Annotated in this window: 406 protein-coding genes, 1 tRNA gene and 6 pseudogenes (2 of these 413 running past the window's edge); 202 read left to right on the forward strand and 211 right to left on the reverse strand. The window is 71.1% G+C overall.

Annotated elements, in window-relative coordinates:
• The 4 genes from OG522_RS32175 to OG522_RS32190 form a co-directional block, all read left to right on the forward strand.
• Window positions 1-723: the 3' portion of an electron transfer flavoprotein subunit beta/FixA family protein gene (locus OG522_RS32175; protein WP_329466555.1), read on the forward strand. 63 nt of this gene lie to the left of the window's left edge; the window shows 723 of its 786 coding nt (coding positions 64-786); its start codon lies off the left edge, out of view; it ends in the stop codon at window positions 721-723.
• Between the two features lie 104 nt (window positions 724-827).
• Window positions 828-1790, forward strand: coding sequence for an electron transfer flavoprotein subunit alpha/FixB family protein (locus tag OG522_RS32180; RefSeq protein ID WP_329466556.1), 963 nt, complete (start codon window positions 828-830; stop codon window positions 1788-1790).
• 172 nt (window positions 1791-1962) lie between these two features.
• Entirely contained in the window at window positions 1963-3261 is a 1299-nt protein-coding gene (locus tag OG522_RS32185) for a DUF6986 family protein (protein WP_329466557.1), read from the forward strand.
• An 87-nt stretch (window positions 3262-3348) separates the two neighbouring features.
• Complete coding sequence (locus OG522_RS32190; RefSeq protein ID WP_329466558.1) at window positions 3349-5010, forward strand: serine/threonine-protein kinase; 1662 nt, start codon at window positions 3349-3351, stop codon at window positions 5008-5010.
• A gap of 151 nt (window positions 5011-5161) precedes the next feature.
• On the opposite strand, the gene OG522_RS32195 is transcribed toward OG522_RS32190, so the two are convergent.
• Window positions 5162-6199: a LacI family DNA-binding transcriptional regulator gene (locus OG522_RS32195; protein WP_382798963.1), complete on the reverse strand. Its 1038-nt coding sequence runs from the start codon at window positions 6197-6199 to the stop codon at window positions 5162-5164.
• A 158-nt stretch (window positions 6200-6357) separates the two neighbouring features.
• Between OG522_RS32195 and OG522_RS32200 the strand changes: the two genes are divergently transcribed.
• Window positions 6358-7311 (forward strand): ROK family protein, encoded by a 954-nt coding sequence (locus OG522_RS32200; RefSeq protein ID WP_329466559.1) that lies wholly within the window; start codon window positions 6358-6360, stop codon window positions 7309-7311.
• A gap of 33 nt (window positions 7312-7344) precedes the next feature.
• Here the strand turns inward: OG522_RS32200 and OG522_RS32205 are convergent, their stop codons facing one another.
• Window positions 7345-9375: an NPCBM/NEW2 domain-containing protein gene (locus OG522_RS32205; protein ID WP_329466560.1), complete on the reverse strand. Its 2031-nt coding sequence runs from the start codon at window positions 9373-9375 to the stop codon at window positions 7345-7347.
• Window positions 9376-9652: 277 nt separating this feature from the next.
• Here OG522_RS32205 and OG522_RS32210 point away from each other — a divergent pair, with 277 nt between their 5' ends.
• The 6 genes from OG522_RS32210 (at window position 9653) to OG522_RS32235 (ending at window position 15585) form a co-directional block, all read left to right on the forward strand.
• On the forward strand, window positions 9653-10948 hold the full coding sequence (locus tag OG522_RS32210; RefSeq protein ID WP_329466561.1) for an ABC transporter substrate-binding protein: 1296 nt from the start codon (window positions 9653-9655) through the stop codon (window positions 10946-10948).
• Window positions 10949-11001: 53 nt separating this feature from the next.
• Window positions 11002-11916 (forward strand): carbohydrate ABC transporter permease, encoded by a 915-nt coding sequence (locus OG522_RS32215; RefSeq protein ID WP_329466562.1) that lies wholly within the window; start codon window positions 11002-11004, stop codon window positions 11914-11916.
• A complete protein-coding gene (locus OG522_RS32220; protein ID WP_329466563.1) occupies window positions 11913-12836 on the forward strand; it encodes a carbohydrate ABC transporter permease in 924 nt (307 codons plus the stop codon). Before OG522_RS32215 ends, OG522_RS32220 begins: the two co-directional genes overlap by 4 nt.
• A 236-nt stretch (window positions 12837-13072) precedes the next feature.
• Window positions 13073-13345, forward strand: a complete 273-nt coding sequence (locus tag OG522_RS32225) for a hypothetical protein (RefSeq protein ID WP_329466564.1) — start codon at window positions 13073-13075, stop codon at window positions 13343-13345.
• A gap of 102 nt (window positions 13346-13447) precedes the next feature.
• Window positions 13448-14653, forward strand: coding sequence for a T4 RnlA family RNA ligase (locus tag OG522_RS32230; RefSeq protein ID WP_329466565.1), 1206 nt, complete (start codon window positions 13448-13450; stop codon window positions 14651-14653).
• Window positions 14654-14661: 8 nt separating this feature from the next.
• Window positions 14662-15585, forward strand: a complete 924-nt coding sequence (locus OG522_RS32235) for a phosphatase domain-containing protein (protein ID WP_329466566.1) — start codon at window positions 14662-14664, stop codon at window positions 15583-15585.
• A gap of 9 nt (window positions 15586-15594) precedes the next feature.
• Here the strand turns inward: OG522_RS32235 and OG522_RS32240 are convergent.
• Together OG522_RS32240 and OG522_RS32245 are read right to left on the reverse strand one after the other, a co-directional pair.
• Window positions 15595-15939 (reverse strand): annotated as a pseudogene (locus tag OG522_RS32240) (2OG-Fe(II) oxygenase); the annotation flags it as partial.
• A gap of 91 nt (window positions 15940-16030) precedes the next feature.
• A complete protein-coding gene (locus tag OG522_RS32245) occupies window positions 16031-16207 on the reverse strand; it encodes a hypothetical protein (RefSeq protein ID WP_329466567.1) in 177 nt (58 codons plus the stop codon).
• A gap of 242 nt (window positions 16208-16449) precedes the next feature.
• Here OG522_RS32245 and OG522_RS32250 point away from each other — a divergent pair, with 242 nt between their 5' ends.
• Window positions 16450-17490, forward strand: coding sequence for an NUDIX hydrolase (locus OG522_RS32250; protein WP_329466569.1), 1041 nt, complete (start codon window positions 16450-16452; stop codon window positions 17488-17490).
• Here the strand turns inward: OG522_RS32250 and OG522_RS32255 are convergent.
• Window positions 17449-18159, reverse strand: a complete 711-nt coding sequence (locus OG522_RS32255; protein ID WP_329466570.1) for an MBL fold metallo-hydrolase — start codon at window positions 18157-18159, stop codon at window positions 17449-17451. The genes OG522_RS32250 and OG522_RS32255 overlap by 42 nt on opposite strands.
• 92 nt (window positions 18160-18251) lie before the next feature.
• Complete coding sequence (locus OG522_RS32260; protein ID WP_329466571.1) at window positions 18252-19616, reverse strand: dipeptidase; 1365 nt, start codon at window positions 19614-19616, stop codon at window positions 18252-18254.
• A gap of 178 nt (window positions 19617-19794) precedes the next feature.
• On the opposite strand from OG522_RS32260, the gene OG522_RS32265 reads away from it, so the two are divergent.
• From OG522_RS32265 to OG522_RS32285, 5 genes are all read left to right on the forward strand, one after another.
• Window positions 19795-21060, forward strand: coding sequence for a geranylgeranyl reductase family protein (locus tag OG522_RS32265; protein WP_382798599.1), 1266 nt, complete (start codon window positions 19795-19797; stop codon window positions 21058-21060).
• A gap of 535 nt (window positions 21061-21595) precedes the next feature.
• The gene (locus OG522_RS32270) at window positions 21596-22942 is read left to right on the forward strand and encodes an ABC transporter substrate-binding protein (RefSeq protein WP_329466573.1); all 1347 of its coding nucleotides are present in this window, start codon (window positions 21596-21598) and stop codon (window positions 22940-22942) included.
• A 31-nt stretch (window positions 22943-22973) separates the two neighbouring features.
• A complete protein-coding gene (locus OG522_RS32275; protein WP_329466574.1) occupies window positions 22974-23972 on the forward strand; it encodes a carbohydrate ABC transporter permease in 999 nt (332 codons plus the stop codon).
• Complete coding sequence (locus OG522_RS32280; protein WP_443074769.1) at window positions 23969-24856, forward strand: carbohydrate ABC transporter permease; 888 nt, start codon at window positions 23969-23971, stop codon at window positions 24854-24856. The genes OG522_RS32275 and OG522_RS32280 overlap by 4 nt, the downstream gene beginning before the upstream one ends.
• A 97-nt stretch (window positions 24857-24953) precedes the next feature.
• The gene (locus tag OG522_RS32285) at window positions 24954-26282 is read left to right on the forward strand and encodes an alpha-glucosidase/alpha-galactosidase (protein ID WP_329466575.1); all 1329 of its coding nucleotides are present in this window, start codon (window positions 24954-24956) and stop codon (window positions 26280-26282) included.
• A gap of 3 nt (window positions 26283-26285) precedes the next feature.
• On the opposite strand, the gene OG522_RS32290 is transcribed toward OG522_RS32285, so the two are convergent.
• Window positions 26286-26741, reverse strand: coding sequence for a nitroreductase family deazaflavin-dependent oxidoreductase (locus OG522_RS32290; protein ID WP_329466576.1), 456 nt, complete (start codon window positions 26739-26741; stop codon window positions 26286-26288).
• Between the two features lie 167 nt (window positions 26742-26908).
• On the opposite strand from OG522_RS32290, the gene OG522_RS32295 reads away from it, so the two are divergent.
• From OG522_RS32295 to OG522_RS32305, 3 genes are all read left to right on the forward strand, one after another.
• Window positions 26909-27607, forward strand: coding sequence for a TetR/AcrR family transcriptional regulator (locus OG522_RS32295; protein ID WP_329466577.1), 699 nt, complete (start codon window positions 26909-26911; stop codon window positions 27605-27607).
• Between the two features lie 175 nt (window positions 27608-27782).
• Window positions 27783-29027 (forward strand): sensor histidine kinase, encoded by a 1245-nt coding sequence (locus tag OG522_RS32300; protein ID WP_329466578.1) that lies wholly within the window; start codon window positions 27783-27785, stop codon window positions 29025-29027.
• The gene (locus OG522_RS32305) at window positions 29024-29689 is read left to right on the forward strand and encodes a response regulator transcription factor (RefSeq protein ID WP_329466579.1); all 666 of its coding nucleotides are present in this window, start codon (window positions 29024-29026) and stop codon (window positions 29687-29689) included. Before OG522_RS32300 ends, OG522_RS32305 begins: the two co-directional genes overlap by 4 nt.
• On the opposite strand, the gene OG522_RS32310 is transcribed toward OG522_RS32305, so the two are convergent.
• Window positions 29650-29937, reverse strand: coding sequence for a DUF6332 family protein (locus OG522_RS32310; RefSeq protein WP_329466580.1), 288 nt, complete (start codon window positions 29935-29937; stop codon window positions 29650-29652). The two genes, OG522_RS32305 and OG522_RS32310, sit on opposite strands and share 40 nt — an antisense overlap.
• 159 nt (window positions 29938-30096) lie before the next feature.
• On the opposite strand from OG522_RS32310, the gene OG522_RS32315 reads away from it, so the two are divergent.
• Window positions 30097-30501 carry a MarR family winged helix-turn-helix transcriptional regulator gene (locus OG522_RS32315; RefSeq protein WP_329466581.1) on the forward strand — a complete coding sequence of 135 codons (405 nt, stop codon included), beginning with the start codon at window positions 30097-30099 and terminating at the stop codon, window positions 30499-30501.
• A gap of 10 nt (window positions 30502-30511) precedes the next feature.
• Here the strand turns inward: OG522_RS32315 and OG522_RS32320 are convergent, their stop codons facing one another.
• Window positions 30512-31726 (reverse strand): MFS transporter, encoded by a 1215-nt coding sequence (locus tag OG522_RS32320; RefSeq protein WP_329466582.1) that lies wholly within the window; start codon window positions 31724-31726, stop codon window positions 30512-30514.
• A 214-nt stretch (window positions 31727-31940) separates the two neighbouring features.
• On the opposite strand from OG522_RS32320, the gene OG522_RS32325 reads away from it, so the two are divergent.
• The gene (locus OG522_RS32325) at window positions 31941-33161 is read left to right on the forward strand and encodes an ROK family protein (protein ID WP_329466583.1); all 1221 of its coding nucleotides are present in this window, start codon (window positions 31941-31943) and stop codon (window positions 33159-33161) included.
• On the opposite strand, the gene OG522_RS32330 is transcribed toward OG522_RS32325, so the two are convergent.
• From OG522_RS32330 to OG522_RS32340, 3 genes are read right to left on the reverse strand one after another with little or no spacing between them, the layout of a single operon-like run.
• Entirely contained in the window at window positions 33149-34033 is an 885-nt protein-coding gene (locus tag OG522_RS32330; protein ID WP_329467820.1) for a phosphotriesterase family protein, read from the reverse strand. The genes OG522_RS32325 and OG522_RS32330 overlap by 13 nt on opposite strands.
• Window positions 34027-34596, reverse strand: a complete 570-nt coding sequence (locus tag OG522_RS32335; RefSeq protein WP_329466584.1) for a DUF4865 family protein — start codon at window positions 34594-34596, stop codon at window positions 34027-34029. Before OG522_RS32335 ends, OG522_RS32330 begins: the two co-directional genes overlap by 7 nt.
• 10 nt (window positions 34597-34606) lie before the next feature.
• On the reverse strand, window positions 34607-35206 hold the full coding sequence (locus OG522_RS32340; protein WP_329466585.1) for a TetR/AcrR family transcriptional regulator: 600 nt from the start codon (window positions 35204-35206) through the stop codon (window positions 34607-34609).
• 153 nt (window positions 35207-35359) lie between these two features.
• Between OG522_RS32340 and OG522_RS32345 the strand changes: the two genes are divergently transcribed.
• A complete protein-coding gene (locus tag OG522_RS32345; protein WP_329466586.1) occupies window positions 35360-35644 on the forward strand; it encodes an SHOCT domain-containing protein in 285 nt (94 codons plus the stop codon).
• 545 nt (window positions 35645-36189) lie between these two features.
• Here OG522_RS32345 and OG522_RS32350 read toward each other — a convergent pair.
• The gene (locus OG522_RS32350; protein ID WP_329466587.1) at window positions 36190-36714 is read right to left on the reverse strand and encodes an ATP-binding protein; all 525 of its coding nucleotides are present in this window, start codon (window positions 36712-36714) and stop codon (window positions 36190-36192) included.
• Window positions 36715-36863: 149 nt separating this feature from the next.
• Window positions 36864-37190: a hypothetical protein gene (locus OG522_RS32355; protein ID WP_329466588.1), complete on the reverse strand. Its 327-nt coding sequence runs from the start codon at window positions 37188-37190 to the stop codon at window positions 36864-36866.
• 227 nt (window positions 37191-37417) lie between these two features.
• Here OG522_RS32355 and OG522_RS32360 point away from each other — a divergent pair, with 227 nt between their 5' ends.
• From OG522_RS32360 to OG522_RS32370, 3 genes are all read left to right on the forward strand, one after another.
• On the forward strand, window positions 37418-38518 hold the full coding sequence (locus tag OG522_RS32360) for a PLP-dependent cysteine synthase family protein (protein WP_329466589.1): 1101 nt from the start codon (window positions 37418-37420) through the stop codon (window positions 38516-38518).
• 60 nt (window positions 38519-38578) lie between these two features.
• Window positions 38579-39484, forward strand: a complete 906-nt coding sequence (locus OG522_RS32365; protein ID WP_329466590.1) for a universal stress protein — start codon at window positions 38579-38581, stop codon at window positions 39482-39484.
• Between the two features lie 134 nt (window positions 39485-39618).
• Window positions 39619-41247, forward strand: coding sequence for an FAD-dependent monooxygenase (locus OG522_RS32370; RefSeq protein WP_329466591.1), 1629 nt, complete (start codon window positions 39619-39621; stop codon window positions 41245-41247).
• Between the two features lie 98 nt (window positions 41248-41345).
• Here OG522_RS32370 and OG522_RS32375 read toward each other — a convergent pair whose 3' ends face one another.
• Window positions 41346-41837, reverse strand: coding sequence for an SRPBCC family protein (locus OG522_RS32375; protein ID WP_329466592.1), 492 nt, complete (start codon window positions 41835-41837; stop codon window positions 41346-41348).
• Between the two features lie 100 nt (window positions 41838-41937).
• Window positions 41938-42786: a DeoR/GlpR family DNA-binding transcription regulator gene (locus OG522_RS32380; RefSeq protein WP_329466593.1), complete on the reverse strand. Its 849-nt coding sequence runs from the start codon at window positions 42784-42786 to the stop codon at window positions 41938-41940.
• A 194-nt stretch (window positions 42787-42980) separates the two neighbouring features.
• On the opposite strand from OG522_RS32380, the gene OG522_RS32385 reads away from it, so the two are divergent.
• Window positions 42981-45317 carry a hypothetical protein gene (locus OG522_RS32385; RefSeq protein ID WP_329466594.1) on the forward strand — a complete coding sequence of 779 codons (2337 nt, stop codon included), beginning with the start codon at window positions 42981-42983 and terminating at the stop codon, window positions 45315-45317.
• Here OG522_RS32385 and OG522_RS32390 read toward each other — a convergent pair.
• The 4 genes from OG522_RS32390 to OG522_RS32405 all read right to left on the reverse strand — a co-directional run bounded on the left by OG522_RS32390 (window position 45287) and on the right by OG522_RS32405 (window position 49879).
• Complete coding sequence (locus OG522_RS32390) at window positions 45287-47686, reverse strand: right-handed parallel beta-helix repeat-containing protein (RefSeq protein WP_329466595.1); 2400 nt, start codon at window positions 47684-47686, stop codon at window positions 45287-45289. The genes OG522_RS32385 and OG522_RS32390 overlap by 31 nt on opposite strands.
• A 113-nt stretch (window positions 47687-47799) precedes the next feature.
• The gene (locus OG522_RS32395; RefSeq protein ID WP_329466596.1) at window positions 47800-48405 is read right to left on the reverse strand and encodes an Rv1733c family protein; all 606 of its coding nucleotides are present in this window, start codon (window positions 48403-48405) and stop codon (window positions 47800-47802) included.
• A 136-nt stretch (window positions 48406-48541) separates the two neighbouring features.
• Complete coding sequence (locus tag OG522_RS32400; RefSeq protein ID WP_329466597.1) at window positions 48542-49375, reverse strand: MOSC domain-containing protein; 834 nt, start codon at window positions 49373-49375, stop codon at window positions 48542-48544.
• 57 nt (window positions 49376-49432) lie between these two features.
• The gene (locus tag OG522_RS32405; protein ID WP_329466598.1) at window positions 49433-49879 is read right to left on the reverse strand and encodes a DUF6643 family protein; all 447 of its coding nucleotides are present in this window, start codon (window positions 49877-49879) and stop codon (window positions 49433-49435) included.
• 262 nt (window positions 49880-50141) lie between these two features.
• Here OG522_RS32405 and OG522_RS32410 point away from each other — a divergent pair, with 262 nt between their 5' ends.
• A complete protein-coding gene (locus tag OG522_RS32410; RefSeq protein WP_329467821.1) occupies window positions 50142-51461 on the forward strand; it encodes a TerD family protein in 1320 nt (439 codons plus the stop codon).
• 8 nt (window positions 51462-51469) lie between these two features.
• On the opposite strand, the gene OG522_RS32415 is transcribed toward OG522_RS32410, so the two are convergent.
• Complete coding sequence (locus OG522_RS32415) at window positions 51470-52642, reverse strand: glycosyltransferase (protein WP_329466599.1); 1173 nt, start codon at window positions 52640-52642, stop codon at window positions 51470-51472.
• Between the two features lie 80 nt (window positions 52643-52722).
• Here OG522_RS32415 and OG522_RS32420 point away from each other — a divergent pair, with 80 nt between their 5' ends.
• The 4 genes from OG522_RS32420 (at window position 52723) to OG522_RS32435 (ending at window position 56368) form a co-directional block, all read left to right on the forward strand.
• Window positions 52723-53505 carry a glutamate racemase gene (locus OG522_RS32420; protein ID WP_329466600.1) on the forward strand — a complete coding sequence of 261 codons (783 nt, stop codon included), beginning with the start codon at window positions 52723-52725 and terminating at the stop codon, window positions 53503-53505.
• Between the two features lie 47 nt (window positions 53506-53552).
• A complete protein-coding gene (locus OG522_RS32425; RefSeq protein ID WP_329466601.1) occupies window positions 53553-54140 on the forward strand; it encodes a hypothetical protein in 588 nt (195 codons plus the stop codon).
• A gap of 93 nt (window positions 54141-54233) precedes the next feature.
• Entirely contained in the window at window positions 54234-55850 is a 1617-nt protein-coding gene (gene lnt, locus OG522_RS32430) for an apolipoprotein N-acyltransferase (protein ID WP_329466602.1), read from the forward strand.
• A gap of 35 nt (window positions 55851-55885) precedes the next feature.
• Window positions 55886-56368, forward strand: coding sequence for an NUDIX hydrolase (locus OG522_RS32435; RefSeq protein WP_329466603.1), 483 nt, complete (start codon window positions 55886-55888; stop codon window positions 56366-56368).
• Window positions 56369-56521: 153 nt separating this feature from the next.
• Here the strand turns inward: OG522_RS32435 and OG522_RS32440 are convergent, their stop codons facing one another.
• Window positions 56522-57643, reverse strand: coding sequence for a mechanosensitive ion channel family protein (locus tag OG522_RS32440; protein ID WP_329466604.1), 1122 nt, complete (start codon window positions 57641-57643; stop codon window positions 56522-56524).
• A gap of 564 nt (window positions 57644-58207) precedes the next feature.
• Here OG522_RS32440 and OG522_RS32445 point away from each other — a divergent pair.
• Together OG522_RS32445 and OG522_RS32450 are read left to right on the forward strand one after the other, a co-directional pair.
• On the forward strand, window positions 58208-58423 hold the full coding sequence (locus OG522_RS32445) for a cold shock domain-containing protein (RefSeq protein WP_329466605.1): 216 nt from the start codon (window positions 58208-58210) through the stop codon (window positions 58421-58423).
• A gap of 113 nt (window positions 58424-58536) precedes the next feature.
• The gene (locus OG522_RS32450; protein ID WP_329466606.1) at window positions 58537-60759 is read left to right on the forward strand and encodes an NADP-dependent isocitrate dehydrogenase; all 2223 of its coding nucleotides are present in this window, start codon (window positions 58537-58539) and stop codon (window positions 60757-60759) included.
• A 160-nt stretch (window positions 60760-60919) separates the two neighbouring features.
• Here the strand turns inward: OG522_RS32450 and OG522_RS32455 are convergent, their stop codons facing one another.
• On the reverse strand, window positions 60920-61990 hold the full coding sequence (locus OG522_RS32455) for an esterase-like activity of phytase family protein (protein ID WP_329466607.1): 1071 nt from the start codon (window positions 61988-61990) through the stop codon (window positions 60920-60922).
• 268 nt (window positions 61991-62258) lie between these two features.
• Here OG522_RS32455 and OG522_RS32460 point away from each other — a divergent pair, with 268 nt between their 5' ends.
• Window positions 62259-63560, forward strand: coding sequence for a cytochrome P450 (locus OG522_RS32460; protein WP_385521717.1), 1302 nt, complete (start codon window positions 62259-62261; stop codon window positions 63558-63560).
• A gap of 58 nt (window positions 63561-63618) precedes the next feature.
• Here OG522_RS32460 and OG522_RS32465 read toward each other — a convergent pair whose 3' ends face one another.
• A complete protein-coding gene (locus OG522_RS32465; RefSeq protein ID WP_329466608.1) occupies window positions 63619-65085 on the reverse strand; it encodes a hydrolase in 1467 nt (488 codons plus the stop codon).
• 268 nt (window positions 65086-65353) lie between these two features.
• Between OG522_RS32465 and OG522_RS32470 the strand changes: the two genes are divergently transcribed.
• The 5 genes from OG522_RS32470 (at window position 65354) to OG522_RS32490 (ending at window position 70665) form a co-directional block, all read left to right on the forward strand.
• Window positions 65354-66373 carry an alpha/beta fold hydrolase gene (locus OG522_RS32470; RefSeq protein WP_329466609.1) on the forward strand — a complete coding sequence of 340 codons (1020 nt, stop codon included), beginning with the start codon at window positions 65354-65356 and terminating at the stop codon, window positions 66371-66373.
• A 292-nt stretch (window positions 66374-66665) separates the two neighbouring features.
• Window positions 66666-67415, forward strand: coding sequence for a GNAT family N-acetyltransferase (locus tag OG522_RS32475; RefSeq protein WP_329467823.1), 750 nt, complete (start codon window positions 66666-66668; stop codon window positions 67413-67415).
• On the forward strand, window positions 67412-68209 hold the full coding sequence (locus tag OG522_RS32480) for a lysophospholipid acyltransferase family protein (protein WP_329466610.1): 798 nt from the start codon (window positions 67412-67414) through the stop codon (window positions 68207-68209). Before OG522_RS32475 ends, OG522_RS32480 begins: the two co-directional genes overlap by 4 nt.
• Window positions 68210-68251: 42 nt before the next feature.
• Complete coding sequence (locus OG522_RS32485) at window positions 68252-68959, forward strand: class I SAM-dependent methyltransferase (RefSeq protein ID WP_329466611.1); 708 nt, start codon at window positions 68252-68254, stop codon at window positions 68957-68959.
• 116 nt (window positions 68960-69075) lie between these two features.
• Window positions 69076-70665, forward strand: coding sequence for an FMN-binding glutamate synthase family protein (locus OG522_RS32490; RefSeq protein ID WP_443074770.1), 1590 nt, complete (start codon window positions 69076-69078; stop codon window positions 70663-70665).
• A gap of 74 nt (window positions 70666-70739) precedes the next feature.
• Here the strand turns inward: OG522_RS32490 and OG522_RS32495 are convergent, their stop codons facing one another.
• The 3 genes from OG522_RS32495 to OG522_RS32505 form a co-directional block, all read right to left on the reverse strand.
• On the reverse strand, window positions 70740-72014 hold the full coding sequence (locus OG522_RS32495; protein ID WP_329466612.1) for a cysteine desulfurase: 1275 nt from the start codon (window positions 72012-72014) through the stop codon (window positions 70740-70742).
• Entirely contained in the window at window positions 72001-73398 is a 1398-nt protein-coding gene (locus tag OG522_RS32500; RefSeq protein WP_329466613.1) for a family 2B encapsulin nanocompartment shell protein, read from the reverse strand. Before OG522_RS32500 ends, OG522_RS32495 begins: the two co-directional genes overlap by 14 nt.
• Before the next feature lie 257 nt (window positions 73399-73655).
• Window positions 73656-74150, reverse strand: coding sequence for an NUDIX domain-containing protein (locus OG522_RS32505; RefSeq protein WP_329466614.1), 495 nt, complete (start codon window positions 74148-74150; stop codon window positions 73656-73658).
• Window positions 74151-74252: 102 nt separating this feature from the next.
• On the opposite strand from OG522_RS32505, the gene OG522_RS32510 reads away from it, so the two are divergent.
• Window positions 74253-74723 carry a DUF6328 family protein gene (locus OG522_RS32510; RefSeq protein WP_329466615.1) on the forward strand — a complete coding sequence of 157 codons (471 nt, stop codon included), beginning with the start codon at window positions 74253-74255 and terminating at the stop codon, window positions 74721-74723.
• Window positions 74724-74731: 8 nt separating this feature from the next.
• On the opposite strand, the gene OG522_RS32515 is transcribed toward OG522_RS32510, so the two are convergent.
• Complete coding sequence (locus tag OG522_RS32515) at window positions 74732-75136, reverse strand: VOC family protein (protein ID WP_329466616.1); 405 nt, start codon at window positions 75134-75136, stop codon at window positions 74732-74734.
• 522 nt (window positions 75137-75658) lie between these two features.
• Here OG522_RS32515 and lysA point away from each other — a divergent pair.
• Entirely contained in the window at window positions 75659-76996 is a 1338-nt protein-coding gene (gene lysA, locus OG522_RS32520; RefSeq protein WP_329466617.1) for a diaminopimelate decarboxylase, read from the forward strand.
• Window positions 76997-77033: 37 nt separating this feature from the next.
• On the opposite strand, the gene OG522_RS32525 is transcribed toward lysA, so the two are convergent.
• The 3 genes from OG522_RS32525 to OG522_RS32535 all read right to left on the reverse strand — a co-directional run bounded on the left by OG522_RS32525 (window position 77034) and on the right by OG522_RS32535 (window position 81490).
• The gene (locus tag OG522_RS32525; protein ID WP_329467825.1) at window positions 77034-78929 is read right to left on the reverse strand and encodes an NAD-binding protein; all 1896 of its coding nucleotides are present in this window, start codon (window positions 78927-78929) and stop codon (window positions 77034-77036) included.
• A gap of 84 nt (window positions 78930-79013) precedes the next feature.
• A complete protein-coding gene (locus OG522_RS32530; protein WP_329466618.1) occupies window positions 79014-80357 on the reverse strand; it encodes a uracil-xanthine permease family protein in 1344 nt (447 codons plus the stop codon).
• Window positions 80354-81490 carry an aryl-sulfate sulfotransferase gene (locus OG522_RS32535; protein ID WP_329466619.1) on the reverse strand — a complete coding sequence of 379 codons (1137 nt, stop codon included), beginning with the start codon at window positions 81488-81490 and terminating at the stop codon, window positions 80354-80356. Before OG522_RS32535 ends, OG522_RS32530 begins: the two co-directional genes overlap by 4 nt.
• A gap of 134 nt (window positions 81491-81624) precedes the next feature.
• Between OG522_RS32535 and OG522_RS32540 the strand changes: the two genes are divergently transcribed.
• Entirely contained in the window at window positions 81625-82194 is a 570-nt protein-coding gene (locus OG522_RS32540) for a helix-turn-helix domain-containing protein (protein WP_329466620.1), read from the forward strand.
• A 7-nt stretch (window positions 82195-82201) separates the two neighbouring features.
• Here the strand turns inward: OG522_RS32540 and OG522_RS32545 are convergent, their stop codons facing one another.
• The 7 genes from OG522_RS32545 to dhaK form a co-directional block, all read right to left on the reverse strand.
• The gene (locus OG522_RS32545; protein WP_329466621.1) at window positions 82202-82636 is read right to left on the reverse strand and encodes a MarR family winged helix-turn-helix transcriptional regulator; all 435 of its coding nucleotides are present in this window, start codon (window positions 82634-82636) and stop codon (window positions 82202-82204) included.
• Between the two features lie 85 nt (window positions 82637-82721).
• Complete coding sequence (locus OG522_RS32550) at window positions 82722-83267, reverse strand: PadR family transcriptional regulator (RefSeq protein WP_329466622.1); 546 nt, start codon at window positions 83265-83267, stop codon at window positions 82722-82724.
• A 28-nt stretch (window positions 83268-83295) separates the two neighbouring features.
• Window positions 83296-85317: an NADPH-dependent 2,4-dienoyl-CoA reductase gene (locus tag OG522_RS32555; protein ID WP_329466623.1), complete on the reverse strand. Its 2022-nt coding sequence runs from the start codon at window positions 85315-85317 to the stop codon at window positions 83296-83298.
• Between the two features lie 90 nt (window positions 85318-85407).
• On the reverse strand, window positions 85408-86199 hold the full coding sequence (locus OG522_RS32560) for a PIG-L deacetylase family protein (RefSeq protein WP_329466624.1): 792 nt from the start codon (window positions 86197-86199) through the stop codon (window positions 85408-85410).
• 237 nt (window positions 86200-86436) lie between these two features.
• Window positions 86437-86850, reverse strand: a complete 414-nt coding sequence (locus OG522_RS32565; protein ID WP_329466625.1) for a PTS-dependent dihydroxyacetone kinase phosphotransferase subunit DhaM — start codon at window positions 86848-86850, stop codon at window positions 86437-86439.
• The gene (gene dhaL / locus OG522_RS32570; RefSeq protein ID WP_329466626.1) at window positions 86847-87443 is read right to left on the reverse strand and encodes a dihydroxyacetone kinase subunit DhaL; all 597 of its coding nucleotides are present in this window, start codon (window positions 87441-87443) and stop codon (window positions 86847-86849) included. The genes OG522_RS32565 and dhaL overlap by 4 nt, the downstream gene beginning before the upstream one ends.
• A gap of 22 nt (window positions 87444-87465) precedes the next feature.
• Window positions 87466-88452 (reverse strand): dihydroxyacetone kinase subunit DhaK, encoded by a 987-nt coding sequence (gene dhaK / locus OG522_RS32575; protein ID WP_329467826.1) that lies wholly within the window; start codon window positions 88450-88452, stop codon window positions 87466-87468.
• 335 nt (window positions 88453-88787) lie between these two features.
• Between dhaK and OG522_RS32580 the strand changes: the two genes are divergently transcribed.
• Window positions 88788-89324, forward strand: coding sequence for a hypothetical protein (locus OG522_RS32580; RefSeq protein ID WP_329466627.1), 537 nt, complete (start codon window positions 88788-88790; stop codon window positions 89322-89324).
• Between the two features lie 13 nt (window positions 89325-89337).
• Here the strand turns inward: OG522_RS32580 and OG522_RS32585 are convergent, their stop codons facing one another.
• The gene (locus tag OG522_RS32585; protein WP_443074771.1) at window positions 89338-90222 is read right to left on the reverse strand and encodes a glycerophosphodiester phosphodiesterase; all 885 of its coding nucleotides are present in this window, start codon (window positions 90220-90222) and stop codon (window positions 89338-89340) included.
• A gap of 631 nt (window positions 90223-90853) precedes the next feature.
• On the opposite strand from OG522_RS32585, the gene OG522_RS32590 reads away from it, so the two are divergent.
• Entirely contained in the window at window positions 90854-93589 is a 2736-nt protein-coding gene (locus OG522_RS32590; RefSeq protein ID WP_329466629.1) for a tetratricopeptide repeat protein, read from the forward strand.
• Between the two features lie 55 nt (window positions 93590-93644).
• Here OG522_RS32590 and OG522_RS32595 read toward each other — a convergent pair whose 3' ends face one another.
• Together OG522_RS32595 and OG522_RS32600 are read right to left on the reverse strand one after the other, a co-directional pair.
• Window positions 93645-93893, reverse strand: a complete 249-nt coding sequence (locus OG522_RS32595) for a type B 50S ribosomal protein L31 (RefSeq protein WP_329466630.1) — start codon at window positions 93891-93893, stop codon at window positions 93645-93647.
• A gap of 113 nt (window positions 93894-94006) precedes the next feature.
• The gene (locus OG522_RS32600; protein WP_382806626.1) at window positions 94007-94498 is read right to left on the reverse strand and encodes a DUF5709 domain-containing protein; all 492 of its coding nucleotides are present in this window, start codon (window positions 94496-94498) and stop codon (window positions 94007-94009) included.
• Between the two features lie 182 nt (window positions 94499-94680).
• Here OG522_RS32600 and OG522_RS32605 point away from each other — a divergent pair, with 182 nt between their 5' ends.
• Window positions 94681-95634 carry a TIGR01777 family oxidoreductase gene (locus OG522_RS32605; protein ID WP_329466632.1) on the forward strand — a complete coding sequence of 318 codons (954 nt, stop codon included), beginning with the start codon at window positions 94681-94683 and terminating at the stop codon, window positions 95632-95634.
• Window positions 95635-95710: 76 nt separating this feature from the next.
• On the opposite strand, the gene OG522_RS32610 is transcribed toward OG522_RS32605, so the two are convergent.
• Window positions 95711-96346, reverse strand: coding sequence for a hypothetical protein (locus OG522_RS32610; RefSeq protein WP_443074772.1), 636 nt, complete (start codon window positions 96344-96346; stop codon window positions 95711-95713).
• Window positions 96347-96379: 33 nt separating this feature from the next.
• On the opposite strand from OG522_RS32610, the gene OG522_RS32615 reads away from it, so the two are divergent.
• The 3 genes from OG522_RS32615 to OG522_RS32625 all read left to right on the forward strand — a co-directional run bounded on the left by OG522_RS32615 (window position 96380) and on the right by OG522_RS32625 (window position 99544).
• Entirely contained in the window at window positions 96380-97465 is a 1086-nt protein-coding gene (locus tag OG522_RS32615) for a hypothetical protein (protein ID WP_443074773.1), read from the forward strand.
• A 77-nt stretch (window positions 97466-97542) separates the two neighbouring features.
• On the forward strand, window positions 97543-97920 hold the full coding sequence (locus OG522_RS32620) for a DUF488 domain-containing protein (protein WP_329466635.1): 378 nt from the start codon (window positions 97543-97545) through the stop codon (window positions 97918-97920).
• Between the two features lie 61 nt (window positions 97921-97981).
• Complete coding sequence (locus tag OG522_RS32625; protein ID WP_443074774.1) at window positions 97982-99544, forward strand: bifunctional phosphatase PAP2/diacylglycerol kinase family protein; 1563 nt, start codon at window positions 97982-97984, stop codon at window positions 99542-99544.
• Here the strand turns inward: OG522_RS32625 and OG522_RS32630 are convergent.
• Window positions 99513-100670 (reverse strand): MFS transporter, encoded by a 1158-nt coding sequence (locus OG522_RS32630; protein WP_443074775.1) that lies wholly within the window; start codon window positions 100668-100670, stop codon window positions 99513-99515. The two genes, OG522_RS32625 and OG522_RS32630, sit on opposite strands and share 32 nt — an antisense overlap.
• Window positions 100671-100856: 186 nt before the next feature.
• Between OG522_RS32630 and OG522_RS32635 the strand changes: the two genes are divergently transcribed.
• Both OG522_RS32635 and OG522_RS32640 read left to right on the forward strand, forming a co-directional pair.
• On the forward strand, window positions 100857-101603 hold the full coding sequence (locus OG522_RS32635) for an AraC family transcriptional regulator (protein ID WP_329466637.1): 747 nt from the start codon (window positions 100857-100859) through the stop codon (window positions 101601-101603).
• A gap of 29 nt (window positions 101604-101632) precedes the next feature.
• The gene (locus OG522_RS32640) at window positions 101633-102541 is read left to right on the forward strand and encodes a carboxymuconolactone decarboxylase family protein (protein ID WP_329466638.1); all 909 of its coding nucleotides are present in this window, start codon (window positions 101633-101635) and stop codon (window positions 102539-102541) included.
• A gap of 48 nt (window positions 102542-102589) precedes the next feature.
• Here OG522_RS32640 and OG522_RS32645 read toward each other — a convergent pair whose 3' ends face one another.
• Window positions 102590-102790, reverse strand: a complete 201-nt coding sequence (locus tag OG522_RS32645) for a hypothetical protein (RefSeq protein ID WP_329466639.1) — start codon at window positions 102788-102790, stop codon at window positions 102590-102592.
• A 343-nt stretch (window positions 102791-103133) separates the two neighbouring features.
• Between OG522_RS32645 and OG522_RS32650 the strand changes: the two genes are divergently transcribed.
• Genes OG522_RS32650 through OG522_RS32665 form a run of 4 tightly spaced genes read left to right on the forward strand, consistent with a single transcriptional unit; the run spans window position 103134 to window position 109096 of the window.
• A complete protein-coding gene (locus OG522_RS32650; protein ID WP_329466640.1) occupies window positions 103134-104312 on the forward strand; it encodes an acyl-CoA dehydrogenase family protein in 1179 nt (392 codons plus the stop codon).
• Between the two features lie 34 nt (window positions 104313-104346).
• On the forward strand, window positions 104347-105237 hold the full coding sequence (locus OG522_RS32655; protein ID WP_329466641.1) for an oxygenase MpaB family protein: 891 nt from the start codon (window positions 104347-104349) through the stop codon (window positions 105235-105237).
• A gap of 18 nt (window positions 105238-105255) precedes the next feature.
• Window positions 105256-107472: a serine/threonine-protein kinase gene (locus tag OG522_RS32660; protein ID WP_329466642.1), complete on the forward strand. Its 2217-nt coding sequence runs from the start codon at window positions 105256-105258 to the stop codon at window positions 107470-107472.
• A gap of 58 nt (window positions 107473-107530) precedes the next feature.
• A complete protein-coding gene (locus OG522_RS32665) occupies window positions 107531-109096 on the forward strand; it encodes a phytoene desaturase family protein (protein WP_329466643.1) in 1566 nt (521 codons plus the stop codon).
• A 191-nt stretch (window positions 109097-109287) separates the two neighbouring features.
• On the opposite strand, the gene OG522_RS32670 is transcribed toward OG522_RS32665, so the two are convergent.
• Complete coding sequence (locus OG522_RS32670; RefSeq protein WP_329466644.1) at window positions 109288-111054, reverse strand: serine hydrolase; 1767 nt, start codon at window positions 111052-111054, stop codon at window positions 109288-109290.
• Window positions 111055-111237: 183 nt separating this feature from the next.
• Here OG522_RS32670 and OG522_RS32675 point away from each other — a divergent pair, with 183 nt between their 5' ends.
• From OG522_RS32675 to OG522_RS32690, 4 genes are all read left to right on the forward strand, one after another.
• On the forward strand, window positions 111238-112347 hold the full coding sequence (locus OG522_RS32675; RefSeq protein WP_329466645.1) for an NAD(P)H-dependent flavin oxidoreductase: 1110 nt from the start codon (window positions 111238-111240) through the stop codon (window positions 112345-112347).
• Window positions 112344-113894: an acyl-CoA synthetase gene (locus tag OG522_RS32680; RefSeq protein ID WP_329466646.1), complete on the forward strand. Its 1551-nt coding sequence runs from the start codon at window positions 112344-112346 to the stop codon at window positions 113892-113894. The genes OG522_RS32675 and OG522_RS32680 overlap by 4 nt, the downstream gene beginning before the upstream one ends.
• A 92-nt stretch (window positions 113895-113986) precedes the next feature.
• Window positions 113987-114868 (forward strand): RNA polymerase sigma-70 factor, encoded by an 882-nt coding sequence (locus OG522_RS32685; RefSeq protein ID WP_329466647.1) that lies wholly within the window; start codon window positions 113987-113989, stop codon window positions 114866-114868.
• Between the two features lie 72 nt (window positions 114869-114940).
• The gene (locus OG522_RS32690) at window positions 114941-116431 is read left to right on the forward strand and encodes a fatty acyl-CoA synthetase (protein ID WP_329466648.1); all 1491 of its coding nucleotides are present in this window, start codon (window positions 114941-114943) and stop codon (window positions 116429-116431) included.
• A gap of 49 nt (window positions 116432-116480) precedes the next feature.
• On the opposite strand, the gene paaK is transcribed toward OG522_RS32690, so the two are convergent.
• Window positions 116481-117773 carry a phenylacetate--CoA ligase PaaK gene (gene paaK / locus OG522_RS32695; protein WP_329466649.1) on the reverse strand — a complete coding sequence of 431 codons (1293 nt, stop codon included), beginning with the start codon at window positions 117771-117773 and terminating at the stop codon, window positions 116481-116483.
• 220 nt (window positions 117774-117993) lie between these two features.
• Here paaK and OG522_RS32700 point away from each other — a divergent pair, with 220 nt between their 5' ends.
• Entirely contained in the window at window positions 117994-119508 is a 1515-nt protein-coding gene (locus tag OG522_RS32700; protein ID WP_329466650.1) for an alpha/beta fold hydrolase, read from the forward strand.
• 15 nt (window positions 119509-119523) lie between these two features.
• Here the strand turns inward: OG522_RS32700 and OG522_RS32705 are convergent, their stop codons facing one another.
• Entirely contained in the window at window positions 119524-121146 is a 1623-nt protein-coding gene (locus OG522_RS32705; protein WP_329467828.1) for an acyl-CoA synthetase, read from the reverse strand.
• 166 nt (window positions 121147-121312) lie between these two features.
• Here OG522_RS32705 and OG522_RS32710 point away from each other — a divergent pair, with 166 nt between their 5' ends.
• From OG522_RS32710 to OG522_RS32730, 5 genes are all read left to right on the forward strand, one after another.
• The gene (locus tag OG522_RS32710; protein WP_329466651.1) at window positions 121313-122113 is read left to right on the forward strand and encodes a crotonase/enoyl-CoA hydratase family protein; all 801 of its coding nucleotides are present in this window, start codon (window positions 121313-121315) and stop codon (window positions 122111-122113) included.
• A 169-nt stretch (window positions 122114-122282) separates the two neighbouring features.
• On the forward strand, window positions 122283-123242 hold the full coding sequence (locus OG522_RS32715; protein ID WP_329466652.1) for a Zn-ribbon domain-containing OB-fold protein: 960 nt from the start codon (window positions 122283-122285) through the stop codon (window positions 123240-123242).
• The gene (locus OG522_RS32720; RefSeq protein ID WP_329466653.1) at window positions 123242-124321 is read left to right on the forward strand and encodes a thiolase domain-containing protein; all 1080 of its coding nucleotides are present in this window, start codon (window positions 123242-123244) and stop codon (window positions 124319-124321) included. Before OG522_RS32715 ends, OG522_RS32720 begins: the two co-directional genes overlap by 1 nt.
• On the forward strand, window positions 124318-125484 hold the full coding sequence (locus OG522_RS32725) for a thiolase domain-containing protein (protein ID WP_329466654.1): 1167 nt from the start codon (window positions 124318-124320) through the stop codon (window positions 125482-125484). Before OG522_RS32720 ends, OG522_RS32725 begins: the two co-directional genes overlap by 4 nt.
• 105 nt (window positions 125485-125589) lie before the next feature.
• Complete coding sequence (locus OG522_RS32730; RefSeq protein ID WP_382806539.1) at window positions 125590-125856, forward strand: DUF397 domain-containing protein; 267 nt, start codon at window positions 125590-125592, stop codon at window positions 125854-125856.
• 126 nt (window positions 125857-125982) lie between these two features.
• Here OG522_RS32730 and OG522_RS32735 read toward each other — a convergent pair whose 3' ends face one another.
• Window positions 125983-127044 (reverse strand): isoafricanol synthase, encoded by a 1062-nt coding sequence (locus OG522_RS32735; protein ID WP_329466655.1) that lies wholly within the window; start codon window positions 127042-127044, stop codon window positions 125983-125985.
• Window positions 127045-127319: 275 nt separating this feature from the next.
• Between OG522_RS32735 and OG522_RS32740 the strand changes: the two genes are divergently transcribed.
• The 3 genes from OG522_RS32740 to OG522_RS32750 all read left to right on the forward strand — a co-directional run bounded on the left by OG522_RS32740 (window position 127320) and on the right by OG522_RS32750 (window position 132526).
• Entirely contained in the window at window positions 127320-130247 is a 2928-nt protein-coding gene (locus OG522_RS32740) for an ATP-binding protein (protein ID WP_329466656.1), read from the forward strand.
• A gap of 166 nt (window positions 130248-130413) precedes the next feature.
• On the forward strand, window positions 130414-130914 hold the full coding sequence (locus tag OG522_RS32745; RefSeq protein WP_329466657.1) for a hypothetical protein: 501 nt from the start codon (window positions 130414-130416) through the stop codon (window positions 130912-130914).
• A gap of 280 nt (window positions 130915-131194) precedes the next feature.
• Entirely contained in the window at window positions 131195-132526 is a 1332-nt protein-coding gene (locus OG522_RS32750; protein WP_329466658.1) for an N-acetylmuramoyl-L-alanine amidase, read from the forward strand.
• 180 nt (window positions 132527-132706) lie between these two features.
• On the opposite strand, the gene OG522_RS32755 is transcribed toward OG522_RS32750, so the two are convergent.
• Window positions 132707-133840, reverse strand: a complete 1134-nt coding sequence (locus OG522_RS32755) for an aminoglycoside phosphotransferase family protein (protein ID WP_329466659.1) — start codon at window positions 133838-133840, stop codon at window positions 132707-132709.
• Between the two features lie 231 nt (window positions 133841-134071).
• Between OG522_RS32755 and OG522_RS32760 the strand changes: the two genes are divergently transcribed.
• Window positions 134072-135565, forward strand: coding sequence for a DNA-binding protein NsdB (locus tag OG522_RS32760; protein WP_329466660.1), 1494 nt, complete (start codon window positions 134072-134074; stop codon window positions 135563-135565).
• Window positions 135566-135650: 85 nt separating this feature from the next.
• Here OG522_RS32760 and OG522_RS32765 read toward each other — a convergent pair whose 3' ends face one another.
• The gene (locus tag OG522_RS32765; protein WP_329466661.1) at window positions 135651-137102 is read right to left on the reverse strand and encodes a PP2C family protein-serine/threonine phosphatase; all 1452 of its coding nucleotides are present in this window, start codon (window positions 137100-137102) and stop codon (window positions 135651-135653) included.
• A gap of 186 nt (window positions 137103-137288) precedes the next feature.
• Window positions 137289-137936 carry a YoaK family protein gene (locus OG522_RS32770; RefSeq protein WP_329466662.1) on the reverse strand — a complete coding sequence of 216 codons (648 nt, stop codon included), beginning with the start codon at window positions 137934-137936 and terminating at the stop codon, window positions 137289-137291.
• A 143-nt stretch (window positions 137937-138079) separates the two neighbouring features.
• Here OG522_RS32770 and OG522_RS32775 point away from each other — a divergent pair, with 143 nt between their 5' ends.
• Both OG522_RS32775 and OG522_RS32780 read left to right on the forward strand, forming a co-directional pair.
• The gene (locus OG522_RS32775; RefSeq protein WP_329466663.1) at window positions 138080-138850 is read left to right on the forward strand and encodes a DUF2127 domain-containing protein; all 771 of its coding nucleotides are present in this window, start codon (window positions 138080-138082) and stop codon (window positions 138848-138850) included.
• Between the two features lie 83 nt (window positions 138851-138933).
• On the forward strand, window positions 138934-139329 hold the full coding sequence (locus OG522_RS32780; RefSeq protein WP_329466664.1) for a hypothetical protein: 396 nt from the start codon (window positions 138934-138936) through the stop codon (window positions 139327-139329).
• A gap of 16 nt (window positions 139330-139345) precedes the next feature.
• On the opposite strand, the gene OG522_RS32785 is transcribed toward OG522_RS32780, so the two are convergent.
• Window positions 139346-140353, reverse strand: a complete 1008-nt coding sequence (locus tag OG522_RS32785) for a cytochrome c oxidase assembly protein (RefSeq protein WP_329466665.1) — start codon at window positions 140351-140353, stop codon at window positions 139346-139348.
• A gap of 211 nt (window positions 140354-140564) precedes the next feature.
• Between OG522_RS32785 and OG522_RS32790 the strand changes: the two genes are divergently transcribed.
• Together OG522_RS32790 and OG522_RS32795 are read left to right on the forward strand one after the other, a co-directional pair.
• Window positions 140565-141797 carry a cytochrome P450 gene (locus OG522_RS32790; protein WP_329466666.1) on the forward strand — a complete coding sequence of 411 codons (1233 nt, stop codon included), beginning with the start codon at window positions 140565-140567 and terminating at the stop codon, window positions 141795-141797.
• Window positions 141798-141827: 30 nt separating this feature from the next.
• Window positions 141828-142019 (forward strand): ferredoxin, encoded by a 192-nt coding sequence (locus OG522_RS32795; RefSeq protein ID WP_329466667.1) that lies wholly within the window; start codon window positions 141828-141830, stop codon window positions 142017-142019.
• 18 nt (window positions 142020-142037) lie between these two features.
• On the opposite strand, the gene OG522_RS32800 is transcribed toward OG522_RS32795, so the two are convergent.
• The 5 genes from OG522_RS32800 to OG522_RS32820 form a co-directional block, all read right to left on the reverse strand.
• Entirely contained in the window at window positions 142038-142607 is a 570-nt protein-coding gene (locus tag OG522_RS32800; RefSeq protein WP_329466668.1) for a TetR/AcrR family transcriptional regulator, read from the reverse strand.
• Complete coding sequence (locus OG522_RS32805) at window positions 142604-144079, reverse strand: MFS transporter (RefSeq protein WP_329466669.1); 1476 nt, start codon at window positions 144077-144079, stop codon at window positions 142604-142606. Before OG522_RS32805 ends, OG522_RS32800 begins: the two co-directional genes overlap by 4 nt.
• Before the next feature lie 120 nt (window positions 144080-144199).
• Entirely contained in the window at window positions 144200-145747 is a 1548-nt protein-coding gene (locus OG522_RS32810) for an alpha/beta hydrolase (RefSeq protein ID WP_329466670.1), read from the reverse strand.
• A gap of 129 nt (window positions 145748-145876) precedes the next feature.
• Window positions 145877-146551, reverse strand: a complete 675-nt coding sequence (locus OG522_RS32815; protein WP_329466671.1) for a transcriptional regulator — start codon at window positions 146549-146551, stop codon at window positions 145877-145879.
• A gap of 75 nt (window positions 146552-146626) precedes the next feature.
• A complete protein-coding gene (locus OG522_RS32820; RefSeq protein WP_443074776.1) occupies window positions 146627-147775 on the reverse strand; it encodes a hypothetical protein in 1149 nt (382 codons plus the stop codon).
• A 197-nt stretch (window positions 147776-147972) separates the two neighbouring features.
• Between OG522_RS32820 and OG522_RS32825 the strand changes: the two genes are divergently transcribed.
• The 4 genes and pseudogenes from OG522_RS32825 to OG522_RS32840 all read left to right on the forward strand — a co-directional run.
• Window positions 147973-148437 (forward strand): MarR family winged helix-turn-helix transcriptional regulator, encoded by a 465-nt coding sequence (locus OG522_RS32825; protein ID WP_329466672.1) that lies wholly within the window; start codon window positions 147973-147975, stop codon window positions 148435-148437.
• Complete coding sequence (locus OG522_RS32830; protein ID WP_329466673.1) at window positions 148434-149270, forward strand: ABC transporter ATP-binding protein; 837 nt, start codon at window positions 148434-148436, stop codon at window positions 149268-149270. The genes OG522_RS32825 and OG522_RS32830 overlap by 4 nt, the downstream gene beginning before the upstream one ends.
• Window positions 149230-150087: an ABC transporter permease gene (locus OG522_RS32835; RefSeq protein ID WP_329466674.1), complete on the forward strand. Its 858-nt coding sequence runs from the start codon at window positions 149230-149232 to the stop codon at window positions 150085-150087. Before OG522_RS32830 ends, OG522_RS32835 begins: the two co-directional genes overlap by 41 nt.
• Window positions 150088-150218: 131 nt before the next feature.
• Window positions 150219-150515, forward strand: a pseudogene (locus tag OG522_RS32840) (SAM-dependent methyltransferase); the annotation flags it as partial.
• Between the two features lie 53 nt (window positions 150516-150568).
• On the opposite strand, the gene melC2 reads toward OG522_RS32840, so the two are convergent.
• Both melC2 and melC1 read right to left on the reverse strand, forming a co-directional pair.
• Complete coding sequence (gene melC2, locus OG522_RS32845; protein ID WP_329466675.1) at window positions 150569-151396, reverse strand: tyrosinase MelC2; 828 nt, start codon at window positions 151394-151396, stop codon at window positions 150569-150571.
• Window positions 151397-151448: 52 nt separating this feature from the next.
• A complete protein-coding gene (gene melC1, locus OG522_RS32850; protein WP_329466676.1) occupies window positions 151449-151856 on the reverse strand; it encodes an apotyrosinase chaperone MelC1 in 408 nt (135 codons plus the stop codon).
• A 429-nt stretch (window positions 151857-152285) separates the two neighbouring features.
• Here melC1 and OG522_RS32855 point away from each other — a divergent pair, with 429 nt between their 5' ends.
• Together OG522_RS32855 and OG522_RS32860 are read left to right on the forward strand one after the other, a co-directional pair.
• Window positions 152286-153050 (forward strand): hypothetical protein, encoded by a 765-nt coding sequence (locus tag OG522_RS32855; protein ID WP_329466677.1) that lies wholly within the window; start codon window positions 152286-152288, stop codon window positions 153048-153050.
• A 35-nt stretch (window positions 153051-153085) separates the two neighbouring features.
• The gene (locus OG522_RS32860; protein WP_329466678.1) at window positions 153086-153916 is read left to right on the forward strand and encodes a neocarzinostatin apoprotein domain-containing protein; all 831 of its coding nucleotides are present in this window, start codon (window positions 153086-153088) and stop codon (window positions 153914-153916) included.
• Between the two features lie 70 nt (window positions 153917-153986).
• Here the strand turns inward: OG522_RS32860 and OG522_RS32865 are convergent, their stop codons facing one another.
• The 3 genes from OG522_RS32865 to OG522_RS32875 form a co-directional block, all read right to left on the reverse strand.
• Window positions 153987-155078, reverse strand: coding sequence for a phosphatidylinositol-specific phospholipase C domain-containing protein (locus OG522_RS32865; RefSeq protein ID WP_329466679.1), 1092 nt, complete (start codon window positions 155076-155078; stop codon window positions 153987-153989).
• Window positions 155079-155243: 165 nt separating this feature from the next.
• The gene (locus OG522_RS32870; RefSeq protein ID WP_329466680.1) at window positions 155244-155690 is read right to left on the reverse strand and encodes a subtilase-type protease inhibitor; all 447 of its coding nucleotides are present in this window, start codon (window positions 155688-155690) and stop codon (window positions 155244-155246) included.
• A gap of 285 nt (window positions 155691-155975) precedes the next feature.
• Window positions 155976-157136 carry a D-alanyl-D-alanine carboxypeptidase family protein gene (locus tag OG522_RS32875; protein WP_329466681.1) on the reverse strand — a complete coding sequence of 387 codons (1161 nt, stop codon included), beginning with the start codon at window positions 157134-157136 and terminating at the stop codon, window positions 155976-155978.
• 274 nt (window positions 157137-157410) lie between these two features.
• On the opposite strand from OG522_RS32875, the gene OG522_RS32880 reads away from it, so the two are divergent.
• From OG522_RS32880 to OG522_RS32895, 4 genes are all read left to right on the forward strand, one after another.
• A complete protein-coding gene (locus tag OG522_RS32880; protein WP_329466682.1) occupies window positions 157411-158646 on the forward strand; it encodes a carbohydrate-binding protein in 1236 nt (411 codons plus the stop codon).
• Between the two features lie 167 nt (window positions 158647-158813).
• The gene (locus tag OG522_RS32885) at window positions 158814-159296 is read left to right on the forward strand and encodes an LPXTG cell wall anchor domain-containing protein (RefSeq protein WP_329466683.1); all 483 of its coding nucleotides are present in this window, start codon (window positions 158814-158816) and stop codon (window positions 159294-159296) included.
• 59 nt (window positions 159297-159355) lie between these two features.
• On the forward strand, window positions 159356-160024 hold the full coding sequence (locus OG522_RS32890; RefSeq protein WP_329466684.1) for an RNA polymerase sigma factor: 669 nt from the start codon (window positions 159356-159358) through the stop codon (window positions 160022-160024).
• Complete coding sequence (locus OG522_RS32895; RefSeq protein ID WP_329466685.1) at window positions 160021-160521, forward strand: hypothetical protein; 501 nt, start codon at window positions 160021-160023, stop codon at window positions 160519-160521. The genes OG522_RS32890 and OG522_RS32895 overlap by 4 nt, the downstream gene beginning before the upstream one ends.
• Window positions 160522-160538: 17 nt before the next feature.
• Here the strand turns inward: OG522_RS32895 and lepB are convergent, their stop codons facing one another.
• A complete protein-coding gene (gene lepB, locus OG522_RS32900; protein ID WP_329466686.1) occupies window positions 160539-161378 on the reverse strand; it encodes a signal peptidase I in 840 nt (279 codons plus the stop codon).
• A gap of 214 nt (window positions 161379-161592) precedes the next feature.
• Complete coding sequence (locus OG522_RS32905; RefSeq protein ID WP_329466687.1) at window positions 161593-162702, reverse strand: alpha/beta hydrolase; 1110 nt, start codon at window positions 162700-162702, stop codon at window positions 161593-161595.
• Between the two features lie 846 nt (window positions 162703-163548).
• Here OG522_RS32905 and OG522_RS32910 point away from each other — a divergent pair.
• Window positions 163549-165267 carry a ricin-type beta-trefoil lectin domain protein gene (locus tag OG522_RS32910; RefSeq protein ID WP_329466688.1) on the forward strand — a complete coding sequence of 573 codons (1719 nt, stop codon included), beginning with the start codon at window positions 163549-163551 and terminating at the stop codon, window positions 165265-165267.
• Between the two features lie 9 nt (window positions 165268-165276).
• Here the strand turns inward: OG522_RS32910 and OG522_RS32915 are convergent, their stop codons facing one another.
• Entirely contained in the window at window positions 165277-165873 is a 597-nt protein-coding gene (locus OG522_RS32915) for a Type-2Aa cytolytic delta-endotoxin (RefSeq protein WP_329466689.1), read from the reverse strand.
• A gap of 282 nt (window positions 165874-166155) precedes the next feature.
• On the opposite strand from OG522_RS32915, the gene OG522_RS32920 reads away from it, so the two are divergent.
• From OG522_RS32920 to OG522_RS32930, 3 genes are all read left to right on the forward strand, one after another.
• Window positions 166156-167643, forward strand: a complete 1488-nt coding sequence (locus OG522_RS32920; RefSeq protein ID WP_329466690.1) for an aldehyde dehydrogenase family protein — start codon at window positions 166156-166158, stop codon at window positions 167641-167643.
• A gap of 89 nt (window positions 167644-167732) precedes the next feature.
• Window positions 167733-169271, forward strand: a complete 1539-nt coding sequence (locus OG522_RS32925; protein ID WP_329466691.1) for an APC family permease — start codon at window positions 167733-167735, stop codon at window positions 169269-169271.
• Entirely contained in the window at window positions 169255-170835 is a 1581-nt protein-coding gene (locus OG522_RS32930; RefSeq protein ID WP_329466692.1) for a GMC family oxidoreductase, read from the forward strand. The genes OG522_RS32925 and OG522_RS32930 overlap by 17 nt, the downstream gene beginning before the upstream one ends.
• A gap of 141 nt (window positions 170836-170976) precedes the next feature.
• On the opposite strand, the gene OG522_RS32935 is transcribed toward OG522_RS32930, so the two are convergent.
• Complete coding sequence (locus OG522_RS32935) at window positions 170977-171450, reverse strand: Lrp/AsnC family transcriptional regulator (protein ID WP_189960324.1); 474 nt, start codon at window positions 171448-171450, stop codon at window positions 170977-170979.
• 59 nt (window positions 171451-171509) lie between these two features.
• Between OG522_RS32935 and OG522_RS32940 the strand changes: the two genes are divergently transcribed.
• A complete protein-coding gene (locus OG522_RS32940; RefSeq protein WP_329466693.1) occupies window positions 171510-172733 on the forward strand; it encodes a trans-sulfuration enzyme family protein in 1224 nt (407 codons plus the stop codon).
• 33 nt (window positions 172734-172766) lie between these two features.
• Here OG522_RS32940 and OG522_RS32945 read toward each other — a convergent pair whose 3' ends face one another.
• Both OG522_RS32945 and OG522_RS32950 read right to left on the reverse strand, forming a co-directional pair.
• The gene (locus tag OG522_RS32945) at window positions 172767-173252 is read right to left on the reverse strand and encodes a hypothetical protein (protein ID WP_329466694.1); all 486 of its coding nucleotides are present in this window, start codon (window positions 173250-173252) and stop codon (window positions 172767-172769) included.
• Window positions 173253-173364: 112 nt separating this feature from the next.
• Window positions 173365-173751, reverse strand: a complete 387-nt coding sequence (locus OG522_RS32950) for a PPOX class F420-dependent oxidoreductase (protein WP_329466695.1) — start codon at window positions 173749-173751, stop codon at window positions 173365-173367.
• Window positions 173752-173956: 205 nt separating this feature from the next.
• Between OG522_RS32950 and OG522_RS32955 the strand changes: the two genes are divergently transcribed.
• Window positions 173957-174991, forward strand: a complete 1035-nt coding sequence (locus tag OG522_RS32955) for a methyltransferase (RefSeq protein WP_329466696.1) — start codon at window positions 173957-173959, stop codon at window positions 174989-174991.
• A 77-nt stretch (window positions 174992-175068) separates the two neighbouring features.
• Here OG522_RS32955 and OG522_RS32960 read toward each other — a convergent pair whose 3' ends face one another.
• The 4 genes from OG522_RS32960 to OG522_RS32975 all read right to left on the reverse strand — a co-directional run bounded on the left by OG522_RS32960 (window position 175069) and on the right by OG522_RS32975 (window position 177527).
• Window positions 175069-175521 carry a hypothetical protein gene (locus OG522_RS32960; RefSeq protein ID WP_329466697.1) on the reverse strand — a complete coding sequence of 151 codons (453 nt, stop codon included), beginning with the start codon at window positions 175519-175521 and terminating at the stop codon, window positions 175069-175071.
• A 92-nt stretch (window positions 175522-175613) separates the two neighbouring features.
• Window positions 175614-176057 (reverse strand): hypothetical protein, encoded by a 444-nt coding sequence (locus OG522_RS32965; RefSeq protein WP_329466698.1) that lies wholly within the window; start codon window positions 176055-176057, stop codon window positions 175614-175616.
• Window positions 176058-176154: 97 nt separating this feature from the next.
• Window positions 176155-176895, reverse strand: a complete 741-nt coding sequence (locus tag OG522_RS32970; protein WP_329466699.1) for an SDR family oxidoreductase — start codon at window positions 176893-176895, stop codon at window positions 176155-176157.
• Between the two features lie 119 nt (window positions 176896-177014).
• Window positions 177015-177527 (reverse strand): MarR family winged helix-turn-helix transcriptional regulator, encoded by a 513-nt coding sequence (locus tag OG522_RS32975; RefSeq protein WP_329466700.1) that lies wholly within the window; start codon window positions 177525-177527, stop codon window positions 177015-177017.
• A 136-nt stretch (window positions 177528-177663) separates the two neighbouring features.
• Here OG522_RS32975 and OG522_RS32980 point away from each other — a divergent pair, with 136 nt between their 5' ends.
• Window positions 177664-178080: an organic hydroperoxide resistance protein gene (locus OG522_RS32980; protein WP_329466701.1), complete on the forward strand. Its 417-nt coding sequence runs from the start codon at window positions 177664-177666 to the stop codon at window positions 178078-178080.
• 28 nt (window positions 178081-178108) lie between these two features.
• Here the strand turns inward: OG522_RS32980 and OG522_RS32985 are convergent, their stop codons facing one another.
• The 5 genes from OG522_RS32985 to OG522_RS33005 form a co-directional block, all read right to left on the reverse strand.
• Window positions 178109-179071, reverse strand: coding sequence for an NAD-dependent epimerase/dehydratase family protein (locus OG522_RS32985; RefSeq protein WP_329466702.1), 963 nt, complete (start codon window positions 179069-179071; stop codon window positions 178109-178111).
• A gap of 297 nt (window positions 179072-179368) precedes the next feature.
• Window positions 179369-180895 carry an MFS transporter gene (locus tag OG522_RS32990; protein WP_329466703.1) on the reverse strand — a complete coding sequence of 509 codons (1527 nt, stop codon included), beginning with the start codon at window positions 180893-180895 and terminating at the stop codon, window positions 179369-179371.
• A 184-nt stretch (window positions 180896-181079) separates the two neighbouring features.
• Window positions 181080-182621, reverse strand: coding sequence for a carboxylesterase/lipase family protein (locus OG522_RS32995; RefSeq protein WP_329466704.1), 1542 nt, complete (start codon window positions 182619-182621; stop codon window positions 181080-181082).
• 179 nt (window positions 182622-182800) lie between these two features.
• Complete coding sequence (locus tag OG522_RS33000; protein ID WP_329466705.1) at window positions 182801-183007, reverse strand: hypothetical protein; 207 nt, start codon at window positions 183005-183007, stop codon at window positions 182801-182803.
• A 307-nt stretch (window positions 183008-183314) separates the two neighbouring features.
• Window positions 183315-185861, reverse strand: coding sequence for a DEAD/DEAH box helicase (locus OG522_RS33005; RefSeq protein WP_329466706.1), 2547 nt, complete (start codon window positions 185859-185861; stop codon window positions 183315-183317).
• Window positions 185862-186074: 213 nt separating this feature from the next.
• On the opposite strand from OG522_RS33005, the gene OG522_RS33010 reads away from it, so the two are divergent.
• The 3 genes from OG522_RS33010 to OG522_RS33020 all read left to right on the forward strand — a co-directional run bounded on the left by OG522_RS33010 (window position 186075) and on the right by OG522_RS33020 (window position 189331).
• Window positions 186075-187379: a serine hydrolase domain-containing protein gene (locus OG522_RS33010; protein WP_329466707.1), complete on the forward strand. Its 1305-nt coding sequence runs from the start codon at window positions 186075-186077 to the stop codon at window positions 187377-187379.
• A 322-nt stretch (window positions 187380-187701) separates the two neighbouring features.
• Entirely contained in the window at window positions 187702-188313 is a 612-nt protein-coding gene (locus tag OG522_RS33015; RefSeq protein WP_329466708.1) for a TetR/AcrR family transcriptional regulator, read from the forward strand.
• 115 nt (window positions 188314-188428) lie between these two features.
• Entirely contained in the window at window positions 188429-189331 is a 903-nt protein-coding gene (locus tag OG522_RS33020) for a hypothetical protein (RefSeq protein WP_329466709.1), read from the forward strand.
• A gap of 60 nt (window positions 189332-189391) precedes the next feature.
• Here OG522_RS33020 and OG522_RS33025 read toward each other — a convergent pair whose 3' ends face one another.
• Window positions 189392-191176, reverse strand: coding sequence for a M4 family metallopeptidase (locus OG522_RS33025; protein ID WP_329466710.1), 1785 nt, complete (start codon window positions 191174-191176; stop codon window positions 189392-189394).
• A 398-nt stretch (window positions 191177-191574) separates the two neighbouring features.
• Here OG522_RS33025 and OG522_RS33030 point away from each other — a divergent pair, with 398 nt between their 5' ends.
• The 3 genes from OG522_RS33030 to OG522_RS33040 all read left to right on the forward strand — a co-directional run bounded on the left by OG522_RS33030 (window position 191575) and on the right by OG522_RS33040 (window position 197065).
• The gene (locus tag OG522_RS33030; protein WP_329466711.1) at window positions 191575-195354 is read left to right on the forward strand and encodes an nSTAND1 domain-containing NTPase; all 3780 of its coding nucleotides are present in this window, start codon (window positions 191575-191577) and stop codon (window positions 195352-195354) included.
• Between the two features lie 186 nt (window positions 195355-195540).
• The gene (locus OG522_RS33035) at window positions 195541-196428 is read left to right on the forward strand and encodes a C40 family peptidase (protein ID WP_329466712.1); all 888 of its coding nucleotides are present in this window, start codon (window positions 195541-195543) and stop codon (window positions 196426-196428) included.
• A 250-nt stretch (window positions 196429-196678) separates the two neighbouring features.
• Window positions 196679-197065: a hypothetical protein gene (locus OG522_RS33040; RefSeq protein WP_329466713.1), complete on the forward strand. Its 387-nt coding sequence runs from the start codon at window positions 196679-196681 to the stop codon at window positions 197063-197065.
• Window positions 197066-197213: 148 nt separating this feature from the next.
• On the opposite strand, the gene OG522_RS33045 is transcribed toward OG522_RS33040, so the two are convergent.
• Window positions 197214-198191, reverse strand: a complete 978-nt coding sequence (locus OG522_RS33045; protein ID WP_329466714.1) for a trypsin-like serine peptidase — start codon at window positions 198189-198191, stop codon at window positions 197214-197216.
• Window positions 198192-198565: 374 nt separating this feature from the next.
• Between OG522_RS33045 and OG522_RS33050 the strand changes: the two genes are divergently transcribed.
• Entirely contained in the window at window positions 198566-199597 is a 1032-nt protein-coding gene (locus OG522_RS33050) for a PHP domain-containing protein (protein WP_329466715.1), read from the forward strand.
• A 772-nt stretch (window positions 199598-200369) separates the two neighbouring features.
• On the opposite strand, the gene OG522_RS33055 is transcribed toward OG522_RS33050, so the two are convergent.
• The gene (locus tag OG522_RS33055; RefSeq protein WP_329466716.1) at window positions 200370-200549 is read right to left on the reverse strand and encodes a hypothetical protein; all 180 of its coding nucleotides are present in this window, start codon (window positions 200547-200549) and stop codon (window positions 200370-200372) included.
• 263 nt (window positions 200550-200812) lie between these two features.
• Window positions 200813-201961 (reverse strand): serine hydrolase domain-containing protein, encoded by a 1149-nt coding sequence (locus tag OG522_RS33060; RefSeq protein ID WP_329466717.1) that lies wholly within the window; start codon window positions 201959-201961, stop codon window positions 200813-200815.
• 217 nt (window positions 201962-202178) lie between these two features.
• On the opposite strand from OG522_RS33060, the gene OG522_RS33065 reads away from it, so the two are divergent.
• From OG522_RS33065 to OG522_RS33075, 3 genes are all read left to right on the forward strand, one after another.
• A complete protein-coding gene (locus OG522_RS33065) occupies window positions 202179-202364 on the forward strand; it encodes a DUF1059 domain-containing protein (protein ID WP_329466718.1) in 186 nt (61 codons plus the stop codon).
• A gap of 409 nt (window positions 202365-202773) precedes the next feature.
• The gene (locus tag OG522_RS33070) at window positions 202774-203220 is read left to right on the forward strand and encodes a lamin tail domain-containing protein (protein WP_329466719.1); all 447 of its coding nucleotides are present in this window, start codon (window positions 202774-202776) and stop codon (window positions 203218-203220) included.
• 499 nt (window positions 203221-203719) lie between these two features.
• Complete coding sequence (locus OG522_RS33075; protein WP_329466720.1) at window positions 203720-204421, forward strand: ribonuclease H family protein; 702 nt, start codon at window positions 203720-203722, stop codon at window positions 204419-204421.
• A 75-nt stretch (window positions 204422-204496) separates the two neighbouring features.
• Here the strand turns inward: OG522_RS33075 and OG522_RS33080 are convergent, their stop codons facing one another.
• On the reverse strand, window positions 204497-205159 hold the full coding sequence (locus OG522_RS33080) for a hypothetical protein (protein WP_329466721.1): 663 nt from the start codon (window positions 205157-205159) through the stop codon (window positions 204497-204499).
• Between the two features lie 272 nt (window positions 205160-205431).
• On the reverse strand, window positions 205432-206565 hold the full coding sequence (locus tag OG522_RS33085; RefSeq protein WP_329466722.1) for a glutamate--cysteine ligase: 1134 nt from the start codon (window positions 206563-206565) through the stop codon (window positions 205432-205434).
• Between the two features lie 285 nt (window positions 206566-206850).
• Here OG522_RS33085 and OG522_RS33090 point away from each other — a divergent pair, with 285 nt between their 5' ends.
• From OG522_RS33090 to OG522_RS33130, 9 genes are all read left to right on the forward strand, one after another.
• The gene (locus OG522_RS33090) at window positions 206851-207354 is read left to right on the forward strand and encodes a DUF6299 family protein (RefSeq protein WP_329466723.1); all 504 of its coding nucleotides are present in this window, start codon (window positions 206851-206853) and stop codon (window positions 207352-207354) included.
• Between the two features lie 364 nt (window positions 207355-207718).
• Window positions 207719-209032 (forward strand): MFS transporter, encoded by a 1314-nt coding sequence (locus OG522_RS33095; RefSeq protein ID WP_329466724.1) that lies wholly within the window; start codon window positions 207719-207721, stop codon window positions 209030-209032.
• An 88-nt stretch (window positions 209033-209120) separates the two neighbouring features.
• Entirely contained in the window at window positions 209121-210410 is a 1290-nt protein-coding gene (locus OG522_RS33100; RefSeq protein ID WP_329466725.1) for a condensation domain-containing protein, read from the forward strand.
• Between the two features lie 212 nt (window positions 210411-210622).
• Window positions 210623-213823 (forward strand): non-ribosomal peptide synthetase, encoded by a 3201-nt coding sequence (locus OG522_RS33105; protein ID WP_329466726.1) that lies wholly within the window; start codon window positions 210623-210625, stop codon window positions 213821-213823.
• Entirely contained in the window at window positions 213823-215706 is a 1884-nt protein-coding gene (locus OG522_RS33110; RefSeq protein ID WP_329466727.1) for a non-ribosomal peptide synthetase, read from the forward strand. The genes OG522_RS33105 and OG522_RS33110 overlap by 1 nt, the downstream gene beginning before the upstream one ends.
• Before the next feature lies 1 nt (window position 215707).
• Window positions 215708-217552: a non-ribosomal peptide synthetase gene (locus OG522_RS33115; protein WP_329466728.1), complete on the forward strand. Its 1845-nt coding sequence runs from the start codon at window positions 215708-215710 to the stop codon at window positions 217550-217552.
• Window positions 217542-220397 (forward strand): condensation domain-containing protein, encoded by a 2856-nt coding sequence (locus tag OG522_RS33120; RefSeq protein WP_329466729.1) that lies wholly within the window; start codon window positions 217542-217544, stop codon window positions 220395-220397. The genes OG522_RS33115 and OG522_RS33120 overlap by 11 nt, the downstream gene beginning before the upstream one ends.
• A gap of 212 nt (window positions 220398-220609) precedes the next feature.
• Window positions 220610-221053: a DoxX family protein gene (locus OG522_RS33125; RefSeq protein ID WP_329466730.1), complete on the forward strand. Its 444-nt coding sequence runs from the start codon at window positions 220610-220612 to the stop codon at window positions 221051-221053.
• A 164-nt stretch (window positions 221054-221217) separates the two neighbouring features.
• Complete coding sequence (locus OG522_RS33130) at window positions 221218-222000, forward strand: alpha/beta fold hydrolase (protein WP_329466731.1); 783 nt, start codon at window positions 221218-221220, stop codon at window positions 221998-222000.
• 54 nt (window positions 222001-222054) lie between these two features.
• Here the strand turns inward: OG522_RS33130 and OG522_RS33135 are convergent, their stop codons facing one another.
• The gene (locus OG522_RS33135; protein WP_329466732.1) at window positions 222055-222894 is read right to left on the reverse strand and encodes an SAM-dependent methyltransferase; all 840 of its coding nucleotides are present in this window, start codon (window positions 222892-222894) and stop codon (window positions 222055-222057) included.
• Between the two features lie 362 nt (window positions 222895-223256).
• Between OG522_RS33135 and OG522_RS33140 the strand changes: the two genes are divergently transcribed.
• A complete protein-coding gene (locus tag OG522_RS33140) occupies window positions 223257-224108 on the forward strand; it encodes an IS5 family transposase (RefSeq protein WP_329466733.1) in 852 nt (283 codons plus the stop codon).
• Between the two features lie 170 nt (window positions 224109-224278).
• A complete protein-coding gene (locus OG522_RS33145) occupies window positions 224279-224995 on the forward strand; it encodes a hypothetical protein (RefSeq protein WP_329466734.1) in 717 nt (238 codons plus the stop codon).
• A 132-nt stretch (window positions 224996-225127) separates the two neighbouring features.
• On the opposite strand, the gene OG522_RS33150 is transcribed toward OG522_RS33145, so the two are convergent.
• Window positions 225128-226300, reverse strand: coding sequence for a sulfite oxidase (locus OG522_RS33150; protein WP_329466735.1), 1173 nt, complete (start codon window positions 226298-226300; stop codon window positions 225128-225130).
• A gap of 344 nt (window positions 226301-226644) precedes the next feature.
• Between OG522_RS33150 and OG522_RS33155 the strand changes: the two genes are divergently transcribed.
• Window positions 226645-228024: an FAD-binding oxidoreductase gene (locus tag OG522_RS33155; RefSeq protein WP_329466736.1), complete on the forward strand. Its 1380-nt coding sequence runs from the start codon at window positions 226645-226647 to the stop codon at window positions 228022-228024.
• Between the two features lie 82 nt (window positions 228025-228106).
• Here OG522_RS33155 and OG522_RS33160 read toward each other — a convergent pair whose 3' ends face one another.
• A complete protein-coding gene (locus OG522_RS33160) occupies window positions 228107-229513 on the reverse strand; it encodes a lipase maturation factor family protein (protein WP_329466737.1) in 1407 nt (468 codons plus the stop codon).
• 580 nt (window positions 229514-230093) lie between these two features.
• Between OG522_RS33160 and OG522_RS33165 the strand changes: the two genes are divergently transcribed.
• On the forward strand, window positions 230094-230498 hold the full coding sequence (locus OG522_RS33165) for a peptidase inhibitor family I36 protein (protein ID WP_329466738.1): 405 nt from the start codon (window positions 230094-230096) through the stop codon (window positions 230496-230498).
• A gap of 106 nt (window positions 230499-230604) precedes the next feature.
• Here OG522_RS33165 and OG522_RS33170 read toward each other — a convergent pair whose 3' ends face one another.
• Window positions 230605-231180: a TerD family protein gene (locus OG522_RS33170; protein WP_329466739.1), complete on the reverse strand. Its 576-nt coding sequence runs from the start codon at window positions 231178-231180 to the stop codon at window positions 230605-230607.
• Between the two features lie 176 nt (window positions 231181-231356).
• Here OG522_RS33170 and OG522_RS33175 point away from each other — a divergent pair, with 176 nt between their 5' ends.
• The gene (locus tag OG522_RS33175; RefSeq protein ID WP_329466740.1) at window positions 231357-231587 is read left to right on the forward strand and encodes a hypothetical protein; all 231 of its coding nucleotides are present in this window, start codon (window positions 231357-231359) and stop codon (window positions 231585-231587) included.
• A 165-nt stretch (window positions 231588-231752) separates the two neighbouring features.
• Entirely contained in the window at window positions 231753-233291 is a 1539-nt protein-coding gene (locus OG522_RS33180) for an LCP family protein (protein WP_329466741.1), read from the forward strand.
• A 76-nt stretch (window positions 233292-233367) separates the two neighbouring features.
• Here the strand turns inward: OG522_RS33180 and OG522_RS33185 are convergent, their stop codons facing one another.
• The 3 genes from OG522_RS33185 to OG522_RS33200 all read right to left on the reverse strand — a co-directional run bounded on the left by OG522_RS33185 (window position 233368) and on the right by OG522_RS33200 (window position 237057).
• Complete coding sequence (locus OG522_RS33185; RefSeq protein WP_329466742.1) at window positions 233368-234534, reverse strand: copper resistance D family protein; 1167 nt, start codon at window positions 234532-234534, stop codon at window positions 233368-233370.
• Between the two features lie 361 nt (window positions 234535-234895).
• Window positions 234896-236326 (reverse strand): sensor histidine kinase, encoded by a 1431-nt coding sequence (locus OG522_RS33195; RefSeq protein WP_329466743.1) that lies wholly within the window; start codon window positions 236324-236326, stop codon window positions 234896-234898.
• A complete protein-coding gene (locus OG522_RS33200) occupies window positions 236323-237057 on the reverse strand; it encodes a response regulator transcription factor (RefSeq protein WP_329466744.1) in 735 nt (244 codons plus the stop codon). Before OG522_RS33200 ends, OG522_RS33195 begins: the two co-directional genes overlap by 4 nt.
• Window positions 237058-237250: 193 nt before the next feature.
• Between OG522_RS33200 and OG522_RS33205 the strand changes: the two genes are divergently transcribed.
• The 3 genes from OG522_RS33205 to OG522_RS33215 are packed head-to-tail and all read left to right on the forward strand — an operon-like array spanning window position 237251 to window position 239842.
• Window positions 237251-238615 (forward strand): ferredoxin reductase family protein, encoded by a 1365-nt coding sequence (locus tag OG522_RS33205; protein ID WP_329466745.1) that lies wholly within the window; start codon window positions 237251-237253, stop codon window positions 238613-238615.
• A gap of 32 nt (window positions 238616-238647) precedes the next feature.
• Window positions 238648-239067, forward strand: coding sequence for an FMN-binding protein (locus tag OG522_RS33210; protein WP_329466746.1), 420 nt, complete (start codon window positions 238648-238650; stop codon window positions 239065-239067).
• 43 nt (window positions 239068-239110) lie between these two features.
• A complete protein-coding gene (locus OG522_RS33215; protein WP_329467831.1) occupies window positions 239111-239842 on the forward strand; it encodes an FAD:protein FMN transferase in 732 nt (243 codons plus the stop codon).
• A 90-nt stretch (window positions 239843-239932) separates the two neighbouring features.
• Here OG522_RS33215 and OG522_RS33220 read toward each other — a convergent pair whose 3' ends face one another.
• From OG522_RS33220 to OG522_RS33230, 3 genes are all read right to left on the reverse strand, one after another.
• A complete protein-coding gene (locus tag OG522_RS33220) occupies window positions 239933-240913 on the reverse strand; it encodes a trypsin-like serine peptidase (RefSeq protein ID WP_329466747.1) in 981 nt (326 codons plus the stop codon).
• 153 nt (window positions 240914-241066) lie between these two features.
• Entirely contained in the window at window positions 241067-241903 is an 837-nt protein-coding gene (locus OG522_RS33225; protein ID WP_329466748.1) for a polyphosphate polymerase domain-containing protein, read from the reverse strand.
• On the reverse strand, window positions 241900-242538 hold the full coding sequence (locus tag OG522_RS33230; protein WP_329466749.1) for a DUF4956 domain-containing protein: 639 nt from the start codon (window positions 242536-242538) through the stop codon (window positions 241900-241902). Before OG522_RS33230 ends, OG522_RS33225 begins: the two co-directional genes overlap by 4 nt.
• 347 nt (window positions 242539-242885) lie before the next feature.
• On the opposite strand from OG522_RS33230, the gene bla reads away from it, so the two are divergent.
• Complete coding sequence (gene bla / locus OG522_RS33235; RefSeq protein WP_329466750.1) at window positions 242886-243875, forward strand: class A beta-lactamase; 990 nt, start codon at window positions 242886-242888, stop codon at window positions 243873-243875.
• Between the two features lie 46 nt (window positions 243876-243921).
• Here bla and OG522_RS33240 read toward each other — a convergent pair whose 3' ends face one another.
• The gene (locus tag OG522_RS33240) at window positions 243922-244494 is read right to left on the reverse strand and encodes a uridine kinase family protein (RefSeq protein WP_329466751.1); all 573 of its coding nucleotides are present in this window, start codon (window positions 244492-244494) and stop codon (window positions 243922-243924) included.
• Window positions 244495-244692: 198 nt separating this feature from the next.
• Here OG522_RS33240 and OG522_RS33245 point away from each other — a divergent pair, with 198 nt between their 5' ends.
• On the forward strand, window positions 244693-245022 hold the full coding sequence (locus tag OG522_RS33245; protein WP_329466752.1) for a LuxR family transcriptional regulator: 330 nt from the start codon (window positions 244693-244695) through the stop codon (window positions 245020-245022).
• A gap of 292 nt (window positions 245023-245314) precedes the next feature.
• Here the strand turns inward: OG522_RS33245 and OG522_RS33250 are convergent, their stop codons facing one another.
• Window positions 245315-246013 carry a scabin-related ADP-ribosyltransferase gene (locus tag OG522_RS33250; RefSeq protein ID WP_329466753.1) on the reverse strand — a complete coding sequence of 233 codons (699 nt, stop codon included), beginning with the start codon at window positions 246011-246013 and terminating at the stop codon, window positions 245315-245317.
• Window positions 246014-246366: 353 nt separating this feature from the next.
• Between OG522_RS33250 and OG522_RS33255 the strand changes: the two genes are divergently transcribed.
• Both OG522_RS33255 and OG522_RS33260 read left to right on the forward strand, forming a co-directional pair.
• Entirely contained in the window at window positions 246367-246837 is a 471-nt protein-coding gene (locus tag OG522_RS33255) for a hypothetical protein (protein ID WP_329466754.1), read from the forward strand.
• Window positions 246838-247186: 349 nt separating this feature from the next.
• Window positions 247187-248317, forward strand: coding sequence for an MFS transporter (locus OG522_RS33260; RefSeq protein WP_329467832.1), 1131 nt, complete (start codon window positions 247187-247189; stop codon window positions 248315-248317).
• A gap of 100 nt (window positions 248318-248417) precedes the next feature.
• Here the strand turns inward: OG522_RS33260 and OG522_RS33265 are convergent, their stop codons facing one another.
• Together OG522_RS33265 and OG522_RS33270 are read right to left on the reverse strand one after the other, a co-directional pair.
• The gene (locus OG522_RS33265) at window positions 248418-249458 is read right to left on the reverse strand and encodes a hypothetical protein (RefSeq protein WP_329466755.1); all 1041 of its coding nucleotides are present in this window, start codon (window positions 249456-249458) and stop codon (window positions 248418-248420) included.
• A gap of 359 nt (window positions 249459-249817) precedes the next feature.
• The gene (locus tag OG522_RS33270) at window positions 249818-250474 is read right to left on the reverse strand and encodes a hypothetical protein (RefSeq protein WP_329466756.1); all 657 of its coding nucleotides are present in this window, start codon (window positions 250472-250474) and stop codon (window positions 249818-249820) included.
• 202 nt (window positions 250475-250676) lie between these two features.
• Here OG522_RS33270 and OG522_RS33275 point away from each other — a divergent pair, with 202 nt between their 5' ends.
• Window positions 250677-251015, forward strand: coding sequence for a thioredoxin family protein (locus tag OG522_RS33275; RefSeq protein ID WP_329466757.1), 339 nt, complete (start codon window positions 250677-250679; stop codon window positions 251013-251015).
• Between the two features lie 51 nt (window positions 251016-251066).
• On the opposite strand, the gene OG522_RS33280 is transcribed toward OG522_RS33275, so the two are convergent.
• A complete protein-coding gene (locus tag OG522_RS33280; RefSeq protein ID WP_329466758.1) occupies window positions 251067-251855 on the reverse strand; it encodes a class I SAM-dependent methyltransferase in 789 nt (262 codons plus the stop codon).
• 226 nt (window positions 251856-252081) lie between these two features.
• Entirely contained in the window at window positions 252082-253212 is a 1131-nt protein-coding gene (locus OG522_RS33285) for a PP2C family protein-serine/threonine phosphatase (RefSeq protein ID WP_329466759.1), read from the reverse strand.
• 424 nt (window positions 253213-253636) lie between these two features.
• On the opposite strand from OG522_RS33285, the gene OG522_RS33290 reads away from it, so the two are divergent.
• Both OG522_RS33290 and OG522_RS33295 read left to right on the forward strand, forming a co-directional pair.
• A complete protein-coding gene (locus OG522_RS33290) occupies window positions 253637-254374 on the forward strand; it encodes a maleylpyruvate isomerase family mycothiol-dependent enzyme (RefSeq protein WP_329466760.1) in 738 nt (245 codons plus the stop codon).
• A gap of 220 nt (window positions 254375-254594) precedes the next feature.
• Window positions 254595-255164 (forward strand): GNAT family N-acetyltransferase, encoded by a 570-nt coding sequence (locus tag OG522_RS33295; RefSeq protein ID WP_329466761.1) that lies wholly within the window; start codon window positions 254595-254597, stop codon window positions 255162-255164.
• Between the two features lie 380 nt (window positions 255165-255544).
• On the opposite strand, the gene OG522_RS33300 is transcribed toward OG522_RS33295, so the two are convergent.
• Window positions 255545-256486, reverse strand: a complete 942-nt coding sequence (locus OG522_RS33300; protein WP_329466762.1) for a helix-turn-helix domain-containing protein — start codon at window positions 256484-256486, stop codon at window positions 255545-255547.
• Between the two features lie 110 nt (window positions 256487-256596).
• Between OG522_RS33300 and OG522_RS33305 the strand changes: the two genes are divergently transcribed.
• Complete coding sequence (locus OG522_RS33305; protein ID WP_329466763.1) at window positions 256597-257688, forward strand: saccharopine dehydrogenase family protein; 1092 nt, start codon at window positions 256597-256599, stop codon at window positions 257686-257688.
• A 120-nt stretch (window positions 257689-257808) separates the two neighbouring features.
• Here OG522_RS33305 and OG522_RS33310 read toward each other — a convergent pair whose 3' ends face one another.
• Complete coding sequence (locus OG522_RS33310; RefSeq protein ID WP_329466764.1) at window positions 257809-258204, reverse strand: hypothetical protein; 396 nt, start codon at window positions 258202-258204, stop codon at window positions 257809-257811.
• 325 nt (window positions 258205-258529) lie between these two features.
• Window positions 258530-259450 (reverse strand): MurR/RpiR family transcriptional regulator, encoded by a 921-nt coding sequence (locus OG522_RS33315; protein ID WP_329466765.1) that lies wholly within the window; start codon window positions 259448-259450, stop codon window positions 258530-258532.
• Between the two features lie 865 nt (window positions 259451-260315).
• On the opposite strand from OG522_RS33315, the gene OG522_RS33320 reads away from it, so the two are divergent.
• Window positions 260316-260969 (forward strand): DUF305 domain-containing protein, encoded by a 654-nt coding sequence (locus tag OG522_RS33320; RefSeq protein WP_329466766.1) that lies wholly within the window; start codon window positions 260316-260318, stop codon window positions 260967-260969.
• Window positions 260970-261037: 68 nt separating this feature from the next.
• On the opposite strand, the gene OG522_RS33325 is transcribed toward OG522_RS33320, so the two are convergent.
• A complete protein-coding gene (locus OG522_RS33325; protein ID WP_329466767.1) occupies window positions 261038-262522 on the reverse strand; it encodes a UDP-N-acetylmuramoyl-L-alanyl-D-glutamate--2,6-diaminopimelate ligase in 1485 nt (494 codons plus the stop codon).
• 498 nt (window positions 262523-263020) lie between these two features.
• Window positions 263021-263617: a TetR/AcrR family transcriptional regulator gene (locus OG522_RS33330; protein ID WP_329466768.1), complete on the reverse strand. Its 597-nt coding sequence runs from the start codon at window positions 263615-263617 to the stop codon at window positions 263021-263023.
• Between the two features lie 111 nt (window positions 263618-263728).
• Here OG522_RS33330 and OG522_RS33335 point away from each other — a divergent pair, with 111 nt between their 5' ends.
• Window positions 263729-264919, forward strand: a complete 1191-nt coding sequence (locus OG522_RS33335; RefSeq protein WP_329466769.1) for a cytochrome P450 — start codon at window positions 263729-263731, stop codon at window positions 264917-264919.
• A gap of 5 nt (window positions 264920-264924) precedes the next feature.
• On the forward strand, window positions 264925-265143 hold the full coding sequence (locus OG522_RS33340) for a ferredoxin (RefSeq protein ID WP_329466770.1): 219 nt from the start codon (window positions 264925-264927) through the stop codon (window positions 265141-265143).
• A 127-nt stretch (window positions 265144-265270) separates the two neighbouring features.
• Here OG522_RS33340 and OG522_RS33345 read toward each other — a convergent pair whose 3' ends face one another.
• From OG522_RS33345 to OG522_RS33360, 4 genes are all read right to left on the reverse strand, one after another.
• On the reverse strand, window positions 265271-265891 hold the full coding sequence (locus OG522_RS33345) for an L-threonylcarbamoyladenylate synthase (protein WP_329466771.1): 621 nt from the start codon (window positions 265889-265891) through the stop codon (window positions 265271-265273).
• Between the two features lie 129 nt (window positions 265892-266020).
• A complete protein-coding gene (locus OG522_RS33350; protein ID WP_329466772.1) occupies window positions 266021-267196 on the reverse strand; it encodes an alanine--tRNA ligase-related protein in 1176 nt (391 codons plus the stop codon).
• Window positions 267197-267470: 274 nt separating this feature from the next.
• On the reverse strand, window positions 267471-268733 hold the full coding sequence (locus tag OG522_RS33355; protein ID WP_329466773.1) for an alpha/beta hydrolase family protein: 1263 nt from the start codon (window positions 268731-268733) through the stop codon (window positions 267471-267473).
• Between the two features lie 462 nt (window positions 268734-269195).
• On the reverse strand, window positions 269196-269555 hold the full coding sequence (locus OG522_RS33360; RefSeq protein WP_329466774.1) for a DUF6479 family protein: 360 nt from the start codon (window positions 269553-269555) through the stop codon (window positions 269196-269198).
• A gap of 307 nt (window positions 269556-269862) precedes the next feature.
• Here OG522_RS33360 and OG522_RS33365 point away from each other — a divergent pair, with 307 nt between their 5' ends.
• Together OG522_RS33365 and OG522_RS33370 are read left to right on the forward strand one after the other, a co-directional pair.
• On the forward strand, window positions 269863-270207 hold the full coding sequence (locus OG522_RS33365) for a DUF3140 domain-containing protein (RefSeq protein WP_329466775.1): 345 nt from the start codon (window positions 269863-269865) through the stop codon (window positions 270205-270207).
• A 123-nt stretch (window positions 270208-270330) separates the two neighbouring features.
• Window positions 270331-271689 carry a cytochrome P450 gene (locus OG522_RS33370; protein ID WP_329466776.1) on the forward strand — a complete coding sequence of 453 codons (1359 nt, stop codon included), beginning with the start codon at window positions 270331-270333 and terminating at the stop codon, window positions 271687-271689.
• Window positions 271690-271696: 7 nt separating this feature from the next.
• Here the strand turns inward: OG522_RS33370 and OG522_RS33375 are convergent, their stop codons facing one another.
• A complete protein-coding gene (locus OG522_RS33375) occupies window positions 271697-273424 on the reverse strand; it encodes a TIGR03767 family metallophosphoesterase (RefSeq protein WP_329466777.1) in 1728 nt (575 codons plus the stop codon).
• A 314-nt stretch (window positions 273425-273738) separates the two neighbouring features.
• Between OG522_RS33375 and OG522_RS33380 the strand changes: the two genes are divergently transcribed.
• The gene (locus tag OG522_RS33380) at window positions 273739-274104 is read left to right on the forward strand and encodes a hypothetical protein (RefSeq protein WP_329466778.1); all 366 of its coding nucleotides are present in this window, start codon (window positions 273739-273741) and stop codon (window positions 274102-274104) included.
• A gap of 140 nt (window positions 274105-274244) precedes the next feature.
• Here the strand turns inward: OG522_RS33380 and OG522_RS33385 are convergent, their stop codons facing one another.
• Window positions 274245-274631, reverse strand: a complete 387-nt coding sequence (locus OG522_RS33385; protein ID WP_329466779.1) for a hypothetical protein — start codon at window positions 274629-274631, stop codon at window positions 274245-274247.
• Window positions 274632-274868: 237 nt separating this feature from the next.
• On the opposite strand from OG522_RS33385, the gene OG522_RS33390 reads away from it, so the two are divergent.
• A complete protein-coding gene (locus OG522_RS33390) occupies window positions 274869-275540 on the forward strand; it encodes a peptidylprolyl isomerase (protein WP_329466780.1) in 672 nt (223 codons plus the stop codon).
• A 204-nt stretch (window positions 275541-275744) separates the two neighbouring features.
• Here OG522_RS33390 and OG522_RS33395 read toward each other — a convergent pair whose 3' ends face one another.
• Entirely contained in the window at window positions 275745-276182 is a 438-nt protein-coding gene (locus OG522_RS33395; RefSeq protein WP_329466781.1) for a DUF4345 domain-containing protein, read from the reverse strand.
• 89 nt (window positions 276183-276271) lie between these two features.
• Between OG522_RS33395 and OG522_RS33400 the strand changes: the two genes are divergently transcribed.
• Window positions 276272-276925 carry a TetR/AcrR family transcriptional regulator gene (locus OG522_RS33400; protein ID WP_329466782.1) on the forward strand — a complete coding sequence of 218 codons (654 nt, stop codon included), beginning with the start codon at window positions 276272-276274 and terminating at the stop codon, window positions 276923-276925.
• A 103-nt stretch (window positions 276926-277028) separates the two neighbouring features.
• Here OG522_RS33400 and OG522_RS33405 read toward each other — a convergent pair whose 3' ends face one another.
• Together OG522_RS33405 and OG522_RS33410 are read right to left on the reverse strand one after the other, a co-directional pair.
• Window positions 277029-278915 carry an ABC transporter ATP-binding protein gene (locus OG522_RS33405; RefSeq protein ID WP_329466783.1) on the reverse strand — a complete coding sequence of 629 codons (1887 nt, stop codon included), beginning with the start codon at window positions 278913-278915 and terminating at the stop codon, window positions 277029-277031.
• 118 nt (window positions 278916-279033) lie between these two features.
• The gene (locus OG522_RS33410) at window positions 279034-279279 is read right to left on the reverse strand and encodes a chaplin (RefSeq protein WP_329466784.1); all 246 of its coding nucleotides are present in this window, start codon (window positions 279277-279279) and stop codon (window positions 279034-279036) included.
• A 278-nt stretch (window positions 279280-279557) separates the two neighbouring features.
• On the opposite strand from OG522_RS33410, the gene OG522_RS33415 reads away from it, so the two are divergent.
• From OG522_RS33415 to OG522_RS33435, 5 genes are all read left to right on the forward strand, one after another.
• The gene (locus OG522_RS33415; RefSeq protein WP_329466785.1) at window positions 279558-280187 is read left to right on the forward strand and encodes a hypothetical protein; all 630 of its coding nucleotides are present in this window, start codon (window positions 279558-279560) and stop codon (window positions 280185-280187) included.
• Window positions 280184-280615, forward strand: coding sequence for a hypothetical protein (locus OG522_RS33420; RefSeq protein WP_329466786.1), 432 nt, complete (start codon window positions 280184-280186; stop codon window positions 280613-280615). Before OG522_RS33415 ends, OG522_RS33420 begins: the two co-directional genes overlap by 4 nt.
• Before the next feature lie 125 nt (window positions 280616-280740).
• Window positions 280741-281028 (forward strand): hypothetical protein, encoded by a 288-nt coding sequence (locus OG522_RS33425; protein WP_329466787.1) that lies wholly within the window; start codon window positions 280741-280743, stop codon window positions 281026-281028.
• A 407-nt stretch (window positions 281029-281435) separates the two neighbouring features.
• The gene (locus OG522_RS33430; protein WP_329466788.1) at window positions 281436-282911 is read left to right on the forward strand and encodes a condensation domain-containing protein; all 1476 of its coding nucleotides are present in this window, start codon (window positions 281436-281438) and stop codon (window positions 282909-282911) included.
• Between the two features lie 166 nt (window positions 282912-283077).
• Window positions 283078-284061: an alpha/beta hydrolase gene (locus tag OG522_RS33435; RefSeq protein ID WP_329466789.1), complete on the forward strand. Its 984-nt coding sequence runs from the start codon at window positions 283078-283080 to the stop codon at window positions 284059-284061.
• Here the strand turns inward: OG522_RS33435 and OG522_RS33440 are convergent.
• Window positions 284058-284474, reverse strand: coding sequence for a nuclear transport factor 2 family protein (locus OG522_RS33440; protein WP_329466790.1), 417 nt, complete (start codon window positions 284472-284474; stop codon window positions 284058-284060). The two genes, OG522_RS33435 and OG522_RS33440, sit on opposite strands and share 4 nt — an antisense overlap.
• Before the next feature lie 178 nt (window positions 284475-284652).
• On the opposite strand from OG522_RS33440, the pseudogene OG522_RS33445 reads away from it, so the two are divergent.
• The 4 genes and pseudogenes from OG522_RS33445 to OG522_RS33460 form a co-directional block, all read left to right on the forward strand.
• Window positions 284653-285344: pseudogene (locus tag OG522_RS33445) on the forward strand (cytochrome P450); the annotation flags it as partial.
• Window positions 285337-285468, forward strand: a complete 132-nt coding sequence (locus tag OG522_RS33450) for a hypothetical protein (protein ID WP_329466791.1) — start codon at window positions 285337-285339, stop codon at window positions 285466-285468. The pseudogene OG522_RS33445 and the gene OG522_RS33450, both read left to right, overlap by 8 nt.
• Window positions 285465-285749 (forward strand): hypothetical protein, encoded by a 285-nt coding sequence (locus OG522_RS33455; RefSeq protein ID WP_329466792.1) that lies wholly within the window; start codon window positions 285465-285467, stop codon window positions 285747-285749. Before OG522_RS33450 ends, OG522_RS33455 begins: the two co-directional genes overlap by 4 nt.
• Entirely contained in the window at window positions 285679-286533 is an 855-nt protein-coding gene (locus tag OG522_RS33460; protein ID WP_329466793.1) for a cytochrome P450, read from the forward strand. Before OG522_RS33455 ends, OG522_RS33460 begins: the two co-directional genes overlap by 71 nt.
• Before the next feature lie 10 nt (window positions 286534-286543).
• Here the strand turns inward: OG522_RS33460 and OG522_RS33465 are convergent, their stop codons facing one another.
• The 3 genes from OG522_RS33465 to OG522_RS33475 all read right to left on the reverse strand — a co-directional run bounded on the left by OG522_RS33465 (window position 286544) and on the right by OG522_RS33475 (window position 289405).
• Window positions 286544-287209 carry a hypothetical protein gene (locus OG522_RS33465; protein WP_329466794.1) on the reverse strand — a complete coding sequence of 222 codons (666 nt, stop codon included), beginning with the start codon at window positions 287207-287209 and terminating at the stop codon, window positions 286544-286546.
• Window positions 287210-287305: 96 nt separating this feature from the next.
• Window positions 287306-288691 carry an FtsW/RodA/SpoVE family cell cycle protein gene (locus OG522_RS33470; RefSeq protein ID WP_329467833.1) on the reverse strand — a complete coding sequence of 462 codons (1386 nt, stop codon included), beginning with the start codon at window positions 288689-288691 and terminating at the stop codon, window positions 287306-287308.
• Between the two features lie 282 nt (window positions 288692-288973).
• Complete coding sequence (locus OG522_RS33475; protein ID WP_329466795.1) at window positions 288974-289405, reverse strand: nuclear transport factor 2 family protein; 432 nt, start codon at window positions 289403-289405, stop codon at window positions 288974-288976.
• Window positions 289406-289490: 85 nt separating this feature from the next.
• On the opposite strand from OG522_RS33475, the gene OG522_RS33480 reads away from it, so the two are divergent.
• Window positions 289491-290066 (forward strand): PadR family transcriptional regulator, encoded by a 576-nt coding sequence (locus OG522_RS33480; RefSeq protein ID WP_329466796.1) that lies wholly within the window; start codon window positions 289491-289493, stop codon window positions 290064-290066.
• 164 nt (window positions 290067-290230) lie between these two features.
• Here the strand turns inward: OG522_RS33480 and OG522_RS33485 are convergent, their stop codons facing one another.
• The 3 genes from OG522_RS33485 to OG522_RS33495 form a co-directional block, all read right to left on the reverse strand.
• Window positions 290231-291880 carry a serine/threonine-protein kinase gene (locus OG522_RS33485; RefSeq protein ID WP_329466797.1) on the reverse strand — a complete coding sequence of 550 codons (1650 nt, stop codon included), beginning with the start codon at window positions 291878-291880 and terminating at the stop codon, window positions 290231-290233.
• A 525-nt stretch (window positions 291881-292405) separates the two neighbouring features.
• Window positions 292406-292594, reverse strand: coding sequence for a DUF6381 family protein (locus tag OG522_RS33490; RefSeq protein ID WP_329466798.1), 189 nt, complete (start codon window positions 292592-292594; stop codon window positions 292406-292408).
• A gap of 161 nt (window positions 292595-292755) precedes the next feature.
• Window positions 292756-294303: an MFS transporter gene (locus OG522_RS33495; protein ID WP_329466799.1), complete on the reverse strand. Its 1548-nt coding sequence runs from the start codon at window positions 294301-294303 to the stop codon at window positions 292756-292758.
• A gap of 221 nt (window positions 294304-294524) precedes the next feature.
• On the opposite strand from OG522_RS33495, the gene OG522_RS33500 reads away from it, so the two are divergent.
• Together OG522_RS33500 and OG522_RS33505 are read left to right on the forward strand one after the other, a co-directional pair.
• Window positions 294525-295238 carry a hypothetical protein gene (locus OG522_RS33500; RefSeq protein ID WP_329466800.1) on the forward strand — a complete coding sequence of 238 codons (714 nt, stop codon included), beginning with the start codon at window positions 294525-294527 and terminating at the stop codon, window positions 295236-295238.
• A 172-nt stretch (window positions 295239-295410) separates the two neighbouring features.
• Window positions 295411-296313, forward strand: coding sequence for an RNA polymerase sigma factor SigF (locus OG522_RS33505; RefSeq protein WP_443074777.1), 903 nt, complete (start codon window positions 295411-295413; stop codon window positions 296311-296313).
• 335 nt (window positions 296314-296648) lie between these two features.
• Here OG522_RS33505 and OG522_RS33510 read toward each other — a convergent pair whose 3' ends face one another.
• The gene (locus tag OG522_RS33510; RefSeq protein WP_329466801.1) at window positions 296649-297008 is read right to left on the reverse strand and encodes a PRC-barrel domain-containing protein; all 360 of its coding nucleotides are present in this window, start codon (window positions 297006-297008) and stop codon (window positions 296649-296651) included.
• A gap of 175 nt (window positions 297009-297183) precedes the next feature.
• Between OG522_RS33510 and OG522_RS33515 the strand changes: the two genes are divergently transcribed.
• A complete protein-coding gene (locus OG522_RS33515) occupies window positions 297184-297603 on the forward strand; it encodes a cytidine deaminase (RefSeq protein ID WP_329466802.1) in 420 nt (139 codons plus the stop codon).
• Window positions 297604-297667: 64 nt separating this feature from the next.
• On the opposite strand, the gene OG522_RS33520 is transcribed toward OG522_RS33515, so the two are convergent.
• Window positions 297668-297982 (reverse strand): hypothetical protein, encoded by a 315-nt coding sequence (locus OG522_RS33520; RefSeq protein WP_329466803.1) that lies wholly within the window; start codon window positions 297980-297982, stop codon window positions 297668-297670.
• Between the two features lie 332 nt (window positions 297983-298314).
• On the opposite strand from OG522_RS33520, the gene OG522_RS33525 reads away from it, so the two are divergent.
• The 3 genes from OG522_RS33525 to OG522_RS33535 all read left to right on the forward strand — a co-directional run bounded on the left by OG522_RS33525 (window position 298315) and on the right by OG522_RS33535 (window position 303289).
• Window positions 298315-299409, forward strand: a complete 1095-nt coding sequence (locus OG522_RS33525; RefSeq protein WP_329466804.1) for a sensor histidine kinase — start codon at window positions 298315-298317, stop codon at window positions 299407-299409.
• Complete coding sequence (locus OG522_RS33530) at window positions 299397-300071, forward strand: response regulator (RefSeq protein WP_329466805.1); 675 nt, start codon at window positions 299397-299399, stop codon at window positions 300069-300071. The genes OG522_RS33525 and OG522_RS33530 overlap by 13 nt, the downstream gene beginning before the upstream one ends.
• A gap of 281 nt (window positions 300072-300352) precedes the next feature.
• Window positions 300353-303289 carry a helix-turn-helix transcriptional regulator gene (locus OG522_RS33535; RefSeq protein WP_329466806.1) on the forward strand — a complete coding sequence of 979 codons (2937 nt, stop codon included), beginning with the start codon at window positions 300353-300355 and terminating at the stop codon, window positions 303287-303289.
• 103 nt (window positions 303290-303392) lie between these two features.
• On the opposite strand, the gene OG522_RS33540 is transcribed toward OG522_RS33535, so the two are convergent.
• From OG522_RS33540 to OG522_RS33565, 6 genes are all read right to left on the reverse strand, one after another.
• A complete protein-coding gene (locus OG522_RS33540; protein WP_329466807.1) occupies window positions 303393-304910 on the reverse strand; it encodes an ABC transporter ATP-binding protein in 1518 nt (505 codons plus the stop codon).
• Window positions 304907-307585, reverse strand: a complete 2679-nt coding sequence (gene lanKC / locus OG522_RS33545; RefSeq protein ID WP_329466808.1) for a class III lanthionine synthetase LanKC — start codon at window positions 307583-307585, stop codon at window positions 304907-304909. Before lanKC (OG522_RS33545) ends, OG522_RS33540 begins: the two co-directional genes overlap by 4 nt.
• Window positions 307586-307692: 107 nt before the next feature.
• The gene (locus OG522_RS33550; RefSeq protein WP_329466809.1) at window positions 307693-307803 is read right to left on the reverse strand and encodes a class III lanthipeptide; all 111 of its coding nucleotides are present in this window, start codon (window positions 307801-307803) and stop codon (window positions 307693-307695) included.
• A gap of 298 nt (window positions 307804-308101) precedes the next feature.
• Window positions 308102-308175, reverse strand: a tRNA-Met gene (locus OG522_RS33555).
• Between the two features lie 115 nt (window positions 308176-308290).
• Window positions 308291-308851, reverse strand: coding sequence for a hemerythrin domain-containing protein (locus OG522_RS33560; protein WP_329466810.1), 561 nt, complete (start codon window positions 308849-308851; stop codon window positions 308291-308293).
• A 192-nt stretch (window positions 308852-309043) separates the two neighbouring features.
• Window positions 309044-309442, reverse strand: a complete 399-nt coding sequence (locus OG522_RS33565; protein WP_329466811.1) for a hypothetical protein — start codon at window positions 309440-309442, stop codon at window positions 309044-309046.
• A gap of 316 nt (window positions 309443-309758) precedes the next feature.
• Between OG522_RS33565 and OG522_RS33570 the strand changes: the two genes are divergently transcribed.
• The 6 genes from OG522_RS33570 (at window position 309759) to OG522_RS33595 (ending at window position 321016) form a co-directional block, all read left to right on the forward strand.
• A complete protein-coding gene (locus tag OG522_RS33570) occupies window positions 309759-311561 on the forward strand; it encodes a glycoside hydrolase family 15 protein (protein ID WP_329466812.1) in 1803 nt (600 codons plus the stop codon).
• Window positions 311562-311755: 194 nt separating this feature from the next.
• Entirely contained in the window at window positions 311756-315487 is a 3732-nt protein-coding gene (locus OG522_RS33575) for a nitrate reductase subunit alpha (protein ID WP_329466813.1), read from the forward strand.
• 1 nt (window position 315488) lies between these two features.
• The gene (gene narH / locus OG522_RS33580) at window positions 315489-317138 is read left to right on the forward strand and encodes a nitrate reductase subunit beta (RefSeq protein WP_329466814.1); all 1650 of its coding nucleotides are present in this window, start codon (window positions 315489-315491) and stop codon (window positions 317136-317138) included.
• The gene (gene narJ / locus OG522_RS33585; protein WP_329466815.1) at window positions 317135-317755 is read left to right on the forward strand and encodes a nitrate reductase molybdenum cofactor assembly chaperone; all 621 of its coding nucleotides are present in this window, start codon (window positions 317135-317137) and stop codon (window positions 317753-317755) included. Before narH ends, narJ begins: the two co-directional genes overlap by 4 nt.
• Window positions 317752-318492 carry a respiratory nitrate reductase subunit gamma gene (narI, locus tag OG522_RS33590; protein ID WP_329466816.1) on the forward strand — a complete coding sequence of 247 codons (741 nt, stop codon included), beginning with the start codon at window positions 317752-317754 and terminating at the stop codon, window positions 318490-318492. The genes narJ and narI overlap by 4 nt, the downstream gene beginning before the upstream one ends.
• A 181-nt stretch (window positions 318493-318673) precedes the next feature.
• Entirely contained in the window at window positions 318674-321016 is a 2343-nt protein-coding gene (locus OG522_RS33595) for an Orn/Lys/Arg decarboxylase N-terminal domain-containing protein (protein ID WP_329466817.1), read from the forward strand.
• Window positions 321017-321105: 89 nt separating this feature from the next.
• On the opposite strand, the gene OG522_RS33600 is transcribed toward OG522_RS33595, so the two are convergent.
• The gene (locus tag OG522_RS33600; protein WP_329466818.1) at window positions 321106-323637 is read right to left on the reverse strand and encodes a collagenase; all 2532 of its coding nucleotides are present in this window, start codon (window positions 323635-323637) and stop codon (window positions 321106-321108) included.
• Window positions 323638-324229: 592 nt separating this feature from the next.
• On the opposite strand from OG522_RS33600, the gene OG522_RS33605 reads away from it, so the two are divergent.
• From OG522_RS33605 to OG522_RS33615, 3 genes are all read left to right on the forward strand, one after another.
• Window positions 324230-325474 carry an FUSC family protein gene (locus tag OG522_RS33605; RefSeq protein WP_329466819.1) on the forward strand — a complete coding sequence of 415 codons (1245 nt, stop codon included), beginning with the start codon at window positions 324230-324232 and terminating at the stop codon, window positions 325472-325474.
• Between the two features lie 171 nt (window positions 325475-325645).
• On the forward strand, window positions 325646-327193 hold the full coding sequence (locus tag OG522_RS33610) for an AMP-binding protein (protein WP_329466820.1): 1548 nt from the start codon (window positions 325646-325648) through the stop codon (window positions 327191-327193).
• A gap of 269 nt (window positions 327194-327462) precedes the next feature.
• Window positions 327463-328461: an alpha/beta hydrolase gene (locus OG522_RS33615; protein ID WP_329466821.1), complete on the forward strand. Its 999-nt coding sequence runs from the start codon at window positions 327463-327465 to the stop codon at window positions 328459-328461.
• Between the two features lie 208 nt (window positions 328462-328669).
• Here OG522_RS33615 and tkt read toward each other — a convergent pair whose 3' ends face one another.
• A complete protein-coding gene (gene tkt / locus OG522_RS33620) occupies window positions 328670-330904 on the reverse strand; it encodes a transketolase (protein ID WP_329466822.1) in 2235 nt (744 codons plus the stop codon).
• Between the two features lie 218 nt (window positions 330905-331122).
• Between tkt and OG522_RS33625 the strand changes: the two genes are divergently transcribed.
• Together OG522_RS33625 and OG522_RS33630 are read left to right on the forward strand one after the other, a co-directional pair.
• Entirely contained in the window at window positions 331123-332505 is a 1383-nt protein-coding gene (locus OG522_RS33625; protein WP_443074778.1) for a geranylgeranyl reductase family protein, read from the forward strand.
• A 110-nt stretch (window positions 332506-332615) separates the two neighbouring features.
• Complete coding sequence (locus OG522_RS33630) at window positions 332616-333062, forward strand: GNAT family N-acetyltransferase (RefSeq protein ID WP_329467835.1); 447 nt, start codon at window positions 332616-332618, stop codon at window positions 333060-333062.
• A 49-nt stretch (window positions 333063-333111) separates the two neighbouring features.
• On the opposite strand, the gene OG522_RS33635 is transcribed toward OG522_RS33630, so the two are convergent.
• The 4 genes and pseudogenes from OG522_RS33635 to OG522_RS33645 form a co-directional block, all read right to left on the reverse strand.
• Window positions 333112-333894: a hypothetical protein gene (locus OG522_RS33635; protein WP_329466824.1), complete on the reverse strand. Its 783-nt coding sequence runs from the start codon at window positions 333892-333894 to the stop codon at window positions 333112-333114.
• A gap of 337 nt (window positions 333895-334231) precedes the next feature.
• A pseudogene (locus OG522_RS33640) lies at window positions 334232-334855 on the reverse strand (glycosyltransferase); the annotation flags it as partial.
• Window positions 334758-334970 carry a glycosyltransferase gene (locus OG522_RS41305; protein WP_443074779.1) on the reverse strand — a complete coding sequence of 71 codons (213 nt, stop codon included), beginning with the start codon at window positions 334968-334970 and terminating at the stop codon, window positions 334758-334760. The gene OG522_RS41305 and the pseudogene OG522_RS33640, both read right to left, overlap by 98 nt.
• Window positions 334967-335766, reverse strand: a pseudogene (locus OG522_RS33645) (MerR family transcriptional regulator). Before OG522_RS33645 ends, OG522_RS41305 begins: the two are co-directional and overlap by 4 nt.
• A gap of 202 nt (window positions 335767-335968) precedes the next feature.
• Between OG522_RS33645 and OG522_RS33650 the strand changes: the two are divergent.
• Window positions 335969-338203, forward strand: a complete 2235-nt coding sequence (locus OG522_RS33650; protein WP_329466825.1) for an MMPL family transporter — start codon at window positions 335969-335971, stop codon at window positions 338201-338203.
• 13 nt (window positions 338204-338216) lie between these two features.
• Here the strand turns inward: OG522_RS33650 and proP are convergent, their stop codons facing one another.
• Window positions 338217-339737 carry a glycine betaine/L-proline transporter ProP gene (gene proP / locus OG522_RS33655; RefSeq protein ID WP_329467836.1) on the reverse strand — a complete coding sequence of 507 codons (1521 nt, stop codon included), beginning with the start codon at window positions 339735-339737 and terminating at the stop codon, window positions 338217-338219.
• A gap of 282 nt (window positions 339738-340019) precedes the next feature.
• Window positions 340020-340655, reverse strand: a complete 636-nt coding sequence (locus OG522_RS33660; RefSeq protein ID WP_329467837.1) for a TetR/AcrR family transcriptional regulator — start codon at window positions 340653-340655, stop codon at window positions 340020-340022.
• 361 nt (window positions 340656-341016) lie between these two features.
• Here OG522_RS33660 and OG522_RS33665 point away from each other — a divergent pair, with 361 nt between their 5' ends.
• The gene (locus tag OG522_RS33665; protein ID WP_329467838.1) at window positions 341017-342219 is read left to right on the forward strand and encodes a cytochrome P450 family protein; all 1203 of its coding nucleotides are present in this window, start codon (window positions 341017-341019) and stop codon (window positions 342217-342219) included.
• Between the two features lie 159 nt (window positions 342220-342378).
• Here the strand turns inward: OG522_RS33665 and OG522_RS33670 are convergent, their stop codons facing one another.
• Window positions 342379-344238 carry a M1 family aminopeptidase gene (locus OG522_RS33670; protein WP_329466826.1) on the reverse strand — a complete coding sequence of 620 codons (1860 nt, stop codon included), beginning with the start codon at window positions 344236-344238 and terminating at the stop codon, window positions 342379-342381.
• A gap of 407 nt (window positions 344239-344645) precedes the next feature.
• On the reverse strand, window positions 344646-345401 hold the full coding sequence (locus OG522_RS33675; RefSeq protein ID WP_329467839.1) for a dienelactone hydrolase family protein: 756 nt from the start codon (window positions 345399-345401) through the stop codon (window positions 344646-344648).
• Between the two features lie 284 nt (window positions 345402-345685).
• On the opposite strand from OG522_RS33675, the gene OG522_RS33680 reads away from it, so the two are divergent.
• Window positions 345686-346024 carry a nuclear transport factor 2 family protein gene (locus OG522_RS33680; RefSeq protein ID WP_329466827.1) on the forward strand — a complete coding sequence of 113 codons (339 nt, stop codon included), beginning with the start codon at window positions 345686-345688 and terminating at the stop codon, window positions 346022-346024.
• Between the two features lie 127 nt (window positions 346025-346151).
• Here the strand turns inward: OG522_RS33680 and OG522_RS33685 are convergent, their stop codons facing one another.
• The 3 genes from OG522_RS33685 to argG all read right to left on the reverse strand — a co-directional run bounded on the left by OG522_RS33685 (window position 346152) and on the right by argG (window position 350317).
• Complete coding sequence (locus OG522_RS33685) at window positions 346152-347696, reverse strand: SDR family oxidoreductase (protein WP_329466828.1); 1545 nt, start codon at window positions 347694-347696, stop codon at window positions 346152-346154.
• Window positions 347697-348066: 370 nt separating this feature from the next.
• Window positions 348067-348657 carry an RNA 2',3'-cyclic phosphodiesterase gene (gene thpR, locus OG522_RS33690; RefSeq protein WP_329466829.1) on the reverse strand — a complete coding sequence of 197 codons (591 nt, stop codon included), beginning with the start codon at window positions 348655-348657 and terminating at the stop codon, window positions 348067-348069.
• Between the two features lie 205 nt (window positions 348658-348862).
• Window positions 348863-350317 (reverse strand): argininosuccinate synthase, encoded by a 1455-nt coding sequence (gene argG, locus OG522_RS33695; RefSeq protein WP_329466830.1) that lies wholly within the window; start codon window positions 350315-350317, stop codon window positions 348863-348865.
• Window positions 350318-350525: 208 nt separating this feature from the next.
• On the opposite strand from argG, the gene nadE reads away from it, so the two are divergent.
• Entirely contained in the window at window positions 350526-351356 is an 831-nt protein-coding gene (gene nadE / locus OG522_RS33700; protein WP_329466831.1) for an ammonia-dependent NAD(+) synthetase, read from the forward strand.
• A 315-nt stretch (window positions 351357-351671) separates the two neighbouring features.
• Here nadE and OG522_RS33705 read toward each other — a convergent pair whose 3' ends face one another.
• Window positions 351672-352175 (reverse strand): GNAT family N-acetyltransferase, encoded by a 504-nt coding sequence (locus OG522_RS33705; RefSeq protein ID WP_329466832.1) that lies wholly within the window; start codon window positions 352173-352175, stop codon window positions 351672-351674.
• 51 nt (window positions 352176-352226) lie between these two features.
• Window positions 352227-353585 (reverse strand): cryptochrome/photolyase family protein, encoded by a 1359-nt coding sequence (locus OG522_RS33710; protein WP_329466833.1) that lies wholly within the window; start codon window positions 353583-353585, stop codon window positions 352227-352229.
• A gap of 254 nt (window positions 353586-353839) precedes the next feature.
• On the opposite strand from OG522_RS33710, the gene OG522_RS33715 reads away from it, so the two are divergent.
• Window positions 353840-354571: a hypothetical protein gene (locus tag OG522_RS33715; protein WP_329466834.1), complete on the forward strand. Its 732-nt coding sequence runs from the start codon at window positions 353840-353842 to the stop codon at window positions 354569-354571.
• Between the two features lie 117 nt (window positions 354572-354688).
• Here the strand turns inward: OG522_RS33715 and OG522_RS33720 are convergent, their stop codons facing one another.
• The 4 genes from OG522_RS33720 to OG522_RS33735 all read right to left on the reverse strand — a co-directional run bounded on the left by OG522_RS33720 (window position 354689) and on the right by OG522_RS33735 (window position 358366).
• Window positions 354689-355879, reverse strand: a complete 1191-nt coding sequence (locus OG522_RS33720) for an MFS transporter (RefSeq protein ID WP_329466835.1) — start codon at window positions 355877-355879, stop codon at window positions 354689-354691.
• A 363-nt stretch (window positions 355880-356242) separates the two neighbouring features.
• Entirely contained in the window at window positions 356243-356653 is a 411-nt protein-coding gene (locus tag OG522_RS33725) for a RidA family protein (RefSeq protein WP_329466836.1), read from the reverse strand.
• A 259-nt stretch (window positions 356654-356912) separates the two neighbouring features.
• Entirely contained in the window at window positions 356913-357125 is a 213-nt protein-coding gene (locus tag OG522_RS33730) for a ferredoxin (protein WP_329466837.1), read from the reverse strand.
• A 20-nt stretch (window positions 357126-357145) separates the two neighbouring features.
• Entirely contained in the window at window positions 357146-358366 is a 1221-nt protein-coding gene (locus OG522_RS33735; protein WP_329466838.1) for a cytochrome P450, read from the reverse strand.
• A 112-nt stretch (window positions 358367-358478) separates the two neighbouring features.
• Between OG522_RS33735 and OG522_RS33740 the strand changes: the two genes are divergently transcribed.
• Both OG522_RS33740 and OG522_RS33745 read left to right on the forward strand, forming a co-directional pair.
• Window positions 358479-359120, forward strand: coding sequence for a TetR/AcrR family transcriptional regulator (locus OG522_RS33740; RefSeq protein ID WP_329466839.1), 642 nt, complete (start codon window positions 358479-358481; stop codon window positions 359118-359120).
• A gap of 96 nt (window positions 359121-359216) precedes the next feature.
• On the forward strand, window positions 359217-359729 hold the full coding sequence (locus OG522_RS33745) for a mycothiol transferase (protein WP_329466840.1): 513 nt from the start codon (window positions 359217-359219) through the stop codon (window positions 359727-359729).
• 155 nt (window positions 359730-359884) lie between these two features.
• On the opposite strand, the gene OG522_RS33750 is transcribed toward OG522_RS33745, so the two are convergent.
• Both OG522_RS33750 and OG522_RS33755 read right to left on the reverse strand, forming a co-directional pair.
• The gene (locus OG522_RS33750) at window positions 359885-360259 is read right to left on the reverse strand and encodes a VOC family protein (protein WP_329466841.1); all 375 of its coding nucleotides are present in this window, start codon (window positions 360257-360259) and stop codon (window positions 359885-359887) included.
• Window positions 360260-360476: 217 nt separating this feature from the next.
• Window positions 360477-361616, reverse strand: coding sequence for a hypothetical protein (locus OG522_RS33755; protein WP_329466842.1), 1140 nt, complete (start codon window positions 361614-361616; stop codon window positions 360477-360479).
• A gap of 325 nt (window positions 361617-361941) precedes the next feature.
• Here OG522_RS33755 and OG522_RS33760 point away from each other — a divergent pair, with 325 nt between their 5' ends.
• The 3 genes from OG522_RS33760 (at window position 361942) to OG522_RS33770 (ending at window position 364987) form a co-directional block, all read left to right on the forward strand.
• Window positions 361942-362904: a RimK family alpha-L-glutamate ligase gene (locus OG522_RS33760; protein WP_329466843.1), complete on the forward strand. Its 963-nt coding sequence runs from the start codon at window positions 361942-361944 to the stop codon at window positions 362902-362904.
• Window positions 362901-364187, forward strand: a complete 1287-nt coding sequence (locus OG522_RS33765; RefSeq protein ID WP_329466844.1) for an MFS transporter — start codon at window positions 362901-362903, stop codon at window positions 364185-364187. The genes OG522_RS33760 and OG522_RS33765 overlap by 4 nt, the downstream gene beginning before the upstream one ends.
• Before the next feature lie 236 nt (window positions 364188-364423).
• Window positions 364424-364987, forward strand: coding sequence for a hypothetical protein (locus OG522_RS33770; RefSeq protein ID WP_329466845.1), 564 nt, complete (start codon window positions 364424-364426; stop codon window positions 364985-364987).
• A gap of 133 nt (window positions 364988-365120) precedes the next feature.
• On the opposite strand, the gene OG522_RS33775 is transcribed toward OG522_RS33770, so the two are convergent.
• A complete protein-coding gene (locus OG522_RS33775) occupies window positions 365121-366053 on the reverse strand; it encodes an alpha/beta fold hydrolase (protein WP_443074780.1) in 933 nt (310 codons plus the stop codon).
• A gap of 126 nt (window positions 366054-366179) precedes the next feature.
• On the opposite strand from OG522_RS33775, the gene OG522_RS33780 reads away from it, so the two are divergent.
• Window positions 366180-366806 carry a TetR/AcrR family transcriptional regulator gene (locus OG522_RS33780; protein ID WP_329466847.1) on the forward strand — a complete coding sequence of 209 codons (627 nt, stop codon included), beginning with the start codon at window positions 366180-366182 and terminating at the stop codon, window positions 366804-366806.
• Window positions 366807-366955: 149 nt separating this feature from the next.
• Here OG522_RS33780 and OG522_RS33785 read toward each other — a convergent pair whose 3' ends face one another.
• Window positions 366956-368332 carry a serine hydrolase domain-containing protein gene (locus OG522_RS33785; protein ID WP_329466848.1) on the reverse strand — a complete coding sequence of 459 codons (1377 nt, stop codon included), beginning with the start codon at window positions 368330-368332 and terminating at the stop codon, window positions 366956-366958.
• A gap of 107 nt (window positions 368333-368439) precedes the next feature.
• Here OG522_RS33785 and OG522_RS33790 point away from each other — a divergent pair, with 107 nt between their 5' ends.
• Complete coding sequence (locus OG522_RS33790; RefSeq protein ID WP_329466849.1) at window positions 368440-369135, forward strand: TetR/AcrR family transcriptional regulator; 696 nt, start codon at window positions 368440-368442, stop codon at window positions 369133-369135.
• Window positions 369136-369175: 40 nt separating this feature from the next.
• Here OG522_RS33790 and OG522_RS33795 read toward each other — a convergent pair whose 3' ends face one another.
• Both OG522_RS33795 and OG522_RS41310 read right to left on the reverse strand, forming a co-directional pair.
• Window positions 369176-370108: an aminoglycoside phosphotransferase family protein gene (locus tag OG522_RS33795; RefSeq protein ID WP_329466850.1), complete on the reverse strand. Its 933-nt coding sequence runs from the start codon at window positions 370106-370108 to the stop codon at window positions 369176-369178.
• A gap of 9 nt (window positions 370109-370117) precedes the next feature.
• A complete protein-coding gene (locus OG522_RS41310; RefSeq protein WP_443074781.1) occupies window positions 370118-370441 on the reverse strand; it encodes a GNAT family N-acetyltransferase in 324 nt (107 codons plus the stop codon).
• An 801-nt stretch (window positions 370442-371242) separates the two neighbouring features.
• On the opposite strand from OG522_RS41310, the gene OG522_RS33800 reads away from it, so the two are divergent.
• Together OG522_RS33800 and OG522_RS33805 are read left to right on the forward strand one after the other, a co-directional pair.
• Window positions 371243-372352 (forward strand): ABC transporter permease, encoded by a 1110-nt coding sequence (locus OG522_RS33800; RefSeq protein ID WP_329466851.1) that lies wholly within the window; start codon window positions 371243-371245, stop codon window positions 372350-372352.
• Between the two features lie 55 nt (window positions 372353-372407).
• Window positions 372408-373589 carry a hypothetical protein gene (locus OG522_RS33805; protein ID WP_329466852.1) on the forward strand — a complete coding sequence of 394 codons (1182 nt, stop codon included), beginning with the start codon at window positions 372408-372410 and terminating at the stop codon, window positions 373587-373589.
• A gap of 95 nt (window positions 373590-373684) precedes the next feature.
• Here the strand turns inward: OG522_RS33805 and OG522_RS33810 are convergent, their stop codons facing one another.
• Genes OG522_RS33810 through OG522_RS33825 form a run of 4 tightly spaced genes read right to left on the reverse strand, consistent with a single transcriptional unit; the run spans window position 373685 to window position 375514 of the window.
• Window positions 373685-373972 carry a DUF3817 domain-containing protein gene (locus tag OG522_RS33810; RefSeq protein ID WP_329466853.1) on the reverse strand — a complete coding sequence of 96 codons (288 nt, stop codon included), beginning with the start codon at window positions 373970-373972 and terminating at the stop codon, window positions 373685-373687.
• A gap of 2 nt (window positions 373973-373974) precedes the next feature.
• Window positions 373975-374442 carry a hypothetical protein gene (locus OG522_RS33815; RefSeq protein WP_329466854.1) on the reverse strand — a complete coding sequence of 156 codons (468 nt, stop codon included), beginning with the start codon at window positions 374440-374442 and terminating at the stop codon, window positions 373975-373977.
• 2 nt (window positions 374443-374444) lie between these two features.
• Window positions 374445-374765 (reverse strand): hypothetical protein, encoded by a 321-nt coding sequence (locus OG522_RS33820; RefSeq protein WP_329466855.1) that lies wholly within the window; start codon window positions 374763-374765, stop codon window positions 374445-374447.
• 59 nt (window positions 374766-374824) lie between these two features.
• Complete coding sequence (locus tag OG522_RS33825) at window positions 374825-375514, reverse strand: DJ-1/PfpI family protein (RefSeq protein ID WP_329466856.1); 690 nt, start codon at window positions 375512-375514, stop codon at window positions 374825-374827.
• A gap of 207 nt (window positions 375515-375721) precedes the next feature.
• Here OG522_RS33825 and OG522_RS33830 point away from each other — a divergent pair, with 207 nt between their 5' ends.
• Window positions 375722-376660: a GlxA family transcriptional regulator gene (locus OG522_RS33830; RefSeq protein WP_329466857.1), complete on the forward strand. Its 939-nt coding sequence runs from the start codon at window positions 375722-375724 to the stop codon at window positions 376658-376660.
• Between the two features lie 151 nt (window positions 376661-376811).
• Here the strand turns inward: OG522_RS33830 and OG522_RS33835 are convergent, their stop codons facing one another.
• Window positions 376812-378134 (reverse strand): aldehyde dehydrogenase family protein, encoded by a 1323-nt coding sequence (locus OG522_RS33835; RefSeq protein ID WP_329467840.1) that lies wholly within the window; start codon window positions 378132-378134, stop codon window positions 376812-376814.
• 317 nt (window positions 378135-378451) lie between these two features.
• Between OG522_RS33835 and OG522_RS33840 the strand changes: the two genes are divergently transcribed.
• The gene (locus tag OG522_RS33840; protein ID WP_329466858.1) at window positions 378452-378934 is read left to right on the forward strand and encodes a hypothetical protein; all 483 of its coding nucleotides are present in this window, start codon (window positions 378452-378454) and stop codon (window positions 378932-378934) included.
• A gap of 69 nt (window positions 378935-379003) precedes the next feature.
• Here OG522_RS33840 and OG522_RS33845 read toward each other — a convergent pair whose 3' ends face one another.
• Entirely contained in the window at window positions 379004-379771 is a 768-nt protein-coding gene (locus tag OG522_RS33845) for a G1 family glutamic endopeptidase (RefSeq protein ID WP_329466859.1), read from the reverse strand.
• A 227-nt stretch (window positions 379772-379998) separates the two neighbouring features.
• Here OG522_RS33845 and OG522_RS33850 point away from each other — a divergent pair, with 227 nt between their 5' ends.
• Window positions 379999-381000: a helix-turn-helix domain-containing protein gene (locus OG522_RS33850; RefSeq protein WP_329466860.1), complete on the forward strand. Its 1002-nt coding sequence runs from the start codon at window positions 379999-380001 to the stop codon at window positions 380998-381000.
• A gap of 153 nt (window positions 381001-381153) precedes the next feature.
• On the opposite strand, the gene OG522_RS33855 is transcribed toward OG522_RS33850, so the two are convergent.
• From OG522_RS33855 to OG522_RS33915, 13 genes are all read right to left on the reverse strand, one after another.
• Window positions 381154-382350 (reverse strand): MFS transporter, encoded by a 1197-nt coding sequence (locus tag OG522_RS33855; RefSeq protein ID WP_329466861.1) that lies wholly within the window; start codon window positions 382348-382350, stop codon window positions 381154-381156.
• On the reverse strand, window positions 382331-383389 hold the full coding sequence (locus tag OG522_RS33860) for a PrpF domain-containing protein (protein WP_329466862.1): 1059 nt from the start codon (window positions 383387-383389) through the stop codon (window positions 382331-382333). Before OG522_RS33860 ends, OG522_RS33855 begins: the two co-directional genes overlap by 20 nt.
• Complete coding sequence (gene asnB, locus OG522_RS33865; RefSeq protein ID WP_329466863.1) at window positions 383386-385179, reverse strand: asparagine synthase (glutamine-hydrolyzing); 1794 nt, start codon at window positions 385177-385179, stop codon at window positions 383386-383388. The genes OG522_RS33860 and asnB overlap by 4 nt, the downstream gene beginning before the upstream one ends.
• A gap of 96 nt (window positions 385180-385275) precedes the next feature.
• Window positions 385276-386370 (reverse strand): glutamate-cysteine ligase family protein, encoded by a 1095-nt coding sequence (locus tag OG522_RS33870; protein WP_329466864.1) that lies wholly within the window; start codon window positions 386368-386370, stop codon window positions 385276-385278.
• 50 nt (window positions 386371-386420) lie between these two features.
• A complete protein-coding gene (locus OG522_RS33875) occupies window positions 386421-387641 on the reverse strand; it encodes an ATP-grasp domain-containing protein (protein WP_329466865.1) in 1221 nt (406 codons plus the stop codon).
• Window positions 387638-388891, reverse strand: coding sequence for an ATP-grasp domain-containing protein (locus OG522_RS33880; protein ID WP_329466866.1), 1254 nt, complete (start codon window positions 388889-388891; stop codon window positions 387638-387640). Before OG522_RS33880 ends, OG522_RS33875 begins: the two co-directional genes overlap by 4 nt.
• 23 nt (window positions 388892-388914) lie before the next feature.
• Window positions 388915-389910 carry an LLM class flavin-dependent oxidoreductase gene (locus OG522_RS33885; protein ID WP_329466867.1) on the reverse strand — a complete coding sequence of 332 codons (996 nt, stop codon included), beginning with the start codon at window positions 389908-389910 and terminating at the stop codon, window positions 388915-388917.
• Window positions 389911-389923: 13 nt separating this feature from the next.
• The gene (locus tag OG522_RS33890) at window positions 389924-390826 is read right to left on the reverse strand and encodes a hypothetical protein (protein ID WP_329466868.1); all 903 of its coding nucleotides are present in this window, start codon (window positions 390824-390826) and stop codon (window positions 389924-389926) included.
• Between the two features lie 6 nt (window positions 390827-390832).
• Window positions 390833-391018 (reverse strand): hypothetical protein, encoded by a 186-nt coding sequence (locus tag OG522_RS33895; RefSeq protein WP_329466869.1) that lies wholly within the window; start codon window positions 391016-391018, stop codon window positions 390833-390835.
• 318 nt (window positions 391019-391336) lie between these two features.
• Complete coding sequence (locus OG522_RS33900) at window positions 391337-392206, reverse strand: GNAT family N-acetyltransferase (protein WP_329466870.1); 870 nt, start codon at window positions 392204-392206, stop codon at window positions 391337-391339.
• Between the two features lie 262 nt (window positions 392207-392468).
• Window positions 392469-393854 (reverse strand): (2,3-dihydroxybenzoyl)adenylate synthase, encoded by a 1386-nt coding sequence (locus tag OG522_RS33905; RefSeq protein ID WP_329466871.1) that lies wholly within the window; start codon window positions 393852-393854, stop codon window positions 392469-392471.
• Between the two features lie 425 nt (window positions 393855-394279).
• Window positions 394280-395620: a lipase family protein gene (locus OG522_RS33910; protein ID WP_329466872.1), complete on the reverse strand. Its 1341-nt coding sequence runs from the start codon at window positions 395618-395620 to the stop codon at window positions 394280-394282.
• Window positions 395621-395960: 340 nt separating this feature from the next.
• Entirely contained in the window at window positions 395961-396986 is a 1026-nt protein-coding gene (locus OG522_RS33915) for a GlxA family transcriptional regulator (protein ID WP_329466873.1), read from the reverse strand.
• A gap of 297 nt (window positions 396987-397283) precedes the next feature.
• Here OG522_RS33915 and OG522_RS33920 point away from each other — a divergent pair, with 297 nt between their 5' ends.
• The 3 genes from OG522_RS33920 (at window position 397284) to OG522_RS33930 (ending at window position 400919) form a co-directional block, all read left to right on the forward strand.
• Window positions 397284-398234, forward strand: coding sequence for an NADP-dependent oxidoreductase (locus OG522_RS33920; protein WP_329466874.1), 951 nt, complete (start codon window positions 397284-397286; stop codon window positions 398232-398234).
• 285 nt (window positions 398235-398519) lie between these two features.
• On the forward strand, window positions 398520-399470 hold the full coding sequence (locus OG522_RS33925) for an SDR family NAD(P)-dependent oxidoreductase (RefSeq protein WP_329466875.1): 951 nt from the start codon (window positions 398520-398522) through the stop codon (window positions 399468-399470).
• A gap of 282 nt (window positions 399471-399752) precedes the next feature.
• On the forward strand, window positions 399753-400919 hold the full coding sequence (locus tag OG522_RS33930; protein ID WP_329466876.1) for a serine hydrolase domain-containing protein: 1167 nt from the start codon (window positions 399753-399755) through the stop codon (window positions 400917-400919).
• Between the two features lie 116 nt (window positions 400920-401035).
• Here the strand turns inward: OG522_RS33930 and OG522_RS33935 are convergent, their stop codons facing one another.
• The 4 genes from OG522_RS33935 to OG522_RS33950 form a co-directional block, all read right to left on the reverse strand.
• Window positions 401036-401599 carry a dihydrofolate reductase family protein gene (locus tag OG522_RS33935; RefSeq protein ID WP_329466877.1) on the reverse strand — a complete coding sequence of 188 codons (564 nt, stop codon included), beginning with the start codon at window positions 401597-401599 and terminating at the stop codon, window positions 401036-401038.
• A gap of 58 nt (window positions 401600-401657) precedes the next feature.
• Complete coding sequence (locus OG522_RS33940; RefSeq protein WP_443074853.1) at window positions 401658-402680, reverse strand: sigma-70 family RNA polymerase sigma factor; 1023 nt, start codon at window positions 402678-402680, stop codon at window positions 401658-401660.
• Between the two features lie 53 nt (window positions 402681-402733).
• A complete protein-coding gene (locus tag OG522_RS33945; RefSeq protein WP_329466878.1) occupies window positions 402734-403258 on the reverse strand; it encodes a MepB family protein in 525 nt (174 codons plus the stop codon).
• A 144-nt stretch (window positions 403259-403402) separates the two neighbouring features.
• Window positions 403403-404272 (reverse strand): helix-turn-helix domain-containing protein, encoded by an 870-nt coding sequence (locus OG522_RS33950; protein ID WP_329466879.1) that lies wholly within the window; start codon window positions 404270-404272, stop codon window positions 403403-403405.
• 75 nt (window positions 404273-404347) lie between these two features.
• On the opposite strand from OG522_RS33950, the gene OG522_RS33955 reads away from it, so the two are divergent.
• A complete protein-coding gene (locus OG522_RS33955) occupies window positions 404348-404761 on the forward strand; it encodes a nuclear transport factor 2 family protein (RefSeq protein WP_329466880.1) in 414 nt (137 codons plus the stop codon).
• Between the two features lie 166 nt (window positions 404762-404927).
• Here OG522_RS33955 and OG522_RS33960 read toward each other — a convergent pair whose 3' ends face one another.
• The 3 genes from OG522_RS33960 to OG522_RS33970 form a co-directional block, all read right to left on the reverse strand.
• Window positions 404928-405572 (reverse strand): dihydrofolate reductase family protein, encoded by a 645-nt coding sequence (locus OG522_RS33960; protein WP_329467842.1) that lies wholly within the window; start codon window positions 405570-405572, stop codon window positions 404928-404930.
• A gap of 276 nt (window positions 405573-405848) precedes the next feature.
• The gene (locus OG522_RS33965; protein WP_329466881.1) at window positions 405849-406130 is read right to left on the reverse strand and encodes a hypothetical protein; all 282 of its coding nucleotides are present in this window, start codon (window positions 406128-406130) and stop codon (window positions 405849-405851) included.
• A gap of 100 nt (window positions 406131-406230) precedes the next feature.
• Window positions 406231-406773: a DUF1707 SHOCT-like domain-containing protein gene (locus OG522_RS33970; RefSeq protein WP_329466882.1), complete on the reverse strand. Its 543-nt coding sequence runs from the start codon at window positions 406771-406773 to the stop codon at window positions 406231-406233.
• 332 nt (window positions 406774-407105) lie between these two features.
• Here OG522_RS33970 and OG522_RS33975 point away from each other — a divergent pair, with 332 nt between their 5' ends.
• The 4 genes from OG522_RS33975 to OG522_RS33990 all read left to right on the forward strand — a co-directional run bounded on the left by OG522_RS33975 (window position 407106) and on the right by OG522_RS33990 (window position 410888).
• Entirely contained in the window at window positions 407106-408056 is a 951-nt protein-coding gene (locus tag OG522_RS33975) for an ATP-binding cassette domain-containing protein (RefSeq protein ID WP_329466883.1), read from the forward strand.
• Window positions 408053-408868 carry an ABC transporter permease subunit gene (locus tag OG522_RS33980; RefSeq protein WP_329466884.1) on the forward strand — a complete coding sequence of 272 codons (816 nt, stop codon included), beginning with the start codon at window positions 408053-408055 and terminating at the stop codon, window positions 408866-408868. Before OG522_RS33975 ends, OG522_RS33980 begins: the two co-directional genes overlap by 4 nt.
• A 91-nt stretch (window positions 408869-408959) precedes the next feature.
• Window positions 408960-410177 carry a sensor histidine kinase gene (locus OG522_RS33985; protein ID WP_329466885.1) on the forward strand — a complete coding sequence of 406 codons (1218 nt, stop codon included), beginning with the start codon at window positions 408960-408962 and terminating at the stop codon, window positions 410175-410177.
• Between the two features lie 48 nt (window positions 410178-410225).
• Window positions 410226-410888 (forward strand): response regulator transcription factor, encoded by a 663-nt coding sequence (locus OG522_RS33990; protein ID WP_329466886.1) that lies wholly within the window; start codon window positions 410226-410228, stop codon window positions 410886-410888.
• Window positions 410889-411069: 181 nt separating this feature from the next.
• On the opposite strand, the gene OG522_RS33995 is transcribed toward OG522_RS33990, so the two are convergent.
• The 4 genes from OG522_RS33995 to lanKC (OG522_RS34010) all read right to left on the reverse strand — a co-directional run bounded on the left by OG522_RS33995 (window position 411070) and on the right by lanKC (OG522_RS34010) (window position 416470).
• Window positions 411070-412245 (reverse strand): GNAT family N-acetyltransferase, encoded by a 1176-nt coding sequence (locus tag OG522_RS33995; protein WP_329466887.1) that lies wholly within the window; start codon window positions 412243-412245, stop codon window positions 411070-411072.
• A gap of 56 nt (window positions 412246-412301) precedes the next feature.
• Window positions 412302-413498: an MFS transporter gene (locus OG522_RS34000; RefSeq protein WP_329466888.1), complete on the reverse strand. Its 1197-nt coding sequence runs from the start codon at window positions 413496-413498 to the stop codon at window positions 412302-412304.
• A gap of 82 nt (window positions 413499-413580) precedes the next feature.
• A complete protein-coding gene (locus OG522_RS34005) occupies window positions 413581-413691 on the reverse strand; it encodes a class III lanthipeptide (protein ID WP_329466889.1) in 111 nt (36 codons plus the stop codon).
• Window positions 413692-413752: 61 nt separating this feature from the next.
• On the reverse strand, window positions 413753-416470 hold the full coding sequence (lanKC, locus tag OG522_RS34010) for a class III lanthionine synthetase LanKC (RefSeq protein WP_329466890.1): 2718 nt from the start codon (window positions 416468-416470) through the stop codon (window positions 413753-413755).
• 246 nt (window positions 416471-416716) lie between these two features.
• Here lanKC (OG522_RS34010) and OG522_RS34015 point away from each other — a divergent pair, with 246 nt between their 5' ends.
• Window positions 416717-419002 carry a LuxR C-terminal-related transcriptional regulator gene (locus OG522_RS34015; RefSeq protein ID WP_329466891.1) on the forward strand — a complete coding sequence of 762 codons (2286 nt, stop codon included), beginning with the start codon at window positions 416717-416719 and terminating at the stop codon, window positions 419000-419002.
• A gap of 302 nt (window positions 419003-419304) precedes the next feature.
• On the opposite strand, the gene OG522_RS34020 is transcribed toward OG522_RS34015, so the two are convergent.
• The gene (locus tag OG522_RS34020; RefSeq protein WP_329466892.1) at window positions 419305-419544 is read right to left on the reverse strand and encodes a hypothetical protein; all 240 of its coding nucleotides are present in this window, start codon (window positions 419542-419544) and stop codon (window positions 419305-419307) included.
• 547 nt (window positions 419545-420091) lie between these two features.
• Complete coding sequence (locus OG522_RS34025) at window positions 420092-421315, reverse strand: MFS transporter (protein ID WP_329466893.1); 1224 nt, start codon at window positions 421313-421315, stop codon at window positions 420092-420094.
• A 495-nt stretch (window positions 421316-421810) separates the two neighbouring features.
• Here OG522_RS34025 and OG522_RS34030 point away from each other — a divergent pair, with 495 nt between their 5' ends.
• From OG522_RS34030 to OG522_RS34040, 3 genes are all read left to right on the forward strand, one after another.
• Window positions 421811-422836: a C40 family peptidase gene (locus OG522_RS34030; protein WP_329466894.1), complete on the forward strand. Its 1026-nt coding sequence runs from the start codon at window positions 421811-421813 to the stop codon at window positions 422834-422836.
• Between the two features lie 448 nt (window positions 422837-423284).
• Window positions 423285-424607, forward strand: a complete 1323-nt coding sequence (locus OG522_RS34035; RefSeq protein WP_329466895.1) for a molybdopterin-dependent oxidoreductase — start codon at window positions 423285-423287, stop codon at window positions 424605-424607.
• Entirely contained in the window at window positions 424604-425104 is a 501-nt protein-coding gene (locus OG522_RS34040; protein WP_329466896.1) for a hypothetical protein, read from the forward strand. Before OG522_RS34035 ends, OG522_RS34040 begins: the two co-directional genes overlap by 4 nt.
• 78 nt (window positions 425105-425182) lie before the next feature.
• On the opposite strand, the gene OG522_RS34045 is transcribed toward OG522_RS34040, so the two are convergent.
• Entirely contained in the window at window positions 425183-425383 is a 201-nt protein-coding gene (locus tag OG522_RS34045; RefSeq protein ID WP_329467900.1) for a hypothetical protein, read from the reverse strand.
• A 269-nt stretch (window positions 425384-425652) separates the two neighbouring features.
• Between OG522_RS34045 and OG522_RS34050 the strand changes: the two genes are divergently transcribed.
• Window positions 425653-426420 (forward strand): isocitrate lyase/PEP mutase family protein, encoded by a 768-nt coding sequence (locus OG522_RS34050; RefSeq protein ID WP_329466897.1) that lies wholly within the window; start codon window positions 425653-425655, stop codon window positions 426418-426420.
• Between the two features lie 76 nt (window positions 426421-426496).
• On the opposite strand, the gene OG522_RS34055 is transcribed toward OG522_RS34050, so the two are convergent.
• The 4 genes from OG522_RS34055 to OG522_RS34070 form a co-directional block, all read right to left on the reverse strand.
• Entirely contained in the window at window positions 426497-427159 is a 663-nt protein-coding gene (locus OG522_RS34055; RefSeq protein ID WP_443074782.1) for a transglycosylase SLT domain-containing protein, read from the reverse strand.
• 879 nt (window positions 427160-428038) lie between these two features.
• Window positions 428039-428572 carry a type 1 glutamine amidotransferase domain-containing protein gene (locus OG522_RS34060; RefSeq protein WP_329466898.1) on the reverse strand — a complete coding sequence of 178 codons (534 nt, stop codon included), beginning with the start codon at window positions 428570-428572 and terminating at the stop codon, window positions 428039-428041.
• 384 nt (window positions 428573-428956) lie between these two features.
• On the reverse strand, window positions 428957-429727 hold the full coding sequence (locus OG522_RS34065) for a MerR family transcriptional regulator (protein WP_329466899.1): 771 nt from the start codon (window positions 429725-429727) through the stop codon (window positions 428957-428959).
• A gap of 4 nt (window positions 429728-429731) precedes the next feature.
• Window positions 429732-429941: a hypothetical protein gene (locus tag OG522_RS34070; RefSeq protein ID WP_329466900.1), complete on the reverse strand. Its 210-nt coding sequence runs from the start codon at window positions 429939-429941 to the stop codon at window positions 429732-429734.
• A 293-nt stretch (window positions 429942-430234) separates the two neighbouring features.
• On the opposite strand from OG522_RS34070, the gene OG522_RS34075 reads away from it, so the two are divergent.
• Complete coding sequence (locus OG522_RS34075; protein WP_329466901.1) at window positions 430235-431404, forward strand: serine hydrolase domain-containing protein; 1170 nt, start codon at window positions 430235-430237, stop codon at window positions 431402-431404.
• Between the two features lie 44 nt (window positions 431405-431448).
• Here OG522_RS34075 and OG522_RS34080 read toward each other — a convergent pair whose 3' ends face one another.
• Together OG522_RS34080 and OG522_RS34085 are read right to left on the reverse strand one after the other, a co-directional pair.
• Window positions 431449-431856 (reverse strand): bleomycin resistance protein, encoded by a 408-nt coding sequence (locus OG522_RS34080; RefSeq protein WP_329466902.1) that lies wholly within the window; start codon window positions 431854-431856, stop codon window positions 431449-431451.
• 226 nt (window positions 431857-432082) lie between these two features.
• Window positions 432083-432862 carry an NAD(P)H-dependent oxidoreductase gene (locus OG522_RS34085; protein WP_329466903.1) on the reverse strand — a complete coding sequence of 260 codons (780 nt, stop codon included), beginning with the start codon at window positions 432860-432862 and terminating at the stop codon, window positions 432083-432085.
• Between the two features lie 140 nt (window positions 432863-433002).
• Between OG522_RS34085 and OG522_RS34090 the strand changes: the two genes are divergently transcribed.
• Entirely contained in the window at window positions 433003-433893 is an 891-nt protein-coding gene (locus OG522_RS34090; RefSeq protein WP_329466904.1) for a helix-turn-helix transcriptional regulator, read from the forward strand.
• Window positions 433894-434052: 159 nt separating this feature from the next.
• Here the strand turns inward: OG522_RS34090 and OG522_RS34095 are convergent, their stop codons facing one another.
• From OG522_RS34095 to OG522_RS34110, 4 genes are all read right to left on the reverse strand, one after another.
• Complete coding sequence (locus tag OG522_RS34095; RefSeq protein WP_329466905.1) at window positions 434053-435132, reverse strand: sensor histidine kinase; 1080 nt, start codon at window positions 435130-435132, stop codon at window positions 434053-434055.
• Complete coding sequence (locus OG522_RS34100; protein WP_329466906.1) at window positions 435125-435808, reverse strand: response regulator transcription factor; 684 nt, start codon at window positions 435806-435808, stop codon at window positions 435125-435127. The genes OG522_RS34095 and OG522_RS34100 overlap by 8 nt, the downstream gene beginning before the upstream one ends.
• Window positions 435809-435899: 91 nt before the next feature.
• Complete coding sequence (locus OG522_RS34105; RefSeq protein WP_329466907.1) at window positions 435900-436604, reverse strand: VanZ family protein; 705 nt, start codon at window positions 436602-436604, stop codon at window positions 435900-435902.
• A 203-nt stretch (window positions 436605-436807) separates the two neighbouring features.
• Entirely contained in the window at window positions 436808-437242 is a 435-nt protein-coding gene (locus OG522_RS34110; protein ID WP_329466908.1) for an Hsp20/alpha crystallin family protein, read from the reverse strand.
• Between the two features lie 126 nt (window positions 437243-437368).
• Here OG522_RS34110 and OG522_RS34115 point away from each other — a divergent pair, with 126 nt between their 5' ends.
• On the forward strand, window positions 437369-438019 hold the full coding sequence (locus OG522_RS34115) for a type III effector protein (protein ID WP_329466909.1): 651 nt from the start codon (window positions 437369-437371) through the stop codon (window positions 438017-438019).
• Window positions 438020-438185: 166 nt separating this feature from the next.
• Here the strand turns inward: OG522_RS34115 and OG522_RS34120 are convergent, their stop codons facing one another.
• Window positions 438186-438374, reverse strand: a complete 189-nt coding sequence (locus OG522_RS34120; RefSeq protein ID WP_329466910.1) for a hypothetical protein — start codon at window positions 438372-438374, stop codon at window positions 438186-438188.
• 279 nt (window positions 438375-438653) lie between these two features.
• On the opposite strand from OG522_RS34120, the gene OG522_RS34125 reads away from it, so the two are divergent.
• The 4 genes and pseudogenes from OG522_RS34125 (at window position 438654) to OG522_RS34140 (ending at window position 442863) form a co-directional block, all read left to right on the forward strand.
• Window positions 438654-438971, forward strand: coding sequence for an isoamylase early set domain-containing protein (locus OG522_RS34125; protein ID WP_329466911.1), 318 nt, complete (start codon window positions 438654-438656; stop codon window positions 438969-438971).
• Window positions 438972-439229: 258 nt separating this feature from the next.
• Window positions 439230-439499: a hypothetical protein gene (locus OG522_RS34130; RefSeq protein ID WP_329466912.1), complete on the forward strand. Its 270-nt coding sequence runs from the start codon at window positions 439230-439232 to the stop codon at window positions 439497-439499.
• 68 nt (window positions 439500-439567) lie between these two features.
• A pseudogene (locus OG522_RS34135) lies at window positions 439568-439825 on the forward strand (hypothetical protein); the annotation flags it as partial.
• Window positions 439826-440184: 359 nt separating this feature from the next.
• Window positions 440185-442863 carry a glycosyl hydrolase gene (locus OG522_RS34140; RefSeq protein WP_329466913.1) on the forward strand — a complete coding sequence of 893 codons (2679 nt, stop codon included), beginning with the start codon at window positions 440185-440187 and terminating at the stop codon, window positions 442861-442863.
• Window positions 442864-443000: 137 nt separating this feature from the next.
• Here the strand turns inward: OG522_RS34140 and OG522_RS34145 are convergent, their stop codons facing one another.
• Window positions 443001-443969: an NADP-dependent oxidoreductase gene (locus OG522_RS34145; RefSeq protein ID WP_329466914.1), complete on the reverse strand. Its 969-nt coding sequence runs from the start codon at window positions 443967-443969 to the stop codon at window positions 443001-443003.
• A gap of 140 nt (window positions 443970-444109) precedes the next feature.
• Here OG522_RS34145 and OG522_RS34150 point away from each other — a divergent pair, with 140 nt between their 5' ends.
• On the forward strand, window positions 444110-444487 hold the full coding sequence (locus OG522_RS34150) for a winged helix-turn-helix transcriptional regulator (protein WP_329466915.1): 378 nt from the start codon (window positions 444110-444112) through the stop codon (window positions 444485-444487).
• Between the two features lie 36 nt (window positions 444488-444523).
• Here the strand turns inward: OG522_RS34150 and OG522_RS34155 are convergent, their stop codons facing one another.
• Window positions 444524-445297, reverse strand: coding sequence for an AraC family transcriptional regulator (locus OG522_RS34155; RefSeq protein WP_329466916.1), 774 nt, complete (start codon window positions 445295-445297; stop codon window positions 444524-444526).
• A 73-nt stretch (window positions 445298-445370) separates the two neighbouring features.
• Here OG522_RS34155 and OG522_RS34160 point away from each other — a divergent pair, with 73 nt between their 5' ends.
• Complete coding sequence (locus OG522_RS34160) at window positions 445371-446189, forward strand: phytanoyl-CoA dioxygenase family protein (protein WP_329466917.1); 819 nt, start codon at window positions 445371-445373, stop codon at window positions 446187-446189.
• Window positions 446186-446443: a hypothetical protein gene (locus OG522_RS34165; RefSeq protein ID WP_329466918.1), complete on the forward strand. Its 258-nt coding sequence runs from the start codon at window positions 446186-446188 to the stop codon at window positions 446441-446443. The genes OG522_RS34160 and OG522_RS34165 overlap by 4 nt, the downstream gene beginning before the upstream one ends.
• Before the next feature lie 24 nt (window positions 446444-446467).
• On the opposite strand, the gene OG522_RS34170 is transcribed toward OG522_RS34165, so the two are convergent.
• The 10 genes from OG522_RS34170 to OG522_RS34215 all read right to left on the reverse strand — a co-directional run bounded on the left by OG522_RS34170 (window position 446468) and on the right by OG522_RS34215 (window position 456566).
• Window positions 446468-447214: a FadR/GntR family transcriptional regulator gene (locus OG522_RS34170; protein ID WP_329466919.1), complete on the reverse strand. Its 747-nt coding sequence runs from the start codon at window positions 447212-447214 to the stop codon at window positions 446468-446470.
• Complete coding sequence (locus OG522_RS34175; RefSeq protein ID WP_329466920.1) at window positions 447177-448232, reverse strand: aldo/keto reductase; 1056 nt, start codon at window positions 448230-448232, stop codon at window positions 447177-447179. The genes OG522_RS34170 and OG522_RS34175 overlap by 38 nt, the downstream gene beginning before the upstream one ends.
• A 73-nt stretch (window positions 448233-448305) precedes the next feature.
• Window positions 448306-449067: an SDR family oxidoreductase gene (locus OG522_RS34180; RefSeq protein ID WP_329466921.1), complete on the reverse strand. Its 762-nt coding sequence runs from the start codon at window positions 449065-449067 to the stop codon at window positions 448306-448308.
• A complete protein-coding gene (locus OG522_RS34185; protein ID WP_329466922.1) occupies window positions 449064-450107 on the reverse strand; it encodes a zinc-dependent alcohol dehydrogenase in 1044 nt (347 codons plus the stop codon). Before OG522_RS34185 ends, OG522_RS34180 begins: the two co-directional genes overlap by 4 nt.
• A complete protein-coding gene (locus OG522_RS34190) occupies window positions 450104-450541 on the reverse strand; it encodes an RbsD/FucU domain-containing protein (RefSeq protein ID WP_329466923.1) in 438 nt (145 codons plus the stop codon). Before OG522_RS34190 ends, OG522_RS34185 begins: the two co-directional genes overlap by 4 nt.
• Window positions 450532-451428: an amidohydrolase family protein gene (locus OG522_RS34195; protein ID WP_329466924.1), complete on the reverse strand. Its 897-nt coding sequence runs from the start codon at window positions 451426-451428 to the stop codon at window positions 450532-450534. Before OG522_RS34195 ends, OG522_RS34190 begins: the two co-directional genes overlap by 10 nt.
• A complete protein-coding gene (locus OG522_RS34200; protein ID WP_329466925.1) occupies window positions 451421-452755 on the reverse strand; it encodes an L-fuconate dehydratase in 1335 nt (444 codons plus the stop codon). The genes OG522_RS34195 and OG522_RS34200 overlap by 8 nt, the downstream gene beginning before the upstream one ends.
• A gap of 95 nt (window positions 452756-452850) precedes the next feature.
• Entirely contained in the window at window positions 452851-453894 is a 1044-nt protein-coding gene (locus OG522_RS34205; protein WP_329466926.1) for an ABC transporter permease, read from the reverse strand.
• Window positions 453887-455449 carry a sugar ABC transporter ATP-binding protein gene (locus tag OG522_RS34210; protein WP_329466927.1) on the reverse strand — a complete coding sequence of 521 codons (1563 nt, stop codon included), beginning with the start codon at window positions 455447-455449 and terminating at the stop codon, window positions 453887-453889. Before OG522_RS34210 ends, OG522_RS34205 begins: the two co-directional genes overlap by 8 nt.
• A 58-nt stretch (window positions 455450-455507) precedes the next feature.
• Window positions 455508-456566: a sugar ABC transporter substrate-binding protein gene (locus OG522_RS34215; RefSeq protein ID WP_329466928.1), complete on the reverse strand. Its 1059-nt coding sequence runs from the start codon at window positions 456564-456566 to the stop codon at window positions 455508-455510.
• Between the two features lie 469 nt (window positions 456567-457035).
• Between OG522_RS34215 and OG522_RS34220 the strand changes: the two genes are divergently transcribed.
• Window positions 457036-459273, forward strand: a complete 2238-nt coding sequence (locus OG522_RS34220) for an alpha-L-fucosidase (RefSeq protein ID WP_329466929.1) — start codon at window positions 457036-457038, stop codon at window positions 459271-459273.
• A gap of 130 nt (window positions 459274-459403) precedes the next feature.
• Here the strand turns inward: OG522_RS34220 and OG522_RS34225 are convergent, their stop codons facing one another.
• Both OG522_RS34225 and OG522_RS34230 read right to left on the reverse strand, forming a co-directional pair.
• Complete coding sequence (locus OG522_RS34225) at window positions 459404-460720, reverse strand: ricin-type beta-trefoil lectin domain protein (RefSeq protein WP_329467844.1); 1317 nt, start codon at window positions 460718-460720, stop codon at window positions 459404-459406.
• Window positions 460721-460809: 89 nt separating this feature from the next.
• Window positions 460810-461373, reverse strand: partial view of an alpha-L-fucosidase gene (locus OG522_RS34230; RefSeq protein WP_329466930.1) — the 3' portion only. It continues 1419 nt past the right edge of the window; the window shows 564 of its 1983 coding nt (coding positions 1420-1983); the start codon falls outside the window, past its right edge; its stop codon occupies window positions 460810-460812.

Genomic DNA, 461373 nt, shown 5'->3' on the forward strand with positions numbered 1-461373 from the left:
GCCGATGACCTGACCGTCGACCGCGACGACGTCGACGGCCTCCTTTCGGAGCTCGACGAGTACGCGGTCGAGCAGGCACTGCAGATCGCCGACGAGGCGGACGACGCGGAGATCACCGTGCTGACCGTCGGCCCCGAGGACGCCAAGGACGCGCTGCGCAAGGCGCTGTCGATGGGCGCCGACAAGGCCGTCCACGTCGAGGACGACGACCTGCACGGCACCGACGTGATCGGCACCTCGCTGGTCCTTGCCAAGGCCGTCGAGAAGACCGGCTACGACCTGGTCATCTGCGGCATGGCGTCCACCGACGGCACCATGGGCGTGCTGCCGGCCCTGCTCGCCGAGCGTCTGGGTGTCCCGCAGGTCACGCTGCTCTCCGAGGTCTCCGTCGAGGACGGCACCGTGAAGGGCCGCCGCGACGGCGACACCGCCTCCGAGCAGTTGGAGGCCTCCCTGCCGGCCGTCGTGTCGGTGACGGACCAGTCGGGCGAGGCCCGCTACCCGTCCTTCAAGGGCATCATGGCCGCCAAGAAGAAGCCGGTCGAGGCGCTGGACCTGGGCGACCTGGACCTCGACGCCGACGAGGTCGGCCTCGCGGGCGCCTGGACCGCGGTCGACTCCGCGACCGAGCGTCCGGCCCGCACCGCGGGCACGATCGTCAAGGACGAGGGCGAGGGCGGCAAGCAGCTCGCCGAGTTCCTCGCGAGCCAGAAGTTCATCTAAGTGCCCGCCGGTCCGGGAACCTTCCGGGCCGAATCCGCACTTAGGGCTCGCCGAGCCCCTCAACTGCCCGCCGTTTCTTCGCACTTGCAGGAGATTGAAGTCCCATGGCTGAAGTTCTGGTCTACGTCGACCACGTGGACGGTGCCGTCCGCAAGCCCACCCTTGAACTGCTGACCCTGGCCCGCCGCATCGGCGAGCCGGTCGCCGTCGCTCTCGGCGCCGGCGCCGAGAGCACCGCCGCCGCGCTCGCCGAGCACGGCGCGGTCAAGGTCCTCACGGCGGACGCCCCCGAGTTCACCGAGTACCTCGTCGTACCGAAGGTGGACGCGCTCCAGGCCGCGTACGAGGCCGTATCGCCCGCCGCCGTGCTCGTCCCGTCCTCCGCCGAGGGCAAGGAGATCGCGGCCCGCCTCGCGGTCCGCATCGGCTCCGGCATCATCACCGACGCCGTCGACCTGGAAGCCGGCGACGAGGGTCCGGTGGCCACGCAGTCCGCGTTCGCCGCCTCCTTCACCACCAAGTCCCGGGTCTCCAAGGGCACCCCGGTCATCACGGTCAAGCCGAACTCGGCCGCCGTGGAGGCCGCCCCCGCCGCGGGCGCCGTCGAGGCCCTGTCGGTCACCTTCTCCGCGCTGGCCACCGGCACCAAGGTCACCTCGCGCACCCCGCGCGAGTCGACCGGCCGCCCGGAGCTGACCGAGGCCGCGGTCGTGGTCTCCGGCGGCCGTGGTGTCAACGGCGCCGAGAACTTCGCGATCATCGAGGCCCTCGCCGACTCGCTCGGCGCGGCCGTCGGTGCCTCGCGCGCCGCGGTGGATGCGGGCTGGTACCCGCACTCCAACCAGGTCGGCCAGACCGGCAAGTCGGTCTCGCCGCAGCTGTACATCGCCAACGGCATCTCCGGTGCCATCCAGCACCGCGCCGGCATGCAGACCTCGAAGACCATCGTGGCCGTCAACAAGGACTCCGAGGCCCCGATCTTCGACCTGGTCGACTACGGCGTCGTCGGCGACCTGTTCCAGGTCGTCCCGCAGCTGACCGAAGAGGTCAACGCCCGCAAGGGCTGACCTGCGCCTTTCGTCGGGTCCTGGGGCCGCGTGGTGATCTTCACCGCGCGGCCCCAGGTCGTTTCACCGGCCCCCTGATAAGCATTGACGCAGACGCGGCGGCCTATTAACTTCACTATGCGGATTAGTGATTCCGTGAAGCGGAAAAGTTCGAGTGTGCGGAGGATGCGGGATGGGTCAGCAGGAGAAGGTGGCAACGAGCCTCGCCGGCGTCGTCAGCGAGGAGATCAGTGCCTCCCTCGTCGCGGTGGACGAGGAGCTCGCCCGCCGCTACCCGGGCGACCCCGGCACCCGGCAACCCGTACACACCGTCTACGTACCCGGTGACGTCTTCGACGAGGGCACCATCCGCTCCTGGGGCGACCAGGCGCTGGCCGCCCTCGACGAGCACGCCCCGGACGCCGCCTCCTTCGCCAAGGTCCTCGGCATCGCCGACGACCTCGCGCGGCCCGTGTACGACCGCGTCCGCGCCAAGCTGACGCGCGAGCCGATCGAGGACCTCCGCGTCGACTTCGAGGACGGCTACGGCCCACGCCCCGACGCCGAGGAGGACGCCGCCGCCGCGCGCGCGGCCCGCCTGATCGCCGAGGCCTTCGAGAACGGCACCGCGGCCCCGTACATGGGCATCCGCATGAAGTGCATGGAAGCCGCGGTCCGCGACCGCGGCATCCGCACCACGGACATCTTCCTCACCACCCTGATGCAGCACGGCGGTCTCCCCGACGGCCTCGTGCTCACCCTGCCGAAGGTCACCTACCCCGAGCAGGTCACCGCCTTCGTACGGCTGCTCAGCGCCTTCGAGAAGGCGCACGACCTGCCCGAGGGCCGACTCGGCTTCGAGATCCAGATCGAGACCAGCCAGTCCATCCTGGCCGCCGACGGCACCGCCGCCGTGGCGAAGATGATCGACGCCGCGCAGGGCCGCGCCACCGGACTGCACTACGGCACCTTCGACTACAGCGCCTGCGTCGGCGTCTCCGCCGCCTACCAGGCCAGCGACCACCCCGCCGCCGACCACGCCAAGGCCGTGATGCAGGTCGCCGCCGCAGGCACCGGCGTCCGCGTCTCGGACGGCTCGACCAACGTGCTGCCCATCGGCTCCACCGAGCACGTCCACGAGGCCTGGCGCCTGCACTACGGCCTCACCCGGCGCGCCCTGGCCCGCGCCTACTACCAGGGCTGGGACATGCACCCCGGCCACCTGCCGACCCGCTACGCGGCCGTGTACGCCTTCTACCGCGAGGGCCTGGAGCAGGCCGCGGGACGCCTCGCCGCGTACGTCGCCAAGACCGAGGGCGACGTCATGGACGAGCCCGCCACCGCCAAGGCGCTCAGCGGCTACCTGCTGCGCGGCCTGGACTGCGGCGCCCTCGACACCGCCGAAGTGGCCCGCCTGACCGGGCTGACCCGCGCCGACCTCGAAGGCTTCGCCTCGCCCCGCCGCGGCACCCTGACCGTCACCGCCCCGTAGCAGCGCCGCGACACCGCGGCCCCGCGTACTGTCACTGCCGCCCCGTACCCTGTTCGCGACGACAATCGCCAGGGGAACGGGGCAGCGGTGTCTACGGGGCAGAGCCACCTACTCGCGGGCAGGTACCGGGTCCTTGCGCAACTCGGTCGCGGCGGCATGGGTGTGGTGTGGCGCGCCCACGATGAGGTGCTCGGCCGAGAGGTCGCCGTCAAGGAACTGCGCGCCTACACCGACGCGTCGGCGCCCGAACTGGGCGACCTGCGGCTGCGGATGCAGCGCGAGGCGCGCGCCGCGGCCCGGGTGCGCCATCCCGGAGTGGTCGCCGTCCACGACGTCGCCGAGCACGAGGGGCGCCCGGTCATCGTCATGGAACTGATCGACGGTCCCTCGCTCGACGACGTCCTGGGGGAACGCGGCGTCCTGGATCCGCGCGAGGCCGCGGCGATCGGCGCGAAGGTCCTCGAAGCCCTGGCCGCCGCGCACCGCGCGGGCGTGCTGCACCGTGACGTGAAGCCGGGCAACGTGCTGCTCGACGCCTCGGGCCGGGTGGTCCTCACCGACTTCGGCATCGCCGCCATGGAGGACCCGGGCGACGGTTCCCAAACCCATCTCACCCGCAGCGGCGAAATCGTCGGATCGCTCGACTACTTGGCGCCCGAGCGCGCCCAGGGTCAGGAACCGGGCCCGGCCTCCGACATCTGGGCTCTGGGCGCCACCCTGTACGCGGCGGTCGAGGGCGCCGCCCCCTTCCGCCGCACCTCCACCTGGTCCACGCTCAACGCCATCGTGGTCGAGCCGCTACCGAAGGCGCGCCGCACCGGCCCGCTCGGCCCCGTCCTTGAGCGGCTCATGGACAAGGACCCGACCCGTCGGCCCGACGCCGCGACGGCGGCCCGGCTGCTCGCCGACGTCGCCGCCGCAGCGGACTCCGCAGCCACGAAACCCGCCGCCCCGCTCGCGGCCGCCCCGCGCACGGCGACCGTGCGTGACGTGCTGCCGCACCGGCCCGAGGGATTCGGCCCCGTGGTCACCCATGTGTCCGAGCCCGAGCCTGAGCCCGAGCCGCGGCCGGCCGCCGGGCGAAGCCGCGGCAAGGTCCTGGTGGCCGCGTGCGTCGCCGCCGTGCTGCTCGTCGGCGCCGGGGTCGGCTACGCACTGCTCGACCGTACGGACACGCCAAGCGGGCAGCAGGCGGCGGGAGCGGCGAACAGCGCGGCCCCGGGCGCGGCGGGCGCGCAGGGCGGGGCCGCGCGGAACACGGGCAGCCCGTCCGCCGGGGACGCGCACGGCTCGCCCTCGCCGGGGGAGTCGGCCTCGTCCGCGCCGAGCTCAAGCGCTTCGAAGCCGGGCCGCACCGACGAGGGCGCCAAAGGCGGCGCGGGCAGCTCGCCCGAGCCGCGCAAGTCGCCGAGCGCGCCCAACTCCGGTGGCCCTGGCGGTACTTCGGGCGGTGCCCAGCCCCCGTCCGGGAGCTGCCAAGCCATCGCCGGCGGCAAGTTCGACTGCCAGGTGTGGCGCACCGCGACGTCCTACCGGCAGGGCGGCGCCACCGCGGGCGTGCTCAAGGCGGGCACCAACTACTTCTACTGCCAGAGCGACCTGGGCCGCCGCGAGACGTACGGGAAGTGGACCAACACCTGGTGGGCCAGGACCGACGACGACAGCGGCAACACCAACGTCTACGTCAGCGTCGTCTACCTCAAGGGCGGCGACAACAACCAGCCGGTCCCGGGGCTGAAGGTCTGCTGACCGCGCGCTAGGCGCCCGCGGACGGGCAGGATCTCGCCCGAGCCGCCGCCGCGCCCTAGGCGCCCGCGGACGGGCAGGATCTCGCCCGAGCCGCCGCCGCGCCCTACGCGCCCGCGGACGGGCAGGATCTCGCCCGAGCCGCCGCCGCGCCCTACGCGCCCGCGGGCGGCAGGATCTCGCCCGAACCGCGCTGGATCAGCACCGTGGGCAGCTCGACGCGCGCGGGCGCCTCGTCGGCGCCGTCGAGACGGTGGAACAGACGCTCGGCCGCGGTGCGGCCCAGGGTGGCGGCGTCCTGCGAGATGACCGTGATGCCGAGCAGATCGGCGAGTTCGATGTCGTCGAAGCCGACCAGCGCGACCGGCCGCTCACGGCCGGCCAGAACGCGGACCGCCGTGACCGTCACCCGGTTGTTCCCGGCGAACAGCGCGGTCACCGGCTCGGGTCCGGTCAGCATCGACTCGGCGGCCTCGCGCACGCGCTCCGGGTCGGTGGAACCCAGCGACACCCAGGATTCCGCGACTGTGAGACCGGCGTCGGCCATCGCCGCACGGTAGCCGCGCAGCCGCTCGATCGCGGTGTGGATGCGCGGCTGGTCGCCGATGAAACCGATCCTGCGGTGGCCGTGCGCGATCAGATGGGCCACCCCCGCGCGGGCGCCGCCGAAGCTGTCGGACAGGACCACGTCCGCGTCGATCTGCCCCGCCGGACGGTCCACGAACACGGTCGCCACCCCCGCCTTTATCTCCGGTTCGAGATAGCGGTGGTCGGATCCGGCGGGGATCACGATCAGGCCGTCCACCCGGCGCGCGCAGAAGGCGAGCACCAACTCCTGCTCGCGGTCCGCGTCTTCGGCACTGGAACCGTTGATGAGCAGCGCCCCGTGCTCGCGCGCCACCTCCTCCACGGCCCGGCTGAGCGGCCCGTAGAACGGGTCGGCGAGGTCTTCGAGGACCAGGCCGATCGACGCGGTGCGGCCCTTGCGCAGCACCCGCGCACTGTCGTTGCGGCGAAAGCCCAGCGCCTCGATGGCCTCCTGCACCCGCCGCTCGGTGTCCGGGGTCACGCCGGGCTCGCCGTTGACCACCCGGGACACCGTCTTGAGGCCGACACCGGCGCGCGTGGCGACGTCCTTCATCGTCGGACGGTTGCCGTAGCGGGGCTCGTGGTGGCGGGCGTTCTCGGCCACAGTGCGCTGTCCAATCGTCGTCGGGAGCCGTCCGGCGCGGTCGGGTGCCATAACGGTGTGTGTGGCGTCGAGCATAGGCCCTGGACAACGTTGTCAGAAGCATGGAGACTCTCATCTTGACCTGCCCTTACCCGTGCTCACCAGGAGATCCGACCCCGATGCAGACCGACCTCGTCGCCGCGCTCGACATCGGCGGCACCAAGATCGCCGGAGCTCTGGTCGATGCCGAAGGCCGGCTTCTGGTCCGGGCGCAGCGGCCGACTCCCGCCCATGAGGACGGCGACACGGTGATGCGGGCGGCCCAGGAGGTCGTCGCCGAGCTGACCGGATCCCCGCTGTGGGAGCGTACGAGCGCGGTCGGTATCGGCAGCGCCGGGCCCGTGGACGCCTCGGCCGGCACCGTCAGCCCCGTCAACATCCCTGGCTGGCGCGGCTTTCCGCTGGTCGAGCGGGTGCGCGCGGCAACCGGCGGACTCGATGTCACACTCGTCGGCGACGGTGTCGCGATGACCGCCGCCGAACACTGGCTCGGCGCCGCCCGCGGCTACGACAACGCCCTGTGCATGGTCGTCTCGACCGGAGTCGGCGGCGGGCTCGTCCTCGGCGGCAAGCTTCACCCCGGCCCCACCGGCAACGCCGGCCACATCGGCCACATCAGCGTCGACCTCGACGGAGACGCCTGCCCGTGCGGCGCGCGCGGCTGCGTGGAACGGATCGCCAGCGGACCGAACATCGCCCGCCGGGCCCTGGACAACGGCTGGCGGCCCGGACCCGACGGCGACACCTCGGCCGCCGCCGTCGCCACGGCCGCCCGGTCCGGCGACCCGGTCGCCGTCGCCTCCTTCGAGCGCGCCGCCCAGGCGCTCGCCGCCGGCATCGCCGCGACCGCGACGCTCGTCGAGATCGACATCGCGGTCGTCGGCGGGGGAGTGGCGGGCGCGGGCGACGTGCTCTTCGGTCCCCTGCGCCGCGCCCTGCGCGACTACGCCACGCTCTCCTTCGTCCAGCGGCTCACCGTCGCGCCCGCCCTGACGGGGACGGACGCGGGTCTGGTGGGTGCCGCGGCGGCCGCTTTCGTACGGCGGTCGCAGGAAGCGGCGATCCTCAAGTGAGGTGCCGCCTCCGGTAGTTGACGCACGGACCCGTCAGCACACCACCCGCGCATCCCCCCAGTCCGCGTGGTCGGAGTCCACCCCGTCCCCGCCGTCGGTGACGACCAGACGTATGGTCTGCGCGCCGGTGACGTTCGCGGAGAGCGGCTGCGCCGGCATGGCGTTGGTCAGGACGCCGGTGGACGCGACCTTGCGGCCGTCGGCCCAGATCTCGAAGGCCACCGTTCCGTCGGCGCCCTTCTCGTCGTCCACGCCGACCATCGCGGAGACGTTGGAGCAGCCGCCGCCCGTGTAGTACGCGATGTCGCTCGCCGCGTGGGTGCCGAGTCCCTTGGCGTACACCGTGCCGCCGATCGTGATCGGGTGACCGTCACCGGCGTCGCTCTCGCCGTTGCTGGTGTCCCGCTCCACCGGCCCCCAGCCACCGGCCGCCGAGAGCCACGGCAGATCGCTCAGATACGACGTCCCGGCGGGCGGCGCCGTCACCACGTGTGCCTGGACGGGCAGGGACCGCGTGACGCGGCCCCCGCCGGGCGCGCCGTAGGAGGACGTCAGCGTCAGGTCGTACGCGCCGTTCGGCGTCCCCGCCGGGGCCGTCAGCTCCCAGGTCGTCGTGAGCGACCTGCCCATCGGGATGGAGGGGGACGAGGTGGGCGACAGCGCCCTGATCCCCCAGCCGGCGGGGGCGGTGAGCGCGGTCCTGGTGGAGCGGGCCGGGCTCCGGCCGAGGTCGGTGACGGTGGTCGTCAGACGGACGGGCTTGCCCGCCTGCGCCAACGGGGCGCCGTCCAGGCCGGTTTCGACGGCCGGCGGATACTGCGCCCATGCGCGGTCGGGAGCGATCCGCAGCAGCGCGGTGCCATGGGCCGGGACGGTCGCGGCGATCGTGCCCGCCGTGTTGTACGTCCGGTGCTGCCACAGATCGCGCTGGCTGTAGGCGGTGGCCTGGGGCAGTCCGATGGCCTTGGCCGTCGTCGCGATCCGCTGCGCGCTGCCCGTCTCGTTGAACAGGGCGACGGTGCGGCTGCCGTCCTTCATCTGCTTGGCGACCACCCACCGCCCGCCGTCCGAGGACACCACCGTGCCCTGCTTCCCGAGCGGGTCCTGGTCGACGGCGATGACCTCCTTGTTGGAGAGGATCTCGTACGTCGCCGGTGTCGCCTTGCGCAGATCGGAGCCGATCAGCAGCGGCGCCGCCATGATCGACCACATCGAGAAGTGGCTGCGGTACTCGGTGTCCGTCATCCCGCCGTTGCCCACTTCGAGCATGTCGGGGTCGTTCCAGTGGCCGGGCCCTGCCGCCGCCGCCAGCGGCAGGTTCTGCTTCAGGATCGACACCATGCTGCCCCAGCTGTCGCTGATGTCGCCCGTGGTGCGCCACAGGTTGCCGACGTCGCCGGCCCACTCCCACGGCTTGTTCTCGCCCCATTCGCAGAGGCTGTAGACGATGGGGCGCCCGGTCGCCTTCAGCGCGTCGCGCATCGCGGTGTAGCGGAGCTTGGCGTCGACGCCCTGGTTGTTGCAGTTGTCGTACTTGAGGTAGTCGACGCCCCAGTCCGCGAACTGCTGGGCGTCGCTGCGCTCGTGGCCGAGCCCACCGGGAAAGCCCGCGCTGTTGCACGTCTTGGTTCCCGCGCTCGTGTAGATGCCGAACTTCAGCCCCTTGGAGTGGACGTAGTCGCCGACCGCCTTGATGCCGTGCGGGAACCGGACCGGATCGGGGACGAGCTTGCCCTGCGCGTCGCGCTGTCCCAGCGCCCAGCAGTCATCGAGGTTGACGTACTGATAGCCCGCGGCCTTCAGGCCCTTGGCGACGAAGAGGTCGGCGATGCCCTCGACCATCGTCTCGTTGAACTCGGCCCGGCAATGGGTGGAGTTCCAGTTGTTGAAGCCCATCGGCGGCGTGAGCGCGAGGCCGTTGCCGAGCCGAGGGGCTGCGGTCGGCGGGTTCTGCGCCGCGGCAGCCGGGGTTACGAGCCCCGCCGCGCAGAGCAGCCCGGCGGTCAGCGCTCCGACGACTCTGGCATGTCTGGGATGGGTGGTACGGGTGGGAAGGCGGCGCATCGTTACGTTCCTCCTTGCTCGTACGAGGCAGGACCTTCATGCCTCTGTCAGTCACCTGTGAGTGACGAGCGTTTACGGTAGGGCTTGTTGAAGTGTGTTGGAAGACATGCGGTAACGGTTGCTCGCCTTTGCGTCAAAACCCTTGACGACGCCCTGAGTTGAGGGTGTGATCCAAGCCTCGCGTTTGGTTATGTTGGGTTGCACCCTGGAGGAGGGGGACATGGCGCAGTCATCGTTCAACGGTTCTGTGGCGCCGGACGGCGTGACAGGACATCGGATGTCCCGACGGAATCTTCTGCGAGGCGCGGCGATCGGAGCCGGCGCGGTCACGCTGCCCTCGCTGCTCTCCGCATGCGGCAGCGGCCCCGGCGCAGACACCAAGTCGATCCGGATGGGTTCGAACTCGTCGGACGCCGTGCCCAAGAAGGCCTTCGCCGACGCGTTCGCCGCGTACGAGAAGCAGTCCAAGGACGGCAGGAAGATCAAGGTCAACACGGTTGACCACAACACCTTCCAGGAGAACATCAACCGCTACCTCCAGGGCAAGCCGGACGGCGTCTTCATGTGGTTCGCGGGCTACCGCATGCAGTTCTTCGCGCAGAAGGGTCTGCTGTACGACATCAGCGACCTCTGGCAGGGCTTCCAGGGCTTCTCCGACGCGCTCAAGGCGCAGTCGACCGGCGCGGACGGCAAGCAGTACTTCGTGCCGTACTACTACTACCCGTGGGCGGTCTTCCACCGCGCGAGCCTGTTCACCGAGCGCGGGTACACCGCGCCCAAGACGCTCGACCAGTACATAGAGCTGGCCAAGCAGATGCAGAAGGACAAGCTCGACCCCATCGCGTTCTGCGACAAGGACGGCTGGCCCGCCATGGGCACCTTCGACTACCTCAACATGCGCACCAACGGGTACGACTTCCACAAGAGCCTGATGGCGGGCAAGGAGGCGTGGACCGACAAGCGGGTCAAGGACGTCTTCGACACCTGGCGCAGAATCCTTCCGTACTGCCAGAAGGGGGCCAACGGGCGCACCTGGCAGGAGTCCGCGCAGAGCCTCCAGAAGAAGCAGTCCGGCATGGCGGTCTTCGGCATGCCGCACGTGGGCCAGCAGTTCCCCGAGGCCGACCGGGACGACATCGCGTTCTTCCCGTTCCCGGAGATCAACCCGCAGTACGGACAGGACGCGGTCGAAGCCCCCATCGACGGATTCCTCCTCGCCAAGAACGCCAAGGAACTGAAGAACAAGCAGTCCATGGCGAGTGCCAAGGACCTGCTCACCTGGCTCGCCACGCCCAAGGCGGAGGACGCCTACCTCGCGGGTGACCCGAACAACATCGCCGTCAACAGCGCGGCGGACACCTCGAAGTACAGCCCGCTGCAGAAGAAGGCGGTCGAGTTGGTCTCGGGAGCCAAGCAGATCTCGCAGTTCCTGGACCGCGACACCCGACCCGACTTCGCCTCCACGGTGATGATCCCGGCCATCCAGAAGTTCATCGGCAACCCGAACGACGTGGACGGCCTCGTCAACGACATCGAGCGGCAGAAGAAGACCATCTTCGCCTCCGAGGGCTGAGGGCCTTCCGCCTCCAACCGACCTACGCCCGCTTCGACTTGGAGAACCCTGCCGTGGCGCTCACCACTGCGCGGCGCGCGGGGCGGCGGGGTCCCGGGCGCTTCACCGCCCGCGACCTCGCCGTCCTCGGCGTGCTGCTTGGCCTGCCCGTCCTGCTCGACCTCGCCATCGTGTGGGGGCCGACGCTCGCCTCCGTCGTCCTGTCCTTCACCAGCTGGGACGGTGTCGGCGACATCAAATGGGTCGGCACGCAGAACTACAGCGACCTCTTCACCAACTACCCGCCGTTCTGGCCCGCCGTCCGGCACAACCTGATGTGGCTGGCCGTCCTGGGCTTCGTGGCCGCGCCGTTCGGGCTGCTCCTCGCCGTGCTCATCGACAAGGGCGTCCGGTTCAGCCGCTTCTACCAGTCGACGCTGTACATGCCGGTCGTCCTGTCCCTCGCCGTCGTCGGCTTCATCGCCCAGCTCGTCTTCTCCCGCGACCAGGGAGCACTCAACGCCCTCCTCGGCGCCAAGGACAACCCGACCGACTGGCTCGGCGATCCGAAGCTCAACATCTGGATGATCCTGCTGGCCGCGGCCTGGCGGCACACCGGCTACGTGATGATCCTCTACCTCGCCGGGCTCAAGGCCGTCGACCCCACCCTCAAGGAAGCCGCCGCCATCGACGGCGCGAGCGAGCGCCAGACCTTCTTCCGGGTCGTCTTCCCGACGCTGCGTCCCGTCAACATCATCGTCGGCGTCATCACGGTCATCGAATCGCTGCGCGCCTTCGACATCGTCTACGCCGTCAACCACGGCCGCAACGGCCTCGAAGTGCTCTCGGTGCTCGTCACCGACAACATCATCGGCGAGGCAAGCCGTATCGGTTTCGGCTCGGCGATCGCCGTCGTGCTGCTGACCGTCTCCCTCGGCTTCGTCCTCACGTACCTGGTCCAGGAGATCCGAGGGGAGAAGGACCGATGACCACCAGTACCGCGCCCGCCCCCACGGCCGCCGCGCCGGCGTCGTCCCCAACAGCCCGCCGGCGCCGGGTGCGCCCGGGGCGCCTCGGCGTGCACGCCTTCCTCCTCACGGTCTCGCTCGCCTTCCTCGCACCCTTGCTGCTCGCCGTGTACGCGTCGCTGCGCCCCTATGACGAGACCGCGCAATACGGCTACTTCTCCCTCCCCAAACATCTCTCCTTCGACTACTACAAACAGGCCCTGACCGACTCGGGCATGACGAAGTACTTCGTCAACACCCTGATCATCGCGGTGCCCGGGGTGACCCTGGCCCTGTTCTTCGCCTCGTTCGTGGCGTTTGCCGTCTCACGCCTCAAACTCCGCGGCGGCATCGTGCTGTTGATGCTGTTCACCGCGGGCAACCTGCTGCCGCAGCAGGTGATCGTGACGCCGCTGTACGTGCTGTTCAACCGCATCCCGCTGCCCTACTGGATGTCCGACTCGATGACGATGTTCGACTCGTACTGGGCCGTCATCCTCGTCCAGGTCGGTTTCCAGATCGGGTTCTGCGTCTTCGTGCTCGCCAATTTCATGCGCACCCTTCCGCAGGAGATCCTGGAGGCGGCGATCGTCGACGGCGCCGGGGTGTGGACCCAGTACTGGCGCATCACGATGCCCCTGTGCCGCCCGGCCCTCGCGGCCCTCGCCACGCTCCAGTTCACCTGGATGTACAACGACTTCCTGTGGGCCCTGGTCTTCATGTCCGACGGCGACAAACTCCCGATCACCTCGGCGCTGAACAACCTGCGCGGCCAGTTCTTCACGGACTACAACCTGCTGGCGGCGGGCTCGGTGATCGTCGCGCTCCCGACGCTGGTGGTGTTCCTGCTCCTGCAACGGCACTTCATCGCGGGGCTCACCCTGGGATCCAGCAAGGGGTAGCCCGGCCCGGCGGTTTCAGCGGGGGTGCGGGCCGGGCTCGTTGAGCAGACCAGCCGGGCTCCGCACCCCCGCGACCAGCCGTCGAGTCCGGCTCAAGCGCCGGTCCACCGCGGCTCAAGGCGTTCGCCACAAGGTCTGCGACCCCGAGCAGCTGCTCGCCGCTCCAGCCCGGCCGTGCGGACCGACGAAGGCATTCCGCGGGCAGGGGCGGTCGCAGCCCGACCCTGGAGACCGCCATGACCGTCCAACTGCACCTCGCCACCGCTCTCCTGCACGACTTCGACACGGCGTACAACCCGCTGCCCGGCCGTGAGGTCGCCCGCCGGCCGAGCCCCGTGAACCCCGCGGTCACCATCCTCGACCTGGAGACGGCCGACGCGCCGGAGGGGGCCGCGCTCATGGACCCCATCTTCCAGCGCACCGGATTCCACGAGGTACGCATCACCGAGATCCGCTGGTACGACCGGGACGGCTACTTCATCGGCCCCAGCATCCCGCTCGCGGCCTGAACATGCGCCGCCCGAGGACGTCCGCGCTCGATCGAAATTGCCTCGCCCCGCGCTCCCGGATCGGTCAAGCTGCAGGTGACAGCACCCTTCCCTGGAGCAGCAGTGACCGACCTCGACCTTCTCATCCCGCCCGCCGGCCTCGCCGCAGCCATCGACGCCGGTCACGTCGTCCGCAAGGCGCACCCCGAACTGCCGTTGTCGATCTATTCGTACAGCAGGGCCTGCCAGTACGAACAGGCGTGGACCGAGGTCACCACGCGCTGCCGCGGTCTGGTGGTCGACGACACGACCGGCACGGTCGTCGCGCACTGCCTGCCCAAGTTCTTCAACGTCGCGGAGCACACCCACGGCCGCCCCTACGCGCCCCCGCTGCCCGACGAACCCTTCGAGGTCTACGACAAGGTCGACGGTTCGCTCGGCATCGCCTTCCACTACGAGGGCCGCTGGCGGGTGGCCTCCCGGGGCTCGTTCACGTCCGAGCAGGCCGCCTGGGCCGGGGCCTGGCTCGACGGTCGGGACACGGCGACGCTGCGGCCGGGCGTCACCTACCTCGCGGAGATCCTCTACCCCGAGAACCGGATCGTCGTGGACTACGCGGGCCGGCGCGATCTCGTCCTGCTCGCCGCCTACGACGACGCCGGCCGGGAGATGGAACTCTCCCGGGCCGCCGAGGACTGGGCGCCCATCGGCTCGGTGGCCCGCACCTGGCCCGCGCTGCCGCTCGCCGAACTCCTGGAGCGCGCCGCGGCCAACGTCCACGCCGACGGCCGCCGGGCCACCGGTACCGACGCCGAGGGCTATGTCATCCGGTACGCCTCCGGGCTGCGGGCCAAGGCGAAGATCAGCGAGTACGTGCGGCTGCACAAGGTCCTCACCGGCATCACCGAGCGCGACATCTGGCGCTACCTCGGCATCCGCCGGTTCGCCGGGGCGGACCCCAAGCGGGTCGGCCAGGCGCTCGGCTGCGGGCCGGGCGAGCTCGCGGAACTCACCGCGGACGGCACGGATCCGCTGGAAGCGCTGCTTCAGCAGGTCCCCGACGAGTTCGACGTCTGGGTCCGGGCCGTGTCGGCGCGCCTCGAAAACCAGGCCGCCGAACTGGCCGCTCTCGCCGGGGAACGCTTTCGTGGGATCGTCCATCTCGCCGCGGACCGCGGCGCGTTCGCCCGCGCCGCCCAGCAGATCCAGGAGCGCACCGTCCGCGCGGCCGTCTTCCAGCTGCTCGACGGCCAAGACATCGACCTCATGATCTGGCGGTCCGTCAGGCCCACGGCCGCCGACCCGTTCAAGAACGACGAAGAGAGCTGAACCCCGCCATGCCCACTGTCCACGTCATGACCGGACTGCCCGCCTCAGGCAAGACCACCGCCGCCCGCGAAATCGTCGCGGAATCCGGCGGCCAGTGCCGCCGCGTCAACCTCGACGACCTGCGCGGCATGCTCGACAACGCGGGTGCCCGGGGCGTCCGTTCGCACACCGCCGAGCAGGCCGTGCTGGCCCTCCAGGACGCGGCGGTGCGCGAGATACTCGCGGCGGGCTTCGACGTGGTGGTCGACAACACCCACCTGACACCGAACATCCCCAAGCGTCTCAAGGCCGCCGTCGCCGGGCAGGCCCGGTTCGTCGTGCACGACTTCACCGGGGTGCCACTCGATGAGTGCCTCGCCCGCGACGCGGCCCGCGCCAACCCGGTCGGCGAGGACGTCATCCGACTCCTGGCCGACAAGCACGCCAAGGCCGTACGCAACGGATGGCGCCTGACCGACGCCTGGATGAACGACGCCGTGGGCCTGTCGGCCGTCGAGCCCTACACCCCCGACAAGACGCTGCCCACCGCCGTGATGTGCGACATCGACGGCACCCTCGCCATCAACGTGAACCGCAACCCGTACGACTTCACGCGCTGCGAGCAGGACGGGCTCAACGCTTCGGTGCGCGATGCGCTGCTCGCCTTCCGGCAGGCGCACGGCGACCGGATCGTGCTGCTTTCGGGCCGGGGCGAGGAGTTCCGGGAGCGGACGCAGGCGTGGCTCGCCGCGCACGAGGTCCCCTACGACGAGCTGTGGATGCGGGCGGCCGGGGACGGGCGGCGGGACGACCTCGTGAAGGCCGAGTTGTTCGACGCACACGTCCGCCACCGGTTCCACGTGCGCGTCAGCCTCGACGACCGCGACCGCGTGGTCGCGGTGTGGCGCCGTATCGGCCTGCCCACCTGGCAGGTCAACTACGGGGACTTCTGAGCGCGTTCCTCAGGCCGCGTCGTGGAAGACCAGGCCGAGCGTGTGCCGGTGCCCGGAGCGCACCGTGCTCACGTCGTGCCGCACCGGCGCCGGCGCCCGGCCCCGCCGCGACGCCACCGGCCGGTCCCGGGTGGTGAAGACCAGCCCGTGCCCCTGGGGGGGCAGCAGGGTCGCGGTGCCCCTCGAATGGGCCCGCGGCCGCTGCTCCACGAGCAGGAACTCGCCGCCGCGGTAGTCGGTTCCGGGGACGTCGAGGCCGATGACGACCTGGAGCAGGAAGACGGCCTCGCCGAACAGGTCGCGGTGCAGGGCGTTCCAGTCGCCGCGACCGTACCGCAGCAGGATCTGCGCGGATCCTCACATCGGGGGTGATCCCTCAGGGCCCCGTCGACCGGCGGGTTTCGGACATCGCGCTGAGCCTGCGGCCGGACCGGGCGGGCCTGCCTCAGCCGGTCTGTTCCGACCGCGGGCGCGCGACGACGACCAGGAACGCGTCGGACTCCAGGTCCATCACGACCTCGGCCGCCACGCCCTCGTCCCTGCGGTCCCGGGCGAACTCCTCGGCAGGCCAGTGACCGCGCGGGTCACCCGCGGGAAAGCGTTCCAGTACCGTACGACGCATTCTCGTCGCACCCCCTTGTGTCTCGTGTGGCACTCGCACAACGACGCTCGCGCCGCCCGCGTTACGGCCCCCCGTGGCCGGTGCTCGCAGGGAGAGACGCCGTGCGGGGCCGGTTGGTGGCACTCGGCAAGCAACGGCCCGGCCACAGTTGTGCACGTGATCAGAAGGGGCCGAGCCGGGCGCGGGTTTCCGTGGCAGGGTGTTGCGGGCAGTCCACTGGGGGCTACCGAAGAGGGGGAACCGTGATCGTCTGGATCAACGGTGCGTTCGGCGCGGGCAAGACGAGCACCGCGCGCGAGCTGATCGACCTGATCCCGAACAGCACGTTCTACGACCCCGAGGTGATCGGCGGGGCGCTGCGTCACCTGCTGCCGCAGAAGCTCCTCGCGCAGGTGACCGACTACCAGGACCTGCCGATCTGGCGGCGTCTGGTCGTGGACGGCGCCGCCGCGCTGCTCGCCGAGGTCGGCGGCGTACTCGTGGTGCCGATGACACTGCTGCGCCAGGAGTACCGGGACGAGATCTTCGGTGGGCTCGCGGCCCGCCGCATCCCGGTACGGCATGTGCTCCTCACCCAAGAGGAAACGATCCTGCGGGCCCGGATCGCGGCCCGGGTGGAGTTCCCCGACGACGCCGAGGCCGATGACCAGCGGGTCCGCAAGTGGGCGTACGAGCACATCGAACCGTTTCGGCGGGCGCTCGGCTGGCTCGCCGCCGACGCGTACACCGTCGACAACGGCGCGCTCACCGCACGCGAGAGCGCCGCGCGAATAGCCGACGCGGTCCGCTCCGGCGCGGCCCGCACGTGCGAGATCGTGCAGACCCCCGAGCCCACCGCCGAGACGCTCGCCGCCGGGGTGCTGCTCTTCGATGACCAGGAACGGGTGCTCCTGGTCGACCCCACCTACAAACCGGGCTGGGAGTTCCCCGGCGGCGTCGTCGAGCGCGGCGAGGCCCCGGCGCGGGCCGGGATCCGCGAGGTCGAGGAGGAACTGGGGGTCCGGCTCGGCCGCGTCCCCAAGCTCCTGGTGGTCGACTGGGAGCCGCCGAGGCCGCCCGGATTCGGCGGTCTGCGGCTGCTCTTCGACGGAGGCCGGCTCGACAGTGCGGGCGCCGGTCAGGTGCTGCTGCCCGGCGCGGAACTGCGCGGCTGGCGCTTCGTCAGCGAGGAAGAGGCGGCCGCGCTGCTGCCGCCCGTCCGCTTCGAGCGGCTGCGCTGGGCGCTGCGGGCCCGGGAGCGCTCAACCGTGCTCAACCTGGAGGCCGGAGTCCCGGTCGGCTGAGGTCTTCATGACGGCCGCCGCGTTCTCGGTCAGCGGGTCTCCGTGCCCGAAACAGACGGTGTCCGCGCCGAGTTCGGCAAGGCGGCGGAAGGAGGCGAGCGCCCGCTCGCGGTCGGTGTTGAACACGCCGACCATCACCTGGCCGACTCCGGCCACACTGTCACCCGTGAACAGCACGCCGTGGCGCGGCAGATGGACCGATATGGAGCCGTCGGTATGTCCGGGGGAGTGCACGACCACCGCGCCGTCGCCGAAACCCAGCGCGTCCCCGTCGCCGACCTCGCGGTCCACCCGGGTCGACGGTGCCTCCGGAAGCGTCAACCCGCGCTCGTACAGCGGAACTTCCCAGTCCAGGAGCACCGGCTCGGACATCGCCCGCTCGCCCCGGATCACCGGGGCGTCCAGGCGGTGCGCGATCACCTCGGCGCCGTAGCGCTCGGCGAGCTCCCCGGCCGCGCCGAAGTGGTCGCGGTGGCAGTGCGTGATCACGATGCGGCGGATCGCGGCCGGGTCGAGCCCGAGCCCGCGGATCGCCTCCTCGATGGGCGCCGCCGCGTTGAGATCGCCCGCGTCGACGAGTGTCAACTCGTCCCCGTCGCGCCACAGATACGCCTGGCCGATGGGGAAGCGGAACATGTGCAGTCGGGGGAGGACTTCTACGAGATCCATGTGGCGAACGTACGTCGGTGACGCCGCTCGCCACATGGATCTACGCTCTGGGCGATGTCCGCCGAGCGCTTAACCCCTCCGCCCCCGCGGGCTCAACTCCGCTTGGACTCCGCGTAGTTGACCAGGAAGTGCGCCTCGGCGACCGAGAGGCGCTCCAGTTCCTGGGGTGAGACGCTCTCGTTCACCGCGTGGATCTGCGCCTCCGGCTCGCTCAGCCCGATGAGCAGGATCTCCGCCTGCGGGTACAGCGCCGAGAGGGTGTTGCACAGCGGGATCGAGCCGCCCATGCCCGAGGACTGCATCTCCTCGCCCGGGTACGCGACGGCCATGGCCTCGGCCATCGAGGTGTACGCCGGGCTGTTGATGTCCGCGCGGAACGGCTGGCCCTGGCCGACCTGCTCGAAGGAGACCCGGGCGTTCCACGGCACGTGCTTCTCGATGTGCGCGTACAGCAGCTTGGTCGCCTCGGCCGCGTCCTGGCCCGGCGGTACCCGCAGGCTGATCTGGGCGCGGGCGGTCGCCGGAATGGACGGCGTCGCACCGGCCACCGGGTGGCAGTCGATGCCGACGACCGTGACGGCCGGGCGGGCCCAGATGCGGTCGGCGACGGTGCCGGTGCCGGGCAGCGACACCCCATCGAGGACCCGGGCGTCCTGGCGGAACTCCACCTCCGGGTACTGCAGACCGTCCCACGCGGAGTCCGCGGGGAGGCCCTCGATCACGGTCTGGCCGTTCTCGTCGCGCAGCGAGTCCAGTACGCGGATCAGCGCGGCCAGCGCGTCCGGGGCCGCGCCGCCGAACTGCCCCGAGTGCAGATTGCCCTCAAGGGTGTCGATCTGGACGCGGATCATGGTCATGCCGCGCAGCGTCGCCGTCACCGTGGGCAGACCGACCCGGAAGTTGCCGGTGTCGCCGATGACGATCGCGTCGGCGGTGAGCAGCTCGGGGTGCGCCTCGGCGTACTGTTCCAGGCCGCCGGTGCCCTGCTCCTCCGAGCCCTCCACGATGACCTTCACGGAGACCGGGATGCCGCCGTTCGCCTTGAGGGCGCGCAGCGCGAGCAGATGCATGATGAACCCGCCCTTGCAGTCCGCGGCGCCCCGGCCGTACCAGCGGCCGTCGCGCTCGGTCAGCTCGAACGGCGGGGTCACCCACGCCGACTCGTCGAGCTTGGGCTGTACGTCGTAGTGCGCGTAGAGCAGCACCGTCGGCGCGCCCACCGGGCCGGGCAGCAGGCCGTACACCGACTGCGAACCGTCGGGGGTGTCGAGCAGGGCCACGTCCTGGAAGCCCTCGGTGCGCAGCGCGTCGGCCACCCAGTTGGCGGCGGCCTCGCACTCGCTCCTCGGCGCCACCGCCTCGTCCGCAACCGACTGGAACGCGACCAGCTCCGCCAGCTCCACCTTGGCGCGGGGCATCAGCGCGGCGACGGTCTCGGCGATCGGACTTGCGGTCATGGGCACGCTCCTCGTGGGTGCGACGTTGTATGTACACATACGAAGATGCACGTAGGCGTACGTCGAAGATATGGCCGATCCTCCCACAACGGGCCACGACAGGGAGGCGGGGCTACTGCCCCGTAGGATGCGGTCGTCAACACGGACCACTGGTCGGAGTGGGGAGCAGAAGCACATCGTGAGCAGCGAGAACGCAGACGCCGGGGCGGACGGCCCCCTGGAAGAGCACCAGGGCGAGCCCGCCGCCGAGTCGGCGACGGGGCCGGACGCCGGGCCGGTCTGGGATGTCGTCGTGGTCGGCGCGGGCCCCGCGGGCGCCTCGGCGGCTTACGCGGCGGCGACCGCGGGGCGCAAGGTGCTGCTCCTGGAGAAGGCCGAACTGCCGCGCTACAAGACCTGCGGCGGCGGCATCATCGGTCCCTCGCGCGACGCCCTGCCGCCGGGCTTCGAACTGCCGCTCCAGGACCGGGTGTACGCGGTCACCTTCTCCCTGAACGGCAAACTGACCCGGACCCGCCGGTCGAAGACGATGCTGTTCGGTCTGATCAACCGGCCGGAATTCGACGCGGGTCTGGTCGCGGTCGCCGAGAAGGCCGGCGCCATCATCCGCACCGGCGCCACCGTCTCCAAGGTCGAACAGCATGGCTCGGCCGTGCCCGACCGGCGCACCGTGGCGGTGGTTCTCGCCGACGGCGAGACCGTCCTCGCTCGGGCCGTCGTGGGCGCGGACGGCAGCGCCAGCCGGATAGGGGCGCACGTCGGGGTGAAGACCGAGCAGGTCGACCTCGGTCTTGAGGCCGAGATCCCGGTGCCGCCGAGCGTCGCCGAGGACTGGGCGGGACGCGTACTCATCGACTGGGGCCCCCTGCCCGGCAGTTACGGATGGGTCTTCCCCAAGGGGGACACGCTGACCGTCGGGGTGATCTCGACCCGCGGCGAGGGCGCGGCCACCAAGCGTTATCTGGAGGACTTCATCGCCCGGCTCGGCCTCGCGGGTTTCGAACCGGCCGTGTCCTCCGGGCACTTGACGCGCTGCCGCAGCGAAGACTCGCCGCTGTCCCGCGGCCGGGTCCTGGTGTGCGGCGACGCGGCGGGCCTCCTGGAGCCGTGGACGCGCGAGGGCATCTCCTTCGCGCTGCGCTCAGGGCGCCTCGCGGGCGAGTGGGCGGTCCGCATCGCCGAATCGCAGGACGCCGTGGACGCCCGACGCCAGGCCCTCAACTACGCGTTCGCCATCAAGGCCGGGCTCGGCGTCGAGATGGGCGTGGGCCGCCGGATGATGTCCCTCTTCGAGAAGCGGCCCCTGCTGCTGCACGCCGTGCTCACCGGATTCAGGCCGGCGTGGAGGGCCTTCGCGGACATCACCCGCGGTGCCACGACCCTCGCCGGTCTGGTCCGCAGCCACCCGATGGCCCGGCGCGCCCTGGACGCGGTCGACCGCTGACCCACCCGGGCGGGACCGGACTCCCTCCGGCCCCGCCCGCCGAGGGTCGGCGCACCGCCCGCCACCTCTCGACGGGCTCCCGGCCCCGCCGCCGCCCGCCGAGAGGCGGCGGCCCCCTCGGTTCCGCCCGCCGGAGACCAGCGGCCGCTACCCGTGACTCCCGCGGAGACACCGATGCGTCGACCCCTCCGTCGAGGTGACGGATCATCACATGTACGTGGAGACACGGGACTTGTATGCCTGCCATCGCAAGTTCGGCCGAATAGCGGCGGCTTCCGGGCCTGAACCGGACCCCGCACGGAGCCCCGGGCACCCCATCGCGTGAAGCGCCCGAACGACACGGCTCCGCACCCTTGACGCCCGGCGGCAGAAGGCGCTTTCATCCAGCCAGTGGCCAGGACCGCGGCGCGGTCCGGCCGCGAGAGGTGCGCCCAGCCGGAAGGGACCCCCAACCGAGGTCCCGAGCCGGCCCGAGTCGCCAGGACCCCTGACCGGGCCCGAGGCGGGGACGTACCCGCGAGGGATGGAACGGATCATGGTTGCCGGCCCAGATCACTCCAGCGCCCCTTCGTCCCACAGAGCCCCTGGCCGCCGTACGCTGCTGCGGGCCGGCGCCGGCTGCGCCCTGGCCGCGGCCGCCGTACCGGCGCTCGCGGCCTGCGGCTCCGCCGCCGAGGGCGTCGGCCCCGACGGCACGGTGACCGTCGAGCTGTGGCACGGGCAGACCGACACCTCGAAGAAGGCGATCGAAGCCCTGGTGGCCGAGTTCAACCGCACCCACCCCAAGGTCCACGTCGATACGGGCGGCGGAGCCACCTCCGATGTGATGCTCCAGAAGGTGACCGCCGCGCTCGCATCCGGCTCGTACCCGGACATCGCCTACGTCTTCGGCTCGGACATCGCGAGCATCGCCCGCAGCCCCCGGGTCGTCGACCTGACGTCGGTACTGCGCGGCGGATCCGTCCCGTGGACCGACTACTGGCCGTCGCTGCGGGACGCGGTGACCGTCAACGGAAAGGTGCGCGCCGCGCCCTCCCTCGTCGACTCCATGGCGGTCGTCTGCAACAAGACCCTGTTCCGGCAGGCCGGTCTTCCGCTGCCCCAACCGGGCTGGAAATGGGCCGAGTTCATCGACACCGCCCACCGGCTCACCAACGCTTCCAAGGGCGTCTTCGGCACCGGCTGGCCCGGCGTCGGCGACGAGGACACGACCTGGCGGCTTTGGCCGATGGTGTGGGACCTGGGCGGGGAGATCATCGCGCCGGACGGCAAGAGCATCGGCTTCGCCGAGCAGGGCCGCCGGGCTCTGGAGACCGTCGCCGCCCTCGTCGCGGGCAAGAGCGTCTACATCGACCCCAAGCCGGGCAGCGCCCAGATGTACCAGGTCTTCCTGTCGGGCCGCATGGGCATGGTGATGGGCGGCCCCTGGACGCTGCCCGACATCATCACCGCCAAGGTGGACTACGAGGTGGTGCCGCTTCCCACGTTCAGCGGCCACCCCGTCACCATCTCGGGCCCCGACACCTGGACCGTCTTCGACAACGGCTCCGCACGCTCGAAGGCCGCCGTCGAATTCGTTCAGTGGCTCATCGCGCCCGGCCAGGACGTCAAGTGGGACATGGGCGCGGGAAGCCTGCCGCTCAGCGTCGAGAGCGCCCGCCTGCCCGCGTGGCTCGACCACTCCGCGCAGACCGCGGGACTCCCGGTGTTCACCAAGGCGCTGGAGTCGGCCCGGGTACGGCCGGTTCACCCGGCGTATCCGCAGATCTCGCAGGCGTTCGGTGAGGCCGTCGTCGCCGTACTGCTCGGCCGTTCCTCGCCGGACAGCGCGATGCGCCAGTGTGCCGACAAGGCCGATGCCGCCCTGCTGATCCCGCGCTGAAGCCGACCCCGTGACCAGAAGGGTCTGAGAGATGAGAAGTACCGGGCCGCGGACCCCCCGCCCCCTCACGCTCGACCCGACCCCGGCCGCCCGCGCCGCCCGCCGCCGCCGGGCACGCGGCGAGACCGCCACCGCCTGGGCCTTCATCAGCCCGGCCGTCCTGGTGATCCTCGGGCTCAGCGTCATACCGCTGCTGTGGTCGCTGCTGCTCTCGTTCCGCGCGGACGACCTGGTCACCCCCGGCCGCTGGGTCGGCCTCGACAACTACCACGCCCTCAGCAAGGACCCCGCCTTCCGCACGGCCGTGAAGAACACCCTGATCTACGCGGGCGTCTACGTTCCGCTGAGCCTGGCTGGGGGCCTCGCCCTCGCGCTGGCCCTGAACCGGCGGATCCGCCTCGTCGGGCTCTACCGCACCCTGGTCTTCATCCCGTTCGTGGTCTCCGCGACCGCCCAGGGCGTGCTGTTCTCATTCATCTTCGACCCCGAGTTCGGCGTGGCCAACTCGCTCCTGCACAAGATCGGCATCTCCCCGCAGGGCTTCCTCTCCAACCCGAGCCAGGCGCTCTACGTGCTGCTGCTCATCTCCCTGTGGAGCGGCATCGGCTTCTGCGTCATCGTCTACCTGGCCGCCCTCCAGGACGTCCCCGCCGAACTCGTCGAATCGGCCCGCCTCGACGGGGCGAACCGGGCCCAGGTGCTGCGCCACGTCACCCTGCCCTCGCTCACCCCGGTCACCGTCTTCCTGGTGCTGTGGCAGTTCATCACCGCCCTCCAGGTCTTCGACCTCGTATACGTCACCACCAAGGGCGGCCCCCTCGGTTCCACCACCGTCATCGTCTACTTCGTCTGGGAGCAGGCCTTCCAGAACTTCACCGCCGGGTACGGCGCCGCCGCTGCCTATGTGCTCGCCATCGGCCTGGTCGCCGCCGCCGTCGTGCTGCGTCTCTACCGGCGCCATCGGGAGCGTACGGAAGCAACAGGCTTGGCCGGTACGGGAGTTGTGCAGCCGGAAGGAGCAGGCCGATGACCGCGCCCACGATGACCCAGGGGGCGGCCTCGTCCGTCAGTGCGCCGGCCCGCCGCACCGAGCGGCGCCGACGGCTGCCGTTCAGCCCCTGGCACCTGCTCCTCGCGCCGCTCTCGATCGGCTTCGCGCTGCCCCTGGTGTGGCTGGTCGTCAGCTCCGTGATGACCAACGCGGAGATCAACCGGTTCCCGCCAGCGCTGTGGCCGCACGGCATCGACCTCGGCGGCTACCGCTATGTGCTCGGCAACGCGATGTTCCCGCGCTGGTTCCTGAACTCGTGCATCGTCGCGTTCGTGGCCGTGACCTCGAACCTGCTGCTCGGGGCGCTCGGCGGTTACGCCTTCGCCCGGATGCGGTTCGCCGGGTCGCGGGTGCTGCTCGCGCTGATGCTCGCCACCATGGCGGTGCCGTTCCAGCTCACCATGATCCCGACCTTCCTGGTGATGAAGTGGCTCGGGCTCATCGACACCCTCGGCGCGCTGATCGTGCCGTCCCTGGTCACCCCGTTCGCGGTGTTCCTCTTCCGGCAGTTCTTCCTGTCGCTGCCGAGAGAACTGGAGGAGGCGGCGTGGATCGACGGCTGCTCGCGGCTTCGGGTGCTCGTCTCGATCGTGGCGCCCCTGGCCCGCCCGGCCCTCGCCACGGTCGCCGTCCTCACCTTCCTCGCCACCTGGAACGACCTCTCCTGGCCGCTCATCGCCATCAACCACGACGCGCACTACACCCTGCAACTGGGCCTGACCACCTTCCAGGGCCAGCACCACACCAAGTGGTCCGCGGTGATGGCGGGCAACGTCATCACCGTCCTTCCGGTGCTCGTCGCGTTCCTGTTCGCCCAGAAGACCTTCATCCAGTCGCTCACGTCGAGCGGCCTGAAAGGCTGACGCACCCTCGAACCCGACAGACCGTCACCCTGCCGCTGGGTCAACCGACCCCGTGCCACCGGCCATCAACCCACCGCACAGGAGAGTCACTTCAGCCATGTCTCCTGCTTCCGACCCAACCGGCACCAAGATCGCCTTCATCGGCGCGGGCAGCGTCGAATTCACCCAGGGGCTGCTCGCCGACCTCTTCGCCTTCCCCGAGTTCGTCCGCGCCCACATAGCGCTGCACGACATCGACCCCGAGCGACTCGCCACCAGCGAGGCGGCGGCCCGCCACATCGCGGCCTCACTGGGCGCGGCCCCGGCGATCAGCGCACATCTCCAGCGGCGCGCGGCGCTCGACGGTGCCGACTTCGTCATCAACACCGTCCAGGTCGGCATGACCGCGGCCACCCGCACCGACTTCGAGATCCCCGCCCGCTACGGACTGCGCCAGACCATCGGCGACACCCTCGGCGTCGGCGGCATCTTCCGTGCCCTGCGCACCTTCCCCGTGCTGCGCTCGCTCGCCGCCGACATCGCCGAACTCTGCCCCAACGCCTGGCTGTTGAACTACACCAACCCGATGGCGATGAACCTGCTGTACCTGCACCGGGTGGCACCCGAGCTGCGCGCCGTCGGCCTATGCCATTCCGTGTACTGGACGATTCACGACCTGGCCGAGCTGATCGGCGTGCCCTTCGGCGAGGTCTCCTACCTCGCGGCCGGGGTCAACCACCAGTCCTGGGTGCTGCGTTTCGAACGCGCGGGCCAGGACCTGTACCCGCTCCTCGACGAGACCATCGCCAAGGACCCCGGGCTGCTGCGCCGGGTACGCGTCGACATGTACCGCAGACTGGGCCACTACCCGACGGAGACCAGCGAGCACTCCAGCGAGTACGTGCCCTGGTATCTTCACCACGACCAGGAGATCGACCGGCTGCGCCTGCCGGTCGGCGCCTACCTCGACATCAGCGAGGACAACCTGCTCACCTACGCCCGCACCCGCGACGCCCTCGCCTCCGGGCAGCCGCTGCCGGTGGAGGGGACCATGGAGTACGCCCCGCAGATCATCCACAGCATCGTCACCGGCACCCCGCGCACGGTCTACGGCAACGTCCCCAACCACGGCCTCATCGACAACCTGCCCGCCGACGCGTTGGTCGAAGTCCCGTGTCTGGTCGACGCGTTGGGGGTACAGCCGACAAGGGTGGGCGCGCTGCCGCCGCAGTGCGCGGCGCTCAACCGCAGCTATGTCTCAGTGACGGATCTCGTCGTCCGGGCCGCCGTGCTCGGCGAACCGCGCCACATCCGGCACGCCGCCATGACCGATCCGGCGACCGCGGCGGCGCTGCCCGTCGAGCGGATCTGGGACCTGTGCGACGACCTCGTACAGGCTCACGCGCCCCTGCTCCAGCCGGAGTTGCGGGCCCTGTTGGGGCACTGAGGGTCAGTTGGTGATCGTGATGAGGAACACCGGGTGGTCGGGGGCGATCCGGCGCAGCTCCTCGTCACTGGAGTCGGGGCCGACGCCGTTGAAGAAGGCGCCGACCTCGGCCTTCCAGCGCTTGAGGTAGGCGCGCAGCACGACGGGCTTGTCGTCGTCGGCGACTTCGACGGCGGTGAAGGAGTCCGTCTTCTTGCCGAGGAGCAGTTCGCCGCCGCCGGCCGCCCGCATGTTGTGCGTCCACTGGACGTGTCCGCGCGGCGCCACCAGGTACTGCGCGCCGTCGATGGTCAACAGGTTGACCGGGGTACGGCGCCACTCGCCGCTCTTGCGGCCGCGGACCGCGAGGACCCGGGAGCCCCAGACGCTGAATCCGCGGCGGGTCATCCACGCGACGAGCCGGTTCATGACGTTGACCGTGAACCAGCCGGGCTTCTGGACGTGTGCGGAAGCGGACATGGTGGGTCTCCCTGAAGTGAGAGAGAGCGGTGCTCTCGTTCGTGAGCAGTCTGCACCGAAGCGATGATCCAAAGCAAGAGCAGCGCTCTCATAAATGTTTGCTGCTCTCGTTTGTGTGCGCCAGTCGCGTTCTTGGTCACCGCTCTCCGAACTGGCAGACTGGAGCCATGAGCACCGTCCAGGGAGCCCGCGCACGGGCACGCATCGAAGTCACCGCGGCCATCAAGGACGAGGCCAGGAGACAGCTGGCGGCGGACGGCGCCACCAAGCTCTCGCTCCGCGCCGTCGCCCGCGAGCTCGGCATGGTTTCGTCCGCCCTCTACCGGTACTTCCCCAGCCGGGACGACCTGCTGACCGCCCTCATCGTGGACGCCTACGACGCGGTGGGGGAGGCCGCCGAGCACGCCCTCGCCCAGCAGAAGGCCAGCGCCCCGCCCGCCGCCCGGTGGACCGCGGTCTGCCGCGCCGTACGGCACTGGGCACTCGCCCACCCCCATGAGTACGCCCTCATCTACGGTTCGCCCGTGCCCGGGTACACCGCCCCCGAGGCGACCATCGGCCCCGCGGCGAGGGTCGGACTCGTCCTCATCTCGATCGTCCGGGACGCGCACCAGGGCAAGGGCATCGCGCCCCCACGGCTCGCGACGCCGCTGCGGGCCGAAGCCGAGCGCATGGTCGCCGACTTCGCCCCCGACCTTCCGCCACCGGCGGCCGTCGCGCTGGTCGCCGCCTGGGCGCAGCTCTTCGGGCTGATCTCCTTCGAGGTGTTCGGCCAGTTCCACCGGGTCGTGGAGGACCGCGAGCCGTTCTTCGCGCACGCCGCGGAGCAACTGGCCCGCTCGGTGGGCCTGGTCCTGCCCGCCTAGGCGGTCTTGTGGACGTCCGGTTGGGCGGGCGCGGGGGACTTGCGGGACCAGCCACGGTCCGGCAGACAACGAACGCCCTTCCACCGGAGGTTCACCCCGTACTCCCCGCGGAGTACGGGTGATCACCTCGCCCGGCCGACGCCGCGGGCCCCGGTGCCGGTCTAGCGTGGCCGGTATGGAAGAGCAGCAGTCACCGCGCGGCGGTCCACCCTGGGAGCGGGGCGGGCCGCCCCCGCTGCGGCGCTGGACGCGGGGGCGAGGCGGTGCGCCGGGCCGGGGCCGGCTGCCGTGGCGGTCGACGATCGCGATCACCGTGTTCGTCCTGGTCGGTTCCAACTTCGCGGCCCACGTCCACAGCGGCCGGGTCCCGCTCGACGGCTTCGCCCGGGTGCTCCTGCTCGCGGGCTGCGTGGTGCTCCTCGTCCGCCACCGTCACCCCGTTGTGGCCGCCTTCGCCAGTTCGGCCGCGGCCTTGGTCTACCTCGGGGCGGGCTATCCGTACGGCCCGGTCTTCCTCTCCGTGGCGGTCGGCTGCTTCGCCGCGGTGACCGCCGGATACCGCCGGCAGGCCTGGGCCGCGGTCGGCATGCTCTGGCTGGGGCATCTCCTCGTCGCGCACTGGCTCTACCGCTGGCTGCCGCCCGAGGGTGACTCGGCGGCTCCCTGGGCCCAGGAAGCAGGGGTCGCCGCCTGGGCGGTGGCCATCATCGCGGTCGCGGAGGTCGTCCGCGTCCGCAGGGAGCAGTGGGCCAGGGAGCGGGCCGGCCGGGCCGCCGCGCAAAAGCGCCGGGCGGACGAGGAGCGGCTGCGGATCGCCCGGGAACTGCACGACGTGCTCGCCCACAGCATCTCCGTCATCAACGTCCAGGCGGGCGTCGGTCTCGCCCTCCTGGACTCCGACCCCGAACAGGCTCGCACCGCGCTGACCACCATCAAGTCGGCGAGCAAGGAGGCGCTTGGCGAAGTGCGCCAAGTTCTGGAGACGTTGCGCACGCCGGGCGACGCCCCGCGCTCCCCGGCGCCCGGTCTCGACCGCCTCCCCGAACTGGTCGAGCAGGCCGCGACCACCGGGCTCGCCGTCGAGGTCACGACAACCGGCGAACGCGCGGCCCTGCCGCCCGGCGTCGATCTGGCCGCCTTCCGCATCGTGCAGGAGGCCCTCACCAACGTCGTACGCCACTCCGCCGCGCGCACCGCGCGGGTCGCGATCGGCTACGAGCCGGGCGCCCTGGTGCTGGGGATCGAGGACGCGGGGCCGTCCGCCGGCGGTGACGCGGGCGGCAGCGGCAACGGACTGATCGGTATGCGGGAGCGGGCCGCCGCCCTGGGTGGCACCATCGAGGCCGGGCCGCCCCCGGCCGGCGGCTTCCGGGTGACCGCCCGGCTTCCCCTGGCCACCCCCGCGAAGGAGACGCAGTGATCCGTGTACTGCTTGCCGACGACCAGCTCCTCGTACGGGCCGGGTTCGGCGCGCTGCTCGGCGCCCAGGACGACATCGAGGTGGCCGGGGAGGCGGCCGACGGGGAGGAGGCGGTGCGCCTGGTGCGCGAACTGCGGCCGGACATCGTCCTGATGGACATCCGGATGCCCCGCCTCGACGGTCTCGCCGCCACCCGCCGGATCACCTCGGACCCGGGCCTTGCCGAGGTGAAGGTGGTCATGCTCACCACCTTCGAGCTCGACGAGTACGTCTTCGAGGCGATCCGCGCCGGGGCCAGCGGTTTTCTCGTCAAGGACACCGAGCCCGACGAACTGCTGCGCGCGGTCCGCGCGGTGGTCGACGGGGACGCCCTGCTCTCACCGGGCGTCACCCGGCGCCTGATCGCCGAGTTCGCCGCCCGCTCGAAGGAGCCGGCCGCCGCCGACAGCCTGGCCGAACTCACCGAGCGGGAAAGGGAAGTGATGGCGCTGGTCGGCATCGGGCTCTCCAACGAGGAGATCGCCCGCCGGCTCGTCGTCAGTCCGCTGACCGCGAAGACCCACGTGAGCCGCACCATGGTGAAGCTCGGCGCCCGCGACCGGGCCCAACTGGTCGTCCTGGCCTACGAGTCGGGCCTGGTGCGGCCGGGCTGGCTGGGCTGACGCGGGCCCCGGTCCGCCCCGTACGGCAGGCGCCACAGCACGTGCACGGTCCGCCAGACGAACACGACGAGCGCGCAGCCGCCGCCGATGAGCAGCAGCACCCGCCGCAGGGGACGGGGGAGTTCGAGGGCGTAGCCGAAGCCGCCGATCGCGCCGAACACGACAGCGGCCGCGAGCAGGGCGCCGGCCAGCGCGTATCCGATGTCGATGGTGATGGCGGCGCGCTCGGCCCGGCTCCGTGTCCCCATGCGCGAAGTTTCACAGCAGGGGCGGTCGGTGGGCAACAATCGCCCGTCGGCCGCCCCTCCCCCGCTGCTCGCACACCGCAGACTACTTGTGCGCGCATTGAATGCAGCAGAATTTAGTTCGCATGCATCAAAATCGGCCATTTCTGCTACCGTGCGGGCATGCCAGCTGAGAAGACCGGGCGCCTGCTCGCGCAGGAATGGCGGGAGCTCCTCGCGGTGCACGCGCGGACGATCTGTGAGCTCGACCGTGAACTCCATGCGTACGGCCTCGGCGCGAGCGACTTCGAGGTCCTCGACATCCTGGCCGAGAAGGGCGCGGACGACCGCGACCGTGCCTTGCGGGTGCAGGAGTTGGCCGCGCGGATCCACCTCAGCCAAAGCGCGCTCTCGCGCCTCATCGGGCGCCTGGAGAAGGACGGCCTGGTGACGCGGGGGATGTGCAGCGAGGACCGCCGTGGTGTGAGCGTGTCGATCACGGGGACCGGCCGCGACCGGCACGCCGAGGTGCTGCCCATCCAGCGGGCGGTGCTGGCCCGCACCCTCGGGGAGCGTCCCGCACGCTAGGTCGTCGGGTTCAGTCCCGCGTCGCTGTCGCGTGCCGGGCGGCGTAGCCGATCAGCGCGGCGCACGCGGCCAGGGCGGCGACCGTGGTCAGGGCGACCGGCAGCGACGACCACTGGGCGAGGAACCCGATCGCGGGCGGTCCGAGGAGCATGCCGCCGTAGCCCAGCGTGGAGGCAGCGGCCACTCCGCCGGGCCCGGCCAGCGCGCCCGCCCGCGCGACGGCGACCGGGAAGATGTTGGCGAGGCCGAGACCCATCACCGCGAATCCGGCCAGCGCGAGCCAGACCGTGGGCGCCAGTGCGCCGAGGAGCATCCCGGCGCATGCGGTGCTGCCGCCCGCCACCAACGTCCGGGTCTGGCCGAGGCGTTCGAGCAGCGCGGTGCCCGAGAGCCGTCCGGCGGTCATGGCCAGCGCGAACAGCGAGTAGCCCACGGCCGCGACGCCCGGCGCCGCGGCCAGGTCCTGCTCCAGGTGCAGCGCGCCCCAGTCCGCCATCGCGCCTTCGCCGTACGCCGTGCAGAGCGCGATCACGCCGAAGAGCAGCACGAGGCGCCGGGCCCGGCCGTCGAGCCGCTGTCCCCTGGCACGCGGTGTGTGCGCCGGTGCGGGCGCAGGGTGGCGCAGCAGCACAGGCCCGGCGAGCGCGGTCACCGCGAGACCGACCCCGGTCAGGGCCAGGAGGTGCGCGGTGGGGGAGAGGCTCCCGGCGATCAGCGCCCCGGCGCCCGCGCCGACCATGCCGCCCAGGCTGAACGCCGCGTGGAAGCTCGGCATCACCGGGCGGCGCAGCGCCGCGACCAGATCGACGGCGGCGCTGTTCATCGCCACGTTGATGCCGCCGTACGCGGCACCGAACACCAGCAGCACCAGACCGAGCGTGAGCGCCGAGTGGGTCTGCGGCGGCAGCGCGATGGCCAGGGCCATCAGGGCACCGCAGGCGACGGTCACGGGATGGCTGCCGAAGCGACGGCAGAGCCGCCCGGTGAGCACCATCGTGACCACCGCTCCGGCCGAGACGCCGAGCAGGGCCAGGCCCAGGTCGCCCGCGGAGGCCCCGGTCTGCTGCTTGATCGCCGGGATGCGGACCACCCAGCCGGCGAAGAGGAAGCCGTCGAGTGCGAAGAACACGGTCAGGGCGGAGCGGAGGCGGAGCAGGGAAGGTGTGGCGGGGTCTCCGCCGGGTCCCCCCGGAACGGCCGTCCGGACTTTGTTTAGTAGCGGCACAAAGTCAGGATAGGGGCAGAACGGAGGCTCCAGCAACCGGGTTGACGCGTGCGCCCCCGCGGCGAGCGGGCGGCGGCGAAGGGGGTGGACCGAGCGGAGCCGGCGCGCGGGCGCGGACCAGCGGCGACGCCCCGAAGCCGGGCGCTGCCGCGGTGTGATGCGAGCAACGCCCGGAAGGGCGGCTTCCGTCCGGGATCATGGGAGACTCGCCCCCATGAACGGCAAGGCGACGACCACCCGGACCAGGCTGGAGAGGGGCCGCAGCGCGCTCGGACCCGCGCTCGAACTGGTGCACACCGGCCGCGCGCCGACCCGCGCCGTGCTCACCGCCGAACTCGGCGTCACCCGCGCCACCGCGGGCGCGGTCGCCGCCGAACTCGAAGCGCTCGGCCTGATCCAGGTCGACTCCCGGCCCACCGCCGCCGGATCCCAGGGCCGCCCCTCGCACCGCCTCGCCGTCAACGACGCCGGGCCGGTGGCGCTCGCCGCGCAGGTGCACGCCGACGGCTTCCGGGCCGCCCTCGTCGGCCTCGGCGGCGAGATCGTCGCCACCGACCCCGGCTGTGTGACCGTCTCGGCCGATCCGGCCCAAGTGCTCGGCGAGGTCGTCGCGGCCGGCGCCGCTCTGCTGAAGGGCAGCGGCCGACGCTGTGTGGGCGCGGGGCTCGCCGTGCCCTCAGCCGTGGCCGAGCCCGAGGGAACCGCGCTCAACCCCCTGCACCTGGCCTGGCCCGCAGGGGCCCCGGTGCGCGAGATCTTCGCCGAACGGGTACGTGCCGCCGGTATCACCGGACCCGCCCTCACCGGCAACGACGTCAACCTCGTGGCGCTCGCCGAACACCGGCACGGCGCGGGCCGCGGCGCGGAGCACCTGCTGTGCGTGGCCACCGGTCACCGCGGCGTGGGTGGCGCACTCGTCCTCGACGGCCGCCTGCACACCGGGAGTTCGGGCCTGGCCCTGGAGGTCGGTCACCTCACCGTGAACCCCGAGGGCCGCCCCTGCTACTGCGGCAGTCGCGGCTGCCTCGACGTCGAGGCCGACCCGCTGGCCTTCCTCACCGCGGCCGGGCGTCCCCCCGGCCCCGAGGTGTCCCTCCTCGAACAGTCACGCGCGCTGCTGCGCCACGAGTACGCCGACCTGACGGTCCGCCGCGCCGCCGAGGAACTCATCGACCGGCTGGGCCTGGGCCTGGCCGGACTCGTCAACATCCTCAACCCGGACCGGATCATCCTCGGCGGCCTGCACAAGGCGCTCCTGGAGGCCGACCCCGACCGGCTGCGGGCCGTGGTCGCCGACCGGAGCCTGTGGGGCCGCAGCGGGGTCGTCCCGATCCTGCCGTGCTCCCTGGACCACAACAGCCTTGTCGGAGCAGCCGAGTTGGCGTGGCAGCCGGTGCTCGACGACCCGTTGGGGGCCCTGGCTCACCAGGCGTAGGCGCGCGCCGGGTTCGCGACGAGGATCCGGTCCACCAGCCCTTCGCCCAGCGTGAGTTCGAGCCTCGGCCGCACCCGGCGCAGCAGATACGGCATGCCCGGAGTGTCCGGGGTCACGGTGTCCCCACCGAGCAGCAGCCGGTCGGCGAACCCCGCTTCCGCCAGCGCCCGCAGCGCGTCGGGCATCCGCCAGTCCGTGCCGTGGTTCGTGCGGGAGGGCCCGTCGAAGGCGAGCCACGCGCCCGCCTCGGCGGCCAGGCGGTGCACCGCGAAGTCCGGGAAGCGGTTGAGGTGGCCCAGGATCACGCTCCCCGGCCGCACCCCCAACTCCCCGCAGAGCAGGTCGAGTACGTCGAGCGCCCCGGTACCCAGCTCCAGATGGACGGCGATCGGTGCGAGCGTCCGGTGGTGCGCCTCGGCGGCGGCCTGCATGGTGAGTACGGCGTGCTCGTCGAGCCCGTGGAAACCGCCCGCGACCTTGATCAGGCCCGCACGGACCCCCGTGTCACCGATGCCTTCGGTCAGCTCGCCGACGAAGAGCTCGGCCAGTCGCCCGCGTACCGCGTCGAGCAACTCGCCCGTGTAGTGGGCGGCTTGGTGCAGCCCCGTCGCGGCGACGACGCCTACCCCCGTGGCCCTCGAAAGGGCGGGCAGCTCGGCGATCCGCCGGCCCATGCCGTACGGAGTCCACTGGACCACCGTGCCGCCGCCGAGTTCCCGGAACGCGTCGAGGCGGGCCCGCGCGTCGTCGGCGTCGTCCAGTTCCTTCCCCGGCAACTGCGGGCTGCGGATGAAGAGGTGGTCGTGCGCGTCGACCACGCCGAGCTGCTCTGGCGCCACGTCCCCGAGCACCGTGCGCACCGCGCTCACCAGTGCCTCCCGACGCGAAGCCCGGCACGACCCGGCTCCGACAGGTGCAGCACCTGGAACCTTTCGCCGGTCGCCTGCGGGCTGGGCTGCTCCCACAGCGTGAACCGCACCAGCTCCCAGCGGCTCGGGTCGACGGCCACGGCGCTCGCCACCACCCCGGACTCCACCGGCCTCGCCACCTCGTCCTCCATGAAGCGGGCCGGTTCGACCCCGTCCGGCACGGGCAGGCGCAGGCGGGTCGCGGCGGCCGCGATCGCCCCGGACGCGGGGCCCTCCGCGTACGACAGACCAGCCCAGTGCCGCACCCGGGGACGCCCGAAGTCGTTGACGATCCCCTGGAACCCGGACCCCCAGAGGAAGGAGTTCATGCCTTCCGGCGTGGCCCAGAGGTAGAACGGGGCATAGGAGTTGACCGGCGAGCCGGCGCCCCGCTCGCGCATCAGATAGGCCTTGAGCCCCAGTCCCGGGAAGTCGTCGAGCAGGTGCCCCCTGGTCGCCACCCGCTTGCGGATGATCCCCATGTCGTAGTCGGCGGGGAGGGTGATCTCGTACTGCATGGCGTGCACGGCGTACTCCTCAGGCGGTACGGGAGGCGGACTCGTCGGCAGGCGGAGCGAGCAGGGAGAGCAGACCCCGCACGCCCGCGTCGAAGGCGGCGGGCGAACCGGAGGCGCGGGCCAGCACGTAGCCGCCCTGCACGGTCGCCACCACCGCGGCGGCGATCTCCTCGGGTACCACCGATGCCCGGAACTCGCCCCGATCCAGGCCTTCTTGGACAATATCCGCGAGCCTGCCCCGGAGCCATTCGATGGTTTCGTCCACCGGCGCGCGCAGCTCGGCGCTGGCGATGACCTCGGGGTCCATCGTCAGCCGGCCCACCGGGCAGCCACGCAGCACATCGCGCTCGCGCAGCAGATACGCCGCGATGCGTTCGTACGCCGTGCCACCGCCCCCGAACGCGACCTCGGCCGCGGCCCGCAGCTCCGTGGCGGTGCGCCGGATCGCGGCCAGCGCCAGATCGGGCTTCCCGGTGAAGTGGTGGTACATGCTGCCCTGCCCGGCGCCCGCGTGCTGCTGGATCGCCTTGGGGCTGGTGCCTCCATAGCCGCGCTCCCACAGAAGCTCGCGGGTGGCTTCGATCAATCGCTCCGGAGTGCTCATGAGAACACTGTACATACCAGTAGGTACAGAGACCAGAGCAGATGCCGCCCTCCCACCTACTCCCTGCGCGGTACACCGACTGCCGCTGGCCGGACGACGACTTGACCCCCCTGCCCGCGCGAGGCTCGAAGCATCAGACAACCACCCCCACGCAGGGAGCTGACCGAGATGAACACCCTGGCCTACGCCGGACCCGGACCGTGGATCCTCTTCGTCCCACTGGTCTGGGCGGCTGTGATCCTCACCGCCGTCACCGTCCTGCGCCGCACCGGTTGGCGCGGCCGGCGGGGCCCGTGGCGGCCGCCCATGGACGACAGGTCTCCCCTCGCCGTGCTCGGCCGCAGGTTCGCCTCCGGCGAGATCGACGAGGAGGAGTACTGGCGCCGGATCTCCGTCCTGGAGGAGCACTTCGGGCGTGCGGACACCGGCCCCCGCAATGGGGGCGCGGCGTGACCCCCACCCCGTGCACCGCCACCGCGGCCGGGTCGCCGGCGCCGTCAAGGTCCACGGCGCCGGCGACACCGAAGCGAGGGCCCTGGAGGGGGCGGGCGTCGGTTACGGCGCCGGACGTCTCACCGCGATCACGCGGCGACGTCGCCGTCGGCGCGCGGTACTTCGACGCGGGCGGGGCCGGGTATTAGCCCCCAACTGGCGCTCGCTGTCGCACAGTTGGCACACGTGAGGATTGCGGTCGGACTCGACAGGGCGGTCGGTCGGCAAGACCGGAGCCCAACTGCCGTCAACGGTCCGCTGGGAGCTGAGCCCCGGAGTGCGAGGCCGCTCACCGTGCCGAACGCGTCCTCGGCTGGGTCCTCGTCAAGGCGTCCGACTCGGCCGGAACCGGCGCGTTCGCGCTGCCGGTGGCCGACTTGCGGCGGTCGCCCTTGCCGGGCTGGTGGCCGTGCGCGGTGGCGGGGGTGGCGGCCCGCGCGCGGGGCGGCGCGGCTGGACGTACTGCGCGCGATCGCGACCGAAGGGCACCGGATGCGGCCGCCCGGTCAACCCGCGAGGGCCGACCTGGGGGCCGCGGCGGTCCGGCCGCGCGCCGGGCGCTTGGCGCGGGTGCCGGCGAAGGCCGGGTCCGCCGCCGTGTACAGCGGATAGGCGGCCAGAGCCACCGCGGCGGCGGGCGGTGCCAGGGTGAACCACACCGTCTTGCCCGACTCGCCGAGCGGGCGAACCCCCCAGCTCTCGCTGAAGGCCGCGATCAGGGCGAGCCCGCGGCCGTGGGTGGCCAGGGCGCCGGCGTCCCGCACGGCGGGCAGTCGCGGATCGTGGTCGTGCACGGAGATGGTGAGCCGGTCGAGCTGGAGCTCGATCTCAACCGTGCACATCTTGTCGGGCTTGGCGTGCCGGTGGACGTTGGTGAGCAACTCAGTGACGCCGAGCGCCGCATGGTCGATCAGCGGATCGAGATGCCAGTAGCGCAATTGCGCCGATACGATTCTGCGGACCTGTCCGATCCGCGACGGCAGGGCTTGGAGCTCCACCGTGCACTGCTGCCTGCTGGGCTGGCTGATCACGGTTGCGACTCCCCGAATAGGTCCGGAAGTTGCTGTCTGGTCCGGCGGCCTTGCCAGAGCGTCACCGCCGGTAAACCCTCAGTGATGTGACACCAGCGTGACCCAGGGGTTAATTCTCCGCAACTCGCGCCCCCAGGGCCCCACGCGTTTCAGCCGTGCGCGCCGTGCGTCTGACGGATGGCCTGCAGGAAACGCTGGGCGAGTTCGGGACCGCGCGGGCGGCCCGGCTCCTCGCTCATCGTCAGCCGGTAGCGGGTGCCGTTCAGCTTCGCCACCGTCCGGTCCTCCTTGGCCGACCACGGCAGCCAGGGGCGCGTCGCGCTGACCGCGTCGACGGGCGCGCTGTCGATCTCCCGCCCGTTGCTGGTGAGCAGAGCGAGCCGGCCATCCTTGATCAGCACCTGGCCGGCCCGCGTCAGCGAGCGGGTCCACCGCTCGATCCGCACGCCCTTCGCGCTGAACTCCGCTTCCTCCACGATGTCCGGCCCCCTTCGCAACGTTCCTGGTGGGCAGTCTGCACAACCTTGAGCCTACGCACCAGGGCGCGCGGAGGATCGGTCCCCGGCCAGCTCCCTCCCGCCGCCATCAGACGTCCCACAAGCCACTCCTATGGCTACCCAAAGGGATCGTTTGCGCAGGTGGGAACGGTATCGTCGAGAGCGGGGACGGCAGCCAAGAAGGACCAAGAAGGACGAGGTGTGGCATGGAAACCATCGACGTGGACCGTAGCGATCCCGAGTACCGCGCCTGGCTCAAGGAGGCCGTGCGCAAGGTCCAGGCCGACGCGAACCGCTCCGCCGACACCCACCTGCTGCGCTTTCCGCTGCCCGAGGAGTGGGGGATCGACCTCTACCTCAAGGACGAATCCACCCATCCCACCGGCAGCCTCAAGCACCGCCTGGCCCGCTCGCTGTTCCTGTACGGCCTGTGCAATGGCTGGATCCGGCCGGGCAAGCCGGTCATCGAGGCGTCCAGCGGCTCCACCGCGGTCTCCGAGGCGTACTTCGCGAAGCTCATCGGAGTGCCGTTCATCGCGGTGATGCCGCGCACCACCAGCCCCGAGAAGTGCCGCCTGATCCAGTTCCACGGCGGCCAGTGCCACTTCGTGGACGACTCGATGAAGATGTACGAGGAGTCCGCCGCCCTCGCCGCGGAGACCGGCGGCCACTACATGGACCAGTTCACCTACGCGGAGCGGGCCACCGACTGGCGCGGCAACAACAACATCGCCGAATCCATCTACCAGCAGCTGAAGTTGGAGCGCTATCCGGAGCCCACCTGGATCGTCGCCACGGCCGGCACCGGCGGTACCTCGGCCACCATCGCGCGCTATGTGCACTACATGCAGCACGACACCATGATCTGCGTTCCCGACCCGGAGAACTCCTGTTTCTTCGACGGCTGGACCCAGCACGACCCGCTCGCCTCCAGCGACTGCGGCTCGCGCATCGAGGGCATCGGCCGGCCCCGCATGGAGCCCAGCTTCGTGCCCGGCGCCATCGACCGGATGATGAAGGTCCCGGACGCGGCGAGCGTCGCGGCCGTACGCGCTCTGGAACAGGCCATCGGGCGCAAGGCGGGCGGCTCCACCGGCACGGGCCTGTGGAGCGCGCTGAAGATCGTCTCGGAGATGGTCGCCGAGGGCCGCACCGGCAGCATCGTCACTCTGCTCTGCGACCCGGGCGACCGCTACCTCGACAAGTACTACTCGGACGCCTGGCTCGCCGAACAGGGCCTGGACATCGCCCCTTACGCCGCCACGCTCGACGAGTTCCTGGCCACCGGGGTCTGGCCCGCGCGCTGACTCAGCCAACCGGAACCAGCTGCCCGTGCGGCGTGCCGCCGCGCGTGCCAGGGTGAAATCATGGACGCGCGCCCGGTGGTTGTCGCCGTAGACGGATCAGAGCACAGCCTGAAGGCCCTGGAATGGGCGATTCCGGCAGCCCTGAGGCTCTCCGCAGACCTGGTGATCGCCCATGTGCTGCCCGACTCCACCCAGCTCTGGATGGCCCGCCGGTCCGCGTTCGGCCCCGGTCCCGAACTCACCGACCCGGTGACCGACCGGATCCGTACCGCGCTTTCCGGCCGCGACGGTCTGCCCTCCGTGCGCTACGACTCGCTGGAAGGTGAAGTACCCGACGCCCTGTACGCGTTGGGGGCCGAGGCCCGGATGCTGGTGATGGGCTCGCGCGGCCGCGGCGGCTTCGCCAGCCTGCTGCTCGGCTCCAACAGCCTGGCCATGGCCACTCGGGCGCCGTGTCCCGTCGTGGTCGTTCCGCCACTGGCCCGCACCGGTGAGGGTGTGCGGACGGCGGGCCGGGTGGTCCTCGGGCTCAATCTGGACGACACCGTGGACGACGTGATCGAGTTCGCCTTCGACCAGGCCGCGGCCCGGGGCGTACCGCTCCAGGTGATCTGCGCCTACCCGGCGCCGCCCCCGGCCGGCCTGCTGGTCGCGGGAGAGTTCCCGCCGAGCGCCATGAATCCCGACGAGTACGGCTCCGTCGAGCAGGACGCGAGAAGTGAGCAGGCCGAGCGGCTGCGCCCCTTCCAGGAGCGCTTCGCGCGGGTCGAGGTGGACGCGGTGGCGGTGGCCGCCGATGCCGCGGGGCATCTTGTGGACGCCTCGGCCTCGGCCGCGCTCATCGTGGTCGGCCGGCACCGGCGGCGGCTGAAGCCCAGCTCGCTGCTGATGGGCTCGGTGGCCCACGCGGTACTGCACCACGCCCAGTGCCCGGTGGCTGTCGTACCCGTCCGCGCGGCCGACTGACCGCGTCACCTGCGCAGTTCAACTGCCGCTTTCGCGGCCGGGGTTGGCCGGATCACGCCCTTGGTCCGCCGTTCGCCGCCGGCGGTACCGTCGTACGGTAACGAAGATCGACGGAGCGACACGGGGGAGCTGTCATGCCAGCTGTACTGATCGTCGGCGGGGGACTGGCCGGTCTGACGGCCGCGCTGTGCCTGGAACACCACGGCGTCGACTACGTCCTGGTGGAGCGGGGCGCCGAGCCGACGGTGCTGCCCCGCTCGCGCGGCATGCACACCCGCGCCGTGGAGATCTTCCGCCAGCTCGGCGTCGAGGACGCCGTGCAGGCCGCGAGCGCGACCGCCCTGAAGATGGGCAGGTTCGGCGGCGCGCGCACCGGCCGCAGCATCGCGGACTCCGAGGCGCTCGACCTCAGCCACGTGCTGGCGACCGGCGCCATGGTCGGCGCGGACGCAAGCCCCTCCGCCTTCTGCTTCTGCCCCCAGGTACTCCTGGAACCGGTCCTGCGCGACCTGGCCGAACAGCGCGGCGGCGACATCCGCTTCGGCACCGAACTGACCGCCTTCACCCAGGACGCCGACCAGGTCACGGCCACCCTGACCGACCGTTCCTCGGGCCGTACGAGCACCCTGCGCGCCGACTACCTCCTCGCGGCCGACGGCGGCGGCAGCCCCATACGCACCGCGCTCGGCATCACCAGCACCACCCGCCCCGCAACCCATCACTACCTCAACCTCTACTTCCGCGCCGACCTCAGCGACCTGGTGCGCGACCGCACGTTCAGCCAGTGCGAGATCACCGGTCCTGAGGTGTCCGGGCTCTTCCTGGCCAAGAACAACACCGACGAGTGGTCCTTCCACCTCGCCTACGACCCGGAGCGCGAGAGCCCCCGCGACTACCCCGACGAGCGGTGCCGCACCCTGCTCCGCACCGCCATCGGCGCGAACGACCCCGCCCTGGACGTCGACCTGCTCGCCCGCGGTGTCTGGGACACCGCCACCGCGGTCGCCGACTCCTACCGCCGCGGCCGGGTCTTCCTCGCCGGGGACGCCGCTCACCGTCATGCCCCCTGGGGCGGCTTCGGTGCCAACACCGGCATCGCCGATGTCCACAACCTGGCGTGGAAGCTCGCCGCCGTGCTGCGCTCACAGGCGCCCGACGCCCTCCTGGACACCTACGAGCCCGAACGCCGGCCGTGCGGTCTGCGCGTCGCCGAACAGGCCTGGCTGCGCACCGACTTCCGCGCGCGGTACGCCATCCGTACGCCGCACAACGCCGAGGCGGTGGACCGCCAGCGGGGCACCGGCGAGATCATGACGCGCTACCGGTACGAGTCCACCGCCATCCACGGCACCCCGGCCGGGGACGCGGTGGACCTGCTGGCCGGCCAGACCGGCACCCGCGCCCCGCACGTATGGCTCGAACGCGGCGGCCGCCGCGTTTCCACCCTGGACCTTTTCGGGAGCGGCTTCACCCTGCTCACGGGCGGGGACGGCGTCGCGGGCGCCGCCTGGGCCGACGCGGCCAAGGCGCTTCCGGTGACGGTGCATCACATCGTGGGCGGGGCGGCCGAACCGGGGCGCGCCGAGGAGGCCCTGCGGGACCCGGAAGGCAGCTGGCCCGCCCAGGTGGAACTGTCGCCGCGGGGCGCGCTGCTCGTCCGCCCGGACGGCTTCGTGGCCGCCCGGTCCGATGCGGGACTCACCCCCGACACCCTGCACGACATCTGGCGGTCCGTCACCGGCCATGGGAACAGCGTCGGTTGAAGAAGAGGGGCCGGCTTCGCCGGGGGTGATGTCAGGGCGGTCCGGTACCCGCTTGAAGGGCTGTCCCGCGGTCCCGGCACGCCCGCTCGAAGGGCGCGTCAGGCGGCCGCCGTCGCCGCCAGCCTCCGGTCGAGCTTGCGCATCGCGCGCTTGAAGGACTGCCCGACGCCCGGCCGTGCGGCCCGCATCACCCGGCGGAACACCGTCGGCCCCTCGCTCGCCATCGTCCAGCGCACCAGCGTCCCGGAGCCCGAAGGAACCAGTCGCCACTCCTCCAACAGGGCACCCGGACCGGGGGCGTTGGTCTCGTCCACCCGGTAGGCGTACCGCTCGCCGGGGTCGGCCGCCAGGATCGTCTCCCGGAAGAACACCCCGCCGCGCAGTCTGACCTCCCGCCCGGCCCCGCCGTCCCCGCCGTTCAGGGGTCGGGCCGCGGTCACGGCGGAGAACCAGGCGGGCATGGCGGACACGTCCTCGGCGAGCGCGCGGTATACGGCGCCGGGCCCGGCCGACACCCGGGCGGTGAACACCAGGCGCACCGGCGCCGACCCGGCGAAGTCGAGTTCCACGGACCTGAGTCGGCGAGCCATGACGCATACCTCCTGGCGGTCGGCGCGAGAGCCCGCCATCAGGCCGCGGCCCTCGGTACGCAGCCGGGTGACTGCGGGCCACACCATAACTGGCGCACCGTCAGATGTCTGCGGCGTCCGCGGTGTCGGTGACCTCGCCAGCCACCACGAGGTCCTGGAGGTGCTCGGTCATCTCCTCGCGCGCCCGGTCCGAAAGCCCCGCGTCCGTCACCAGCGAGTCGACCTGGTCCAGCGAGGCGAACGAACTCAGCCCCACCGTCCCCCACTTGGTGTGGTCCGCGATCACCACGACCCGCCGCGCCGAGTGTACGAACCGGCGATTGGTCTCCGCCTCCGCCAGGTTGGGCGTGGAAAGACCCGCCTCCACCGAGATGCCGTGCACCCCGATGAACAGCACGTCGAAGTGGAGCGAGCGGATCGCCGCGTCGGCGACCGGCCCCACCAGAGTGTCGGAGAGCGTCCGCACCCCGCCCGTCAGGACCACCGTCGCCGCCCCCGGACGCGGCCCGGCCCCGGCGGGCGGGCGCTGGGCGGCATGGAACACATCGGCGACCTGCACCGAGTTGGTCACCACCGTCAGGTCCGGAACGTCCACCAGCTGCTGGGCGAGCGCGTACGCCGTGGTGCCGCCCGCCAGCGCGATGGCGCTGCCCGGCACCGCCATCCTGGCTGCCTCGCGTGCGATGTCCTGCTTCGCGCTCAGCTCCAGTGCCGACTTCGCCTCGAAACCCGGCTCGTGCGCCGTGGCCTCGGCGACCGGCACCGCGCCGCCGTGCACCTTCTCGATGACGCCCTGGCGCGCCAGCGCGTCCAGGTCGCGGCGGACCGTCATGTCCGACACGTTCAGCTTCCGGGTGAGCTCATTGACCCGCACTCCGCCGCGCCGTCTGACCTCGTCGAGGATCAGCGCACGACGCTGCTCCGCGAGCAGATTCTGGTTGTCGCTCACTGCCGGGCCGGTCCTTCCCTGTTGTCGAACACATTCACCGGGCACGCACACCTGCACCCCCTGATGCGCGGGCACCCCATCCTGTCACGGGGAGATTCGGTGAGGGCACTGCGCTCCGGCGTCCCGATCGGAGATCCTGAGGATCCGAGCCACCCGCGCCGCCGATCCTGCCACCACGAGAGCGAGCCGCAGAAGTGTCCCGTGCCACACCCGCGGTCCAGGCCGGTGCCGCCCCCGTCGAGGGCGCCGCCCCCGCCCTCGAACTACTGGTCCACGGCGTCGGCGGCACCACACCGCAAGCGATGCTGGACGACCCGCGCACCGTACGCGTCACCGGAGACGACACGGCCGCCATCTACCGGCGCGCCGAGGACGTCGACGCCGAGGCGCACCCCGAACGCCACCGCGGCCGCCCGTTGCCCGAGGCGTACGTCTGGTGCAATCTCACCTCCGGCAACAGCGCCCGCGCCCTGTGGCTGCTCCTGCTGCCGTTCATGGTGGTCAACCTCGCGCACTGGATGCGGCCCCCCGCCACGCGTCCGCTCTGGGCGATCCGGCTGTACGGGGCGCTGGTGCGGCTCGTCGCGCTCAGCCTCACCGTGCTGCTCGTGGCCGCCGCCTGCGAAGTGGCCCTCGATCTGACGGCCTGGCAGTGTGGCGGCTCGGCCGGCTGCTCGGGCTCGCGGGACTGGCTCGGCTTCGCCTCGGTCGCCCACCACGGCTGGTGGTCCCAGCCCGGCCGCCGCCTCGCGCTGGCGGCACTCGCCCCGGCGGGCCTGACCGCACTGCTCTGGTACCTCTCCAACCGCACCTGGAGCGCCTACGAATCCCAGCAGCCGCTGAACGCCGACCCCGCCGACGGACCAGGCGTCGCCGAGGGGCCCGCCTTCGGACGGCCCGGATTCTGGTACGGCAGGCGCCTGGTGGCCCGGCTGCGCGCCGCGCACACGGCCGCGGGGTTCCTGACCGCGGCCACGGGGGTGACGGCCGCCGCCGCCCGCTACGACCGCGCCGCCACCAGCGCCCTCTTCGAGACGCTCGGGCTCCTCCTGGAGTCAACTCTCGCCATCTCGGGGGTAGTTGTCGTGTGGGTGGTGTGCCGGCGCGGACGTACCGAATCCCATCTGGACCAGCAGCTCGACCGCGCCGTCACCACTTGGCTCCCCGCCTCCTCACTCGCCCTGCTTGCCCTCGCCATGCTGTACGCGGGCTGGGACCGCGCCGACTGGGTGTCCAGCGGAACACTGCCCGGCGACCGCGCCTTCGGCTTCCTCACCTTCGCCCAAGGGGTACTGGTGGTCGCGCTCGCCGCCGTGGCCCGGTACCTGCGGCGCGCGGCGCCAGGGGAGCGGACCGCTCTGTGCGGCCTCGGCGGGCCCGCCGTCGCCATGCTGGCCTGCGCCCTCGGTGGAGTGATGACTGGCGGTGTCGCCCAGCGGGTCGGGGACTGGCTGGACCGAGGCGCCACCCCAGGCATGAACCGCACGGTCTTCGAAGGGCCGCCCCCGCTGCTGAGTTGGCAGGCCTCGGTCATCCCCGTCCTGCTGGTCCTGCTCGTCCCCGTCGTGCTGTTCTTCGCCGTACGCACCTGGCGCACCTCCCGCGCCGACGCGCCCCGCGTCATGGCCGACTACCCGACCGAGCGGGCCGACACCGCCCGCACCCGGCAGATCGCCGCCGCCCGTGCGATGGCCGGGCTCACCGACCGCACGCCACTCTTCGTCGGCATCGTCTCCGGTGCCTCGTTGCTGCTCGGCGCGGCCGCGCTCGCCGGTGCCTGGTGGACCAGCGAGGTGCCGGGCCGGGCGGCCGCCGGCGGCCCCTCGCCGATCGCCTACGCCGCCGACACCGCCCAGTCGCTCGGCTCCTGGTGCACCGGCTTCGGCTTCATACTCTTCGTCACCTGGGGTCGGCGCGCCTACAAGGACGCCGCGGCCCGCCGCACCATCGGCATCCTGTGGGACGTCGGCACCTTCTGGCCGCGCGCCGCCCACCCCTTCGCGCCACCCTGCTACGCCGAGCGGGCCGTGCCCGACCTCGCGTGGCGGATGAACACCTGGACCGAGCGGACCGGCGGGCGCCTGGTGATCTCCGGCCACTCGCAGGGCAGCGTGCTCGCCGCGGCCGCCGTCTGGCAACTGCCCGCCCGTACCCGGCGCCGGGTCGCCCTGCTCACCTACGGCTGCCCGGTCGAGCGGCTCTACGGACGCTGGTTCCCCACCTACTTCGGCCCCGCACCGCTCCACGACCTCCACCAGGAGGTGCACTGCTGGCGGAACCTGTGGCGCGCCACCGACCCCATTGGCGGCCCGGTCCTCGCGGGTGACGACGTCGACCGGGGCCCGCTGCTCGACCCGCTCGCCTACGGGCGGACCGCCGAACATCCGCTGCCCGCGCCGATCCTGGGCCACTCCGACTACCAGGCCGACCCGGACTTCGCCCGCGAAAGGGCTCTGCTGCTCGCCGAGTTGGCGAGCGGCGTGCCGAACCAGCGTGTGGATCAGGGGAGTTCGGGCAGGTCGTCCGGGTAGAGCAGCGTCAGATCGTCGGTGCTGGTCTCGGTCAGCTGAGCCACCCGGCCCGCATGCCGCTCCACCATCGACTCGAACGTCTGGCGCGCGGTCCGCCCGTTGCCGAACGCCGCACCCCTGGGCAGCACCGTGAAGTACTTCAGGAGCGACTCCGCGGTGCCCGAGCCGAGCCGGTACTCGTGCTCATCGGCCTGCTGCTCGACGATGCGGAGCAATTCCTCGGGGGAGTAGTCCGAGAACCTGATGGTTCGTGAGAAACGGGATGCGACACCGGGGTTGACCCGGAGGAAGCGCTCCATCTCCGCCGTGTATCCGGCGACGATGACCACCACCGCCTCGCGGTGGTCCTCCATCAGCTTCACCAGCGTGTCGATGGCCTCCCGCCCGAAGTCACGGCCCGAGTCCTCGGGGGACAGGGCGTACGCCTCGTCGATGAACAGCACCCCGCCGCGCGCCCGGTCGAAGGCCTCCTGGGTGCGGATCGCGGTCGACCCGATGTGCTCGCCGACCAGGTCGACGCGGGACACCTCGACCAGGTGGCCGCGCTCCAGGACGCCGAGGGAGGCCAGGATCTCCCCGTACAGGCGGGCCACCGTGGTCTTCCCGGTGCCGGGGGAGCCGGTGAAGACCAGATGGCGGCGGACCGACGCCGCCTTGAGGCCCGCCTGCTGCCGTTTGCGGCCGACCTCGATCATGTCGGTGAGCGCCCGCACCTCCCGCTTGACGCTCTCCAGGCCCACCAGCGTGTCCAGTTCACCGAGCACGGCCCCCGAACTGCGCGCGGTGCCGGCGGCGGGCTCGGCGGGCTCGGCGGTGCGCTGGTCCGGGACGGCGGACAGCAGTCCCATGGTCTGGGTCGCTGTCTGCACCGCGGGCGGCTCGGCGGCGCCGCCGGACTTCACGCCGCTCTCGTCGCTGGTGCAGTCCTCGACGACCGCGCCGTCCTCGGAGAACTCGTAACCCCCGCGCGCGCAGCGCTCGGTGCGGCAGCGGGTCAGCGTCGTACGGCAGCCGTCGATGACATGGAAACCGAAGCCGCCGCTGCCCGTCACCCGGCAGCCGTGGAAAGTGCCCCGGCCTTCCGCGGAGACGTAGAAACCGGCCTCGGCGGGCGACGTCACCGTGCACCGCTCGATGCGCGGATCGGCTCCCTTGGTGACGATGACACCGGTCTGGGCGCCGTCGATGGTGCAGCCCGCGAGGGTGCCCCCGCTGCCGTGGTCGCGGAACCAGGCGCCGGTGGACGCCTCCTTGATCCGGCAGTCGTCGAGCTGCGCCATCGCCCCGTCGCTCACCGACACCGCGGTGTTGCGCACCTGGGTGAGATCGCTGTCCAGCACATCGGCGCGCGAGCCCCGGTCGAGTACGAAGATCGCGTCCGGTACGTCATGGACGCGGCAGCCTTCGAGGACCGCGGTCGCGCCGTCGCTGACCCACACCGCGGGGTAGTCGCCCGTACTGTCGTGGATCTCGCACTGGTTGGCGTCCACCCGGGTGCCCGGGTCCCACACCGACAGGCCGTTGCGGCCGAAGCGGCGGACCTTGGTGCGGGTCAGCGTGAGCACCGAACGCGAGCGCAGGTCGACCGCGTTCTCCGGGATGTCGTGGATGTCGCAGTCGGCGAGCGTGAGCACCGCGTCCGTGTCGAGGGTGATGCCGTCGGCCGACGTCCGGTGCACCGTGCAGTCGGTGAGGTGGGCCGAGGCGCGCGCGGCGATCTGTACCCCGGCGCCCTTGATCTCGTACACCTCGCAGCCCAGCGCCTCAAGTCCACTGCCCTCGCCGCCGACCGAGAGCCCTGCGCCGCTGGAGTGGTGCACCCGGCAGCGCTCCAGCCGGGGGTGGGCGCCGCTGTGCACCGATACCCCCCACTGCCCGGCCGCGACGACCTCGCACTCCTCGAACACACCGCCCGCGCCGTCGAATACGCCGATGCCGACGCCGCCGGGGTTGTCCACCGTGCAGCGCCGCACGGTGGGCCGCGCGCCGCCCCGCACCTCGATGCCGACCGCGGAGCGGGTCACCACCCGCAGGTCGACGAGCTCCGGTGCCCCGTCCTCAATGAGCAGCGCGGGCGCCGCCGCGTCCTGGCCCTCCAGGTACAGGTCCCGCACGGTCGCCGAGGCGCGCACGGTCAGCGGCACCCCGTCGGCCGGCGCGATCCGGACCGAGCCGACCGCACCCTCGGGCCCGCGCAGCGTCACGGAGCGGCGCAGCACCAGGTTCTCCCGGTAGGTGCCCGGGGCGACGGTGAGGACGTCGCCGTCACCGGCGGCCTCCAGGGCCGCGGCCAAAGAGGCGTACTCACCAGTGCGGCGGCGCCACCTCGACGTGCCGGTGTGCGTCACCTGGACCGTGCCCTGAGCCATGGCGCTGTCGTGCCCCCACCTCGTGCGTGCGACCTCGCACACACCTCGACCGTGACCTCGCATGTGCGACTGATGGTCCACCGTAGCGCGCGCGGGGCCGGTGAGTTGACCGGTCAGCTGCCCGCCCCGGTGCGGCCCCAGTCCGGACCGCATCGGGCCCACGCCCGGTCCAGTCGCTCATACCGACGGCGTATCAGGCGCCATACGATCAACCGCCGTGCACCCTCGATCAGACCGCCCGCCGCCGCGGCGGCGCAGATTCCCGAGAACACGGCGTGTGTATCGGCGGCGGCCACGTCGATCGGGCGGGGCACCGGGCTGCCATGGTCGTCTGTCCATATCCGGAACGTGGCGCCGACAACGGGCGTCCGCTGCGGCGACGCCAGGGTCCCTGAATGCCAACTGCCGTCGTATGCCGTCCAGTTGGCCACCACCGGGGTGCGGCTGTCGCGGCCCGTCCACTCGTCGGGCTCGGGCACCTTCGCCCGTGGCCCGGCCGGGTGCATCACCACGGCCGTGGTCTGATGCCGGTGCAGGCGCTGCGCGGCGGCCGCCTCCCGCAGCGAGGTGTCCGTGAGCACGCCGCACACAACGCCCACGAGCGGTGCGACGAGGACGATGAGCACGAGCGCCACCAACGCCAGCCACGCCTCGGCCAGGTCGGTCTTACGGCGCAGCGGATTGCCGCGCCAGCGCCACACGCCCCGAACGGCTCGCACCCGTGCACCCCCTTCCGCCTGTGTGCCCTCCCCGGCGGGGGACGGCACGGCCCGGGTGGATCGAAAGGGACCCGCCCCACCCGGCTGTCCTGTCCAACGCACCTGACACCCACAGGAGTTCCCGCGTCGCGCAGGGCTATGCGAGCACCTTCATCGGGTCACCGATGCGGATGACGCCGGTGTGCTCCGGTATCAGCAGGACACCGAAGGCCAGCGAGCGGCCGATCATGCGGTGCCGGGCCAGGGTGCGCAGCGGCTCCTTGCCGCGCTCCGCGGTGTGCTGGTCGGTGGTGGTGATGACGCACCGGCCGCAGGGCTTGGTGATCCGGAAGGAGACCTCGCCGACCGAGATCCGCGACCAGGTGTCCTCGGCCCACGCCTCGGTTCCCTCCAGCACCACATTGGGCCGGAAGCGGTCCATCGGCAGCGGGCCCTCGGACGGATGGTCTCCCTGGGCGATCAGCGAGTTGAGGGCGTCGAGCGAGGCGAGGGTGGTGACCAGGAGCGGAAAACCGTCGGCGAAGCTCACCGTCTCGCCGGGCAGCGCGTACTTGGGGTCGATGGCCCTGCGCCGCGCCGGGTCGTCGAGGTGCATGAGGCGGACCTCGGCGCCGAGATAGTCACTGAACCACGCGTGCGCCGCCTCGGCCGCGGCCACCGCCTTGAACTTCGTCCCGAACAGGGTGACGCCCACGGACGCCAGCGGCTCCGGCGGGTCGAGTGCCAGGTCGGCCCGTCCGGACGCAGACAGTCGCACCCCGCCGCCCGGCAGTGTGGCGGCACTGCTCAAGGCCAGCTCGGGCCGCTCGCGTTGAGTGATGGCCGTGCCGTGTGCGTCGACCAGCATCCAGCGGCGGTCCCCGGCGAGCCCCCATGGCTCGACCGCCGCTCGTGCTGTCGCGTATCCCCCGACCGACTTGACGGGATGGATGGTGATCCCGTGTACGACTGCATCAAGTCCTGTGCGCATGAACCCATCCTGCCAGCCGCCTCGGACATGTGTCCGGGCGACCGGATCCGGCCCGGATCAGTACCCGGTGCCCTGATAAGGCCGGTTGTACGGATCCTCGTACTGCGCGGGCCGGGGCGCGGCGGGCCGCATGGCCTCGTACCCGGTGCCGGGCGCGGGGCGCTGCGGCATGCCCTGCTGTCCCTGGTAGCCGCGCTGCGCCGTGGGCTGCTGCGGGATGTACGGGGCGGGCGCGTGCTGGAGCGGCACCGGCTGCTGCATCTGCTGCTGGTACCCGTACGACGAGGCGTACGCGTTCTGCGGCGAGGGGGCGGCCGGCAGGGCCGGAAGAGCGGAGGGGAGGGCCGGCAGGTAGTGGTTGCCGGTGTCATAGAGGGAAGGCACTCGGATCGGGGCGATCTGAGGCGTACCCCGTTCTGCGACGAGGGAGTCGTAGATGGGGGTGTCCGGGAAGAACGGCGCGGAGTAGTAACCGCCGCCATAGGTGGAGCGGGGGGAGGTCATGGCACATAAGTTAAGCCCACGATGTGGTCGTTGGGGAGCCCGATAAGAGGGTTGTTTTGCGTGTTCGGAGTGGCTGGGCATCACTAATGCGAGCGAACTTGGGAAAATCGGTCGCGCCGCGGCGTTGAGATCGTGTAAAGGGCAAGGTCGTGGGGGGTTACCGGCGGGTGGCCGGGGGAGGTGCCGGGCGGCCGACGGGGCGTTAGGTTGACGGTGCAGAAATCTTCCGGCACCGCGACGCGTGATGGGGGCGAGCATGTCCATGCTTAAAGGAGCCAATGTTCCGGTGCCGGTGCACTCGGTGCGCATCGAACTGGCGTGGCGGCCCGGTCCCGGAGTCCCGGATGTCGATGCCTCTGCGCTGCTGCTGGCCGGCGGTCGCGTCCGCTCCGACGCGGACTTCGTCTTCTACAACCAGCCGGCGCACTCGTCGGGGGCCGTACGCCACGAAGGAAAGCGGCCCGGCACCGACGCGGTGACGGACACCCTGTTCGTCGACCTCGCGCAGGTGGAACCGGCCATCGAGCGGGTGGTGCTGGCCGCCTCCGCCGACGGTGGCACCTTCGGCCGCGTACCCGGCCTGAGCGTCCGTGTCCTGGACGCGGCCACCGGGGCGGAGGTCGCCCGCTTCGACAGCCAGGACGCCACCGTCGAGACCGCCTTCATCCTCGGCGAGCTCTACCGGCGCCAGGGTGCCTGGAAGTTCCGTGCCGTCGGCCAGGGCTACGACAGCGGACTCGAAGGTCTGGCAACCGACTTCGGCATCAGCGTCGACAAGCCGCATCAGACCCCCGCTCCGGCGGCCTTCAGCCCCCCGCCCGCCTCCCTCGCCCACAACGCCTTTCCCGCGCCCCCCGGGCCCGCGCAGCCCGCACCGACCCTGCACGTGCCGTCGTCGCCGTTGACACCCCCGTTGACGTCGCCGTTGACGCCCCCGTCACCCGTGCGCCTCTCGAAAGTCACCCTCACGAAGGAGGCCCCCAGGGTTTCGCTCGCCAAACAGGGCGGCAGCTCGGGCGCGATGCGGGTGAATCTCAACTGGGAAACGCGCAAGCAATTCAGCGGCTGGGGAGCCAAGTTGGGGCGCGCCGTCGCCAACCACGCCGATCTCGATCTCGACCTGTGCGCCCTCTACGAGCTGGCCGACGGTCGCAAGGGCGTCGTCCAGGCCCTGGGCAACGCCTTCGGCGCGCTGCACCAGCCCCCGTACATCCACCTCGACGGCGACGACCGCACCGGCGCCGTCGAATCGGGCGAGAACCTCACCGTCAATCTCGACCAGAAGGACAAGTTCCGCCGGCTGCTGATCTTCGTCACCATCTACGAGGGCGCCCGCAGCTTCGCCGATCTGCACGCCACGGTGACCCTCCAGCCGCAATTCGGCGCACCGATCGAGTTCTTCCTCGACGAATGCACCGTCCCCTCCACGGTCTGCGCACTCGCCCTCATCACCAACAACGGCGGCGACCTCGTGGTCCAGCGCGAGGCCCGCTACCTGGTGCCCGCGCGCGGCGTCAGCCCGCAGCGCACCATCGACCAGACCTACGGCTGGGGCATGAACTGGACGCCCGGCCGCAAGTGAGCCCCCCTTCAGAGCTGGTCGGGGGCGGCCTCGGGCCGGGAGTAGGTGCGCCCCTTCCAGGCCGCGCCCCGGCCGCGGTAGTGCCGCACGGCCGAGTCCACCGTCATCAGCAGGTACAGCAGCGCGGTGAACGGCAGCGCCGGGGCCAGCGCGAGCGGCTGGCGGTAGTAGCGGAGCATCGGCAGATACGTCCCCGCCATCACCAGCCAGGCGAGCCCGCCCGCCCACGCCGCCCCCGCGCTGCCGACGGCCAGCCCCGCGCCGAAGGTGACCGGCGGCGCCAGATAGACGAGGGCGAGGCCCGCGACGGTACCGAGCAGCAGCGCCGGGCTGTGCCGCAACTGGGCGTACGCGCTGCGGGAGATCATCCGCCACAGCTCCGCGAGGTGCGGATAGGGGCGCACGCTGTCCACGCCGTCCGCGAGACCCAGCCAGACCCGCCCGCCGGACGCGCGCACCGCGCGGGCCACCGACACGTCGTCGATCACCGCCTGCCGTACCGCGTCCGGAATCCGCGCCCGGTCCGCCGCATCCGCACGCAGGAGCACACAACCGCCCGCCGCCGCCGTCGCGCGGGGCCTTGGGGCATTGATCCAGCGGAACGGATACAACTGCGCGAAGAAGTAGACGAACGCCGGGACGATCAGCCGCTCCCAGCCGCTCGCCACACGCAACCGGGCCATCTGCGAGACCAGGTCGAAACCGCTGCCCGCCGCCGCGACCAGCTTGCGCAGACTGTCCGGCTCATGCGCGATGTCGGCGTCGGTGAGCAGGAGGTACTCCGGCCCGCGAGCCCTCGCCAGGGCCATGCCCTCACGCAGCGCCCACAGCTTCCCGGTCCAGCCCGCCTCCGGCTCCCCGGGCGAGACGAGTGTCAGCGGCAGCCCCCCGTGCCGCTGTGCCAGCGACCGCGCGAGCTCGCCCGTGCCGTCCGAGCTCCCGTCGTCCACCAGGTAGATCTCCGCCCTGCCGGGATAGTCCTGGGCGAGCAGCGACGGAAGGCTCAACGGCAGCACCTCCGCCTCGTCGCGGGCCGGCACCACCACAGCGACATCCGGCCAATGTGCCGGGTCCACCTGTGGGGGCAGTCGCTGGTCGGTACGCCAGAAGAAACCCTGCCCGAGCAGCAGCCATAGCCAGATGATCAAGGACACCAGGGCGATCCATGCGAGGGCGCTCACCCGCCGCAGTCTGCCCCACCTGCCGCGCTCCACACAGGACCTCGGGCGGTTGGCCCGGGACCGTCGACTATGGTGACCGGGTGAAGATCGCGCTCATGGACTCCGGAATCGGCCTGCTCGCCGCGGCCGCCGCGGTGCGCCGGCTGCGCCCTGACGCCGAACTCGTTATCTCCAGCGACCCGGACGGCATGCCATGGGGTCCGCGCACACCCGACAGCGTCACCGAGCGGGCGCTCGCCGTGGCCAGGGCCGCGGCGGCCCTCGAACCGGACGCGCTGATCATCGCCTGTAACACGGCCTCCGTGCACGCGCTGCCAGCGATCCGTGCCGCCCTCGAACCGCGGATCCCGGTGATCGGCACCGTACCCGCGATCAAACCGGCCGCGGCCACCGGTGGCCCCTTCGCCATCTGGGCGACCCCCGCCACCACCGGCAGCCCCTACCAGCGCGGCCTCATCCGCGATTTCGCCGACGGAGTGCCCGTCACCGGGGTGCCCTGTCCCGGACTGGCCGAAGCCGTGGAGCACGCCGACGACGCCGCGATCGACCGGGCGATCGCCGTGGCCGCCGCCCTCACCCCGCCCGAGGTAACGACCATCGTCCTGGGCTGCACCCATTACGAGCTGGTCGCCGAACGCATCCGTACGGCCCTGCGCCCCGACGGCGGCCCGCTCACGTTCTTCGGCAGCGCCGAACCCGTCGCCGCCCAGGGCCTGCGCCGGGCCGGAATCGCCCCCGCGCCGGACGCCGCCCAGGTGGGCGGCCTGACCGTGCTGCTCAGCGGGCGCCCCGGCGACCTGCCCGGCGTCGCCCTCGCCTACCCCGAAGGGCGCCTGCTACAGGCTGTCAGCCCTGCTCACTGAGCGCCGAGCAGCTGCCGCCCCAGCGGAATCTGAGTACGCTGCTGAGCATGAGGGAACCGCCCCCGAAGCACCCCACGCCCCCCGAGTCCCGCGACGGATCCGGCGCTGCCGAGCCTTCGCCGGAGGTCTGGACCGGTAGCGCCACCAACCGCGCCCAGTGGCTCCTGGCGGCCGGAGGCGCGGCCTGCATCGCCCTCGGTATCGAGCTGGCCGTGGACTCGACCTGGACGTCGGGCATCGCCCCGCTGCTCATGTCCGTCATCGGCTGCGTGACGGCCGGACTCCTCGTGATCTTCGGTACCCTCGCCTTCGTCCATGTGGCGGTGAAGGTCGACAGCGACTGCCTGGAAGTGCGCTGCGGCCACATCGGACTGCCGCGCCGCGTCATCCCCCTCGCCCATGTGGTCGGCGCCGACTTCGCACCCCGGGTCACCCCCCGCCAGTGGGGCGGCTGGGGCTACCGCTGGCGGCCCGAGATGGGCACCGCCGTGGTCGTGCGCCGCGGCGAGGGCCTGGTGCTCCGGCTCGGCGACGGACGCGTCTTCACGGTCACCGTCGACGACGCCGAAGCGGCGGTCCTGGTCATCCGCGACAGGCTGAGCCTGCTGGGCACGGGAAAGCCCGTCGAGGCCTGACCACACGCTGAGTGAGGGACCGAGCCGCCGCGGTGGAAGCACCCGAAGAACTGGACTCCCCTCTCCACAGACACCCACCGTAGACTCCGCCGGGTGAGCACCACCGAAACCCCCACAACCGAGCCCGAACGGCTTGGACCGCAGCCTGCCGCCCCCTCGCGGCTGCGGGGACTGCCCAACCGTCTCGCCCGGCCCGCGGTGGCCGCGCTCGGGGGTGTGCTCCTGTACTTGAGCTTCCCGCCCAGGCCCCTGTGGTGGCTGGCACTGCCCGCCTTCGCCGTCCTCGCCGGGGTGCTGCGCGGCCGGAGCTGGAAGGCCGGGCTCGGCCTCGGCTACCTCTTCGGTCTCGGCTTCCTGCTCCCGCTCCTGGTGTGGACCGGTGTGGAGGTCGGCCCAGGACCCTGGCTGGGCCTCGCCGCGATCGAGGCCCTGTTCGTCGGCGCGGCCGGCGCGGGCATCGCCGTGGTCTCCAGGCTTCCGCTGTGGCCTGTCTGGGCGGGCGCCATGTGGGTGGCCTCCGAGGCGGCCCGCGCGCGGGTTCCGTTCGGCGGCTTCCCCTGGGGCAAGGTCGCCTTCGGCCAGGCCGACGGGACGTTCCTGCCGCTCGCCGCCCTGGGCGGCACCCCCGTTCTCGGCTTCGCCGTGGTGCTGTGCGGTTTCGGACTGTACGAGTGCGTCCGGCAGGCGGTCCGGCGGCGGCGCACCGGGCAGCTGCGCAAGGGGGCGGCGGTGGGCGCCCTGCTCACGGTCCTCGTGCCGGTCGCCGCGTCGTTCGGTGCCCGAGCCCTGGTCAGCGACTCGGCCGAGGACGGCACCGCCACCGTCGCGGTGATCCAGGGCAATGTGCCTCGCCTCGGCCTCGACTTCAACTCCCAGCGCCGGGCCGTGCTCGACTACCACGTACGCGAAACACTGCGGCTCGCCGACGAAGTGAGGGCAGGGAAGAAGCCGAAGCCCGACTTCGTGCTGTGGCCGGAGAACTCCTCCGACGTCGACCCCTTCGTGGACGACGACGCCCGCGCCGCCATCGACCAGGCCGCCAAGACCATAGGCGCACCGATCTCGGTCGGCGCCGTGGTCGGCGGCTATGGCGCCAAGCTCTACAACGAGCAGGTCCTCTGGGACCCGAAGGCGGGGCCCGTCGCCACCTACGACAAGCGCCAGATCCAGCCGTTCGGCGAGTACATCCCGCTGCGTGGACTCATCGGCACCTTCGCCCCCGGCTACACCTCCATGGTGCGCGAGGACTTCAACCGCGGAACCAAACCGGGTCTGTTCACCATGGCCGGCACCAAGGTCGGCATCGCCACCTGCTACGAGGCCGCCTTCGACTGGGCCGTGCGCGACACCGTCACCGCGGGCGCCCAGCTGATCTCCGTGCCGAGCAACAACGCCACGTTCGACCGCAGCGAGATGACCTACCAGCAGCTCGCGATGTCACGGGTCCGCGCGGTGGAGCACAGCAGGACCGTCACCGTCCCCGTCACCAGCGGGGTCAGCGCCGTGATCATGCCTGACGGCAAGGTCGTGCAGAAGACCGCGATGTTCACCCCGGCCGCGCTCGACGCCAAGGTGCCGCTGCGCTCCTCGCAGACCCCCGCCACCCGGCTCGGCACGCTGCCCGAATGGGTGCTCGTGGCTGCCGCCGCCGCAGCCTTGGCCTGGGCCGTCACCCGGTCCGTACGGGCCCGGCGCACCACCAAGGACTGAACGGCCGGTTCCGGGTGGCCGGTTAGGGTCGGGGCATGGCAACTCCTGACTTCATTCGAGACATCCGGGCGGTCGCCGGGCACCAGCTGCTCCTGCTGCCGGGCGTGAGCGCCATCGTCTTCGACGACGAGGGCCGGGTCCTCCTCGGCCGACGGGCCGACAACGGTCAGTGGTCGACCATCGGCGGCATCCCCGAGCCGGGGGAGGAGCCCGCCGACACCGCGGTCCGCGAGGTGTACGAGGAGACCGGCGTACGGTGCGTCGCCGAGCGGGTGGTGCTGGTCGAAGCCGCGCGTCAGAGCATCACCTACCCCAACGGTGACGTCTGCCAGTTCATGGACATCTGCTTCAGGTGCCGGGCCACCGGCGGCGAGGCCCGTGTCAACGACGACGAATCGCTCGAAGTGGGCTGGTTCGCCATGGACGCGCTGCCCAGGCTCAGCGACTTCGCGCTGTTCCGCATCAAGCAGGCACAGTCGGACGCCCCCACATGGTTCAAGCCCAGCACCGCGGTGTGAACCACGTGCGCCGACCATATGGGCGGCGGGTAGCGCCCCGCGCTCGCGGCCAGGCGGTCGCGGCGAGGGCGGTCCGCGCTCGGGCTCCCCTGCCCGCCATAACGCCATGAGTGGCGATGGCCCTCCCGAGCCCGGTCGCCAACTCGCCTGTCCTCAGCGCTCGTTGTCCGCGATCGCGGAAGGAGGCGCCTCCCGCTGGTGCGGGAACGGAGTCGAGGAGGACGGATACGGGGGCGGCGGCTCGGGCAGATCCTGCTGGAGAGCGACCGTCCGCGTGGGGGCCGGGATCGAAATGCCCTCGGCCCGGTACCGCCGGTGCAGGCGCTTGATGAACTCGTGCTTGATCCGGTACTGGTTGCTGAATTCGCCGACGCCCAGGATCACCGTGAAGTTGATCCTGGAGTCCGCGAACGTGTGGAAGCGGACGGCGGCCTCATGACCGGGGAGCGCCCCGGCGATGTCCGCCATCACGCCGTCGACCACCTCCAGGGTCACCCGCTCGACGTGCTCCAGGTCGCTGTCGTAGCCGACGCCCACCTGCACCAGGATCGACAACTCCTGTTCCGGGCGCGTGTAGTTGGTCATGTTCGTACGGGCCAGGCGGCCATTGGGGATGATCACCAGGTTGTTCGAGAGGTTTCGCACCACCGTGTTGCGCCAGTTGATGTCGACCACATAGCCCTCTTCACCGCTGCTGAGCCGGATGTAGTCACCGGGCTGCACCGTCTTCGACGCGAGGATGTGCACGCCCGCGAAGAGGTTGGCGAGCGTGTCCTGGAGGGCCAGTGCGACCGCGAGGCCGCCGACTCCGAGTGCGGTGAGCAGCGGCGCGATCGACACACCCACGGTCTCCAGGGCGACGAGGACGCCCATCGCGACGACCACGACCCGGGTGATGTTCACGAAGATCGTGGCCGAACCCGCCACACCAGTGCGGGACTGCGCCAGCGACTGGACGAGGCCGGCGATGACCCGGGCCGCCGTGAAGGTGGTGATGAGGATGAGCAGGGCGGTCAGCGAATGGTTGACGATGCCGGCGACGCGCGTGGTGAGGGGCAGAGCCGAAGCCGCCACGGCCGTGCCCGCGATGACGGCCGCCCACGGTGCGATCGTGCGCAGTGCGTCGACGATGATGTCGTCCCCGGTCCATCGCGTCCTGCGTGCATGCTTGCCCAGCCAGCGCAGGAGGACGCGCAGGAGCAGCCCGGCCGCGATCCCCGCGGCCACCGCGATGCCGGCCACCACCCAGTCGTGCAGGACCAGGCCCCGGCTCAACGGACCCCCTCCGGGCGGTGCGTGGCCGGGGGATGAGCGAGGGGCGCCGCTGCTCGCCCTATGTGATGTGTCGTCACCTTGTCACCTGTCAGATCGCTGTGCACGAAGCCTCGTTCGGGCGTGCGCATGCCCATGAACGGGCTGCCATCCTGCCGTATCGCCACAGCGTCGTCGCAGGTGGGCCGGTGTCCATGGGGGAGCGCAGAGCTCATGGACCGGCTCCCGCCGCGCCCGGCCGCCGGACCGGTCCGATATACGAGTCGTACGTCCCCCTCGCGCCCGCGCGGCCAGGCCCCGCCTCGCGCCCCGGGCAGGCTTCAGGTCCGAGGTGCAGCGGGTATACCCACCAGTGAGGAGCCTGTTCGTTCCGGCGTGCGGCCGGCAGGGGTCGGAGCGGCGGACGGTTCGCCGTCCCAGGGCGTCGGACGGCCCCGCGTGGGCAGGCCCCATGGTGGCGCAGGAGGCCGTGCCCCGCCCCCGATCCCGTGCGAACCCAGCGGGTTCCCTCTTTCCCGGCCCCCTTTCACCGACCGCCAGGTCGGCGATCACGCGAGGAGTGAGGCAATGGACACGATGAGTGAGAGGTGCGAGGGGATCGTCGAGTACTTCGACCGCGAAAAGGGCTACGGATTCGTCGTGCCCTTCGGGCAGCACGACGCCATCCACGTACGGCGCGAGGACATCGAAGGGGAGACCCGGACGCTGTCCGAGGGTCAGCAGGTGTCCTTCGTCATAGAGCTGGGCCAGGGCCGCTTCGAGGCGCGTGCCGTACGCCCCTGAAACAGGGCCGGCCTCCAGAGCCTGTCGCCCGGGGGCGGGCCCCGTCGTGACCCGGGGCGATCACGAGATATCTTGATGTCGAGCAATGTTGCAGACGTGGAGCGGAGCACCCGGTGACTGACTCGACCATCATCTACACCCACACTGACGAGGCGCCGGCCCTGGCGACGCATTCGTTCCTGCCCGTGATCCAGGCGTACGCCTCGACCGCCGGTGTCACTGTGGAGACCCGTGACATCTCCCTCGCGGGGCGCATCATCGCGAGCTTCCCCGAGTTCCTTCAGGAGAGCCAGCGGATCGACGACGCGCTCGCTGAGCTCGGTGAGCTGGCCAAGACGCCCGGCGCGAACATCATCAAGCTGCCGAACGTGTCGGCCTCCATCCCGCAGCTCAAGGCCGCTGTCGCCGAGCTTCAGGGCCAGGGCTACGCGCTGCCGGACTACCCGGACGACCCGAAGAGCGAGCAGGACAAGGACGTCCGCGCGCGCTACGACAAGATCAAGGGCAGCGCCGTCAACCCGGTCCTGCGCGAGGGCAACTCCGACCGCCGTGCCCCCGCGTCGGTCAAGAACTACGCCAAGGCCCACCCGCACCGCATGGGCAAGTGGACCCCCGACTCGAAGACGAACGTCGCCACCATGGGCGCGGACGACTTCCGGTCCACCGAGAAGTCCGTGGTCGTCAACGAGGACGGCTCGCTGCGCATCGAGCTCGTGGCGGCGGACGGCACCACCACCGTGCTGCGCGAGTCCGTACCCGTCCTCGCGGGCGAGGTCGTCGACGCGTCCGTGATGCGCGTGGCCGCCCTGCGCGAGTTCCTCTCCGCGCAGATCGCCCAGGCCAAGGCCGACGGCGTGCTGTTCTCGGTGCACCTCAAGGCGACGATGATGAAGGTCTCCGACCCCATCGTCTTCGGCCACGTGGTGCGCGCCTTCTTCCCGAAGACGTTCGACAAGTACGGTGACGTCCTCGTCGCCGCCGGTCTGTCCCCGAACGACGGCCTCGGCGCCATCCTCAAGGGCCTCGACAACGTGCCGCACATCGGCGCCGAGATCAAGGCGGCCTTCGAGGCCGAGCTCACCGAGGGCCCGGCCCTCGCGATGGTCGACTCCGACCGCGGCATCACCAACCTGCACGTGCCGTCCGACGTCATCGTGGACGCCTCCATGCCGGCCATGATCCGCACCTCGGGCCACATGTGGGGCCCCGACGGCCAGGAGGCCGACACCCTCGCGGTCCTGCCGGACAGCAGCTACTCGGGTGTCTACCAGGCCGTCATCGACGACTGCCGCGCGCACGGCGCCTTCGACCCGTCCACCATGGGCTCCGTGCCCAACGTCGGTCTGATGGCGCAGAAGGCCGAGGAGTACGGCAGCCACGACAAGACCTTCGAGATCCCGGCCGCGGGCACCGTCCGCCTTGTCGACACCGCGGGCAACACGGTCCTGGAGCAGGAGGTCGCCGAGGGTGACATCTTCCGCGCCTGCCAGACCAAGGACCTGCCGATCCAGGACTGGGTCAAGCTCGCCGTCACCCGCGCCCGCGCGACCGGCGACCCGGCCGTGTTCTGGCTGGACGAGGGCCGCGCCCACGACGCCACGCTCATCGAGAAGGTCCGCACCTACCTCGCCGAGCACGACACCGAGGGCCTCCAGATCGAGATCATGTCGCCCGTCGAGGCGACCGCGTTCTCCCTGGAGCGCATCCGTCGCGGCGAGAACACCATCTCGGTCACCGGCAACGTGCTGCGCGACTACCTGACCGACCTGTTCCCGATCCTGGAGCTCGGCACCAGCGCCAAGATGCTCTCGGTGGTCCCGCTGATGAACGGCGGCGGCCTCTTCGAGACGGGCGCAGGCGGCTCCGCGCCCAAGCACGTCCAGCAGCTGGTCAAGGAGAACTACCTGCGCTGGGACAGCCTGGGTGAGTTCCTCGCGCTCGCGGTCAGCTTCGAGCACCTCGCGACGACCACGGGCAACGCGCGCGCCCAGATCCTCGCCGACACCCTCGACCGCGCCACCGGCACCTTCCTCAACGAGGACAAGTCGCCGAGCCGCAAGCTGGGCGGCATCGACAACCGCGGCAGCCACTTCTACCTCGCCCTGTACTGGGCGCAGGAGCTGGCCAAGCAGACCGAGGACACGCAGCTCGCCCAGGCGTTCGCGGCCCTGGCCACGACGCTGAGCGAGCAGGAGCAGACCATCGTCGACGAGCTCATCGCGGTGCAGGGCTCGCCGGTCGACATCGGCGGCTACTACCAGCCGGACGCCGCGAAGGCCTCCGCGGTCATGCGTCCCTCGAAGGCGTTCAACCAGGCCATCGCCACCCTCGCCTGACCCGCGAAGGCCCTGAGGCCTTCACCCACGCGACCGCCCCGGCCGGATCCTTCCGGCCGGGGCGGTCGCGTCATTCTGCTCTCACCGGCGCACGGAACAAGCCCCGCGGCAGCCCAGACGACCGGATCAACTCCTGTGCACGACAGGGCAGTTGAGCGGATCAGACGTGTCGCGGCAGCCGAACCGTCAGCGCGTACAGGCGGGTGGTCTGCCGTGCGTTCTCGTTGTCGTCACTGACCAGGAGCAGCCGAAGACGCCCGTCCCGGGTGCGGCCGGTGACAGCCGTTCCCTCGATGTTGTCGAGCAGCGGATTGGGCTGCGGTTGCTTCGCCGTCGCGCCCAGTGAGGGGCAGTCCGCGAGATCGGCGAGGAGAGTCTTGCGTATGGGCCTGGCGGCGCCCGGAAGGTTCTCGACGCCGCTCACGTCACTCGCACCGCGCGGGTCGGCGAGGAAGAGGCGTACCGAATTGCCGACGCCCGCGGTGAAGCCGCGCTCCAGGACGAGGAGGCGGCCGTCCCCCGTCGCGGTGATCTCGGACACGCCCGCGTTCGGGTCCGGCGGGTAGGCGTACTGCTCCGCCAACTGGAACTCACCCTTCGTGCCTCCGCGGTGCCAGGTCTGGAACCGTACGAGTGAACGTCCGGCCGCATCCTTGGCGTCGCCCGACAAAGGGCCCTCCATGGAGGCGATCAGAGTGCGGCCGCCCGGCTGGAGGGCGAGCCCCTCGAAGGTCAGGTTGAGGGTGGCGCGCCCGGCCGGGGCGACCCGCAGTGCGTCGGGGACCGGCAGCCGTCCCAGGAGCTTGCCGTCCCGGTCGTAGCGGCGTACGGACGGCTCCACTTCCGAGGTGACCAGACGGGAGCCGTCGCGGTCGATGACGACGGCCTCGGAGTCCAGCTGGGCGCCCTTCTCGTCGGCGAGCGGCACGACCCGTACCGGCGCGGCCACCGGCCCCTTGCCCACCTTCAGGGCGAAGAGCTGGGAGCGGTCGGACAGCGCGGCGACCGTACCGTCGGTGTCGACGGCCAGACCGGACAGATTGCCGACGGCCGTGCCCTGGAACACGGTCTTGTCCAAACCGTCGAAGAAGCCGTCGACGGAGGTGGACGAGGAGCACGCGTGCCGGGCTCCGTTCGACGGTTGGGCGGTGGCGGTCGCATCGGTGACGGTCACTGAGGCGGCCACCACCAGTGAAGCGGTCGCGGCGGTGACGGCGGTGCGCAGACGCACGGTTCCTCCCAAGTCGGATGTAGCAGGCACCCATACACTAGATCGCCTTGTGTGACGGACGAGTTGAGCCCTGTGATCGTCCGTGGAAACGCTCGACGCGGGGTCGAATCGCGGTACGGCCCGGGGGTACGGCCGGGGCCACAGTGACCCGGAGGGGGTCGTCACGCTCGCAAACTGCTCGTGAGCAGGGCCCCTGGCGGATCGGGAGGGGCCCGCAGCCACTTATCCTGAGCGACCCGGTCCGTTCCCGGTGTCCTGGCCGTACAACATGTCCTTGGAGTCCGCCTTGAGGGTAAATCTCCGTTCCCGCGTCACCATGTGGCTCGGGCGCACCTACCTTGCCAGGATCCAGAAGCGCGGCATCGGGCCCGGCACGATCTCGCTGCTCCCCGACGCCCTGCTCATGCCGCTGCGCAGGGACGGACTCGACCCGGTACCCGAGCTGACCGCACGGCAGAGTGAGGAACCGGTCAGCAAGGTCCCGCTGCCGTTCGGTATGGACGCCTGGGTGGTCACCGGGCACGAGGCGGTGAAGGCGGTGCTCGGCTCCGCCGACGGGTTCAGCAACGACTTCACCCACCTCGCGGGCAACGCCGGCGTGGAGGAGGAGCAGCACCCCGGCGGCCTCGGATTCAGCGACCCGCCGGTGCACACCCGGTTGCGCCGCATCCTGACGCCCGAATTCACCATGCGGCGGCTGCGGCGCCTCACCCCCCGCATCGACGCCATCGTGACCGAACGGCTCGACGCGATGGAGGCCGCGAGCGGTCCCGTCGACCTGGTGGAAGCCTTCGCGCTGCCCATTCCCTCCCTGACCATCTGCGAACTGCTCGGCGTGCCCTACGAGGACCGCCACGACTTCCAGCAGCTAGCCATGGAGCGTTTCGACCTGTTCGGCGGAGCGACGGCGCCGCTCGGTGTGATGTCGGCGTCCCTCTCGTACTTCCGTGACGTCGTCAAGAAGCAGCGCGAGAACCCGGGCGACGGACTCCTCGGCATGATCGTCAAGGAGCACGGCGACAGCGTCGGAGACGACGAACTCGCCGGTCTCGCCGACGGCGTACTGACCGGCGGATTCGAGACCACCGCCAGCATGCTGGCGCTCGGCTCCCTCGTGTTGCTCCAGGAACCGGACGCCTTCGCGCGAATAGCGCACGACGAGGCGGCCGCCGCCACCTTCGTGGAGGAGGCCCTGCGGTATCTCACCGTGGTGCAGCTGGCCTTCCCGCGCTTCGCGCGCGAGGACGTCGAGATCGCGGGGGTACGCATTCCCAAGGGGGACATGGTGCTGTGTTCGCTCAGCGGCGCCAACCGCGACGCCGCGTTCACCCCCGGCGGCGGCGCTTTCGACGCGCACCGCAAGGCCGGCGGCAGCCATCTCGCCTTCGGCTACGGCATCCACCGCTGCATCGGGGCGGAACTCGCCCGGATGGAACTGCGCGCGGCCTTCCCCGCGCTGGTCCGCCGCTTCCCCGAGATGCGCCTTGCCGTACCGGCCGAGGAACTCGCCTTCCGCAAGCTGTCGATCGTGTACGGCGTGGAGTCGCTGCCTGTCCACCTGCGGGGTTGAGGGGTGCGGCAGGCCGCGGCGCCCGCCCCGGCCGGAGCCGGAGACGGGCGCCCTCGACTCAGCTCACCGTGAGCGAGGTGTCGTCCACGACGAACGACGTCTGGAGCTTGGATCCCTCGGTGGCGGTGAACTTGAGGGTCACCGTCTGCCCGGCGTAGGCGCCGAGGTCGAACGTGCGCGGGGCGTAGCCGCTCGCCGCGTTCAGGTTGGAGTACGTGCCGAGCGTGGCGAGGACCGTACCGCCGCTGCCCAGCACCTGGACCTTGAGGCTGTCGTACGCCGTGCTCGTCGTCGTCTCGGCCGTGTCGATGTGCAGCTGGAAGCCGAGCGAGGCGTTGCAGCCCGCCGGGATCGTCACCGTCTGCGCCAGGGTGTCGGTGTGCGCGGTGCCCTTGCCGCCGAGCCAGGCCTTGTACGCGCCGGAGTGCGCGGGCTCGGTGCTGCTGGTGTTGATGATGCCGCTGGTCGCCGTCCAGCCCGAACTGCCGGACTCGAAGCCGGGGTTGGCGAGCAGCTGGGCGCTCGTGCACGGCGACGGCGACGGAGAGGGGCTGCCGCCACTGCCGCCGGCGCCCGACAGCCAAGCAGTGGCGTTGAGTGCGAGCGCGGCGTCCGTACCCGCCGGGTCGTTCCAGCCGTCGTACAGCGTGTTGCCCGACTGGCCGGTGCCGTCGTCGATGGGTGAGCTGTCACCCCAGAACGCGATACGGCCGCTGCCGAAGGTGCTGGTGGCGAAGAAGGCGCCGGTGTTGCCCGAGTAACCGGTGCGGTAGACCTCGCCCTTGGCGGCCGGGTTGTCGGCGGGCTTGAGCGTGGCGGTGGTGCCGTTGCGGATGATGCTTCCGGTCACCTTCCCGAACGAGCCGTTCAGGACCGGGTCGGTGCCATCGCCCGTGGCCCTCGGGTTGTCGGTGGCGATGTTGAGCGAGTCCACCGAGAAACCGAACGGGTCGTTGCTGTTCACGCTGTTGTTGGACATCAGGTCGTTGATGACCTGCACCGCGTCCGCACCGTCGTTGTTGCGGTCCGAACCGGTGTGGTCGGAGATGAGGAAGAGACCGCCGCCGTTCTTGACGAACTGCATGACGGCGGTCTTCTCCGACGCGCTGAGCAGCACGTTGGGCTCCGGCAGTACGAACGTGTCGAAGTTCTTCAGATCGAGCGGCGACGACGTGCCGTAGGTGATGGTGTTGCCCGACGGCAGCGTCTTCAGCGCGTAGTCGCCGGTCTTCTGCAGCGCCACGCCCCACGAGGACAGCGCCCCGGTCCAGTCCGTCTCGGCCGAGGGCGACGGGTTCTGGCCCAGCGGGTCCGGCTGGCTGGTGCTGATGATCCAGTCGGCGTTGCCGGCGGTCTCCGCCTTGGAGTTGTCGAACAGCACGCGGTGCTGGGTGGCGGCCGCGGGAGCGGCGGGAGCGGTGGCGGCCTGGGCGGCGGCGCCCCCGGCGGCGACCAGCGCGCCGAGAGCGGTGAGCACACCGGCGGCCCGCCGGCGCGATCGGCCGGAACTTCTGGCTCCGAACATCCTGCATACCTCCATGAGGGGTGGGGGAGAGGCGGTGCGGGTATCAAGTCTGCGCGCGTAGAACGTCGTTGTACGGACGCACGGGCAGCGTGTGGTTGAACCGTACATGGCAACGAGGGGTGGTCGGCAGGGCTTGACGGTGGCGAAATCCGTCGGCAATCGAGCGTCCGGCGGTAGTTCTGCGCTCGTACGGAGGACGCTGGGGGAAGAACGCTGACGGGGAGCCCGTACGGGGATGTGCTGCGGGCGGAAATCGGGGAGGTTGTCGATGGCTACTGGCACCAGGCTGCGCCCAGTGGGCGACCAGGACGTGCGACTGCGCCACACGGTGGTGCACGGGTACCGCCGGGCGTACCGGATCGCGGGAGAGGGGCCGCCCGTGGTGCTGATCCACGGCATAGGCGACTCGTCGGCCACCTGGGCCGAACTGATCCCCGGCCTGGCCCGCCGCTACACCGTCCTCGCGCCCGACCTGCTCGGCCACGGCGCTTCGGACAAACCGCGCGCCGACTACTCGGTGGCCGCCTACGCCAACGGAATCCGCGACCTGCTCGGCGTCCTCGGCATCGAGCGGGCCACCCTGGTCGGGCACTCGCTCGGCGGCGGCGTGGCCATGCAGTTCGCCTACCAGTTCCCCGAGCACGCCGACCGGCTCGTCCTGGTCGGCACGGGCGGCGTGGGCCGCGAGGTCAACCCGGTACTGCGCGCCGCGGCCCTGCCCGGCGCCGACCTGCTGCTCGCCACGCTCTCCTGGCCCGGCATGCGGCTGTCGACCCGGCTCGCCATCGAGCTGTTGCGGCTGCTCGGGACCGACCTCGGCCAGGACGCGCCCGACCTGCTCAACCTCGTGGACGCGCTGCCCGACGCCACGTCCCGCAACGCCTTCATCCGCACCCTGCGCGCCGTGGTCGACTGGCGCGGCCAGGTCGTCACCATGCTCGACCGCTGCTACCTCACCCAGGGCGTGCCCACGATGCTGATCTGGGGCTCGCGCGACAGCGTCGTGCCCGAAGTCCACGCCCACCGGGCGCACGCCGCCATGCCGGGCAGCCGCCTGGAGATCTTCGAAGGGGCCGGACACTTCCCCTTCCACGCCGATCCGGCCCGCTTCCTTGCCCTGGTGGAGGACTTCGTGGAAACCACCCGGCCCGCCGACTGGAGCGCCCAGCGGTGGCACGACCTGCTGCACACCGGCCGCTCGGCCACCACGGCGGCCGACCCCGACCCTGTCTACGAGGCGGTCGTGGAGCGGGAGTTGAGGGTGGAGAGCGAACGGAGCGCCACGTAGGCGCGCCTCTCCCCAGCCTCGGTACGGATGTGGTGCACCGGCCGGGCCGGACCAGGCCTGGCCGGTACTCGGCCCCGGTCCCTCGTCGAGTACTGCCTCCATCACCGCCTTGGTGATCGGCGTGCCCAGCCACGCCGCGTCAGGGCAGGCAAATGCCCGACGCGGCGTCGTGTGCAATTCACCCGGCGCACATGTGGCGAGCCAATACTCACTGCGCGAAAGCCACTGCGGAAACCACATAGGGACCACCCGGGATTCGACTGTGCACCACGTCGCAGAGAACGGCACGCCCATGCTCTCGATATCCACCGCAACCACGGCCACCACCTCCTACGTCACCTCCATCGCGGACAGCGAGGAGCAGATCCGGGCCGCTCAGCGGCTGCGTCACCGCGTGTTCGGCGAGGAGATGGGAGCCACCCTCCCCACGACGCTGCCCGGCCACGACATCGACGCCTTCGACTCGATCGCCGACCACCTGATCGTCACCGACACCTCGACCGGCGATGTGGTCGGCACCTATCGGCTGCTTCCTCCCGGCCGCGCCCAACGTTCCTACTCCGAGGGCGAGTTCGACCTCACGGCACTCGCCGGTCTGCGGCCGTCGATGATCGAGACGGGGCGGTCCTGTGTGCACCCCGACCACCGCTCGGGCGCCGTCATCAACCTGATGTGGTCCGCGCTCGCCCGCTACGTCCTGCTGTCCGGCCACCGCCATCTCGCGGGCTGCGCGTCCGTACCGCTCCATGACGGCGGCGCGGCCGCCTCCAGCGCGTGGCTGCTCGGCAATGCCAAGCACTCCTCGCCGCCCGAGTTGCGGGTGCACCCGCGGCGCCCCTGGATGCCCGCCGGGCCGGCCGGCGGCCGCCCGAGCTACGCCGACCTGCCGCCGCTGCTGCGCGGCTACTTCCGCCTCGGTGCCTGGATGTGCGGGGCACCCGCCTACGACCCCGACTTCGACGTCGCCGACTTCTTCGTGCTGCTCGACATGGACCGGCTCAGCGACCGCCACCGCCGCTACTTCCTCGGGGACACCCGGTGAACCCCTGGTCGGTGGAGGCGCCCTGCACTTCGGCCTGTGTGAGGGCGGCCACGCCCCGAGTGCCGCTCGGTGAGACCGTGCGCCGCTATGTGGCGCTCACCCACACCCTCGTCCGCGCCGACGCGATGGGGGAGCGGCTCGCCGACCCCCGGATCCTGCGCACCCAGGCCCACGCCGTACTCGACGCGCTGGGCGTCCGTCTCGAATCCGGCCCCTCCCTGCCCGGCCGGGCCCCGGGTGCGCTGATCGTCGCCAACCACATCTCCTGGCTCGACGTCGTGGCGCTGCTCGCCGTCGAGCCGGTCACCGTCCTCGCCAAACGGGAGGTGGGCCAGTGGCCGCTCGTCGGCACGCTCGCCCGGCGCATCGGAACCCGCTTCATCGACCGGGCAGCCGTACGCGAACTCCCTCACGTAGTAGATGAGTTGGCGGACATGCTCCGCTCGGGCCGCTCCGTCCTGGTCTTCCCGCAGGCGACCACCTGGTGCACCGTGGCGGGCGGCCGGTTCAGGCGGGCCGCGTTCCAGGCGGCCGTCGACGCGGGCGCACCGGTGCGGCCGACGACCGTCGACTACGTCCAGCACGGCGAGCCCAGCACGGTCGCCGCCTTCCTCGGCGGCGACGACTTCACGACCTCGCTGCGCCGGGTGGCCGCGGCCCGGGACCTGACCGTCCGGGTCACCGCGCACCCGCCGCTGTGGGGGTCCGACCGCCGCACCCTGGCGGCGCGGGCCCACGCCGCGGTCACCGCCACCGTGCAGCCCGTGCACGCGGACCCGTACGCACGCGCCTGAACAGCGCCGGCCGCGCCCGGCGGGGCCCTAAGCTGAGCAGCCATGTTCGCACCCCAGGGCCCCACCGTCCGTGAACTCGCCGTCCAGGCGCTGTCGTCCGTCGAGCACGGTTACGACCTTCTGGCCCCGAAGTTCGACCACACTCCGTTCCGCACACCGGACGCGATCCTCCACTCCGTGGCCGCGGTACTCGACGGGCTCGGCCCCTTCGGGCGCGGACTCGACCTGTGCTGCGGCACCGGCGCGGGCATCGGTGTCCTGGAGGCGGTGTGCCGCGAGCGGGTCACCGGAGTCGACATCAGCGCGGGGATGCTCGCTGTTGCGGCCCGCTCGCATCCGGAGGCCGACTGGGTGCGGGCCGACGCACGGGCCCTGCCGTTCAGCTCCGGGTTCGACCTGGCGGTCAGCTTCGGGGCGTTCGGGCACTTCCTGCCCCGCGAGCGGCCGGCCCTGTTCGCCCAGGCGTACGCCGCCCTCAGGCCGGGCGGCCGGTTCGCCTTCCCCGTCGTCGCACCGGCCCGGCCCGGCAGCCCCGCCTACTTCGCCCTGCTGGGCTTCGACACCGCGATGCGGGTGCGCAACGCGCTGTGGCGGCCCCCGTTCGTCATGTACTACCGCGGGTTCCGGCTCAGCGACATCCAGCGGGAACTCGCGGCCGCCGGCTTCGGCGTGGAGTTGTACGCGCTGCGGGAGCTCGGGCAGCGCCCGGACGGCAGCCCGCGCGCCCGGCTCGTGGTGGCGGTCAAATGAGCCGACCACGGCGTCAGGACCCGTTGTGGAACACCGTCCGCGGGGTACGCGCGGGCAAGCGGCCGCAGCGGCCGCGGACCCGGGCGGGGTCCGGACAGCGGCTCTGAGGAGACAACGTGAAGCGCACAGGCCTGGTGGCCGCCCTGGCGGTCGTGGCGGCGGCCGCCGTCGTCCTTGCCGTCGTCGTCGGCCCCTGGTGGTGGCTGGCCGCCGGGCCGCTGCTCGCGCTGGCCGCGACCGGAACGCACGACCTCCTCCAGCGCCGCCACTCCGTGCTGCGTAACTATCCCGTCCTCGGGCACCTGCGGTTCCTGATGGAGGCCGTCCGCCCGGAGATGCAGCAGTACTTCATCGAGCGCGACTACGACGGCCGGCCCTTCGACCGCGACACCCGCTCCGCGGTGTACGAACGGGCCAAGGGAACCGCCGACCAGGACCCGTTCGGCTCCGAACTCGACGTCTACGAGCCGGGATACGAGTTCTTCACCCACTCCGTCGCGCCGGTCCCCGTCCCCGACGAGCCGCCCCGGGTGCGCCTGGGCGGCCCAGGCTGCTCGCACCCGTACGACATGTCCCTGCTCAATGTGTCCGCGATGAGCTTCGGCTCGCTGTCCGCCCAGGCGGTCCTCGCCCTCAACAGGGGCGCCAAGGAAGGCGGTTTCGCCCATGACACCGGGGAGGGCGGCATCTCCGAACACCATCTGCGCCACGGCGGCGACCTGGTGTGGGAGATCGGCACCGGCTATTTCGGCTGCCGCACGGCCGACGGGGACTTCGACGCCGAGGAGTTCGCGCGCAAGGCCGCCACCGACAGCGTCCGCTGTGTCTCGCTCAAACTGTCCCAGGGAGCCAAACCCGGCAAGGGCGGGGTGCTCCCCGGCGCGAAGGTGACCGCGGAGATCGCCCGGGTCCGGGACGTCCCCCGCGGGCAGACGGTGATCTCACCCAACCACCACCGGGTGTTCTCCACGCCGCGCGAACTCGTCCGGTTCATCGGCCGCTTGCGGGAACTGGCGGCCGGCAAGCCCACCGGATTCAAGCTGTGTGTGGGCAGCCGCCGTGATGTGCTGGCGATCTGCAAGGCCATGCTGGACGAGGACATCACCCCCGACTTCATCGTGGTCGACGGCGCCGAGGGCGGCACCGGCGCGGCCCCCGTCGAATTCGTCGACCACGTGGGAACCCCGCTGACCGAAGGACTCGGCATCGTCCACAACGCGCTGGTCGGCGCCGGTCTGCGCGACCGGGTGCGGATCGGTGCCAGCGGCAAGGTCGCCACCGGCGCGGACATCGTCAAACGGCTGATCCAGGGCGCCGATTACACCAACGCTGCCCGCGCCATGATGTTCGCCGTCGGATGCATCCAGTCGCGGCGCTGCCACACCAATCACTGCCCGGTGGGCGTCGCGACCCAGGACCCCCAGCGGGGCCGGGCCCTCGACGTCGAGGACAAGTACCAGCGGGTGCGGCGCTTCCAGGAGGCCACCGTGCACAGCGCCATGGAGATCATGGCTTCGCTCGGAGTGAGCGACCCCGCCATGTTGCGCCCCCACATGTTGCGCCGCCGCACCTCCTACCACTCGGTCGCCTCGTACGCCGAGCTCTACACCTGGCTCCAGCCGGGCCAGTTGCTCTCGCCCGCCTCGCTGCCCGAGGAGTGGGCCGGGTCCTGGAAGACCAGCGACCCGGACTCCTTCAGCGCCTGAGGGCGATCGCCTCAACCAGGCGGTCACCCCGCACGGCAGCCCCACCGCACCAGGCGGTGGGGCTCCGTCGCAGGTCAGGCCGAGTCAGCCAGCCTCAGCAACGACGCCACGAACTGGTCAACCTCCTCGGGGGTGTTGTACAGCGCGAAGGAGGCGCGAGCCGCCGCCTCAAGGCCGTAGTGGGCCAGGGCGGGCTGCGCGCAGTGGTGCCCGGCCCGGATCGCGATGCCGTCGCCATCCAGCCACGAGGCGATCGCCGCCGGGTCCTGCCCCGCCATGGTGAACGTCAGCACCGCAATCCGGTCGGGCGCCGAACCCAGGATCTCAAGGCCCGGCACCATCGCCATCGCCTGCTGTGCGTAGGCGGTGAGGCCCTCCTCGTACGCCGCGACCGCGGCACGGTCGAAGGACGTGAACCAGTTCAGCGCGGCCAGCAGACCGACCACCCCGGAGATGTGCCCCGTGCCGGCCTCCATGAGATGGGGCACCGGCGCGAACGTGGTGCGCTCGAAGGACACCGAGTCGATCATGTTGCCGCCGCCCTGCCAGGGCCGCAGGCCCGCGAGGACCTCCGGTTTGACGTAGAGCGCGCCGATGCCCGTGGGGGCGTACAGCTTGTGCCCGGAGAAGGCGTAGAAGTCGGCGTCCAGATCCGTCACGTCGACCGGCAGGTGGGCCACCGCCTGGGCGCCGTCGACCAGCACCTTCGCCCCGTAGCGGTGCGCGAGGGCGGTCATGTCGCGGACCGGCGGCACCGTGCCGAGGACGTTCGACGCCTGGCTGACCGCGACGAGCTGGGTGCGCGAGGACAACAGATCGGCGTAGGCGTTCTGATCGATCTGCCCGTCCGCCAGCAGCGGCACCGGCACGACGCGCGCCCCGGTCTCCTTCGCGATCAACTGCCAGGGAACGATGTCCGAATGGTGTTCCAGGACCGGTACCAGGATGTCGTCGCCGGGACCGAGGTTCGCCCGCCCCCAGCTCTGCGCGACCAGGTTGACGGCCTCCGTGGTGCCCCGGACGAACACGATGGAGTCGGGCGACGGCGCTCCCAGGAAGTCCGCGACGGCGGCCCGGCCCGCCTCGTACATCTCGGTGGCCTCGCGGGCCATGGTGTGCGCACCCCGGTGGATGTTGGAGTTCGCCGCACTGTAGTAGCCGGCGACCGCCTCGATGACCTGGCGGGGTTTTTGTGTGGTGGCCGCGTTGTCGAGCCAGACCAGCGGATGCCCGTTGACCGTGCGGTGCAGGATCGGGAAGTCCTTGCGCGCCGACTCGGGGGAGAACCCGGCCGGCTGCCGGCCCCTGCCCACCATGTCAGTGGGCCCCACAACGTCAGGAGTAGTCATGGTAGTTCGACACCTCGACGTTCTGGAGCACCGCGATCGCGTCCTCCACGAGGACGGCCGTGTTGAAGTACGCGGTCATCAGATACGAGGTGATGCCCTTGTTGTCGACGCCCATGTTCCGCATCGACAGGCCGGGCTCGACCTCGTCGGGGACCCCGGCCGGGCGCAATCCGACCACGCCCTGCTCGGTCTCGCCCGTGCGCATGAGCAGGATTTCCGTGGTGCCGACCATGCCGCCGCCCGAGAACCTCATCTTGTCGGAGGGCAGCAGCGGCACTCCGCGCCAGGTGAGCAGCGGGCTGCCGAAGCGGGTGTCCGTCACCGGCGGCACACCCCGGCGGGTGCATTCGCGGCCGAACGCGGCGATCGCCCGCGGGTGCGCCACGAAGAACCCCGGCTGCTTCCACACCCTGGTCAGCAGCTCGTCGAGGTCGTCGGGGGTCGGCGAACCGGTGCGGGACTGCACGCGCTGACCGGCGGACACGTTGTTCACCAGGCCGAACTCGGGATGGTTGAGCAGGGCCGCCTCCTGCCGCTCCCGCAGCGCCTGCACGGTCAGGTTGGACTGGGCGCGGGTCTGGTCGATCGGGCCGTTGTAGAGGTCGGCGACCCGAGTGTGCACGCGCAACACTGTTTGCGCGAGCGTCATGTGGTACTCGCGCGGCGCGTCCTCGTAGTCGACGTAGGTGCCGGGCAGTTCGACCTCGCCCAGGTGCCCCGAGCTGAGGTCGACGGGCACCTCCGCACCGGGTTTGACGCCGTCGCCCGAGGAATACGCCTCCATCGCGGTGTGCAACTGCGCGCTGCGGTCGGCCAGTTGGGCCAGTGCGCTGCGGTCGGCGCACAGGGCCGTGCCGGGCGTGAGCGCCTTGACGCGGTAGGGCATCGGCTCGCCGCGGGTCCAGGCGCCGAGGTCGAAGAACTGGCCGTCGCCGGCCACTTCGAGCAGCGCGTCCTCCCCGTACCGTCCGGTGACGCGCTTTTCGGCACGGCCCTGTACGAGCACCCACAGCCGCTCCGCGGGGTCCCCCTCCTGGACGAGGACCTGGCCCGCCTCGAACGTCACCGGGGTGAAGGCGCCCGCGAGTTCGGTGAGCAGGGCGTCATCGGAGTCGCGTAGGTACGGCAGCTCGCGCAGGTCGCCCGGCATGACGCGCGGGGTGCCGTCCTCGTCGTAGGTGCTGATCCGGTCGTCGCCCAGGACGAAGGTGCGGCGGCGGTTGACGCGGTAGACGCCGGATTCGACATCCACCCAGGGCAGCGCGCGCAGCAGATAGCGCGGGGTGATGCCGCGCATCTGCGGAACGGTCTTCGTGGCGGTGGCGAGCTGCCGTGCCGCATCCGGACCCAGACTCGTCTGCTGGTTATTCACAGGAGCATTCATCGGTACCTCCTCGTTGGGGTTGGACGAGGACCGATCGTGTTCCTGGGATGACGATGACCACAAGATGTCATGTGCCAGCGGCAGGCTTGAAAATGCCATTTCCAGGCAGCGAAGAAACGCTACACCGCAGGTCGGAGCATCTCCAGTGCAGGCAATAAGCGGCTCATTCTCATCTGGATGTACAGGCTATTAGATCCTGAAAGGCCAGCTTATGGGAACGGTATTTCAGGTCGAATTAAAAGTCCCGCGACGTGAATTCAACAGCCTCGGCCGTCGCATTGCCCACCGCCGGTCACATACGTGACGAGGCGTTCGAGGAAGAGTTCCTGGCCCTTGACGAGCAGCGGGGCCGCGGCGGCGGGCGACAGCCAGGCGAAGCGGTCCATCTCGGGGAATTCGCGCAGGGCGCCCGATCCCCTCGGCCATTCCATGGTGAAGACGCCCGGCACCGCCTCTGCGGGATCCAGGTCGCCTTCCAGGGCCCACACCGTCACGGTCTTGCCGCCGCGCTGCTGGATCTCGCCCAGCGGCACGAGCGCGCCCTCGGGTGCCGGCAGACCGAGCTCCTCCTGGAACTCGCGCCGGGCCGCGGCCTCAGGCTCCTCGTCCGGACCGTACTCACCCTTCGGCACCGACCAGGCGCCCGCGTCCCGCCCGGCGAAGAAGGGGCCGCCCATGTGCCCGACGAGCACTTCGACGCCGTCCCCGGCGTGGCGGTACACCAGGATCCCCGCGCTGCGTTTTCCGGTCATGCGGCCCAGTCTGCGGGCCCGGCGCGGACCCCGCCACGGGGTGCGCGCGGTTCCGGTTCCGGCCCGGGTGCGCGGGTACCCGGGTTCACAGGAGGTGGCGAGATGGCGGACGCCGGGCGTGACGAGAGTGCCGAGGAGCGCGCCGACCGCAAGTGGGGCGATCTGCTCCAGGAACTGCGGGTGGCGCAGACCGGTGTGCAGATCCTGTTCGGCTTCCTGCTCGCGGTCGTCTTCCAGCCGCGGTTCACCACGCTGGGCGCCACCGACCGGAGCATCTACGTCGTGACGGTGGTGCTCGGCGCGGTGACGACGGGGGCGCTGATCGGTCCGGTGTCCTTCCACCGGATGCTGGCGGGACGGCGGCTGAAACCGCAGACCGTCACCTGGGCGTCCCGGCTCACCGTCACCGGCCTGGTGCTGCTCCTGTGCACGATGGCGAGTTCGCTGCTGCTGATCCTGCGCCTGGCGCTGCACAGCACGCTGGCCCCGTGGCTGGTGGCGGGCGTCGTCTGCTGGTACGTGGGGTGCTGGTTTGTTCTGCCCGGCTGGGCGCGCCGGCGAAACGACAGGTGACCCGCGCCCTAACCGACCGCCTGCTCGGAGCGCTTGGCGGACACGGCCAGCGTGAAGGAGTGCCCGGCCGGGTCGGCGTACACCCGCTCGTCGCGCGGCCCGTTGTTGTCCTTGGTGTCGACGGGCGTCGCGCCGAGCGTGATGGCCTCGCGTTCGGCCGCGTCCATGTCGCCGAGCGCCACCACGATCCGCAGGTGTGCCTGCTGGGAGTCGTCGGGGCGCGGCCAGCTCGGCGGCGCGTACCCGTGGTCGCGGCGGATCGCGAGATGGACGCCGGCCGAGCCGACGATCTCCACGAAGTCGGGGTCGCAGGCCGTCTCGATCTCACCGCCGAGCAACTTGGCGTAGAACTGGGCGAGTTCGACGGGCTCGGCACAGTCGAGAACGAGGATGCTGGTCTTGGAAACGGTCATGCCGGGCGAGTGCCCGCCGGGCGCGGCAACTAACACCCTTGCCTACGCACCGTGTACGGACAGCCCGCGACGCGATCGACACGGACATGCCCGAGCTCGAAGGCGGCCGACTCGCGCTCGGCGCGGCGACGACCACCGGCGAAGAAGCCCCAGCGCGTCGCGCAATCGCGCTGGACGACCGGGAACCTTGGCGGTGCGGGCGCCGCGGCATCGGCATCCCTCAGCGCCTGCCTCGTTCCCGGCAGCGCCCGGCTCCTGCCCCTGAGCGCCCGCCCCTTCCCGTCGGCGGGCGTCAGCATCCCGTCAGCGCCCGCCTCCTTCCCGTCAGCATCGCGTCATGACGCATCGCCGGACCGGCACGCGGGCATAGCGTCGGTGCCGTGCCCCGGCCCGCCTCCCCGTGCCGGGGCCGCCACCCGCTCCCCGGACCCCTCGGAGCGACCTTGATGGCAGAGCCCGTCCGCGGCGAGCCTCCCCGACCCCGGGAGCGGCCGCCGACCGGCTGAGAAGGGACGTACCGCCATGACCATCACGCACCCGCCCACCGACACTCCGGCCGCCCCCGACGACCTGTCCGTCTGGCCGGCCTCCACCGGGCGGGCCGGCCACGGCGCGCTCAGCGTGGGCGGGGTCCCGCTCACCGAGGTCGCCGAGCGCTTCGGAACGCCCGCGTACGTCCTGGACGAGGGCGAAGTACGCGATCGCTGCCGCACCTACCGCAGCGCCTTCCCCGAGGCCCAAGTCCTGTACGCCGCCAAGGCGTTCCTGTGCCGGGCGCTCGCCCACTGGGTCGAGGAGGAGGGGCTCGGTCTGGACGTGTGCTCGGCGGGCGAGCTCGAACTCGCCGTCACGGCGGGCTTCCCGCCGGAGCGGATCGTGCTGCACGGCAACGCCAAGTCCCCCCACGACATCGAGACCGCACTGCGACTCGGCGTCGGGCGCATCGTCATCGACAGCCCGTCCGAGATCGCCCGCCTCGCCGCCGCGGTCGGCCCCGGCGGCCACCAGAAGGTGATGGTCCGCGTGGTGCCCGGCATCAGCGCGGGCGGCCACGACAAGATCCGTACCGGTACCGACGACCAGAAGTTCGGTCTCTCCCTCACCGACGGCCACGCCCAGCACGCCATCAGCCGCATCCTCGGCCAGCGCCAGCTCGAACTGGTCGGCCTGCACTGCCACTTGGGCTCGCAGATCACCACCGTCAAGCCCTATCTCGCGGCCGTACGCCGCATGGTCGGCCTGATGGCCCGTATCCGCGACACCCACCAGGTGACGCTGCCCGAACTCGACATGGGCGGCGGCCACGGTGTCGCCTACCGCCCCGGCGAGGAGGCGCTCGACATCACGGCGCTGGCCCGGCGCATGCGCGCCGAACTCATCGAGAGCTGCGCGGCGGCCGGGCTCACCGTGCCCCGCCTGCTCGTCGAACCCGGCCGCGCGATCGTCGGGCCCGCGGGCGTCGCCCTTTACCGCGTCCTCGCGGTCAAACACACCGGCGACAACCTGTTCGTCGCCGTCGACGGCGGGATGAGCGACAACCCGAGACCGGCCCTGTACGGGGTGGGCTACGCACCCCGGCTGATCGGGCGGGCTTCAACCGCCCCGTCCCGCAGGGCGACCGTCGTCGGCCGGCACTGCGAGGCGGGCGACGTGCTGGCCGCCGGGGCGGACCTGCCCGGCGACGTCCACCCCGGTGACCTGCTCGCCGTACCGGTGGCGGGTGCCTACCACCTGTCCATGGCGTCCGGATACAACCTGGTGGGGAGGCCGCCGGTGGTCGCCGTCACCCATGGCCACGCCCGGCTCCTGGTCCGTCGCGAATCACTGGATGACTTCCGCAGCCGCGACATCGGGCTCTGACGCGGTGGTGGCGCGGGCCCGCTGAGGTGACGGCGTGCTACTGCGGGCGCTGACCCACGCGGGACGCCGGGCGCCGGCCGAGGAGTTCGGCGAGGCCGCGGCGGGTCGCGGCGAGCACGACCCGGTCCTCGGGCCGCAGGACGTACCCGTCGGGGAGCCGCCAGACCAGATCGCCCGGCCGGCTGTCGGCCCCCCGGGCGGCCGCCCGCTCGCCGGGCGGCGAGGTGTCGAGCGCCAGGACCCGCCAGGCGCCCTCGCGAAAGGCCTCCTCGACGGTGCGGCCCTCCAGCTGCGGATGGCCCCCCACCTCGACCGCCGCGAAGAGCAGCACCTTGCGCTCCACCGGTATGGCGCCCAGGATCTGACGGCCCATCATGGCCGAGGCGAAGGCGGGCGCGGCGAGGTGCGAGACACTGCGGCTGCGGGTGAGGGCCCCGGGGTGGGCCGCGCGCAGGGTGCGGTATACAGCGGTGGCGAAGTCGTCGTCGTACAGCCGCATCACCACCCGCAGATCGGGTTTGACCGAGCGGGCGTACAGAGCCGCCTCAAGGTTGGTGGTGTCCGAGCTGGTCAGCGCGAGCAGGGCGTGCGCGCGGTGGATGCGGGCCGACTCCAGGATGCCCTCGTCGGTGACGTCGCCGATGACGGTGGGCACCCGCAGCCGCCGGGCGAGCCCGATGCCACGGGCGTCGGGGTCGGACTCCACGCACACGACGGGAATGTCGAGTTCGCGCAGCCGGGCCAGGACCCGGGCACCGAGCTTGCCCATGCCGAGCAGTACGACATGGCCACTGAGGCCGCGCGAGGGGCGCGGCAGCGCGGAGGCGCTGCGGAAGGTGCCGAGTCCTTCCAGGACGGCGGCGATCAGCACCGGCAGGAGCAGCAACCCGGTGAGGCCGGACAGGAGTTGGAGGATCTGGCGGCCCACCGGCTGGTCGATGGCCGGATCGTCGATGGCGAAGATGTCGAGCAGGGTCAGATACGCCGCGTGCAGCGGATCGTCGCCGGTGGTCAGCCAGGTCGCGATGGCCAGCGCGATCACGGAGGCGACGACCCCGGCGAGCGACCAGCGCAGCCGGCGCGAGAACAGCCGGCCGAGTGGGGCGCCCAGATCGCTGAGCCGGCCCGGGGGCTGCGCGGGGCCCGTGTAGGTGACCGTCTCCAGAACGACCCGGCCGCGCCGATGGGCCTCGTCCATCGACCGTTCGTCGGGCAGCAGCCGGGGCCCTTCCGAGCCGCTGCGGTCCGAACCCTCCGCGCCCGCCGGGTCGTTGGTGGTCGACGACAGCAGGGCCAGGGTGCACAGACCGGGGTCGGTGACCTCGCCGGGGCGCGGCGGCGGACGCTGCCCCGCCCGCAGCAGCACCCCGTCCGCGTGGACGACCTTGCTGGTGCCCGCGAGCGCGGTGGCCGCGAGGGCGGGGGCCGCGGTGTCGGCGTCGGACAGCACGGTGGTGGAGGCATCCGATCCGGCCGCGTCCGGACCCGGCGCCACGAGAGCCGCGGCCTGGTCGAGCAACTCCTCCAGATACTGGCCGAGTTTGCGGTTGTAGAGGCGGATGACGAGGCGGACCCGGGGATTGAGGCGCCGGGCGATGAGGGCGCCGCGGATGTTCGTCTCGTCGTCCCGGTGCACCAGCGCCAGCGCCGTGGCCTGTTCGATACCGGCGTCGAGCAGCGCCCCGTCGTTCGGCTCCACCGCCTCCAGGAGGCGGGCGCCGCCGGTGTCGTCGGACCCGGTGACGGGGACGCGGAGCATCGCGGACGACACGCGGCCGAACAGTGCCGAGGCCCGCGCCCGGTTGCCCGCTGGGCTGCGGACCTCCCGGGTCGCGTTCTCGGGCGGCACCACGAGCGTCACGCGCTCCCCGTACACCTCGCGCAGTTCGGCGGCAAGCCGGCGGGCGAGCGCGCCGTCCCCGCTGACGACCATGTGTCCGACGGGCGGCGGAGTCGGCCGCGACTGGGGCGGCAGCGGCTGATGAGGAAGTGAAGGCACATCCCAGACCTTGCCCCATCAGGTGGCGCCGCGTCGACGGCCCACCGGTTCGGGGCGCGGCGCCCGAACGCCCCGGTGGGCGGCGGACGCCCCGAACAGGGCGTGCAGAAGGACGGCGGCGAGCGTCCCGGCGACCACCCCGCTGCCCGCGATCGTGCGGATCCAGCCGGGGAATCCGCCGTAGAGGCCGGGGGCGAGCAGGGGCAGCAGACCTACCGCGAGTGCGAGCGCGGCCACCAGAGAGTTCGAGCGCTCGCCGAGTTCCGCGCGGGCCAGCATCTCGACGCCCATCACGGCGATGACCGCGTACACGACGAGTGCCGATCCGCCGACGACCGCGGCCGGCAACCCTGCCACGAGACGAGAGAGGGGGGAGAGCAGCCCGGCCAGTACCAGCAGGCCGCCCGCGCCTGCCGTCACGTACCGGCTGCGTACCCCGGTGAGTCGGCCGATCCCGATGTTCTCGGCGCTGGTCACCATCAACGACGTACCGAAGAGGGCGCCGACGAGTGAGACGAGAGCGTCGGCGCGGGCCACCCTCGGGACGTCGTGGCCCGGGTCGGGCACGCGCCCCGCCGTCTCGCTGCTCAAGACGCTCTGGCCGGTGATCTCGGCCAGCGTGGTGAGGCTGAACACGAGCAGCGGCAGGGCCGCCATCGGGTCGAACTCCGGGGCGCCGTAAGGGAAGAGGACCGGAGCTGAGAAACCGGAGCCCGCGGCCGGGGTGAACGCGCCGAGCCCCGTCGTCACCGCGACGACCGTGCCCACCGCCATGCCGATGAGGACGGCCGTACGCCGCCACACCCCGCGCAGCACGAGATGGGCCAGAACCGTCGCCGTCACGGTCGTCGCGGCCAGGGCGACGGTCCGCGGCGCCGCCGTACCGCCGGGGCCCGTGACGAGCTGGGCGGCGACCCGGATCATGGAGATCCCGATCAGGAGGACGGTCACCCCCATCACCAGCGGCGGGAGGAGCCGCACCACGCGGGTGTACAGCGGCAGCACGGCAAGGAGAAGCGCCGCCGCCAGCAGCACCGAGCCGCTCGCCACCGCGGGGCCGTGGTCGCGGGCTATCTGGAGGAACAGCGCGGCGGCCGCCCCGCCCGGCAGCATCACGAACGGCAGCCGGGCGCCGAACGACCAGACGCCGAGCGACTGGAGGAGCGACCCGGCGCCGCACAGCACCAGGACCGCGCTCAGCAGCGAGGCGGTCCGGTCGGGCGGCAGACGCAGGGCCGCCGCCGTCAGGAAGACGGTGGAGACGGGCGCCGCGACCATGGCGAGCACATGCTGCACGGCGAGCGGAGCAAGCCGCCCGAGCGGGACGCGCTCGTCGACGGGCGACGTCGTGGGCCGCGTCATGGGCGCGCCTCCAGCCAGGGCAGCTCTTCGGCCGCGTAACGGTAGGAGCGGAACACCGCGTTCGGCTCGGCCGGGAAGAGCCGCCGCACCTCGGACTCCTCGTAGCCGCCGAACTGCGGAACGATGAACTCCCAGCACAGATAGCCCTGTTGGGTCACCTCGAAGAGGCGGCCCGCGGGGGAGTCGGTGATCAGCGTGTTGCCGTTGGGCAGCCGCTGTGCCGATCCCATGAACGGCGCGAAGAACGATTCGCGGGCCGGGTCGTGGTACTCCCACACGACCTTGCCGCCGCCGCGCTCGATCTCGACGACGCGCGAGTACGGCACGTCGTGGCCCGGCCGGAAGACGCCGTTGTCGAAGATGAGCACGTTGCCGTTGGCCAGCTCGGTGGGGTGGTGCTGCTGGGAGACCGTGCCGGGGTCGGTGCGCCACAGGATCTCGCCGGTGTCCCGGCTGATGACGACCACCGCGGACACGCTGCGCAGACTGGCCAGGATGTTCCCGTCGGCAAGCGGGGTGACGCTGTTGATGAGCGGCCAGTGCTCCCGCGCGTAGTCGGCATGCAGGGCGTACTCGGCCCGGTCGAGGTGGTCGGCGGCCCGCCAGGACCACAGCTCGCTGCCGTCGGGCGTGACCTCCTTGATGGTGTCGGCCCACACCGTCCCTCCGGCCGCCTCGGAACCGGCGACCCCGCCGAGGACTCCGGCCGCCTCGGCGCCGCGCAGCGGTTCGAGCCCGGTGTAGAGGATGCGGCCGTCGTCGAGGTGGTGGGCGTCGTGGTGCTGGAGGGGATCGCGGTGCTCGCGCACGACCGTGCCGTCCGGCCCGGCTTCCAGCATCACGCCGCCCCGGTACTTGTGCCACATCGGGAACAGCGCGTCCTGGCCCGGCAGTACGCCGTTGTAGGCGAGGTTCCCGTTGCCGAGGATCCGGGCGTGCCGCCCCGGCCGGTAAGGGAGGTGCCAGGTGTGGACGGCCTCGCCGCGCAGGTCCACCAGATACACCTCGCCGCCCCCGGTCAGCGGCGCGTAGAGCGTGAAGCCCGGGCAGGCCGCCTCCGGGTCGAGCGCGATGAGACCGGTGCCGCGCCGGCGGCGCTGATTCTGGTCGACGACGGTCGGACGAGCGGTCACGACGCCACTCCTTCAAAGTTTTTTTGATGTCCTCAAACAGCTTCGAAGGTAGAGGCGTTGTGTGTCGGCGGTGTGACGGGCGTGCGAAACCGTCCCGCGCGGTGCGTAAGGTGATCCTCAGGGAGGCGGTGCGCATGAACGACGCAGGTGAGACGGGTGCGGGGCCGGGCCTGGGCGGCGCGGTGCGCCGTCGGCGCCGGGCGCTCGATCTCACACTCGCGGCCGTCGCGGAACGCAGCGGCCTGTCCGTGCCGTTCCTCAGTCAGATCGAGAACGAGCGGGCCCGCCCCAGCATGCGCTCCCTCCAGCGCATGGCGGACGCGCTGAACACGACGGCCGTGGCACTGCTCGCCGCAGCCGACGCAACGGACCGCACGGTCGACGTCGTACGCGCCGACGACGACGCGGGCCTCTCGCCCGACGCCGGTGTACGCCCGCTGGTGCGGGGCCGCCATCAGATGCACGCCCTGGAGTTCACCGGCGAGCGGGCGGCCGACCGTGAGTTCCTGCACCACAACGACGAGTTGATGTATGTGGCGGACGGTGCGGCCGAGGTCGAGGCGGAAGGGCGCGGCTACACCCTGGCGAAGGGCGACACCCTGTATCTCGCCGGCGGGGTGCGCCACCGCTGGCGTGCGACGCTCCCCGGAACCCGGGTCCTCGTCGTCGCCGTCTCCGACCACATCGAGGGGTCAGGAGGCTGATGCTCCGTCAACTCCCGCTCTCGGCCAGGCTGTTGTAGCGCAGCAGATACTCTGCGAAGCGGTCCAGGTCCTCCGGGGCCCAGTTGGCAAGCCGGTCGTGGAAGGCCTGGCGGCGCAGCTCCGCGGCCTCCGCGAGCTTCGCGGTGCCCGCCGGGGTGAGCTGGAGCAGCTGGATGCGGTGGTCGTCGGGGTCGCTGATGCGCTCCACGAAGCCGAGCTTCTCAAGAGCCGCGATCTGCCGGCTGATGGTCGACTTGTCGAGCATGTAGTAGGCAGCCAGATCGGTCGCCCGGCAGCCCTGCTGGTCCTCCAGATGGGAGAGCAGGGTGAACGAGACGAGGGACAGCTCCGGGTGCATCCGGGCGGCGGCGGCCCGCGCGCGCCGGGCGAACGCGGTGAGCTCACGCTGAATGGTGGTGACCGACTGGTCTCGGCTGAGCACGGCTGTTCCTCTCCACTCCCGACGGGTCAGTTGTAGAATACAACGCCCTTGTGGCCGCCGGATCCGCCGCGCCGGGCGGATCGCCTCAGTCCTGCCCTCGATCGTCGTCCAGGGCGTCCAGGGCCGCGGTCAGCCAGCCGATCCAGAACGTCTCCAGCTCGATGCCGCCGCGCAGCACCAGATGCCGCAGCCGGTCCTGCTCACTGTCCCGCTCGGGCGGGAAGTCCTTCGTCTCGATACCGCGGTACGTCTCCAACTGGGCGCGGTGCAGGGCGAGATGACGCTCCAGCTCGCCCCGCAGCCCGCCCGTGCCGATCACCGCCGCCGCCCGCATCCGCAGCAGCAACGGGTCCCGCATGGGCTTGGGGTCCTGCCCGGCCGCCGCCCACCGGACGAGCTCCGCACGGCCCGCGGGCAGCACCTCGTACTCCTTCTTCTGCCCGCGCGCGGGCGCGGCGGACGGCAGCGCGCGGATGAACCCGGACTGCTCCAGCTTCCCCAGCTCGCGATAGATCTGCTGGTGCGTCGCCGACCAGAAGTAGCCGATCGACTTGTCGAAACGGCGGGTCAGCTCCAGGCCCGAGGAGGGCTTTTCGAGCAGAGCGGTCAGGATCGCGTGCGGGAGAGACATGACCGCATCCTAGGTTCGGCGGCGAGCCTCAGAGGCTTGCCGCGAGCCGGGTGCCCTGGTCGATGGCCCGCTTGGCGTCCAGCTCGGCGGCCACGTCGGCGCCGCCGATCAGGTGCACGGTCGCGCCGGCCGCGCTCAGCTCCTCGTACAGGCCGCGTCGCGACTCCTGGCCCGCGCACAGCACGACCGTGTCGACGGGCAGCACCGACGACTCGCCGTCGACCGTGATGTGCAGGCCCGCGTCGTCGATCCGGTCGTAGGTGACGCCCGGGACCATGTTCACGCCGCGGTGCTTGAGCTCGGTGCGGTGGATCCACCCCGTCGTCTTGCCGAGCCCCGCGCCGACCTTCGTCGTCTTGCGCTGGAGCAGGTGCACCTGGCGCGGCGGCTTGGGCCGCTCGGCCTTGCGCAGCCCGCCGCGCTCGCCGTACGCGGTGTCCACGCCCCACTGCCGGAAGTACGTCTCGGCGTCCAGGCTCGCCGCGTCGCCGCCGTCGGTGAGGAACTCGGCGACGTCGAAACCGATGCCGCCCGCGCCGATGACCGCGACCCGCTCGCCGACCGGCGCCCCGTCCCGCAGCACGTCGAGGTAGGTGACGACGCTCGGGTGGTCCGAGCCCGGGATCTCGGGGGTGCGCGGGGTGACGCCGGTCGCGATCACGATCTCGTCGTACGAGCCGTCGCCCAGGTCGCCCGCGCTGACCGCGGTGTTCAACTTCACGTCCACGCCGTGCAGTTCGAGCTGCGTACGGAAGTAGCGCAGCGTCTCGTCGAACTCCTCCTTGCCGGGCACCCGCTTGGCGATGTTCAGCTGGCCACCGATCCGGTCGGCGGCGTCGAAGAGGGTGACGGCATGCCCGCGCCCGGCCGCCGTGACGGCGAAGGCGAGTCCGGCCGGGCCCGCGCCGACCACCGCGACGCGCTTGCGCAGCTTGGTGGGGGACAGGACCAGCTCGGTCTCGTGGCAGGCGCGCGGGTTGACCAGGCAGGAGGTGATCTTGCCGCTGAAGGTGTGGTCCAGGCAGGCCTGGTTGCAGCCGATGCACGTGTTGATCGTCTCGGCGCGGCCGGCGCTCGCCTTGGCGACGAACTCCGGGTCGGCGAGGAAGGGACGCGCCATCGACACCATGTCCGCACGCCCATCGGCGAGCAACTGCTCGGCGACTTCAGGGGTGTTGATGCGGTTGCTGGTGATCAGCGGGATCGACACCGACCCCATGAGCTTCTTCGTCACCCAGGTGTACGCGCCCCGGGGCACCGAGGTCGCGATCGTCGGGATGCGCGCCTCGTGCCAGCCGATGCCGGTGTTGATGATCGTCGCCCCGGCCGCCTCGATGGCGCGCGCGAGGGTGGTGACCTCCTCCAGCGTCGAGCCGCCGGGGACCAGGTCCAGCATGGAAAGGCGGTAGATGAGGATGAAGTCGGTGCCCAGGCGCTCGCGCGTGCGGCGCACGATCTCGACCGGGAAGCGCATCCGGTTCTCGTAGGAGCCGCCCCAGCGGTCGGTGCGCCGGTTGGTGGCGCCCGCGACGAACTCGTTGATGAGGTAGCCCTCGGAGCCCATGATCTCGACGCCGTCGTAACCCGCCGACTTCGCGAGTTCGGCCGCGCGCACGAAGTCCTCGACGGTCTGCTCGACCTGCTCGTCGCTCAGCTCATTCGGTACGAACGGGCTGATCGGCGCCTGGAGCGGGCTCGGCGCGACCAGGTCCTGGTGGTAGGCGTACCGCCCGAAGTGCAGGATCTGCATCGCGATCCGGCCGCCCTCGCGGTGCACGGCGTCGGTGACCGTCCGGTGCTGAGCGGCCTCCGCCTCGCAGGTCAGCTTGGCGCCGCCCGGGTAGGGCCGGCCCGCGTCGTTGGGGGCGATCCCGCCGGTGACCATGAGGCCGACCCCGCCGCGGGCCCGCTCGGCGTAGAACGCCGCCATCCGCTCGAAGCCGTTCTCGGCCTCTTCGAGCCCGATGTGCATCGAGCCCATCAGCACCCGGTTGGGCAGGGTGGTGAACCCGAGGTCGAGGGGGCTCAGCAGATGGGGGTACGCGGTCATGGGGGCGCCTCCGGGTGGGGTGTCGTCGCCTCCAGTTGTAGACCAGCCGACCCCGGTTATGCAACAAGTTGCATAACACTGAGGTGGCGCTCACACCCAGGGCGGCGGCTCCTCGGGGACGAGGGGATGGACGTCGAAGAGCACGGCCGCCTCCGCCCCCATGGCCGGACCCGCCGCCCGCGCCATCCACGTGAGGAACGGTCCCGGGGCGAAACCGTCGGCCTGTGCGCCAAGGCCCTTCGTGTACTCGGCGTGCGCCGTCAGGGACGCGATGCCCCGCTCCAGCGGATCGCCGGTCACCTCGACGCCGTGCGTGGGCCGCTCCGCCCCCGCGAACGCGACGAAGCGGATCCCGCCCCACGGCTCCAGGCCCTCGTCCGCCAGCTCCGGGAAGATCCACCGGTTACCGGCGTCCCGCGCCGCGTCGAGCGCAGCGAGCCCGACCGCCCGGTGGTCGGCCTGGTTGACGAGGCCGCCCACCATCCTGATCGTGTACGGCCCCGACACCATCACCTCCGGGCGGAACCTGCGGATGGCTCGCACGATGTCGCGCCTCAGGTCGATCCCGTACTCGACCACCCCGTCCCGGTGGCCGAGGAACTCGACATCGGTGACCCCGACCTCGCGCGCACCGGCCCGCTCCTCGGCCTCGCGCAGAGGCGCGGCCCGGTCGGGAGGCATCCCGTCGATGCCCGCCTCCCCGCGCGTCGCCAGGACGTAGCCCACCTGTTTGCCCTGCGCGGTCCAGCGGGCGACCGCCGACGCCGTGCCGTACTCGATGTCGTCCGGGTGCGCCACGACGGCCAGACACCGGTTCCAGTCCTCCGGCAGCGCGGGAAGCGGCGGGCCGCCGGTGCCACCCAAGTCGTTGAAGGCACTCATGCCCCCATGATGGCGCGGGTCGTGGGGCGACGACAGCGGAGCGCGGGGGCGGCCGCGGCCACTCGGCTGTATCTGGCCCGGCCGGAGCCGGGGTGGCCGCGCCGGGCCGGGGAGGCGGTCGCGGTCGCCCGGCTGTGTCTGGCCCGGCCGGTCCTGGTGTGCCTGCGCGGGGCGGGGAGGCGGTCGCGGCCGACCGGCTGTGCCCGACCCGGCCGACCCGGGTGCCCGCGCCCTCCCTCACACCTTGCGGTAGTCGTACGCCTCGACCGCCGCCGCCTCCACGGCGTCCAGGTCCGCGCCCGCGGACGCGCTGACGACGGCGGCCACCGCTCCCTCCACGAACGGAGCGTCCAACAGCCTTGTCCCGTCCGGGAGTTCGTCGCCCTCCGCGAGCATCGCCTTCACCGTGAGGACGGCGCTGCCCAGGTCGACCAGTACCGCGACGCCCGCCCCCTGGTCCACGGACTCCGCGGCCCGCGCGATCAGCTCGGCGCTGGTGCCGAGGCCGCCGTCGGGCAGCCCGCCCGCGGCTGCCACGGGCGCGGTGACGCCGCCTCCCGCCAGCCCCCGGGCCAGCTCGGCGACGGACGCCGCGACCGCGGCGCTGTGCGAGACCAGCACCACTCCGACCGGTGCCCCGGGCCCGCTCACGCGGCGGCCTCCACGAGTGTGGCGATCAGCAGCGCGGACGAGGCTGCCCCCGGATCCAGGTGCCCGATGGACCGCTCGCCCAGATAACTGGCCCGCCCCTTGCGAGCCTGTAGGGGTACGGTCGCGAGCGCACCCGCGTCGGCCGCGGCGGCTCCCGCCTCGAAGGACTCGCCGAGCGCCGCGACCGCGGGCAGCAGGGCGTCCAGCATCGTCTTGTCTCCGGCCGCCGCCCCGCCCAGCTGCGAGACCGCGGCGACGCCGGATCCGAGGGCCTCGGCCAGCTGCTCCAGGTTCACCTCGGCGGCGTCCCCGAGCGCCTTGCCGGTGCGCCGCAGCAGCGTCCCGTACAAGGGACCCGACGCACCCCCGACGGTGGAGACCAACTGCCGCCCGGCCAGCGTCAGTACGGCACCCGGGGTGCCAGGGGCCTCTTTCTCCAGGACCGCAATCACGGCGTGGAAGCCGCGCTGGAGATTGGCGCCGTGGTCGGCGTCCCCGATCGCCGAATCGAGATCGGTCAGCCGGGCCGCCTCCCGGTCCACGGCGGCGGCGGTCGCGGACATCCAGCGGCGGAAGAACGCGGCGTCGAGCACAAGCCCTCCTTCAGGCATCGGTTCAGCGACCCCAGCGCAGTGCGGACGTCTCTACCGGGGCGTCCCACAGCCGCAGCAGCTCCTCGTCGACCTGGCAGAGCGTCACCGAGCAGCCCGCCATGTCGAGCGAGGTCACATAGTTACCCACGAGCGTACGGGCCACTGCCACGCCCCGCTCGGCGAGCACCCGGTGTACCTCCGCGGCGAATCCGTACAGTTCGAGCAGGGGAGTGGCGCCCATCCCGTTGACGAGCAACAGGACGGGACTTGACGGCCGCAGATCCTCCACGACGGCCTCCACGGCGAAGTCCGCGATCTCCCTCGACGTCATCATCGGCCGCCGCTCGCGCCCCGGCTCGCCGTGAATGCCCACCCCCAACTCCAGCTCGCCGGGCGGCAGATCGAAGGTCGGGCTGCCCTTGGCGGGGGTGGTGCAGGCGCCGAGCGCCACCCCGAAGCTCCGGGCGCTCCCGTTCACCTGCCGGGCGATGGCCTCGACACGCTCCAGCGGCGCGCCCTCCTCGGCGGCCGCCCCCGCGATCTTCTCCACGAACAGGGTGGCGCCGGTGCCGCGCCGACCCGCGGTGTAGAGGCTGTCGGTCACCGCCACGTCGTCGTCGACCAGCACCTTGGCGATCCGCACGCCCTCCTCCTCGGCGAGCTCGGCCGCCATGTCGAAGTTGAGCACGTCGCCGGTGTAGTTCTTGACGACGAACAGGACTCCCGCGCCGCTGTCCACGGCCGCCGCCGCCCGCACCACCTGATCGGGCACCGGCGAGGTGAACACCTCGCCGGGACAGGCGGCGGAGAGCATTCCCGGTCCCACGAACCCCGCGTGCAACGGCTCGTGCCCGGACCCGCCGCCCGAGACCAGGCCGACCTTTCCGGCCACGGGCGCGTCACGGCGTACGACCACCCGGTTCTCGACATCGACTGTGAGGTCGGGATGCGCGAGCGCCATCCCGCGCAGCGCGTCCGCGACGACGGTCTCGGGCACATTGATCAGCATTTTCACGCGTACCTCCAAGGGGGCCGGCCTGGTCGGCCGACCTCTCGCCGGGTTCCTGATGGATGCGTCAGACATAGGGGGCGGGCACATGTGCGGGACGGCCCCAGTATCACGTCAAGGTGAGGTTCCGGCACATGTTGTGGCCGGCGGTATGCCGGGCGCGACCTCAAGAACCCGTCGCGATTCGGTCATGTACAGCTCATGAAAGGGCAAGGATTCCGCACGTCGCCGTCTGTTCATTTCCCGGGTCTACTCGCATAGACCGTCGTGGTGGTGTCATGCCGTCAGAAGCCCGGCGCACCGGTGCCGGGCTCCGACCGATGGAGCACCCCCACATGCGCCCCATATCCCAATTCGCCGCCGGCGCCTGCGCGCTGACCCTCGCCGCCGCGGGTCTCGTGCTCGGCACCGCCACCGCCCATGCCGCCCCGGCGAGCACCAGCGCCTCCTGCTCGCAGGCGTATCTGCCGCTGCCCGACTCGGTCTGCACGCCGGGCGCCTGGAACCCCGATGTCACCCAGGGCACGATCAAGTCCACGATCTGCGTATCCGGCTGGACCTCCACGGTGCGCCCTCCGACGTCGTACACCAATCCGCTGAAGGTCCAGCAGATCGCCGCGTACGGCTACAGCGACACCAGCACCTCGGACTACGAGGAGGACCACCTGATCCCCCTCGAACTAGGGGGCGACCCGCGCGACCCGCACAACCTGTGGCCCGAGCCGCGCTACGGCAATGAGCCCGCGCAGAGCAAGGACACGGTGGAGAACCGGCTGAAGACCGCGGTCTGCAACGGGCAGGTCCCCCTCAACGACGCGCGCGACGCGATCGCCACCGACTGGACCACGGCGCTGGCGAACCTCGGTCTCTGAGAAGCCGGATCCCCTACCGGCCGGAGTGCATCGCGTTCTCGACCACATCCGGACGGTTGGTGATGATCCCGTCCACACCCAGTTCGATCAGTCGGGTCGCCGCGGGCGCGCTGTCGACGGTCCAGGTGTTCAGGCGCAGCCTCAGCCGGTGCGGTCCCCTGAGGGCGTGCACGGCCTTGGCGTACGCCGAAGTCACCCCGTGCTGCTCGGCGTTGATCTCGTCGGAGAAGACGGCGTACTGCTTGAGCTGGGTGACGGGCGGGTTGCCGAGGAAGCCGGTGCGGACCGCCGGGCGGAGCCGGTGAGTGGTGCGCAGGGCCGGCGCGCTGAAACTCTGGACGACCAGGCGCCGGGCCAGATGCGGCCGGTCGAGCCAGCCGGCCCGGCCCAGCGTGTCCAGGGCCTGGCGTTCGATGCCCGGGTAGAGCTCGGGCTGCTTCAGTTCGAGGAGCAGGCCCTGGCCGGTGTGGTCGAGCAGACCCAGGTACTCCTGGAGGGTCGGGATGCGTTCGCCCCGGAACCGCGGGGCGAACCACCCGCCCGCGTCCAGCTGCTTGATCTCGGCCAGGGTGAACGAACTCACCGACCACGGCGCCCGCTTGGGGTAGCGCTTCTTGACGTCGGTGGTGCGGGCCAGGGTGGTGTCGTGGATGACGACGAGGGCGCCGTCGCGGGTGCGCTGGACGTCGTTCTCCACCCATGAGATGTGGAGGTCGGCTGCTCGCTGGACGGAACTCAGCGTGTTCTCCGGCGCGTACGCGGAGGCTCCGCGGTGCGCGAAGACGGTGACGCCCCCGCCCGGGTCGGCAGAGGCGGCCTGAGCGGGCAGGGCGAGGGCGAAGACCCCGCAGAGCGTGGTGATGGCGGTGGTCACGGCGGTGCGGGGGCGCATGCGCATTCCTCACGACGGCACGGATCGCTAATCCGCCGAGGGTGCCAGCCCGCCGCCGCGTATCGCGCCGTCGCCATGGGGTGGCAGACAAGAACATGACCCCGTTCCCCGGTGCGGGTGGCCGCCGTTCGGCCAGGAGGCCCAAGAGCGAGCGCATGAGCGGAACCGCCCCGGGCTCGGCGCCGTCAAGTGGCCAGGGATCGCCGGAGTGCCGGAGTCCCGGGGTTGGGCCACGGAGTCCCGGAACGCCGGAGCCTCGAAGTCCCGGGACGTCGGGGTCCAATTCGCGAAGAACTCCTGCCTCGAAATCGTCCGCCCCGAGGTGAAGATCAGCGGGAGGAGCGACGCTTCAACAGGAGGATCTTCAGCGTCTCGCCGCCGTTCTGGACTACGCGCGAGGATCGAAGCGGCGGCGACGGTTGTCACGCCGGCGGTGTAAACGGCGCCCGTGGCTCCGGCGAGCACGGCGTCGTCGTGGATCAGGGACAGTACGGACATGACTGGAGTACCTCCTGGAATGATCCGGGTTCGTCAACTCCCCCCGGGCAAGCCCCATTTGGCCCCGCCATCAGTCACGGTAGGTTCGAGGCCGAACAAGCCCGAAGGACTTAGAACACAACGCTGTGGGTGAGGATCGGTGGCCGAAGCGGCTGGGGAGCGATTACCTCGGGACGAGGCGCTGAGAGAACTGAGCCTTGCGCTGCGGACTGAGATGGCAGGGCGGGGCTGGAGACAGGCGGACCTGGTCAGGGAGTCCAACCTGGCGGTCGGTACGCTCTCCGGCATCCTCAACGGCCGCTCCGCGGGGGTCAGTTCGAGCTTCACCGCGATTTTGGACGCGCTCTTCCCGGACACAACGAAGGTTGCGGTGGTCGGCAGGTTGCAGGGCGTTCAGGAGACAGAAGTACGCGAACGGCAGTCTGCAGCCCGTCAGAGGCTCAGTGATTTGTGGAGCGATGCCACCCGGCGCATCCCGGCCGACAAGGGGAGCTATCCGTCCGCGCGGGGTGACAGCGTGCCGCCGCGGGTGGACCGGATCACCCGGCGCGCTCTGCTGGGCATCCACGAGGCGATCCCGCTGCCCGCCGGCGCCTCCGCGGACCTCGCGGCCGACCTGCCCCTGTACGTCGCCCGGGACGCCGACCCGCAGCTGCGCGGGGTCCTCACCGGTTTCAAGACCACCGGGGGGTTCGTTCTGCTGGTGGGGGACGCTGCGACGGGCAAGACCCGGACCATGCACGAGGCCCTGCTCGCCGTCGTTCCGGACTGGAAGTTCGTGGTGCCCGACGATGGCGCGGCCGTGGAAGCCCTGGCCGCCGGCCACCATGCCACCGGCGACCCCGTCGGCCAAGGGGGCGCTGGGAGTGTGCTGTGGCTCGACGAGTTGCAGGACTTCCTGGCCGGCCCGGCTCCGCTGGCCGCCGCGACGGTACGGAGCCTGCTCACCGAAGCCGTACCGCCCGTGATCATCGTCGGCACCATGTGGCCGGAAGCCTACGAGCGGCTGCGCGCGGACAGCCCGGAGCCGGGCCGCGGTGGAGGGGACGACCGGGCCGGGGGCCTCCTGAAGGACATCCGCGCGTCATCCCGCAACGCGCGCGAGGTGCTTGCCATGGCCCAGAGGATCGGCCTCGCGGCGTTCCGGCCGGCCGAGTGGGAACGGGCCGCGGCCGCGGCGGTCACCGACCCGCGCATAGCCCACGCGCTGCGAGGCAAAGGCGACTTCAGCCTTCCCCAGGCCTTGGCCGGCGCTCCGGAACTGCTCCACCGCTGGACCACCGCCGACCAGCCGTACGGCAAGGCACTGCTCACGGCGGCCGTCAGCGCCCGCCGCGCCGGGCACCCGCTCACCGTGCCCGCCGGTTTCCTGCGGGCGGTGGCGCCCTCGTTCCTCACCGGAAGGCAGCGGGCCGGAGCCGGTGCCACCTGGTTCGAGGACGCGCTCGCCTGGGCCTGTGAGCCCGTCTTCCCGCACACCGAGATCGCGCTGCTGAGCCCGTACTCGCAGACCATGGGCGTTACGGACGGCTACCGGGTCGCGGACGTCCTCGCCGGTGACCTCGACATCAACTGGCTCACCATTCCACCGGACGTCTGGCCGGCGATGGTGGCCGCGGCCGCCCCGGAAGCCCGCCGGCACATCGGCCTGAACGCCGAGCTCGCGGGCTACCCGGACGTGGCACGCCACGCCTGGCAGGACGCGGCGGACCAGGGGGACCTCGCCAGCATGTCCCGACTGGGTGTCCTCGCCTTCGGCGAAGGCAAGTTGGAGGAAGCGCGCAACCTGCTGACCCCGGTCGCCGAGTACGGCGATCCGACCGCGATGTACCACCTCGCCGGCGTGCTGCGCGGCCAGGGAGACCTCGACCGCGCGCGCCATTGGTATCGGTGTGCCGCCGACGCCGGACACGTCTTTTCCATGATCACCCTGGGGGAGTTGCTGTACGCGTTGGGCGAGCGGGAGAAGGGCCTCGCCTGGGTCCGCCGTGCGGTGGAGTTCGGCGGTCAGCCGGCCATGACCTCGTATGCCGGCCTTCTGCACGCTGAGGGTCAGGTCGCCGCCGCCCGCCACTGGCTCGTGCAAGCGGCAGAACGGTGCTACGCCCCCGCCCGTCAGATGCTTGCCGCCCAGCTCCGTCAGGAAGGCGACACGGCCGGCGCCTCGCGGTGGCTGACCCTGGTGGCTGAGGACACCGCGACCTCGAAGGTCGACCGTGCGGCCGCGCTGCACACGCTCGGCGAAATGTGCCGCCAGCAGGGCGACCTCGACGGCGCGCGGAAATGGTGGGAGCGGGCGGCGGCTCTTCCGCCGTACCGCAGAGGTGCCGTCAACCCGGCCGGCGTCGCGGCGATGTACGCCCTCGGCGCCTTGGCACAGCAACAGGACTCCGACACCGAGCGTCGGTGGTTCTCCCGGGCGGCCGAAGCGGGCAGCAGCGACGCCATGTGCGCGCTCGGTCTGATGGCGGACGCGGAGGGCGACCCGGCGGAGGCCGTCGGCTTCTGGCGGCGGGCCGCCGAAACCGGACACGTCGACTCGATGATTCTGCTGGGCCGCCAGTACCTGCGACAAGGTGACGAGCCGGCCTGCGCCCAGTGGTTCACCAAAGCCGCCGAGAAAGGCAGCGGAGCCGCTGAGGCGGCCCTCGGCGTGTTGCTCTCCAAAACGGATCCGGCTGCCGCTCGTCACTGGTTCACCCGCGCCGCCGAGCGCGGAATTCCCCAGGCCATCCACTGCCTGGTCAACGCCTTGGAGCAGACCGGCAACGCGGCGGACGTCGAGGAGGCCCGGCGCTGGCGGGCACGACTCCCTTCCGAGGACGTCTCCTGCGAGGACGTCTCCTGCGAGGGCGGCGGACCGCAGCCGACGTAGCGCAGAGCCTTTGCCCGTCAGGCAAAGGAGGGTGCGCCTCGGGTTTCGGCCGGGGTCACTCCTTGCCTTCGTAGCGGCGCTCGAAGCGGGCGATGCGGCCCTCGGGGTCGACCGTCCGGGCCTTGCCGGTGTAAAAGGGGTGGCTCTCCGCGGAGATCTCCACGTCGATGACCGGGTAGGTCTGGCCGTCGTCCCAGTCGATCGTCTCCTCGCTTGTCGCCGTCGACCGGGTCAGGAAGGCGAACCCGGCCGCGCGGTCTCGGAAGACGACCGGCTGGTACGCGGGCTGCTTGTCACGCTGCATGGGGGCTCCGGGGGTTCGGCGGGATCGTGGTCCGGGCGCCGGCCGCCCGGCCGTAGGGGGCCGTGGAGGTCGTGGGCGCCGTCGAAGTTGAAGTTGAAGTCATCGGGGTCGGTTCACGTCAACATGTCGTCCTCGTCGACGATGTGCATCGCCGCTTCCTCGGCGGAGGCGGCGGCCCCGTCCACGCCCACGTCGGTGGCGATCATCCTGGTCTCCTCGTCCGGGTGGGCGCCCTGGTCGGGGGCGACGAGCCGCCCCGCGCGGACGCCGCCGACCTCGTTGTCGCGCGGCTCGCCGTCGGTGTCCCAGGTGTCGCCCATGCCGTCGCCCTCGGGCGCGCACACCTCCGGAAGCTCAAGCGTCAGACGCCTGTCCAGGCTCTCGCCGCGCAGCCGCTCGGCGGCGGTGACGTCGGAGCGCTCCACCGCCCAGGGCCGTTCCGGTGGTGAATAGCCTTCGTCCAGCGGGTCGGGGACCCCGTCGTCCAGGGTGTCCTCGGCGCCGAGCAGGCCCTCGTCGTCCTGCACCTCGGAGCCGTCGGGCTGGTAGACCTCGTCTCCCCACGCCTCTGTGTCGACCACGGCTACCTCCTGCGTTGCGAGCATCGGCTGGCACGCCGCGGGGCCGGACCCGGCAGCCGCCCCCAGTGTCGGCCCGCCCGGCCCCCTGTCACCACCGTACGCGCGCCACCCGGGTGAGCGGCAGATGCGGATTCCCTTGCGGAATCAGACACTTTGAACGCGTTCAAGTCTGTGCGCTAAGGTCGGTTCAACATCGAGGGGGCGCAATGAAGGTCGTGATTCCCGGCGGAACCGGGCAGGTCGGCGCGATCCTGGACCAGGCGCTGACCGCCGCCGGCCACGACGTCGTCATCCTGACGCGACGGCCACGGCGTGAGCGCGAAGTGGGCTGGGACGGCCGGACGCTCGGAGCGTGGGCGCGGACCCTCGACGGCAGCGACGTCGTGATCAACCTGGCGGGCCGCAGCGTGAACTGCCGGTACACCGAGGCGAACCTGCGGGCCATGATGGATTCGCGGGTCCGCTCCGCCGAGGTCGTGGGCGAGGCGATCGCGGCCGCCGCACGGCCGCCGAAAGCCTGGCTCCAGATGAGCACCGCGACCGTGTACGCCCACCGCTTCGACGCCGCCAACGACGAGGCAACCGGGCTCGTCGGTGGCGGTGAGGCGGCCGTCCCGGCGTACTGGGCGTACAGCGTCGAGATCGCCAAGCGCTGGGAGGCGGCCCAGGAGCAGGCCCCGACGCCGGACACCCGCAAGGTGGCGCTGCGCTCCGCGATGGTGATGAGCCCGGACCGCGAGGGCGTCTTCGACGTGCTGCTCAAGCTGGCCCGGCTCGGGCTCGGCGGCCCGGTCGCGGGCGGGGCGCAGTACGTGTCCTGGATTCATGACCGCGACTTCGTCCGCGCGGTCGAGTTCCTCGTCGGGCGCGACGACTTCACCGGCCCGGTGAACCTGGCCGCGCCCGCTCCGCTGCCGCAGCGAGCGTTCATGCGGGCCCTGCGCGGCGCCTGGGGAGTACCCCTGGGGCTGCCCGCGACGAGGTGGATGGCGGAGCTCGGCGCGTTCGCGCTGCGCTCGGACACCGAACTCCTCCTCAAGAGCCGCCGGGTGGTGCCCGGCCGTCTGCTGGACGCGGGCTTCGCCTTCGAGTACGCACAGTGGCCGGCGGCGGCCGACGACCTGGTGCGGCGGGTACGCACCGAACGCCGGGGCCGCTAACCGCTGCCCGGCCCTGCGACGGCCGCCGCTGCGCCAAATGGCTTGTCCTATTGGGCAGTTGGGGCTGGCGCCGGGCTCAGCGGGTGCCGATGTCGTGCAGAAACCCGATCAGCGTCAGCAACCACATCACCACCGCGATCCACAGCAGGACCTGGCCGAGCGTGTGCAGCCAGTCGATCTCCGTGGCGGCGGCGGTCGAGAGCGCGGCGACCGCCGTCATGCCCACCGGGAAGACGGTGGACCAGCGCCGGATGTCGTATCCCGGGCGGGGCCAGCGCGTTTCGGCGGCCAGCAGCACCGCGCACCAGGCGAGACTGAGCCCGAGCAGGACCAGCGTGGTCGTCCCCAGGGCCGTGTGCGCGGCGCCGGTCCACACGGGGGACAGGGCCAGTCTGGAGGCGGCGAGCGCCGAAATGGCCAGCGCGCCGCCGCCGATCCACTGGTCGCCCGCGCCGGCCCGCAGCTGTCGGAAGTCGAAGTGGCCCAGTGCCTGTACGTAGAGGATGAGGCCGACCACCAGGGCCACCAGGGCGGCGCGGGCGAGCCAGCCGCCCTCGGTCCACCATGGCGCGGCCTGACGGGTCATGGCCCCATCGCAACGCGCCCCCACCGGTGCCGCCACCGACGAGGTGGTTTGCCCGGCGTGATACTTGTATAGTACAACTGATATCAGTTGTAAAAGCCAACCATAAGGTCCATTCATCAACCGCATGTGGTGGTGGACCCCACCGCGAAGGGTCCTGTCATGTCCGGAGGCCACAAGGCTGGACGGGTCGGTGCGCCGGGCGATGTGCGCACGGCGCCGTCGAATCCCGCGCTGCGGCACGTTCTCACCCACCTGATCACCCCGCTGCTGATGTGCCTCGGCATGGGGCTCGCCTATCTGGGCGCGTTCGTCACCCCCGAGCCGCACCATCTGCCGATCGCGGTGGTGGGCACGGGCCCGCAGGCCAAGGTGTTCGCGCAGACCGTCAAGGACAAGGCGGGCGACGCGCTCGATGTGCGCACCCTGCCCGACCGCGCCACCGCCGTCGACCAGCTGAAGTCGCGCGACATCACCGGCGCCTACGTGCTGGACGCGAAGCCGGAACTGATCGTCGCCTCGGCGGGATCGGACATGAGCGCCACCGCCGTCGAGAAGGTCTTCACCCCGGTGGCCACCGCCCAGGGCACCCCGCTGAAGATCACCGATGTCGTGCCGCCGGTCTCCGGGGACCCGACGGGCTCGGGCATCTTCTTCCTGCTCATCGCCGTGAGCATCGGCTCGTACGCCTCCGTCGCCGTGCTCGGAGCGGCCGGCGCCGGACTGTCGCTACGCATCCGGGCGGCTCTGGTCACCGGGGTCTCCTTCGCGGTCTCCCTGATCGGGGCGGCCTTCGCGGGGCCCCTCTTCCACCTGGTCGACCACGGGCTGTGGGGCGTGTGGGCGATGACCTGGCTGTACTCGGCGGGCATCCTCTTCCTCGGCGTGGGTCTGCACACCTTCCTCAAGCGCTGGACCACGCTCGGCGTGATGGTGCTCTTCGTGATGCTCAACTTCACGAGCTCCGGCGGTCTGTTCCGCCCCGAACTGCAAAACGGCTTCTTCGGTAGCCTGCACGCCTTCTGGAACGGTGCCGGCCTGCTCGAAGGCATCCGCAACCTCGTCTACTTCGGCGATCACGGCCTCGCCCGCAACGTCTGGGTGCTGGCCGCCTGGCTGGTCCTCGGCCTCGCCGTGACGGCGGTGGCGGCCGCCGTGGAACGCGGCCGGGCTCCCTCCTCCACCCCACTGGCCGCGCCCGCCGAAGCCACCGAAGAGGAGGAAGTGGAGGAGGCCGTCGGCGTGTGACCCGCACGCCACACCCGGCTCTCGCGTGAGCGCCGGGACCGCGACACTGTGGGGGTATCGACACCCAGGAGGAACCGATGCCGGGAAAGCGCGCCTTTCGGGTCCGCCGCGTCTACGACCCGCCCGAGAAGGCCGACGGCGTACGCGTCCTGGTCGACCGGCTGTGGCCCCGGGGCCTGTCCAAGGAAGACGCCGCGGTGGACGAATGGCCCAAGGAGCTCACCCCCTCGACGGAACTGCGCAAGTGGTACCACGCGGACACCACGCGGTTCACCGCCTTCCAGGAGCGGTACGAGGCCGAGCTGGAGGGGGCCGAGCAGAGCGGGGCCGTCGACCGGCTCCTCGAACTCGCCCGGGACAGGACCATCACCCTCCTCACCGCGGTGAAGGACATCGACCACAGCCATGTGCCGACGCTCCTCGCCGTCCTTGAACGAGCGCGCCCCGGCCGCTGACCAGCGCACGTCCGGGTGAACCCGGCGGGCGGCGCGGCCCGATCCGGGCTAGGCAGAAGGCATGTCACGGATGGGGAGAATCGACCGCCGCTGGTTCGAACGGGTCGCCACCGCGCGGCTCGCGGGCGCCGAGCAGCGGGTGCTGCCCGGCCTCAGCAGGGCCGCCAACCACGGCAGGCTGTGGTTCGCCACGGCGAGCGCGCTGGCCGTGGCGGGCGGCCCCACCGCCCGCCGGGCCGCACGGCGCGGAGTGGGCGCGCTGGCGCTGGCCTCGCTCACCGCCAACACCGTCGCCAAGTACGCGACCCGACGCCGGCGCCCCGTCGTCGACGCCGTTCCGCTGGTGCGCCGCCTGACGAAGGCGCCCCGCAGCTCCTCCTTCCCCTCCGGGCACTCCGCGTCGGCGGCCGCCTTCGCCACCGGCGTCGCCCTGGAATCCAGCCGGTACGGGGCGCTGATCGCCCCCGTCGCCGCGGCTGTCGCGTTCTCCCGGATCTACGTCGGCGTCCACTACCCGGGCGATGTGCTGGCAGGCTGCGCCCTGGGCGCGGCCGCCGCCGCGGTCACCTGCTATTGGTGGCCGCCCCGGCCCCGGCCCGTCCACATCCTGCACACCCGCGCCGCCGCGCCGCCTCTCCCGCACGGCCGGGGACTCGTCGTGGTCGTCAACAGCGCCGCGGGCAAAGGCGTTCCGGGCCGTCTGCCCGCGGCGGAACACCTGCGCCTGCTGCTGCCCGAAGCCGAGATCGTGGAGCTGCGGGCGGGCGACGACCTCGCGGAACTCCTGGACGAGGCGGCGTCCCGCGCCGGACAGCTCGCCGGGGTGCTCGGGGTCTGCGGCGGCGACGGCACCGTGAACGCGGCGTCCGAACGGGCCGCCCGCGCCGGGCTCGCCCTCGCGGTGTTCCCCGGCGGCACCTTCAACCACTTCGCCCTCGACGCGGGCGTCGCCGCCTTCGAGGACACCGCGTACGCCGTCGAACACGGTGAGGCCATCCGCGTCGACCTCGCCCGCGTCCGCGACGGCGCGGGCAACGATGTCTTCGCCTTCCTCAACACGTTCAGCATCGGCCTGTACCCCGACCTGGTGCGCATGCGGGAAGACATGGAGGGGCGGATCGGGAAATGGCCGGCCGCCGCGCTCGCCCTGCTCCGCGTCCTGCGTACCGCCGAGCCCGTCCAGCTTTGGATCGACGGCAGGCCCCGCGCCCTGTGGCTGCTGTTCGCGGGCAACGGCCACTACCAGCCCGACGGACTCGCCCCCTCACACCGGCCCCGCCTCGACGAAGGACTGCTCGACGTCCGCACCGTCGACGCCGAAGCACGCCTGGCCCGTACCCGCCTCACCGTGTCCGCACTGGCCGGCGCGCTGCGCCGCTCGCACGTCTACCAGGCCGAACGTGTACGCGAGATCCGCCTCGCCGGCCTCGACGGCGTGCGCACCCTCGCGTACGACGGGGAGGCCGCGCCGGCGCCGGACACCCTCGTCATCCACAAGGCGGACCGGGCGCTCGTCGTCTACAGCCCCGCCGAACCCCAGGACGAGCTCGCCCAGCGGGCCCGCACCGCGACGGCCGCCTTCGCCGCCGGCGCTACCGCGACACGAGCGGGCCCGGCGCGCTGACGAACCGCGGCGAGGGCGGTTCCGGCAGGGTGCGCGTGAGGAGCCAGGCCAGGGCGGGGAAGACGATCAGCGGGGCGAGCGCGGTCCCCAGCGACGCGGCGTCGGCCGCCGCGCCGATCAGCGGGCTCGCAAGCCCGCCCACGCTCACCGTCAGGCCGAGCGTGACCCCGCCGGCCGTGCCGATCCGCGTGGGCAGGTAGTCCTGCCCCAGCGTCACCTGGAGGGAGAACGGCACGTACAGCGCGGCCGACGTCAGCGCGACGAACAGGTAGAAGGCCGGGCCGGGTACGAACACCACCCCCGCGACGGCCGGCGCCGCGGCCGCGTACGACCGGCGCAGCACCCGCACCCGGTCCCAGCGGGCCGCGAGCCTGCCGCCCACGACCGTGCCCACCGCGCCGCCCGCGTACAGCACGAACAGGGCGGCGGAGCCCACCACTTCGCCACCGCCCACCCGCTGGCGGGCGTACAGCGCGATGAACGCGCTCAGACCCACGAAGACCAGCGAGCGGCAGACCACGGCCAAGCAGAGCTTGAGGAAGGACGCCCGGTCGTCGCGGCCGGTGGCCGGCGCGTTCCCGGCCGGCGCCCGGCCCGGAGCCCGTGTCGCCCGCAGCGCGAGCACGCACACCACGCCGCCCAGCGCGGCCGGCGCCATGAGCAGCGGGGCAGCCCCGAGGCCGCCCGCGCCGATCACCCCGGCGACCAGCAGCGGGGCGGCGGCGAAGCCCAGGTTGCCGCCGAACGAGAACCAGCCCATCGCGGTATGGCTCCCGCCACTCGCCGCACGGGCCACCCGGGCGGACTCGGGATGGTAGGCCGCCACCCCGACCCCGGACACGGCGACCATCGCCAGGGCCGACGCGTACGTACCGCCGCAGCCGCTCAGCGCGATGCCGACCCCAGCCACCGCGGTGCTCGCGGGCAGCAGCCACGGCATCGCCCATCGGTCGGTGAGTGCGCCGAACAGCGGCTGGACGATGGACGAGAGCAGCGACGCGGCGAGCACGATGCCCGACGCCGCGGCGTAGGAGTAGGCGCGTTCGGCGACGAAGTAAGGAACCAGGGCGGCGACGGCGCCCTGGTACACATCGACGCAGGAGTGCCCCAGGGCCAGCAGGAACACGGGCCGGCGCAGCGGCCCCGAGACCCAGCCCCAACTAGGCTTCCCAGATGGGGACTTCAGTGCCCCGACCGCCTGCCCGGCCACCTGTTGATCACGTATCTCGCCACGCGGTTTCTTCGAGTTCTCCGGCACTCCTCGATCATCACCACCGCCACCGTTGTCCCGCTTCCGATAAATTGCCAGGCGATGCCGAACATCCGCCACACCCCCCTTGCCCCCACTCGGGCCCAGGAGATGGCTCCCGGGGACAGCATCGACGCGCACCGGCACGACGATCACCAGATCGTCTACGCGAGCCGCGGAGTGCTGGCCGTCACGACCGGCGCGGGGACGTGGGTCGCGCCCGCGACGCGCGCGATCTGGGTGCCGGCCGGGACCGTACACTCCCATCGGGCGCACGGCAGGCTGGAGTTGCACCTGATGCGGATCGCGGCCCATGAGAACCCGCTCGGTCTCCAGGCCCCCACCGTGCTGATGGTCGGGCCCCTGCTGCGCGAGCTGCTCCTGGCCCACACGCGCTCGCCGGACGACGAAAGCCCCGAACGGGACCGGCTGCGGGCCGTGCTGCTCGACCAGTTGCGCGCCTGTCCGCAGCGGCCCGTCCACCTCCCGGCGCCGAGCGATCCCCGGCTGGTCGCCGTGTGCGCGCTGCTGGAGGCAGACCCCGCCGACCGGCGGGGGCTTGCCGAGCTCGGCGCCCGCGTCGGCGCCGGCGAACGCACCCTGACCCGGCTGTTCCGCGCTGACCTCGGGATGACGTTCCCGCAGTGGCGCACCCAGCTCCGGCTCCACCGCGCCCTGCAACTGCTGGCCGAGGGCACCGCGGTGACCACCGTGGCCCACCGGTGCGGCTGGTCCTCGGCGAGCGCGTTCATCGACGTGTTCCGCCGGGCCTTCGGCCACACACCGGGCGCGCACACCCGCTTGCGTTAGAGCACGCTCCAACTCGTAGCGTCTGGTGCATGAACAGCGCAGAGAACGCGAGCAACGCACACAACGCAAGCCAGGCAATGGACGACGCGAGCAAGGCGGGCAACGTGAACAACGCAGGCAGCGCCCACAACGTCGAGGCCACCGACATCGACGCCACCGACGACCGGTTCGAGCGCGGGCTCGCGCTGCTGCGCACCATTGGCGGCCAGGAGAACCCGGCCGTACTGGACAGCCTCGCCGACATCGCGCCCGACCTCGGTCGCATGACCGTCGCCTTCGGATACGGCGACATGCTCTCCCGCCCCGGCCTCACCCTGCGCCAGCGGCAGATCGCCACCGTCGGCGCGCTGGCCGCCATGGGGAACGCGGCACCCCAGCTGCGCTTCCACATCGCCGGCGCGCTCAACGTGGGGGTCACCCCGGCCGAGGTGGTGGAGATCCTGATCCACACCGCCGTGTACGCGGGTTTCCCCGCCGCGCTCAATGGGATCGGCGCCGCCCGCGAGGTGTTCGAGGCCCGTCCCGGCCTCGCGGTGACACCGGTCGAGACGGAACCGGTGCCGGGTGACCGGTACGAGCGCGGGCTCGCCAAGCTGGCCGAGGTCGACGGGCACGCGGGTGACCAGGTGGTCGCCTCGATGCGGGACATCGCGCCCGACCTGACGCGCTACATCGTCGAGTTCGCCTTCGGGGACATCTACTCGCGCTCCTCGCTCGACCTGAAGTCCCGCGAACTCGCGAGCGTCGCGATGTGCACCGCCCTCGGCACGGCGGCGCCGCAGCTGCGCGTCCACATCCACGGCCTGCTCAACGTCGGCGGCACCCGCGAGGAGGTCGTCGAGGTCATCACGCAGATGGCGGGCTACGCGGGTTTCCCCGCCGCGCTCAACGGCATCGCCGCGGCCCGCGAGGTGTTCGAGGAGCGCGGGCAGGAGTGAGCCGGGCGGTGGTGGTCTCCGCCGGGCCCCCAGACGTACGGAAGATCTTCAGGGGAGCAGTTTGTCGAGGGCGGTGGTGCCCTCCGCGGCCAGCTTGCGCTCGGCCCAGGCCAGGTTCTGCGGGGTGATGTCCCGCCCCGAGGCCAGCACGAGGTCCTCGGCGGTGACCTCGCCCTCGGATCCCGTGTGCAGCAGGGCGTCCGGGGTCACGGCCTCGGGCCGCCGGGTGGAATCGGGCCGGTCGTTCATACCGCCTCCTACGTTCGTCCGCTCTTGCACCATTCTGGCCCCCGCCTACCCGGACCGCATCCGGCCCACACGCCCCGCCCGCCCCCCGCCCGCCCCCGCCCGCCCCCCGCTCGACCAGGCGCGCATCCCCCGTCGGCTCCGGCCACCCCCGCCGTCCATGTGACATTCCGTACCGGTATCGGCACAGCGCGTGCGCGGGCTGTGTCATCCCGCCGGTGTCGTACGGGCGGCGCCGAACCTCGCTCGCGCCCGAAGGCGCGTGCCCGGTGTGCGCTCCCCTTCCGGATTCTTGGAACACGTTCTACTGTGTGCGCCGCCGTACCGCGACCGTCCTGGAGGGGCCGTGCACCTCGAATACACGCCTGAGCAGCAGCAGTTGCGCACCGAGCTGCGCGCCTACTTCGCCGAGCTCGTGCCGGACAACGTGTACGCCCGGTACGCCGACCCGGCCGCCCAGAAGCGGTTCTACCGCGAGACCGTGCGCCGGCTCGGCGGGGACGGCTGGCTGGGGGTGGGGTGGCCCACCGAGTACGGGGGGCGCGGGCTCACGCCCATGGAGCAGTTCATCTTCTTCGACGAGGCCGCCCAGGCCGGGGTCCCGCTGCCGCTCATGGCGCTGAACACCGTCGGCCCGACGATCATGAGCTTCGGCACGGACGAGCAGAAGGCGTACTTCCTGCCGAAGATCCTCTCCGGCGAGATCGACTTCGCGATCGGCTACAGCGAGCCCGACGCCGGGACCGACCTCGCCGCGCTCAAGACCCGGGCCGTGCGCGACGGCGACACCTATGTGGTGAACGGACAGAAGATCTGGACCACCAATGGCGACACCGCCGACTGGGTCTGGCTCGCCGTGCGCACCGACCCCGACGCGCCGCCGCACAAGGGCATCACCATGCTCCTCGTGCCGACGTCCGACCCCGGCTACAGCTGCACCGTCATCAACACGCTGGCCTCGCACGACACCACCGCCAGCTACTACGAGAACATCCGCGTGCCCGTCACCCGCAGGGTCGGCGAGGAGAACAAGGGCTGGCGCCTGATCACCAATCAGCTGAACCACGAGCGGGTCACCCTCGCCGCCCACGGCACGATGGCGATCCGCGCCCTGAACGACGTCCGGCGCTGGGCCGCCGACACCAAGCTCGCCGACGGCCGCCGCGTCATCGATCTGGGCTGGGTCCGCAAGAACCTCGCCCGCACCCACACCCGCCTCGAAGCGATGAAGCTGCTCAACTGGCAGATGGTCAACGCCGTCCACGAAGCCACCCTCACCCCGCAGGACGCCTCCGCGGTCAAGGTGTACGGGTCCGAGGCGCGCCGGGACGCCTACGCCGCGCTGATGGAGGTCGTCGCGGCGGCCGGCCCGATGAAGGAGGGCTCGGCGGGCGCGGTCCTGCACGGCGAACTCGAACGCGGCTACCGATCCGCCGTGATCTTCACCTTCGGCGGCGGGAACAACGAGATCCAGCGCGAAATCATCTCCTGGATCGGTCTGGGTATGCCGAGGGTCCGCCGCTAGCCTGGCCGTGGGGGCCACCCGCCGGAGGTGAACGATGGCTGACGCAGATCCGGGTCACTTCGGCCCCGCATCGGTCACATGGCAGCTGCACAGCGACCCCATGATGTGGATTGCGGGCATCCGGGCGCTCTACCTCCAGGCGCTCCACCCGCGTGCCGTGCGCGCGGTGATGCAGAACTCGGACTTCCGCAGGGACGCCTGGGGCCGCCTGATGCGTACCGCCAACTTCGTCGGCACCGTCACCTACGGTACGAAGGAGGCGGCCGAGCAGGCGGGCGCGCGGGTCCGCCGCATCCACGCCCACCTCACGGCCGACGACCCCGCCACGGGCGAGCGGTTCGGCGTCGACGACCCCGAACTGCTCCTGTGGGTGCACTGCGCCGAGATCGACAGCTACCTCACCGTCGTCCGGCGCTCGGGATTCCGGCTGAGCGACGCCCAGGCCGACCGCTACCTCGCCGAACACCGCGTCGACGCCCGCCTGGTGGGCCTCGATCCGGCGGGAGTGCCGGGCACCGTGGCCGAACTCGCCGCCTACTTCGACTCCGTACGGCCCCGGCTCGCGCTCACCGACGACGCGCGGGCCGTGGACGACTTCCTGCAGCGGCCGCCCATCCACCCGCTCCTCGTACCGGCGCGCGAGCTGCTGTGGCGGCGGGTGGCGTGCCTCGCCTACGCCGCGCTGCCCCCGTACGCCCACGAGCTGTACGGTCGCCCCGCCCCCTCCATGCGCACCGTGGACCGCCAACTCGCCGTTGCAGGAAGGGTGTTGCGCTGCGTTCCGGCGCGGCTGCGCTGGCAGCTGCCGCCCCGTCACATCCTTGGGGCGATGGCCCGGCTCGGCCCCGGAAGCCGCCCGGAGCCGTACAAACTTCGCAGACAGGCGGCCATACTGGACGAGCCGGGGAGGGCGCACTTTCAGTGACGGGGGCGACGGCACGAAATGGCGGACACCAGGCTGATCCACGGCCGTTACCGGCTGCTCGACCTCATCGGCCGCGGCGGCATGGGCGAGGTGTGGCGGGCCCGGGACGAGTCCTTGGGGCGGCGGGTCGCGGTCAAGCTGCTCAAACCGCTGGCGCCGAGCCGCGAGGAGTCGTTCACCCGGGTGCTCAGGGAGCGCTTCCGCCGCGAGGCCCGCGTCGCCGCCGCGCTCCAGCACCGCGGCGTCACCGTCGTCCATGACTTCGGCGAGTACGACGGCGGGCTCTACCTCGTCATGGAACTGCTCGACGGCCGCAACCTGAGCCAGCTCCTCGACGGCAACAAGCGGCAGCCGCTGCCGGTCCCGGAGCTCGTGGACATCGCCGAACAGGTCTCGGGCGCCCTCGCCTACACCCATCAACAGGGCATCGTGCACCGCGACTTGAAACCCGCGAACATCATGCTGCTCACCGACGGCACCGTGAAGATCTGCGACTTCGGCATCGCGCGGCTCGGCGCCGACATCGGTTTCACCGCCCGCCTCACCGGCACCGGCGTCGCCATGGGCACCCCGCACTACATGTCGCCGGAGCAGATCGCCGGCGAGGAGGTCGACCACCGCAGCGACCTCTACTCGCTGGGCTGCGTCCTGTACGAACTCTCCACCGGAGCGCCGCCGTTCGACCTGGATGACGCCTGGGCGGTGCTCGTCGGCCACCGCGACACCCAGCCCCGGCCGCCGAGCGAGCACCGCGCCGAACTCCCGGGCTTCTTCGACCGGGCGGTCCTCGACCTGCTGGCCAAGTCGCCGGACCAACGACCGCGGGACGCACGGGAGTTGGGCCTTCGCATGGCCGCTGGGCGGGCCGCCCTGCGCCCGCTCACCGCCCCCGTGCCGCTGGCTCCGCCAACCAGGCTCCCCTCCTGGACCCGGGGCATGACCACCGGCCACAAGGCGACCCGCGCCCTCGCCCCGGCCGCCCGGCCCGACCCCACGGCGGGTCTCACCGGCGAGTGGACCACCGCGCCCGCCGATCCGCACCGCCTGGCCCCGGGGCCCGAACCGCGGGTATCCGCCCGGCCGGCGCCGGCGCCGGAGGTCCTCGCCGCACTGAACAGCCGCCACAACGCCGGGCTCAGCCTCGGGCGGCTCGGGCGGTGGGCGCAGGCGGGAGAGGTGCACCGGGCGGTCGCCGCCGAGCGCGCCCACCTCCTGGGGCCCGGCCACCCCGACACCCTGGCCAGCCGTTATGAGGTGGGCTTCACGCTCAGCCGGACCGGCCGCGCGGCCGACGCGCTGCGCGAGTTCGGCGAGGTCGCCGACGGCCGGGCCCGCTCCCTTGGCCCCGGTCATCCCGACACCCTCGACGCGCGCCAGGAGATGGCCTACGTCCTGGGCCGGCTCGGCCGCCCCTTCGAGGCGCACCAGGTGTACGCCGCAGTCCTCGCCGCGCGCGAGGGCGTCCAGGGTCGCGACCACCCGGACACCCTGCGCTGCCGCCACAACCTCGCCTTCAACCTCGGCCGGCTCGGCCGCCTGGAGGACTCCTGCCGGATGGCCCAGGAGGTGGCCGCCGCCCGCGCCAGGGTGCTCGGCGCAGGGCATCCCGACACCCTCGTCACGCAGTACGAAGTCGCTTACGCGCTGGGGCAGTTGGGGCGCTGGGTGGAGGCTCTGGCGGTGTACCGCGAGGTCGCCGCGGGCCGTGCGGCGGCGCTCGGCGGCGACCACCCGGACGCCCTGGCGGCCCGCTACGAGATCGGCATCAGCCTCGGCCGGCTCGGCCGCAGTTCCGAGGCCCTCGTGCTCTACCGCGATCTGGTCGAGGACCGCCTGCGGACCGGCGGCCCCGACGACCCGGAGACCCTGCGCGCCCGGCACGGCCTCGGCGTGAACCTCGGACGCCTCGGCCGCTGGGAGGAGGCCCTCCAGGAAGCCCGCGAGGTGTGCGCCGCGCGCGAACGGGTCCTCGGCCCCGACCACCCGGACACCCTGATCAGCCGCCGCGAGGTCGCGGTCGGCCTCGGCTGGCTGGGCCGCTGGCCCGAGGCGCTGGACGTGTACCGCCGGGTCGCCGCCTCCCGCGAGCGGGTCCTGGGCGCCGGCCACCCGGCCACCCTGGCCAGCCGCAACGACGAGGCGCACTGCCTGGAACAACTGGGCCGCGGCCCGGAGGCGGGAGAGCTGTACCAGAGAGTGGCGGCCCTGCGCCGGCGGAGCGCCGGTCAGCACTGACCCTGGGCCCGCCGCCGGGCGGGGTTTCGCAGCCGGTCGCCCCGTGTTACCAAGGGGCATGCCCGTACGCACCGCGTTCGCCCGTGACCAGTACGACGCCGTCGTGGTCGGAGGCGGCCACAACGGTCTCGTCGCCGCCGCCTACCTCGCCCGCGCCGGACGCTCCGTCCTCGTCCTTGAACGGCTCGGCCGCACCGGTGGCGCCGCCGTCTCCACCCGCCCCTTCGCGGGCGTCGACGCGCGGCTCTCGCGCTACTCCTACCTGGTCTCGCTGCTGCCCGCCAAGATCGTCGACGATCTCGGCCTCGACTTCGCCGTGCGCAAACGGACCGTGTCCTCGTACACGCCGGTCGCGCGCGGCGGCCGCCCCGGCGGCCTCCTGGTCGGCGGCGGCCTCGATCGTACGGCCGCCTCCTTCCGTCAACTGACCGGCTCCGACGCCGAGTTCACCGCCTGGCAGTCCTTCTACGACATGACGCGCCGGGTCGCCGAACGGGTCTTCCCCACCCTCACCGAGCCGCTGCCCACCGCGGCCGCGCTGCGCGAGCGGATCGCGGACGACGCCGCGTGGCGGATGCTGTTCGAGGAGCCCATCGGTGTCGCCGTGGAGGACCGCTTCACCGACGACCTCGTGCGCGGCGTCGTCCTCACCGATGCCCTGATCGGCACGTTCGCCGACGCCCACGACCCCTCGCTCGCCCAGAACCGCTGCTTCCTCTACCACGTGATCGGGCAGGGGACCGGCGACTGGGACGTTCCCGTCGGCGGTATGGGCGCCCTCACCGACGCGCTCGCCGGGGCAGCTCGGGCGGCCGGCGCGGAGATCGCCACCGGCCACGAGGTGACCGCTATCCGCACCGACGGCACCGAAGCGGAGATCTCCTTCACCACCGCCGAGGGGCCCGGCACGGTGGCCGCGGCCCACGTCCTGGTCAACGCCTCGCCGCAGGCCCTCGCCGACCTCGTGGGCGACCCGCCGCCCCCGCCCGCCGAGGGCGCCCAGCTGAAGGTCAACATGCTCCTGACGCGGCTGCCCCGCCTCCGGGACACCTCGGTCGATCCGCGCGAGGCGTTCGCCGGAACCTTCCATATCGCGGAGGGATACGGCCAGTTGGCGACCGCGTACGCGGAGGCTGCGCGGGGGGAGCTGCCCGGCGCGCCGCCGTCGGAGATCTACTGCCACTCGCTCACCGACCCCTCCATCCTCGGTCCGGACCTGGCGGCGCGCGGCGCTCAGACCCTCACGCTGTTCGGTCTGCACACCCCGGCCCGGCTCTTTGCCGACGACAACGACAAGGCGCGCGAGCAACTCCTCGCCGCGACCCTGGCCCAGCTGGACGCCCATCTGGCCGAACCGCTCGCCGACTGTCTGGCCCTGGACGCGGACGGCCGCCCTTGCATCGAGGCGAAGACCCCGCTCGACCTGGAGCGCGACCTGCGGCTGCCCGGCGGCAACATCTTCCACCGCCCGCCGGCCTTCCCGTACGCGGACGAGTCGACGGGGCGCTGGGGAGTGGAAACCGCCCACGCGAACGTGCTGTTGTGCGGCGCGGGCGCCGTCCGCGGCGGCGGGGTGAGCGGCATCCCGGGTCACAACGCGGCGATGGCGGTGCTCGGCCGCTGAGCGGCCCGCGGGCGCCTGCCCCGGTGGCTCAACACCCGGGGCGAGCACCCCAACCAGCCGACCCCGGCCCGCCAGGCCGCTACCGGCGTCAAGATGACCTCCGGGTACCGCGCACCCTGGAACAGAAGGGCTCGCCGAGCGGGAGGCCGGCCCGGCCGACACCCGCGAGCTCAACTCCCGCCGCGATCAGTTCAGTCTGCCGATGCCGTCCACCCCGTCGCCTCGATCCGGGCGGCGTCCCGCGGGCGGGCCTCGTCGAAGAGCACCCTGCCCTCCTCGGTGACGCGCAGCGCGTCCACGTACACGCCCCGCCCCACGTACGAGGGCCCCGTCGTGCACCGCCAGCGCAGCCGCACCTCCTGCCCGCGCCAGGCCGCGAGCTCCGCTGCCACCCGGTGCCAGACCCGCCCGGACCACCCCGCCACCGACCCGGCGAGATGTTCCAGGGGCTGTTCCCCGTTCCGTACGGTGCTGAACGGCACGGGCCGCCAGGTGGTTCCGGCGTCCGCGGAGGCCTCCAGGAAGGCGCCGGCCGCGCCGGGCTCGGTGTCCCACCACAGGGCGCAGGTCAGCCGGGCGCCGGCGGTGCGGACGGCCAGCGCGGGCAGCGTGAGGGTGGCGGTCGTCGCGGTGGCCGTGCCCGTGAACCAGGCCGTTCCGCCGTGCTCGGGGCGGACCGCGACGGCCCGCGCCAGGGCGTTGGCCGCCGCGACGCGCGGCGCGGAACCGGAGCGCCAACTCCGCACCGGATGAACGGAGTTGCCGAGCAGTACGAGGAACGTGTCGGTGCTCGGGTCGATGACGAGGCTGGTCCCCGTGAACCCGGTGTGCCCCGCGCTGCGCGGTGTCGCCATCGCGCCCATGTACCAGTGCTGGTAGAGCTCGAAGCCCAGGCCGTGCTCGTGGCCGGGGAAGGCCGTGTTGAAATCCCTGAACAACAGGTCCACGGATGCGGGGGAGAGGATCCGGGCCCGACCGTAGGTGCCGCCGTTGAGGAGTGTTCGGGCCAGGACGGCGAGGTCCCAGGCGCAGGAGAACACCCCGGCGTGCCCGGCGACCCCGCCGAGGCCGAACGCGTTCTCGTCGTGGACCTCGCCCCACACCAGACCCCGGTCAAGGCCGGACCACGGCTTGCGGGCGTCCTCGGTCGCCGCGATCTTCGGCTTCCAGGACGCGGGTGGGTTGTAGCGAGTGCGGTGCATCCCGAGTGGAGCAGTGATCTCGTCGTGGAGCAGTGCATCCAGGCGGCGCCCGGTGATCCTCTCCAGGACCAGCTGGAGGGAGATCAGATTGAGGTCGGAGTAGAGGTATCGCGTGCCGGGCGGATTCGCCGGAGTCTCGTTCCAGATGAGCTTCAGCATCTCCTCGTGCGTCGCCGCCCCGTACAGGGGGAGCCACTCACGGAACCCCGAGGTGTGCGTGAGCAGTTGACGGATCGTCACACCCGTCTTGCCTGCCGCGCCGAACTCGGGCAGGTACGAGGCGACCGTCGCCTCCAGCTCCAGGGTGCCGCGCTCGATCTGCTGGACGGCGAGCAGCGCGGTGAACAGTTTCGACACGGAGGCGAGGTCGTACACCGTGTCCTCGGCCGCCCTGATCTGCCGCTCGGGTGGGAACTCCACCGCCGTGTCGCTCTTCTCGTCGTACGCCGCATAGCGCACCGCGCTGCCGATGGGGTGGTGCAGCGCCACCGTCCCGCCGCGCCCGGCGAGCAGCACCGCGCCCGCGTACCAGGGGTGCTCGGGCGAGGGTCCGAGGAACGTCTCGGCGTCCGCCACCAGGCGGTCCAGGTGCTCGGGCAGCAGCCCGGCCTGTTCGGCGGAGCCGCGCCGCAGCGTCCGTCCGCGCTCCGCGGCGTGCGCCGCGGGCGGCAGTGAGCCCGCCATCAGGGCGCCCCCCAGTGCCATGGCCGAACCGGCCAGCCGTCGTCTGCTGATGCCCCCGGGGTGATCGGCCATCGGTGCGAACACCTTCCTGACGCGGTGAAAGTATCTTTCGGGATCACATGCAACATCCGGAACTTTCTTCCCGGGGGTGGCCCGTGTCAACCAGCGGGCACAGGCGACGCGCCCGGCAAAGAATCTGACGCAGCATCAGAAAATCTCTTCCCTCGTCGCTCCCGCTGCGGCATCCTGCGCCCCATGCAGACGGAGCTGAGCAAGAAACTGGGAGTCGAGTACGCCGTCTTCGGCTTCACGCCGTTTCCGGCCGTGGCCGCTGCCATCACCCGGGCCGGCGGATTCGGTGTGCTCGGCGCGGTCCGCTACACCGCCCCCGACGACCTCGCCCGCGACCTCGACTGGATGCAGGAGCACACCGGCGGGCTGCCGTACGGCCTCGACGTGGTGATGCCCGCCAAGAAGGTCGAGGGGGTCGGCGAGGCCGAGGTCGAAGCCATGATCCCCGCCGGGCACCGGCAGTTCGTGGCGGACACCCTGGCCAAGTACGGCGTCCCCGAACTCGCCGAGGGCGAGGCGTCCGGCTGGCGCATCACGGGCTGGATGGAACAGGTGGCCCGCGGCCAGCTCGACGTCGCCTTCGACTACCCGATCAAGCTGCTCGCCAACGCGCTCGGTTCGCCGCCCGCCGACGTCGTCCAGCGCGCCCACGACAACGGCGTGCTCGTCGCCGCCCTCGCGGGCAGCGCCCGCCACGCCCGCCACCACGCCGACGCGGGCATCGACGTCGTCGTGGCCCAGGGCTACGAGGCCGGCGGCCACACCGGCGAGATCGCCTCCATGGTGCTCGTCCCCGAAGTGGTCGATGCCGTCGGGCCGCTGCCCGTGCTGGCAGCCGGAGGCATCGGCAGCGGTGAACAGATCGCCGCCGGGCTCGCGCTCGGCGCCCAGGGCGTCTGGCTCGGCTCGCTCTGGCTCACCACCACCGAGGCCGACCTGCACTCGCGCGCACTGACCCGCAAGCTGCTCGCGGCCGGCTCCGCGGACACCGTCCGCTCCCGCGCGCTCACCGGCAAGCCCGCCCGCCAGCTGCGTACCGACTGGACCGACGCCTGGGACGACCCGAGCGGCCCCGGCACCCTGCCCATGCCACTCCAGGGTCTCCTCGTGGCCGAAGCCGTCTCCCGCATCCAGAAGTACGAGGTCGAGCCGCTGCTCGGCACCCCGGTCGGCCAGATCGTCGGGAGGATGACGAGCGAACGCAGCGTCCAGGAGGTCTTCGACGACCTGACGCGCGGCTTCGAGCGGGCCATCGACCGCATCAACCGCATCGCGGGGAGGGAGACCCGATGAACCAGCCCCCCAACGGATTCTGGGCCCAGGCCGCCGCCGACCCCAGCCGCCGCGTCCTCATCGCCCCGGACGGCGAGGAATGGACCGCGGGACGGCTGCACGCCGCCGCCAACCAGCTCGTACACGGGCTCAGGGCCGCGGGCCTTGAGCGCGGCGACGCGTTCGCGGTCGTGCTGCCCAACGGAGTCGAGTTCTTCACCGCCTACCTCGCCGCGTCCCAAGCCGGCTTCTACCTCGTCCCCGTCAACCACCACCTCGTCGGCCCGGAGATCGCCTGGATCGTCGCCGACTCGGGCGCCAAGGTCCTCATCGCGCACGAGCGGTTCGCCGAGGCGGCCACGGCGGCGGCCGACGAGGCGAAGCTGCCCGCCACCCACCGCTACTCCGTCGGCACCGTCGCCGGATTCACGCCGTACGCCCAACTCCTGCATGGCCAGAGCGAGTTGGTGCCAGGCGACCGCACGCTCGGCTGGGTCATGAACTACACCTCCGGCACCACCGGACGCCCCCGCGGCATCCGCCGCCCGCTCCCCGGCAAGCTGCCCGAGGAGACCTACCTCGGCGGCTTCCTCGGCATCTTCGGCATCAAGCCGTATCAGGACAACGTGCACCTGGTGTGCTCGCCGCTCTACCACACGGCGGTCCTCCAGTTCGCCGGCGCCTCCCTGCACATCGGCCACCGCATCGTCCTCATGGACAAGTGGACGCCCGAAGAGATGCTGCGCCTCATCGACCAACACGCCTGCACGCACACCCACATGGTGCCGACCCAGTTCCACCGGCTCCTCTCGCTGCCCGACCAGGTGAAGGCGCGCTACGACGTCTCCTCGATGCGGCACGCCATCCACGGCGCGGCGCCCTGCCCCGACCACGTGAAGCGGGCCATGATCGACTGGTGGGGGAGCTGCGTCGAGGAGTACTACGCGGCCAGTGAGGGCGGCGGCGCGTTCGCCACCGCCGAGGACTGGCTGAAGAAGCCGGGCACGGTCGGAAGGGCCTGGCCCATCAGCGAGCTCGCGGTCTTCGACGACGACGGCAACCGGCTGGCGCCGGGCGAACTCGGCACCGTCTACATGAAGATGTCGACCGGCGGCTTCAGCTACCACAAGGACGAGGGCAAGACGAAGAAGAACCGCATCGGAGACTTCTTCACCGTGGGCGACCTCGGCTACCTGGACGAGGACAGCTACCTCTTCCTGCGCGACCGCAAGATCGACATGATCATTTCGGGCGGCGTCAACATCTACCCGGCCGAGATCGAGGCCGCCCTGCTGACCCACCCGGCCGTCGCGGACGCCGCGGCCTTCGGCATCCCGCACGCCGACTGGGGTGAGGAGGTCAAGGCGGTGGTCGAAGTGGCGCACGGCCACCGGGCCGACGACGCGCTCGCCGCCGGGATACTCGCCCACTGCGAACGCCTCCTGGCACGCTACAAGCGGCCCAGGACCGTCGACTTCATCGAGACGATGCCCCGCGACCCGAACGGCAAGCTGTACAAACGACGGCTGCGCGAACCGTATTGGGAGGGCTTCGAGCGCGCGATGTGACCCGGGGAACACCGGCCCCGCTCCGCTGGCGAAGGTGCCCGCCGTCGAGTTGAATGGCGCGGCAGCCGCCGCGGGCGGCGCCGTACCGGGAGGTGGCACAGAAGATGGTGGCGGAGCTGGCCGAGGAGTTCGAGGAACACCGGCCGGTGCTGCGCGGGCTCGCCTACCGGATGCTCGGCTCGCTGTGGGACGCCGACGACGTCGTCCAGGACGCCTACCTGCGCTGGAGCAGGGTCGACCGCGCCGAGGTCAGGGACGCGCGCGGCTTCCTCATCACCGTCGTCTCACGCCTCGCCATCGACCAGCTGCGCTCGGCGCGGGTGACCCGCGAGGCCTACGTGGGGCCGTGGCTGCCCGAGCCCGTCGCCACCAACGAGCTCGGCCCGCTGGACACCGCGGAGCTGCGCGACACGATCGCCTTCGCCACGGTCCACCTCATGGAACGGCTCACCCCGCCGGAACGCGCCGTGTTCGTGCTGCGCGAGGCCTTCCAGCTGCCATACGAGGAGATCGCGGCCATCGTGGACGCGAGCGTCGTCAACTGCCGCCAGATGTACACCAGGGCCGGGCGCCATCTGGCCGCCGGGCGCGACCGCTTCCCGCTGTCCGACGACGAACACGCCAAGCTGCTCACGCGCTTCCTGCAAGCCGCGCAGGGCGGCGACCTCGGCGCGCTCACCGAACTGCTCGCCGAGGACGTGGTGGCCTGGTCGGACGGCGGAGGCAAGGTCACCGCGGCGCGCCGCCCCGTCACCGGCCGCAAGAAGGTGGTCGCCTTCCTCACCGGCCTGCTCAACCGGTACGAGCTGGAAGGCTTCGAGGTCCTCGACATCAACGGCGCCCCCGCCCTGTGCATCACCGCGGACGGGCAGCGCCAGATCGCCGCGTTCTCCTTCCGCGACGGACGGATCGACAACATCTACGCGGTCCGCAACCCCGACAAGCTCACCCGCCTGGACGGCCCCGCCCGCTGAGGCCTCCCGCGGCGCGCGGGGCCCGGACAGCAATGTCTTGACCTCGCGCGCGCGGCCACCCAGGATCCAGCCATGAACGAGGTACGCAGCAGCACCGTCGACGGCATCGTGCGCCGCAGCGCCCGGCGCGCCCCGGAACGCATCGCGGTGCGGTACGCGGACCGCGCTTGGACCTACGCCCAACTCGACGCGGCCGTCTCCACGGCGGCCGCCGTCCTCACCGCCCACGGCCTGCGCGCGGGCGAGAGGGTCGCGACGTACGGCCACAACTCGGACGCCTATCTGATCGCGTTCCTCGCCTGCGCACGGGCCGGGTTCATCCACGTCCCGGTCAACCACAACCTCACCGGCGATGACCTCGCGTACATCCTGGGGCAGTCCGGCACCTCGCTCGTCCTCACCGACCCCGCCCTCGCCGATCGGGTGCCCGCCGGGTTCCCGGTGCGGCACCTGCGGGACAGCGCGGACTCCCTGCTCACGGCGCTGGCCGAGCCGCGCCCGTACGAGCGCGAGGGCGGCGCGGACGAACTCGTCCAGCTCCTCTACACCTCGGGGACCACCGCGCTCGCGAAGGGCGCGATGATGACCCACCGGGCGCTGGTCCACGAGTACCTCTCCGCCATCACCGCGCTCGATCTGCGCGAGAGCGACCGGCCGGTGCACTCGCTCCCGCTCTACCACTCGGCGCAGATGCACGTCTTCCTGGTGCCGTACCTGGCGGTGGGCGCCGAGAACACCATCCTGGACGCGCCGGACGCGGGCCGGATCTTCGACCTGGTGGAGAGCGGGCGCGCGGACTCGCTCTTCGCGCCGCCCACCGTGTGGATCGGCCTGGCGGGGCACCCCGAGTTCGCGTCCCGCGACCTGAGCGGTCTGCGCAAGGCGTACTACGGGGCCTCGATCATGCCGGTTCCGGTCCTGGAGCGGCTGCGCGAGCGGTTGCCGGGGCTCGCCTTCTACAACTGCTTCGGGCAGAGCGAGATCGGGCCGCTCGCCACCGTGCTCGGGCCCGCCGAGCACGAGGGGCGCCTTGACTCCTGCGGGCGCCCCGTGCTCTTCGTGGAGGCGAAGGTCGTGGACGAGAGCGGCGAGGCGGTGCCCGACGGCACGGTGGGCGAAGTGGTCTACCGCTCCCCGCAGTTGTGCGAGGGCTACTGGGACAAGCCGGCCGAGACCGAGGAGGCCTTCCGGGGCGGCTGGTTCCACTCCGGCGACCTCGCGGTGCGCGACAGCGAGGGCTACTTCACGGTGGTCGACCGGGTGAAGGACGTCATCAACTCCGGGGGCGTTCTCATCGCCTCCCGCCAGGTCGAGGACGCGCTCTACACCCATCCGGCCGTCGCCGAGGCAGCGGTCGTCGGGCTGCCCGACGACCGCTGGATCGAAGCGGTCACCGCCTTCGTCGTTGCGCGCGGCCCGGTCACCGAGGCCGAACTCATCGGCCACGCCCGCGAACTGCTCGCCGCCTTCAAGGCACCCAAACGGGTCCTGTTCGTGGACGAGTTGCCGCGCAACGCGAGCGGGAAGATCCTCAAGCGCGAACTGCGCGACCGCCTCGCCTGACGCCCGCCCCAGCAGGCCAGGCCCCAAGTGGCTTGCCCGGGGCCCGCGCTCACCCCCGCTGCGGCCGCAGGTCGACGATCCGCTTGAACTTGCCCACCGAGCGCTCGATGGTCCCCGGGTCCACGACCTCTACCTCCACCGAGACGCCGATGCCGTCCTTGACGGCCGCGACGATCGAGCGCGCCGCCGCCTCCCGGCGCTCGGGCGGGGTGTCCGCGCGGGCCTCCACCCGTACCGTCAGCGCGTCGAGCCGGCCCTGGCGGGTCAGGCGCAGCTGGAAGTGCGGGGCCACGCCCGGCGTGCGCAGCACGATCTCCTCGATCTGGGTGGGGAAGAGGTTCACCCCGCGCACGATCACCAGGTCGTCGCTGCGCCCGGTGATCCTCTCCATCCGCCTGAACACCCGGGCCGTACCGGGCAGCAGCCGCGTCAGGTCCCGCGTCCGGTAGCGGATCACCGGCATCGCCTCCTTGGTGAGCGAGGTGAAGACCAGCTCGCCCCGCTCCCCGTCCGGCAGCACCTCGCCGGTGAGGGGGTCGACGACCTCCGGATAGAAGTGGTCCTCCCAGATGTGCAGGCCGTCCTTGGTCTCCACGCACTCCTGGGCGACGCCGGGCCCCATGACCTCGGAGAGCCCGTAGATGTCGACCGCGTCGATGGCGAACCGCTCCTCGATCTCGCGGCGCATCTCCTCGGTCCACGGCTCGGCGCCGAAGATGCCGACCCGGAGCGAGGTCGTCCGGGGGTCGATGCCCTGCCGTTCGAACTCGTCGAGCAGCGTCAGCATGTAGGAGGGCGTGACCATGATGATCTCGGGACGGAAGTCCTGGATCAGCTGGACCTGACGGGCCGTCATGCCGCCGGAGGCGGGGATCACCGTGCAGCCGAGCCGCTCGGCCCCGTAGTGCGCGCCGAGCCCGCCGGTGAACAGGCCGTATCCGTAAGCCACATGGACCTTGTGGCCGGGCCGGCCGCCCGCTGCGCGGATCGAGCGGGCCACCACGTCCGCCCAGGTGTCCAGATCGCGCTGGGTGTAGCCGACGACGGTCGGGCGTCCCGTCGTGCCGCTGGAGGCGTGGATGCGGCGGATGTCCGTCTCGGGGACCGCGAACATCCCGAAGGGGTAGTGGTCGCGCAGATCGCTTTTGGCGGTGAACGGAAAGCGGGCCAGATCGGCGAGCGAGGCGCAGTCCTCGGGCCGGACGCCGGCCTTGTCGAAGGCCTCGCGGTAGAACCCGACGTGGTCGTAGGCGTGGCGCAGCGTGGCACGCAGCCTGTCGAGCTGTAGCGCCTCCAGCTCCGCGCGGTCCATCCGCTCCGCCGCGTCCAGCACCTGTGCCATCGTGCGCTCCCGTCCTCACTCCGTCCCGCACGGGACGACGAATCGGGCGACCGATCATTCGGTCGTTCCGTATCGGAGCAGTAATTCAGCCAGCCCAGGGGCGCGTCAAGGCCTGTGGACAACACGGCGCGCAGCCGTGCGGCGCGACCGGACGGGTCAAGGTCGCGCTGTGGGCGAAAGGGATTGCCGAGTGTGCCGGACGGCTGTGAGGATCGATCGCATGCCGAAGTTCACGACGTACGACGGGACCGAACTCGCCTACCACCTGCACGGTGAGGGTGAGCCGCTGATCTGCATCCCGGGCGGCGCGATGCGCGCCTCGCGATACCTCGGGGACCTCGGCGGGCTCAGCGCCCACCGGCAGCTGGTGCTGCTCGATCTGCGCGGCACGGGAGACTCCGCCCATCCCGAGGACCCGGCCACCTACCGCTGCGACCGCCAGGTGGCCGACGTCGAGGCGCTGCGCGTCCATCTGGGCCTCGCGCGCGTCGATCTGCTCGGGCATTCGGCGGGCGGCAACCTCGCGATGCTGTACGCGGCGGCCCACCCCGATCGCGTCGCCCGCCTCGCGCTGATCGCCCCGTCCCCGTGGGCGCTCGGGATGCCGCCGACGCGCGCGGAGCGGCTGGCGGCAGCGCGGCTGCGCAAGGGCGAGCCGTGGTTCGAGGAGGCGTACGCGGCCTACTCGGCGGCGCTCGACGGGCGCGAGCCGCAGGCGGACTACGACGCGCTGTTCTACGGCCGGTGGGACGCCGCGGCGAAGGCCCATGCCGCCGCGGGCGACCAGGAGTACAACGACGAGGCGGCGGACGTCTACGGCAGCGACGGCGCGTTCGAGCCGTCCGCCACTCGCGCGGCGCTGGCCCGGCTCGACGCCCCCGCGCTGCTGCTCGCCGGCGAGCTCGACGGCGGGCCGTGCCCCGAACTCGCGGCCCGCGCCGCGGCCTGCTTCACCGACTGCGCCCTCCAGGTCCAGCCGGGCGCGGGCCACTACCCCTGGCTCGACGACCCGGGCGCCTTCGTGCGTACCGTCGCCGCCTTCCTCGACCCGGACGTACGCTCGGTCACCGTCGACGGCGTCCGGCTCGCCTACCGCGTGTGGGGCGAGGAGTCCGCGCCGCCCGTGGTCCTCGTGCACGGACGCGGCGGCAGCGCCTCCGGCTGGACCGAGATCGCCGACCACCTCGCGCGGACCCGCCGGGTGTACGCCTTCGACCTGCGTGGACACGGGCTCAGCGACTGGCCGGGCGCCTACTCCTTCGAGGCCCTGCGCGACGATCTGAGGGGCTTCTTGACGGCACTCGGCCTCACTGGCGCAGACGTGATCGGCCACTCCATGGGAGGCATCGCCGCCGTGCTGCTCGCCCAGGACGAGCCGGGCCTGATCGGCCGCCTCGTCTTGGAGGAGACCCCGCCGTTGTTCCCCCTCGATCCGCCGCGCGGTCCGGCCGAGCGCCCGGCCGGGGAACTGGGCTTCGACTGGGCAGTGGTGGCGGCCACCGACGCCCAGCTGAACGACCCCGACCCGGCCTGGCGCGGCCGGTTCGCCGCCGTAGCCGTGCCGACGCTGGTCGTGGCCGGTGGCCCCACCAGCCATTTCGACCAGAAGAAGCTCGCCTGGATGGCCTCGCGCATACCGGGCGCCCGCCTCGTCACCATCGACGCGGGCCACGCCGTGCACGCCGTCCGCCCGGCCGAATTCCTGGGCGCGCTCGCGGAGTTCGGCATCCTGTGACGGGTGGCCGCGTCTTCAGCGGACGTCGGCCTCCGCTGCCACCGTCCGGGCCCAGCGGTAGTCGGCCTTGCCGCTGGGGGAGCGCTGGATGGCGGGCGCGATCACCAGCTGGCGCGGCACCTTGTAGCCCGCGAGCCTCGTGCGGCAGTGCGTCTGGATGTCGTCGAGGCTGAGCGCGTCCGCGCCGTCGCGGAGCTGCACCACCGCCGCCACATGGCTGCCCCACTTCGCGTCCGCCACCCCGGCCACCAGCGCGTCGTACACGTCCGGATGCGACTTGAGGGCCTGCTCGACCTCCTCGGGATAGACCTTCTCGCCGCCAGTGTTGATGCACTGCGAGCCGCGGCCGAGCACCGTGACGATGCCCGCTTCGTCCACCGTCGCCATGTCCCCGAGCAACACCCAGCGTTCCTCGCCCTTCTGGAAGAACGTCTCGGCGGTTTTGGCCGGGTCGTTGTAGTAGCCGAGCGGCACGTGCCCACGCTGGGCCAGGCGGCCGATCTCGCCCTGTGCCACGGGCTCGTAGGTCGCCGGATCAACCACCCGCGTCCGCTCGTTGACCTCTATGCGGAAGCCCTTGTCCGGGCCCGAGTCGTCGGTGGCGCGGCCGTTGGAGCCGGATTCGGAGGAGCCGAAGTTGTTGAGGATCAGCACGTTCGGCATCAGCTCCTGGAGCTGCGCGCGCACCGTCTCCGACATGATCGCGCCCGACGAGGACAGGCTGAACAGCGAGGAGAGGTCCGTGCCCCTGAGCGAGCCGTGCAGGGCGTCGATGAGCGGCCGCAGCATCGCGTCGCCCACCAGGGAGACGCTGGAGACCTTCTCCTTCTCGATCGTGCGGAGCACTTCCGCGGGGACGTACTTGCGGTGGATGACCACCCGCTGGCCGTAGTTGAAGGCGATGAACGAGGTCAGCGTCGACGTGCCGTGCATCAGCGGTGGAGCCGGGAAGAAGGTCAGCCCGGCGCCGCCCTTCGCGACCCGCTCGGCCAGTTCCTCGGGCCGCTTCACCGGCTCCCCGGCGGGCTCGCCGCCGAACAACCCGGCGAAGAACAAGTCCTCCTGACGCCACATCACACCCTTGGGCATGCCCGTGGTGCCGCCCGTGTAGATGATGAAGAGGTCGTCGGCCGAGCGCTCCCCGAAGCCCCGCTCCAGGGAGCCCGCCGCCTCGGCGTCGGCGAACGGCACCGCGTCGAGCGCCGGAGCGCCGTCCGGTGCGGTCCCCACCCGGATCACGTGGCGCAGCTTCGGCGCCTGGGGCAGCGCCCCCGCCACCCGCTCGGTGAACTCGGCGTCGAAGACCAGCGCCGCGAGGTCGGCATCCCGGTAGAGATAGACCAACTCGTCTTCCACGTAACGGTAGTTGACGTTGACCGGGACCAGTCGCGCCTTGAGGGCGGCGAGCACCGTCTGGAGGTACTCGATGCCGTTGTAGAGGTGTAGGCCCAGGTGCTCGCCGGGCTTCAGGCCCGCGTCGAGCAGATGGTGCGCGAGCCGGTTCGCCGCAGCATCCAGCTGGCGGTACGTCAACCGCCGCTCGGCGCCCGTCCCGGGATGGTCGACGTACACGAGCGCCTCACGGTCCGGGACCACGTCGACGACGGACTCGAACAGGTCGGCAAGGTTGTACTCCACCATTCCTCCTGACACCGGCCCCGACTGACTCGGGGGCCATCAGAGCAAAGCCGCGCACAAGTGGGAAGGGGGCCCGCGGAAGAAATCTGACTGACTGTCAGAAAACTATTGAACTGGCACCGCCCCTACTGCAACCTGTTCTAGGTCTTGAGACGGGAGGACGGCCATGGGCGGTACGGAACACCTCACGGTGCGGCGCGAGGGCGCCACGCTGGTGCTCACCCTGAACCGGCCGGAGGCGAAGAACGCGCTCTCGCTGCCGCTGCTGGTGGGGCTGTACGACGGCTGGCTGGAAGCGGACGCGGACGACTCGATCCGCTCGGTCGTGCTGACCGGGGCGGGCGGCGACTTCTGCGCCGGCATGGACCTCAAGGCCCTCGCGGGCCGGGGGATGGAGGGCGAGCAGTACCGGGACCGGCTGAAGGCCGACCCCGATCTGCACTGGAAGGCGATGCTCCGCCACCACCGGCCCCGCAAACCCGTGATCGCGGCGGTGGAGGGCTACTGCGTGGCGGGCGGCACCGAGATCCTCCAGGGCACGGACATCCGGGTCGCCGGGCGGGGAGCGACCTTCGGCCTCTTCGAAGTGAAGCGGGGCCTGTTTCCCATCGGCGGCTCGACGGTCCGCCTCCAGCGGCAGATTCCGCGCACACACGCGCTGGAGATGCTGCTGACCGGACGGCCCTACAGCGCGGACGAGGCGGCGCGCATCGGGCTGATCGGGCAGGTCGTGCCCGACGGCAGGGCACTGGGAAAGGCCCTGGAGATCGCCGAGTTGATCAATGGATGCGGGCCGCTGGCCGTCGAGGCGGTCAAGGCTTCCGTGTACGACACCGCCGAGATGACGGAGACCGAGGGGCTCAAGTCCGAACTGGAGCGGGGGTGGCCGGTGTTCGCCACGGAGGACGCCAAGGAAGGTGCGGCTGCCTTTGCGGCGAAGCGTGCGCCTGTGTTTCGGCGGGCCTGAGAGTTCCCCGCCCCGCCCTTTCCCGCAACCCTCCGGGGGTGGTGGGCCGGTGCGGGCCGTGGGCACGGGGCTCCACCCCGGACCCCGCTCCTCCATCGCCCAAAGGGGGCTTGGCTCAGGGGCTCGATGTGCCGCCGACCGATCGCCAGTCAGAAGAAGGAGTCCACCGATGACAGCCGCCCCCTCGCCCGACCTGCTGCGCGCGCCCCTCGTGGTCGAGTTTCCGTTCACGCGGTCCCTCGGCCCTGTTCAGAGCGCGTTTCTCACCGGGCTGCGCGAGCGCACCGTGCTCGGGGTGCGCACCGGTGCGGGCAGCGTGCTCGTGCCGCCCGTCGAATACGACCCGGTGACCGCCGCGGAGATCCGCGAACTCGTCGAGGTCGCCTCCACCGGCACCGTCACCACCTGGGCCTGGAACCCCTCCCCGCGCCGCGGGCAGCCCCTCGACCGTCCCTTCGCCTGGGTCCTCGTCCAGCTCGACGGCGCCGACACCGGCCTGCTGCACGCCCTGGACGCCCCCGGTCCCGACGCTGTGCACAGCGGGATGAGGGTCCGGATCCGATGGGCCGGGCAGCGGACCGGAGCCATCACCGACATCGCCTGCTTCGAGCCGCACGAGGGTGGCGAAGACCACGAAGTCACCCCGCACAGCGGCGAGTTCGAGGATCTCGTCACCGGCATCGTCGCCCCCGCCCGGCTCGACTACACCTACAGCCCAGGACGCGCCCAGTCCGCCTACATCAACTCCCTGTCCGCCCGCAAGACGGTCGGTGAGCGCTGCCCGTCGTGCCGGAAGGTGTACGTACCACCGCGCGGTGCGTGCCCCACATGTGGCCTCGCCACACAGGAACGGGTCGAGGTCGGTCCTGCCGGCACCGTCACCACGTACTGCATCGTCAACATCAAAGCGCGGAACCTCGACATCGAAGTCCCCTACGTCTACGCCCACATCGCGCTCGACGGGGCGGGTCTCGCCCTGCACGGGCGGATCGGGGGCATCCCGTACGACCAGGTGCGGATGGGGCTGCGGGTCGAGCCGGTGTGGACCGACGGGGGCCGCTATCCCGACCACTACCGGCCCACCGGTGAGCCCGATGCCGACTACGAGACGTACAAGGAGCTGATCTGATGGCGCCCACCGGCTCCGGCGGTCCCGCCCGTCCGGCCCGCGACGTGGCGATCGTCGCCTTCGCGCAGACCGACCACCTGCGCCGCACGGACGAGCTGTCCGAAGTCGAGATGCTGATGCCGGTGCTGCACCGGGTGCTGGACGCGACCGGTCTCAAGACCAGCGACATCGGCTTCACCTGCTCGGGCTCCAGCGACTACCTCGCCGGCCGCGCCTTCTCCTTCACCATGGCCCTCGACGGCGTCGGCGCCTGGCCGCCGATCTCCGAGTCCCATGTGGAGATGGACGGCGCCTGGGCGCTGTACGAGGCCTGGGTGAAGATCCTCACCGGCGAGGCCGACACCGCGCTCGTCTACTCCTACGGCAAGTCCTCGCCGGGCGAGGTGCGCGACGTACTGACCCGTCAGCTCGACCCGTACTACGTGGCGCCGCTGTGGCCCGACTCGGTGGCGCTCGCCGCCCTCCAGGCGCAGGCCCTCATCGACGCGGGCGAGGCCGACGAGGCCGCGCTCGCCTCGATCGCCGACCGCAGCCGGGCATCGGCCACCGCCAACCCCCATGCACAGGTGCGGGGTTCGCGTCCACCGGGTGACTACGTCGTACGCCCGCTGCGCACCGGTGACTGCCCGCCGGTCGGTGACGGCGCCGCCGCCGTTATCCTGGCCGCGGGTGACCGGGTACGCGAACTGTGCGCGCGGCCCGCGTGGATCCGCGGCATGGACCACCGCATCGAGGCGCACAGCCTCGGCGTGCGGGACCTCACCGACTCGCCGTCCAGCCGGCTCGCCGCCACGCACGCCGGAGCCTTCGAACGGCCCGTCGACACCGCCGAGTTGCACGCCCCGTTCACCTCGCAGGAGGTCGTCCTGCGCAAGGCCCTGAAGCTCGGCGACGGCGTCGCCGTCAACCCCTCGGGGGGCGCCCTCGCCGCGAACCCCGTGATGGCGGCCGGGCTGATCCGGCTCGGCGAGGCCGCCGCCCGCATCCACCGCGGCGAGTCCGACCGGGCGCTCGCACACGCCACGTCCGGGCCCTGCCTTCAGCAGAACCTGGTCGCCGTCCTGGAGGGGGAGTCATGAGCAAGGAACCCGTGGCCGTCGTCGGGATCGGGCAGACCAAACACGTGGCCGCCCGGCACGACGTCTCGATCGCCGGACTCGTCCGCGAAGCAGCCCAAAGAGCCCTGGCGGACGCCCAGTTGACCTGGGCCGACATCGACGCCGTCGTCATCGGCAAGGCGCCCGACTTCTTCGAGGGCGTCATGATGCCCGAGCTGTACCTCGCCGACGCGCTCGGCGCGGTCGGCAAGCCCATGCTGCGGGTGCACACGGCTGGCTCGGTCGGCGGCTCCACCGCACTGGTCGCCGCCAACCTGGTCGCCGCCCGCGTCCACCGAACCGTCCTCACCCTCGCCTTCGAGAAGCAGTCCGAGTCCAACGCGATGTGGGGCCTGTCGCTGCCCATCCCGTTCACCCAGCCGCTGCTCGCCGGGGCGGGCGGTTTCTTCGCGCCGCACGTACGGGCCTACATGCGGCGCACCGGCGCCCCCGACACGGTGGGCTCCCTCGTCGCGTACAAGGACCGCCGCAACGCGCTGCTGAACCCGTACGCGCATCTGCACGAGCACGACATCACCCTGGAGAAGGTCCAGGCCTCGCCGATGCTGTGGGACCCGATCCGCTACTCCGAGACCTGCCCGTCCTCCGACGGGGCCTGCGCGATGGTCCTCACCGACCGTGCGGGCGCCGCCCGTTCGCCGCATCCGGCGGCCTGGGTGCACGGCGGTGCGATGCGCAGCGAGCCGACCCTGTTCGCGGGCAAGGACTTCGTATCGCCCCAGGCGGGCAAGGACTGCGCGGCAGAGGTGTACCGGCAGGCCCATATCACCGACCCGCGCCGTGAGATCGACGCCGTCGAAATGTATGTGCCGTTCTCCTGGTACGAGCCGATGTGGCTGGAGAACCTGGGTTTCGCCGCCGAGGGCGAGGGGTGGAAACTCACCGAGTCCGGCGTCACCGAACTCGACGGCGACCTGCCCGTCAACCCCTCCGGCGGCGTCCTGTCCACCAACCCGATCGGCGCCTCCGGCATGATCCGTTTCGCGGAGGCGGCCCTCCAGGTGCGCGGCCGGGCGGGCGAACACCAGGTGGAGGGGGCCCGCAAGGCGCTCGGCCACGCCTACGGCGGAGGCGCCCAGTTCTTCTCCATGTGGCTCGTCGGCGCCGAACCGCCCACCCCCTGACCCGGCACGCGGCGGGCGGGCCCCGGTCCTTCGGCCGCGGCCTGTCCGTCCCCGCGGGCGATCGCTAGTCTGGCCCGGAGAGAAGAACCGGGGAGGAGCACGGACGTGGCCGACAGCACCACCACCCAGCACACGTTGCAGAGCGTTTCGGGACACACCCGTTCAGGGTGGGACAAGCCGGAGCTCGATCTCAGCAAGGCCGAGTGGCAGTCGAGCAGTCAGGGGGCGGGGGACGTCCAGATCGCCTTCGTCGAGGGCTTCATCGCGATGCGCAACAGCGGCAGCCCCGGCAGCCCATCACTGATCTTCAGCCCAGGTGAATGGCGGGCCTTCGTGCTGAACGCCCGCGACGGCGAGTTCGACCTCACCTAGGAGGCCGCCCAAGCGGTCCGCGCCCGGCCGTCGTCCACGGACGAGGGCCGGGCGCCCATCGCGCTCCGGCATGGCCGACGCTGCCTCAAATTCCTGGCAGCGCAGGCCAGTTGACGAGAATCACACTCACCCTTCGGCCGCCTGGTCGGGGAAGAGCCGGGCCCAGGGGCGCTGGCGGCCCTCGCTGACCGCCGCGATGCCCGCCTCGCCGTACCGGGCCGTCTCCAGGGACCACGCCAGATTGCCGCTCATCAGCGCGCGCATGCCCTCCACGTAGTCGTCCACCTGGGAGCGGACCTGCGCGGGCAGAGCGGTCTCGGCCAGCCGGCCGTCGAGCTCGGCCGCGAGTTCCTGGAAGCGGTCCAGCCTCGCGTTGGCCAGGCGCGCCACCCGCCGGACGGCCTGGTCGACGGTGCACATCTCCTGGCGCAGCAGAATGATGACGCTGTTGTTGACGTCCCCCGCCGCCAGCTCCTTGTCCACGGACACCATGTCGTTGACGAAGATCACCACATCGGCCGTGATCTCCCGCATCTCGGCCAGTGGCTCCCCCTCGTGCAGCTCCCTGGGCAGCGTGTAGCCACCGCAGCGCTCCACCAGGTCCAGACAGGGCTGCACGCCTATGGAGTCCCGGCGGCCGCGCAGGAATCCCGGCAGCGACAGCGTGCCATTGCGCGTCCGGTTGAGGGCTTCCCAGTGATAGGCCGTCAGATACTCCCGCCAGTGGGTGCGGAACCGGTCCTGCCACAGCATCGGGGTGTCCGCCGTCAGCCGCTGCCACAGGTCGCGGAAGCTCTCGGCCAGGCGGTTGGTCGCCTCGCCCGGCACCGGCGGCGCGTCGCTCATCGTGCGCAGCACCGTGTCGACCTGCCGCAGCACGAACTCGGGGCGCTTGCCGAGCGGCCCGTCGAACTGGTCGTCGAACACGAAGAACCAGGCGTTGAGATCGGTGGCAAGAGCGAGATGCCGGTCCGAGGCATCAGGATAGAAATACGCCATAAGCCGCTCCAGGCCCATCGCGTCGTACTCGGCGGTCGCCTGCTCGCCCGCCAGCATGCCGAAGCGGTGCAGCCAGTCCAGCGTGTGCCGGCGCGCCAGAGCGTGCCGCGGATGACGCCTGGCCGGAAAGGGAATGTTCACGAGCCCGGTCCGCGTTCGGGCCGACCGAACCCCGCCACTGCTGCCCATGCGGCACCGCCTCCTTGGTCCTGTGGTCCGTACGCCATTCAATCGTCCAATCTTCGACCGATTCCTGGCCGGGGAGAAGTCGCATTACGCCGGAGTCCGTCAGCGCGCCAGGGGCGTACGACGCAGCGCTTCACGCCCCCGATGGACAGAACGGCCTCAGCAGTACAGGTGATCCAGCCACACAAAACCCCAACGAGCTGACGGAAGTTGGATATTCATGTCACGGTACGTGTCCGTGGGCGTAGGCTCGCTGCTACTGCCAGAAGGGGACCGCTGTGGCGGAGACGAGGGGCCGGGGCGGCTATTCGCGCCGGACGCTCTTTGAGCGCGACGATGAACTGCTGCTGTTCGACAGCATGTTGAACGACCTGTGCGGCCGCGCGGGCGAGGGGAGCGCGCCCAACGGCGGACTGCTCACCATCGCCGGATCGGCCGGCCTGGGCAAGACCACCCTGGTCGCGGAGGTGCGCCGAAAAGCCGCGGCCCGCGGCTGCACCCTGCTGGCCGCCCGCGGCAACGAGCAGGAGGAAGGCGTCGCGTTCCACGTCGTACGCCAGCTCGTGCAGCCGGTGCTCGCCGCGGTGAGCGAGGAGGAACGCCGCAAAATACTGGGGAGTTGGTACGACATCGTCGCACCCGCGGTCGGGCTGATCGCCGGGGGCAGCGGCGTCGCACCCGACCCGCAGGGTGTCCGCGACGGACTCGACTGGCTCGTCACCCGGTTCGCCGTCCAGAACGCCCCCGTGGTGCTGGTGGTCGACGACGCGCACTGGGCGGACGAGGAGACCCTGGCCTGGCTCAGCTCGTTCGCGCTGCGCGCCTCCGACCTTCCTCTGCTGATCGTCGTCGCCTACCGGCCCGAGGAACTACCGCGCCACGCCGCCGAGTTCCGCCGCCTCGCCACCCGGCACGGCTCGCGCCCGCTGGACCTGACGCCGTTCACCCCGGCCGCCGTCGCCGGCCTCGTGCGCAACATGCTCGGCGAGGGCGCCGACGAACTGTTCTCGCGCGAATGCTGGGCCCTCACCGCGGGCAACCCGTACGAAGCCGTCGAACTCGTCGCCAGGATCCGCGACCGCGGCCTCAAACCGCAGTACGTCAACGCCGGTGAGCTGCGCGAGCTGGCCTCCGCCGTCCGCGGCAGCGGCCTGATCGAACGACTGGAGCGGCTCGGCCCCTCCGCGGTGCGCCTCACCTGGGCCGTCGCCGTGCTCGGCACCGACGCCGACCGGGACATGTCGGCCGGCGTCGCCGGACTCGGCGCCGAGGAGATGGCCGACGCCGTCGAGCGGCTGCGCGAGGCGCGGATCCTGGCCGCACCGCAGGACATCCCCGGCCGTCTGGACTTCTTCCACCCGCTCGTCGGCACCGCCGTCTACCGGTCCATTCCGGCCGCGATGCGGGTCGCCATGCACGGCCAGGCCGCCTTCTCCGTCAGCGAGGCCGGTCTCGGCGCGACGGCCGCGGCCCGCCACATCCTGGAGATGCACCCCGAGAACGACCGATGGGCGGTGCAGCAGCTCAGGGCGGCCGCCCGCGACTACCTGCGCGCCGGCGCTCCCGACGCGGCCCGGCGCTGTCTGGCCCGCGCCCTGCGCGAACCGCCCGCTCTGGAAGAGCGCGCCGAGGTTCTCTTCGAGCTCGGCTGCTCCGCCCTGCTCAACGAACCGGCCACCACCGTCAACCACCTCAAGGCGGCCCTGGAAGAGACCGAACTCGCCCCGGAACTGCGCGAGGCCATCACCTATCGGCTCGCCCAGGCACTCGCCCACACCGACCGCATGGCGGAGGCCGCGGACATCGTCGCCGCCGAGGCCAAGCGGTCCACCAGCGCCAGCACCCGGCTGCGCATGCAGGCCGAGACGTTCCAGTGGAACGCGTTCCGCGCCGACGAGGAGGACTCCCCGGCCCGCTCGCGCCGCCTGGCCAAGCTCGCCGATCACCTCACCACCCGCGGCAAGGCCGAGCGCTACATCCTCGGCCTGCGGGCCTGGGACGCCATGGTCCGCGGCGAGCCCGCCGAAACCGCGCTGCGCTACGCCGAGGAGGCACTGGAGGGCGGACTGCCCTGGACCGATGAGAACTGGGGTTTCGAGGTCCCCGTCCTGGTCGCGCTCACCTTCATGTACTGCGACCAGCCCGGCCGCGCCGACGACCTGTTCACCCAGGGCATCGCCGAATGCGAGCGCAAGGGCTGGCGCGGCGCCCACCTGTCCTTCGGGCTCACCCTGCTCGGCTACATCAAGTTCCACCGCGGCCGGCTCGCCGAGGGCGAGGACCTGGTGCACAGCGGACTGCGGATCGCCGACCGGGTCGGCCAGCAGATCCCCGCCCAGTGGTTCGCGCTCGGCATCCTCATCAACATCCTGCTCGCCCGCGGCCGCGTCCAGGAGGCCCAGGAACTCTCCGACCGCTACAACTACGGGCAGGTCGTGCCCAACGCCGTCGTCTATCCCGACTCCGAGACCGTCTACAGCGAACTGCTGATCGCCCGGGGCCTGCGCACGGACGCCGAGGAACGGCTGCGGGCGGTGGGCCGCAGGCTCGAACCCCGCGGCATGCGCAATCCCATGTGGTGCCCGTGGCGCCCCCTGCTCGCCCAGACGATCGCCCACACCGATCCCGCCGAGGCCGCCGCGATCGCGCAGGAGGCCCTCGACATCGCCCGGCGCTTCGGCACCCCCGGCGCCATCGGCCGAGCCCTGCACGCCGCCGCCAAGGTGGCCTCGGGCGCCGACAGCCTGGCCATGATGGCGGAGGCCGTGCGCCAGCTCGAACGGTCCCCGGCCGCGTTCGAGCTGGCCCAGGCGCTGGTCGACCACGGGGCGATGCTCAGTCGCGCGGGGCTGCCCCAGGACGCCGCCGACCTCCTGATGCGCGGTCTGGAGAGCGCCGCGCTGTGCGGGGCCGACGCGCTGGCAGCTCGGGCCCGCGAGGAGCTCGCCGCCTCCGGTCTGCGCCCGCTCCAGCTGAGGACCATCGACTCCGACTCGCTGACCTCGCAGGAGAAGGCGGTGGCCCACCGGGCCGCTCAGGGCTGGGACAACCGGCGGATCGCCGAAGAGCTGGGCACCAAGGAACGCACGGTGGAGCTCCTGCTGTCCGGCGCGTTCCGCAAGCTCGGCACCAACCGCGACGGTCTGGCGGGACTGCTGCCCCAGCAGACCCGCGGAACCGGTCTCAAGGGAGTGCGCGGCCACTGATCGACCCGGCACGGCCCCGGCCCCCGAGCCATCCGAGGCAGGGGAGCCGGGGCCGTGCCGTACCGCCGCCACCCCGAGCGGCCGGTGTGGCCGAGGGCGGGACCGACCCGCCGTGGGTCCCGGCCCCGGCTCCGCCGGACCGGTCCGGCCACGTACCATTGACGGCATGTCCTTCCTCCGCCGCCGCAGCGCCGCCACTCCCGCGGGCCCGGACTTCGATGTCCTGGCCATGGACCCGGGTGACTGGCCCGGCAACCTCGGCGCCGGTCTGCTGCCCGCCCCCGACGGCAGCTGCCAGGGTGTCTTCCTGCGCTACGACCTGTTCGGCGGGCGCGGCCCCGCGATGATCATCGGCAATCTGCCGGAGGGCTCCCCGGCCCGCGAGACGGTCGAGGGCCAGGTCCCCTTCGAGGTCGCCCAGCTGCTCGTGGCGCTGGAGAACGACGAGCCCGTCGAGGTCGTGGACACCGAGGACATGCCGGTGATGCAGGGCGACAACCTGCTCATCGTGCGACGGCTCAAGCTCTCCGAGAGCCGCATCTCCTGCGTGCAGTTCGACCGCAGCGACAACGTCCTTGTCACGATCGCCAGTTGGGACCGTCCGATCACCGACGACCTGTACGCGCTCCTGAAGCCGCTGCCCGCCGAGCTCTTCCAGCAGAGCTGAGCGCCGCGACCCCGGCCTTCCACCCCACAGCCCGGCACCCGAGTTCGACGTGCCGGGCTTTCTCATGCCCCGGCCGGGTGAATCCCGCCCGCAGGGTTCCCCCTCTCCGTGCCATCAGCAGGTCAGAAACCCCTTCAGAGGTCTGGGCCACTGATACAAGTCGCCGTGGCGCAGGCTCTCTTGACGAGCCGTCACCCGGGGTCACAGAGTGTCCGCGCGTACCGCACGCGCCGCACGGCGTCAGAGCCCCACGTGCACCCCCGGCAAGAAGGGTTGTCCCATGACGTCCAAGCACAGGACCAGACTCGCGCTCGCGACAGCGATGGCCGGCGCCCTCGGCCTCACCCTCACCGGCCCCGTCGCACCGGCGAGCGCCGCCGGGCCGCGCCCCGAATGCCCCCGCGTCCTGACCTGCGACTGGGTCCCGGCGGCCTACCAGCAGACGGGCGATCCCGCCGACAAGGAGACGTACGGCAACTACGACCTCTCCGACCGGCCGCACACCAACACGGTCAAGTACATCGTCCTGCACGACACCGAAGAGACCTACGCGACCACCCTGAAGATCTTCCAGGACCCCAAGCGCGCCGCCTCCGCGCACTACGTGGTGCGCTCCGCGGACGGCCACGTCACGCAGATGGTGAGGACCAAGGACGTCGCCTGGCAGGCCGGCAACTGGTACCTGAACACGGAGTCCATCGGCATCGAGCAGGAGGGCTACGCCACCGAGGGGGCGACCTGGTACACCGACGAGATGTACCGCTCGACGGCGGCCCTGGTGCGCTACCTCGCCGCGAAGTACGACATCCCGCTCGACCGTCAGCACATCATCGGCCACGACAACGTGCCGCCGACCACGGCGGGGGGCACCGCCGCCATGCACTGGGACCCGGGCCCGTACTGGGACTGGAACCGGTTCATGGCGCTCCTCGGCAGACCCACCGTGCCCACCGCCCCGCCCGGCAGCCAACTGGTCACGATCAACCCGGAGTTCAAGCGGAACCGCCAGGCGATCCGGGACTGCGAGAAGAACACCGACCTGCCCGTGCAGCCCAGCAGCGCGGTCCCGCTGTACACCGAACCGTCCACCAGCGCCCCGCTGTTCGCCGACCCCGCCCTGCACCCGCCCGGTCAGCCGGGCACCAACTGCGCCAATGACTGGGGAAGCAAGATCAGCGCCACCCAGCAGGCCGTGGTCGCCGGACGCGAACCCGGCTGGACCGCGATCTGGTGGTACGGACAGAAGGCCTGGTTCCAGAGCCCCCGGCACACCCGCACCACCACCCCGACCGCCGGCTACGTCGTACGGCCGAAGCCGGGGGTGAGCGATGTTCCGGTGTACGGAACCGCTTATCCGGGCCCCTCCGACTATCCGGCGGACTTCACGGCGCCGCACGTGGGCACCCCGCTCGCCTACACCATCAAGGCCGGACAGTCCTACCCCGGCGGTGGCCAGGCGCCCGCGGGCTACTACTACGCCCCCACCATCGACTCGTCCTACCCCTACGACCACACGTACTTCCCCAGCAGCACGGCCTATGTGACCGTGCAGATCGGCCACCGGATCGCCTTCGTCAAGGCGTCCGACGTGGATGTCGTCCGGGTCCGCTGAGCGCTTGGCGGGAAGTGACGTTCGTCGGCCCCGGGCCCGCGGGGGCTCGTCTCGCGCGGCTCTCCCCGCTCCTCGGGGGCGCGGTACGGCACGACTTCAGGCCGTCGTCGAACGACAGCGCGCTGCGCGCCCAGTGTGTCGGCACTGGACGCGCAGCACGCTTCCCCCTCTGCCCGGCGGTCAGCGGGTGCCGACCGCCGCCCGCACGGCCCGCCGCGCCATCGCGCAGTCGTCGTGCAGCCTGCGCAGCAGCAGCCGCTGCTGCTCCCCGGCGGACAGCACGCCCGGCGGGGGGGCCTGCGCCGCAGCCGCCGGCGTCGCCTCCCGCATGGTGCGCTGCACCGCCGTCTCGTACGTCCGGATCTCCCGGGTCAGTACGAGCATCAGGTTCACGAGGAAGGCGTCCCGCGACGCGGGTCCCGCCGCCTGCGCGGCCTGGCTGATCCGGCGCCGCTCCATCGGCGCGTCACCGAGGACCGCCCACAGCGTCGCCAGGTCGTAGCCGGGCAGGTACCAGCCCGCGTGCTCCCAGTCGACCAGGACCGGACCGGCCGGCGACAGCAGGATGTTGGACAGCAGCGCGTCGCCGTGCGAGAACTGCCAGGAGACCCTGCCCGACTGGGCCAGACCGTGCACCAGCTTCTGCAGGTCGTTCAGATCGCGGTCGGTGAACAGGCCGAGCTCGTGGTACCGGGCGATCCGCGGCGCGTACTCCAGCGGCCTGCCGAACAGTTCGGCGGGCGGCCGCCAGGCGTTGACGCGCCCGATCGCACCGAGCACGGCCCGGACATCGGCCCGCGGCGGGGCCTCGACGGGGTGCCGCGTCAGAGCCGCGGCCCGGCCCGGCATCCGCTCGATCACCAAGGTGCAGTTGTCGGGATCGGCGGCGATCAGCCGCGGAACCCGCACCGGTGGGCGGTGCCGGACGAAGGCGCGGTAGGCAGCTATTTCGTGCCGGAACCGCTCGGCCCAGGCGGGCGAGTGGTCCAGTAAACACTTCGCGACGGCCGTGGCGCGTCCTGTGGTGCCGACGATCAGCACGGAGCGTCCGCTGTGGCGCAGCACCTGTACCGGGTTGAACTCCGGGCAGATGCGGTGCACCGAGGCGATCGCGATGCGCAGCTGGGCGCCCTGCGGGCCGGAGAGGTCGATTCTCCCGCTGAGCGGCTGGGTGCCCGCCCCGGGGCGGCGCGGCATCCGGCCCGCGCCGTACGCCGGTGCGGCGTGGGTGGGGTCGAGGTACGGTCCGCCGCCCGCCCCCAGAGGACGGTGCGGACGGGGCGGGGCGGACACGGAGGACGATGCTGTGTACATGGGTGACAGATCCCTTCGTGTGCCGGCAAGTTGCGTGCGCTACCCGTCCCGGTGGCCGAGCCGCACCCTGGGGAATGGGGTCCGGCCCCCGGGTCGGGGTGGCGCTCTCTTACCTGACACCCGGCCGCGGGTGGCACACCATCTGGCGCACCCTGGCGAACCATGGCGAATAGTCGCGCCGCATCTGACAGGGGATTACTGTCAACTCAGCCGAGAACCTGGGGGCTTGACGTGAGCGGACAACCCAACACCCGCCTGAACGACCTGTTCGGCCTCGCCGGATGGTCCAAGGGCGAACTCGCGCGACTGGTGAACCGGCAGGCGGCGGCCATGGGCCACCCCCAACTGGCCACCGACACCTCGCGGGTGCGGCGTTGGATCGACTTGGGGGAGACCCCGCGCGATCCGGTGCCCAGGGTGCTGGCGGCGCTGTTCACCGAGCGGCTCGGCCGTGTCGTGACCATCGAGGATCTCGGGTTCGACCGGCACGGGCGCGCTGGAAAGCGGAACGACGTCAGGAACACGAAGAATCCGGACGGCCTTCCGTGGGCGCCCGAACGGACGGCAGCGGTCCTCACCGAATTCACGGGAATGGACCTCATGCTCAACCGACGCGGTCTGGTGGGCGCGGGCGCCGCGCTCGCCACTGGTTCCGTACTCAGCAGCGCCATGTCCGACTGGCTGCACACCGACCCCGTACTGTCCGCCGACGCCCCCCGCATCGACGACCCGCTGCGCGTCGACCCCACCGGGTACGACCGCTATGAGGCCGCGCCCATCGGGTCGCAGGAGATCGACGCGCTGGAGCGCTCGGTCGAAGTGTTCCGGGCCTGGGACGCCTCCCGCGGCGGAGGCCTTCAGCGCAAGGCGGTGGTGGGCCAGCTCAACGAGGTGGGCGGCATGCTCGCCTACCGCCACCCCGACCACCTCCAGCGCCGCCTGTGGGGCGTGGCCGCCAACCTGGCCGTGCTCGCGGGCTGGATGTCCCACGACATCGGCCTGGAGCCGACCGCCCAGAAGTACTTCGTCATCGCCGCCCACGCGGCCCGCGAGGGCGGGGACCGCCCGCGCGCCGGCGAAGCCCTCTCCCGGGCCGCCCGCCAGATGGTCCACCTGGGCCGCCCCGGTGAGGCGCTCGACCTCATGAAGCTCGCCAAGTCCGGTTCGGGCGAGGAGACCCTGCCGCGCACCCGCGCCATGCTGCACACCATCGAGGCGTGGGCGCAGGCGTCGATGGGGCACGGTCAGGCGATGCGGCGCACCCTCGGTGAGGCCGAGGAGCTCTTCGTCTCCGACAAAGGCGATGTGCCGCCGCCCAGTTGGATGCAGATGTTCGACGAGGCCGACCTGCACGGCATGGAGGCCCTCGCCTTCCGCACGCTTGCCGACCACGAGCCGTCCGCGGCGGCCATCGCGCAGAAGCACGCCAAACAGGCGCTGGAGCTGCGGGTGGGCGGACGTCAGCGATCCAAGATCTTCGACTACATCTCACTGGCGTCGGCCTGCTTCATCGCCGACGACCCGGAACAGGCGGACCGCTACGCCCGTCTGGCCCTGGTGTCGATGGGGGAGACCTCCTCGCACCGCACCTGGGACCGGTTGCGCGAGATGTACCGGCTCACCGGGCAGTACGCGGGCTACGCGAAGATCGAGGACCTGCGCCAGGAGATCGAGCTGGCCATGCCGCAGGCGCCCGCCAAGCGAGGACGGAGCGCGGACATCTAGAGGGGTTGCACGCGGGACCCGTACAACCCCTGGCCCCCCTCGGGCCGTTGTCGCCGGGTGTGCCGGGACCTGAAGCGGGGCCGTGTCAGGACCCGATGCGGGCCGCCAGCACACAGGCGTCATCCTCGCGTGCTCGCTCCCCGAACTCCTCGACGATCATCCGTACGCAGTCCTGAGCGCTGCGGGCGTCGTCGAAGAGCGGTGCGAGATCGAGCAGTCCGCGCTGCTGCGTGTCACCCCACGCGTTCTGCCGGGTCAGCCCGTCGGTGTGCAGGACGAGCAAGTCGCCGGCGCGGAGGGTGAGTTCGGCCTGCCCGTAGGCGGCTGCGTGGGTGGCGCCGAGCAGCACGCCCTCAGGGGCGCCGAGCGTGTGGCCCGTCCCGTCGCGGAACAGCAGTGGGGCGGGGTGGCCCGCCTGGGACCAGGTGAGCCTGCGCCGCGCGGGCTCGTAACGACAGCAGACCGCGCTGCCCAGGGCGGGCTGCACGGTCTGCTCCAGAAGCTGGTTGAGGTGGCCCATCAGGGGTCCGGGTTCCAGGCCCGCGACGGCCATTCCGCGCAACGCGCCGAGCAGCATCGCCATCGCGCCGGTCGCGGTCACGCCGTGGCCGGTGAGGTCGCCGACGGTCAGTAAAGACGACCTGTCGGGCAGTTCGAGCGCGTCGTACCAGTCGCCGCCGATGAGGGCACTGGAGGCGGAGGGCAGGTAGTGCGCGGCGATGTCCAGTGCGCCGGGGCCGCCGTGCGGGAGCCGCAGCGAGCCGCGCCACGGCGGCAGCACGGCCTCCTGGAGCTCCACCGCGAGGCGGTGCTCGGTCTGTGCGATGCGGCGCTCGTGCTGCAGGCTGTCGCGGCTCTCGCGCACGGCACGCTCACTGCGCCGCAGCTCGCTCACGTCGCGCAGGACGGCCCACATGGATGCGGTGCAGCCGTCGCTGTCGAGCACCGGCTCGCCCATCATGTGGAGCGTGCGGACGCCTTGGTCGGGCCGCACGATCCGGAACTCCCCGTCGATCGTGCGGCCGTCCACCAGGCAGGCCGTCACCATCGCGGTGAGCAGGGCCTGGTCCTCGGCGAACACCACGGTGGGCAGTTCGTCGAGCGACATGCCGCCGTTCTCGGGGGAGCGCCCGAAGATCTCGAAGAGCTCCTGCGACCAGCTCACCTCGTCGGTGAGCAGGTTCCATTCGGCGCTGCCGACCCGGCTGAGGAGCGATCCGCCGTCCGCCTCGCCCAGCGGTGAACTCCCGTCGCGCGGCGAGGCCTCGGCGGTGAGCGCCGCGGCGTCGTCCTCCTCGGCGGTCAGTCCCTCGCGCAGCTGTCCCAAGTGGCGGCCCAGGTCGTCGAGTTGGTGGGCCGCCAGATCGCACAGGGCACGCTGCCAGCGCCCCTGCGCGTCCTCGTCGTCCACGAGTGCTTCGCGACGCACCGCGTCCAGACCGCCGCGCAGTCGGCGGGTCTGCGTGATCAGCGCGTCGACCGTGCCCCGCTCGGGCGGTTGCGGAGCGGGTCGGTCCGCGAACAGATGGGACGGCATGACGTTCTCCGATGCGGCCGCGGTGGTACTTGGTCTGGTGAAGTGGACCGGTTACGACTGTTGCACAGGGAGCGATGCCCCGTAAGGGATTTGGCAACACTCGATACGGTGGTGCTTCTGGTATATGCCAAAGGCCTCCGGATCGGCGAGTCGCGGACGGGCATCCGTGGCGGCCCGGTGGGTCAACTAGCCCTGATTCGGGGCCGGTTGACGCGGTCGGATGGCGAGGGCGATGGCGCAGAGCACGGCCGCGACCGTGCCCGTGGCGCCGGGCCACCACCAGGCGACCAGTGAGCTCGCGGCGGCGCCCGCCACCACGGCCGCGAGGCGCACCGCCACCCAGCGGTCCGAGCCGCCCGGCGCGCGCCGCGCCAGCCGCCCCGCGAGCTTGGTGAACGTGCCCGTGAAGTACGTGGTCGGGGTGCCCCACGTGTGCGCCTGTACTCCCATCGCGACGGAGAGCGCGACAAGCAGTGCCAGTTGGGAGCCGAGCGAGTGGGCGAGGCCCAGCGCCCACACGGCCGCCGCCAGCGCGAGCAGCACCGTCTCGGTCCCCAGCGACAGGCGGGGGTTGAGACGGTGTTCGGCGAGCGCCGCCCCGCCGACACCCAGCGCGTACCCGGCGAGCGCCGTCACGGCCCGGGGCACCACCGTGCGGTCCCCGGCCCCCACGGACGCGCCGACCAGGACGAGATTGCCGGTCATCACCCCCGCGAACACCTTCCCCAGACACAGGAAGGCGAAGGCGTCGGTGGCGCCGGAGGCCGCTGAAAGGAGCAGGAGGGCCCGCTGGTCGTTTCGGGCGGGGGAAGTCTGCGCGTTCGCGGAACTCATCAGGGCATTCTCGTCCTCCTTGATGGTGTGGCCGCGGCACGGCACCCCGATTCCGCCCCCGTGTCGAGTCCACGACAAGGGTCCACTACGGTCCCTGATGAGCACACCGGCCCGCCCGCCGCGGGCCTCACGGAAGGACGAGCATGAAGATCGACTGGGACCGGCGCACCTGCGCGCGCCGCGGCCATGTCACCTATGCCCCGCAGGAGAGCGTCCTGCGCGACCGGCTGCGGGCCGAGACCTCGATGGGCGAGGCCTGGCGCTGTCTGCGCTGCGGCGACTTCGCCCTCGGCGCGCCGCACGGTACGGGCCCCGCCGAGGACGCCCCGCTGGTGCCCCGCGGCAAGGTGCTGCGCGATCTGTTCATCCTGCGCTTTCTGGCCGTCGAGCGGGCCGTGCGCGGCGTGTTCATCGTGCTCGTGGCGATCGCGGTGTGGAAGTTCAGCAACACCCAGGACTCGGTGCGCCGGTTCTTCGACGAGTACCTCGACGTGCTGCGGCCGGTCTTCCGCCACTTCCACTACGACCTCGACCACTCGCCGGTCGTGGGAACCATCCAGAAGACCTTCAACTACAAGCACTCCACCCTGGTGATCGTCGCGGTGGCGCTGCTCGTGTACGCGCTCATCGAGATCGTCGAGGGCGTCGGCCTGTGGCGGGCCAAGCGCTGGGCGGAGTACCTGACGGTCGTCGCCACGGCGATGTTCCTGCCGCTGGAGATCTACGAGCTCACCGAGAAGATCAGCTGGGTGAAGATCGTCACCCTGGCGATCAACATCCTCGCCGTCCTCTACATCCTGCTCGCCAAGCGCCTGTTCGGGCTCCGGGGCGGCCACGCCGCCTTCGAGGCCGAACGGCACAGCGCCTCGCTCCTCGAAGTGGAGACCACGGCGGGCGTCGCGACACACCGCTGACGCGTACCACTCGTGCGGCGGGTAACAGATACAAGCAGCGTGCGGCAGGCGGCCGCACCGAACGTCCTTGGGGGATGACCACCATGAACGCAATACCGTCCACGACCACGTCGAAGGCCGCGCCGCGGCCGCTGCGCCGGGCGGGGGTGCTGCTCGCCCTGCTCCTCGGCACCGCCCTGGTGGCGGGACCGGTCACCGCCGAGGCGGCGCCCCGCACCACGGTCGCGGCGCCCGCGGCTCAACAGGCCGGTGCGGTGCGGGACTTGGCACCGCCGCTCCAGGCGGCCGCGCAGTCCCGGCACACCGTCGCGGACAAGTCCACCGTGACCGCGTCGAAGAAGTCCAAGAAAAAGAAGAGCGGCTTCTTCAAGAAACTCGGGATCTTCCTGCTGATCCTGGTGATCCTCTTCATCGCGTTCGTCGTCTTCGTGATCTGGTTCATCGTGAGCCGGCTGCGCAGGCGCCGCGACCGGCACTGACCGCACCCCTCGTGCCTCAGCCCTGGGGCCGCCCCTGGCGCATCCGCTGGCCGACGGTTCCGCCGTCGGTCTCCCACCAGGGCCGCACGAGCTCCTCTTTCTCCGGCCGTCCCGCGACAGGGGCGGCCGGAGCCAGTTCCTCGTCCAGTCGGCGGTCGAGCACCACCCGCTGGGCACGGTCGGCGCGCGACCACTGCACCAGGATCGCGAGCAGGAACGGCAGCGACACCAGCTCGGCGATGGTGACCATCGCGCCGCCGCCGACCTGCTGGTTGTGCTGGACGTCGGGCGCCCACGCCGGAGCGTGACGCAGGTACCAGGCGCCCGCGATCAGCGTGCTGTGGGTCATGACCACGATGCCGGGCAGCGCGTCGATCAGCCCGTCGAGGAAGACCAGCGCGGCCCGCACCGGATGGTTGCACCAGGCCGGCAGCGCCTCCTCGCGGGTGAGCACCGGCAGGACGAACAGGCTCCCGGCGACCAGCAGCTGGAGGTACATGAGCTCGTGCAGCGCGCCGTGGCGCAGCGCCGTCTCGAAGTACGGCGTGAAATAGATGCACAGCTCACTGACGAGTACCAGAGCGCTGCTGACCAGCGGGAAGGTGAGCAGGCGCACCAGACGCCCGGACACCGCGTTGCGCAGCCGCCCCGCGCCGCGCTCGGGCAGCGCGCTCATCGCGAGCCGCAGCGGATCGCCCAGCGCGAGACCGAGCGGCGCGATCAGGTCGAGAGCCACGTTCTGGACGGCGGCCGGCCAGAACAGCTCGGTGTCGTACACCGCCAGCGCGGACATCGTCGCGACGGCCAGCGTGCCGAGTCCGAGCAGCGCGAAGGCCGCGGTGCGCGGCACGGGCCAGCGCTCGCCCCGGCGGCGCAGCCGCAGCACGCCCCAGCCGTACAGGCCGCCCAGGACGGCGATCAGCAGCAGCGCCGCCACGTCCGGCCGCCACGTCGACAGCAGGCGTCCCGTGGTCAGCTCGGGCAGGCTCGCCGCGGCAGCCCCGCTCAGCGCCAGTCCAGACATCCGGCTCGATCTCCTCACCGGCCCGTGACGTACGACGGGCCGCACACACGCTAGCTCCGCCGTCCGGCCCCGCTCGCACCGGCCCCTGAGGCAGGCCCGGGGCACATCCGTTCGAAGGCAAGGATTCGGCCGAAGAACGTGTAGACGTCATAGGTGCCTGAGGCATGTAGTGGAGATCGGCAAGACGGAACCCTTCGCTTGCGAGGTACGTATGACAGGCAGCAACACCAGCGTCAACACCGACCACACCGCCACCGACACGGGCAGCGTCTCCTTCCCGCAGAACCGCAGCTGCCCCTACCACCCGCCCACCGCATATCAGCCGCTGCGCGAGGAGCGCCCGCTCGCCCGGGTGCGCCTCTTCGACGGCCGCGGCGTGTGGATGGTCACCGGCCACGCCGAGGCGCGCGCCCTGCTCGCCGACCCGAGACTGTCCTCGAACCGGGAGAGCGACGCCTTCCCCTCCCCGTCGGCCCGCTTCAGCGGCATCAGCAGGCGCCGCACGGCGCTGCTCGGCGTCGACGACCCCGAGCACGCCACCCAGCGCCGGATGCTGATCCCGAGCTTCACGCTCAAACGCACCGCCTCGCTGCGGCCGCGGATCCAGCGGACCGTGGACCGGCTCCTGGACCAGATGATCGAGCAGGGTCCGCCCGCCGACCTGGTGAACGCGTTCGCGCTGCCGGTGCCGTCGATGGTGATCTGCGCGCTGCTCGGCGTCCCGTACGAGGACCACGAGTTCTTCGAGGGACAGTCCCGCAAGCTGCTTCGCGGCCCCGAGGCCCGCGACACGGAGGCGGCCCGCGACGCTCTGGAGGACTACTTCAGAAAACTGATCGACCGCAAACAGAAGGACCGGGGCGACGGGCTGCTCGACGAACTCATCGAGCAGCGCCTGAACGAGGGCACGCTCGACCGGCAGGAACTGGTGGAGTTCTGCACCATCCTGCTCGTCGCGGGCCACGAGACCACCGCCAACATGATCTCGCTCGGCACCTTCACCCTGCTCGAACACCCCGAGCAGTTGGCCGAGTTGCGCTCCGAGTCGGCGCTGATGCCGGCCGCGGTGGAGGAACTGCTGCGCTTCCTCTCGATCGCCGACGGGATGCTGCGCCTGGCCCTGGAGGACATCGAGATCGGCGGCCGAACGATCCGCGCCGGCGAGGGCGTCGTCTTCTCGACGTCCCTCATCAACCGGGACGAGAGCGCCTACGAGGATCCCGACCTCCTCGACTGGCACCGCTCCAGCCGCCACCACGTCGCCTTCGGCTTCGGCATCCACCAGTGTCTCGGGCAGAACCTGGCGCGGGCCGAGATGGAGATCGCGCTGCGCTCCCTCTTCGACCGGCTGCCCCACCTGCGCCTGGCGGTGCCCGCCGACCGGATCCCCTTCAAGCCGGGCGACACCATTCAGGGCATGATCGAACTCCCCGTCGCCTGGTAGCGGTCGGGGCCAACGGACAAGGAGCCGCACATGCGGATCGGTATCGACCAGGACGTCTGCATTGGCGCGGGGCAGTGTGTGCTGACGGCCCCCGACGTCTTCACCCAGAACGACGACGGGTTCAGTGAACTGCTCGCCGGTCGCGAGGACGGCGCCGGCAGCCCGCTGGTCCGCGAAGCCGCCCGCGCCTGCCCCGTGCAGGCCATCACCGTGGAGGAGTGACGGCACACACCGGTCCGGTCAGCCGGAGCCGGTGATGAGACGCTGCACAGCCGGCGCGTAGAGATCCGCCAGCTGCTCGGGCGTGGCGCGTTCCCCGGCGCCCGGCCGGTGCAGACTCAGGGTCGCGCCGAGACCCAGTAGCAGACCGGCGATCAACTCGGCCCTCAACTCCCGGTCCTCACCAGGCAGTTGACCCGCCAGCCGGGACGTGACCTGCTCGCGGAACCGCTCCCGCAGCAGGGTGCGTTCATCCATGTTCCCCAGGGAGAAGACCGCCCGCAGCAGCGGATCGCCCTGGTCCTCGCGGCGCATCCGCACCATTGTCAGCACCAGGTGCCGGCCGAGCGCCTGCGGCGCCGCCGCGAACAGCGCGTCGGCCGCGGGCCCGAAGTCGGCCACCGTGTGGAAGAGGTGCTCCTTGCTGCCGAACCGCTTGACGATGAGGGAGGCGCTCACCCCCGCGTCCGCGGCGATCTGGCGCATCGTGACCTCGGCGTACGGCCGCAGTGTGAACGCCCGGCGGGCCGCCCGCAAGATCGCGTCCCGGCCCGTCCCGGTGTCCGTGTCGCGCTCCTGCCGCCCGGTCATGCGCTCTCCTCGGCCGTCGTACGTCCCGGCGCGCCCGCGGCCCGGTCCGCCCCGACGCTACCGCTGACCGGCGTGCCGCGGCCCGGCAGGCACAGGGTGGCGAGCAGGGCCGCGAGCGCGGCACCGGCCGCGATGAGGAACACCAGCAGATAGGCGTGCAGCGTCGGCGCCGTCTGCCCGCCGACCCGGAACGTCACATTGGCCAGGACCGCGGCCACCACCGCGCTGCAACAGGCCTGACCGACCGACCGCATCAGCGTGTTGAGGCCGTTGGCGGCGCCCGTCTCGCCGACCGGCACGGCACGCATGACCAGCGCGGGCAGCGCCGAGTACGCGATCGCGGTGCCGGACGCCACGACCGTGGCCCCCGCGATGATCAGGGGCAGGCTGTGGCTGGTGAAGAACCGCACGACATAGCCCACCACCATGATCGCGGCCGCGATCGCGAGCGCGGTCTTCGGGCCGTACGCCGCCGAGATCTTGGCCGACACGGGGGAGAGCGCCACCATCGCGAGACCGCCCGGCAGCAGACAGAGCCCGCTCACCACGATGGAGGCACCGAGTCCGTACCCGGTGCTCCTGGGCTCCTGCACCATCTGCGCGGTCACCAGCGAGTTCGCGTAAAAGGCGAAACCGATCAAAAGCGCCGCCACATTGGTGAGGAGCACCGCGGGCCGGGCGGAGACCCGCAGATCGACCAGCGGGGAGCGGGTGCGCAGCTCGTAGACGCCCCAGAGCGGCCACATCACCACGGCCGCGCCGAGCAGCGCGAGGGTGCGCGGGGACGTCCATCCCCAGTCGGCGCCCTGGGTGATGGCGAGCAGCGTGGCCACCAGCGCCGTCGAGAGCCCGAGCGCCCCCACCGCGTCGAACCGGCCGCGCGAGCGCAGCGGGGACTCCGGCACGCAGACCAGCACCAGGGCGATGTCGAGCACTCCGAGCACGGCCGACGCCCAGAACATGGTGTGCCAGTCGAAGTGCTCGACGACCAGGGCGGCCACCGGCAGCCCGATGGCGGCGCCGATCCCGAGCGTCGAACTCATCAGAGCCACCGAAGGGAGCACCTTCGCAGGCGGAAGCTCGTCGCGCATGATGCTGATGCCCAGCGGAATCACCGCGAGGGCCGCGCCCTGTAGTCCGCGGCCCGCGATCAGTACCCCGATGTGGGAGCTGACCGCGCACATCACCGAACCCGCCGTGAGCACCCCGAGCGAGACGAGCAGTACCCGGCGTTTGCCGTACATGTCGCCGGCCCGGCCGAGCACCGGAGTGAAGACCGCGCCGGTCAGCAGCGTGACTGTCACCAGCCAGCTCGCCGCGGCGGGAGTGCTGCCGGTCAGCGCCGGCACATGGGGAAGCAGGGGTACCACCAGCGTCTGCATGACGGCCACGACCACCCCGCAGAACGCCAGGACCCCGACGAAGAAGCGGGGGCGCGACGATTCGGCGGGCGCGGATATCGCTGGGGGCATGACTCTCCGTACGGCTGGAACGGGATGGCGGGCCAGGGGTGCACAGCCGTTCACCCCCAGGGTAAACGGCTGTGCACCCCTTGGTTCCCCTCGTGCCGTGAGTTCCTGGCCGCCCGCAGGTCAGCCGCGTGCCGCGGGCTCGGGGAGCGGGACCCCCTCGCAGGTGGTGTCCGCGGCGGGCAGCGCGCCGTCCACCAGGTAGTCGTCGACGTACGTGTCCGCGCAGGCGTTGCCGGTCTGGTACTGGCCGTGGTCGCCGTCGTTCACGGTGATCAGGCGCGAGCCCGCCAGACCGCGATGGGCGCGCACCGCGCTCTCGTAGTAGGTCGCCGGGTCGTGTATCGAGTTGAGCATCAGAACGGGCGGCAGGCCCTTGCCGGTCACCTTGATGTGCGGCGCCTTGGACCGCGGCCAGTTCGCGCAGATCGCGCTGAACGTCAACTCCCGTGCTCCGGCAAGGGGGTTGACGCGCGTCGCCTCGGCGCTCTTGTCCACCCAATAGCGGCTGTCCCGGTTCCACGGGGTGTCCCCGCAGGTGACCGAGAAGAAGTCGGCGAAGAAGTTGGCGCCCATGGGGTGCTTCATCTGGTTCGCGACGGCCTTCCTCGCGTCCGCGGGCGCGCTGTCGGGGTCTTCGAGCAGGCTCAGCAGGGAGGCGAGCGCGGGGAACCCGCTGTGCGCTTCGTACATCGCGTTGGTCGCGGCGACGTCGAGCTGGTTGGGCGTGATGAGCGTGCCCTCCAGGTCGAGTGGCCGGTCGTGCAGCGCGGCCCGGAGCCGCTCGTAGGACGCCTTGGCCTCGGCGGGCGTCGCGCCCTGGTGGTACGCCTGGTCGTTCTTCGCCAGCCACGGCAGGAAGTCCTGCTCGAACCGGCGCTGGAAGCTCATCGGCTGCCCCACCAGGAACGACTGCCAGCTGCCCGTGAAGTCGACGTTGCTGTCCAGGACGACCCGCTCCACCCGGCGCGGGAACTCGGTCGCGTAGTACGCCCCGAGGAAGGACGCGTAGGACGGGCCGTAGTAGGACACCTTGGCCACGCCGAGCAGCGAGCGGAACAGGTCCATGTCGTGCACGGCCTGGTCGGTCGTGATGTACGGCAGCAGCCCGCCCGACTCGCGCTCGCAGTCCTGCACGAAGTCACGGGCCCGGTCGAACGTCGCCCGCAGCGCCTGCCCGGAGCGGTCCCTCAGGTCGCCGCTGGAGAAGAAGGCGTCGACCTTGTCCTGGTCCGAGCAGACCACGTTGGTGGACGCGCCGACGCCGCGCTGGTCGAAGCTGACGATGTCGTACGCCGCCGAGAGCTTCGCGCTGCCCTTGGCCAGGTTGGCCGGGCGCGGCAGGCCCGAGGCGCCGGGGCCGCCCGCCGCCATCATGAGCACCCCGCGCCGGGCGGCCGGGTCGGCCGCCTGATGGCGGGACACCCGCACGGTGAGGCTCGGCCCGGCGTCCGGGTGGTACCAGTCCCGCGGCACGGACATCGCCGCGCACTGAAGCGTGCCGGACACGCACGGCTGCCAGTCGAGCTTCTGATGGCGGTAGCGGTCCGGCACGGGCGGGGTGCCCGCGTTGGCGGCGGCGCTCGCCGCGCCGGCCGGCAGAGCGGCGGCGGCCAGCAGACCGCACGCGGCGGCCGCGGCCCAGCGGACCGGCTTGGTGAACAACTGCATGTGGCTGACTCCCCGTCGGGATTGCTCCCCTTGCTGTGGAACGGTCGTACAGATCGTCCACCGCCGGGCCACCCCGCCTCGATCCCGCCACCACCCCGATCGTTGGTGGCACTAATGCCACCATGCCGCTCAGGTCCGTTCGGCGAGGGTGTTCCAGAACATCGACTCGTAGGTCTGGAGCAGCCGCCCGTAGCGCAGGCCGCCGGCGACGCCTTCGCCGTGCTCGTCGTCCGACCCGGCGGCGACGGCCGCGACCGCCTGGCGTTCGAGTTCCGGCGCCGGGCCCGCGAAGAAGTCGAAGAAGCCGCACGCCTTGTCGGTGAATCCGTACCGGGTGCGCAGCGCCCCGGCGACTCGCGCGCAATACCCGCCCCAGGCCGCGAAGTTGGCGGTGAGGGCCAGTGCCACGCTCGGCGGCTCGCCGTTCAGCGCCAGCCAGGCGACGTACGCCGGATAGGCCTGACAGCCCGCCCGCGGCTCGTACTGCCCGATGTCCTCGGCGGTCAGGCCCAGGGCCGCCTCGTACGCCCCGAGCCGGTCCAGGGCCAGCGTCTCGCCGTCGGCGAGCGTGCCGAAGAACTCCGCGCACGCGGTGCCCCGGCCGGCGCGCTCGGCCAGGAGCAGGAAGGCCCGCCGGTCGGAGGCGATGATGTGGCGCTGCTCCAGGGCGAGCCCGGCGAGCGCGGAGCGGGGCGCCGCGGCGGACTCGATGAGGGGGACGAGGCGGTTCGCGTCCGCCGGGGGAGCGAGTTCGGCCGCCGTGGCCGCGATGATTTCCTCAGCCGTACGCGCCTGACGAGTCATGGGGACCCTCTTCGCAAGTCTGCCGGTGCGGTCCGGCCCAGCGTCTCACGCGGCCTGGCCCCGGCGGGCCGCAGCTCAAGCGCGCCGGGCGCGTTCGACGGTGCCCCGGCGCCTTCGGCGGCGGTCCCGGGTCCGGTCGCGCTGCGGCCACAGCAGCACGTATCCCGTCGACACGATCACGAACGCCAGCCGGATCAGGCCCCGCGCCGCGTCGTCCGCCACCACGAACACGCTGCCGTACAGCGTCAGGAGCGCTAGCCAGCTCCACCACGGCACCAGCCTGCGCTGCCCGATCACGTCCCACAGCAGGGTCCCGAGCAGCACCGACGCCGTGTAGTACGTGTACACACTGGGGTCGAGCACGATCCGTGCGTTGGCGCCCAGCAGCACCACCGCCGCCCATCGCCCCCGCCACACCGCGACGGCCCCGAGCAGCAGGCCGAGCGCGGCCTGCGCCGGGCGGTCCCAGCCGGGCGTCTCGGGATCCGCCACGCCGAGCCAGCGCAGTGCGGACGCGGGCTGGTTGGGTATCGCGAACCCGGCCGCGGACAGCGAGTGCGGATTGCTGAGGAAGAACGGCGCCCAGGCGACCGCGACCACCGCCGCGCACCACAGCCCCGCCCGCAGCCACTGGTGGCGCGGCAGGGCGAAGAGCAGCGCCGCGAACGTCACCGCGGTCGGCTTCGAGTCCATCGCGAGGGCCAGCCACACCCCGGTGCCCACCGCGCTGTCGCGGGTCACCGAACGGACGGCCAGGGCCGTGAAGAACAGCGCGAGCACGTCGTCGAGGTGGCCGAAGCGGACCGACACCTCGATCCACATCGGGATGAAGGCGAGCCCGGCGATCAGCACCCGCTGCCGCAGCCTTTGATGGTTGGTGCCCGTCCCCAGGAAGTGCCAGGCGGCGCTGCGGCCGGCAAGGACCACGATGACCAGGCCGAGCACCGACATCAACAGCGCGGCCAGGAACTGGCCCGTCCGTTCGGGGAACGGATTGAAGAGGCCGGCGGTCAGGAAGCTGATGGGGCCCATCTGGAGCTCGGGATGGTGGGCGTACAGGTTGAGCCCGCCGGTGCCGTCGCCGGAGGGGCCCTGGTAGATGAGTTCGCCGCCCGCGCGCAGATAGTGCCAGGAGAAGCCGCCGTTGGGTTCCACCACGGCGAACCACAGCGCCGTCCATGCGGAGAGCAGGATCAGGTGCATCCTCTGACTGATGGCCGGCACGTGCGTTCAGCTCCTGTTTCCCTGCCCGTTGCGAATGGCGTTCCGTGGAGCGCGCGGGGCCCCGTGGAAAGATGTCATGCCGCCCGGATCCGTTGGCACCGCGGGTCCACATGTGCGCCTCACCACACCGAACGCGGCCCCCGCACACCGCCGCACGGGTCTGGCCGATACCTCTTAATGAGAGCTAAAATGTGGGCGTGGCTACCGAACAGGCAGAGCCGTTCGACGACTCCTTCGCCGATGTGCTCGCCGGTGTCCAGCGGCTCATCCGGCGGCGCCTGCGCCGCGGGCAGAGCGCGCCGCGGCTGCGCGGGGCGCACGTCGAACTGCTCAGGCTCGTCGCCGTCAAGCCCGGCATCGGGGTGTCGGCCGCCGCCAAGGAGTTGTACCTCGCGGGCAACTCGGTCTCCACACTCGTCAACCAGCTGGTCAAGGACGGGTACCTGAGGCGCGAGACCGATCCGGGCGACCGCCGCTCGGCACGGCTCTTCGCGACCCCCGCGGCCCTGGCCCGGCTGCACGACTGGCAGCGGCGCCGCGCCGCGCTCGTACGGCAGCAAGTGGCGTGCCTGGACGCGGCCGACCGGGCCGCCCTCGCCGCCGCACTGCCCGCCCTGCGCCGGCTCGCCGAGAACCTGCACGAGGAAGCGGAGGGACCATGAGCGACGACGACGCGGTGGTGTGCAGCGGCCTGGAGTACGCGTTCGGCGAGACCAGAGCGGTCGACGGGCTCGACCTGGCCGTCGCCACGGGCGAGGTCTTCGGCCTGCTCGGCCCGAACGGCGCGGGCAAGACCACCGCGATCCGCTGCATCACCACCCTGCTGCCGGTACCGGCCGGCCGCGTTCGGGTGTTCGGGCACGACGCGGCCGGGGAACGCATGGCCGTGCGCCGCCTGCTCGGCTACGTACCGCAGCAGCTGTCCGCCGACGCGGGCCTGACCGGACGCGAGAACGTGGCGCTGTTCGCCCGCGTCTTCGACGTCCCCCGCAAGGAAAGCGCCCGCCGCGTCGAGCAGGCGCTGTACGCCGTCGACCTCACGGAGGCCGCCGACCGGATGGCCAAGACGTACTCGGGCGGCATGATCCGCCGCCTGGAACTCGCCCAGGCGCTGGTCAGCGCGCCCCGGCTGCTCATCCTGGACGAGCCGACCATCGGCCTGGACCCGATCGCCCGCACCAGCGTGTGGGAACACATCAACGCCGTACGCCGAGCCACCGGCATGACCGTGCTCGTCACCACCCACTACATGGACGAGGCCGACCAGTACTGCGACCGCGTCGCCCTCATGCACCGCGGCCGGATCCGCGCCCTGGGAACGCCCGACGGCCTCAGGTCCGACCTGCGCGAGCGCCGCCAAGGCAGTGGCCCGGACGATCCCATACCCACGCTGGAGGACGTCTTCCGCGAGATCGCCGGCAGTGGGCTCGACAGTCAGGGAGGTGACTTCCGCGATGTCCGCAGCACCCGCCGCACCGCATCCCGCCTCGGCTGACCCCACCGGCCGGGCCCTCGATCTGCTTCTCGTCCCGCCGCGGCCCCGCACCGGCTGGCGCGTGCTGCCCGCACGGGTCGGCGCCCTGTGCGCGGTCGAGCTGCAAAAGCTCCGGCACGACCGCGCCGAGCTCTACACCCGGGCCGTGCAGCCCGCCCTGTGGCTGCTGATCTTCGGTGAGACCTTCACCCGCATCAAGGCGATCCCGACCGGCGGTATCCCGTACATCGACTATCTGGCGCCCGGCATCATCGCCCAGTCCGCGATGTTCATCGCCATCTTCTACGGCATCATGATCATCTGGGAGGGGGACTCCGGCATCCTCACCAAACTCCTCGTCACCCCCACCCCTCGCTCGGCCCTCATCACCGGAAAGGCCTTCGCGGCCGGGGTCAAGGCGCTGATCCAGGCGGTCGTGGTGATCGTCATCGCCGCGCTGCTCGGCGTCGCCATGACGTGGAACCCGCTGCGGCTGCTCGGCGTCGGGGCTGCAGTGGTCCTCGGTTCGGCGTTCTTCTCCTGCCTGTCCATGTCGATCGCCGGGATCGTACTGACCCGTGACCGCCTGATGGGCATCGGCCAGGCCATCACCATGCCGCTGTTCTTCGGCTCCAGCGCCCTCTACCCGGTGTCGATCATGCCGGGCTGGCTTCAGGCCGTCAGCAAGGCCAACCCGCTGAGCTATCAGGTCGACGCCCTGCGCGGACTCCTGCTCGGCACGCCCTCCCATCTCGCCCTCGACTACGGAGTGTTGCTGGTCGCCGCCGTGCTCGGCGTCCTGGCGGCGTCCTCCCTGCTCGGCAGACTGGCCCGCTGAGCGGTGCCATCGTGATCCGTATGACCGAGGACAGCGGCTACCTCCTGGACAACCGGCAGACCGAAGCGGGCGAGCGGTCCGAGGCACTCGGCCAGCTCTTGGACGGCTCGACGTTCCGGCATTTCGACCGCGGCTTCAGGGAACTCCTCGCCGAGCGCGGCGCCGATCTCTCGTACGGCCGCAAACTCCCGCGCCTGCTCGGGGAGTTGAGCCTGGACCGGGTGGAGGTGGACGCGTACTTCCCGGTCACCTCGCCCGCCGCCACGGTGCTGGAGGCGGCAACCGTGCGCCAGATCAGGGGCTCGCTCGTCGCCCGGGGTCTCGCCACTGACGGCGAGATCGACCGCCATCTCGCGAACGTCGCCGCGGGCCGGCTAGATCTCGCGACCTCGCCGATGATCTCCGCCTGGGGCCGCAAGCAGGCCTGAGCGGCGAACCCACACACGGGCGCGCGGCGCGCTCAGCGCATCCCGGGCCCGCCTCAGGCCACCGTGTCGTATGTGTAGTAGCGGCGGTGGTCGAGCAGGTCCGCCGGGGTCACGTTGTTCCACGGCCGCATCGTGTCGTGCAGGTCCACCACATCACGCGTCCCGGCCGTGGGCAGATACGACGAGCCGGGGTGCCGGGACTGCCACTGCGTCCAGAGCTTGTCCACGAACGCGTGGTGCATCCAGAACACCGGGTCGTTGGGGGAGGCCCCCGTCCCCATCTGCCCGCCCACCCACACGTGGACCCGGTTGTGCAGGTTGACCCCGCGCCAGCCCTCCAGATGGTTGCGGAAGCCGTCGGACGCGCTGTTCCACGGCGCCATGTCGTACGTCGTCATGGCGAGCACACCGTCGACCTCGGCCCGGGTCGGCAGCTGCGCCACCGCCGCTCCCAGGGCCCGGCGCAGATAAGTGCGGCCGTCCACCCGGATGTTGAGGTTCCAGCCGCCCGCGCTCTGGGCGAACGGTCCGTCCATCACCTGGCCGTCGCGGCTGCGGCCGGTGCCGCCGAGGAAGTCGGCCGCCCACGGCGAGGATGTGGCGGTGCGGTCGGCCGTCCAGTCCCAGTACGGCAGCGTGACCGACGCGTCGACCGACTGGAGCGCCTGCTCGAACTCGATGAGGAATCTGCGGTGCCAGGGCAGGAACGACGGCGAGCGGTGGCCGACCCGGTCGCCGGTGTCGGTGTCGCTCATGATGAAGGCGTTGTGCGTGCTCACGAAGGTGTCGTACCTCCCGTTGCGCTTCAGCTGTAGCAGGGCGGCGACGAAGCGGCGCTTCTCGTCGGTGGTCAGGTCCGCCTGGTTCTTGCGAACGGCCATGAGGGTGCTCCTGGTGGGACTCGGTGCGGGCGGGTGGCGGGCTGCGGCTGGATCAGGCGAGCGGAACGAGGGCGGCGCCCTGGAGCTCCACCACTGCGGCGCGGGCGACCGCGCGCGGAGTGGGAGACGGCTCGTAGTGGTTGACGACGCTGATCCAGGTGCCGTCGGCGTTCTGCATGACGTGCAGCTCCTGGCCGTCTATCCGCACGCCGTAGCCCCCGCCGTGGTGCATGTGCCCGGAGCCGGGCGCACCCTGGATGCGGCGCCCCTGGAACACCTCGTCGAACGCCTCGGGCGCGCCGTGCCCCGCGTGCCCGTCGTGGCCGCTGTGGCCCGATGTCGCCGTGGCCGGCGCCGCGCCGCGGGCCGTGGCGGCGGCGTGCGCGGTGCCCGTCAGGGCGAGAGTGGCGAGGGTGCCCGCGGTGGCGCCCATGGCTTGGCGGCGGGTGGGTCGAGACATCGCAATCCCCTTGAATCGGTGGGTATTTGGGCCGTCCATACCTACCGTTCGAAGGCGGTGTGCCAGAAGGGGTGACTGCTTGGTTGGTCACTATGCGGACATGTCCAGATTCGAAGTGCAGTGTTCAACCACGGGGATCTTGCTGGCCCGGGGGCGCGGGATCGCCGATCGTGAAGATTCCCTCCGGAATATGCCAACTCTGTGAAAATCTTGTTGCTTCGATGGATCACCTGTGGTTGCCCTCACCTCCTCAAGCTGACCTGAAACACCCACCGCCTGTTGGCCACTGGCCAAAACCGCACTCTGGTCAACCGGGCGCCGTGGCGTGAGGATCGCCCGGTCGGGGGCGGCGTCCGGTGCCGTCCGCACTGTGGGGGAAGCGAGTTGTCGATGAAGCGAAGACCGTCAAGGGCAGTGCTGCACGGAGCGGTGGCATTGCTTCTCGCGTGTACGGGCGGGATGCTCGCACCCGTCGCCGCGCAGGCCGCGACCGCCGTTGTCGCCCCGGCCTGCTCAACGGACAGCGGAGCCAAGGGACTTGCGAGCAACCCGGTCGCGGACAGCCTCGTCCAGGTGCCCCGCGCCGACGGCCGGGTCGATCAACTCCAGTTGTTCTACGACTCCAGCGCGATGGGCGGACTGCCCTTCGTATGGCACCGCGAACAGGCCGCACCGGGCGGGGCGTACGGCCCGTGGACCCGGGTGAGCGCGGCAACCGTGGGCCCCAAGAGCTACTACCTCACGGCGATCGAGAACTCCGCGGGGCAGGTGGAAATCCTCTTCTCGACGTACGGTCAGTTCTGCCACTCGGTACGGAACGCGGACGGGCCGGGCTGGAGCGTGCCCGACAACTTCGGCCTGGCGCCCGGCCCCTACATGGGCGGCGTCGTCCTCTTCAAGGAGCGGGACGGCACCATCGACGCCTTCGCCTCCACCATGAAGACCGGATCCTCGATGGAGGTCCGCAGCCAGCACGACGCGAGTGCGGGCTGGGGCCCGGTCACCTCGATGGGCAAGGTCCCCGAGACCGACATCGGACTGAGCCAGCCCTCCGCGGTCTCCCAACTCACCGATGGCCGCGTACATCTGACGGTTCATGAGTGGAACCGGGACTCCCGCTACTGGCAGATCACCCAGGATTCACCGGGCGGTCCGTGGGGGCCGTGGCAGCTGTGCGGCACCGTATGCGCGTAGGGGGAGCGGCGGGGATGCGGGAGGGGAGAGGGACGATGAGGGACACCAGGACAGGGACGGCCGGATCGCGCCCGACCGGGGTGGGCAGGGTGGCCGCCGGGGTGGCCGCGACGGCGGGCGTGCTCGCGCTCTCGCTGGCCGGGGCGCAGCCCGGCACGGCGGACACGGCGGCGACCGGGCCCGTGCTGAGCGTGAACCGCACGACGGGGCTGCTCGACGGCGACATCGTGAAGTTCGGCATCGCGGGCGGTCCGCCCAAGGCCTATGTGTGGGTCGAGCAGTGCGTGGCGACGGCGGCCGGGACGGTCTGCGACGAGGACACCGGACGGCAGTTCCGGGTGTACCCCGACGGCACCTACCAGGTCTCACCGAAGAAGTTGTACACCCAACTGCACACCGCTGCGGGCGACTTCGACTGCCGCACGCCCGGGGCGGGCAGCGAGTGCCGACTGGCCCTCACCGACAACGCGGGCGCGGTCCTGACCACCGTGCCGCTGAGCTTCCGCCCGCACGGCCGCCCGGAGCCCGCGCCCACTTTGCGGGTCACCCCCGACACGGGACTGACCGAGGGGCAGACGGTGCACCTGTCCGGGCAGCGCTACGAGCCGCAGTACCACATCCCCGTCCTGGAGTGCCTGGCCGGCTCCGCCGACACGCTCGGCTGCCGCCCCGGCAGCCGCCCGCCCGCGACGACCGACCAGGGGCGCATCAACCAGGACCTGAGCGTCTCGGCCTCGTTCACCACCATCGACGGCCGCGCGGTGGACTGCCGTACCAAGGACGTCTGTGAACTGATCGCCTTCGGCTCCCGCGTACACGGCCCGGACACCGTCCGGCACCCGGTGTCCTTCGCGCCGGTTCCCTAGTGGCCGCAGGGGCCTGACGACCGGCCCGGCCGCGGGCCCGCACGGCGCGGGCCCGCACCCGGGCCGTCGGTCAGCCCGTTCCGCGCGGCAGTGCCAGGGACTGGACCTGGGCAAGGGTGGTCCAGTCGTTGGAGGCGACGCTGGCGTGGGCGGCGGCGAGTCGGGCCACTCGTGCCTGGGCGTCGGACGGGGAGGGGTTCTTGTCGTCGAGGACCGGCGGCACGTTCTGCGCGTCGGTCATGACGAGGAAGTAGTGACGGCTGTCGTACCAGGCGGTGTCGATACCGCCGTTCACATAGGTCGCCGCGTCACCGTCGAAGACCACGAACCACGGCCGGATCGACGTGTCGGAATAGCGTGAACGCGGGTCGCCCGCCTGGGCGTTGTGGACCGCGGGGAAGACCTGGGCCTGACCCGTGCGGCCCGCCGCCGCCAAGTCGCGCAGGTAGCGCGCGTACTCCACGTCCGTCCACAGGGTGTCGGTGGGATTGCCCTCCTCGACGGTGCCCGGGATCACTTCGAGCATCACCTTGCCGGCGAGTTGCTGCCGGGTCGGCCAGTTGCCCGCGGTGGCCGCCTCGTCCAGCGTGGCGTACTGACCGCCGCCCGGTTTGGCGAGCAGATCCGCCGGGCGGAAGACCGCCGATCCGAGATGGGCGCTGATCGTCTGGTCGAGCTTGGCGGGCCCGAGGCCGAAGGTGGCCTGGAAGCCCGCCTTCATCTCCAGTTTGATGACGAGCGGCGGGTGCCCGGGGTGGGCCGTGAGCCAGACCCGTACGTCGTCCAGGCAGCTCTCCAGGTCCTTGTTGGCGCCGCCGGTGTAGAGCTGGGCTGGGGTGGTGGCGTTGACGCAGTTGTTGCTGTTGCCCAGCGGGTTGGAGTGGCTGACCTTCCACTCCTTGGTGATGAAGTCGTCCCACACATCGAGCTCGATCATCGATGTACCGGTGTCGAGTGCCTGCGCCAGATAGGGGAACGCGGCTGGGTCGTAGGTGTTGTGCAGGCCGGAGACGGTGGCCCCGGACAGCGGCAGACTCTCCGGCCCGGCCGCGGACGCGCTGCCGCCGGCGCCCGTCGTGGCGAGGGCGAGGCAGGCGGCGAGCGCGCCGAGCAGGGCCGTACGCGGCCGGGGCGTGAATCGTCTGGGGCGGGGGTGCGACACGGATCCTCCTGGTGGGGGTGACACTGCGTCAGGACATTGACACCGCCGGATGAACCGACGGAGACATGTCAAGTAACGCGAGTTGGAATGCTCCTGTCACCCCCCGCGGCCGATCCGGCCGCGGGGCCGGGGTCCGCGATCGCCCCGTCCGGGCGCGCTGGGCGCCTAGAAGTCGAACACGACTCCCGCGGCGGCCGACTTCATGCACGCGTTGGGGAAGGTCTGTACGTGGCTGACCCGCTTGCCGCCCCACACGCCGTCCGCTCTGACGGTGACCGGCTGCCACAGCTGGGTACACATGTGCGGGGCGCCGATCGGGGTGAGCGCGTTGAAGTCGCCCTGGACGCGCTTGAGTTCGGCACAGGCCTCGGCCGGCGCGGGGTGCGTGCCCGAGGGGGTCGGGGCACAGTTGAGGGTCACCGCGCGCTGGACGAAGCCCCCGTTGTCGCCGGTTCCGGGCTCGACGGTGAGCACGAGGGCGGACGGCGGGTACAGGCTCATGGGCTTCATGGCGTTGGCCGGAGCCGCGGCTGCGACACCGGCTCCCGCGCCGACGAGCCCTTGGGCCAGCAGTGCGACGGCGACGGCGGTGGCTGCTGCGATCTTCCGCATTTCGAACACTCCTGGGGTTGGGTTTCCGAAGAACGAACAGGAGTCTCTCCCGGTACGGAGTGCCCCGCAGACCGCGGCGGACACATTCGGTCACGTGAAGTGACTCAATGAAGCCGCATCGATGCAGCACATCGCACAGGTGTGCAGGTCGCCGACGTCCTCAAGGACGGCCAAAAGAAAGGCATGTTGGCGGGCCGGAGGTCTATTTCAAGGCAGACGGAAGTTGAAATCTGGGAATCTTAGGCTGGTTTGAGGGCTGGTCAAGTCAAGACCGCCTCCTGGAGTTCAGCGCGCCGGCCGCCCTCCGCCGCGCCTGACCGCCCGGCGCCGTACCAGGAGGACAAGGGTTCCGGCCGCTGCGAGGCCTCCGGCCACGGAACCCGCGACCGGCCAGTTGGAGTCGTCGCCTTCCATCGGGAGCTCGGGCTTGACCGCCGCCACGTGTGCGGCCTGCACCCGGGCGGCCCGCGGGGAGGCCTTGGCCGGCTGCTGCGATTCCAGCGAGCCCACCGCGTCGACGTGGTCCCAGGCCCCGAATCCCCAGTCGAGCAGTGAGCGCGCCTCCTCGTAGACCGCGAAACCTCCGCCGGCCTGCGGGTTCATGACGGTCACCAGCAAGGTCCGCTCACCCCGCCGCGCGGCCGCGATCAAGGTGTTGCCCGCATTGCTGGTGTAGCCGTTCTTGACCCCGATGATCCCCGGGTACGGAGTGACGCCGTCGTTCCCCGAGAGCAGCCGGTTGGTGTTCACGATGGCGTACGAGCCCTCGTCGCCGGGGAACTGCGCGGAGATGGTCGAGCAGTAGGTGGCGAAGTCCGGCCGGGCGAGGCCCGCCCTGGCGAAGACCGCCAGATCGAAGGCCGAGGAGACCTGCCCAGGAGTGTCGTAGCCGTCGGGAGAGGCGACCTCGGTGTCCAGTGCGCCGAGCTTGTGGGCCTGGGCCTGCATCTGGGCCGCGGTCTCCTCCCAGCCGCCGTTGAGCGAGGCCAGCACGTGCACGGCGTCGTTGCCCGAGCTGAGGAAGACCCCGCGCCACAGGTCGGAGACCTGATAGGTGTGTCCGGCCTCGACCCCCACCAGGCTGCTGCCCGCGCCGATGCCGGCCAGGTCCTGTTCGGAGACGGTATGCCGGTCCTCGGCGCGCAGATGGGGGAGCGCGGTGACCGCGAACAGCGTCTTGAGGGTGCTGGCCGGGGGCAGCTTGCGGTGTGCGTCGCGAGCGGCCAGCACCTTCCCGGTGCGGGCGTCGGCGACCACGAACGAGAGGGCTGACAGCTCACTCGGAAGGGCGGGCGCGCCGGGTCGCAGACTGACCTGCTCGCCCGTCGCCGGACTCGGCGGGGGCGCGGAGGCGGAGCTGCCGGACGCCGGAGCGAGGCAGCACAGACCGATGGCGGCGCCGGCGGTGAGCGTTGCCATCGTACGGAAACCGGTTCTGATGACCATTCGGTCACCGTAGGAACAGAACGGACGGCGCGCAGGTCGGCTTGTGCCGTCCGGCCTACAGGGGGGAGCTCTCGGCGCCGCAGTGTCGCGGCCGCCCCGGCCGGGCGGGTCCGGGCCCAGGCGGCGGACGCGCCCGGTGTCCCTTGTGGCCGGTTCCGCTCGTTCGGGCCTGTTTCGTTCGTTCAAGGAATAGCAATGGTCTAGTCCAAGTCGTTGACGTGTTCCGGACACCCCCCAATTCTGGGAGCCCCTCCCACCCCCAGGAGACCCCGACATGAAGCCCCTTCGTGCTCTCCTCTGCGGCGCGGCCAGCGCCGCGCTGGCCGCGGCCGGTCTCACCGCCGTCGTCGCCGGCCAGGCGTCGGGCGCGACCGCCGACACGGCCGCGCTCAGCGGGCGCTGGTACGCCGCGGCGCCGTATCTGATGCCCCTCGACAACAACCCGCCCGACGCCGCCGCCATCATGGACGCCACCGGCCTCAAGGCGTTCCAGCTCGCCTTCGTCCTCGCCCCCAACGGCGGCGGCTGTAGCCCGACATGGGGCGGTACGGCACCCGTCTCCTCGGACACCGCCGTCGGTGCCGTCATCAACACCATCCGCGCCAAGGGCGGAGACGTCTCGGCGTCGGTCGGCGGCTACGGCGGCACCAAGCTCGGCCAGAACTGCTCGGACGCCGCCTCAACCGCCGCCGCGTACCAGCAGGTCATCACCAAGTACCAGCTCAAGGCCATCGACTTCGACCTCGAAGAGCCCGAGTACGAGAACACCGCGGCCATCTCCCACGAGATCGGCGCCGCCAAGATCCTCCAGCAGAACAACCCCGGCCTGTACGTCTCGGTGACCACCGCCGGCACGGCCGACGGGACCGGCTGGTTCGGCAAGCAGATGCTGAACGAGGCCAAGACCCAGGGCTTCGTGCCGGACAACTTCTCGATCATGCCGTTCGACGGCGGGTTCAGCGGCGCCGCCGCCCAGACGAGCGCGCTGACCAACTTCAACTCCGTACTGCGCTCGACGTTCGGCTGGGACGCGGCTACCGCCTATGCCCACGAGGGCTTCTCCGGGATGAACGGCCGCAGCGACACGGGCGAGTTCTTCTCGCAGGCCGACTTCCAGGTGGTGCTCGATTACGCGACGAGCCACGGCATGGCGCGCTTCACCTTCTGGTCCCTGAACCGGGACCGGCAGTGCAGCCCGCCCGACAACAACGGCACGACCTCCGGAACGTGCAGCAGCGTTCCGCAGGCGTCCTGGGACTTCGCCAAGTACTCGGTGAGGTTCGCCGGCGCCACGCCGCCCTCGTCGCCGCCGCCGTCCTCCGCCCCGCCCTCCTCGCCGGGCGGTGGCGGTGCCTGCACCGTGGCCGCCTGGAGCGCGGGCTCGGTGTACACACAGGGCAACGAGGTCTCCCACAACGGCCACACGTGGAAGGCCAAGTGGTGGACCCAGAACGAGGAGCCCGGGACCACGGGGGAGTGGGGGGTCTGGCAGGACGAAGGCGCCTGCTGACCTCCCCCGGCTCCAACCGGCGTGCCGCACGCGCCGGTTGGAGCCGCTCGGCCTGCACCGGGCCCCGAAAAGAATTTCCACACCGTCGGCAACCTGGCCCCCCGCCGCGCGTCGTCAGGGGTGAAGGCGCGAACCGCGCCGCCCCGCCGACCGTGGAGAAGCACAACGTGACCGTCCCCCAGCACAGCCCCGGCCAGCCCGCCCACCGCCGCCTCACCCGCGCCGCGGCCGCGACCGGCCTGCTCATCGCCCTCACCGTCCCCGCCCTCGCCGGAACGGCCCACGCCGACGGACCGCGCCCCGAGCCCAAGCGCGCGGTGGCGGCCGCCACCGAGCCGAGCGCCGCGCCCTCCTCGCCGGTCAAGCGGGCGGGACAGAACCGGCCGAGCGCCGCACCGAGCGCTCCCTCGACCAGCGGTCCCAAGGAGCCTGCGGCGACCGAGCCGCCGTCAGCCGCCCCCAAGGGCGTCGAGCCGTCCGCCGCCCCCAGGGCCGCCGAGCCGTCCGCCGCACCCTCCCGCTCGGACGGGAAGGAGCTGGCCCATACTGGTTCGTCCAAGGTCAACATGGTGGTGGGCGTCGGAGCCGGCGCGCTGATCCTCGCGGGCGCCGGGACCGTCTTCGCCGTCCGGCGGCGCCACCAGCACTGAGCGATCCACGGCCCCGCCCAAGGCCAGGGCGGGGTCTCGCCCGCGCACCCGAGGAACTGATGGAGTACACCGCCGTACGGCACCCGGCCCGCTTCGCACCGCGCGGACTTGCGCCCTGGTGGCGCGGACTGCTGCGCCGGGACCGCCTGGCACCCCAGGACGCGTACCCGAAGCCGTACGCGACGGGGCGCGGCGACACCTACCGTGGCGCGTTCGGTGACCCGTACGGCACCGGCACGTCGCGGCCCACCGTCAGTGAGCTATACCACGCGCACCGCCTCAAGATGGTGCATCTCGCCGTCATGCTGGTGGACGACCGGGCCAGTGCCGAGGACGTCGTGCAGGACGCGTTCACCGCGCTCTACCGCCGCCACGGCGACCGGATCGACGAGATCGACAACGCCCTCGCGTATCTGCGCACCGCCGTCGTCAACGCCTCGCGCTCCGTGCTGCGCCGCCGGCGCACGGCCCGCGGCTACACCCCGCCCCACGAGCCCGACGCGCCCTCCGCCGAGGAACGGGTCGTCCTGGACGAGGAGCACCGCGAAGTGCTCGCCGCACTGGGGCAGTTGACAGCGCGCCGTCGCGAGGTGCTGGTACTGCGGTACTGGAGCGACCTCACGGAGGCGGAGATCGCCGCGACCCTCGGCATCAGCCGGGGCTCGGTGAAATCCATCGCCAGCAGGGCCCTGGACGCGCTGGAGAAAATCCTGGAGGGACGGGCATGAGCGGCCACTGGAGCGAGCCCGAGGCGCCCGAGCGCCCGGTCGAGAGGCGGCTGCGCCGCGCGCTCGCCGCCCGCGCGGAGCACATCACCCTCGTCGATCTGCGGCCCGCCGACCCGCCGGGGCCCCATCTGCGCCGCACCCCGCTGGCCCGGCTGCGGCTGCGCCGGTTGGGCCTGCCGCTGGCCGGGCTCGCCACCGCCGCGGCCGTGGCCATCGGCTACGTCACGCTGGCCGCGGGCCACCACGAACAGCGCCCGCTGCCTGCCAACTCGCCGGGCCCGGTCCAGCCGACGCCGACGCCGGCGCACTCCAAGGAGCAGGGCCCGCGGCCCTCGCCGGCGCCCAGCGACGCGCCGTCCTCCCAGCCGTCCAGGCGGCCCGCCACGGGGCCGAGGTCGGCCCCGCCGGAGCCGTCCACGGTCCCGCCGCAGACCCGGCCGTCCCGGGCCGCCGCGCCCCGGCGTTCCGTGCCGCCCGCGACGCCGCAGGCCCACTGACGGCACCGCGAGGGGGATCAGGCGGCCCCCTTGCGGGCGCGGCGCCGCCACAACGCCACCGGCACCACACCGGCGAGCCCGAGCGTGTCCGGTGCGAATGCGGCCGCCGTGTTGATGCCGGGTTGGTCGAACGTGTTGGGGACGGGCAGGGTGGCCCAGCGGGTGACCGGCCAGGCGATCACGAAGGCGCGGCCCACGGCCTTGTCGACCGGGACGAACCCCTGGTTCTTGTCAAGCGAGTGGTAGCGGGAGTCGGCCGAGTCCTGCCGGTGGTCGCCCATCACCCAGATCTTCCCCGGGGGCACCTTCACCTTGAACTGGCCGCCCTGCTGGTCGACGCTGCACGAGGTGTTCCCGGGGAAAACGAACGGCTCGGTCAGCGCCTTGCCGTTGACCCTCACCGGGCCGGTGCCCCGGCACTCCACGGTGTCGCCCGCGACCCCGATGACTCGCTTGATCAGGTCGTGCTCGTTGGCCGACGGCATCAGCCCGACGAACGACAGCGCCCTCTGGATGACGTTGGGGTTCGAAGTCGGCTCGTCCTGGAGCCAGTTGGCGGGGTCGTGGAAGACGACGACCTCGCCGCGCTCGGGCTTCGAGCCGAACCACGGCGTCAGCTTGTCGACCAGGACGCGGTCGCCGGGCTGAAGGGTGTTCTGCATGGAATCGGACGGGATGGAGAACGCCTGCACCAGGAACGTCTTGATGAGCAGCGCGAGCACCAGCGCGACGCCGATGAGGATCGGCAACTCCTTCCAGAAGGAGCGCTGCTTACCGGTCCGCCTGCCTCGCGGGCTGTTGGGCCCCTCACCATCGGTCTGAGGGCCTCCGCCCGCGCCGACCGTTGAATTCCCCACGCCCGCTCCTTCGGTCCGTACCGCGGTCCGCGCCGGATGGCGCGGATCACCGCCTTGTGAACGAACGGTAGTTCCGGGTGGGCCCGTTCACCCCGGGCTCCGGGGGGTGTCCGGCCGCTTTCCTGCATCCGAAGGAGGCGTAGCACGCATGAGCCCCTGCCGCCCGGCACCTCGGGGGTGCGGGGCAACAGGGGCTCGGCGGGCCGTGCGGCGGTCAGGAGGCGGGGACGGGGCCCTGCATGTGTTCACTGATCCACTGGATGAGGCCGCCGGCGGCCATGTTCGGCACATACGTCTTGGCGTTGTGGTCGCCGCCCTGGATGACGTTGAGCTTCGTCTTGACCGGCCCCTTCGTGTACTTCGCCACGAAGTCCTCGATCTTGGGCTTGGCCTCGGCGTCGGAGCCCGCGGTGCCGACCTGGAAGGCGAGATAGACGTCCGGGCTCTTGGCGGTGATCAGCTTCTGGGCGAGCACCTTGGGGTTGTTCTCGGCCTTCTCCTTGTCGTGCCCGGCCCACAGACGGGAGTCGGGGACGATGTCGGGGCCCGAGGCGATGACCGCCTTGAACTGCTCGGGCTTTTGCAGCACGCTCTTGAGGCCGGCGAAGCCGCCCGTGGAGGAGCCCATGAAGGCCCACCCGTCACGGGACTTGACCGTGCGGAAGTTGGCCTTGATGAGGTCGGGGACGTCCTCCGTCAGCCAGGTGCCCATCTTCGGCTGGCCGGGGATGTCGCTGGCGTCCCAGTACAGACCGCCCTTGTCCGGATGCGGGTTGAGGACCGGCATCGCCAGGATGAACGGGAGGCTCTTGCCCTCCTTGGACCACTGGGAGATGCTCGCCTCCAGTTTGAGGTCCGTGCCCATCCAGTAGTTGGTGGGGTATCCGGCGCCGCCGGGCAGCGCGATCATGACGGGGAAACCGCTCTTGGCGTACTTCGGGTCCTTGTACTCCGGCGGGACCCACACCCAGACCTTGCCCGTGAAGCCGGACTTCTTGCCTTCCAGGTTGGTCACGGCGATCTTGGTGTCGTTCTCCGGAACCGTGCCGGCGACCGTGAACTTGGCCTCCGGTCCGGTCGGCATGAGCACCTTGGAGTCGGCCGGCTGCCCCGCGCCGCCGGTCGTGCTGCCCCCGGCTCCGCCGCCGTCCTGCCCGAAGCTGATCGCGTCACCCTTGTCCGAGAGGACACCGAAATAGTTGAGGGCGGGCCACGCGATCAGGCCGAGTACGACGACGGCGACCACGCCGAGTATCCAGCGCTTGGCGCGGCTGGCCCGGCGGTGGCCCTGAGACTGGTAGGCCCCGTGTCGGGGGTGGGTCATTGCGTTCGCTCCGGATCGTTCTGTCGCCCAAGGGCATGCCTGTTCGTTCCACCAGTCGTGATGGTCAGCAGGGGTCAAAGGGTTCCGGATTAATCTTACAAATCTTGTAAAAGTGACTGATCCGTCAGCGGGGGTCCTCGGCGCGTGCCGAGGACCCCCGACGTGCTGAGGGCCGCCGAGCGGCAGAGTGTGCGCTGTCACGGCCGGGCCCTCCAGGCGGTGGGCGGCGTACGTCATCGAGGGGTGGCGGGCGGTGCCGGGGGAGCGGGGGCGAGCTCGGGGCGGTGTCCCGTGCGGAAACCACCGGTGGAAAACCCCGCCGGTCGGGCTCGGCGCGCGCGATCCGGCGAGCGGCTCGGCGATGCCGACGCGGGCCCCGCGGACCGTGAAGCCGCCACGGACCGGAACGAGCCCGAAGGCGTGCCGAGCGGTGAAGGTGGTGCCGAGTGGCGCGGGTCGGTCTCGTAGCGGCCGAGGCCGGGCGCCGCTGGAGTGCGTCAACCGCTCCCGGCCGGGCTGCCCGCCCACGACGCCTGCCCCGGTCGCTTCCCGCAACTCCCTTGGACGCCAAGGGGGTTGGGCTGTCCTGGCGGCGCCGACGAGGTGGTGGCGTCTTGGCGGACTCCGGCGCGTTCCCGGACACGCCGTGGCAATACCGGGCTCGGCGGCCGGCGCGGCGGATGCTTGATTCTGCTCGTTTGAAGGGAGCCATTGACAAGAACGAGCATCAGTACTGCACTGGCTGATGCCCTCCGGCAGGCTCGTACCGGAGGGGATCGGCACCTTCCCCGCCCTCGACCGCATCCCGCCCGGACCCCAACCGGCCGGGCCAGGAAGGAATCTGTCGTGCCGTCACATCCCACGCGCCGCCGGAGAGTCGCCAGCCTGCTCGCCGCCCTCCTGGCCGTACCGCTGACCGCGACCGGCGCCCTCGCCGCCCCCGGTGCACCGGCCTCCGCGGCCGCCCCCAAGGCCCCTGCCCAGAGCCGGACCCTGGCCGCGACTCCGCCGATGGGCTGGAACAACTGGGCGCACTACATGTGCGACATCAGCGAACAGACCGTCCTGCACAACGCCGACGCCCTTGTCTCCACGGGCCTCGCCGCCAAGGGCTACCGCACGCTGACCGTGGACGACTGCTGGATGGCCAAGAGCCGGGACGGCGCGGGCGACCTCGTCGCGGACCCGGCGCGGTTCCCGCACGGCATGGCCTGGCTCGGCTCCTATCTGCACTCCCGCGGCCTGAAGTTCGGCATCTACGAGGACGCGGGCTCCGCCACCTGCGGCGGCTACCCCGGCAGCGGCCGCTCCGCGACGGGCGGCGCCGACCACTTCGCCCAGGACGCCGCGACCTTCGCGTCCTGGGGCGTGGACTACCTCAAACTCGACGGCTGCAACCTGTACGTCGAACCCGGCCAGACCAAGGAGCAGGCGTACCACCAGGCATACGACGCCGCGGCCGGGGCCCTGGCGGGAACCGGGCGGGACATCGTGTTCTCCGAATCGGCACCCGCCTACTTCCAGAGCGGCCAATGGGGCAACCCCGGCTGGTTCTCGGTGCTGTCCTGGGTGGGCCAGGACGGCCAGCTCTGGCGCGAGGGCTACGACATCGCGACGTACGACCCGCAGAAGCCCGGCACGAGCCGCTGGCCGAGCGTGCTGACCAACTACGGCTACAACCGCTGGATCGGCCGCTACGCCGGGCCGGGCAACTGGAACGACCCCGACTTCGTGCTCGCCGGCGCCCCCGGTCTCACCGCCGACGAATCGCGCAGCCAGGTCGCGCTCTGGTCGATGATGGCCGCCCCGCTGATCCTCTCCTCCGACGTGGCGGCCCTCACCCCGGCCGGGCTGTCCGCCCTCGGCAACACCGATCTCGTCGCGATCGACCAGGACGGTCTCGGACGGCAGGCCGGTGTGGTCGCCACCAACGGCACGACCGATGTGCTGGCCCGCCCGCTGGCAGACGGCGACCGGGCCGTCGCCGTGCTCAACCGCTCCTCGTCGGCGCAGAAGGTCTCCACCTCCCTCGCGTCGATCGGCCTGCCCGGTTGCACGGTGAAGGCCAAGGACCTGTGGAGCGGGGCGAGTTCGAGCACCTCGTCCGCGCTGAGCGCGACCGTACCCGCCCACGGCACCGCGATCTGGCGGCTCACCCCCGGCCAGGGCTGCGCGGCGGCCGTGCCGACGGGACAGGTCACCGGCAACGGTGCCAACTGCGTGGACGTGTCCAACAGCGGCACCGCGGACGGCACACCGGTGATCCTCTACCCCTGCACCGGCCAAGCCAACCAGCGCTGGACCCTGGGCGACGACGAGAGTGTGGAAGCGCTCGGCAAGTGCCTGACCGCGAGCGGCGCCGACGCGGGAGGCGCGGCCACCCTGTCGGAGTGCACCGGCGCGGACACCCAGCGGTGGTCCACCGACCAGGACGGCACGCTGGTCAACGCCGCGTCCGGGCTCTGCCTCGACGTGTACGGCGGCGGAACGGCGAGCGGCACCAAGCTCGACACCTGGACCTGCGGCGACCATCAGGCCAACCAGACCTGGGCGCTGCCCGTGTGACCTGGGGCGTCAGCCCGCGGGGACGAGCTCCTGTCGCACGCTGATCGCATCGAGGCGGATCGTGAACGCCGCGGTGTCCTCGGCGCCCAGCGACAGGAGCTTCTCCTTGTCCGCGCCCACGCTCACCTCGACCCGGAAGGCGACGACATGAAGGCGCTCGCCGGTCTCCTCGTCCTGGAGCGCGAAGAGGAGGTTGTAGGAGTAGCGGGTGCCCTCCTGCGCGTCGTGGAAGGCGAGGTGCGCGGCACCCTCCTGTTCGCCGAGGCCGAGGAACACCCGGGCAAGCGCGGCGTCGGTCTTCGCCCAGAAGACCGGGTTCCCGAACGGCTCGACCAGCGCCTGGCGCACGGCCTGCTTCAGCGTGAGGACCAGAACCTGCACCGGCGCCGTCTCCTGGAGGCCGAAACCGGGGATGATCTTGACGACGGTGCTGTCCGGCAGCCCGCGCGCGGCCGAGCGCACCGCCGCGAAGTCGAAGCCGTCGGCCGCCGGTGCTATCGCCTCCTGGAGCACCGCCTGGGCCGCCCGCGTCCGGTCCCAGGCGTCCGGGCCGACTTCCACGACCGTCCTGAAGGCGGCCTTTGTGCTGGTGGCCCGGTCAACCATGGCTGCTCCCGCGGAGGTTGGAAGTGATCACGTGCAGACGCGCCAGTATGCACAAGGGGTCACCGGATGGCAGAGCGGTCTCATATTCCGTACGCGGTGGGACCGATTCTGACCTTCTCCAGGGCGTGCGTAACCGGCTGTGACCATGCGTGCCGCTCTGACCTGCATGAACCACGGAAAGTGACGCCCGTCACTTCGGGTGATTTTTTCGGCATGTTCCCCGCATGCCGGGGCAGGGGCGGTGATGGCCCTGTCCCAGCACCGCATCGGAGGATCCGAACCATGCCCGAGCTTTTCATCGACGGCCAGTGGCAAGGCGCCGTCGACGGGCGGACCCGTGAGATCCGGTGTCCCGCCGACGGCACCCTGGTCGCCACCGTCGACGAGGCGGGTCCCAAGGACACCGCCGCCGCGATCGCCGCGGCCCGCGCGGCCTTCGACCACGGTCCGTGGCCGAGGACCGCGCCGGCCGAGCGCGGCGCACTCCTGCTGCGCGTCGCCGACCTGCTCGTACGCGACAAGGAGCAGCTCGCCCGCGCCGAGTCCCTCGACACCGGCAAGCGCCTGGTCGAGTCCCGCTACGACATGGACGACATCGCCAACTGCTTCCGCTATTTCGGAACGCTCGTCACCGCGCAGGGCGCCGGCCGCGTCGTCGACACCGGCAACCCGGTCGTGGACAGTCGCGTCGTGCAGGAGCCGGTGGGTGTGTGCGGCCTGATCACGCCGTGGAACTACCCGCTGCTCCAGACCGCGTGGAAGGTCGCCCCGGCGATCGGCGCGGGCAACACCTTCGTGCTGAAGCCCAGCGAGCTCACCCCGCACACCGCCATCCACCTCATGAAGCTCCTTCAGGAGGCCGGGCTGCCGGACGGCGTCGCCAACCTCGTCCTCGGTGCGGGACCCGAGGCGGGCGCGCCGCTCGCCGAGCACCAGGACGTCGACCTCGTCTCCTTCACCGGCGGGCTCGTGACCGGCCGCCGCATCATGGCCGCGGCCTCCTCCACCGTGAAGAAGACCGCGCTCGAACTCGGCGGCAAGAACCCCAACATCGTCTTCGCCGACGCGGGCAAGGACGAGGCGAGCTTCGACGCCGCCGTGGACAACGCGCTCACCGCCGTGTTCCTGCACTCCGGACAGGTCTGCTCGGCCGGTACCCGGCTCCTGGTCGAGGACGCGCTGCACGACCGCTTCGTGGACGAACTGGTGCGCCGCGCCCGGCAGATCCGGCTCGGCGGACCCTTCGACGAGCGCGCCGAGACCGGCCCGCTGATCTCCGCGGCCCACCGCGACAAGGTCGAGGCGTACGTCGCCGCGGGCGTCGCCGAGGGCGCCGTGCTGCGCTGCGGCGGCGCACGGCCCGAGGACCCCGCGCTGGCGTTCGGCCACTACTACCCGCCGACCATCCTGGACGAGTGCCGGGCCGGTATGAGCGTGGTGCGGGAGGAGTCCTTCGGGCCCGTCCTGACCGTCGAGCGCTTCACCGACGAGGACGAGGCGGTGCGCCTGGCCAACGACACGGTCTACGGCCTGGCCGGCGCGGTGTGGAGCACCGACGAGGCCAGGGCGCGGCGCGTCGCGGCCCGGCTGCGCCTGGGCACCGTATGGATCAACGACTTCCATCCGTACGTCCCGCAGGCCGAGTGGGGCGGCTACAAGCAGTCCGGCACCGGGCGCGAGCTCGGGCCCGCGGGCCTGGCCGAGTACCAGGAGACCAAGCACATCTGGCGCAACACCGCCCCCGAACCCCAGCGGTGGTTCGAGAGCTGACCCGCTGAACCCCGGCCGGTCCTCGACGGGCACCGGCCGGGCACCGCCCCCATGCCTCCTCCTGTTCCCTGCCTACTTGGAGTCTGGTCATGAGCATGACCAAGGATGATGCCGAACTCCAGGAGTTCGGCTACAGACCCGAACTCAAGCGCACGCTCGGCAACTTCCACACCTTCGCCGCCGGCATCAGCTACATCTCGATCCTCACCGGCACCTTCCAGCTGTTCTACTTCGGCTTCGGATTCGGCGGGCCCGCCTACTGGTGGTCGTGGCCGCTCGTCTTCGTCGGCCAGCTGATGGTCGCCCTGTGCTTCGCCGAACTCGCCGCCCGCTACCCGGTGGCGGGCTCCGTCTACAACTGGGCCAAGAAGCTCGGTGGTCCGCACGTCGGCTGGCTGGCCGGCTGGATGATGCTGATCGCCTCGATCGTGTCGATCGCCGCGGTGGCCCTGGCCTACCAGGCCACCCTGCCCCAGATCTCGAAGGCGTTCCAGATCGTCGGCGACGGCACTGGCACCTACGACGTCGCCACCAACGCCGTCATCCTCGCCGCGGTGCTGATCCTGTTCACCACCCTGGTCAACGCGTTCGGCGTCAAACTGATGGCCCGCATCAACACGGCGGGCGTCTTCCTCGAACTCGTCGCCACCGTCGTCCTGATCGTGCTGTTCGCCGTGCACGTCGTGCGCGGCCCCGGCGTCGTGCTCGACACCCACGGCCACGGCAGCGGCGGAAGCTTCGGTTACATGGGCGCGTTCCTCACCGCGGCCCTCGCCTCCGCCTACGTGATGTACGGGTTCGACACGGCCGCCTCCCTCGGCGAGGAGTCCGTCGACCCCTCCCGCAACGCGCCCCGCGCGATCCTGCGGGCGCTGCTCGCCTCGTTCGTCCTCGGCGGACTGATCCTGATCCTCGCGCTGATGAGCGTCAGCAGCCTCGACGGCAAGGGCATCACCACCGACGGACTCCAGTACGTGGTCCTCGACGTACTCGGCGACACCGGCGGCAAACTCATGCTCTGGTGCGTTCTGATAGCCGTCACCGTGTGCGCGCTCGCCGTGCACACCGCGGCGATCCGCCTCGCGTTCGCGATGTCCAGGGACAACAACCTGCCCGCCGCGTCCCTGATGGCGAAGGTCAGCCCGCGCTTCAAGACCCCGGTGCTGCCCGCCGTCGTTATCGGCGTACTGGCCCTGGTGATCCTCCTGGTGAACATCCGCCAGCCGCAGATCTTCTCGGTCGTCACCAGCATCGGCATCATCATGATCTACGTCGCCTATCTGCTGGTCACGGCGCCGATGCTGATCGCCCGCCTGCGCGGCAAGTGGACCCCGGCGGGCGAGGGCAAGTTCTCGCTGGGCCGCTGGGGCCTGCCGGTGAACATCCTCGCCGTGCTGTGGGGCGGCGCGATGACCATCAACCTGACCTGGCCGCGCGCCGAGGTCTACAACGCCGCCGCCCCCTACCACTGGTACCTGCGCTGGGGCGCCTTCCTCTTCGTCGGAGCCGTCCTGCTCGGCGGCTTCGCCTACTACTGGTTCATCCAGCGCCACCGCACCGGTGTGCTCGCGAGCCATGCCGCCCAGGACAACGAAAGTGAGCCGGAGAACCATGTCCACGCAGCCTGAATCCCCCGTCCGCACCGAGGAGTTCGACTACGTCGTCGTCGGCGGCGGCACCGCGGGCAACGTGGTCGCGGCCCGCCTCAGCGAGGACCCCTCCGTCACCGTGTGCGTCCTGGAGGCCGGACCCTCCGACGTCGGTGACGACAACGTCCTCAAGCTCGACCGCTGGATGGGCCTCCTTGAGTCCGGCTACGACTGGGACTACCCCGTCGAGCCGCAGTCCCACGGCAACAGCTTCATGCGGCACGCCCGCGCCAAGGTGCTCGGCGGCTGTTCCTCGCACAACTCGTGCATCGCCTTCTGGGCGCCCGCCGAGGACCTCAACGCCTGGGAAGCGGCGGGCTGTTCGGGCTGGGGAGCCGCCGACATCTTCCCCCTGTACCAGCGCCTGGAGACCAACGACGCCCCCGGCGACCACCACGGCCGCAGCGGCCCGGTGAAGATCCGCAACGTCAAGTCCGCCGACCCCTGCGGCGCGGCCCTCCTCGACGCCTGCGCCCAACAGGGCATCCCCACCACGCAGTTCAACGACGGCAAGACCGTGATCCGGGGCGCCAACTGGTTCCAGATCAACTCCGACGAGAACAACATCCGCCAGTCCTCCTCGGTGGCCTATCTGCACCCCGTGATGGACAAGCGACCCAACCTCGTCGTGCGCACCGGGGTCCGTGCCAAGAAGCTCCTGATCGACGGCGACCGGCGCTGCACCGGCGCCGAGTACCTCGACCCGGACCTGATCCACACCCGTACCGTCACCGCCCGGCGAGAGGTCATCGTCTCCTGCGGCTCCATCGACACCCCCAAGCTGCTCATGCTGTCCGGCATCGGTCCGGCGGCCCATCTGCGCGACGTGGGCGTGGACGTCCTCGTGGACGCCCCCGGCGTCGGCGAGAACCTCCAGGACCACCCCGAGGGCGTCATCATGTGGGAGGCCAAGCAGCCCATGACGACGGCCTCCACGCAGTGGTGGGAGATCGGCATCTTCGCGGACACCGAACCCGGCCTTGAGCGACCGGACCTGATGTTCCACTACGGCCAGGTGCCGTTCGACATGAACACCGCCCGGTACGGCTACCCCACCACCGAGAACGCGTTCTGCCTCACCCCCAACGTGACGCAGGCCAAGTCGCGCGGCACCGTGCGGCTGCGCACCCGCGACTACCGGGACAAGCCGATGGTCGACCCGCGCTACTTCACGCACGAGCACGACGAGCGGGTGATGACGTACGGCCTGAAGCTGGCCCGCGAGATCGCGGCGCAGCCCGCGCTGAGCGGCTGGGCGGGCGCCGAACTCGCGCCCGGCCCGGATGTGCGCACCGACGACGAGCTGCTCGACTACATCCGCAAGACCCACAACACCGTCTACCACCCCGCCTCCACGGTGAAGATGGGTGCGGACGACGACCCGATGGCGCCGCTGGACGCCAAGCTGCGCGTCAAGGGCATCGACGGGCTGCGGGTCTGCGACGGCTCGGTCATGCCGGAGCTCGTGACCGTCAACCCGTGCATCACCACGATGGCGATCGGCGAGAAGTGCGCCGACCTCCTCAAGGCCGACGCGCGCTGACATCCGCCGACCGGCTCGGGGCCTCCCGTACGGCGGCCCGGAGCCGGGGCGGCGTACGCGGCCCGAAAGGGGCGCTGTGACCTTGTGCGGCTCCGCCGCGGGGGCGACCACCCGCGGCCGGCATGACGTCCCGCGAAGCGGCTAGGCCGGGGGAAGCAGCGGCCCGCAGTCCCACTGCTGGAAGATCAGCCGGGTCTCCACCCGGGCCACCTCGGGCCGTGAGGTGAACTCGTCAAGCACGAGCCGCTGGAGATCCGCGGTGTCGGCCACGGTCACATGCACCAGATAGTCGTCGGGGCCGGTCAGATGGAACAGCGACCGCGACTCCGGCAGCGCCCTGACCCGCTCCACGAACGGACCGATCAGATCACGCCGGTGCGGACGCACCTGCACGGAAAGCAGCGCCTGGAGCCCCCGGCCCAGCTTGGCCGGATCGACGCGCAGCTGATAGCCCAGGATCACGCCGGTGCGGCGCAGCCGCGCCACCCGGTCCAGGCAGGTCGACGGAGCCACCCCGACTTCGGCGGCGAGATCACGGTAGGTCGTGCGTGCGTCGTTCTGCAGAAGGCGCAGAATGTGCAGATCCACCGGGTCCAGTACGACGGATTCGGCCATGGCCCGAACGTAACACGGAGTGTGGTCCGCGGGGCCCGGGGACTGTTCACAGTGGCCCCATGGACGCCGACACCACGAACGCCACCGCCACATCCGTGGACACCCTGGCCGTGCACGCGGGCCGCGAAGACCTCGCCGCCCTGGGCCTGCACGCCCCGCCCATCGACCTGTCCACGACCTACCCCTCGTACGACAGCAGGGCCGAAGCCGCCCGCATCGACGCCTTCGCCGCCACCGGCGAGGCCCCCGAGGGCCCGCCGGTCTACGGACGGCTCGGCAACCCGACCGTCGCCCGCTTCGAGACGGCGCTGGCCCGCCTGGAGGACACCGAGGCGGCCGTCGCCTTCGCCAGCGGAATGGCGGCGCTGTCGGCCGTCCTGCTCGCCCAGCACGCCACCGGCCTGCGCCACGTCGTGGCCGTACGCCCCCTGTACGGGTGCAGCGACCACCTGCTGACCGCCGGGCTCCTGGGCAGCGAGGTCACCTGGGCCGACCCGGAGGGCGTCGCGGCCGCGATCCGCCCCGACACCGCGCTCGTCATGGTGGAGAGCCCGGCCAATCCGACCCTGGCGGAGGTGGACCTGGCGGCGCTCGCGGAGGCCTGCGGAACGGTTCCGCTGCTCGTCGACAACACCTTCGCCACCCCCGTCCTGCAACGCCCGGTGCACAGCGGGGCCCGCCTCGTGCTGCACAGCGCGACCAAGTACCTCGGCGGGCACGGGGACGTCCTCGGCGGGGTCGTCGCCTGCGACGAGGCCTTCGCCCGCCGACTGCGCCAGATCCGGTTCGCCACGGGCGGCGTCCTCCACCCGCTCGCGGGCTACCTGCTGCTGCGCGGTCTCTCCACGCTGCCGGTACGGGTGCGCGCCGCATCGGCGAGTGCCGCCTCGCTCGCCGCGCGCCTGGCCGCCGACCCTCGCGTGCTGCGGGTCCACTACCCGAAGCTGGGCGGCGCGATGGTGGCCTTCGAGACGCGCACCGACCCGCACGAGGTGATCGCCCGGGTGCGCCTGATCACCCCGGCGGTCAGCCTCGGCAGCGTCGACAGCCTCATCCAGCACCCCGCCTCCATCAGCCATCGCATCGTGCCCGAGGACGACCGGGCATCGGCCGGTGTCAGCGAGCGGCTGCTGCGGATGTCGGTCGGCCTTGAGGACACGGAGGATCTGTGGCGCGACCTGGACCAGGCGCTGGACGGCGAGCCGGTCCACCCAACTCGCCTTCTGGAACAGGGTGTTCAGGTTCCGGACAGGACCGAGGACGCCGAGTTCGCCGGCGTCTGAGCGCCGGGACCGGCCTTCGTTGAGCCGGGCGGCTCAGCGCGCCGTCTTGTTCCGGGTGAACTCGTCCTTGCCGAAACCGGCCCAACTGACCTCCAGCTTGGTGCCGTTCAGCCGGGCCGTGCCCCTGGTGCGGGTGGTGTTGCCGTCCGGGCAGGTGAGGTGCAGCTCCGTCTGACCGGCGGCGCTGCTCACCGTGCCGTTGCACAGGTGCTCGCCGAGGACGGAGGCGTTCTTGTCCTTGACGACGAGGGCGACGGGCTTGCCCTGGGTCACGGCCACCCAGTCACCGTCGATGCCTGCGGCCTTGCCGGGGGCGCCGGTTGAGGGGCTCGCGCTCGTGCCGGTGCCGCCGGTTCCGGTGGGCGCCTTCGCCGGGGCGCTGCTCGCGGCCCCCGCCGAGGCCTTGCCCGACGTCGTGTCGGGCGACTTGGCCGAGCCGCCACTGCCGCACCCCGAGGCGAGGAGGACGGCGGCGAGCCCCACGGAGGCGAGGCCGGTGTTACGCGAGAACCTGTGCACTGCTGATCGTCCCCCTGCGGAGCATCTACGGATGCGTCAAGCTACCAGCCGGGCCCGGCGCGAGACGCCGACTTGGGCTTCTCGTGAGCACCCGGGACCGGCAGGGCCGCGCTCAGTCGTCCAGGGTGATCCGCACGGCCACGGTGCCGCTCGGGCCGCGGCGCAGCCGGCTGCCGAGCAGCGTGAGCCGGCCGAGCAGTCCGTACTTGCGGCGCAGCAGCGCGCGGCACGCCGCGGTGGCCGCGGCGTCGCAGATCACCGCGGTCGCGGGGTGCTGTTCGCCCGTCGGGTTGCCGCGCACGTCGCAGGGCCCCGCCAGCACCCCTGGCCGGTTGCGGATGCGCTTGACCTTCCAGGAGTCGGCGACCGTCCAGATCATCAGGGCGTCACCGTCGCGGACGACCCACACCGGGGTGGCCACGGGGCTGCCGTCCTTCTTGTAGGACGTGACGAGCAGGTACTTTCCGGCGCCGAGCCGGTCCAGCACATCGGCTTGCATACGGCCTCCTCACGTTCGAAACGACAGGTGGACGGCCCCTTTCTAGCAGGTGCCCGCCGACCGACCACCCACCTTGCCCGGAACACCACTTGACGTCACACCCGCCCCGGCGAACCCGCACCACACCCGCCGTGCGCTGCCACGATGGAACGGCAGTACGTCCCGACCTGACGACCGGATGTCCCGCGAGGACAGGAGCACAGCGATGGCGACCGGATCACCCAACCCGAACGACCCCGCCCACCACTTCACCCCCTCACCGCTGAACGAGCTGCTGTACGGCCACTTCTACTCCGCCGCGCTGCGGGCGGTGGCCGTGCACCGCATCGCCGATCTGCTGGCCGAGGGTCCCCGGACGGCCGAGGACCTCGCCACGAGCGCGGGCCTGCACGCCGTGTCCCTGCGGCGCGTCCTGCGGCTGCTCGCCGCGCGAGGGCTCTTCAGGGAGGACGCGCGGGGCGCCTTCGAGCTGACGGACAACGGAACTCCGTTGCGTACGGACGTCCCCGGCTCGCAGCACGCGACGATCATGCTGGTCTCGGGCGAGATGTTCGCCACCGCGGCCGAGGGGATCGTGGACACCGTGCGCACCGGGACGCCGTCCTTCGAGACCACCTACGGTGTCCCGTTCTTCGAGCACCTGGCCGGCTCACCCGCCGAGCGACAGCTCTTCGACGCGGGCATGGCATCCCTGTCCGGCCCGGTCGACGGCCTCGTCGCGCAGAGCTGTCCGCTGCCCGGCAGCGGAACCGTCGTCGACGTCGGCGGCGGCCGGGGCGGACTGCTGCGCGCCGTGCTCACCCGCGAACCCGCCCTGACCGGGGTGCTCTTCGACCAGCCGGACACGGTGGCCGACCACGTGCTCGACAGCGAGGAAGTACGGGGCCGCTGGCGCGTGGAGAGCGGTGACTTCTTCTCGGCCGTACCGCGCGGCGGCGACGTCTATCTGCTCAAGCACATCCTGCACGACTGGGACGACGACGGCTGCGTCCGCATCCTGGAGGCGATCCGCCGTTCGGCCACCTTGGGCACCAAGCTGCTCGTGATCGACGCGGTACTTCCGGAGGGCAGCGCCCCGCACCCCGCCGTCGCCCTGGAGCTCATCATGATGATTCTGGTGCGGGGCAGGGAGCGTACGGTCACGGAGTTCGAGCGGTTGCTCTCGCGGGCTGGATTCAGGCTGAACCGCATCGTGCCCACCCCGTCACTGCCGTCGGTCATCGAGGCGGAGGCGGTGTGAACGGGGCATGTGGAGGCGGGCGTTGAGGGAGCCCCTGAAGCCTTGCGCATGCCGAGGGAGCCGCCGCGCGTGCGCTGTCAGAACGTCCAGGCCGCGTTGCGCAGAAAGAGGGCGACGACGGCGACGAGACAGAGGATGACGGCCCAGGAGCCGCGGCCGGTGTGCCGGTTCCCGCGGCGCCGCTTCGAGGTCCTCGCCTTCCTCGGGCCGCGCGGACGCGTGCCCTCGCCGGGCGCCGCACCCGCGGCCGTCTCGGCCAGCAACCGGCGGCAGACGGTGGCGAGTTCACTCGTGCCGATGGTGAGACTGACGACGGTCTCCGAGCGGGCCGGGGCCGTGGTGCCCCCGTCGAGGATGCGGCCAGCACGGAGCAGCACCTGGTCCTGGCCGCCGGTGGGGGAGAGGCTGATCCAGCGCTCGACGTGTGACCCGCGGATGACGACACTGCCGGACCGCTCCCGGTACACGGTGTGCTCCCGCCACAGCACCACGGCCAACTCCCTTGCGGTGTCCCGCAGTTGCGCACTCACACGTCCCCCGTTTTTCCCCGGCCCTTCGAACAAGCATCGCACTCTAGCGTTCTGCGGGACGCTCCGCGAACCGGTCCGTCCGAGGGCGCGCCTCACCCCGCCGGTTCGACTTCCAGGTAGTGGTGGCGGCGCGGTCCCCGGTACTCAAGCGCCACCCATCCGAGCCGTCGCAACACCTCCGCACAGCGCTGGAGCGACTCGCTCGCCGTGTACGCGGCGCCGCCGCCGGGCGGTCCGAGCCATTCGACCCGGGCCAGCGATGGCCGGTCGGCGGCGCCGACCCGGTAGCCGGTCGCGCACCGCCGGCCCGCGGCATCGACGGCCGACGGTGCGATCCCCGCGGCCTCCAGGGCGAGGGAGACGGCCCGCACGGGCTGGAGCCGCTCCCACTGCGCGGGTGTCGAGGCGTCCGGGCCGTCCAGGACGCGCCGGATGTTCAGCAGGCCTTCGAAGGCGGTGCGCACGGCGGCCTCCCGCCCGGTCCCGCTCCGCGGTGCCTCGTCCCCTGTGGCCACCTCGAACGGCCCATCCGTCATCGCTCGCCTCCGCTCGCGCCCGGCCGCAACCGGTCCGGTGTCCGAACTCACCGGAACCGTATGGTTCCGAACTCACCGGAACCGTACGGCAGTTGGGTCACCGTCCGCCCGAGACCCGCAGGACCGTGCCGGTGGTGTACGAGGCATCGGGGGACAGCAGCCAGGCGACGGCCGCGGCGATCTCGGACGCTTCGCCGGGGCGGCCGAGCGGGATGCCGGCGGCCGCCCGCGCCGGGCGGTCCGGATCGCCCATGGTGGCGTGTATGTCGGTGCCGATGATGCCAGGGGCCACCGCGTTCACCCGGATGCGGTCCTGGCCGAGTTCCTTGGACAGGCCGATGGTCAGGGCGTCGGTCGCGGCCTTCGACGCGGCGTAGTGGACGTAGTCGCCGGGGGCGCCGAGGGTGGCCGCGGCGGAGGAGATGTTGACGATGGCGCCGCCGCCGAGCGCGGCCATGTCGCGGGCGGCCCGTCGGCAGCAGAGCAGGTAGCCGAGGACGTTCACGTCGAGGACGCGCCGCAGGTCGTCGGTCCGGGCATCGGCCAGCCGGCCGAGCGGTCCGGTCACCCCGGCGTTGTTGACCAGGCCGCTCACCGGGCCGAGTTCCGCCGCCGCGGTGTCGAACAGCCGCTCCACGTCCGCCTCCTGGGACGTGTCCGCCCGCACGGTGACACACCGGCCGCCCGCCTCCTGCACCATCGCGGCGACCTCCCGGGCGGCCGCCTCGTTGCTGACGTATCCGAGGGCCAGATCGTGTCCGTCGGCCGCGAGCCGGACGCATGTGGCCGCCCCGATCCCGCGACTGCCGCCTGTGACGATGGTGACCGGACGTGACACGTGCTGCCTCCCGCGCTGGCTGGCCCACGCATGTTGATACATGCGTGGGTATCAAGTCCTACCGCATGGCGTTCGGGCCGCCGCATCGGCCCCGCATGGAAGGCGCCTCGTCGGGCCCGTCAGTCCTCGGTGCAGACCGCCTCGTCGCCGGTGGCCGTCGCGAGGGGAGCCTGCGCCGCGTCCAGTCCCTCGGTCAGCGTGGCGAGGAGGGTGCGCAGGGTGTGGAAGTCGTCCGGCGGCAGGTTGACGGCTTCCGCGAGGCGGTGCGGCACGGCCACCGCGCGCTCGCGCAGTTCCGTGCCCCGGTCCGTGAGTCGGATGGTGACGGACCGCTCGTCCGCCCGGCTGCGGTGGCGTTCGACGACGCCCGCCGATTCGAGGCGCTTGAGCAGGGGCGACAGCGTGCCCGAGTCCAGGCGCAGCTTCTCGCCGATCTTCTTGACCGGCAGTTCGCCGTGTTCCCAGAGCGTCAGCATCACCAGGTACTGGGGGTACGTCAGCCCGAGATCCTTCAGCAGTGTGCGGTAGACGCCGTTGAACGCGCGCGAGGCGGCGTGCAGAGAGAAGCAGAGCTGCAGGTCGAGCCGCAGGTAGTCCTCGTCGTGCGGGCGGGTGGGAGGCGTGGTCACCATGTGGCCAGGTTAGCACGCGCACCATTTAGTTGTGCACAACTTAATTGTGTGCTTCAGTTGTGTCCGGGCAGCCGAGGCTTCCCGGTACGGAGCCGCACCGGCTCCCTATCGCCGGAACACGAGAGGAACCGATCCCATGGACGCGCTCTACACCGCGGTGGCGACCGCCAACGGCCGCGAAGGCCGCACCGTCAGCTCCGACGGCCAGCTCGACCTGCCCCTGGCGTTCCCCGCGGCCCTCGGCGGCAACGGCCAGGGCACCAACCCCGAGCAGCTCTTCGCCGCCGGGTACGCGGCCTGCTTCGCCAGCGCCATGGGCCAGGTCGCCCGGCAGCTGAAGCTCGACATCAAGGATGTTTCGGTCACCGCCGAGGTCGGCATCGGCAAGGACCCCGCCGACGGCGGCTTCGGTATCGGCGTCGTCATGCGCGTCGAGCTGCCCGAGCACCTCGAAGGCGCCACGGGCGAGAAGCTCGTCGAGCTGACCCACGCGGCCTGCCCGTACTCCAAGGCGACCCGCAACAACATCCCGTTCGAGATCGTCATCGAGTAGCAGCGGCGACCGGCCTTCGGGGGCGACCTCAGCTGGAGCGGTCGCCGCGCGCGAGCAGCGTGCGGTACCACTCCAGCGTCGCGTCGAGGGTGTCGCCCATCGCGACGGGTCCGGCGCCGAACGCGGCCTCGAAGGCGCCCGAGTCCATGATCTGCGGCTCGGTGTGCTGGTAGAACATCTCGGCGTACGCGTCCATGAAGACCTGGTCGAACGGGCCGAAGGGGCGCGGCTCTTCCAGGGTGACCACCTTCAGCGGCCGCCCGACGCGCTCCTCGATCATCCGCAGCACCTCGCGGGTGCTCAGGGCGGGGGCGGTGGGCAGGTGCCAGACGCGGCCGTCGCCGTGCGGGCTCTCGCCGAGCGTGGCGAGGCCGGCGGCCACCGCGCGGATGTCGGTGTAGCTGTGGGGGAGGTCGATGTCCCCCAGGGTCAGCACCTCGGCGCCGGTCAGCGCGCCGGGGAAGACGGCCGCGCCGAGGGTCGAGTTGAGGACGCCGGGGCCGACGAAGTCGGCGGACCGGCCGAGCACGACCGAGGCATCCCCTTCGCGGTGTGCGGCCAGGTACTTCTCGTCCAGCTCGGCGCGCATCATGCCCTTGTTGCTGGTGGCGCGCCACGGCGTGTCCTCCGTCATGACCTCGCCGTGGGTCTCGCCGTACGGGTAGAGCGTGTCGAGTACGACAAGGCGCGCGCCCTCGGCCGCGGCGGCGGCGAGCACGGCTCGCTGGATCCGCGGCATGACGTCGGTCTGGAGCTGGTAGGCGACGTTGACGCAGTGGTAGACGACCGCGGCTCCGCGTACGGCGGCGGCCGCCCCCTCGGGTGATCCGACATCGCCCCGCATGCGCTCAACTCCCCATATTGCAGGGCCCGTTCCCGACCGGTCGACGAGTCGCACCTGGTGACCGCGCCGGGCGAGTTCGGCCGCGACCGCCTGACCGGCCGGACCCGCGCCCAGGACCACGTGGAGGCTGTCCGTCGTGTGAGTCATGTCGATTCCCCTCTCGGCCAGGACGGCATCCGTCCCGGCTCCGTTGTGTGGTGTGCCGATAGTTAGAGACTCTAACGCGCATGAATGGCCATCGCAATAGTGAGTTCTTTAAAGGCGTGCTTTGCGGGGTCGGGAGGGCACGTGCGCCCATCGCACGGGGCGGGCGACGGGCGACCGTTCGGGTCGAGCCCGCTGGTGGCGCAAGGGGAGAGGCGGCCGGCGGCGGACGCGAAACGCGTCCCCGCACGGCCGCCTCGGCGCGCCCGTCTCACACCGGAAGACCCCGTGGGCCCCCGTTCACCCCGCCGGTGCCGCCGGTGGGGCCGGCGACTCGCCCGCGCCCGCAAGCCGGGCGGACAGCGGGGCGGCGACGTCCTCCAGGGACTTGCCCTCGGCGTCGATGGCGAGGAAGGCGGCCACCACTCCTGCCGCCGTCATCAGGCCCGCGCCGATGCCGAACGCGAGCACCGCGTCGCCGACCACGCCGCTGGACGTCAGCGCCGAGAACACCAGCGGTCCGGAGATGCCGCCCGCCGCCGTACCGATGGCGTAGAAGAAGGCGATCGCCATCGCGCGGGTCTCCATCGGGAAGATCTCGCTCACGGTGAGATACGCGGAACTGGCGCCCGCTGAGGCGAAGAACAGCACCACGCACCAACACGCGGTCATCGTCGCCGAGTTGAGCCACCCCTGGCTGAAGAACCACGCGGTGACGAAGAGCAGGAGGCCGGACAGCACATACGTCCCGGCGATCATCTTGCGGCGCCCCACGGTGTCGAAGAGCCTGCCGAGCAGCAGCGGTCCGAGGAAGTTGCCGAAGGCGATCACGGCGAAGAAGTAGCCGGTGGTGCCGCTCGACACGTCGAAGAACTTGACCAGGATCGAGCTGAACCCGAACGTGATCGCGTTGTAGAGGAACGCCTGCCCGATGAAGAGGGCGAACCCTAGCACCGCACGTTTGGGATACGAACGGAACAGGGTCCGCGCGATCTCGATGAAGCCCACCGTCTCGCGCTGTTCGATGGTGATGGACCCTCCCGGCGGCGGCAGTCGCTCGCCGGTGTCCGCCTCCACCTTCCGCTCCACGTCGTCGAGCAGTTGCTCGGCACCCGCCTCGCGGCCGTGGATGAACATCCACCGCGGGCTCTCCGGCACGTGCCGCCGTACGAACAGGATCACGAGACCCAGCACCACGCCGAGGGCGAAGGTGACCCGCCACCCGATGTTCTTGGGGAAGATGTCCGTGTTGAGGGCGAGCACGGAGAGCAGTGCGCCGCCCATCGCGCCCAGCCAGTAGCTCCCGTTGATGATGAGGTCCACCCGGCCGCGGTACCTGCTCGGGATGAGCTCGTCGATGGCGGAGTTGATGGCCGCGTACTCGCCGCCGATGCCGAAGCCGGTGAGGAAGCGGAACAGGAAGAACCACCACGCCGAGAAGGACAGGGCGGTCATCGCGGTGGCGGCCAGATAGACCGCGAGGGTGACGAGGAAGAGCTTCTTGCGCCCGAACCGGTCGGTCAGCCAGCCGAAGAACAGCGCGCCGGAACAGGCACCCGCCACATACAGTGCGGCGCCCAGGCCGGTGACCTGGGCGTCGGTGATGGCGAGCCCACTACCGGGCTCCGAAAGGCGGCTCGCGATGTTCCCGACGACGGTTACTTCGAGGCCGTCCAGGATCCACACGGTGCCGAGGCCGATCACGATCATCCAGTGCCAGCCCGACCAGGGCAGCCGGTCGAGCCGGGCCGGAACGGCGGTGGTGATGGTTCGCGGCCCCGTCCCCGCCGCCCCGGAGTCCCGCACCGTACTGCCCGTACCGCTCATGACCTGCCTCCTGCCGCCGCCACCCGGAACCGGACCTGACGGACGCGAGTACCCGGCGATCCCCGGACATACTCCCTGCCATGACCCGCCGAAAAGCCGGACCGCCGCCTGCGCGCCGCGGCAGGGGCGCGGACCCTCCTCTCGCGATGGGCCGGATGCGTACATCGAGGCTCCGCGGGCGCTCTCAGGAAGCCGGAACGGGCTCCGTGCCCGGCGCCAACTCCATTGGGGCGAAGCCCTGTTCGGCCCAGATCAACCGCGAGGACTCCTCCGGGTACGGCGCGGTGAAGGGCTCGGCGGCGAAGATGCGGGTCAGTCGTTCGGCCGCACCGTAGCGGGCCCAGCCGGGGTCGCCGTGGGCCGCGAAATCGGACCATGCCCGGCCCATGGCGTCGGAGAGCGCCTCGGCCTCGGCCGGCGGCTCCTCGCCGAACAGCATCGGCCCGAACCCTTCGCGCAGGGTGCCGAAGACCAGCGGCACGTCCAGGCCGTGACAGGCCCCGAGGGCGCCGCCCATCGCGGGGGCCGGCCAGGTCAGTTCGTAGGCGTACGTCGTGCCACCGCCCGCGGCGTGCGCCTCGGCCAGATGCAGGCTCGGCATCCGAAACAGCCAGTCCGACATGACCAGGTCCTGCAACGTGGTCGGATCGGCCGCGGGGTGGCTCGTGCGGTACGCCGCCGCGCCGTCCGCGCCGGGCGCGAACCGGGCCAGGGTGACGGCGGCCTCCTCCTCGGTGACCTTCCCGAACCGGCCGCCCATCACGGTGAACAGCCGTGCCTCGTCCCGATTGTGACCCACTATCAGATCCACGTCCGCGCCCCGGCCCGCGCGCAGCGCCTCCCACGGCGAACACGGCAGCACCTCGCCGTCGATCACCGGTGAGAACGGGAGGTGGGCGTGGGCGGCCCGTCCCCAGCGGGCGCCGTACCGCGTGATCGTGCGGACCACCGCGTCCGCCGCGTCCCGCAGCGCGACGGGCGGGACGGGGGCCAGCGCGTCGAGGGTGGCGGGCAGACCGAGCTCGGTGGCGACGGTGGCGCCGATGTCGGCGGCCAGCGCCGGGCTGAAGAACGTGCCGGGGACGCTCTGCGCCACGGCCCGGTGGAACAGCCCCTCCGCCCGGTCCATCGTGAGCAGCGCGGCCACCGCGCCCGCCCCCGCGGATTCACCGAAGACGGTCACCCGGTCCGGGTCACCGCCGAACGCAGCGATGTTGTCACGCACCCACGTCAGGGCGGCCACCTGGTCGAGCAGCGCCCGGTTGGGCACGGCGCCCTCGAAGTGCCCGTAACCCTCGGCCCCCACACGGTGGTTGAACGTCACGACGACCGTCCCGCGACGCGCCAACGAGGCGCCGTCGTAGCCGGGCGCGTCGGCCGAACCGACGAGGTAGGCCCCGCCGTGGATCCAGACCAGGACGGGCAGGCGGGCGCCGCCCGGGTCGGGGGTCCAGACGTTCACGGTCAGCCAGTCGTCGCGGCCGCCCGCGTTGTCGGGCCCCGAGCCGAATCCCAGCGCGAGGGACTGCGGGGGAGTGGGGCCGAAGGCGACGGCCTCACGGACCCCGCTCCACTCGGTGGCGGGCACGGGCGGGCCCAGGTGCAGGGGGCCGACGGGCGGCTGGGCGTACGGGATGCCGCGGAAGACGGCAAGACCGTCTTCAAGGCGTCCCCGGACGGTTCCGGAGGAGGTGCGGATCTCGGGGGCGCGCGTGGAGTCGGTCATGCGATGTCCCTTCTCGGTAACGGGACTCCACGATACGGAGCCTGCGAGAGGGGCCGAGAGGGCCTCCGGCCGTGGCCGGGCAAAGGATCAACTGGCCTTCCCGTGGCGCCAGTTCGCATGCGGCGGCCTTGAGGGGCGGGCAGGGTGCGTGGTCCCGCACTCCGGCCGCCCCTCGCCGGTTACGGGACTTCGCGCAGGTACAGCGCCCCGCAGGTGTGGCAGAAGGGGCGGGCGCGGTTCGTACCCCACGCGTCGTCGGGCAGCTCGTCGGCGTTCTCGGCCAAGTCGCGTCCGCACATGGACACCTGCTCGTCGGCGCGGGCCATGTGCCATTCCTTGAGCATGTCGCCGTCGGGCAGTCTCTCGGCAACAATTCGATGGCGCACTGTCTGCTCCTCATCCGTGTCGGGCCGCGCCCGGCTGCGCGCGGCCGCGGAGCCGGGACGCCCCGGCCTTCCGACACTGTCACCGCTGCCCCGCCCACGCATGCCGAGCACCCGCCGAAGGGGGAACGAGCGGCGGTCGGCGGCGCTCACCGCACGGTCCGCTCAAGGTCTCGGCGATGGTGCGGGCCCGGCGGGCCGGGGCCGGGCCGGGGGCCGAACGGGTCGCCCCCTGACGCGCCCCCGCGAGCTGAGCGGCGACGACGTGCCGATCGAGGAGGCGGGCCACACCCTGCGCCGACCTCGGGCGCTACGCCCAGTCGATGCCCAGCTCGGCCAGAGCGCTGCGCTGGGTGTGGCTGAGAGAGCCCCGCCGGCTCTTCGTGTTCGAGTACCAGATGCCCAGCTTCACCACGGTGCCGTCCGGCAGCGTCTCCTGGTGCCCCCGGGGCACGACCGTGCGCGACTCCCTGGCGACGTACTGCCCGAGAGCGGCGACGCCCCGCAGGAACGCCGCCGACACCCGGCCCTGGGTGCCCCGCGGTGCGGCGGCGGGCCGCTCGGCCGGGCCGATGCCCAGCGCGGACAGCCGCCGGCGCTGCTCCTCGGTGAGCGTGCGCCAGTCCAGCCGCTGCCGCTCCGTCCAGCGCCCCAGGTCGTCGCCCTCGAAGGTCACCCCGGGCCGGATGTCGGGCAGGGCGCCGTCGGCGGCCACCAGGTCGCGCAGCACCGCGTACTGGCGCTGCCAGTCCAGCGGCCAGGGGCAGTCCCAGTCGGGGTCGATCGCGGTGAGCTGCGCCGCCCGCCGTGCGGCCCGCCCCGGATCCTTGCCGAGACCGCCCTTCCTGCGCAGGTTGGCCAGGTGCTGGCCGACGGGCTCGTCCAGCCAGAACGCGTCCTGCCGCGGCGCGAGATGGTGGTGCACACGGTGGAAGGCGCGGAACGCGGCGAGCTTGCTCTCCCACGCCTCATCGCCCGGCTCCCACACCATTCCCGCCTCGTCGAGCCGCTGCCTTCGGTGCTCGTCGAGCTCGCCGGTCCTGAGCGCCCGCCGCTGCTGCGCGACCCACCGGCCCAGCGGGAACCGCGTGACGCCCAGGGTGACTTCGGTGTCGTACGGGACGGACACGAGCCCGGTGTGGCCGTGTTCGGCGCGCCAGCGGTGCAGCGCGCCCAGCCCTTCGAGCCACACCAGCGACTCGGGCCGGTACACCCGCGTGCGCAGGAACGCGGCGATGGTGGCCGGGTCGCGCGGCGTGGAGAAGCGCAGCAGCGGGTTCTCGGCCGCGTCGTCGATGATGCGGCCCCGGCCGTCGCGGCGGACGTGGATGTGGTGGCCGCTGTCGGCCCGGGGGCTCAGCGCCTGGGAGGCGAGCTGCTCCACGAGCCGCTCGTCGTGCGAGCGCAGGCCCTGGAGGACCGCCACCAGCGGGGCGTAACTTGCGGAGGCGATCATGTTGTCCGGGTCTTCGCCGGGGGTGAGGAAGACGGGCACGAGGATCCGGGCGGTCTTGGTGGTGCCGTCCGGGTTGGGCCGCAGCGCGCGGCCGATGTTCTGGACGATCTCGACCTGCGAGCCGCGCGTGTCGGCGAAGCACACGGCCTCGACGCCGCGCGCCCCGACGATGTCGACGCCCTCGCCCAGCACCCGTACGCTCGCGAGGAACGCGCGGTCCACGCGGCGCCCCGCGCTGTCGGTGCCGTTCGCGAACTGCCGCAACACCTCCCGCCGTTCGGCCACCAGATGGTCCCCGCACAGCCACTCGGCCCACACCCGCCGCGCCGGGACGTGGCGGTGGGGCCGCAGATCGTACGGTTCGCCCTGCGACGGGGCAAGGCGCGCGGCCCGCCGCAGGGCCTGGCTGCCGACCTCGCTCTCGTACAACTCGGCCGCTGTCGAGGGGAGTTGGGCCACGAAGGCCTTCGCCTCCTCCACCCGGTGGTGGAACGTCATCACCGTGTGCAGATCGTGCGCCGCCGCGTGTTCCAGGAGCGCGGTCTGCAGCAGCGCCAGGCGCCGGCCCCGCCGTGCGTCCTCGGAGGCCTTCGCGCGAGGCGGGGCGGGGTCGCGGATCTCCAGCACGTCGATCTCGAACCCGGCCAGGATGCCGCGCTCGACGGCCTCCGAGAGCCCCAGCTGGACGATCTGGCGGCCATACGTCGCCGAGTCGGCCGTCATGCTCGCGATCTCCAGCTCCCGCCCGTCGCGCCCGCGCGGAGCCCGGGGTGCGGCGAGGATGCGCGGAGTCGCGGTGAGGTAGAGCCGGCGGGCCGCCGGGATGCGGGCCTGGTCGTGCACCGCCGCCCACGGCCGGCCGGTGTCGCCCGCCGTGCGGTGCGCCTCGTCGACGACGGCGAGGTCGAACGGGGCGAGGCGCTGTCCGTACATCAACTCGCCACCGGCCAGGGCGAGTTCGACGGGGCCCGGCACCTTTGCCCCGCCCGTCGGGTCGTCGCGCTCCACGAGTGAGGCGTACGTGGCCAGCATGACGACCGGGCCCTGCCCGGCCCACAGGGCGAGCTGGATGGGGTTCGTCGTGCACCGCACGCCCAGCTCCTCAAGGACGTCGTCCTTTTCCAGGGAGCACACCGCGACCATGGGGGAGCGGTGGCCGATGGCCCGCCAGGCCCGTGCGGTCTGCACCAGCAGGTCGAGGGTGGGCACGAGCACCAGAATCCGGCCGCGCGCAACCATGTCGAGCGCGGCCGACGCGGTCGTGTAGGTCTTCCCGCTGCCCGTCGCGGACACGACGGTGGCCCGCGCCCCGTGCTCCGGCACGTCGGGGCGTGCGGGCAGGCCGAACTCGGCGATGATCCGCGTCTTCGCGTCCACCTGGTGTTCACGGAGCCTGATCACGTACGCCCGCCGTTCTCCTGGTCGCCCTGCCTGCGGGTACGCCCTGGCCGCACCCGCAGAGGGACCACATTAAGCCTGCCACGGTGGCCGGGAGCAGCTCGTCCGTGGGGTGCAGCGCCCCGGGTACGAAGATCGTTCCCGGGGAGGATGGGCGGGCCGGGGTGCCGTTGCGAGAGTTGATGGCCAGTTGGCCCACCGGAAGGGACACCCGTCATGCTTTTGACCCGCCCACCCCGTCGCCGCGCACGCGTCGCCTCGGCCACCGTGACGCTCGCGCTGGCCCTGCTGGCGACCGCGGTCCCGGCACATGCCGCCACCCCCTCGTCACCCGGTGCGGCCGCGCAGGCCCCGGCCGGCCTCGACCGCCCGGCCCTGGGGGCCGCCCTGGACGCGGTTCACGCGGCGGGCATGTACGGCGCGTTCGCGGAGGTCAGGGACGGCACCGACGAGTGGCAGGGCGCCACGGGCGTCGCCGACGTGGCCACCGGGCGCCCCATGCGTCCGGAGTTCCAGCAGCGCGTGGGCAGCATGACCAAGGCGTTCACCTCTGTCGCGGTGCTCCAGCAGGTCGCCAGGGGCCGCATCGACCTCGACGCCCCCATCGGCCGCTACCTCCCCACGGTGGTCCCCGGCGAACGCGGCCGGACGATCACCGTCCGGATGCTGCTGAACCACACCAGTGGCATCGGCGACTACGTCGTGGCCGCGTTCCCCTCGCTGGCGACGCTGTCGACCAAGAGCCTGGACGACAACCGCTTCCGCCACGTGCGGCCCGAGGAGCTGGTCCGCCTGGGACTTGAGGCTCCGCCGACCGGAAAGCCCGGCGAGAAGTGGTCGTACTCCAACACCAATTACGTCATCGCCGGACTGCTGCTCCAGCATGTCACCGGCGAAGACCCGCAGAGGGTCATCACCCGCGACGTCATCCGCCGGGCCGGTCTGCACCACACCTACTTCCCGCGCTCCCCGTACATCGACGGACCGCACGCCAAGATGTACGAGTCGTTCTACGGACTGATCGACCCGCCGCGCGACTACAGCGTGTACGACATGTCCTGGGGCGGCACGGCGGGAGCGCTGATATCCACCACGGCGGACCTCGACGACTTCTACCGTCAGCTCCTGGCCGGCCGTCTGCTGCCCGAGGCGCAGTTGCGCCAGATGCAGACCACGGTGCCGGCCCGCGACGAGAACGGCAGGCTGATGATGAACTACGGCCTCGGCGTGTACGCCGTAGATCTGCCGTGCGGGCGCTTCTGGGGGCACGACGGAGCGGTGTTCGGTGCGGGCACGGTCGCCCTGTCCAGTCCGGACGGCAAGCGCCAGATGTCCCTCGCGTTCAACCTGATGAAGTATCAGAAACTCGACGCCAACGGGAAGGTGGAGCCCAGCCCCATCGACGCTGCGTTCGCGGCGTTCTACGGTCGGGCCCTGTGCGGGACGGGCAAGGCCGCCGCGCCCTCCGCGCCGCTCCCGCGCGCCCAGGACCTCGCACCGGCGATGGCCCCACGGCGCTGACGACGGCCCTGCGGCTACCTGCCGAACGACAGGCGGAAGTGCGCCGCCCGGCGTGGTGCCGGGCTCTCCGCATGGTCGCGAGCCGTCCGGCCGGCTGGGTTCCAACGGCCCGTCGGGGTCCGGAGGTTCATCGCCGGAGGTGCGACCGGTCATGCGCCCCGGGTGACCCGTGAGGCGGACGGCTGGAGTGCCTTTCTAGAATCAGGTTCTACTCATGGCTGGGATACCCTGACCGCCATGACGGACAGCACCAAGCCGGGCGCCCCCGTGGGCGGCCCGGCCCACCGCCACCTCGCGGGTTCCGGGCCGGCGGCGTCGAGCGATGTCTCCTAGGCAGCAGCGTGGCGAGGCCACGATCGACCGCCTCCTGACCTCCGCGCTCGACGTGTTCGCCACATCGGGTCAGCCGGGGTTCACGGTGCACGCCGTCACCACGGCCAGCGGCGTGAGCCTCGGCAGCCTCTACCACCACTTCGGCAGCTTCGACGGCCTCGCCGCCGCGCTGTTCACCCGGTGCATGGAGGAGCTGTTCGACGAGATGACCGCCGCGCTGCACCGCACCCGCACCGCGCGCACCGGTATCCGCGCCGTCGTGCACGCCTATCTGCGCTTCACCGAGGAACACCCGGACGCGGCGCTCTTCCTGCACGCCTCCGCCTACTCCGGCTACCTCGCCGCCCACGCGGACCAGATCCGCGCCGCGAAAGTCGCCAAGCTGGGGCCGATCGCACAGTGGCTGCGGCCGCGCATGGAAGCCGGCGAGATCGCGCCGCTGCCCGAGCCGCTGCTCGAAGTGCTGCTGCTCGGGCCCGTCGCCGAGACCGCGCGCCGCTGGCTTTCCAGCACCTACGACATCGACCTCGCCCAAGCCGCCCGGATCCTGCCCGAACGCATCTGGCGCTCCCTCCAGCCGGACACTGCCGCGGCCAACTAGTCGTGCTGATACGCGAGTTGAGGGTGGCCTGATTCGGACGGGCCGTGTTCCCAAGCGCCCGCCCCGGTGCCCATGCTCTGCCGGGAAGCGGTGTCGGGGCGAGAAGGGACACACGATGACCGATGCTCAGCACGGCGGCCCGGGAGCGGCCACGGTCGGCGGGGCACGCGCGGCGACCGCGGGGGGCATGACCCGGTTCGACAAAACCTACGACCAGCCCGACCCACGGGCCTACTTCCGGGCCCTGAGCCCGTTCGCCTACCAGACACCCGGCCACGCCCAACGCGTCTTTCGGCGACTGCGCCGCGCCCTGAGGACCGAAGGCCCGGCCACCGAGTCCCTCACGGTGCTCGACCTCTGCTGCTCGTACGGCATCAACGCCGCGCTGCTCAACCACGACGTGACGCTGGACGAGCTGTACGCGCGCTACACCTCGCCCCGCGCCGCCCAGTTGAGCACGGCGGAACTGGCCGAGTGGGACCGGGAGTTCTACGGCGAGCGGCGGCTTTCCGACGCGGTCCCCGTCGTCGGGCTCGACATCGCGGCCAACGCCGTCGCCTACGGGCTCGCCGTCGGCCTGCTTACCGAAGGGTTCGCCGAGAACCTGGAGAGCGCGCCGCCCAGCCCCGAACTGCGCCGAGCGGTGCGCCGGGCCAGGCTGATCACCGTGACGGGCGGCACCAGCTTCCTGTCACCGCGCACCTTCCGGCCGCTGCTGTCCGCGGCCCGCGGACCGGTGTGGGTCGCCGCGTTCGTGCTGCGCACCACCCCCTACCGGGCGATCGCCGAGTGCCTCGCCTCGTTCGGCCTCGCCACCGAGCAGGCCGTTCCCACCTTCCCGCAGCGCCGCTTCACCAGCCTGCGCGAACAGCGCTACGCCCTCGACGCGGTGACCGCGAGCGGCAACGATCCGGCCGGCAAGGAGTCCGACGGCTACTTCCACACCGCACTGCACCTGTCGCGTCCCACCAGCGACGTGGTGGCGACACCGCTCGACGCCCTCGTACCCGCGGTATGAGCGCACGGCGGACATGCCGCTGCCGCCCCGCATCGCGCGGGGCGGCAGCACAGTGCTGGATCAGTTCTGCGACGGGGCGTTCGCCGCGGTCACGTTGACGGCGGCCCAGGCCTTGTCCACCGTCGTGTACTCGGTGCTGCTCGCGCCGTAGAGATCGGCGGCGGCGCTCAGCGTGGCGGTGCGGGCGTCGTGGAAGTCGGTCGTGGAGACCATGTACCGGGTCAGCGCCCGGTAGAAGATCGCGATCGCCTTGTCCCGGCCGATGCCGGCCACCGTCGAGCCGTCGTACGTCGGCGAGTCGTAGGCCACACCGTTGATCGTCTTCTGGCCGCTGCCCTCGGCGAGCAGGTAGAAGGCGTGCGAGGAGACACCCGAACCGGCGTGGACCTCGGTGTCGTACGACGCCGTCGACCAGTAGTCGACCGTGCCCTCCAGTTTGTCGAGGGACGGCTTGTCGAGCCGGCGCAGGAACTTCTGCTGGAGCCCGAGCTTCTCGCCCATCAGGTAGTTGGGCGGGTTGTTCGGGTTGTTGGTCGCGAACTCGACGGCGGTGCCGAAGATGTCGGCCAGCGACTCGTTGAGGGCGCCGGGCTCGCCGAACTGGTTGTCGTCGGCGTCGACCCGGGTCGGCTGGAGCTTCGCGGTCGCGTCCACCACACCGTGGGTCAGCTCGTGGCCGGTGACGTCGAGGACGACCAGGGGCTGCGCGAAGGTCCGCCCGTCGCCGTCGCCGTAGAGCATGCAGCCGCAGTCCGAGGACCAGAAGGCGTTGCCGACGTTGCTGCCGAAGTGCACCAGGGCGTGGGCGCCCGCCCCGTCGTTCTTGATCCCGTTGCGGCCCAGCGTCTTCTTGTAGAAGTCCAGGGTGCTGGTGATCCCGTACTCCGCGTCGACGGCGGCCGTCGCGCGGTTGCCCGCCGAGCCGGTGCCCCAGCGATTGGTGGTGCTGGTGAACGCCTTGCCGCCGCTGAACTGCTGCAACTCCTTGTTCCCGGCGTCCCGCGTCTCGGTGTTGCCGCGGCTCGGGTCCTTGAGCGTGAAGGCGCTCTTCGCCGTCTGCGTGGTGGTCAGCTGCACGCTGCCGACGAACAGGGAGGAGCCGGTGCCGGTGGCCGACGCCGGGAAGCCGGACGCGGCGGACGAGGCGAACGGGGCCGGCGAGGCCGTCCCGATGGCGGGGCTGAGCTTCTGGCCGCTCTTGCGGAGCTTGGCCTGGACGCCGGGCGACAGGAACGAGTCGTTGGCGGGGGTGTTGCTGAGCACGGCGCCGGTGGCCGCGTCGACGACGACCGTACGGGCGCCGGCCTCGGTGGTGCTGCTGTTGGTCACCTGGATTTGGTACGCGAGCGCCGAGCGCCCGGCGCGGGCGTCCACGACGAGCTGGGCGGTGCCCGCACTGCCCTTGGTGGTGGCCGCGGCCTTCGCCTGGGCCTGTGCGGCCGTCAGCTTGGCGCCGCTGCCGGGGACCTCGACCTGGTGGCGTAGCGCCCGGGTCACTCCCAGATAGGCGGATCTGGCATCCAGGTGGATGACCAGGTCGCCGCCGAGGACCGGCAGGCCCCGGTGCGAACGGATGAACCGGACGTGCTGCTTGCCGTTGGTGTCCACCAGGACGTCCGTGGCGCTGAGTGTGTCGTCCTTGCCGACGCCGGTGGCCGAGGAGTGGGCCAGGGCCGCCGTGCGGGCGGCGTCGACGACCGGCTGAAAAGCGACGTTTGCGGCGGGAGCGGTGACCCCTGCTGCGGCCGGGGCGGCGAAGGCCGTGGCCCCGCCCCCCGCGGTGATGGTGAGGGCCGTCGTGACGGCCAGGGATATCGCGAGGCTGCGTATGTGGGGTGTACGCACGGTGGGGGGTCCTTATGTGTGCGGGGGCGGTCGGCTCAACAACCACCCGTACGCACGGTGCTGTTGTGCACCGCGGGGACTGTGTGGTCCCGGCCGAAACCTTGCTACTCCTGACATGTGCATGTAAATACCCATGATCGAAATAGCTGCCTTCGGAACCCAGATTTAACAATTGCCCCCGGCGTACATGGCCGGAAGGTGTCCAACTCCCCTCGCACCAGCGCAGATGCGAGATCGGGCCGGAAGGTTGCTCGCCCCGGCGTGAATCCTTCGCCGCGGCCGCACAACGGGCCCGCCGCAACCGGGCGTTCCGCCTCGTACACCTGTTGCGGGCTGGAACCGGACGAAGTTCATCCTTTTCAGGCGTACGTCACGTCCGTCACGGAAAGGTAGGCCCCGTGCCAACGGACGACGAAACGGCCGACGGATTCGCAGCTGAGCTGCGGCGCCTGCGAGGCCTGCGCAAGATGTCCCTCACCGGGCTGGCCCGCTCGATCCACTACAGCAAGGGCTACCTCAGTAAGATCGAGAACGGCAGCAAGCCGCCCACCCTCGACGTCGCCCGGCGCTGCGACGAGGTGCTCGGCGCTGACGGCGAACTCATACGCCTGGTACGTCTCGTCCCGAAACAGCCGGGCGCCGCACCGGCCCGCACCGGGCCCGGTGCCTCCTTCGAGAGCGCCCTGTGCCCCTACCGGGGCCTCGCCGCCTACGGGCCGCACGACGCCGAGTGGTTCTACGGACGCGAGAGCGCGACGGCGGAACTGACCGGGCGGCTCGCCGAACGCGTCGGCCGCGGACCACTGGCCGTGGTCGCCCCCTCGGGTGCCGGGAAGTCCTCGCTCCTGCAAGCCGGACTGCTGCCCGCACTGCGCCGCGGCGCCCTGCCCGTCCCCGGCTCCGCCGACTGGCCGGTCGTCGTCTGCACGCCGACCGCCCACCCGCTCAAGGAACTCCTGCGCTGCGCCGCCCAGGCGCTCGGCGCGGCGGGCGCGGAGATCACCCCCGATGAGCTCGCCGCGCGGCCCGGCGCCCTGCTCGACGCCTGTGCCGCACCGGGCCGCACCGGAGGCCTGGTGGTCCTGGTCGACCAGTTCGAGGAGACCTTCACCCTGTGCGAGGACGAGCGTGAACGCCGCGACTTCGTCGCCGTGCTCCACACCCTCGCCACCACCCGCGACACCTCGGGCGCCACCGCCCGCAGCGCCGTCGTGATCGGCATGCGCGCCGACTTCTGCGGCCGCTGCCTGGACCATCCCCACCTGGTGGAGGTCTTCACCCACGGCTTGTACGCCCTCGGCCCGATGTCCGGCACACAACTGCGCCAGGCCATCACCGGACCCGCCGAACGCGCCGGGCTCAGCCTCGAAGCGGGCCTGGTGGAGCTGCTGTTGAGGGACCTCGGCACCGACTCGGCGACCTCCGCCGGCTCGCTGCCCCTCCTCGCGCACGCCCTGCTCGTCACCTGGCAGCAGCGCACCAGCCGCACCCTGACCGTCGCGGGCTACGAGACGACGGGCGGCATCCACGGCGCGGTCGCCCGCACCGCCGAGTCCGTCCACGCCAGTCTCGACCCGGCGGAGCGACAGGCGGCCCGCCAGCTCCTCGTCCGCCTCGTACACGTCGCCGACGACACGGCGCGAACCCGCAAACCAGTCGAACGAACGCTGCTGCTACGGCAGTTGACCGACCCCGAGTCGGGCGCCAGGGCCCTGGACGCCTTCGTGTGCGCCCGCCTGGTCACCGCGGGCAGCGAAGCGGTGGAGATCACCCATGAAGCACTGCTGCACGCCTGGCCGCGGTTGCGCGGATGGATCGAGGCCGACCTGGCCCAACTCGTCATGCGCCAGCAGGTCTCCGACGCCGGCACCCAATGGGTCCGCGGCGGCCGCGACCCGAGCCTGCTCTACCGCGGCACCCGGCTCGCCGCCGTGCGCGACTGGGCGCAACAGGCCCCCGAACGCGCCCAACTGGGTCCGGTGGAAAGGGAGTTCATCACGGCCTGCGAGGCCGAGGAGGGCCGCGGGGTACGCGTGGCGCGGCGCCAGACCCGAATCCGCCGCGCCCTGCTCGCCACCCTCGCCGGGCTCCTCGCCATCGCACTGACAGCCGGGGCGCTCGCCTTCCAGCAGCGCTCCCGCGCACTTGACCAGAGCCGCAACGCCCAGTCGCAGGCCCTCGCCGTACGGTCCGCGGCCCTCGCGGCGGGCCAGCCCGAAGCCTCCATGCTGCTCGCCGCCGACGCCTACCGCACCGACCGCACCCCGCAGGCCCGCGGCGCCCTGCTCAGCACACAGGCGCAGTACTTCGACGGACGGCTGCGCGGACACGTCGGTCCCGTCAACTCGGTGGCGTTCAGCCCCGACGGCACGACCCTCGCCTCGGCCAGCTCGGACGGAACCGTGCGGCTGTGGGACCCCCGGAGCCGCCGGGCCACCGCCACCCTGACCGGCCACGCCGGAGCCGTCACCGCGGTCACCTACAGCCCCGACGGCACACGCCTGGCGACAGCGGGCGCCGACGGCACGGTCCGGCTGTGGGACGCCGCCACCCACCGGATGACCGCGACCCTGCCCGGCCACCAAGGGGCCGCGCGCGCCGTGGCGTTCAGCCCGGACGGCCGCACCGTGGTCTCGGGCGGAGTCGACCACACCGTACGGCTGTGGGACCTGCCCGACGGCACCTTGCGAGCGGTCCTCACCGGGCACAGCGACACGGTGACCTCGGTCGCCTTCAGCCCCGACGGCCACAACGTGGCCTCCGCGGGCGCCGACCGCACCGTGCGCGTCTGGGATGTGACGGATAGTCAGCCGCCTCTCGTCCTCACCGGCCACAGCGACCAGGTACTCGGCGTCGCCTTCAGCCCCGACGGCCACACCCTCGCATCCGGCGGCGCGGACCGCACAGTACGCCTGTGGAACCTGCCCGACGGCACCACACGCGCCGTCCTCACCGGACACAGCGACGACGTGAACGCCGTCACGTTCACCCGCACCGGCGACACCGTCATCAGCGCCAGCGGCGACGGCACCGTCAAACTCTGGGACGCCGTCAACCGCCGGATCGTCGCCACCCTGTCCGGCCACACCGACTACGTCCTCGCCGTCGCCGCCGGCCCCGACGAAAGGCTCGCCACCGCCGGATTCGACCAGTCCGTGGTGCTGTGGGACCCGGGCCGCTCGGCCCTCACCGCCCGCCCGTTCACCGAAGCGTGGCAGTCGGCGTTCTCACCGGACGGCCAACTCCTGGCCTCGGCCGAGGCCGACCGCACCGTACGCGTGTGGGACCTGGCCCACCACCGGCTGCGCACCACCCTCACCGGCCACGACGGTTCGGTGTTCGCGGTCGCCTTCTCGCCCGACGGGCGCCTCATCGCCTCCGCGGGCGCCGACCGCACCGTCCGCCTCTGGGACACGGCGACCGGCCGCCCCGAGGCGACCCTCACCGGCCACGACGGTTCGGTGTTCGCGCTCGCCTTCTCGCCCGACGGGCACCTCCTCGCCTCCGCCAGCGCCGACAAGACCGTCACCCTCTGGGACACCGCCACCCGCCGGCCGTACGCCACGCTCAGGGGCCACGAGGACTTCGTCAACGCCGTCGCGTTCAGTCCGGACGGCCGCACCCTGGCCGCCGGCAGCGACGACCTGACGGTCCGGCTGTGGGACGTGGGCGACACCGGGCACGGGGCGCGGGCCGTACTGCGCGGCCACACCGGCTCCGTGCGCTCCGTCGCGTTCGCCCCCGACGGCCGCACCCTGGCCAGCGGCGGCAACGACGGAACCGTACGCCTGTGGGACCTCGCGCACCGCACGGCGGCCGGCACGCTCGCCGGACACAGCGGTTCGGTACGCGCGGTCGCCTACAGCCCCGACGGCGCGGTCCTCGCGAGCAGCGGCAGCGACCAGAGCGTCAAACTGTGGAGCCCGGCCCGAGGCGAACAGATCGCCACCCTGTCCGGCCACACCGGCGCCGTCTGGGGCGTCGCCTTCGACCCCGCCCTGCCCGGCACGCTGGCGAGCAGCAGCAACGACGGAACGGTGCGGCTGTGGAGCACGGACGTACCCCGCCAACAGGCCCAGGCCTGCCGCCTGTTGGGCGACACCGGACCCGAACGCTGGGTCCGGCTGCTGCCCGATCTGCCCTACCGCCCCCTGTGCCCGGCCCCAACCGATCTGTGAATCAAGCCCGTTTCCCCCGGCGTTTCCCGTTTCCCGGCAGCACAGGAGACGCCTGCCTCCTCGACAGCGCCCACCGTCGCGGAAGAGTCTCGAAGCACCGCAACCGGTGAACCCCCTGGGAGGGGAACACCCCGCGGCCTGCCGGGCAGCCGTCCGGCACACGTACGACGAAACGGGGAACGGACCATGCAGCACACCCTCGCCAGAGCGCGGCGCACGCTCGCCGCCGCGGGCATCCTGGCCGCCTGCGCCATCGTGCCGACCGCCCAACTCTCAGGAGCCGCACCCCACATGGCCACCGCCGCGACACGAGCCGCGGCGGCCGCTCAAGGGTGCGACGTCCTGGCTCCGGGCGCCTCCGCCACCGCCGAGGCGGCGGTCCGCGCGGCCTGCTCCCAGCTCGGCATCTGGTACACGTGGGGCGGCGGACACGGACCGCAGCCCGGCGCGACCTACGGGCAGGTGGACCCCACCGACCCGGCCAGCAACGACGACCCGCACCGGCTCGGATTCGACTGCTCGGGCCTGGTCCGCTACGCCTACGCCCAGGCGACCGGGCAGGACATCCTGGCCGGCAACGCCAACAGCCAGTACTACTCCTCGCACGTCACCGCCCGCTTCAGCGCCGCGCAGGGCACCGGACCGCTGCTGCCCGGCGATCTGATGGCCTGGGGCGGCGACAACGGCATCCACCACATCGCGGTGTACCTGGGCGCGGGCAAAATGGTCGAGGCCCGGCAGTCCGGCACCCATGTGATGGTCAGCGACGTCCGGCCCGGCGGCGACTACAACGGAGCCGTACGCATCGGTGGCGGCTCGAACCAGAACGGCAACTTCAGCACCTGGGGCACCGACGTGTGGACACACGTCGAGCCATCCACGACGAGCGCCCGGGTCAACAAGTTCACCGGCCCGACCCGAGTGAAGATCAGCTGCCAGAAGCACGCCCAGCTCGTCGAGGCCGACGGCTACCGCAACGACGCATGGTCCTACCTCCCCGACTACAGGGCCTGGATCACCAACATCTACATCCAGGGCCCCGCCTGGCTGGACGGCGTCCCCACCTGCGCCTGACCACATCCGGACCGGCCCGACCGTCCCATAGGTCCCGGACACGACACACGGGATGCCGCACCAAGGGACCGAGGTGCACCGAGGTGCCGAGATACCGAGTTGCCGAGGTACGGAGGCGCCAGAGCACCAAGGCACCAAGGCGCCGAGACACCAGCGCCGAGACACCAGCGCCGAGACACCAAAGCGCCAAGGCGCAACGTGCACACGCCCGTTGCACATGTGGCGCGACCACACCGACAAGGAGTACGCAGTGAACGTACGCAGGAAGATCGCCCTGTTCGTCTCCGCCACCGCACTGACGGCGGGCCTCACCGCCACCGGACTGCCCACCGCGGTCGCCGCACCCGCCCACCCCGCGAAGCCCGCCGCCGAGTGCGGCGTGCGTTCCGACGGACGGTTGTACTGCGGCAACAAGGCTGGCGCGAAGGGCTATGCCGACCGCTCCTACCGTTCGGCGACCCGTGGCACGCTGGTCGGCACGTTCAGCTGGTTCCAGTGCTGGGGCCACGGGGACCCGCACCCGGGCGGCAACGACATCTGGTACTGGACGGAGCTCGACAATGGAGCCTGGGGCAACGTCCCGGCCGTCGACGTGAGCACCGGCCAGGACCCGGCTCCCGGCCTGCGCGAGTGCTGACCGGCACCCCGCACTGAAGACCGGGCCGCCCGTCGAACCCCCCGACGGGCGGCCCGCACCTGTCCGCCCGGTGGGGGAACTGGTGGGGCGGTGAGATCTGGTGGGGCGGTGAATCAACTCGTCCTCAGTGCAGGCGAGTTGCCCTTGCCTATCGTGCCAGCAGTGAATCCCCGGGCCCGGTGCCCTGCGCCGTGGCGAACAACGAGGTGAGCCCCTCGTCGAAGCGAGCCGTGTACGAGACGTCGTCCATGAGACCGCCGCCTCGCTCGGCACCGCCCAGCACCCCCACAACGATGCCCTCGCCCTCCTGGGCCGAGATCACCCACGGGCTGCCGGACACGCCGGTGGAGAACCCAGCGCACTGCGCCTGGCGGAAATCGGTGTACGCCGACTGCGAGTCCACGGTGCAGATGTGCTGGCCGGGCCTGTCGTGCGGATAGCCGATGAGCGTCACCCGGCTCAGATCGGCGGGCAGCCGCTCGGGGTGTGCGGGGACGTGGAAGACCGAGCCGACCGCCTCCTGGACGCTCTTCCCGCCGACCCGGGCCACTCGGACGAACGCCCAGTCGTACGGCCAGTTCTCCGCCCCTTTCTGCGCCTCGGCGAACCGGGGGTCGGGCAGCGCCGCCAGGACCGGCCACGAGCCGTGGGGAGCGGCCCCGTCGTGATATCCGGGCACGAAGGACGCCCCGTCCAGCGGCAGGCAGTGCGCGGCGGTCACCAGCAGATCGCCGTGCCTGCTGTCCACCACACCGGCCGTGCAGGACTGCGTGCCGCCGGGTCGCAGAAAGACCCCCACCGCCCGGTACCCACACTCCGACGCCAGGTCGTGCGCCTCCGGACGGCGCTGGTCCGCGACGCACGACAGCGAATGCTCGGGACGGGCGCCGTCTGCCGGGTGGACGGGCAGACCGGGGCCGCCGTCGAGCCCGGTAACGGCGGGGGCGCCCGGGTAGCGGGCGGCGCCGGTTCCGGGCGGACCGGCCGGCGGTGCGGCGGCGCGGGCCGAGGCAGCCAGGGCGGCGGCGCGGGCGGCCACGGCTTCGTCGCCTTCTGGGGGCCGGACGACGGTCAGCACGCCGACGGCCGTCGCCAGCAGGACGACTCCTATGACCGTACCGAACACGGCCTTCGCCCATCTGCCCCTGTGCGTATTTCGTCTCATAAGCACCCTGGTGAGACTAGAGCCCGCTCGGCCGCCCGCACCGCGCTGACACGACCGCAACCGGGCTCAAAGCCTCAAAGTTGGGACGGCGGGGGAGGCGGGGGGATGTGGCGGTTGGTGGTGGGGGCTGGTGGGCGTGCTGGCACATGAGGTGCCGCCCCATGGGTCGGCGCGCCACATGGGGCGGTGACCCGGAGCGCGTCGGCACATGGGGCGTCGGCACATGGGTGCTGCGCACCTGCGGACTGCGGGCTGCGGGGCGCGGGCCGCTGGGGGAAGCTGGGAGGGCGGGTCCCGTCACCATGTGTCGTTGCCCCACCCCGCAGGAGGTGTCCATGGATCCCGTAGCCGCCCTGAAACGGATCGCCTTCCTGCTCGAACGCAGTCGGGGAGCCACCTACCGCGTACAAGCCTTCCGCACGGCCGCCGATGTGATCGGCGCGATGGCGCCGAATGACGTGGCGGCGCGGGCGGCGGTGAACGGGCGGCTGGAATCGGTGAAGGGGATCGGCCCGAAGACGGCGAAGGTGGTGCGCGAGGCCCTGGCTGATGAGGTGCCCGGCTACCTCCAGCGACTTGAGGAGGAAAACGTCGCGGCCGGTCCGCTCGCGGTGGGCGGCGAACGTCTGCTGGCCGCACTGCGTGGGGACTGCCATCTGCACTCGGACTGGTCGGACGGCGGCAGCCCGATCGACGAGATGGGGCGAACGGCGGCGGAACTCGGGCACGAATGGGCCGTACTCACCGACCATTCGCCCCGGTTGACGGTCGCGAACGGACTGACGGCCGAGCGGCTGCGGAGCCAGTTGCGGATCGTGGCCGAACTCAACGAGAGCTGGGCGCCGTTCCGACTGCTTACGGGCATCGAGTGCGACATCCTCGACGACGGCTCCCTCGACCAGGAGGACGAACTGCTCGACCAGCTCGACGTCGTGGTGGTCTCGGTGCACTCCAAACTCCGCATGGACGCCGACGCGATGACCCGCCGCATGATCGCCGCCGTGCGCAACCCGCTGGCGGACGTGCTGGGCCACTGCACCGGACGCCTGGCGACAGGACGCGGCCGGCCCGAGTCGGAGTTCGACGCCGACGCGGTCTTCGCGGCCTGCGCGGAGGCCGGGACCGCGGTGGAGATCAATAGCCGCCCGGAACGGCTCGACCCGCCGCGACGCCTGCTGACGCGGGCCGTCGAGGCGGGCGTCCTGTTCGCCATCGACACGGATGCCCACGCGCCCGGCCAACTCGACTGGCAGGCATACGGCTGCGCCAGGGCCGAGGAGTGCGGCGTCCCACGGGAACGCGTCGTCACGACGTGGACGATGGAGGACCTGCTGTCCTGGACCCACAGCCGGGAGATACCGGCGTGATCCCTGGGGCACCCCTGCCGCCGCCCCCGGCGCGCGCCAACACCCGGAAGCCACTTGTGTGCCGTCCACACCGAGCGGCACCGCCCAGCCATGCGCCCTGCCCGCGCGGAGTGGCGCCGCCCAGCCATGCGTCCTCCCACGCGACAGGCGTCCATGCCGGTGTGTCTCCCGCGCGCCGAGCGAGGTTCACTCCGGTGTGTGGCCCGCCCACGTTGAGCGAAGTCCACGCTGTGTGTCCCGCGCACGTCGAGTGAGGCCCCCACCCGGGTGTCTCGCGCGCGCCGAGCGAGGTCCATGCCGGTGTGCCCCGCCCCCGGGAGTGGCGCCGCCACTGGTGTTTCTCGTACGCGTCGAGCGATGGCCATGCCAGTGTGCCCCGCCCATGCCAGTGCGCCCGGCCCACGCCGAGCGAGGCCCACGCCGTTGTGGCCCGCTCACGTCGAGAGGCGCCCCACCGGTGTGTCTCCGACGCAGCGAGCGACATCCACCCAGGTGCGCCCCGCCCCCGTCGAGCGCGCCCATGCCACTGGCCCCGCGCGCCAAAGAGGCGTCCACAGCATGTGCCACGCACACGCCGGGCGACCTCCACGCCGGTGGGCTCCGCAGCCGTCGAGCGACCTTGTGCACGCTGCCGCGTGCCACGCGCCCGTCAACTGGCTTCCACACGTAGTGACGTCGCGGCCGCCCGGTCCTGCGGGGCATGCCGCGCGCACATGTAGGAGCCGGGGCCCCGCCGCGTATGGCGGGGCCCCGGCTCCTGCGCGACCTCAGGTCAGATGTGGTCGGTCTCCGCGTCGCGCATGGCCCGCTGACTGCGCTCCCACTGCTCCTCGTTCTGCTGCCGGGGATCCCCGGCGCGCTCGGGAGCCTCTTGCCTGGCCTGGGCAGCCTTCGCCTTGGCCTGCTCGGCAGTCTGCTGCGCCTTGTCCCGGAACTTCTCGGCCTTGCCCATCGAGATTCACTCCTGCATGTGGGGGGTGGGGGTCGAACGCATCCACCGTGACATGTCTCCTCACCCCACGCATTCCGAGCGGTCACACACTGTCACGTGCGGACCCGCAGGGATAACGCTGCACACCGGTGCGCTCGCGGCCCCACAGCCCGCACAAGGGTCGGCCCCGCCGCATCACGGCGGCGCATACGGCCCCTCAGACACCAGCCACGTACCGCAGTCGCAGGGGACGGCCCCCGCCGCATCACGGCGCATACCGCCCCTCAGGCGCCGGCCGCGTACCGCCAGAAGTCCCGCATCAGGTCGGGCGGGGTGGGCCCGGTCATCTCCACCTGGGTCAGCAGGATGGACACCGCGCCCGTGGACGGGACGATGTGTGCCGCGGTTCCCGTGCCGCCGACCCACCCGTACCGTCCGGGCTCGTTCCATGCATCGACGGCTTCCACGTCGACCGAACCGCCGTACCCCCAGCCCTGGCCCTCCAGGAACAGCGCGGCCGCGGCGCGCTGGGCCGGGGTCAGCCAGTTGGTCGTCATCTGCCGCACCGACTGCGCCGACAGCAGCCGACGGCCGCCCGCCATCCCTTCCGCGAGCAGCATGCATGCGAAGGCGTGCAGGTCGTCGGCGGTGGACACGAGCCCGCCCGCGCCGGACTCGAACGCGGGCGGCCTGCTCCACTGCCCGTCCGGTGCGTCGACCAGCTGAAGGCCCCCGTCGGGGCGGATCTGGTAGAGGCTGGTGAACCGGTCGATCCGGTCCGCGGGGACGGCGAATCCGGTGTCGGTCATGCCGAGCGGTTCAAACAGCCGCTCGGCCAGGAACTCGGCCGTGGTGCGCCCGGAAACCCGGGACACGAGGACGCCCTGGATGTCGGAGGAGGTGTTGTACAGCCAGGTTTCCCCGGGCTGGTGCAGCAGTGGAATGCGGGAGAGCCGAGCGAGCCATTCGTCCGGCTCCGGGACCAACTGGGGCCGTGGGGGCGCCTGGTGGATCTCGCCGAAGAGCGGCCCGACGGCCGGGAGGGAGAAGTCGGAAGGGAAGCCGTATCCGGCGCGGGAGGTCAGGACATCGCGCACGGTGATCGGCCGCGCGGCAGGAACCACGTCGTCCACCGGAGCCGACGGAGTACGTACGACCATGGGCGAGGCCAGCTCCGGCAGCCAGGTGCCGATCGGGTCGTCCAGTGCGATCCTGCCGTCGTCCACGAGCATCATGACCGCGGCCGCGGTGACGGGTTTGCTGATCGAGGCGACGCGGAAGAGCGAGTCCCCGGTCATCGGCGAGGTGCCCTCGACATCGCGGGAGCCGACGGCCGCCACCTCCACCCGCTCGCCGCGGGCCACCAGGCCCACCGCTCCCGGCATCGTGCTCTTGCGGACATACGCCTCCAGGATGTGCTGCAACTCGGTCATCGCTCCACCTTCTCCAAGGGTCGGTCTCAGCAAGGAGACTCCCGCTGTTCCGTGGATTCATCGGCTGCGACGTCGCGGGATTTTCCTGATCGGGGATCGTCCACCGATCGACCGGGCAACGCTGGGACGACTCCTCGTCACGCGAAGTAGTCCGCACCGGCGCGGTGAAAGGGTGCGATCCTGGAACAGGGACATTTCACCCCCAAGGAGGCCTGTCATGCGAAAGGTTGCCGACTGCAGGGATTACCCCAGCGATTCGAATTGCAGCCTGACGATTTCCGGCGAGGAAGAGGAAGTCGTCAGGGCTGCTGCCGAGCACGCCGCATCGGTGCACGGCCACACGGACAGCCCTGAGCTGCGTGAACAGCTTCGCCAGGTACTGAAGGACGAGGCGACCGTCTAGAGGAGTGTGGCCGCACACCATGTGGCCCCACACCGTGGGGCTCCACACCATGTGGCTCCAAACCATGGGGCTCCACCACTTGGGGCCCCACCCCATGTGGTCCGAGCCGCGGTTCACATCGCAGTTCCCTGTACAGCAACGAAAGCGCGGCCCTGCGACGCCGAACGTCGCGGGGCCGCAATCATGTGTCACAGGTGGGGCGCGCTGAACGGACCGGGTGCGCGGGGGCGCGTACGCCGTTGGGGCTGTGGGCGTGCCGATGTCGTGGTTCTGTTACGCGTTGAACTATCCCGTTCTCGCGGTGCGGATGAGGTCCAGAGTGTGGGTGTCCGGCAGCCAGAAGGGCCGGACATTCGCACCGCCGGACGGTGGGCGACACTCTGCGCACCGTCCTGAACTGGGGGTTTCCATGTCTTCACGTTCCATATCCCGCGTCTGCGCCGTCCTGGCCGCCGGCGCCGCGCTGGCCACGGCGACGGCTCTGCCCGCCACCGCCGCCACTGCCCCGCACTCGCCCGTCACCTTCGGCGCGATCCAGTACGACAGCCCCGGCAAGGACGACGGCTCGCAGCGCAGCCTCAACGCCGAGTGGGTCACCGTCACCAACACCGGCCGCTCGTCGGTCAACCTGAAGGGCTGGACCCTCAGCGACCGCAGCCACCACGTGTACACCTTCGGCGCGTTCACCCTGGGCGGCCACAACTCGGTGCGCGTCCACACCGGGATCGGCCGCAACACCCGCAGCGACGTGTATCAGGACCGTCGCGCGTACGTGTGGAACAACACCGGGGACACCGCCACACTGCGCGACAATCACAGTCGTGTCATCGCCACCAGGACCTGGGGTCGCCGCTGACCTCATCGCGCGCCAAGTGACGGGCGCGTAGCGGGAGATGACGGCCGACACCATCGGGAGGGGAGGTGTCGGCCGTTGTCGCGTGCCGTTGTCGCGTGCCGCTGCCGCTGCCGCTGCCGCTGCCGCGTGCCGACGCCTCGCGGAACGGGAACCATCGAGTCCCGCCGCACATCTCTTCGGGCGTCGTCGGCCCCATGCGGTGTGTGTGATGGGAGCACACCGGGCGGGCCACACCCCGGCGAGGCCTCATGGGGGGTGTGCCAGGGGGGCGGGGGATGTTCGGAGTGTTCGCTGTGGGTGGGATCTTCGGGGCGGCGGCGTTCGGGACCGTCGGTCTGCTGCTCGCCGGGATCGGCTTCGGTGTGGCCGTGTCCACGGGGGCGTCTGGCTACGAGGGCCCGTCGATTCCCCTGGCCGGTTCCCGGCTGACTGCCTGGTCCCAGCGGTCTGCCGCGGGTTGGGATTTCTGGTGTGGGGGCGCGGGTGGGATGATGGGGCGATGTCTGATCTTGTTGTTGTTGCCGCTTGTGATGGGGCGTCGAAGGGCAATCCGGGGCCGGCCGGCTGGGCCTGGGTGATCGCCGACCCGCAGGGACAGCCGGAGCGTTGGGAAGCCGGACCGCTCGGGACCGCCACCAACAACGTCGGCGAGCTCACCGCGCTGGAACAGCTCCTGGAAGCAGTGGATCCCGGTACGCGCATGCAGGTGCGGATGGACTCCCAGTACGCCATGAAGGCCGTCACGCAGTGGCTGCCCGGCTGGAAGCGCAACGGGTGGAAGACCGCGGCGGGCAAGCCGGTGGCCAACCGGGAACTCGTCGAGCGGATTGACGAGTTGCTGACCGAGCGGGATGTCGAGTTCGTCTATGTGCCCGCGCACCAGGTGGGCGGAGACCCGCTGAACGCCATCGCCGACCAGGCCGCCAGCGATGCGGCCACCACGCAGCGGTCCGCCGGGACCGCCCACGGTGACCAGGACATGCCGGTGCCGGCACCGGCCCGTGTCACCCCGTCACGGGCCAGGACCACCACCGCGCGGAAGGCGCCGTCCGGAGCGAAGCCGGCCTCCTCGGGCAAGCCGAGGACCATCAAGGCGAAGTTCCCCGGACGCTGCCCCTGCGGCAAGCCGTATGCCGCAGGCACCCCGATCATGAAGCGCGAGCAGGGCTGGGGCCACCCGGACTGCAGCCCTGTCGCGTGAGGCACGGGGCTGCCCGGTCAGCTGTCCGGTCGATGCGTCCGAGGGTGTCGGCGTGGAGCCGACAGCACCCCTCGGTCAGGCAGTGGCCACCGGGGTGACCGCGTCCGCCTCCTTCTTGACTTCGGTGTCGGCAGCCCCCGCGGACGCGTTGGCGCTCGCACCGTCGGGCGAGGTGTAGAAGACCGAACGGTTCTGCCGGGTGCGCTGGGCCTGGCCCTTGGCCACGAGGTTTTCGAGGGTGTTGCGCACCACGGTGTTGGCGATGTTCCGGTCGGGGTGTGCCGCGGTGAGACCCTCCGTGATCTCGGCCGCCGAGCGCGGCTCATCGCTCTTCGCGAGGTGGGCGGCGACGAGCTCCCGCAGCGTGGGACCTCCGGTCGCCCGGGTCCTGGCCGCGGGCTGCTCCTGCTTCTTCGGGGTGCGGGCGGCGGACTTCGGGGCCGTCCGCGCCTGGGGGACGCGCTGGGCCGAGGCCTCCGCGGTCTTCTTGGCGGCCTTGGCACCCTTGGCGCCCTTGGTGGCCTTGGCCGTCTTGCCGGGCGTGGGTGCGGCGGTGTCGGTGTCACCGAGTGCCTGCTGCATCGTGGTCAGCAGGGCGTGGTTGTTCTCCAGGACGCTCAGCTGTTCCTGGAGCGTGGTGATCTGTGCGGCGATCTGTTCGCGATCGGTGACGTTGCTGTCGAGGTCGCTCTGGATCTGGGCGGCATACTGCGACTGGAGTGTGGTGCTGTCCGGCACGAGTCGTTCCTCCGGGGTGGGTGCGTATGTGATTGCTGCCGGATGTTACGCGCCTCGTCTGTGTTGGGGCAGCCACTTGCAACAGATGGACCGCCCAGGGTGAGGGCACTTTGTGGGACAACGACCCTGACGCGCACATCGAGTGACGTCTCACCCTGAGCATGAGGGTCATTCCCGCTCCACCACATCCACACGAACGAGCGGGCCCGCACACGGTGGGCAACGTGCCCCGAGCATGTGCCTGGCGGGTCGTCAGTCGCATCACTGTGCTGTCATTCCGCCGTCATGCACCTCAGTTCCCGCTCGCCTTGTGTGCGGCGCACACATGCCGCGACGACCGCGCCCAGGTTTCCGGTCTCGGCGAAGAGCGCACGCTGGATCCGGGCCCCGTTGCCCCGGGCGATGTGTTCCGCGGTCGCCTTGCGGGCCCAGACGAGATCGTCACTGCTGTCGAGGGCGTCGCGCACTTCGTCCAGCAGAGCCCGCACGACCACCTGCGCGGGGGCGGGCCGCATGGTCACCGGGTGCAGCAGGTCGCTGTCGAGTCCCGACCGCGCGGCCCGCCAGGCGGCGAGCCGCAGCAGGCTCACACCGTGACCGAGCGGCGGCCGTCCGGCCCGCCAGTCGAGGGCGGCCGTCTCGACCAGGGCGCGCGCCAGGCATGCCACGAGGGTCGTCGTGGTGGCCTCCAGGCACACGTCCGCGACCCGGATCTCCACGGTGGGGTAGCGGTGCGAAAGCCGGGCGTCGAAGTAGATCATGCCGCGGTCCCGCAGCACCCCGCTGGTCACCATGTCGTCGACCTGTGCGTGGTAGCGCTCGGCCGAACCGAACGCGGCCGTCGGTCCGGACATGGGCCACCGCCCCCACACCCTGCTGCGGTAGCTGTTGTATCGGCTGTCATGGCCTTGCCAGTACGGTGAGTTCCCGCTCAGCGCGGTCAGTATGGGCAGCCACGGCTGGATCCGGTCCACGACCGCGACGCCCTCCTCGTCCGAATCGACCGACACATGGACGTGGCACCCGCAGGTGAGCTGTTCCAGTGTGGTCAGACCGAACTGTTCCTCCATCCACTGGTAGCGGGCCCCCACGTTGAGTGCGGGACGGAAGGGCAGGGGTGAGGTGGCGAGAGCGGCGACGGCGGCGCCGACCTCCGCCGCGTGCCGGGCCGCCTCGCTCCGCCAGCGCACTATCTCGGCACCCAGTTCGTCCATGTCGGTCTGCGGACGGGTGCCGAACTCCAGCTGCTGGCCCTGTAGTTCCTTCTCGAAAGTCTCACCGCAGGTTCCGCCGCCCGCGGCGGCGCACCGGGTGAGACCTGCCAGCACCGCCGAGGACACGGCAACGGGCCCCCCGGTGTCCGGCTCGACCAGGAGCAGTTCCTCTTCCACGCCTACGGTGCGCACAATGACGCTCCCTTGCTGTCAGAGGCCGATCGGGCGGCACGGAAAACGGCCCGGGAGCACCAGCATGCCCGGCCCGCACCCTCCCCGACTCCTGGTGGAGGCACCCTCTTTCGGTCACAGTCGGTAAACCACTAGCCACGGTCTCACCGCTGGCTCCAGACGGCGGCCGTTCCTCGGCCATCCCTTGGGCACCAACTGCCGAGAGCGGACGGACACGCCGCTGACCGGGGGGAATCCCCGAGGGGCGGCCGGATTGGGGGTATTCCTTGTGGCGCGAGTGCGGGCATGGACTCGGCCGCCCTCGCGCCACCACACGACGTACGGATGAAGGAGACGCGGGTGCGAGTAAGTCTTGTTGCTGCCGGGGTCGTCGCTGCTGCCGGGGCGCTTCTGGGCGCGGCCGCCGTCCCGGCCGGTGCTGCCACCTCCGGTGCCGCCACGTCCGGTTCGGTGTCCGCCAACCCCACCGGGACGGTCTCAGCGGACGGCACGGTGACCCTCTCGGGCACCTACCGCTGTTCCAGCCCGGCCGATCCCGGCCCGGTCTTCGTGGCCAGTACGGTGCGGACCGGCTCCGTCGGGCACGGCATCGGCGGCACGTCGGCGACGTGCGACGGCGCCGAACACACCTGGGTCAACCGGGAGAATCCTTCCTCCGAGTCGCCGGTGAAGGCCGGCCCGGCCACCATCGAGGTGACCTTGTTCCAGCTGAACCTGCGCACCGGCCTGCCGCTGCCCGTCATCTTCGCGACCGACCGCCACGGGCTGGATCTGCGCGCCACGAACTGACGCCGCCCGGTGCCCGGGGCCGAGTGCCGCCGGTCGTCTCCGCCGGGAAGGGCGGGACGTGATCGGCGGCGCTCTTCGCGCTCCTGACGTCTGAGCGGCGTTCTGGTTGCCTCCGCAAGTGTGCAGGCGGTGAGTTTCGGACATACCTCCACGCATGGGGGTGTGGTGGTGTACTCCCCCTGGGAGGAGCGTGCTCCATGGGGGCGAAGACCACTGCCGAGCGCCTCAACGCGCGCAATTCATCCGGCCGTTGCCCCGATCTGGCCGAAGATTTTCTTGATCCAGTGTCGAGATAGTAAAACAAACGACCGAAAACGTCCTCTTTGTTTTGACTCCTGATCGGTGTGCGGTGAAGGTCTCGTGTATGTCCCCTTCGTCCCGCACCGCTGCCGGCGGTCTGCTCCGCATGCGCGATTTCCGATTATTTCTCGCGGGAGCCGCGGCCGGGCAGGTCGGTGCCCAAGTCACCCTGGTCGCACTGCCCCTGGTCGCCGTGCTCGAACTCAAGGCGCCCGCTTTCCAGGTGGGGCTGCTGACCGCCGCCGAGACCGCCGCGTTCCTGCTCATCGGTCTCCCCGCGGGCGCCTGGGTGGACCGGATGCGCAAGCGGACGCTGATGGTCCGAGCCGATGCGGTGCGCGCCGTGGCCATGGCCAGCGTGCCGCTCGGCGCCGCCGCGGGCGTACTGACCATGGCCCAGCTCTACGTCGTCGCCCTGATCACCGGGGTGGCCACCGTGTTCTTCGACGTGGCCCACCAGAGCTACCTGCCCCAACTGCTGCCCAGGGAAAGCCTGGTGGCCGGCAACGGGGCGCTGGAGACGGTACGTTCGTCGGCCCAGGTGGCCGGTCCCGGACTCGGCGGCGGCCTCGTACAACTCGTCGGAGCACATCTGGCGATCGTGGCCGACGCGATCGGCTATGCCGTGTCGGCGCTATTCCTCCTGGTGATCCGGCAGCCCGAGAGCAAGCCCGAGCCGGTGCCCGGCGCGTCGCTCCGCAAGGACGTGGCGGAAGGTCTGCGCTTCGTGCTCGGCCATCCGCTGCTGCGCGTCATCGCGGGCACCACCGGTCTCGGCAACTTCTTCACCGCCATGCTGATGGCCACGCAGACCGTCTTCCTGGTGCGGGTGCTCGATCTCGCGCCCGCCGCCGTGGGCGTCATGCTCTCGGCGTCCGCCGTGGGCGGACTCGCCGGAGCCCTCAGCGCGGGCCGACTGGCGGCGCGGTTCGGTCAGGCGCGCATCATCTGGCTCTCCGCCGTTGTCACCGGACCGTTCGCGCTGCTCTGGCCGCTGTCCGGCAAGGGGGTCGCCGCCACGCTCTTCGGGATCGCCTCCGCCGTGGTCTTCTTCGGCGCCGTGGTCTACAACGTCGCCCAGGTGAGCTTCCGTCAAACGCTGTGCCCAACACGCCTGTTGGGGCGCATGAACGCCACGCTGCGCTTCCTGATGTGGGGCACCCTGCCGCTCGGCGCGCTCGTCGGCGGCGCCGTCGCGGACGGCCTCGGTGCGCGAGCCGCCCTGTGGATCTGCGCCCTCGGCTTCCTGGTCGTCCCGCTGCCGCTGCTGCTCTCGCCGCTGCGCGGCATGCGCGAACTCCCGGTCACCGCGCACGCCGAGGACGACGCCGAGCAGAACGCGAGTCCCGGCCACGACGAGACCGTCCCTGTCGCCTGACCGCAGCGTGGCCGGTCAACGCTCTTGTATTGCACGGCACTTCATGTCCAACCAGGCCTGAAAGATCCCAACCCCGAGAGAGGATCACGTGCTTTCCAGCATCACGGGCCAGTATCTGGCCCGCTATCAGCGCCTCGGCGCGCCAGACGTGGCGGCGGGTCTGCTGCCCGTCACCGGTGCCCAGCGGCGCTTCTTACTGGTGCGCTCCCTGGACCCCGCCGGCCGCGCCGACATCGTCCCGATGTTCTTCGCCTTCCCGCGCGGCACCGTCGACCAGGTACGGCTGCGCGCCGCCGCGAACCACCTGGCCGCCCGCCACCCCGCACTGCGCTCCCGGCCCTGTGTGGTGCGCGCCACCCCCGTCCTGCGGCCCGGACCGGCGGATGTGCCCTTGGACCAGGTGGCCTGCGCCCCTGGCGAGGATGCCCACGACGCGCTGCGCCGCACGCTGGCCGGCTGGGTCGCGGACGGTCCGCCGCTGCGCCTGTTCCTCGCCCAGCACGGCCCGGACGCCGAAGAGGTGCTCGCCGTCGTCCTGGACCACACCGCCTGCGACGGCCACTCGCTCGCCCGCATCGTCGAGGAGCTGGGCGCGGCCTACCGCGACGGCCTCGGCCCCCAGGACGTGGCGCCCGCCGAAGCAGCCGCGGAACTCGCCACCTACCGGGACGCGGTGCTGCGCCAGCTGGATGCCGAGGAACGCGCGGGCTCGCCCCGTGCACTGGCGTACTGGGGAGAGCGGCTGGGTGCCGTACGGGATCGGGCGCCGCTACCTCGAACGCTGCCCACAGCGGGCGAACTGCCCACCGGAGCAACTGAGTTGATACTGCCCTCAGCGCCGTCCGGCGTCGCCTTCCCGGCGTTGCTCGACGCCTGCCGGGCGGCTGCCGCGGTCCTGTACGGAACAGACGCGGTGTCACCCATCGGCTATCCGTGGGGCGGGCGTCCGGCGGGCGCCGAACCTGTGCTCGGCTGCTTCCTCAACACGGTGGTCTTCCCTGCCGACACGAGCCGTGCCGCGGCGCCCGATGTGACGGCCACCGAGTGGTGGGACGACCTGGACCGGGCCGACACCCCCTTCGACGAAGTGGTGCGGGCCGCCCGTTCGGGCGGGGCCCAGTGGTCCGGCAGGCTCGACGGCCTGCTCACCGTGGACGACTCCCGCCACCGTGTCCCGCTGAGGCTCGGCGCCGTGGCGGGCCGCGAAGTGCACATCGGCGGCCGACAGGTACGGGCCCCCTTCGCCGTCTCCGTCACCCAGGGCCCCGAACTCCACCTCCGCATGGTGTGGGACCGAGCCGTCCTCGACGACCGAGCGGCCGAGGACGCCTTCGCGGCCCTGTGCGGAGCACTGCCCGCCGAAGCCCCGGCCCACTGACCCGCCCGCCGGTTCACGGCCGCGTATCGCCGCCCGAACCGCCGGTCCACGGCCGCGCACTCCCGACCCGGCCACCGGTCCCATGACCGTGTGGACCCCCTGAACTCCAGCATCCGGCCGTGCCGCGCGATCCGCGGACCGGCCGGCGCGCCGCCGCGCGGGCGCACGACCGTGCCCCGCGCCCACCGACCCGACAACCCAAGGGATCGCCCATGCTTCCCCTCTCCTCCTCGCAGGAGATCGTCTGGCTGCACGAACAAGTGCAGCCGGGCAGCCGCGCCTACAACTTCACCGCCTCACTCGACCTGTGGGGCACCCTCGACGTCGACGCCCTGCGCAGCGGACTCGCCGCCACGCTCGCCCGCCACGCCGGACTGCGGCTGGAACTCGTACCGGTGGCGGGCGCGATGCCCGGCCAGCGGGTGGCCGATGAGTGCCTGCCGCGACTGCGTACGGTGGACATCACCTGGGAAGCCGACCCCGAGGCGGCCTTCGAGGAACTGCTGCGGTCCGAGGCCGAGACCCCGCTCGACACCTTCGAGGCCCCGCTGCTGCGCTGGACCCTCGTCAAACTCGCCGACGACCAGCATCGGCTCATCCACGTGGAACACCATCTGATCCACGACGGTCACTCCTTCGCGATCCTGCTGAACGACGTCTTCAGCGTCTACCGAGCCCAAGTCATCGGTGAGGAAGCCGAGTTGGGGACGGCCGGCTCGTACGCCGACCATGTGCGCGCCCAGGCCGCCGACACCCGGGCCGACGAGCAGCGGGCCAGCCTGGAGCACTGGACCGCCGAACTGCGCGACGCCTCCTACGACATGCCGTTGCCGGGTCTGACGCGGCCCGGCGCGCGCCGGCGCCACCATGGCGGCCAGCTGCGCCAGTCGATCGGCGCGGACCTCGCGGAGCGGCTGCGTGCCCACACCCGCGAGCGCGGCCTCACCCCGTTCGCCACCCTCCTCGGACTCTTCGCCGAACTGCTGCGCCGGCACAGCGGACGCTCGCAGATGGTGGTTGGCACCGCGGTGGGCAACCGCCCGCGCGGCTTCGAGGACGCCGTCGGCATGTTCGTCAACACCATCCCGCTGCGGCTCTGCCTCGATGCCGAAGCGCCCGCCGAGGACACCATGGACGAGGTGACCGACACCCTCATCCGTGCGCTCCCGCACCAGGAAGTGCCCATCCAGGAGCTGACCCGGGCCCTTGGGCTGCACACCTCCGGCGCCGACAACCCGCTGTTCAGTGTGATGTTCAGCGCGCACGACGCGGCCCTGCCCGAAATCGACGTGCCCGGTCTGGACATCACCCTGTTCGAAGGCTTCAACACCGGCACCACCCGGTTCGACCTCGATGTGGTGCTGCTGCCCGACGACCGCCGCGGAGTGAGCCCGCGCCACGGCGTCGCCGGGATGACACTGGTGTGGGACTACGACGCCGACCTGTTCGGCGAGGACGTGGCGAAGCTGCTCGCCGAGCGGTTCCTCGACCTGCTGCGGGCCTACCTCGACGCGCCCGCCACCATCCTCGCCGACCTCGCACTGCCCCCGGCGACGGAGGCGGCCGCGGTCCTCGCGCCGGTCACTTCGGACCGGGACCCGCTCGATCCCGCCGCCGCGCACCACCCGTCGCTTCCCGCACTCCTGATCGGCGCCCGCCGACTCACCTACGGGGACCTGGACGCGCAGGTCGCCTCCCTCGCCGAACGGATGCTGGCCGCCGGGGTCACCGCCGGCCAACCCGTTGCCGCGGTCCTGCCGCGCGGCGCCGACTCCGTGGTGACGCTGCTCGCCTGTCTGCGCACCGGAGCTGTGTACTGCCCGCTGTCGCCGTCCGACCCGCCCGCCCGCCTCGAACTGCTGCTCGACCGGTTGGCCCCGGCGCTCGCCCTCACCGCCCCGGGCAGCGCGGTGCGCGTCCCCGAAGGCCTCCCGCACGCCCACACCGACGCGGCCGCCCTGCCCGCCGCCCGCCCGGCGGACCCCGTACCGGGCGCGGCGTACATCATCCACACCTCCGGCTCGACCGGCGTACCCAAGCCCGTCGCGGTCGGCCGGGAAGCCCTGGTGAACCATCTGACCGGCGCGGCCGAGCGGTTCACGCTCGCGGCCGGTGACCGGGTGCTGCTGTTCGCCCAGCCCTCCTTCGATGTCGCCCTCGAAGAGGTCCTGCCGTCGCTGTACGCGGGCGCCTGCCTGGTCGTACCCGAGCAGGACGTGCCGACCGGTGGGGAACTGGCGGAACTCCTCGGCGCCGCCCGGGTCACCGTCGCCAACCTGCCCACCAGCTACTTCCTCGCCACCCGCGAGGACCTGCTCGCGGTGCTCCAGGCAGGCCGCTGGACGCCGAGGCTGCTCGTACTCGGCGGCGAACGCATCCCGGCCGACGTGATGCGGACCTTCCTCACCGAAACGGGTGCGGGCACCGACACCGGATTCGCCGTACTCAACGTCTACGGCGTGACCGAAGCGGCCATCAGCTCCACCGTGCACGAGATCACCCCCGACGGCCTGCTCGACGGGGCGGAGGTCCCGCTCGGCAGCGAACTGCCCGGTGAGCGCGTCCATGTCCTCGACGCGAGCCTGCGACCGCTGCCCACCGGCGCGGTCGGCGAACTCGCCATCTCCGGGGCCGGGTTGGCCGAAGGCTACGTCGGCAACCCCGAGGCCACCGCGGCCCGCTTCGTCACCATCGACGCGCTCGGCGGCGAGCGCGTCTACCTCACCGGCGACCTCGGCTACCGCGGCCGGGACGGACTGCTCCGCTTCCTTGGCCGCCGCGACAACCAGATCAAACTGCGCGGCTACCGCATCGAACTCGAAGAGGTCGAAGCCGCCGCCTCGGCCGTGCTCGGCGGACGGTCCTGCGCCGTCGTACTCGACCGGGAAGCCGACGGCGGGCCGCGCCTCGTCGGCTTCCGGGAGCGCGCCGACGAACGCGAGGCATGGGACGAACAGACCCTGCACACCGAGCTGAGCGGCCGCCTGCCCGGCGCGCTCGTCCCCGGCCGCTGGGTGCTCCTCGACACCATGCCGACGCTGCCCGGCGGCAAGCCGAACCGGGCGGCGCTGGCCCGCATGGCCGCCGAACTGGCCCCGGCCGCCCCGGTCGAGGAAGCAACCCCGCTCGCCGACCCCACGCTGTCGGACGACCCCGCGGTGGTGCTGCTCGCCGACGGCTGGCGCGAGGTCCTCGGCCACAACAGCTTCGATGCGACTTCGCACTTCTTCCACATCGGCGGGCACTCGCTGCTCGCCGCACAGCTGGCCGCCTGGCTGGAACCGCGCATCGGTGACCGCCCGCCGTTGCGCCTCCTCTTCCAGCACCCGGTCCTCGCGGACCAGGCCCGCGCGCTCGCCGAGATCGCCATCCCCACCCCCGCCACCGCATCGACCACGCCGAAGGAGTCGTGATGAGCGAACAGTTGATGGAACGTCAGAGCATGACGGCCCTGAGCGTCCTGCACGGGGCGCCCCTCGCCGAGGCCGCCGAGAGCGGGGTGCTCTCCCGCTACGAGGAGTGGGTCCGCAACTCGCCCGGGGCCCCCGCAGTGATAGACGGGGAGTTCCGCTGGACGTACGGGCAGCTCGATGAGATGGCCGACGAGGTCGCGGACGTCCTGCGCGACCGGGTGCGGCCCGGCGACCTCGTCGGGGTCTGCCTGGACCGCTCGGCCGCGCTGGTGGTCACCGCGGTCGCACTGGCCCGGCTCGGTGCGGTCTATCTGCCGCTCGGCCCGCGGCCGGGGGAGCGCCGCATCGCCGCGGTCACCGAAGACGTCGGCGTCGTCTGCCTCATAGGCGACCCCGATGTGCTGATGGACCGTCATGAAGGTGTCGAGCACGTCGGGTTGTCGCTTCCGAGTGAGGGTGTCAACGCCGCCGCCCGCGTCGTCGCGGCCTTCGCGCCCCTCGCCCCGGGTGCCCGCACGGCCCCGCCCGAAGCGCTGTACGCCGTGCTCACCTCGGGTTCCACCGGGCGGCCCAAGGCGGTCGTCGTCGCCGAGCCCGCCCTGGGCTCGCTCCTCGACTGGTACCGCCAGGAGACCGGGCTCGCCCCCGGGGACCGGCAGTCCCTGCTCATCGGCGTCGCCTTCGACCCCCACCTGCTTGAGCTGTGGGCCGGTCTGACGTCCGGCGCCGCGCTCATACCCGCGCCGGACGAGGTCCGCTGGGACCCGGCCGCGCTCACCGACTGGTGGCGCGAGGCGGCCGTGACCTGCGTCGTCTCGGCCACCCCCATGATCGAACCGCTCCTGGACCGGCCCTGGCCGCAAGACCTGAAGGTCCGTCACCTCATGGTCGGCGGCGACCGGATGCGCCGCCGCCCCGGCCCCGATGTGACCGCCACCCTCCACAACGCCTACGGCCCCGCCGAGGCCACCATCATCACCACCACCCACGCCATGCGGGCCACCGACGCCGACGTGGACACCGACGCCGCGCCGCCCATCGGCACCCCGATCGCCGGGGCGACCGTGGCCGTCACCGAGGAGGACGGCACCCTCCTGCCGCGCGGCGAGGACGGTGAACTCCGCATCGGCGGCACCTGTCTGGCCCTCGGCTACCTCGACCCGGACCTCACCGCCCGGCGCTTCACCGCCCCGCCGGCCGAACTGCCGGACCTGGACCGCATGTACCGTACGGGCGACCGGGTGCGCATGCTGGACGACGGACAGTTGGTGTTCCTCGGCCGCCTCGACGACCAGGTGAAGATCAGCGGCGTACGTATCGAACCGGCCGAGGTGGAAGCCGCGTTCGAGCAGAACCCGGCGGTCCGCAGCGCCGTGGTCACCGCCCCCCGCGACACCGAGGGCCGCGCACGACTCGTCGCGCACGTCCTGCCGGCCGCGGGCGCCGAGCCCGCCACGGACGAACTGCTCGCCGCCGTACGGGCCTGGCTGCCCGAGCAGGCGGTGCCCTCCACCGTACGGATCGTGGACGCCTTCCCGCTGGACGCCAACGGCAAGGTGGACCGGGCCGCACTCCTCCAGAAGACCGGGACCGTCGCAGCCTCGGAGCCGGCCGCCGCCACCGTGCCGCAGGGCGCCACCGCCGACGAGCGGCTGGTCCTGGCCACGGTCCGCGATCTGCTCGGCCGCCCCCAGACCACCCTGGACGAGAACTTCACCGACGCCGGTGGCACCTCCCTCATCGCGGCCCGGCTCCTCGAAGCGCTGGAGAGGGCGACCCAAGTCCGGCTGCGCGCACCGGAGTTGCTCCGCCAGCCCGACCTGAGGGCGATCGCCGCCGTACTCGGCAAACGGCGCGCCGCCACCCGGCCCGAGGGGGTCTGACATGACGACACGCTCCCCGCAGCCGCTCATCGACCCCCGGAAGGAAACCGTCGTGCCCGCAACCTGGACCGGCCTGCCCGCCCTGGTGGCCCGGCACGCCGAACGGACGCCGCACGCCCTCGCGGTGGCCGACGGCGACACCACACTGACGTACGCCCAACTCGACTCCGCCGCCCGCCGCCTGGCCTCGTACCTGCGTGAAGGGGGCGTACGCCCGGGTGACGCCGTGGCACTCCTGATGCCCCGCTCGGCCAGGACCGTTGTCGCGCAGCTCGCCCTGTGGTGGGCGGGCGCCGTCTGTGTGCCGCTCGACCCGGCGCACCCGCGGCCGCGTACCGAGGCGATGCTCGCCGATTCCGGTGCCACCCTGACCGTCGGCGACAGCAAGCTGCTCGAAGCGGCCGGGACGACCGGCGCCGCCCTCGCTCTCCCCGGCGACGCGCAGTTGACCGGCGCGGAGATATCCACGGCGGGGCCGGGCGCCGACGACACGGCGTTCATCATGTTCACCTCCGGATCCACCGGACGCCCCAAGGGCGTGGCCGTCCCACATGGCGCCATCGCCGAGCTGGTGACCGACCCCGCCTATGTCACCGTCACCGCACGCGACCGGGTGCTGCTGCACTCCCCGGCGACGTTCGACGGCTCGACGTTCGAGGTGTGGTCGGCGCTCGCCAACGGCGCGGCCGTCGTGGTGTGCACCACCGAACGGCCCTCGTTCGAGGACCTGGCCAAGGAGGTGGAGCGGCACGGCGTGACCGTCGCGTTCTTCACCACCGCCCTCTTCCACCAGCTCGCCGCCCGCCGCTCCCGCGTCTTCACCCTGCTGCGCAGCGTCGTCGTGGGCGGCGAAGCCATGGCGTCCCAGCACGCCCGCGCGGTCCTGCGCGCGTTCCCCTGGGTCGAGCTCGTCAACGGCTACGGTCCGACCGAGACGACGACGTTCGCCACCGCCCACCGGGTCACCGACGCCGACTGCGACGGACCGGTGCCGATCGGCCGCCCCGTCGCCGGTGCCACCGCCCACATCCTCGACGCCTCGGGAGCCCAGGTCGCCGACGGCGAGCGCGGCGAACTGTGGATCGGCGGCACCCGGCTCGCCCACGGATACACGGGGCAGCCCGAACTGACCGCGGAACGCTTCGTCGACCACCCCTCGCTCGGCCGCCTCTACCGCACCGGTGACCTCGTCTCGGCCCGCCCCGACGGCACCCTCGACTTCCACGGCCGCACCGACGACCAGGTCAAGGTGCGCGGCTTCCGCATCGAGCCGGGCGAGATCGAGCACGTGCTCCGCGAGCAGCCGGACGTGGACGACGCCGCCGTCACGGTACGCCGCCCCACCCCCGACGACGCGCGCCTCGCGGCGTTCGTGGTCGCCGGGCCGGGCCCGGTGCCCCGCTCCGAGGCGCTCCTGGCCCGCCTCACGGCCCTCCTGCCCGCACAGCTGGTCCCCGACGAGCTGACCCTGGTCGACCGCCTCCCGCTCACCACCTCCGGCAAGGTGGACCGCAGGGCGCTCGCGGACCTCGGCACGGCGGCCGCCTCGGGCGCCACCGCGGCGCCGCTCACCCCGCTCCAGCAGGCCGTCGCCGACGTGTGGAGCCGCTCGCTGGGCTGTGAGGTGACCCGGCCCGACGCCGACTTCCTCGAACTCGGCGGCCACTCCCTGCTCGCCCTCGTCGTCACCGAGGACCTGCGCGAAGACCTCGGCGTGGAACTGTCCCTCGCCGACTTCTTCACCGCCCCCACGGTCGCTGGACACGCCGCCCTGGTCGAGCGCGCCCTGCTCGCCGCCCACACCGATCTGCACCCCGACGCGCCCGAGGACTCCGATGGCCACTGACCCCTCCGCCCTACAGGAAGAGCTGCTGCGCAGGGCCCGTGCCCGCGCCGCCCAACGCCCCGCCGCCACGGCGCCCGCCGCGGCCCGTGACCTCGGCCCCGGCCCGCTCTCCCACGCCCAGCGCCGCATGTGGCTGATGGAACGGCTCGGCCGGAGCGGGGCCCAGTACAACGTGCCCTTCGCCACCCGGCTGAGCGGCCCACTCGATGTGACGGCCCTGGGTACGGCGCTCACCGCGCTGGTGAGCCGCCACGAGATCCTGCGCACCCGCTACGGCCGGCACGGCGAAGAGCCCTACCAGGAAGCTGTGGCCGCGCCGCAGAAGATCGCGGTCAACGTGGTCGAGACGGAGGGCGACGGCACCGCCCTCCTCGCCGAGGAGGCCCGACGGCCGTTCGACCTCGCGGCCGGCGCCGTCCCGCGTGCCCTCCTGCTGCGGCACGGACCGCAGGATCACACCGTCATGCTGACGTTCCATCACATAGCCATTGACGGCGGCTCGTTGGAGACCGTCGCCCACGAGCTCGCCGAGCTGTACGAGTCCGCTGTGGACGGCCGTTCCCCCGCGCTGCCCGAGCCGCCGCAGTACGCGGACTTCGCGCGCCGCGAGCACACGGACGCGGCCCGCCTCGATGAGGGCCTGGCCCACTGGGGCCGCCGCCTGACCGGAGCCGTACCCGCACGACTGCCCCGGCCCGCCGTCGTGCCCGCCGACGTCGCCGCCCAACCGGCGGCGACCCGCACCACCCCGCTCGGCGAGAACGTGCTGCCCGCTCTGCGTGAGCTGGGGCGACAGCGCCGCGCCACGGTGTTCACCGTGGCACTCGCCGCCGCGTTCGCCGCACTGCACCGGCTCACCGGCGAGGACGACCTCGTCATCGGCTGCGCCGCGACCCATCGTGAGGGGCAGGCCATGCGCGGCCTGGTCGGCCTGTGCGTCAACACCCTTCCGGTACGCGTGGACCTGTCCGGAGACCCCGGCTTCGCAACGCTCGTGGAGCGCGTACGCGATGGGCTGCTCGATGCCCAGCAGCACCGGGAAGTACCGTTCGATCTGATCCTTGAACGGCTCGGGGCCACGGCACGGGGCGAGGACGGCACGGCCCTGGTCCGCGTCACCTCGGACGTCCTGGGGGAGCCGACCGCGCTGCGGCTGCCCGGACTGTCGGCCCGCCCGGTCGAAGTGGGCGTCGGCGAGGCCAAGTTCGACCTGACCTTCGCCCTGGTGGACGACGACGCCCCGGCGAGCCTGGTCCAGTACGGGCGTACGGCCCTCGACGACGAGACGGGCCGCAACCTGAGTGCGTCCTTCGCCGAGCTGCTCGCCGCAGTCGCGGCCGACCCCGAGCTCCGCCTTTCCCAGCTGCCCGGCGACGCCCCGCGGCCACCGGCCGACGCGGGACACCCCGCCGAAGCACAGCTGTTGGCACACCCCGATGTGGCCGACGCACATGTGCCGGACCCGGGCGACGGCCCTCTGCTCGGCTACGCGGTACTGGCCCGCACCGGTGGCCCGTCACCGGTCCAGCTCCGCGCCCACCTGCGCAGGACGCTGCCGCGCGACCTCGTTCCGGCCGCCGTCACCCTGCTCGACACGATGCCGCGCGGCGCCGACGGCGCCGTGGACGCCGACCGCCTGCCCAGGGCGCGGATTGCGGCGCGGCCCAAGAGCCGCCACCTGGAAGCGGTTACGAAGGCGTTCGCGGGTCTGCTCGGGCAGTCGCCCGCCCCCGACGACGACTTCTTCGCACTCGGCGGGCACTCCCTCGCCGCGGTGCAGCTCGCCGAACGCCTGCGCACCACGCACAAGGTGGCGATGGTCGGCCTGGACATCATGCAGTCCCGTACGCCACGAGCCGTCGCGGCCCTCCTGGACGTGCGCGAGGCGGAGCGGGCGGCGGCCCTCGCCACCGCGCCGCCCCCGGCCGCACACCCGCGCCGGACGCGAAAGGGCACGGTCCTGGTGACCGGCGGCACGGGCGGTGTCGGTGCGTTCGTCCTGCGCGAACTGGCCGCCCAGGGCCGACCGGTGCTCGCACTGGCCCGCCCGGAGTCCGCACACCTCGTGACCGCCGACGGCATCGAGGTCATCGAGGGCGATCTGAGCGACCTCGGCAGCCTGCGCGCCGCGGTCGAAGGCGCCGACGCGGTGATCCACGCCGCGTGCACGTTCACCCGTCCCGAGGTGGACGTGGCGGCCATGGAAGCGATGGTCGACGCCTGGCGAGGCGGCCCCTTCGTCTTCGTCAGCAGCGTGGACGCCTACGGCCACCCGTCGGCCGCGCGGGTCGCCGAGGAATCACCGTCCCAGTACCCGTTGAGCGCCTACGGGCAGGCCAAGCTCGACTGCGAGCGGATCCTGCTGAGGGCGGCCGGCACCGAGGGCCGGGGCGGCGCCAGCGCCGTACGCTCGCCCATCGTGTGGGGCGCCCACGACCGACTGCGCGACCAACTGCGCTGGGGTGCGACGGGGTTGCTCTACCAGGCCGCCGTGAAGGGCGAGCCCATCAGTCTTCCCGCCCCCGGCACCGGCGGCCACGACTGGTACGGCGCGCCCTGGGTGCACGCCGCCGCCCTGGCTCGCGCCGTGACGTCCTGCCTCGACGCTCCGGTGCACGGCGTGGCCAACGCGGTCGGCGGCCACGTGGCCTGGTCCGACCTGACGGCCGAGCTGCTGACCCTGCTGAACAGCGACAGCGTCGTCACGCTCGACGACACGGTGCACCCGGACCTGAACCACCGCTGGCACTACCGCGCGGACCGCCTGTCCGAGGCGCTGAGCCCCCGGCCGGACGAGGACCTGCACACGGTGCTCGCGGCGATGATCACGCCCGAGGGCCGCTGACACTCGCCTACCGGACCACGCATGACGGCAGACACGTCGGAGGCGTCCGCCCATCAGGGCGGACGCCTCCTTCCTGTTTCCGGCAATGATTCCTTTGCCCGGCGATTTCCCGGCGACGATTCCTGTTCCCGGCGATGAGTTTGCGGACCGGCCCGGGTCCCTCCTCCCGGAGGCCGACCGACGGCCCCACCCACTTCATGGAGGAGCCCACCATGTCCGAGACCACCACATCCGTCGCGTCCGCCGGTGCGGACACCACACAGGTCTCCCGTCACCGTCGCACCGCCGTGGCGATCACCACCGTACGGATCGTGCTCGCGCTGTTCTACGGCATCGCCAGTGCGCTGCCGAAGCTGCTCGCCCTGCCCGCCGCCACATCCGTCTTCGACCGGATGGGCTGGGGCAGCACCGGGATGTATGTCATCGGCATCCTGGAACTCGCGGGCGCCATAGCCCTGTTGCTCCCCGCGCTCTCCAGCCTGGCGGCGCTGTGCCTGGTCGCGCTCATGGCGGGCGCCTTCGTCACCCAGCTCGTCGTCATGGACGGCCAGAACGCCGCCACACCGCTGATCTTCATGGTCCCGCTGCTCACTGTCGCCTGGCACGGTCGGGCCCGCTTGGCGGAGCTCCCGCGGATGATCCGCGCGTCGCGCTGAACGGCGTCCTGTCGGGCTGTCCGATTTTTACCATGGCAGGTCCCGAGTGGACCTCGCCGTCGAGCAGCCGCTCCGGGAGGCTTCGTACAGCCGCCGACGCACATCGTTGATCCCACATCACGCGGTGCGAGGCGGAAGTTGACCACACCTTCAGGAGGACGGCCATGCCCTTGGCGAAGATCGGAACCAGTCTGATCCACTATGCGGACACCGGAGGTGAGGGCCCGGTCGTGGTCTTCAGCCACGGAAACCTGATGGACGCCGACATGTGGCAACCGCAACTCACACGGCTCGCCCCCGCGTTCCGGTGTGTGGCCTGGGACACCCGGCTGCACGGCCGGACCGAGGACGAGGGTGTCGCGCACACCTATTGGGATTCGGCGGCCGACCTGCTCGCCCTGCTCGATGAGCTCGACGTCGACCGGGCCCACCTGGTCGGCCACTCCCAGGGCGGCTTCACTTCGCTGCGTGCCGCACTGCTCGCCCCCACCCGTGTCGCCTCACTGACCCTGATCGACACGGCCGCCGGGAGCTGGCCGCCACAGGCACTCGCCGACATGGCGGCCGTACGGGATGGACTGCGTGGCAGCGGCCCGGATGCCGTCGGTCCCGCGCTCCTCGAACTCCTCCTCGGAGCAGGTGAGTTGTACCCGGCCTGGCTCGCGAAGTGGCGAAGCCAGCCCGTCGAGCGCTTGGCGCGAGCGGTCGGCGTACTGATGGCTGTGGACGACATCACCTCCCGCCTCACTGAGGTGCGGGCCCCGGCACTGGTCGTCCACGGCACCGAGGACCGGCCCATATCGATCTCCGAAGGCCGGTCGCTGGCCGCGGCCCTGCCCGCGGCCACCTTCGTGCCGATCCCCGGCGCGGGCCACACGCCGTCCCTGACCCATCCGGACAGGGTGCACGAGCCGATGGCGAGGTTTCTGAGCTCGGTGTGCCAGTAACCTCGTTGACCCTTTCGCAGGGTCCTTCGCCGGGTCCTTCGCCGGGCGAGTCGGCTATCGGCGGCAGGTGAAGATGCCCCAGGACAGGTGGCCCTGTCGGCAGGCCTCCACCCATCGCGGCAGGTTCTCCAAAAGGCCCTCCACGTAGTCGGGGCTGATGACGTCGCGGAGCTCCGTGGCCCGCCGCCCGGTCTCCTCGCTGAGCCGGATGTAGTGGGTGAGCAGCTGGTCGCTGAGGTCGTCGAACTCGACGTGGGTCAGGCCGAGTTCGGACAGCTGTCGGCGGTAGAAGGACGGTGTGGCGAACTCCTCCACGCCGAGCCGGGCGACCACGGGGCGCAGCACGTCGGGAGGGGTGCCGTCGGCCGCCATGAGATCGGTGAAGACCAGGGCTCCCTGCGGCTTCAGGACGCGCACGGCTTCATCGAGCAGTCGCTTCCGGTCCCCGCTGTGGCAGAAGGCCTCCTGCGACCACACGACGTCGAACTGCCCGTCGGGGTAGGGAATGTCCTGGAAGGAGCCGGTGACGACCTCGATGAGCGTGTCGAGCCCGCGCTCGGCATTGGTCTTGCGGTGCCGGGCGTTCTGGCCGTCGCTGATGTTGAGCGCGACGACCCGGCAGCGGAACTCGTCGGCCAGCTGCCGGGCAGGACCGCCGTATCCGGAGCCCAGGTCGAGCACGGTGTGGTTCGGGCCGAGCCGGTCGGCGATCTTCGCCGCCGCCGTCGCCACGGTGCGCCGCGAGGCATCGGCGATCGGCTCGTTCTCGTGGGCGTAGATCCCGGTGTGGATGTCCTCGCCGCCCCACACCGCGGCGTAGAAGGCGTCGACGTCGCTGGTGTCGTAGTAGCGCCGCGCCGCTTCGGCGGCACCGGCCGTGCTCTCATCGCTCATCGCAACTGCCCTTGCTCGTTGGTTCACACCGGTGCGGACCCGTCCGCGCGGGGAGTCCGCACGCACCTGCCGCAACCATGACGTTAGGCGGGCCCTGCGGAGAGATCATCAGGGCGAATTCAGCCATGGCGCCAGTTGGTTGAAGGGGGCCCGGTGGGGGGCGTTCATGTGACTGGGTGACTGGGTGACTGGGTGACGTCGGGGATGTTGGCGCTGGGTGTGTCGCAGTGGTGGTGTGTGGTTATTGCTTAGACCGACCGGCAAATGGTGGGCAGGGGTTCTCGGACGGGCCCGGACGCAAGGCAGGCACGAGCCTGAGTGATCATGGAGTTCTTGACGCTCAGTGATCACCCGGAGGGCTCGTGCCTGCGGTCCCATCATGCCTTTTGGAACCCCTGTGGGACCAATTTGCTGCTCTGCTACCCGTGCGGAACGGATACGCCGAGAGCCATCCGCTGGGGTGTCACCGGCGGCGGGTTCCGGACCGCACCGTCTTCGAGTACATCGTGCTCGCCCTGGTCCACGGCTCAGGGTACGAACGGATCGCTGGCGCCGGATGCTCGGACCGGACCATCCGGCGCCGCGTCAAACAGTGGGCTGAACTTGGGATATCCGAGAAGGTCCACGCCCTTGCACTCGAAGCCTACGATCGAATGATCGGTCTCGGGCTGAGTGAGATCTCGGTAGACGGCTGCATCACCAAGGCCCCGTCGGGCGGTGACAAGGCCGGGCGGTCACCGGTGGACCGGGGCAAGCAAGGGCTGAAACGCTCCGTCGCATCCGATGCCTGCGGTGTCCCGCTCGGGATCGTCTCCGACGGTGCCAACCGGCACGACTCGCCCCTGCTCGGCCCCACCCTGGACGCTGCGCAAGCACAGGTCGGCGCGATGCCGGAGACCGTCAACATCAACCTCGACCGCGGCTACGACAGCGCCAAGTCCCGTGCACTTATCGCCGAGTTGGGATTCACGGCCGAGATCGCACGCAAGGGAGTGCCTGCCCCGATCCAGGCCGGCAAACGCTGGGTGGTCGAGCGCACGCACTCGTGGATGAACGACTACGGCAAGCTCCGGCGCTGCACTGAGAGGAGCGGCGCGGTCGTGGACTTCTACCTCTACCTCGCCGCCACCCTCGTCACGCTCCGCATGCTCATCCGACGCTCGACGAGCCGCTACCGCTGGGATGGCCGGCCCACCACCCGACGTCTCCAGTGATCCATTTGCCGGTCGGTCTTAGCCCTCTGGCATGTGGGGTGGACCCATCATGGAACGCGGTTTGATGGGGCGTGCGTACATTTGATGGGGCGTGCGTACAGTGGTCGGCCGACCACCGGTCATCCCACCATGCGTGCGGTCGGACCCGCTTCAGCAGCCAGGAGTTCTCCATGTCCTCATCGTCCTCATCGTCCTCATCGCAACAGTCCCGCATGCACGCCGCCGGGGCCGCCCGGCCGATGAGGCGCGGGGTCGGTGCGGCGGGTGCCTCGGTGCTCCCGTTGGTGCTGCTCGCGTTCCAGATCGCGGTCGGCTCGCCCGCCGGTGCGCAGACCCCTGCCGCGGCGTGGGACGCCGGCCACGCCGCCGTTGCTCACACCGCCGTGGCCCACACCACCGTTCCCGAACTCGCCTTTGCGCGCATCACCGCCGCCGATCCGGCGGCCCCCGGCCCGCGGGCGCCTCTCGCGGCCACTGTCACCGAGGGGCAGGTGAAGGAGGTGGCGCCCGGTGGGGTGATCACGTACCCGAGTGTGACCAGCTGTCTCACGGTGACCGTGCGGCTGCGAGGCGGCGGTCTGGTGGGCGCGCACGCCAGCCTGTTCCAAGTCCCGGGCGAACTGCGCTCCGACGAGATACTGCCCGCCCTCAAGTCCCTGGTCGGCGGTCGGCCGGTGAGCCGGATCGAGGTCAGGGGGGCGGTCGGTGCCTGGCATCCGAGCTACTTCATGAAGGCCATCGAGAGCTATGCAGACGGGGAAGCGGTGCCGGTCCCGAGCGGCCAGGACTTCGACGGGCTCGCCCGCGCGGTGGCCGACGGACTCGGCCGCGCCCGCCACGTCGTGACCGTCCAGGACGTACCGGACGGCGACCAGATCATCCGCTGACGGCTGACGGCTGACGGCTGACGGCTGACGGCTGACGGCTGACGGCTGACGGCTGACGGCCGATGCCTGATGACTGGCGGCCGACGGCCGATGTGCTGCCCCGTTCCCTCAGCCTGCGCGCGGCCGTCCCGTTCAGTCGGCGTGGCCGCCCCCGTCCGGGGCGCCCGCGCCGGGAACAGGGGCGGGCGCGGGCGCGGCCACGCACAGCACCTCCACTCGCTGTACGGCGTTGTTGGCGAACCCGCCGCGGTTCCAAAGCTGTGTCAGCGGCTGGGAGTTGCCCTCGGCGTCGGTGGCTCGGACGCTCAGGACGTGGGTGCCGGGCGTCGCCGTCCACGATGCCTGCCAGTGCCGCCAGGCCCAGTCGTGGCCGGCCGGCGCGGCGAGTTCGGCTTCGTACCACTGGTGCCCGTCGTCCGTGCTCACCTCGACGCTTGTGACGGGGGCGCGCCCGGACCAGGCCCGGCCCTCCAGCCGCTGCGGGCCGGGCCGCACGACACGGGTACGGGACATGAAGTCCGGGAAGCCGGGCGGGACCATCAGCGCCCGTGGCGCGATCCGCGTCACCGGCTCGCCGGTATCCTCCGCCAACTGCCGTGTTCGGTACGCCACTTGCTGCTGGAATCCCGTGAACCGGCGGTCGATGAGCGTGATTTCGCGCAGCCATTTCACGTGCGCCATGCCGTACCAGCCCGGGACCACGAGCCGCAGCGGGTGGCCGTGCTGCGGTGGCAGGGGAGCGCCGTTCATCGCGTAGGCCACCAGGACCCCGGGGTCGCTGCCGGTGGCCACCTCGACCGGCAGGCTGCGCTGGTAGTCCTGTTCGACGCCGCGTTCCAGACCGTGGTCGGCCCCGGTGAAGACCACGTCGACGGCGTCCGGTGCCACGCCGCTCTCCGCGAGGAGGGCCCGCAGCGGTACGCCCGTCCACTCGGCGGTGCCCACTGCTTCCACGAGCCAGGGCTGGCTCACGGGCCTTGGGGTGAGGCGGGCCCGGCCGTTGCCCGCGCATTCCATGGTCACGCGCCGGGTGACGGCCGGGAAGGAGCGCAGCATCGCCATGTCCAGTGTCACAGGGGTGCGCACCCGGCCACATAGGGTGAGAGCCCACGTGGTGGCGTCTGTGGCCGGGATGTCGTAGTGGACCAGCACATAGTGCAACCCCGCCGGTGTGACGTCGTAGCGCAGGGACTCCAGGGGCATTCCGTGATTGCGCGTCGCGAGTGCGAGCTCCTCGGGGCTGATGCCCTCCGAGCGCTCGGCGAGGCGCCCCGGTGGACTGATGTCACCGATGCGACGGTCCATGCATCCCATCGTGCCCCCAGGCCTCGATCCCGTCATGTCGCCGACAGGGGCCGTAGGTTCCGACCGGAACCGACCAGAACCGACCGGAATCTACGGGGGGCGCCCGGAACATACGGCGGCGGGCTTGGACCGAGCGGATCGGTCTGGCCGGGTCGGGGGCGGCGAGCGATTGCGAGTCTTGGGGGAGGGCGAGACGCTTGAACTGTCAGCCCTGTGGTGTCCGACTGCGCTTACGGCCCAGGAGGCGCCGGGGGCACCGGCGTGCGTGTGACCACCGGCGGCCCAGCAGGGGAAGGTGCCGGGCGGGACAAGGACCGTACCGTGCCCTCTGCAAGGAGTTCGCCATGGATGGCACGACGCTGGAGGCGATGCGGACCGTGTTGCGCGGCCCGGTCATCGGCCCGCAGGACCCGGAGTACGACCGGGCCCGCACCATCTACAACGCGATGATCGATCGCAAGCCGGCTGCCGTCGTGCGGTGCGCGGACGCGGCCGATGTCATCGACGCGGTCGACTTCGTCAGGGACCACCGACTCGAACTCGCGGTACGGGGCGGCGGGCACAGCGGTGCCGGTCTGTGCCTGGTGGACGACGGTGTCACCCTCGACCTGTCGCCGATGCGCTGGGCGCGTGTCGACCCCGTGACCGAGACCGCCCAGGTCGGCGGTGGAAGCGTACTCGCCGACCTCGACCACGCCGCCCACGGCTTCGGCCTCGCCACACCCGGCGGCATCATGTCGACGACCGGCGTCGCGGGCCTCACCCTCGGTGGTGGACACGGCCACCTGACCCGCAAGTACGGCCTGACCGTGGACAACCTGCTGGCGGCGGACGTCGTTCTCGCCGACGGCAGCTTCGTGACCGCCACCGAGCGGGACAACCCGGACCTGTTCTGGGCGCTGCGCGGCGGCGGAGGAAACTTCGGCGTCGTCACCTCGTTCACCTTCCGGCTGCACCCCGTGCACACCGTGGTGCTCGGGGTGACCCTGTGGACGCTGGACCGGATCGGTGACGTACTGCGGTGGTACCGCGACTTCGTGCCACAGGCGCCCGAGGACCTGAACGGCTTCTTCGTCGAACTCGTCGTGCCGCCGGGACCGCCGTTCCCCGAGGAGATCCACGGGCACAAGATGTGCGGCGTGGTGTGGTGCTGGACCGGCGATCCGAACGACGCCGACAAGACCTTCGAGCCGGTGAACGAACCGGGTCCGCCGACGTTCCACTTCGCGACCCCGATGCCCTACCCCATGCTGCAGAGCATGTTCGACGAGCTGATCCCCACCGGGCTCCAGTGGTACTGGCGAGGGGACTTCTTCGACCGGATCACGGACGGTGCCATCGACGTCCACGCCAAGTACGCGGCAGCCCTTCCCACCGGACTGTCCACGATGCACCTCTACCCGGTCGACGGCGCCGCTCACCGGGTCGGTGCGAAGGACACGGCCTGGGCCTACCGCGATGCCGTCTGGTCCGGCGTCATCGGCGGCATCGACCCCGACCCGGCCAACGCCGAAACCATTCGGCAGTGGTGTGTGGACTACTGGAGCGAGTTGCACCCGCACTCCATGGGCGGCGGGTACGTGAACTTCATCGGTGCTGGCGAGGGCCAGGACCGTGTCAAGGCCACCTACCGCGAGCAGTACGACCGCCTGGCCAAGGTCAAGCGGCTGTACGACCCCAAGAACCTGTTCCACGCCAACCAGAACATCGAACCTGCCGCATAGCGGCGCGAGGGGCCGGGTCCAGGCCCGGCAGGCCCGGGGTCCGGCCCCATCGACATCGCTCGGTCGAAATCGACTCAGCGCTTCAGCGCAGGGTCGTCGGAGGGAGGAATTCGCGCGGGGCCTCGCGATGCCACCAGGCGCCGGTCGTGCGGAGTTCCTGCCAGGTGGTGAAGCGGTATCGCCACAGGCTGGCCCGGACGAATGCGGGCGGTTCGTCGGGAAAGGGATTGTGTCGCAGCAGTCGCACCGTGTCGCGGTCGTTGACCAGCAGTCGCTCGATGAACCCGCTGAACCAGGAGTATCCGTACGACGGTGAGAGCGCCACGAACCACAACAGCCAGTCGAGCCGCAGATGGTACGGAGCGAACTGGCGCGGCAGCCGCCGCACATCACCCGGTTTCCCGTGGAATTCGTATGCCAGCCACACTGTTTCCGGGGTGATCTCCTTCTCCGCCGTGCCTTCGATGATCACCTCGCGGCGCACGCGCGTGATGCTGCCGAAGGCGCCGTAGGAATTCACCAGATGCAGCGGCTCGTACGTCGTGTTCATGCGCTGGTGGGGGGAGAAGAGATTGCGGGCCGGGCGGACGCTGAGTACCAGGACGACAACGGTGACCGCGATGACGAGGGTCTCGTACCAGAGCGGTGGGCCGGGCAGCGACGGCTCGGCCGCCACCAGGGAGCCGTCCAGGGACGAGACGGCGAGGACGATCGTCAGCCAGTTCAGCCAGGCGAAATTGCCGGAGAGCACCAGCCACAGCTGGGTGCAGATGATGAGGGCGCCCGCCATGCTCGCCACCGGCTGCGGGGTGAACAGGGCTACGGGGACGACGAGTTGGACGAAGTGGTTGGCGGCCACCTCCACGCGGTGCAGCGGCTTGGGCAGGTGGTGGAAGAACCAGCTCAGGGGGCCGGGCATCGGCTGGGTTTCGTGGTGGTAGTACAGGCAGGTCAGGTCGCGCCAGCACGGATCGCCGCGCAGCTTGATCAAGCCGGCGCCGAACTCGACGCGGAACAGCACCCAGCGCAGCAACCACAGCAGCACCACCGGCGGGGCGACCTCGTCGTTGCCGAGGAAGACCGCGAGGAAACCGGTCTCCAGGAGGAGGGATTCCCAGCCGAATCCGTACCAGGTCTGGCCGACGTTGACGATGGACAGGTACAGCGCCCAGAGCAGCAGCCAGAACAGCATCGCCGCCCACAGCGGTACGGCGTCCGCCGCCCCCGCCAAGACGGCCGCCGAAAGGAGCGCGCCCGACCAGGCGCAGGCGGCGAAGAACCGGTCGGAGTAGCGCAGGTGAAAGACGCTGGGAGCGCTGCGGAACGGCACGCGCTGGACGAACGCGGGCACCGGCAGCATGCCGCGCTCGCCGATCAGCGCGCGGAACTGGAGGACCGCCGCCACGAAGGCCACCAGGTAGACGGCGGCCAGCGACCGCTGGAACACCAGTCGGCTCAGCCAGTACGCCGACGACGAGAACCACTCCACGGTTGCGGGACCTCCTGGTCACTGCGGGCGGTCGGGAAAGGCGTGGGCCGTCAGGGGCCCGTTGCCGTCCTCGCTCACCGTTGGGTCACCGGCAAGGTTGGCGTCCTCTTCGTAATGGGTATCGAGGCATCAAGTCGAGGCGCCCGACAGCCACTTCACCCGGTCGCGTCAGAACCGTGATCATCGGAGGAGTACGGTCCACGGGGCGGCATTATCGAGCCAGTGGTGCCCCGGTGAGGCGTGCTCCGAGTGGCCGTTTCCGGCACGGGTGCCCCGTTGGGGCAACCCGAGCGGTCGCGCGCGGCGGGACCCACAGTGCCCAGCAGTCAGCGGCATTCCCTCACTTCCCGCTGCACACCAGGGACAAGAGAGGGAAGGGAGGATATCGCGACAGCCGATATCACCCTCGTCTTCCTCTGCCGCTCGTGCGACGGTCTTTGCGTCGTGGACCGGGTCGAGGGGGCGGCTGTGGCGCCTTCCGGCATGCCGAAATTCTGTCGATGCGGCGAATTGGGGACGGGTGTGCACGGCACGAGAGCCGGCACCGGACCGGCCCCGCTGATCCCATCAGGGAATTCGCATGGCAATCCGCAGGACAACCCGGGCCGCGCTCGGCATCAGCGCGATGGCCCTTTCGCTTTTCGCCGCCACCTCTGGGGTCGCGTTCGCGGGCCCATATGACAACAACGGCGCCACGGTGACGGGTGTCGCGGGCGTCAGCCCCAGCGAGGGCTGTACGCCCGGCTACTTCTGTATCTACACCGGAACCGACTACACCGGAACCATGTTCCGCATGTACCACTGCCAGGAATACAACCTCAACAACTGGAACGGCGTCGGTTCCTGGATCAACGACAACACCGGAGGCGCACACGCGCTGATCCAGGACCGGAACTACAACACCCTGGTCGACACCGACCCGACGAACAACTGGTACAACGGCAGCTACGACTTCGCCCCCGCGTGGCACGTGAAGGCCTGCTGACGATCCGAGAGAACGCCGCGTTTCGAGGTAGGGCGGGGGCGCCCACGCGCACCTGTCCGTGGACGCGGGCAGCAGGACACCGGCGCGGGGGCCGGGGTGTGCCGGGTCAGACGTTGACGCCGTAGTCGGAGGCGATGCCGGCGAGCCCCGACGCGTAACCCTGGCCCACGGCGCGGAACTTCCACTCGGCGCCGTGCCGGTAGAGCTCGCCGAAGACCATCGCGGTCTCGGTCGAGGCGTCCTCGCTGAGGTCGTAGCGGGCCAGTTCGGTGCCGCCGGCCTGGTTGATCACGCGGATGTAGGCGTTGCGCACCTGTCCGAAGCTCTGACCGCGCGCCTGGGCGTCGTGGATGGAGACCGGGAAGACGATCTTGGCGACCTGGCCGGGGACGGTGGTGAGGTCGATGTTGATCGTCTCGTCGTCGCCCTCGCCTTCGCCGGTGAGGTTGTCGCCGGTGTGCTGGACCGAACCGTCCGGGCTGGTCAGGTTGTTGTAGAAGACGAAGTGACTGTCGGAGAGCACCCGGCCGCCCTCGTCGCACAGCAGCGCGCTGGCGTCGAGGTCGTGGTCCGTGCCGGTGGTGGTCCGCACGTCCCAGCCCAGACCGACCGTGACGGCCGCCAGTCCGGGGGCTTCCTTGCTCAGCGAGACATTGCCGCCCTTGGCCAGGCTCACGCCCATGTTCATCCTCCTGGTTGTGCGTGCGGTCGGGACCCCTCGTCCCATGAAAACGCCGGGCACGGCGCCGTGGTTCCCTGATTGCGCAATCCCTGAAGTGACGTCACGGGACTGCTCGGGCGGCGCGCGTGATGGACTTCACCATAGTTCAAGAGTTGCGCAAGCGTTAAAGTGGCGCCATGGAAGCGGGGATTGAGGTGCGCAGGGAGCTCGCGATGCTGGCGGGTGGCCCGGCGGATGGGCTGCGGATCTATGTGGAGGGGCGGCCGGCGGTGGTGCAGGTGACGTACCCGTGCGAACTGGAGGCGCCGATGCCGGGCGTTCGCGCGGAGGCGCTGTACGTCTACCGCCGCGACCACCGTCGTCGCGACGAGCCTTTGCGGTACGGATTCGACGGCGCCAGCCCCTGACCGTTGCTGGTTGCTGGTCGTCCCGGGTTGGGCCGGGTCGGCCGTCGCGGGGTGTCGACGTGGACTCGCCGGATTTAATGGTTGCCAGATTGCGCAACTGTACAACGGTTGAACGAGTCTGATCGTCTCCTTCGGTAAGTGAGTCGACGGACTGGGAGCGTGTTGATGACAGGCGGTCAAAAAGGGTCGGACCGACGCGGTGGCGGCAGCCCCGCCGTGCGCGGGCGGCGCCTCAGACGCCGAGGGGTCCGCCTGGGCATGGGCATCGCCGTCGCGTTGCTCGTGCTGGTGGCGGCGGGGGTGGGCTGGGCCTATCTGCGGCTCGACGGGAACATCGCCACCTTCAACGCCGACGGGGTCTCCGGTGACCGCCCGCCGGTCTCGACCAAGGGCTCCAACGTCCTGGTCATCGGCACGGACGCCCGCATCGACGGCAACAGCGAGCTGGGTGGCGGAGACAAGGACGACATAGGGCGCTCCGACACCGCTTTTCTCATGCATGTGTATGCCGACCACAAGCACGCCGTCGCCGTGTCCATTCCGCGCGACACGCTGGTCGACATACCGTCGTGCAAACTCCCCGACGGCAGTTGGACGAAGCCGCAGAGCAACACCATGTTCAACGCGGCCTATTCGGTGGGCGAGAGCGCCAAGGGCAACCCCGCCTGTACCCAGAACACCGTCGAGAAGCTGACCGGACTGCGCGTCGACCACACGGTCGTCGTCGACTTCAAGGGCTTCGCGAAGATGACCGAGGCGGTCGGCGGAGTTGCGGTCTGTGTGCCGCAGGACGTCTACCAGAACAACCTCAACCCCAACCGGGCCACCCGCGGGGAGCGCATATTCGTCAAGGGCCCGCAGACCGTCTCCGGCCAGCAGGCCCTGGACTACGTGCGTATCCGGCATGGCATCGGCGACGGCTCCGACATAGGGCGCATCAAACGCCAACAGGCCTTCGTCGCCTCGCTCATCAAGAAGGTCAAGAGCGGCGGCCTGACCCCCACCAAGCTCTTCCCGCTTGCGGACGCCGCCACCCAGTCGCTGACCGTGGACCCCGGGCTCGGCTCGGCCGACAAGCTGATCTCCTTCGCGATGTCCCTGCGCGACATAGACCTGCACAACACCAAGTTCGTCACCCTGCCCTGGCGCTACCAAGGCGCACGTGTCGCCATCGTCCACCCGGACGCCGAAGCGCTGTGGGACGCGCTGAAGAGTGACCGCACCCTCGACGGCCAGGACGCGAGCGGGCACCATGACGAGCGGGCGGGCGGGGCGTCACCCGCACCGAGCGGTGCCACCGTCAACGGCGCCGGGATCTCCGTCGCCGTGTACAACGGGACCACGCTCGCCGACCTCACGGCTCGCGCCGCCGACGCCCTCAAGCAGCACGGCTTCACCGTCACCAGTACGGCCACGGCCCTCGTCCGCACCCAGGCCGGGACGGTCATCGAGTACGGCCCCGGCCAGCAGGACCAGGCTCAGAAGGCCGCGGAACTCTTTCCGGGCGCGGAAGTGACCCCGGCAGCCGCGGCCGGAGTCAACATCATCCTCGGTCGGACGTACGAGAACGCTCCCCAGGCCGGAGCGCCGACGGGGCCCGCAGTGCCCACCGCGTCGGCCGCACCCAGCGCCCTGCCCACCGGTGTGGCGGGCGATTCCCGCTCCGCCGACGACGATCCCTGCTCCAACCTTTCGTACGGCTGAGCCAAGCCCCGAGCCCGGCCGACGCACGCACCCGAGAAGTATCGAGTGCGGTCGGGCCGTCCCGGGCTCGGCCGGATCAGGACGCGGCCAGGTCTTCGCGGCGGGCCAGGGCGTCCGAGGTCCGCACCGTGATGCAGAGCGACGCCACGAGCGTGACAACCAGCGCGGCGCCCGCGGCGAAGATGCTGCCGCTCGTCACCGGGGCGGGGCTGCCGGCCTCGGAGCGGGCGGAGCCGGTCAGGAAGGGAACGACGGCGAGGACGGCGATACCGAGGGCGATCTCGGCCCAGACCACCCGCGGGAAGTGCCGCAGCGTCAGGCTCACCAGGGTCGTCGTGGCGTCGGCGCGGCGGGCGCGGGCGATGCGTGGCATCAGCCAGAACTGGTTGACGCCGCCCGCCGCGATCAAGCCGAGCACCAATGCGATCTTGATGAGCAGGAAGAGTCCGTAGATGGTGGTCCACAGCTGCGCGATGCCGCCGACGTGCTTCCAGCTCATCCACAGTCCGGAGGTGAGCGCCGCGCCGACGCACACCAGGGCGACCAGGCTGAACCGGCGCCACACATCCGCCCACACCACGCCCGCGCCGGCGCTGAGACGGCCGCGGCTGACGGAGAGCGCGGCGAGCAGGGCCAGACCGCCGACCCACACGGTGCCGCTGATGATGTGGACCTGGCCGAAGAGCAGGTCGAGCACCTTGTCCGCGTTCTTCGGCGCGGCGGCCGGTATGGCCGCGACGAGCGACACCGCGACCGCCAGGGGCAGGGCGGTCAGAGCGATGGCGTTGAGGTGTTTGCGCACCTGTGGGAGGAACAGCGCGACCAGGGTGGTGCAGGCCAGGACCAGGACGGTGTTCTGCGCCAGGTAGATGGTGCCCTGGGCGACCCAAGTCCCCTTCGCCGCGGGCGCGCGCAGGAAGTCCCAGATCCTTCCCGGCGCGAGGGCGTCGCCGAACGGCATCCCCTTGCCCGCGCGGGCGAGCCGGGCGGCGAGTTGGAAGTAGCCCGCCACGAGCAGCACGACCCCGGCCCAAGCCAGGTACACGGCCGTACGGCCCCGCAGAACGGCGGCGTCACCGCGCTCCTGCTCCGGCGTGCGGAGCGCCGGGCGGACCGCTGCCGCGTACGTCACCAAGGCGCCGACGGCTCCGGATAGGCCGATGAAGTAGCCCGATTTGGTAAGTATTCGCCACAAAGGGGGCATGGTGTAGCCGGCCGAGGCGGCCAGGTGAACGAGCGTCATGAGAGGTAAGGCTAACCTAAGTATCTCTATGCTGGGTGCCGTCCCGCGGGGCCGGTTTCCGGGCCTGCGGCAGGGGTGCGAGCGATGGCCCACCCCCTTGCTCCGCGAGTGCCGAGAGGTCGATCTCGTCCTGCGTGAGCGCCCATACGAGGTGCAGGCGCCCCGGGGTGGCCGACAGGCCGACCGCCACGGCGGCGTCCGCGAGGACCTCGCCGGACTGGTCCGCCCCATCCGTGCAGCCCTCCATCTCGGCCGCCCCCCGGTACCCACCCGGTCGCCTCCCGCGCTCGGAGACGCGCTCACTGCGGAGCCACGTCGAGACGCCGGGGGACTGGCGTCCGGCCCGGCCGAAAGGTGCGGCTCAGCGGGGGAGGATCACCCGGAAGGCGGTGCGGCCTGGGCGGCTGGCGACGTCGACGGTTCCGCCGTGGGCCTGGACGACCGCGGAGACGATGGCAAGGCCGAGCCCGGTACCGCCCGCCGCCCTGGCACGGTTGTGGTCGGCCCTGGTGAACCGCTGGAAGATCTCGGGCAGGAGCTCGTCGGAGATGCCGGGGCCGGTGTCCGTCACGCTCAACTCCGTTGATCCGAAGGGGCTTTCGGCGAGACCGAGGGTGACCTCGGTGCCGGCCGGGGTGTGCGTGCGGGCGTTGGCGAGGAGGTTGGCGACGACCTGGTGCAGGCGGTGCTCGTCGCCGGTCACCGTCACGGGCTCCTCCGGAAGGTCGAGCAGCCAGCGGTGACCGGGGGACGCGGCCTGTGCGTCGCCGATCGCGTCGAGGGCGATCCGCGTGAGGTCGACGGGCTCCCGCGCGAGGGGCCGCCCGGCGTCCAGGCGGGCGAGCAGCAGCAGATCGTCCACGAGACCGGTCATGCGCTGCGTCTCGGACTGGATGCGCTCCAGCGCGTGCCGCACCTCACCCGGCACGGGGCCGCGGTGGCGCAGCGCGAGTTCGGCGTGCGCCCGCACCGTCGCGACGGGGGTGCGCAGTTCATGGCTGGCGTCGGCGGCGAAAAGGCGCAGCCGCTCCTCGCCCGCCTGCCGCCGGGCGAGCGCATCCCCGACATGGCCCAGCATGTGATTGAGCGCGGCGCCGACCTGCCCGACCTCGGTGCGCGCGTCGGTGTCGGGAACCGGGTCGGGCATGGCGATCTCCCCGCTGGCCAGGGGCAGCCGGGTGACCTCGGTGGCGGTGGCCGCCACCCGGCGCAGCGGACGCAGGGACAGGCGTACCCACAGCGCGCCGGCGATCCCGGTGGCCGCGAGGGTGGCGCCGAACACGACGGCCTCGACGATTTCGAGCCGGTGCACGGTCTCCTCGACCGGTTCCAGCGGCAGACCGGTGATCAGTACGTCGCCGTCGTCGCCCGAGACCGCCACCACCCGGTACCGGTGAAGGGCCGACAGGCGGATGTCGTAGCCCCGGCCGTCGACCGGCACCGCGGCGAGCGCGGCGCGGTCCCGGGCGCTGAGCGGTACCGCGGCGTCGGTCTGGGCGTGCACCACGGCCGCCTGCGTGGTCGCGCCGCCCAGCAGCCGGGCCCCGAACGTGCCGTTGGACTGGCCTCGGGTGTCCGGCGCGTTGTCGGCGTCCGGCTTCTCGTCGTGTTCCAGACTGGCCGCGAACCGGCCGCCGGACGCGCTGAGTTGCTGGTCCAGGCGGCTGACGAGAAAGCCCTCCAGCGCGAGGACCGACGTCACCCCGACGGCCAGGCACGCCAGGGCGAGCAGCAGGACCAGGCCCGCGGTGAGCCGGGCCCGCAGGGTGCGGGGGAGCGCCGGCCGTTTCACGAGGGGTCGGGCTTCAGGACGTAGCCGGCGCCGCGCACCGTGTGGATCAGCGGCGTCCGGCCCGCGTCGATCTTCTTGCGGAGGTAGCTGATGTACAGCTCGACGATGTGCGCGCGACCGCCGAAGTCGTACGACCAGACCCGGTCCAGGATCTGGTCCTTGGACAGCACGCGGCGCGGATTGCGCATCAGGAACCGCAGCAGCTCGAACTCGGTGCGCGACAGGTCCACGAGCCGGCCCGCCCGGCTCACCTCCATCGCGTCCTCGTCCATCACGAGATCGCCGACGACCAGGCGGTTGCCGCCGGGCTCGCGCGCCATGCCCGCCCGGCGCAGCAGCCCGCGCAGCCGGGCCAGCACCTCCTCCAGGCTGAACGGTTTGGTGACGTAGTCGTCGCCGCCCGCGGTGATGCCCGCGATGCGATCCTCGACGGCATCGCGCGCGGTCAGGAACAGGACACAGACGCCGGGCAGGTCGCCCCGCATCTGGCGCAAAACGCGCAGACCGTCCATGTCGGGCAGCATCCAGTCCAGGATCACCGCGTCGGGGCGGAAGGCGGCCGCCTCGTCGAGCGCGGTCGCTCCGTCGGCGGCCGAGCGCACGTCCCAGCCCTCCGAGCGCAGAGCGCCGGACAGCACCTCGGTCAGGTCGGGCTCGTCGTCGACGACGAGGATCCGGACGGGGCTGCCGTCGGAACGGCGCAGCACGGCAGGTGGCGATGGGTTCTCCATGATGAACACAGCATCCCCCCTCGGCCGTCCCACAGGCGACTGAGGAGCTCAGAATTTCCTCTGAATCCCCTATGGATCCGGCTCCGAACCTCCGTTTCAGAGGGAACTCAGAAGTACTGGTGTGAGGCTGGCTGCGCAACGCCCGAAGCGGCGACGGCCCCGGGCGGGGCCGCAGCCCGGAAAGGGGGGCCGGATGGCCGCCAGCATGTACGACAGCCGGCCCGTGGCGCGCGTCCCGCACGCCGCGCCGCGTGGCACCGGCTGGATACCCGTCGCGGCCCAGTTCCTCATCTGGAGTGGGGCGGCGGCGGTACTCGGCCTGTGGTGGAGCGACACCACCTCCGTCGTCGGCGCGGGCGGCTGGCTGACCGACGCCGGCCGCATCACCGGCCTCCTCGCCGGATACGCCTGCGCGGTCCTGCTCGCCCTGATGGCCCGCGTCCCGCTCCTGGACCGCGGTGTGGGCACCGACCGCCTCGCCCGCTGGCACGCCATGGGCGGCCGCTACACCGTCTCGCTGGCCCTGACCCACACCCTGCTGATCATCTGGGGCTATGCCCTCACCTCGCACGCCAACGTGGTGAGCCAGACCACCACACTCGTACTGCACTACCCGGACCTGCTGAAAGGCACGGCCGGGTTCCTGCTCCTCGTGGGCACCGGCATCGTCTCCGCCCGCGCGGCCCGTCGCAGACTGCGTTACGAAACCTGGCACTACCTGCACTTCGCGACCTACCTCGCCGTGTTCCTGGTCTTCGGCCACCAGCTCTCCAACGGCGCGGACTTCGTCGGCAACCGGGCGGCCCAGCTCGCCTGGTACGCGATGTACCTCGGCGTGGCCGCTCTGCTCCTGTGGTACCGCTTCGTCGTTCCCGTCCGCCGCTCGCTGCGCCACCGGCTTCGCGTCGCCGAGGTCCGCACCGAGGCCCCCGGCGTCGTATCGGTCTACGTCACCGGCGAGCACCTCGATGAACTGGGCGCCCAACCAGGGCAGTTCTTCCGCTGGCGCTTCCTCGCCCCGGGCCTGAGGTGGGCCGCGAACCCGTACTCGCTCTCCGCGCCCGCCCACCACCGCTTCCTGCGCATCACCGTCAAAGCCGCCGGCGGCCACAGCGCGGCCCTGGCCCGCCTCGCCCCCGGCACGCGCGTCTGGGCCGAAGGCCCCTACGGAGGCTTCACCGCGGCCCGCCGCACCGCGACGAAAACCCTGCTCCTGGGCGGCGGAGTCGGCATCACCCCGCTGCGGACGCTGCTTGAGACGCTGCCCGGCGACATCACCCTCATCTACCGGGCCCGCCGCCCGGAGGACCTCGCGCTGCGCGGCGAACTCGACGCCCTGGCCGAGTCCCGCGGCGCCAGGGTCCTCTACTCGGTCGACGCACCGGCCGTCCACTGCCTGCCGCTCACGGCCACCGCGCTGCTCCAGCACGTCCCCGACCTGCGGGACCGCGACGTGTACCTGTGCGGCCCGCCCGGCATGACCGACGCGGCGCTGACCGCCCTGCGCGGCGCGGGCGTCCACCGCCGCCGCATCCACCACGAGTCCTTCGCGCTGTGAACCGCGCCCCGAACAGCCCGAGGAGACACGCCGTGCGCCGAGTCGCCGTCACCACCCTGTCGACCGCCACAGGCGTGGTCCTGCTGCTGTCCCTCAAACCCCATCAGAGCCATCCGCCCGTCGTGTCCGCCCGGCCCTCGGGCGCCACCCCGGCGCCCACGGCCACCGGAACCCGTACCGGTGACTTCACCGGCGACGTCATCGACACCCGGTACGGCCCCGTGCAGGTGTCCGTCACCCTCGCGGGTGGCCGGCTCACCGCCGTCCACGTCCTCCAGGTCCCCTCCGAGAGCGGGCGCGACCAGGAGATCGCCGCCAGGGCCGTGCCCCGGCTGACCCAAGAGGCACTCGGGGCACAGAACGCGCAGATCGACGCCGTGTCGGGCGCGAGCTACACCAGCGAGGGCTACATCCAGTCCCTGCAGAGCGCATTGGACAAGGGCGGTGCCTGAAACGAACCGCGCGGCCACCGGACTGCGCCACGCCGAGCACGCCATGGGCACCGTCTTCTCCTTCGACGTACGCGACCGGCCCACACCGGCCGTCCGCGATGCCCTGGCCGAGGCGGTCGCCTGGCTCCACCACGTCGACGCCGTCTTCTCCACCTACCGGCGGGACAGTGAGATCAGCCGCATCGCGCGCGGCGAACTCACGGTCAGCGACTGCCCGCCCGAGGTGGCCGACGTCCTCGGCCTGTGCGAAGCGGCCGCGGCCGCCACCGGCGGCTGGTTCACCCACACCCCCGGCGGCCGCCTCGACCCCTCCGGCCTTGTCAAGGGCTGGGCGACCGAGCGCGCCTCGCAGATCCTGTACGACGCCGGCGCCCACAACAGCTGCGTCAACGGCGGTGGCGACCTCCAGCTCAGGGGCGAGGCCGCGCCCGGCTCCCCGTGGCGCGTCGGCATCGCCCATCCACTGCGGCCCGGCCAACTCGTGGCCGTCGTCACCGGCCGCGACCTGGCCGTCGCCACGTCCGGCACCGCCGAACGCGGCCACCACATCCTCGACCCGCACACCGGCCTGCCCGCCGCGGGCCCGGCCTCGGTCACCGTCACCGGGCGCCACCTCACCACCGTCGACGCCTGCGCCACCGCCCTGTTCGCCATGGGGCCCGAGGCCGCCCGCGCCTGGACCCTGGAGCAGGACGGCTACGAGAGCCTGGTGGTCACCACGGCGGACGACGTATGGCAGAGCGAGGGCTTCCCGGCCCCGCGAAGCGTCAAGTGAGCTGCACCGAGCGGGATTTGAGGCGCGGCGAACTGCATGTGAGGTGCGGCGCACGGCCGGACCCGCCACGGCCCGGCCCTCCGTGTGACGTCAGGAGGCGGGTCCTGCGGGCGGGGCGCCCGTGATCGCCGCCCGGTAGAGCGCCTGGGTGGCGGTGCCGAAGTACGCGCTGTAGGAGACCTGCGGGGTGTTCCCGCCGGTGTGGTAGCCGCCGATGACCCCGATCACCGCCCAGCCGCCCGGCCACGGCACCAGCATGGGTCCGCCGCTGGTGCCGCCCACGAAGGCGTCGCAGGCGATGCGCGGGAACGTGCCCGGGTCGGCCGGGTCGTCGCTGGGCCACTCGGTCGTCCGGCTCATGCACTCCAGCGGCTTCTGCGCGCCGCCCGGGTACCCGATCATCCGCACCGGAACGTGCAAGTACCCCGTATTCGTCAGCAGTTCAACCGACCCGGTCGCGTCCTGGAGGCGCTTGCCGTCCTGGTTGGGCTCGGTGACGGCGAAAGCGAAGTCGTACTCGGCGCCCGCGTGCTCGCCCAGGTCGTAGTACTCCTGAGAGACGTACACGCCGTTGCTCTTGATCGGGAAGATACCGAACGGCTTCAGACCGTCGTGGTACTGCGGTACGAAGGCCAAGTGGCGCTGGGGGGAGGTGCCGGAGTAGCCCTTGAGGCAGTGCCCGGCGCTGAGCACCAGGTCGTGGCCGGGGCTGCGCACCACGGAGCCGCTACAGGTGCGTCCGGAACCGGTGGCGTCGGTCCAGAAGAACGTGCCGGCCTGCGGGATCCCGTCGAAGCTCCGGCTCGGCGGGATGTGTTCGCCGGGCTGGGGACCGTCCACGGTGGGGGAGGCGGCGGGGGCCGACAGCGCCGCCGCGGCGCCCCGGACCGGATCGCCGGTCAGTGCGGCCGTCAACCGGGCCGCGGTCCAATAGGCGTTGAGTTCGGCCGCGTCCGGATTCGGCGTGGTCGGGGAGCCGTCGGCGAAAGCCGCGGGGGTGAGCCCGGCGCCGAACAGCAGGGCGGCCGCGAACACGGCGGCATGTCGGATGATCCTGATGCTACGCACCATCAATTCTCCTCTGCCCGCACACATATGACGGCCCACCATAAGGGCGGCCCGGTTGCGGGCAGAAGTGCCACGCGTGGCCGGCGCGCGGCGATGCGATGACCTGTGGTCCCCGTCGACGGAAACGCGCCACATGGAGGGCGACACCATGTCGCCTCACCACACCACGTCGGTGCCGTGGTGCTGCCCGAACGCCTGGCGCGCCGCACGGCGCCACCGGTTGGCGGGGAGAGTGGGCCGCAGGACGGCCAGCGCACCGCAGTACTTGGTGAACACGGCAGGCCGCACCCGATGCGCGTGCAGCAGCCGGTCCGCCTCGGTGAGGTGTGCGGCGGACTTCGTCTCCACCAGGACCAGGCCGCTACGGCTGCACACGGCGTGCCCGCCCCGCAGGTCGACACAGACCAGACCCGCGTCACAGGTGATGCGCTGCCCGTCGGCCACGAACGTCGCACGGAGGTAGTCCGTGCTGAGGGACGGGTACAGCGAGGTGGGCGCGTCGATCGCGTAGGCACGGTGCAGCGTGTCGGTGAGGAAGGCCCGGCGCGCGCTGTCGAGCGGGGTGTCGGTCCCGGTCAGGGCGCTTCGGTGTTTGACGGTGTCGCCGCGGCGTCCCTTGAGCTTGATCTCGAACTGCCGCTCGCCGCAGTCCTCGTAGACGCGTTCGCGGATCTTGAAGCGGAGCCTGCGACCCTGGCGGTGGTCGTGGAAGGAGCGCAGCCCCGGGGTGTCGTAGTAGACCGAGTGGTAGCGAAAGGCGCGGCGCCCGTCGATGTCCAGGGCCCGGAAGGGCCCGCCGGGATGCCGGGAGTCGGTGAGGAGACCTATCACCCGCAGAAAGGTGGGGGCGGGCACCATGTAGCTGCGGTCGAAGCGGGTGAGCAGCGAGGACCGCTCGTTGAGCTCGGCGAGCGAGATGGGTACGGCCGCGTGGGCCGCCCCGTCGATGGCCCGTACGGCCTCCGGGACCGCCGGTGCGGTCTGCGTGGTCATACGGCGTCCAGCGCGGGCGTGGCCTGCCGCGGAACCTCGGCGGTGACCGTCTGCTCGCCGCCCGGGGCCGGCCCGAATTCCGGTTCGCGGTAGCGGACGTCGACGACCATCAGATCGCGTACGAAGTCGATCTCCATGACGGTCCAGTGCAGGGGCTCGCCCAGCCGCCGGGCGAGGTCGGCCCGCAGGGCAGCGGGGTCGCTGTGCACGGTGTCGAGCGTGATGACGGTGCGCCGGGCCCGTGCGAACAGCCGGGGGTGGTCGGCCGCGTAGACGACCACAAGGAGCACGGCGCTCAACGCGGCGGCCAGGGCGAAACCGAGGTGCGGCAGACCGCAGATGAGGCCGAGGACCAGCGTGGTGAAGTAGTAGGCGACTTCCTCGTGCTGGACGGCGTCCGAGCGGAGCCGGATGATCGACAGCACTCCGAAGAGACCGAAACCCAGCGCCATGCCGCCGCTGCCGCCCACTTCGGCGAGTGCCGCGACGATGGTGAACAGGGCGACGTTCAGGGCGAGATACGCCGGCACGAGGTCGCGGCGCCGGTGCCGCGGATAGTAGATCGCGAACGTGAGCAGGCAGATGGCACTGAGGTCGAGGCCCAGATGGGCGGCGAGGTGACGTAACGAGTCCATGGCTCCGCTCCCTGTGATGTTTACCGGAAGAGATCCAGACTCTAGGAGGCCAGCAGGTGAATGGTCGCCACCTTGTCAGTGAACGCAACGGATCATTGATGTATCAGGGTGGCGATTGTCCAATACCGCACCACGGCTGTCCTGTTCGGCGTACTTGTCACGGTTGCTGAGCCTGAGCGATGGGGCCCTGTGCGCACCCCTGCGGCAGCCCTCAACAGGTCACCGGCGACAGCCCTCAGCAGGTGAGATGCGACAGCCCTCAACAGGTGACATAGGCGGATCGCTATGGCCGCGTTCACTCAAAGGGTCTTGGACGGCGGCGGGTCGGTCCTGTTGTGCTGGGGGGCATGCGAGACAACACGAGACGCCTTGCCTCCCCGCTCCGTTCCCGCCCGAAGTGGCCCGCCGCGCTGCTCGCGCTCGCGGTCCTCACGACCGGTACCGCGGGCACGGTGCAGGCGGCCGAGGCCAGAGACCGGATCTCCGTCAACGCCTCGGCAACCGCGCCGGTGCCGGCTCCGCTCGACGCGCGCGGTGTGCAGGACGAGCTGAAACGCCTTGAAGCGACGCACCACGTACGAATCGGCGCGTACGCCTTCGACACGGTGACCGGTCGGACCCTCAGCTACCGCGGCAATGAGAGCTTTCCGTCGCTGTCCACCTTCAAGGCGATGGAGTGCGCCGCCGTCCTCGACACGGCCCGGCGCTCCGAGCCGGGCCTGCTCGACAGGGTCGTGCACTGGAAGCAGAGCGACGAGGTGCCCAATTCGCCGGTCACGGCGGGGCAGGGCACGATCGGGATGACAGTGGCTCAGCTCTGCCGTGCGGCCATCACCCGGAGCGACAACACGGCGGGCAACCTGCTGCTCGACCGGATCGGCGGGCCCGGCGGCATGACCCGCTACTACCGGTCCCTCGGGGATCCGGTCTCCCGACTGGACCGCCGCGAACCGGAGTTGAACGACTGGAAGCCGGGCGAACGGCGCGACACCACGACCCCCTCGGCCATGGGCCGCGACCTCGGCAAAACCTCCGTCGGAAACGGCCTGGCACCCGCGGACCGGGCTCAGCTCAACACGTGGCTCCGCGCCACCGTCACCGGCGACGAGCGGATCCGGGCCGGGCTGCCCAAGGACTGGACCGTCGGCGACAAGACCGGCACGACCGATGCCTACGGCGCGGCCAACGACATCGCCGTCGCCTGGCCACCTTCGGGGCACCCGGTCGTCATCGCGATCTACACCAACCACCCGACCGCGGACGCCGGGGCCGACAACGAGGCCATCGCCGCCACGACCCGGGCCCTGGTAAGGGGCCTCGGCGTGCCGACGCCCTGAGAGCGGCGCGGCCGGAACCGGCCCGCTTCAGAGTCAACTGGCGTACTCAAAGCCTCTGTTGACGACCGCGTTCCAAACCCGCGGTGGTCACTGCCGTCCACACCTGCCGCGCGAGGGTGTCGGGCGGCAGTGTGCCGTCGACAACCAGGTCGCAGGAGGCCCGCAGCGGCTCGATGTGGCGTTCGTGGGCATCGCGCCGGTGGTTGAGGTAGTTGCGCAGAAGGACATCCAGGGGGAATCCGTCCCGCAGGCATTTGCGCTGGATCTTGCGCGCCAGGCGCAGATCGGCCGCCAGGTCCACGAACACGTCGAAACGGTCGTGCGGCGTCTGCGGGGCGACGCGACGGGCGAACAGGCCGTCGACGATGACGAACGCACCCGTGGCGAGCGCGGCGTCGGCGGCACGGCTCAGGCCCTCGACGTCCATCGAGCGGGGGTCACCGACGTCCAGGCGCGGTGTCCCCGCCTCGTCGGGTGCCCATATGCCGCGTTCCGGTGTGCCGAAGTAGTAGTCGTCGCCGTGCAGGACCTGAACGGAGTCCCGCGGCGCGCAGGCCGCCAGCGCCGCCGCAAGGGTTGTCTTGCCCGCGCCCGCGCCGCCGGTCATGGTCAGGAGCATCCGGACCTCCTCTTACGTATGCGGTTACGTATGCGACGAGGAGGCGAGGATCGCACACGCTCACGGCGACCTCACGGCGACCTCCCGGCGCGTCCCGCCGTGCTGGTGATGCCTGGTTCTGTCAGGGTCGGCCTGGGGCCATCCACCTGGTGGCGCCACCGCACGGCACCCCCTCGCACAAGGAAGTGAGAGCAAGGCATGGAGAAGTTCTCGCTGGAAGCAATCGCCCGCGCTCAGCTGACGGCCGCCCGGGGCGCGGCATCAGGGCGCAGCGCGTCCACCGTGATCGGCGGGCACGAACGCGTACTGCGTCAGACGGTCATGGCCCTGACCGCGGGCAGCACGCACGGCGAACACGGGATCGGGGGTGAGGCGACCGTGCAGGTGTGGTCGGGCCGGATCCGGCTCGCCGCCGGGGCGGACACATGGGAGGGCCGGGACGGCGATCTCATCGTCGTGCCCGCCACGGCACACACCGTCGAGGCACTGGAGGATTCGGCGTTCCTGCTGACGGTGGCGATGGTGTGACGGCGACGGCGACGGCGACGGCGACGGCGACGGCGACGGCTGTGGCGACGGCAATGGCCTGGCGCTGGTCAGGCGATGGCCTGACAGGGCTCAACGTGACGGCCTGATTGCGGGCCGATCGACCGCGGCGGGCTGGACGCCATGTCGACCAAGATGGCCCCACGCGCCGTCCGCAGACTCCACATGTGCCCCGGCCACACCGTGGTGGCGGACTCTTCGGCCGCCACCACGGGCATCGCGAGCGCTCGCAGCGGCGCTACCGGCGTGGGCTCCAGGCGCTACCGGCGCGTGCTCAGCGCATCGCGGTCAGCACGCGCTGGAAGTGGCGGTTGGTCTGGCAGCCGAGGTTCTCGTAGGTGTTGACCTTTGTCGCCGGGTCGGTCTTCAACAGCCGGTACTTGCAGGCTTCTTTGATGTAGCTGCCGTTGATGCCGCCGGGGAAGTCGATTTCCTTGTTCCAGAGGTACGGGGACTGGTACCCGTTGAGGTGCGCTGTGGCGTTCACGTCGATTCCGCCCGGCGCCTCGATCTCGTACACCCACCCCGTCTTCGCCGCGCCGTATGTGGCGAACTTCTGCGCCACCCACTTCTCGCAACTGGTGCTGACGTGCGCGGTGTTCTGGCCGCCGCCCTTGACGATGTACTCGGCGAGCGGGGTGAGCGAGTCGCCTCGCGGAGTGAAGCCTTCGTCGAAGAGCTGCTGCACGTTCTCGCGGGTGTCGCCCCGCCACAGCGTGTTGCTGTCGTCGCGCCACTGCCAGTTCTCGTCCGCCGCGGCATGGTGGACGGCCGGGGCGAGGGACGGATTGGTCGTGGTGCGCCACCAGTCCGTCGGGTGGAACCCGCCGACCGGCCCGCAGGGCGTCGTGTCGGGAGCCGGAGCCTTCGTCGTGGCGGTGCGGTGGACGGTTGCGTCAGCGGGCGCGGCGACGGTCAGGGAAGCGGTGGCAAGAGTGGCGGCGGCCAGGACGCGCAGAGCTGCCTTCAACATGGTGGAACCCATCTGTTGATCAACAGGACGGGCCTTTTTATAACGGTGTACGCACCACGAACTGCGGGGAACGGGTGGGGAGTCACCCCCACGGGCGAACAGTCATACCGCTCTCAGCAGGCCGGTGACCCGCCGCATATCGGCCGTGGGCAAGTCCGAATCGTGACCGCGAAGCCTCCGGGCTCCATTACGGGGCGGCCCTGACCGGTCCCTGACGTCCGCCCGGCGCGTCTCGTTCGCGCGGGCGATGGGTACCAGCCCCTGCCGGGCGGATCCTGGAACGGCAGCACAGGGGGAGCCGACGACGCTGTGACCAGGGGAGCGGCTTGCCCCGGAGATCAAGCAGAGAGCCCATGCAGAGAGAAGAAGGGACCACGATGAACGCCGCCCGGAATCCGCGCCCCACAGCCGTGTCCGAGGAGAGCCTGAACCATCCGCGCAGCCTGACGGCATTCCGCGGCACGAAGCTGCTGGCCGGAGGCTACCTGGCCATCAGCGTGCTCACCCTCGCGGCGATCGCCCTGCTCCGCAACGACACCGCGGAGGTGAACACCGCCGTGTGGGTGCGCGGAAGCATCGTCGTGGCGAGCGCGTTCGTGACGTACCTGTGCGCTGTCCGCGCGGCCCGCGGTTCCCGCTCCGCATATCGCAGGCTCAGGATCATCTCGGCTGTCATGGTGGTAGCCATCGCCGCCATCATCGCGCTGCCCGGCACCTTCCCGATGTGGCTGAAGGTCGAACAGGCGGTCTGCGGACTCGCCTTGATCGCCGTCGCCGCGATCGTCAACGGCAAGCACCTGCGGTCACTGTTCGCCACCGGATGAGCCGGGTGAGCCCGGCTGGGGCCTGAACTCGACCGGTTTCTATACGAGTTGAGCCGGACACTCCATTGACTCGGGCGAGCCCACCGGGCCTGATGCGCGGACGGGTGGGCTGGGCTCAGCGGAACCAAGTTGTTCGCTTGCGCCCCGGGCGTGATCGACATCGCGGAAGTGGCGGGCGTCACACCACCCCTCGTTGACCCTCACATAAGTGTGAGGGTTCGAGGATTCCGTCATGTCGATACGCGAAGCACACACCACAGTTGATCCGCAGGCAACCCTCAAGAGCCAGGAGACGGCGGCGCGGCCGACGGAGCGGAAGTTGCCTCTGCCGTCCCTGTTGGCGCTGGCCATGGCCGTTTTCATCACCAGCCTGACCGAGACCCTTCCTGCCGGGCTGCTACCAGCGATGAGCGCCGACCTGCGCGTCAGCGAATCCGCGGCCGGGCAGACCGTCACCATCTATGCCATCGGTACGGCGCTGACAGCCATCCCACTGACCACGGCGACCGCGGGATGGCGGCGCAAACGGCTGCTGTTGGCCTCCGTGGCGGGGTTCGCCGTAGCCAACACGGTCACCGCCCTCTCGGCTACCTACTCCGTCACGATGGCGGCGCGCTTCGTCGCAGGCGTCGCCGCGGGTCTGGCCTGGGCGCTGCTCGCCGGGTACGCCCGCCGACTGGCCCCGGCGCACCTCCAGGGCAGGGCGATCGCGATTGCCATGGCCGGTATTCCGGTCGCCCTGTCGCTGGGCGTGCCGGCGGGTACCTTCCTCGGCAAGGCGCTCAGCTGGCAGACCGCCTTCCTGGTCATGACCGTGCTCACCGTCGGTCTCCTCGCCTGGATCGGTGTCGCGGTCCCGGACCACCCCGGTCGGCGTGGCGGAGACAGGCCTGCGATGCTCAGTGCGCTCCGCGTCCCCGGCGTCGCCCCGGTCCTGTTCGTCACCCTGGTATTCGTCCTCGCCCACACGATCCTCTACACCTTCATCGCGACCTTCCTCGACGCACTGGGCATGGGCGGCTCCACCGACCTGGTGCTCCTCGTGTTCGGCGCGGCGTCACTCCTGAGCATCTGGGTGGTGGCCGCCCACAGCAACCGCCGACTGCGCGCCCTGACCCTCGCGAGCGTCGTGTTGATCGCGGTGGCGGCCGCTGTCCTGGCCGTGCTGTCCGGCAGTGTGGCCATGGTCTATGTGGCCGTCACTCTCTGGGGGCTGGGCTGGGGTGGCGCCCCCACACTGCTACAGACCGCGGTGGGGGACGCGGGCGGCGACGAACACGGGGACGCCGCTCAGGCCATGCTGGTGACCTTGTGGAACGTGGCGATGGCGGCCGGCGGCATCGTCGGCGGTGTCCTCCTGGATGCCCTGGGTGCCGCCTCCTTCCCCTGGAGCATCCTGGTCCTGCTGGCCCCGGTCCTCGCCGTGGTGCTGGCCGCCCGCACCCACGGTTTCCCCGCCCGGCGCGGAAGCGCCGTCTGACGGTCGTGAGTCCCGGGGCACCACGGATCCTCCGTGGTGCCCCGGAACTCGTGGCATCAGGGGCCGGGCACACCCAGCACCAGGGGCCCCTCGCGCACTGTCACGCGGTGAATCCGATGTGTACGTGGTCGTGGTGGGTGTCGTCGGAGAAGAACTGGTTCGCCGTCGCCCCGCCCGTCAGCTGCACGGGACCCCCGACGTTGTACGAACCGGCCCCGGCTGCGGCCCGCATGAATTCGGTGATCAGCGTGCGTGAGGTCGCCGGGTCCACGACGGGGTGGCCGTCGATGCGCCACACGTCGAAGGCCCGCCCGAGCGGATGGTCGCTGGGACGGTCGGTGCCGAACACGTCCAGCGGGTGTCCGGAGCGTACGACGCTCACCGACAGCCGGTAGCTGCCTGCCAGTTGGAGCATCGCGTTCAGCACACTGTCATGCACGGCGCCGCTGCGGATGTCGGCGGCGGAGGCGGGCGGCAGCTCGATCCGGGACTGGGCGAACACCTCCCGGGCAGCCTCGTCCAGCGGGCGGGCGGGGCCGGGAGCCGCGGGATGCAGGGCGGTGACGCCCCAGCCCGACGAGGTGCGGCTGAGTCGTACGTCGACGGTCGTGCCGCCGGGCCGGACGGTCCTGCCGGTCAGGGTGGGCTGGTCGCACACCACCAGGACGCTCGCGGTGTCGGACAGGATCCCGCCGTACTGCGCGTCGATCACGCGGATGACCGCCGCGTCGGCAGGTGGCAGCAATGAGCCTGCCTGGCCCGCGAGTTGGGCGGCCAGTGCGGAGGGGATGCCCAGTGCGGCGGCCCGGCCCGCCGCCGCGCGTACGCCTGACTGCCCGTTGGGCCACGTGCCGAGCGCCTCGACGAGCTGGACGGCGGCGAGCTTCGCCGCGGGTTGGATCTCGCCCGGCCCCGGCCGCCACCTCACAGCCGTGGGCAACTCCGGTCCGGGACTCGACGACGCGGCGACGGCCGTCGTACGCGAGCCGGTGAAAGACGAAGAGCCCACGGGCGACGGCGGCTTCGCCCCGCTCGTGCAACCGGCAACGGCCCCCATGTACCAGGCCGCAGTGCCCACCAGCAGCGAGCGGCGTGCGAGAGCCCCTGACGGGTGCTGGCGCAGCGGGGGAGGCAGGGCCATGACAGGCTCCTCGGACGCGGGGCTACGGAACGCCGTCAGTATCCGCCCCGCACCCCAGTCCGGCGGTGAACCCCGCCGAGCGCCTGCCCCGATCCATACCCGCACACCCCCGCCGGGCGGTGGAGCCGCCCGAGCCCCCGCCCGGATCCGTACTCGTCCGGCTGGTGGGTGGGGCAGCTCGACATGTCCGGACCCACCATGCGTGAGCCCGCGCACGTGTGAGCCGCGCACGTGTGAGCCCGTGCATGAGGGCGCCCGCGTATGACGGGGCCCCCGCACCGGAGAGGTCCGGTGCGGGGGCTTGGTGCCTGACGTGTGGCCCGCCCACAGGGTTCCGTGGCCGGACTTGGTGCGGCCCGCTACTTCCAGTAGATGCCCTGTCCCTGACCGAGGCTGAAGGGGTCACCCCAGTATTCGGCCGACGCGACCTTCGTCGCGGACGAAGGCGCGAGCGCTACCGCGCAGCCGACCTGCGTCTGGCCGTTGGTGAACCCCTTCGGAAGCGAGTCGTTGGGGCACTTGGCGAACTGGCCTATGACCATCAGGTCCTGAGCCTCGCTGCCGTCGCCGAGCAGGCCCTTCACGTGATCCACCGTCGCGAACGACAGATCGGTGGTGCCGACGTTCTTGACCGAGTAGCGGATGTAGTAGGGCACCTTCCCCTTCACCTGGTCACCCAGCTTGAACTGGGCCAGGTCGCCGACCTGCCCCTGGTCGATCGAGGTGACGGTGAGCGCGATCGTTCCCTTGGTCTTGCCGTAGGTGAACGGGAACTGCGCGGGCTGGCCGATCTTGAAGTTCTGCCCGGCCTTCGCGGTGGCGCCGTCCCCGGCCGGAGCGGGCGCGCTGGGCTGCGCGGACTGGGTGGGCTGGCTGGATCCGCCGGCGGGTGCCTTGGACGCCGCCCCGCCGCCGCTCTGGTCGTCGCTGTTCTGGCAGCCGCTCAGGGCCAGTACCCCGGTGACCGCCAGGCCGATGGCACCGTATGCGGTCCGCCGCACGCCGAAATTGCTCACTGCTCTCCCCCATGTATGACTGTGGACCGTCAAAAGTGATCCCTGTGATGACAGTTCTTAGTGCACGAACGCCGGGTTCCGCCAGGCCCGTGACCGTTTCATGACCCGCCCAGTACGTATACGGGACCTCCCGCTTGTCGCAGGTCAGGCGGGTACCGGTCATGATGGGAGCCGCTGTACCGACCGGAACACGAGGAGTGCCATGGCGCGCGGGGTCCACCAACCGCTGGAGAACGAAGAGTTCGACTTCATCCTTGCGATGGCCAACGGTCCTGTGCTCGCCTACTTCTGCGGGACCTGGCCCAAGGCGGTCAAGGCGTGCAAGGAGATGGACGTGGTCGTGAGCGGGATCGCGCAGGAGTACGCCGGGCGTCTGACGGCCGTCAAGGCCGACATGACCCGGTGCACGCGCGCGGTCCAGCGGTACGGAGTCACCATGGCGCCTTCCCTCGTCCTCATCGAGCGGGGCGGAGCGACGGTGATGGCGGCCGGCCCGATGGACCGGGCCGCGGTGAAGGACTTCCTGGACGCCAACCTCTGAGCCCCCACCGGCCGGGCAGGCCACCGGCATCCGGCTGGTCTTCGGATGGCGTCAGGCCTTGGTCGCCACAGTCACCACCAGCGGTGGGCGCCGCCTTTCGGCGGCCCAGTCGCGGCTGTGCACGTGGTCCGGGTCGGCGATGCCCTCCGCCTCGTCCGGTGTCGGATGGTGCTGTGTGGCCGGCGTGAACCCCGCGCGTTCCAGGATGGCTCGGATCGTCGTGGGCGGCCACGCGTGGTTCTGTGCGGTTTGCCAGGTCCCGTCGGTGCGGCGCAGCCGTACGGTCAGGGGTTGGCCGGGGCCGTAGATGACGCCGGACTCGCCGACGCGCAGGGAGGCGTACTCGATGCCGGCGCACGCCGGGTCCGTGGTCAGCACCGCCAGTGGGGCGCCGCGTCGCAGCAAGCGGTGGATCTCGCCGAACACACCGAGGACGGTCTGTTCGTCGGGCAGCGAGGCGAGGACGTGGTTGCACATCGCCGCGTCCGCACAGGCATCGGGCAGGTCGGCGGCCCGGCCGTCGGTGACCAGGTGGTACTCGGCGCCGGGCGTGGACTGCCGACGGGCCAGGGCAAGCATCTCGGGCGAGGCGTCCACGCCGACGATCCGCACACCGAGCCGCCGGGCGGCCTGGTCGGCGACGCGCCCCGGGCCGCAGCCGAAGTCCAGCAGCACACGGTCCGTGCCGCTCCCTGCGGCCAGCGCCCGGAAGACGAACGGATAGCCGAGCAGCCAGTCGGTCGCCGCGTCCACCGCCGCGAACGCCTCCGCACCCTCGCGCCCGGACCAAGCCCCGCCGGATCCGGACCCCGGCCGCTCGCCTGCTCGGTCCTGTGGCATGGCGTGGTGATCCCGTCTCTCGGATACGTACGCACTACACGCTCCCCATCATCGACGCCGCCCGAGCCGGGCGCACGCTGCCGGACGCTGTGTGTGGAGCGCGCACATGTGGACGTGGGTCAGCTGGTGGGAGCGCATAGAGGCCCGGCCCGGACGGTGAGAGCGCCATGTGGGCCGAACCCGGGCTGCGGTGCCGTGGGGGGTGCGGGATGTACAGGGCTGCGACCTACGGCTGAGACGACGGCGGGGGCAGCCTTTCGATGGCCACCATCGCGGCGTCGTCGCCCAGCGTCCGGGTCGCGGTGTGGGCGAGGAGGCCCTCGCGAAGGTGACGTAACAGGTCGTGGGGACCGGCGCCGCGCCACGCGGTCGCACGTTGTGCCAGGGGGTAGAACCGGCCCGCCTCGTCTCGGGCTTCCAGAACGCCGTCGGTGTAGAGGAGCACGATGTCGCCCCGCTCGAACGGGAAGCCCTGTGCGGTGAGTTGGTCCTCGGTGAGATCGGCGAGCCCCAGCGGCGGGGCGGGATGGTCGACGTCGAGGGACACCGCGCGGTTGCCGCGCAGCAGCAGAGGTGGTGGATGGCCACAACTCACGAGGTGGAGCGTCTGTTCGTGGTCGGGCACGTCGAGCAGGGCCGCGGTGATGAAGGCCTCGCCCCCGGTCTCGTCGTCGGGGGTGGGGGAGTTGGCCAGGTCCGGTGCGACCGCCCGTTCCAGGTAGGTGACCAGACCCGGCAGGTCGGACTCCTGATGGGCGGCGGCCCGGAAGGCGCCGAGGACGAGCGCCGCGTCCCCGACGGCCTCCAGCCCCTTCCCCCGTACATCACCGATGATGAGCCGCGTGCCGTGGGCGGTGCGGGCGGCGGCGTACAGGTCACCGCCGATCTGCGCGTCGGCTTCGGCGGCCAGGTAGACACTGGCGAGCCGCAGCGGGCCGAGCCGCTCGCGCAACGGCCGCAGCACCACCTGTTGGGCGGCCTCCGCGACCCAGCGCAGCTGTACGAGCTCCCGCTCGTGCACCTCCCGCAGATGGGCGAACAGCGTCACGAACACCGAGATCAGGATCAGCGCGATGATCTGGGAGGTGTGGTTGAGGTCGCTGACGCTGCTGCGCACCGCGGCGACGACCACCTGGGCCAGGACGGCGACCGCGCCGATGGCCGCGGTGACCCGGGGGCCCGCGAAGGACGCGGTGACGGCAGGGGCCGTCGCCAGCAGCGGACCGAGGTGCACATCGGGCGGTGCGAGTACGTCGGCCGTCGTGACGAGTGTGATGAGCGCGAACGGCACCGCCAGCAGGGCGGGACGCGGCGCCGGGGAATGATGCCGACTCGCGCTCCGTGGCTGAAGATCCATCGCTCCTGCATACACCGGGCCGCGTCCCCCACCGGCGACGCCTGGCCGAGCGGGAAACGAGGCGCCCGTGCGGCCACCCGCGTGGCTGGAGCCGGACATCTCCCACCCCGCGAGGGACCGCGCCTCCAGCAGGGGAGAGACTGACGACGGTGAAGACTGATCACGCGGGACCCTGAGCGCCCGGAAAGCCGAGCGCCCGGAATGCCGAGCGCCCGGAATGCCGAGCGCCCGGAACGCTGAGCGCGCAGATGTACATGTGTGCGCGGCACACTCCGTGCACCACACCGGAACCGGCGGAGTCGAACCGCGACAACAGCCGGACCGACCGCGGCCGGACAAACGAAGACGGAGAGAGCGAAGCCACATGGACAGGTCACATGACTCCCGCTGGGTGTCCAGCCCCGCGACCCACTGCGATGCCGTAATGACGGAGACCGCCAGGTTCGTGGCCGCCGTCAAGGGAGCGAGCCTCGCGACCCCCGTGCCCAGCTGCCCCGGCTGGACTCTTCTCGACCTGGTACGCCACACCGGAAGCGTGCACCGCTGGTTCTCCACTCTGCTCCAGCAGCGCGTCCAGGAGCCACCCCGTAGCCGCGAGGTGGATTTGGCCCTGCCGTCGGGCGAGGACGGGTACCTCGGCTGGCTGGAGGAGAGCTCGGCGGTGGCGGCCGAAGCGTTCGCCGTCACCGACCCCGATACCCCGATGTGGGTGTGGGGCGTCGATCCGTACGCCAGGTTCTGGATGCGGCGGATGCTGTTCGAGACCTTGGTGCACCGCACCGACGCGGAGACCGCCGTCGGCCTCCGCCCCGAGATCGACCCCGCTCTCGCGGCCGACGGGGTGGACGAGTTCCTGGTCAACCTGCCCTTCGCCGCGCCGTTCGCTCCCAAGACCGCCGAGCTGCGAGGCCAGGGCGAGACGATTCGGTTCCGCTGCACCGACCGAGTCGGCGACTGGCTGATCCGCCTGCGCCCCGACGGCTTCGGACTCGACGAGAACGCCGCGACCGCCGCGGCGGAGCAGGCGAACGCCACCGTCCAGGGCACCGCCGCCGATCTGCTGCTCCTCCTCTACGGGCGCCTGGATCGCAGTACGGCCGCCTTCGAGACCACGGGGGACGCCGAACTGCTCACGCGCTGGTTCACGAACTCCGAGTTCTGAGGACGGGGACGAGGACGACGGTCCTTCCGGGGCACGCCGGCCGCGCCCAGCGGCCAGGCGTGCCCCCGGCCCCCGCGTGAAAGCGACCGAATGCCCGGCCCTCCGTCGCCTCAACTGGGCTATGGCTACTGGGTGTTGATGTGAGTGGCCCCTATGCCCGGGGGCCGTGGGAAGATCCGTCGAACTGTGTGCCGGTGCTGCTCCCACCTGGAGGACGACGATGTACGCGATATCCCTCGGCGACGACGGCGCCGAACTGTGCCCGCTCGAACCGTGGCAGGCCGAGGAGTTCCTCCACCATGTGGACCGGGGACGGGAGTTCATCGGACAGCACAACGGGCTTCCTGACGTCGTGACGGATCTGGAGTCGAGCCGGGCGTTCCTCACGACGTACGCGCAGAGGACCGCGTCCGACACCGGGCGGCTCTACGGGATCCGTTCGGACGGCGAACTGGTCGGCGCCGTCCTGTTCCGGAGGTTCGATGCCGCGCAGGGCGTCGCCGAGGCGGGCTGCTGGCTGGAGCCGGCCGCGGTGGGCCGGGGTCTGGTGACCCGGGCCGTGCGCGCCATGATCGACTGGGCCGTCGAGCACCGGGGCATCCATCGCGTGGAGTGGTGGGTCGCTGCGGAGAACCAGCCCAGCATCGCCGTCGCCCGGCGGCTGGGGATGATCAAGGAAGCCGTGCTGAGGGAGAGCTACCTGTACCGCGGAAAGCGACACGACGAGGAGATCTGGTCAGTGCTCGCACCGCAATGGCGTGCGGCACGCGCGGCGGGCACGCACGCCTGAGCGACTGCCCGGCTCCTCGCCGAGTCGTTGGGGGTGCTTCAGCGGGGGTGGCCGCGGGGGTGGCTCACGAACCACCAGCCGGACACCCTGGCACCCTTGGCTATGGCCTAGTTGTGGCCGAACTTCCGCGGTTGCTTGTGGGACACCTCTGGCGTCGGGCGCCCGGTGTCATGTGGTGTGGCGGACTGTGACTGCTCCCTGACTTCGGTGGTGGTGCTGCGTTCATGGCCGCCGGTGCGGGCTCCCCGGTTCTGGCGGGTCTGCTTCTTGCCCATGGTGGTGGCCTCCTGTCGAGGACATCGGAGGGTGTGCCGAGCCACTACCACGCTCGCACTCATGTACGAAGATCGCATGTCGGTTGGGGCCGTGTGCCCATGGTCTCAGCGGCTGCCGAATGTCCGCCGGTAGGCCTCGGGTGGCAGGCCGGTCACGCGGGTGAAATGGCGGCGCAGGGTGGCGGCCGTACCCATACCGGTGCGCGCCGCGATGTGCTCGATGCTGTCGTGGCCCGACTCCAGCAGTTCCTGCGCCTGCCGCACGCGCTGGCTCAGCAGCCAGCGCAGTGGCGAGGTCCCGGTGACGGCATGGAAGTGCCGGGCCAGGTTGCGACTGCTCATGGCGGCCTGTCGCGCCAAGTCCTCCACGGTCAGCGGCTGGTCGAGGCGGGCCAGCGCCCAGGGGAGCAGATCGGCGAGCGGATGGTCGCGCCCGTGCGTCACGGGCGCCGGGATGAACTGCGCCTGCCCGCCGTCCCGGTGAGGCGGGACGACGAGTGTGCGGGCCAGCGCGTTGGCCACCGTCGCGCCATGGTCGAGGCGGACGATGTGCAGGCACAGGTCCATGCTGGCGGCCTTTCCCGCCGAGGTGAGAATGGTGCCCTGGTCGGTGAAGAGCACCCCGGCATCGACCGTGACCTTCGGATACCGCTCGGCGAGTTCGTCCGCGTGCGCCCAGTGCGTCGTGGCGCGGCGGCCGTCGAGGAGCCCCGCCGCTGCCAGTACGAACGCCCCGGTGCACAGGGACACGATCCGGGCGCCGGCCGCGTGCGCGGCACGTACCGCGTCGATCAACTCGCCAGGCGGCTCCGCCCGGACATCGCGCAGGGACGGCACGATCACCGTGTGCGCGGCGGCAAGCGCGTCCAGACCGTCCGTGGCGTCGGCGCGCAGCCAGTCCCCGACATGGGTGTCCCGGGGACCACACACGCTGAACGAGTACCAGGGGTCGGACAGATGCGGGCGGTCCGTGCCGAACACTTCGCAGGCGGCCGCCGCCTCGAAGAGCATGCATCCCTCGGAGAGCGCCAGAGCCACACTTCTCATGTCCGAAACTGTACGCGCCTCGTCATTCCGGACGCTGGTGAGGCACTCTCGGGGCCTGGATCATGGCGTGCGGAGACATCGTTCACCGCATTCACATCCCAGGAGTCCCCATGTGTTCCGCCCATACCCCCGTCCCCGCGTCCCGCCCTGTTGCCTGGCCCGACGAGCGCGCCGTGGCCGTTGTCGGGGCGTACGGCCACACGGGCCGTTTCGTCGTGGCGGAGCTGCTGCGCCGGGGTGCGGCACCGGTCCTGATCGGACGTGACCGGGCGAAGCTCGACGGGCTTCGTGACCTCGCCCCCGACGCCAGGGTGTGCGTGGCGTCCATCGAGGATCCGGCTTCCCTCGACCGCGCCATCCACGGCGCGGCGGCGGTCGTCAACTGTGCCGGACCGTTCCGCGCGACCGCCCGCCCTGTCGCCGACGCGGCCCTGCGCGCGGGCCTCCCGTACCTGGACGTCGGCGCCGAACAGGCCGTCAGTGCCGCCCTGTTCGACACGTACGGCGACCGGGCGCGCAACGCGGGCGTCGTCATCGCTCCGTCAGTGGCCTTCTACGGAGCCCTTGGCGACCTGCTGGCCACGGCCGCCCTCGGCGCCTGGACGGACGCGGACGAGATCACGCTCGCCTACGGACTCGACAGTTGGCTGCCCACTCTCGGATCCCGGCTCACCGGCAAGAGCAACGCAGGTCAGCACCTCACCTATACGGCAAGCGAGTTGCGCCCCTTCGACTACTCGCCCTCCGTCTTCCCCTGGGACTTCCCGGAGCCGTTCGGCAGACAGGACGCCTCCCCGTTCGCGACAGCCGACCAGGTCAGTCTGTCGCGCCACGTGCGCACTCCCGAGGTGCGGGCCGTGATGAACCTGGCGCCGCTGAAGGACGTGGGCGACCCCGACACCCCGGCGCCCGTCCCTGCCGACGCGAAGGGCCGTTCCGCCCAGACCTTCCTCGTCGAGGCGATCGTGCGCCGCGGCCAGGAGGTGCGCCGCGCGGTCGCGGGCGGCCGGGACATCTACGCGGTGACGGCACCGCTCGTCGTGGAAGCCCTCGCGCGCATCCTCGATGGACGCTGCACGGTGACGGGCGTGGTCGCGGCGGGCGAGGCGTTCGACGCCGCGGACTTCCTGCGGGCACTCACGCCCGACCACTTCGACCGACTCGATCTGCCGACCGGGGAGGGCGGCGCGTCGACGGGCTGAACCGCCGCGGCATGGTGCGGCCCGGGTATGAACTGCCCGACCGGACAAGTGAGTTGGGGTCACATGTGGCCGGGGCGTCACCGGCGACAAGCGGGTTGGGGACACATGTGGCCGGGGGCGTCACCGGCGCTGCGCGTACACCCTGCGCTGTGACGCGCCGTCGTCCATGAGGACCTCCATGACGAGCCGGACTCCGCGGGCCAGGCGGCCCAGCTGCTCCAGTTCCAGCGCGTACATCCTGATGGTGTTCTCGATGACGGACTCGGCCACGCCCAGCGTGGGTAGTTCGGCACGGCTGGTCTGGAGGGCCACGCGCACGGCGCGGATCTCGTGCTGGAGCTGAAGCTGGGCGTGCCGGGCGAGGAGGACGGGGTGGCGGGTCAGCGGGGAGTAGCCGGCGTAGCGGGCCGGCAGCAGGTCGCGCAGCCAACGGGTGGCGGTGCGTTCCCAGTCGCGAGTCCCGGGCGACTTGACCTGGCAGGGCCAGTCCGGGCTGAGCGTGGGTGCGGGGGCCATAGAGGACATTCTCGTCGCTTCCGATGGTGACGAACTCTGATCGAGAGGTGGGGCGGCCTCGGCTCAGGGGTTAGCCGAGGCCGCCACGGGCGTTCCACCGGATCCGACAGCCTGGATCGGACATCCAGCGCAACGTGAGGAGGAGGGAGTCGTCACGCTGGTTGTTCGATCGCAGAGGGACTGGGGTCGCTCTCCTTGGCGTGGGGGGATCGGTGGTCGCCGTCGCTCAGTAAACATATATACCGTTGAGTAAACAAGGGTATGAAAAAATTCATGCGCTGCCGGGCTGTGAAGATCTTGCGGAGCGGCGCGGGCGAATCGGGCCCTAAAGGAAGAAACCGTGCTGGTCGGCGGCCTGCTCGTACTCTTCGAGCCGGGCCTGCGTCCGCTCGGGATCGGCGTCGGCCATCGCCTGGAGAAGGGCCGCGGCGAGCACTCCGGGCGCCGCGTACGAGTCGAACACCAGGCGTGAGCCGGTGCCCGCGGTGAGGGCCACGTCCGCCTCGTCGACGAGCGGACCGAGCGTGGTGTCCGTGATCAGGGCGATGCGCAGCCCCGCGCTGCGGGCTGCCCGCAGCGCGGCCAGCGTCTCCTTGGCGTGCCGGGGCATGGCGAAGGCCAGCACCCAGCTGCCGCCCGCCGAGCGCGACTGGAGCAGCGCGTCGTAGGCGACGCTGCCACCGCGCGTCACCAGCCGCACATCGGGGTGGATGCGCCGGGCGGCGTACGCGAAGTACTCCGCGAGCGACACGGAGATCCGCAGCCCGAGAACGGTCAGGGGCACCGAGCGGGCCAGCTCGCGGCCGATCTCCAGGACCCGGGTGGTGTTGGCGACCAGCCGACGCACGTTCTCCAGGTTCTGGATCTCGGCGTCCACCGCCGCCTGGAGCTCGTTGTGGCGGCTCCCCTCGCGGCCCTCGGGGGAGCCCGCGACGGCGCTCAGGGCGATCGGCTGTAGGACGTCCCGCAGGGCCGGGTAGCCGCTGAAGCCGAGGGAAGCGGCGAAGCGGGTCACCGACGGCTGGCTCACGCCGACCCGCTCGGCGAGTTCGGTGATCGAGAGGAAGGCGGCCTCGGTGAGGTGGTCGATGAGGTACTGGGCGATGCGCCGCTGGCCGGGGGAGAGGCGGTGGCCGTCGAACAGCGCGCGGACCCGGTCCGCCGGCGCGCGCCCATGGTCGGATGGCTGCCCGCTCGGCGTGATCGCGGCCGCCTGGGCTCGTGCCTGCTGCTGCCCCGATGACACCGGCGGGCCTCCTTCTCATGCCACGTGTGCTCAAAACATAGCTCACCCATGTGGCGTCGCGGCCCTGATTCCACCATTGACCTGGTCACTTCCGGTGTGAGGGGCAACCATCTGACAGGTGATCAGCGGGCTCGACCGGGCCCGGGGAGGTAGCGCTGACGTCTGGTCAGCGGGGGGTGCGGCACCATCCGGTGGGCCGCGGGGTCCGGATGGCCGCGGGGCATCGGGGGGGGTATGGCGCTGCGGGGTCGATAAACCCGGAGGGGGTATGGTCGGGCACCGAGGCGTGGACTCGTACGAGATCGAGAGAGGGCGGGCAGTCGTGCACGGCAAGCCGATGCTCCGGAGGGGACTTCCCCGGCTGCTCGTGCTGTGCGCCGTTCTGTTCGGACTGTTCTCCATGCACGGCGCTCCGGCGAACGCTGCCGTGGGCTGCCATGGCGAGGTCGCGGTTCCCACCACCACGCCCGGGAGCACGGGGCCCATGGACATGGGTCCCGCGGCCACGTGGGCCGAGCATCTGGGTTCCCGGGCCACGGCTGTCCTCACTGGGCCGGTCGGTGAGCTCTGTGTCTCCACCCCCGCCCGTGACAGGTTGCCGCTTGCCGCGATGGGTCTGCTCGCGGGGCTCGGTGGGGTGCCTCCGGTCGTACCAGCGCTCGGCGGGTGTCGTACGGCGCTGTGTGGTCCGAAACGGCGCGGGCCTCCACTCGGTGGCAGAGGTCTGCTTCTTCAGGTGTGTATCGCGCGGACGTGACAGGCACGCATCCGGTTCGGCCCTGGCGGCCGCACCGGCCGAGTGCCCTGCCCATTCGCGCGCCGCGGACGCGGCGTGTCCACCTGGAAAGAACCTGCGATGTCCGTCATGTCTGCTTCCCTGTCCTCCTCGGCCCGCCGACGCACGCTCGCCGTTGGCGCCGGCGCCGTTCTCGCCTTGACGCTGGCGGCCTGTGGCTCCTCCGGTACCGCGAAGTCCGCCGACCCGGCCATGCCGGGCATGGACCACGGCCCGACCCGAGCCACGGGCTCCGGAGGTGCCTTCAACGACGCGGACGTGACGTTCGCGCAGCAGATGATCCCGCACCACCAGCAGGCCATCGAGATGGCGAAGCTGGCCGACGGCCGCGCCGCCGATCCCGAGGTGAAGGACCTGGCCGCCGCGATCGAGCGGGCCCAGGACCCGGAAATCAACACGATGAAGACCTGGCTGAAGTCCTGGGGCAAGCCGCTCCCGGCCGCCTCGATGGGGGACATGCCCGGCATGAACCACGGCTCGGGCGGCGCGTCCGGGATGATGTCCGACCAGGACATGAGTGAACTCAAGGCGGCCAACGGCAAGGACTTCGACAGGAAGTTCGCCCAGCTGATGATCGGCCACCACCAGGGCGCGGTCACCATGGCCAAGGGGGAGCAGAAGAACGGCGCGAACACGGACGCCAAGAGGCTCGCGGGCAATGTCATCGCGGCACAGAACGCCGAGATCGAGAAGATGAACAAGATCCTCGACCGGCTGAAGTAGGCGGACGGGGGCTCCGGGCCAGTGCTTCGGCGCCGGCCCGGAACCCTTCCGGCGCACGTTTCCAGGCTCTATGTCCCGGCCAGCTCGTGCACGGTTGCCATGTCGCTGAAGGGGATCAGTTCCTCGCCGACGATCTGGTGGGGTTCACTGCCCTTGCCGGCGATCAGCACCGTGTCGTCCGGGCCCGCCGCGGACAGGGCGAAGCCGATGGCCTCGCGGCGGTCGGCGAACCGTTCGTACGGCGTGCCGGTCGCCGCGAGGCCCGGCGCGATCTGGTCCAGGATGGCGTTCGGGTTTTCGTTGCGGGGGTTGTCCGAGGTGAGGACGCACAGATCGGAGTGGGTTCCGGCGATGGTCCCCATGTCGGCTCGCTTGGTGGTGTCCCGGTCCCCACCACATCCGAAGACGGTGATGACCCGGCCGCGCGCGAAACCGCGAATGGTGGTGAGCACTTTGTCGAGAGAGTCGGGCGAGTGGGCGTAATCCACGATCACCGAGGTGCCGCGCGAGGTCTGGAACCTTTCGAAGCGGCCCGGGACGGGAGGCATCCGGTCCAACGCGGCCACCAGTGGGCCCAGTTCGTGGCCCAGAACGTGGCACGCCGCGATGGTGGCCAGCGCGTTGGACACCGAGTACCGGCCCGGGACGGGGATGGCGGCCGGGTACTTGCGGCCGCCGTGATGCAGGGTGAACCGGGTGCCGTGCGCGTCCACAGAGAGGTCGGTGGCCCGGTAGTCTGCCGGGGCGTCCAGGGCATACGTGGTCACCCGGCCCGGCATCATCGCCTGGATACCGCTGCCCACGGCATCGTCGGCGTTGACCACCGCATGTTGACAAAGGCCCTGAAACAGGCGGAGTTTGGCGTCCCGGTAGTTCGCCATGGTGCCGTGGTCGTCCAGGTGATCCTGCGTCAGATTGGTGAAGACCCCCACGTCGATGAACGTGGCGTCGACCCGGTGGGTAAGCAGGGCCATGGACGTGGCCTCAAGGACCACACTGTCGGCCCCCCGGTCGCGCATGCGGCCCAGCAGGTACTGGAGGTCCGGCGACTCCGGCGTGGTCAGCACCGAGCGCGGCATAGGGATGGGCTCGTCACCGATCCGGTTGCCGGCGGTGCCGATGACCCCGACCTTGGCCCCTTCGGAGAGCCGCAGCGCCGATTCGACCATGTACGACACCGAGGTCTTCCCATTGGTGCCGGTGATGGCGACCATGTTCATGGCCCGCCCAGGCTCGCCGAAGTACCGGGAGGCGACGACCGCCGCTGCCTTCCTGGCGTCCGGCACCCGCACGGCGCACGCGCCCGACGACGCCCACACCGACTCCGGAATCATTGGTGCACCGCCCTCGACGAGTACGGCCGCGGCGCCGCGTGCGAGGGCCGGTGCCACTGCGGCGGGACCTCCTTCGCGGTGGCCGGGTACGGCGATGAACAGCGAATGCGGGGTCACCCGGTGGGCGTCGAAGGTCATCGCCGCGGTGATCAATGTCTTGTCCGGGTTGCCCAGGAGGACCTGGTGCTCCTGGCCTGCGAGCAGCTCGCTCAGCTTCACAATGATCCCTTCGAGGTGGCTCGGCCCACTCGCGCGGCCTCGCCAGGCGGCAGCGCCGGCGGTGCGCCGGAAGCTGCGGTGGTGATGTAGAGCAGATGTCGCGGATGCGCGGTGGTGCGGGGAGCCGGTGGTCGGGCAGTCCCGAAGATCCCGACGTGGGGGCTCAGTCCTCAAAATCCCGAAGGAGACCTGTCGTGCCCTGGGACGGGCATCGAGCAAGGAACCTCGTTCTGGGCAGGGTCGGCGGGGCTAATCGCTAACCGTGGCCGTGCAACGCCAAACGGCCCGCCTCGGGGGCCGCGGCGTCAGCCACATCGGTCCGGCACACATATGCCGAACGCAGAGCGTATGGGCCCGGCACCTGGGCGGCCCGCTGCCGGCCCTGCCTCTCGCCACATGTACGCCCCATGCAGCGAGTGTACGTGCGCCCCAGCGGGCCCAGACCCGCAGCGAGCCGGCGGGCGGGCGGACTGTGCGGCACACACTCGGGGACGGGCCCTACTCCGCCCTGATTCCCGGCGCCGACCACAGATGCTCCAAGGTGTCGACCACGAGCCGGCACACCGTGTCCGGGTCCGCGCTCGCCAGGGGCTCGCGCGCGACGACCGTGCGCATCAGGCCGATGCCGAGCAGCCAGGCCATGGCCAGATCCGCACGCAGCGCGCCGTCCTCGGCCCCGGACAGTGCGGCCAGCGCGCTCTGGTACTGCTCGCCGAGCTCCCGCAGGGTCCCGGCCGCCTCGTCTCCCCGGCCGATGGAGCGCAGATAGACCTCAAGCGAGCGGTCGCCCGTACCCGCGGCGCTGTTGGTGAGCATCGAGCGCAGCGCGGTCTCGAAGAGCTCCTCGGGCGGCGTCGCGCGCAGTTGTTCAAGGCCGCCCCGGGCGATGACCTCGGTGAGCAGACCCTGCTTGGACCCGAAGTAGCGGAACAGCAACGCCTGGTTGGCCCCGGCCCGTTCGGCGATGTCGCGGACGGTCGCCCCTTCGTAGCCACGCTCCGCGAACAGGTCACGGGCGGCTTCGAGCAGTCGCTGCCGGGTGGCTCCGGCGTCCCGGCGGCGCTCGACGGCCTGCGGATCGGGGGCTTCTTCCATGCGGACGGTCCTCTCAGACGGCCCGTCAGGATAACGGCCGCTATGCGCCGTTGACCTCACCAACGGCCGGTCCTACGGTTGTAAGCAGCTGCTTACATCCGGGAGGCCGCAGTGACGACAGCCGACATCACCCCCCTCGCCTACCCCTTCAACACCTCCGACGGGCTCCAGCTGGCCGACGAGTACGAGCGCGTACGGGAACAGCCCGGCCTGTTACGGGTCCAGCTGCCGTACGGCGAGCCCGCCTGGCTCGTCACCCGCTACGCCGACGCGCGGCTCGTCCTCGGCGATCCGCGTTTCAGCCGGGCCGAGGGCCTCCTGCACGACGAGCCCCGGCAGTCGGAGGGTCGGCGCGACAGCGGGATCCTCAGCATGGACCCGCCGGACCACACCCGGCTGCGCTCACTGGTGGCGCGGGCGTTCACCGTCCGCCAGGTCGAGAAGCTCCGGCCCCAGGTGCGCGAACTCACCGCGAGTCTGCTGGACGACCTGGAGGCCGCCGGGCCGCCCGCCGACCTCGTGGACCGCTATGCACTGCCCCTCCCCGTGGCGGTGATCTGCCGACTGCTCGGTGTGCCCGCCGCCGACCGGCCCCGCTTCCGGGTGTGGAGCGACGCCGCCCTTTCGACCAGCTCCCTCACCGCCGCCGAGTTCGACGCCAACCGCGAGGAACTCCGGGCCTACATGGGCGAGTTGATCGACCGTCACCGCCAGGACCCGCAGGATGACCTGATGACCGCCCTCATCGAGGCCCGCGACGGCGGGGACCGGCTCTCGGAGCTCGAACTGATCGACCTCTGCGTGGCCGTGCTGGTCGCCGGGCACGAGACGACGGCCTCCCAGATCCCGAACTTCGTCCTCACGCTGCTCGACCACCCCGACCAGCTCGCCCGGCTCAGGGCCCGGCCCGACCTCATCGCGAACGCGGTGGAGGAACTGCTGCGCTTCGTCCCGCTGGGCAGCGGTGCCGGTCAGCCCAGGTACGCCACCGAGGACGTCGAGGTCGGCGGCACCCTGGTGCGGGCCGGCGCCCCGGTCCTGGTCGCCACCGGCGCCGCCAACCGCGACGCGCTGCGGTTCTCCGCGCCCGGTGTGCTCGACATCGCCCGTGAAGGAAACCAGCACCTCGGATTCGGCCACGGAGTCCACCACTGTCTGGGTGCACCGCTGGCCCGGCTGGAACTCCAGGAAGCCCTGAGCGCGCTCATCACCCGCTTCCCGGGGCTGAAGGCGGCCGGTGACGTGACCTGGAAGTCGCAGATGCTGGTCCGGGGCCCGCGCATCATGCCGGTCGCGTGGTGAGCGCCATGACCTGGACCGTACGCGTGGATCCACAGCTCTGCCTGGCGTCCGGCATGTGCGCCGGAGCGGCCCCCGAGGTCTTCGCTCTGAACGCCGAACACGCCGAAGCGCTTCAGGAAGGGGTCGAGCCGGACAAGCGGATCCTCGACATCGCCGACGCCTGCCCCGCGCAGGCGATCACCGTGTCCGACGGCACCCGTGTGATCGGCCCTCGCCGCGACTGACCGGCGCTCCGGCTGGGGCGAACCTCCGCAGGCAGCCGCGGTTTGCCCCAGCCGGTACGGGGGTGCTGGGAAAGCCGCCTGAGTGTGTGAGCGAGGAGCAAGGTAGCCCGAGGCCGGGGTGGCGCGCCTACTCGAACCGTGCGGGGTCGCCCGCTCCTCGGCGTACGATCTCCAGCTCGCCGCCCGAGAAGTCGATGACCGTGGTCGGCTCGGTGCCGCAGTCGCCCGAGTCGAGCACGGCGTCCACCACGTGGTCCAGGCGCTCCTTGATCTCCCAGCCCTGCGTCATCGGCTCGTCCTCGTCGGGCAGGAGCAGGGTGCTGGAAAGCAGCGGTTCGCCGAGGTCGGCGAGCAGGGCCTGAGCCACGGCGTGGTCGGGGATCCGGACGCCGACCGTCTTCTTCTTCTGGTGCAGCAACTGGCGCGGGACCTCCTTCGTCGCCGGCAGGATGAACGTGTACCGGCCGGGAGTCGCCGCCTTGATGGCGCGGAACACGTCGTTGTCGATCTGCACGAACTGACCCAGCTGCGCGAAGTTCTGGCACACCAGGGTGAAGTGGTGGCGATCGTCCAGGTTCCGGATCGACCGGATCCGGTTGATCCCGTCCCGGCTGCCCAGCTGGCACCCCAAGGCGTAGCAGGAGTCCGTCGGGTACGCGACGAGCGCGCCGGAACGGATGCTGTCGGCCACACTGCTGATGGTGCGCCGCTGAGGATTCTCGGGGTGAACGTCGAAGTACTTTGCCATTCGCCGAGTCTACGGTCCGCGGGATGGCCCGGCCGGTTGGAAGGTTCCGGCGGGTGTGGTGGGGGCGGATGAGTGTCGCCTTGAGGGGGCGGGTCGGCCCGCCCCCTCAAGGGTGTTGGCGGGGGCCGATCACCCGGGCGTGCCGGTGCGCAGGCCGCGCACGAGCTCGCGGGGTAGCCCGTGGGTGTCGTGGAGGTAGGTGTAGTCCTCGTCGGTGAGCGGGGCCGAGAAGCGGGGCTGGGACAGGACGCGGCGGCCGCGCTGGAGGAGTTGGGTGAAGCGCCGCTCCTCGTCGAGGAGTATGTCCCGGATCCGGCCGGTGCGACCCGGCAGACCGAAGTGGTCCAGAGTGTGCTGGATCAGTTCCTCGGGCAGGTCGGCAAGGGCGCGGGAGGGATCGTCGCGCCACAGGGTGGTCAGCACCCGGCGCACCAGACGCCGCAGGACGTACCCGCGCCCGGTGTTGGACGGCAGGACGCCCTCACCGATCACGACGGCGCTGGAGCGCAGATGGTCGCAGACCAACCGCAGTTGCCGCTGGTCCAGGTGCCAGAGCGGAGGAACCGACCGCATCCACGGCTCGAACAGATCGGTCTCGAAGACCGATTTCTTGCCCTGAAGGATGGCGGAGAGCCGTTCCAGCCCGAGCCCGGTGTCGACGTTGGGCCGGGGTAGCAGATCGAGGGAGCCGTCGTCGTGGCGGCGGTAGCGCAACATCACGTGGTTCCACACCTCCACCCACCGGTCGTCGTTGGTGGGTGTGGACCGCGGCGGTGTGTCCCCGGTCCACATGAAGATCTCGGAGTCGGGCCCGCACGGACCGGTGGGTCCGTTGGACCACCAGTTCTCGTCGGTGGTCAGCTCGACCGGGACCCCGAGCTCCTCCCAGGTGCGCAGCGAGCCGGTGTCGGGGCCGGAGTGTTCGTCGCCGCCGAAGACGGTGGCGTGCAGTAGCCCCGGATCGATGCCGAAGCCGTTGACAAGCAGATCGTGGCCCCAGCCCAGGCTGCGCGGCCCTTCGTAGTCGCCCAGGGACCAGGTGCCGAGCATCTCGAAGACCGTCAGGTGTGTGTCGTCGCCCACCTCGTCGAGATCGGTGGTGCGCAGACAGCGCTGGATGTTGACCAGACGCCGGCCCAGCGGATGGGGGCGGCCCTCCAGATAGGGGGTGAGCGGATGCATGCCGGAGGTGGTGAACAGTACGGGGTCACCGGGCGGCGGCAGCAGGGACGACCCGGCGAGGTGCCGGTGCCCCCGCTCCTGGAAGTACTCCACGAAGGTGCGGACGATGTGTTCGGTGTTCATGACGACGGGTCCTTTGCTGCGGAGGCAGCCGGAAAGGGACCGCGAGCACGGGACGCGAACAGGGATCCGACAGTCCACCGGCGGGCCGTTTCCGGTCGCCGGGGGAGGAGATGAGGTCAGACGGCGTCAACCGGCGAGCTGGTCGCTCGCGCGGTCGCGGTGCAGATGCGGGTGATGACCTTCATGCCGCCCACGGTAGCGCCTGCGCGGCGCGGCGCGCCCGTGGTTTTCCCGCCCCTCGGGCGCGAGGCGCGCCGGGCGCGCCGTCGCCGGTCTACGGCACGAACCGCACCTCCGGGAAGCGGGCGGACGGGCCGTCGAGCAGCTGGTCGTCCTGTCCGCGCAGCCACCGGTCGAAGAAGGCCGCGATGTACGCCTCCTGCGCGGTCACCGACCGTCGCGGATCCACGGTACCCACGTTGGCCGCGACCGTCTCCCGCGACAACCCCAACGGACCGGCCAGCTGCGGTATTTGGGACTGCAGGTCGGTGTAGCTCGCGTGCTCGGCGCCGGTGAGGGTCAGGTCCTTCAGCCACCCCGTGCTGTGTTGCCACACCGCGTTCCACGACGCGACCGTGTGATGGTTGTCGCCCTGCTTGCCCATCAGGAGCAGCGGCCGGTCGACACCGTCCGTACCGACGGAGGACGGCTCGGACGGGTCGTCGTCGCGCTGGGTGTAGCCCATGACGCCGTCCAGGTCGGCCGCCGCCTTGAGCCTCGGGTCGTCGTGCATGGTCTGTGCCGCGGTGAACCCGCCCGCGGACTGGCCGAACATGCCCACGGCGGTCAGATCGAGCGCGCCCCGCAGCTCCCCGGACAACCGGCCCAACTGGTCCAGTACGAAACGGGTGTCGGCGACGCGCACCGCCAGCGTCTTCTTCAGCAACGCGGTGACCTGGGCCTTGCCCGCCCTGCTCGCCTTGTCGAACTCCGCGGGCAGCACGGTGTTCTCCACCCGTCCGTCCGGGAACTCCACGGCCGTCGCGTCATAGGTGTGGTCGATCATCACCACGACGTAGCCGCGTGAGGCGAGGTCGTCGCACAAGGTGGTGCCCAGCGTGCGCGGGTCTCCGGCACCCGGCGAGTACAACACGACCGGAAAGCCGCGCGGGTCGTGCCGGGCGGCCGGCGCGTTCGTACGGGCGTGGCTGCGGGTGGCCGCCCAGTCCGCCCTGCCCCGCGGTATGTCCGTGAGGTTGTTGACCGCGTCGAACCCGGCCGCCGCGCCCGGCAGCATCTGCGGGGCGCGGGGATACCCCGCGACGTGCCGCGCCGGGTAGCGGACGCTGACCATCAACTCCCGGTAGGGCCGCGAGCCCACCCAGGGGTCGGGACGGCCGCGATCGGTGAGGTGGAGGGAGACGGTCCCCACGGGGTACGGCCCCGTGGGAGCGGGCAACGACATCCGTGCCGTCGGGGCCGACCGGTGCGGTGACCCGGCGGGCGCCGCAGCTGCGACGTTGCCGCAGGTGAGACCGGCGAACCCGGCGAGAGCGGCGGTGGACAGGAACACCCGGCGGGAAGCTGAAGCACTCATGAGCCAAGGCTGACCCACTCACCCCCGCCACACCATCGTGCTAGCCCCCGCTCCGGGGTTTGGATTTCCCGACCTCCGAGCGGCATCGGACCACCGCACCGGCCTTCACGAGCGAGTACGGGGATGGCACTCAGCCGCTGTCGCAGACGGATGTGCGTGTGCCACACATGGCGGCGGGCCGTCCGCGCCCGGCGAGCGGGGGTGGCTCGCCTGGTGGGGGGAGTACCAGGGAACCAACGGCCCCGCCCGCCGGGCGGCTTCCCGGTGGCGGCAGGGCGGCCCGGAACTCCCGCGACGGCTGCCCCTGCCACGCGATGCTGCGCACCGGGAGCGCGGTGGGTGGTCTCTCACAGATCACCATCGCAGCGCGCTGGAGGACTGTACAGGTCGATTCTGGACGGTGACGGACCGCGATCCGTGATGTACGTGAGTGGTAACTCCCTTGCGTTGAGAGAGAGTTGGTCAACGGCGCCGTGAGGCGTTGTCGCCACCGCGCTCGTTGTCTCCGTCTGTGCTCGGCTGCGTTTTCGCCGGGCGGGTGCCGTGGTTTCCGAAGCCGGGGAATTGGTGCGGGGTGAGCCGCGTGCGGCCGCGGGGCATCTCGGCGGGTTCGCGCCGTTCAGCCACCTCGCCCACCGGTCCCGACGCCGGCGGCCGGGGCTGCTCCTCGGGGCGTGGTGGGCGCGGCGCGCGGGCCTGCCTGCGCAGTCCCCACCAAACGGCCCCGATCAGCAGTGCCACGATGACCAGGCCCACGGCCAACGGCACCGCACCGACCACCAGTCCGTGGGTGAGCGCCAGTTCCTTGCTGCGAATGGTCATTTCCCACGAGTACCCAGCCGGGCCCGGTGAAACAGCCGGGTCCTGTCGTCAGCATGTGACGAGCGGATCGGACATGTTTCGGCGGCCTGCCCAGCGGCACCCGCACAGCAGTGGTTGCACAGCACGTGGACGAGGGCCACGGATGTCGGCGCCCGTGACTTCGGCGCCCGAGCGCCCCGCTCCGGCCGGTCGACACCCTTCGCCCGTGCTCCCGCGGAGGGTGTGGGACGTGCCCTGTGGGGTAGCGGGCGAAAACGGGCATGTGGGGTATCCACTGCCCGGCAGCCGACACATGGAGGATGCACCCATGTCTGACATCGATGCTCTTGAACTCGACGCTCTGTGGGAGGAGTTCCATCGGCTCGTCAACATGACCAGCCAGGAGCTGAGCGCGTGGCTGCGCACGGAAGCGGCCGCGGAGAACGCCGAGCAACTGCCGGAGCACGCCGGTACCGCCACCGGGCAGCATGTCCTCGGGATCCTGCGCAAGCGGCGCACGGACCTAACGGACGACGACATCAAGGTCATGTACGCGATCGTGGACACGGTCGGTGCCCAGCGCCGGGACGATCTCGAACCGCAGGCCGGTGACGCGGCCTGGCGGCACCGGCTCATGTCCTTGGGCCACGACCCGCTGAAGCCTCCCGAGTAGGCGTGCGCCTCCGGCCGCGCGCCCCCCGTGCTGCTGTGCGCCGGCTTTCCGGCGGCGTCGATGGGGAGGTGTCCCGGTGCCGTAGCCCGGACCGGGCCCGCCCCCCGCCGGAGGTATCCCGCTGTGACCACCACCACTCCACCGCCGCGCACGGGATCGGCTCCGGGCGCCTGGCCGCTGCTCGGCCATGCCTGGCAGCTCCACTCCCGGCCCCTGGAGTTCCTGGCCTCGCTGCCGGCGCACGGCGATCTCGTACGGATCGGGATGGGGCCCTCGCCCGCCTACGTCGTCTGCGATCCGGAAGCTGCCCACCGGATGCTCACCGACTCCCGCACCTTCGACAAGGGCGGTCCGTTCTTCGACAAGGCCCGCGTGCTCTTCGGCAGCAGTCTGCCCATGGCCGGCTGGCGGGAGCACCGCTGGCAGCGCCGCCAGATGCAGCCGGCCTTCCAGCCCGACCGGATCGAGCGGTACGCGGTGGTCATGGGCGAGGAGGTCGACCGCATGACCGCCCGCTGGCGGCCCGGTCTGCGCCTTGACATCACCGAGGCGCTGACCACCCTGACCCTGCGCATCGTGACCCGCAGCGTGCTCGCCGCGGAGGCCGAGGACGCGGCCGTGGCCGAGGTGCAGCGGAGCCTGCACACCGTCATCGACGGCATCTACCAGCGGGTGATGCTGCCGCTCGGCCCGCTCTACCGGGTGCCCACCCGCGCCAACCGCCGCTACCGGCAGGCCTGCGACCGCCTGCACCGCGCCATCGACGGCATCATCGCCGCGCGCCGGGCGGCACCGCCCGGCGACGATCTGGTCGCCATGCTGCTGGCCGCCCATGACGACGACACGGGCGAGCCGATGTCCGAAGTCGACGTCCGCGACCAGCTGATGGTCATGATCGGCGCGGGGTTCGAAACCACGGCCAACTCCCTGGCGTTCGCCCTCTGGCTGATCAGCCAGCACCCCGAGGTCGAGGCACAACTGCACGCCGAGGTGGACGAGACGCTGGCCGGCCGGACCGCCACCCCGGACGACCTCGACGGTCTGGCCTACACCCGGCGCGTCATCAGCGAGGTCCTGCGGATGTACCCGGCGGGCTGGTTCTTCACCCGGGTCACCACCGCCGACACCACGCTGGCCGGGCAGGCACTGCCGGCCGGTACGGCCCTTCTCTACAGCGCCTACCTCCTCCAGCACCGGCCGGACCTGTTTCCCGACCCCGAGCGCTTCGACCCCGACCGGTGGCTGAAGCCGAGCGGGGACAGCCTGCCCAGGGGCGCTCACGTCCCCTTCGGCGGCGGCAACCGCAAGTGCATCGGCGACCAGTTCGCCCTGGTCGAGATGACCCTGGCCCTCGCCACCGTCTGCACCCGCTGGTCCGTCCACCCGGACCCTGGCGCCACCTTGCGCGTTCGGGTCCGCGGCACCCTCGGCCCCGGCCCGCTGGCCATGACCTGTCAACCGCGCGGCAAGGCCGCGGGCTGATCCGGCGCTACTTGCCCGGACGGGCCAGCAGCAGCTCGGTGTTGTGGTCGGCCGAGGAACCGAGCTTGACTGCCGGGGTGGCGTACGGGTCGTTGTACGACAGCTCGCGGTACAGCGCCGCCAGGCCCCGGTCGGAGGTGTCGGCGAAGTCCGTCGTGTAGGGAGCGGCGGACTCGATGAGGGTGGTGAACAGCGACAGGGTGCCATCGCCGTTGTCGGCTATCTCGATGATCCGGGCGTGCTGCGGATAGTCGACGTGGGACGCGGTGTTGATCTCCCAGAAGGCGCGCTCGGGCACGGCGTGGCCGTGCGGGGTGATCCGGTTCTCGTGGGTGTGGCCGTTGACCCAGGCCACCACGTTCGGATAGCGCTGGAGCAGTGAGACCAGGGCGTTGCCGTCGTGCCGTGCCTCGAAGGGGTGGTACGGGTCGGGGAGCAGGTTGCCCATGGTGGCGCTGGTGTGGTGGCTGAACAGGACGATGAGCGAGTCGTTCGCCCCTCCGCGCACCACGTGGCCGTCGGTGTCGTACCAGTGGCCGCTGTGCGACTTGAGGACCGACTCCAGCCAGTTGAGCTGCGCGGTGCCCAGCGAACCGTCCGCGAATCCGGCCCTGTTGGTGGTGTCGAGGCTGATGCCGAGGACCCCGGCCGCGAGCGGGAAGGTGTAGTAGAGGTGGCCGCTGCTCGCCGCGTCCGGGGTGAAGCCGTGGCCGACCGGTCCGGCGCCGGTGTGGGCGGGGTCGAGGTGCGCCTTGGCGAACTCGACGGGGGTGAAGGGGCGGCGGCGCTCGTCGGGGGTGACCTTGCGGATCGCGCCGCCGTTGCCCAGCAACTGGCCGAGCAGCAGCGCCGCTTGGGCCGGGTCGTGCTGGAGCGCGTACGCGAGCTTCGCCGCGGTGGCGTCGTCGCAGCCCTCGATCTTCCGGTCGCCGGTGTACAGGTCGTTCAGCAGGCCGAGGTCGGGCAGGCTGCCCTCGATGCTGTCGTCGTGGTTGCCGACGGTCGTGTACCACGGCATGTTGAGGCCCGGCGCGTCGAACGGGCGGCCCGCACCGGACAGGAAGCCGGGGATCTGCGGCAGGCCCTTGGCCTTGTAGGCGTCCTGGAGGGACGATTCCGGGTTCCAGTAGTTCACGCTGCCGGAGTTCTGGACGCCTTCGTAGCGCGAGGGATCGCCACTGCTCGGAGTGACCCGGCCACCGCTCATGACGGTCAGGTACCAGTCCAGCTCGATGAGTTCGTGGTTGTCGGTGTTGTCGCCGGTGGCCATCACCATCCCGAACGGCAGCCCTGTGTACGGGCCTTGGCGCACCGCGTTGACCCGCTCGACGAGAGCCGAGGCGCCGCGCACGGTCAGGGCTTCCTGCGGGCGGTGCGCGCTGTCGTTGTACTGGGCCAGGTACTCGAACCGCACCGGGGACTCGGTGTCCGCCAGATGCAGGTCGGTGAACTGCACGAAGGAGGCGAGCCCGGTGCGGCGGTCGTCGCGGCCCGCGCCGCCCGCGGCGAGTTCGCCGCGCACCACCAGCGGCCATCCCGGCCCCGCGACGAGGCGCTTGTACGCTCCGGAGCCGACCGGCAGCGCGGCCTGTTCGAGGGTGGTCCCGCCGATCCGTACGGCCCGCGAGGCGGTGTCCGCCAGCGCGCGGTCCGGCGCCAGGGCCGGCCACAAAGCGGCTCCGGCGGCCGCCGCGGACATCCTCGAAACGAACTGGCGGCGGCTCATCCCACGCATGTGTATCCCCCTGGTAACGCTGACAGTTGAGGGCGCGACCAGCTTCGGGGCGTAGTCGCGCGGCGCACACACTACTGGCGAGTAGCCGCAGATACACCCACCGGGAGCAAACTTGAGGGAAACAGGAGAGGTGCGTTGAGTGGCCCAGGCGCCGAGGATCTGCGGGCAGTCGGTCCCGCGGGACCCGCATTCGGGTACGAGTTGCCGCGTACGAGCGTGATCACAAGGGGGAAGGGGGCAAAGAGATGCAAAGGTCGGCGTCAAGTGGGTACCCGGCAACAGAGCCTCCGGAGCGGCGGAGGATGTGGACAGGGGTGAGTGATGTGAACACGTCCGAGAAGGGGACGGCGCGGGGCAGCCGGGCGGGGCTGATCGGGATGCGCTCCCGTGGCGACGTCGACGTCGCGGTCAGGTACCTGGCGTCCCGGCGGGAAGTGACGGGCCAGTTCGCCATGGGCGCGGCCGCGGCCTACCGCTGGGCGTTGGGCCGCACCGCGCGCTCCCCGGTCACGGGTACGCAGGCTCGCGGCCTCCCGGACCTGCGGCTGCTGACCGCCGAAGTGGACGCGGCCGCCGTCCAGTTGGACGACCCGACCCTCCCGCCCGGCGCCCGGGACTTCACCCTTGGTGCCCACGAAGCGCTCGCCTGGCTGTGCGGCTACAGCGAACGCCGCACCTGATCCATGTTCCGTACGGCAGTCCAAAGGCGGCGCCGGCCGCTCCGGAGCGCATGCCGAGGCGGCCCCGCCGAGTGGGACGCGGGGCCGCCGTGGTGGTGCCGGAGACCGCTGGTCGGGCGGCCCCCGGAATCAGGCTCGGCTCACTTGCAGTACGGCACCGGGGCGAGGTTCTGCACGTAGCGTGCGGCGACCCAGCCCGGCTTGCCCGCTCCGAGCTTGTACCAGAGCTTGTTGCCGTCCACGTTCGGGCCGGTCTTCTTGCACTCCAGCGCGGTCACCGTGCCGTTGGCCAGCAGGTTGAGCCGCTTGGAGGTGGTGTTCGCTTCCTGGTGGACCCACAGGCCGCCGTTGGCGACGACCTTGCCCCGGGGCTCGGCCGCCGGGACGGCGCCGTGCGCCTGCTGGGCCGAGACGGCGACGGTCGGCGTCGCCGCCGACGCCGCCCCGCTGCCGAGCAGGATTCCCGTTCCGGCGAGGACCGCCACCGCCCCCGCGGCGACGACATGACGCATGCCAGGTACGTACACGATGTTCCCCTTTCACTCCCTTTGGGATGTACGCCCTGCAAGACGAGGGATCGGGTCGATCCGTTCCATGCGGATCGAAGAACGTCCCTGATTCGTAGGGGAGTTGACGGGCGGATCCGCCCTCCGGGGCCGGCGTGACGGCTGGGAAGAGGGGCGGCCGCGGTGGTGCATGGCTCGCAGGTGACGGGGAAGAGATGATGCGGCCATGTCACGCTCCGTCCGGAAGGATTCCGTCCAGTGCTCCCCAGACAAGGCGCCTTAGTCGCCGCAGCCCTGCTGCTCCCGCTCGCCACGGCCACGCAGGCCGGCGCCGGGGCCCCGGCGCGGCCCACTGCCGGCGCCCCGGCGCCCGCGTGCGCCTACACCCCGGCCGTCCCCGCCGACAACTTCAAGGGGATACCGGACTTCGACCCCGTGAAGGCCGCCCGCCCGTACAGCGCGACCCTGCGCACCGGACAGGGCGCCATCACCTTCAAGGCGCTCACCGACAAGGCGCCGTGCACCACCAACTCCTTCCGGTTCCTGGCCGAGAAGCGGTACTTCAACGGCACGCACTGCCACCGGCTCACGACCGCGCGGCTGTACGTCCTGCAGTGCGGTGACCCGACGGGCACGGGCAGCGGCGGGCCCGGCTACTCCTTCCCGGACGAGAACCTGACGGGCGCCACCTATCCCGCCGGGACGGTGGCGATGGCCAACGCCGGGCCCAACACCAATGGCAGCCAGTTCTTCTTCGTGTGGAAGGACACCAAGCTGTCGCCCGCCTACACGCCCTTCGGCACGGTCACCGCGGGACTCGACGTGCTGCAGAAGATCGCGGCGGGCGGCGAGGACGACCAGAACGGACCGGGGGACGGCTACCCGACGCTTCCGGTGAACATCAAACGCGTTCAGATCAAGAGCAAGTAGCCCGGATTCGCCGGGGGATGGCTCACCCCGCCGCCAGGCGGGCGCTGAGCCATCCCAGTGTGGCGGTGCCCGCCCGTCGCGTCGCCGACGAAGCCCCGGCTCCGCGGCTTCGCGCCGACGCGTGGCGGTGAAAGCGGGCCCGATCCGTTCCGTCCGCCCCCTCGCGGCCGTGCGGCACACCCCCGTGGCGCCGCACGTCCGTGCTCACGGCGTGGAGCGGGCCGGGCCGGGAGTGGCCACCCCGGTCTGCCGCGAGCGGGCCGCCGTTTCCCGCTCGTCGGCGGTCGACAGCCAGAAGTAGAGCGGGGGCAGGGCGAGTTCGATGCCCATCAGGACCAGCTGGAACCAGTTCGGACGGCCGAGCGCGGCCCACGACAGGAGCCTGCTGGCGCCGCCCAGGAAGAAGATCCCGGCGAGCAGGCGCACCGCCCTCGACGGGATCGGCGACTGCCGTGCCACCCAGATCCAGGCCAGTCCGTATCCGAGGAAGATCGCGCTGAAGAAGCGCACGAGGCTGTCGACGGTCGGCCCCGGCGAACCCGCGCCGGGCACCGCGGCGAGCCCGGTGGTCAGGTGTAAGGCGCCGATCGCCACGTCGGCGATGCCCATCGCCCAGGAAAGCCACTTGAGGAGCCTGGCCATGTGCTGGTCCCCCTTCGCCTTAGTAGGCATCTGTCTACTAAGGCGAAGGTAGGTTCATTGGTGGACACGCGTCAAGTAGCCTGGGCTCCGTGTCCACGCGCCGCAGGCTCAGTCCCGACGAGCGCCGCAGCCAGCTGCTCGACGTCGGAGCCCGTCTGTTCGCGGCGAAGCCGTACCCTGACGTGCTGATGGAGGACGTCGCCGAAGAGGCCGGTATCTCCCGGGCGTTGCTCTACCGCTACTTCCCGAACAAGAGCGCCCTGTTCGCCGCGATCTACCGGCAGGCCGCGGACCGGCTGCTCGCCGACACGCAGATCGACCCGGCGGGCTCCCTGCTGGAGCAGCTGTCCGCCGGCCTCGACATCCACTTCGACTACTTCGCGGCGAACCGGAACACGGTGCTCGCCGCGAACCGGGTGCTCGCGGGCGACCCGGTGATCCAGGCCATCATCACCGACGAGCTGGCCGAGCTGAGACGGCGTGTCCTCGAAGCGACCGGGCTCGACGGCAGGCCCGCTGAGACGGTCTCCGCCGTGCTGACGAGCTGGCTGGTGTTCGTCCGGGTGCTGTGCGTGGACTGGCTGGCGAACGAGACGTTCTCCCGGGCCGAGTTGCACGACATGTCCGTCGGCGCCCTGCGCGGGGCGCTGGGCGCGGTAACCGACGCGGACCGGCTCCTGGGCGGCCCCGGTGGCCGACCGTCGCGCTCCGACGATGCCGTACGGTCGGGCCACCGGCGCTGATCGGCACCTGTCGGCCGAGCCGTGTGCCACCGGCGCTGATCGGCGCCTGTCGGCCCGAGCCCCGGGCGGCCCGGGGGACGCCGCGCCGCCGGGGCTCGTACGGTCAGCTCAGTTCTGCGGGTGCCCCGGCGGGGCGCTCGAACTGGGCGCGGTACAACTCCTGGTAACGGCCGCCCAGTTCGAGCAGTTCCTCATGGGTGCCCCGCTCCACGATCCGGCCGTCCTCCACCACCAGGATGAGGTCGGCGGAGCGCACCGTGGAGAGCCGGTGCGCGATCACCACCGCCGTGCGTCCTTCCAGCGCCTCGCCGAGCGCCTCCTGGACGGCGGCCTCGGAGGTGTTGTCGAGGTGCGCGGTGGCCTCGTCGAGGATCACGACGCGCTGACGGGCCAGCAGCAGCCGGGCGATCGTCAGGCGCTGGCGCTCTCCGCCGGAGAGGCGGTAGCCGCGCTCCCCGACCACGGTGTCGAGCCCGTCGGGCAGCGAGGCGACCAAGCCGTCCAGACGGGCCCGCCGCAGCGCCTCCCAGACCTCCTCCTCCCCGGCGTCCGGCCGGGCCAGCAGCAGGTTGGCGCGGACCGACTCGTGGAAGAGGTGACCGTCCTGGGTGACCATGCCGATCGTGTCGCGGATCGAGTCGGCGGTCAGGTCGCGTACGTCGATGCCGCCGAGGCGGACCGTACCCTCGTCGGCGTCGTACAGGCGGGGCAGCAACTGGGCGACTGTCGACTTGCCGGCGCCGGACGATCCGACCAGGGCCACCATCCGGCCGGGCTCGGCGCGGAAGGAGACACCGTGCAGCACCTCGGTCCCGCCCCGGGTGTCCAGGCTCGACACCTCCTCCAGGGACGCGAGGGAGACCTTGTCGGCGGAGGGGTAGCCGAACCGCACGCCGTCGAACTCCACGGACACGGGGCCCTCGGGAACCGCGCGTGCCTGCGGCTTCTCGGCGATGAGCGGCTTCAGGTCGAGCACCTCGAAGACCCGCTCGAAGCTGACCAGCGCGCTCATGACCTCCACGCGCGCCCCGGCCAGCGAGGTGAGCGGTGCGTACAGCCGCGTCAGGAGCAGGGCGAGCGAGACGACCGCGCCCGCTTTCAGGGTGCCCTGCAGGGCGTAGTAGCCGCCGAGGCCGTAGACCAGGGCGAGCGCGAGAGCCGAGACGAGGGTGAGGGCGGTGATGAACGCGGACTGCGCCATCGCCGTACGGACGCCGATGTCACGCACCCGCCCGGCGCGGGCGGCGAATTCGGCGGACTCGTCGGCGGGCCGCCCGAACAGCTTGATCAGGGTGGCGCCGGGCGCCGAGAACCGCTCGGTCATCCGGGTGCCCATCGCGGCGTTGTGCTCGGCGGCCTCCCGCTGGAGGCGGGCCATCCGGGTGCCCATGCGGCGCGCGGGCAGTACGAACACCGGCAGCAGGACGAGCGCGAGCAGGGTGATCTGCCAGGAGAGGCTGAGCATCACTCCGAGCGTGAGCAGCAGCGTGACGAGGTTGCTGACCACGCCGGAGAGGGTGTTGCTGAAGGCCCGCTGGGCGCCGATGACGTCGTTGTTGAGGCGGCTGACGAGCGCGCCGGTGCGGGTCCGGGTGAAGAACGCGACGGGCATCCGCTGCACATGGTCGAAGACGGCGGTCCGCAGATCGAGGATCAGTCCTTCACCGAGCGTCGACGACAGCCATCGACTCGCGATGCCGAGCCCCGCCTCCGCCACCGCGATCGCGGCGATGAGCAGGGCGAGCCGGGTCACGGTGCCGCTGTCGTTCCCGCCGATGATCGCGTTGACGACGCGCCCGGCGAGGAGTGGCGTGGCCACCGCCAGCAGAGCCGTTGCGACGCTCAGCACGAGGAACAGCGCGATGCGGCGGCGGTGAGGGCGGGCGAAAACGGCGATGCGCCGCAGAGTGGCTAGGTTGAAGGGACGTCTGTCCTGCTGCGCGTTCATGACGTTGTGGAGCTGCGTCCACGCGGTGGCTTCCATGCTCATGCGAGGAACGTACGACCTCTACCGAGCTTGAGGTCAACAATTTCCCGGAACGGGGCACTCACCCCGAGCCCCGCCCGGGGCCAGCGACTGGTCCGGGGCGGGGCGGCTGGTGAGGCGGTCAGCTGTTCTTGCAGGAGTTGCCGGACGCCGGGTTGAGCAGCCCGATGACGTCGACGGTGTCGCCGCACACGTTGAGGTCGAGGTCGAGGGGGATTTGGACGACGTCGCCGGAGAGGACGCCGGGGGAGTCCTCGGCCACGCCGGTGACCGGCGGTTTGGGGTCGGCAGCGGACGCGGCGCCGGCCCCGCCGACTACGGCGGTGGCGGCCAGGGCGGCGGCAACGACTGCGGTACGGATACGCATGTGTTTCCTCCTGTATGTGAGGGTTCTTCACTAGCAGCGTCTCCGGGGACGGGCCGCAGGGACATTCGCGTGACCCGATGGAGTGACAGGGGCCGTCCGAAGGGCGGGCGCCCGCCCCGTGCCATGGGGCCCCAGGACCCGCGTGCGTGCGCCCCGATTGCCGCACCGGGGGAGCGCCGGGGGGTGAGCTGCCCGATCCCCCGTTTATTCGGGCCGCTCGCGCCTACTCGCACGGGGACAGCCCGCAGTGCGGGGTGATTCCGGCCGGAAGGCAGGTCATGTCCAGCGGCGTCATCATCATCCTGGTTGGGGCCGCAGTGATCGTTGTCGCTGCGGTGGTTCTGGGCACGTTCCTCACGCACCGTGACGGCGGCCTGCGCCGCCGTTTCGGACCGGAGTACGAATGGACGGTGGCCCAGCACAACGGCGACACCAAGGCCGCCGAGAAGGAACTGGACGAGCGGGTCCGCCGCCACGGCGGCATCAGGACGCGGCCCCCGACGGCCGAGGAGCAGGGCCGTTATACCGCCGAATGGGCTCGGATCCAGGAGGAGTTCGTCGATTCGCCGCCCCGCGCCGTCGCCGACGCGGAAGCGCTGCTCGGCCGGCTCGCCCGTGAACGCGGTTTCCCGGACCGGGACTCCGAGGAACATCTGGCCGCGCTCTCGGTGCACCACCCCCACCATATGGACAGCTACCGCCGGATACGCGGCGTAGCCCAGGGATCCCACGAGCGCGCGCCCGACACGGAGGAACTGCGCGAGACCCTGGTACGGGCCCATGACTTCTTCGCGGCCCTGATCGGGGAACGCAGGCAGCACGACGCCGGACGGGTCAAGGGTCGCACCGGCCGTCACGCCTCCCGAGCGGGCCTGCGGCGGGGCATCGTCAAGGGGAGCGCGTCATGACCGAGCCGGAGCGGACCGCAGCTGAGCAGCGCATCGACGGCACGGAGCGGTCACCGGCCGGGCCGGGTGTTGTCGGGCCGGGTACGGCGGGGTCGGCCGGCGAGAGCGTCGGCGCGGCCCGTCCCGCCTCCGGAGGTGACGGTTGCGAGCCGGTGCCCGAGAACCCGCTCCTCGCCGAAGACGGCGACAAACTGCGGCTCAGGCTCCAGCACGCGGCCATCGGTTTCGTGGACGAGCCGCGGGCGGCGGTCGAAGAGGCCGCCTTGGTGCTCGATGAGCTCGCAGACACCCTCGCCGAGGCGATCGCGCGGCGGCGCGGCGCGCTGCGTGCGTCGTGGCAGGACACCTCTGGCGCAGCGGCCACGGAGGATCTGCGGATCGCGCTGCGCTCGTACCGCCAACTCGCGGACCGGCTGCTGAAGTTGTGAGGCGTCCCCGGGGGTTCGGCTGAATGAGCCCCCGGAGGCGAACCGGGCGCACCGAAAGCCCGCAAGATCGCAAGGCTCGCAGGGATCAGAAGCATCAACCCACCTACAGGGGCAAGGAGTTGGACATGTCCAGGCGCTATGGCGGCAATCCAGCGGCGACCGGCATACTCGTCATCGCGGACATCACGGCACTGATCCTGATCCTCTGGATCGCCTTCTTCCTCGTCAACGCGAACACCGCCAACGACGTCGTCTCGTGGGTCCGCCACGCGGCGGACTGGCTCTCGGGCTGGTCGCGCGACATGTTCACGATCAAGTCCGACAACTGGCGCACGGTGTTCAACTACGGCCTGCCCGCCGTCGTCTACCTCCTGATCGGTCACGCGGTGGCGGGCCGGGTCGGCCGTGCCTGAGGCCGGCACGGGGCGCGGTCCGGCCGCCACATAGCGCGGCCACCGGAGCCGAAAACACAGGTGGCGCCACCCCATCGGGAGCGCTCGCGCCTGAGGCGCGGGGGTGAGACTCGATGGGGTGGTTGTGCGTGCCCGGGGGCGCTCGGGGCGCGTTGTGCACCGTATGACCGTACTTCGTGAGCCGCGGCATCCGGCTGCCTCCCTTCCCCCGCCGTCCTGTGAAACCGGTGGCAGCCGCCCAAGAGTTGAGGCTCTGTCAAGGGTTGCGCCGTACGCGGGCCGCTGGGTCGGGCACCTCGGGACGGCTCCGAAGGGCGATCCCTGCGCCCTGCTTGGCGGCTCGGTCCGGTCCCTTCGGCTCTGCTGCTCATCCGTGTCCCCCGACCGTCTGTGAATGGAAGAATCTCGTGCGAATTACCGACATTCACGGCTGCGAGGTCCGTCCCGGGCGGCTGGTCGAGTGGACGCTGGACCCCCTGATGGTCGAGGCCGCGACCAGCCAGCCCGACGACAGCCGGCCACCTGCCTATGTGCAGGAGTCACACATCCGCACGGCCCGGACGGTGCGCGAGGACGGCCTGTTCGTCCCGACCTGGCTGGGTGCGGCGTTCGACATCCCGGGCGCCGTCGACCTCGACGTCCTGGAAGCGGCGCTGCGGACCTGGACGCTTCGGCACGAAACGCTGCGCAGCGGGTTCCGCTGGGTCCGCGATGAGATGCGCCGCTTCACCGCCGCGTCCGAAGCCGTGGCCCTGCGCCGCCAGGACGTGGGCGACTTCCCGCGTGCCCAGGAGCTGAGCCGGCATCTCCAGGACCGGTTCGACGTGGCGGCCGACGCGCTGGCCTGGCCGAACTTTCTGTACACGGCGGTGGTCAGGGACGACTCCACCAGCGTCTACATGGCCTTCGACCACAGCAACGTCGACGCGTACTCGATCCAGCGCATCCCTGCCGAGATCCACGCGCTGTACGTGGCGGGCACCGAAGGCCGGGCGGACGACGCCGCCCCGGTCGGCAGCTACGTCGACTTCTGCGAGCTGGAGCGGGCCAACGCTGACCAGGTCGACGACACCCATGCGATCGTGGCCCGCTGGCGGGAGTTCATCACGCGGTGCGACGGCAGGCTGCCCGCCTTTCCCGTCGACCTCGGCCTCGAACCCGGCGGCGGGCTGCCCGAGCAGAAGCTCCTGCACGAGATGCTCGTGGACGACGCGGACGCCGCCGGCTTCGCGGCGTACTGCCGGCCCTTCGGCGGCAGCCAGGTGGGCATCCTGGCGGCCACCAGCCTCATCGTGCACGAGATCGGCGGCGAACCCGTCTACCGCACGGTCGTCCCGCTGCACACCAGGGCGAAGTCCCGCTGGACGGAGTCCGTGGGGTGGTACGTGGGCGGCGCGCCCATCGAGATCCCCGTCGCGCAGGCGCGCGGCTTCGACGACGCGCTGAACATGGTGCGCGGCGCGCTGCGGACCAACAAGGCGCTCGCGCACCTGCCGATCGCCCGGGTGCTCCGTCTGCTCGGCTCGGACTTCCGTCCGACGTCCCCCGACCTCTACTCGATCGTGTCGTTCGTCGACGCGCGGGGCATCCCGGGTGCCGGACAGTGGGACGAGCTGAAGGCGTACGCCCTGCTCAGGGTCTCCTACGGCGACCAGGTGTGCGCCTGGTTCACCCGCCTCCACGGTGGGCTGCAACTGGCCATGCGCTACCCGGACACGGAGATCGCGTACAAGAACATGCGGCGGTACGCGGAACAGTTGCGGGACATCATCACCTCCGTCGCCCGAAGCGCTCCGCCCTCCCTGGCCAACGCGCGGCAGCACGGCAACCGTCCGCTGCCGGCCCCCAGGCTGAGCAGCGAGACGTCCAAGCTGGCCCTGTGAGCCTCAACGGTGGTGCGGCGCGCCATGGTTCGGCCACGACGCCGGACGGAATCGGGGTGTGCCTCTCGCGCTCCCCGTGTCGCGACTGGTAAACCCTTGGGAACCGCCGGTCACCGGACGGCCCGGCGGTTCGACGAGCTCGCGGGCTCACGGACAAGGGGTCCAGATGCGTCGCGCACCGGTCATCGCAGTCGTCACGGTTCTGCTCGCCACACTGGCCTGCGCGTTCACCGCGGGCCCGGTCAACGCACACGACAGGCCCGTACGGGCCGACGACGGGGCCCGCGTCGTCGCCGAGCAGCGCGTCGCGCCCCGCCAGCTCGACCTCACCATCGACTCCCCGGCCCTTGGCACCACCGCCCACGTCCGACTGCTCACCCCGGACGGCTGGTCGCCGGGGAGGCACGGCTGGCCGGCGCTGTGGCTGCTGCACGGCTGCTGCGGTGAGTACCGGGACTGGACGACGTACACCGACGTGGCCCAACTCGCCGATTTGAAGCGCGTGTTGGTGATCATGCCGGAGGCCGGACCGGCCGGCTGGTACAGCAACTGGTGGAACCAGGGGGCGGGCGGCGCGCCCCGCTGGGAGACCTTCCACCTCACCGAGGTCCGCCAGCTCATCGAGCGCGGCTACGGAGCGGGCAGCCGCCGGGTCGCCGCCGGACTGTCCATGGGAGGCTTCGGCGCCCTGTCGTACGCCGCCCGCCACCCCGGGTTCTTCCGGGCGGTCGCGTCGTACAGCGGAACCGTGCACCCGCTGTTGCAGGATCCCGGCGGCTTCGGGCCCGACTGGTTCCTGAACCTCGACCGGCAGCTGGGCGTCGACCCGTACGCCATCTGGGGCGACCCGGTGCGCCAGCGCGCGGTCTGGGCCGCGCACGACCCCACCGTCCAGGCACGTGCGCTGCGCGGACTGCCCGTCTTCCTGTCCTGCGGGGACGGGACGGCAGGGCCCTACGATCCGCCCGGCGCGAAGGACGTCAGCGAGACCTTCTTCGACCACCAGAACCAGGCGCTCGCCGGCCGGCTGCGCGCCCTCGGCAGCCCGCCCATCACCGACTTCTACGGCCCTGGCACCCACGACTGGCCGTACTGGCAACGGGAGTTGCACCGCTCGCTACCGATGCTTCTGACGGCCCTTGGCGCCTAACGGCGACCTTCGGCACGGCCTTCCGGGCTGAAGAAGGCGCTCATCTGCGCCACGTCGGACAGATAGCTGTCGATGGCGGCGATCCGGCCCTCGCGGATGGTGAGAACGGTCGCCAGGTGCTCGTCAAGCCTGCGTCCGTCGGGGGCCTGAGCGGTGTTGCGCAGCGACAGGGCTACTCCGTGCTGTCCCACGAGGACGTGGAGCAGTTCGGTGTGCAGGCCCCGCCCGGCGATCTCCTGGACCCTGGCGATGGCCGCGTCGCTGCCGTGGATCGTGCCGGAGATGGTTCCGCTGCCGGGCATGCTCCAGGTGATGTCGGGCGCCAGGAGGGCGCGCAGAGCGTCCCAGTCTCGGGCGCCGAACGCGGCGAGGAATCGTTCGGCGACGGTCGCGTCGGCGCTGTTGCTGGACATGGTGCACGCTCCTGAGTCTGAGGGCGCCGGACCCCAGTGAGGGCCGGGCGGCGCGGGAAGGCCGAGGTGTGCCCCAACCGTAGGCGGTCGCACCGCGCCAGCACGCCCGCAGGCTGGTGGAGTTGCTCCTGGCATGCGCGCCGCCACGCCGGGCGGCGGGGCCCGTGCGAACACCCGGCGGCTGCGCGTCCTCATGTCCCGCACGCTGGAGATCGACCCGAGACTCACCTGGACCACCATCGTCGCCGGAGCGGCCCTTCCCCGCAGGCCGGCCCCGGGCCCCCATCTGACCCATCTGGCCAATCTGTTCGCCGAGGCGGACGGTTACCACGACCGGCGTTACGCGATGGGCATCTACCGCCGCGCGGCCGCCCCGGTCTGCTTGACCGTCTCCACCCTCGTCGCCAACGCGCTCTGGCCCGGGTCCCCGTTCGGCGAGGACGTGTCCAACCGCAACATCCTGTACGAGGCGATGCGCCTTCTGCCCCCTCGTGGAACCTGCTGCGCAACCGGTCGCCCGAGTACCCGGCCATCGACGGCCGCATCGGGCACGGCGACGACATCCTGATGCTGCCGCTGCTCACCCACCGCGACCCCGCGCTGTGGGAGGCCCCCGACGAGTTCCGGCCCGAGCGCTGGGACGACCTCGACCCGGACAACACCCCCGGATACATGCCGTTCGGGCATGTCTCGGAACGCTGCTGGGGACGGCACATGGTCATGCCGCTGGCCGAACTCCTCCTCGACCACATCCGCCGCACCGAACTCGTCGTCGCCCCGGGGCAGCGCCAGGCGCACGTGCCGCTGGTTGGACTCCTGGGCGTGAAAACCGTCCACATCGGTCACCGGAGCAAGGTGCGCCATGTCTGACATCGAGCAGCTCGACGCGTCGTTCTTCGGCCACGCCCACGCCACCTACCGCCGGTGGCGCGAGGAGGGCGGCGTGCGCAGGCGCGGTACCCGGGGCCGAACCCCGTCGAGGGATGGGTCGTGACCTCGTACGCCGAGGCGAAGGAACTCCTTGCCGACGCGAGGCTCTCCAAGGACGGCGCGGTGGAGAAGTTCGGCCGCCACATCGGGCTGCCCCAGGGCCCCGGCAGTGCCCTGTTCGCGCACATGCTCAACTCCGATCCGCCGCACCACACCCGGCTGCGCAAACTGGTCCAGAAGGCGTTCACCGCGCCGTACGGCGGCCCTGCGCCCCATGATCGAAGCCCATGTGGAGGGGCTGCTCGACGAGTGGGAGGGCCGGGGCGATGTCGAACTGATCAGTGAGTTCGCGCTGCCGCTTCCGGTCGCCGTCGTCTTCGACCTCTTCGGAGCCTCCGACGCCGACCACGAGACCCTGCGGATACGGGGCAACAGCATCGACGGCGGACAGGGCGACGGCGAGGTGTCGGTGTACACCGCCGAGTCCATGCTCACCTATCTGCGCGCCCTGCTCGCGCTCAAGCGCGAGCAGCCGGACGACGGGCTGCTGTCCGCGCTGCTCCAGGCCCACGAAGAGGGCGAAGAGGCGCTCAGCGAGGACGAGATCACCTCCATGGCGTTCCTCCTCGTGGTCGCCGGCCACCAGACCACGGTCAACCTCATCGCCAACGGCATCCACACCCTGCTGACCCAACCGGACCAACTGGCCGCGCTACAGGCCGACTTGACGCTGATGCCGGGCGCCGTCGAAGAGATCCTGCGGTACGAATCGCCCTCCGGCCTCGCCTCGTTCCGGTACACCACACAACCGGTCGAAGCCGACGGAAGGACCATTGCCGAGGGCGAGTTCGTGCAGATATCCCTGCTCGGAGCCAACCGCGATCCCGGCGTCTTCGCCGACCCGGACCGCTTCGACATCCGCCGTGCGGACGCTGCCCGGCACGTCGCCTTCGGCCACGGCATCCACCACTGCCTCGGCGCCCCGCTCGCCCGGCTCCAGGCCGAGATCGCCTTCACCCACATCCTCACCCGCCACCCCGGCCTGCACCTGGCCGAGGGGCACGAAGCGCGGTGGCAGTCCAACCCCCGCCACCGCGGTCTACTCTTCTTGCCCCTGCGGCTCAAGTAGGTTCGGAGGGCTACGCCTTCGCGGCGCAGATCACGTCGTAGGGCCTTCCGATGGCCATGGTCAGGCGCATGGGCTCGGTCGTGCCCGACGGGCACTGCGAGGACTCCTTCACCAGGTCGAGCACCTTGTACTTGTCCGAGCCGGAGGAGGCGCACGGGACCTCCTTCGCCGTGGAGGTCACGCAGTCGCCCTTGACCAACTGCCCGCCTCCGGCGCCCGCGTCCCCGGGGTGGTCGCCGGAGAGGCTGCGCCCGCACACCGTCTTGGTGGGAATGCCACCGCCCTTGCTCTTCGTGCTCCCGTAGCTGACGCTGACCTGGATGATCAGATCCGTTCCGGCCGGGCACTGGATGGCGTCGGGCAGGATGCTCGCGCTCTGGACCGACAGGGCCTTGAACGTCGCGCCGCTGTCACCGCAGCCGAACGCCTTGTAGCCGTTCGGGGCGTCGTCGGGGTCGGGGCCCCCGCAGTCGCCCACGTTCCACGTCCCGCTGTCGTGGGAGGCGGACGAGGAAGAGGAAGAAGAGGGGGCGGAGGACTTCCCGCCGGCGTCGCCGAAGAGCTTGGACGCTCCGTAACCGAGGCCCAGGAGCACCGCGAGGATCACCAGCGCCGGGAGGCATCCCCCGCGCTTCCGGTTCGGGGCAGAGGGGAGCGGACCGCCCGGTTCGACCATGGTGTTCTCTCCTTGGAGGGTGGCTGACTGCGCAATTCACCCGGGGGGACGCGGCATGAACACCTCATGGTTCCGGCGGGATCGGGCCCGTGCCTCCTACGAGGCTGCGGCCCGTGCCGGTGTCGTCGGCGCGGCCGGCTCGCGCCGTCGCTGGGCCTTGTCGCTGATGCGGATCAGCAGGCCCACCATCAGCCAGTTGGCCACCATCGAGGAGCCGCCCTTGGCCAGGAACGGCAGGGCCTTGCCGGTGAGCGGGATCAGGCCCATCACGCCGCCGGTGACCACGAAGACCTGGAGCAGCAGGGCACTGGCCAGACCGGTGGCGAGCAACTTGCCGAACGGGTCGCGGGCCACCAGGCCGATGCTCAACCCCCGCTGGCCCAGCAGCCCGTACAGCAGCAGGACCGCCATGACACCGGCCAGGCCCAGCTCTTCGCCGACCGTGGTGAGGATGAAGTCGCTGTTGCCGGCGAAGCCGATGAGCTCCGGGTGTCCCTGGCCCAGGCCGCTTCCGGTGATGCCGCCGCTGCCGAAGCTGAACAGGGCCTGCCCCAACTGGTCCGAGATGCCCGCCTTCCGGCCCGCCTCGGTGAAGGCGTCCATGGGGTGCAGCCAGGCCACCACCCGGCCGTGGACGTGCGGCTCCATGGAGCCGACCACAGCCGCGCCCACCACGGCCATGAGCAGACCGCACACCACCCAACTGGTGCGCTCCGTCGCCATGTACAGCATGATCACGAAGAGGCCGAAGAAGATGAGGGAGGTCCCGAGGTCGCGCTCGAAGATCAGCACGAGCAGGCTGAGCACCCAGATCGCCACGATCGGGCCGAGCTGCCGGCCGGGCGGCAGTCGCATGCCGAGGAAGCGGCGGCCGGCCAGCGCCAGAGCGTCACGGTTGACGGTGAGGTAGCCCGCGAAGAACACCGCGATCATGATCTTCACGAATTCCCCGGGCTGGACCGACAGCGGCCCCATCATGATCCAGCGCTTGGCGCCGAACTGGTCCGCACTGGAGAAGGCGGGCGCCATCAGCAGCACCAGGGCGACGGCCATCATCACGTACAGGTACCGCTGTAGCCATCGGTGATCGCGCAGGACGACCAGCAGCCCGACGCAGACGGCCACGCCGATGACCGTCCACATCAGCTGTCCCTCGCCCGCCTGGGAGATCTTCAGGCCGGGTTTGGCCGCGTAGGTGAGGTCCAGTCGGTGCAGCAGCACCAGGCCGAGCCCGGTGAGCAGCAGGGCGAGCGGCAGTAGGAGGGGGTCGGCCCGAGACGCCCAGCGCCGCACGGCCAGGTGCGGGACCAGCGCGAGCAGCAGGACGCAGAGGCCGAACCCGGCGAGCCCCGGGGGCAGCCGGTCCTCCATCGACAGACCGGTGACGGCGTAGCCGCCGACCGTGATCAGGACGACGAAGGCGAGCAGCCACGCCTCGGTGCGCCGCCGGTTGGGGGCCTGCGCGAGCGCCGCGAACGTCATCGTCTGCGGAGCGTCGTCCTGGGGCCCCGCGGACGTCGACCGCCTCGCGGTCCTGAGTCCTCGCACAGAAAACCTCCACCCTGGAGAGCCACAGGCCCAGGTACCTCGCGTCGCCGCCGAACAGGCGATCACGCGCCGGAAGACGGCGGGCGCGAGGGGCCGGTTCCTTGTGTGGCCCTCCTCATAGACTCTCGCAAATTTGCGCAAGCGCGCAACTATCGAGGTCTACGGTACGTCCCCGCGGCCGGTCCGCAGGGCACCGTGCGAGTAACGGTGTGTCCGTCAGCCCTCGACGGGCGCCGGGGCGAGGCCGTCCGCGACGAGGCCGGTGAGGACCGCCTGGCCCAACACCTGGACGGCGGACTGCGGGCGAACCATCACGGTGAACTCCTTGATCCGGCCCGCCTCGTCGAACTGGAGCTGGTCGATGCCATGGATCTGCTTGCCGTCCACCAGGGCCCGGAAGGGCAGGATCACCGACGCGGCCCGGCTGCCGTCGGCGCTGGTCTCGGCCACGCCCTCGAAGTGTCCGATGTAGCGCAGGTCCTCGAAGGTGCGCAGCAGCACGCCGAAGAGTCCGAGCACCAAAGCCTTGCCCTCGAAGGGGACGAACTTCACCGGACTGTAGAGCCGGACGTCCTCGGTGAACAGTTCGTCAAGCGCGGCGAGATCGCGCTTCTCCACCGCGGCGCGGAACCGGTCAGCGGTCTCCATGAATCTCTCCTTACTCAAAAATGTGACTAGTCATTTTCTTGAGTATGATGCAGCCGCGGACCAGGAAAGGGAAGGGGTGGCCCACATGGCCTTGCGGCACGCGGTGCTGGCGGCGCTGCTGGACGGGGAGTACAGCGGATACCAGCTGGCGAAGGCGTTCGACATCGGCGTCGCCAACTTCTGGCACGCCCTTCCCCAGCAGCTGTACGCCGAACTCACCAAACTGGAGCGCGAGGGGCTCGTCGCCGGGCGGCAGGTGGTGCAGGAGGCCCGGCCCAACAAGCGCCTGTTCCATGTGACCGACGCGGGCCGTGCCGAGCTGGAGCGCTTCACCGCCGCCCCCTCGAAGCCCTCGTTCATCCGTGACGACCTGCTCGTCAAGGTCCAGGCCGCCGACCGCGTCGGCACCGCGCAGGTCATCGCGCAGCTCGAAGAGCGGGCGGCCGCCGCCGAGGCCAAGGCCGAACTCCTCGGCGACCTGCTGCGCCGGCTGCGCGGCGAGGCGGACGAGGAGGAGTACCTGCGACACGGCGAGCGGATCGGGCCCTACCTCACCTGCCTGCGCGGCCTGGCCTTCGAGCAGGAGCACCGGGACTGGTGCCTGCGGATCGCGGCCGTCCTGCGCGAGCGGCAGTCGGCCCACGTCGAGCGGTCGACCTGAGCGGTCCCGCGGGGGTCCGGCGCGGTACCGCGCGCTGAAGGGCGCGAGGTGGTGACACTGTGCGGCTCCGCCGCGCGGGCGCGACCGGCCCCCGAGCTCTCAACTCTGTTCGAGCAGGGGACCCATCGGCCCGCAGCCGTCGAACCCCGCCGCCCGCGCAGCGCTCAGCAGCGGGTCGACGGGCCGCTCTGGCGGGTGAGGTTGTCGTTGGACATCCAGCCGGCGGTGCTGCTGCCCTCCACGCGGACGTAAGTCCACTTGTTGCCATGCGCGTTGATGACGTAGCAGTGGTACCAGAGCTTCGTGCCGGACTTGGCCAGGGTGACGGACGGGCACGTCTCGTACGGCCCGGTCTCGATGTGGTACGAACCGGCCATGTAGCCGTACGAGCCCGGCGCCGGGTCCCGGTGGCTCCAGCCCGTGCAACTCGTCGACGTCGGGCTGGGCTTGGGGCTGGCGCTCGCGCTCGGTGCGGTCTTCTCGCCGCTCTTGCCGCCCGGCGTGGCCGAGGGGCCCGGCCGCTGGGACGAGCCGGGCGACTCCTTGCCCGGCTGGGAGTCCTTGGACGCGGAGGCGCCGGGCGAGCCGCTGCCGTCGATCCTGCCGCCCCGGCTCGGCTCGTCGCTGCCCGCCGGAGCACTGGCCCCGGGACCGGCCACCTGGGCGCCGCCGGTGTTCGTATCCGACTGGTTGCCCGTCAGGGCGTACGTGATCCCGCCACCGGCGCACACGACGGCGACGGCCGCCGCGACGACCGTACGGCTGCGGCGCCGCGCGCGGCCGCCGGCGGCCCGGCCGCCCGCCGGAGCGGGGCCGCCGGGCGGTGCGCCGTACTGCGCGACGGTCGGTGCCGCGTAGCCGGCGGGCGGCCGGGGGTACGGCGTTGCGCCGTCCACGGGCACGGGTGGCGGCGGCGGGCCGAAGGCCTGGGCGGGGGCCGGCGCCGCGAAGTTCGAGGTACTCCCGGCGGCCACCTGTTCCAGCATTTCGCGCGCCTGGTCGGCGGTGGGCCGGTGCTCCACCTCCTTCGCCATCAGCGCCCGCAGCACCGGCGTGAGCGGCCCCGCGTTCCGGGCCTCCGGAAGCGGATCGGTGACGATCGCCGCCAGCGTGGACCACACCGAGGTGCGGCGGAACGGCGAGGTCCCCTCCACCGCCGCGTACAGCGTCATGCCGAGCGACCAGATGTCACTGGCGGGTCCGGGCTCGCGGCCCTGCGCGCGCTCCGGGGGCAGGAAGTCGAGGGAGCCGACGAGTTCACCGCTGCGGGTCAGCTTGGACATGGCCTCGTCGCCGGACTCCATCGTGGCGATGCCGAAGTCGGTCAGCACGACCCGGCCACCGCGCTCAAGGAGCACGTTGCCGGGCTTCACATCCCGGTGCAGGACGCCGACTTGGTGCGCGGCGTCGAGCGCGTCCATCAGCTTGGCGCCGATCGCCGCAGCCTCGCGCGGATCCAGCGTGCCGCGCTCCGCCAGCACATCGTCGAGCGAGGGCCCGTCGACGAGTTCCATCACGATGACCGGCAGACCCTGCTCCTCCGTCACGTCGTGAACGGTGACCACACCGCTGTGCCGGATCCGTGCGGCGGCCTGCGCCTCCCGCTGCATCCGGGTGCGCAGATCGGCCAGTTCGGCGGGGGAGGCGTCGGTGTAGGCGCGCAGGATCTTGACGGCGACCTCCCGGTTCAGGAGTTCGTCCACGGCCCGCGCGACCACGCCCATGCCGCCGCGACCGATCGTCGCGGTGACCCGGTAGCGCCCTCCGAGCACCTTGCCGATCAGATCTCCGTCGTTCGCTTCCCCCGCTTGCACCGCACGCTCCGTTCCTGGTCCACTGCCGCTTCACCAACTGGCGGCACCAGAGTAGACGGACGTGGACATGTGCCCGTCAGCGCGTACGGACCCGCGTCCGGCGGACGCCGCCCCGGTCGGCACGACCGCCTCAACAGGCATGGTTCCAGGGCCTGTTGTGGTGGTGGCGATACTGGGTCGAGGCTGGTTCCAGCCGCGGGTGATGTTCGTGCCCCGGTCTGTCGGTGCCGCCCGAACGCGCGGCACCCCGGCTGCGGAGGAGCTGTCGACGGCCGAACCGCCCCCGCGCCCCGGCAACCGCTCATCACGGGGATGCCGCTCATGGTCGTCGGAGCGGGCGCGGATCCCGGCCCCGGCACGGGCAGCGGGCGAACTCCGCGCGGGGATGTGCGCGGCGGGGTAGTTGGCGGCCGGGGACAGGCCCGGCAGGCGGCGCCGGGGCGTCTGGAAACGCCACCGGCCGGTGGCCTCCCGCGCCATGAAGGCGCGAGGGAGACCACCGGCCGGTGACCGGGCGGCGGACCGTCACATGGGGTCGATGCCGGCGCTGCTGCCCGGGTCGCTCTCGCGCTTGCTCTGCTCCTCGAGCCGCCGGGCCTTGTCCTGGAGCCGCTGACGCTCCTGCGGGTCCTGGACGCGCTCGGCGGCCTTCTGCATCTCCTGGGCCTTCTCACGCATCTGGCGGGCGCGGCCGGACTCGTCTGCAACGCTCATGATCACTCCTGAGATCTGTGGGGAGAGCGGTTGCAACCAGCGAAGCAGGGCCCTCGTCCCTACGCATCCCGAATGGTTACGCACAGTCATAGTCGCAGGGCAGACATCCGCCGTCCGGTGGGCGCGGGCCGGAAATCCCGCCACGGAACGCGACCGGTCCCTCACCCGCCCGGCGGCGTGGTGCCCTGGAAGCGTGCCAGGTCGGAGGGGCGTACCTGGATGACCAGGAGGGCGATCACCGCGGCCAGGAGCGCGAAGATGGCGGCCATGATGAACGCCGCGGTGATCCCGGAGGTGAGCACCTGGTCGCTCCACGGCCGCGGCAGCGCTCCCGTACGCCGGAACATGACGCGTTGTGCCGCGCTCGCCTGGCCGAGGAACTTGGGGACCTGGTCGGCCGCCTCGTTGCGGCTGGCCGTGCCGAACACCGTGACCAGGATCGACAGGCCGAGTGAACCGCCCACCTGCTGGGTGGCGTTGAGCATGCCGGAGGCCGCACCCGTCTCGTGCCGGGCGACACCGGAGACGGCCATCAGTGTCAGCGAGACGAAGTTCATGCCCATGCCCAGTCCGAACACCAGCATCGGGCCCAGGATGCTGCCCGCATAGCTGGAATGGATGTCCGTGAAGGTGAGCCAGGACAGTCCCGCGGCGGCCAGCACGGAACCGGTCACCATGAAGGGCTTGGGCCCGAACCTGGGCAGCAGCCGGGAAGCCGTGCCGGCGCCCACCGCGATGACCGCGCTGACGGGCAGGAACGCGAGCCCCGCCCGCAGCGGGCTGAAGGCGAGCACGTTCTGCACGAACAGGGTGAGGAAGAAGAACATGCCGAAGATCGCGGCAGCGAGGCTCAGCATGATGCCGTAGGTGCCCGCGCGGTTGCGGTCGGCGAACATGTGCAGCGGGGTGATGGGCTGCTGCGAGCGACGTTCCACCAGGACGAACGTGGTGAGGAGCACCACGGCCGCACCGAAGGACCCCAGCGTGAACGGATCGCGCCAACCCTCCTGGGCGGCCCGGATGAAGCCGTAGACCAGCGTGACCATGCCGAGCGTGGAGGTCAGCGCGCCCAAGAGGTCGAAGTGGCCCGGATGGCGCTCGGACTCCTTGATGTACCGGGGCGTGGCCAGCACGATCAGTGCCGCGATCGGCACGTTGACGAAGAACACCCAGCGCCAGTCGAGCCATTCGACGAGGACGCCTCCGGCGAGCAGGCCGATCGCGCCGCCGCCCGCCGAAACCGCCGCGAACACCCCGAACGCCCGGTTGCGTTCCAGGCCTTCGGTGAAGGTCGTGGTGATCAGTGCGAGTGCCGTGGGCGATGCGATGGCAGCGCCGACGCCCTGTAGGGCGCGCGCCGCGAGCAACTGGCCGGAACTCTGCGACAGTCCGCCGAGCAGCGAGGCGAGCGCGAAGAGCGCCACTCCGGACATGAACACGCGGCGCCTGCCGAGGATGTCCCCGGCCCGGCCGCCGAGCAGGAGCAGCCCGCCGAAGGTGAGCGTGTACGCGCTGACCACCCAGGCCAGGTTCGTCGTGGAGAAGTCCAGCGCCCGCTGGATGTGGGGAAGGGCGATGTTCACGATGGTGACGTCGAGCACCACCATCAACTGGCATGAGGCGATGACGAGGAGCGCGATCCCTTTGCCGCCGCCTCTGATGCCGGGGGCGGCGGTCGCTGTCGTGGGTGTCGGCTGGGAAGACGTCATGGCGAGCCTTGCCCTCGTACGAGGGACGGTGGACGGTCCCGTCCACCCTTCGACGGTATGCCCGGCTCCGGGGCGTCTCCAGTCGATCAAGCTCGGCCCGCGCCGCCGGCCGCGGCGGTCCGAGTGGGCTGGCGACCCGGCGGTTCGGCGTGGTCCCCTTCTGATCAGTGGCCGTGGCTGGAAATCGGCTGTGGCCCAGGGTGCTCAGGGGGAAGGACAGTATGACGGCGAAGGACGGACGGCACAGGTTCTGGAAGCGGAGGGGCACGGCGGGGCCCGCGCCCGCGACGGGAGCGAAGCCCCGGAGCGACGGCGGGGCGAAGTCCGTCCGGAAGGACCGGACGAAGTACGGCCCGACGCCGAGCGCACGCGACAAACGCGGCCGCCGCACCGGGCGGGCGGGGCTGCCCGGCTTCCTCACCCGGCTGGTCATCGGCGTACTGATCATCATCGGCGGATGTTTCGGGATGGCCGAGTCCGCCCGGGACGCCAACCGTGCCGCCGGGTTCACCGGTGGGACCGGAGTGGCGCACCTGGGCAGCTGCACGGCGCACAAGGGCCCGCGCGGATCGACGTCGTACGAATGCTTCGGTGTGGTCAGCCCGCTCAGCGCGGCACCACGGGCCGAAGGCGGCCTCGTCCTGATGAAGAACCTGTCGACCGACAGGGCGGGAAGAACCGAGCCCGTCAGCTGTACTCCGACGGGCACCTGCGTCCCGACGGGCGCCCACGCCACTTTGGGCAGCGTCCTCGCCCTGTGCCTCATGCTCGGTCTCCTCGGCCTGGGGGCGGGATTCATCACCGGAGCCGTGCTCGCCAGATGGCCCCGGCTCGCCGCCCGCTACGGTCCGCAGGCCCGCCGGGGCATGGCGTGGAGCTGCGGAATCCTGGGGGTCACGGGGGCGGGGGTACTCGTCGCTTACGTGGTGACCTAGCGCCGGGGATCCCCCCATGGGTGCTGGAGAGGGCGATGGTATGCATTCGGCCAAATCCCGCTACCGCGGGTGTACCCCGGGCGCGGCGTGGGACCCGGCACGCATGATCCGAACCTGCTTGGGCACACGCATGCATCACGAGAACAGTGACGGCTTCTTGGGAGGACACCTCATGGCAGCGGCGCGGCTGACGGGACCGGAACGGGCGGACCGGACGGCGACCACCACCATGGAGCCGGGAGCCGGCGAACTGCCCTGGATCGAGGACGCGGGCAAGATCGCCCCCCGGGACGCGCGTGAGTTGTCGAAGACGTTCTTCGACCGGCTCCAGGTGCTGGAGGAGGGCACACGCGAGTACCAGTACGCCCGGAACACGCTGATCGAGATGAACCTGTCCCTGGTGCGCTTCGTGGCGAGCCGGTTCCGCAACCGCGGCAGCGGTGAGATGGAGGATGTGATCCAGGTCGGGACGATCGGTCTGATCAAGGCGATCGACCGGTTCGATCTGTCGCGCGAGGTCGAGTTCACCTCCTTCGCGGTGCCGTACATCGTCGGCGAGATCAAACGCTTCTTCCGCGACACCACCTGGGCGGTCCATGTGCCGCGCCGGCTCCAGGAGTTGCGTGTGGAGATCGCCAAGGGCAAGGAGCGGCTGGCCACCGAACTGGACCGGGATCCGACGGCGAAGGAACTCGCCGACTATCTGGAGGTCAGCGAGGAGGAGGTCATCGAGGGGCTGGTCGCCTCCAACGGCTACACCGCGGGTTCGTTGGACATGTCCGCCGACGCGAGCGAGGGCGGGCAGCTGGCCGCCACTGCCAAGAGCCGTACCCTGGCCGACTTCATCGGCGAGGAGGACCCGGGGATGGAGCGGGTCGAGAACCTCCAGACGCTGGCGCCGCTGATGGAGCAGCTCGATGAGCGGGAGCGCCGGATCGTGACCATGCGCTTCGGTTCGGAGATGACCCAGTCCCAGATCGGCGCGGAGCTCGGCGTCTCCCAGATGCAGGTCTCCCGGCTGCTCTCGCGCATCCTGGCCAAGCTCCGCACGGGCATGCTGAGCGAACAGGCCTGAGCGTTCGAACCCCGTCAGGCCCCGGCCGGGAGGTAGCGGCCGGGGCCTCACGGGCCGCACGGGCGGGGCTGTACTACGGGTGCACTGTGGAGGCGGACAGGCCGCGGCCTGTGGAGGGGCCGCACTGGTGGAGGCGGACAGGCCGACAGACCGTGCTGTGGAGGCGGACAGGCCGACAGGCCGTCGGCGGCCGGCTGGCACGCGCCCCGGCAGAACAGCCGGCCGTACGGGATCGCCGCCGGGAACAGGGCGGGCAGCGCCGAGGACATCGTGCTCAGGGGCAGGTCCTCGGGGCGTACGTCCTCAATCGCGATCGCGTGAAAGGCGACGGTGGCTCAGGGGCGGGTCTGGCCGTAGTAGCGGCTGATCAGATCGCGGTAGGTGGGATCGTCGAGGTGGGTCGCGGGCTCGAATTCGGGGGAGTCCTTGACCTGGTCCCGAGTGAGGTCGACGTAGATCTTCTTCTCGTCCGCGTCGAGCTTGGTGACCGTGCCGGCGGGCAGCAGGACACGCTTGCCGAAGATCCACGGCCCGGTGTCCACCACGACATAGGCGGAGCCGACTTCATCGGAGTGCACGTCGACCTTTCCGATGCTTCCGTCGGCCGCCTCCACCTTCCAGCCGCGCAGATCCGCCCCGGCCAGGTGGCCACTCGTGTCCCGAAACCCCCACCACGCGTACTCGTGCTCATGCATCGAAAAGACCCCTTTCGCGTCGGTGATACGGGTCTGACTAGGTACGTCTGGCCCCTTGAGGGGATCTCAAACGGGCGGGTGGGGAAATGCCGCATACTGTCGCCGCCTTCGGCATGGCCGATCACCTGACGCAGGCTTGACAGTCACAGACCTGACATATGTGGGGACACGGAAGATGACCACGCAAGACCACCGCGCCGACCTCGACCACGAGCTCATCGAGGCCGCCGCCCGGATCGCGCGGACCCGCTGCCGGGGTGAGAACCACACCATGGCGGCCGCGGCCCGGAGCCTCGACGGCCGGATCATCACGGCCGTGAACGCCTACCACTTCACCGGAGGGCCCTGCGCCGAACTCGTCGTGCTCGGCACGGCGGCCGCCCAGGGCGCCTACGACCTCGACACGATGGTCGCCGTGGGTGACCGGGAGCGGGGCGTGGTGCCGCCGTGCGGCCGGTGCCGCCAGGTCCTGCGGGACTACTTCCCGGACCTCAAGGTCATCGTCGGCGCGGGCGACACTCTCCGTAGTGTGCCCATCGCTGATCTGCTGCCCGAAGGCTATGTCTGGGCAGACCACCAGCTCGACACCGAGTAGCCCACCGCGCCACACGCCGCCCGCCCCGAGTGCCAACTCGGAGCGTGGCGGCGGTCGTTGATGCTCAGTCGGTCGGCGGGCTGACGAAGACGATGACGGAGGCGAGCTGCTCCCGCCGGGGACGGGTCTCGGTGTCGCCGAGCCCGTAGTGGGTCTCGACGCGGTCGACGACCAGTGGGTGGCCGGTGGCCCACAGAGTGACGGTCTGACCGACGGCCGGGACGGGCAACGGGCCCTCGAACATGCCGAGTTCGACGGCTTCGTGGCCGCCGCTGGCATGGACGAACGTCATGATCTGGCGGGTGTGCCCGTGGTCCTGTTCGGCGTCGGCCTTGTCGCGGGCGGCGAGGGTGTGGGCGATGGCGTCGGGAAGGCTCATGAGGTCATCATCGCTGCCGGCGCCCGAAGCCCGAAGGGGCGCCGTCGGCGCGGGGCGCCTCTTCGGGGCGAACAGCTTCCCTCCGTGCCCGCAGGGAAGCTCCCCGACCCCCCTCCGACAGGCACCCGCTGAGGCAGAATGACCCCGGTGGCCATTGCGGACACCGTGGCCCCGACCCCGTAGCGCAGGGGGCGACCTCCGGGATCCCACGGTGTCGCCGGTGAGGGGTGTGGGGCGTGGTTGTGGCGGTGGGGTTCTTACCGGTACGGCGATTATGGGCGCGGCGGGCAACGACGGGGGCGGGGTCGGGGCTGCAGCGCGCGCAGTCGTTCATGATCATGGCGACGCTGCTCTACCGGGCGAGCCATCTTTCGGTCGGTGTCCTCGCGGCCGCCCAGCGCCGCTGGGACCATCCCCTGCAGTACGCGGGACTCGCCGTGGCCCTGGCCGTGAGCGCGCTGTGCTACGGCTCGGCCCTGCGGCGCGGCTGGTTCGACCGGCGGCACATCTGGGCGGACATCCTGGTGACCGGCTGCCTGGTGCCGCTGGTCCTGTGCGGCTGGGGCGGCGCACACGATCCCGCCACGCTCGGCTGGGCGACGCTGCTCGGCGGATCGGCGAGCGCCACCGCGGCCATCTGTCTCGAACGGTTCCCCGTCCTCGTGGCGGTCGCGCTCCTCGTGGTGACCCACATCCTCGCCTACCAGGCGGTGGGCGCGGGCTCCGCGATCGTCGCGGGCCACGTCAACTCGCTGCTGTCGTCGGCCGTGATGGCCTGGGCCTTCTGCTGGTACCTGCGCCGCCAGGGCCGCCTCCTCGACGACGCCAACGCCCGCGCGCTGGCCGCCGAGGCGAACAAGGCGCGATACGCCGAGCGGCTGGAACACCACCGTGCGCTGCACGACACCGTCCTCGCCACGCTGACCACCCTCGCGGCCGGCGGAATCGACGCCAACGCCCCCGAGGTGCGGGAGCGTTGCGCCCGCGAGGCCGCCTATCTGCGCCGACTGGTCCAGCAGAGGGCCGAAGAGTTCCATCACCGGGAGATCGGGGCGGCCCTGGAGGAGGTGATCGGCTGTGAGGAGAGTCTGCGGCTGCGGGTCACCGCCCAGTACCACGACCTGCCGAAGGTGCCCCCCGAGGTCGCCGCCGCGTTCGCCGACGCCGTGCGCGAGGCCCTGAACAACGTACGGCGGCACGCGGAAACCGGCCACGCCTACCTCACCGCGACCGGGGACCCCGACGGAGGCGGGGGAGCCGTCGTCACCGTGGTGGACCGGGGGCCCGGATTCGACCCCGAGCGGTACGTGCCCGGCCTGGGGCTGCGCTGTTCGATCCACGGCCGCCTTGCCGAGGTGGGCGGCCGGGCGACGGTCGACACCGCGCCCGGCGAGGGCGTACGCGTGGAGCTCAGATGGCCGGGGTGATCACCGTCGCGGCGGTCGACGACGACCGCATGCTCCTCGACGGCCTGCGCGTCTGGCTGGGCGGGGTGCCCGAACTGCGCCTGGTGGCGACCGCGGCCACCGTGGCGGAGCTGCTCGGCGAATCCGGCCACGAACTACCGCACCACAGCGGTGAGTTGGTGCGCACGACGCCCGATGTCGTCCTCCTTGACCTCCTGCTGCGGGACGGCTCCACCGCCGCCGACAACATCCGGCGGTTGCTGCACACCGGCAGCCGTGTCCTCGTGATCAGTACCGTCCCGGAACGCTCCCGGATCATCGAGGCCGTCCGGGCGGGCGCCGGCGGCTACCTCACCAAGGACAACGACCTGCCGACGCTGGTCGCCTCCATCAAGGACATCGCCGCGGGCCGCAACGCCCACTCCGCGGAACTCGCCTTCGCCTGCGCGCACGACACCAGCCCCGCCCGTCCGCGCCTCTCGCCGCGGGAGCGGCAGATCCTGCTCGACTACGCGTCCGGGATGACCCTCAAGTCCGCGGCCCGGCGCGCCGGCATCACCGTCCACACGGCCAAGGACTACCTGGACCGGGTCAAGGCGAAGTACCAGCAGGCGGGCCGGCCCACGTACACCAAGCTCGATCTGGCCCGCCGGGTGCGCGAGGACAGTCTCGACGGGGGCTGACCCGCCCGGAGCGGGCTCCGGCGCAAGCCCCCCAAACGGACGGCTACAGGGGGCGGCCACACCTTTCGTATCGTCATGCGTGGCGGGGCTCGGGGGAGGCCCGCACGGGGGAGGGAAGAGCCGGTTTCAGCACGTCCGGCCGGTGTTGACAGACGGCCCGTTCGCGCAGCCACGCGACGAGCGGGCCGTTCACCCGGCGGACCGGTCCCCTGGGGGCGCATCCGGGGCTCCAGCTCGACCAGTACGCACAACTCCCTTTCCCCGCGCACCAGGAGAGGCAGATGCCGAAGCCCTACGACCGCACCGCGACGGGCCGTGACGGCCACCACCCCAGGCGGGGGGAACTCATCGGCAGGGAAGCCGAAATGGCACGGATCGCCGCCGCCCTTGACGCCGGCCGGTCGGGGAGGGGCGGCGCGGTCTTCGTGATCGGTGAGCCAGGTGTCGGCAAGACCCGGCTCGCCGCCGAGGCCGTCGCCGAGGCCGCCGGGGCGGGCATGATCACGGCCCGGGGACGGGTGAGCGGGGTGGGCCCGAGCGTCCCGTACCGGCCGCTGGTGGAGGTGCTGCTCCTGCTGGCCCGTGACGGTCTGCTGCCCGAGCCGGGCGAGCTCGGGCGGTACGGGCCGGTCCTCGGTCACCTGCTGACGGACACCGGCGGCACGGGCGCCGGCGCCGCGTCCCCCATCATGGTCGCCGAGACGGTGCTGCGCGCGGTCACGCTCATCGGACGGCGGGGCTGCCTGCTCGTCCTGGACGACCTGCACGACGCCGACGCCGCGACGCTCGCGGCCGTCGAGTACCTGCTCGACAACATCGCCCACCAGCGGGCCGTGCTCCTGCTCGTCGCGGGCCGCGAACCGTGCGCCGCGACCGAACTGGCGGCGCGGGCCGGACAGTGCGGGGCCGCGAGCACCGTCGACCTGCGACCGCTCGGCGGCCCCGACGTGCACCTCCTGGTCGCGGCCGAGCTGGGTATCGCCCCGGCCGAGGTCGGCGGGCGTCTCGTCCAGCGCGCGCTGAACAGCAGCGCGGGCATTCCCTTCGTCGTCAAGGAACTCGTCCGCGACTTCACCCTCCACGCTCTGGACGACATCCCGATGCCATCCGTGCCGTCGGCCGTCGCCGACAGCGTCAGACGCCGGGCCGAGCGGCTCGGCCCGCTCGGCCAGGAATTCCTCGGCATGGCGGCCCTGTTCGCAGGGCGCCTCCCGCTGCCGGTGCTCCAGCACGCGATCGGCTGCGACCACCGGGATCTGTCCGCGACCCTGCGCGCCTGCCTCGCGTCGTCCCTGATCGTGGCGGACGGGCCGGGCGCGCAGGGGTACGCGTTCCGGTACCCCCTGGCCGCGCAGGCCCTGCTGGACGACCTCGGACCGGGAGAGCGCGCCGGGTACGCTCGGCGCGCGGCACGCGCCGTGGCCGAACTGCACCCGGGACTGCCCGGTGTGTGGTGCGCACGAGCCGCCGAACTCCATGGACATGCCGGTGACAGCGGGCAGGCGATCCGGCTTTACTGCGAGGCGGCCGAGAGAGCCACGACCGACGCCGCGGCGCCGCTGCTGATCCGGGCCCACGAGCTCATCGAGCCCGGCACCGTACCCGAACTGCAGGCCACCGTAGTGGAACAACTTCTCGACGCCGTCGCCCACTCGGCCCGCTTCGACCAGGTGCCCGCGCTCGTCGCCACGCTGGAGAACCTGGACGGCGAGCACGGCGTGCCCGCGCAGCGCCGGGCCGGGATGCACGCCCGGCTGGCGGGCATCGCCACCCTGATGGGCCGGCCCGCCCAAGCGCTCCGGCACCACGACATCGCCCGCTGGCTGCTCGGCAGCCGCCCCGAGCCCGCCCAAGCCGTCCTCGTGGACCTGGCCGCGGCGCAGACGGAACTCAACCGGTTCGCACCCGACCGGTTGTCCACGGCCGCCGGATTCGCCCGTCGTGCGGTGGCGGCGGCCGAGCGCGCCGATCTTCCCGCCGTGGTCTGCGAGGCCCTGCTGGTACTCGGCCAACTGGCCTGCGAACAGGACGAGTCGGCCGCGACGACGTACTTCATGCGTGCCTGCGCGATCGCCCACGCACGCGCGCTCCCCGCCCTGCGGGTGAGTGCCGAGGCCCACCTGGCACGGATCGCGATGCGGCACGACGGCCGCGCCGCCGCCTTCGAACAGGCCCGGCTGGACGCGCTGCGGATGGGCGTACTGCCCCTGGCGCACGAGAGCGGCGCGATCCTCGCCCTCGACGAGATCCGGCGCGGCGAGTTCGAGGCGGCCCGCGACCGGATCCACGAGACGGCAGCCGAAGCGGCCCGGCTGGGCCTTGGCCGGGCCCTGTCCCTGCTGAGGCTGGCCGACGCGGTGCGGTACGCGCACCAGGGCCGGCGAGCCGAGATGCAGGACGCGCTGGAGCGACTGGCTCCGCTCCTCGACGCGGCGCCCGGCGTGCGGTCGATGGCGTACGGGCTCGCGCGCGGGTTCTGTTCGCTCCTTGAGGACCAACACGAGGACGCCGAGCGGGAGTTCGCGCAGGCGCTCGCGTACGACGCGGAGAATCCGGCGGCCGTCGACTTCGGTCGGCACGGCATCGTCCTGCTGCTCGGCGTGCTCTCCGGGCGCATGGGCCGACGTCATTACGCCGACGCGATGCGGGCGAGTGCGGCCGCCGCCCGCTGGAACCGCCCGTTCGCGGGCCTGGCGGACGCGGTGCTGCTGGGCCGCGAGGGCCGCTTCGCCGAGGCGACGGCAGCCGCGAGCGCGGCGCTCGAAGCGGCCGAGATCTACCCGGTGGCGCGCCACCTGTGTCTGCGGCTGGTGGCCCGGTCGGCGTACGTGGACGGCTGGGGCGCGCCGGTCGACTGGCTGCGGGAGGCCGAGGAGTACTTCCACGGCCGCGGCCTCCAGGCCGTCGCCGGCGCCTGCCGGGCCTTGCTGCGCCAGATGGGCGCACCGGTGCGGCAGCGGCGCACGGGTACCGAGCAGGTGCCGCCCGATCTGCGCCGGTGCGGCATCACCGTCCGCGAGTTCGAGGTGGCCAGGCTGCTCGCCGAGCGGATGGGCAACAAGGACATCGCGGTCCGGCTGCACATCTCGCCGCGCACCGTGGAGAAGCACGTGGCGAGCCTCCTGCAGAAGACCGGCCACCCGAACCGGGCGGCCTTCGCCGGCGCCGCACCGGGCCTGCTCACCGGTTCGGGTCCGGCCGTGCCGGTGCGCGTGTAGCGCTCCGCCGACGTGGCGTTCGACGGCTGTGGGCGGCCGCGGCTGGTCGTGCGGTCCCCGATACCACCGGCGTGCCACGAGACCGCCCAGCCGGGCCGCCCCTTCAGGAGAGCGCGTCGGCCCCGGCCCAGGTCGCCACCCGGTCGAAGCGGCTGTCGAGGTCCTCGTCCCCGTGGTGCACGACCAGCAGCGCCCGACCGTCGGTCCGTTCGCGCAGCATCCGGAACACCAGGTCCTTGCCGGTGTCGTCGAGGTTCGCGAACGGCTCGTCGGCGAGGTAGACGTCCGCGTCCTCGGACAGGAGGGCCGCGACACCGACCCGCTGGCGCTGGCCGGACGACAGCTCCGACGGCAACTGGTCGGCGAGGGCGTCCAGGTCCATCGACGTGCGCAGCCGCTCGTCGGCGACCAGATCACGCACCGGCAGCGGCGGCAGGTTCACCGGCGTGGTCAGGCTCGCCACCCGTGGCGGCAGGGTGACCGTCCCGGCGTCGGGGGCGAGCGTCCCGGAGATGATGTGCAACAGGGTGGTCTTTCCACAGCCGTTGGGGCCGCGAAGCAGCACGTGCTCACCGGCGGCCAGTTCGAAGTCCTCGACCGACACCGCGCCGTCGCTGTACTTGACCTCCGCACCGCGCACCAGCACCACGGGCCCTTCGTCGTGATAGGTGCCGGCCCCGGACTCGCGCAGCGTCTCGATCCGCTTGAGGACGGCGCTGCTGCGCCGGGCCTGCGGAATCAGGTTCACGAGGTCGAAGATGCCGGTGACGGCCCGCCACAGCGAGTTCACGAAGGCGAGGAAACTACCGAACGACATCCGGCCGGAGAAGACGAAGAAGGCCCCGATGACCATCGAAGCGGTGTCGGACAGGTTCATGACCAGGTCGCTGAGGGTCTTCTGCTTCAACGACAGCCGGTAGTTGAAGAAGGTGATGCCGAGGAACCCGCCCAGTGCCTCCTGGTTGGCGGCCCGGGTGCCCGCCACCAGTGACGGCAGGCCACGCAGCGCGTGGAAGGACTCCAGCGTCCGGGTCAGCTTGTTGATGTACCGCGCCTCCGCCTCGCGTTCGGGCTCGGTGTTGTCCTCGATCCGCTTGGCCAGGCGGTTGCTGACCAGGATCAGCGGCGGCACGATGACCAGCAGGATGAGGCTGGCCTGCCAGGACAGGTACAGCAGCACACCGAGGAAGACGACCGAGGACACCGTCTGCCGCGCGATCTGGATGCACACGTCGACGGCCGGCAGCATCCCCTCCGACACGTCGTTGTGGATCCGGCTGACGTAGGAGGCGTTCCCCGCCTCGGACAGCTTGCGGCTGTCCAGGCCGAGGGTGCGGCCGAGCAGCTCCGTCTCCAGGACCAGTGTGAAGTCGTTCTCGAACCGCTTGCGGCAGCGGGAGATCCAGTAGCCCGCGAGGTTGAGGGTCAGGCCGAGCAGGAGGTATCCGGCGCCGAGCACGAGGAACCTGCGGAAGTCGGCGGTCAGGATCGCCTGGTCGAACAGGGCCTTGAGCAGCAGCGGGTGCAGCAGGGCTTCGAGTCCGCCGGTCGTCGCCTCGGCGACGAGGATCACCACGAACGGAGTCCGGTGGCCCCGCAGGGTGTGCCACAACTGGTTCACCGCGCCGCCTCGTCCAGCAGGAAGTCGGCCGTGCCCCCGTTGTTCGCGCGGTGCAGCACCCGCAGCACGCCCGCCGAGCCCGTCAGGTAGTCGCAGGCGCAGCGCAACAGCCCCTCACCGGGAACGCCCAACGGTGTCACTCCGGCAACACGCGGCACCCCGTGGCGCTCGGCGGGCTCGAACAGGAAGACCTCGCGGACGAAGCGGAGTTGCCGCAGCGCGGTGTCCCGGTAGGAGCGGTCCCCGGTGAACTCGGCCGCGTCCAGCAGCGCGTCAGCCACCCCGCTCATGCCGAAGGCGTACCCCGGCAGCACCGAGTGCCGAACGTCCAGACCCCGCAGGACGGTACGCGCGTTGGCCAAGTCCCCGTATCGGAGCAGCACTTGGGCCACTCCGGCGGAACCCACCTCTACGTACGGCTCCATGGTCCCTTCGTGCTCGAACATGATCGGGCCGCCGTCCTCGATGGGCCGGGCGTGTGCCATCTCCCAGGAGAGCGCGTCCTGTCCGAGCCGCAGATACCGTTCCTCGCCGGTGATCTGGTGCATCCGCAGCAGGAACATCGCGACGCCGGCCTGTCCGAACCCGAGACCCGTCAGCGGCCCGTCGGTCGCGAACTCGTTCAGCCAGTAGGCCCGTGCGCCGTCGCGCTGGACGGTGTCGCACAGCGCTTGCGCGCATTCGAGGGCGGCGGCGAGATCGCGCGGGTCGTGGCCGCGCAGGAAGAAGCGCAGGTTCGTCATGCCGACCCCGGCGAGGCCGTAGTAGAAGGAGTAGTCGCCGCTGTCGAACGCCCGGTCATTGGCCCGGTCCAGCAACTCCCTTGCCCGCGTGCTGAGTCCGAGGGAGTCGGCCGCCCAGGCGATGCCGGCGAGACCGCTCATGAGCCCGTCCGGATACCGGTCCGCATCGAGACTCTCCAGCCTGCCGCCCAGCCAGTCGCGCCACTCGGGCCGGATCACGATGCCCGAGGAGTTCAGCGCCCACAGGACGCCGCTCGCCCCGAAGCCGAGGCTCAGCGGGTTGGTGACGTGTGCGAACGGGTCGACGGGGAAGAGCGAATCCCGCTCCCCGTCGGCGACCGCGGCCACGAACGCGGCCACCCCGGCCTCGGCCTCCCCGAGCCCGAACTCCTCCTCGGCCACCGGTCGGCGCGGCGCGGTCCCGACCTGGTCGAGCAGCTCGGCCTCGTGCTCCAGCTCCCGGAGTACGTCGGTGAGGCCGATCCGCGCCGCGGCCAGGTCGGTGAGCAGCCGGTGGATCCGCTCGGGCCAGCCCAGGCCGTCGATGAAGACCCGATAGGTGTCGAGGATGTCCTCGCGCAGGAACGACATGGCCGCGATCGGGAAGATGAAGTACGCCATCGTGGTCGCCAGGGCGTACAGGTCGCCCTCCGTTCCGTACGCCTCGAAGCGGGCGCGGGACAGGCTGAACCCGGGTGTGAACAGTTCGACCGGCTTCGTCAGCGACTCCTCGGCGCCCCCGGCCAGCCGGCACGCCTCCAGATCGACGATGGTCACGTCGTAGGTGTCGGGGTCGATCAGCAGGTTCGCGGCGGTGAGATCGGTGAGGATCACCTGGCGCTCGTGCGCGGCCCGGATCGCACGGGCGAGGCCGCGGAAGACCGTGATGAAGATGTGCAGGAACTCCCGCGACCGCTCGATGTCGAACCCCGGGCGCGCGAGCGGGTTGCGCTCCAGCAGCACCGAGCGGATGTCGGAGCCGTCCACGAACCCCTCGGCGATGTAGTGGTGCTCCCAGTGCTGGAACGTGGCGATCGGGACCGGGTAGGAGCCGACGTCGGCCAGCTTGTTCAGGAACATCCACTCCCGGCCGAGGATGTCCACGGCGTCATGGTCCTGACGGGGGTTGACGTTGGTGTGGGGACGGGCCTCCTTGAGCACCACCGGCCGGTCGTCGTCCGCGGTGTCCTCGGCGGTGTAGACCCCGCCGCTGTTGGAGAACTGGATCGCCCCCGTCACACGGAACCGGCCGCCGAGCAGACCCCCGTCCTCCTCGGCCTCCTCGGCGGGCTTCCAGTCGCTGAACGGCCAGGGCACCCACCACGGCTGGGCGTACCCGGGACGCCGGTCGTCGGGGACCGGCCCGTCCGGCCCGAGGATGTGCGGCATCCGGCGCCCTAGGACATCGACGGTGTGGGTGTCGAGGAACTGGCCGTAGCGGAAATAGAGCGCCTTGCCGTCCCGGTAGCGCAGATCCGAGAGCACGTACGCGCCGTCCACGCCCTCAAGGACGCGGGCCAGATCGGCCAGGCACGTCCTGAACTCGTCGTCGTCGCGCGGGTAGACGGTGACCAGTTTGCCGCCGCTGCCCCTGGACATGGCCTTGGAGTTGAGCATCTCGTACACGTTGAGGTCGAGCGCGATCTTGAAGTCGATGTGGCGGTCCGTCAGATAGTCGATCACCGAGGCGGCGACCTGACGCACGTCACGCAGGCCCGCCGACACATGGATCTTCCACCCTTGCGTCGGCAGCTCGGGGTTGAGCCGATGGCTCCACCAGATGCCGCTGCGGACGAACCGCGCCCGCACCGCCTCTTCGAGCCCTGCGAGGAAGTGGTCGGACCTTGGTTGGTAGGTGACGTCGAGCGGGTCGAAGAACAGCGTGTCGTTCCAGGCGAAGAGGAATCGGTAGACCCATCGTTCGTTGCGCATGCCAGCCTCTGTGTTCGTCCAAGGGCCCGCCGCTCAGGAGCGGCCTGATGAGAACGGCGGGGATCCGTGCGGGGCCGCTGCACGGGCCCCGCACGGATCGCCTCACATCACCTGGGCTTCTCGGAACAGCAACTGCTGCCGCTGCTCGTCAGGCTGACGACGCTGGCACTGTTGGACGCGACGCGCGGTTGCAGGTTCTGGAGCTTCAGAACGCTCATCCGGATCTCCTCCTCGGTGGTCGATGCGCGGGAAGCGCAGCTGGATGGGGTTCGTACGAGCCGATCGGCACGGCCGAGTCAACGCCATCCGCGAGGTGCGCACATGGGAGATGGGCCCCCACAATCGCGACCGCACCCACGTAGGGGAGGGCGACGCCGGGCGGCGGCAAATGGTGGTGATGGCGCCGTGTGGCCGCTGCGGGGGGCTTCCGGGAGGGCTCCGCAGGCCGGGGCGGCTCTGGGCCGAGGATGCGCAGAAGCCCGGATCGGTGTGTCGATCCGGGCTTCTGTCGTGCAGTAGCGGGGACAGGATTTGAACCTGCGACCTCTGGGTTATGAGCCCAGCGAGCTACCGAGCTGCTCCACCCCGCGTCGGTGAACACAACCTTACGCCACTTCTGAGGGCCCCCGAACCACCGTCCCCGCGGGGCCGCGCCGTCCCGATGCGCCGAGCCCGCCAACCGACGCGGGAATCAGGTAAGACGCGTCATGACCTGCCGCGACCGGTGACGAAGTCCCGGGCCCGGTCGACCAGTCCTGTTCCCGGCGCGAGGAGCTTGTTGGCGGGCGGGGTGCTGGGCGCGCCGGGGTGCGGACGCGTGGGCGCGAACTTCTTCGCCGTGCGGATCTTGTCGCCGAGTTCGTCAAGGGTCGCGGTCTGGACGCCGCGGGCCAGAGCGGGGAAGAGGTGCTGCTCCTCGTCGGCGATGTGCGCGCTGACCTCCTGGATCAACTGCTGTACGAGGGTGTCGAACCGGGCGTCCCCGACCTTCGCCCGCTCAAGTTCCTTGAGCAGCTGCTCGACGGTGGAGTGGTCCTTGATCTCCTGGTCCGCCAGCGCGTCGCCGCCCGGCAGGTGCTTGCGTACCGCGGGGTAGAGGTACATCTCCTCCGCCACGGAATGCCGCACCAGCTCGATGGTCAACTGGTCCGCGATGTCCCGGCGCTTCTCGTCGTGCGCGGGCAAGGCCTGCATCTTCTCGAAGAACTCCTCCACCTCGCGGTGGTCTGCCTGGAGTTCGTCGATGACGTTTCCGCCGTGTCCCATTCGGAGTGTCCTTCCGGATCTCGGTACGTGGCTGTGTCGGGCTCCCGCCGTCCACCGGTGCACGGGTTCCCTTCGACACCTGGGGCCAACTCGTCCATCCGGCCGTGCGCGCGTCAGGGGCCGGCCCCGGCCACGTCGTCTCCCGCCGCGGCCGTGGCGGCGCGCCGCCATCCGGCTCGACCGGGTGCCCCGTCAGCGCTTCTTCGCCGTTCGCCGACGGTTGCGCACCGTCCAGGCGGTCCCGATCGCCGCGAGCAGGCCGCCGATGGCCATGCTCAACGCACCGAGCGTCCGATATGTCTCGGGTGTCGGTGCGGCCAGGTATCCGCCGGTGCCGGCCCGAACCGTGCCGACGTCCTTGCCCGCGCGACACCCACCGCCGCGCACCATGTCCAGGCCGGCCGTCTTCACACACGAGCTCTGTGCGTGCTGCCGCGCGTCGTGCCCGGCGGTGATCTCCGCGAGGTTGCCCTCGTGGACCGCCGTCACGAACGTCGTGCCCTCGCCGCTCGCGGCGGCCGCCGCGGGCCCCGCGGATATCGCGGCCGCCGCGACCGCCGGCGCGACGAGTGACATCAACCGAGTACGCATCACAGCTCGCTCCCTTCGCGCCCGCCGAACGCCGGGCCGATCCTGAGGGCGCCGAGGTAGCACCCCACGGTGATACGTCCCACCGCGACACGCCGTATTGCGCTACCGGAGCCCGAATTCACTCCGTCGGCCTCGGCGCCGTTCACCGCCCGTGACCGCGAACGGGGCCGTCCGCCTCAGCCTCCGGCGTGCCGGAGGCGGCGTTTGGCCGTACGACAGTAGAGAGCAGGACCGACGGTGGAGAGCACGACCGACAGCGCAGGGCACGAGCGCGCACAGCCGCCCGGACCGACCCGGGCCGAACGGGAGGAGCACGGTGACCCGCACAACCGGACGTGCGCGCACAGCGGGCACTCCCGCACCGCACACGCTGCGCGAGTACGCGCTGATCGCCGACGGCGAGCGCGGAGCCCTCATCGGCCCGCACGGTGACATCGCCTGGATGTGCACGCCGCGCTGGGACTCCGACGCCGTCTTCGCCACCCTCATCGGTGGCCCCGGTCTCTACGCGCTCACCCCGCTCGGGCGCTACGTCTGGGGCGGCTACTACGAGAACGGCACCCTCATCTGGCGCAGCCGCTGGATCACCGAAGGGGGCATCGTGGAATGCCGCGAGGCGCTTGCCATGCCGGCCGACCCGCACCGGGCCGTCCTGCTGCGCCGCCTGACGGCCGTCGACGGGGAAGCCCACCTCGCTGTGAGCCTGGCACCGGCCGCGGGTTTCGGCGCCGACCGGTCCCAGCTGCCGCACCGCGACGAAAGCGACACGTGGAGTGCCCGCACCGGAAGCCTGCGCTGGCGCTGGACCGGCGTGCCCGAGGCTCGCCCCGCGCGCTTCGGGCACCGTGGCGGCCTGGCCGCGGAGTTGACGCTCCGGCCCGGCGAGCGCCGCGACCTCGTACTGGAAATCTCCCACCACGCGTTGCCAAAGGCGCCCGACCCCAGCAGTCTGTGGAAGACGACGGAGACGGCCTGGGACCGCGAAGTCCCCTCCCTCGAACACGCCCTGGCACCCGAGGACGCCCGCCACGCCTACACCGTGCTGCGCGGCCTGACCGGTTCGTCCGGCGGCATGGTCGCGGCCGTCACCACCAGCCTTCCCGAGCGGGCGGAAACCGGCCGCAACTACGACTACCGCTATGTGTGGATCCGCGACCAGTGCTACGCCGGTCAGGCGGTGGCCGCCGCCGGGGGACATCCCTTGCTGGACGACGCCGTACGTTTCGTCGCGGCCCGCCTTCACGAGGACGGGCCCCGGATGGCGCCCGCCTACACGGCCACCGGAGGCCGGGTTCCCGACCAGCGCGAGCTCGGCCTGCCCGGCTATCCCGGTGGCGGCAGCCGCGTCGGGAACTGGGTCAACCGTCAGTTCCAGCTCGACGCCTTCGGCGAAGCGCTGCTGCTGTTCGCCGCCGCTCACCGCCACGGCCGTCTCGATGCGGACGGCTGGCGGGCGGTGGAGATCGCGGCCGACACCGTCGCCCGGCGCCGCAACGATGCCGACGCGGGCATCTGGGAACTCGACGACCAGCACTGGACGCACAGCCGGCTGATCTGTGTCGCCGGGCTGAGAGCCGTGGCGCAGGCAGCCCCGTCGCCCAGCAAGGCCGCCGCCTGGGCGTCACTCGCCGACATCGTCCTCGCGGAAACGACGGCGAGCAGCGTTCACCCTTCGGGCCGCTGGCAGCGATCGACCCGTGACCCCGCCCTGGACGGCGCCCTGCTGATACCGCCCCTGCGCGGAGCCGTGGCGGCCGACGACCCCCGCACCACCAGCACTCTGCGGGCCTACACCGGCGAACTCACCCGGGACCACTACGCCTACCGCTTCCGCCACGACCAGCGCCCACTGGGGGAAGCCGAGGGAGCGTTCCTGCTCTGCGGTTATCTGATGGCCATGGCCGAACACCAGCAGGGCAACCAGGCCGAGGCGGTGCGCTGGTTCGAACGCAGCCGCTCGGCCTGCGGGCCACCCGGCCTGTTCGCGGAGGAGTACGACATCAGCCAGCGCCAGCTCCGCGGCAACCTGCCGCAGGCTTTCGTCCACGCGATCATGCTCGAAAGCGCCGTTCGTCTCACGGCCCCGCCCGGCCACAGCGCGTCTCAGTTCGCTGGCTGAAAATGCCCGCATGCAAAGAATCTGCGCATGACAAGTATTGCAAAGTGCAATAAAAGACCTGGCCAGGCCTCCATAAATGTCCCAGAAGTGACGTATCTGTACCCACATCCGGCGAGATGCTGTGCGCGCAAGCAGGAGCACGCCATCTTCTGACGAGGCGTTGCTCCGTCGCGGTCGCAAGGAAGTGGTGCGGAGTGGCACGTGGGAAGGCAAGGGCGGAAGCGGAACGAGCGGCGGCCGACGCGGCGGCTCGGCTGTTCAGGGCGGGCCAGTTGTTGCGCAAGGCGCCGACGACGCTCGACCTGCGGGCGGTGTACCGCCCGGACCAGTCGGTCAACGACGCGCCGTACCGGGAACGGTGGGCCCACGACAAGGTGGTGCGCTCCACCCACGGCGTGAACTGCACGGGTTCGTGCTCGTGGAAGGTGTACGTCAAGGACGGCCTGATCACCTGGGAGACCCAGCAGACCGACTACCCCTCGGTCGGCCCCGACCGGCCCGAGTACGAGCCCCGGGGGTGCCCGCGCGGTGCCTCGTTCTCCTGGTACACCTACTCGCCGACCCGGGTCCGCCATCCGATGGCACGGGGTGTCCTGGTGGAGCTGTTCCGGGCCGCGAAGGAGCGCCATGGCGCAGACCCCGTGGCGGCCTGGGCGGAGGTCACCTCGGATCCCGAGCAGCGGCGCCGCTACCAGTCGGCGCGCGGACGAGGGGGCCTGGTGCGGATCGGCTGGGACGAGGCACTGGAAATCGCGGCCGCCGCGCAGGTGCACACCATCAAGGAGTACGGTCCCGACCGCGTGGCCGGGTTCTCGCCGATCCCCGCCATGTCGATGGCCTCCCACGCCGCGGGGGCGCGCTACCACTCCCTGATCGGCGCGCCCATGATCTCCTTCTACGACTGGTACGCCGACCTGCCGATCGCCTCCCCGCAGGTCTTCGGTGACCAGACCGACGTACCGGAGTCGGGGGACTGGTGGGACGCGGCGTACCTCATGCTGTGGGGATCGAACGTGCCGGTGACGCGTACGCCGGACGCACACTGGATGGCAGAGGCGCGCTACCGCGGCCAGAAGGTCGTGGTGGTCTCGCCCGACTACGCGGACGCCACCAAGTTCGCCGACGAGTGGCTGCACCCGCATCCGGGTACCGACGGAGCCCTGGCCATGGCGATGGGCCACGTGGTGCTCACCGAGTTCTTCGTCCAGCGCCAAGTCCCGTACTTCACCGACTACGTGAAGCGCTTCACCGACCTGCCGTTCCTGGTGGCGCTCGACGAGTACGGCGAAGGGCAGTACGTACCGGGGAAGTTCGTCACCGCGGCCGACCTCGGGCTCGCCCAGTACGCCGATGCCGAGTCGCGGCAGTGGATGCCGGTCCTTGTCGACGCGGACACCGAGGACGTGGTCGTACCGAAGGGGACGCTCGGCCACCGGTGGGCCAAGGGCTCGGAGGGCGAGTGGAATCTGGACCTGGGCGGGGTCGATCCGCTGCTCTCCTTCCACGCCCACGAAGGCACGTACAACGGCGGCCCCGGCGTCGAGGTGGTGCTTCCCCGGTTCGACGAGCCGGGCCGCACGGTGACCCGCGGGGTGCCGGTGCGCGAGCTCGGCGGCCGCCTGGTGACCACCGTGTTCGACCTGCTGTTCGCCCAGTACGCGGTGGCCCGCCCCGGCCTGGCCGGTCAGTGGCCCAGCGGCTACGACGACGCCACGCAGCCCTGTACCCCGGCCTGGCAGGAGGCGATCACGTCGGTGCCCGCGGCCGCCGCGATCCGCACGGCACGGGAGTTCGCCCGGACCGCCGAGCAGAGCCGCGGCCGCTCCATGATCGTGATGGGGGCGGGCACCAACCACTGGTTCCACTCCGACACCATCTACCGGTCGTTCCTGTCGCTGCTCATCCTCACCGGCTGCCAGGGCGTCAACGGCGGCGGCTGGGCGCACTACGTCGGCCAGGAGAAGGTGCGGCCGTACGCCGGCTGGCAGCAGCTGTCCTCGGCGGCGGACTGGGTCCGCCCCTCGCGCCAGATGGCCGGTACGCCGTACTGGTACCTGCACACCGACCAGTGGCGTTACGAGTCGTACGCCGCCGACGCCCTGGCCTCGCCCACGGCCCGGGGCACCTTCACCGGGCAGCACACCGCCGACCTGGTGGCGCAGTCGGCGCGGCTCGGCTGGATGCCCTCGTACCCGACGTTCTCCGCCAACCCGCTGGACCTGGGGCGCCAGGTGCACGAGAGCGGTCAGGAGCCGGAGGACTGGACGGCCAGTCAACTCGCCGCAGGACAAATGGACTTCGCCTGTCAGGACCCGGACGCGCCCCGCAACTGGCCGCGCGTCCTCACCGTGTGGCGGGCCAACCTCATTGGATCCTCCGCCAAGGGCAACGAGTACTTCCTGCGCCATCTGCTGGGCGCGCGGGACGGCGCGAGCGCCCAGCAGGCGCCGCCCGGACGGCGGCCGAACACGCTCACGTGGCACGACGAGGCTCCGCGCGGCAAGCTCGACCTGCTGCTGAGCCTCGACTTCCGGATGACCTCCACCACACTGTTCTCGGACCTCGTCCTGCCCGCCGCCACCTGGTACGAGAAGCACGACCTCTCCAGCACGGACATGCACCCCTACGTGCACGCCTTCAGCCCCGCGATCAGTCCGCCCTGGCAGGCCCGCACCGACTTCGAGATCTTCCACTGCCTGGCCCGCAAGGTGAGCGAACTGGCCAAGGGCCGTCTGGACGTGGCGTACGACCTGGTGGCCACCGCCCTCCAGCACGACACCCCGGGCGAGACCGCACAGCCCGGCGGCCACGCGGCCGACTGGCGCGACGGACACGCCCCGCCGGAACCGGGACGCAACGCACCGGCGGTCACGCTCGTCGAGCGTGACTACACCGCGATCGCGGACAAGCTGGCCGCCTTCGGGCCGCTGGCCGAGGAGCACGGCATGACGGTCAAGGGAGTCACCGTGACGCCCGGACCCGAGGCGGCCTGGCTGGCCGCCCGGTGCGGGCGGGCGGCCGGGGGCGCGGCCGACGGGCGGCCACTGCTCGATACGGACGTCAAACTGTGCGAGGCGATCCTGGCACTGTCCGGAACCACCAACGGGCGCCTCGCGGCGGAGGGGTTCGACCGGCTCGCCGACCGCGTCGGGCCCGACGCCGGGCTCGCGGAACTCGCCGCCTCGGTGGCCGAACGCCGAGTGGTGTTCTCCGACACCCAGGAACGCCCCGTGCAGGTCGGCGCCAGCTTCGAGTGGTCCGGCAAGGAAGCCTCCGACCGCAGGTACTCGCCCTTCACCATCAACACCGAGCACGACAAGCCCTGGCACACCCTCACCGGACGCCAGCACTTCTACCTCGACCACGACTGGATGTCCGAACTCGGCGAGCAACTCCCCGTCTACCGCCCGCCGTTGAACATGGCCGAGCTGGGCGAGAACGGCCCGGCAGCCGGACTGGAGGAGGGCCGTGCGGTGACGGTCCGCTACCTCACCCCGCACTCGAAGTGGTCCATCCACTCCGAGTACCAGGAGAACCTGCTGATGCAGACCCTCGCCCGCGGCGGCCCGGTCATCTGGATGAGCCCGGCGGACGCCGAGGCGATCGGGGCGGCCGACAACGACTGGGTGGAAGCCGTCAACGCCAACGGCGTCGTGGTGGCCCGCGCCGTGGTCTCACACCGCATGCCGACAGGCACCGTGTTCATGTACCACGTACAGGAGCGCCTGGTGAACGTGCCCAAGTCCGAGACGACCGGGCGACGCGGCGGCGTCCACAACTCCCTGACCAAACTGCTCATCAAGCCGACCCATCTCATCGGCGGATACGGCCAGTTGTCGTTCGCACCCAACTACTACGGTCCGACCGGAAACCAGCGGGACGCGGTCACGACGATCCGGCGCCGCGCACAGAACGTGGAGTACTGACATGGCACCCAGGAACATCTCCAAGCCCCGCCCCCGACGGGTCATGGCACAGGTGGCCATGGTCATGAACCTCGACAAGTGCATCGGCTGCCACACCTGCTCGGTCACCTGCAAACAGACCTGGACCAACCGCACCGGCACCGAGTACGTCTGGTTCAACAACGTCGAGACCCGTCCGGGCCAGGGCTACCCCCGCGGATACGAGGACCAGGACAAGTGGAAGGGCGGCTGGCAGCTCAAGCACGGCCGCCTCGTGCCGCGCACCGGCGGCCGGGCCCGGCGCCTCGCCCGGCTGTTCGCCAACCCCGAACTGCCCACCCTGGACGACTACTACCAGCCCTGGACCTACGACTACGAGAACCTGACCACCGCCCCGCTCGGCGACGACCTCCCCAGCGCACCACCGCGCTCCCTCATCGACGGCCGCCCCACCGACGTCACCTGGGGACCCAACTGGGACGACGACCTCGGCGGCGGACCCGGGCAACTGTCCGCCGACCCGGTCCTGCGCAGCATGAGCGAGAAGGTGCGCCTGGAGTACGAGCAGGCGTTCATGTTCTACCTGCCGCGCATCTGCGAACACTGCCTCAACCCTTCCTGCGTCGCGGCCTGCCCTTCGGGCGCGATGTACAAGAGGATCGAGGACGGCATCGTCCTGGTCGACCAGGACCGTTGCCGCGGCTGGCGGATGTGCGTGTCCGGCTGCCCGTACAAGAAGGTCTACTTCAACCACACCACCGGCAAGGCCGAGAAGTGCACGTTCTGCTATCCGCGCATCGAAGCCGGTGAGCCGACCGTCTGCTCGGAGACCTGTGTGGGACGACTGCGCTACCTCGGCGTCATGCTGTACGACCCGGACAAGGTCGGCGAGGCCGCGTCCGTGGAGAGCGAACAGGACCTGTACGAGGCCCAGCTCGGCTGCTTCCTCGACCCGGACGATCCCGAAGTGGCCCGCGACGCCGAGAGTTCGGGCATTCCGCACGACTGGATCGAGGCCGCCCGCCGCTCCCCGGTCCGGGCGCTGATCACCCGGTTCCGGGTGGCGCTGCCGCTGCATCCCGAGTACCGGACGATGCCCATGGTCTGGTACGTCCCGCCGCTCTCGCCTGTGGTGGAGGCGCTGACCGCCACGGGTCACGACGGGGAGGACCCGGCCAGCCTGTTCGGCGCCATCGACTCGCTGCGCATCCCCCTGGCCTACCTCGCCGAACTGTTCACGGCGGGCGACCCGGTCCCGGTGGAGGCCGCGCTGTGCCGACTCGCGGCCATGCGCGCGCACATGCGGCGCGTCAACCTCGGTGAGGAACAGGACCCGGAGATCGCGACCGCGGTCGGCCTGACCGAGCAGGACGTTCTCGACATGTACCGCCTGCTGGCACTGGCCAAGTACGACGAGCGGTACGTGGTCCCCACCAGCTACACCGGTTCCACCCCGCACGACGGTGCCACCAGCGGATGCAGCCTCGACGGCGACGGAGGCCCCGGCATGATGCCCGGCCGGGACTTCGACGCCGACACCTTCCATGCTCCGCCCCCCGAACAGCCGACGGGATCCGCCTCCACCCTGCGCGGACGGCTGAACCTGCTGAACTGGAACGGCACCGGACGCCCGGCCGGGCTCTTCCCGCAGACCACGGAGCAGAGCCGATGACCCGCTCCGCCGTCTTCCAGGCCACCGCGCTGCTGCTCGACTACCCCGCCCACGACTGGTCGCGGCGCCTGCGCGAGGTGCGCTCCGCCGTGCGTCAACTACCCGGCGCGGAGGTCCAGTTGCTGCTCTCCTTCTGCGACCGGGTCGAGACCCTGGACCCGCTGGACCTCGCCGCCCGGTACGTCGCCACCTTCGACCGCAGCCGGCGCCGCTGTCTGTATCTGACGTACTACACCGACGGCGACACCCGACGCCGCGGCGCCTCCCTCGCGCGCCTCAAGTCCCTCTACCGCGAACACGGCTGGCTGCCGCCCGAGGAGGAACTGCCCGACTTCCTGCCCCTGATGCTGGAGTTCGCCGCGCGCAGCCCCGGGGCGGGCGTGCCGCTGCTCACCGAGTACCGGCCCGCCCTCGAAGTGCTGCGCTACGCGCTGCTCGCCCACCGCAGTCCCTACGCCGACCTGCTGGGCGCCGTCTGCCAGTGCCTTCCGGGGGCGGCGCCCGCCAGCCGCGAGGAAGCGCTCAGGCTCGCCCGAACCGGACCCCCGACCGAGACGGTGGGCCTGGAGCCCTTCCCCGTACAGCCGGAACCCAGCGCCCAAGGAGCCCGCAGGTGACCCATCTGAACATCGCCCTCTGGGGCGTGCTGCCCTACCTCGTCCTGGTCCTGCTCGCCGCGGGAACGGCCTGGCGCTACCACTACGACCGGTTCGGCTTCACCACCCGCTCCAGCCAGCTGCACGAAAGCAGACTGCTGCACGTAGGCAGCCCGCTCTTCCACTACGGCCTGCTGTTCGTCATCGGCGGTCACATCGCCGGACTCCTGGTCCCCGAAGCCCTGACCGACCGGCTGCACGTCAGCGAGGAGATGTACCACGCGAACGCGCTGTTTGCCGGGGGCGCCGCCGGGCTCGCCACCGCGGCGGGATTCGCCGTACTCCTCCACCGCCGGCTGCGGGCGCCCGCGCTGCGGGCCGCGACCAGCCGCAGCGACCGCGTCGTCTACCCCCTGCTCACCGCGGTGCTGCTCGCCGGTCTGATCGCCACGGCCTCGGGCGCGGCGGCGGACTCCTACGACTACCGTCTCGGCGTCTCCCTGTGGTTCCGCAGCCTGATCGCGCTCGACCCCGACGTGAGCGCGATGGCCCACGCGCCGCTCGTCTACCAGGTGCACGCCCTGCTCGCCATGGCACTGTTCGCCCTGTGGCCGTTCAGCCGGCTGGTCCACGCCTTCACGGCACCGATCGGCTACCTCGCGCGACCGTACGTCGTCTACCGCTCCCGCACACCGGCCGCGCCCTACCGCCACCCGGCGACGGGCGCGCGGCGCGCGAACAGCGGTCGGCGCGGCTGAACTTGACGGTGCGCCCTCGCCGCCGCCGTTTCGGTGCCCGGCGGCGTGGTCGACGGCGGATCGCAGCGGTCTACTCGTCCGGGTGACGGCTGCCGCTTTCGGGACGGAGCCCGCTCACCGCGCGGCAGACTCGGGGTCCAGTTGGGCGGGCGGCCCGGTGCGATGCCGTTGGGGGAGAGACATGACGAGTGGATCCGGAAGCGTCCTGCTGGCCTTGCGTGAAGACCCGCTGGCCGGTGGGATCGGCGGGGAACAACTGCGCCGCATCGGAAAGGAGTTGGAGAACCGCGGCATGGAGGTGCGGTGGGCCAGGACCGCCGAGGGAGCCTGCGCGGCGCTGCGCACCGAAGCTGGAATGACGGCTGCCGTCGTGGCCTGGGACCTGCCGTCCGAGAGCGGTGGGGCCGCCGAGGGCGGCGGTGGGGCGGTCCTGCGGCAGATCTCCCGGCGCTTCAAGGACCTGCCCGTCTTCGTGGTGATGGCCGAGGAGTCCGATCAAGGCCTGGACCGGCTGCCCCTGTGGGTGGCCGAGACCGCCGTCGGCTACATCTGGCCGCTCGAAGACACCCCTTCCTTCATCGCGGGCCGCATCTCCAGCGCGGCACGCGCCTACGGGGACGCCGTCCTGCCGCCGTTCTTCAAAGCGCTCCGGCGTTTTGACGACGCCCACGAATACTCCTGGCACACCCCCGCACACGCGGGCGGCGTGGCCTTCCTGAAGTCACCGGTCGGCCGGGCGTTCTTCGACTACTACGGCGAACGGCTCTTCCGCACCGATCTGTCCATCTCCGTAGGGGAGTTGGGGTCCCTCTTCGAACACAGCGGGCCCATCGGCGACGCGGAACGCAACGCCGCCCGCATCTTCGGCGCCGACCGGACGTACTTCGTCCTGCACGGTGATTCCACCGCGGACCGCATGGTCGGCCACTACTGCGTCACCACCGACGAGATCGCCCTGGTGGACCGGAACTGTCACAAATCCGTCCTGCACGGTCTGGTGATCTCCGGGGCCCGCCCGGTCTACCTCGTTCCGACCCGCAACGGATACGGGCTCGCGGGTCCGCTCCCCGCGAGCGAACTCGCCCCCGCGGCGGTCGCCGCCCGCATCGGAGCCCACCCCCTGGCGCCGGGCGCCATCTCCACCCGGGCCCAGTACGCGGTGGTCACCAACTCCACCTATGACGGCCTGTGTTACGACACGGTGCAGACCGCGCGGGCCCTGGCGCCCAGCACTCCCCGCCTGCACTTCGACGAGGCGTGGTTCGCCTACGCACGCTTCCACCCCCTCTACGCCGGCCGTTACGGCATGGCGGTGGGCCCGGACACCTTCGAAGGCGAGCAGCGGCCCACCGTCTTCGCCACCCAGTCCACGCACAAGCTCCTCGCCGCGCTGTCCCAGAGCGCCATGGTGCACGTGAAGTCCTCGCCCCGGGCGCCCGTCGAACACGCCCGGTTCAACGAGGCGTTCATGATGCACGGCACCACTTCGGCGCTGTATCCGGCGATCGCCTCGCTGGATGTCGCCGGGGCGATGATGGACGGACCGCAAGGAGAATGGCTGGTCAACGAGGCGGTCACCGAAGCGGTCCGGTTCCGGCAGGCCGTCGTGCGTACCGGGCGCCGGATCGCGGCGGCAGGCGACCGGCCGACGTGGTTCTTCGGTGTCTGGCAGCCCGAGACCGTCACCGACCCCGACACCGGGGCCAGTACGCCGTTCGCCGACGCCTCGCCCGCGCTGTTGGCCGCCGACCCGCGGTGCTGGGAGCTGGAGCCCGACGCCGAGTGGCACGGATTTCCCGGCCTCAGCCAGGGTCAGTGCATGCTCGACCCCATCAAGGTGACGCTGACGTGCCCCGGCGTCACGGCCGCGGGCCGCAGCGAAGCGTGGGGCATCCCCGCCCGCATCCTGACCGCCTATCTCGCGGGACGTGGCATCGTCGTGGAGAAGACCGACACGTACACCACGCTCGTCCTCTTCTCCATGGGCATCACCAAGGGCAAGTGGGGCACCCTGATGGATGCCCTGATGGACTTCAAGGCCCTCCACGATGCCGACACCCCGCTCGGCCGCGTGCTTCCCGAACTGGTCGAGCGCCACCCCGCCCGCTACGGCCACAGCACCCTGCGCGGTCTGTGCCAGGAGATGCACGAACACCTCACGCGCGCGGACCTGATCGACGCCCTCGACACCGCCTTCCGGGACCTGCCCGAACCTGTCGCCCCACCCCAGCGCTGCTACCAGCAGTTGATCCGGGGCGGCACAGAACGCCTCCGCCTGGCGGAGGCCGCGGGACGGGTCGCTGCCGCCATGGTCACCGTCACTCCGCCCGGCATCCCCGTCCTGATGCCGGGAGAAGCTCTCGGCGCCTGCGATGGACCGGTCCTGCGCTACCTCGCCGCGCTGGAGGCGTTCGACCGCGCCTTCCCCGGTTTCCACAGCGAAGCCCATGGCGTCGTCATCGACCCGGACACGGGCGATTACCTCATCGAATGCGTACGCCAGGACAGGCCGCTGGGGCCGTGACACGGCGGCGCCCCCGGGCAGCGGGTGAACCGTTGCCCAGGGGCGCCGTCATCAGGCCTTTCTCGCGGCAGGCGTCAGTACCTCGTGCGTCAGTACTTCGTGGTGACCGTCACACCGCTGAACGCCGTCTTCGCGTACAGGCTGATGTACCGGTATCCGGCAGTGCTGTTGGTGACCGTGATGCTCTCGGTGTTGCCACTGTGGACGGAGCGCGCCGTGTAGCACGTGCTCGTCGCCCACGTGGTGGGGTTGTAGTAGAGGTCGGCGTTTCCGGTGCCGCCCTGCGTCGTGATGTTCAGGGTCACCTTTCCAGCCGGCAGGTAGAGGAACAGGTAGTCCAGGTTGCCCGCCGTGGCCGACCTGCCCGAACGGGAGCAGTTCTGGCCCATGACGCGGTTGTCCGCACTGGTGCAGGTCGGCAGGCCGCCGGTCACCGTGACGGACTTGGTGGTCGTGGAGCTGAGGCCCTTGGCGTCGGTGACGGTCAGCGTGATCGTGTACGTACCGGCGGCCGAGTACTGCTTGGAGGGGTTGGTCGCGGTGGAAGTGCTGCCGTCGCCGAAGTTCCACGAACGAGCGGTGATGGTGCCCGCGGCGTCGGTGGACTTGTCGGTCAGGTTGACCGTCAGGCCGGAGACCGCCGCGTCGAACGCCGCGGCCGGTCCAGTGTGCGGGCCGGCGCAGGCACCGGCGGCGCAGGCGTCGAGCCACGTGGTGAAGTCGGCGTCGTAGCGCGTCCCGATGCCGGTGCTGTAGACGGCGTACCCGCCGGCGTAGTCACCGGCGCGGAACTTGGCCAACATGTTCTGGACGTCGGCGGGGTGCTTCTCGATCATGTAGCGGACGGCCAGGTACCCCCACGGGTAGGTGCGGGTCAGGTTGGAGTTGGCGTACGAGCTCTGCCACAGCGTGCTCAGCGCGTAGGTGTGCTGTGCGGCGTCGGCGATCGCCTCGGTGTCGGCGATGCCGCGGTAGCTGTAGGAGACGTACTCGGCGAAGCCTTCGATCCACCAGATGTCCGGGACGGCCTGACCGGCGTTGAAGTCACCGGCCATGTCGTAGCGGCCGTCGAGGTAGTGCGTGTACTCGTGGTTGAGGTTCCAGATGTCGCCGGGGAAACCGTCGCCCACGCTCTTCACGTACGAGAGGAAGCGGGCCTGGTTGGCCGGGTCGGAGGGGTTGCCCTCCAGGTATTCGCCGCCGTTGTTGGTGCTGTTGCCGAAGATCCAGCCGGAGTAGGTCTGGTAGTCCTTGGGGCTGGCGAACGTGACGATCTGGATGTTCGTGTTGTTGTCGCCCGCGACCGGGCCGTTGTCCTTGACGATGCCGTGGAAGTAGGCGTCCTGGCCCTTGATGCTGGTGCACGCGGCGGCCAGGGCGTCGTTGGTCAGGGACTGGGCGCGGAAGGTGTGCCCGGCGTCGCACGGGTAGGTGATCGGCAGTGCCGCGGCGGTGAGCTGGGCCACGAAGTCACACGTGCCGTAGTACGAGCACTGGGCCTTGTCGTAGGTGTCGGTCATGCCGGCGACCCCGACCCACAGCGGTGCGCTCGGGCCGGTGATCGACGAGGCGTTCAGCAGGCCCTTCGCCAGCGGCCTGACCTTGGCCTGGAGCGCCGACGTGTCGAGGAAGCGGGTCATTTCGGTGCCGGCGTTGGAAGCCAGGTAGAACCAGTTGTCGTTCAGCTTGTCCCGGTGGTTCAGCACGAACGTGCTCAGCGTGTCGATGATGCTCGGGTCGGCGGTCACGTTGGTGATGAACGCGGGGTTCCAGTGCCCGCGGAAGAGCGGGGTGAACACGTCGTTGACGGCCGTGTCCATGCTCCAGAAGGCGTCGAAGGAGCTGTTGTAGGCGTTGAGCACACTCTTGTACGTGTTCAGGTAGCGGCCCTGCTCGTTGGCGCTGTCCGTCAGGACGAGGACCTCACCCAGGACATCGCCGTTCGCCGAGCTGACGTCCAGGAAGTGTGAGGACGCCACATAGGTGTCCAGCGCGCCTTCGATGGCCGTGGCCAGCGTCGCGCCGTAGGGACCGACCGCGGAGGCGTTGTTGGACTGCACGTAGTACCCGGCGCGCAGGAACAGCACGAGCTGCCACACCTCGGTGGAGTTGTCGCCGGGGTAGGTCTGCGCCGCGCTCTGGAACGCGTTGGCGACCGTGACCATCTGCGCTTCGCGGAACGCGTTGTAGGCATCGGTGCCCGTGAGGTTGAAGAGCGTGTTGACGCAGTCCATCGTCGAGGCCTTGATGAAGGCGACCAACTCGGACCCGCTCCGGCTGCCGAAGTCGGCCGGGGTACAAGACGCGGCAGCAGCACCGGCCGCCGCTCTCCCCTTCACCGGCGCCTGCGACGGAACCGGTCTGTTCGGGGGCAGTTGGGCGGCGGCGAGCGGGCGGTGCTGCACAGTGGCGCGGTCTGCCAGGTCAGCGGTCGAGCCGACCGGTGGCGGCACGGCCCGTGCCTGGGGCGCGGGTACGGCCGCGGGTTGCCGGGCCGCTCCTTGCCGGGCGTCCGCGGCCGCGGCTCTGCCCGGCTGGGCGAGCAGGGCGATGCCAAGGCACAGTGTGAGGGCAAGTATCAGGAATCCGGTGAGACTTCGTCGTTCCGGTTGGGTGTTCACGTGCCGCCTCCCAGCGGTGTGAAGGCCGCGCTCCGGGGCGCGGCAGGTGGGGGTACCGCGGGCCGTCGGCCGTCCGGTCTGCCCGTCACTGGGTACGCGAAAGGCAGGACCCGGTGGCCCGCGGTCGAGCTGCGCCCATGGCATGAGCACAACTCGTGCCTTGTAAAATTGCACATGTCACATGTGCTTGGAAGAGGATTGCGGGTAAACCCGAGGCAATTCCTGGGACAACCGGGTCGACGCATCGGGAGTCGAGCGGCTGACCGCCGCCCCTTGACTGGCCGTCAGTTGGGTGAACAGAGGCTGAATCAGCGCCAGTTGGGGCGCGTCCACTTGCTGCGTCGCCGCACTCCAGCCGCCGATGCACCCGCCGCGGACGCCTCGGGCCGGGAGGCAAGACCGGGTGCCGCGATGCGGCAGCCCGTGAGGGCCCAAGGTGTACGTGACCCGGCTGCCGGCCAAGCGGCAGCCGTACGGGGTGTACCCGTCGTCCAGCGGCCGGTCGGGTGAGTCGCGCCGGATTTACTGGTGGACGTGGCGGGCTGGGGGCACATCCCTGGTGTGGATGCCGTCGAGAGGGAAGGTGTGGGAGGTGCGGGAGTTCACTGACCCTTTCCTCGATTTCGCGCGCCGCCGCCGGGAACCCGCGGTGGTGCAGACCCTGCGTTCCACGGCGGCGGCGGTCATCTCCTATGTGGTGGCCCTCCATCTGAGCAGCGAACCCGCGCCCCTCACCGCCCCGTTGACGGCCCTCCTCGTGGTGCAGGTCACCCTCTACACCACCCTGGTCACCGCGGTGCGCAGGGTGAACTCCGTGATCGCGGGCGTACTCCTCGCCGTCGGCTTCAGCGCTCTGGTGGGACTGACGTGGTGGAGCCTGGGACTGATCATCCTGGCGGCGCTGGTGGTCGGACGCTTCGTCAAGGTCGGTGAATTCGTCCCCGAGGTGGCGATCAGCGCGATGCTGGTCCTCGGTGTGACCCGGGTTTCGGCGACCGCCTGGGACCGCGTGCTTGAGACACTCATCGGCGCGGGCGTCGGCATGCTGTTCAACGTGCTGCTCGCGCCGCCGGTATGGGTGGAATCCGCGGGCGGGGCCATCGAGGAGCTCGCCGCGCGGATGCGGCGTCTGCTGCTGGACCTGGGGGAGGAGGTCGGCGGCCACACGCCGGTGGCGCGGGCCGCCGCCCGCCTCCATGAGGCCCGGCGGCTCGACCACGACATCGTCCAGGTGGACGTCTCCCTGCGCCAGGCCGAGGACAGCCTCCGGCTCAACCCGCGCGTCAAGGAAGGGCTGCTGTCGCGGGTGGTGCTGCGCACCGGCCTCGACACCCTGGAGATTTCGGCGGTGGTGCTGCGAGTGGTGTGCCGCTCGCTCACCGACCTCGCCAAGGAACGTACCGAGGAGTGGCTCTTCGAGCCGGATGTGGGACTCGCCCTGCGGGACGTCTTCGAGCACCTCGCCCGAGCTGTCGAGAGCTTCGCGGTGTTGATCACCACGCAGGTCAGCGCCAATGCCGAGGAGGCGGAGGAGCGGCTGGCGGCTGAGCTGACGGCCGGGCGCGTCAGCCGTGACCGGGTGGCCGACCTGTTGCTCGCGCAGGTGCAGCGGCATCCCCGGCAGTGGCAGCTGCACGGGGCACTGCTCGCGGAGATCGACCGGATCCTCGACGAACTCGACGTGGAGAAGCGCTCCCAGCGCCTGGTCGAGGAGCTCGACCGGCAGTCGCGGGAACAGCGGCAGCGCTTTCGTGTCCTCAGCCGCGTCCGTCAGCGCTTGCGGCTGCGGGAGGCCGAGGAATTGCTGGAGCCGGGCGCCCGAGGGCGGCGCGAGTGACGCTCGATCGCCGGGCGCCCCGGGTGGCTGGGCCACCCTGATGTGCCCTTGAGCCGTAGGTGACTCATGCCTCGTGGGTTATGAGCACATGGCGAAATGGGTCGTGGAAGGCACGGACGACCGCCGTTAGCGTCAAGGGCGTAACCGAGGTTCCGACAGGGGAGACCAGCGATGAGTCAGCAACACGCCGCTCCGGACAGTGGTTTCAGCAGCTATGTGGAGGCCGTTCTCGATGTGCTGTCCGCCGAGCCGGCGCGGGCGGCCGTCACCACTGCGGAGGGGCTGGTGATCAGCGCGGGGGAATTCCGGGACCAGGTCCACCGGCTCGCCGCGGAGCTGGGAGAGCGTGAGGTGAGCCCCGGCAGCACGGTCGCTCTGCTCACCGGCAACACCGCCGAAGCCCTCATCGCCCGCTACGCCGCCAATCTCGCCGGTGCCCGGGTGGTCGGGCTCTACGAGGGTACGAGCGCGCCCACCATGGCCCACATCATGGCGAGCGTGGACAGTGACCTGATGCTGGTCGACAGCCAACGACACGCCACCGCAAGGGAGTTGCTGCACCTGGACGGCGTTCCCCCGACGCTCTCCCTGGGGCCGAGCGGCTTCGCACCGGACGTACTGGCCATGGCCGCGCGGCGCCCGGCGCGGCCGATGGGCGGCCTGGTGGGGCCGGACGACGACTGGTGCATCCGGCACACCGGGGGAACCACCGGCATTCCCAAGGGCATCCGAATGAGCCACGCATCCCACCGCCTGGCCCTGGACCGGTCGCTCGCCGGCGCGGGCGACCCGCCCAGCTACCTGGCCTGCACCGCTCTCGCCCACCTCGCCGGGATCTTCGCCGACAAGACGCTCTACGAGGGCGGCCGGGTGGTGCTTCAGCACGGTTTCGATGCCGGGGAGGTGCTGGCCGCCATCGAGCGCGAGCGCATCACCCACACCTGGCTGCTGCCGCCGCTGCTCTACCAGGTGCTGGACCACCCGGGCCTGACGGGCGCCGACCTGTCCAGCCTGCGCCGGATCACCTACGGCGGCACCGCCGCCTCACCGGCCAGGCTGCGGCAGGCGGCCAAGGTCCTGGGGCCCGTGCTTTACGGCCTGTACGGGCAGGCCGAGACTCAGCACATCGCCGAAGCGGGCCCCATGGAGCAGGAGTTGACCGGAACCGGCGGGCACCTGACGGTCGGCCGTGCCCTGCCCGATGTGGAGGTCGCCATCCGGGACGCCGACGGCATCACCCTGCCGCCCGGCGAGCGCGGCGAAGTACGGGTGCGCTCGCCCTATGTGATGCGCGGCTACTGGAAGCAGCCGGGGCTGACCGCCGAGGTGCTGCGGGACGGCTGGGTGCACACCGGTGACGTGGGCTACCTGGACGCGGAGGGCTACCTCTACATCGTGGGGCGGATCAAGGAGATGATCGTGGTCGTCGGGGGCCACGTCTATCCCGCGGAGTTGGAGGAACTGCTGCTCGGCCACCCCGCCGTCGCCCAGTGCGCGGTCTTCGCCAGCCGGGACGACGAGTCCGTGGAGCACGTCCACGCCGCGGTGGTGCCCGCCGTCGGTGAGCGGCCCACTCTGGAGGAGATCCGCACCTTCGTCACCGCCCGCATGGGCAGGCTCTACGCTCCCGATGCCCTGCACCTGGTGCCGGAGATCCCGCTGACCGCGGCGGGCAAGCCGGACAGGCGGGTGCTGGGAGCGAGGGTGTCGGACGGCTGACTGCGGCATGGCGGAACCGCGGTGCGGGCGGCATGGTGGTACGGCAACACAGCGGTGAGGGCGGCACGGCGGTACCGGCGTCCGGTTTGGAGCCGGGCGCGAGTACCCCTGTGGCGGGTGGTTGACTGCGGGGCATGGACTTCGCGCGACGGCACCCTTCATGTGCTCACACCACATGTCGGTCCGTGCCGACCAGCTGTTCCGGTGGTGGTGCGCCACCCCCGTTCGACCCCGAACTGAGCCTGGCGCTGGGGTCGTTGGGGGACAGGGTGAGGAAGCCGTTCACCCCCGAGAACCTTGCGGCGCGCCAGGAGCGGGATGCCGCTGCCCGGCCCAGGCCGACGGCCTCGGACCTCCAGGCCGACGGGCGCTTCGAGGTGGAGGAACTGCGTGTGCCGGGAACGGGGTCCGGGCCGGACGTCACGCTCGTGAGCGCGCGCCCGGCCGGGGCCGGCGGGCCGCTGCCGCTGCTGTACTACCTGCACGGGGGCGGAATGATCATGGGCAACGCGTGGTCCGTACTCCCGCGACTGCTGCGCGAATGGGCGCTCGTCCTGGAGCTGGCCGTCATGTCGGTCGAGTACCGGTTGGCACCGCATGCGCGGTATCCGGGGCCGGTGGAGGACTGTTACGCCGGATTCGTGTGGGCGGCGGCGCACGCGGCCGAGCTGGGCGTGGACGCGGACCGCGTTGTCATCGGCGGAAAGAGCGCCGGCGGCGGGCTCGCCGCCGCCCTCGCCCTGCTCGTCCGTGACCGTGGGGGGCCAAGGGCCATCGGGCAACTGCTCCTGTCCCCGATGCTCGACGACCGAAGCGACACCTTCTCCGCCCGGCAGATGGCAGGCGTGGACACCTGGGACCGAATCTCCAACACCACGGCGTGGCAGGCGTTGTTGGGGGACCGGTACGGCGCCGCGGACCTGCCGCCCTACGCGGCTCCCGCCCGCGCCACGGATCTGTCCAGGCTGCCCCCGGCGTACATCGAGGTCGGCTCGGCCGAGACTTTCAGGGACGAGGGCGTGGCCTACGCCAACGCGATCTGGCAGGCCGGCGGCCAAGCCGAACTGCACGTATGGCCGGGAGCCTGCCACGGCTTCGACACCTTCGCACCGCAGGCGACCCTCAGCCAGGACGCTCGCGATGCCCGTTCCCGCTGGCTCCGGCGCATCCTCACGCGGCCCGACGCAGCCGTCGGCGGCGACCGGGACGAGGCAGAAGCAGTGTCAGGTGGGCTCAACGCTGCGCCCGTGCGGCCCGGTTTCCCATAGCCCCTACAGTTCCCGGTCGGTCGCCAACTCCACTGCGATGCAAGGCGGTTGGGCCCGGCAGGCGGGAGGTGCGTGGTGGTGCCGGTAAGGACCGGTACCGCCGTGAATCGGCAGCTGGCGCGGGCCGCTGATCAGCGCCGGGCCGCCCTTCACCGCGAGAGGTGAAAGACGGCTCCCACGGCGAGGACGCCGCCCGTGTGGCGTCGGGTCAGCTGCGGTCGGCCGTGCCGCCGTTGCTGGGCGCGGCGCGGTGGCCGTGGCCGCCGGGGCGGGGTGTGGCACCGGCGTCGCGGATGCTGTCGCGCGCTGCCTGGGCGACCGCGTCGGCGGTGATGCCGAACTCGGTGTAGAGGCGCTGGTAGTCGGCGGAGGCGCCGTAGTGCTCCAGGCTCACGATCCGGCCCGCGTCGCCGACGATCTCGCGCCAGCCCTGCCCGACGGCCGCCTCGACGCTGACCCGGGCCCGCACCGCGGGCGGCAGCACCTCGTCCTGGTAGTCGGCCGGCTGGTCGGCGAACCACTCGCGGCACGGCATGGAGACCACGCGCACCGTCAGGTCCTGCGAAGCGAGCAACTCACAGGCTTCCAGGGCGATGTGGACCTCGGAGCCCGTGGCCACCAGGACGACGTCCGGTACGGAACCGGAGCCCCGCTCGCTGAGCACGTAACCACCGCGCGCGGCCCCGGACGCCGGGGCGTGGCCGGAACCGGGGCCCCGGTCCAGGACGGGCAGGTTCTGCCGGGTCAGCGCCAGTCCGGCGGGCCGGTCGGTGTGCTCCAGGATGGTGCGCCAGCACACGGCCGTCTCGTTCGCGTCGCCGGGTCGCACGACGTCCAGACCGGGGATCGCGCGCAGCGCCGCCAGGTGCTCGACGGGCTGGTGGGTGGGGCCGTCCTCGCCGAGCCCGATGGAGTCGTGCGTCCACACGTACACCACGGGTAGTTCCATCAGCGCGGCCAGCCTGACCGCCGGGCGCATGTAGTCGGAGAACGTCAGGAACGTCCCGCCGTAGGGGCGGGTCAGGCTCTGCAGGGCGATGCCGTTGAGGATCGCGGCCATGGCGTGCTCGCGGATGCCGAAGTGGAGGGTCCGGCCGTAGGGGCCGCCCTTCCACATGGCGGTCTGCCGGTCGGGGGGCAGGAACGAATCCGCGCCCTCCATCGTGGTGTTGTTGCTCTCGGCGAGGTCCGCCGAACCACCCCACAGCTCCGGCAGCACCGGCGCCAGCGCCCCCAGAACCTGGCCGGAGGCCTTGCGGGTGGCCATGCCCTTGTCGTCGGCGGGGAACTCGGGCAGTACGTCGCTCCAGCCGTCGGGGAGCTCCTGCTCCCGCAGCCGGTCGAGGAGTTGGGCGCGCTCAGGGTGCGCCGCACGCCACGCCTCGTACTCCTTGTGCCACCGGGCCCGGACATCGGCGGCCCGCTCGCCCACCGCGCGGGCCCGCGCGAGAACCTCGTCCTCGACGACGAAGGAACGCTTCGCGTCGAACCCCAGGAGTTCCTTGGTGGCCGCGACCTCCTCGTCGCCGAGCGCCGAGCCGTGCGCCTTTCCGGTGTTCTTCTTGGTCGGCGCGGGCCAGCCGATCACCGTCCGCAACTTGATGAGGGACGGCCGCCCCGTCTCGTTCCTGGCGGCCTCGACCGCTGCGAGCAGAGCGTCGACGTCCTCGACGTACTCGCCGCCACTCGTCCAGTCCACGCTCTGCACGTGCCAGCCGTACGCGGCGTAGCGCGCGGGCACGTCCTCGCTGAAGGAGACGTTGGTGTCGTCCTCGATGGAGATCTGGTTGTCGTCGTAGAACACCACCAGATTGCCGAGCTCCTGGTGGCCGGCGATGGAGGCGGCCTCGGAGGTGACGCCCTCCATCATGTCGCCGTCCGAGGCGATCACGTACACGTGGTGGTCGAAGGGGCTCGTGCCGACGGCGGCGTCGGGGTCGAGCAGGCCCCGCTCGCGCCGGGCTGCCATGGCCATGCCCACGGCGCTGCCGAGCCCCTGGCCCAGCGGGCCGGTGGTGATCTCCACGCCCCGGGTGTGCCGGTACTCGGGATGGCCGGGTGTCGCCGAGCCCCACGTGCGGTAGGCCTCAAGATCGGACAGTTCGAGACCGTAGCCGGACAGGTACAGCTGGATGTACAGCGTCAGGCTGGAATGCCCGCAGGACAGCACGAACCGGTCCCGCCCCAGCCACTGGTCGTCGGCCGGGTCGTGCCGCATCACGTTCTGGAACAGCAGATACGCCAGGGGCGCCAGGCTCATCGCCGTGCCGGGGTGGCCGTTGCCCACCTTCTGCACCGCGTCCGCGGCCAGCAGCCGTACGGTGTCCACGGCCCGCACGTCCACCGAGTCCCACCCGGCCCGCCGCGCCCGTGGCAGTGCCAGGGACTCGTCCCGGCCGGACAGTGCGTTCGCGTTCGAGGTCTGCGGATGCTGATTGGTCATCGTTGCTGCTCCTTGGCGTACTTCTGGGGACGTGGAAGCCGTGAGCCTGAAACCCTGGGTCCCAGTCTCCGGGTTCTCCCTCTGCCTCCCGGGTACCCGCGCAGCGCGCCCCCACCGGACGGAGTAGTCACGCGGTGGCCTGGGCCGCGGGGCCGACCGCCTGTTTCATCGGGGACTGGCAGGGTAGCCAGCAGCGGCGCGACCCGCCGCAACCGCACATGAGGAGGCCGACCGTGGCGTCGACAGGTGAACTGCCCCCCGATCGCGGCGACGGTGACGAAGACGCGCAAGTGATCGTCGTGGGTGCGGGACCCGCGGGCTCGACCGCCGCCCTGTACCTCGCCCGAGCCGGCGTGGACGTCCTGCTCCTGGAGAAGAGCGCCTTCCCCCGGGACAAGGTGTGCGGTGACGGCCTCACCCCGCGGGCCGTGCACCAGCTGGTCCGGATGGGCGTCGACATCGACGCACCCGGCTGGACGCGCAACCGCGGGATGCGGTGGGTGTGCGGTGGCCGTCAGGTCCACATCGACTGGCCGGCCCTGGGCGGCCAGCCCGACTTCGGCCTCACCCGCAGCCGCCACGACTTCGACGACATCCTCGCCCGCCAGGCCCGTGCCGCCGGAGCCCGACTGCGTACGGAGGTCAAGGCGACCGGTCCGCTGACCGACCGAAGCGGGCGCATCACGGGTGTCAGCGCCCTCGCCGGAGCGGACAAACAGCCCCGGACCTACCGTGCGTCCCTCGTGATCGCTGCCGACGGTGCCTCCGCCCGGACCGCCCTCGCCATGGGACTGCGACGCGACCCCCTGCGGCCCGTCGCCACCGCCGGCCGTCGCTACTACCGCAGCAGCACCCGCACCCACGACCCCTACCTGGAGCTCTGGGCCGACCTGCGTTGCTCCCGTACCGGCCGTGACCTGCCCGGATACGGATGGATCTTTCCGCTCGGCGACGGACGCGTCAACGTCGGCCTCGGCGCGCTGCCGCACCGCAACCACGGCTCCATCGACCTCAGGGCCACCCTGGACCAGTGGCTGGCCCGGCTCCCCGAACAGTGGGGTCTACGGGAGGAGAACGCCGATTCGCCCCTGCGCAGCGCCGCTCTGCCCATGGGCTTCAACCGCCGCCCGCAGTACAGCCGCGGCCTGCTTCTCGTGGGCGACAGCGCCGGCATGGTCAGTCCATGGAGCGGCGAGGGCATCGTCCAGGCGATGGAGGCCGGTGAAATCGCCGCGGAGGCCACCGCTCTCGCCCTGCTCCGCCCGAGCGGCGCCGCGCGCGAACAAGCACTGGTCCACTACCCCCGGGAGGTCAACCGCCGCTGGGGCCGCTACTACCGGCTCGGCAACTCCGCCGCCGACGTGATCCTCGGACGGTACGGGTACCGCCCCCTCCTCAACCGCCATGTCATGGCATCCCCCGCTCTGGTCCGCACCCTGGCCCGGCTGTTGACCCACGTCGCCGACGAACCCTCCCACGACCTCATCGACAGAACCCTGCACACCCTGCTGCGCCTGGTGCCCTCACCCTCCACGCACGAGAAGACCCCGCGCGGTGAACACCGGGCACCATGTGTGCCCCGCCCACCGTCCACGTCGTGACCATGGCCCGCTGCCATACTCCACCCATGAACGCGAGGACGAAGACGGACGGAATACCGACGGCCCCCGTGGTGTCCGGCTCCGTGTCGGACCGGCCCATCGCGTGGGCCATGCGCCCGGCGCGGTCCGCGGATGTGGAGGCGATAGCGGAGCTGAAGGCCGTGGTGATGCGTGCGGACCTGGAGCGGTTGGGCCGTTTCGACGAGCACCGGGTCCGGCAGCGGTTGCGGGATTCCTTCTCCCCGCGCTACACGTCGGTCATCGAGGCGGACGGTGCCTTCGCGGGCTGTGTCACCTTCCGGCCGGCGGACGACGGACACTGGCTTGAGCACTTCTATCTCGCCCCCGGCGTCCAGGGCCGGGGCCTCGGCTCGGCCGTCCTGCGGAGCCTGTTGCAGCGCACCGACGCCGACGGCGTGCCGGTCCGCATGATCGTCCTCCAGGGCAGCGCCGCCCAACGGCTCTACGAGCGCCACGGGTTCACCGTGGAGGCCGAGGACCCGATCGACGTCCGCCTGGTGCGGCCCCCGGCTGGGCGAGCCCATTCCGGACGGTGACCCGGGCGCCGGAACGCCGCCGCTGGCGGCCGGACTCCGCTCGCGCCGGTCAGCCGGCCGGGGTGCGTACGGCCTGGCGGACTTTCGCCGCGGTGTCGGCGTCCTCGTCCAGGGTGACGCCGGTGCCGCCCGAAGCGAAACTGTTGGGGTCGATCACGGTGACCTGGCCGAGCGTGGAGTGATCGGCCCAGACACACACCGGGTAGGTGGTCGCGGGGTCCGACGGGGCGGTGGGATCCGAGACCTTGAGCATCTGGCATTTCATGACGGCGTCCTCAAGGCCGCCGGGGGCCACGTTCTGGGGTACCCCCACGGCCGTCCTCTTGTCCCCGGGCCCCCGCGAGTCGGTGAGCCGGGCGATCTCGTGGTCGACCGCCCGGTCGGGGTCGTCGATCGTTCCCCAGGCTCCCGAGAACTGCACCTGCTGCCGTGAAGCGGATGACCCCGACTTGTAGTGGGCGGACACCCCCTTCGCGTTCCGGATCCCCGCCTCGGCGTACGAGGTCATGTCCTTGTCGGTGATCCGGATGATGATGTCGGGATCGATCACGAACACCCCGTCGAGCAGGCTCGGCGGGACCGTCAGCTTGTACGGCCTGGGCGGCAGAGAGGCGCCCGCGGACGTGGCGGCCGGACCGGTGTGGTCCTCGCCGAGCAGAAAGCCGGCGGCCCCGGCCACGCTGATGGCCACGACGACGGCGGCCACGAGCAGCGTCTTGGTGGTCCGGCGTGCCGCAGGCGGAGGGGGCGGCGGCACCGTTCCGTACAGGGGCGGCCCATATCCAGGGGCGGCCGACTGCGTGCCGTGCGGCGGCGGCTGATGGTGGCTCACGTCTGGGCTGACCTCTCCCGATCGTCTTCTGTCGCGCCCCATCCTGGACGACAGCCCGCGGACCGCGTGACGCAGGGTGGGGCCCCGGACCGCGACCGTCGTCCGGGCCCGTCGAGTGCTGGGCGAATCTCCCGTACGGCGGGACGGCCCCGGGATCGGCATCATCACGGGTGATGATGCCAACTCCCTTGCCGGGCACGCCCGTTGCGGGTAGCCGACTCAGTCGGATGGACGATCATCAGTGACGTGGCGGCGGCCGAATTGAAGTTCACCGAGGGGCTCGCCATTGAAGTTCACCAAGAGGCTCGCCGAACCCGGCGCCGCAGTGGGGTAGCGGTCACGACCCGGTCAGCCGCTCAATGGCCTTGAGCGCGCGGCCCGCTCCGTCCTCCGTGGCCATGTGGCGCGCGGCGGTCGCGGCCGCCCGGGTGTAGGACGCCTGCCGGGTTACTCGGCCGAGCGCGTCGGCCAGCCGTTCGACGGTGAGAAAGCGGAGGGGGACGGGGTCCGTGGCGGCCCCGATCGAGGCGAGCCGCGCGGCCCAGAACGGCTGGTCCGCGGTCACCGGCACCGTGACCGACGGCACTCCGGCGCGCAGCGCGGCCGCCGAGGTGCCCGCGCCGGCATGGTGAACCACCGCGCCCAGACGGGGGAACAGCAGGGCGTGCGGTGTGTCCCCGATGGTCAGGACGTCATCCCCGTCCGCCGCGATCCCCGCACTGCCGGACTGGAGAATCCCGCGCAGCCCGGCCCGCCGCAGGGCGCGTACGGCGATCTCGCTCAGGCGCTCGCCCTCCCCGGCCGCCATGCTCCCGAAGCCGATCAGGACGGGACGGGGTCCCGCGGCGAGGAAGTCCTCCAGGTCAGTGGGCAGCCGCCCGGCGGCGTCGAGGTACGGCCACCAGGTGCCGACGACCTCCATGCCGGAGCGCCAGACCGGCCTCCCGTACAAGAGGCGCGAACGCGTCCGTGGTGGCCAGGGCGACGTCGTACCCGGCACGGCGGAGTTCGCCGCCCAGCCCGGTGTAGGGCGCCACATCGCCGCGCGATCCAGCTGTGGCGATCAGGATTCTCATCGGTCTTCCTCGGATTCGGTACGGGAGTCACAGCTGCGCCGGGCGTTGGCGTGGATCGCCTCGCACAAGTAGCCGGCGAGGCCGCGACGTTGCTGGGACTGCGGTACGACCAGGGCGAAGGCACGAGGATCGGCGGCGAAGTCGTCCGCGATGCGCCGGTGTACGTCGGGCGGGCAGGGCGTGAACCAGCGGGTGAGATGTTGGCGGTGCTCCTCGGCGTGGTCCATGGCTCGGTCGCCGTCGCCGGGCTCCCCGTCGGCGAAGGCCGCGAGCAGCTCCGCCGCCAGGCGGCGGCCTCGCCCATGAGGCGCCGCCAGTCCTCCTTGGTGTGGGCGGACGCGCGGGCCATCGCCTGCCGGTGTGCGTCCGAGTGCTCCCACTTCACCTGCGCCTCGGTGGCGTAGCTGAGGTCGAAGGTCACCTCACCGAACACCTCGGCGCGCTCCTCGGGTCTCAGCGACACCCCGGTCCGCTGCACCTCGATGGCCCGCTCCGTCGCCTCGTCCAGGCGCTGAAGCCTGGCGATCTCTGCCCGCAACTCCTGCTGCCGGGACCGTAGTTGAGCCAGCACCTTCGCCTGCGGACCATCGAGAAGGGTGGCGGTCTCATCGAGGGAGAAGCCGAGTCCGCGGTAGAAGAGGATCTGCTGGAGGCGGACCAGATCGGCGTCGCCGTAGCGCCGGTAGCCGGCGCGACTGCGCCCGGTGGGGGAGAGCAGACCCGCCTTGTCGTAGTGATGCAGGGTGCGCACGGTCACCCCGGCGAACGCCGCGACCTGCCCCACTGAGTAACTCATCCACCCGTCCTTTCGCCCGGCCCCAGCCTCAAGCCTGACGTAGGGGGAGGGTCAACCCGCGAACCGGCCGGCGGCCCCGAGGGCGGCGCCGCCTTCACGGTCACCCTGCCGCCGGGCCGACACCCGGGTGAGTCCGTGCGGCACGTCCGCGCATTTCCCGCACAATGCGCCGCTGGTCTCCTGGCACCCGGTAGACAGGGCCATGACCATCAACACCGCATCGGCCGCCGTGGGCGGTACTGGACGGCTGCATCGCCTGGGGCGCGGGTGCGCCCGGCACGCCTGGCGGGTCGTCATCGCCTGGCTGGTCCTGCTCGTCGCGTTCGGCGCGGCCGACGCGTGCTGGGGCGGCAGCTTCGCCGACAGCTTCTCGCTGCCGGGCACCAGTACCCAGACCGGCGCCGACCTGCTCAAGGCCCACGGCGGTACGTCGGGGACGGCGGCTCCGATCGTGATCAAGTCCGACCGGGGTTCGGTCGCCGGCCACCGGTCCTCCGTCGCCGCGACGGTGAAGAACCTCGAGCACCTGGCGGAAGTCGCCTCCGTGACCAACCCGCTGACCACCCACGGCGCTGTGTCCGCCAAGGGCGACATCGCCCAGATCGTCGTGACGTTCACCCGCGATCCGGCGGGCTTCGACCACTCCTACGTCGGCAAGGTCGACACCGCGGTCCGGCCACTGCGCGCCGACCACGTCACCGTCGACTACGGCGACCCGCTGGGACAGCTGGCCGCGCCGAAGTCCGCCGACCGGACCTCGGAGATCATCGGCCTGGGCGTCGCCGTGCTGGTCCTGCTGATCGGCTTCGGCAGCGTCGCCGCCGCCGGACTGCCGCTGCTGACCGCGGTGCTCGGCCTGGCCGTCGGACTCGGCGGACTCGGCCTGCTCGCGGCGCAGTTCAGCTTCGGCAACGCGGCCCCGACCCTGGCCGCGATGATGGGCCTGGGCGTCGGCATCGACTACGCGCTCTTCCTCTCAACCCGCTACCGCGCGCTCCTCGGCGACGGCCTGGAACCCGCCGAGGCGGTCGGCCGCACCGTGGCCACCAGCGGGCGCTCCGTCCTGGTCGCCGCCGCGACCGTGGCCATGGCGCTCGGCGGCCTGTATGTCTCGGGCATGAGCTTCGTCGGCACGCTCGGCGTCGCGGCGGGGCTGACCGTCGTCGTCACGGCGGCCGCCTCGGTCACACTCACCCCCGCGCTGCTGGGACTGCTCGGGCACCGAATCGACCGCCTCCGCGTCCGCACGCCGGTCGCCGAACCCACCGGCACCCACGACATCTGGCACCGTTGGGCAGCGAGGATCGCCCGTCGCCCGTGGCTCTTCCTCACCGCGGGCCTGCTCCTGCTCGGGCTCCTCGCCGTCCCGGTCGCCTCGATGCACCTGGGCCACGTCGACGCGGGCGCCCAGCCCACCACCAGCACCGACCGCCGGGCCTACGACCTCATCAGCCAAGGCTTCGGTCCCGGCGCCAACGGCCCGATCACGGTCGTCACTCAGCTCGACCACAAGCAGGTCGCCGACCAGGCCCGGAGCCAGGCCCTCGCAGGCACGCTGCGACACGACCTGGCGGCCGTGGCGGGCGTCGCGTCGGTGACGCCCCCGAAGCCCAGCCCCGACCACGCCGTGCTGGTCACCAGCCTCACCCCGACCACCGGCCCGCAGGACCGGGCCACCACCGACCTGATCCACACGCTCCGGCACAAGACCGTGCCCGCCGCGCTCTCCGGCACCGGCGCGACCGGCTTCGTCACCGGCCCCACCGTCGCGGGCCAGACCTTCACCGACACCCTCGTCGCCAAACTACCGCTGATCATCGGCGTGGTCGTGGCCGCCGCGTTCGTACTCCTGCTCTCCGTCTTCCGCAGCCCGCTCGTCGCGCTGAAGGCCGCCGTACTGAACCTGTTCTCCCTCGCCGCCGCCTACGGTGTGGTGGTCGCGGTCTTCCAATGGGGCTGGGGCGGAGCGTTGTTCGGTGTCACCGAGAAGGTGCCCGTCGAGTCGTACGTGCCGATGATGATGTTCGCGATCGTCTTCGGACTCGCCATGGACTACGAGGTCTTCCTGCTGTCCCGTATCCGCGAGACGTGGTTGCACCGCGGCGACAACCATCTGGCCGTCGCCACCGGCCTGGCCGCCACGGCGCGCGTCATCACCTGCGCCGCCCTCATCATGACCAGCGTCTTCCTGGCGTTCATGCTGTCCCCGAACGTCGTGGTGAAGATGCTCGCGCTCGGTCTCGGTGTCAGCGTGATCCTCGACGCGACCGTGGTCCGCCTGCTGCTCGTACCAGCGACGATGTACCTGCTCGGGCGCGCGAACTGGTGGATCCCCGGGTGGTTGGACCGCCACCTCCCGAGGCTCGACCCGGAAGGCCCCGCGGCCGAGCCGGCACCCGCATCCGCTCCGGTACCGGCGAAGCAGTACCAGGGATGAGCCGCAGTGGCCCTCAACTCGCCCCGTCACCCGGGGGTTTGTGCCGGGCGCCGGGGTGGCGCAGCCGGATCCAGGCGTCCCGGGCGTGACGTCCGGCGGACGTGCGGCTGCGGGCGACCAACGTGCGCGCGTCCTCGGCGGTCTCGACCATGGGCCCCGAACCGCGCAGCGGGCGCCCCGCCGTCTCGTGGAGGAAGAAGGTCGAAAGCAGTCCGACGGCTCCGGCCACCATCAGGTAGTACGCCGGGACCATGTTGTTGCCCGTCTGCTCCACCAGGGCGGAGGCGAACAGCGGGGTCGTGCCGCCGAACAGCGACACCGAGACGTTGTACGCGATCGACAGCGCGCCGTACCGCATCCTCGTGGGGAACAGGGCGGGGAGCGTGGCCGCGGCCGTGCCGGCGAAGGACACCAGCAGGAGTCCGAGGATGACGCACCCCAGCGCCGGCAGCAGGATGCCGCCCTGCCGGATCAGCAGGAACGCCGGGTAGGCGAGGGCGACCAGTGCGATGCTGCCGGCCATGAAGACGGGACGGCGCCCCCACCGGTCGGAGGAGTGGCCGACCGCGGTGATGCACAGCACCACGAGCAGCATGGTGCCGAGCACGAGGAGTTGGGCCGTGGTCTCGTCCTGGTGGAGCGTGGCGGTCATGTACGTCGGCAGGTACGAAGTGACCATGTAGTTGGTGACGTTGTACAGCAGGACCAGACCCATGCAGATGAGAACCGCGTGCCAGTGGCGGGTGAAGATCTCCCTGAGGCGCCCCTTGCCGGACTGGCGAGCCGCCTCCACCGGGTCCTCCGAGCGGTCCGCATGCGCCCTGCTCTGCGCGACTTCCTGCTGGAAGGCGGGTGTCTCCTCCAGCTTCAGCCGCATGTACAGACCGATGAGACCGAGTGGACCCGCCACGAAGAACGGGATGCGCCACCCCCAGCTCTCCAGGCCGTCGGTGCCGAGCGCCAGGGTCAGAACGGTGACGAGACCCGAGCCCAGCGAATATCCGACGAAGGTCCCGAAGTCCAGCCAGCTGCCCAGGAATCCGCGCCTCCTGTCGGGCGCGTACTCGGCGATGTACGTGGTCGCGCCCGCGTACTCGCCGCCGGTCGAGAAGCCCTGGACGAGTCGGCAGACGAGCAGCAGCAGGGGGGCCACGAACCCCACCGCCGCGTAGGTCGGCAGGAAGCCGACCGCGAACGTGCTCAGCGCCATCATGATCATGGTGGCGGCGAGCACCTTCTGCCGTCCGATGCGGTCGCCCAGCGGGCCGAACACGAGGCCGCCCAGCGGGCGCACGAGGAACGCCGCGGCGAAGGTGGCGAACGCCGAGACGACCTGGGCACCGGGGGAGCTGGACGGGAAGAAGACCTTTCCCATCGTTCCGGCCAGATAGGCGTACACGCCGAAGTCGAACCACTCCATGGTGTTGCCCAGGGCCGCGGCCGTCACGGCCCGGCGCACCTGAGGACGGTCGGCGACCGTGACGTCCTGCTCGCCCAGCGACCGCTTGCGCCGGCGCAGCACGGTGCGCAGCATCCGGTCGGTGGCTGGGTGGGACTGCCGTGCTCCCCGGCCCTGCCCACGGTCCGCGCCCGGAGTCTGGCGCCGAGAGGGATCCGTCACGCTCAGCCTCTCTGCCGGTCCTCGTGCTGGAGCTTCCCATCCTGCGCGTACGGACACCGGGCCGTCCTTTCCGGGTGACCCGTTCGGGGCACGGCGTGTGTCCCCACCAGGCCGCGCAACGGCATGCCGGGCGCGCTGTGAGCGTGCTGCCACGCGAACCTGGGGAAGGGGCGGTCCTGCGCGTCTGACGCGGGCTCAGCTCTGCTGTTTTGGGGCGGCCAGGCTTTGCAGTGCCCCGGCGAGCTGGTCCGCGGTGAGCGGCGGGGTGGGCAGGGGAGCCGCGGCCTCGGCGCGCAGGCCGGCGAGGAGCAGGTGGAGGTGGCGCAGCCAGGCGCCGGGGGCGGTCGTCATGGACGCGGGGACGACGCGCCCGAGGGCGGCCAGCATGAAGAGGAGGTCCTCTACGGTGACGTCGTCGCGCATGGCGCCCTGCTCCTGGGCACGGCCGATCAGCAGCGAGATCGTCTGGTGGTGGTGGGCTTTGAGCGCGTCCAGGGAGGGAATGTCCTGGATCCCCGTGGTCATCAGGTCGTTGGCGCCCCGGTCGGCGGCCAGGCCTTCGAAGATGTGCTGGAGATAGCGGACCAGGCCCTCCCAAGCGTCTTCGGTGTTCCGGGCCTCCTCGCCGCGGCGGATGGTGTCGTTGAGCGAGTCACCGAAGACCGCCTCGATGAGCGCGCCCCGAGTGGGGAAGCGCCGGTAGAGGGTGGCGTTGCCGACGCCCGCGCGACGGGCGATGTCGTCCAGCGGCGCATCCACGCCCTGCTCGGCGTAGAGCTCGCGGGCCGCGGCGATGAGCAACTCGCGGTTGCGCAGGGCGTCCCGCCGCAACGGGGCCCGGCCGTAGTCCGGGACCGGGCTGTCGTGCCGGGCCCGGTCGCTGCCTCGCCCCGGGCTGGCGCTCTGCGGCCCGCTGTCGTCTCCCGGCGTCGCATCGCCCCCTGCCGGTGTCCCGCCGCTGTGCCCAGCGCTCACAGTCCCTCACCACTCCCGCCGTGCGCCGGGTGGCTCTTCCGGCGCCGCCCGCGTGTCATGACCAGCACCCTAACAACAAACCGTGGACCGCTCCCCGGTTCGCTGTTAGGGTCGGGCGCCAAGTGGGGAATACTCCCCACTTAGTCCCGCCTCGCTTGGTGAGGCAGGGCCTGACCGAGCCATGGCCCAACGACGAAGGGACCAATCCGTGAGCACGATGCCCGCGTTCGAGACTCTCGCACCGGCCGGCACAGATTTCGCCGCCGACCCCTATCCCGTCTACGCCCACCTGCGCGAGCAGGGCGCGGTACACCGGGTGCCCACCGGAGACGCCGGTGACATCTGGGTGATCCTGGGGCACGAGGAAGTACGGAACGCGCTCACCGACGTCCGGCTCAGCAACGACGTCCGTCACTCCTCCCGCTGGACGGGCGACGGTGGTCACGCGATCGGCCGCAACATGCTCCAGACCGACGCGCCTGAGCACACCCGGCTGCGCAAGCTGGTCGCCGGGGAGTTCAGCGCCCGCCGGATCGAGTCGCTGCGCCCGCGCATTCAGCAGCTGACCGATGAACTCCTCGACGCCATCGCCCCGTTGGCCGGCGCCGATCTCGTGGAGTCGCTCGCGCGACCGTTGCCCGTAGCCGTCATCTGCGAACTGCTCGGTGTGCCGGCCGAGGACCAGGAGCCCTTCCGGGTGTGGTCCCACGACATGGTCTTCCCGCCCACTCCCCAGGCCGGCCTGACAGCGGCCAAGTCGATGACCGACTACCTCACCGGTCTGCTCCGCGCCAAGGACCGTTCGCCGGGCGACGACCTGCTCAGCGCACTCGTGCGGGCCCGAGACGCGGAAGGTGCCCGGCTCGGCCCGGAGGAACTGCTCGGCATGGCGTTCGTACTGCTCGTCGCAGGCCACGAAACCACCGTCAACCTGCTCTCCAACGGGACGTACGCCCTGCTCACCCACCCCGAGCAGTTCACCGCGCTGCGTGCGGACCGGTCGCTGCTCGAAGGCGCCATCGAGGAAATGCTCCGGTACGAGGGACCGGTGACGTCCTCGGCGTACCGCTGGGCCACCGAGGACGTGGAGATCGACGGTGTGACCATCCCGGCCGGGGAAGCCGTCCTGATCCTGCTGGGATCGGCCTCCCGGGACCCCCGCCGCTTCCCCGACCCGGACGAGTTCGACATCCGCCGGCCCCGCGCGGGCGGCGGCGCCGGGCACCTCGCCTTCGGGCACGGCATCCACCACTGCCTCGGCGCCCCGCTCGCCCGCCTGGAGGCCACGGTCGCCTTCACCGCGCTACTCGACCGCTTCCCCGACCTCGCGCTCGCCGCGGACCCCGCCGAACTGCCCTGGCGCCCCGGCCTGATCAGGGGTCTGGACCGGCTGCCGGTCCGATACGGCGCCCGCAGCTGAGACGCGAAGCCGACGCACCGCGCCCGCGGCCCTCGCTCATCCCCCAGCCCGGGTTTCGGTGGGCACCGCGCCGGGCCACAGGGTGGTTCCGAATCGGGTGGTGAGCTCGCCGCGGGGGAGGGGTGGTGGCGGTGTCCCCCGCGGCGAACCGGTGACGTCTCAGCCGTCGATGCGGTGCTGGGTCCAGAACGAGGTCAGGTCGGTGGCCGTCGCGGCCTGGGCGGCTGCCTTGAACTCGGCCGTCGTCGAGACGCCGTACCAGTGCGAAATGGCGTAGTCCTTCAGCAGTTTGGCCATGACGCTGTCACCGAGAACGCGTCGCAGGTCGTGCAGGGCGCACTTGCCGTAGTCGTAGACGACGGTCGAGTAGCGGGAGGAGTTGGCGTCCCAGTAGGCCATCGAGTTGGTGATCTTCTCGCTGCTGGAGGCCCAGGAGACGCTGCTCCAGCAGTTGGCGCCGGTCTTGTTCAGCGCCAGGTCGGTGGCGTAGTCGGTGAACGCCTCGTCCAGCCAGGGGCTGTTGTACTCGTCGTCGCCGACGATGCCGTACCACCACTGGTGCCCGATCTCATGGGTGAGGGCCGTGGTACTGACCAGATCGAGGACGAACCCGGGGTACTCCATGCCGCCGAACCAGAAGTTGTTGTCGAGTACGGCGTCCAGCTCACCGTACGGGTAGGCGCCGAACCTGGCCGCGTGGGCATCCACGGCCGACTTCGCCGTGGTGAGCATCGACTGGGCGCTGGCCGAGCTGATGCCCGAGACGGAGTAGACGTTGACCGGGGTGCCGGCCGCGGAGGTGCCGGAGATCTTGCTGAAGGGGCCGGCCGCCCAGGCGAAGTCACGGACCTTGGAGGCAGTGGCGGTGGTGATGGTGCGGCCACTGGACCCGGGGGTGTCGGCCGAGATGCCGGTGGCCGGTATCAGCAGGCTGCTCGGGTGGTCGAGGGCGACCTTGAAGTCGGCGGCCAGGGAGTAGAAGGACTCGCCGTTGTTCGTGTACGGGTCGAGGTGCCAGCCCGCTCCGTCCTTGACCGCGAGGACCGGCAGGGCGTTGCCGATGAAGCTGAAGGCCCCGTCGGACCCGAAACGGTCGGCGCCGCTGGGCACGGTGATGCCCAGGTCGAAGCCGATGGTGGCGGACTGACCCTGGGCCAGCGGCGTTGGCAGGCCGACTTCGAGAGCCGTGCAGCCCACCGAGAGGTTGCCCGCGGTGCCTCCGGTGAGGTTGCCGACCGTGATCGGCATGGCGGAGCAGGTGCCGTGGTAGTTGTCCCACAGCCTCAGGTAGACCTCGCTGAGCGCAGTGGACGAGGCGTTGGTGAAGGTCACGCTCTCGTGCCCGGTCCACCCGGTGCCGTCCGCGTTGCTGCTGAGACTGACGTTGTACGAGGGTGCGGCCGGGGTGCGGGTGGAATCGCCGGGCGGGGTCGAGCCGCCGGAGGTGTTCAGGGCGACGTCGTCCACGACGAAGCTCGTCTGGAGGCTGGAGTCCTCCGTGCCGGTGAAGCCGATGGTCACGGTCTGCCCGGCGAACCCCGACACGTCGAACGACTTCTGTGCGTAACCGGTGTTCTCGTCGAGGTTTGAGTACGTGGCCAGCGTCGTACTGCCGATCTTCGCCGTCAGCTTGTCGTACGCGGTGGACGACGTCGTCTCGTCGGTGTCGATGTGCAGCCAGAAGGTGAGTGTGGCGGTGCTGCACCCGGACGGGATGGTGACGCTCTGGGAGAGGGTGTCGGTGTGCGTGCTTCCGACGCCGTTGAGCCAGGCGAAGCTGCTGCCGCTGTGGGCGCTCTGTCCGGCGCGGTTGGTGATCACACCGCTCGACGACTGGCTCCAGGGCGAAGTGCCGCTCTCGAAGCCGCCGTTGGAAACCAGCTGGGCCGGGGAGCAGGCTGCGGCGCGCGGGGCCTGCTCCTGTGCGGCCGCCGCCGGGGTGGCGGGGAGGGAGACGGCGGCCAACGCGGCGACGGCACTCGCGGTCGCGGCGAGGGCCTTGTGGGGGGTGGATCTCACACGAAACTCCTTTGCGGCGGCCGGGATTCTCCGGCCTGCTCGGTGGCTGTTGGCCGGCCTGGGTGTGCCGGACACAGCCGAGGGCTGCGCGTATCGCCTGCGCGATCGCTGAGGTGAGACTTCTGCTGTCGTCCTGAGGACAGGGCGACAGTGGGAAGCGTCGCAGCATTGACCGAGTCATGCCAATAGTGGAGCTTGAAGTGTTCGGGCTCGGGCCGGTGTTGGTGCCGCGGCGCTCCCACCACCCGATGGCGAGGGTGGAAGCGCCCCAAATCCCTTAATTTCAGGCCTGGTTGACGCACGGTACGGCGCGACACGGCGTAGTAGCAGGTCGGTTGGCCCGGTCGCGATTCGTGACAATGGCCGTCTACGCCGCCCCGTACGTCACACCGTGGTGGCGCCCCCGGTTACATCGCCCGGTCGAGGAGGGCGAGCAGTTCGCGCCAGTGCCGGTCCTCCGCGGCGGGGTTGTGGGCGGAGGTGTCGGCCTGGGTGAAGCCGTGGTGCGCGCCCTCGTAGACCTCGCTCCGGTGGCGGACGCCCGCGGTCTCCAGCGCCTTGTCGAGGAGGTCGATCTGCTCGGCCGGATTCGACCTGTCCTGGTCGGCGTGGCCGAAGTACACCTCGGCCGTGATCCGATCGGCCAGCAGGTGCGGGCTGTCCGGTGACTCGGTGGCCAGCCGCCCGCCGTGGAAGCCCGCCATGGCCGCGACGCGCTCCGGGTACGTTCCCGTGGTGCGCAGTGCGAGGCCCGCGCCCATGCAGTACCCCGTGATTCCGACCGGGCCGTCGGCGACCAGCGGGGAGGCGGCCAGCCAGTCGAGATAGGCGCCGGCGTCGCGCATCGCGAGCTCCGGGGTGAGGCTCTGCACGATCGGCATGATCCGCTGGAAGATGTCCGGCCGCTCGGCGGTGTCGATGAACTCGGGCAGTTCGAGCACAGGGGCGTGGCCGTGGCGGTAGAAGACGTTGGGGACCAGCACGGTGTATCCGGCCGCGGCCAGCCGGTCCGCCATCTGCTTCAGCCAGGGGCGGAGCCCGAAGGCGTCCATGTAGAGCAGGACCCCGGGGTGCGGGCTGCCGTCGGCCGGATGGCTGAGGTAGGCGTCGGCGACGCCATCGGGTGTGGTGATGTCGAGGGACGTACTGGCCACTGAGGGCATGGTCACGGTTTGCTTCCTTCTCATGAGCTATGGGGAAGAGGAGGTTGTCAACGCTTCGACGGTCAAGGGTAGTTCGCCTCTTGGTGGTGCTTGGGCCGTGGCGTCGTCAGCGGGGCCGCAGCCGCGCTGACGAGTCACACCACAAGAGCCCCTGCGCGCGGGGCCCGGCGCCCCCGGGCCGATGCGGGTGGGAACGACTACGGGCACGCGGCGCACCGGGCCGCTTGGCGCGGAAGGTGTCCTACGGTGGTGGGCAACGGCCGGCCTCCCACCAAGGACATCCCATGAGCGACGATCCGGTGCGCATCGTTGAAGCGGCATTCCGGTACTTCCGGTCACAGGACCGCGAGGCGGCTCTGCCCCTCTACGCCGACGACTTCACCTTCACCAGTCCCCAGGACGATCACATCGACAGGGCGGCGTTCTTCGAGCGCTGTTTCCCCACCGCCGACCGGTTCAGGGAGCAGCGGCTGCTGCACATCACCCCCGGGGACCGGGAACTCGTCTTCGTCCACTACGAGTACGAACTCGCCACAGGCGACCGGTACCGCAACGTCGAGACGATCACGGTGCGCGACGGACGCATCCAGGAGGTCGAGGTCTTCTTCGGCGGCAAGGTGTGACCCGGCCACGGACCGGAGCCGTTGCGGACCACCGCCCGGCACGGGAGCTCACCGGCGCCCCGGCTCTCGGCTCACCGGCTTGCCGGCACCGCCTTCTCGTCGCGTGCAGGATCCAGCCGCCGGGCGGTCACGGGCCGGAGGCGTCCCGGTCGGGGAGACCGGGGTCCCGGTCCGGGAGTTCGTCGGCCCGCGAGGCGGCGCCGGTGATGTTGCGAGCCATGCCCCCGAAGACCACGGAGTGGAAGGGCGCCACGCTCCACCAGTACAAGTGCCCCAGGAGCCCGTGCGGATGGAACAGCGCGCGCTGGCGGTAGACGGCGCGGCCGTTCGGGCCCGGCTCGCAGTACATCTCCAGCCAGGCCAGCCCCGGCAGCCGCATTTCGGCGCGCAGCCTCAGCAGATGACCCGGCTCGATCTCTTCTACTCGCCAGAAGTCCAGCGAGTCGCCCACGCGCAGCCGGTTCGCATCGCGGCGGCCACGACGCAGGCCCACCCCGCCCACCAGACGGTCGAGCCAGCCGCGCACGCTCCAGGCGAGTGGGAAGGAGTACCAGCCGTTGTCACCGCCGATGCCCTCGATCACCCGCCACAGTGCCTGCTGGGAGGCGTCGGTGGGCAGTTCGCGGCGATCCGTGTAGAGGCTGCCGCCCGCCCAGGCCGGGTCGGTGGGCAGCGGGTCGCTGGGGGCGCCGGACAGGGAGGCGGACGACCAGCGGGTGGTGACCTGGGCCTCGCGAACCCGCCGTAGAGCCAAGGCCAGTGCCTCGTCGAAGCCGACCGGAGCGCCGGGCGGATCGGGCACGTACCGCTCGATGTCGTGCTCGTGGCAGACGACTTCGTGGCGGAGCGACTCGGCCAGTGGGCGGGCCAGGCCGCGTGGTACGGGCGTGACCAGGCCGATCCAGTGACTGGACAGACCAGGGGTCAGCATCGGCACGCGCAGGATCAGGCGGTGGGGAAGCCCCGCGACGCGGGCGTAGCGGTGCATCATCGCTTCGTAGGTGAGAACGTCGGGGCCTCCGATGTCGAACCACCGGTTGACGTCGTCGGGCATCGTGGCGCTGCCCACCAGGTAACGCAGCACATCGCGCACCGCGATCGGCTGGATCCGGGTGCTCACCCAGCTCGGGGTGACCATGACGGGAAGCCGCTCGGTGAGGTAGCGCAGCATCTCGAAGGACGCCGAACCGGAGCCGATGATGACCGCCGCACGCAACGCCGTCGTTGGCACGGGGGACTGGAGAAAGACCTCACCGACTTCGGCGCGCGAGCGCAGGTGCGGGGAGAGGTCGTGCGGTGGGACGTCCGCGGGCACGAGACCGCCGAGGTAGACGATGCGCCGGACGCCCGCAGCGTGTGCCTGGGCGGCGAAGGCGCGGGATGCCTCGCGGTCGGTCGCCTCGAAGCCGGAGCCGGTCCCCAGAGCGTGGACCAGGTAGTACGCGACATCGATCCCCCGCATCGCGCCGGTGAGCGACGCTGCGTCGGTCACATCGCCGCGCACCACCTCGACATCGCCGGCCCACGGGTGGTCACGGAGCTTCTCGGGCGATCGTGCCAGGCAGCGCACGTGATGCCCGGCGGCGAGGAGTCCGGGGACCAGCCGACCCCCGATGTAACCCGTCGCGCCCGCCACCAGGCAGTGCAGCCGGGGTGCGTCTCCGCTTGCCATGAGTGCCTCCGACTCCGGCGGCCTCGGCTCGGCACGCCACGTGTGAACGCGATCCTTCCAGCCGGAGGGGGTCGGCCGCCGCAGGCCCGCAGGTGGTGGGCGGGTCGAACGGGTGGCTCTTCGAGCGAGACCGGGGCGTCACGGTCGCCGACTCGCGCGGCGGTTCCGGGCGAGCTGGTGCGGAGGTTCTGGCCGAGGTGGCCGACGCTCCGTACGACGAGACCGGGGCATCGCGGTTGCCGCCTTGCGCGGAGGTTCTGGCCAGGTGGCCGACTCCCCGTCCGAGCGGCGCGCGAACTTCTTGAGCCGGTCAACGAGAAGACCGCCGACAATCGCCCATGCCCCCTGCGGGGCCACCGCCGCTCGGCAGTCAGCCGTGCTGTTCGCCGTCGAAGTGCCAGGCCGCCAGGTCGCGGTAGCGGATCGGTTCGGGTCCGCGGCCGAAATTGCTGACGACCAGGTGCAGCCGTTCGGCCCGCCAACGGCGGCCGACGAATCCGGCGAGCCCGGCGGCGGTCTCCACCGCCGAGGAGGGGTCGTCCCGGCGGGCGCGGGCCAGCGTCAGATGGGGGCGCAGCGGCCGGTCCTCGAAGGCCACACCGCAGTCCTTGACGATGCCGCGCACTTCCGCGGCGAGCCCGTGCAGCCCTTCGAGGTCCCCCTCGATCCCGGTCCACAGCACCCGCTCGTCGAAGTGCCCGCCACCGCGCAGCGCCAGCTCGACGGGACGGCGGGCGCCGGCCAGCTCCGCGAGTGGCGGGCGGAGCAGCGCGATGGTCGCGACCGGAAGCTCACCGAGGAACGCCAGGGTGATGTGCCAGTCCTCGATGCGGTTCCACCGCATGCGCGGGTACGCCTCGTAGGCAGAGCGCAGTTCCCGCGCCAGCCCCTCCTTCGCCTCGTCCGGCGGCGCGAGGGCGATGAACGCGCGGACGGTCGCGGACTGAATGTGCTCGTTCACAAAAAGGACTCCGTGCCGTATCCGGATGCATCAGCCGTCGCCCGCTTCGTACGGGGCGTACGCCGCCACTATGCAACGCGGGCTCCCCGGCCCTTTGCCCGGCCCGGGAAACAGCAGAGGCCGGCTCGTCGCCACGGGGGCGTCGAACCGGCCTCTGCTGGTACTGGGATCTCCCCGAGCCTTCGTCCGTGGCCCGGCGGAGGGGTCAGTCCGTGCCGAACTCCATCGCGGCGCGGTCCAGCATCTGGTCGTCGTCGGAGACGTCGCCGCGGGAGGCGATGGCTTCGGCGCCGCCCTCGGGCATCTCCGGCATGGTGCCGATCAGGCCGGTCGCGGCCGCCTGCGAGGCGCCGACGACCGGGCTGCCGGTGCCGATCAGACCGAGGCCGACGTACTGCTCCAGCTTGGCGCGCGAGTCGGCGATGTCGAGGTTGCGCATGGTGAGCTGGCCGATCCGGTCCACCGGCCCGAACGCGGAGTCCTCAGTACGCTCCATCGACAGCTTGTCGGGGTGGTAGCTGAAGGCCGGTCCCGTCGTGTCCAGGATCGAGTAGTCCTCACCGCGCCGCAGCCGCAGCGTGACCTCGCCGGTGACGGCCGCGCCGACCCAGCGCTGCAGCGACTCCCGGATCATCAGGGCCTGCGGGTCGAGCCAGCGGCCCTCGTACATGAGGCGGCCCAGGCGCCGGCCCTCGGTGTGGTACTGGGCGAGGGTGTCCTCGTTGTGGATCGCGTTGACGAGGCGCTCGTATGCCGCGTGCAGCAGGGCCATGCCGGGCGCCTCGTAGATGCCGCGGCTCTTGGCCTCGATGATCCGGTTCTCGATCTGGTCCGACATGCCCATGCCGTGGCGGCCGCCGATGGCGTTCGCCTCCATCACGAGGTCAACGGGGGAGGCGAACTCCTTGCCGTTGACCGTCACCGGGCGGCCCTGGTCGAAGCCGATCGTCACGTCTTCGGTGGCGATCTCGACCGAGGGGTCCCAGAACTTGACGCCCATGATCGGGTCGACGGTCTCGACGCCCGTGTCGAGGTGCTCCAGGGTCTTGGCCTCGTGGGTGGCGCCCCAGATGTTGGCGTCGGTGGAGTACGCCTTCTCCGTGCTGTCGCGGTAGGGCAGGCCGTGCGCGAGCAGCCACTCGGACATTTCCTTGCGGCCGCCGAGCTCGGTCACGAAGTCCGAGTCGAGCCACGGCTTGTAGATCCGCAGGTGCGGGTTGGCGAGCAGCCCGTAGCGGTAGAACCGCTCGATGTCGTTGCCCTTGAAGGTCGAGCCGTCGCCCCAGATCTGCACGTTGTCGTCGAGCATCGCCCGGACCAGGAGCGTGCCCGTGACGGCGCGGCCGAGCGGCGTGGTGTTGAAGTAGGCGCGCCCACCCGAGCGGATGTGGAACGCCCCGCAGGTCAGCGCGGCAAGGCCCTCCTCGACCAGCGCCGCACGGCAGTCGACCAGGCGCGCGATCTCGGCACCGTAGGTCTTGGCGCGGCCGGGCACCGAGGCGATGTCGGGCTCGTCGTACTGGCCGATGTCGGCCGTGTAGGTGCACGGGACGGCACCCTTGTCGCGCATCCAGGCGACGGCGACGGAGGTGTCGAGACCGCCGGAGAAGGCGATGCCGACGCGCTCGCCGGCGGGCAGGGAGGTGAGGACCTTGGACATGGGAAAAGTATGCATGATCTCGCATGATCATGCAAGCCGCTGGCCGGGGCTCGTCCCGGTCGCGGTCGCGCACCGCGCGGTCCCCACCCTTCGGCGGAGTGCCCGCTTCGGCGCCGGGGGCCGAGGTGGGGTCCCTCGCCCCGGACGCCGGATCACCCCTGGCTAGGCTGAGCACGGCAACACATCGTGAACACAACAAGGAGCAGACGTGAGCGAGCCGGCGTCCATCGCCCTGCAGCAGGAGATCGCCCGGGAACTCCAGGTCGCCGAGACCTTCGAGGCCGAGCGGGAGATCGAGCGCCGGGTGGCGTTCCTCGCCGAGCGGCTGACCTCCAGCGGCCTGCGCTCCCTCGTGCTCGGTATCAGTGGCGGCGTCGACTCGACCACGACGGGCCGACTGTGCCAGCTCGCCGTCGAGCGGGCGCGGGCCGCCGGTCATGAGGCCCGCTTCTACGCGATGCGGCTGCCCTACGGGGTCCAGGCCGACGAGCACGACGCCCAGCTCGCGCTCTCCTTCATCCAGGCCGACCACACGCTGACCGTGGACATCAAGCCCGCGAGCGACGCCGCGCTTCACGCCTCCCTGAGCGCGGGAGTGAGCTTCCGGGACGCCGCCCACCAGGACTTCGTGCACGGCAACATCAAGGCCCGCCAGCGCATGATCGCCCAGTACGCGGTGGCCGGCGCGCACTCCGGTCTGGTCGTCGGCACCGATCACGCGGCCGAGGCGGTCTCCGGCTTCTTCACCAAGTTCGGCGACGGCGCTGCCGACCTGGTCCCGCTGACCGGCCTGACCAAGCGCCGGGTGCGCGCGGTGGCGGACGCGCTGGGTGCGCCCGCCGAGCTGGTGTGGAAGGTTCCGACGGCCGATCTGGAGACGCTCGACCCGGGAAAGGCCGACGAGGACGCGCTCGGGGTCACGTACGACGACATCGACGACTTCCTGGAGGGCAAGCCGGTGGGCGAGCGCGCCTTCGAAACCATCGTCAACCGCTACCGCCTCACCGACCACAAGCGTCAACTGCCCGTCGCCCCCTGACGGGCGGGCCCTCGTCGCGGCCGGGTGGAGGGCGGTGGGTGGGGCCCTGGTGCGCCGCCCATGTCGAGGAGTTCGTCCACGGGGATGCGGCAGCGGGATTCGTCGGCCCGTCGGCCCGTCGGCAAGGCGATGAGGGGAGAGGTGGGGGCTGACCGGCTTCGGTGCCGACTTGGGCCGACCGTCGTGCAGCCACGTCACCCGGGGGCTGCGGGCGGCCATCGAGCCGGACTGTGTGCTGCCCCCCCGCCCGCTGCCCGCTGCCCGCTGCCGCGATCAGGCCGCCCCGCCCCTCACGCTGCCAAGTTCGCGATGCCTTCAGCAGGCACCGGCGGCGGAGTCCTCAAGGCTGCGAAGGTACGTCAGGCCGGGGCGGCCGGAGAGCCGCGTCCGGCCGACGACGGTGAAGCCCGTACGGGCCAGCACTGCGCGGGACGCCGCGTTGTCGAGCGTGGTGGCGGCCCGCAGGGCGGTCAAGCCGTAACCGGCGGCGGCAAGGCGGCACACCTCCCGAACGGCCGAGGTGGCCAGCCCCCGGCCCGCGGCCCGCTCCGCGATCCGGTACCCGAGCTCGGCGGCGCCGTCCGCCACGTCCACCAGGTTGACCCGGCCCAGCACGTCGCCCGCAGAGCCGACCAGCAGGTGGAAGTAGCAGGCCCCCGCCTCCTGTTCGGCCAGCAGAGCAAGGTGCCGCTGGTCGAACCGGGCGAAGTAGTCCTCGCCCCGGTCAGGAATGGACGCGGCGAAGTAGTCACGGTTCTCCCGCTCGAAGGCGAGGAGCGCCGGGGCGTGGTCCGGACGAAGCAGCTGCAACTCGGGCACGCGCAGTACTGTACCGACCCGCAACGGCGGTCCACCCGTGCCTTCGCCGGGTCACATGGTGCGGGCCTGCTCGAAGCGGGTGCGGGCCTCGGCCAGATCGACGATCGGGAGGGGGTAGCCGGTCGGGGCGCGATCCGTGTCCTGGAGTTTCCAGGGCTCGTGGATGAACCGGCCCTCCACACCGGCGAGTTCGGGCACCCAGTGCCGCACGTACGCGCCGTGCGGGTCGAAGCGTTTGCCCTGGACGACCGGGTTGAGGACGCGGTTGGGCCGGGTGTCGGTGCCCGTGCCCGCCGCCCACTGCCAGTTGAGCTGGTTGTTGGCGATGTCCCCGTCGACCAGCAGGTCCAGGAAGTGGCGGGCGCCCACCCGCCAGTCGACGTGGAGGGTCTTCGTGAGGAAGCTCGCCACCAGCATCCGGCCCCGGTTGTGCATCCAGCCCTCGTGGGCGAGCTGGCGCATGGCCGCGTCCACCAACGGGTATCCGGTGCGGCCCTCGCGCCAGGCGGCGATCTCCCGCTCGTCGGTACGCCACCGGTCGCCGCGGGCACGGTAGTCCTCGTGTGCCGCGTCCGGGCGGGCCGCCAGGACCTGGTGGTGGAAGTCCCGCCAGGCCAACTGCCGTACGAACGCCAGCGCGCCGGGCGAGCCTTCGCGCCGGGCCAGGTGGACGACCTCGGCGGCGGACAACGCCCCGAAGTGCAGGAAGGGGGAGAGGCGCGAGGTGGCGTCGCCCGCGAGGTCGTCGTGCCCGTCTTCGTACCCGGCGACGCCGGTGGACAGCCATTTCCGCAGTTGCCGCCGCCCCGCCGTCTCACCTCCCTCGGCGAGACCGGGGGAGTGGCCGCCGTTTGCCGTGCGGGGCCGCAGCGGATCCGAGGCGACCTCGGCGACCCTGACCGTGCGGGGGGCTGCCACCAGGTCCCGTACGCCTGCTTGGCTCCAGCGCTTCAAGTACGGGGTGAACACCGCGTAGTGGTCACCGCCGGCGGGGGTGACGGCGCCCGGCGCCAGCGCGGTCACGACCGCGTCGTGCACCGTCAGGGTGCGGCCCGCCCGTTCCAGGGCCGCCCGAAGACGCGCCTCACGCCGCGCGGCGTAGTGGGTGACTCCGGCTGCGACGTGCACCCGGCCCGCACCCGCGGCAGCCGCGACCGCGCAGACCTGCTCCACCACATCACCGGCGCGCAGGACCAGATGCCCTCCGCGCGCTCGTAGCCCGGCAGCCAGATCGGCCAGGCAGTCGGCCAGGAACGCCCTCCGGTTGGGCGCGTCGAACCCGGCTGTGCGTACCCCGTCGTCGTACACGAACAACGGCACGATCCGCGCCGACTCGCGCAGAGCGGCAACGAGCACCGGATTGTCGTGCAGGCGCAGATCGGATGTGAACAGCACTACGGACACGGTCACCTGGTCGCTCTCCTCTGATGCGCACCACTTCCTTCACACAGCGATCTTCCTGGACATCGTTGGCCATGAAGGGGATTCGTAGCCGGTGCGCCGGTGGATTGGCTTCCCTGTCGTCTTCCGGCGAGAGCGATCCGAACGCTTCGTCAAGCTCCCGTAGGCGGCCAGAAGATCCCCCCGACCGGCTGCGGCACGACCTGAGCCACAGGTCCTACCCTTCGTCAAGCACACATCGTGACGTGAACAGGGGCAGGGAAATGACGATCCACCGACCGGGCCACCCCGAGGACTTGCCGACGCCGGAGGTTCTCTGGGCGCGGTGGGGCCTGCTGGCCGTGCTGGAGGCGACAACCGAAGCGGAGGAGATGCCGCCGGTTCACCGTACGGGTTGCTGGATCGACGGCGCGGGCCTGCACCTCGATGACTCCGGCTGTACGTGGTGGACGCTGGCCAGGATGGGCGAAGGCCGGTTCGTGCTGTACGGCGAGGACGAGTCGAGCGAGGTCAAGTGGCACGAACCGGCCGTCGACATGCTGGCCGGAGCCCCGGACTGGCTTCCGCACGACAAGCTGCGCGATCTGCTCCAAGGATATGAACTCGGCTGTGTCTACTGGTACGAGAACGGGGCCTGGGCACGTGCCCTGTACCCGCAGGACCTGGACGACGACGGTCTCGACTGCGGCATGAGCCGCTTTGTCGACAGGTCCGATGTCCTCAGCATGATCGAGGCCGACGACGACTTCGCGATCGCCCCGGCCCTGGGCAGCGACGCGGGCCCCGCCGATCGCGGTGCCGAGGCCCTGCTGTCCTGCGCCGAGCGGTACGCACTGACGCCGCGGGTGCTGGAATCCCTGGTCGCCGTCACCGGCGACGACGAGCGGGATGTGCCGGCCATGCTGCGGGCGCTTCGCCGCACGGGCCTTGCGGGCGAGTCGGCTGCGGCCGAGGTGGCCGGGGCGCGGCGGACTGCGGCCTCAACTGCCGTATGAGACAAGGTGCGACGCCATCCCGGCCCTGCTGACACACCCCGGCAAGCCTGCCCGGAACGGAAGAACTCCTCGTCGTCGTACGCCCCAACTTTCTCGGTCGGGGGCCCGTCGTGGCGCTCACGTACTCGCCTGCAACGGCCGCCGGAGCAGATACCCGGCCGCGGTTGTGGCCAGGAGGGTCATGCACGCGATGAACACCAGCCCCGCGCCTTCCAGACCGAGGGGGCCCGTCAGGACGCCGACGCCGATCACGGGCACCGAGATGCCCGCATAGGCCACCACGAACAGCGTGGAGATCACCGCCGCGCGCTGGTCCGCGGCCGACACCTCGGCGACCGCTGAGAGCGCCGCGCGAAACGCCAGCCCCTGCCCGGCGCCGCCGACGACGGCGCTCAGCACCATCAGCACCAGCAGGTCCCACCGGAGCGCGCCCGCGAGCAGGGCCAGCCCGGCGAGGAGGACCGCACAGCCCAGCGGCAGCGACCGTCCCACGCCGACCCTGCCGACGGCCAGTTGCCCGGCGGTCGACGCGAAGAAGGCCAGCGCGACCACCAGCCCGCCGACGGCATGGTTGTGCACGCCCAGGGACTCCGCGAGGAAGGCCGGGCTGACGGAGGTGAACACCCCGAACAGGGCGAACCCCGCGAACGACGCGATGGCCGCGGGCACGAACACCGCCCGTACCCGCTTGGGCAGACCGGGCCGCTGCGGCCGTACGGCGCTCAGCGGCTGGGGCTCCCGTACCGTCTCCGGGAGCCCCAGCAGGACAGCGGCCGAGCCGACGACCAGGGCGAGGTACACGGCGAACGGCAGGTACAGGGGCCAACGGGCATACTGCGCGAGCACTCCGGCGAGCAGCGGGCCGCAGCCCAGGCCGCCCATGTTGACGGCCGTCGCCACGAACGTCGCCCGCGCGGCGCCACCGCGCGGCGCCAGGTCCATCACGTACGCGCTCGCGGCCCCGGTGAACAGACCGGCGGACAGCCCCGACATCAGCCGCCCCGCGTACAGCCAGCCGAGACCGGTGGCGCAGAGGAAGCAGATGGCGCTCGCTGCTGCGAACCCCAGGCCCGCCAGCAGCACCGGACGCCTGCCCACGGTGTCCGACGCGTTGCCCGCCAGCAGGAGCACGCCGATGACGCCGAAGGCGTACACGGAGTACACGAGGGTGACCGTCAGCTCGGAGAAACCGAACTTCTCCTGATAGAGGCCGTAAAGGGGAGTCGGCAGCGTGGTGCCCACCATGCACACCGCGAACACCGCGCCGCCGAGCAAACACTGACGCCACCCTCGGAGATCACCGTCCATGCCCCAGACGGTAACGCCGTGGCTAGCGTCGATCCGACGCCGCGGCCCCGTGTCCGTGCTGCCTGTTGGTCCAGGATCGAATCCCGCGTGGCCCGGGTCGCTTCGCCCAGCGACCGGCCGGGGGTGTGCAGCACAGCGTGGACCGTTGCGCGTGGCACCCCCGGAGCAGCGTCAACTCCACCGCCGGATGCACCGCACCCGGCACACACAACACCGCATCCGACAGCTCGAAGCCCCGCGCGGTCAGACACGCGTACAACTCGTGGGTGAGGCTGCTGTCTGAAGCCGCTGCGTGCGAGGCGTTCGCGGAAGCGTCACGCTTTCGGGAACCACGACGAAGGCCGTGCGAGGCGTGAGGACCGCTCAGTCGGGCAGCGCGACCGTGAGGTCCACCTCGACCAGCTGCCCGGCGAAGCCCAACTGCGCAACCCCCAAGAGCGTGCTGGCGGACGTGAACGCCGGTCCGAGGACGGAAGCGGTAAGCCGGCTCCAGGCGATGCCCAGGTCCTCCCTGTCGTCGCTCCGCACGTAGATCACTGAACGCACCACGTGCTGTGGCTGGGCATTCACTGCCGCGAGGGCGGCGAGTGCGTTCGCGACGACCTGGTCGACTTGCGTCTCGAGGGCGCCCGGACCAACGAGGGAGCCACACTGATCGAGCGGGCACTGCCCTGCCAGGTAAGCCGTTCGGCCGGCTTCCACAACGGTGATGTGGTGATAGCCCGGCGTCTCATGTAACTGGTCGGGGTTGAAGCGGGTGATCTTCGCAGTCATGTCACGAGTCTGACGAGCCTGCCGCAGAAGCGCATCGCAATTTGCCCCACGGCACGACCAGCCGTCACGGCATGAGGTTGAACAACAGGTTGAGGGCGGGGGCGTGAGCGAGTCCGGCTCGGTCGGGCACAGCGTCGACCGGGGCGGTCAACCGTCCTTCGGCCTTTCAGCCCCGCCTCGTTCCGGTCTCGGCGGCAGCGAAAAGGGAGCGTCGTTCGCGTCAGGACCGGGCCCTGGGCGGGCCCGGTCCTGGGCTGGGTTATTCGGTGATCCGGACCGCGCCGGACGGGCAGAGGCCGACCGCTCGGCGGGCGGCGGCTTGACGGTCGGCGCCGGGATCGGGCATGAGCAGCTCGACGAGGCCGTCGTCGTCCTGGTTGAAGACCTCGGGGGCGGTCAGCGCGCACAGACCGGCGCCGATGCAGACGGTCCGGTCGGCGGACACCTTGACGGTGCCTTCCATCGGCTTCATGGCCCCTCCTCGTGGCGCGGTCACCAGGTGACCGGGAGTTCGTTGACGCCTTGGATCGTCGTACCGGGGCGCAGTGTCAGCCGGTCGACCGGGACGGCCAGGCGCAGCGTCGGGATGCGGTCGAAGAGCGTGGCGATGATGACTTCGAGTTCCAGGCGGGCCAGGTTCTGGCCGAGGCACTGGTGGACGCCGAAGCCGAAGGCGATGTGGTGGCGGGCCGAACGGTGCACATCGAAGGTGTCCGGATCCCGGAAGACCGAACCGTCCCGGTTGGCAATGGAGTTGGTGACGATCACGCCCTCGCCCGCGCGGATGAGGTGGCCGTCGATCTCGATGTCGGCCGTGGCGATCCGCCCACCGGCGATGTCGGCGATGGCGAGATAGCGCAGCAGTTCCTCGACTGCCCCGGGGACCAGGCCCGGATCGGCGCGCAGAGCCGCGTGCTGCTCGGGGTGTTCCAGCAGCGTGATGACGCTGAGCGAGGTCATCGAGGCCGTCGTCTCGTGTCCCGCGACGAGAAGCAGGAGGGCGGTCGAGATGAGTTCCTCGCGGTCGATGCCGCCGCTCGCCAGCTGCTCTGTGACCAGTGTGCCCAGCAGTCCGGGGCCGGGCTCGGCCTCCAGTCGGGTGATCAGGGTGTCCAGGTAGGCCCGGAGGTCGTCGCGCGCGGCCACCGCGCCCGCCACGTCGGTCGCCTGGACCAGCCGCTTGCTCGCGTCCTGGAAGAAGTCGTGGTCGGCGTACGGCACGCCCAGGAGTTGGCAGATCACCATGGACGGGACGGGCAGCGCGAACTGACTCACCAGGTCCGCGGGCGGTCCGGCACGGAGCATGTCGTCGATGAAGCCGTGCACGATGCGCTCGATGTCCTTGCGCATCCCCTTGATGCGCTTCACCGTGAACTCGCTGATCAACATCCGCCGCCGGGGGCCGTGTTCGGGCGGGTCCATGCTGATGAACGCCGGACGCTGCTGCCGGAAGGCCTGGAAGCGGGGCGATGTGGCGGGGAAGGCGGCATCGGTGCGGTCGGAGGACAGCCTGGGGTCGGCGAGTAACGAGCGCGCCGTCTGGTGTCCCGTCACCACCCAGGCCCGCCGGCCGTCGTAGAGGGTCACGGGATGCAGTGCGCCGGGCTCGTCCCGCAGCCGGCTGTACGCCTCGGGAAGCTGGTAGGGGCAGGTGCGGTCGGCCGGGAAGGCGGGAGCGTCGTGCGTCTGGAGTGTTGCGGCAGCCTCGGTCATCGAATCCCTCGAAACCTCAGACGTTTAAAGAACGGACAGTTCTCTAACTGGAAGGCTAGACTGCCCACTTAGGGAACGCAACGGTCTCTAAGGGAATCCTGGGGGAGTCGCGGTGTCATCGAACGCCGAGGGAGCCGCCGAACCGGCCGCTGACCACCGCAAAGGTCCCCGGCGCCGGGGCGGGGAACTGGAAATCGCCATCTTGGCGGCCACGCTGGATGAACTCACCGAGGTGGGGTACCCCGCGCTGACGATGGACCGCGTCGCCGCTCGGGCCCGTACCGGCAAGGCCGCCGTCTACCGCCGCTGGTCCAGCCGGGCCGAACTGGTCGTGGACGCCTGCAAGTTGCGTGGCTTCGCCGATGTCTCCATCCCCGACACCGGCACCCTGCGCACCGATGTGATCGCCCTGCTGCGGCAGATGTCCGCCAAGATGGACAGCCCCCTCGGCGGTATCCTGCGCGGGCTCCTCGCCGAGATGGCGCGCGACGCCGAGCTCGCCGGGCTGATCCGGGAGCACATCCACAAGGCCGGGCCGCAGACGATCCAGACCATCCTGGAACGCGCCGTCGAGCGCGGTGAGGTCCAGGCATGGGTCCTCGGCTCCCGAAGAGCCAGCGTGGCGACCGATCTGCTGCGCAACGAGTTCCTGCTGTTCGGCGCCCCCGTCGACGACGAGGTCATCACGGAAATCGTCGACGACGTGTACCTGCCCCTAGTCCTGAACCCGACGCCGAACCCACCGGGCGGGTAGGTCTGCGCCGGCGGCGCTTACCCCCGCGCTGGTGAACACCCCGCGGTCCGGCGGCGCGCACCACCTGGCGCGCCACGCATGGGTGAGTATGGACGGATGAACACTGCAGAGGTTTTGGCGGACGCGTTCGGGCGCGTCCAGGAGGAAGTGCACGCCGTGGTCGACGGTCTCTCGCCCGAGGAGCTCGCTCACCGGCCGAGCGACACGGCGAATTCGATCGGCTGGCTGGTCTGGCACCTCACTCGCGTCCAGGACGACCATGTCGCCGACGCCGCCGGCCTGGACCAGGTGTGGACCGCCCAGGGGTGGGCCGACCGGTTCCAACTGCCGCTCGGCGACGAGGAGACCGGGTACGGGCACACGGCCAAGCAGGTGGCATCGGTTCGTGGCATCTCCGCCGACCAGTTGCGCGGTTACCACGACGCCGTCCACGAGCAGACCGTGTCCTTCGTGCGCGGACTCGACGAGGCGGCGCTCGACCGCGTCGTGGACGAGCGATGGACGCCGCACGTCACCCTCGGCGTCCGGCTGATCAGCTTCCTCTCCGATGACCTCCAGCACGTCGGTCAGGCCGCGTATGTCCGGGGACTGCTGCAGGAACGACGCTGACGACAGGTTGAACGCGGGCAGTGGACCCCAACAACCCCAATCCGGTTGGTGGTTGATGCCGTTTTTCTGGGCGGTCCGCGCGTACACCGGAACCGGGCCGGAGCGCCCGGTGTTGCGCCGTATGGGGCAGGGCGGATGGGCTGGGCCCGGTGGGCTCAGTGGAGGCAGAGGCAGAACGGATGGCCGGCCGGGTCCGCGTACACGCGCCAGTTGGCATCCGGGCGGATCTGGTCCGTCCGTTCCAGCACGGTGGCTCCCAGGGCCAGTGCCCGCTTTTCCTCCCCGTCGAGGTCATCCACGTCGAAGTCCAGGTGGAGCTGTTGCGGGTGCTGCTGGCCGGGCCATTCGGGTGGTTGGTAGCCGTCCACCCGCTGGCAGGCCAGCGGCGTCCCCTCGAACCCGTGCACCTCGACCCACTCGGCGTCATCCTGATCGGCGACCACCCGGCCGCCAAGCAGATCCGCGTAGAACTCCGCGAGCCGTACCGGATCGGCACAGTCCAGCGCGATCGCTTGCAGCTTTCGAATCACTTCCGGCACCCCTCGCTCTTGGGCCGCTTCCGCGACGCCGTTGTACGGGAGGGGGCGTACCCGCCGCGGCGGCGGGCATGCGCGCCCGCGCATGCCAGGGCCCCGGCCGCCGCTCGGCGAGCACCGGGGACATCGGTGCGTCCTGCCGCCACGACCCGGACCCCGCGCGCCAGTTCGGCGTCTCGGGATCGAGGTCGTGAACGGCAGGACGCCGGGCTCAGGCCTCTTTGGCCGTGCTCACCCTGGGCTTGCGTGTCAGTGCTGTCGCGGCCAGGGCGACGGCGATGACGGCGCAGAGCACCGTGAGCTTGGTGGCACCCGTGAACGTACTGCCCAGACTGCCCCTCAGCAGGTGCACCGAGTTGAGCGCCGTGGTCACCGAGTGGATGACGACGGTGCCGAGGGCGGCGGCCGCGCCGACCATCCAGGCCCACACCGCGTCGTGCACCGGCAGCAGGCAGGCCAGCGTGAGGCAGGCGGCGGCGATGATCATGGACACGCCGGCCGCCGGGTCGCCGGCGCGCAGGTCCAGGATGTCGGTCGGCACATGAATCGCGCCGATCACCAGCAGAACGACCGCCGCGGGCCAGCGCAGGACGGACCGTACGGGCGTCCATGCGGAGGACGGCCCTAGGGCCTCCGTCCTGGCCACGACCACCACCTCCGGGGCGCTCGGGCTCCCGGCCGGGGGTGCGCTCGGGACGGGGGGTGCGACGGCCGCCCGCTCTCCGGTCAGGGCCGCGGCCAGGGCGGACGGCGTAATGCCCGCCGGTTCCGCGGTCGGGGTAGCGGGAGGGGCGGCGGTCGGGGCGGCGGTCGGGGCGACCGGCGCAGGCGCGTCCGGCGCTTCGGCCGTGGCGGGGATGGACGGCGCAGGTACCTCCGGCACTGCGGCCGCGACCGGGACGGACGGCGCAGTGGCTTCCGGCGCTTCGGCCGTGACGGGGAGGACGGATGGCGCAATGGCCTCCGGTTCCTCCGGGGAGTGGGCCGTCTGGGGGAGGGGTCCGCTGCCGTCCGGGCCGAAGCTGGTGATCAGCGCGACCACGTCCTCGATGGGTCGCTCCATCGCGGCCGCGCGCAGCGCGGTCTCGGCGTCCTCGGGGGTGCTGGGGGGTTCGTGCAGCAGAGAGATCAGCTGGTGGACCTCGTTCAGGGAACGGGAGACCACGGCCAGGCGCAGTGCCTGGTCGCCGGGCCCCGGGTGTTCACCGGCCTTGTTCAGGAGGTGTACGAGCGAGGCGACCTCGTGCATGGGGCGGTAGGTGGCCACTGCGCGAAGCAGGGCGACTCTGGGTTCGTCCCCGAGGGGTATGGGGATCTGCTCGTCCTGTGAGGGGCTGTGATCGGATGCCATGACTGGTTTCCTTTGCTGTGCCTCGACGCGACGCCGCTACGTCCGGCTGTCACGGTGCGTCATAGGGGATGCACATACGGCCTATAAGAGCCCAAAAGGTCAACCCCCGCCATTCGTGCGCCGACACGGCCCCAGCGACCGGCGCGCCCCGGGCCGAGCCGCGGTCCCGGGCAGCCAGGAGTGCGGCGGAGTGAACCAGGTGGCATGCCGGGGCCGATCGGGTGGCGGCGGACTGTCGTACCGGGTTCCGGCCGTGTGGGGGGTGATGGTGGTCGGGGCGGGCGGAGTGTCCGCGGCGCCTGGTGATCGACGGGAGCTCGTGTCTGTGGCGGATGTCGTGGGAAGCCGTACGTGTCTGCGGGCTCGTCCCGCCGACTTCTGGTTCGTGCTCGGGGCGGGCCTGCACGGGCGACTGCTGACGGAGCGTCTGTCGAACTCGTTCACCTGGGAGTTCGGGGACCGCTGCGCGGTGGTGCGCAGCGAGGAGCTCCTGCTGGGTGTGCGCGGTGGCCGACTGACCCTGCACGATCTGGACGGGTGCGAGCTGGCCGCGCCGAGAGTCGCGTACGCGAGGGTGTGGACCCCCGCCGTGGGCACGGATCGTGAGATCACGCTGCTGCGGCATCTGGAGGCGATGGGAACCGTCCTGCTGAACCCGGTCGACGCGGTGCTCGTGTGCCTCAACAAGTTCTGGCATCTGCAGCAGTTGGCGCTCGCGGGACTCGCCGTGCCCGACACCCAGACCTATGCCGACGCGCCGCTGGAGGTCGCCGTCCGGGCGGCGGGGCTGCCGGAGCCGTGTGTGGTGAAGGCCGTCCGCGGACACCGCGGCGAGCAGGTGTTCCTGGCACCGGACACAGCCATGCTCCGGGGCATCCAGGGCAGCCTCAATCAGGACACTCCCTACCTGTTCCAGGAGTACGTCGCGCACTCCCACGGGCGCGATCTGCGGGTGGTCGTCGTCGACGGTCACGCGGTCGCGGCGCAGGTCCGCACGGCGGTCGACGGGGACTTCCGCTCCAATCTGGCGCTCGGCGGGACGGCGACCCTGTGCGCCGGGCGCTATCCCCACGCCGAGGAACTCGCCGTACGAGCCGCCGAGGTGCTGGGCCTGGGCATCGCGGGGGTCGACCTGCTCTTCACCCCCGGTGGCGGATTCACCATCTGCGAGGTAAATGCCAACGTCGGCTGGCACGATCGGATGGAGCACCTCATCACGCCCGCCCTCCTGGCCGCCTGCCACGCCCGCCTCAGCGGCACGGACCGGACCGCAGCGGTGGCTCGGTGACCGGCACCGAAAACCCCGCAAGCAGCCCCGCCACGGACGCGTTGCCCCACTCACTGCGTCGCTGGCCGCTGCTGCGGAACCCCAACTTCCGGCTCTTCGCGCTCGGCCAGACGGCGTCCAACACCGGTACGTGGATGCAGAAGGTGGCCCAGGACTGGCTCGCGCTGGAGCTGTCGCACGGCAACGGCACCGTCCTGGGCATCATCACGGCCCTGCAGTTCCTGCCGCTCCTGCTGCTCGGCCCGTACGGCGGCGTACTCGTGGACCGGTACTCCAGGCGGCGCACCCTGCTGGCCACCCAGTCGGTCATGGCGGCCCTCGCGCTGGTCCCCGCCGTGCTCGTCCTGACCGGAACGGCCCGGCTGGGCGCCCTCTATCCCTTGGCCCTGGCGCTCGGGCTCACCATGGTCGTCGAGAAACCGGCGCTCCAGGCGTTCCTGGCGGAAGCCGTCGAACCGGCCCAGCTCGTCAGCGCCCTCGCCTTCAACAGCGCGGTCCTCAACCTCGCCCGCATGGCGGGACCCACACTGGCCGGTCCCCTCATCGTCCTGTTCGGCCCCGGCCCGGCCTTCCTGGCCAACGCGCTGTCCTATCTGACGGTCGTCGCCTGCCTGCTGCGCATGGATCCCCGCGCCCTGCACCCGGGGCCGCCCGTCGCCCGCGCGGCCGGCCAAGTACGGGCCGGACTGCGGTACGTCGCCGAGCGTCCCGACCTGGCCCGCGCCCTCACTCTCGTCGCGATCGTCGCCGCGTTCGGGATGAACTTCCAGCTCACCACCGCGCTCATGGCCACCCAGGTCTACCAGGCGACAGCGAGCTCCTTCGGGCTGGGGAACGCGGCCCTGGCCGCCGGATCCGTGATCGGATCGCTGCTCGCCGCGCGCCATCAGCGGACGAGCCCCCAGCAACTGGCGCTTGCCGCCCTCGTCTTCGGCTTACTGGAAACCGCGAGCAGCTTCATGCCGGGCGAACTCAGCTTCCTGCTGCTGCTCGTACCGACGGGAACCGCGCTGCTGGTGTTCCTGACCGCGGCCAAGGCCCGGCTCCAGCTCGGAGTCAGCGAGGACATACGCGGCCGGGTGATGAGCCTGTACACGCTCGCCTCCCTCGGCACGACCCCGCTGGTCGCCCCGTGCATCGGATGGCTCGCCGAGACCCAGGGGCCCCGGGCCGCGCTCGCTCTGGGCGGGGCGGTGTCAGCCGCAGCGGCGATCACCGTCGGCTTCCTCCCGCGGCGCCCCACGGCCACCACGAAACGCCACCCCACGCCCGCCACCGGCTGAGCCACCGGACTCGGCCGCGCGAAACACGGCGTGCGCCGCGCACCGCATGTCTGCTTCGACGGAGGGCATCCGGCCCATGTCGTTCGTGGGGGAGTGGCGAGCACTCGGCGGGCCGACGCGCCCGAGCACGCACGGGACTTGGGGTGGGCCTTGGCCTCGCGAAGACCCTGTTCAGCACCGCCGACCGGACCTTCGGCCCTGGTGGGTTCACAGGTTCCTCGGCCATACTGCCGACCGTGGAACAGCGATCAGAACACCAGTACCTGCCCCTGGGTGGCGCCGCGACGGATCCCGCGTACGTCCCCGGTCTTGTGCCGGCGCGTGCGGTTGCGCCCGAGGAGACCCATGAAGAGGGCGCCGTACCCGAAGCGGACGAGGCCGACGGATTCCGGGCGGCGACCGAAAAGGAAGTCGCTGGTGGCGGGGCGGGTCCGGCCGACGCGGGCGTGCGGGGTTTCGAAGACGAATCCGGCGCCGAGGCGGACGCGGCATCTGACACGGACATGGCCTCCACCGCGGACGGTGGGCCTTCTTGCGAGATGTCCGACCGTCAGGGGTCGTTCGTCGCCGACAGTCGGGGAGTGCGGCTGCGGTTGGCCGACGAAGAGGCCGACTTCCGTTGGGACGAGCTCAGCGCGGTCGAGTACAGCACGCCTCGGTGGTCGCGCCGGTTCGAGATCGTCGTGTACACGCCGGAGCGCCGACGGTTCTCCCACGACGTCCAGGCCGCCGACCGAGCCACCCTCACAGAGTGGACCGAGCAGCTCGAAGCGGTCCTGGACGCGTACTTCGAGGAGTGACGACCCGGCCTGAGTGAGGTCGCCGAGCCGGGCGCCACCCAGCTGCGGGAGGCCGTGCTGCACCGGGCCGGAGCAGGGGGCCTTCGGCAGTGCTCACACCACATGACAGGCCGCGCTGTTCACACACAGGGGTTCACCGACCAGGTGCCGTCCGTTGGTCGATGGCGGCCATGAACTCCAGCATCCGGTGGTTGACTTCCTGCGCGTGGTCGATCTGGGGACCGTGGCCCGTGTGGGAGATGATCTCGGCGCGGGCGCCTGGTATCAGGCGTGGCACGCGTTCCACCTGGCGCTGCGGGTGGACGAGGAGACTGCGCTTGCCGAGCACCAGGTAGAGCGGAGTGCGGATGGTGGAGAGTTCGTTCTCGGCCAGGGGCAGCGGAGCCGGTCGGCGGATGCGGTAGGCGCGCACCGCCGTCCTGACCATGGTGCGCAACTCCGGCACGATGAGCACCGGTTGTTCCAGCCAGGCCGCAAGCCGCGGCCGCAGCGCCCTGGGTGCGAAGGTCGCGAAGAGGCTGGCGAAGATCCAGACGAAGAAGCGCAGCCCCACCTTCTCCAGACCGCCGGGGTCGAGCAGGGTGACCGAGGCCAGGCGGTCCGGCCTGCGGTGCGCCTGGTTCAGGGCGAGCCACCCGCCGTACGAGGACCCTACGAGGTGCACGCGGTCGAGCCCGAGCCCGGCGAGCGCCTCGTCGAGCCACTGCGCGGCGAGCTCGGGCTGATGGATGGGCTGGTGCTGCACGCTGCGTCCGGGGTCCCCCGGCGTGTCGATCGCATAGACGGGCCGACCGGCGGCCAGGGCGGGGGTGTTGGGGTACCACATGGCCGAACAGGATCCCGCGCCGTGCACCAGGACGACGGGGGTACGGGACTGCGCGGCCGCGTCTGCGGGGCCGTACCGGTAGACGTGTGTGGTGCCGAAGCTGGTCTGGACGTCCTGCTCCGTGAGGGCGGGCGCTCCCAAGGCGTAGACCGCCTCGCACGCTTCGAAGTAGCGGTCCCGCCAGACGTCACTCACGTAACGGCCGACGTCGGCACGGGGTCGGGCGATGGTCTCGGACACGGTCACCTCCGGATGGCGGATCTTCGTGATACGAACGTACCATGATGTTGGTACGGCGGTATCATCAAGGCTCCGCGGCCGGGGCTCTCCCGTACCGGCGGGAACTGCGAAGCGGAGGAGCGGTCGGTGCCCAAGCGTGTGGACCATGTACAGCGACGGACCGAGATGGCCGAGGCGCTCGTCCGGGTCGCGGGCCGGCGCGGTCTGCACGCCGTGGGCATGCGCGATGTCGCGGCGGAGGCGGGGGTGTCGCTGCGGTTGGTCCAGTACTACTTCGAGACGAAGGAAAAGCTGCTGCTCTTCGGTCTGGAGCATCTGGCGCAGAGATTCGGGGAGCGGGTCTCCGCCCGCGTCCGTGCCGCAGGTAGCAGTCCCCGCCCGCGCGCGATGGTCGAGGCGCTGCTGATGGCGGCCCTGCCGGTCGACGAGGAGAGCCGCACCTTCCACCTCCTCTACACCTCCTACGCCGTCCTCTCCGTGAACGACCAGGCGCTCGCCGACCAGCCCTTCATCAACAACCCCGACGCCGCCGAAGACGCCGTGGCGGCACTCCTTGTCCAGGCACAGGAGTCGGGCCTGCTCGAACCCGATCTGGATACGCGGTTGGAGGCGGTCAGCCTGCTCGCCATGTCCGCCGGACTCGGCACCAGCGTTCTCGTCGGCCAGCGGAGCCCGGAGTCGGCCGCCGCGGTGCTGGGTCACCACCTTGACCGGATCTTCCGCACTCCGGGAAGTGCGAAGGCGATTCCCTAGGTCCTTCCTGGCCCCGGCCCCGTCCCCTGCCCCCGTCGCATCGCCGTGCGTCGTCGTCGGACGACTCGTCCTGCCGGGCCGCGGGACGGTGGGCGGGGGCTCCGTGGTGTTGGCTCCGGCGCCAAGTGGCCGCCCCCGCCCGCGTTGGATCAGGACGCTTGCGCGACCCGGCCGAAGAGCCGGCCGGCGAGGTCGACGCCTGTGATCGCGCCGTTGGCGTCGCGGGAGAAGTAGCCGCGCTGCCCCTTGAGGCCGCCGTCGGTGATGACGTACTCGTCGCCGTCGCCGGGAAGGAAGCCCATCTCCGCGGCCGGGTAGTCCGGGGGCAGGTCCTCGCTCGACGCCGCGCGAATCTCGGGCTTGATCCCGACCGCCAGGGTGAGACGGGCGCCGTCGGTGGCTATGTCGAGGTTCATGGCGTCGATCTCGTAGCGGCCGACGACCTGTTGGGCCGACTCCTCGTCGTACGCGAGCGGCTCCGCGGTCTTCTCCACTACGCCGAGGTAGTGCTCCAGCGCCCACCGCACGACGGACTGGTTGAAGGGGTATCCGTCCGGGCCGACATTGGCCAGCGAGACCACCGCGAAGTTGCGTTCGGGCACGATGAGCAGCTCGGCGAACTGGCCGTTGCCCGAGCCGCCGTGGCCGATCGCGTGGAGGCCGTCCAGGTCGTGCAGGAACCAGCAGACGCCGAAGCCGTCGCCGAGAGTGCTGGCGCGCAGCCCGACGGTCTGCTCCCGCATGCGGTGCAGTTCCGCGGCGGGCAGAACGCCGTCGCCGTCGCCGAGTTGGAACCGTGCCCAGCGCAGCAGGTCGCTCACCGACGAGGCGAGGCCGCCGCCGGGGTTGTCGCCGCGCGCGCCCTCCTTGAACGCTCCCCACGGCCGGGCGGCCCGCAGTTCGCCGTCGTCATCGCGGTTGTAGCCCACGGCGAACTTGCGGACCATCACCTCCGCCAGTCCGTACACGGTGTCCGACAGGCCCACCGGCTTCAGCACGAGCGAATCCATGGCCTGCTCGAAGGGCAGGCCCGTGACCTTCTCGATGATCCGCCCGGCCAGGTTGTAACCGGCCTGGCTGTACGAGGCGCGGGACCCGGGCGCCGCGATCAGCGGCAGTTGGGGCAGCTTCGCCACGAGCCCGGCCAGCGAGCGATCGCCCTCGCCGTCGTCCATCAGGTTCCAGTCCAGGCCCGCGGTGTGGTTGAGCAGGTTCAGGACGGTGATCTGCGCCGCGGCCTGCTCGTCGGCCAGCTTCAGCTCGGGCACGTAGCGCCGCACCGGGGCGTGCAGGTCGACCTTCCCCTCGGCGACCAGGCGCATCAGGGCGGTCGCGGTGAAGGTCTTCGACACCGACGCGAGCGGGAATAGCGTGTTCTCGTCCACCGGCAGGGGGTGATCCAGGTTGGTCACACCGTGCGAGGCGTAGATCTCCTGGCCGTCCAGGAACACTCCGACGGCGACTCCTGGAACACCGAGCTCCGTGGCCTGCGCCTTGACGAACTCCGACAGCTTGTCCTGCGACATGGTGGGCTCCCCGTTCGAGTGCTTGAACTAAGTACGAGTACGAGCGTAGGGGCTACTTGAACTAAGTGCAAGAGGTCCATGAACTAAGTTCAAGTAGGGTGCTGGGTATGCCGAGAGACACACTGACCGCAGACCGGATCGTCCGAGCGGCCATCGAGCTGCTCGACGACGAAGGACTGGACGGCCTCAACATGCGGAGCCTGGCGAAACGGCTCGGCTCGGCCCCCACGGCCGTCTACTGGCACATCAAGACCAAGGACGACCTGGTCCGGCTCGCCGGCGACGCGATCTGGTACGAGGTCGAGCTGCCCGATCTCGACGCCGCCGACTGGCGTACGGCCGCCGCCGCCCACGCCACCGGCATGCACGCGATGCTCACCCGGCACCCCTGGCTCGGCCAGGCGTTCGGCAGCCACCTCCTGCACGGAGCCGGTCAGGCCCGCCACAACGACCTGAGCCTGGCCATCTACGAAAAGGCGGGCTTCGCCGCCGCCGACGCGGACCGGGCGGCCGCCACCGTGTTCACCTTCGTGCTCGGCAGCACGCTCGGCCCGGCCGCGCAGGTCTCGCTGAACCGCCGACTGAACAAGGACGGCGCGGACGGCGAACAACGGATGGCCGACGCCATGAAACGTGCCACCGAGATCGCCATGCAGTTCCCGCGCCTGCGTGAACGCCTGGGCACCACGGCCGCCACGGAGTACGCCGCGGCGCCCGACGACACCTTCACGTTCGGCCTTCAGTGCCTCCTGGACGGCTTCGCGGCGCGCCTCGCCGCCGGCAACACCCGTCGGCGCCGGTAAACCCGGCGCCCACCGTTCGAGGTGCCGACGCCGGTGTCGTTCACGCTCGTTCCGTCAGCAACCCCGCAAGGCCGTCCGCGAATTCGGTGAGCCAGTTCAGTCGGGGTCCGTTGCGGGCCATGCGGAAGCCGTGCCGACGACCCCAGAACGCGGCCTGGACGGCGTGGAGTTGGGCCCATCGCTGGACGCGTACGCGATCCAGTTCCGCGGCTTCGGCGAACACGTCCAGGGCGCGGTGGGCGGCCTTGCCCATGTCGTCGGCTTCAAGCAGCGTCAGCGCGCGCGACTTGAGCAGTGTGCCGCCGTCGTAGGCGGGGTCTCCCACGCACCCCTTGGGATCGACGGCCAGCCACGGCTCACGCTCCGCGCGCAGGATGTTCCCGGCGTGGAGATCACCATGGATGAGGACATCCGGCTGGCTGGCGCCGAGCTCACGGATGGTCGCCGCGGCGGCGTCCACGACGTGGCGCGGCATCGTGTGCGCCAGTTCCGCGGCATCCTTGCGCAGTTGCGCCTCCCAAGCGGCGGCCTGCTCCCTCATCCGGGGCAGGCCGGGCGGCGCGGGAACGGCCAGTCTGCGGCTGATCCGCGCTGCGACGCTCACCACCTCGTCGTCGTCCGCGACTTCCGACAGACGCGAGGTGTGAGCCCGCTCAAGCAGCATCGCGAAGTGCTCGTCATCGCGCTCGTACAGCCAAACAGCTCCGTGGCCGCCCCACGCCGCGAAGGCGTCCGGCTCATGGACGTTGCCGGGATGCGGAAACGACACCTTCAGCACAGCGGCCCCCTCGGCCTTCCGCCGGACCGGGACGATGACTCCAACACCCCCATGCATGACGTCGCCGTCCGGCACGCACCCCCAGCGCTGCGTCAACTCGTCCACCAGCATGGGCAGTTCGGCGAGCCACGCCGCTCCGGGCTCTCCCTCGCGCTCGATGGTGTTCCGAGTGAACGTGTCCGGTACCGCGATCATCCGGGCACCCTACTCGCAGCGACAGTTGCAGGACGCGAGTCGGACCGAACCACCTTCCAAGGGGCCGGTCGTCCCAAGGGTGTGGCGTGGATGAGGACCGGCAGGCCCGAACGGGCCTTCTTGCCGATGGAGGCGCTGGTTCCAGTCGATCCACGCCAGGGCTTCCTGCCGGGACTTGGGACGGGGGTGGTACCTCATCACGGTCGGGTCGCCGAGGAGTGCGGCCATGTCGTCGAGGTCGTCTTCGGCCATCTGCCGGAAGGCAAGTCGCGGGGTGGGCGGCGGAATTGCGTGGTGGTGGGCCAGGGGTTCTCCTCCTGCGGTCCTCGGCACGCCCGACCGCAGGCCGGTCCGGGGCCCCAGCGGTCAGGCGTCGAAGCCGCGGCGGGGCGGCGTCGATGTGGAACAGAGCGCATGCCCACGGGGCGGATGCCCTTCGGCTCGTGGACGCCGATGGCTGGCTGGCGCCCGCCGGTCCGTGGGGGACCCGGAGCAGCGGGCGGGCTGCCGGGTTGGACGGCGGCCGCGTCGACTCGACCCTGCCGTATGCGCCCGGCTCGGGGCTACCATCGCCCGGATGGCCCAACGTGCCCGAAACCCTCAAGGGGCCGCCGGGTGGGGCGTCCCCGCGAGTTCGGGCACGGCGCCCGGGTCGTGCTCGGGTGTGCCCCGCGACGAAGCGGCGGACGGAACAGCACGATCACCGGGCCCACGACCCGCGGTAGCCCGGGTCGGCAGGTGGAGAAGCGCGCAACGTGTCCACTCCGAAGAGGACCTGGCCATCCACGATGCCGATCACCGGGGCGGCCGGGCGCCCGCCCCGGGTGCGTACGACACCAATCGGTGGACCACGCCGTCAGCGCCCGCGACGGCGGCCGCGAGATGAGGCCGATGACAATCCGGGCGATGATGCTCCTGGCGGAAATCCGCTTCCTTGTCGTCGCGGAACCGGTGGCGCCGACCGGGCAGCGACAGCACGGAGCCGGTCTCCTCGTTCGCCTTCGCCGCGGTACCCCAGGCGAGAGCCCGCGCACGGGACCCACGGCCCTCGGGTTGTGACCGAGGTCCCGGACCGGACCGCGCCGATCGGGGCAGACGGCGCGGAAGACGTCCCCCGTTCCGGAGTGGTCACACATGCCGATGGAAGAAGATGACGCCAACCGCTCGACCGCGGAGCACGCCGCGCCCGGCGGCCACGGTACGCACGCGAGGAAGCGGGGCGCGGCCGGTGCCTGGGCCGATTTCAAGCACTCCCCGTTCCTGCCGGCGGTCGTGCTGGTCTTCATCCTGGCCGCCGCCGCGGGCCTGTTCGCGGGCTCCTACACGTACGCCATGGCCAATCCGACGCCCCGCCACATCCCCACCGCGCTGGTCGCGCCGCCCGGCTCCGCCGAGGCGAAGAAGTTCGTTGCCGGGATGGACAAGGCTCTCAACGCCTCACTCGAACTGCGTCCGTACGCGAACCAAGGCGCGGCCCGGCAGGCGATGGAGGAGCAGACCGTCTTCGCGATCCTCGACGTGCGGCCGGACGGGGTGCGCATGGACGTGTCGGGCGCCGCCGGGGCGTCCGTGGCACAGGTGCTCGCCCAGGCCGCGGTTCCGGTGGCGAAGGCCGTCGGCGTGCCGGTGACGATCACCGACGCCAAGCCGCTCCAGCCGGGCGACCCACGGGGCCTCGCGCTGTTCTACATCTCGCTCGCGGCCGTGGTGCTGGGCTTCGTCGGCTCCATTCAGCTGAGCGTGCACGCCCGGACGCTGAACCCGCTGGAGCGGATCGCGTTCACCGTGGCGTACTCCTTGCTCGGCGGGTTCACCATCGCCGCGGTGGTCGACTGGGGGCTCGGCGCGGTGCGGCTGCCGTTCCTGGAGTCCTGGACGATCCTCGCGTTCACGATGTTCACGTCCGGCATGGTCTTCACCATGTTCAACACCTTGATCGGGCGCTGGGCCATGCTGCCCACCTGGGGGCTCATGGTGCTCCTTGGCAATCCCTCCTCCGGTGGCGCGGTGTCCTGGCCGCTGTTGCCGTCGCTCCTGGGCCACGTCGGGCGCTGGCTGCCGCCCGGCGCGTCGGTGAACGCACAGCACACGGCCGTCTACTTCGCCGACGCCCAGCACGCCTTCCCGTTCCTCGTGCTGGCCGGCTGGTCCCTGCTGTCGTGCGCGGTGTTCTGGCTCTGGCGCCACCGCCACCCCGGGGGCCGCGACCGCGGCTCCCCGGCGCACGGGGCGGCGGCCGCCTGACCCCGAGTCGGGATGCGGGGGCAACCGATGGGGGCGGACCGGATACGGTGCTCGTGTGCTGATCACGGGGGAGGAGACGGGGACGGCGTTGCTGCTGGCGGCCGCTCCGTCGAACAAGGGTCGTCTCATCGATGCGGCGTCGGTGCTCCCGGGCCTGGCGGCGGTCGCACCGGGCGTGCTGACCGGGACCCGGGCGGCGACGGTCGTGGAACTGGCCGACCCGGTCGACCCGCAGACCGTGCTGACCCGGATCCGCGCCGCGGCGGCCACGCCCGGCCCGCTGGCGCTCTACATCGCGGGCCAGCTGCACGTCGATGCCAAACAGCGCCTGCTGCACGTCGCGTTGGCCCGCACCACGCCGTCGACGCTGCGCTACACCGCGTTGCCCTGGGCGTGGCTCGCTCACGAGTTGACGATGCGACGGCCGGGCACCACGACGGTGGTCGTCGACCTGGTCGCCGACGAGACGGCCTGGCAACTCGTGCAGCACGAGCACCTCGCGCTGGGCCACGGGATCCGCCTGTACGGACGTGTCTGCCCGCCCCCGCCGCGCCGGACGGTGCTGTCGCCCGACTATCTGAAGGAGTACGCCACGGTGTGGCGCAGCGGGGCGAGCCCCTCGCCCGCGCAGCTCCACGAGCACGCCGCGGAGCAGACCGGCGCGGCGAGCGCGCGGTTCCTCAGAGTCGATGTCCCGCAGTTCGGTACGGACGAGCCTCATCTCCAGGCGCCGCAGGCGATCTCGGCGTTCCCGCAGCAGCCCGGCCCTGTGGATGCGCCCGCCGCGCCCCCGACGTCCGTCGCTGATCCGCATCCGGCGATTCTGGCGGCCGCACACGCGGGACGGCACAGCGAGGCGGCGTCCATGGCCGCGGTGTGGGAGAGCGAGGCGCTGCGCACCTACGGGCCGGGTTCGCTGGAGGCGATCCACTGGCTGGAGGTCCGCGCCGACCTCGCCCGCCTCGCCCAAGACCCCGCCCGCAGTTGCGAGTTGTGGATGGCCTGCGCCCAGGCGCGCCTCGCCCGCCGGCAGCCCACCGACGACGTCGACGTCCAGGCGGCCGTCGACCGCGCCCACCATCAGTGGGAACAGCTCCGCGACCCCGCGCGGGCGCGCCCGCTGGCCCCGGCCCTCGTCGCGCTGCGCCGCCAGGTGCCGGGCCGCCAGAACGGCGCCCTGGAAGCCGTGCAGCGCCGTCTGGAACTCCTTCACGAGGTTGCTGCCGACAGGCGCTGACCCGCCACGTCGTCCCCGAACGGGGTGAGACCTCCGGTGCCGCGCCTGCCTGGCAAGCAGCTCTGGGCACGAACAAGGCGCGGGGTCAGGGCAGTTCAGGGCCGGACGCCCGCCTTGCCGGGCTGGTCGATGGCGCCGGGAGGGGAGAGCCGGCGGAGCGCGAGGAGGCCGCCGATGCCGGGAACGAGGGCAGTTGCCCTGACGGTCGTCGTGGCCTGCTTGAGGCGCCAGGTGGCGGCCACGACGAACAGGTAGGCACAGCCGTGAGTGGGGCCCGCCAAGGAGGAGACGGCCTTGAGGTGTGCGGTGGCGAGGTTGGCCAGCATGATGATCAGTGAGATGAGTTCGACGTGTGCCGCGATGCGCAGCGGGCGAAGGTGCATGATCACGCTCCGGTGGTGGAACCGGGGCGGATGATCATCAGGACGGTGACCGTTGCCCACAGCAGGTTGAAGAGGCCGGTGAGCATGGCGAGGCGTCCAGCGTCTCGGGAGCCGGGGCTGAGGCCGGACGTCTGTGGGGCGGTGAGGACGCTGTCCTGGGCGGGCAGGATCAGCAGCGCCAGGATGGCGGCGGCCGCGGCGGTCAGCAGGATCGAGGTGATCAGCCATCCGCTTGTGAGCACACCGAGGCTGCTGGCCGTGGCGAACCCGAAGACGGGAACCGCGAGGCCGATGGCTGCGTACACGCGGCAGATGCGGTGCAGCATCCGCAAGGTCGTCAGCGCCTCGCGGCCATCGAGGTCGGCGGCGGCGCGCCGCAGTACCCGCGGGAACATGCTCGCGGCGACGGTGACCGGACCGACGGCCAGAACAGCGGCCAGGACGTGCAGGGAGAGGAGGAGCTTCGTCATGGTCAGCGCCCCGCGACCGCTCGGTCGGCACGGCGCTTGCCGGTGACCTTGGATGCCGGGAGGCGTCCGGCTCTGGAGGTGCCGGTCAGTGTGTCGCCGGTGACCGTCACGGCGAAGGCCAGGTTCAGGCGTATCGGCTTGGTGACGGACTGCTGCCAGGTAAGCCGGTCGCCGTCGAGCGCGACATCGCTGAGGGCGACCTCCTCCGACGCCCCGAGGGCGACCCCGGTCAGGACGCCGTCCCGGTGCAGGAGTTCGACGGTGGCTTCGATCTTGCCGATGGGGGTGGAGACGGACAGGTCCCAAGTTCCTTCGACGGACATGCTCTTGCTGTTTCCTCACGGTGTGGTGCGAGCAGGGGTACGGGGGGCGCGGCGCGTGGTCAGAGGCCGACGGGCGCCGGGCCCTGAGCACGCCAGACGGTGCCGCGGCGCTCATGGGCGAACAATTCCTCGACGGCATGGGCGATCCGGGGTCCCACCTCGCGCTCCAGCAGGTACAGGCCCAGATCGAGTCCGGATGTGACGCCGGCGCCGGTGACGAGGTCGCCGTCATCGACGACGCGGGCGCTCACCGCGTGGGCACCGGTGGCATCGAGCGTGTCCAGGCCCAGGTGGTGGGTGGTGGCGTGACGGCCTTCAAGCAGTCCGGCCATGGCCAGTACGAGCGAGCCGCCGCACACCGCCCCGACCGTCACCTCCGGGTTGTCCATCGCCGCCTTCAGGAGAGCGGGCAACTCGGTGGTCAGGGTTCGGCCCAGCAACACGGTGATGAGTTCGTCCTGTTGCCCCTCCCCGGCGCCCGCGGCATCGGCAGGGGCCTCACCGGGTTTTCCGACCCGGCCCGAGGCGCCGGGAACCAGGATCAGGCCCGCACGCCCGGGGTCGAGAGCGGCCGTGGCGCGCAGCGCCAGGCCCCCGCTACCGCTGACCACCTCGCGTGGTCCTTCGGCGGAAACCATCTCCACGCTCACCGCGCCGCCGGAGGCGGTGCCCCCGGCGTACAGCACCTCGTAGGGGGCGATGGCGTCGAGCGGATCGAAGCCGTCGAACAGGACGATCTGGGCGTGCATGAAGGGTTCCTCCGAGTGCGACAGGTCCGGCCCGCGCCGGGCTCTTCCCCGACGCTAACCGGCTGCCACTTCCTGTCCCAGTGGCATTTGTGACGCTGATCAACGGGATAATGCCAAACCAATGAGAAGGCCCGTGAGCTGGCCAATCAAGGGACTTCGGGCCTCTGTAGGGCGTCTGCGCGGCCGGTGGGAAGGTATCTTCTGGCCATGCACACTGTCGCCGTCCTGGCACTGGACCGGGTGATCCCGTTCGACCTGTCCACTCCGATCGAGGTCTTCGCCCGCACCCGGCTCCCGGACGGGCGCCCCGGCTACCAGATTCGCGTGTGCGCGGAGAAGCCGGAGATCGACGCGGGAGCCTTCACCCTGCGCGCGCCCTGGGGCCTGGAGGGCCTGAAGGGCGCGGACACGATCATCGTGCCCGGCACCAATGTCCCCGCGGCCCCGCTCGCCCCCGCCGTTCGCGACGCGCTGCGCACGGCGGCCGCGGACGGCACGCGCATCGCCTCCATCTGCGTGGGCACCTTCGCGCTGGCCGCCACCGGGCTCCTGGACGGCCTGCGGGCCACCACCCACTGGATCGCGGCCGACCTCCTGGCCGCCACCCACCCGGACATCGAGGTCGATCCGGACGTGCTGTACGTCGACAACGGGCAGATCCTCACCTCCGCCGGCGCTGCCGCGGGGCTGGACCTGTGCCTGCACATGATCCGCCGCGACTACGGATCGGCGGTCGCGGCCGATGCCGCACGACTGTCCGTCATGCCCCTGGAACGCGAGGGCGGTCAAGCGCAGTTCATCGTCCACGACTACGCGCCCACCCCTCAGGGGTCAGCCCTTGAGCCCCTGCTCAACTGGCTCCAGAACAACCTGGGTTGTGACCTCACGCTCGCCGACATCGCCGCTCAGGCCGGGACCAGCACCCGGACCCTGATACGCCGCTTCCGCGAACAGACCGGCACCACCCCGCTCCAGTGGCTGCACCGCGCCCGCGTCCGTCAGGCACAGCACCTCCTGGAAACCACGCACCACTCCGTCGAACGAATCGGCACCCAGGTCGGCTTCGGCTCACCCACCGCCTTCCGCGACCGCTTCAAACGCACCACCGGAGTCAGCCCCCACGCCTACCGGCGCACCTTCAGCTGATGGCCACACGGCCCGTCCCGGTGAGACACACACCAGTTCAGGATTCCTGACGCATGGTCAGGATGTTCATGTCTCCTGGCGCACCGTCAGGAGCTACCTGCCGCCGGAGCCCCGGCAGGTCGGGTCCTGCCGGGGCCGGGCTTGGTGCGGCTCAGGCGAGCGGCTTCGACAGTACGGCCTTGCGGTGGCTGAACGTCTCGATCGAGTAGCGGCCGTGGTAGCTGCCCATCCCGCTCTCGCCCACCCCGCCGAACGGCAGGTCGGAGACGGTCAGATGAGCCAGCGGGAGGCCCAAGCCGAGGCCCCCGGACGACGTCTCGGCGGCCAGACGCTCACGCGTGGTGGCCGAGTCGGTGAAGACGTACAGGGCCAGGGGCTTGTCGCGGTCGTTGATGAAGTCGATGGCGTCGTCCAGGCCGGGCACCGTGACGATGGGCAGGATCGGGCCGAAGATCTCCTCCTGCATGACCGGTGACCCGGGGGCGACGTCGGCCAGGACGGTCGGCGCGAGGTACTTCTCGGCGCGGTCACCGGCGCCGCCGGTCACGGTCCTGCCGGAAGCGAGCAGTGCGCTGAGTCGGTCGAAGTGCCGCTCGTTGACGATCCGCCCGTACTCGGGGGAGTGCTGCGGCTCGGTGCCGAAGAGGTCCTCGACGGCGCGGGCGAGCTCGGACTCCAGGGCGCGGGCGGTCGTTGGATCGGTGAGAACGTAGTCGGGCGCGACGCACGTCTGGCCGGCGTTGAGGAACTTCCCGCGGGCGAGCCGTGCGGCGACCGCGGACAGGTCGGTGTCCCGGTCGACGAACACCGGTGACTTGCCGCCCAGTTCGAGCGTGACCGGAGTGAGGTGCTCGGCCGCGGCCCGCATCACGATGCGCCCGACGACGCCGTTGCCGGTGTAGAAGATGTGGTCGAAGTGCTCGGCGAGCAGCGCGGTGGTTTCCGGTACCGCGCCTTCGACCAAGGCGACCGCGTCGGTGTCTAGGTACTGCGGCAGGAGCCGGGCCATGGCGGAGGAGGCGGCGGGGGCGAGCTCGCTGGGCTTCACCACGACGGCGTTGCCGGAGGCCAGCGCGCCGAGTAGCGGCGTCAGCAGGAGCTGGACCGGGTAGTTCCAGGGGGCTATGACCAGGACGACACCCAGTGGGTCGTACTGCGTCCAGGCCGTCGCGTCGTCACCGAGGTGCGCGGGGACCGGTGCGGACTCGGGCCGCAGCCACTCGGAGAGGTGGTCCAGGGTGTGGTCGATCTCGCGGACGGTGAAATCGATCTCGGTGCGGAAGGCCTCGGTGGAGCTCTTGCCCAGGTCGGCGTAGAGGGCTTGTGCGATGTCGTCGCCGTGCGTGGTGAGCATCTCGCGCAGTCGGCGCAACTGGGTGGTGCGCCACTCGACGGGCTTGGTGCGACCCGAGCGGAAGGTGGCGCGCAGTCGGGCCACGATGTCGGCGGGCTGCTCGGTGGTGGGGTGGATCACGGTGCCTCGCTGATCAATACGGACCTGACCGCCCTGGGCGGTCGTGTCGAGTTCAAAGGGTCGATGCATATGGCAACCATTGAGGGTGCCAAGTAAATTCCCGTTCCGCAAAGCCGGATGTGGAAACAGGGCGTGGCCACGTGTGCCGAATGCGGAGCGTTATGGCGACTCGCCCTCCAGGGTTGGCGGTTCGCCGGGCGTCAGCGGTGTCGCGTCACACTGGCCGACCGTCGCGCCACGCAATCACATGACTTCAGACCGTAATCGGGCCTGGCAGAATGTGTGGCGCCGCTCCCCTTCGCACAGGAGATCCCCACGTGCCGCTCCGGAAGATCAACCGACTCACCGCCGCATTGGCCCTGGCCGTCGGCCTTGCCGGGGGCGCCCCTCACGCCTACGCCATCGACACCATTCCGTGCCACAGTCCCACCAGAAGGGACTTGACCGATCCGAGCACAGGGCTGCTCTGGCGCGGGGTGGAGGTCAGGCTCTGCAACCTCACCCAACGGCATGTGCCCGTCTTCGCCGGCCGCTCGGCCGGTGCGCCCGTCATGGGATACCTCGAACAGGGCGGGGCGGCGAACTGGTTCGTCACGGAAATGCACGGCGGGGATTTCCGTCTGGGTTCGGTGGCCAACAACTGGTGGGCCAGCACCAGGGCCGACAACGGCTGGTGGGGTTGGGTGCCGGAGGTGTACTTCGCGGGCGGCGGCAACTACGAGGACGACGCCGGGCTCCGACTGCCCGGAGGTTACGCCTGTGCCACCACCTGCCCGCCCCCGCCCTTCTGGGCGCGATGAGACGGCAAACCACCGAACGTCCGCGCTCGGGCGGTTCGCCCAGGAGTCCCGGGCGAACCGCCTTATGACCTAATAGCGGATCGTGCCCGGACGGGTCGCGGGGTGCGTGCTGTGCGGGGAGTTGCCGCCCGGACTCATGGAGAAGGCGCCGTTCTGGAGCGGCCCGGGGCTGTATCCGCCACTGGTCAGGCCCTGGGGGTTGTAGCTGTCGAAGACCTGGCCGTCGACGGTGATGCCGGAGAAGTCGAGCCGGTCGAAGGACGGATAGCTCTGCGTCGGGGATTCGATGATCGCCTCGGCGCTGACGTTCTGGGCATCGAGGTACTGGGTGGTGTGCTCGGTCCAGCCCTGGGTGTTGTCCGTGAGGGTCAGGGCGTAGCTGCCGCCGCCCTCGGAGACGACGGTGGCGGTCATGCTGTCGCCCTCGGCGACGGGGTCGTTCCAGTAGACGGGCTCGGCCGGGTACATCTCGTACCAGGCCGAGAGCTGCGGGCTTCCGCTGGAGCAGTCCGTCTGCACTCCGGTCTGCTCCACCGTTTGTGAGCCGTAGCCGTCGATGCCGACCCAGGGTGCGAAGAGATCGCTGGTGGAGTTGCAGGTGGCGTGCGGCTCCACCCAGGATCCGGTGATGCGGGTGAACGAGCCCTGAGCGACGTATCCGCCCCAGACGCTGTCCTTGATCCGTGTGTGGTCCGGGCCGAAGCCGGCGGCGCTCGCGGCGGACGTACCGACGCCGAGCGGGGTGACCGCGGCCGCGGCCAACAACAGGCCTACTGCGGCGGATCTGATCCCCTTCGTTCTGCGGAATCTTCGGGTGGGATGTATGCGGGTACCCATGGGCCGGTCTCCTCGGGGTGAGGGAGTGGGGGAGGCTGCGGGTGGGCCGATGTCGATCGAGCCGGGCTCATGGTGGAGGCGGCCGGCTTGAACTCTCAAGGGACGGGCGGAATCCGGAACATGCCATGGCGAGAACATGACATGACGCCGGGTTGGGGATGGACAGAGGGGGCCCGCGGACTGTAAGAGCCCGCGCCCCGGCGCGACGGAGGATTAGGCGGTCAAGGATGCGCCCCAACTCGCCCTCGAACGCGGGGACTTCACCGGCCCCGGTGCCGGAAGGCCTGCTCGTGGCTCTTGGCGTACCGGAACCGGAGGAGCGCGTCTACCTCCGCGTCCTGGCCAGGCCCGGCCGCACCACGGAGCGGATCGCCGCCGAACTGACCCTGGGCGACGAATCGGCGGCAGAGGCCCTGCGGTTGCTCGCCGGGCGGGGGTTGGTCCGTCGCCAGGGGGTGCCGCCGACCTGGTCGGCGGCGGCACCGGACGTGGCCGTTGAGGCACTTCTGCTGCGCCGCGAGGAGGAGCTCTGCCGGACCAGGGGCCGCATCGGTGAGCTGATGCGGACCTACCGCCGGGCCCAGCAACCGTCCGCCGCGGGACTCGTGGAGATGGTGACCGGACGCGCGGCCATCGCGGACCGCTGGCGGAGCATGCAGGAGGGAGCCCGTCACGGTGTCCTCCTCTTCGACAAGGCACCGCACATCATGCGCGCCGACCCGGGGGCGGAACTGCCCCTGCTGGCCCGGGGAGTTCGGATGCGGGTCGTCTACGAGGCGAGTGGGGTGCGCGCCCCGGGCCGGCTGGCCGAACTCCGGGAGTTCATCGAGGCCGGCGAAGAGGCCCGCATGCTGCCCGAACTCCCCTGCAAACTGGCCGTGGTGGACGACCGGTGGGCGATGCTCCCCGTGTCGAACGGCGCGGAGCTGCGGGCGGCGCTCTTCGTACGTCCCTCATCGCTGCTCGACGCGCTGACGGCGATGTTCGAGGTGTACTGGCACCGGGCGTTGCGCATCCCCGACACCGACGACCCGCGGCGCGCGGCCGCGGACCACCAGCGGGAGCTGCTGACCCTGCTCTCGGCGGGGCTCACCGACGACAGCATCGCCCGCCACCTCGGCGTCTCTTCCCGCACCGTGCAGCGCTGGGTGCACGAGGTGATGGACGTGCTCGGGGCCCGCACCCGCTTCCAGGCCGGGATCCAGGCGGCCCGTGCCGGACTGCTGTGAAGCGCCGACGGGAATCCGCCCCGGCCGACGCTGGCTCGGATGCCGCATCGACGGGGGCGGCGGGCCCTGTCGCGAGTCGCCCGGCCGTCAAGGGGTGGTGGCGCCGCGGGGAAGCGCCACCGGACTTCTCGACGTGCGGACGGCGCGGGGTGCTCAGCCCGTTCGCGCGGGGCGGCGCGTGCGAGCGGAAGCCCATGTCACCACCGGCGGGCTCGCCGCCGCCACGCCCGCGAAGCAGCCTGCGAGCAGCGCCCAGCCCGCCGGGCCCGCGGCGACCGTCCAGCCGATGACCGCCGGGCCGGCCGCCTTCGCCGAGCCGTCCGCGATGAGCTGCCACATTCCCTGGTACTGGCCCAGGAGCTGATCGGGGGCCAAGTCGTAGGACAGGGTCCAGCCCGCGGCGGCACCCAGAATCTCGCCCAGGGCCAAAGCCAGGCACGCCGTCACGAACAGGGGCCACACGGCCCGTTCGGCGGTCGCCAGCGCCGCGCAGCCCACGGCCGTCAGAGCCCCGGCCGCCAGGAGTGCGCGGCGCGCCCCGGCGACGTCCTTCGCCGGGCGGCTCAGCCGGGCCTGCAGAGCGATGACCACCACGGTGTTGAGGATCATCGCCGCCGAGGTGGTCCAGGGCGGCAGGTCCGATCCGTACACGATCCACAGCGGCACGCCGATGGACACGACGGCACGGTTCAGCGCGTGCACGGCGTTGAGCAGGCTCACCGTCAGATAGCCGCGGTCGCCCATGGCGTCCCGCCCCAGCCCCCTGCCCTTGGCGCCGCGCCCGGCCGCCGGCAGCCGGGAGGTGGTGAGGGCGCTGACGCAGAACGTGGCGGCGTCCAGCGCCAGGAGCGCGTACAGCGCCGCGGTCGTGCCGGTGGACATGGCGAGCGCGGCGAGCAGGGCCCCGACGGAGAAGCCGATGTTGGAGACGGACCGCTGGTAGGCACGCAGGGCCACGCGGCCCTCGGGCGGCACCAGCTTGCCCATCAGCGTGGCACGGGCCGCGGTGTTGCCGCTGGTCGCCAGCTGCCGTACGGCCAGACAAAGCGCCAGCAGCCAGGCGGAGGCGGTCGCCAGGAGCAGCACGGTGGCAAGGGCGCAGACCAGTTCCGTGACCACGGCCAACGACCGTGCCCCGTACCGGTCGCTGAGCTGGCCCACCGGCACCGCGCCCAGGACACCGACAAGCCCGCTCGTGGCGAGCAACGAGGCGGCTTGGCCGAGCGGCAGGTGCTTGGCCGCGGAGAGGAAGACCACGAGGGCGGACATCGTGGCCCCCGTGCCCGTCATGCTCACCAGATTCCCGAGCGCCAGCCGTCGCTGGGTCCGGTCATCCGGTGCGAAGCGCATGCTCGACCTCCAGGGGCAGCTGGGCGAGCCTGGTCACCCGCCGGTCGCTGACGGTGAGGTGGCGGCTGCCGTCGGCCTGGGCGCGCAGACCGACCGTGGAGGTTCCGCCCGAGTGCCGTACGGCGAGGTCGGCGTCGCCCGGAATGTCCCCGGCCACCAGGGTGGCGACGGCGACCAGTCCGGTGAGGGCGAGCCCCGGATGCCAGTCGTCGGTGGACAGGGCCCGCGCGTGCAGCAGGCCGCCGTCGGTGCGCAGCAGCAGGGCCGGCTTGGGCAGCACTTCGGAGTCGCCCATGCCGAGCCGGGGCGCCAACTGGGCACGCACGTCCCGCAGTACGGCCCTGACATCGTCGCCGGCCGCAAGCACGCCGGCGCCGTCGCCGATGCCCAGGGCGGCGGCGTCCACGAAGGCATACGGGTTGCCGCTGTCGACGACGGTGACCGTCACCTTGGTCCCGGCACTGTCCAGGACGATGGGCTCGCGACCCAGCGGGAAGGCGGCCTCCGGATCGTCGAGCGGGAATCCGAGCCCGGCTGCGTGCTCGCCTACGGCCACATCGAGGGTGTGGATGTCGCAGCTGATGATCCGGCGTACCCCGGAGCGGTGGGTGAGCAGCCTCAGCGGTCCGCCGTCCCCCGAACCCCGCCCGCTCGCGTGCAGGTGGGTGGCGGTGGCGAGCATGGAATGCCCACACTCCGGGGTCAGATCGAGGACCTGGCTGCCGTCGCGTTCCACGACTTGGGCGAAGACGTATTCGGCGGCCACGTCCGGGGCATCGGCGGCCGGGTGGGCAAGTGCCACCTTGGCGACCGGCCGTCCCAAGGTGGCCACGGCGGTCTCCAGAACGGGCAGTGGATCCGCCAAGCGGCGCGAGCTGGCGACCACCAGAGTGGGCGCTGCGGCTCCGCCCACACTCCACAAGCCGATGTCCACTCCCACGGCCCGCACGCGCTCGACCAAGGCCGCGCGCTGTGCCGTGACGTCGAGACCGGTCGTGGCGTCAGCCCCGGCCGGCGGTTCGATCGCGGTCGCGGTCATCGGGTGCCCTCCATCGTCTGGTTGAGCCACAACTCCAGGACCAGCAGCGCCCACACGGTGTGGGCCAGTGGCTCGGTGCGCCGCTCCTCGAACTGGGCGAGTACCTTCTCGACCTGGGCGGTCTCGAAGATCCCGCGTTGCGCGGCCGGATCGGTGAGGACCTGGCGGGCCCAGTCGAGCGCCACCGCGCCGTCGTCGAGCAGGTGGTCGCTGAGCCGGAAGGTGAAGGGCTGCTTGGGCCGGTTGATGACCGCGTCCGGGGCCCAGCCGTCGCGGGCGGCCGCCGCGGCCAGGGTGGCCTTCACCGTGCCGTCGGGGCCGATCTTCTGGTCGAGCCGCAGCCCACGGCCGAGGGCCGTCACACCGTTCCGGCAGAACGGCACCCGGGCCTCCACCGAGTGCGCCGCGCTGAGGTGGTCCACCCGCTGCAAGTGGTAGACCGGCAGCCGGTGGCGCAGCTCGAACTCGGTCGCCGCCTCGGCAGGAGAGACCCCGGGCGGCAGCGGTGCGCCCCACGGCCCGTCGTCGCCCCGCCGGACCGAGTGCAGGTGGTCCCTTGCCTGTGCGGTGTACAGCGCCTCGTGCCACTCGGCGGGCAGGCCGGACAGTGCCCTGCGGTAGGCGTGGCTGTCGCCGCTGTGGGCGAGCGCCTTGAACCGGTCGTATCCGCCGAAGAGTTCGTCGCTGGCGTCCCCGGTGAGGGCCACCGGGTAGCCGGCCTCGCGTACCGCCTGGAAGAGCCGGTACGTGCTGACGATGATCGGGTCCGAGTTGGGCTGCCCGAGGCTGCGCACCACGGCCGGCAGGAGCTCGGGCAGGTCGGCGCCGCCGACGCGGACCTGTTCCAGGCGCGAGCCGGTGGAGCGGGCCACGAGCTCGGCGAACGGCAGTTCGTCGAAGGCGGAGGGTGTGCGCGGCACGACGGTGAAGGTCTGCAATGGACCGGCCGCGCGGGCGGCCAGCGTGGTGACGATCGAGGAGTCGAGGCCGCCGGAGAGCACCGCGCAGTACGGCACGTCGGAAGGCAGCATGCCCGCCACCAGTTCGGGCAGTGTGGCGCTCAACTCCCCTATGGGATCGGCGTGTTGGGACGCGCCGACCTCCGCGACCCGGCCGACGACCGGGGCGCTGCCCGGTGCGACCTCCAGGGCGTGGCCGGGCGGCAGCGAGCGCACGCCCTCGATCAGGGTGGGGTCGCCGAGCGCGCCGGGCTCGGGCACCGCCCCGTAGACCGCCTTGAACCGCAGGTAGCGGTCGAGGCTGTCGGCGTCGAGCCGGACCCCGCCGCCGCGCAGCCGCAGGAGCGCCGGGATCTCGGAGGCGAAGCCGAACCGGCCGGCCTCGGCGAAGACGTACAGCGGCTTGATGCCCGCCTGGTCGCGGACCAGGGTGAGGCGGCGGCTCGCATGGTCGTAGGCGACGATCGCGAACATGCCGTCGAGGAGACGGGCCGCCGCCGCCCCGTGCCGGGCGAACAGCGGGGCGAGGACCTCGCCGTCGCAGTCGGTACGGAACTGGACGCCCTCGGCGGTGAGTTGACGGCGCAGTTCCGGGGCGTTGTAGATCTCGCCGTTGTAGAAGACGGTCACACCGTCCGCGGTGAAGGGCTGCCAGCCAGAGTTCGGGTCGGAGATCGCCAGCCGGGTGCCGCCGGCCAGGACCCCGTCGAAGACCCGGTGGGCGTGCCCGTCGGGGCCGCCGTGGTGCAGGAGATGAGCCATCTCCTCGCCCAGACCGTGCAGCTCGTCGTGGCTGAGGCGGGGGTCGAGCAGGCCGAAGATGCGGCACATGGTGCGGTATTCGTCCTTACGGTGGAGTGATGGGTGGTGCGGTGGGGGACCGGCGGCCCGCGGCGGGGCGGGCCACCGGTCGTCTCTGTCCGCCGGTCAGTGACCCGTCAGGTCCGCCTGCTGTGCCAGGAACGCGGCCCAGTCCGGGTTGGCGTACCACGTGTCGAGGGTGTCGTCCGCGGGGCAGCGGCGCCGGTCGGCGAGGTCACGCAGTGCGTCGAGCGCCGAGGTGTCCAGACCCTGGTCGGCGAGGCCCTTGGCGGCCCGGTCCAGAGCGTCGTCGACCAGCGCGCCCGCGTCCACCGGCTGGAAGTGCCGGTCGATCAGCGGAGCCTGGTAGCCGTGGATCGCGGCCTGGCGCATGTTCTGGTCGGCGAACGGGCTCGCGACGTGCTCGAACTCACCCTTCTCCAGCATGAGTCCGGACACCAGGGCCGTGTAGCCGCGCACGAGGTCGAGGCGGTTGGTGATGTCGATGCAGGTGACCTCCTTGCGGAAGTACTGGTCGTCGCGGAAGTACAGCGGGCGACGGGTGAAGCTGCGGCGGTAGGAGCGCTCCGACTTGCCGACCACGCCGTCGACCGTCCAGGGGCCTTCGCCGCGCACCGGGGTGTTGGCGCTCAGCAGAATCAGCGCCGGACCGAACCAGTCGAACTTCGCGTGCAGGTAGTCGCGGTCGAGACCCGCCTCGACGGCCTCCGGGAAGCTGACGTTGACGTGGATGCCCCAGGTCATCATGGCCGTCTCCGCCGCGGCCCAGCCCTCCACGCCCCGGCCGCCGCGGGGGCCCCGGTACTCCTCGGTGGAGCGGTGGGCGCCGTACGCGCTGCCGCGCAGGCCGACCTCGGCGAGCAGGGTCTGCATCTCCTCGTAGTGCTGGACCAGGTATTCCTGCTGCTCGTACACGTCCGTGGCGACCGGCGTGCTGATCTCGATGCCCTTGACGTGGAGGTCGGTGATCTCGCCCTGCTCGTTGGTGAGGTCGTAGCCCTCCAGGTAGAAGCTGCGCTGGTTGGAGCCGGGGTACTTGACCGCCATGTAGTCGTTGGAGGGGGCGTTCGACTTGGCGATGACGTCCTTGAGGACGGGGAAGGACAGGTCCTTCCAGTGCTGCGGCTGCCCGTCGGCGTCGACGAGCTGGTACTCGAATTCGATGCCCATGCGATAGGCGTTCGGGTCGTATCCAGGCATGGTGAAGTGTCCCTTCGGAGGGTTGACGGTCAGGTCGGGGCGGGCCCGGCTCAGGCGGTGGTGATGCCGTCCAGGAACCAGCGGTGCAGGGCCAGAAGTCGTTCGCTCGTCTGCTCGCGGCTGTCGCCGAGCGCGACGCCGCTGAGCAGATACGCGGAGGAGGCCACGTCGGCGGCCGCGCCCGTGGCGGGCGGCAGGGCGCTCTCGTAGTGGCTGATTCCGGGCAGCGGGCACCCGGCGGGAGCGAAGCCCCGGGCGCCGTCGGCGTCGTACGCCAGCAGGAAACCGGCGGTGGGTGCGGCCCGTTCGGGTACCAGCGTCTCGGGGGAGGAGCGGGTCTGGTGACGGGCGGCCAGTTCGACCAGGTCGACGCCGTGCAGTCGGCGCAGGGTCGGCTGGATGCGGCCGCCGCCGACGCGGCTCGCCGCCTCGTTGACGACGATGCCGTCGGCCGTGTCGAAGAACTCGATGTGGAAGGCGGTGGCGCGTGGTGTCGGCAGGGCGCGCAGGGTCTCCTCGGCGAGGCGCACCACATCCGCGCGTCGCGGGTCGTCCGCGTCCAGGGTGATCGCCATCGTCGGGACGGGCTCGTCCCGGACCTCCAGCATGGTGGTCGACCACGACCAGACCTCGGCGAACACCGCCCGGCCATCGACGAACACGCCGTCACAGTGCAGGAGTTCGTGCGGTGTGAAGGCCTCCGCGAGGTAGTCGGCCAGTTGGTCGCCCTGGCGCGCGGCGAACCCGGCGGCCTGTGCGGCGTCCGCGATCCGCTCGATGCCGCGCGAGCCGGTGCCGGTGCGCGGCTTGGCGAGCACGGGGTAGCCGACCCGGGCGGCGAACGCCTCAAGATCGCCGGGGAGTTGGAGGCCCGCGTACGGAACGATCGGCAGCCCGGCCGCTTCGAGGAGCAGCTTCATGCGCAGCTTGTCCCGGTAGGCCTGGGCGCTCTCGCTGCCCTGCCCGGCGAGGCCGAATTCGTCGCGCAGTGCCGCCGCGCGCAGCACGTCGTGCTCGGAGGTGGCGATGACCGTGTCGATCCCGTACGCGCGGATCCACTCGCGGGCCGTCGCCAGGACGTCCGGGTTGGAGACGTAGTCGTCGAACTCGGCGATCTCGGTGTACCGACCGTGGATCGCCTCGGCCTCCGGGTGGCGGTCGACGGCCCGGGTCGAGCAGTTCAGCAGGAACAGCTCGTGTCCGGGGTCGAGCCAGCGGTGGAAGGCGGCGGACTGAAGGCGGTACCGGTTGAGGATCAGGACCTTGCTCATGCGCCGGCCTCCCCGCTGGTGCGGATGGTCAGGTTCCCGGCAAGGGCATCGGCCGCGGCTACGGCGTCGGCCCGGTTGTCGGCGAACGCCACGACCGCCGCCCGCATCTCGTTGCCGTTCTCGATCGGGGCGAGCCGGTCGCCAGGACGGACGAAGCAGCGCGTGAGGACGTGCCGCTCGCGCAGCTCGGGCGGCAACTCGCCCACGTCCACGGACTCGACCAGCCCATCGCCCTCCGACACGCACCGGCGGACCGCGAACCCCCGCTCCCCGGGCGCGAGTTCGGGTGCTTCGCCGTGCAGCACGTCATACCAGGCGCGGTACAGGTCGACGCCGGTGACGGCGTGCACCATGTGGCTGATGAAGACCCCGCCGATGCGGCCGTTGACCTCGACGATGCGCGGCCCCGCGGCGGTGAGCCGGACCTCGGTGTGCGCGGGACCGTCGAACAGGCCGCAGGCCAGTACGGCCCCGGCCGCGACCTCCTCGATGGCCGCCCGGTCCGCTGCGGCGAGCCGGGCGGGGATCTCCGCGTCCAGCTTGAGCGTGCCGGTCCGGCCGCCGATGCCTTTGCCGGTGATCGCGACGGTGGTGACCACACCGTTCGCGGCGACCGCCTCGACGCTGAACTCGGGCCCGTCGAGGTATTCCTCGACGATGACCTCCGACTCCCACGACTCGTCCAGCGCCGCGCCGAAGGCAGCGTCCAGCTCCGCCCGCGAACGGGCCACGGAAACCGCACAACTCGCGGCGCGGTCCGAGGGCTTGACCACGACGGGCCCATCGGTCCTTTTCGCGAAGTCGCGTGCGGCAGCCAGGTCCCGGCACGCCACCCAGCGGGGCTGCGGCACCCCGGCCCGGTCGAGGGCCGCGCGCTGAAGGCTCTTGTTGGAACAGGCCAGGCCCGACCGCTCGGTGTGGCCGCGCAGCCCGAACCGCTCGTTGAGCCGGCCCACCAGCGGCAGCAGGTAGTCGAAGTCCGCCAACACGGCGGTGAAGGGCCGCACTTCGTGGAAGTCCGCGATGCGCTGTTCGAGGTCGGCCACGCTGTCGGTACGGAACGCGGTCGGGACGCGCGGCAGCGGCAACTGGACGTCGCCGAAGCCTGCCAGGTCGTTGTCGGGGTGGTCAGCGACGACTATCTCCGCGCCGGTGCGGGCGAGGGTGCGCAGCGCCGATTCGCGTTCCTTCGCCGGGCGTATCACCAGGACCCGTGGGGTCGCCGGCTCAGCCGTGGGGGCCTGTTCCATGTTCTGTGTCTCCTTCGCAGCCGTCACAGGTACGGCAGAACCTCAGTGCTGAGCAGTTCCACTGATTCCAGCGCCTCTTGAATGGGTGCTCCCGCCCAGTGCACGCGCAGCAACAGCTCGGTGGTGCCGGTCCTGCGGGTCCACTCGCGCAGGGTGCGCAGGCAGTCGGCGGGGTCGCCGATCGCGAACCGGTCACGGGAGAGTTCGGCGAGGTCGGCGTCGAAGCGGTCGCCCTCGGGCAGCACGGTGTCCTGCCCCCAGTCCTTGTAGACGGCGTACTTCGCGGCCAGATGGCGGCGGGCGCGGGCCGCGGCGGTCGACCGGTCCGGCGCGCAGACGACCTCCCGCATCAGCGGCACATCGGTCGCGGGGGCAAGACCGGCCTCGGCACGGGCCGTGCGGAACAGGGCCAACTGCCGCTCCACCGTGGTCATCGACGCATGCGGATTGATCATCCACGCGTCGCCGATCCGGGCCGCGCGGGCCACCGCCTTGTCACCATTGGCCGCGAGCCAGACCGGCGGCCCCGGCCGCTGCACCGGAAGGACCGAGAGCCGGGCGCCGTCCAGCCGGCACCAGGGAAGATCGGCGGCGACCGCCTCACCCGCCCACAGCCGCTTGACCAGGTCGAGGTTGGCGGTGAACCGGCTGAGCCGACCGCCCTTCGGCACGGCGAACGCGTCGTATTCCAGCTCGCGGTAGCCGAGCCCCGCGCCGAACACGAGCCGTCCACCCGTGAGCACGTCGGCGGTCGCGTATGCCTCGGCGGCATCCACCGGGTGCTGGAGCGCGAGCAGGCAGATGCCCGAGCCGAGCCGCATGCCCTCGGCGACGGCGGACAGCCGGCCGAGCAGGGGCAGTGGCTGGAGGTGCGCCATCTCCTCACTCAGATAGTGCTGGGCGACGAAGACGGAATCCCAGCCGGCCGCGCGCACCGCGTCGACCAGACGCAGATGGTCGTCAAGCGCCCGGCCCGGGTCCTCGCCGGGCGGATACTGCAGGGTGAGGTTGAGCCCCACACGCACTGATGGCCTACGGTCGTTCATCACTGTCCAGCACTCGGCTTCCGGGAACGGCCCGTGGTCCGCGCGGAGTGCGCAGGTCACGGGCGACGAGGATCTGTTTCAGCCAGTGCCCCGGCCGGCCGGGGCAGGCGTGTACCGCCCGGAAGTTGTCGACCACGACCACACTGCCCGGCTCCAGCACGAGATCGTGGCGTGCCGCTTCCAGGCCCTCACGCAGAGCGGTGAGGGCCGCTGCCGCCGCCGCGCCATCGGCTGCGGCACGGAACGGGTCGAGCAGCAGGTACGGATCGTCCGCGGCGCCGCGCAGCACGGGCCCGGTGTGCCCACCCACCGCGAACCGCCCCTGCCGCAGGACTTCCGCGTGCTCCTCGGCCAGCCGCACATCCCTGACCTCGGCCAGCGGAACGCGAGCGCCGCCGGAGCAGCGCAGCGCGAACAGGCCGAAGTAGTCGGCTCGTTGAGGGCCGGGGCCGTCGGCCGTGCGCCAGTTTGGTTGCTCGTCCGGCGCGGCGGGCGGGAGCACGTTCCGCACCATCCGGCCCTGCTGCTCCCCGACGCGGCCGAAGGGCTCGCCCAGACACATCGCCACCAGGGCGAGCAGCAGTTCCTCGCGCCGGGTGCGACGTCCGGGATCCGAATCCTCCAGGCTGGTGGGCAGAGCACCGAGCGATGCGTCGTCCACGTGCGTCCCGCGCACCAGTTGTACGGCACCGGGCTCGATGGTGCGGAATTCGTACAGCGCCTTGCGAAGCCCGGCGGGGACTCGGGCGACCAGTTCCCAGGCATGCGCGTACAGCGCGCTGCCGGCCGGGTCGAGCCAGTTGTCGAGCAGGTCCTCGATCAGATTCTCCAACTGCCTGATCTCCGCTATGCCCAGTTCGTGGACGAGCACTCCGCCGACACGCCGCACCGCTGCTCAGCCCCAGCCGAGGTCGTCCTGGGTGGCCACCGGGGCGGCCGGACCGTCGGCGGTCACGGCCGCCGCGAGGTGGAGGGCCCGGTCGCCGTCGGCGGGCGCGGTGACGCCGAGGTGGAGAGCGAGCGGGACGGCCAGGGCGGCCAGCCCGAGAAGGAGGGTTCTGAAGTTCCTGCGGTGCTTCATCACGGGTCACCAATCGGCGTCAAAGTTCGAGTGCATCCCGCAGCCAGAACTGGTGCCTGTGCTGTGGATGACCTCATCCTGGCCAACCCAGGACTGCATAGTCATCCAGTTTCACGCATCCTTTTGCGACACAGCACATCTGTACAGGTGAACGAACCTGGACAGTCAGGACAACTCGGCCGCGATAGCCCGTCCCGCCCTCAGTCCGGACGAGAGTTCCGCGTGGACCGCTGTGATCCGCGGGGTGTTGTCACCTCGTGGCGCGTCCGGCCGGGCAGGGGGCGGTGGCGCCGGCCGGGCCGGCGGACGCGCTTTCGGTCAGTGGGCGTCCCGGTACCGGTCCCGGACCTCGGCGCGCGGCTGGAAGCCCGCTGACGTATAGGTGGCGACGCCGCCGACATTGGAGCTCGGGGTGCAGACAAGCGCGCTCGATGAGCCCAGTTCCTGGAGTGCGGCCGCCGCGGCGACGGTGATCGCCTGGCCGTAGCCCTGACGGCGATGGTCGCGGTGCACGCCCATCGGTTCGAGCAAACCTGGCCTGCCCGGACCGGCCGACCACACCGTCACCGCAGCCACCGCGTTGCCCCGGTCGTCGTACGCGACCAGACAGCGGGCGTCCGCGTACGGCAGTCCGGCCGCCATCGCGTGCCAGTGCTCGTCCGTGAACCTCGACCCGTCGAAGGCTGCCCGATGGACGGCGGTATACACATGAGCCTGCTCAGGACCGACCGTCTCGATCCGCACGCCCGGGTCCCTCACCGGTTCCGTGAGGTCGTGGCGCAGCGGTGTCCACGGCTCGTCGGTGTCCCAGCCGTCCTCGAAGAGCAGATGCTGGACGAGCGCCCCCGTCGGGGCCTCGATGTTCGCCCTTCCCTCGGGCAGCACGCCGCGGCCGGGCTCGGTCACGTCCTTCACCAACTGCTGTGCCAGCTGCTCCTCTTGCTGAGCGTCCGGCGCGATCGTCAGCCGCAAGACCCGGGGGCCGTCCAGCAGCCCGACGGCGAGAATCCGCCCGTTCCGGCTCCATGTCCTGACCGCCACGGCGGTCGCTTGCGCACCCCATCGCCAGAACCAGCCCAGGTCGCCCGGATGCAGTTGCATCGGCGACCCTTCGTACTGCCACTCCCGCAGCACGCTCACGGCTTCGCTCAGAGCGTCGACTCCCGGCTCGTTCAGCACAATCGCCATACCCCATGACACACCACCGCGCCGACAGCACGCACCCGGTTTTCTGCCGGTCGGCGTGGTGTGGCGCGGGCTTGGGATGGCACCCGGGCTCGAAGGCGAAGCGGCCCCGCCGGCGCGGACGCCGCGCCTCCTCCCGGAGGCAAGCGGAGGGTCGCATTCATGGCGGCGACGTGGTGCGACGGCCGGCGGATCCTTCCGGGTCCGTCGGCGACGGCTGACAAGTGGCGACCACCGGTGTTGCCCGGTCAACTCCCTTATGTCACTAGCCAGTTGGAGCCTGGCGGTCGGCCTGTGGCGGGCCGTCCCTGAGGCGACCGGTCACGACCAGGTTGCCGTCCGGAGTGCGTCGCGCGAGGGTGCCGGTACGGAAGTAGCCGTCGGTGGTGAACGCGCGCGCGTTGAGGCCGGGCGCCCGGTAGTAGCCCCGCAGGGTGTACGGACCGCGGGCGAGCAGTTCGCCGGGTTCCCCGTCGGGCACGGCCTTGCCGTCGGCATCGACAATCCGGATCTCGTCGTCGGGCGAGAGCGGACGGCCCTGGGTGGTGACGACGGTCTCGGCCGGGTCTGCGGGCCGGGTGAGAGTGAGCAGCCCCTCAGCCATGCCGAAGATCTGCTGTAGGCGGCAGCCCAGTTCGGGGCCCACCCGCTCGGCGGTCGCCCGCCGCAGGGGAGCGCCACCGATCTGCACCAGACGTAGACTTCTCAAGTCGGCCTGAATATTGGGGAGTTCACTGAGCCAGAGCTCCGCGACGGCGGGAACCACCGACGTGATGGTGACCCCCTCCCGCTCGATGGCCGCAAGGCATTCCACGGCTCCGAAGTCCTCCGCCAGGACGACGGTTCCGCCGACGGAGAGGGCGCCGACGATGCCGGGGCAGCCGAAGGTGAGGTTCAACTCGGCAGGCAGCGCCGCGAGATAGACGTCGTCTTCGGTGAGCGACACCAGCTCGGCCGCGGCCCGCACCTGGTAGAGGAAGTCGTTGTGGGTGCGCGGAACGAGCCTGGGCGTCTCGGTCCTCTCGCCGGTGAGCAGGAAGAACGCCACTTGGTCGGCGCTCTGCGTGAGCGCTCGGTCGGGCGGGGAGTCGAGGGAGTCCAGCGGGAAGTAGTGGCAGCCCGACGGGTCGGTCGTGAAGCCGCCGTACGGGGACGAGGCGCCCGGCGCCTCCAGGGGGAACACCCGCCGCAGAAAGGGCCCTTGGGCCGCGATCTCCGCGGCCATCGCCGTGTGGTCGAAGCCCTGGTACGTCGAGGGACCCACATACCCGACGGCCTGGGTGATCCGCACGAGGTGGGACACCACGGGCGCGCGGTGCGAGACCGGGCAGAAGACGGGGACCACGCCGGCGCGCATCAGCGCGAACACGGTGATGACGAACTCGGGAACGTTCGGAAGCTGGACGACGACGCGCTGGCCGGCCCGCAGTCCGCGCAGCCGGAACCCGGCGGCCATGCGGTCCACGCGCCGGTTCAGGGCCGCGTATGTGACGCGGGTGTCGCCGTGCACGAGCGCGGTCCGTGGCCCGTACCGCAGGGCCCAGTCGCGCAGCAGGTTGTCGAGCGTATTGCCGCGCCAGTGCCCGGCCATCCAGTAGCGGTTGACGAACTCATCGGGCCAAGGGGTGCAGCCGTCGAGCATGGGTGCCATTCGCTTCCTTCCGCGCCGGTCAGGGCCGGTTCAGTACGGCGGCCGCCAGCAGGAGCCGGGCTTCCCTGGGTAGTCGGGCCGGTCGACACACATCCGAGTCCATGCCGCACTCCCGCCCCGTATCGCTCCCCGATCAAGGGGCAGCAACCCCCACCGTCCGTACAGGCCTTGGCAATCCAATGCGGCAACTCCTGCACAGGCAATGCGCTTTCCGGACCACGGAAGCTGAATCGCCTTGGCGGAACGACCAATGGGCGACCCTGACCAGGTGGAATGGTGGTGCTCCAAGTGGACGGCGACGGCGGCCACCCCAACGCGGACTCGCGCCATGGCAGAACCTCGTGACGTGCGGCCCTGCCCGGCGTTCGTCCGGATCGTCATTGAGGGGCCGACGCCATGGCGATCGCGCCCGACCCGCTGCGGGGTCAGGAGACCGGTGTCGGCTGCTCCGGCGCCAGCGAGTTGCCCGACGGGATGTGCCCGCAGTCGGACGGAGCCTTCCGGTCGGCGAACCGGTCGTCCAGCCATCCGATCGCTCCGGGCGCCCAGGCCGCGGCCACGGGGACGTGGCTGAGCAGGTTGTACTGGTGGAAGGCGATCGAGTCGTTGCCGGTGGCGCAGTACTGCCGGGCGAGGGAGCGGACGTCCCCGGCGACCATGACCCCGTCGCCGGTTCCGATGCCGGGCGGGTTGCCGAAGGTGCCTTCGACCACTCCTCCGTTGCCCTGTGCGATGAATCCGGGAACGGTCGGGGTGGCGGCCGAACCGAGGTTGATCTTGTTCACCGCCTCAACGAACTCGGTGGCCGAATTCGGGTTGGCGTACTGCGGCTTCGCCAGCTCCTTCCAGGTCAACCCGGGGTAGTGACCGAGCGCGTTGAGGAGCGAGCCGTGTTCGAGCGCGCTGTACACCTGGAGACCGTAGCTGTTCAGGTACTGCTTGAGATCGATGCCGTACGACCGGGCGACCCCGATGATCGCCATCGGGATGACGCCGGACCACACGACGGCACCGTTCACGTACTTGAGGTTGTGCGCCGGATCCACGAGCAGGCCGCCTTCGGCGAAGCCCACGAGCCTCCTGTTGACGTCGGGCGCGTACTTCGGCGCGAGCGCCGCCGCCCAGTTGGTCGCGATGGCACCGCCGGAGTAGCCCATCAGGCCGACCTTGGTGTCGGCGTCCATGCCGGTCCCGGTCTCGGGGTCGGTCGCGGCCCGGATCGAGTCCAGCGTGTTGGTCGCGTACTCCGGACCGGCTGCGAAGTCGGCGGTCTGCCCTTCGGTGTCGGAGATGACGACGTTGTAGCCCTTCGCCAGCAGCGGTACGAGGAAGAGGTTCTCCGCGTTCGCGATGACTCCGCCGAGGGTGACGTCACCGGCGATGGCACGGGAGGGCCCGTCCTGCGGGTTCAGGGAGTCGTAGAACGACTGGTAGGAGACCGCCTTGCTGCCGTCACCCGTGATGCTGCGTACCACCGTGGTCACGTTGGCGGCCGGGCGGCCCTGAGCGTCGTTGGTGCGGTAGAGCAACTGGACTGCCTTGACAGGCGTGGGCAGGCCCACGATGTGGTACTGCAACGTCCGCTTCTTCAGCACGGCGCCCGGAGCGTACGAGGACAACGCCTTGCCGCCGTCGTAGGTGTAGAACGGATCGCTCGTCCCGGAAGCCGACGGCGTGGCGGCCGCGGCCGTGGCCGCCGGAACGGCGGTGGTGGCCAGTGCCGTGACAACTGCGGTCGCCAGCACTCGTGTGGTGTGTCTGAACATGACTTGCCCCCGCGGATCGTGAAATGAGTCACGGAGTTGACCCGGGGGTAAGTTACCTAGAGGTAACTGCACTGTATAGAGCTTTGACTGAAGACGTTTGCGGATCCACGACCTGATCCCTGACGCCTCGCCTCATACCCGGCGCCCCCGGCCTCTCGCGCTTGTCACCAAGTCATTCGCTTGTTTAGAGCCGTATACACAAGCGCTGGTGCCTGCCCGTGCGATGCGGATGTCGAGGGTGTGTCGCCTCTGGGGTGCCGGACCTCGCGGCCGCGCATTTCGCTGGTCACTCGGCCACTGGTGAGATGGGCGGCGGCGCCTTTGGGCCGGGTGAGCCAGGTCATCGGGGGCGCCCCGGCGCGGTCGGCTCCGTCCTCGACGGCGCGCGATCCCCGGCCTGTTCGCCGTCGGGGGAGCCGTCGGCCCGGAACGTACGGCGGTATGCCAGGGGTGAGACCCCCAGCTCCGCGTTCAGGTGCTGGCGCAGTGAGGCGGCGGTGGCGAAGCCGATCTCGAACGCGATCTGATCGACGGTCAGGTCGGTTGATTCCAGCAGGTTCCTGGCGCGTGCGATGCGCTGCCTGGTCAGCCACTGACCGGGAGGCAGGCCGGTCTCGGCGCGGAAGCGGCGGATGAAAGTGCGCACGCTCATGTGGGCGTGCTGGGCCATCCGTTCCACGGTGAGTTTGTCGCCGAGCTGCTGGAGGATCCACTGACGGGTGCCGGAGGTGGACGCGGCGGGATCGTCGGGGACGGGGCGCTCGATGAACTGCGCTTGTCCGCCCTCGCGAAAGGGTGCCACGACGCAGCGCCGCGCGGCGTGGTTGGCCAGGTGCGCGCCGTGGTCGGTGCGGATCAGGTGGAGGCACAGGTCCACCCCTGACGCGGCACCGGCGGAGGTGAGCACGTCGCCGTGGTCGATGAAGAGCACCCCCTCGTCGAGGGGGATGTGTGGATACCAGTCGCTGAACAGCTGCGCGCTCTCCCAGTGGGTGGTGGCCACGCGTCCGTCGAGCAGGCCGGTCGCCGCCAGGACGAAGCACCCGTTGCAGATGGAGGCGATCCGCGTGCCGGGGCGGATCCGGGCGAGGGCGGCGGCGACGGTCTCGGGCACTTCACGGGTGAGCCGTGCCGTCGAGACCGGCGTGATGATCACCGTGTCGGCCGATGCGAGTGCCTCCGGACCGTGCTGCGGGAGGACAGAGAAGCCGGCGTTGGTCTCGACCGGACCGCCGTCGCAGGAGCACACGAGAACCTCGTACCGGCCGTCGGCGGCACCTAGAACGCGCGTGGGGATCCCCAGCTCGAAGGGGTAGACCCCGTCCAGCGCGAGGACGGCGACCCTGTGCGGCCGTGAATGACTCATGGCGTAATTCTATCGCGCGTGCTGCTTCTGCCGCTGGGGACGCGGAAGCGTGAGGGTGGCCCGCGGGAGATGTGGGCGCGGAAGTGTTGGGGTGGCTCGCGAGATGTGGCCTCGCCGCCGTTGCGTCAGCCCCGCCGTTCCCATGCGTGGCCCGGGGATCAGACCCGTCCGGAGGTCAGGGGGCGGCGACGCGGCGAGGTGGGTGGCGACGTCGATACGCGACCTTGGCATGATTCCATCGCATGTTGTCATTTCTGCCGTTGGTGAGGTGCCCGCGTGGGACGCAGGCTGATGTCCATGAGTAAGAACACGATGTACGCCATCAGCCAGAATGCCTTCGGCGGACCTGAGGTCCTTGGGGAAGTCGAGACCGCTCGGCCCGACCCCATCGGCAACGAGATCCTCGTCGCCGTCCACGCCGCGGGACTGAATCCCACCGACTGGAAGCACCGCGCGGGAATGATGCGTGTCGGCGAGCCGCCGTTCACGCTGGGCTGGGACGTGTCCGGCGTTGTCGAGGCGGTCGGTGCCGGCGTCACCGGGCACGAGCCCGGCGACGAGGTGTTCGGCATGCTGCCGTACCCGAACGGACACGGTGCGCACGCTGAGTACGTGACCGCTCCCGCCCGTGCCTTCGTGCCCAAGCCGTCCTCGCTCAGCCACGTCGAGGCGGCCGCCCTGCCCCTGGTGTCGATGACCGCCTGGCAGGCGATTGTCGACACGGCCGAAGTGCGGCCGGGGCAGCGGGTGCTGGTGCACGCGGCGGCCGGCGGGGTGGGTCACGTCGCGGTGCAGATCGCCAAGGCGCGCGGTGCATACGTCATCGGCACGGCCTCCGCCGCCAAACACGACTTCGTCACGAGCCTGGGGGCCGACGAGGTCATCGACTACCGCACCCAGGACTTCGTGGCGGAGGCCCGGGACGTGGATCTGGTCCTCGACCCGTTCCTCGGCGAGGACCGGCTGCGTTCGCTGGAAACCCTGAAGCCGGGCGGCCTGCTGCTGTCCATCCTGCCCATCGAGTTCGCCCAAGTGGAGGCGCGTGCAACGGAGTTGGGCGTGCGGGCCAAGGCGATGCAGGTCGAGTACGACCACACGGGCATGGCAGGCGTCGCCGCATTGGTGGAGTCCGGTCGGCTGCGCCCGCACGTCTCCGGCACGTACCCGCTGGCCGAGGCCGCGAAGGCGCATGCCGAGGGCGAAACGGGCCGCGTCGTCGGAAAGCTGGTCCTGACGGTGCGGCCGTAGGGGCTTGGCTTGCACTCCAACCGCCACCCAGGCGCGGACCGCGGCCGCCGCGTCGCCCGCGCCGGTGGCCGTGGGCGGCGGCGCGGACGCTGCGTACTGCGGTAACGCTCCGCACGAAGAGGGGAAAAGGGAACGCGGCTCGGCTGCCGTTCCCCGGAGGGCTGTCGGGTATCTGTCGGGCGGTGACCGTGATCTGTCGGCGGTGTGTCGGTGGACGGTGCGACCTTGGAGGAGTCGGTGCTCCCCGTGAGCACCTTGCCCTCCGAACGCAAGGAACCTGCCATCGTGTCTTCCGCACAACTGAGCCCACCCTGGAACGTTCACCGGCTGCCGTCGGCCAAGGGCAGGAGCTTCCTGGTCACCGGCGGCAACGCCGGGATCGGCTACTTCGTCGCGGAGCAGCTCGCCGCCACCGGCGCCCTGGTCGTACTCGGCAGCCGGGACGCGGCGAAGGCCGACGCGGCCATGGCCTCGATCCGTTCGTTCGTCCCCGGGGCGCACGTGCGGCACCTCCCGTTGGACCTCGCCGACCTGTCGTCCCTGAAGGCCGCCGTGGACAGGTTGGACCTCGATCATCTCGACGGAGTGGTCCACAACGCGGGGGTCGCGCTCGACGCTCCACCGCGTCGGGAGACCAAGGACGGCCACGAGCTGATGTTCGCCACCAACCACCTCGGCCACTTCGCGCTCACTCAGTGGCTGGCGCCTCTGCTCCGCGCGGCACCCGCGGCCCGCGTCGTGACGGTGGGAAGCTTCGCCGCACGGACCGAGCGACTGGACCTGGGCGATCCACAGTCGCTCCGGGACTACCGGCCCAAACGCACCTACGGCCGATCGAAGCTGGCGCAGATGTCCTTCGGCTTCGAGCTCGATCGCCGCCTGCGGGCCATGGACAGCACAGTGCTCAGTGTGGTGGCCCACCCCGGTGGCGCGCTGGACTCCCTCACCCCGTCCCGCCCGTCACTACCCGCGACGACTCCGGGCGAGCGGTTGCGCGCCCTGCCCGCCGGGCTCGTGGTGCAGGGCAAGGACGCCGGAGCATGGCCCATCGTCCGCGCCCTCCTCGACTCGGAGGTGCGGGGAGGGCAGCTGTGGGGACCGAGGGTCTTCGGGCTGCGGGGCACACCACGGCGTGAACCCGCCCGCTCTCATATGACCGACCCGGCCGTGGCCGCACGCCTATGGACCCTCAGCGGTGAGCTGACCGGCACCGATCCGCACCTCGGATTCCGGTAGACGCAGGACCGGGACGGGCGGCGACGGACTACCCGGGACCAGTCCGGTGGGTCGGGGTGCCGTGGCGCGAACCGGCCCCGCGAGGGCTGAACCCCACATCAAGCACCTCGAAGCCGACGGCATCGTGGTGGTGGGGCGGGCGGCTCCCTTCCTGTGCCGGTCACCCACGTGCGTACCACGGCCGGGTGAAGGCGGTGTCCCGACGTTTCCCGGCCTGGGCCGGACGGTGATGGTCAGAACCGGACCCGTCTGTCCTTCAGCCTCGCCTGCCAGGAGTACGCCATGCCGCTGTCCCGCTCCCGCCTGCTGCTCGCCGTGCTGATCACTGCGTCGGCGGCAGGTCTGGCGCCCGCGCCGGCGTCGGCCTCCCGAGTCCCGGCCGATCGGCCCTACGGCAACAGCCGGTTGCAGCGGCGCCTGGAGGAACTCGTCCACGCTCCGGGCGGCCCGCCCGGGGCCGTCGCCGTGCTGCGGCGCGGTGAGCGTACCGAGGTGGTGCGTGCGGGAGTCTCCGAGGTGGGCACCGGCCGACGACCGCAGGCCACCGACCACATGCGGATCGCCAGTGTCGCCAAAGCGTTCAGCGGAGCGGTCGCGCTCGGCCTGGTCGATCAGGGAGTGCTCGGGCTGGACGACACCATCGGCGACCGCCTCCCCGCGCTGCCCGCGGCCTGGGGCGCCGTCACCCTGCGCCAACTGCTCAATCACACCAGTGGCCTGCCCGACTTCAGCGCGGCCCCGGCCTTCCGCGAGACCCTCCTCGCCGACCCGCACCACCGGTTCGATTCCCGCCACCTGCTCGACTTTGTCGCGGACCAACCGCTGAACTTCCCACCGGGTACGGCGTACCAGTACTCCAACTCCGACAACATCGCCGTCGCGCTGATGGCCGAGGCAGCCTCGGGCCACCGGTACGAGGAACTGCTCCACACCCTCGTTGACCAGCCGCTCGGCCTGCGCGAGACCACCCTTCCGCAGGGCTTCGAACTCCCCGAGCCCTATCTGCACGGGTACGCCGTCCAGCCGCCCGCCCCACCCGAGGACGTCAGCACACTGATCGGCGCCTCGGGCGTATGGGCCTCCGGCGGCATCGTGTCCACCCCGGACGACCTGGGCACCTTCATGGGTGCCTATGCGGGCGGCCGACTCATCGCACCGGCCGTCCACGCACAGCAGCTCACCTTCGTCGACGGTGCCTCCGAGCCCGCTGGGCCCGGCCGCAACGAGGCCGGTCTGGCGATCTTCCGTTACACCACCCGCTGCGGCACGGTGTACGGCCACACCGGCAACACCCCCGGCTACACCCAGCTCGCGGTCGGCACCCCGGACGGCAGCCGCTCCCTGACCTTCTCCATCACCACCCAGGTCAACCAATCCGGCAACCCACAGTTGCTCGGTCAACTCCGCGACGTCCAGGAGGACTTCGTCTGCTCGCTGCTACAAGACTGACCAGCGCGAACCCAGCCCACGCGGTCCGTCCGCGAGGGCAACCGGCCGCAGTAGTGCCGGTCGCACGTAGTCGGCGGGGTCGGCGGGGGTCTCGTACAGGGCGATGAAGCGGGTGGTCATCGGCTTGCCCTCCGGTAGTGGGTGAGTACGGCGGCGCCGACCCGCTCGGCAGCCAGGCACTCCAGGTCGGTGTGCGGGCCGTCGGCCGGGAAGAGCCGCCCCCCGGTACCGACGACGGTCGGGAAGGTCAGCAGCCGGTACTCGTCGACCAGGTCCGCGGCCATCAGGCGGTGCACGACACTCAGGCTCCCGGAGACGACCACGTCCCGTCGCTCGCGTTCGACGGCGTCGACCAATTCGCCTTCAATGAGCTGGGAGTTCGCCCACACTGACATGTCGGCGTGGCTCAGGGTGCGGGAGGCGACCAGCTTCGGCACGGCGTTCATCCGCGCGGCGAACGGATCGTCGCGGCCCGGCCAGAGTCGCGAGAACAGCTGCCAGGTGGCACGCCCCAGGAGCAGTACCCCGTCGTCCAGTGTGCGGCCGAGCCGGAACTTGTCCCCGGCGACCGTCTGGGGGCCGTGCCGGAACGCCCAGCCACCCAGCGGCGTGCCATCCGACCCGTCCGGATCGGAGACGATCCCGTCCAGGGTCGTGAACTCGATAACGATGACGCTCATGATGAGCCTTCCCTTCGGTTCGGTGCTCACCAGTACGTACTGGCCGCACCGCCCCGACTCATCGCTCGTCGCGCAGATCTTTGGCGGAAGTTTCGCGCGGCAGCCCGAAGGCCTCGAAGAGATCCGGATCGGCGAACACGACGTTGTGCCCGATCTGGCCGCCGGTGATGGTGAGGACCTGCACGCTGTGCGGCTGGTGCCCGCCATCAGGCCGCGGTGCGTACGCGGCGAGCGCGGGCTGCCCGTTGGCGGTGAGCTCTCGCATGCTCCAGCCCGTGCCACGCGTCTCGAACACCCTCTCCAGGAATCGGCCGTAGTCCCGGCTGCCCCGGTACCACAGCGGCACCGGCGGCATCTCCAGCACCGCGGAGTCGGCCAGCAGTCGCACCAGCGCGGGGACATCCGCCGCCTCGAACGCCCGCATGTACCGCTGGACCACGGCCCGCACCTCGGGATCGTCGGGCTCGGTGACCGCACCGGCATCGCCCACAGCCGCGAGGGCGGCACGAGCGCGCTGCAACGCGCTGTTGACCGCCGCGACGGTGGTCCCCAACTGCCCGGCGACCTCCGCGGCCGTGAACCCCAGCACCTCACGCAGCACCAGCACCGCCCGCTGCCGCGCCGGCAGGATCTGAACCGCCGCCACCCACGCGAGCCGCAGATCGGCCCGCACCTCCACGTCGAGCCGAGCGTCGGCGAACGGCTCCAGCCAGGGGACATCGGCCGGTACCAGCGGGGCCCGAGGATCGTCGCTCGGCAGCCCAAGGCCGGAAGGCAGCGGACGCCGGCCGCGCCCCTCCAGCGCGGTGAGGCATGCGTTGGCCGCGATCCGGTAGAGCCAGGTCCGCACCGACGCGCGCGCGGGGTCGTACCGGCCCCGGGCCTTCCAAGCCCGCAGTAGCGTCTCCTGCACCAAGTCCTCGGCCTCGTGAAACGAACCGAGCATCCGGTAGCAGAACGCCAACAACTCACCCCGGTACGGTTCGAAGTCCACAGGCCCATCATGCCGCACCCCGCTACCCGCCCGCTGCTGCTCGTGCCTCGTATGGCCGGGAGTGCGAAGCGGACCCGGGCGCCTCAGGAGTTCCAGTCACCCGCACCGGCGCCGCGGTGCCTGCCGGACGGTGGGAACACTCATGCGCGGTAGAGGGTGAGGGCGCGGGCGAGGTCGGCAGGCTCGTCGTGGCCGAGGCGGAGGAAGTAATCCGTCTGCCATAGCTGCGTGGCACGGGCCTGACGGCTGGTCGTGGCTGCCCATGGTGGGTAGACGCGGAAGCCACGTTTTCCGCCGGAGCCGTTGCGGGAGACGATGCCGCGCTCGCTGAGTACCTTCTGCGGGAACACGAACTGCCCGAATCCGCCGTCGTCGCGGCTGCTGATGACGAACAGGTCCACTCCGTCATCGGTGTCGAAGGGCCGGATCGGCCCCTGCTCGGAACGCTGCCACAGGGTGACGAACTGACCGACCTTCGTGGGGGTGGTCTTGGCCACGCGAAACCGGACCGAACGGCCGTCGAGCGTGAACGCGTGAGCAGCGTACTCGGCGCTCTCCGGTTCGGGCACCGCGAGCGAACAGGCGAAGCCGCCGGGGTCGTAGACCCACGTCTTCGCCGCCATCAAGTCATCGTTGAGCCCCGCCCACGGCTGGTTCATTGCCATGTCGCTCATCCTTTCACCACGACACGGCCTGCGGTGGGCCCGGCCCTGCCGCCCCGAGCCGCACCCGGACGGGCATCTCGGCGCGGCACGTGTCAGGACGGCGCGGCACACGTGTCAGGACGGCGCGCCGCCGCCTCGCCGGAACTACCCGAAAGCCGAAGCGTCCGTCTCGACCACACCGTGCCCCGCCCACGCGATGTCGTCCGCCGCCAGCCCCATGTCGCCGGCCAGCGCCGCCGGAGTCATTCCGGTGAACGCCACGACGTCTCGGTGGAGATGGGACTGATCGACGTAACCGCACTCCGTCGCGACCCGCGCCGCGTTGTCGCCCACGGTCAGGAGATGGGCCGCGCGGCGAAAGCGAACCAGTGTCGCGGCGCGCTTGGGAGGCAGGCCGATCTGCGACCGGAACCGGGACCAGAGGCGCTTACGGCTCCAGCCCACCTCTGCCGCGAGATCCTCGACCCTGACCTCGCCACGGCTGACGACGATCCGGTCCCAGGCGCGGACCACCTCCGGGTCCACCCGTGGACCAGCCACCCGGCGACGGGCGAGCAGGGCATCCGTCAAGACGAAACGGTCCTCCCACGACGGGGTGTCGCCCAGCTGCTCCCGAAGCCGTGCGGCGTCCCGGCCCCACAGGTCATCGAGGGCGAGCACGGTACGGTCCAGCTCCGCCGGGCAGACACCCAGCACGGCGTACGCGACCACCGGCGACAAGCGCACTTCCACACATGTGACGTTCACGCCCCGCATACGGACGGCACGAGGTGTGAGCCCGGCGACGAAGCTTCCGCACTGTTGCCGACCGGTGGCATCGCCCACGACGAGCGAGCCGTCACCGACCTCGACGAGCAGCGTGACGGCCGGGTGCGGGATCACCGGCAGGTCGACGGGGGCCGGGCCCCGGTCGCGGAACCCGGCAAGGCTGACGCCGGCTGTCCGGCTGGGCCGCGACAGCATCGCGATCTCCCAACTGGCCACATTCCCGGGGCCGTTCGCGGTTGTTCGCATCGCCCCATGCTAGGAGAAGGCCCACCGGAACATTTGTCCAAGACGGCGGCGCGCACTGAGGGCGACAGTGGGCTCATGAGCATCATCATCCAGAAAGCCTTCCAGGCTCTCGCCAGCTGTGACCCCGACCGGATCTCGGCGGTCCTCACCAAGGACGCCGAATGGCTGTCCCCTCCCGGGAACGCCACGGCCGTCGCGCTTGAGGCGACCCACCACATGGTCGGCAGGGAGGCGATCGTGCGCTTCTTCGCCGAGGACGCTCCCCGGCTGTTCGCGCACGATGTCGCCCTCACCTTCCACCAGTTCCATACCGATGCGGAGCGAGTGGTAGCGGAAGCGACCATGACCGCGACGCTCGCCAACGGCAACCCCTACAGCAACGACTACTGCTTCGTCTTCGAACTCCGGGACGGGCTGATCCACCGGGTTCGCGAGTACGTGGACACAGCCCGCGGTTACCGCTTGACCTTCGGCGGCGTACCGGAGTGACCCTCACCGCTTGACCCCGATTTCATCGGCCCGTCCCGACGAACAACAACGCTGGCGGCCGCGCGGCGTCGGGGGACCGGGCGAGGTGAAACCGGCGGATTGAGTCCCCGTCCTCGGGGCAGCTGCGGGAGGGCGTACGGTCGGCCGGGGCTGCCCCGAGGTCTGGTCACTTTCGCCAGAACAGGTGGTGGGTCACCCCGCTCGGGCTGGGCACGACGTCCAGGTGGAAGCGGTCGAGGAGCTCTTCCGGGGACTCCCAGAGCCGTACTCCGGAGCCGAGTTTCACCGGCGACACCACCACGTGCAACGTGTCTACGAGGTCGGCGTCGAGGAACTCCCGGATGGTGGTCGCCCCGCCGCCGAGACGGACGTCCTTGCCCTGCGCCGCCTCCCGCGCCTGCTCCAGGACCGAGGCCGGATCACCGTCGACGAAGTGGAACGTGGTGTCGGAGAGCGTGAACGAAGGACGTTTGTGGTGGGTCAAGACGAACACCGGCGTACGGAACGGGGGCTCGTCCCCCCACCAGCCCTGCCACTCGTGATCCTGCCAGGGCCCGCGCTGGGGCCCGAACTTGTTGCGGCCCATGATCTCGGCACCGATGTTGCGGGGATAGTCCCGGGTGAAATAGTCGTCCAGGCCCCGGCTGCCCCCGGGATCGGTACGCATCGGCCAGCTCGCCGTCGCCCCGGCCCAGGCGAACAGCCTCCCGGGATCGACATGGCCAAACGGCCTCTCAAGGGTTTGGTCCTCACCGGCACCGATCCCGTCACTTGAGACATTGAAGTTCTGGACCCTCAACAGCTGAACCACGAGTTCCTCCTTGATGGTGACTACGGTGTTGAGACTCCCCGGGGCGGACAAACTCATCACCCCTCGGCGATAAATCGGATCGGGCCACCTGGACGTCACCGGCACGCACGCCGCGCCCGGACACCGGAACCGGACGTCCCTCCCGGGAGAACCGCCGTCTCGGCCGGGGAACGCGCTTCACTGGCCGTGCGACCGGCGGGCAGGCAGAGGGCGCAGGGGACGTGCCGCGCCCAGAGGCCGGATGCCGAGGCCGTCGGGCCCGCGGAAGGCCGCCCTCTAGAGGGGGTCCAATTCACCCAGGCCCATGGCGCGCAGGGTGTGATTGGCCATCTGAAGGTGGCCGGCTGCGTTCGGATGGGCCGGGTCGTCGAGCCAAGGGACCGGGTCCGTCGTGCCGTGGTGCTCCCGCCAGTGGGCCTCGTGGTCGATGAGCAGGGCGCCGGTGTCCTTTGCGACCTCCCGTACGGCCTCGCAGTATGCGGGAAGCGCCGCTCGCCGTTCCCGGCCGGAGAAGCTGACCAACGCCGGCGTGTGCAGGACGACCTGCGTCCGCGGCATCGCCCACTGCCCGCGGCCCGATGTGGCGGGGCGTCATGGCCCGACGTGGTTCGGCACCCCAAGCGGCGCCCCTGCGACATGTACCGGTAGCGGACGGGCCTCAACGCCGAGCGTGGCGGATCTTCAAGCGTCCGAACCCCATGGTTCCGGAGATCCGGATCGTCGGGCCACCGGGCCGGGAACGCGGCCGGGGCTTGTAGCGCGAGTCCTTCCACCCGGTGCGCAGATCCTCCACATCGACGATTGCGTCCCGAGGAACCGTGATCTTGGCTCTGCCGGTGCCGAGTTGCAACTCGATGTCGACCACCGGGTACTCGATGACCGCGCGGGACAGGTCCAAGTGCACCCTTCCGAATGCGGACTCGACCTTGAGGATCCGGGGCACCCGCCATGCGCCGCGCCGCCGGATCCGTCCGGCGGCGACGGCAATGGCCGACGTGGTGCCCGGATTCCTCTCCGGCAGCGCGACCAGAACCGACACGAGCTCGCCCTGTGTCTTGGCGGTGAGCACCCGGTGGAGCCGTTCGTCCAACTCCTGGTGCGAGACGTGCCCTTCCGCGTACGCCTCCTGCAGACGTTGTACGGCCATGTCGCGTTCGTCCTCGGCGATCAGCGGCGGCGGGTCTTCCGGCAGCGAGGTCACCGCTTCACTCTAGTGCCGGTGATGTGAACGCGCCGAGGCCCGGAGCGGACGGGTTCATCCGATGGGAAGGCCGACCACTCTTCCTCCCGCGCAGCCGTGCCACGCCCACCGGACGCACTTGAGGGCGGCCATGGGTTCGCGGCCGGATGCCTTCGCCGGTATGGCGGGTCGGGACGGGCGTGTACATCGCCGGGTGTACGTACGTTCAATCCCGGGGTGCACGGACCGCGCCGCAATGTCGGTCCGTGGGGCGTCGTGCCGTCCGGAGACCGGACCTAGCGTGGGCAGCGTCCGCTTCGGACTTCCGAGGCCTTTTTCCGCAAGGACTTTCCATGATCGAAGCCCATTCCCTCACCAAACGCTACGGCGAGCGCACCGCCGTCGCGGACCTCAGCTTCACGGTGCGCCCCGGCATCGTCACCGGATTCCTCGGGCCGAACGGCGCGGGCAAATCCACCACGATGCGGATGCTCCTCGGCCTCGACGCACCCACTTCGGGACGCGCGGTCGTGAACGGCAGGAGTTACGCCGAGCACCGGGCGCCGCTGCACGAGGTGGGGGCGATGCTGGAGGCACGGGCCATCCACACCGGGCGCAGCGCGTACAACCACCTGTTGGCCCTCGCCGCCACCACCGGCATCTCGTCACGCCGGGTGGACGAGGTGATCGACCTGGTCGGCCTGCGTGCGGTGGCGAAGAAGCGGGTGGGCGGGTTCTCCCTCGGCATGGGGCAGCGGCTCGGCATCGCCAGTGCGCTGCTCGGCGACCCGGCCACGGTGATCCTGGACGAGCCGGTCAACGGCCTCGACCCCGAGGGCATCCTGTGGATACGCAATCTGCTCAAGGGGCTCGCCGCCGAGGGCCGTACGGTCCTGGTCTCCTCCCACCTGATGTCCGAAATGGCGCTGACCGCCGAGCACTTGATCGTGATCGGCCGGGGCCGGCTGATCGCCGACACCTCCGTGGCCGAGTTCACCGCACAGGCTGCCGGTGACGTGGTGCGGGTGCGGGTGCGGACGGAGGAATCGGAGAAGCTGCGCGGGCTCCTCGCGGGCCCCGACGTCACGATCGGCTCGCAGGAGCCGGGAGTCCTCGAAGTGAGCGGCCTCAGCAGTGACCGGATCGGGCGGATCGCGGCCGACCACGCCATCGCCCTCGCCGAGCTCACGCCGCAGCAGGCCTCGCTCGAAGAAGCGTTCATGGAGCTGACCAAGGACGCCGTGGAGTACCAGGCTCCGGCGCCCGAACTGGTCGCCGCGGGCAGTGAAGGAAGTGCGGCATGACGACGGCATCCATCATCCCCGCCGCGGCGCGCGGCGAGGTGACCCAGGTCCGGGTGATCCACTCCGAGTGGATCAAGCTGCGTTCGCTGCGGTCCACGCTCTTCACGCTGCTCGCCGCGGTCCTCGCGATGATCGGCCTCGGCCTGCTGTTCAGTTACTTCACGGCCGACCGCTGGGCACATCTGCCCGCCGACGAGAAGGCCCACTTCGACCCGACGCTGGTCAGCCTGCGCGGCTTCTACCTGGCCCAGCTCGCCGTCGGCGTGCTCGGGGTCCTCGTGGTGAGCGGCGAGTACGCGACCGGCATGATCCGTGCCTCACTGTCCGCCGTGCCCCGCCGCCTACCCGTCCTGTGGGCCAAGGCGCTGGTGTACGGAGTGGTGGCCTGGGTGCTGACCACGGCCGCCTCACTGGTGGCGTTCCTGGTCGGCCAGGCAGCGATGTCCGGGCACCACCTGGGGACCTCGCTGAGTGCGCCCGGTGTCGTACGTGCGGTCCTGGGAGCCGGGCTCTACCTGACGGTCGTGGGCCTGCTCGGGGTGGCCTTCGGCGCGCTGGTCCGCAACACGGCGGGCGGGATCGCCACGGTCTTCGGCGTGCTGCTCGTCCTGCCGGTGCTCGCGGAGGCTCTGCCCTCCTCGTGGTTCCAGACCATCAACCCCTACCTGCCGAGCACGGCGGGGCAGGGGCTGCTCCACATCCACCAGGAGCCGCATACGCTGGCCCCATGGACCGGGTTCGCATTCTTCTGCCTGTACGCGCTGGTCGCGCTGGCCGGAGCGGGCGTCGCGCTCAAGAAGCGCGACGCCTGATGAGGCCGGCGGCGACCCGTTGCGGGCGCGGCGCGGACGCGCCGACGCGCGCCGGCGCCGCCGGTCTTTCGGCGCCCCGCCAGGTGAGCTCATGACGTTCGCGCACATGGCCGCCGTGCGGCAGCGGGCCGAGTCGTGGCGCGCCCTCGCGGTGCGCGCCCGGCTGCGGCTCCGCGCCCGCCTCTCGCCGCTCACGGTGGACGCGCTCTTCGCGGCCGCCGTCTTCGTCGCCCTCACCGCCATGGCACGCCGGGCGCTGCACGACCAACCCTGGACCATCGTGGCCTTCACCGCCCCGATGGTGCTGCCGCTCGTGTGGCGCAGGCGGGCGCCGTTCGCGGTGTTCCTGACGATGTCGGCGGTCGCGTTCGCCCAGTGGATCGCCGACCTGCGCCTCCCCGCGGACATCGCGCTGCTCATCGGCCTCTACACGGTCGCCGCGCACGCGAGCAGGCAGCGGACCTGGCCGGCCATCGGCGTACTCGAAGGCGGGGCCCTGCTGGCCGCGGTCCGCTGGGCGCCCGACGACCGCGCCGCCGAGACGTTCATCGGGCTCTCCGCGATGGTCGTCGCCGCCTCGGTCATCGGCATCAACATGCGGGGGCGACGAGCCGAGATGGCCCTTCTCGAAGAGCGGGCGCAGCGCCTGGAACGCGAGCGGGACCAGCAGGCGCAGCTCGCCGTCGCCGGGGAACGCTCCCGGATCGCCCGCGAGATGCACGACATCGTCACGCACAACCTGTCGGTGATGGTGGCGCTCGCCGACGGCGCGGTCTTCGCGCAGGACCGCGCCCCCGAGCGGGCCACCACGGCCATGCGACAGGTGTCCACCACCGGCCGGCAGGCGATCACCGACATGCGCCGCTTCCTCGGTGTACTGCGGGCCGACGAGCCGGACGCGCTGCGCCACCCCATGCCGGCCATCGCTCAACTGGAACCGCTGGCCGACCAGGTGCGCGCCGCCGGGCTGCCCACGCTCCTGGAGGTCTGTGGCGATCCGTCGGCCGCGCCCGCCGCCGCGCAGTTGACCGTCTACCGCCTGGTCCAGGAAGCGCTCACCAACACCCTCAAGCACACCCCGCCGGGCACCAGGGCCGCCGTGCGCGTCAGCTGCGGCCCCCAGGAAATCACCGTCGACGTCACCGACAACGGCCCCGTCACCGAGTTCCCCACCGAGACGACCGGTCACGGTCTGCACGGAATGCGGGAGCGAGCCGCGGCCTACGGCGGCGAGCTGACGGCCGGGCCGCGCCCCGGCGGCGGCTGGCAGGTCCGCGTGGTGCTCGCCCTCAACGGAGACGAGGCGTAACCGGATGACCAGCCGTGCATGCCCTCAACCGAAACGAAGCGTAAGCGCATGACCATTCGTGTTCTTCTGGTCGACGACGAGCCTTTGCTGCGCATGGCTTTCACGATGGTGCTCGACGCGCAGGCCGACATGGAGCCGGTCGGCGAGGCCGGCGACGGCGCGGAGGCCGCCCGGCTCGCCCGCGAACTGCGGCCCGACGTCGTACTGATGGACGTACGGATGCCCGGCACCGACGGCATCGAGGCGACGCGGCGCATCGTCGCCGAGTCCCCGGAGTCGAAGGTCCTCATCCTGACCACGTTCGACCTCGACGAGTACGCGTTCGCCGGGCTGCGGGCCGGCGCCTCGGGATTCCTGCTCAAGAACGCGCTCCCGCAGGAACTGCTTGCCGCGATCCGCTCCGTCGCGGCCGGGGACGCGGTCGTCGCACCGCGCGTCACACGGCTGCTCCTGGAGAACTTCGCCCACCAGCTCCCGTCCGGCTCAGGCCACGCCGACGACGACCGGCTCGGCAGGCTCACCGCCCGCGAACGAGAGGTGCTCACGGAGGTCGGCCGTGGTCTGTCCAACACGGAGATAGCCGCCGCGCTGTGCCTGGCCGAGGCGACGGTGAAGACGCATCTGAACCGCATCCTGGTCAAACTGGAGCTGCGCGACCGGGTCCAGGCCGTGGTGTTCGCCTACGAAACCCGGCTCGTGCGGCCCAGGTAGCCGCAGCCCACCGCACGGACGGGCGTTCGGAAGCTCCAGTTCTGGCTGGCCGCGCCGTCGCAGCTTTCCGACGGACCCGCGGCCTGGCGGGTGTTGGCGCGGCAGCCCGACGCCGCATGACACGCGACGTCTCGGCGTGCCGGTCGACCTCGCCCCCATCTCGCAGCCATCGGACGGTGCGTCAGATATAGGTGCCGCACCACGGCTCCGTATCCGTGCGGAACAGCCGGTCCGCTGTGGACAGCGCTGTGGAGTCGAGTGCCACCACACTTCCGGCCGCCGCCAGTGCCGAGGGGCGTACACCGCCCAGGTAGATGGCTGCCAGAGAGCTGACGGACAGGGTGAGCTGGGCCGGTTCGCGGGTCCTGCACACCTCGTCGGCCCCCACCAGGTAGTGCCCCGAGTTGCCGGGCAGCACAGGGTCGTGCACGTCCATCACCACGCTGCCGCCGTCGCCGTATGTGCGTGCCCGCAGAGCCGCCAGGACATCGACCGTCCGCAGCCACACCTCGTCGCGGACGTCGGTGACCCGGCACACCCGCGGGTCCGTGAAAAGCCACTCGACCGGTTCGTCGAGCGGACGCGACCTCAGCCGAATCTCGTCGACCAGTTCGACGCCGAGCAGGAACCGCCATAGCCCCAGCCATGCTTGGGGAGTACGACAGTGCATCTCGTCAACGTCGAGCACCGTACGGGCAGTTGCTCCACCACCGGCTCCCCGCACGCTGTAGCGGACGATCCCATCAGGGCCGTCGGAGCCGGTGTGTACCACGATCCGGGGGAACAGCCCGGCCGCACTCAGGTCGCGGTCCATCAGCTGCTCGTACCAGGGCCGCCTGCTGATGGAACCCGGTCGGGAGCGGGTGTGTCCGTACACCTCGCCGCACAGTCCGGCCGCCTCGCCCGGGACCGGCACGTAGGTGTCTCCGCCTGGCGGGACTTCGGCGGCGAGGACGGCGCGGCGACGGTCGATCACGAGGTCGCGGCAGCGGGTGGCCACGCCGAATCCGAAGCGGCCGTAGACCCCTCCCTCGCTGGGCCGCACCACGGCCAGCGGCTCCGGTGTGGCCCGCAGTGCGGCCGTCATCAGCGTCGTCCCCACACCCCTGCGCGTATGTCCGGTACGGACCGCGAACCGGAACTGCACGCTGAGAGGTACTGGTTCACCACCTGGCACCACGATGTCCGAGGGGACGGACTGGTGCATCGCGATCAACCGGTCGTCGCGGAACGCGCCCCGTACTCCACCTGGTTCCAGGGACTCCGACAGCGATGCCCAGTCCCGGTCGGCAGCGGGTGGTTGGTGCAGTGAGTCGTGGAACAGGTCCAGAGCGGCCCGGTGTTCGCGGGTGTCCAACGTGCGTATCTTCAACGGTCGTCCCGGTCAGGAGTGGTGGCGAGGGATGGGAGACATCAGCGCAGGCCCGGCCGCAGCGCCCTGGCCAGGGTGGTGAACAGGGCGAGGGCCAGCAGGGGTACCGCGAACAGCAGCACCACGGCGGGGACGGGCAGCACTCCGAGGAGCAGGCCCGCGACCACCGGCCCGGTGGCGGCGACGAGTCTGGGGAGGGTCTGGAAGACGCTCTGGACCCGCCCGACGATGTCCTGCGGCACCTCCTCCAGGAGCGTCTTGTTGGTGAGCACCCCGAGGACCGGGGTCGCCACGCAGAAGCAGCCTGCGAGGAGCGCGCCCCACAGCACTTGGTCCGTGACGGCGATGGCGGACACGGCGAGTGCCCCCGTCCATGTGGCGGCCAGGATCAGGGTGCGTGGGCGGATGTGCCGGATGGCCCAGAGCGTGACGGCGGAGCCCAGAAGGTTCCCGGCTCCGGTACATGCGGTGATCACACCCGTCCCCAGGGCGTCTCCCGACGCGGATGTGCTGATGATGAGGACTACGACGACACCGTTGATCCCGAAGTCGGTGACGATCACGTTGAGCGTCATGTACCGAAGGACGGGATGGCCGCGCAGGAAGCGCCATCCCGCCGTGATGTCCGTCCAGCGGGTGGTCGGCCCGTTCGCGGGTCCGGCGGTGGGGTCCGGCAGCGTCGCCACGAGTGCGGCGGAGGCGATGAACGACACGGCGTCCACGGCGAACGGCAGGGCGGGCGCCACACCGTAGAGCGAGGCACCGGCCAGCGGGCCGAGGATGGTCACGAACGCCGCCCGCCCCTGATTGACCGACAAGGCCGCGGACAGCTGCTCCGAGGGCACCGCCGCACGCAGAGCGGTGGCCGCGGCCGAGATGAACGGCACGCCGAGTGCGCTGTTGACGACGGTGACACAGAGGATGGCGCCGATGGTCACCTGGTGGGTCACGACCGTGTACGTCAGGGCGCCGAAGGCGATGCCCCGGACGAGGTCGGCCCGTACCATTACCGCCTGCCAGCCCGCCCGGTCGACCAGCAGGCCCGCCCAGGGCAGCACGAGCAACATGAACGACGCACCGGCGAAGCTGATCAGTCCGACCCCGACCGGACTTCCCGAGGACGCCATGACGAGCAGGGGGAGGGAGACCAGCGACGCGAAGGTGCCGAGGGACGACAAGGTGTACGAAACCCACAGGCGCACGTACGTCTGGTTGCGGTGCAGAGCCACCGCTGTCATCGCCATCCCTCCGTTCTGACGCGCAGAGCCCCGGACAACACCGGTTGACGGGCGCTGTCCGGGGCCACTGGTATGTGCCTGCTTAGTCGATGATCGTCATGCAGTGGTTGCTGACGCTGCTGGCGAGGGCCAGTTCACCGTCGGTGTCGATCTCGGCGACGGGCAGTTCCTGGAGTTCGAGAATCGCGTTCATGTGTACCTCCTGGTAGATGTGCCAATCCGGTGCCGGGTGGCTCCGGAGATCTTGGACGCCCTCAGGCGGGCGTGATGTGTGGCGCGGGCAGTCCGGCCGCCTCGGCCCATGCCGATTCGGTCCGCATCGACTCCGCAGGGGCGGGCGTCGGCCCGGCGGCGCGTTCGCAGGCGCGCAGGGCGAGCAGGACACCCGCCGTGCCGTTGCTCAGATCCATGGACAGCCGCAGGAGTTGGTGCCCCGGGAAGGCGACACCCTCCGTTCCGGCCGGTTCGACGCTGCGGGGCACCGCGTGCCAGGACAGCCGGCGGACGTGGTGGGCGAGCCCGGTGATCGCTGCCGACCGCGTCTCCTCTCCGGCGGCCAGTGCCGTGATCAGCCCGGCGCGCCCCATCAACAGACCGGGCTCCACAGTGAACGGGGTGTGGCAGGCCCGCAGGATGCCGCGGTGCAGGGTGGCGAGCCGTTCGTCCGGCCGGTACCGGTTGCACAGGGCTACGGCTTCCGCGAGACCGGCACTGCCGAGCCCCAGGTACGGCAGCAGCCGTGCCCCGTCGGCCAGTGCCACCTCGCCGGACTCGTCGGTGCGGCAGTGCGCCAGATCGAGGTCGAGGGCAAGCCGGGCGTGGTCCAGGTAGGTGGCGTCCTCCGTGTCCTGGTAGCGACGCAGGAAGAAGAGGGCGGCACCGGTGAAGCCGTGCATCAGTCCCGCCCGGGGCACGCCCGGACCGCCGGTGCGACCATCGGCGGCTCCGGTCACGATGTCGGCGAGTCGAGTGGAGACACCCGCGAGTTCGTCACACCAGTGCGGGTCGTCGGTGGCTCGGGCCAGGTGACGCAGTACCAGAGCGACCCCGGCGAGGCCGGCGTGCAGATCGGGTGACGTGGCCGAGGCGACCTCGGGTGCCGCGCGGTCGAGCGCGTCGTACGCCGCTTGTTCGTGGCCCAGGCCGTGCAGGACGAGGGCGGCGCCGTGCAGCCCCGTGTGCAGGCCGCAGACGGCCGGTGCCCGGCGGGTCGCCTCCGCCAGCCACCGGACATGGTCGGGGTCGGTTTCCTGGCCCGCCGAACGCAGGGCGTACAGCACCCCGGCAGCGCCGTAGGCCAGGTTGTATCCGCCGTCGTCCAGGCCCCTCGGGTCACCGGGAAAGAGCCGGTCGGTGCGCTGCGGCGTCGCGCTGGCACGTATCGCCTGCCCCAACGAGGACATGAGCGTGCGCATCGCGGGGCCGCCGAGGTCCTCGGCCGCCGCGGCGAAGGCCTCGGCCGGAGCGCGGCCGGTCCTCTTCCGCTTGGCGGGCCGATCGAGACCCACGCGAATCCGCTCGGTCAACTGGGCCGGAACCGGGAAGAGTTCGCCGACCGCGTCAGCCAACTCGGTTGTCTTGTGGGGGTCGAGGTCGAGCATCAGAGTGAGCGGCACGAAGAGCGCCATGCGCAGACAGTCCAGGGCGTACGTGTCCCGGTCGGTGCCCGACGAGGCGTGCTCGGCGACGAAACCCGGGCACGCGATGGCCGGGGCGGCATCGAGGCCGGGACGATGAGCGACCTCGAAGTCGACCAGCGCGATGCGGCCGTCGGGCCGCACCATGACGTTGCGGGGGTGCAGATCCCCGAACACGTATCCCCGTTCGTGGAGCACGGCCAGCGCCGCCTCCAATCGTTCGAGGATGGCGAGTGCGGTCTGGGTGTACGTGGCGTAGGCGGCGCGGTCGCTGGACGCACGGGTCGCCGGGTTGCGGGCGGCCAGGTAGTCCCACAAGGTCTCGCCCTCGATGTACTCCTGGACGAGGAAGTGGTGCTCCCAGGCGGTGAACGTCCCCTTGAACCGCGGCACGAAGTCGAGGTCGCCGAGCGCTTCCAGAGCCCGCGCCTCCCGGTACAGGCGCGCGACCGCGTCGTTTCCCTTCCCGTCGACCCCCGCGTGGGGCCGGGCCTCGCGCAGCACCACCCGCTCGCCCGTCTCCGGGTCCGCGGCGAGGTAGATGCCGCCCCCGTTCGAGAAGTGCAGTGCCTTCTCCACCGTGTACGGCATCGGGGGTTCAGCACGAGAGGCCGCGGCCGTCGCCTCCATCTGTTCCTTGAGGAAACCGGGCACCTCCACCCACGGTGGCGGCCGGAACCCGGGGCCCCGCACATCCGGCACCAGAGTGCCGTCGGGCTTGCGCACGGCGAGCACCCGGCGCCCCCGGTCGTCCACCGTGTGCATCGGCCGGAACCCACCGAAGCGCACGTACAGCGGACCCTGCCGCCACCGTAGGTCGCTGAGGACGTACGGGCCCTCACGCCCTTCCAGGGGTACGGACAACTCGTCGAGCACGCCCTTGAGTTGGGCGCTGTCCGACGGGTAGATGGTGATCAGCTTGCCGCTGCTGCCACGCGGGGCGTACTTGCTGTTCATCCTCTGGTGCGTCTGTGGCCCGGTCAGGACCTTGAACGGCAGACGACGCCCCAGGCAGTGCTTGGCCACGATGTCCATGACCTCGGCCGCCTCCCGGGGAACGACCGAGACGTGCACCTTCCAGCCCTGCTCCGGGAACTCGTGCCCCACGGGAGCGAAATGGCTCCAGGCGTCGTCATGGGACAGTGTCCAGCCTTCGGGCACCCCTCGGCCGGTGAGTTCGAAGCGCTGTCCGGCACCGTGGCCGGGGCGGTCGTAGAAGTCCGGGCCGGCCTGGCAGTACCGAAGGTAGTCGTCCATGAGGTCACGCTCCCGATCGTCGTGCCGTGCGTGATGCCATCCGTCGTCCGGCTTGACGGAGTTCCGGATGCGGGACACGTCCCCGCTCCACAACCACCCCGGACGCGCCGCTCCGCGAACCAGGGGCTCTTGCGGGCCGGTGCGGCCCGGAGGAGCGATGCCCACTCTGCACGGCAGCGCGCCCCTGAGGCATCGTGGAAGTCCACGAACCTAAGGCCCGTTCGCGCTGACGATCCGGCTCGTGGGCCATCGCGGGGCGGCGCGTCCGGGAGCATCAGGCCCCCTTGTTGTCAGAAGGCTTGCCTCAACTGCAAGATCTTGATCATGTCTCACGTGCCTTCTCGCCTTTGTACAGTGACACTTGGTGCGCGGAACGTGCCGAGGCTGCGCCAGTTCTACCGCGGACTTGGCTGGGCGGAGTTACCCGAGGGCGACAACGGCCGGGCGGGTTTCCTGCTCGCGGGGGTGCTGCTGGTGCTGTATCCCCTGGCCGAGCCGGCGGCCGGCGCGGAACGCGGCGCCGCGGGTGCCGGGGGATGGTCGGGCATCACGCTGACCTGTGCTGTGGACAGTTCCCAGCAGGTGGACGCCGCCTTCGCGGCCGCTGTGGCCGCCGACGCGACCACGGTCGCCGGACCGGCGGACCGGCCCTCGGGAGGCCGGTCGGCGTATATCGCCGACCCCGAAGGCAACCGCTGGGAGATCGCGTGGGAACCCCTCAGAGGATGGTTGACAACGGAAGCATCGCCCGCGCCCGGCGTCCTGGCCGAACCACCCCGGCACCCCACCGACACGGAAAGCCGGCCCAGGGAGTCGGCCGGACTCGAACCACCGCGCCGAGCCACCGCCGAACTGCTGCACCACCGCGGCGCCCCGGATGAGGTGGTCGCCGCGCACCTGGTGGCGGCCGGCGGCAGCGGGCCAGGCTGGGCCGCAGAGACGCTGCTGTGCGCCGCCCGCTCGGCGCGGCGCGAGGGACGGCCGGAGCAGGCGGTGGACTATCTGCGCCGGGCCTTGGCGGAACCGCTGCGACCCAGCCGGCGCGGCGGTGTGCTGACGGAACTCGGCACCCTGGAAGTGACCCTGGGCCCGGCAGAGCGGGCCTCAGGGGTACGGCACCTGGCCGAATCGGTACGGCTGGAACCGCAGTCCGACGTGAGTGTCTTCAAGGCCGCGAACGCCCTGGGCACCGCGCTCGCCGCCCGTGGTCAGACCTCGACCGCGCTGGAGGTGATGGAGGAACTCGCCGAGCGGTTCACCGGCCATCCGGAACTGGCCTGTGCTGTTCAGGGCGCCGCGGCACTGATCGCCTCACACGACGGGCACAGCTGGCTGGAAACGGTGCACCGGCTGCGCCGGCTGGCCACCGGCTCACCCCTGCCGCCCGCGCCGGCCGCCCGCGCGCTGCTCGCCGAATTCGACTCCACCAGCGGCCAGTTGACCGCTGCCCAGGCCGTCGCGGTCGCCCACGAGGTGACAGCGCAACCACTGGACCCCTTCTCACGGACGTACGTACTGGCTTCCGCGGCCACGCTCGCCCAGTGGGCAGACGAACTCGAACTCGCCGACCGCCTCGTCGCGGACGGCACGGCCGGACACCGCGGTCCGTTGGTCGACCCCGGCTACCAGAGTCTGCTCAGTGTCCACGCCGAGAGCCTGGTGATGCGCGGCCGCTACCGAGAACTCCTTGAGGCATGCCAAGACTGGGGCATTCTGGCCGGTGCGCCCCGCCCCGTTCCCTCCGGCTTCGACAACGCTCACCTCGTGGCACAAGCCGTCATCGCCCTCACCGAGATGGACCGCATCGCCGAAGCCCGCCAACTGGCCGGCACAGTCGCCGCCGACAGCTCCCAGGGGTCCTGGGAATGGAACGAATTCCTCTACGCCCGAGGGCTGTTGAGCCTTGCGGAGGGCGCCCCGGCAGCCGCACTCGACGACCTGTTGGAGTGCGGCCGTCGACAGAGCGCACGACAGGTGATGAGCCCGATCGTCACCCCGTGGCGCTCCGCCGCCGCCGATTGCCAACTGCTCCTCGGCCGACCCGGGGCAGCCGTCGCCCTCGCTGCCGAGGAGCTGGAGACGGCCCGCCGTTGGGGCACCCCACGCTGCGTCGGACGGGCCATGCGGGCCCTCGGCACCGCCACCGGCAGCCGGGCCGGACTGGCGATGGTCGGGCAAGCCGTCGACCTGCTGGGCAGCACCGCCGACACCACCCCCGAGCTCATCTCCGCGCTGGCCGCCCACGGCCGGATGCTCTCCGAGGCCGGTCATCTCACCGCCGCCCGGCAGGCTCTGCGGTCGGCCGCCCGGCACGCCGAGCGGATCGGTGCCGACCGGTTGCGCACCGTTGTCGCCGAGCAGCTCGCCGCCGCCGGAGCCCGTCGAGCCGCCGCCTGCCAGACCGGTGCGCACGCCCTCACCAGCAGCGAAAGGCGCATCTGCGACCTGGCCGCCCAGGGACACTCCAACCCGGAGATCGCGGCGCTGCTGCGCCTGGCCCTGCGCACCGTGGAGACGCACCTGACCAACAGCTTCCGGAAACTCGGTGTGCGGCGGCGCACGGAACTCGCCAGGCAACTCCTCACCGACCCTGCCGCACGGGCCCAGTGAGGTACGCGGACGCCCCCTGCCCACCCCGCCGCACACGTCCGGCCAACCGGGCCCACGGCCTGTCGGGCCCGCAACTCGCCCGCCCTCAGCACCTGTTCCTGGTGCGGCACCTGACCGGCCGTGCCTCTCGGCACCGGCCAGCACGAACGTGCCGGTCCGTTCCCGACAGGAAGGTTGGCCGCCAGTACGTTGCGTAGCCGCTCGGCGCCGATCCGGGCGGCGGTAGTTTGTCCGAAAACAGCGGGAGCGATCTACCGCGGGCACCCCGCCCAGTCGGTGCCCGCGGTCCATCGTGATCGACGTCAGGAGCGGATGGTGAGCCACGCTCCGAGACCGCTGCATCCCCGCGCGTCATACGTCGTGCTGCGGTACCCCGCCGGAATGGGGGAGTAGGGGCAGGTCCAGATGCCGTTGCGCACGAGCTGGTGGTACCAGCCGCCGACTCCGCTGCACCCATTGCGGTCGTAGTTGGTGATGACATAGCCGGAAACGATGGGCGACCCCGAACAGGTCCATATCCCGTCACGGACGGGCTGCTGCAACCAGGCGCCCGCACCGTTACAACCGGCACGGTTGAACATGGTGATGACATATCCGGGTGGAACAGCCACCCCCGGGCAGGTCCATCCCCCCACCGCGGCGGCTCGTGCCCCGCCGTCCGCGGCCGCGGCGGTCCCGGCGCCCGCGCCGGTGAACACCGCCGCGAGCAGTGCGACCGCCCCCGCGATCGCGGCAACCCTGCTGCGGAACAGCCTTGTCGCTGAACGGCTCCATCTGTGACGAAGTTGGCTCTTCACTGCACACCAGCCCTCTCGACTTGCTCAGTTGACGTGACTCCGAAGCCCGGCAGCACCGCGTGCGCGACATCCGCGGGCAGCGGCCCCCGCGGACCGGGCAGCACATCCTGCACCGGTCCGCGGTTCCAGCCGCGGGGCGAGGTCCGTCGAGTGCTGCTTTCCGGGCATACCGCGCCGAACGGCACGAGAACCAGTGATCACTTGGCGTGAGTCCGTGCGCAGAGCTGAGGGCGGTTCGCGAGGACTTCCTGGCGACGCGCCCACCTGTGCCGTTGTCGTCCGGCGCTTCGCGTCAACTCACCGTCAGCACGCGCGAGTTGGACCGCTCGGCCCAACGGACCGCCGGTCCCAGTGCGAGGCCCGCGCCGAGGAAGAGGAGGCCGAGCAGCAGCCAGCCGGGCACGCCCCAGTCGATGACGAGCGCGGTGAGGAGCAGCGGACCGAGCATCCTGGCCAGCGGCACACCCATGCCGAAGAAACCCTGGTACTCGCCCTGTTGGTCGGCCGGGGCCAGATCGAAGCCGATCTGCCAGGCGCCCGAGGACTGCATCATCTCGCCCGCCACCTGGAGCCCGCCCGCGAGCAGCAGTACTGCCACGGCGACCCAGGCAGGAGCCCCCGCGGAGCTGAGGGCGAACACCGCACAGGAGGCGAGCATCAGGACACCGCCGCGGGCCACGGTCCGTACCGCGCTGGGCAGATCGCGGACGGCGGAGGCGGTACGGACCTGGAAGAGCATCACCGCGCCGGTGTTGAGCACCAGTAGTGCGGAGACCAGCCAGCCGGGCGCGTTGGTGCGGGTGACCGTCCACAGCGGAATGGCGAGGCTGATCAGCGGCATCCGCAGCAGGAGCAGTGTGTTGAGGAAGGTCACCAGGGCGTAGGGGCGGTCGCGCAGCACGGCGATCCGCGGCCCCTTGCCGGGCGCGGCCGGCCGGGGCGGGACAGTGGGCAGTCGGAGCAGGACGAGAGCGCACAGCAGGAAGGCGGCCGCGTCCAGGGCGAACACCGCGAGGTAGGCGGTGCGGGTGCCGTAGTGGAGCGCGACCCCGCCGAACGCGGCGCCGATGGCGAGCCCGGCGTTGAGGGTGGCCTGGAGGTGCGCGAGGACGTGCGTACGGTCCCGTCGGTCGACCAGTGCGGCAAGGAGCGCTTGGCGGGCGGCGGCGAGGCCGGTCTGGGCGGTCGCGTAGCAGCAGGCGGCCAGCACGAAGGGGAGGAAACCGCGGACGAACAGGAAGGCGGCGACCGAGGCGCCGGTGGCGGCGGCGAGCAGTACGGCGACGGTGCGCGGGCCGCGCCGGTCGGCGAGCCGGCCGAGCGGGACCCCGGCGACCGCGCCCACGGCCCAGGCAAGGGTGAGACCGAGACCTATGCGGGTGGGGGAGAGGCCGACTATGCGGCTGAAGTACAGCGCCGAGGTGACCAAATAGGCGCCGTCGCCAAGTGAGTTGACGAGCTGGGCGGCGGCGAGGGGGCGGGCGGGGCCGCTGGGAGGCAGCAGTCGAGAAGGCATGCCCTCATCAAACCAAGCCGAGTGGCCCATTACCGAGGCCACTTGCCTCCTGATTCACTGGGCCATTTCATGCCGCGACCGACGCTCTCGGCGATCTCGATACTCGCGCGCGCCAGGTTCGGTCGGAGCCCCGGACCCCGAACGCGTGGCGAACGGCGTCGTGGAGGCGCGCGCATGACCGGTCTCGCTGCTGCTCCTATCCCACCTTTCAGGTGTCTGGGATGGTATGTGATGTTATATAACTCCTATACCCAATGCCCGGATTCGGGTTGTCATTGCTGAGCACTGCGTCAAGTGCCAACTACTGCACGTGGGTTGACAGTAAAGATTCCTCTCAGTGACCGATTTTTTTGCCATGAGGATTTGAACTGATCACAGGAAGGTCATTAGGGTCAGGCCTCATACCTTCATGCGATTGATCACCCGTTCGGGGTGTCCGTGAAGGTTCCGCCGGGTCTGCGTGTTCGGCGGCTGAGGAAGAAGGAGCTCGCCTTCGTGGGGTCCCACCGTCGTCCAAAGCCCGCGAGCCGCACCCGTGTGACCGTGCTCAGCGCGACCGCCGCCGCAGTCGTCGCCCTCACTTCGCAGGCCGCCCAGGCGGACCCGAAGCCATCCAAGGACGAGGTCAAGAGCAAGGTCGACAAGCTCTACGACGAGGCCGAGCAGGCGACCGAGGCGGCCAACGGCGCCAAGGAGAAGCAGGGTCAGCTGGAGAAGCAGATCAGCCAGATCCAGGACAAGGTCGCCCGTGGCCAGCAGGAGCTCAACACCCTGCGCCAGGGCCTCGGGTCGATGGCCTCGGCCCAGTACCGCTCCGGCGGCATCGACCCCTCGATCGCGCTCTTCCTGTCCTCCAACCCTGACGACTTCCTCGAAAAGGCGTCCTCGCTCGACCAGCTGAGCGCCCATCAGACCGAGGCACTGCAGAAGATCCAGGGCAAGCAGCGCGCTCTCGCCCAGGAGCGCAAGGAAGCCCAGGACAAGCTGAAGGACCTCGCCGACACCACCAAGGTGCTCAGCGACAAGAAGCAGGAAGTCCAGGGCAAGCTCAGCGACGCGCAGAAGCTTCTCAACTCGCTGACCGCGCAGGAGAAGGCCTCGCTCGTCGCCGACGACGCGCGCGCCAACCGTTCCACCGAGCGCCCGGACCTCGGCAAGGACGTACCCGCCTCGCAGGTCGGAGCCACCGCCCTGCGGGCGGCCGAGACGCAGCTCGGCAAGCCGTACAGCTATGGCAAGACCGGCATGGCGTCCTGGGACTGCTCGGGTCTGACGGGCTACGCCTACGCTCAGGCGGGCGTTAACCTGCCGCGCACCTCGCAGGAGCAGGCCACCATGGGCACCCGGATCGGCCGCAGTGAGCTGAAGCCCGGCGACCTGGTGCTCTTCTTCGACGACCTGCACCACATAGCCCTGTACGCGGGCAACAACATGGTGCTGCACGCGCCGAGGACCGGCACGGTTGTGCGCTACGAGTCGATGGACAACATGCCTTTCCAGTTCGGTGTGCGCATCGGCTGACCCGCCTTTCCCCTCGTCGGTCCGCAACACCGCCCAAACGGGCGGATGGCGGCAACGCGCGCTACGCCAGGCCCCGCCGGAGAGCTACAGCTCTCCGGCGGGGCCTCGTTGGTGAACCCGGACCTCGGCACGCGCTCGGCCGGCGGCTGGGCCGTTCGGCTGCCTCTGGGACACACATGCGGAGTGTCGGCACGGCCGCGCGAGCCGGAGGCGGAATTTTCACCTCTGAACGCGCGGCGCTCGGTCGACGCCCGGTGGAACAGGGGATCGCATGGATGGCGGCCGGCAGGACGACAACGACCGGCCCGCCCCCGAGGCCCCGGAGCCACCCGCACCGCCTCCCGGCGCGGCCGGAACACAGGGGCGGGACGGTTCTCCGGACGACGCCGCGTCGCAGAGCGGTTCCGCCCCCGGACCACCGCCGCAAGACGCGACGCCCCATGCCCGCGTGGCAGCCGTCAAGCGTGGGCTTGAGCGGCTGCGTACGGCCATCGCGGCGGGGCCGCCCGCGGGTCCGACGCGGCCTGAGTTCTGGCGCAGCCCCATTCGAGGACCGTGGCTGACGGCCGTGTTCGGCCTGACCCTGCTGTGCGCGGTGACCGTCCTGTTCGTGACCGGGCTGCTGTCCTACGCCGCGTACAGCCCCGACCTGGCGCGGGTCAACGACCAGACCCCGGACAAGGGGCTGCTCGGCTTCTATCTGTTCACCTGGCCGACGTCTCCGTACTGGGGCTACCGGCTCAGCCAGGGTGTGCACGTCACCCTCGGCATCGCGCTGATCCCCGTGCTCCTGGCGAAGCTGTGGTCGGTGATTCCCAAGCTCTTCGAATGGCCGGCCGTGCGCTCGGTCAGCCATGCGCTTGAGCGACTCTCTCTGCTCCTGCTGGTGGGCGGGGCCGGCTTCGAGTTCGCCACCGGTGTGCTGAACGTGCAGTTGCACTACATCTTTCCGGGCTCCTTCTACGTCCTGCACTTCTACGGGGCGTGGGTGTTCATCGGCGCCTTCGTCGTCCACGTCGTCTTCCGCCTCCGGCGCGCGGTCATCGCGGTGATGAAGGGCCCGCGCGCGGAAGAGCGGCACCCACCGCGGCCCGTTGACGGGCCGCTCCGTACGGACGGAATGGGCCTCACCTCACCCCGGCCCGCCGACCCCACGATCTCCCGGCGCGGCGCTGTCCTGCTGGTGGGCGCCGGGTCCGCGGCCCTGCTTCTGATGACGATGGGCCAGAGCATCGGCGGATGGATGCGCAAGACCGCTCTGCTCGCCCCGCACAGCCAGGATCCCGGCACCGGACCGAACGGGTTCCAGATCAACAAGACCGCCGCCTCGCTCGGCATCCGGCCCAGCGACATCGGCCCCGCCTGGCGCCTGACCGTTCGCGCCGGCGGGCGTCAGACCGTATTGACCCGGGACGAGCTGTACGCGCTGCCGAGGCGCACAGCCGAGCTCCCCATCGCCTGCGTGGAGGGCTGGTCCACATCAGATCAGCGGTGGGGCGGCGTGCGCCTGGTCGACCTCGCCGCTCTGGTCGGTCTGACCGAAGATGTGCCGCAGGTGCTGGTCGAGTCGGTACAGCGCGGCGGATCCTTCAGCTCCGTCGTCCTGGCCGCCAACCAGGTGCGCGACACCCGCTCGCTGCTCGCGGTGGAGGTCAACGGAGCCGTCCTCTCCCATGACCACGGCTATCCCGCGCGGATCATCGTCCCGAACGCCCCCGGGGTCCACAACACCAAGTGGGTCACCCGCCTCACCTTCGGAGAGCCGGCGTGAACCGCTTCCGCGCACGTTACGGCGCCTCCCCGCTGCACCTGCTGCTGATCCTGTGCTCCTTCGCCCTCGCCGGCTACGCGGGCCTGCGCCTCCTCCACGGCGACACACGGAGTGTGATCATCTGGTTCGTCGGCGCGGCCCTGCTGCACGACCTGGTGCTCCTTCCCTTCTACTCGATGGTCGACCACGGCCTCCAGCGCCTCCTGCCGGGTCGTGGGGCGCACGGAGCTGACGGCGCGGGGGCGCGGTTGGTGAGCGTCAACCATGTCCGTGTCCCGGCCTTCGTCTCCGGTGTGCTGCTGCTTGTGTGGTGGCCGCTGATCTTCGAGCAGGTCGACCACTTCACCGTCACCACCGCCCTGCCGTCCGACGTGTTCCTGGGACGCTGGTTGCTGGTAACGGCGGGCCTCTTCGCCGTATCCGCCCTGTGTCTGCTCGTACGGATGCGGCGGGCGTCCCGGCAACGTCGACTTCGGGAGCCGCAAGCGCCGAAGTGACGCCCTGGGCCGCTGCCGGAAGTGCGCTGCCCACGGCACGCGCCGACGGGGGCTCCCTGCCTCAGGAGCGCTTCCGGCCTAGTCTTCCGTCGGGTAGCCGCGCTCGCTCATGAGCGTTGTCACGAGCCGGTCCGCGTCGTGCACTGCGTCGTCGGGCCGGTCCACGAACTGCTCCTGCACGCGGGCCTCTCGATCAGCAGCGCCGTCGTCCTTTGACAGCGTGCCCGGCAGGGGCAGAACCGCCCCCGCCATCAGGATGATCCCGGCCTTGGCCGGCACGAGCCTCAACCACCTGCACAGGCCGGGGCGCGGCGCGTCAGCGGGCGATTCGCGGGGGTCTCCGGGGTTGACGGTGCTCGTCGCTGGTGCGCGCCGGTTGCAGCCGCCCCAGCTGCTCCGGGGTCCGTGTCCCGACCGTCAAGTAGCGTTGGCAGCCACGCTCGTGGTGGTCGGCCTGGCGGAGGTGCCTGGCGCGACCGACCCGCATTCATGCCGCGGCCGTGGGCACGCGCTCGCCTCGCGGCGGGCTTGGCGGAAGTGAGGATTTGTTGAACACCGCGTTCCACGCACTGCATGAGGCGGGAAAGCCGTTGCTGCTGCCCAACGCCTGGGACTTCGCGTCGGCCGCGGCGCTGGCCGCTGCCGGGTTCGCCGCCGTCGGCACGACCAGTCTCGGCGTGGCCGCCGCCCACGGTCTGCCTGACGCCGCGGGGCTGGCCCGCGAGGAAACCATCGCGCTGGCCCGGAGGCTGGTCCGGCTGCCCTGCCCGATCACCGTCGACATCGAAGCGGGGTTCAGCACCGACCCCGGTGAAGTAGGCGACCTGGTCGCGGAGTTGGGCTCGCTGGGCGTCGCGGGGGTCAATCTGGAGGACGGGCGGGGGGACCGGCTGGCCGACCCCCTGGCTCAGGTGGCATTGATCCGTGCCGTGAAGGGCCGCGCGCCCGGGGTGTTCCTCAACGCGCGTACGGACACCTACTGGCTGAGCGTCGACGCCTCGGTCTCCGCGACGCTGGAACGGGCTCGGCGGTATGTGGACACGGGCGCCGACGGGATCTTCGTGCCGGGCCTCGCGGGGGAAGCGGACATCGCCGCCGTGACCAAAGCTGTGCCGGTACCGGTCAACGTGTTGCACCAGCCCTCGCTGGGCTTCGGCCGGTTGGCGGAGCTGGGCGTGCGACGGGTCAGCACCGGCTCCCTGCTCTTCCGCGCAGCCCTGCACGCCACGGTCGCCACGGCAGTCGCGGTCCGGGACGGCATGCCGCTGCCCGCGGGCATCCCCGGTTACGCCGAGGTCGACGCGCTCAGCCGCTGACCCGACCGTGGCGAGCAGGGCGTCCTCCGGCCTGTTGAGATCCGAAAGCTCGGATCTCAACACGGATACGGCCTAGCTAGTACGAGTTGTGGCTCTGCCAGAACGACCAGGCGCCGCAGGGGCTGCCGTAGCGTTCGTTCATGTAGTTGAGGCCCCACTTGATCTGCGTGGCCGGATTGGTCTGCCAGTCGGCGCCCACGGTGCTCATCTTGGAGCCCGGCAGCGCTTGGACCAGACCGTAGGCACTGCCGTTGGTGGCGCGGTAGTTCCAGCTCGACTCGTTGTCAATGATGTTGCTGAAGCACTGGAACTGGCCGGCGGGGACGATCTGACGGGCGATCGCCTGGACGTCGGAGGTCGAGTAGGAGCTCTGCACCTGAAAAGTGCTCCGGCTCGCCGAGCGGCTGGCGGCCTGGGTCTCCAGGTCGCGGGCCTTGGCGTCCTTACTGGCTTTGTCCTTGTCAGCAGCGTCCTTCTTGGCCTTGGCATCCTGTGCGGCCCGGACGCGCGCGGCTTCCTCGGCGGACTTCTTCGCCGTGGCACTCGCCTGCGCGTACTGTGCGTCCGCCTGCTGTGCCAGGGACGCGGTCTGAACCTGAGCCTGCTGTCCGGCGGGTATGTCGGCGAGAAGCGTCGAATCGCCGGAGGCCGCCTCGAAGTTGTCGCTTGACGCAGCGGCGGGGCCACCTGCGGCCACGCCTACGACGGCGCCCACAGCGGTGACCGCGGTGGCGGACACTACAGCGAACCCCCGCCCGATGCTGGTGCGCGGGGCTTGAGCGCGTGAGTGGCTGGGGCCGTTGCGCTCAGTGGTCTGGGCTTGCTCGTTGGCGTGCATCGGGTCCTCTCGCGGGCTGTTGGCTCGCGGTGCCGGGCGAACGGAGCACCGGCCGTGTGCTTACGGCCGTGAGGCTCCGTGGGGGAGTGCGCAATCGTTCCAGTGCACGCCAACGTGTCGCTAACGTCTCAACCAGCCTCGCGTTAGCGGGAGTTAGAGGTGATGCGGTTTCGGCGTTCTTGCCGCTCAGGATCGGCAGCCGATGGCGAGAAGTCGGCCGTGTTGGTGTGCCGCGATCACCGCCGGCCGAGGGGGGAGCGCGAGGCCAGTCCGCGACGCTACCCATGGCATCCCGCCCGACGCGGAGGCATTGCCGAGAGCAGCAGTGTTGGCGAGCACAGCCAGTGCCCCCCCCGACCCCCGCCACTGCCCACAACACACGGGACGCCAACGAGACGATCACCGCCAGGCCGGTCCGGGTGGCCGCAGAGCACCCCGAACTGCGCTCCGCCAAGCCGGTCCGGTGGGCGCGGACCAGCCCAAGCTGCGCGGCTGCCTCACACCGCCGAACGACCTACCGGCGCCGAGCCACTCGCGGTCACACCCGGAGGACGGACTCGTCTCGCCGGTCTGCGAGGTCATCATGTAGCGCCGGGGAACCCACGTCATGCACCCGGCAGTGAACCCCCGACCCGACGGCGACATCGCGCTGCCCTTCACCAACCTCTCCCCAGGGCAGCGCAGCGCGCACACCTGCGATGAGTTCCCGCCCCCCCCGGGCCGAAGGAGGGAGCCTGTGCCGCCCCGGCCGCCGCGCGGGGCACTTCGCTGAACTCTCCGTCAGCGGGCGAATTCCTTGAGGAAGGTTTCGCAGAAGGCCTTGAGGTCGTCCGGCTTGCGGCTGGTGATCAGCGTGTTGGAACCGGCGGTGCACACCTTGACGGGCTCGTCGACCCAGGTGCCGCCCGCGTTGGTGATGTCGGTGCGGAGACTCGGCCAGGACGTGAGGGTGCGCCCGCGCAGTACGTCGGCCTCGACCAGCGTCCAGGGTGCGTGGCAGATCGCCGCCACCGGCTTGCCCAGGTCGAAGAAGCCCTTCGCGAAGGCGACGGCGTCATCGTCCATGCGCAGCGCGTCGGGGTTGGCGACGCCGCCGGGCAGGACCAGCGCGTCGAAGTCCTCCGGCCGTGCCTCGCCGACCGTCCGGTCGACCGGGAAGGTGTCGGCCTTGTCCAGGTGGTTGTACGCCTGCACGCGCCCCGATTCGGTGGAGACCAGCTTCGGCGTGTGCCCGGCGTCGGTCACCGCCTGCCACGGCTCGGTCAGCTCGACCTGCTCGATGCCTTCGGGCGCCACGAGAAATGCCACCTGCATAGCGTTCGCTCCTGTCTGTATTTCACCGCGCGGCTCGGCGCGTTCCGGGCTGTCGGCGGGTGCCGACAGCACCACGCCCCTCATCGAGCATGGCCGCCCTCCGCGTATCCGGCCACATAGGACGCAAACGCCCCCTCAAGGCCTGTTTCGGCACCGGCACAGGGCCCAACCCAGCGCGCCGAGCGGCTGCGGCCGGGGTTTGCGATGTCATGCACGTGTGCGGGGTATGGGCGGATCGAGGCCGTTTCCAGGGCGAGGTCATCTGCGACGGCCGGGCAGGGTGATGGCCGTACGCACGGCCCGTCCGCCGGGCGCCCCGGTGCGGGCGCGGCGGGGACGGACGCGATTGGTCCTCCGAACCGCTGTACGTGGCCTCGGCGGCCATCACTGATGCGGGATGTCGATCCCGGCTGCGCGCAGGTTCGCCTCGACCAGCCGGTTCAACCGCGCGATGGAAGGTACCTGGTCTTCCCGGTGGTGGTTGACGAGCCCGTACCGGGACGCGGCGTCGGACTGGTTCTGAGATCCGGTCGGCATCGCCACGCGGTCGGCGAGCAGCTTGTCGGCCAGCGCGGACGCCAGCCCCTCGATCCGCGGGTCGTCGGGATCCCACGACGTCGCATCCAAGGCGCGCTTGGTCAGCTCGATGAACGCGGGATCGTCAAGCCCGCGTTCAAGCCTGGTCAGGAAGGCGTCGAAGACCTCCGGGACCAGCGCTCTGGCCAGCACCAGGGCCTCCCGTTGCGTGGCCACGTACTCGGGGCCGAAGCCGAGATCGGCGAGTCGGTCCAGGACCGCGCAGGCGCGGTCGGGCAGCAGGGCCCGGTCGCCCTGGGCGAGCCGGTGCAGGGTGTCGCGGCGCGCGGTCAGGTCCTCGATCTGTTCGGTGAGCCGACGATGTACGTCGTCCAGGGTGGCGGCGAACCGCTCGGGAGCGGCGTCGAGCAGGTCACCGATCCCGGCCAGCGGCACGCCGGCCCCGGCCAGGGTTCGGACCTGGACCAGCCGGAGCAGGTCGGCCGATCCGTAACGCCGATAGCCGGAACCGTCACGTTGCGGCTCGGCGACCAGGCCGAGCCGGTGATAGTGCCGCACGGTCTTGATCGTGACGCCGACGAACGCGGCCGCCTGACCGATCGTGAGTCCGTCTGCCATCGGCTCAGCACACCTCCGGATCGTGGGCGGTCGCGATCTCGCGAACCGTGACGGCGGCACGCGGCTCTTTGCGCAGGAGCGAGCCGTGGTCGTCGGTGGCCCCCGTGCTCACCTTGAGGTATGGGTCGCGGGCGATCACAGGGGTGAGGGTAGCGCGCACCTGTTCCAACTCGTCACCCGTGTAGCCGAGGACGGCACCCGATCGAGCACGCACCTGCGCCGGGAGGGTGGGCATGTGGAGGACGGGCCGAGGGCGCGGCGTGGAGCGCGTGCGAAGCGATGGCGATCTCTGCGGGCTGGTCGGCTCGGATCGCGTACAACGCCCGGTCCGCGGCGGCGACGCCTGCTTTCGGTGCAGGCCGGCCCACGGTCGCGACAGAGGTTGACCTTGACCTTGGGTCAGGGTGCACGCTCATCGCATGGCCGCTTCGAAGGGGCCGGTGGCTACGGGCCGTTGTGGCTTTGAGCCGCGCCAAAAAACGTGCTGTCGCGAGATAAGGAATGACCATGAGTGAGTCCCTCCACACCACGAAGAACTCCGCTGCCGGGCCGGACCGCCCGGAGCTGCAAAAGGCCATCCAGGAGATCGTCGATTCCGGGCTCGCCGGAGTGCAGTTGCGCGTACACGATGAGACCGGCGAGTGGGTCGGCAGTGCGGGCGTGTGCGAGCTGGGCGGGGACGCCAAGCCGCCGACCAACGGGCACTTCCGGATCGGCAGTAACACCAAGACCTTCACCGCGACCCTGGTGCTGCAAATGGTGGCCGAAGGAAAGATAGGACTGGACGCCCCGGTGGCCGACCACCTGCCCGGATACGGCCTTGACCGGCGCATCACGGCGCGGATGCTGTTGCAGCACACCAGCGGGCTGTTCAACTTCACCGGCGAGGTCTACGACGACGGGACGGTCATGCCGGGGATCCCCGCGATGGCCCAGGAGTGGGTGGACAACCGGTTCCGTACCTACCGGCCCGAGGAACTGGTTCGGCTGGCGTTGTCCAAGCCCGCGCGGTTTGAGCCGGGGACGGACTGGAGCTACTCCAACACCAACTACGTGCTGGCCAGGCTGCTGGTAGAGAAGGCCAGCGGCCGCTCCTACGGTGAGGAGATGCAACGGCTGATCCTGGGACCGCTCGGTCTGTCGGGCACCGTGGTGCCGGACGCCTCGCCGGAGATCCCCGAGCCGCACGCCCACGGCTACTACCGGTACCAGGATGCCGGTGAGTGGAAGACGGCCGACGCCACCCGCTTCAACCCCTCCTGCCTCTCCGCCGCCGGTGACATGATCTCGACCACCGAGGATCTCCACACGTTCTTCTCGGCGCTGCTGGGCGGCAGGCTTCTGCCGGCTCCGCTGCTGGCCGAGATGCGCAGGCCGCACCCCAAGAGCGGCGACTACCGCTACGGCCTCGGGCTGTTCGTGCAGGACACGGACTGCGGCGGCACCATCCTCCACCACAACGGCGGCCTTTGGGGCTGGGCGGCGCTCATGTACAGCACGCCCGACGGCAGTACGACCCTCACCGCCTCGCTGACCTTCGGGGATGCCGAACTCGACCTCGCCGCCATAGCCGGGGCGCTTGAGAAGGTGAAGCAGCGGCTCGTCAACGAGGTGTTCTGCGGCGGGCAGTCCGGCCCGGCCGACGAGGCGCCCGAGCCGACTCGGCCGACGGGCTGAGCACCCCATACCCGTACGCCTTGAACCGGAACTCCTCGAAGTTGCTACGTCCGCCTCGGCCCCTTCCGCACATCCGTGGGGGGAAGGGGACTGCCGATACGCAGCAGATTGCCGCTGCGGTCCACGAGGGCGAACTCGCGCATGCGGTAGTCGGTGTCGGTGGGCGGCTCCAGACGACTACCGGTGCTCTGGTCTTTGGGTACGCCGACCTGGGCCCACGCGCGGTGGAGGGCCTCCGCGTCCGCCACGTGCACGTAGCAACTGCCCGCCGTAGCAAGCGGATCCACCCCGGGGTGATGCCAGAAGTGCAGCTCCACGGTGTTCCGAACCATGATCAGGTAGCCGTATTGTTCCGGCGGCGCACCTCGCGGCTCAAACCCGAGGCGGACATAGAAGCCGAGCGTCTCACCCAGATCTCGGCTGGGCAGGATGGGCACCGCGTACTCGTCCATGCGTCAAACCGTAGCGCGCTGCCCCAACTCCTGGGCTGGCAAGGGACCTTGGGTGCTTCTGGGCAACCTGTCCGCGTCGCACAAGGCGCCAAGTTCTGGAGTAGGGCAGAGGAAATGCCGGGGTCGGGCTGTGCGCCGCGGGTGGTTGAGGACAGCCGGGTCGCAGGGGCGGGGCCACTTCAACGAGGCTTTGGACGGGACTTGAAGCAGGGGGCATCGATGTCGGTCAGTCGCGTACGTGCAGCCCGAAACCCGTGCGGCCCGCGGGCTCCAGTCCCTCCTTCAGGTGCAGCGAGGGGATCTCGTAGTCGCCGAAGTTCTGCCGCCGGAACGCGATCGGCTCGGTCGACTCCAGGGTGAGCAGGCGCTGTTCCCAGGCCTTGGCGACATCGTGGTAGTCGTCGCCGGTCATCCGGTCGGTGCCGTACAGCACGAACGGCGGCAGCACCTCGATGCCCGGGTAATAGAGGATGCCGTGCTGGATCGGGAACAGCAGATCGTCGATGGGACCGTTGATCCCGCGAGCGGCGTAGTGCGACTCCGGGCCGCCGGCGGTGACCGACAGCAGAGCCTTCTTGCCCGCGAGGGTGCCTTCGCCGAAGCGCTCACCGTACTGGGTGTCGCTGTGCTCGCCGACACCGTAGGCGAAGCGGTAGGTGAACACCCGGTCCACCCAACCCTTGAGGATCGCGGGCATGGTGTACCACCACAGCGGGAACTGGAAGATGATCGTGTCGGCCCACAGCAGCTTCTCCTGCTCGGCGAGGACGTCCGGGGTGAGCGTCCCGGCATCGAAGGCCCGGCCCGAGTCCAGCGCGACCCTCAGCGGACTTGAGGCGTCGGGGCCGTAGTCCGCGGCATCCACGACGGCCTTCCAGTTCATCGCGTACAGATCGCTCACCCGTACCTCGTGCCCGGCGGTCTCCAATGTGGACACCGCGAGGTCCTTCAGTGAGCTGTTGAGCGACTTCGGCTCCGGGTGGGCGTGGACGACCAGCGTCTTCATGGGAACTCCTTCGGATCAGGTGCCTCCGATTCTGGGCGTTACGGCGCCCGCCGTTCAGGGGCGCCTCTTCCATCGGACGGGACTTCCTGGTACTGGCGGGACCACCTTCACGGGCCCCGATCGAGGCCATACTGGGAGGCATGGACGATCTTGCGGGCTTCCTGCGAACCCGGCGCTCCCGAGTCGACCCGGCTGCCGTGGGCATCCCCACCGACAGTCGCCGCCGGGTCGAGGGGCTGCGTCGCGAAGAGGTCGCGCACCTGGCCGGAGTCAGCGTCGACTACTACGTACGCCTGGAGCAGGGCCGGGCGACCCAGCCTTCCGAGCAGGTCCTCGACGCGCTCGCCCGCGTCATCGGCCTCGACGAGACCGAACGCGGTCACCTCTACCGGCTTGCCCGGCAGCGCCGCCGTCCCGCGAAGGCGCCGGGCGGGCGGGTCCGACCGGAGGTGCTGCGGATCCTCGACCTGGTCGCCGGCGCACCCGCGCTGATCATGGACTACCGCCTGGACGTGCTCGCCGGGAACCGCCTGGCAGGGCTCCTCTACGGTCGGCCGATGCCGGGCCTGAACACCGCCCGGCACATCTTCCTTGAGGAGGCCGAGCGCGGTCTTTACGCGGATTGGGAGAAATGCACCCTCGACGTGGTCGGGCATCTGCGTCTGGCCGCCGGTAAATACCCTGAGGATCCCCGTCTGGCCTCGCTCATCGGCGAGTTGGCGATGGGCAGCGAGCGCTTCCGCCGACTCTGGGCCCGCGCGGACGTGCGCGCCCGCACACATGGACGCAAGGCGTACCGGCACCCCCTGGTCGGCCTGCTGGAACTCCACCAGGAGAACTTCGCCCTACCGAACGAGCCGGGCATGGAGTTGCTGGTGCTGTCCGCGGCTCCCGGCAGCCCCGCCGAGGACGGACTGCGCCTGCTCGCAGGCCTGGGCGCGGACGGCGGTGACGTGCATCCCCCGGTGCACGCTCAGGTCCGCGAGCAATGCGACAACGGCCGCCCGACACCGGGAACGCCCCCACACTGACGGCCTTCCGGTCCCCGGCCTGCCGCGCGGCAGGAGCCAGGCGGTCTTTCCCAACTCCAGTGCCGCGACCTGGAGAGCGCGCATGAGGCCGAACTGAGCGCCCCCGACGCGGAGTTCAGCCGGCGCGGCAGCGACCAGGCATGGAGCCGGATTCGACGCTTACGGCGTGCCGGGGAGCCGGACCGTGACGAGGAGACCGCCGTCGGGGCGGGGGACGAAGTCGAGGGTCCCGTCGTGGGCGCGGACGATGCTGTGCACGATGGCCAGGCCGAGGCCGACGCCGGCGTGCTCGTCGGTGCGTACGCGTTCCGTTCCGCGCTGGAAGGGTTCGGTGAGGGTCGGTACCAGTTCCGGCGGCACGCGATGGCCCGTGTTCTCGACCCGCAGCACGCTCGTGTCGCCGCGCGCTTCGGTGTGGACCGTCACGGTGCCGCCGGTGGGCAGGTTGTGGACGATGGCGTTCTGGACGAGGTTCGTCACCATGCGCAGCAGGAGTTCCGCGGAGCCGCTGGTCGGGGCCGCTTCGCCGGTGACGTCGAGCGTGATCCGGCGCTGTTCGGCGAAGCGGAGCAGGGTTTCGGCGGCTTCTTCGGCGACGAGGGAGAGGTCGACGCTTTCGCGGGTGAAGGTGCCGCGGTCGCTGCGGCTGAGCAGCAGGAGGGCCTCGGTGAGGTCGATCGCGCGCGTATTGACGGCTTGCAGGCGTTCGAGGAGTTCGTCGTGGTCCCGCACGGGGCCCCTGCGGGCGATGTCGAGCAGCGTCCGCGAGATGGCCAGCGGGGTGCGCAGTTCGTGGGAGGCGTTGGCGGCGAACCTCTGGTGCTCGGCGACGTGCGACTGGAGTTGTCCGAGCATCGCGTCGAAAGCGTCGGAGAGTTCACGGAACTCGTCCTGGCGGCCCTTCATGCCGATCCGGTGGGACAGCGACCCGTTCCCCGCCATCCGTGCCGCATCGGTGATCTGTGTCAGCGGTGCGAGCATGCGGCCGGCGAGGATCCATCCGCCCAGGAGGCCGAAAGCGAGCAGGAAGACCATCGCCAGGGCCGCGGCGGGGGCGAAGACTCGCACGAGGAGGTAGCGGTTGGGCGCGATCCCGAGAAGTCCCTGTGAGTTGTCGGGTACGTAGCGCAGCAGGAACACCCACACCACGGCCAGCAGGAGAGCGCCGGCGATGGCGAGGAATCCGGCGTAGCTGAGGGTGAGTTTCAGCCGGGCGCTGAGCCCTGGGCGTCTACGCATGCGTACGGCCGGGGGCGATGGTGTCGATCCGGTAGCCGACGCCGGGAACCGTGGCGATGATCCATGGTTCGCCGAGCCGTTTGCGTAGTGCGGAGACGGTGATGCGGACGGCGTTGGTGAGCGGGTCGGCGTTCTCGTCCCAGGCCCGTTCCAGCAGTTCTTCGGCGCTGATGACGCCGCCCTCGGCGGCGACGAGGACTTCCAGCACGGCGAACTGTTTGCGGGTGAGCGCGACGTGGCGTCCGTCGCGGGAGACCTCCCGGCGGAAGGGGTCGAGCCGCAGGCCCGCGATCTCGCGGACGGGGGGCCGGGCGTACGCGCGTCTGCGGTCGAGAGCCCTCAGCCGCAGGACGAGCTCCTGCAGCTCGAACGGTTTGGTGAGGTAGTCGTCGGCGCCGAGCCCGAATCCGGAGGCCTTGTCGTCGATCCGGTCGGCAGCGGTGAGCATGAGGATCGGGATGCCGCTGCCGGACGCGACGATGCGGCGGGCGACCTCGTCGCCGGACGGGCCGGGGATGTCGCGGTCCAGGACCGCGAGGTCGTAGGAGTTGACGCTGAGCAGTTCCAGGGCGGAGTCGCCGTCGCGGGCGATGTCGGCGGCGATCGCCTCAAGGCGCAGACCGTCACGGACGGCCTCGGCCAGGTACGGCTCGTCCTCCACGATCAGTACGCGCATGCCCGAAGCCTAAGCAGCACTACATATCGCCGACGTATGCGAAGACGTATGTGAAGGCATGCACGGACCTGTGCACACCGGCACACGCGACTCACCCCGCCCGTGCAGGTGTGGGGAGCGGCTGGTCCGACGGCGCTTGTGCCGCGGTGCGCCACCAGCGACGCGACGCCAGCGCGGCCAGCACGGCGCCGGCGGTGTTGACCAGTACGTCGTCCACGGAGGACACCCGGTCCAGGCGCAGGACGTACTGCGCCGTTTCGACCAGGGCCGAGCAGCCCGCCCCGAGGGCCAGGATCCGCGGCACGGACGCCAGCGCCGCGAACCGCATCGGGGCGAAGAACCCCAGCGCCGCGAAGCCCAGCAGGTTGCCGAAGATGCCGACCGGCCCCATCGTGACCAGGTCCCGCAGCGGTATCAGGCTCACCCGGCCGGGGACGGTGCCGGCTCCGGCGCCCGGCATCATGGTCAGCCAGAGGAACGGCACCGTCCCGTGGACCATGCCGACCTCGGCCAGCGACCACCGCCACGCCGTTCGACTGCCCAAGGCACGCCGACGGCGCGCCAGCGCCCACGCCACGAGCGCGGCCACCGGCAGCGCCACCAATGTCATCAGCACCACGCCGTTGAACGTGTCGAAGCAGCCGTGCCAGCGTCCCGCCATGCACATCGGAGCAGACATCATGAGCGGTCGTCGCACGACGAACGCGGCGCTCGCCACGCCGAGGACCGCCACGCCGAGAAGCACACTCCTGCGCAAGCGGCGGGACGGCGCTGATGGGGGTGCGTTGTGGTTCATGCCCTCATTGCAGACGGAGGGCCGTTGCGGTGGCGTATGCGATTTTCGATACGCCCGCGATACAGGGAATCCCCGGTACCAAGGCGTTGGCGCAAGCGGAGGGCCCCTTGTGCGTCTCGGTGCGCGATGCAGGGTGCGGAGGACGGGAGAAGGGGAGAGCGTTGCCCGTCCTCCGCTGTTCGGTGCGGTCGGGGACCGGCTCCTCAGCCGCTGATCTGCCGGGGCTCGGACTCGCCGCCGATGGCGATCTTGCGGGGCTTGGCGCGCTCCGCGATCGGGATGCGCAGGGTCAGGACCCCTGCCTCGTAGTCGGCCGTGATGCGCTCGGTGTCCAGCGTGTCGGCCAGGACCAGCTGGCGCGAGAAGACGCCCAGAGGCCGCTCGGAGAGCTCCATCTGTACGTCGTCGGCCTTCACAGCCGGGCGGCGCTCCGCCTTGACGGTGAGCATGTTCCGCTCGACGTCGATGTCGATCGCTTCCTTCGCGACGCCGGGCAGGTCGAGGGCGATCACGTACTCCTCGCCCTCACGGTAGGCATCCATCGGCATCGCCGAGGGCCTGGACCATGTGCCCGTGACACCCGTGAGCTGCTGGGCGATACGGTCGAGTTCGCGGAACGGGTCGGTGCGCATCAACATCGCGAAAACACCTCCATCGGTCTGGCAGGAACTGCCAATGCGCTGTTTCTGGCACCGTTGTAACATGTCATCCAACCGATGACAAGTTTTGGCGTCGTCCAAACAGTGACGATTGAGAGGATCTCCGTGAACGCTTCCTCGGAGCCCCGTGACCCCACCTCGTTCTTCGCCGCGGCGGCCGCGCTGAACACGATCGACGAGGCCGTGCGCACTGCCCAGACCCCGCAGGCCGGAACACCTCCGCGGGAGGGGGGAGCCAGTGCCGAAGAGGCCTTGGCGGCGCTCCTCATGCTGCGTGAACTGCGCGACCAACTGGCGGGGTGGGAGCCCGGCCTGATCGAGGCGGCTCGCGCTGCGGGCTCCAGCTGGGCAGACCTGGCCCACCCGTTGGGCGTCGCCAGCCGCCAGGCCGCAGAGCGCCGCTACCTGCGGGTACGCCCCGGAACTCCCGGCACGACCGGCGAACAACGCGTACAGGCCACCCGCAACCGGCGCGCCGCCGACCGCACCGTCAACGCCTGGGCTCGGACCAACGCCGCCGAACTGCGCCAACTCGCCGGCCAGATCACCGCCCTCACCGACCTCCCGGCCCGCGCCCGGACACCCCTGGCCCGGCTCGCCGACGCCCTCGCCGACAACGACGCTGCCCTGCTGATCGCCCCACTCGCCGACACTCACCTACACATTGAGGCCAACCACCCCGACCTCGCGGCCCGTATCGACACCATCACCCACCACACCAACCAGCTCCGCCAAGTGGACGGTGAGCACCGCTGAACCACCATCCGACACCCTTTGACCGGCAAGCCCACAAGGCAATGCGTGACGGGCCGCGGAATGCGGCGCGGGGGACGGGATCCGCTGTCGGAATCCCTGCGCCCAGTGATCGAGATCAGAGGGTGCCAACGCCGCCCCCGCGTCCGTCCCGCTGCGAGGCGGTTCCCTAGCCGAACGCGGAGAACGAGCGCCCTTCCCTCTCGCTCTGGGCACGCCGCACTCCGCTCCAGTCCAGCGCCTGCCGCGCCTCGTGCTGTGCCTGCTCAGCCACCGTCCGGGTCTCGGCCACGACGTCGCCGCGCTCGCGGACCAGACGCTGGTAGATCGGTGGATGAGATATCTCTGTGCTGTCCATGACGCCTGATCTTGCCCGTTCGCCGACAATCTGTCAGCCGACGGACCCCCAACAGACCCTGTGACATCGGACTCGGCCGACCAGGGGCCGTGGCCCGCTCGGGTCGGCGAGCCGGGTACGGGGCTGGTACGCAGACCTGGCCCGAGCCCAGTCCCAACCGCCTCGGCACAGCAGGGGACGCCCCTCGACGGTCCTGATGTCCCGCGGTCCACCAGCCGATCCAGCGCTGCCCCCGACCCCGCCGGAATGCGGACCGGCCGCCCGCAGCCGAGGATGGGCGTGATCCCCGTCCACCTCTTCTGCCGTCAGGAGCGCACCGTCATGCTGGAGCGCAAGCTGCACAAGGACCACACCGAGGTCACGTTCATCCTTCCGGCGGAACGGCCGCCCGGCCCGGTCAGTGTCGTGGGCGACTTCAACGACTGGCAGCCCGGCGTCCACACCCTGCGCCGGCGACACGACGGCAAACGGGCCGTCACGGTCGCGCTGCGGAGCCAGAGCACGCATTCCTTCCGCTACCTGGCGGCCGGTGACTACTGGTTCAACGACGAGAGCGCCGGTGACCAGGAAGGTCCCAACAGCCGCCTGCACACCTGACGAGGCACCCCACCGCTCGCTGGGCGGCGGGGCCCGCCGCTGCCATCAGCCTGCCTTCGGCTGCCCGTCAGCTGCCGCGCCCTGACACGGCCCAGGTGCCCCGACGTCGTCCCGGCGCACTCTCCGGCCGCGCCCCATCCCGGCGCTCGCTGATGCTCTCCTGGCACGTGGGGCCTGCCGAGCGGCCCAGAAGCAGAACGCCTAGTCCTCGCGGGTCGCGGCGGAAGGTCACCTCCGGCCGCCCTATGATCGGCGGCCGTGGCGCACACTTTCGAGGAGCTTGTCGAGAAGCAGCGTACGGCAGACGCGGCGCACGCCCAGGTGGAGCAGCTGCGGAGGCAGTATGGGTCGCCGAGTTCCCGCTCCTGGTCCGCGCAGCAGTCACAGACCTACGAGACGGCGTGGCGGGCGTGGCGGGATCTGGCACGGGATGTGCAGGCCGCGGTCACCGCGTACGCGAAGGAGCATGGTGAGGCCCGGCCGGACATGGAAACCCGGGTGAGAAATGCGGCCGGGCACCCGGAGTAGCAGCGTGTGACTCCCCATTGCCCCGGGTTCGAGGTCGTCGTACGTGGCGCGTGTGCCATGGTCGCCGACTGCCCTGGTGGCAGGCCTGGTGTGCGGTACCGGACCACTCAAGGGCGCCAGTAGGGGAAGCGCTGCCGGCCCATCACCAGAGCGGGCAGACACCTTTCACCCCGCCGGGACACAAGCAAGCCATGGGTGCGGGCCCCCGCGTATGGGCCGTACACGGCGACGCGGTGTCCCTCTCGGATGTGCTGGCCACCTCCGGGCTGGACGACCGCCGTTCCTCCCACGGCGTACTGGGCGAAGCCTCGGAACTCATGGCCGACGGGCGGCGCGGAGCACTCCCCGGCGCTCACGCCCGCCGCCGTGCGTCCCGCCCCAGACGTCGACGTCCCGCCTCCGGACCGGCTGCGCCTGGCGCAGGCCCTGCTGCCGCGCGACGCCTTGTTCCGCCCCACGGAGCAATTCCCGGTAGAGCGCGACAGTCGGTCGCGCTCCGCGCTGCCGACGTGTCCCTTCCGCAGGGTGTCTTCGTCCCGGACTCGGGTGCGGGGTAAGGGAGTTCGGCCCGTTAGGCAAACTCTGACTCATATTTCGCAGGATCCCTTTCCGGGATGCCGTGGGCACGCCAAGATCTCACCCGCGTCGGGCAGCATCCAGCGCCCGACCGTAGGGAGGAGAGCGCATGGTGCCTCAACGGCATCGGCGGCGGTTCATAACCTGCACCGTCGTGGCCGCCGCGTTCGGACTGGTCAGCAGCCAGGCGTTCGCGGCTTCCAGTGACACCAGACCCCGGCCCTGGAACGTGCGTCACCAGACCGACATCGGCCGCCAGCACACCAAGGCGGTCAACGCCGGACACGGCAAGTCGGCCTTCGCCGCGTCCGAGAGTGGAGACGACGGGTCCGACGAGGCCGAGAACTCCGCCGAGGGCACGGCCCAGTACACGGAGGCCCGCACCGCCCCCGGCGTGATCGCGCCCGGCGCGTACGGGGCGGCCTGGGCGCAGCTCCAGTCGATGCAGCACACCAACGGTGACTGGAACCACGTCACCAAGAAGGTGTACAACTCCGACGACCCGCGATATCGCGACGTCAACTCCAACTCCAGCGGCGGCTCGGGGAACGTGACCGGCCGCATCACCGGGATCGCCGCCGACGACGAGGGCTATGTCTACGCGGGCGGCGCCAACGGCGGGGTGTTCCGCTCCAAGACCGGCGGCGGCCGCTGGCAGCCCATCGCCGACAAGCTGCCGTCACTGTCGACGGGCACCCTCGCACTGGACGGCTCCAAGCGGCTCTGGTACGCCACCGGCGAGTCCAACACCGGAGCAACTTCCTTCGTGGGCACGGGCGTTTACGTACTGGCCGACCCGCAGCACGGCCAGTTCCAGCCGGGCGGCCGGGTGGGCGGCGCCGAACTGGAGAGCACCACCATCCACGCCCTGCGGTTCGCCGGGACCACGGTGTGGGCGGCCACCAGCCGAGGTGTGTGGTCGCACTCGACCACCACTCTGTCCGGTCCCTGGAAGCTGGAGTTCGCCCCGAACCCGGACTATCTGCCGGGCGGCTCGAAGGCGTCCGACCCGAGCGCCCCGTACAAGAACATCGCCAACGACATAGCCGTCGACCCGAAGGACCCGTCCAAGGTCTTGCTCGCGGTGGGCTGGCGCGGCGGCGACACCTACAACGGGCTGTACGCCAAGCAGAGCGACGGCAGTTGGAAGCCCGCGACGGGACTCGGTGACCTGCCGACCAGCAGTGCCGACGTCGGCAACGTGACGTTCGGCGCGGCTGCCGATGGCTCGCGCCTGTACGCCATCGACCAGTCTCCGGCGCAGATGGCGTCCAATCCGGACAGCGGATTGAAGGGCGTGTACGTGTCCAAGTCCGGTTCGCCGTTCGGGCCGTGGACGCTGATCGCCGACTACACCAAGTTGAAGGCATCCGGCTCGGCGCTCCAGGGCGCCGGTTACATGCCGGGCATCCAGTCCTGGTACAACCAGTTCCTCCAGGTCGACCCGAACAACGCCGACCACGTCTACCTGGGCCTTGAAGAGGTCTTCGAGACGAAGAACGGCGGCACGAACTGGATCACCCCCGGCCCGTACTGGAACTTCACCTTCCCCTGCTGGAGCATCGACCCCAGCAAGCAGACCGGTGACTGTTCGCCGACCACGCACTCCGACCAGCACGCGGTGGCGATCGGCAGCTACAAGGGCCAGAGCTACGCCTTCGTGGGGAACGACGGCGGCATCTACCGGCGCCCGCTGAACGGAGCCGTTGATTCGGGCGGGCACGCCAAGGACTGGCAGTCGCTGAACGACGGCACCATCGACACTCTCCAGTACTACTCGGTGGGCGTCGGCAAGGACCTCACCTACGGCGGGGTCTCGGTGACCGGCGGGCTTCAGGACAACGGGCAGTCGATCCTGCGCGGCCGCGACAAGGTGATGGGTTCGAATTTCGGCGGCGACGGAGCCGACACCATCACCGACCCGAACAACGGCTGCAACATTGGCCAGGAATACGTCTACCTGGACATGTGGGTCACCCAGAACTGCGGTGTGAACGACGGGAGTTGGACCACCGATCCGACCAAGGCGACCGAGTACGAGGTCGCCCCGCCGGACAAGGACCTCGGCGCTGCGGGCGCCCGCTTCATCGCGCCGATCACCACCGATACCAAGGACACCAACACCTGGGTGGCCGGTGGCCGGCACGTGTGGGTGCAGAACAAGGGCTTCGCGATCCGCTCCGGCAGCGAGTGGAAGAACGCCTACGACCTCGGTGAAGGCCACGTCGCCACCGCGGTCGCATCCTCCGGCGGCACCGTGTACGTCGGCTGGTGCGGCCCTTGCGACAGCAAGGGCTTCAGCCGGGGCATCGCGGTCGGCAACACCGACGGCACCGGCTGGCACCAGCTCAACCTGCCCGTCGAGGGAACCGTACCCAACCGCTACATCTCCGGCTTCGACGTCGACCCGGCCAACGCCCAGCACGTGTATGTCGCGGTCAACGGCTTCTCCCGCAAGTGGACCGAGGGCCCCGGCGCGGGCATCGGCCACGTCTTCGAATCGAAGGACGGCGGGGCCGACTGGACGGACATCTCGGCGAACCTGCCCGACGTGCCCGCCAACACGGTGAAGCTGCTCCCGAACGGCGGTCTCGCCCTCGGCACCGACCTGGCCACCTTCTACCGGCCGACGGGCGCAGCCCAGTGGCAGGTACTCGGCAAGGGCCTGCCCACCACCGCGGTCATGCAGCTGAAACTCGGCCCGGACAACAACCTGTACGCAGCCACACACGGACGCGGCATCTGGTCCTTCGACGTACGGCGCCTCAAGGGCCGTAGGAACAACTGACCGGACTCGCATCCGGCGGCCGGTGTGCACCCCGCGTAGTGCGGGGCGCACACCGGCCGTCTCGGTCTCGTTCCCCATTCCGCCGGAATCCTGCCGCTGGGTGGCGAGTTCCCCAGGGCGGGTGGCTGCGACCGTGCTCAGTTGGTGACGGTGAGGACGAGCTTGCCGCGGGTACGGCCGGCCTCACCGCGGGCGTGGGCCGCGGCGGCCTGCTCGAACGGGAAGGTCTCCTCCACCTCGACGGCGACATGGCCGGCGTCGATCAGGTCGGCGATCGTCGTCAGCGCGGCACCGTCCGGCTCGACCAGGAAGGGGGTGACCCGTACCCCGGCCGACTCGGCGGCCTGGGCCAGTTCCGGGGAGACCCCGGCCGGGATCGCGACCAGCAGTCCGCCGGGGCGCAGGACCCTCAGCGAGCGGGTGCTGGTCCGGTCGTGGGCATCACCCACCAGGTCGATGACGACATCGACGTTGGCGACGGCGTCCTCGAAGCGAGCGGTGGTGTAGTCGATCGTCTCCTCGGCCCCGAGGCCCTTCAGCCAGGTGTGCCGGGCAGCGCCGGCGGTCGCGATCACATGCGCGCCCAGGTGCCGGGCGAACTGCACCGCGAAGTGGCCGACCCCACCGGCGGCGGCGGTGATCAGGACGCGCTGGCCGGCCTGAAGGTGGGCGGTGTCGACCACGGCCTGCCAGGCGGTCAGCGCCGCCAGCGGCACCGCGGCGGCGTGCACGTGGTCGACGGTGGCAGGCTTGCGGGCGAACTGCCGGGCCGGGGCGGTCACATACTCCGCGTACGCGTTCGCGGCGCGCGGGAACCATGGCATGCCGTACACCTCGTCGCCTGCCTTCAGTGTGGTGACACCGAAGCCGACCTCCTCCACGACTCCGGACACGTCCCAGCCGAGCGTGAACGGCGGCTCACCCAGCACCCCAGCCATGCCGGTGCCCCCACGGGTCTTCCAGTCCACCGGGTTGATCCCGGCCGCGTGCACCCGCACCAGTACCTCGGTGGGCAGCGGCACCGGGCGGGGCACCTGCTGGATCCGCAGCACCTCCGGGCCGCCGAAACCGTCTTGGACCACCGCGCGCATCGTGTCTGCGGACATGAGTCATCTCCTGAAAAACGTTCTGCGGAGCGCCGCTTGGCGAGCCCCCCGTTGACGTCGACGAAGCTATCCCCAGGGATATGGTTACCTTCAAGGACTACTACTTCCCATAGGGAAGTGACCTGGTCAGGAGAGTGATCATGACGACCAGCTGCCCCAGCGGCCAGCACGCCCACCACGACGTCTACGCAGCGCAGTGCCCCTGCCGGGCGTTGCTCGACCTGCTCGCCAACAAGTGGTCCGCTCTGTCCATCGGTGCCCTTGAGAACGGGCCCCAGCGCTTCGGAGAGCTCCAGCGCAAGCTTCAGGGCGTCAGCCCCAAGGTGCTGACCCAGACGCTCCGCCGCCTTGAGGAATTCGGCATCGTGGACCGCACCGTCTACCCAGCCGTCCCCCTGCACGTCGAGTACGCCCTCACCCCCCTCGGCCGCAGCGCCGCGATCCCGCTCAACGCGCTGCGGTCGTGGGTCGAGGACAACATCGACCATGCCCTGCGCCCCGAGCCCGCCGCGTCGTAGTCGCGCTGAGGGGCCACCACACAGCACGCCCGTTTATCACCGGGCGCCGGCGGCGCGCACGGCACGCGGTCCTGCCCCGAGCTCGCGACGGCAGGCCTTGTTGAAGGCCTGAAGGTCGGCGATGCCCACCGCCGCGGCGATGGAGGGGATGGAGAGCGTGGAGGACTGGAGCAAATGGCGGGCGCGCTCCAGCCTTCGGCGCCGTACGTAGGCGATGACGGTGAGGCCCGTCTCGGCCCGGAACAAACGGGTCAGATGGGTGTGCGAGACGCGAGCGGCGCGCGCGATGACGGGCACGGGCAGCTGCTCGGCGAGATGCTCCTCGATGTAGGCCTGGGCGGAGGCCACGACGGGGTGCCGGCGTCCGGGTTCGTCGGAGCCGGTCAGCAGGGCGATGTGCCAGAGAACCGTCCACACCTCGGCGGACGCACGGGCGGCGGACACGGGCAGGGCGGCGACCGCGTGTCTCAACAGGCCCGCCAGGAGCGGCCCTTCGGCCCCGGCATCCTGCATCAGAGGCGCGGAGTGCCTGGGGCCGGCGCCGGGGAGGCGCAGATGGGCATAAAGATGTTCGGATCTGCCACGGTAGTGGAAGTGCACCTCGGTGTCCGGGGGGATCAGGCTGACACATCCGGGCCGGATGGGGTGGATGGTGCCCCCGACGGACAGTCGCCCCACATAGCTGTACAGGTGCAGTTGCCACAGGTCGGGCAGCCGGAAGACCTCGTGCGAGGTGGAGATCCCGTGCACGCCCACACCGGCGTTCACCACCTGGGGCGGCTGATCCAGATGCAGGGACACGCTTTCCATGGCGGTGAAAATCTACCAGCGGCCGGCGATTACATCCCACGCCAGTCACGGATTGGCGCCCTAGCTTTGTCGCATGCCAACCACCAAAGAGCTGCTCACCTCGGTTCAGGTGGCACGCTTCGTCGCGCAGGGGTTCTTGCGCCTGGACGCGGTCGTGCCGCAGGAGCTGAACGAAGAGGCCATCGCGACCCTGTCCTCGGGACTGCCTGAAGTCCCGTACGGCACACCGCTGTTCAGAGCCTTCCCCGAAGACACCTTCATCCCGCGCATGCTCGCCCTGCCCGCGGTGGCCGGTGCCGTGGAGAGCCTGGTTGGGCCGGACTCGACGGTCGACCACCACGCGGTGCACATCCGCCAGCCGCACGAGGGCATCGCGCAGGACCTTCACGCGGACGCGATCATCGACGTCCGCCCGGACGCCTTCGACATCCAGCTCATGTACTACCCCCATGAAGTCACTCCCGAGATGGGTGGAACCCTCAGCGTGCCGGGGAGTCACCTGCGCCGCATCAACGAGACCGACATCGGACGCGTGCAGAACCTGCGCGGGCAGACCCGGCTGACCTGCCCGGCCGGCACCATCGTTGTGGTGCACCACGGAATCTGGCACAGCGGCCGGCGCAACGACACCGCACGGCAGCGGTACATGTACAAGATCCGCCTCAACCCGACCGTCCCCCAAGTCAGGCTCTGGGACACCTCCGATCTGCACGATCCGGCCGTGACGGCGGAGCTCGGTGCCTCCATTCCGTGGTACGAGTCGGCCACCGGGCGACTGGAGGTCTACAACCGGGCACTGCTGTGGCGCGCGCTGACCGGAGACGACACATTCGACATCGAGTACTGGATCACTCGTGCCGGCAACCGGCCGACTCTGCGGAGGAACGCATGAAGCAGCAAGTCCTCGTGCTCTACCTCGCCACGTCCGCGCTGGACTCGTACGTCATCGGATGGTCCCGCTACGACGGCACGGGCCAGACCCGTCCCACGACCGGGGACAGCGACGAGCCGCCGTACGAAACGGGCCTCGCCGCGCTGGAAGACGGGTGGCGCCTGTTCCAGGCCTCCCAACTCCTTCCGCCCCACCCCGGCCACGAGTACGACACGTCGTTCCTCAAGCACGAGTTCTTCTTCGAGAAGCTGTAGCTGCGCGTCCAACGCCTTGCCGCGTCAGCGCGGATGCGACGTCGTATGGAGCGGGCGCCTGGCCGTGCTCCTCAGGGGCGGCTCGGCGGAGCGCACGTGTTCCTGCAGCCACCGCTGGGTGTTGGTGACGTGCAGGAGCGCGGCGGCCTGGCTGAGGGCAGCGTCCCGGGTGGACAGGGCCAAGAAGATCGCCTCGTGCTCGGCAAGGGTGCGGCCCCCGGCCTCGTCGTCGACCAGGCCGCGCCAGATCCGGGCCCGCAGCGTACGGCCCGAGATGCCCTCCAGGAGGGTGAGCAACGAGTCGTTGCCCGTCGCCGCGACGACGGTGCGGTGGAAGGCCGCGTCATGGGCGTTGAGCTGCTCGACGTCGGCGCGGGCTTCGCGCATGGCATCCAGATGGTGCTTGACCTCGGCCAGCTGATCGTCGGTGATCCGGGTGGCGGCCAGGCCGGTCGCGGCCGGTTCGAGGAGCCGGCGGACCTCCATGAGGTCAAGGAGGGCTGCCGAGTCCGTCTGCAGGAGCTCGACGGCGCCGCCCAGCCCCTCGAACAGCAGGCTCGGCTCCAGGCTGGTGACGTAGGTGCCGTCACCCCGCCGGACCTCAAGGACCCGTGCCACGGCCAGCGCCTTGACCGCCTCGCGTGCCAGGTTGCGGGACAGCCCCAGCTGCGCCGCGAGTTCCGGCTCCGGCGGCAGCTTCGAGCCCGGGGGCAGCGCACCGGTACGGATCAGTTCACGAATCCGCTCGATCGCCCTGTCGGTCAAAGACATCGCGAACTCCTTCGTCCTGGTTCTCCCCGTGCACGTCCGGCCTGATCAGCCCCCGAGCGCGAAGGTCGTGCCATAGATCTTCGGGGACCTGCCGACGGTGGAGCTCCACGTTCCGCGTGACGTGTTCGCGATTTCGCATGCCGAGGGTGACGTTGATGATACTGGGGTGGGTGTACGCGAAGGCGATGGCTGCCGCGGGAAGCGTCGTACCGTGCGCGGAGCAGACCGCGGAGATCTCCCGGGCGCGGGCGACCAACGCGGGGGGAGCGTCCTCGTAGTCGTACTTCATCCCCTCCGCGGGCCAGTCCCCGGACAGCAGCCCGGAATTGAAGACACCCACCGCCACCACGCTTTTGCCCAGTTCCAGTGCGGCGGGCAGGACATCGTCCAGCGCCGACTGGTCCAGGAGCGTGTAGCGCCCGGCCAGCATCACCACGTCGGCGGCGGTCTCGCGCAGGAACCGGGTGAGCATCGCCGACTGGTTCATGCCGGCGCCGATCGCCCCGATCACCCCCTGGTCGCGCAGCTCCGCGAGGGTCGGCATGGCCTCTTCGGCGGCCTGGCGCCAGTGGTCATCGGGGTCGTGGAGGTAGACGACGTCCAGTCGGTCGAGGCCCGTTCGCTGCAAGGTCGCTTCCAGCGAGCGCAGGACCCCGTCCCGGCTGAAGTCCCACTGCCTGCGCAGGTCGTCCCGCACGACGAACCCCTCGCCGTCGACTCCGCGCGGCTTTTCGTTGGGTACGAGCAGGCGGCCCACCTTGGAGGAGACGACGTACTCGGCGCGCGGCCGGTCCCGCAGGGCGGCGCCCAAGCGGCGTTCGGACAGGCCGAGGCCGTAGTGCGGTGCGGTGTCGAAGTAGCGGATGCCGGCCTGCCACGACGCCTCGACCGCGGCCGCCGCGTCCTCGGCCGGGGTGAGTTTGTAGAGGTTGCCGATCGTGGAGGCTCCGAAGCCGAGACCGGTCAGCTCGACAGCGGTTCCCCTGATCGCCCGGCGTCCGGTGGACTGATGTGTCACCCCTGCTCCTTGGTCTGCGGGCCGGTCACTGTGAGGGGTGGACGGTTTTGTCCGCGCTCCGCCGGAGGCGTGGTCATCGGCCCAGCCATCCGCCGTCGACGGGAAGGACGGCGCCGTGGACGTAGGTGGCGGCGTCCGAGGCCAGGAACACCGTGGCTCCCGCGAGATCGTCGGCGCTGCCCCAGCGCCCTGCCGGGACGCGGTCCAGGATCGCCTTGCTGCGTACCGGGTCGTCCCGCAGTGCCTGGGTGTTGTCGGTGGCGATGTAACCGGGGGCGATGGCGTTGACGTTGATGCCGTGCGGGGCCCATTCGTTGGCGAGCGCCTTCGTGAGGCCGGTGATGCCGTGCTTGGCGGCGGTGTAGCCGGGGACGTTGATGCCGCCCTGGAAACTGAGCAGCGACGCGGTGAAGATGATCTTTCCGTGGCCGCGGGTCACCATCGCCGCGCCGACCGCCCGGGTGAGCGTGAACTGCGCGTTGAGGTTGACCTGGAGCACCAACTCCCAGTCGGCGTCGCGGTGTTCGGCTGCCGGGGCGCGGCGGATGGTGCCCGCGTTGTTGACCAGGATGTCCACCGGTCGCTCCCGGCCCGCCAGCTCCTCGCCCAGGTCCCGTACGGCCACCGGATCGGCGAAGTCGGCGCGGATCGCCTCGAAGCTGCGCCCGGCGGCGAGGACGTCCTTCTCCACCTGGCTGCCGTGCTGCTCCAGCGAGGCGCTGACACCGATGACGTCCGCGCCCGCCTCCGCGAGCGCGCGAGCCATGGCACGGCCGATACCGCGGCTGGCGCCGGTCACCACGGCGAGCCTGCCGGTCAGGTCGAAGCTGGTCATGCCACTGCTCCCTGCTGTCCGTCGGCGCAGTCCACGAGGATCTTCATCACGTCACCGCCCGCCTCCAGCGCCTCGAAGGCGGCGGGAGCCTCGGTGAGCGGCACGACCTTGCTGATCAGTGCCGTGGCGGGGATCGTGCCGTCCGCGACCAGCGTCACCGCCCGCTCGAAATCGGCGCGGTCGTACAACCGGGCGCCGACCAGGGTGAGTTCGCGCCAGAAGAAGCGGTGCAGGTTCACCTCGCGGGGCCGGGGGTGAATCGCCACCAGGCACAGGCGGCCGCGCACGCCCAGCGCCTCGACCGCGGTGTCGACGCCCGCCGCCGCGCCGGACACCTCGAAGGCGACGTCCGCGCCGGCTCCTTGCGTCCACCGCGCCACCAGGTCGGCCACGTCCTCGGTGGCGGGGTCCCAGGTGAACAGGCCGATCTTCTGGGCCAGCGCACGCCGGTGGGGGCTCGGCTCCACGACGCGTACGTCCGCTCCGGCGGCCCGCGCGACCAGCGCGATGAGCACGCCGACCGGGCCGCCGCCGACCACGACGACCCGCTCGCCATCCGTGACGTGGGCGCGGCCCACGTCGTGCACGGCCACGGCGGTGGGCTCCACGAGGGCGGCCCGGTCCAGGGCGAGGGCGGCGGGCAGGCGGACGAGGGTGTGCGCGGGGACGGTCCAGCGCTGCTGCATCGCGCCCGGGGAATCGATGCCGATGAAGTCGAGGTGCTGGCAGATGTGGTGGTGGCCCGAGGCGCAGGCCGGGCAGGTGCCGTCCCAGCGCAGGGGCATCACGGTCACCGCGTCACCGGGTGACCAGCCTTCGACGCCCGGCCCGACCCGTATGACCTGGCCGGACATCTCGTGTCCGAGGACGGCGGGTGTGGCCACCCTCGCGTCCATGTCGCCATGGAAGATGTGCAGGTCGGTGCCGCAGATCCCGACGTAGGCGGGCGCGAGTTCCACCTCGCCGGGGCCGGGGGGACGGGTCTGGGCCGGTGCCGTGTCCAGAGTGCGGGCGGCCGTGTAGCGGACGGCGAGTGTCATCGCGGGGTCAGGGTCCCTTCAGGGCGTACGCCGATGGTCAGCAGCAGGTTGGCGTAGGTGCGGACGTCGGCGGTGACGATGGCCAGTGCGAGGTCGGGGGAGCGGGCGGCGTCGTAGAACGCGAAGCGGTCGAGGGTCTCCACGGGGACGGGCGCCAGCCGTGAGCGGTACTCGGCGATGACCGGCGGCTCCGGCTCGCCCTCGGGCGGCACCATCACGTGGGCCGACTCGACGGGCAGGGCCCGCAGCAGGACGTCGAGGACGGCGGTGACGTCCAGCACGCCGGGCGCGAGGTTGAGGTGCACGGTCCTGGCCCGGTCTCCGACGGCGGTACTGGCGGGGTAGTGGCCGTCGGCGAGCAGGACGCGGGCGCCGTGGCCGGCTCCGGCCAGCGCTTCGAGGATGGCGGGATGCAGCAGTTCGGTCAGGAGCACGGGGTGTCTCTCCGGTCGGGTGTGAGTCCGTAGAAGGCGGTCGCGGTGCCGGCGAGGATCGCCTCGGTCTCGCTTGCCGAGCAGTCGAGCAGGAGTTCCTCGACGGCGCAGGCCCAGTGGTTCCAGCCGCCGGCGAGGAGGCAGACCGGCCAGTCCGAACCGAACATCAGCCGGTCGGGGCCGAAGGCGGAGAGCAGGACGTCCCACACCGGGCGGATGTCGGCGATCGTCCACCTCGCGTGGTCGGCCTCCGTGATCAGACCGGACACCTTGCACCTGACCTGGGTGTGCCTGGCCAGCAGCCGTATCCCCCGCTCCCAGTCGTCCAGTTCACCGCGAGCGACGGACGGTTTGCCGGCGTGGTCCAGGACCAGCGCCAGGCCGGGAAGGCGTTCGGCCAGGCGGATCGCCTGAGGGAGCTGATGGCTGCGGACCAGTACGTCGTAGGCGAGTCCACGGTCCTGCACCGCCCGTAACCCCCGCTCAACGGAGGCCTGTTGCAGCCAGCCGGGATCGGTCTCGCCCTGGACGAGGTGGCGCAGGGCCCGCAGGTACCGGCCGTCGGGGCCGCCGCGCAAGTCGTCCAGAACGTCGCCGATCGAGGCAGAGGTCAGATCCGCCCAGCCGACGACGGCGCCGATGAGCGGGTCGCTGTGGGCCAGGGCGAGCAGGTCGCGGGTTTCGGGCACCGAGGTCACGCACTGCACCACGACCGTCTGCTCCAGCCGCCGCCCGGCGATCGTCCGGGTAGCCGCCGAACGGAGCTTGTGCGGACTGAAGTTGCGGCGGATCGCCTCGTGTCCCGGCTCGTCCAGCCAGGGCTGCGGGTGGTGGCCGAGGTTCCAGACGTGGTGGTGGGAATCGATGAGCTTCCGTGTGTCAGACACGGGCGGACCAGACGGGGCCGTCGGGGTAGGAATACTCCTTGAGCGACTCCGGGTGCATCTGCGCGCTGACTCCCGGCAGGCTCGGAGCGAGATAGTGGCCGTTGGCGATGCGCACCGGGTCCACGAAGTGCTCGTGGAGATGGTCGACGTACTCGATGACCCGGTCCTTGAGCGTGCCGGAGACAGCGACGTAGTCGAACATCGACAGGTGCTGCACCATCTCGCACAGGCCCACCCCACCGGCGTGCGGGCACACCGGCACGTCGAACTTGGCCGCCAGCAGCAGGATCGCGAGGTTTTCGTTGACGCCCCCGACCCGGGCCGAGTCGATCTGCACGATGTCGACGGCACCAGCCTGGAGCAGCTGCTTGAAGACGACCCGGTTGGCGATGTGCTCGCCGGTGGCGACCTTGATGGGGCGCAGCGCCTCGCGGATGGCGGCATGGCCGAGGATGTCGTCGGGGGAGGTGGGCTCCTCGATCCAGTACGGGTGGTAGGGCGCCAGGGCGCGCATCCAGTCGATGGCGGGCGTGATGTCCCAGCGCTGGTTGGCGTCCACGGCGATGCGGATGGAGTCGCCGACCGCCTCGCGAGCGGTGCGCATGCGCCGCACGTCGTCCTCCAGGGACGCGCCGACCTTGAGCTTGATGTGGGTGAAGCCGTCGGCCACGGCCTCGCGGGCGAGGCGGGCCAGCTTCTCGTCGGAGTAGCCGAGCCAGCCCGGGGTGGTCGTGTAGGCCGGGTAGCCGTGCTCCAGCAGGCGGGTGGTCCGCCCCCGGCGGCCGGGTTCGGCGCGGCGCAGGATTTCGAGCGCCTCGCGCGGAGTGAGGGCGTCGCTGAGCCAGCGGAAGTCGACCTGCGCGACGAGTTCCTCGGGCGACATCTCGCCGAGGAAGCGCCAGACGGGCTTGCCGGCCCGCTTGGCCGCGAGATCCCAGGCGGCGTTGACGACAGCGCCGGTCGCCATGTGGATGGCGCCCTTCTCCGGCCCCAGCCAGCGCAGTTGGGGATCATGGACGAGTCTTCGGGAGAAGGCGCCGAGGTCTGAGCAGACCTCCTCGACGGACAGGCCCATCACATGGGGGGCAAGGGCCGCGATGGCGGCGGCCTGGACGTCGTTGCCACGGCCGGTGGTGAACGCCAGGGCGTGGCCCTCAAGGCCGTCGCCGGCGTCGGTGCGCAGGATCACGTAGGCGGCCGAGTAGTCGGGTTCGGGGTTCATCGCGTCCGACCCGTCCAACTGCTCGGACGTGGGGAACCGTACGTCCAGGACGTCCACGGCGGTGATGCGGGCGGATGCCGGGGGAGGGGAAACGGCAAGGGACATGGCGGCAACTCCTGGGGAGGCAGACGGCAACGCGGGCCCCTGCGACGGGAGAACGGGTGGTGATGGGGTGTGGTGGTGGGGAGCGGCTGCCGGGTTCACTCCTGGACTTTGCCGCCGGTGATGCGCGAGATCGACAGGGCGACCAGGATGATCAGGCCGTTGAGCGCGCCGATCCACTGTGCGGGCACGCCCGCGAGGGTCAGTACGTTCTGGATCATGAACAGCAGCAGGATGCCGCTGAAGGCCCCGAACATGGTGCCCTTGCCGCCGTTGAGGCTGATCCCGCCGATCACGGCGGCGGCGAAGACGGTGAAGATGTAGCCGTTGCCCTGGGCGGATGCGACGGAGGCGAGGCGCCCGGACAGCAGGAGGCCGGCGAGGGCGGCCAGCAGGCTGCCGGTGACGATGACGATGCCCAGCACCCGGTCGGTGCGGATCCCGGCGGCCTTGGCGGCGTCCACGCTGCCGCCGATCGCGTACAGCGAACGCCCGAAGCTGGACCAGCCCAGAACGACGATGGCGACGGCGAAGAGCACCAGACAGACCCAGATGGAGGCCGGCATCCCGAACCATTCGGTGGTGCCCAGGTAGAGCATCGACGGCGGCAGCTGGAAGAAGGTCTGGCCCCCTGAGATCCCGGTGAGGACGCCGCGCAGCACGATCAGCATGCCGAGGGTCACGATGAAGCCGTTGAGGCCGAAGCGGATGATCAGCAGGGCGTTGACGCCCCCGATGAGCAGGCCCACGGCAAGGGTGACGGGGACCGCCCAGGCGCCGGGCAGCAGGCCGAGTCCGTGCCCCGCTCCTTCCGGGACCACCAGCCACGCGGCCACGCCGGGTGCCAGGCCCATGGTGGACTCCAGCGACAGGTCCATCTTCTTGACGATCAGGATCATCGTCTGGGCGAGGACAAGCAGGGCGATCTCGGACATGGTTTGCAGGACGTTGATGAGGTTGTCCGCCTGCAGGAAGACCGGGTTGACGATCTGGCCGACCACCGCGATCACCACGATGGCCGGGACGAGGGCGAGGTCACGCAGCCGGGCCAGCGGTATCCGGCCGCCGAACAGGCCGGTGCGCCCCGGCCCTTGCTCCGGGGCCTTGGCGGCGGGCGCGTCCGCGAGGACGGATTCAGGCATCGAGGTCCACTCCTTCCATCGCGGCGACGAGGTCGTGGTCGTGCCAGCCGCGGGCCATCTCTGTCGTCACCCGGCCCTGGAACATGACCAGGATCCGGTCGCACATGCGCAGGTCGTCGAGTTCGTCGGAGGCGATGAGCACTCCGGTGCCGGTCGCCGCTATCTCCTCGACCTTGCCGAGGAGGAACTCCTTGGACCGCACGTCCACACCTGCCGTGGGGTTGATCAGGACCAGCAGCCGAGGGTCATCCGCCAGGGCGCGAGCCATGACGACCTTCTGCTGATTGCCGCCGGACAGTGCGGAAACGGGCAGGTTCGGTCCGGGCGTCTTGATCGCCAGGTTCTCGATCAGGCCCTGCGCGAGCCGGTCCCGGCGCCGGGTGCTGATGTACCCGTTCCGGCCGAGTCTGGCGGGTACGGACAGCGTGGTGTTGTCCGCGATCGACATGTCGGGCACGAAGCCCTCGTGATGCCGGTCCTGCGGGACGAACCCCGCGCCGGCGGCCAAGGCGGCCGGCACACTGCCCGGCCGGGGCCGCCGGCCCGCGATCTCCACCCGGCCTGCGTCGGCCGTCCGCAGTCCCACGACGGTCTCCGCCACCTCGGTGCGTCCGCTGCCCGCCGCTCCGGCCAGCCCGACGATCTCGCCGGCGCCGACCTGAAAGGTGAGACCGCCGTACGTGTCGCCGCTCAGGTCTCCTACGTTCAGCGCGGCCGTGGCAGCCGGGTCGAGGGTGCTCCCCCGATCCGCGCGACCGGCGGCCGCCGCCTCACCCGTCATGGCGGCGACGAGTTCGGTACGCGGCAGGTCGGCGACCGGGGCGGTGAGAATGTGCTGGGCGTCCCGGAACACCGTCACCATGTCGCAGATCTCGTACACCTCCTGCAAATGGTGACTGATGAACAGGAAGGTCACGCCCTGGCGTTGCAGGTCGCGGATGCGGTCGAAGAGCCGAGCGATGGCCGACGCGTCGAGCTGCGCCGTCGGCTCGTCCAGGATGATGAACCGGGCGCCGAAGGACAGCGCGCGGGCGATCTCGACGAACTGCCGCTGCTCGACGCCGAGATCACCGGCCGGTGTCTGCGGGTCGACATCCACCGACCACGCCGACAGCAGCTCCTGCGCCCTGCGGCGCACGCCCTGCCAGCTGATCAGCCGGTTGTGGCCATGGTCGTGCCGGTTCAGATAGAGGTTCTCCGCGACGGTCAGCGTCGGGATGATGGTCGACTTCTGGTAGACGCAGGCCACTCGGCTGCGCCAGGCTTCGCGGTCCGTTCGCCGTGGCGCGGGGTCGCCGTCGAAGGTGACCGTTCCCTCGTCCGGGGCCTGTAGGCCGGTGAGGATGGACACCAGCGTCGATTTGCCGGCGCCGTTGCGGCCGACCAGGGCGTGCGTCTCGCCGGGTCTGATGGTGATCCGGGCGCCGCGCAGGGCCACCGTCGGACCGAATCGTTTGACAATGCCCGTCGCCTCGACGACGGGTGGATCCTCGGGGACCCGTACGTCGTCCTTGGGCGCGGGCGCGGGGCTGACCGTTGGTTCCCCGTCGCTCATCTCAACCGCCTGGTTCTGGTGGGTACTTGGGTGTCTTCGTGAATGAGCTGATGCGGCGTCAGTTCAGGTTGTTGCCCCACAGGGACTTGTCGTCGCTCTTGAGACTGGGGATGCCGCCGTACGTGCCGCCGTCGGCGGTGACGAGCGGAGCCGAGAGCTGGTCTTCGAGCAGCCCGTCGCGGACCTGGACGATGGTGCTGTCGTGGTCCGTCCTGCCGGGCTTGAAGGTCTTCCCGTCGATCGCGGCCTTGAGGTAGTAGAGGGCGTACTTGGCGTAGAGGTCGGCCGGCTGGGAGACGGTGGCGTCGACGTGCCCGGCGGCGATGTCCTTCAGTTCCTCGGAGATACCGTCGTTGGAGACGACGAAGACGTGCTTGCTGTCCTTCGGGTCGACCAACAGGCTCTTCTGCTTGAGGACTTGGAGGGTCCCGGACAGCGCGAAGCTGGACTGCATGTAGATGCCCTTGATGTCCGGATGGGCGGTCAGGTCCGTCTGGAGCTTCTGTGCGGCGACGGCGCCGTCCCAGCTCGTGGCCTCGCCGAACACCGTGATGTCCGGATACTTCTGTTTCATGCACGTGTTGAACGCCTCTGTACGGTCACGGCCGTTGATGGAGTCGAGGCCGCCCTCCAGCATCACGACCTTGCCCTTGCCGCCGAGCTTGGTGCCGAGGTACGCGCAGGCCTTCTCGCCGTACGCGCGGTTGTCGGCCCGGACGACCATGAAGACCTTTCCGCTGTCGGGGCGGGTGTCCACGGTGACGACCGGGATCTTCTTGGCCTCCAGCTGCGCCAGCGTCGGCGCGATGGCGGCCGTGTCCTGCGGGGCCATGGCGAGGCCCTTGACGCCCTGGCTGATGAACGTCTGCGCGTTCGCGGTGAGCTTGGCGATGTCGTTCTGCGAGTTGGTGGTCTTGAGCGAGAGGCCAAGCTGCTTGCCGTACTCCGGCGCGTACTTGATGTACGAGTTCCAGAAGTCGGTGTCGGAACGCGGATAGTCGACCCCGACCAGCGGCGAACCGCCCGCCGCGGAGGCGCCCGAGCCGCCGCAGGCGGTGAGGAGCGCCAGGGCGGACAGGGTCGAGGCGGTGGAGCACAGGGCGGTTCTGAGTCTCATCGGTACTTCCTCGCGCTGGTCCCGAAGCGGGAGATGTCCGGCAGGGCAACTGTCGTAGGCCCTCTGCACCAGATAGATGGGATGTATGTATAGGTGGGGACGTTGGTGTTGTCCAGCCCTGGGATGAAATCCGGTTGTTTAGACGGCTTTTGGAACGGGTGCACCCTTGCGGTGGCTCGCTCGGCGGGAGAATCCATCCCATCAATACTGGCGAGTGTGCGCCATGTGAGCGCTGGAGGCAACCCCGGAAACATTCCATGTCTGGGTCAGACGAATTCCTCACCAGGATGGAGATACAGCCCAAATCCACTACCGTCTATGGGGATTTCATCCCTGCACGCTGGTTGACACCGTCGGGACGCATGCCGGACCTTCGTGCGTAACACCCGGCGCCCGAGATCCCCACGCGCCGCGCGGCCCGCCTCGCCCTGCCACAACTCCCGTCCCCTCACGTACCAGGGAAGAACCCATGTCGAGTTCGAGCTCGCTCAACAGACGCCAGTTCCTGGCCGCTGCCACCTGTGTGGCCGCAGCGGCCGTCGCCGCAAACGTGCTGAGCGCAGGCCGGGCGCAGGCGGCCCCCGGCAGTTACGTGCCCACATGGGACTCCGTCGACCAGCACCCGCCGGCCCCGGAGTGGTTCCAGGACGCCAAGTTCGGCATCTACTTCCACTGGGGCGCCTTCAGCGTTCCCGCCTACGACAACGAGTGGTACCCGCGCAACATGTACATAGGTGGCAGCGCCGCCAACCAGCACCACATCGCAACCTACGGCGAGCCGTCCGCGTGGCCGTATCACAACTTCATCAACGGGGCGAAGGACCTGGCGGGCAGGACGGTCCAGTTCGCGCCCCGGCTCAAGTCGGCGGGCGGCAACTTCGACCCGGATGAGTGGGCGCGGTTGTTCGTGGACGCCGGTGCCAGATTCGCCGGTCCGGTCGCCGAGCACCACGACGGCTTCTCGATGTGGAACAGCCAGGTCAACGAGTGGAACTCGGTCGCCAAGGGCCCCGGGCTCGACCTGCTGGGGCTCCTCTCCACGGCCATCCGCGCCAAGGGCCTGAAGCTGCTGGTGGCCATGCACCACGCGTTCCACTTCAACGGCTTCTACGACCACGTCCCCGCTCAGACGGACAGCAGCCTCAAGAAGCTCTACGGCCAGCTGGGCCCCGCGGCGGAGAACCAGCTCTGGTTCGACAAACTCAAGGAGGTCATCGACCGCGCGCAGCCCGACGTCCTGTGGCAGGACTTCAAGATGGATGCCGTCGACGAGGCACAGCGCCTGAACTTCCTGGCGTACTACTACAGCAAGGCCAACAGCTGGGGCCGTGAGGTCGTCGCCACCTACAAGGACGGTATGAACAACAGGGGCGAGGTCTTCGACTACGAGCGAGGTGGCCCGGCCGACACCACCGCCCCCTACTGGCTGACCGACGACAGCATCTCCAGTAGCAGTTGGTGCTACACCCAGGGCATCGGCTACTACACCATCCAGCAGATGCTGCACGCGTTCATCGACCGGGTCAGCAAGAACGGCAACATGCTGCTGAACATCGCGCCGATGGCCGACGGCACGATCCCGCAGGCACAGCGGGACATCCTGCTCGGCCTGGGCGACTACCTGAAGCGCTTCGGTGAGTCGGTGTACGAGACGCGGGCCTGGACGGCCTACGGCGAGGGCCCGACGAGGATGGGTGGTGGGTCGTTCACCACTCCTCATGTCGGCACGGCGCAGGACATCCGATTCACCCGGAACAAGGCGAACAACGTCCTGTACGCCACCGTCCTGGGCTGGCCCGACAGCTCGCTGACGATCAAGACCCTCGGTTCGGACCGGATCGATTTGTCGTCGCTGACCTCGGTCAAGCTCCTCGGTCCCACCGCCGGCACCTACATCGACCTGCCCGCCCCGGCGCAGAGCTCTGCGGGCCTCACGGTCACCCTGCCGTCCTCGGCGCCGTACAGTGCGGGTGCCTACGTCCTGAAGCTCGCCTTCTCCGGTGCGATACCCGGCCTGTGGCCACAGACCGGTGCCATCGCCTTCGCGGACGTCAACTACAGCGGCGCCGCCGCCGTGCTCACCGTGGGCGACCACACCGCGAGCGCCCTGGCCGCGGCCGGACTGGGCGCGCGCAGCCTTTCCTCCCTGAGGCCGGCGCCCGGCTACCAGGTGATCGGATACTCCGGAGACGGCTTCACCGGTACCTCCTGGACCTTCAACGCCGCAAACCCCGACCTGCGGGTCACCGGCAACAACGACCAGATCACCTCGCTGAAGATCCGGTTCAACCCGGTCACGTACTTCCGCATCACCAACGCCACCGACGGACTCGCCCTGGACAGCGGCGGCAACGTCGCCTCCGGGTCCGATCTCAAACAGTGGGCCTGGGACGGCAGTGGCAACCTGCAATGGCAGGCGGTCGACGTGGCAGGCGGCTACTACATGTTGGTCAACCGCACCAACGGCATGGTCGCCGACGGGTGGGGCGCCACCTCCAACGGGTCAACGGCCCGTCAGGCCGCGTGGAACGGCGGCACGAACCAGCAGTGGAGCATCACCCACCGGGGCGGTGACCTCTACTCGATCGCCAACCGCACCACCGGCCTGGTCCTGGACAGCGGCGGCAACATGACCTCGGGCTCTGTCACCAAGCAGTGGACATACGACGGCAGTACGAACCTTCTGTGGACTTTCACGGCGGTGTGATCCGCGCGGCGAGCGGCGGCCGGGGCCGGCGTGCACGCGGAGTGATGCCGTGGGAGCCCCGCGAGATCCGGTGTGGTGGTGCGTCGAGATCGGCGGGGCCGGGCTCGCACAGCTGCCCGGCCCCGGTGGGTCAACTCAGCAGGTGCCAGCGCTGGTTGGCGCCGGCCGTGCAACTCCACAGCTGGACTTTCGTCCCGTTGGCGGTCCCCAGGCCGTTGGCGTCCAGGCAGAGCCCCGACTGCACGGCTGTGATCGCGCCGTCGGGATTGATGTTCCACTGCTGGTCCGGCTGCCCGCCGCAGTCCCAGATCGCCGCCGGGGTGCCGTTGCCCGCTGCCTGGCCGGAGGTGCCCAGACACTTGTTGCCGTACACCACCAGCTGCTTTCTGGCGGTGTGGGTCCACCGCTGGTTGGAACCGCCGTTGCAGTCCCACAGTTGCGCCTGAGTGCCGTTGGCCGTGGTCGAGTTGTTGATGTCGAGGCAGCGTCCCGACTGCTGGCCGACGATCTTCTGGTTGTCGGTGGGCGGTGACGGATTCGAGCCGAACTGTGTGAAGAACTGCCACACCGCTGCCGATGTCCAGGTGTGCCAGCCGTCGCCGGTGGAACCGTCGATGGGGCCGGGGTCGTGGCCCGCGCCGTCGAACGCGGCCCAGACGACGGGGTATCCGGACCTGCATCCGGAGTAGGTGGTGATGATGTGCGTCAGGCTTCCGTAGGCCGGCTCGGGCGGATTCTGCGGAGTGCAGCCGTTCGTCCGGACGAAGGAGTCGCGCAGTTCCCGCCCCGAGGAGATGGGCAGCACGTTGTCACGTAGGCCGTGCAGACCCATGTAGGCGATGGGCTGGGTCCCGCCGTTGCACCCGCTGAGGTTCGCGCCGGAGTAGACCGCGACCGCGCGGAAGACTGTCGCCCGGGAGCAGGCGAGTGCGTACGACATCGCGGCGCCGTAGCTGAAGCCGGCGGAGAACAGCTGCGTGGTGTCGACGCACAGACCTGCTTCGAGCTGGCTGACCATGGCGTCGACGAAGGCCACGTCCTGGCCGCCGGGGTTGGCCCAGCCGTTGCCGTTGCCCTGGGGGGCGACGAAGACCGTGCTGTTGTTCGCGTTGTCCGCCAGGCGCCGCAGGCCGTAGTAGGACCAGTTGTACCCGTCCGTTCCGCCCGAGTCGACATCGGCAGCCGTGCCGCCCCGCCAGTGGAAACCGAAGATCAGCCGGTAGGGGTGGTTGCTGTCGTAGCCTGCGGGGACGCGCAGTATGTAACTGCGTGTCTGGCCGCCGCTCTGAATCGTGTGTGTACCACTCGTCAGCGTCGGGGCCCTGCCGCAGCCGGCGGTCGTTCCGACGGCGCCGGTGGTCGTGGCCGCCGCGGTCGAGCCAAGGCCGCTGCTGAACGAGGTGCCCGCGGCTGACAGGACGAGAAGCAGCGCGGCCGCGATGGACATCAAGAGCGACGTACGTTTCATACAGCCTTCTTCCGAAACCGATGGATGGGCAGGGAGCGTGAGCCGGACCGCGTCGCCGCTGTGGCAGTTCAGATTCCGGTGAAGGTCCACTGGTTGTTGGTGCTGGAGTTCGGCGTCCACATCACGGTGGTCGAACCGGCCGTGGTGCTGCCGCTGCCGTCAAGCGCGGTGCCGGTGCCCCGATTGACGATCTGGTAGCGCCCGCCGCCGAGGTTGTTGAGCGACCACTGCTGGTTGTTGCCGCCGTTCCACGCCGCCTGGCGGCCCGGAGCGCCGTTGGCGGAGTTGCCCCAACTGTCGGCGACCATGCCGTTGGTGCGGTTCATGATGCGGTGGTAGCCGTTGCCGAGGTCGATCAGCTGCCACTGCAGGTTGGTGCTGCCGTCGTAGTTCCACTGCTTGAGGTTGGAGCCAGAGGCGACGTTGCCCCCGCTGTCGAGCACCAGTCCACTGGCCACGTTGGCGATCTTCACCCACGTCGTGGAACCGCCCGGCGCGCCCAGGACGGGAATCTCACCGGAGAAGGTGAGCTTGACCGTATACGCCAGGGCGCTGAACGGCGGGTTGGACGAGGGCATGGCGAGGTGCAGGCCGGAAGCGTCCTGGGTCGGGGCAGGCAGGTCGGTGTAGGT

The sequence above is a fragment of the Streptomyces sp. NBC_01431 genome, assembly GCF_036231355.1.
Classification (GTDB): domain Bacteria; phylum Actinomycetota; class Actinomycetes; order Streptomycetales; family Streptomycetaceae; genus Streptomyces.

Coding starts and splice junctions, on each gene's coding strand:
- OG522_RS32180 (WP_329466556.1), top strand. CDS start 828: ATGGCTGAAGTTCTGGTCTACGTCGACCACGTGGACGGTGCCGTCCGC.
- OG522_RS32185 (WP_329466557.1), top strand. CDS start 1,963: ATGGGTCAGCAGGAGAAGGTGGCAACGAGCCTCGCCGGCGTCGTCAGC.
- OG522_RS32200 (WP_329466559.1), top strand. CDS start 6,358: ATGCAGACCGACCTCGTCGCCGCGCTCGACATCGGCGGCACCAAGATC.
- OG522_RS32205 (WP_329466560.1), bottom strand. CDS start 9,375: ATGCGCCGCCTTCCCACCCGTACCACCCATCCCAGACATGCCAGAGTC.
- OG522_RS32210 (WP_329466561.1), top strand. CDS start 9,653: ATGTCCCGACGGAATCTTCTGCGAGGCGCGGCGATCGGAGCCGGCGCG.
- OG522_RS32220 (WP_329466563.1), top strand. CDS start 11,913: ATGACCACCAGTACCGCGCCCGCCCCCACGGCCGCCGCGCCGGCGTCG.
- OG522_RS32225 (WP_329466564.1), top strand. CDS start 13,073: ATGACCGTCCAACTGCACCTCGCCACCGCTCTCCTGCACGACTTCGAC.
- OG522_RS32235 (WP_329466566.1), top strand. CDS start 14,662: ATGCCCACTGTCCACGTCATGACCGGACTGCCCGCCTCAGGCAAGACC.
- OG522_RS32245 (WP_329466567.1), bottom strand. CDS start 16,207: ATGCGTCGTACGGTACTGGAACGCTTTCCCGCGGGTGACCCGCGCGGT.
- OG522_RS32255 (WP_329466570.1), bottom strand. CDS start 18,159: ATGGATCTCGTAGAAGTCCTCCCCCGACTGCACATGTTCCGCTTCCCC.
- OG522_RS32260 (WP_329466571.1), bottom strand. CDS start 19,616: ATGACCGCAAGTCCGATCGCCGAGACCGTCGCCGCGCTGATGCCCCGC.
- OG522_RS32270 (WP_329466573.1), top strand. CDS start 21,596: ATGGTTGCCGGCCCAGATCACTCCAGCGCCCCTTCGTCCCACAGAGCC.
- OG522_RS32275 (WP_329466574.1), top strand. CDS start 22,974: ATGAGAAGTACCGGGCCGCGGACCCCCCGCCCCCTCACGCTCGACCCG.
- OG522_RS32280 (WP_443074769.1), top strand. CDS start 23,969: ATGACCGCGCCCACGATGACCCAGGGGGCGGCCTCGTCCGTCAGTGCG.
- OG522_RS32285 (WP_329466575.1), top strand. CDS start 24,954: ATGTCTCCTGCTTCCGACCCAACCGGCACCAAGATCGCCTTCATCGGC.
- OG522_RS32290 (WP_329466576.1), bottom strand. CDS start 26,741: ATGTCCGCTTCCGCACACGTCCAGAAGCCCGGCTGGTTCACGGTCAAC.
- OG522_RS32295 (WP_329466577.1), top strand. CDS start 26,909: ATGAGCACCGTCCAGGGAGCCCGCGCACGGGCACGCATCGAAGTCACC.
- OG522_RS32300 (WP_329466578.1), top strand. CDS start 27,783: ATGGAAGAGCAGCAGTCACCGCGCGGCGGTCCACCCTGGGAGCGGGGC.
- OG522_RS32310 (WP_329466580.1), bottom strand. CDS start 29,937: ATGGGGACACGGAGCCGGGCCGAGCGCGCCGCCATCACCATCGACATC.
- OG522_RS32315 (WP_329466581.1), top strand. CDS start 30,097: ATGCCAGCTGAGAAGACCGGGCGCCTGCTCGCGCAGGAATGGCGGGAG.
- OG522_RS32325 (WP_329466583.1), top strand. CDS start 31,941: ATGAACGGCAAGGCGACGACCACCCGGACCAGGCTGGAGAGGGGCCGC.
- OG522_RS32340 (WP_329466585.1), bottom strand. CDS start 35,206: ATGTACAGTGTTCTCATGAGCACTCCGGAGCGATTGATCGAAGCCACC.
- OG522_RS32345 (WP_329466586.1), top strand. CDS start 35,360: ATGAACACCCTGGCCTACGCCGGACCCGGACCGTGGATCCTCTTCGTC.
- OG522_RS32360 (WP_329466589.1), top strand. CDS start 37,418: ATGGAAACCATCGACGTGGACCGTAGCGATCCCGAGTACCGCGCCTGG.
- OG522_RS32365 (WP_329466590.1), top strand. CDS start 38,579: ATGGACGCGCGCCCGGTGGTTGTCGCCGTAGACGGATCAGAGCACAGC.
- OG522_RS32370 (WP_329466591.1), top strand. CDS start 39,619: ATGCCAGCTGTACTGATCGTCGGCGGGGGACTGGCCGGTCTGACGGCC.
- OG522_RS32375 (WP_329466592.1), bottom strand. CDS start 41,837: ATGGCTCGCCGACTCAGGTCCGTGGAACTCGACTTCGCCGGGTCGGCG.
- OG522_RS32390 (WP_329466595.1), bottom strand. CDS start 47,686: ATGGCTCAGGGCACGGTCCAGGTGACGCACACCGGCACGTCGAGGTGG.
- OG522_RS32400 (WP_329466597.1), bottom strand. CDS start 49,375: ATGCGCACAGGACTTGATGCAGTCGTACACGGGATCACCATCCATCCC.
- OG522_RS32405 (WP_329466598.1), bottom strand. CDS start 49,879: ATGACCTCCCCCCGCTCCACCTATGGCGGCGGTTACTACTCCGCGCCG.
- OG522_RS32410 (WP_329467821.1), top strand. CDS start 50,142: ATGCTTAAAGGAGCCAATGTTCCGGTGCCGGTGCACTCGGTGCGCATC.
- OG522_RS32425 (WP_329466601.1), top strand. CDS start 53,553: ATGAGGGAACCGCCCCCGAAGCACCCCACGCCCCCCGAGTCCCGCGAC.
- OG522_RS32435 (WP_329466603.1), top strand. CDS start 55,886: ATGGCAACTCCTGACTTCATTCGAGACATCCGGGCGGTCGCCGGGCAC.
- OG522_RS32445 (WP_329466605.1), top strand. CDS start 58,208: ATGGACACGATGAGTGAGAGGTGCGAGGGGATCGTCGAGTACTTCGAC.
- OG522_RS32460 (WP_385521717.1), top strand. CDS start 62,259: ATGTCCTTGGAGTCCGCCTTGAGGGTAAATCTCCGTTCCCGCGTCACC.
- OG522_RS32465 (WP_329466608.1), bottom strand. CDS start 65,085: ATGTTCGGAGCCAGAAGTTCCGGCCGATCGCGCCGGCGGGCCGCCGGT.
- OG522_RS32470 (WP_329466609.1), top strand. CDS start 65,354: ATGGCTACTGGCACCAGGCTGCGCCCAGTGGGCGACCAGGACGTGCGA.
- OG522_RS32475 (WP_329467823.1), top strand. CDS start 66,666: ATGCTCTCGATATCCACCGCAACCACGGCCACCACCTCCTACGTCACC.
- OG522_RS32485 (WP_329466611.1), top strand. CDS start 68,252: ATGTTCGCACCCCAGGGCCCCACCGTCCGTGAACTCGCCGTCCAGGCG.
- OG522_RS32495 (WP_329466612.1), bottom strand. CDS start 72,014: ATGACTACTCCTGACGTTGTGGGGCCCACTGACATGGTGGGCAGGGGC.
- OG522_RS32500 (WP_329466613.1), bottom strand. CDS start 73,398: ATGAATGCTCCTGTGAATAACCAGCAGACGAGTCTGGGTCCGGATGCG.
- OG522_RS32505 (WP_329466614.1), bottom strand. CDS start 74,150: ATGACCGGAAAACGCAGCGCGGGGATCCTGGTGTACCGCCACGCCGGG.
- OG522_RS32510 (WP_329466615.1), top strand. CDS start 74,253: ATGGCGGACGCCGGGCGTGACGAGAGTGCCGAGGAGCGCGCCGACCGC.
- OG522_RS32515 (WP_329466616.1), bottom strand. CDS start 75,136: ATGACCGTTTCCAAGACCAGCATCCTCGTTCTCGACTGTGCCGAGCCC.
- lysA (WP_329466617.1), top strand. CDS start 75,659: ATGACCATCACGCACCCGCCCACCGACACTCCGGCCGCCCCCGACGAC.
- OG522_RS32525 (WP_329467825.1), bottom strand. CDS start 78,929: ATGGTCGTCAGCGGGGACGGCGCGCTCGCCCGCCGGCTTGCCGCCGAA.
- OG522_RS32530 (WP_329466618.1), bottom strand. CDS start 80,357: ATGACGCGGCCCACGACGTCGCCCGTCGACGAGCGCGTCCCGCTCGGG.
- OG522_RS32540 (WP_329466620.1), top strand. CDS start 81,625: ATGAACGACGCAGGTGAGACGGGTGCGGGGCCGGGCCTGGGCGGCGCG.
- OG522_RS32550 (WP_329466622.1), bottom strand. CDS start 83,267: ATGTCTCTCCCGCACGCGATCCTGACCGCTCTGCTCGAAAAGCCCTCC.
- OG522_RS32555 (WP_329466623.1), bottom strand. CDS start 85,317: ATGACCGCGTACCCCCATCTGCTGAGCCCCCTCGACCTCGGGTTCACC.
- OG522_RS32560 (WP_329466624.1), bottom strand. CDS start 86,199: ATGAGTGCCTTCAACGACTTGGGTGGCACCGGCGGCCCGCCGCTTCCC.
- dhaK (WP_329467826.1), bottom strand. CDS start 88,452: ATGCTGATCAATGTGCCCGAGACCGTCGTCGCGGACGCGCTGCGCGGG.
- OG522_RS32580 (WP_329466627.1), top strand. CDS start 88,788: ATGCGCCCCATATCCCAATTCGCCGCCGGCGCCTGCGCGCTGACCCTC.
- OG522_RS32585 (WP_443074771.1), bottom strand. CDS start 90,222: ATGCGCATGCGCCCCCGCACCGCCGTGACCACCGCCATCACCACGCTC.
- OG522_RS32595 (WP_329466630.1), bottom strand. CDS start 93,893: ATGCAGCGTGACAAGCAGCCCGCGTACCAGCCGGTCGTCTTCCGAGAC.
- OG522_RS32600 (WP_382806626.1), bottom strand. CDS start 94,498: ATGCTCGCAACGCAGGAGGTAGCCGTGGTCGACACAGAGGCGTGGGGA.
- OG522_RS32605 (WP_329466632.1), top strand. CDS start 94,681: ATGAAGGTCGTGATTCCCGGCGGAACCGGGCAGGTCGGCGCGATCCTG.
- OG522_RS32610 (WP_443074772.1), bottom strand. CDS start 96,346: ATGCGGTTGATGAATGGACCTTATGGTTGGCTTTTACAACTGATATCA.
- OG522_RS32615 (WP_443074773.1), top strand. CDS start 96,380: ATGTCCGGAGGCCACAAGGCTGGACGGGTCGGTGCGCCGGGCGATGTG.
- OG522_RS32620 (WP_329466635.1), top strand. CDS start 97,543: ATGCCGGGAAAGCGCGCCTTTCGGGTCCGCCGCGTCTACGACCCGCCC.
- OG522_RS32625 (WP_443074774.1), top strand. CDS start 97,982: ATGTCACGGATGGGGAGAATCGACCGCCGCTGGTTCGAACGGGTCGCC.
- OG522_RS32635 (WP_329466637.1), top strand. CDS start 100,857: ATGCCGAACATCCGCCACACCCCCCTTGCCCCCACTCGGGCCCAGGAG.
- OG522_RS32640 (WP_329466638.1), top strand. CDS start 101,633: ATGAACAGCGCAGAGAACGCGAGCAACGCACACAACGCAAGCCAGGCA.
- OG522_RS32645 (WP_329466639.1), bottom strand. CDS start 102,790: ATGAACGACCGGCCCGATTCCACCCGGCGGCCCGAGGCCGTGACCCCG.
- OG522_RS32655 (WP_329466641.1), top strand. CDS start 104,347: ATGGCTGACGCAGATCCGGGTCACTTCGGCCCCGCATCGGTCACATGG.
- OG522_RS32660 (WP_329466642.1), top strand. CDS start 105,256: ATGGCGGACACCAGGCTGATCCACGGCCGTTACCGGCTGCTCGACCTC.
- OG522_RS32665 (WP_329466643.1), top strand. CDS start 107,531: ATGCCCGTACGCACCGCGTTCGCCCGTGACCAGTACGACGCCGTCGTG.
- OG522_RS32670 (WP_329466644.1), bottom strand. CDS start 111,054: ATGGCCGATCACCCCGGGGGCATCAGCAGACGACGGCTGGCCGGTTCG.
- OG522_RS32675 (WP_329466645.1), top strand. CDS start 111,238: ATGCAGACGGAGCTGAGCAAGAAACTGGGAGTCGAGTACGCCGTCTTC.
- OG522_RS32680 (WP_329466646.1), top strand. CDS start 112,344: ATGAACCAGCCCCCCAACGGATTCTGGGCCCAGGCCGCCGCCGACCCC.
- OG522_RS32690 (WP_329466648.1), top strand. CDS start 114,941: ATGAACGAGGTACGCAGCAGCACCGTCGACGGCATCGTGCGCCGCAGC.
- paaK (WP_329466649.1), bottom strand. CDS start 117,773: ATGGCACAGGTGCTGGACGCGGCGGAGCGGATGGACCGCGCGGAGCTG.
- OG522_RS32700 (WP_329466650.1), top strand. CDS start 117,994: ATGCCGAAGTTCACGACGTACGACGGGACCGAACTCGCCTACCACCTG.
- OG522_RS32710 (WP_329466651.1), top strand. CDS start 121,313: ATGGGCGGTACGGAACACCTCACGGTGCGGCGCGAGGGCGCCACGCTG.
- OG522_RS32715 (WP_329466652.1), top strand. CDS start 122,283: ATGACAGCCGCCCCCTCGCCCGACCTGCTGCGCGCGCCCCTCGTGGTC.
- OG522_RS32720 (WP_329466653.1), top strand. CDS start 123,242: ATGGCGCCCACCGGCTCCGGCGGTCCCGCCCGTCCGGCCCGCGACGTG.
- OG522_RS32725 (WP_329466654.1), top strand. CDS start 124,318: ATGAGCAAGGAACCCGTGGCCGTCGTCGGGATCGGGCAGACCAAACAC.
- OG522_RS32735 (WP_329466655.1), bottom strand. CDS start 127,044: ATGGGCAGCAGTGGCGGGGTTCGGTCGGCCCGAACGCGGACCGGGCTC.
- OG522_RS32745 (WP_329466657.1), top strand. CDS start 130,414: ATGTCCTTCCTCCGCCGCCGCAGCGCCGCCACTCCCGCGGGCCCGGAC.
- OG522_RS32750 (WP_329466658.1), top strand. CDS start 131,195: ATGACGTCCAAGCACAGGACCAGACTCGCGCTCGCGACAGCGATGGCC.
- OG522_RS32755 (WP_329466659.1), bottom strand. CDS start 133,840: ATGTACACAGCATCGTCCTCCGTGTCCGCCCCGCCCCGTCCGCACCGT.
- OG522_RS32765 (WP_329466661.1), bottom strand. CDS start 137,102: ATGCCGTCCCATCTGTTCGCGGACCGACCCGCTCCGCAACCGCCCGAG.
- OG522_RS32770 (WP_329466662.1), bottom strand. CDS start 137,936: ATGAGTTCCGCGAACGCGCAGACTTCCCCCGCCCGAAACGACCAGCGG.
- OG522_RS32775 (WP_329466663.1), top strand. CDS start 138,080: ATGAAGATCGACTGGGACCGGCGCACCTGCGCGCGCCGCGGCCATGTC.
- OG522_RS32780 (WP_329466664.1), top strand. CDS start 138,934: ATGAACGCAATACCGTCCACGACCACGTCGAAGGCCGCGCCGCGGCCG.
- OG522_RS32785 (WP_329466665.1), bottom strand. CDS start 140,353: ATGTCTGGACTGGCGCTGAGCGGGGCTGCCGCGGCGAGCCTGCCCGAG.
- OG522_RS32790 (WP_329466666.1), top strand. CDS start 140,565: ATGACAGGCAGCAACACCAGCGTCAACACCGACCACACCGCCACCGAC.
- OG522_RS32795 (WP_329466667.1), top strand. CDS start 141,828: ATGCGGATCGGTATCGACCAGGACGTCTGCATTGGCGCGGGGCAGTGT.
- OG522_RS32800 (WP_329466668.1), bottom strand. CDS start 142,607: ATGACCGGGCGGCAGGAGCGCGACACGGACACCGGGACGGGCCGGGAC.
- OG522_RS32805 (WP_329466669.1), bottom strand. CDS start 144,079: ATGCCCCCAGCGATATCCGCGCCCGCCGAATCGTCGCGCCCCCGCTTC.
- OG522_RS32810 (WP_329466670.1), bottom strand. CDS start 145,747: ATGCAGTTGTTCACCAAGCCGGTCCGCTGGGCCGCGGCCGCCGCGTGC.
- OG522_RS32815 (WP_329466671.1), bottom strand. CDS start 146,551: ATGACTCGTCAGGCGCGTACGGCTGAGGAAATCATCGCGGCCACGGCG.
- OG522_RS32830 (WP_329466673.1), top strand. CDS start 148,434: ATGAGCGACGACGACGCGGTGGTGTGCAGCGGCCTGGAGTACGCGTTC.
- OG522_RS32835 (WP_329466674.1), top strand. CDS start 149,230: ATGTCCGCAGCACCCGCCGCACCGCATCCCGCCTCGGCTGACCCCACC.
- melC2 (WP_329466675.1), bottom strand. CDS start 151,396: ATGGCCGTTCGCAAGAACCAGGCGGACCTGACCACCGACGAGAAGCGC.
- melC1 (WP_329466676.1), bottom strand. CDS start 151,856: ATGTCTCGACCCACCCGCCGCCAAGCCATGGGCGCCACCGCGGGCACC.
- OG522_RS32860 (WP_329466678.1), top strand. CDS start 153,086: ATGAGGGACACCAGGACAGGGACGGCCGGATCGCGCCCGACCGGGGTG.
- OG522_RS32870 (WP_329466680.1), bottom strand. CDS start 155,690: ATGCGGAAGATCGCAGCAGCCACCGCCGTCGCCGTCGCACTGCTGGCC.
- OG522_RS32875 (WP_329466681.1), bottom strand. CDS start 157,136: ATGGTCATCAGAACCGGTTTCCGTACGATGGCAACGCTCACCGCCGGC.
- OG522_RS32880 (WP_329466682.1), top strand. CDS start 157,411: ATGAAGCCCCTTCGTGCTCTCCTCTGCGGCGCGGCCAGCGCCGCGCTG.
- OG522_RS32890 (WP_329466684.1), top strand. CDS start 159,356: ATGGAGTACACCGCCGTACGGCACCCGGCCCGCTTCGCACCGCGCGGA.
- OG522_RS32895 (WP_329466685.1), top strand. CDS start 160,021: ATGAGCGGCCACTGGAGCGAGCCCGAGGCGCCCGAGCGCCCGGTCGAG.
- OG522_RS32905 (WP_329466687.1), bottom strand. CDS start 162,702: ATGACCCACCCCCGACACGGGGCCTACCAGTCTCAGGGCCACCGCCGG.
- OG522_RS32915 (WP_329466689.1), bottom strand. CDS start 165,873: ATGGTTGACCGGGCCACCAGCACAAAGGCCGCCTTCAGGACGGTCGTG.
- OG522_RS32920 (WP_329466690.1), top strand. CDS start 166,156: ATGCCCGAGCTTTTCATCGACGGCCAGTGGCAAGGCGCCGTCGACGGG.
- OG522_RS32925 (WP_329466691.1), top strand. CDS start 167,733: ATGAGCATGACCAAGGATGATGCCGAACTCCAGGAGTTCGGCTACAGA.
- OG522_RS32930 (WP_329466692.1), top strand. CDS start 169,255: ATGTCCACGCAGCCTGAATCCCCCGTCCGCACCGAGGAGTTCGACTAC.
- OG522_RS32935 (WP_189960324.1), bottom strand. CDS start 171,450: ATGGCCGAATCCGTCGTACTGGACCCGGTGGATCTGCACATTCTGCGC.
- OG522_RS32940 (WP_329466693.1), top strand. CDS start 171,510: ATGGACGCCGACACCACGAACGCCACCGCCACATCCGTGGACACCCTG.
- OG522_RS32950 (WP_329466695.1), bottom strand. CDS start 173,751: ATGCAAGCCGATGTGCTGGACCGGCTCGGCGCCGGAAAGTACCTGCTC.
- OG522_RS32955 (WP_329466696.1), top strand. CDS start 173,957: ATGGCGACCGGATCACCCAACCCGAACGACCCCGCCCACCACTTCACC.
- OG522_RS32965 (WP_329466698.1), bottom strand. CDS start 176,057: ATGACGGATGGGCCGTTCGAGGTGGCCACAGGGGACGAGGCACCGCGG.
- OG522_RS32975 (WP_329466700.1), bottom strand. CDS start 177,527: ATGGTGACCACGCCTCCCACCCGCCCGCACGACGAGGACTACCTGCGG.
- OG522_RS32980 (WP_329466701.1), top strand. CDS start 177,664: ATGGACGCGCTCTACACCGCGGTGGCGACCGCCAACGGCCGCGAAGGC.
- OG522_RS32985 (WP_329466702.1), bottom strand. CDS start 179,071: ATGACTCACACGACGGACAGCCTCCACGTGGTCCTGGGCGCGGGTCCG.
- OG522_RS32990 (WP_329466703.1), bottom strand. CDS start 180,895: ATGAGCGGTACGGGCAGTACGGTGCGGGACTCCGGGGCGGCGGGGACG.
- OG522_RS32995 (WP_329466704.1), bottom strand. CDS start 182,621: ATGACCGACTCCACGCGCGCCCCCGAGATCCGCACCTCCTCCGGAACC.
- OG522_RS33010 (WP_329466707.1), top strand. CDS start 186,075: ATGCTTTTGACCCGCCCACCCCGTCGCCGCGCACGCGTCGCCTCGGCC.
- OG522_RS33015 (WP_329466708.1), top strand. CDS start 187,702: ATGTCTCCTAGGCAGCAGCGTGGCGAGGCCACGATCGACCGCCTCCTG.
- OG522_RS33020 (WP_329466709.1), top strand. CDS start 188,429: ATGACCGATGCTCAGCACGGCGGCCCGGGAGCGGCCACGGTCGGCGGG.
- OG522_RS33035 (WP_329466712.1), top strand. CDS start 195,541: ATGCAGCACACCCTCGCCAGAGCGCGGCGCACGCTCGCCGCCGCGGGC.
- OG522_RS33050 (WP_329466715.1), top strand. CDS start 198,566: ATGGATCCCGTAGCCGCCCTGAAACGGATCGCCTTCCTGCTCGAACGC.
- OG522_RS33055 (WP_329466716.1), bottom strand. CDS start 200,549: ATGGGCAAGGCCGAGAAGTTCCGGGACAAGGCGCAGCAGACTGCCGAG.
- OG522_RS33060 (WP_329466717.1), bottom strand. CDS start 201,961: ATGACCGAGTTGCAGCACATCCTGGAGGCGTATGTCCGCAAGAGCACG.
- OG522_RS33065 (WP_329466718.1), top strand. CDS start 202,179: ATGCGAAAGGTTGCCGACTGCAGGGATTACCCCAGCGATTCGAATTGC.
- OG522_RS33070 (WP_329466719.1), top strand. CDS start 202,774: ATGTCTTCACGTTCCATATCCCGCGTCTGCGCCGTCCTGGCCGCCGGC.
- OG522_RS33075 (WP_329466720.1), top strand. CDS start 203,720: ATGTCTGATCTTGTTGTTGTTGCCGCTTGTGATGGGGCGTCGAAGGGC.
- OG522_RS33090 (WP_329466723.1), top strand. CDS start 206,851: ATGGACTCGGCCGCCCTCGCGCCACCACACGACGTACGGATGAAGGAG.
- OG522_RS33095 (WP_329466724.1), top strand. CDS start 207,719: ATGTCCCCTTCGTCCCGCACCGCTGCCGGCGGTCTGCTCCGCATGCGC.
- OG522_RS33105 (WP_329466726.1), top strand. CDS start 210,623: ATGCTTCCCCTCTCCTCCTCGCAGGAGATCGTCTGGCTGCACGAACAA.
- OG522_RS33110 (WP_329466727.1), top strand. CDS start 213,823: ATGAGCGAACAGTTGATGGAACGTCAGAGCATGACGGCCCTGAGCGTC.
- OG522_RS33115 (WP_329466728.1), top strand. CDS start 215,708: ATGACGACACGCTCCCCGCAGCCGCTCATCGACCCCCGGAAGGAAACC.
- OG522_RS33120 (WP_329466729.1), top strand. CDS start 217,542: ATGGCCACTGACCCCTCCGCCCTACAGGAAGAGCTGCTGCGCAGGGCC.
- OG522_RS33125 (WP_329466730.1), top strand. CDS start 220,610: ATGTCCGAGACCACCACATCCGTCGCGTCCGCCGGTGCGGACACCACA.
- OG522_RS33130 (WP_329466731.1), top strand. CDS start 221,218: ATGCCCTTGGCGAAGATCGGAACCAGTCTGATCCACTATGCGGACACC.
- OG522_RS33135 (WP_329466732.1), bottom strand. CDS start 222,894: ATGAGCGATGAGAGCACGGCCGGTGCCGCCGAAGCGGCGCGGCGCTAC.
- OG522_RS33145 (WP_329466734.1), top strand. CDS start 224,279: ATGTCCTCATCGTCCTCATCGTCCTCATCGCAACAGTCCCGCATGCAC.
- OG522_RS33150 (WP_329466735.1), bottom strand. CDS start 226,300: ATGGACCGTCGCATCGGTGACATCAGTCCACCGGGGCGCCTCGCCGAG.
- OG522_RS33155 (WP_329466736.1), top strand. CDS start 226,645: ATGGATGGCACGACGCTGGAGGCGATGCGGACCGTGTTGCGCGGCCCG.
- OG522_RS33165 (WP_329466738.1), top strand. CDS start 230,094: ATGGCAATCCGCAGGACAACCCGGGCCGCGCTCGGCATCAGCGCGATG.
- OG522_RS33170 (WP_329466739.1), bottom strand. CDS start 231,180: ATGGGCGTGAGCCTGGCCAAGGGCGGCAATGTCTCGCTGAGCAAGGAA.
- OG522_RS33175 (WP_329466740.1), top strand. CDS start 231,357: ATGGAAGCGGGGATTGAGGTGCGCAGGGAGCTCGCGATGCTGGCGGGT.
- OG522_RS33180 (WP_329466741.1), top strand. CDS start 231,753: ATGACAGGCGGTCAAAAAGGGTCGGACCGACGCGGTGGCGGCAGCCCC.
- OG522_RS33185 (WP_329466742.1), bottom strand. CDS start 234,534: ATGACGCTCGTTCACCTGGCCGCCTCGGCCGGCTACACCATGCCCCCT.
- OG522_RS33200 (WP_329466744.1), bottom strand. CDS start 237,057: ATGGAGAACCCATCGCCACCTGCCGTGCTGCGCCGTTCCGACGGCAGC.
- OG522_RS33205 (WP_329466745.1), top strand. CDS start 237,251: ATGGCCGCCAGCATGTACGACAGCCGGCCCGTGGCGCGCGTCCCGCAC.
- OG522_RS33215 (WP_329467831.1), top strand. CDS start 239,111: ATGGGCACCGTCTTCTCCTTCGACGTACGCGACCGGCCCACACCGGCC.
- OG522_RS33220 (WP_329466747.1), bottom strand. CDS start 240,913: ATGGTGCGTAGCATCAGGATCATCCGACATGCCGCCGTGTTCGCGGCC.
- OG522_RS33225 (WP_329466748.1), bottom strand. CDS start 241,903: ATGACCACGCAGACCGCACCGGCGGTCCCGGAGGCCGTACGGGCCATC.
- OG522_RS33230 (WP_329466749.1), bottom strand. CDS start 242,538: ATGGACTCGTTACGTCACCTCGCCGCCCATCTGGGCCTCGACCTCAGT.
- bla (WP_329466750.1), top strand. CDS start 242,886: ATGCGAGACAACACGAGACGCCTTGCCTCCCCGCTCCGTTCCCGCCCG.
- OG522_RS33240 (WP_329466751.1), bottom strand. CDS start 244,494: ATGCTCCTGACCATGACCGGCGGCGCGGGCGCGGGCAAGACAACCCTT.
- OG522_RS33245 (WP_329466752.1), top strand. CDS start 244,693: ATGGAGAAGTTCTCGCTGGAAGCAATCGCCCGCGCTCAGCTGACGGCC.
- OG522_RS33250 (WP_329466753.1), bottom strand. CDS start 246,013: ATGTTGAAGGCAGCTCTGCGCGTCCTGGCCGCCGCCACTCTTGCCACC.
- OG522_RS33255 (WP_329466754.1), top strand. CDS start 246,367: ATGCAGAGAGAAGAAGGGACCACGATGAACGCCGCCCGGAATCCGCGC.
- OG522_RS33260 (WP_329467832.1), top strand. CDS start 247,187: ATGGCCGTTTTCATCACCAGCCTGACCGAGACCCTTCCTGCCGGGCTG.
- OG522_RS33265 (WP_329466755.1), bottom strand. CDS start 249,458: ATGGCCCTGCCTCCCCCGCTGCGCCAGCACCCGTCAGGGGCTCTCGCA.
- OG522_RS33275 (WP_329466757.1), top strand. CDS start 250,677: ATGGCGCGCGGGGTCCACCAACCGCTGGAGAACGAAGAGTTCGACTTC.
- OG522_RS33280 (WP_329466758.1), bottom strand. CDS start 251,855: ATGCCACAGGACCGAGCAGGCGAGCGGCCGGGGTCCGGATCCGGCGGG.
- OG522_RS33285 (WP_329466759.1), bottom strand. CDS start 253,212: ATGGATCTTCAGCCACGGAGCGCGAGTCGGCATCATTCCCCGGCGCCG.
- OG522_RS33290 (WP_329466760.1), top strand. CDS start 253,637: ATGACGGAGACCGCCAGGTTCGTGGCCGCCGTCAAGGGAGCGAGCCTC.
- OG522_RS33295 (WP_329466761.1), top strand. CDS start 254,595: ATGTACGCGATATCCCTCGGCGACGACGGCGCCGAACTGTGCCCGCTC.
- OG522_RS33300 (WP_329466762.1), bottom strand. CDS start 256,486: ATGAGAAGTGTGGCTCTGGCGCTCTCCGAGGGATGCATGCTCTTCGAG.
- OG522_RS33305 (WP_329466763.1), top strand. CDS start 256,597: ATGTGTTCCGCCCATACCCCCGTCCCCGCGTCCCGCCCTGTTGCCTGG.
- OG522_RS33310 (WP_329466764.1), bottom strand. CDS start 258,204: ATGGCCCCCGCACCCACGCTCAGCCCGGACTGGCCCTGCCAGGTCAAG.
- OG522_RS33320 (WP_329466766.1), top strand. CDS start 260,316: ATGTCTGCTTCCCTGTCCTCCTCGGCCCGCCGACGCACGCTCGCCGTT.
- OG522_RS33330 (WP_329466768.1), bottom strand. CDS start 263,617: ATGGAAGAAGCCCCCGATCCGCAGGCCGTCGAGCGCCGCCGGGACGCC.
- OG522_RS33340 (WP_329466770.1), top strand. CDS start 264,925: ATGACCTGGACCGTACGCGTGGATCCACAGCTCTGCCTGGCGTCCGGC.
- OG522_RS33345 (WP_329466771.1), bottom strand. CDS start 265,891: ATGGCAAAGTACTTCGACGTTCACCCCGAGAATCCTCAGCGGCGCACC.
- OG522_RS33350 (WP_329466772.1), bottom strand. CDS start 267,196: ATGAACACCGAACACATCGTCCGCACCTTCGTGGAGTACTTCCAGGAG.
- OG522_RS33355 (WP_329466773.1), bottom strand. CDS start 268,733: ATGAGTGCTTCAGCTTCCCGCCGGGTGTTCCTGTCCACCGCCGCTCTC.
- OG522_RS33360 (WP_329466774.1), bottom strand. CDS start 269,555: ATGACCATTCGCAGCAAGGAACTGGCGCTCACCCACGGACTGGTGGTC.
- OG522_RS33365 (WP_329466775.1), top strand. CDS start 269,863: ATGTCTGACATCGATGCTCTTGAACTCGACGCTCTGTGGGAGGAGTTC.
- OG522_RS33375 (WP_329466777.1), bottom strand. CDS start 273,424: ATGCGTGGGATGAGCCGCCGCCAGTTCGTTTCGAGGATGTCCGCGGCG.
- OG522_RS33395 (WP_329466781.1), bottom strand. CDS start 276,182: ATGGCCAGGCTCCTCAAGTGGCTTTCCTGGGCGATGGGCATCGCCGAC.
- OG522_RS33405 (WP_329466783.1), bottom strand. CDS start 278,915: ATGAGCATGGAAGCCACCGCGTGGACGCAGCTCCACAACGTCATGAAC.
- OG522_RS33410 (WP_329466784.1), bottom strand. CDS start 279,279: ATGCGTATCCGTACCGCAGTCGTTGCCGCCGCCCTGGCCGCCACCGCC.
- OG522_RS33415 (WP_329466785.1), top strand. CDS start 279,558: ATGTCCAGCGGCGTCATCATCATCCTGGTTGGGGCCGCAGTGATCGTT.
- OG522_RS33420 (WP_329466786.1), top strand. CDS start 280,184: ATGACCGAGCCGGAGCGGACCGCAGCTGAGCAGCGCATCGACGGCACG.
- OG522_RS33425 (WP_329466787.1), top strand. CDS start 280,741: ATGTCCAGGCGCTATGGCGGCAATCCAGCGGCGACCGGCATACTCGTC.
- OG522_RS33435 (WP_329466789.1), top strand. CDS start 283,078: ATGCGTCGCGCACCGGTCATCGCAGTCGTCACGGTTCTGCTCGCCACA.
- OG522_RS33440 (WP_329466790.1), bottom strand. CDS start 284,474: ATGTCCAGCAACAGCGCCGACGCGACCGTCGCCGAACGATTCCTCGCC.
- OG522_RS33450 (WP_329466791.1), top strand. CDS start 285,337: ATGTCTGACATCGAGCAGCTCGACGCGTCGTTCTTCGGCCACGCCCAC.
- OG522_RS33460 (WP_329466793.1), top strand. CDS start 285,679: ATGATCGAAGCCCATGTGGAGGGGCTGCTCGACGAGTGGGAGGGCCGG.
- OG522_RS33465 (WP_329466794.1), bottom strand. CDS start 287,209: ATGGTCGAACCGGGCGGTCCGCTCCCCTCTGCCCCGAACCGGAAGCGC.
- OG522_RS33470 (WP_329467833.1), bottom strand. CDS start 288,691: ATGACGTTCGCGGCGCTCGCGCAGGCCCCCAACCGGCGGCGCACCGAG.
- OG522_RS33475 (WP_329466795.1), bottom strand. CDS start 289,405: ATGGAGACCGCTGACCGGTTCCGCGCCGCGGTGGAGAAGCGCGATCTC.
- OG522_RS33480 (WP_329466796.1), top strand. CDS start 289,491: ATGGCCTTGCGGCACGCGGTGCTGGCGGCGCTGCTGGACGGGGAGTAC.
- OG522_RS33490 (WP_329466798.1), bottom strand. CDS start 292,594: ATGAGCGTTGCAGACGAGTCCGGCCGCGCCCGCCAGATGCGTGAGAAG.
- OG522_RS33495 (WP_329466799.1), bottom strand. CDS start 294,303: ATGACGTCTTCCCAGCCGACACCCACGACAGCGACCGCCGCCCCCGGC.
- OG522_RS33500 (WP_329466800.1), top strand. CDS start 294,525: ATGACGGCGAAGGACGGACGGCACAGGTTCTGGAAGCGGAGGGGCACG.
- OG522_RS33505 (WP_443074777.1), top strand. CDS start 295,411: ATGGCAGCGGCGCGGCTGACGGGACCGGAACGGGCGGACCGGACGGCG.
- OG522_RS33510 (WP_329466801.1), bottom strand. CDS start 297,008: ATGCATGAGCACGAGTACGCGTGGTGGGGGTTTCGGGACACGAGTGGC.
- OG522_RS33515 (WP_329466802.1), top strand. CDS start 297,184: ATGACCACGCAAGACCACCGCGCCGACCTCGACCACGAGCTCATCGAG.
- OG522_RS33520 (WP_329466803.1), bottom strand. CDS start 297,982: ATGAGCCTTCCCGACGCCATCGCCCACACCCTCGCCGCCCGCGACAAG.
- OG522_RS33525 (WP_329466804.1), top strand. CDS start 298,315: ATGATCATGGCGACGCTGCTCTACCGGGCGAGCCATCTTTCGGTCGGT.
- OG522_RS33530 (WP_329466805.1), top strand. CDS start 299,397: ATGGCCGGGGTGATCACCGTCGCGGCGGTCGACGACGACCGCATGCTC.
- OG522_RS33535 (WP_329466806.1), top strand. CDS start 300,353: ATGCCGAAGCCCTACGACCGCACCGCGACGGGCCGTGACGGCCACCAC.
- lanKC (WP_329466808.1), bottom strand. CDS start 307,585: ATGCGCAACGAACGATGGGTCTACCGATTCCTCTTCGCCTGGAACGAC.
- OG522_RS33550 (WP_329466809.1), bottom strand. CDS start 307,803: ATGAGCGTTCTGAAGCTCCAGAACCTGCAACCGCGCGTCGCGTCCAAC.
- OG522_RS33560 (WP_329466810.1), bottom strand. CDS start 308,851: ATGGGACACGGCGGAAACGTCATCGACGAACTCCAGGCAGACCACCGC.
- OG522_RS33565 (WP_329466811.1), bottom strand. CDS start 309,442: ATGCGTACTCGGTTGATGTCACTCGTCGCGCCGGCGGTCGCGGCGGCC.
- narH (WP_329466814.1), top strand. CDS start 315,489: ATGGCACCCAGGAACATCTCCAAGCCCCGCCCCCGACGGGTCATGGCA.
- narJ (WP_329466815.1), top strand. CDS start 317,135: ATGACCCGCTCCGCCGTCTTCCAGGCCACCGCGCTGCTGCTCGACTAC.
- OG522_RS33595 (WP_329466817.1), top strand. CDS start 318,674: ATGACGAGTGGATCCGGAAGCGTCCTGCTGGCCTTGCGTGAAGACCCG.
- OG522_RS33610 (WP_329466820.1), top strand. CDS start 325,646: ATGAGTCAGCAACACGCCGCTCCGGACAGTGGTTTCAGCAGCTATGTG.
- tkt (WP_329466822.1), bottom strand. CDS start 330,904: ATGACCAATCAGCATCCGCAGACCTCGAACGCGAACGCACTGTCCGGC.
- OG522_RS33625 (WP_443074778.1), top strand. CDS start 331,123: ATGAGGAGGCCGACCGTGGCGTCGACAGGTGAACTGCCCCCCGATCGC.
- OG522_RS33630 (WP_329467835.1), top strand. CDS start 332,616: ATGCGCCCGGCGCGGTCCGCGGATGTGGAGGCGATAGCGGAGCTGAAG.
- OG522_RS41305 (WP_443074779.1), bottom strand. CDS start 334,970: ATGAGAATCCTGATCGCCACAGCTGGATCGCGCGGCGATGTGGCGCCC.
- OG522_RS33650 (WP_329466825.1), top strand. CDS start 335,969: ATGACCATCAACACCGCATCGGCCGCCGTGGGCGGTACTGGACGGCTG.
- proP (WP_329467836.1), bottom strand. CDS start 339,737: ATGCTGCGCACCGTGCTGCGCCGGCGCAAGCGGTCGCTGGGCGAGCAG.
- OG522_RS33665 (WP_329467838.1), top strand. CDS start 341,017: ATGCCCGCGTTCGAGACTCTCGCACCGGCCGGCACAGATTTCGCCGCC.
- OG522_RS33675 (WP_329467839.1), bottom strand. CDS start 345,401: ATGCCCTCAGTGGCCAGTACGTCCCTCGACATCACCACACCCGATGGC.
- OG522_RS33680 (WP_329466827.1), top strand. CDS start 345,686: ATGAGCGACGATCCGGTGCGCATCGTTGAAGCGGCATTCCGGTACTTC.
- OG522_RS33685 (WP_329466828.1), bottom strand. CDS start 347,696: ATGGCAAGCGGAGACGCACCCCGGCTGCACTGCCTGGTGGCGGGCGCG.
- argG (WP_329466830.1), bottom strand. CDS start 350,317: ATGTCCAAGGTCCTCACCTCCCTGCCCGCCGGCGAGCGCGTCGGCATC.
- OG522_RS33715 (WP_329466834.1), top strand. CDS start 353,840: ATGACGATCCACCGACCGGGCCACCCCGAGGACTTGCCGACGCCGGAG.
- OG522_RS33720 (WP_329466835.1), bottom strand. CDS start 355,879: ATGGACGGTGATCTCCGAGGGTGGCGTCAGTGTTTGCTCGGCGGCGCG.
- OG522_RS33725 (WP_329466836.1), bottom strand. CDS start 356,653: ATGACTGCGAAGATCACCCGCTTCAACCCCGACCAGTTACATGAGACG.
- OG522_RS33730 (WP_329466837.1), bottom strand. CDS start 357,125: ATGAAGCCGATGGAAGGCACCGTCAAGGTGTCCGCCGACCGGACCGTC.
- OG522_RS33735 (WP_329466838.1), bottom strand. CDS start 358,366: ATGACCGAGGCTGCCGCAACACTCCAGACGCACGACGCTCCCGCCTTC.
- OG522_RS33745 (WP_329466840.1), top strand. CDS start 359,217: ATGAACACTGCAGAGGTTTTGGCGGACGCGTTCGGGCGCGTCCAGGAG.
- OG522_RS33755 (WP_329466842.1), bottom strand. CDS start 361,616: ATGGCATCCGATCACAGCCCCTCACAGGACGAGCAGATCCCCATACCC.
- OG522_RS33785 (WP_329466848.1), bottom strand. CDS start 368,332: ATGTCGCAGGACAAGCTGTCGGAGTTCGTCAAGGCGCAGGCCACGGAG.
- OG522_RS33790 (WP_329466849.1), top strand. CDS start 368,440: ATGCCGAGAGACACACTGACCGCAGACCGGATCGTCCGAGCGGCCATC.
- OG522_RS33795 (WP_329466850.1), bottom strand. CDS start 370,108: ATGATCGCGGTACCGGACACGTTCACTCGGAACACCATCGAGCGCGAG.
- OG522_RS33800 (WP_329466851.1), top strand. CDS start 371,243: ATGCCGATGGAAGAAGATGACGCCAACCGCTCGACCGCGGAGCACGCC.
- OG522_RS33810 (WP_329466853.1), bottom strand. CDS start 373,972: ATGCACCTTCGCCCGCTGCGCATCGCGGCACACGTCGAACTCATCTCA.
- OG522_RS33815 (WP_329466854.1), bottom strand. CDS start 374,442: ATGACGAAGCTCCTCCTCTCCCTGCACGTCCTGGCCGCTGTTCTGGCC.
- OG522_RS33820 (WP_329466855.1), bottom strand. CDS start 374,765: ATGTCCGTCGAAGGAACTTGGGACCTGTCCGTCTCCACCCCCATCGGC.
- OG522_RS33825 (WP_329466856.1), bottom strand. CDS start 375,514: ATGCACGCCCAGATCGTCCTGTTCGACGGCTTCGATCCGCTCGACGCC.
- OG522_RS33830 (WP_329466857.1), top strand. CDS start 375,722: ATGCACACTGTCGCCGTCCTGGCACTGGACCGGGTGATCCCGTTCGAC.
- OG522_RS33845 (WP_329466859.1), bottom strand. CDS start 379,771: ATGGGTACCCGCATACATCCCACCCGAAGATTCCGCAGAACGAAGGGG.
- OG522_RS33850 (WP_329466860.1), top strand. CDS start 379,999: ATGCGCCCCAACTCGCCCTCGAACGCGGGGACTTCACCGGCCCCGGTG.
- OG522_RS33855 (WP_329466861.1), bottom strand. CDS start 382,350: ATGCGCTTCGCACCGGATGACCGGACCCAGCGACGGCTGGCGCTCGGG.
- OG522_RS33860 (WP_329466862.1), bottom strand. CDS start 383,389: ATGACCGCGACCGCGATCGAACCGCCGGCCGGGGCTGACGCCACGACC.
- asnB (WP_329466863.1), bottom strand. CDS start 385,179: ATGTGCCGCATCTTCGGCCTGCTCGACCCCCGCCTCAGCCACGACGAG.
- OG522_RS33870 (WP_329466864.1), bottom strand. CDS start 386,370: ATGCCTGGATACGACCCGAACGCCTATCGCATGGGCATCGAATTCGAG.
- OG522_RS33875 (WP_329466865.1), bottom strand. CDS start 387,641: ATGAGCAAGGTCCTGATCCTCAACCGGTACCGCCTTCAGTCCGCCGCC.
- OG522_RS33880 (WP_329466866.1), bottom strand. CDS start 388,891: ATGGAACAGGCCCCCACGGCTGAGCCGGCGACCCCACGGGTCCTGGTG.
- OG522_RS33895 (WP_329466869.1), bottom strand. CDS start 391,018: ATGAAGCACCGCAGGAACTTCAGAACCCTCCTTCTCGGGCTGGCCGCC.
- OG522_RS33900 (WP_329466870.1), bottom strand. CDS start 392,206: ATGGCGATTGTGCTGAACGAGCCGGGAGTCGACGCTCTGAGCGAAGCC.
- OG522_RS33905 (WP_329466871.1), bottom strand. CDS start 393,854: ATGGCACCCATGCTCGACGGCTGCACCCCTTGGCCCGATGAGTTCGTC.
- OG522_RS33910 (WP_329466872.1), bottom strand. CDS start 395,620: ATGTTCAGACACACCACACGAGTGCTGGCGACCGCAGTTGTCACGGCA.
- OG522_RS33915 (WP_329466873.1), bottom strand. CDS start 396,986: ATGAGTCATTCACGGCCGCACAGGGTCGCCGTCCTCGCGCTGGACGGG.
- OG522_RS33920 (WP_329466874.1), top strand. CDS start 397,284: ATGAGTAAGAACACGATGTACGCCATCAGCCAGAATGCCTTCGGCGGA.
- OG522_RS33930 (WP_329466876.1), top strand. CDS start 399,753: ATGCCGCTGTCCCGCTCCCGCCTGCTGCTCGCCGTGCTGATCACTGCG.
- OG522_RS33935 (WP_329466877.1), bottom strand. CDS start 401,599: ATGAGCGTCATCGTTATCGAGTTCACGACCCTGGACGGGATCGTCTCC.
- OG522_RS33945 (WP_329466878.1), bottom strand. CDS start 403,258: ATGGCAATGAACCAGCCGTGGGCGGGGCTCAACGATGACTTGATGGCG.
- OG522_RS33950 (WP_329466879.1), bottom strand. CDS start 404,272: ATGCGAACAACCGCGAACGGCCCCGGGAATGTGGCCAGTTGGGAGATC.
- OG522_RS33955 (WP_329466880.1), top strand. CDS start 404,348: ATGAGCATCATCATCCAGAAAGCCTTCCAGGCTCTCGCCAGCTGTGAC.
- OG522_RS33965 (WP_329466881.1), bottom strand. CDS start 406,130: ATGCCGCGGACGCAGGTCGTCCTGCACACGCCGGCGTTGGTCAGCTTC.
- OG522_RS33975 (WP_329466883.1), top strand. CDS start 407,106: ATGATCGAAGCCCATTCCCTCACCAAACGCTACGGCGAGCGCACCGCC.
- OG522_RS33980 (WP_329466884.1), top strand. CDS start 408,053: ATGACGACGGCATCCATCATCCCCGCCGCGGCGCGCGGCGAGGTGACC.
- OG522_RS33985 (WP_329466885.1), top strand. CDS start 408,960: ATGACGTTCGCGCACATGGCCGCCGTGCGGCAGCGGGCCGAGTCGTGG.
- OG522_RS33990 (WP_329466886.1), top strand. CDS start 410,226: ATGACCATTCGTGTTCTTCTGGTCGACGACGAGCCTTTGCTGCGCATG.
- OG522_RS34000 (WP_329466888.1), bottom strand. CDS start 413,498: ATGACAGCGGTGGCTCTGCACCGCAACCAGACGTACGTGCGCCTGTGG.
- OG522_RS34005 (WP_329466889.1), bottom strand. CDS start 413,691: ATGAACGCGATTCTCGAACTCCAGGAACTGCCCGTCGCCGAGATCGAC.
- OG522_RS34015 (WP_329466891.1), top strand. CDS start 416,717: ATGTCTCACGTGCCTTCTCGCCTTTGTACAGTGACACTTGGTGCGCGG.
- OG522_RS34025 (WP_329466893.1), bottom strand. CDS start 421,315: ATGCCTTCTCGACTGCTGCCTCCCAGCGGCCCCGCCCGCCCCCTCGCC.
- OG522_RS34060 (WP_329466898.1), bottom strand. CDS start 428,572: ATGCAGGTGGCATTTCTCGTGGCGCCCGAAGGCATCGAGCAGGTCGAG.
- OG522_RS34065 (WP_329466899.1), bottom strand. CDS start 429,727: ATGGCAGACGGACTCACGATCGGTCAGGCGGCCGCGTTCGTCGGCGTC.
- OG522_RS34075 (WP_329466901.1), top strand. CDS start 430,235: ATGAGTGAGTCCCTCCACACCACGAAGAACTCCGCTGCCGGGCCGGAC.
- OG522_RS34080 (WP_329466902.1), bottom strand. CDS start 431,856: ATGGACGAGTACGCGGTGCCCATCCTGCCCAGCCGAGATCTGGGTGAG.
- OG522_RS34085 (WP_329466903.1), bottom strand. CDS start 432,862: ATGAAGACGCTGGTCGTCCACGCCCACCCGGAGCCGAAGTCGCTCAAC.
- OG522_RS34090 (WP_329466904.1), top strand. CDS start 433,003: ATGGACGATCTTGCGGGCTTCCTGCGAACCCGGCGCTCCCGAGTCGAC.
- OG522_RS34095 (WP_329466905.1), bottom strand. CDS start 435,132: ATGCGTAGACGCCCAGGGCTCAGCGCCCGGCTGAAACTCACCCTCAGC.
- OG522_RS34100 (WP_329466906.1), bottom strand. CDS start 435,808: ATGCGCGTACTGATCGTGGAGGACGAGCCGTACCTGGCCGAGGCCGTC.
- OG522_RS34105 (WP_329466907.1), bottom strand. CDS start 436,604: ATGAACCACAACGCACCCCCATCAGCGCCGTCCCGCCGCTTGCGCAGG.
- OG522_RS34110 (WP_329466908.1), bottom strand. CDS start 437,242: ATGTTGATGCGCACCGACCCGTTCCGCGAACTCGACCGTATCGCCCAG.
- OG522_RS34120 (WP_329466910.1), bottom strand. CDS start 438,374: ATGGACAGCACAGAGATATCTCATCCACCGATCTACCAGCGTCTGGTC.
- OG522_RS34140 (WP_329466913.1), top strand. CDS start 440,185: ATGGTGCCTCAACGGCATCGGCGGCGGTTCATAACCTGCACCGTCGTG.
- OG522_RS34145 (WP_329466914.1), bottom strand. CDS start 443,969: ATGTCCGCAGACACGATGCGCGCGGTGGTCCAAGACGGTTTCGGCGGC.
- OG522_RS34150 (WP_329466915.1), top strand. CDS start 444,110: ATGACGACCAGCTGCCCCAGCGGCCAGCACGCCCACCACGACGTCTAC.
- OG522_RS34155 (WP_329466916.1), bottom strand. CDS start 445,297: ATGGAAAGCGTGTCCCTGCATCTGGATCAGCCGCCCCAGGTGGTGAAC.
- OG522_RS34160 (WP_329466917.1), top strand. CDS start 445,371: ATGCCAACCACCAAAGAGCTGCTCACCTCGGTTCAGGTGGCACGCTTC.
- OG522_RS34165 (WP_329466918.1), top strand. CDS start 446,186: ATGAAGCAGCAAGTCCTCGTGCTCTACCTCGCCACGTCCGCGCTGGAC.
- OG522_RS34170 (WP_329466919.1), bottom strand. CDS start 447,214: ATGTCTTTGACCGACAGGGCGATCGAGCGGATTCGTGAACTGATCCGT.
- OG522_RS34180 (WP_329466921.1), bottom strand. CDS start 449,067: ATGACCAGCTTCGACCTGACCGGCAGGCTCGCCGTGGTGACCGGCGCC.
- OG522_RS34185 (WP_329466922.1), bottom strand. CDS start 450,107: ATGACACTCGCCGTCCGCTACACGGCCGCCCGCACTCTGGACACGGCA.
- OG522_RS34200 (WP_329466925.1), bottom strand. CDS start 452,755: ATGTCCCTTGCCGTTTCCCCTCCCCCGGCATCCGCCCGCATCACCGCC.
- OG522_RS34205 (WP_329466926.1), bottom strand. CDS start 453,894: ATGCCTGAATCCGTCCTCGCGGACGCGCCCGCCGCCAAGGCCCCGGAG.
- OG522_RS34210 (WP_329466927.1), bottom strand. CDS start 455,449: ATGAGCGACGGGGAACCAACGGTCAGCCCCGCGCCCGCGCCCAAGGAC.
- OG522_RS34215 (WP_329466928.1), bottom strand. CDS start 456,566: ATGAGACTCAGAACCGCCCTGTGCTCCACCGCCTCGACCCTGTCCGCC.
- OG522_RS34220 (WP_329466929.1), top strand. CDS start 457,036: ATGTCGAGTTCGAGCTCGCTCAACAGACGCCAGTTCCTGGCCGCTGCC.
- OG522_RS34225 (WP_329467844.1), bottom strand. CDS start 460,720: ATGTCCATCGCGGCCGCGCTGCTTCTCGTCCTGTCAGCCGCGGGCACC.